Below are 461,373 nucleotides of genomic sequence, written 5' to 3'. Positions count from 1 at the left end.
TTGACGCCATGCTCCAGAGCGGCGCGGATAGTGGCGATCGATTCGGATTCATCGGTCCCGCCCCACATCCAACCGCCTATGGCCCAGGCGCCGAGCGCGACGCGTGAAACCTTGAGCGAGCTTCCTGGAATCTCCGCATGCTCGACTTTTCTTATTGTTTGAATAACCATCTCCACTCCCGTTGGATCGGTTGCGCGCCCGCTCTCAGGTTGTCGTTGTGACCCGCATGCCGTTGGTCACGTTCGCCGGCGGACTGAGAATGATTTGATCGCCGGGCTTTAGCCCAGACCTCACCTCGACGGTGGCGCCATTGTCCAATTCAAGATCGATCTTGCGGAGTTCGACCTTGCCATCCGAGACAACAGCCGTCTTCAGCCCGTCCGAATTGAAGATCACCGCCTGCGAAGGAATGACGATGACCGGGTTCATCCGGCGCACCTGCAAATGGATGACGCTGTAGAGACCCGCCGACAGCACGCTGTCCTTATTATCGACGTCGACCTCCATCAGCAGCGTGCGAGTGCCAGCCGACAGCGCTTTCGCGTTGCGCGCGACCTTGCCGTGGAACACCTGGCCCGGCAATTCCGACACTGTGGCCGTTGCATCATCTCCGTCCGAAATTCCAAAGGTAAAGGTTTGCGGCACAAAGACCTGCACGCGCAGAACGTCGGTGCGAGCGATCGAGAATAAAGGCGTTCCGTTGTTCGCGTCGGCGGCGACGAGACTGCCGACATCGATGAGGCGGCTTGTAATCACGCCATCGAACGGGGCCTTGATCTGCTCGAATTGAGTCAGCTCTTCTAAACGATTCACGGCGGCCTGCTGCGCCAGCACATTTGCGCGCGCTACCGCGAGCGCCGCCACGCGAGAGGCCGACGTCAGCCTGTCGTTGTCGCCTTGCTGCTCGCTCGACCATCCTTGAGCGACGAGCCGCGATGTCCGTTGGTCGGTGACGCGGCCGAGGTCCGCATTGGCTTGCGCTTGCTGGACAGCCGCATCGAACTGCACAAGCTGCGCCTTTGCCTGGGCGAGCTGTTGATCGAGATCAGGGGCGGCAATCACCGCGAGCACATCCCCTTTGTGCATCTTGCTGCCGATATCGACATTTCTGACGCTGATATAGCCAGTAGCGCGGGCAAAAATCGTCGCGCTATCGAACGCCGCCATATTGCCCGTCAGCTCAATCGTGCGGGGCTTCGTATCTTCCTGCGCAATCATGGTGCGCACCTTCGGAATCACGTTCTCGCGCGCCTGCAGGACGGCGTCTGCATCGGCGTTGCGGCTCGATTTGCTCCAGATGCCGAAGCCGACCAGTCCCGCTACGGTCGCGACAGCGACAAAACCAAGCATCCGGGCTATGCGCCCCTTCCGTCCGTCTTCCGGTTGCTGCCCTTTCGGATTCTCCGGAGCGTCTGGCTTAAATGCTATGTCTGGTGGCATGCTGTTCATGACGAAGCTCCTTGATGAGCCGGGCCCGCATGGGCCTCCGAGTCCAGCCGTTCAAAACGGCCGATCACGGAATAGAGGAACGGAACAAACAACAAAGTGGTCATGGTGCCGACGGCGACGCCGCCGATGACCGCGCGCGCCAGCACCGCATTCTGCTCTTCCCCGGGGCCGCCGATCGCCATTGGAATCATGCCGACGATCATTGCGGCGGCTGTCATCAGAACCGGGCGAAGTCGCGTGGTGCCAGCCGACAACGCGGCCTCGAACGCGCTCATCCCAGCCTCGCGCTGCTCACGTGCGAAGGTGACCAACAAAATCGAGTTTGCCGAAGCAACGCCGATCGCCATGATCGACCCCATCAGGGAAGGCACGCTCAGCGTGGTGCCGGTGACGAACAGCAGCAAGATAATCCCTGCGCCGGCGCCAGGCAAAGCCAGGATCACCGCAAGCGGATCGAGGAAGCTCTGATAATTGACGACCATCAGCATGTAAACGAAGACGGCGGCGAACAACAGCCCCATCGTCAAATTGCCGAACGCTGAATTCATGCTCTCGATCTGGCCGCGAACGACAATGTGATTGCCGGGTTTGAGCTGAGGCTCGACCTCGGCGACAATCTTGTTGATCGCCGTCGATATGCTGCCGAGATCGTGGTCCTGCGTGCTGCCATAAACGTCATAGACCGCTTGAATGTTGGACTGGTTGAAGACCGATTGCACGCCGATGCGCTGCGCCGTGGCGATATTGCCAAGCACGGTGGGTATTGGAGTGCCGCTGGGATCGAGACCGCTGGCAAGCGGAGTATTGTCGAGCTGGTTCTTATTGGAGGTGCGATATTCGGGCGTCTGCACCGCCATGAAGTACGGGATGCCATTTTTCGGATCGGTCCAGAAATTAGGCGAGACCTGTTCCGAGGAACTGAGGCTGATGTTGATGTTATTGCCCACGTCCTGCGTCTTCAGCTGGAGCTGCTGCGCGCGGGTGCGGTCGACGGTGTAGTACAGCTCGGGCGCGTTCAGCTCTTGCTGGATATGGGCGTCGACGAGGCCGGGAACCTTAAACATTTTCTCCTGCAACGCCGCGGCGATCTTCTTGTTGTTTTCGCGGTCTTTCCCCTGAACCTGCACGTCGATCTGCGTCGGCACGCCAAAGTTCAGCACTTGGGTGACGAGATCGGCGGGTTGGAAATAGAAGAGAACGTCGGGAAACGCTGCCGGCAGTTCGGCGCGCAGCTTTTTGATGATCTGCGCGGTGGGCTCGTGACCTTCGCCGAGCTCGATTTGGATGATGCCGTCGTTGACGCCGATGGCGCTGCCATCGGTGAAGGCAAGATTATAGAGCCGCTGCGGCAAACCAATATTGTCGAGGATCAGTTTCAGATCCTTAGGCGCGACGTCCGCGCGGATATTGTCCTCGACCGCCTGGAAGATCTGCTCGGTGCGTTCGACGCGCGTGCGCGCGGGGGCCCGCACGTGCAACTGGATCAGGCCAGCGTCGACGGCCGGAAAGAAGTCGGAACCGATGTTGAGCGAGAGCGCGCCTGCCCCGATCACGACAAGCACGGCGATCGTCGGCGTCAATATGGTCCGCCGCAGAATGCCGGCGAGCAGCCAACCATAAAAGTCGCGGAAACGATCGAACCGCACGTTGAATCCGTCATGAAAGCGGCCAAACCAGCCCTTGGCGGCGCCGTGGTTCTCATGCTCCGTGCGGATCAAAAGCCCGATCATGATCGGGGTTAGCGTGCGCGCGATGCAGTAGGAGGCGAGCATGGCGAACACCACCGCCATGGCCAGCGGGGTGAAGAGATAACGCGCAGCCCCCTGCAAAAAGAACACCGAGACGAACACGCAGCAAATGGCCAGCGTGGAGATCAGCGTCGGAATCGCGATGCCGGAAGCGCCGTCCAGCACGGCTTTGTCGAAGGGCTCGCCTTCCTCAAGCAGGCGATGGGTGTTCTCGATCGTGACGGTGCTGTCGTCAACGAGGATGCCGACCGCCAGCGCCAGGCCGCCGAGAGTCATCGTGTTGATTGTCTGGCCAAGCGCCGCCAGCACGGCAATCGACGTCAGAATTGACAGCGGAATCGCCACCATGACGACGATTGTGGAGCGCCATGAGCCAAGGAAGATGAGGATCATCAGGGCGGTCAGGGCGGCGGCGATCGCCCCTTCCTGCAGCACGCTGTTGATCGCGTTCTGCACGAACACGGACTGGTCGAACAAGAGGTCTATGTTCATGCCGGGAGGCGCCGCCTTTTGGATCTCGGGCAGAGCCGCCTTCACGCGATTGACCACGTCGAGAGTGGAGGCGTTGCCGTTCTTGATGATGGTCAAAAGGACGGAGCGCTTGCCTTCGGCTCGCACGATGTTCTGCTGCACCGCCCAGCCGTCGCGAACATGCGCGACGTCGGAGAGATAGACGGTGGCGCCGCCAACCTGCTTGACAGGCACGCGGTTGAGGTCGGCGATCGAAGGGGCCAACGTGTTGACTTTAACGATGAACTGCTGATCGCCCATCTTCACGTCGCCCGCGGGCAAGGTCAGGCTTGAAGCGTTGACGGCGGTGACGATATCGTTCGGGGTTATGCCCCTCGCCCGGAGCGCGTCGGGGTCGAGATCGACCATGATCTGTCGATATTTGCCGCCATAGGGCGTCGGCAGCGTGATGCCGGGGATCGGAGCCAAGGCTTGGCGCATCTGATAGATGCCGTAATCATAGAGCTGCTGCTCGTTCAGCTGGTCAGAACTCAAACTAAGCTGAAGCACGGCGACCGATGAGGCATTATACTGGACGATCGTCGGCGGCTGAATGCCGGCCGGCATCAGCGCGCGGATCGAATCGGAGCCGGAGACGATCTGGGCGATCGCGAGATCGATGCTGACGCCAGGCTGAAAGTAAATCTTCTCGACCGCGATGCCGGACAGCGTTTGGCTCTCGATGGTGCGGACGTCGCTGACGGCGGAGCTGATCGAATATTCGCTGTAGGTGGTGACGCGCTGCTCCATTTCCTCCGGCGTCAGCCCGGTATACTGCCAAATGACCGTAACCACTGGGATGTTGATGCTGGGGAAAATGTCCTTGGGCGTCGTCAGGATCGCGCTGCCGCCAAGAAACAGCATCATGAATGCCAGCACATAAAAGGTGTGGCGGTAGCGAAGCGCGAATGCGACTATGCCCATAATAAACTCCGGAGGTCTACCTTGACGTATTGTATCGTACAGTACATATCAAGTACGTATCATATGTGTAACCAGGTTGTGAATGAAAGTGGCCCCCTCAAATGTCGACTTTGCCGGGACGCAGCCGAGCAAACGTCTCGCGGCGCGGAGGGAGGCCTTTATGGAGGCCGCGCGCGAGGTTTTCCAGGAAAAGGGCTTCGCCGAAGCCACTTTGGATGATGTGATCTCGCGGTCCGGCGGATCGCGGCAGACGCTCTATGGGCTGTTCGGCGGTAAGCAAGGCCTGTTCGAGGCCCTTATCATCGAGACGTGCGAGACGATCTTTGAGGGCTTGGCCCCGGAAAAATTAGCGCCGCGTCCCCCCCGCGAGGTGCTGGAGGAGGTCGGCATCCGCTATCTGGACATCGTGACCTCCGCCTCGACTCTCAGCCTCAATCGCCTCATCATCGCCGAAGCGCCGCGCATCCCGGAAATCGCCGAACAATACTGGAAACTGGGTCCGGGCCGCAGCCGGGAATTCCTTGCGGAATTTTTCGACCGCCAGATCGAACGGGGTCAGCTTCAGCTGCCAGATAGCCACAAAGCGGCCGATCATTTTCTCGAAATGTTGTCTGGGACAATAAGGTTTCAATGCCTCATCGGCGTGCGGCGGCCGCCGGCCGCCGCCGAGATCAAGCGGATGGTGGAGGCGGCGGTCGAGCAATTCCTGCAAGGCTGCATGCCGAAGAAAGCCGAACCGACGCCGCGCTTGACTGCTCCCGTCTGACGGCGTGTGCGCCAAGAGACGCGCCGTCAAAATCCCTGCAGAACGATCTTGCCCTTGGCCTTTCCACTCTCGATCAGAGCATGCGCCTTCTTCAGATTGGCGGCGTTGATCGGTCCAAGATTGTCGGCAAGCGTGGTGCGGATCACCCCTGCGTCAATGAGGTCGGCGACCTCGTTCAGCAGCCTATGTTGCGCGATCATATCTTCGGTTTCAAACATAGATCGCGTGAACATCGATTCCCAGTGGGCGGACACCGCCTTTCGCTTCAGAGGATTGATGTCGAGAGTCTTGGGGTCGTCGATCACGCCGAATCGGCCTTGCGGTTTAATGACTTCGACGATTGCGGGAAAATGCTGCTCGGTGGCGGTCAGGCTGGCGATATAATCGATCTCTGCGACGCCAAGCTTCTTCAACTCCTCTGGGAGCGGCTTGGCATGGTCGATGACGTGATGGGCGCCGAGATCGAGGCACCAATTGCGGGTTTGCGGACGCGATGCCGTGGCGATGACGGTGAGGCCGGTGAGGCGGCGGGCAAGCTGAATGAGAATCGAGCCGACGCCGCCAGCTCCGCCGACGATGAGCAGACTGCCGCCGGCGGAGCGCTCGCCTCGGCCAACGCCGAGACGGTCGAATAGCAATTCCCAAGCGGTGATCGTAGTCAGGGGCAAAGCTGCCGCTTCGGCGATGGAAAGGGTTTTGGGCTTGTGTCCGACGATCCGTTCATCGACGAGGTGGAACTCGGCGTTTGTTCCCGGGCGGGTGATCGATCCGGCATAAAACACCTCGTCGCCCGGCTTGAATAAAGTCACGTCCTTGCCCGCGGCTTCGACCACGCCGACCGCGTCCCAGCCCAAAATCTTCACGTCTCCCGCGTCCGGCGCGGATCGCATTCGCACCTTCGTATCGACGGGATTGACCGAAACGGCCTTGACGGCGACGAGCAGATCGCGCGGCCCCGGGACCGGGATGGGCAGGTCGAGATCAAGCAGCGAATCTGCGGCGGCGATGGGTAGGGATTTTCGATAGCCAACGGCTTTCACTTTGTCTCCGGGAGATGAGATCGCGTCAAACTGAACCGACCATTCTATGTGGTTGTTTTGACGCGTAGTCTGGGCTGAGAACTCTGCAAGTCTCGCCGAGCCGAGCATAGCTCCTTCATTGCGCATATGGCAAAACGCGCATATGGCAAAACGGCGAGGTTTTGATGCGCCGCCGTTTGCGCCATGTTCCGTTCGGGCGGGGCGTTTCGAGCGAGCGGGTGAAGACGCCTTGTGAAAACGGCTGGCGGCGAGCTAAATGGGGCATCCGGTTCAGCCGCGCTCAACCTTCAATTCGAACGATGTCGAAGGCGCTCCTCGGCGGAGAGTCCTGGCCGAAGATTAGGATGCGAGCGGCGACGCCCGGGGTTTGACGAGAGAAAAATAAGTGCCATTCTGGCCGCAATTTATCGCCGAGCATTCGCAAGCCGCGGCGGACGCAGCGGCGCTTCTCCTCGCGGGCCTTTCAGTCCTCGCTCTATCGCCGCGACTCGGCGCTGTGTGGAGGGCGATTGGGCAGACGGGCTTATTCGTCGCTCTGACCACATCGCTGCTTGCTCACGGCGTCGAGCCCTACCAGCCGCAACCTGCGTCGAGCGCAAGCGCCGCGCATCAGTTGGGCATCTACTTCCTCGTAATTCTGTGGTGGTGCGCGCTCGGCTGGAGCCTCGTCGCCTTCGTCCGCGCCTTCGTGATCTTCGAGCGAAAGCCGAACGAAAGCCAATTGTTCCAACAGCTTTTAGCCGCGCTCATCTATCTCGGGGTCGCTCTGGCGATCGCCAGCAACGTCCTTCATTTCGCGGTCGGCGCGCTTCTGGCCACATCGGGCGCGGTTGCGATCATCCTTGGTCTGGCGTTGCAGAGCACGCTCGCCGATGTTTTTTCGGGGATCGCCATCAGTCTCGGGCGATCCTACAGTATCGGAGACTGGATTGTCGTCGATAGCGGCTTCGAAGGCCGCATCATTGCCGCATCATTGAAGCCAATTGGCAAGCCGTTCACCTCCTGACGGCCAGCAATGATCTTGCCGTCATTCCCAACAGCGTCCTCGCCAAAGCAAAGCTCGTCAACAGAAGCAGTCCGAACGAGACGCATGGCGCGACAACTTTAATTCGTCTGCAGCCGTCTGTGCTTCCATCGCGAGCCGTGGAGGTGGCCCTGGAGCGTCTGGCCAGTTGCAACTTGATCTTGCGCGCGCCGCCGCCGACGGTGTCGATCAAGACGCTGAGCGCCTCTGAGATTGAACTGGAGATAAGTTATAGGATTCGTGACCGATCGATCGTCGGCGCCGCCCAGAACGAAGTGCTGGATCGCCTTTTCCGTTGCATCATGGCAGCCGGAATGAGATTCGCTCCGACGCCGGGCAGCATCGAAATCTCGACGTCTGCGCCCGATAGCGAAGATGGTCTCGCCGCGCCTCTCGCGCTCGTCCATTGGCTGCCGCTCTTCTCCTCGCTTAGCGAACAGCAAAAGACGGTCCTCGCCGGAAAGATGACCCGGAAGGCCTACGCGGCTGGTGATATGGTGCTTCAGCAGGGGGCCGTGTCGCAAGCGCTGACAATCCTGCGATCAGGGGTGGTCGCCATCTACATTTCGAAGGATGGGCGCGAGTATGAATTGGCGCGATTGGCCCCGGGCGACTATTGCGGCGAGGCGGGTTTTCTTTTGGGCGAGCCGCAAAGCGGCTCGGTGCGCGCCTTGACGCGTTCGATTGTCTACGACATAAAAACGGAAGATCTTGCGCCCCTTCTTAGAGAGCGCCCGACCCTCTCGGAAGAGCTCGGCCGCGTCCTGTCCCGCCGCCGCGCTCTTGCTGAGGCCGATGAGGCTGGCGTGGCGAACCATGAAGATCGCTCGGCGAAGCGTTTGTCCGACCGCATCAGGCAGCTGTTCAAACTTGATTGAATGGCGGAACCGCGCGGCGCGATTGTATATCGGTAACGGTAATCGCAGTGATCATGGCGACAGGTCTTCCGTTGCGAATGTAATTCAGGCAAATACCGAAGTCGCGCAACCCCAGCTAGGGGCCAAGTCAGCAAATATTAAAGTAATATAAAGAGAATATAAGGAATTAAAGCATGACGGATTATTCGCGCCGGAATCTCTTGGCCGTTGGCGCGGCCGGCGGTTTGATCGCAGCTGCGGCTGGCTCTGCGAGAGCGGACGGCTTCGTCGCCCAGCCGGGCGATGGCGGTTTCGCATTAAATTCGACTTCGCTGCCGGCCGGCGAAAAGATCGTCCATCACAGCGCTGGCGATGTCGAGGCTTTGCCCGACTTTCATTTCTCCTTGGACGCCGGCAAGCCGAAGGTGACCTCAGGCGGCTGGGCCAAGGAAGCCACCGTCGAGAATTTCCCGATCTCCAAAGGCATCGCCGGGGTGCACATGTACCTTGAGCCCGGAGCCTCGCGCGAGCTGCACTGGCACGCGATCGCGGCCGAATGGGCCTTTGTTCTCGACGGCCGATGCCAGGTGATGGTCCTCGATCCGTTCGGCCAAAGAGAGGTCGCGAACTTCGGGCCGGGCGATGTCTGGTTCTTCCCCAAAGGTCACGGCCACTCGATCCAGACGATCGGCGACAAACCCTGCCATTTCATCCTTTCGTTCGACAATGGCGCATTCTCGGAGCACGGCACGTTCTCGATCACCGACTGGATCAGCCTGACGCCAAAGGACTTGCTCGCCGAGAACTTCGGCATTCCGGCCAGTTTCTTCGACACGCTGCCCAAGGGCGAGACCTATATCAACGCAGGGCCGATCATTCCGGAGTCGCGCGCCAGGGAAGTGCTCCTGCCGCCCGGCCTGACGCATAAATACTCGCTCATGGATCTTGCTCCCAAAATCGACACCAAGGGCGGCCAACTGCGTCTTGCGACCCAGAAGGAGTTCCCGATGTCGAAGTCGATGTCCGGCGGCGTGATGACGCTGAAGCCCGGCTCGATACGCGAGATGCACTGGCACCCCAATGCGAATGAATGGCACTACTATCTGAACGGTCAGGCCGAGGTGGCCCTGTTCGGTTCGGGAGGACGCGGCAAGGTCAAGAGCTTCGTCCCTGGCGACGTCGCCTATATCCCGGCGGGATATGGACATGCGATTCGCAATGTCGGCAACCAGGATGTCGAGATCGTGATCACGTTCGATTCGGGCGAATACCAGGAAATCACCCTTTCGGACTGGATGGCGGCGAGCCCGAACTATCTCCTCGCGAACAATTTTGGCGTCAGCGACGACTCGTTCGACAAATTCCCCAAGACCTCCGAGCATATTCATAAAGCCGGCTGATCTTTGCGCGGGTTCCGCCAGCGCGGGACCTGCGACTAAGCCTTAGGGGCCGCTCGGAATTGACATGCCGCCCGCCGCCGAGCTGAAGCGACGGCGGCGCTCAAGACCGCGAAATAGCGACCGGCGGCGAATGCGCGCCGGTCGCTCATTGTTCAATCAGGCAAATTCGTTCAGCTTGTCGAAATGCTCGGCGAGCAAATAATAAAAGGTCAGCCGAGACTTCGTCCGATCTTCTTTCATTGCTTCGCAGACGGCATTAATGGCTCCGTCGAGATCTCCGGCGTGAACCCCTAGGCAGTAGTGACGAATTACCTGAGCATGATAGCAATAGCGGCGAGCAATACGAAGCCTCGGTAGTTTGCGAGGAGCTTGTCGTATCGGGTTGCGACGCGCCGGAACTGCTTCAGTTTATTGAAGAAACGCTCGACGAGATTGCGCTCCTTGTAGAGCGCCTTGTCGTAGGGGAGCGGCGCGCGGCGATTGGATTTTGATGGGATCACCGGCTCAGCCTCACGCATAAGAACAGCCTTGCGCAAGTGATTGGCGTCATAACCTTTATCGGCGATGATCGCATCGGCCGCAAAGCCTTCGATCAGGGCGTGCGCTTTTGTGATGTCGTTGCGCTGCCCAGGTCCGAGAAGGAGCCGAACGGGGTTGCCGAGCGCGTCTGTCGCGGCGTGGATTTTGGTGCTCAAACCACCGCGAGAGCGGCCCAGGCCATGGGCATCCGCCCCCCTTTGGCGATCCTTGCGCCGGCCGCGTGCTGATGGGCGCGCACGATTGTTGAGTCGATCATCAGCCATTCGAGATCGGCCTCGGCGGTGAATGCCTCAAGAAATCCGTCCAAGGCGCCGCGCTCGATCCAGCGATAGTAGCGGCGTTTCACCGCCTGATGGTCGCCGAAGCGTTCGGGCAGATCGCGCCAGCGGCCGCCCGAGCGGGCCATCCATAACAGCGCGTCGACGAAGCGTCGATTGTCGCAGCGCGGCCCGCGCTGGCCGGCTCTTCCGCCTGGCACAAGATCACAAAGCCGCTCCCATTGATCGTCTCGCAGCGCATCGACATCCCGAATCATCAAGGCTGATCTCCAAAAATCAGCCTTGAATCATGGAAAGATCCTCGCGAGAATCCCCCAAACGCCGAATTCGTCACCACGGCCTAGTTTCTTTTTGAGAAAGTTTTCGCGCACCGTCTCCCGTTCGGCCGGATCGCTGCACGCTACATATTTCGAGTCAGGTTGGCTCAGCACGAGCCGATAGGTCTTCTCCATGGCGGCCAGCGCGGCCTCGTTGACGGGCTTTTTGGCGTATTTTTTGACGTCGGCAAGATGATCAGTCATCGCGGAGCTCCATTGTGCTCTTTGGGCCGCTTAGATGAAAATCTCGTGACTTCGTGATTCGCTTTTTATTGGCGGCCGTAAGTAAAAACTTCACAAAATAGCAACGAGGTCAATGGGCGATCATGGGCGGCATTGGGGGCGTCGCCTGGACCCAAGTTTTTGCGGTGCGGCGGCGCAGTTGTTCTTGCCGCTCATTGTTCTACGCTCGCAAAAGGCGCTCCGGATGTTTAGCCACAACGCGATGATTTAAGACATATGCTCAAAACCGAATGAATTGCGGCGCGGCTCCTTAACGGCGCCGCCAAAGACGGCCCCTGCGTCTGATGCGCAAGCGCCGCGAAGCTTTCTTCGGGCATGGTTTCGAAAACTCTGCTGCTTTTCGGCATGATGCGGTAAGACATAGGAAAGCGCGGCCATCCTGTCGGGAGCGTCATGAAACGCATCTTTGATTTTGTCTGGCCCGCGATCGGCGTGATCGCGGTTGGCATCTCCGTTTGGCTTCTGTACCGGGAGTTTCGCGGCCAATCCGTCGGGCCGGAAGTCTGGCGTCAGCTCCAGGCGATTCCTCCGTCGCGCTATCTTTTGGCGATCGGCTCGACTTTCGTCGCCTATGGCGCGCTGGCCTGGTACGACAGAATTGCGCTGCGTCACCTCAGAATCACGCATATTTCCTGGGTTTTCATTTCGCTTTGCTCCTTCACCACTTACGCCATCGCGCATAATATTGGCGCGACCGTCGTATCGGGCGGAATGGTGCGCTATCGCGCCTATCATTCCAAAGGGCTGACTGCGGCGCAGGTTGCAATTCTCGTCGCCATTTGCTCGCTCACCTTTGGCCTTGGCACCATGCTGATGGGCGGCCTTATTCTCGTGTTCGAACCAAATCAGCTATCGCGATTTGGCGGCATATTGCCGGACTATTTCACCGACCCGACGACAGCCTTCGCAATCGGGATCGTCTTGCTGATCTTGGTGGCGGTCTATGTGATCGGCTCCATTTTCAAATTTCCGCCGCTGATCATTCGGGGGTTTCGGCTCGAGTATCCGGGGCCCGGCATCGCCATCAGGCAACTTCTCGCCGCGCCGCTGGAGCTTTTGGGCGCTGCGGGCATCATCTATTTTGCTTTGCCGGCGGTGGGCAATCCCGGCTATTTCGTCGTGCTCGGCGTTTTTCTCGCAACGTTTTCGGCCGCGCTGGTGTCGAATGCTCCCGGCGGTATCGGCGTTTTCGAGCTTTTGTTCATCAAGGCCATGCCTGCGACCCCGCAAGTTGAAGTGCTGACCGCCCTCCTCGTGTTCCGGCTCTTCTATCTTATTCTTCCGCTTTGCATTTCCTTGATTGTCGTCATCTTGTTCGAGCGCGGCAAGCTCAAGGAAGCACTGCATCATGAAGCGAAATCCGCCGCCTCAGATCACCGGGAAGTCAGCCCGCGCGTCGATCAGCGACAGGTTGACTATCCCTGAGAGGCTGCGCCGAGCGGCGGTCTCGACGCCCTTCAACAGGAGTCGAGGCCCCGGCAGCCTGCCTTTCGATGCGCTTATTTCTTGAGTTTGGTCCAGACGCGATCCATCAGTTTGATCGCCTCTTCGGGACACACCGGCGTAAAGGTCATTTTGGTGCCGGCTGGGACCTTGAGCTCAGGCGCGTCTTTCAGAGCCGAATCATAATAAGCGTCGCTGCCGGAGACGGCGCTGGCATAATGGGTAAAGTTCGACGATAGCCCGCTGTTTTCCGGCTTCATCATGAATTCGATGAATAGCTTGGCGTTCTCTGGGTCTTTCGCGCTGGTCGGCACTCCGATGTTGTCCATCCAGGCGACGACTCCCTCCTTCGGGAAGATGAACTTGATGTCGGGGTTATTGGCGCGCGCGCGCGCAGAGTCGCCGCTCCAGACCTCGTGGATCCAGGTCTCGCCGGAGCCTTGCCGGTCGATGATGCCGTCGGAATTGTAAACCTTGACGCTTGGGGCCTGCCGCTCAAGCAGCTCCGACACTTTCTTCATGTTGGCAGTATCGGTCTGGCAGGGGGGCAAGCCGAGATACATCTCGGCAAGCGAGATGACCTCGCTTGGCGAGCCAAACATGCCGACCTTGCCCTTGGCTTCCGCGGGCGGCTCGAAAAGGAGCTTCAGCGAGTCGGCCGGCTCCTTGATGAATTTTGTATTTACCGAGAACGCCGTCACGCCCCAGTCGTAGGGGATCGTATATTGGTTGTCCTTATCCCAGGCTGGGCTCCGCCAGCGCGCTTCCATGTTGTCGTAACCCGGCAATTTGGGCGCGTCGATCTTCTGGATCAGGCCTTCCTTGGTGAAGATCGGCACGAAATCGGACGACATGATCACGATGTCGTATCCAGCCGAGCCCGATTTCAATTTGGCGAGGAGGGTCTCGTTGGAATCGTAGGTGTCGAGCGTCACCTTGATTCCGGTCTCCTTCTCGAACTTCGCGATCAAATCGGGCGAGGTGTAATCGGTCCAATTGTAGATATAGAGCTCGCCTGCGGCATGGGCGGCGCTCGCCGCCGCCAGACCGGCCACGATCGCGGTCGCCGCGAGGGACTTCAAAATCATATGTTTCATCGGCAGGATCCTCATGTTGCAGGAGCTTCAGGCTTTCAGGGTCCGACTCCGGGCTAGAAAGAATGAAAGGACGACGGTCGCGATGGACACGACCAATAGGATGGTCGCGGCGGCGTTGGCTTCGGGCGTCACGCCAAGACGCAGCATCCCGTACAGATAGACCGGCAGGGTCGTGGCGCCCGCGGGAGCCACCATCAGCGTGATCAGGAAGTCGTCGAGCGACACCACGAAGGCGAGCGTCGCTCCGGCGACGATGCCCGGCATCAGAAGCGGCAAGGTCACGCGACGGAAGACCTGCCATTTGTCGGCATAAAGGTCGCGCGCCGCATCCTCGATGTCGCGAGGCATATCCCTGAGTCGAGCCCGGATCGGCAGCAGCGCGAATGGGATGCAGAACACGATATGGGCCAGGATGACGTTCCCGAGCCCGGCGCGGAGGCCGATCGCGCTGAAGAAAATCAGGGTCGCTATGGCGGTGACGATTTCCGGCGCGATCAATGGCATGGCGACCAGGGCTTCGCCGGACGCGCGTCCCGGAAAGAACTTCGCTCGCTCGAACGCCAGCGCCGCCGGGATTGCAACCAGAGTCGAAACGGGCGTCGCGACGGCGGCCACGATCAGGCTGTTGATGGCGGACCGGCGCAAGTCTTCATTTGCAATGGCCTTGACGAACCATTGCGTGCTGAACCCGGTCCAGATCAGGGCCGCCCGGTTGGCGTTGAACGCGAAAATGATGAGAACTGCGAGCGGGGCGTAAAGAAACGCCAGCGCGAGAAGGCTTATGACGCGGTACTCGGGCATTCTGCGCCAGTTGAAGCCCCCCTTGGCGCTCATGCCTCGATTCGAGCGCGCCGCCAAGCGCTCCACATCAGCGATCCCAAAACGAAAGCCATGAGAATCATCGACAGCGCGGCCCCGAAGGACCAGTCGCGCGAGGTCGTGAATTGTTGTTGGATCAAGGTGCCGATCATCAGCTTTTTGCCGCCGCCGAGAATGTCCGGCTGCAAAAAGGCCCCGAGCGCCGGCACGAAGACCAGCAGCGCTCCGGCCGCGACGCCGGGCTTCGCGAGGGGCCAGACCAGCTTGCGCATGATCGCCCACCTGTCGGCATAAAGATCGTAGGCCGCCTCGATCATGCGCGGATCGACCTTTTCCAAAGAGCCGTAGATCGGCAGCGCCATGAACGGCAGGCTCGAATAGATGAGCCCGAGCAAGATTGCGCCGTCGGAATACAGGAAGGTGATTGGCGCATTGATCACGCCAATGGCTTCGAGCCCCTCGTTGACGAGCCCTTGGTCGCGTAGCAGCAATACCCAGCAATAAGTGCGGATGAGCAGGTTGGTCCAGAACGGGATGGTGACGAGCAGCACCAAAATCTGGCGCATGCGCGGCGGGCGCGTCGCCATATACCAGGCGAGCGGCAGCCCGATGAGGAAGCAGCCTAGCGTCGTCAGAACCGCCTGGATTAGCGAGCGGGCGAAGATCTGAAGGTAGGTGACGTCGAAAATGAGGGAATCGTCGAGGTCGCGGTCATAGAAGAACCGGACGTAGGAGCCGACCGTGAACGGAGGCCGCACCCCGCCATAAGGGCTCGGCGTCATGAAGGAATATACGAGCGCGATCGTCATGGGCAAAAGCATGAAGATCACAATGGTCAAGAGCGCTGGTCCGGCCAGCAGCGCCGCGCGATCGCGTTTACCCGATGCGAAGACCAAGAATCAGGCCTCCAGCGGAACGAGCGCGGCAGGCGGGAATTGGCAGCTGACCGCATCGCCAGGCGCAAGCGAGGCCGGCAAATCCGCCCGCTCCGCTTTGATGGTCAAACCCTCATTGAGGGCGATCGAATAGGATGTCCTGGCCCCGAGATAGGTAATCTCGACAATGCGTCCGGGAAGCCCTGATTCCTGAGTCCCGGGTCCCGCCAAAAGCACAACTCGCTCAGGCCGGATCGCCGCGAAGGCGGCCGGAAGACCGACGAGCGAGCCGGGAAGCACATTAGCTTCCCCGATGAAGTCCGCTACGAACCGGCAGCTTGGATGCTCGTATATGTCGGGCGGACGGCCGAGCTGGAGGATGCGGCCTCCCGACATCACGGCGATCCTGTCTGACATTGACAGGGCTTCCTCCTGATCATGGGTGACGAGCAGGAAGGTGATGCCGGTTTCGCGCTGGATGCGCTTCAGCTCGGCCTGCATGCCGCGCCGCAGCTTCAGGTCAAGAGCTGACAGCGGCTCGTCGAGCAGCAGCAGTCGCGGCTGCGGCGCAAGCGCTCGGGCGAGCGCGACGCGCTGCTGCTGGCCGCCCGAGAGCTGGTCGGGGCGGCGCTTCGCCATGGCTTCGAGCCGCACGAGGCGCAGCATCGCGGCGACTCGCTCCGTCACTTTCGGGCCGCGCAGACCCTGGCGCTCGAGTCCGAAGGCGACGTTTTGCTCGACCGTCATGTGGGGAAACAGCGCATAGGACTGGAATACGGTGTTGACTGGCCGTTTGTTGGGCGGATCGCTCGCCACATGCTTGTTGTCGAGCAGAATGACCCCGGAACTTGGGTGTTCAAACCCTGCGAGCAATCGCAACAACGTGGTCTTGCCGCAGCCGGACGGTCCAAGGAGCGTGAAAAATTCGTTCGCCATGATGGTGAGCGAGACATCGTCGAGAGCGGTGACGGCCCCAGATCCCGTCCCGAAAGTCTTCGTGACGTTCTGAGCCTGCACCAGCTTTGCGGCCTCATTATCGTGGATCATCACGGACGGCGGATCGGCTGGCGCCCCCTGCGCCAAGCGGCGCTCGACCACGGAATCGTCAAGACCAATGCGATAGTGCGGGTGGGACAGACGCCCAGACGTCAATGACTGCATGCCGCCTTCCCTCATCCCCAGGCAACCCTTTCCCAAGCAGGGACCATGCCACGGCGCCGCATTGAAGAAAATTCAGGCTACGCGCGACATTTTGCAGCGTTTCTATCATAGGAAACGAGCAATCGATATCAAGAGAAGCGTTGTTGCCGCCTAATGCGGCGGCATCGGAATGAATATCGGCGGGAGGCCGGGGAAATTCGAGCGGCTTTTGATCCATGCGTCGTCCGCGCCCTGCGGTTTCAGGTAGACGTAAAAACGATTGTTGCGCTCGACGATGTCGTCCTTGGGCTCGCTGCTTTGGCTGATCAGCATGTCGCTCTGAATCAGCACGTGCATGTAACCCGGAATCAACTGTGACCAGTCCTGCACGTCGGCCTGGAACGTCAGCGAGTATTCGCGCCCGCCGTCGAGCTTGACCACGCCCCAGGCGCTCCCGGCGGGAGCCTGCGACGGCGTTTCTCGCCAGGTCAGGCCCGATTGGACGAAGACGCGGGGCGGATTGAGCATCACATAGAGCGGCGCCGCGGGATTTGCATTCTGCATGTAGATCGTCGCCCGGTAGGACTTGCCGTCCGGCTCGTATGCGACTCGCGTCAATTCCACGTAAAGATTGGAGAACGCCGCGTTGCGAAGCGCGAGATCCGCCTTGCCGCGCTCGGCGAGGGCGCGTCGCTGGCTCCAGCCGACGCCAAAGTCGGCGAGGAACCACACCCCGATCACAAGCAGGAAGATCTGCAAGAGCCGCGAATCGAGGAAGTCGAGCCCGCGTCCGATGCCTTTGGAGACCGCCGATGAAGCGAGCGCGCGCCGGGATGGAGCGGCGTCGCGGATTTGGGCGCGCAAGGAGTCCACAGAGGCTGACGACGCCGCGAACGCGGGCTGAGGCGCCGCCGCGGCGGAGGCCGGCGCCCGATCAGAGCCATCGAGCGCGACGAGGGTCTCCCAGAGGCTGACGATAAGTTCGTCCTTTTGCGCATCCGTAAGCTGGCCGAGATCCGGGAGTTTAGGCGGCCGCGTCACGATGCGGCTTTCCTCGCGCGGCTCATGGCGATCACGCCGTCGGCGATCTGCACGACCTGTTCGGCCTCAGCGGCTAACGCGAGATTGTGGGTCACGAGGATCAAGGTCGTTTTCCGCTCGCGGTTGACCCCCAACAAAAGCTCCATGATTTCGCGCTCGGTCTGCTCGTCGAGATCCGACGTTGGTTCGTCGGCCAGCAGCAGGATCGGGTCATTGATCAACGCCCGCGCGATCGCCGTCCGCCGCTGCTCGCCCGCCGACATTTCGGAGGGGTAGGCGTCGAGATGGGAGCCAAGTCCGACCTCAGTGAGGAGCTTGATGGCGCGTGCATATGGGTCATCTTTCTTCCCGCAGCGATCGAGGAGAAGCGGCAAGGCGACATTGTCGATCGCCCGGAGCGTCGGCAGCAGGCTTGCGAACTGGAAGATGTAGCCGATCCGGCGATTGCGAAAATGCGCCAGCGCGTCGTCGCCAAGCGACCAGATATCGGCCCCTTCGATTAAAATCTTGCCCGTTGTCGGCCGGCTCAGGCCGCCGATCATTGCAAGGAGGGAGGATTTACCCGAGCCCGAACGGCCAATGATCGCCGCATATCGGCCGGCCCCCACTTCGAGATCGACTTCTCGCACGGCGTCCACGAAGCCTCGGTCCGTGCGATAGGTTTTGGTGAGGGCGAGACAGTTCAGCACGGCTCAGCCCTCGCCGCGGATAAGATCATAGGTCTCATGGCGGCTGGCGCGCCAGGCCGGGGCCAGCGCGCCGACGGCTCCAATGAGCGCGGCGGCTGCAACGCAGGCGAGGGCGACCAGCGCGGCGCTCGCGCGGTCAAGCCAAAGAAACGGAATTCCAAGTTGCGTCAGGTGATAAACGAGCGATCGCTCGAACAGCCGCAGCAAAAGCATGCCGAGCAATACGCCGATCGCGCCGCCCGCGCCGGTCGCCGCCACCGCCTCGATCACCATCATTCCGACGATTTGCGACCGTCTGGCGCCGATGGCCTTCAGCAAGCCGAGTTCGCTCCGGCGCTCGGAGATGATGGCAGAGAACAATATGCTCACCATTACGGCCGTGCTTGCGAACATCAACGCGACAAGACCAAGCGTGCCGGCGAGCAGGGCGGTGAGCCCTTGGCGGATGCCGGTGAGTAAGGATCCGCCGGTAACCACCTTGATGCCTGAGAGCTTGGACAGCAGAGCAAAACGCGCCTGCAGTTCGCTGGCCCCCGGCGCCAGTTCGACGAGAAACCCCGTCACCTTGCCGGGCTCGAGCATCGGCGGGACGCCGCCAGTGCGTTCGCGGATCGCCGGCGCAAGAGCCAGCAGGCTCGATGACTGCATAAAATAGCCACGCTCGTGCGTACCGGCCCCCGTGCCGCCGAGCCGGGCGAAGACGTGGAAGGGCTTGCCGAAGATGGTGATTTCGGAGCCAAGAGGCAGGTTGTGGGCGGCGCCGAGGATGACGTCGTCCGGTTCCATCGCGCGACCGAGCCGCTCCGAGATCCAGGGCTGGATGGTGAAGTCGCGCAGCGGATCAAATCCGATGAGGTCCGCCATCTCTTCGTGGCCGCCCAAACCCGACTGCACGGTGCGAAAAACCCGCTGGGGCGCGGCCTTGCCGATGCCGGCGACGTTGGCGCGCTCCAGGAGGTCGGCATCGACAGTCCGGTCGGTTGGCTCCACCGTCAGAAGAGCGACGGCGATGTTTGTCAGCGCATCCTGCGAGACGAGCATCAGATCGGCGCCGAGCCGGCTGAATCCGATCTCCATGCTGGTCTCGATGCTGCTCATCGTGACCGAACCCGCGAAGACAATGGCGCAACTGACGGCGACCGCAGCCACGAGCAGGCTCGTGCGCGTCTTGCGGCGGCCGAGATTCTGCAGGGCGACGCTGAGCAGCAGCCAGCGGGGAGCAACGCGGGGCGTTACAACGTGCACGAGCGGGTGTGCTTCATGTGCGCCAATTCGGTCGGGACAATCACGCAGTCATGGTGTCCTCCCGAACTCGGAAGAATGCCGATCAGACTGTCAGTTTCAGTCTCGATCACCGCGATTCCGCTCGACAGCCGCTGGAAGCCGCTGAAGGGGACGATGACATATTTGCCGTCATAGGTGATGGCCGGAGTCTGCAGATCCGGGCCGATGCCCTGGATCTCCTTTTTGATGGTCCACGTATCAGTGTCGACCACCATGATGCCGCTGGCCGCGGGCGATGGATGCAGCACCGACAGATACAGCTTTTTGGAGTCGAGCGAAAACACCATATGGAACGGATTGGGGTACTTGCCTCTCCATAGGGGGTCCTCGACGTGAGCGATCTTCTTCCAATTGCGCGGATCGGCGTCGACGGTGGAGAACACCGAGCAGTTGTTTTCCCGCAGGTTGTTCATCATGCAGAGAAAGCGGCCGTCCGGCGAAAAGCCGATCTCGTGCCCCGGCGAATGGATCTTGTCGAAGGTCACCTCCCAGTGATCGTCGGCGACTTTCACGACTGCGTACTGATCTTGCGAATTGGCGTTGAACTGGAGAAAGGCGACCGGGTCAAAATTGTTCTCGGCGTCGAGGATGGCTATTCCGCCGCAGAGGCGAACGACGGTCGCGGCCCATCGTCCGGTCGGATGCCAGATCGTTCCATCGGCGCCGGTGAGGCTCATGGGATCATCGCCAGGTAAGGTGCCTTCCTCGACGAACAGCTCTCCCATGGGCACCATCTCCCAATCGATCTTCTGCCCCTTGGTGCCGAGGTAGTCATATTTGCCGCTGGCGCCGTTCGGATAGATCTTCGAGATCTTCAGAACGCCGCCGTCCTGCCAGGCGCGCGCCAACTCGCTTGAATTCGACTTCCAATCGAACTTCAGCGCCGCTTTGACCCGCGAGGTGGTCCGATCGAAGCAGGCGGCGATGTCTTTTTGCCCGTCGGTCACGAAATAGGACTGAGCGTCTTTCGGATTAATCGTGACGTGCACGCCAAGGCCAAGGCCAGTCGCCTCAGACACGTTTTCCATCAACTGCATCTGCGCCCCGTCATAACGGACGCGGTAGATGTTGAAGCCGGGCGCGGGCTCAGTGATATTGGTCGGGATGCCGTAGATCAGCGAATTTTTGCCGCCCTGCGTGCTATTGATGAATTCGAAGCTGTTGTAGGGGTCGGCGCTGGGGAACGCGCAGAGATGATGCGCGATCGGATTGAAGTCGCCGTAGTTCCAATACCAGATCGAGGCCAGCACCCTATTGGTATTGAGGTCGAGCGCATAGACTCCGCCGCCGAGTTTGGTTGGCAGCACGGCCACCCATTTGCCGAGGCTTCGTCCGCCAAAATCCGCTCTCGAATCGATCAATTCGCGAGCGATCGGCTGCTGCTGCGCGTGGCTGGGAATCGCGGCGCTCGCGGCTTGCCCTTGGCTCGCGCCGCCGACGCCAAGCGCGCCGAGAGCGCCGCTTTGCGCCGCATGATAGCCGAGCGCCGCCGCTTCCCCGACGATTGCTGTCGCAGCCCCCGCCTTGAAGATATTGCGACGCGTGATCTTTGTCTTCTTCTTCTCGATCGCCGGGGCTGTCTCCACTCGTGCAGCAAGGGCCCGCGCCTGCTTCTCACGCAGATAGTCCTGGAACGCTTCATGATCCGACTTGGCGACTTCGGAGCGGCGGGCGATGAAGGCCTCGACCTGCGTTTGGCCTACGTTAGCGGACAGGCTCTCCCTTTCAGGGGGCAGAGGAAGATTGATATCGACTTTTTCCGCGTCGCTGACCTTCGCAGGCTTGTTGAACTCGTTCATGACCCCTCCTGTCCGACCGCCCCCCGGCGGAGCTTTGCCGCGCAAAAACCGGCGTTTCGCATCCGGCTCGCCCGGTCGCGACCAACCTCGTTTGCGCTTCTTATGTGTCTTTGCTTATGTGTCTTTGCCTGTATTCCCGCTAGCTGCTCGCTTTGACGGATCCCGCGTCCTGCGGGTCGCCGCCCTCGGCTTTCGCGCGGCTTCCGCGAGCAGCACATCCTTCGCCCAGTTGATCTTTGTGGCGAGATAGTTCGAGCCGCCGCGATCGGGGTGGACAAGTTGCATCAGCCTGCGGTGGGCGGCGCGAACCGCCGTCGCCGTGGCTCCCGCATCGAGCCCCAGGATCTCCAGCGCCTCCTCGACAACCGTTGGCCCCTCGCTCCGAAGCGACCTGCTCTCCTCCGCGAGCGGGCGCCGCCCGCCGTCGATTCGCGCGCTGACTTCGGGGTGTCCGGCGTGGATCAGATAATCTTCGAGCACGATGGCGGCCCGGCGCACGAGCTCCGGGTCTGGCGGCGGTTGGCCGACATCTCCGCGCATTTCGTCGAGCGGGGAGCTTTCGCTCCACATCGGTCGAAACGTCCGGCGCGGAATGAAAACCCGCCAGTTGATCACCGCTGGCGCAGCCAGCATGGCGGCGCCGAACGCCATGGCGATCGTCCACTGCTGATACAGCAGCAGGATGATCAGGATCGGACCAGAGGCCGCAGCCGCAACGAAAAGCGACCAGCGGGCTGCGCGGGCGAGCGTGCGCGGGTCGGAATGAACCAGCCAGTCAACCAGCTTGAAAGCGCTGACGGCAAGGGAGATGCCGAGCGCAGCCGAACTAAGGATCATCCCGAGATTCATAGGCGGGGATATCCCCTCTCCAACGCGAGACGCCGCGAACAAGGCCCGACCAACGGCTGTGAGAAAACCGACCCGAGGTGCGCTGTAACGATGATTCCGAGCGCAATAGGTCCGGCTAATGAAAAGCAATAATTGAAAAACCCGAATCGAGCCAAGCAAGGGTAAGGGCGCTCATTGAAAAGAGCAATGCTTTGCTGCATATGTCGCTAATAGATTTCAGCAAGCGGCGATTTGCAACTTGCTATAATTGCAACCTCCGAGAGATTTGGTCGAGCGGCGCCATCATGGGATTACGTGCGTTCGGTATCTTCAAGGCGCCGCGCTTTGCGGCTGCGCTCGCCGTCGCGGGGATAGGCGTCATTGTCGGCATTGCGGGGGATTTTGGCGGCTCAAGCGGATTCGGCGTGGTGCGAAGCAGCTTCGATCAGGCGGCGGGCGTTCCCGCGCCGGGAGATCTTGCGGGGCGGCTCGAAGAAGTCCGTCGCTTGGCGCGAATTGATCCGAACCAGGACTCCGCATGGCGCGATTTCGCCAGCTCCATGCTGCGGCTCGAGCGCCTGACCCAGGATTATGAAAGACGTTTGGCGGCAGGCGAACGCCTCGACGAAGCAGCCGAGCGGGCGAGACATGCGCTGCTCTTTGGCTCGGCGATGAACCAGATGGATCAAAGCCTCTCGCCGGAGCAGTCGGCCGCTGTCCATCGTTTGACCGACGAGTTGGCGTCGAAGGTGATCTGCAAGAGTCTTTCCGGCGCCTGACAACCGGCGTCGCGGCGGCTCCTTCTTCGCCCATGCGAGCTTCTCAAGCAGGGGACGAGAGGAGGTAGCGCGGATCTTATTCCGCGGGCGTCGGCGGGTTTGCGGCGTTTTTCTTGCCGCCGCCGCCTTTCACCCTCTCGCGCAGCGCCTGGAACATCACGTAAAGAGCGGGAATTGCAAATATGCCGATGAAGGATGCGGCGATCATGCCGCCAAACACCGGCGTCGAGACGTTCCGGCGCGCCAGCATGGCGGCTCCTGTGCCAAACACCAGCGGCGTAAGGCCGAGAATGAAGGCGAAGGATGTCATCATCACCGGCCGGAACCGCAGCCTTGCGCCTTCCGTTGCAGCCTCCAGCAGAGGCGCGCCATGTTCGCGACGCTCTTTGGCGAATTCGACGATGAGGATGCCATTCTTGGCTGCAAGGCCGATCAGCACGATCATGCCGATCTGGGCATAGAGATCGAGCGTCAGATGGGCGACGACGATTGCCGCGAAGGCGCCAAGGATGCCGATGGTGACTGAAAGAAGCACGGGCACGGGGATCGTCCAGCTCTCATAGAGAGCGACGAGGAAGAGAAAGGCGAACAGCACCGCAAAAGCAAGGATGATCGCCGTTTTTCCCTCGGCGCGCTTCTCTTGGTAGGAAATATCGGTCCATTCGCCGCGATAACCGCTCGGGAGCGATTTCGCCGCGACGCTCTCCATGGCGTTTAGCGCCTGGCCCGAAGAAACGCCCGGCGCTGGCGAGCCCTGCACCGTCACCGCGAGGCGATTATTGTAGCGGATCAGCGCTTGCGGACCGACGACGACTTTGGTTTCGACGAGGCTGCGCAGCGCGATCATCTTACCGTCTTTGCTGCGGACGTTGATGCGATTGATGTCGTCGATCGACTTGCGGTCGCTGGATTCGGCCTGCGCCTGAACCTGCCAGGTTCTGCCGAACAAATTGACGTCGTTTATATAGATGCCCCCGAGCGAGGTTTGCAGCGCCTGGAAGACGTCGCTGATGTCGACGCCCAAAATCTGCGCCTTGTCGCGGTCGATATCGAGATAGATCGAAGGGTTGCTGGCCGAGAAAGTGCTAAAGACGCGCGAGAGCTTCGGGTCTTGATTGGCGGCGATCAACAGACCGCGCAGGACCTGCGATAGCGCCTTCGGATCGCTGCTCCCCAGGGCGCGCAGCACATAACTGAAGCCGCCGCCGGTGCCGAGTCCGATGATTGGCGGCGGCGCGAGAGGAATTGCGCGCGCGCCTCGCACGGACGCAAGTTTTTGGCCCAATCGCGCAATGAGGGCGGGCGCTCCATCGGCCGCGTCCTTTCGCTCGTCGAAGGGTTTCAGCGAAACGATGATGAATGCGGCGTTGGGCTGCGAATAATTGTCGATGAAGTTCAGTCCGACGATCGACGAATAGTCGGCGATTGCGGGCTCCTGTTTGAGAATAGTCTCGACCTCTTCGATGGCGTCGCTGGTGCGGCCGATCGAGGCGGCGTCGGGCAGTTGAACCACAACGAAGAACGCGCCCTGGTCCTCTTCCGGCAAGAAACCTGTCGGCGTGATTTTGTTGAGGGCGAGGATGCCGAAAACCGACGCCGCAACCATAACAAGGCCAATGACGGAGATCCGCACGAGACGCGCCACGACGGCGCCATAGGCGTCCCGCACATGATCGATGCCGCGCATGACCATGCCGATGGGGCCACGCCGCGGTCCGTGGTGCGGCTTCAAAAGGATCGCGCATAGCGCCGGCGACAGAGTCAGCGCGTTGATGGCAGAAAGAAACATCGAGACCGCGACGGTGACGGCGAACTGTCGGAACAATTCGCCGGTGATGCCCGGAATGAACGCGACGGGAACGAAGACCGAAAGCAGCACCAAGGTGATCGCGATGATTGGCGCGGTGATCTCGCCCATCGCGATCTTGGTCGCCTCAGCCGGCGAAAGCTCAGGATGGCTCTCCATCTTGGCCTCGACCGCCTCGACCACGACGATGGCGTCGTCGACGACGATGCCGATCGCCAGCACTATGGCTAGCAGCGAGACGGTGTTGGCGGAATAGCCGATCGCGTTCAGGACCACGAAAGTGCCGATCAGACTTACCGGCACCGCAATCGTCGGGATCAAGGTCGCCCGCAGATTGCCGAGGAAGAGGAAGACCACGAGCACGACGAGGACGAAGGCCTCGATGAGCGTATGCTCGACCACTTTGATGGTGGCGGAAACAAAGGTGGTCGGGTCGTAGGTAACCTTCCACTCGAGGTCGTCGGGAAAGCTTTTCTGCGCCTCGGCCAGCTTGGCTTTGACCGCGGTGAGCGTCTGCAGCGCGTTGGCGCCGGGCGACTGATAGACGCCAATCAGCGTCGCCGGGGCGCCGTTTAGGCGCGTCGCGCGGTCAAGGTTCGACGCGCCGAGCTCAAGCCGAGCGACGTCGGAGAGGCGTAGCACAGAGCCGTCAGGATTGGTGCGGACGATGATTTTCTCGAAGTCCGCGACCGACGCCAGCCGCCCCTTGGTCTGGATGTTGAGCTGCAGCTGCTGGTCATCGGATATCGGCCGCGCGCCAATGCGCCCGACCGCTGCCTGCACATTCTGGCTCCTGACCGCCTTGATGATGTCGGCCGAGGTGAGGCCAAGCCCGGTCAGGCGATCGGTCTGCACCCAGACCCTGATGGCGTAGTCCTGCGCGGCGAACAGCTTGGCGTCGCCGACGCCCGCGGTGCTCCTGATGTCGTCGAGGAGGTTTATCGTCGTATAATTGGAGATGAACAGCTCATCATGGGTGCGCTTCGGCGAATAGAGGGCGATGACGCCGAGCAGGGCGGAGGATTGCTTCTTGACGTTGACGCCCTGGCGCTGGACGTCCTCGGGCAGCTTGGAAAGCGCGGTCTGCACCCGGTTGTTGACGTTGACGGTATTGATGTCGGGATTTGTGCCAAGTTCGAAGGAGACGAGCAGCGAATAGCTGCCGTCGTCGCCGCTGACGCTCTTCATGTAGATCGCTTTGTCGACGCCGACGACCTGGCTTTCGAGCGGCTGCGCAACTGTCGATTCGACCACGCTGGCGGAGGCGCCGGGGTAAGATGTCGTGACCGAGACCTGCGGTGGGACGATGTCCGGATATTGCGCGATGGGGATCGCCAGCAATGAAACCAATCCGGCGACGACAGTCACCAGCGCGATGACGATTGCGAGTCTCGGCCGATCGACGAATACCGAGGAGATCATGGATCAGCTCCGGCCGGGGGACTTTGGAACCGGCGACGCAATCACCGGCGCGCCGGGACGCAAGGCCTCCATGCCTTCGACGATGACCTGCTCGCCGCCGTTGAGCCCCGACTCGACGATGACGTCGGCGCCTCTCTCGCCGCCGAGCTTCAGGCGACGGACAATGGCCTTGCCATCCTCGACGACGAAGACATAGACGCCTTGCTGATCGGCGATGAGGGCCGCTTGCGGGACCACCACCTTTTCTTCCGGCTCATCGCCCTGAATGGCGACCTTGACCAGCTGGCCGTCGATCAGGAGTCCCTGGGGGTTGGGCACGCTCGCCCGCACCAGAACGGCATCGGTCGCCTTGTCCACCGAGACGTCGATAAAGTTGATTCGGCCGGGAAACTCATAGGCTGAGCCGTCAGAAAAGCGGAGATGGACCGTTAACGCCGCGCTCGCGGATTGGCGCTCGTCGCCTTTCAACTGAAGGAACTCGCGCTGGCTGACAGGCACCGTGACATACATGGGATCCTGGCTGACGATCGTCGTCAGAACGCCGCTATCTGGCCCGACCACATTGCCTTTAGTGACGCTCGTGCGGCCGATCATGCCCGCAATCGGCGCCGTGATCTCGGTATAGCCAAGGTTGATCTTCGCGGTCTGGAGATTTGCTTCAGCGACGAGGACGTCGCCCTTCGCCGTTTGCTCTTCGGCGAGCCTCTGGTCGCGCACGGCGACCGATCCGGATTGGCTTTTCAACAGCGTTTCAGCGCGATCGAGCTGAGTCTTGGCGTTCGCCGCCTGCCCCTGCGCCTTGACGAGCGCGCCCTGGGCCTGCTGCACCGCGGCCTCGAAGGGCTCCGACTCGATGCGATAAAGCTGCGCCCCTTCCTTGACGATATCGCCTTCCTTGAACAGGACCTCCTGCAAGAAGCCTGTGACGCGGGCGCGCACGCTAACGCGCTCCACAGCCTCGATGCGGCCGACAAACTCCTTGGCGGGATTGATGGGCTCTTTGGCTGCCGTCACGACCCCGACGCGCGTCGGGGCCAGATCCGCCGCCAGGGTTTCGGCAAGCGTTGCGGCTAGGATAAGAATGATGAAGGCGGGAGCCGCGACAAAACCCAGCCTCGGGGCGGGGGCGAACATCGAAAGACGCATCGCTATGCTCCGGAATCTGTGGCGCCGCGCGGGCGGGGATCGATCGCAGGCGGCCTTCATGCCGGGGCGCCTGTCTGAACCGAGGCAGTCAGGAGATCTGCGGAAAAGCAGTACGTTTCTTGACTTTAGAGGCAGCGTGGTCGGATGGCTGGGGAATGTCAATCAGCGAATGAAAAGCGGCTAAATCCGCCTGCGATCCATGGGATGACGCTATGTGGCGACGGCCGCTTTGGCGTCAACGTAAAGGGCGTAAAGCGACTGCCCGGCCGCCATGAACAGGCGATTATGCGCGGCCCCGCCGAAGCAGAGATTGGCGCAGCGCTCGGGCAAAGCGATGCGCCCGATGCGCGATCCATCGGGATCGAACACCATCACGCCGTTGAGCTCCGGCCCCGTGCCCCAGCCGGCCCAGAGATTGCCGTCCGCATCGCACCGGAAGCCGTCCGGCGCGCCGCGCTCGCCTCCGTCGGCGAAGATTCGGCCTGAGTTGAGGCACCGTCCGTTCTCAACGTCATAGACCCGGATGCGTTTCGGCTTCGATCCGGATTCCACGATATAGAGGCGGCTTTCATCCGGCGAGAAACAGAGGCCGTTGGGATTGGAGATGTCGTTGGCGACAACCTCCGCCTGTCCAGTCTGCGGATCGAGGCGATAAACATTCGTCGGCAGTTCAGACGGGGCCTTCGCCCCCTCATAGTCGCTGAGGATGCCGAAGGGCGGATCGGTGAACCAGATGCTGTCGTCGCTCTTGACCACCACATCGTTGGGAGAATTCAGGCGCTTGCCGTCGAACCGGTCGATGAGGACGGTCTTCGCGCCGTCATACTCAGTGCGCGTTACCCGACGCGCTCCATGCTCGCAGGTGATGAGGCGCCCCTGACGGTCGCGCGTGTTGCCATTGGCGAAGTTCGACGGCTTCCGGAATACCGAGACGGAGCCGGTTTCTTCCTCCCATCGCATGATGCGATTGTTGGGGATGTCGCTCCACAGGAGGAAGCGGCCATCGCCGAACCACACCGGCCCCTCGCCGAAACGCATGCCCGTGGCGAGCCGCTCGACCGCTGCATTTGTTATGCGATATTTCAGAAAGCGCGGATCAAGAACTTCGACCGCCGGGTCGGGATAAGTTTCGCTCTGCCGCCACATTGGGACCCTCTACAATCGCTCGGGGCTATTTGCGCCTCGCCTTAAGCTCCATCGAGGCCAAGGCCGAGCCGCGGCTTATGAGGGCGCGGCGGAAGCCGCCGCTTAGCCCTGATTTCGACTAAAGGCCTCGAAGGCTTTTGCATAATCCGGATGCCAGCGCGACAACGGCGGCCGATTCTCAACGATGTCGCCCGCAGCCCAGAGGATGCGCCGTTCGTCAAGCGGGCGAGGCGCGTCGTTGTCAGGACATAGAATGTAGAAATCTCCGGCGTTTAGCCGCTCCATCATGAAGTCGACGGTCTGTTCAGGGGTCCAGGCCCCTGCCGGCTTCTCGCTGCGGCCTCGCGCGGTCAAATCGGTAAATACGAAGCCGGGAATGAGCAGATGGGCGGTAAGCCGGCCCTCCGTTGTGTTGCGAAGTTCGTGTTGCAGCGCCTCCGTGAAGGCTTTCACGCCGGCCTTGGAGACATTGTAGGCCGGATCTCCTGGGGGAGTCGTGATTCCCTGCTTCGAGCCTGTGTTGATGATGAGGCCCGGTCGGCCTCTCTCGATCATGCCGGGCGCAAAAATCTGCGAGCCGTGAATCACGCCCCACAGGTTCACGTCGAGTACCCGCCGCCAGTTTTCAGCTGGCCCGAAAATGCCGCTGCCGGGTTGGACGCCGGCGTTGTTCATCAGGACATCCGCGCCGCCGAAACGATCGCGAACGGCGGCGTCGAGCCGGCGTAAATCTTCCACTTGACTGACGTCTGTCTCAAAACTCATCACATCATTTGCGCCGCCTGCGGCCAGGGCGGCGATCGCTTCGGCCGCCCGAGCAAGTCGGCCCTCGCCGAGATCCGCGATGCAGACGCGGAGTCCCAGCTGCGCAAATCGCTTCGCAGCGGCAAGACCGATGCCCGCTGCGCCGCCTGTGACGACTGCGACGGAGCCTGGGGTGAGAGCGGCGTTAGTCATCTTCAATCCTTTTTGTCGCCGCCGGCGAAAGCGGATTGGCGCGCTCGCCGGCTACGATTGGGCGCCTCGAACAATCCATTGCGCGCAATTACGCTTGGATACGCTGCGGCCTCTTGCCGCGTGTTTTAGAGACAGATCGCTTCGTTTGGCAAGGGAGCTTGCCGCTTCCAATATCTCCTCGAAGCAAGCCTGGCCTTCCCCATGCAAGCGAGGGGAGGCGCCATCCAAAAATTCAGACGCAGCCGCGCGGCGCGAGCCGTCTAACGCTGGCCCCCACTGTTGCTTTTGTCCTGCGCCTTCACGCCCTTTGGGGCATAGCGCAGAGATTAATTCGACATGCCGCCATCGACGACATGCAGCGCGCCGGTCGTGAACGCCGATTCGTCGGAGGCGAGGTAGACCGCCAGCGCCGCTATCTCATCGACGCGGCCGACGCGCCCCATGGGCTGGCGCGCGATGAAGGCGGCGCGCACATCCGCGACCTCGCGGCCTTCGCGCCGGGCCTGCTCCGTAATGCGTTCGCCCAGCGAAGGCGATTCGACAGTGCCGGGACAGATGGCGTTGCAGCGGATGCCCTGGCCAACGAAATCCGCCGCCACCGACTTGGTGAGTCCGATCACGGCCGCTTTGGTCGCGCTGTAGACGAAGCGGTTCGGCACGCCTTTCACGCTGGAGACGACCGACGACATGTTGATGATGGAGCCGCCGCCGTTATCGCGCATGCCGGGCAGCAAAACGCGTATCAGCCGGAACATCGAGCTGACATTGATCTCCCAGGCGAACTGCCAGTCCTTTTCGCTGCAGTCCAAAACGCTGCCGGCATGGACATAGCCGGCGCAGTTGAAAAGCACATTAAACGGATGCGGACCTGTCTCTTTGGGCAGGGCTTCGATCGCCGCCGCATCGGTGACGTCGAGCGACCGGATGCGCAGCCGATCGATAGCCCCCAGCGCGCGGGCCTCCTCCTGCAGCGAGGCCAATGCCTTGGCGTTGACGTCGGTCGCAAGGACATTCGCGCCTTCGCGCAGATAGGCCAAAACAGCGGCTCTGCCGATGCCCTGCCCGGCGGCCGTGACGAGGGCGTTCTTATCTTTCAGTCGCATTGCGTGAACTCCAGAAAATTGGCGGGAGCGCTTCGGACGACGCGCCTTGCTTTTAGGAGAGCGCGTATTTTCTCAATTGAGGATGTTGTTGGCTTAGGACGCGTCGATATTCGCCTTGGCGAGGACCGCGACTCCGGCATCGATGATTTTCGGTGGCGACGCCTATTGATCCATCTAGAAGCAGCCTTGCGCCGAATAGCCTGCAGCGCGGCGTCTTTTACGAAAGACTGCAAGCCTAGGTTGCAATCGAAACCTATGGCGGCCACTCTCTCCGCCTCGCCAAGGTCCGCGATGGCGCGCGCCACGCCGACGGCTGTCGCGCAGGGTTTTCTCCCGACGTTTCACGCCGCGCTTCCGCGTCCTCGCTGTGCGGCATGGCTGCAAAGGGGAGGGGTTTAGGTTGCATGGAGACAGAATCTGCGTTCCGCACTGCTGCTCCCTCCCCAGGGAATCCAGGAATGTCCCGGCGGCTTAATGTTAAGCCCTCGCTTTATTATTGCCTCATAGTTAAGCTTCTATTGGAAAATTGGTCAAGCCGAACGTCGATAATCATCCGCCTTTGCGGAGCGGACTTGCCTGAATGAGCGTCGGAGACCGAAATGCCGCTCAACTATGCGCCCGCCGCGCCGGCGCCCCACGAACCTCGCCTTTTGGTGACGCCGCGGATGCAGGGAGCAGTCGAAAGGCGGCGCAACTTCGAGCTTTCCACCGTACGGAATAAACAGTAGGAAAACACGCCTTTGGGAATCAAGGTATCAAACAGGAGTGAGCAATGATTTCACGGCGCAAAGTGTTGGCGGCGACTGCCGTAGGGGGTGTCGCCACGGCGGCGTCCATGGCCGGAGCAATAGGGGCGCCGGAAAAATCGCCGATCGCCTTCGGCAATCCGAATGATCCGCCGCAAGGCGCAATCAACGCCACAAATCCACGAAGCGTCGTAGATCCTGGTTCGCAAGACACCACCATCAGCGGCCAGTTTCCATCGGCGTTTTCCCCGCCGCCAACCGACGTCGGCAGCATGCCGCTGCCTTGGGCGACATTCAACAACGCGCCAAGGCGCATTCAAAACGGCGGCTGGGCGCGCGAAGTGACGCAATCCGAATTTGCGGTTGCGGACACCATCTCCGGCGTCAACATGCGGCTGACTGCCGGCGGCATCCGCGAGATGCACTGGCACCAATTCGCCGAGTGGGCCTACATGACCTATGGCAATTGCCGCATCACCGTTCTCGACGAGTTCGGCCGGCCTTATATCGCTGACGTGAAAGAGGGCGACCTTTGGTATTTCCCCGCCGGCCTGCCGCACTCGCTGCAAGGGATTGGCTCGGACGGTTGCGAATTTCTTATCTGCTTCGATGACGGGCACGCCTCTGAATTCTCGACTCTCTTGATGAATGAATGGTTCACCCACACGCCTCCAGAGATTCTGGCTGAAAACTTCGGAGTTCCCGCCGACACCTTTGCGAACATTCCTCTGCGCGATCTCTACATTTTCCAGGGCAATTTGCCCGGCGATCTCGAAGCCGACCGGGCCGCGGTGAGCGGACGCGGCACTCCGCCGCACCCGTTCACATTCTCGCTCGGATCGATGGCTCCGTCGCGAGAGACGAAGGGCGGTTCGGTGCGTATCGCCGACAGCACAAACTTCACCGTCGCCACGACGGTCGCTGCGGCTCTGGTGACGGTGCATCCCGGCGGCATCCGGGAAATGCATTGGCATCCCTTCGCCGATGAATGGCAATATTGGATCAAAGGCAAAGGTCGCATGACGATCTTCAACACCGGGCCGAACGCCGTCACGATGGATTTCAACGCGGGCGACGTCGGCTATGTGAAGAAGAACCTCGGGCACTACATCAAGAACACCGGCGACACCGATCTGCAGTTCCTCGAAGTGTTCAAAGCGCCCAAATTCGCAGATGTTTCGCTGTCCGATTGGGTCACCCATACGCCGCCGGCGCTGGTCGCCCAACACTTGAACGTGAGCGAAGCGACAATCGCGAAGTTCCCGAAGAACAAGCCCGAAGTTATGCCTGAATGACCGGAGCCAACGTTAGGGCAAATCAGGACCGCTAATCGGCGCCGGTCGTCTGGATGGTGTTGCTCGCCTCTATCGCCAAAGGACCGGCGTTCGACGCATTGCGATCCGTGACTGCTCTCCCTGCAAATCGGCGCGGCTCCTGCTTGCCGCGTCGAGACTGCGCCGCGCCACGATTGGCCCCGCTGACAGCCAATTAACGGCGCGGATCGCTTTGGCGGCGCCCGACCGCAAAGCCCGCAGCGCCGACCGATGATGATTGACGGTTCAGAGAGCCGCAACGGCGTGGTCCGCCCGCCTCCGGGACTGCTACAAATGTCGCCATTTTGCCGCCGGGTGAAATGAGGCGGCAGCTTGGAGCGCTTAATCCTCTCGTCATGTCCAGTCTCTTTGCCTTCCTCGAAGGCTCGAGCCGCATGGGGAGAAGATGCCGATGTCTCAAAATTTTTTGCTGGCCTGCTTCGGCGCCGCAGGCAACCTTGGCCCGCTGCTGACCGCCGCGCGGCAGTTGAGCCGCGCCGGTCACGGAGTTCGGTTCATCGCCGATCTGGAGCTGCGCGATGAGGTGGAGGCGGCCGGGTTCGGGTTCGCCGCGTGGCGGCGCGCGCCTAGCTATTCGGACATCATGAGTAAATTTGCAAAGCTCGATCCATCGGATGAAGTGAGAGGCCTTTGCGATAATATCCTGTTTGGACCGGCGCCAGCCTATGCCGCGGATACGCGGGACGAGCTCGAGCGCGAGCCGACAGATGCTCTTCTCGCTCACAATATTTTGTTAGGCTCCGCGATGGCTGCGGAAGCGGCGAAGATGCCATGCGCTATGTTTTCGCCTCATGTCAGCTTGCGGCCGCTGCCGGGGACGCCGCCGATCGGAAGCGGTTTATCGTCGCCGCGCACGCCCGAAGCTCGCGCAGAAGTTGATGCCGCAAGAATGCAATTTGCAGCGACCCTAAACGAGTGGCTGCCCGCGTTGAACGCGACGCGCATGGGCCTTGGGCTCGACGCCCTTGGTCATGTGCTGGACCTCTACGACCGGCCTGAACGCGTCCTCCTGGCCATTGGTTCGGCGTTCGACTTTCCGGCGGATTACCTCCCTGAGAATGTGCGGTATGTCGGGCCGTTGCTCGATCCGCCCGGCTGGTCGAAGCCATGGATCGCGCCCTGGCCGCAAGGATCGGACCGGCCGCGCGCTTTGGTGTCGTTCAGCACGACGTTTCAGAACCAAGCCGATGCGCTGCAGCGGGTCGTCAACGCTCTGGGCGCGATCGAAATAGATGCCGTCGCGACAACTGGCCCCGCGCTGGAGGGAGCGACTCTGCATGCGCCGAACAACGTGACATTGCTGCACAGCGCCCCGCATGATCTGGTGATGAAAGAAGCATCTCTCGTCGTGACTCACGGCGGCCACGGCACGGTGAGCCGCGCGTTGATCCACGGCCTGCCGCTGCTGGTGATGCCGATGGGACGCGATCAGAACGACAATGCAATGCGGGTGGAGGCCCAGGGCGCGGGGCTTGTCTTGCCGCCGAACGCCCCCGAAACGGAGATTGCGGCCACATTGAAGCGTCTTATCGAAGAGCCTCATTTTCGCGTTGCCGCGCGCCGATTAGGAAAGGCCATGACCGCTGAGATCGACTCAGCCATCCTCGTCAGTGAAATGGAGGCGATTGTCGCGGCTCGGCGCGCTCCGAAGCGTCGCCTCGCGGCCGCCGGATAGGTAAAGTTGCGATAGCGCGGCGATAACGCCCCTCGCGCCGATCGTCAGACATTCGACGCGGTAGGCGCATCGCCGCTGCGCCTCGCAGCCGCGCTCTCGCGAACTTTCCAGGAGGCCATGCTCGGGAATACGCCGTCCCGGAAAATCAACGCGTGCATCAGCGCCGCGCCGAGATGAGCGACGAAAGTCGCGAATAGCAGAAACGCTAGAACGGTATGAGCCGTTCGCAGCTCTGCATAGAGAGCGGCGTCACGAGGCAGGATCGGCGGCAATTGCAGCGATCCATAAAGCACGATGGGATAGCGCGCCGCCGATAGCATTCCCCAACCGACAAGCGGCAACGCGAACATCAACGCGTAGAGCGCGATATGCGATGCATGCGCCGCGAAGCGCAGCAATGGAGGCATCCCTTCGGGTAAAGGAGGGGCGGGATTGAAAAGGCGGTTGATCAGACGGATCGCCACCAGGATGAGGATCAGGACGCCCAGCGGCTTGTGGATCGAGATCAGCCAGTGATAGTCCGACAACGAAGCGACCATGCCTATGCCAATGAACAACATGGCGATGATCATGACCGCCATCGTCCAGTGCAGAATGCGTGAGAAGATGGGGAACTGCGGATATTGCGCCATGGTCATGCGCCCTTGCCAGCGACGGGGGTCTGCACCGCGCTAGGCTCTTTTTTCTCGCCCGCGCGCCGTGTGAAAGAATTGGAATAGGCGCCTGATCGCGCGCTGAGCAGGGGATCGTCGGATGGCTCTATGCCCGCAGGCAGCACCAGGGGATCGAAATTGACGTCGCGGCAATTGCCCGGCGCTTCGCTCTCGACGTGATCGATGGTGAGCGTCCCGACATCGACATGCTCGCGGTCCTCGGGCCACGGGAGCGTGGCGTTGTTGGTCGGATCCCCGGCTTGGCCGATCGCGACGACAAGACGCCACTGCAGCGGTCCGCGCTCGATGCGCGCAATGACGGCGTCGAAGAGGTAATTCTTGTCCGGCGTCGCGGTTTGGTCAGGGGTCTCGGGCTCAAACGGCTCAACCGCGATCGCCGACCAGCGAACCGGCGTCGAGACGCCAGCGGCGTTGATGAAACGAAACGTGTTGAGCGCATTATAGTCGGCGTTGGCGAAGCCGGATGAAAAAGGTTTGGCCTTGATGAGCCGCGAAGCAGCGACCGCCTCCGGGTGCGCGGCGAAAAATGCCGTCATCTTAGCGGGGTCGGGCTTGCCCGTTGCGGGGTCCGGTTTTGAGGCGAGTATTTGATCATGGAAACCATCTACGTTTTTAACCGTAAAAACCGGTATGTTGACCATGGCGGTGCGCCACTCCTCTCCATTGAAGGGGCGAAAGCTCAGCGCCAAACTGCGCACCAGCGTTGGGCTGTCAGGTACATAGGGCTTGCCGCCAGAGAAGGCGAAACGGCCGATGACGGGTACGCGGCCTGGCGGAAAGACGGCGGCCGTGGAGAAGCGCGCGCCCTGGCCATTGCTCTCGAAATAACCCGCGATGCAAACGCCCTTGGCGTGATTGCGGCGGAAGCCGGGATGGACGCCGTTGACCTCCTGGAAGGCATCGACCATTCCTGCCGGCGTTAATAGATTAGGCGAGAGCCAGCCGGCGACATAGGCAAAGCATACGACGACGCCCAAAATGATTGCGCCGATCAGACCCAATTTGCCGATCGCGCCCTTGTCCTTCAGCGACCGCAGGCGATATCGCGTCGAGGGGTCTGGGGCGTTTGACAAAGTTTGGTCCTTGGTCTGGCCGTGAGGCCGTGAGCTATGATGCGGCCGGCGCGCTTAGCCCCGTCCCGTAAGACGGCGCTGCCTATCGCGTCGCACGCTAACGCCCCGTCGACTAATCAGTCAATTGCGCTCGTTGGGATTAGCTAATTAAACGAGGACGAGCTGCCATGATGGCTCCATGCGATCAGTCCAAGGCGAGAATTGCCCCGCGCAGGACATATCCCATCGTGACGCCATTCCAGCTGATTTCTGGCGCGCAGACGAGCCGAATGCCGGGGACGCGCAAAAGGTGATCAAGAAAAACGGATGTCTCTTGCAGCGCGACCGAAGCCCCCGGGCATCGATGAGGACCATCGCCGAAACTCATATGAGCGGCGGGGCCGCGCCGGCGACGATCAGGATCTAGTTGGTGGGGACAAGCGCCAGCCGCAGTTTGATCGGAGTTGACTCCCCGCACGTCGATGGCGACGAGCGTGTCCGATGGAATTTCCTCCGTCCGGCCGCGATCATTGAGCGTCAGAGCGACATTTGTGCGTCGAAAGAGCGTGCCGACCGCCGGTTCGAGACGCAGGATCTCCTCCAAAATATCGCTCCGACCCTGATCATCGGTCGAAAGGAATCGTCTCCGTAAATCTTCGCGCTCGAGGAGGTGCCAAGCGGCGATGACAATGAACTCGCGCGTTGTAGACATGCCTGCCGTGCCATAGGTCACGCATTCGGTCAGGATGTCGAAGTTTGACCATCCTTGTTCGATGAGATGCGATATCAGGTCCTCGCGCCGCGACCGTCTGCGGCTGCGTATGGCGGGCCGCACGTCCAACAAATAGACGAGGAGCAGGTGCAATTGCGCCCGCGCGACATATGCAGCCCCGCGAAATGATCCGACCTTCGCGGGGCTCTCCATTGTGAAAAAGCGGTTCAGGCGCTTGCCGAGTCCGGCGCATAAGCTGTCGGTGAGGCCTACGATCTCGGCGGCCACCGCAACGGAAAGATCGAGACTCATATCATCGAGCGCCGCGCGCCGTCGCTGCCGGAGTTGATCGACGAGCCGGACGCTCATCTCCGTCATCACGCGCCGGTAACGCTCAACGACGACCGCTGGCGCAAAGAAGCGCGCGACCGCCGAGCGTTGCCGACGGTGCTCATCGCCATCCTTAAACAGCACCGAGACATTCTTCTGGGGAAGGCGGGCGACGAGTTCGGCGTTGAAGCCCGCCTGCCTGACGCAGCCGCTGCGAAGGAGCTGACTGGCGAGCTCGAAACTGCAGATCCTGACGCTTCCATCAGCTTGCCGTTCGAGCGCCGGTCCGTGATCTGCTCCCGCTAGATTGGCAGTCTTACGCTCATCGCTCGCGCTCCGGTCGACATGGCTCCGGTCGGCATGGGAGGACGATGCTACATCCTCACGCAATTCATCTTTGTACATCCTTGGCAAAATCTCTCATTACGCCGGCTGCATCGCGAAACAGCTACCCGGAAACCGGCTTCGTCTAGCGATGAATCCGCAGTGTCGCAATGCGAACGAAGGTCTGAAATGCGTCCATTCGACGCCGGCGGGGTCCGGGACTAGCCGATGCGCTTATGGACGCTGCCAGAATGTTACAATTGCAATTCGAACGGTGGCCCGCCTTGAGCGAACCCGCGATGGTAGACGCGCGCGGCTCAGGCGGTTCAGGCTGTTGTCGACAATGCGCTAAATCTGCGTTAGGCCGCGATAGCGGAGAGCGGGATGATCGAAGCCGGACTTTGGAAGCGCGACCTGCCTTGGGGTCGAATCAATTGGCCCGACGCGCAGCGTTTGGCTCGCGCGATCCGGCCCGCCGGTCCGGCGGTTCTTTTTGGGCTGCGCCTTTGGGCTTCTGTCTGCCTCGCGCTCTTCGTCGCATTCGCGCTTGAGCTCGACAACGCATATTGGGCTGGCACGTCGGCGGCGATCGTCTGCCAGCCAAGTCTTGGGGCTTCGTTGCGCAAGGCCTCATTCCGCATGGTGGGCACGATTGTCGGCGCCGTGGCGATTGTGGTTCTGACGGCGCTTTTTCCGCAAAGCCGCCTCGGTTTTTTTCTCAGCCTGGCATTTTGGTGCGCGGCCTGCGGTTTCATCGCGACAATCTTGCGCAACTTCGCGTCCTACGCGGCGGCGCTGGCCGGCTTTACGGCCGTGATCATAGCCGAGGACCAACTTGGCGCGGTCGGCGGTTTGAACGGGCAGGCCTTTCAGCTCGCCGTGACCCGCGCAACCGAGATCAGCATCGGCATAGTTTCTGCAGGCGTCGTGCTCGCCGGCACTGACTTTGGGAACGCCCGGCGCCGCTTGGCCGCCCAGCTTGCCGGCGTCGCCGCCGAGTTGACCCGAGGGCTGGCCGGAAGCTTCTTGCTCGCTGGACCCGAGCAGGCGCAGGCGCGACCAATTCGACGCAATTTGACCCAGCGCATCAGCGGGCTCGATGCGGCTATCGACGAAGCGATCGGAGAGGCTTCAGACCTGCGTTACCGCACGCGGGTATTGCAGGCTGCTGTGGACGGGTCGCTCGATGCGGTCGCGCGTTGGCGCACGATCGCCGGCCATCTGGAGCGGCTGCCAATCGACCAGGATCGGCGCGAGGGCGAGCTGATTTTGGGATATGTCCCGAAGGAATTATCTGCGGCGCCGGCGCCGGGCGACGCGGCTCTCTGGGCGGCCGATCCCTCGCATCTTCGTCGAGTTTGCCGGGCCGCAGCGCGAGCGCTGATTACGCTGCCCGCCGATGCTCCATCGTTGCGGCTCCTGGCTGATCAGACCGCAGCTGGGCTGCTCGGCATTTCGCATTTGTTCAACGGGCTTGCGCTGTTGACTGATCCGGCCAGCGCTCAGGCTGTCACACGTCTGGCCCGCGTGCGGACGCCTGATTTGCTTCCTCCCCTCATCAATGGGATTCGGGTGATCGCCACAATGGCGGCGGCCGCGCTTTTTTGGATAGCAACCGCATGGCCGAGCGGCGCCCTGGCGTTGGCCTTCGCCGCGATTGTCGTCATATTGTTCCCAACAAGGGGCGATCAAGCCAGCCCGGTAGCCATGAGTTTCATGCTTGGCACAGGCGTGACGGCAATTCTTGCCGGGATCGTGCTGTTTGCGATATTGCCAAATGTGGTGACTTTCCCTGGCTTCAGCATCGCGATAGGTCTTGTGCTTGTGCCTGCCGCCGCCCTTCAGTTGTGGCGGGGGCCAATGTTCACGGCCGTGACGGCGAACTTCATTCCTATCCTCGCGCCCGCCAATCCAATGAGCTACGATATCCAGCAATTCAGCAACGCGGCGGTCGCCATCGTCGCCGGAACGGGAGCCGGAGTTTTGGCGCTGCATCTGCTGCCGCAATTATCTCCCGCGACGCGCGTTCGCCGGCTCTTGGCGCTCACTCTAGGGGATCTGCGGCGCCTCGCGACGGGCCCGCTTCCGTCGACGGAGGACTGGGCCGGCAAGGTCTACAGCCGTCTATCTGCGTTGCCGACGCAAGCCGACCCGCTGCAAGTCGCGCGGCTCGCGACTGCTCTTTCGGCGGGGGAAGAGATTATCTGGCTTCGCCGCATCATTCCCCAATTTGCCGCGAGCTCCAGTCTCGATCCAGCTCTTGACGCCTTAGCGCGAGGCGATAGCGAGGCTGCGATCAAAAGCCTTGCGGATCTCGATCGCGCGCTCGCTGCGGCGCCGGGGCTGGCGGCGACGCGCGCGCTTCGGGCGCGCGGGCGCATTTGCGCCTTGTCGGAAGCGCTTGCTCAACATGCGCCCTACTTCGATGGAGCGCTCCAATGAAATTCACCGAGATCGATTTATTCGGCGTCTGCGTCGCGCCGATCTCGATTATGATAGCGGCGGCTTGGCTCATTTTTGTTCCGCTGCAGCACATAGCGGACCATTTCGGCCTGTTGCCACATGTGTGGCATCCTGCTTTGTTCATGTTCGCGGTCTACATGATTGTGCTTTCGTCTATCGTCCTGTTGGTCGCCCGTTGAAACTACGATGGCCGATGTAAATTTGAGATCTGATCCGATGACGACAGACGGCGACGGCCGCGGCGGGGCCTCGCCCAAAGCAAGCGTTCGCGATGGCGCCCCGGCCCACAACGCGACGAAGGCGCATCGGCGCGTCGTTCCTGTTCTAATAACGTTCTGCGTCGTCGCGCTCGCCAGCGCGCTGGGCTATGCAATGTGGCAGGCCTATATGACGACGCCTTGGACGCGCGATGGCAGAGTGCGGGTCTATGTCGTGACGATCGCGCCTGAAGTGGCCGGACGCATTGTCGAACTTCCAGTGTCCGACAATCAGTTCGTGCATAAGAATGACCTCTTGATGGTGATCGACCCGACCGACTACACCATAGCGGTTCAGTTGGAGCAGGCGGCGTTGGATCAGGCCAATGCAGAGTGGCAAAACAAACGCACGGAGGCGGCGCGCCGCGAGAAGTTAACGACGCTGTCCACCTCGGTCGAAGAGCAGCAGATCTACGCCAGCAACGCGTTGAGCGCCCAGGCCGTCTATCAGCAGGCGTTGGCCAACTTGGACCGCGCCAAGGTCAACCTCGAGCGGACGCGGATCCGCTCTCCGGTCAACGGCTACGTAACCAATCTTCTCGCGCAGCTCGGCAATTACGCCAAAGTCGGAGAGACGACGATTTCGGTTATCGACGCCGATTCATTCTGGGTCGATGGCTATTTCGAGGAGACAAATCTCCGGTCGATCCGCGATGGCGACCCGGCCAAAATCAAGCTGTTGGGCTCCAATGAGGTCATGCTTGGCCATGTCGACGGCATCGCTCGCGGCATCAGCAATGCAAATGTCGATCCGGATTCGGCTGGTCTTGCTTCGGTCAACCCGATTTTCACTTGGGTGCGTTTGGCGCAACGCGTGCCGGTGCATATCCGGATTGATAAACCGCCGAGCGATGTGCCGCTGGTCGCCGGCATGACCGGCACCGTGCAGATCGACCCGCAATCCTCTCCGCGCGCCACAGCGTCGTCGAAGCCGCCAAATTCAGCTGCGCCTCTTAACTGAATGTTCCCTTTAGCTCAGGCCGAACGGGAGATTTGGCCGCTCGCGCTCGCGCAAATGGCCGATCCGAACCGTAAAACTCGGGCGGAAAATATCTTTTGATATTACAACCAAAGATAATAGTTTTTACGCAAAAAATTTATTGCAACCTGAAGTAAACGCCGTATCCTCTGAAACGGGGTGGAGCAACCGAAGCTCGGTGCGGGCCATGGCCAAAATTACCGTCTATCGATATAAAAAATGGAGCCCAATCAAGAGCTGCTACCTTTACAGCACGCGGATGGGCACGCTCGAAGCCATTCGGGACATAATCGATGGCTATCCAATTAAAGGTTCGGCGGCCGAGATCGATGACTCGAACCTCAGTCGCGTGCTGCCTGGCCTGACTGGCAAGGAGTTTCGCTTGCAGAAGCGTTAGCTGGGCCAGTCAGACGGCGAAAAATGCATCCCGCCGATCCTGCGTGGAGATTGGCGTGGCGGAGCGATCGCCCGCCAGCAAATGGCGGCAAACGACGCTGGAATTCACAGCAAAAAAATCCGGATCTAGCGCATCTGCATTGAGGGGAATTGCGTTAACGCCAATGTAATCACCACAAGGAGGGTGAGCAGATGCGCACGGCCGTTGAGCGTCAGCGGGTGGTCAGGCGCGCGCGAGAACTTGCGAGTTCAGGGCGGCACAGGAGCTGGGTATCTATAGAAGGGGAGATGCGTTCAGCCGACCAGATTCCTCGGCGGAACAGTCCCCTTGATGACTGCTTTTTGCGTGGCGAGCTCGATTTTCTATGCGCGGCGGCTCGACGGGGAAGACCGGTCGATTAAGGCCCAGACCCATTCCTCGCCGTTCGCCCGGCGTTTTGAGGGGGCGCGCGCCGACATTTTGTGGGACGCCGTTAGCGTCACTCCGGCGAAGTCGCAACTACCACCGTCAGTTCGTCTTGGCTGACGCCCTCGCAGCTGTAGCGATGCGTCTCCGCGGAACAGCATCCCGGGGAGGGCTGCCACCGATGACGCAGTCTTAGTCAGATCGGCACAGACATCTCCAACGCCCTCGAAGACGCGTCGGTCGGCGAATGCGACGGCGGCGCATCAAGTGAGCGTTATCGCTGTAACGCTATTCTCCAACGCTGAAATCGCGCCGTAACCCGATCTCTGCACCTTCCCCTGGTCAAAAACCACAGGACAGGAGAAGGCCATGGCCAAAATCAACCTATTGGTCCTCATGGGCATTATAGTGAGCGCGTCAGCTCATGCGGAAACAACTACGACTGCGCCTGCGGTCCCTCCTTCCTATCAAAGCGCTGAAGAATCAATGAAGCTAGAGTATTTGGCCGCGGCGGACGCGACTACGCCGCGCCGTGGGGACTCCAAGGCCCCAACGCTCACGCATCGCACGATCCGCGATCGAGACGAGCATCTTGAAAACAGAATTTGCAGCAACTGTTAATTCTGCCAGTGGCATCGGCCACGAGCTCGGTCTTAGAATTCCCCGGCCGCGCTGAGCACGGCGTTCGCCGCCGTGAAAGAGGAGACTGCGTAGCCCTATCGCTGCACCGCACGCTATGGGCGCGCATTCGGATTTGGGTCGCCATGACCTCGAAAGGACGGCAGCTGGCGCTAATTTTCAGCAGCGATCAGGCGAGGCCGCTTCGACGAAACTGAGAGGGAGTCTGGCCGACGATGCGGCGGAAGGCCCTGGTGAAATTAGCGTGGGAAGAAAAGTTCAGGCTATCGGCAATGTCGGCTAGCGAGCGGTCGGCGCCGAGAATGAGCGATTTAGCGCGTTCCAGGCGTCGGACGCTGACATACTGGTGGGGCGATTGACCAGTGGATGCCTTGAATGCGCGGGCGAAGTAGAAGCGGCTGAGGCACGCTATCGACGCCATCCGCTCTATGGTGAGGTCGCCCTCCAGGTTGGCTTCGATGAAATCCAACACTCTGCGCAGGCGCTGGCTGTCGAGTCCTTTAGGGACGCTGAGCGCGGGTGAGCGATCGCCTGCTGACCATGTGTAGCTATGCAGCAGGCGCGCCGCGAGCGTGCTGGTCAGCGCTTCGACGAAGAGTTTTCCGGACGAGGTTTCGGCTTCCATTTCCGCGACGATCGCGCGGCCGATCTGCTCGATGAGCGGATCGCGGAATCCGCCGAAGGATTTGAGATCTGCTTCGAGTGATTCATCGGCTGCGTCGCCAAGAGCTTGGGACGAAAAAAGCTCGGGGTTGAGGTAGAGGTGAATGACCTGTGAGCCTCCCGAGAATGCGTGAGATGCATGGAGGAAATCGACTGACGCCTTGTCGCCAAACAGCCAAATTACACCGGGAGCACCGCTGGTTTTGTGCAGGTCGCCATTAATGCGGTGCGTGACCTTGCCACCGCCTCGGAGTAGCAGGGCGACTTCCGTCGTCTTTTGAACGAACGACGGAAGGTAAAAATCGCTGTGCGCTCTTAATTCGGTGTACAGGCCGGACCACTCCCGCCTGGACGACGACGATAGCACGTGACTGGTGACGTCTCCGTATTTCGCGCCACCGTCGTTTATCTCCATTGAACGCCCTTTCGATCCTTAAACGGAATTCGCTCAGGATTTCGCTGAAAGTATGGCTGCGGATTTCGCGCGCAACTTGCCGCCATCTTTTGGGAAGCTCTACAGCCGCCCGAGAGGTGGGCAAGAAACGACCTTTGAAAGGCAAACCGCGATAACGCTGCGAGTGCAAATTTCCGACAACGGTAGGTTGCAAAATCGAAGGAAATCGAAGGGACAGGCCATGCCATATTTCGGTGCAGCTGCAATCTTAGAGGTCGCGTCGACCCTCTTTTTCATCTTGAGCATCGCTGCGGGGCTATTCGACCTTGGAGGATGGTCGGAAGGGCCACCCGACGATCCGGCGCCGTGGTTAGATTACTTTTGGATCGGTAGCGGCGTTCTGTCCCTGCTCCTGGCTTTCTACGTCGAAAACGTGGAACAGAATCGGAGAAAAGCCGCCGACGGCGAACTTGAAAGCCTGTTGAATCGCGAACTGCTCCCGTCGCTAGATTCATAGCCCATCACAACAGAGGCAGTTCGGATGCAACCTATCATGGGCTCATTGGCTCCGGCCTCTCGGATCACGGATGACCTCGAACGGACGCGTACCTGGCGCTAATGCTCAGCAGACAGAAGGTGCGGCGCGGGAACGAGCACGCGGGCCACGTTGAGAATCGAGCTCTTTGAACGAGAACCCCCGCCGGCCCGGAGAGAGCGGCGGGGGCAGCCGTACAAAAGCTACCGGTCTCGATCGTTGGGCCTCGAATAACCTGAAAGGAGAAGCTCAAGGGGGTGGCGAAACGGCCCGGCTCTCGGCGGGGCTTTGGAGACCTCGCCTTTTTTGACCAGTGCGAAACTTGACCCTGGTCAAACCAACGGGGAAGAAACGCCCAAGAGCTTCAGATAAGAAGGCTCCGCCATTTCGGCCGAGCCTTCCTGCTTCCCCTGAAGAAAAGACAACGATCTAGATCTCAGTACTTGGCGACAATCGGCGCGGGCGGCGCAAACGTGTCGAACTTGTAGCTGAAGCCAACCTGCACCTGGTTCTCGACGATGTGGCGATTGGAGAAACCGCCGCCGCCGATACCGGGTTCGTTGAATGAATTGGACGCGAAGATCGAGGAGTGACCGAAATCGGTATAGCGATATTCGGCCCGGATCGACCAATTGTTGGTGATGGCATATTCCAGACCGCCGCCGACTGTCCAGCCGACGCGGGTGGACGACGCGCTGTCGAAGCCAAATGGAGACGAAATGCTGCTGTCGACTCCACCAAAGGCGACGCCGCCGGTGGCGTACAACAAAACGCGATCCCAGGCATAGCCGACGCGGCCGCGGACGGAACCTTGAACGCCGAGGTTGGCGCTATAGGTGACTGGTACGAATCCCCCGCGGGTAATGCTCTTGTTCAGGCTCGAGCCATCGACGCTGCCTTCGAGACCAATGACGAACTGGCTCAGCTGAAGGTTATAGCCGACATGCGCGCCGCCGATGACCCCATCATTGTTTGAACTGAAGCTATCGAAACCGAAGGGGCTGCTGGAGCTGATGTTTTGATTTCCCCAGGCGTATCCGACCTGACCGCCGATATAGATGCCGGTCCAGGTGAAGATCGGCGCCGGCGGCAGATAGACTGGCGGCGGCGCACGCGACGGAAGATCGGCTGCAAGAGCGGAGCTCGCTAGCGCCACGGCGCCGACTGAAGCTAGTAAAATACGTCTGAACATAATTTCTCCTTAGTAGATCCCGACTCACCACTGAACCAATTCAAGTTAAGAAACAATGGTCGTCACTTCAACTTCACGTAAGTGAGAATCTCGGTCATTGTGGCCAAATGGATACACAGTGTAAAAATGCCGCAGCACCTGCACAGATCGCAGCAGCAAGAGTTGCATTGGCAGCATCGATAACTGGCTGGCTTAAATTCTATTGTATTTTTATTGAAACAAACGCTCTACGCCGAACGTAGCTTTCGGAGGAAGGATGCTACCCAGAAATGTCACCACCAAGGGAAATATGTTACGTTTGTAATCTTTGTCCCCGCTGCGAATTGCTTTTACTCAAGCATATTATGTTATATCATAACGGTCATATCTGCTGACTGAAGCTGATGCTTTGTTTTTCGCCAACCGCCGGAAGCGTTCAATGATTTGATCGAGCCGATGAGCCGCGACGGCGCTTCCCAGCCGAAGCGTGTCCTGTCTGTTTGGGACTAGACAGGCGCCGGTAGACTCAGGAACTGGGCCGCACTGGAGGGAAGCGTGCGTAGCATCCGGCAAGCCTTAACGAAATTTAATGATTTCTGTTGCCCCGGATATTGCCCCGTGTGGAAAAATGCCGTCCACGCGAAGCCCACATAAGTATTTGAAATTGTTGGCGCGCCCGACAGGATGAAACTGGGCACTCCTATGTCATTGTTTGTGCGATGTAATTTCTCCGGTTCGAATGCGGAGCCGAATCCCGCTATGCTCCCGGACCTGAAAGATGCTCCGATTTCCAGGCTCCTCGAATTGCACGGCATGTGCTCGCGGAACTTCGTCGGCGCGAGGTGGTACGCAGCGCGAACAACCCGACGGGGAGAACTACGGAGAACTGCTGTTTTCAAAGGCGTTCGGTTGGACCCTCAACGGAAACTCCTCCGCTGCCGCCGATGCTGTTGTGTCGACGGGCTGCGCTGTCAGATCAAATGCCGATGTCGGTTTAATACTGAAGTCAAACATGCCGGCGAGGCGACCGTGAGCCTCGATCGGATAAGGTCCGTCGCGGCCATTCATCGCCGCTTGCGATCGCTTCTGATACGGACAACCGAAAGATGATGGATTGGATTCCTTCGTGGCGATGGATACCCGTTGCCGTGCTCATGCTCGTGATCTCTTTTTTGCGTATAGGGATCAATGCGGATAAGCCGATTAACTACGAGCAGGGCTTCGCGACGAATCTCGCCCTGTCGGTCACGCGATGGTACGCTCTGTTGCTCGCCATCACCTTTCTGTTCCCTACTGACTACGATAACTACTTCGTCCAGTTCTCCTGGTTGTGCCGAAATCTCTCCGAGATCGGCGCCCCCGAAGCAATTGCCGGGATCACGGCGATCGCGGCCCTGAGCATTGCATCTTCCTGGCTTTACGTCTGGTCCAAACCCCTCCTGGTCGCGATTTCTCTGACCATCAGACAGCTGGAGCAATTCGTACTCTTCACGGCGCTTTCCGCCCTCTTGGCGAACTTTCTTTTCGTAAGCGCAAAGTGCACCTTCGTGCTGTGGCACGATAGGCCTTCCTGGCTGCCCAATTGGCTGTTCTGGGCCCAAGTCACGGTTGCGGCGGCGACCACACCCTGGGCGGTCCGGAACATTTTTCTATCCGTAATGATCTCGCTAGAGCCGGGCAGGCAGTTCTTGCGCAGTTTGTGGACCTTGGTTTCCGTTTCGTGGGTCTACATCTGGCCCGAACGGCGAGCGTTTGCTTCAAGCCATCCGATATCCGCGAGCTACCCCGCAGACGACACAAGCTCGCCGACATCCAGCGCCGCCACGAAGCTACTATTCCTTTCCGACCTTCACGTCGCTTCCCACGGTAGGCCCGTCATGCTCAGCAAAGTGGAGTCTCAGATCACCCTGATGCGAATGTTAGATTTCGTTCAGAAGAGCAAGCCCACCGCGGTAGTCTTGGTGGGCGACGTCACCGACACCGGCGATCCGGCAGCCTGGGAGCGCGTTGGATCCGTTACGAAGCGCTTGTGCGTTCCCGTGTTCGCGATCCCCGGAAATCATGACGTCCACTTCGCCAATTATAACGCGCCCAGTCGTGGGCCTTCGTACTCAGAGAAAGAAGTCATGTCGAACCTCGGGCGCATCGCGATGCCCGAAAACGTTGGAAACGGCTTTCCGAGCGTGGTGCGGATCGACCAGATACTACTGGTCTTGCTCAACAGCAACGGCCGCGAGAGTTCCGGACCTGCCACCAACGCGTTGGGATATGTGGGACCCGACCAATTGCGCAAAGCAGAAAATCTGCTTAAGGCGGCTCGGAAGCCAGGCGATGTTGCCGTTGTTGTGCTTCATCATCATTTACTTCTACCATCGGGAGGACCGGCAATCTGGTATCTCCGTTGTCTGGATGCCGGCGATGTACTCGCCTTCGCAAGGCGCAACAACGTAGCGGCCACGGTCAACGGCCATCTCCACATGCCCTTTGTCGCAAGATACTTAAATGATGTCGACGGAGATCCAAAGGGCGGACCTCTCGTTATCTCGTGCGGCTCGCTGCATCATCCAGCCGAGGGGCCGCTCGCGAAGGATATCCAATTGCCCTCCGCCTACCTGATGGAGATCGACCAGGCCGGGGCGATATCGATTTCACTCGTCACCTCAACTTTGAAAGAGCTTGGACAAATCGTTCGGCACTAAGACCTGCTCGGCGTACCGAAAGGGGCGGTTTGATTCCTGCGCGACCGTATGCGCGCCCTTCTCGGCGGACTCCTCGAACGGCAGGCCCCGCGCAACAACGATCATGCCCACCGCATGACGGCGCTGCAAAACAAGGTTGCGGACGCGGATACCCGATTGTCACGCCTCTATCAGGCAATCGAAAACAGCGTCGCCGGCTTCGCCGATCCGACGCTGAAGGAACGCGTCGCGGCGCTGAAAGCTGAGTGCGACCACGCCAAGGCCGCGCTGGACCGCGCCTTCTCTCAACTTCGCCCGGAGACGCGGATCGCGGAAGACAGGATCGCCGCCTTCGCGGGCGTCATGCGAACCAACGTCACCAGCGGACCCATACCGTTCCGCCGCTCCTACCTGCGCGCTATTGATCGACCAGGTCGAGGTCGAAGACGCGGAAATCCGCATCCGCGGGCGACGCGACGTTTTGGAGCGTCTTGTGATGGGCGGCGGGGCGGCTCCGGCCGGAGTGCCCAGTTTTGTTCTGGTGTGGTGGAAATTTGGCGCGCCCGAGAGAATGAAACTGGGCACCGCTATGTCATTGTTTCGCCTATAGATTCCTGAGTGTGGCGAAAGACAGGTCCGATTCGCGGCCAAGACGGTCATTCAAACTTTCGCGGGGCGCCTCGAAAGCGGACGGCATGGCGTTGCGCACGTCAAAGGGATAAACGCAGGCCGACATCACCGTTCATCGAGTCGCCCTTCGATGCTTCTCCGTTGGTCATCACTCGGTACGGTTCTACTGCTCGCCGGTTCGGCTGTCGCTCAAGCCGCCGACGCGCCGAAAGCGCTCATCGTCTATTCGGCGGCCAGCATGAAAGGCGCACTCGGCGCGGTCTTGAAGCGCTTTTCGGCCGAGACCGGCCGTGAGGTGGCGCTCAGTTCGGGTCCCGCGGGCGTGATGCTCGAAAAGCGTGGTGTTCTCACAGAAAATTTAGGCTGATGGGAATGACGAAGGATTATCTGTCGACGCGGCAATGCCCGGTTCAGGGGGCGGAAGCCGAACTGAAGGCGAAGCTGGCAGCATTAGCGCTTGCCTTTGAAGAGGCATGGCTCGAAGCCGAGGGCACGCATCCGTTGCAGGTTCTGTGGCGGCGTCAGGACGGTCTCGCATGCATTGAACTTCTCAATTTTGGAGACGCCGTCGAGCGGCTTCACAAGGAATCTCCTTCTTGGCTGGCAGGCCAAGTGCATGCCATCAAAACGGGAGATGCGGGCCAGTCGACGGGCGCGGTCTTCGAAATTTTGGCGCTCAACCTCTTCTCTCGACAATTTTGTCGGGTCACCCCCGCGCCCGAAGGAATGCCTGGTTTTGACGGAACGCTTGTCCTGAGAGACGAGTCTCGTGTCTTCGTGTCGATCAAGAATCATGGACAGTCTCGCCCCGAACAAGATTTCTTGAAGGAGAGTGCCGCTTTCGATGCAGAATTCAAGGCTCAGCTCGCGGCCCAAGGCTTCAATGACGCCGAAATTAACGTGCTGGCGCACGCGCCAATGAATGCAGCGGCTTTTGGCACTTTGAAAACAGATATCGGTAACTGCCTGAAGGACTTAAAGGCGGGTAAAATGGGCGGCGAGCTTGATAGGCCCTTCACTATCCAGATCAAGGGCATGGCGCCTCAGTACCCGTCCCTAAGCGCCTTTGGCGTGAGCTCATGCTGCCGAGTCATGGCCCCTATTGCGCCCAACGAGCAGGCCAATTTCAACGACGCTATACGCAAAGGCTGCGAAAACCTGTACAAGCACACGAAGAACGAGACCGGCGACTTTTGCCGGATGATCATTCTTCGCTTGTCAAATACGGCATCGATCGCGAAGTGCCACGTGTGGGCAGACTGGTACTTTAGGGAGTATCCCGAGGAACCGGTCGACATTATCTTGTTGTATCAGTGCGCCGTGACGACAAACGCGGGTACCGATACGAGCGTACTCACCCACTATGTGTCGGTCGTGACGGGCTCCCGTTTCCAGTCGTGGCAGAAGAAGGAAGACGGCAGTACTCGAAGGCTGCCCACTATGTCGGTCCTCGTCGGCGTGATCAGCGGCGATCAGCCAAAGCTGCTGCTGACATCTAACGGATCGACGGGCGTGGATATAAGTAATTATTATATGTATCAACGCGCCGACGTGTATCTTCGAGCTGAACCTGACACAGTTGCGAAGCTTTCCAATCCGGCCGCCGGCATTTTGATTCACGCGATTTTTGAAAAGGACGGTGTGCAGATGATGCCTCCCCTTTCGCCGAAGTTTGGGAGGGACAAAATACTAGGGTCCAGACTCACAACCAGTAGCTGACGGTAGCGGCGATGCAGACTGTCGCGAGGAAGTTTATGGCGTTTCGATCGTAGCGGGTAGCCACGCGCCTGAAGTCTTTCAGGCGGCAGAACATGCGTTCGATGGCGTTGCGGTTTCGATAGAGGAAGGGCGAGAAGCAGTTCTTCCACCTGCGATTGGCCTTGGGCGGGATATTCGGCATAGCTCCGCGCTCCTCGACCTGCCGACGGATCGCATTTGCGTCGTAGCCCTTGTCGCCATGGAGGATTTCGCAAGGAGGAAGTCGCGCGATAAGCTCCGCGCCCGCCGAGCAATCGGCGATTTGGCCGCCGGTGAGCATGAAAGACAGCGGGCGGCAGTCCGCATCGGTCAATGCGTGGATTTTGGTTGTGCGCCCGCCGCGCGAACGGCCGATGGCCTGATTCTTCTCCCCCCTTTGCCGCCACTGGCCGAGCGATGCGCCTTGACCGCCGAGGAGTCGATGAGGACCTGCGCCGGCGGCCCGCCTGCTTGCGCAAGCGCGTGGAACAGATCGATCCAAACGCCCTTAGCAGCCCAGCGAACGTAGCGATTGTAGAGAGTCTTCTTTGGCCCGTACTCCAGCGGCGCGTCAATCCAGCGTCCGCCAGATTTCAGCACATGAATGATCCCGCTGATCACCCGGCGATCATCGACGCCCGCCTTGCCGCGCGTGTCCGTGGGAAGATGCGGCGCGATCTTCGCGAACTGCGCGTCCGTCAGCCAGAATTGATCCCGATTCATAGTCGCTTCCTTTCGGAAGCTGTGAATCACAACCCGCCTCTCACGCCAACCATTTTATGGGTCTGGGCCCTAATGCTACTCCCATGACCTCACTTCGGTATAGCGACATAGGAGCAGTCATACTCGTATGTTTCGTGCCCTAAAAAGTCCTTGTCACTAGATTCAGCTAGGCGATGCGACGAGAGATGCTTGTGCTAGTCATGCTCGGGCTTAGTTCTTGATGGCGAAAGAACATCGTCATTGGGAGGTGCTCCACATCTCATCCCATAATTGACTAGCGCTGTGTAGCCCTCTTCTGTTTCAAGTTCGACTCTGCATCCTTCGGTATGAGAACCCAATCCGCCGCTTCGTAGCGAACGCCATTAAGCATGACAGAGCCTTTTAAAAAAAGACGGAATACAGGTTCGTCGTGTGAATGTGGTACGACCTTAACCCCGGGAGAGACCGTAGTAATAGACACCAATCGGAACATACTCAAATCTACAGGAATTAAAGTTTAATCTATTCTATTGGGGATTATTGTCAAAGGGTGTATTTTCGCCCAGTTGTTAATGGTCTTGCTAGATACTATTTCAGTTACTTTGCTCGGATCGTACATCCGAGACCAATCTATATCGCCCCAACGTTCTTCCACACTTGGCATCTCCGCCTCCAACGTTCTGATTTTGCAGGCAATCTGCCCCATGAGTAATTCAGGGGGAATGCTTGTTCAGGGACGACTCAAGACCGGCAGGGGGGCCGCGCGGGTTGGGTGCAGACATGAATAAAGCTCGACCGCGCGGCGGCGTCAAACTAGGGTCCAGACTCACAACCAGTAGCAAACGGTAGCGGCGATGCAGAGTAAGCGCTTAGCCGAGGCCGTTCAGGCGGCGTATTTCCAGGGCATGAGGGCATCGATTTCGGCATTGGGCCAGCCGTTTGCGACGCGCTCGAGTGTCTGGGTGAGCCAGGCCTGAGGATCGATGTCGTTCATTTTTGCAGTTTGCAGCAATGTGGCTATGGATGCCCAAGTACGGCCTCCACCATCGCTGCCGGCGAAGAGTGAGTTTTTTCGTGTGATTGTTTGCGGCCGGATTGCACGCTCTACGATGTTGGAGTCGATCTCGATGCGGCCATCATTCAGGAAGCGTTCGAGCGTCGCCCGGCGTGAGATGGCGTAACGTATCGCCTCGGCGAGCTTAGACTTGCCGGAGATACGTGGGAGCGCATCTTGCCAAAGCCTGAACAGATCAGCGACGATCGCCACCGCAGTTTCTTGCCGGGCCGCAGCGCGCACTTCTGGCTCTTTGCCCCGGACGTTTTCCTCGACCTCCCATAGATGGGTCATGCGTTCAATCGTAGCCGTGGCAAGCTCGGAGCTGCCATTGACGTGCAGTTCGTAAAATCGTCTCCGGACATGGCTCCAACATCCCGCGAGCGTGACGGCGTCATTGCCGCGGTCTGGCCTCGCGAGGCGATTGTAGGCCGTATATCCGTCGACCTGCAGAATGCCCCTATAACCACCGAGATGACGGGCGACACAATCGCCAGACCGGCTATCTTCGAAGCGATAGGCAACCATCGGCGGGCCGCTGCCGCCAAAGGGGCGATCGTCTCTCGCATAGGCCCAGAGATAGGCTGTCTTTGTGCTGCCGGAACCGGGCGCCAAGGTCGGCAAGGTCGTTTCGTCGGCGAAGATTCTTTCCGCCTGTTTGATCCGGGTGAGGACGTGTTCAGAGAGGATCTCAAGTTCAAACCCGAGCCGGCCCATCCATTGGGCCATCAGGGCGCGATTGAGTTCCACCTTGTCGCGCGTGTAGATGGCCTCTTGCCGGTAAAGCGGCAGGCCATCGGCATATTTGGAAACGGCAATAAGCGCCAGGAGAGCTTCCGTCGGAACGCCGCCCTCGATGATATGGGCCGGCGCTGGAGCCTGGATGACACCATCCTCATTCTTGAATGCGTATTTAGGCCGGCGCGTGACGATGACGCGGAACTTGGCCGGCGTGACATCGAGCCGCTCGGAGACATCTTCGCCGATCAGGATCTTCTGTTTGCCTTCATTCTCGGGAAGAGTGTCCGGTTCGATGACGATTTCGAGCCGCTCGAGATGGGCGGCAAAACCTTTGCGGGGACGTGCGGCTCGTTTGGCCTTATCGGGACTGGGCCGCTTGTCGAGTTCGGCCTGGATGGCTCCGATCCCCGTTTCAATCTCGTCGAAGACGAAGGCACTCTGTTCGTCATCAAGAGCTTTCGAGCCAAGCTTCTCGGAGCGGCGCCCGAACCTTGCCCGTTCCAATGCCTTGAGGATGGAGGTCAGTCGCGCGATGCGTTCGTCGGCGCTCGCATTCAAGGCTTTGAGATCGGCAACTTCGGCTTCAAGAGCTTCCGCGCGAGCCGCTTTTTCAGTCATGGCCAACACCATGGCCTTGAGCGCATCAACGTCGTCGGGGAGCTTGGAGCCAGGCACTACCATGGGGCTCATAAGAGCACATTTTGCCCGCGATTGCCGCCCTATTGAAACGCCCGATTCACTCTGTCGCAGGCGTTTTATCCAGCAAACTCCGGCCGTTTCACTGCCACCGCGTGAACGCGTTTCCAGTCCATCCCATCGACCAGCGCCATTAACTGAGCCTGGTTGAGTTGAATCCGGCTATGCCCGATCTTCGGCCAGCAAAACTGCGCTTTCTCAAGACGTTTCGCATAAAGACAAACGCCGGATCCATCCCAAAATACAATTTTGATTCTGTCGGCCCTTTTTGCACGGAAGACGTAAAGCGCGCCATCGAATGGATCGCTGCCGCTGTCACGGACCAGGGACAGCAAACCGTCTACGCCCTTGCGAAAATCGATCGGGTGACTTGCCAGAAACACTTTGACGCCCGATGGGATCATGCCGAACGAACCGCGCGGATCACGCGCCGCAAATGTGTTTCGTCGGCCGTCGCATCCGCGCGGATGACAACGCCGCCGACAACAATTTCGATAACGCAAGGCGTGGGCTGCGTGACTTCAAGAGATGCATCCGCCGGTGGCGCTGGCAGGCTGGCCGATCCCTTACGTAAGGCCATGCGCCGCCAATCAAAAAGCTGCGCGGGACTGATGCCGATGCCTCGGGCGATCGCCGAGACATTCGCTCCAGGCACCAGAGATGCAGCTACGGCCTGTTCTTTGATCTCGTCCGACCATCGCCGCCGCAGCTGCGACGGTGCTCCCTCAAGACGATCAGGAAGCACCTCGATCATATGGAAGCTTCTATCCCTAGACCTATGCGCAGACATAGAAGTTCAAACCAGCATTTATTGCAGCTCCCGCATAAATACCTGCTCGTCAGACGCTCCGCCATATGGGTCCAGCTTGGCGCTTACGATGCAGACTGTGGCGAGGAAGTTTAATGCGTTTCGGTCGTAGCGCGTAGCCACGCGCCTGAAGTCTTTCAGGCGGCAGAACATGCGTTCGATGGCGTTGCGGTTTCGATAGAGGAAGGGCGAGAAGCAGTTCTTCCACCTGCGATTGGCCTTGGGCGGGATATTCGGCATAGCTCCGCGCTCCTCGACCTGCCGACGGATCGCATTTGCGTCGTAGCCCTTGTCGCCATGGAGGATTTCGCAAGGAGGAAGTCGCGCGATAAGCTCCGCGCCCGCCGAGCAATCGGCGATTTGGCCGCCGGTGAGCATGAAAGACAGCGGGCGGCAGTCCGCATCGGTCAATGCGTGGATTTTGGTTGTGCGCCCGCCGCGCGAACGGCCGATGGCCTGATTCTTCTCCCCCCTTTGCCGCCACTGGCCGAGCGATGCGCCTTGACCGCCGAGGAGTCGATGAGGACCTGCGCCGGCGGCCCGCCTGCTTGCGCAAGCGCGTGGAACAGATCGATCCAAACGCCCTTAGCAGTGGCCTGCCCCCATGGGGTGATCCAGTTTGAATGTTAGTGCATTGTCGGCCCTGGCGCTATTGCTGGCGTGGCGGGCGAAGCTGGTCCGGATTGCGAAGCCGGCCATTGCAGGGTCTCCGGGGCTGGCGGCTTGTAGCCCAGCGATGAGTGCGGGCGCACGGTGTTGTAGTGGCGTCGCCATCGCTCAATGACGACCTTCGCCTCCTTGAGAGTGTAGAAGATTTCACCATTCAAAAGCTCGTCGCGCAGCTTCGAGTTGAAGCTCTCGCAATAGCCGTTCTCCCAGGGACTGCCCGGCATGATGTAGGCGGTCTTCGCGCCGACGGCGGCAATCCAGTCACGCAACGCCTTGGCGATGAACTCCGGGCCGTTGTCGGAACGAATGTGGATCGGAACCCCTCGCAAGATGAAGAGGTCCGAGAGAACGTCGATGACGTCCGCTGCCTTCAGCTGCCGGTTAATCCTGATCGCGATGCATTCGCGGGTAAATTCGTCGATGATATTCAGCATGCGATATTTCCTGCCATCATGAGTGCGGTCCTCGACGAAGTCATAGGACCAGACGTGGTTGGGGCATTGCGGGCGCAGCCGGACGCACGAGCCGTCATTGAGCCAGAGACGCCCGCGCTTGGGTTGTCTGGCCGGAACTTTCAGCCCCTCGCGTCGCCAGATCCGCTCGACCCGTTTGACGTTGACCTTCCAGCCTCGCTCCCACAACATCGCCGTGATGCGGCGGTAGCCATAGCGGCCGTACTGGATGGCGAGCGCCGTGATGTCGGCGATCAATGCCGCTTCGTCATCGGGCTTGGTCGGAACCTTGCGCTGCGTGGAGCGATGCTGACCGAGAACCCGGCAAGCGAACCGCTCGGAAACGCCATGTTCGGCGATCACATGCTCCACGCAGGCGCGACGACGCGCGGAGCTCAGAAGTTTCCCGAGGCAGCCTCTTTCAGGATCAGCTTCTCAAGCGTCAAATCGGACACCGCTCGACGGAGCCGCGTATTCTCCGCCTCCAGCTCCTTCAGCCGCTTCACCTGATCGCCCTTCAGGCCGCCGTATTCCGACCGCCATCGATAGTATGTAACTTCCGTCACCCCTATCGAGCGGATCGCCTCCGCGACCGGTCGCCCTTGCGCGCTAAGCACTTCGACTTGCCGTAGCTTCGCGACGATCTCTTCCGCCTTGTGTCTTTTCCTCGGCATTGCGCAGTCCTCCATCAGGCTCATAAGCCCATACTTCACGGAGGATCACTTTTCAGGGGGCAGACCACTCGGCGACGGCCTCCACGACGGCGGAGAAGTCTTTTTAAAAGCGACCACCGCAGCCGCGTCCTGGGCGTGATGGCGCGGCCGGGCTGAGAGCTTGCGATAACCCAGGGCGCGCAGTTCCCGGCTCAGGATCTGCTTCGTCACCGAGATGCGATAGTCCTCGAAGATCCGCTGCGCCAGGTCAATCAGCCGCCAGCGCACGATGCCATGGATGGCCGGGTTTGGGCCTGCCTCTACCATCTGAACGAGCGCGCGCCGGTGCTCGTCCTTCAGCCTGGAAGGCTGGCCAGGCGCCTTGCCGTCCTTCAAGCCGTCGGGACCCTTGGTGTTGAAGCGAAGGACCCAATCGCGAATGGTCTGCAGGCCGACACCGCCGATGCGGGCTGCATGCCGCGCAAGCCGCCGTCGTAAATCTCGGCAAGCGCCAGCATTCGACGGGCAAACGCGGCATCCTTGGTCTGCTTCGCCAGCATGCGAAGCTGCAACCCATCAAAATCCGCTCGAAGGACAACCGGGGCGGCCATGGCGACTCTCCATTGTTCGCCATGGTGAATCACGCCGCTGCCGGTTGAAAACCCCTCGTGAGTCAGTTTCTCGATGACGAGGTATAAGCTGCCTTTTTTTGAGCTTCCTCGAAAATCTGTCAGAGGAACACCGGGGCAACACCGATCGGAAATTTGATTTTTCTGTGCCAACTCCCTCCTCGGCGCATCAAACCTGCAAGCCTTCCTTGATGCGGGCTACATCGCGCGCAAGCGCCTGAAGGACAGGATGAAACTGGGCACTCTTATGTGATTGTTTGCGCTATATAATTTCTGAGATGTCTGAGTGTCCTCGAGACTGGACCGGCAAACAATTTGGAGCGCCAAAGGACTGAAATTTGACCTGATGAAATTGTGCCACCCACCCACATAATTCGCGGTCGTTCGTCATCCATCCTATCGTGCAGCGGGTTACGGCCTCGTTGCCAGGCGCATACGCACTCGGGGTTCAGAGAAAACCGAACCGTCCCTCGGAAGGGTTGCCGGTGAAAACTGTCATCGATATCTGCCGCTCGACGGAGGCGGGCGGGTGTTGATTCTCGATGATGATGACCTGACTATTCTGTTTATGATGTGCTACGAGATAGTCATAGAAGCGCTCCTTCAAATCAGTTCCGCGAAGTGCGATATCCTCATCCCCTTCCGGCTTAAAATAAGCAAGCAATGGTGAGTCGAGAACTACAAAGCCGGGATGCGGGAGGGTGTGTTCCTGACAGAACTCCAAGAGACCGATTGAGACAGCTGCGTGCGTAATTGCGCGGAGCCCCTTTCCGCGACTGCCCCGTGGCTTGCCATCAATAACAAAATCACTCGCGGACTTGTCGTAATGCACGTGACATTCGCCAGGAAAGTTCCAAGCGCGAAGAATGGTTTCTATCTTGAGCGAAAGTGCATGAGCGACCGCTTCTGGAAGCCCTACTGTAACCTGCAGCTTGTCTTGAGCGGTATCTTCTGCGTCCACTAGCGTTTGCTTTCTCCCCTCCAACTTTCGAACGCGATCGAAAAGGTCGAGACCTCTCTGAACTCGCGAGCGCGTCTCAATTAATGAAGAGAATGCGGCTCTAGCCTCTCCTACCCGCGGGGAAAGAGTCTCTCGAACGGCAGCATCGAGCCGGGTGAATTCCGCTTCCTTCTCTTGAGAACCTATCGCTAGTTGACGCGCCTCAGCTTCCAGTTCCACGACAGTACCGGTAAGCTCTCGCTGAAGGCGCTGAATTTTTGCGATCTCAACGGTTGCGGCCCGGACAACAACTTCGACATCGCCCTCGCAGCTTTCATCGATGTGCTGTTCGTTGGGAGCCGCGCCGCAAAGTGGGCACGTCGCCTGTTCAAGATAAGAAAACATCGAACCGCTTTCCTGAATAGCGGAAAGCCGGCGTACATCGATGAGATAATGCTCTCCTAGAAGCACGAAACGGGCGAGCAACTCACCGATCTCGGCGATACGGCCGTCGATCGCTTCATGCTCGCCAAGTAATGCTCTCCGCGCGATCAGTCTCTCGTTCAATTCTGATTGCGCGACCTCAAGGCCTTCTCTCTCCGATTCGATCGTCTCAAGGAGTTTAGACAGCTGATCAATGAGCGCACTCTCTTCGGTGCCCACGTCCGCTATACCGGTTGTGAGATCCGCGATTAGTTCATCAATCAGGGCGATCTGTTGAGAGCTGTCGGGTACTGGCGACGTACCTGCTGTCACAACTGCTGAGTCGTCGATGCCGGTCAGTAGCAACTTTGTCGTTGCAAGCTCAGGGGTCTTCAATGTGAATTGGCCGCCCCAGAAGGGTGATCCGCGCTGCTGGATTTCGCCCTCTTGGACAATAACGAGGCGAGCTAAATTGCGGAAACTGAGGCTCTGCGTGGTGCCTTTCGATCCGCTCTTGAGAATACGTCGACCAAGTAAACCGATCTTGTCGAGTAGGAAACCTGAAACATTGTCTGTCCTTTCGTGCGCATGACTCTGTTTCAGCACTATGGCTGGCGCAGTCGCGTCTTCATTAAGACTCGACAACCTGAACTCGCCCCCAGCAGTTGCCCGCTGAAGCCGCCACGTCTCCCCGCCCATCGTGGCGAGGTCTAAGGCGATCTCGGCATATGGAATCCGTTCTGGGATTTCCCTAAGCGTGGATCCTCCCAACATGTAGTCGATGGTCTCAGCGAGAAACGATTTTCCAGTATCTGAAGCCCCGCAGATTACATTCAACCCCGCAGAGAACTGAACCTCAGAGGTTTTCTTGGGGCCAATGAATGCGATCCTGCGTAGCTGCAGGTACGTGTCCGTCATCGGCGAAATCCCACTGTCTGAATGGGCTGGAACTGACTAGACCATACCTCGAATAACCGGTGGGTGATCTGTCGTATTTCGTCTGTCGGAACGTCGCGGAACCTATTCACGGCCCACTCAGCTCGAACCTTCAGCACACTGATGTAATCGGAGGTCAACAACGCCATAAATGGCGCAGCTGACTCTCCCGCGATGTAGGTAATGCCTTCTGCGGTAGTTAACCTTCCGACAAGGGAGCGGCTCATCATCAGACGCAAGCCGGACTCTATAAGTCCACGCCGAACCAACAGCTCACCGGCGCGGAGGGGCAGCGGTGCGTGGAGGCTTTCTGGGCCGCCAGCATCACCTGAGTGCACGACAAGGTAGTCCATTTCGACCAGGCGTTGAATGTCGAACGCGGTCGGAAAAGCGGCCACAAGAGTGGCGAGCGAACGTACGCCAGTTTCCAAAGGGCTGTTAAAAGGGTTGGAAGCCACTCGCTCACTCACGCTCGGGCACCCAAATTAGTCTGTCGTCATTGGCCAGCTGGTGGCAGATTCCCTGCCTATCCTGTGTCTTTGTCGCCGGAGCAAGGGGATTTGATGTGCCGGCGACGTTCGCTGCATGAGCAACGGTGGCCTTCATGCGTTCGAAGCCGTTTGCGTGATTGCCCTCGCAAAGGTCGATCACGCCGTGGAAGATTTCATTCTGAAGATCGGCGAAGGTACCTTCGGGGACGGTGTCGCGAGCGAAATTCTTCAGCGACTCCGCGTGATAGAAACGTTCACGTTGCCGAAGGAAGTCCTTCGTCAGCGCGCCGTGCGATCGCAGGTCGTCAGCAGAGCTTAGAGTTGCGCCGAGATGGTGGCCGTACGCGTCAAGGAGCTGCCTGAGGTAACGGCTTTCGTCAGGATGGGGATCAACAGGTGGAAGAGCCGTCGCCGGCCTTGGTCCTAAGCCACCTCCAAAGCGCACAGCATGGTAGCCTGTACGACCATGCGCCTCTATCAGTTCCAAAAGCGACTTGGATGAAAAGATCGAGAAGTCGAACCTCTCGAAGTGGGAGAGCAAAGCTCCTTCCAACAGCACCTGACAGGTGTCGGTGATGTCAGCGCGACAATTTTTTTCCCAATTCTCCCTTGCCGCTTCCTTCAGTTTCGTGGCGTGACTTAGCAGCTTCTCCAGGGTCGTCCCGATCCCCTGCGCGCAAACGAAAAAATAGCTCCGAGGAGGGACGTACTCCCCCTTGTGCGAATAGTAGATGACCTTGCCGAGCTCCACCCAGACGTCGCTCGGCCTGAGTGGATGGCCGTAGTGTTTGCACTGATAATTGTCCCAAACGCCATGAAAGCCTTTTTTGTCTGCAAAGCCGGCGATATCGACACCAAGGTCACCAGGTCCGCTGAAGCGGCGAACCTTGACATAAGCACTCCCCAACGATGTGGCCCATTCTTCAATGAACACCTCCCATTCCGCCGGCGAAAACGTTCGCACACGGACTGATTTGGGGAGTGGGAGCCCCGACTGCACGTGCTCGGCACTTGACACAACGACCGGTGAAGGTGGCTTGATTTCCTTGAGATCGGCATCGGGATCATTCAGTGCCCCAAGCATAATCCAGCTGTTTCTCGATAACGAAACCGGACATGGGGACCGATCGACGACGCTCACAGAAAATGACCATGACCTAAGCCACGTTCTTGTTGAAAAGTGACGCGAGAACCGCCCGGAAGCTATCAAGCCCAGCCTCGAGATTCTCAATGATCTCCGCAGCAAGATCGTCCGGCTCCGGCAAATTGTCGAGGTCGGTGAGACTCTTGTCCTTCAGCCAAAAGACATCAAGACTGGTCTTATCGCGCGTAGTCAGTGCGTCGTAGTTGAACTTCCGCCACCGTCCGTCCGGGTTCGTTTCCGGATCCAACGTCGCCTTGCGTTCATGACGGTTGGCGGGGTTGTAGCAGGTTACAAAGTCCACCAGTTCTTCGAACCGCATCGTCTTCTTCTTTAGTGTGTGATGCACGTTGGTGCGGTAGTCGTAGTACCAAACTTCCTTCGTCCACGGGCTAGGCTCAGGACTCATTGATTGAGATAGAAGAGGACGGCGGCTGCGATGCAGATGGCGGAGAAGAAGGTGTGGGCGCATCGATCATAGCGGGTTGCGATGCGCCGCCAGTCCTTGAGCTTGGCGAACATGTTCTCGATTTTGTGACGCTGGCGGTAGAGCGTCTTGTCATAGGCAATGGGAAGCTTGCGGCTTCTGGTTGGCGGGATGCAGGGCTCGACGCCCCTGGCCTTCAGCGCGGCGCGGAACCAGTTGCTGTCGTAGCCCCTGTCGGCGATCAACATTGAAGCGGGCGGTAAAGCCTTGAGCATCAGCCGCGCGCCCTTGTGGTCGCTCATCTGGCCCTCCGAGAGCAACATGACGAGGGGCTTGCCGGCGCCGTCGCAAACGACGTGGAGCTTCGAGTTCAGTCCGCCTTTCGTGCGCCCGATACGGCGGGGAAGAGCCCCTTTTTGAGCAGGCTCGCCGCTGTGCGATGCGCCTTCAGATGCGTGGCGTCGATCATGATGCGCTCGGGCTTTGGACCTTCGCCAGCGAGCGCGGCGAATATGCGGTCGAAGACGCCGAGCCGGCTCCAGCGGATGAAGCGATTGTAAAGCGTCTTGTGCGGCCCGTAATCCTTGGGCGCATCTTTCCATTGCAGGCCGTTGCGGATCACATAGACGATTCCGCTGACCACCCGACGGTCGTCAACCCGCGGAACGCCATGCGACAGAGGAAAATGCGGCGCAAGCCGCGCCATCTGCCGCTCGCCCAACAAAAACAAATCACTCATCCCAGCCTCCCCATGCGGAGACCAGGAATCACATCTCAGGCAAATTTAATAGGTCCTGAGCCTAATCGTCACCGGCCCCGCACGCGCAATGTCGATCAGTATGCCGAAGGCATTCCTGGCGTCCTTGGCCGACATGGTCTTCATCGCCTGGTCCACCATAGATTTCTGTCCATAATGGCTATTTCGCCAATCTCCGCAACAAGGAAGCAATGTAATTTGCTTTCCTTAATTTATACGCGATCACGTATAAATCACCTTTAAGCGCTTATGCGTATATTTTGTTTTTAAACGCATTTACGTATATTGATTTTTTATACGGGCTCGCGTATAGTTGTATGCGGAGGTTTACCATGACCGAACAGATTGCCCGCACGGAAAAACAGCTTGGCGCAATCCTGCGCCGTGCCCGTAAGAAGGCCGGACGAACGCAAGGCGCAGTGGGCGAGCAAATCCACCTGCGACAAGGCACGCTCTCACGGTTGGAAGCCGGAGAGCCTGCCGTGCAGTTGCACACCCTGATGGAAGCCCTCTCTGCCCTCAACCTCGAACTGGTCGTCAGGCCGCGCAGTCAGGGGAGTGCCGCCGACATCGAGGACCTGTTCTGATGGGACGGACGCGGGCGCACGTCCCACTGAATGTTTTCCTGAATGGCCGTCTTGTTGGCGTGCTGCGGCGAGAGGCTACCGGCGCGATAGACTTCCGGTACGAAGCTGACTGGCTCGCGTGGGACTCGACCTTCCCGATTTCCCTGTCGCTTCCGCTGCGCGAGGATCGATATATCGGCACGCCCGTCATCAATGTCTTCGATAACCTGCTGCCCGACAGCGATCCGATCAGAAAGCGTGTCGCGGAACGCGTCGGCGCAGAGGGCACGGATGCCTACAGCCTGCTGACCGCACTCGGACATGACTGTGTCGGCGCGCTCCAGTTTCTACCGAACGGCGTCGATCCCGGTGTCGTCGGCAGCGCCGACGGCAAAGCGATCTCCGAAGACGACATCGCCGACATCATCAAAAACCTCTCGTCGGCCCCGCTTGGAATGGGCGAGGACGAAGACTTCCGGATTTCGCTCGCAGGCGCACAGGAAAAAACCGCACTGCTGCGCAAGGACGGCCAGTGGTTCAAACCCACGGGTACCACCGCCACTACGCATATCCTGAAACCGCAAATCGGCACGCTGCCGAACGGCATCGACCTGTCGAACAGCGTCGAAAACGAATATCTCTGCCTGAAGCTGCTCGCCGCTCTCGGCGTGCCGACTGCCACCGCCGAGATTGCGGATTTCGGCGACCGTCGCACGTTGGTCGTCGAACGCTTCGATCGACTCTGGACAAAGGACGGTCGCCTGCTGCGCCGGCCACAGGAAGATACATGCCAGGCGCTGTCGATTCCATCGACCAAGAAATACCAGTCCGATGGCGGGCCGGGGGTGCGCGATATTGTGGAGCTTCTAAAGGGCAGCGACCGGCCCGTCGCGGATATCGCTGCGTTCCTGCGAGCCAATATCGTGTTCTGGTTGATCGGCGCGACGGACGGCCACGCTAAGAATTTCAGCGTCTTTCTGGGGCCGGGCGGACGGTTTTCAATGACGCCGCTCTACGATGTCCTGACGGCGCAACCGAGCCTCGACGCCAACCATATCCGACGTAACAAATTCAAGCTCGCGATGTCGGTTGGCAAAAGCCACCACTATGCGGTCGCCGAGATCATGCCGCGCCATTTTATGCAAACCGCAGGGAGTTCGGGCGTCGCAAATTCGCTCGTTCAGGCGATCTTCGACGATCTCGCCGCTCACGCTGTCAAGACGATCGACGCCGTCATCGAAACCTTGCCTACTTGGTTTCCGGAGGCAGTCGCAGATTCCGTAAAACGTGGGGTGTCTCAGAGACTGCGGCTGCTCGACGCCGGCACTACGACTGAAGACACCGCTCTTCAATAGCGCTTCACCGCTCATCCGACCGACCGAACCTTGGTCTGTCAGCCCAACCCGAGCGCTTCGTCGCAAACGCGGAAGGCGCTCGGCTTCGGCATCTACCTCGTCTTCTGGTTCGGGGATGTTCGTCCCCCTCCGATCTCATTCCCGCCGGATGGTCTGCTGCGCCCCACGTCGGCGGCAGAGATGGAAGCGACGGTGCGCGCGCGTCTTCCGACCGACCGTGCGGCGAGAACCGCCGTCATCGTGATGGACGTGACGAAACCAGACTAGGGGCACGCATGCCGAAATAAAGATGTCACTCGCCGCCAAAGGGTGACGGCCCGCTATCCTTCGAATCAACCGCGTCGCGATCGTCGGCTTCATCGGCGATTGATGGGATGTCCTTCCTCGTCGAAGTGGTGTGACATTTGCTCGGCCTGCTGCAAAAAATCTCCCTCGGGAAACCACCGCTTAACAGTACTTGCCGCGACTCCCAGAATTCGACCCAGCTGCCGGAAGCTGGGGGTTTCTCCGCGCGCCATGATTTGACCGCCGACAACAGCGGCGCGCTGACGCATCTCGTTGGCTTCCGTGGCTTGCTCATACTGCGGATTTGAGCCACCCAATCGTTCCCGAAGCAGAACGATTAAATCCCGGGGAATATAGAGGTCATCGCTCCAGCTCATCGCATCCAGCATACACTTGATTAGCCAATCTATCAGCCTGTCCGGAATGGCTAAGCCTCGTCGCCCGATGTGGGTTTCTCCGTTTTTTAAAAGTGTCTTAGCCTCAATCATTTTTTCAAGAAGCTGAAGCGACAATTCGCTTACCGCCTCTGGATCCGCATCCATGACACCTGCGACGAGCATAGAGTTGAGCCCGTATCTTTCTATCTCGGGCTGCATATACGCCAGCTGCTCAATTCCGCCGATGACTGCCACCTCAATTTCAATGGCCGGGCTTTTGCGCCGAAGCTTTACATAAAGCTCAATCGTCGGGTCCTTTTTATAGGATTTTGAAAATGAACCAATTTGGTTCTCATCATCGTTTCCGTAATCGCTCATCCCGACCCCTTCACTAAAAACGAAAGCGGGTTGTTGCGCGATTTTGTTAGTGCGCAACAGCCCCCAGCACCTCCAGTGTTCTCGAATTAGCTGGAATCTTCGCAAATTGGAGAGTTGCCGATGACCATTTCCCCTCGTTACCTTCGCCGCGCGAATGCTGCATCTTACGTCCAAGAACGATGGGGCTTGCCATGTTCGAATGCGTGGCTCGGAAAGCTGGCCGTGGTTGGCGGTGGGCCGATTTTTCGTAAAGCCGGCAGGACACCAATTTATGATCCGATCGACCTCGACGCCTGGGCCGAAGCGCGCATCGGCGCGCCTCAGAAATCGACCTCTGTTTTGGCGTGACGGTGCGGCATGGACAAGTGCAATCGCAGTTTCACTAACTCGTGGATCATATTTCGACGGGAAAATCGGCAACTTTGCAATCTTCGCAAAAACACGATGTGCGCTTGGCTGACGCGAGTCCGTCCAGCCCTCGATTTAGGCCGTCCTATTCGGTGCAAAGGCGAGGCTAGCACGATTTCTGACGCGACGCCGCGCAACAGCAACGAGCTGACGCACCACAGCCAGATTTACTGCGCGCGGTGTCTTGCCGCCGAGGCCGACCGCCGGCAACGGAGGTTGATTATCACATCGCCCGGCGGTGACCGTCAGCCACTGGTGAGAGGTGACGACGTCTTGTTCACCGTCCGAGAGAAGGGCCGAAACATTCGACCGTTTTGTATCCAAGCCATCCCTCCCACCAAAGATTTGGTCTTCGGCCACTCATGCGAGGCGTGACGCCCGCCGCCTCGCTTAGTCTTCGGACTACAAAACATACACTCGGATGGAACATGACCATCGGAAGCATTGATACACTGGGAGATGCACTTTGGCGCAGCAGATTGAAACCCTTCTCACCCCCGTCCAGGCCGCGGAGATCCTCCAGGTGAAGCCGAACACGCTGGCCAAATGGCGCGTCACCGGCGAAGGCCCCGCATTCGTCCACATTGGTCGGGCGGTCCGTTATCATCCGCGAGAACTCGCGCGCTACATTGAGCACCAGACGCGGCGGTCGACGTCGGAGGCGTCGACCGGCGGCGGACGCGGCTATCATAATAATGATCCATTATAATCAACGTTGATGCATCACAGTATACTTATGTATTGCTTAATTAGGACGCTTACACACAGTATCGGGCGATGATAATACATTGACGTTGTCCTAATATTCATGCAGATATATCCCAATCCACCTCAATCAACTTCAAGCCAACGAGGCCACGACTTATGTCCGCCCAATCATCCCTTGCCGAGCCCAATCTCGCCGACGCAATCCGCCTGACCCAGGCGTCGGATCTCGAGAAATCGAAAATCAGTCACTGGTCCTGCTCGATGCGGGCTGTCGCGACGGCGCTCGGCTTGCCGCCCGAAAGTCTGCCCGCCCGCTGGCAGGCGCTGGCGCACCGCGTCAAGCAGCTGCATCACGCCCGCGTCGGCATGTCCGAAAAGACCCTGAAAAACCACATCTCGAATCTGAAAGCCGCCTTGCGCTACCTGTCCGGGGACAAAACCATTCCCGCGCGGGGAACGCCGCTCGCGCTGGAATGGGCCAACCTGCGGCAGCTCGTCGGACACGAGATGGATCGCTATTATCTCACCGGCCTCATGCGCTTTGCTTCAGGGAGCGGCGTCTCGCCGATCGGCGTCGACGAGGCCTTTCTCGAAAGATACATGCGCTACAGATGTGAGGTTCTGGCCCAGGATGGTTCGCCTCGGATCCAGCGAAGCATTGTTCGCGCCTGGAACGTCTGCGTCGACGATCATCCGACATGGCCAAGGCGCAAATTGACTTCGGCGCCGCTTGCAGGCGAACCGGGGGTGCCCTGGAGCGCCTTTCCGGAGTCGCTGCGCGCTGAGATCGGCCAATACCTTCACTCCCTACAAACGATCCGCCGGAAGCCGGACAGATCGCGTCGCCGCCTGTCCAAAACCTCTACGGTCGACACCCGCCTTGCGGAAATCCAGGCATTTGCGCGCCGAGCCATATCGTTAGGGAGTCCGATCGAGTCGTTGACGTCGCTCCGGGCTCTGCTCGATCCGGACCTCGTCGAAAAAGTGATCGACAATTATTGGGTCGGCGAGCATCCAAAGACCTACGTCATCGATCTCGGATGGCGTTTGCTCTCTATCGCGCGCGATTCCGGCGCGTTGAACGAGGCCGATCTCGCCCGGTTGGACGATCTTCGGGCGGAGTTGGAGGACCACCGCCAGGCTGGCCTGACGCCAAAAAATAAGCGCGTCGTTCACGCCATTCAAAGCGGGACCGTCTGGCGCGAGGTGGTCGACCTGCCGGAGCGCCTGTCGAGCGAGGCGAAGACGACGCTCGCTCACGCGCCGCATCGGGCCTCTCTTTCGGCTCAGGTCGCGATCGGCATCGCGATATTGACCTTTGCGCCGGTTCGCATCAGCAATCTCGTCGGCATCCGCATCGGCGGTCATTTGAGCAAGCCCGACGGCCCCAATGGGAATTACCTGCTGTCGATCCCCTCGGACGAAGTCAAAAACAAGGTCCCTTTGGAGTTTCCGTTCGACGGCGTGGTGACGAAACTGATCGACGTCTACATTCACGAGTTTCGACCGCACCTCGTCGACGCAATGGACAACGATCAGCTGTTTCCGGGCGTCCGCGACACCATGCGCGCCGTCAACAGCTTTGGCGTCCGCATCGCCCGGACGATGGAGGAAAACATCGGCATCCGCATCACCTGCCACCAATTTCGGCACGCCGCAGCGGCGATGATCTTGCGCAATGACCCCGGCAACTACGAATTTGTGCGCCGTGTGCTCGGGCACAAAAACATCAAGACGACGCAGCAATTTTACATCGGCCTGGAAACGCTGGCGGCCAATCGTCACTATGGCGAGATCCTCCGCGGCGACCTTGAGCGCCAGTCTCGCGCTGCGATGCATCAGTGATGCTGAAATCCCTTCCGATCGGCGAATGGCCGAAATCCGACCAAGAGGCGTGGGACACAGCCTGCCGCCCCGCCGTCAGGTTACGACGAGGCGGATCTGCATCGCGGTTGGCTCCTATCACGCGTGACGATATCCAGCGGCGCTATGGATATTTTCTGACATTCCTCAAGGAATGCCATCAGTTCGACGCCGCAGCGTCTTGCGAAGCGCACCTGACGCCAGTGCACATTGGCCTGTTCGTCGATCGCATGCGCGACGAATGGTCAGCGACGACGCTGTTTATGACCATCAGGACGCCAGCAGAGCTATCATTCCACAAGCTCAAACAGATCGCGCGTCATTTGGCGCCGACGGCGAACTTCCAATGGCTGTCCGACATCGCCGGCGATCTCAAAGCCGAAGATGGTCCCGTCAAGCGACCGCCTGTCGTTGACGCTTCGGAACTCTTGACCGCGGGGCTGACGCTCGTTGAAGAATATAGCCCGTGCGACCAGCCGATGGATTTGACGACGGCGCGCAATATTCGCAATGGCCTAATGATAGCTCTGCTGGCGTCCTGTCCGATTCGGGTCAAGAATCTCGGCGGACTGACGCTCGGCCGATCATTTCATTTTTCTGATTCCGGCTGGTGGATCGACCTGCCAGGCAGCGAAACCAAGAGCGGCCGGCCCGATATGCGCATGCTGCCGGGGTTTCTCACCGTGGCTCTCGAACGATATCTGTTGGAAGCGCGGCCTTTTCTCTTGGCCTGCCGCAACGCGCAAGAGCCCACCCCCCGGATTTCGAAGCCCGACTGCAACTTTTCTGCCAACTCAACTCCCGGGGCCGCGTCTCAGAATAAGGCGGCCGCCTCGTCTGACGGGAATGGCAGGTCCGTTCATGACGACCGTCTTGATCTCGTCAATCTCTCCGGACCGCTCTGGATTTCACGATATGGCGGCCCAATGACCTATTCCGGCATCCATCATGCTCTGACGTCGACAACAGATGCGACGATCGGCGTCGCCGTCACGCCACATGGCTTTCGATACGCCGCCGCCACGACGGCTGCCTGGAAAGCGGGAAACATGCCGCATCTCGCCCCCGCACTGCTTCAACACCGGGATCGCCGGATGACCGAGGCGGCCTACATACGCGCTACATCGTTTGAAGCCGCACAAGCGTTGGGGAAGATATTGCGGCAGGGATAGCGGCGGCCCGAACCTTTTGAATGGCGGGATGTAAGGGCGCTTTTTGCTGGTGTGCCGTTTGGCTAAACCACCCCAAATTCTGGCCCAAACTATCAGTCATTCCCCAGTTCTATTTTTTTAAACCATTCATAGCTCCTGTGCCTCTATCTTTCGCGTAGGCTGCTCTGCTTGTAGCGCACGAGTGGTGACAATAAATACTCTATCACGCGCCGCGACCCCGTCTTGATTTCAACGGTGATCGCCATACCCGGCGTGAGATTGACGAGTTTGTCCTCGACCTGCATTTGCGTTCGATCAACCGAGACCCGGGCGCTGTACACCAACTCCTGACCTTGAGGCTCGCTACTTTCGCTAAGTTCTCCCGAGCTTGCGGACGATGAAGAGTCCAATTTGTCTTTGGGCTTATCGCGGACAATCGAGTCCCCTGAAACAGTCAGCACGTTGCCGTGCAGAAGGCCGTAGCGAGTGAAATTAAATGTGTCGATTTTCAATTCCGTCGCTTGTCCCGGATGGACAAAGCCGATGTCGCGATTAGAAACCATAGCCTCCACTTCGAGCCGGCTATCGGCGGGGACAATCATCATGAGTTGCTGCGCAGGCGTCACAACCCCACCGATGGTGTGAACCGCAAGTTGTTGCACAACGCCATCAACCGGCGATCGCAGCACTTGCTGTTCGATCTTCTTTTCGGCCTTACTCAAATCCTCGGTCAGCTCGTCTACTTTTTGCTCGGCATCTGCCAGATCGCTCAAGATCTTATGCGCGTATTCTGCCACTGTTTGCTCTCGCTGGTGTTCCATGGCCAGTCGCGCGCTAGCGGTTTCAACTGTGCGACGCTGCTGAACAATCAACTCATGTTGTTGCTCGACAAGGCGCTCGCGCGCTTCAAGATCAGCAATCCTATTGCCGTACTGGAGTTCCATCGCTTGCCGGCGCAATTCCGCCTCCTGCTGGATCAATGGCAATGACGCCTCGAGTTTAGCGATTGTCTCTGTGATCTCGTTTCCCTCAGCGATTTTCTGGGCAATTTGACCATCGAGGGAGGCAAGCTTGGCATTCTGTTCGGCAGCCTGCGCGATCATAGCCGCGCGTGTGTGGGCCACCTCGCGTTCCGGGGCATCTATGGCTATCAAAAGAGTCGTTTGGGCGGAGCCCATCTCAATTCCTGTCTGCAGGGCGGAAAGCCGGGCGACGTCAAGCGTCGCGCCAAGCAGGTCATGGGCAATCCGTTTTCGATCAGCGGACGTTATCGTCCGGTCAAGCTCCACCAACACCTGTCCTGCAGTCACATGCTCTCCATCCTGCACATAGATCGCGGACACGACGCCGGGTTCCAGCGGCTGGATCGCTTTGGTGCGAGCAGTGGGAACGATCTTCCCTGACGCAGTGGCGATAATATCGATTCGCCCAAAGGTCGCCCAGGCTACCGCGACGGTGAAGAATAAGATGACTGTTGCTGCAATTGCGCGGCCTGTCGGAGACGCAGGTGTTTCCAAAATCTCAAGCGCGGCCGGGAGAAACTCGACAGCGGCTCCGCGCGGCAATGAGCGGCGAAAAGGTACGACCTTCGGATTCGGTATTGGCGCAGCATCAGATGACTTCATGGATACCCGCCTGCAAACGATGCAAGGTCGCGTATCGACCCCCCACCCGAATGAGTTCATCGTGGTCGCCATCTTCGACTACCCGACCGCGCTCGATGGTGACAATTCGGTCGGCCCGACGAACAGTTGAAAGTCGATGTGCGATGACAAGCACCGTGCGGCCGGCGGCGATTTTTCGCATATTATCTTGAATGATGCGCTCGCTCTCATAGTCGAGCGCGCTCGTCGCCTCATCAAAAATAAGGATCCTCGGATCGCTTATTAGGGCTCGCGCGATTGCGATGCGTTGCCGTTGCCCTCCTGAAAGACTCGCTCCTCGTTCGCCAACGATCGTGTCATAGCCCTGCGGCAACTCCAGAATAAAATCATGCGCCCCAGCTAATTGAGAAACAGCGATCACACGCTCCATCGACATAGCGGGATCAGCGAATGCTATGTTGTCGCGGATAGTTCGGTTGAAAAGAACATTTTCTTGGAGCACCACGCCGACCTGACGACGCAGCCACGTGACGTCGACGACGCCGAGATCGACGCCGTCGACGAGCACTCTCCCGCTCTCGGGGACGTAGAGACGCTGGACCAGTTTGGTCAGCGTCGACTTGCCTGAGCCAGATGGCCCAACGATACCCACCATCTGACCGGCTGGAATGCGCAGATTTACATCGTGCAGCACTTCCGCGCCATCAAGCCTATAGCGGAATGTCACATGTTCAAAGACAACCTCGCCGCGAATGGCAGGGAGCGCAGCTCGCGAGACGCTATAAGCAGGTTCCGGTGTTGTATTAAGAATGTCGCCCAATCTTGCAATGGAAATGCGAGCTTGGTGGAAGTCTTGCCATAGCTGAGCAAGACGCAATACCGGTTGCGCGACGCGGCCGGCTAGCATGTTGAAGGCAATGAGTTCGCCAACCGTGAGACCGCCGTCGATTACGAGGTGAGCGCCAAAATAGAGCGTCAGCGCGGTGACAATTTTACTGACGAGCTGCACTCCCTGACTCCCCCAATTACCGAGAGAAAGTACTCGAAAGCTTGCATGTACGTAGGCTGCGAGCTGCTCTTCCCAACGTTTCTGCATCTGCGGTTCGATCGCCATTGCTTTTAGCGTCTCAATGGCGCTAACGCTTTCAACCAGAAAGGACTGGTTCTCAGCCCCGCGTTCGAATTTCTCCTCAAGGCGGCGACGGAATACCGGCGTGACGGCGACAGACACCCCGATATAAAATGGGAAAGAGCCAAGGACAATAAAGGTGAGCTGAGGCGAATAGCAGAACATCACGCCCAGGAATACGAAAGTGAAGAAGACATCAATGACGAGAGTAAGCGCCGAGCTGGTTAGAAAATTCCGAATATTCTCGAGCTCGCGCACCCGTGCAACTGAGTCGCCCGCTCGTCGCGCCTCAAAATAGCCAATTGGGAGCGACACCAAATGGCGAAATAGGCGCGCTCCGAGTTCTACGTCTATGCGATTGGTTGTGTGGGCGAAAACATAGGTACGAAGTGCAGTGAGGACAGTCTCGAACACAGAGACGGTCAGAAGGCCGACCACCAGCACATCAAGGGTCGTAAAGCCGCGATGTACCAAAACCTTATCGGTAACGACCTGGAAGAATAGAGGGGTCGCCAGAGCGAATAGTTGGAGGAAAAAAGACGCGAAAATCACTTCAGCAAAGAGGTGACGATACTTTGCCATCGCCTGCAGGAACCATGTGAGGTCGAAGCGTCGGGCTAGCTCGCCGAGTGCGGCGCGACGCGCCATGAGGACAATACGACCATGCCAATTCGCCTCGAACTCCCGGCGACTGATGATCTCCGGACGGTTCACAAAGGGCCTCTGTATCAGTGCACCTTCGTCTGTGATTTTGGCGACGATCAGAAATGTGCCGTCGCTGCGCTCAGCGATCACAGGAAGCGGCTGGCGCGCTAATCTTTTCCAATCCGTCGTTATTGCTCTTGCTTTGAGCTTGAACTCTTTAGCGCAGCGCAGGATCTCCGTTACGCCTATGGGCGCTCCTCCAAATCGATGCCTGATTTGGGCGGCATCGGCAGGGACGCCGTGAAAATGCAGCAGTAAGGTCAAGCACTCCAGCCCGGCATCGATGTTGGCGGCGCCAATTGACTCCCGCATTTGCATGCCCTCCGATGTGACATACCCGTCATTCGCCTCGTGCGTCGCGTTCCGCTGTTGCGCATTCGCGGCAGTTGAACGCCGCGAATGCTTTTGCCATGCGCTGCTTTATATCAGCGCGACAGTCGTCAATGTGCATGCGGGTGAGCAGCGATAGTCGCCTCGGGAGGCTTCGGGATGTAGACCGGATTGGACGATGCCGCCGCGCCTTGCGGGCTGCCGAAAGAGGCCATGGCCTGGATCAGCTGATTGAGGTTTGGAGACGGCGCAGGTACGACGCTCCCTGCCAGCGAAGAGGACATCGAAGACGCTGGCTTCGCCCCGCCAAGAGAATTTGCCGCAGGAGAACCTGAGCCAATGAACGAGGATGATGGATCGTATAGCGCCTTTATCCCTGCGATGTCGGTCTGGTCGAGCGTCTGATTGCTTGCCCCAGACGTCGGCGACATCACTGAGTTCGGGTCGGCGTCATCGCCAAGACCGAGCGCATGGCCGATTTCATGCAGCGCCGTCTGATAAACCGTTGCGCCTGTTCCGGCATATGTGGCCTGGGCGCCTGTCCCGCTCAGCGCCGTCTCTGCCGGATCTTCCAGCCGGATGATCGCGCCGGGCTGGATCACGCCGCCTTGCGCCTTATAACTCGTATAGCCAAGCACGCCGGTCGATTGCGTGTCGAAGTCGCCCAACCCGATGCGGATATCGCTCTGTGATGAGTCCGTTACTTCCTCGAATTTGAGACCCGACGCCGCCGTTCACGTCTGGAGGGCCTGCTCCACGACAGCCTGGTAGCTGGCGCTCAGCGATCCGCTGAACGGCGAGGCCGCCGTCCCAGGGCCTGTAGCGAAACTCCAGGTAATGACGTTGCTGCTCCATTTGGCTCCTGCGAAAACCGCAGAAGTGGCCGCGCCCGACGTTGCTGAGGCTTCCGCCTGCATCGCTCCAAAAGCATGAAGCTGCGCAAGCTCCGCCGCCTTCGACGCCCCTGTTTGCGCATGGAGATTGTCGAATTGCGCCACCTGCCCAATATTGGCGCCCTTCAACATCGGCGAGTTAGTTGCGCTCTTCGCAATATCATAACCCCCATAATAACCGCCGCCACCGCCATAGCCGCCGTCGCCGCCGCCGTCTCCATCGCCGCCGTCGCCGTTATATCCGTAAGGGTCGTATGTGGTGTCAGAGGAATTGCCTTCGACGTAATCGTTGTCGCCGCTGACGTAAACGTCGTCATTGCCTTGTTCGACGATGGTGTCATTGTTGCCATAAATCGTTTCGGTCATGCCTGCCGCGACGGTTACTGTGTCATCGCCGCTTGTGGTCAAAGTTTGGCTCCCGGCATTCAGATCGATCCCGTCGCCGGTGCCATTGATAGTCGCACTGGTCCCACTACCGACAAGATCGATCTGGTTCCCATTCGAACCCACAAATCCCGTCCCGGAGAAATTCAGAGTGGAGTCGCCATCGTTGGGAAGATACGCCGTATTGTTCGCGCCCGCTATGCTCCCGGAAAAATCGGCTTCGAGGTCCGCTGTGATGTTGGAACCGCTGATGGTCGCCGAGACGCCGTCTTGGACCGCGAATGTCCCGCCGGTCATGTTCACGACTTCCCCTTGACCGCTAACAATGCCGACGTAGTCGCTAGCGCCATTCGTCGTAATGCTATTGTCGTCTCCAGCGACGCTGATTGACGTTCCGACGCCAGCGGAAATTGTGTCGCTAGCGCCGCTTATGGTCGCTGATTCATTGGCGCCCATCACGATCTGGCCGCTCGAATCGCTGATTGCCTCGCCCGTGCCCGAAACGACGTCGACATAGCTTCCGCTGCCCATCGTCGCCGTATTGCTGTCACCGGTGATGTTGATGGCAACTTGGCCACCGGAAGAAATCGCATCGCCGGCGCCATTAATATTCGCGGTTGTATTCGCGTCCATCACAATCTGGCCGCTCGAATCGCTGATTGCCTCGCCCGCGCCCGAAATAACGCCGACATAGTCGCCGTTGGCCATGGTCGCGGTGTCGTTGCTGCCCTCAAGATTCGTGCTCGCGCCGGCTGCACCCGACAATACATTGTCATCGCCAATAACACCGACATAGCTGGCGCCCGCTGAAATCGTGTTGCCGCTGCCAACGACGTTCGCCGATTCATTCGCGAGCATTACAACTTGGCCACTCGACTCGTTGATCGTCTCGTTCGTGCCAGAAACAACACCGACATAATCGCCATTGGCCATCGTCACCGTATCATTGTTCCCGGCGATGTTAATGCTCGTTCCGACGCCGGCAGAGATTGTATCGCTCACCCCAGTTATGTTCGCTGATTCATTGGCGTCCATCACAATCTGGCCGCTCGAGTCGCTGATTGCCTCGCCCGTGCCCGAAACGACCCCGACATAGCTTCCCGCACCGACCGTCGCCGTATTGCTGTCACCGGTGATGTTGATCGCAACTTGGCCGCCGGAAGAAATCCCATCGTCGGCGCCATTAATATTCGCGGTTGTATTCGCGTCCATCACAATCTGGCCGCTCGAATCGCTGATTGCCTCACCCGTGCCCGAAACGACCCCGACATAGCTTCCCGCACCGACCGTCGCCGTATTGCTGTCACCGGTGATGTTAATCGCAACTTGGCCGTCGGAAGAAATCCCATCGTCGGCGCCATTGATATTTGCGGTTGTATTCGCGTCCATCACAATCTGGCCGCTCGAATCGCTGATTGCCTCACCCGTGCCCGAAACGACCCCGACATAGCTTCCCGCACCGACCGTCGCCGTATTGCTGTCACCGGTGATGTTGATCGCAACTTGGCCGCCGGAAGAAATCCCATCGTCGGCGCCATTGATATTTGCGGTTGTATTCGCGTCCATCACAATCTGGCCGCTCGAATCGCTGATTGCCTCACCCGTGCCCGAAATAACGCCGACATAGTCGCCGTTGGCCATGGTCGCGGTGTCGTTGCTGCCCTCAAGATTCGTGCTCGCGCCGGCTGCACCCGATAGCACATTGTCGTCGCCGATAACGCCGATATAGGCGCTGGCGGCAGCTGTGATCGTGTTGCTGTCTCCAACTACGTTCGCCGTAGCGCCTGCCAATGTGTCCGACGATTCACCCGAGGCGACAACGTAGACATTCGTTCCCACGATGCCGAAGTAACCGCCGCTGCCTGTGATCGTCGTCGAGGTGTTGTCGTACAGATTAACCTCGTCCCCGGCGACATCGTTATTTACGACGTTCCCTGTGCCGCCAGTGATCCCAAAGTAGTCCTGGCCCCCGGTTTGCATGTCGAGGGTGTTGTTATTGCCGTCTACGTTGGCTGAAGTGTTGGCGGCTTCAGTGACGCTGTTGCCGTTGCCGGTCAGGTTGAACGAAGCCCCGGCTATCGTGGCGGCTTCCTCGCCGGATGCAGCCACCGTGACGTTCGTTCCGACGATGCCGAAATAACCGCCGCTGCCATCAATTGTCGTCGATGTGTTGCTGCCGAGATTGACGCCGTCTCCCGCGACGTCATTGATCACGACGTTGCCAGTGCCGCCGGTGATGGAGATGGCATTGCCTGTGGTCAAAGCCACGCTGTTGCTGTCGCCGCCTAAACTTCCTGAAGCGTTCGGGGCGAAAGTCACAGCCGTATCGTTGAGGTCGACGACCGCTCCTTGCCCGGTTGCCGTCGCAGCAGCAGTAACTGCAGTGGCAGTGGAATTGATATTCAAAGTAATGTCTGTCGTCGCGGTTGGCGCGCCGTTTTCGTACACGTCCACGACAGGCAGCTCGATTGTCGTACTACCATCGGCATTCGTTGTAACAAGGTTGGGTCCGGCGCCATTCGGCAAATCAGCCCCTATGTTGGAATTTTGCCGCGCGATTTCATCTTCACCCGCATTGGCGGGAGTTGCGCTCGTTAAAATGTTGATAATTGCTCCACCTACCGCAGTTCCAAGAAATGCCAGCGCGGCGCTTCCGGCTGCTCCGAGCGCATCTTCGGCGACCGTGGCGGCTCCAGACAAAACGGTATAGCCGGCCGACTGCAACGCGGCACTTGTGAGTGCGTCACCCGTCGCCTGCCCAAGAGCCGTTAGTCCTTCTTGCGAGAAGGCGACAACCGCTGCTTCACTGGTGCCTTGAACAAAAAGGCCGCCGCTTGCGAGAGCCGCGGTAAATGACGTTTGGAGGGCCGGTAATACATCTGCCAAGCCACCGGTAGTATATAGAGCCTCAATGCTTGCAAGTGATTGACCAGCAATCGACGTTATGCCGGAGTTCTCAAGAAGAGCTGGAATCTCGACCTGCGCGAAAATCCCCATATTAGATGCGGCTGACCCGAACTGTAACATCGCCGGTGAGAGAACTGACAAATGCTGCCGACGCTTGACCCCACAATGAGGCTGTCACGTTGGTAACAATCGGCTCAACCCCCGGAACACTGCCGAAAAGAACTATTTGGGCTTGGGTTATGGCCGCGGAAGCTGTCAAGCCCTCTGTATTCTGAATAATCGTAGTTAATACGTCATTGTATGCAGATGCTCCATTTGGATCTAATAATGCAAGGAATTGAGCTCTATCTGTATTGTTTATAATGCTTGCGCCGGTAGCAGAAGCAAATGATTGAGCTACAACATTTGACCCTTGCAAACCAACCATTCCGCTATAAAGAACACCGTTCGGGCTGGTTGCCGCCGCGGACAGCGAATTGGCGATATCAGTCACTTCCTGCAATGTCGTCGCGCTAGATAATTGCGCTAGCGCGGCTTGTACGGCGGATGAATAACTCACAGCAATCTCCCAATACTCTAAGCCTAACTTTGTCTCTAGTTTTGGATATCTTGGGAAATAATCAACCCAAGATCCATCCGTCTTCGAATATGACGCCGAGGAATTTGCTGGCACGTCTGTTAAAAGGATACATTCTCTTATTTTCCGGACTTGAGTAATATTCAATAATTCGTTTTTCCACCGACTCAGCTTGCTTCGGCGTAAATATTTGTCGGCCTGCTCCCATTTTATTTCCAACAGTGTCTCTATTACGGAAACCAAAATATTGTATTACGAGCCAAAAATCATTGCGATTGTCATCGAAACGTAAATCGGTAGTAAACCAATATACGCTATTATTACTATCTATACGAGCGATCTCTCGCCGCGAATCATTCCATGTTTGAACATTTCCATCCTGCTTAATTGCAGCGTTAGCGAAAATATCACCCTCCGAACCATCGTACATCTAATTATTCCGTTTTATGAGTTAGCCATGGTCATCATTGCATGCACATCTACCATACAGTTATATTACGAATACCGTGACTTCAGTCCGCGTCCTGAGTTATTACCTTCTATTTATTGAGGAACGAACGAAGGCTTAAACGTGCTGGTGTCTGCTGAGTCTTTCTTTCTTGTAATCGCATTGCGTTGCCGCCTAGCGGGCAATTCCAATTCATAGACATCATAGCGAAATGTAATTCAGCCGTGATTAGCCTGAGCTTGCAGTCGTCCGGGAGCAGTACACACTCGCCGGCTCTAAGCGACAGACTATAGATGTATTTTAAAGGGAAACTTCGGCTTCGCCGCCGTCTTTGTGGGACTTGTTTCCCAGCGGGAGCGCCGCGCTTCATAGAAGCCGATGGCGGGCCGAATGATTTGCAGGCTAGGCCGCCGCTTCGGGGCGCTGAACGAAACGTGCTTACATACGCCGACGTTGCAAGCTTTGTGAGGCAAGAGGTCCTCCCAAATAACGTTCGCCAATAACACCCTCTCGCAGAAATTAATCCGACGAGATTGTTATATAATCATATTATATTATAATATGTTAATTGCGAGCAAGAGAATGATAGACCATGGCGGTCACGAATGTGTGACGTTCCTTTACCCTCTGCCCTTGCATCTTGATGAAATCGCCACCGCTGTCGCTCCCGGAACGCACTTCTGGTCCTCGATTGGCCTTCCCCCTGAAAAGTGATCCTCCCTGAAGTATGGCTTTTGCAGCCGTGAAGCGCTTGGCTTTGGTGGTCCATTTCCAGAGCTAGGCTCAGGACTCATTGATTGAGATAGAAGGCGACGGCGGCTGCGATGCAGATTGCGGAGAAGAAAGTGTGGGCGCATCGGTCGTAACGGGTGGCGATGCGGCGCCAGTCCTTCAGCTTGGCGAACATGTTCTCGATTTTGTGACGCTGGCGGTAGAGCGTCTTGTCAAAGGCAATGGGAAGCTTGCGGCTTTTAGTCGAAAGGGATACAGGGCTCGACGCCCTTGTCGGTCAACGCCTTGCGGAACCAGTTGCTGTCGTAGCCTCTGTCGGCGATCAGCGCTGAGGCAGGCGGCAGCGTATCGGCCAGAAGCCGTGCGCCCCTGTGGTCGCTCATCTGGCCTTCGCTAAGCAGCAGGATGATCGGTTTTCCGGCTTCGTCGCAGACGGCGTGGAGCTTGGAGTTCAAGCCGCCTTTCGTGCGCCCGATACGACGGGGAACATCCCCTTTTTAAGAAGGCTTGCCGCCGTGCGGTGGGCCTTCAGATGGGTGGCGTCGATCATGATCCGCTCAGGCTTTGGCCCTTCGCCGGCCAGCGCGGCGAAGATCCGGTCGAACACGCCCAATCGGCTCCAGCGCATGAAGCGGTTGTAGAGCGTCTTGTGTGGACCATACCCTTTTGGAGCGTCTTTCCATTGCAGGCCGTAGCGGATTACATAGACGATCCCGCTCACAACTCGTCGATCATCGACCCGCGGCACGCCATGCGAAAGTGGAAAATGCGGTGAAATTCGCGCCATCTGGCGCGCGCTCAACAGAAACAAATCACCCATCAAAGCCTCCTCACAGGAGACTGTGAATCATAGATCAAAAGAAATTAATAGGTCCTGAGCCTAGTTTTCGACGGCTGCTACGTCCTTTGCTTCCACCAAAGTACTTGCCTGTAAACGATATTCCTGCGGCGTTTGATTTCCGAGGCCCATGTGAGGATGGCTCTCATTATAGTCCCGTCTCCAAGCCTCGATCTGGACCTTCGCTTCATCGATGCTCTCGAACCAATGCAGGTTCAGGCATTCGTCCCTGAACGAGCCGTTGAACGTTTCGATAAAGGGGTTACCCGTCGGCTTGCCTGGCCTTGAGAAGTCAATCCGCGTGCCGTGATGATAAGCCCACAGATCGACCTGATGACCGGTAAATTCAGCGCCATTGTCGGCAAAAAGATACTTGGGGGCTGCGTGCTGACGCACGAGACGGTTCAAACATTCGACCACGTGTTCGCCGCGCAGACGCCGCCCGACTTCGATCGCCAGACTCTCTCGACTGAACACGTCAACAACTGTCAGGGTTCGGAACCTCTGCCCATTGCCGAGCTGGTCCTGCACGAAGTCGAGGCTCCAAGCTTCATGCGGCCGTTTCGGACAACAGCGTGCTTCTCGATGTACGGCCATCTTGCGACGTCGCGGCCGCTTGCTGCGCAGGACGAGGCCTTCCTCGCGGTAGATCCGGTAGATGAGGTTGCGCCCGATCGACCAGCCTTCGCGCTTCAGCATGATGTGCACGCGCCTGTAACCATAGCGGATGTGGGTCCGAACAATCTCGTGCATCCTTTGCCGAATTGCGGTGTGAGGGTTCGAGATCATCGGCTTCCTCTGAGTCGACCGATGCTGGCGCGTCAAAGCGCAGGCCTTACGCTCGCTGTAGCCGTGACACGCCGTCAAATTGCGCAACAAGACGCCAAAGCGGTGCGTGAAAAGCCAAGCTCCGCGACGATCGCTGCGCTGCCATCGAGACCACTGAGAGGTGGGCGATCGACTTCGTTCACGACCAGATGGCGACCAGTCGTAAAATCCGCATGGCGTGAAGAGATTGATGAGGCGGCCGATGGCGCGCCAAAGTCCGCTGACGGTTCGCTCGGCGGCTTTTCGCAGATGCGCTTTGAGTTACGAAAAGGCTTTTTAGTTTGGGTTGAAGTCAGGACTATAAGGCGGCGGATAAAGCAGGCTCGCGCCCGCCGCCTCGATCATCGTGCGGACGGCGGAACCCTTGTGGCTCGACAGATTGTCCATCACGACGATGTCGCCTGGCTTGAGTTCGGGGACGAGAACCTTCGCGACATAGGCCTCAAAGGCGTTCCGGTTAATGGGACCGTCGAGGACGAAAGGCGCCGCGATGCCGCTGATGCGAAGCCCGGCGACGAAGGTCGTCGTCTTCCAGTGGCCGTGCGGGACGCTCGCCCGCAGTCGCTCCCCGCGCGCGCAACGCCCATGCGTGCGGACCATCTTCGTCGAGGTCCAGGTTCTTCGTCGAGGTCCAGGTTTCGTGGATGAAGACGAGGCGCTCGGGGTCGAGATCGAGTTGGCTCTCGAACCAGTCCTGCCGCCGCTTCAGGACATCGGGCCGATCCTGCTCACTCGCGTGCGCGGTCTTTTTTTGCGCGTGATCTTGTGGCGCTTGCAGAAGCGCCACAGCGCGGAGACCCTCAACTGAGCGCCAGACTTCGCCAGCCGCGCCTTCAGCTCCGGTGGGGTGATGTCGGGCGCCTCGACAAGAACAGCCTGGATCAGATCGCCATGCCGCTCGGTGCGCCGCGATAGCCGATCGCCGCCTTGCGGCTTGGGACGGCCGTCGCCGCCCAAACCGCGCCGCAGCCTGACGGCAGGAAAACCCTTCATCAATGGCGGCCAGAACACGCGAGCGAAAGTCAAAAGGAAGAGACTTGGGCATGAAAGCCGGCCTCCTTCGCCAGCCCTCATCCTGAATCAGATCAATGCCGATTCGGGAATCCCAAAACTGATTCTATCAGCCCGAACTCCGCTCTAGCTTAGCGTGGACAACATGAACGTGGAACGGAAATTCAGAAGCATGTTTTCATCTTCAGAATAAATCGGTGCAAATCGATTTGCAGAATTTCTCGTTAATGAACTTCAACAGCCTCGACGGTCAGGCCCGCATCCGATCGGAAGCCGAATGACGTAGCCTCTGCCGCTGATGCCTCCGGCTTTTGGGCGGGCACCAGCCCCGACGTCGCTTCAAACGTCACCGTCACCTCTCGAGCGTCGGCAAGCCCCAGAGACTGCAGATGGCGCGCGATGTTATATTCGAAGGTGCGCGAGACTGGGCCTTCGTGTCCCATGCCCTCCATGTGGTCGAAGACGCCGAACCAATTGATGGTGCCGACGTATTCACGAGCATTCGGCTTGTCTGGACTCGACACGAACACACTGAGAAGCGCCCCGGGATCAGATCGCGCGCTGACGCCTTGCAAAACCAGAGTCGGCTGTTGCGGCGTTGCGGTCGTCGCGACATGGGCCTCCCGCGCGGGAAGACTGATCTTCACTGACGTGGTCGTTGCATTGAGTCGGAGGGGTTTCGCAGAGGCGGTCAAGGTTGGGATAGCCTGATCGGATGCGGCGGCTTGAGCGGCGATAACCTGCGGAGCCGACGCTGTCCGCGTGCAGTTGCTGTCATTGTCGTACACGTAGCCGAGTGCCTTGGTGTCGAGGAAGTCTTTGACTTGCCGCGTGACCTCCGCGCCCGTCTCGTCCACGAAGCTGAACGACTGGTTTTGCCAGTCGCCAGGCGCTTCGGTCGGATGCGCATGCTGCCAGCACGACCACATGCGGTCAATATTCGCGTGGTGCTCATAGAAAATCGGGTCATTGGCAGCCATTCCGACAAGACCCATGAGAGCGATTGGGCACGTCTGTCCCACCGAACAATGCACGTTGCCGTGAACGCCGCCCTCGATGTCGCCTTCATATTGCAATAAGGCAGTATCGGTCGTCAGCGGGCCGTCAATGTCAGTAATTTGCGGATTTAACGTCGCCAGCCCTTCGTTCAAAGCCTCGGAGCGCCGCCAGTCGTAGAGCGGCGAATTAATATCCTGAAAAGCATCCGGCAATGCCGTCTGGTTGGGATCCGTATAATCCCAATACGGCAACGTGAGCTTTGAATCGTTGGCGGCCCATTGCAGCACTCGCTCAAAGTAGTACAGGTACATTCTATGCCAGCCGAAGAAGTTCAACTGCTGATTTGGCGGCGAATGCTGACAGGTCGCCCATACAGCGCTTGCAATCGCGTCCGGCGGTGTCTGATCGGTTAGGCCGGGTTTGTCAGTCGTACCTATCAAGAACGGAAGAAATTGCGTCATCTGGAGTTGCGTAAGGCGCTTCTTCTGAGCATCGAGAGTTCCGAACTTACTCTTCGGTCCCAGATAGCCATGGATGTTAGCCCAGTATTTCCAGCTACGGCGGAAGTCGACAGAGTCTGGCGGGCTGGCGTCGAGTGACTTCATCTTTGCGACTGCCTTCTGAAGGCTGGCGAGCCGCTCGGCGCCATCCGGGCCGTTGATGAAATCCTGCCATTTCATCCGAATGTTTGGCGGAGCTGTCGACTCAGCTTGGAGACGATTAGCGGCAGAACCCAACGCAATGAGACATACAGTTGATTGAAGTGCGAACGAAAGTATTCGTTTCATGACATCGCTCCCTTGGTATCAACCACCGTGCCCGCATCGCTGCGCTCGATAATGCTCGCTCGACATCGGCCTTTTGATGCAGCTGCGCCAGGGACGGCAGCCACAAACTTCGCCCCGACCGGGCCTTCCAGCAGGCGGTCTCGATTCCTGCGAGAGCACGGTCGCGACTCAGGCCGGGTCGTCGATCGCAAGACCAACCAACCAGCGAAAACAGGTCTAGGCTCAGGACCTATTAATTTCTTTTGATCTATGATTCACAGTCTCCTGTGAGGAGGCTTTGATGGGTGATTTGTTTCTGTTGAGCGCGCGCCAGATGGCGCGAATTTCACCGCATTTTCCACTTTCGCATGGCGTGCCGCGGGTCGATGATCGACGAGTTGTGAGCGGGATCGTCTATGTAATCCGCTACGGCCTGCAATGGAAAGACGCTCCAAAAGGGTATGGTCCACACAAGACGCTCTACAACCGCTTCATGCGCTGGAGCCGATTGGGCGTGTTCGACCGGATCTTCGCCGCGCTGGCCGGCGAAGGGCCAAAGCCTGAGCGGATCATGATCGACGCCACCCATCTGAAGGCCCACCGCACGGCGGCAAGCCTTCTTAAAAAGGGGATGTTCCCCGTCGTATCGGGCGCACGAAAGGCGGCTTGAACTCCAAGCTCCACGCCGTCTGCGACGAAGCCGGAAAACCGATCATCCTGCTGCTTAGCGAAGGCCAGATGAGCGACCACAGGGGCGCACGGCTTCTGGCCGATACGCTGCCGCCTGCCTCAGCGCTGATCGCCGACAGAGGCTACGACAGCAACTGGTTCCGCAAGGCGTTGACCGACAAGGGCGTCGAGCCCTGTATCCCTTTCGACTAAAAGCCGCAAGCTTCCCATTGCCTTTGACAAGACGCTCTACCGCCAGCGTCACAAAATCGAGAACATGTTCGCCAAGCTGAAGGACTGGCGCCGCATCGCCACCCGTTACGACCGATGCGCCCACACTTTCTTCTCCGCAATCTGCATCGCAGCCGCCGTCGCCTTCTATCTCAATCAATGAGTCCTGAGCCTAGGTCGATCCGCTGCACCGGCTGCCGCTCCGAGCGCACCGAACAAAAGCTTGCAGCATTGCGCATACAGGCCTTCCAGCGAGATCGATGGATCAATGGGCGACCATTACTCGAATGCTGAAAGACTATCCGAGCGTCCTCCATTCCGCGCAGTAATCGCTCATCTCCCGGGTTCCTCTATGCTCGCGGCAAATCGCGGCAGGGATCAGACCGCTGCCTGCTGTGGGTAAACGATCGGAATTTGCGGATCGCGGCGCCATTCGTATTCGGCGGCTGCGGCGACGCGCTCGGGGTCCGCCTTCGCGTCAAGGAGCGGCCACGTGCCGACACCGCCGGGGATCATCAGCACGTCCGGCGGATTGTCGAGCGCCTGTTCCATGTCCAAATCGGGCAGGACCGAGGGACCGTTGACGCTCGTCACCTTCCCGACGCGACGCCCGATGGTCACATGGATATGGAATGGATGGCTGACCACATTTGATTTCAAAGTCCACTCGTCGGCGCCGCCGAGCATCAGGGTCCGATCGATTCGAGTAGGATCATAGGGATGCCCATTGATTTCGAAAAACGTGCCATTGAACTGATTGCCATCAACGTTGAACACCAGGGACTGCTTGCCGGTGAGCTCCTTGTCCTCGATATCGGGATGAGGCACGAAGCTGGTTAGCTTAAGACCGTTCTTGAGTTCATTTAGAACTTTCTCGCGCACCGGGGCCGGCATGTTGGCCGCGGCCGCTGCCTCGAGTTACGTGGCGATATAATCGGAGGGGTTACCTGGGACGGTCTCCCCTGGGCCGACCTGGACGAAGCCGAGGATCTTCCAGATTTGGCCGTCAGCATAGATGACGTCGAGATCGTAGGCGACCTCACGCGCATTGCTCACCGACGGCGCCTCAACGCCGGGCGTCAGCCCCAAATTGGAGAGCATATTTTGGGATCGCTCGGTGGTCGCCAAGGTTGGCGGTTGCGGGATCTCTGGCCCCGCGTCGGGTGCGTGGCCCGCTTCCGCAGCGGCCGCGGATTGCAGGAAGGAAACCTTTGCGACGGGAAGGGGCAACGCGACGAACGAGCCCTTAAGGCTGAGAACAGCGCGAATCCGGTCGGCTTTGCTAGGGATGGATCCGACAGAACTCGCACAAGTCGGACCAAGGGAACCGTCAACGGCTTGCGTGATAGGCAGGCTCGTTGCGGCGCCGGCACAGACCACATACGCAAAGGTTCTGATCGAAAGAACCATGATGGATACCTAATATTTTAAGTACATTTGTGCGGATATGGCGACTGTAACCGCACTACGCTCCCCAATGCGGAACTCTCACCTAGTTGAACAGTTTGACCGGTTGCCCGTCTACGTATGCATGGGTCGGTAGGTACTCAATAAGTTGTGGGAAGGTGTAACGACGGTCCTTCAGAGCTGTATCAACAGGAGACCACCCAGTACTGTTAGCCGGAGCGGATTGGTATAAAACAGATGTTGTGTCACACTTCAGCGAACCAGAGAGAAATTCACCGACAATATGACTTCCTAGATTACCTAGATGCTGAGAGTTCTCGTCAGCTTCGGCTTCGGCGAGAATCCAAAGCCATAACGGGTTCTTCCATGAAACCCATCTCGGGGAAAACCTGCACCGGCCAATCACAGGGCCAAGCCGATTGGCGAATGCACTCAATCATAAGGCACGGATTAAATCTGGTTGCAAGCGGCTTATCGACGTCCTGCCTAAGCCGCCGTCGCCGTTCAGCGAAGCCCGGACGATACCTCATCGGACATCAATTCGATGGCTACCGCCCGGCTGCTAGTCGTCCGGTCAGTGCTGCAACGAGCGGACCCCGTCAACTTGGTCCAAGGCGTGTTCAGTGCCCAGCTTTGTTCCTAACTGGTAGAAAAATGCCCCGCCGGGAGGATGAAACTGGGCACCGCTATGTCCTTGTTGCACCTATAGATTCCTGAAACCGCCCCGAATTTCGAGGTCCGCTGAGCGCCAAAGTCGGTCGCCTCGGAGAGCCCGGGGCGTCCCAAAGCAGACGTCGATGTGGCCTGCCGCCGGTTTCATGGACACCGAGAAAAGGTGCTTCATGAATCTGGAGGTGGGATATGGCGAGGCGCGTATTTAGTCGGGAGTTCAAGGTCGAGGCGGTTCGTCTTGTGCGCGAACGGGGTGTGAGCGTCGCACAAGCATGCCGTGACCTGGATGTGCATGAAAACGTTCTGCGGCGATGGGTTCGGGAATTGGGCTCCGACCCGAAGCAGGCCTTCCCTGGCCACGGACAGCAGAAGCCCGAGCAACTCGAAATCGAGCGCTTGCGGCGCGAAGTAACGAAGCTGAAGGCGGAGCGCGACATCCTAAAAAAGGCCGCAGCCTACTTCGCGAGGGAGTTGACATGAAGTTCGGCTTTATCGCGAAGCACCGTTCGATCTGGCCGGTGGCATGGCTTTCCGAAGCGCTGGGTCTCGAGATCTGGCTTCCATGCCTGGCTGCATCGCGGGCCAAGCGCCCGAACGATCGTTGACGAGGAACTGATGGCGAAGGTCAGTGCGAGCTTCATAGGCAGCGCTCGCACCTATGGCGCCCGAAGAGTCTGGCGGGATGTGCTTGCCGATGGCGTTTCCTGCGGCCTGCACAAGATTGAGCGGCTGATGCGGTCCAACGCCCTGCGGGCGCGGCCGCGTCGCCGTGGCCTGCCAAAGGACGAAGGCGAACGCTCGACTTCGGCCGTGGCGCCGAACGCGCTCGACAGGCAGTTCACGGCCGGTCAACCAAACCGCAAATAGATCGCTGACTTCACATATATCTGGACGGCCGAGGGCTGGCTGTACGTCGCTGCCGTCACAAGGGCACACTTCGGGCACGAGCACCTTGGCGATATAGGCCTCGAATGCATTGCGTTATCGACGGCGGCACTCCCTGCGAGGCGCGAGCTCAGCCGAGCACCGGGACCCCGTTTCATTGTCCTTGCAATGCGCTGGCGGCTTGCCCTACGCTGCTTCCGAGAATGGCCAATGATGTGAGGATGTATATCCATCGTCACTAACCTTCACCGAGACATTAAATCGAGTTCCGGTCGCGCTTTGTGAAATTTCCTTTGGGCAGCGCTTAATGTGGATAGTCGCGTCCAACCCCTGGCCGTCCACTGCTCGAACCAACTTCTTCTTCCCCTCTTGGACGACCTCAACCAGAATGTTCGAATAAGGCATGTGGCCGACTTTGCGTCGCTATGATCCGGTATGAATGTCAAAGCGCAAGGAATTCGTGCGAAGTCTAGCCGCTGCATATTTCGCATCAAACTCAGCTTTGAGAAAAGCGGAAGATTGGTAGATGCCAGCGCCGCATTTTTATGCGTGATGATGCCAAACACTATCTTGTATTCAGAATTAACAAACGGCGCGACGAAATTAGTCGGATCGGCGCCATTAAGCTTTTCCGTTATGATCGCGACCAGCTTTTCACGGGACGAGGTCTCATGTGTGATGAGCTCCACCGAATTCACGCCCTGATTAAATAAATGGCTCAAGTGCGATGAGCGTGTCGATATTTTGATGTGATAAAATACACCCCTGTGACCAGAGCTGGCGGTCGCATCAGCACGGGCGGTGTAGATGTCACAGGGCTCGATCGCAGTCGCTCCCGAGGGGCTAATGTCGGTTTGGTCAAGGCAAAGCAGCCCTGCGTGAGCCGCCGCCATCGCTTTGTTATACTTTTCTTCACTGTAGACGCGCTTCCCCTTGCTCATAACGTCGTGGTTATAAGGGGCAAGGTCGGTCGGTTCGCACTTTGCGTCTAAATAGGTCCGAAGTCGGGTCGCGAACGCCTTCTCGACCTTGTACCAGGCACCTTCGCACAGATGATAAATAGCATCGTCACCGGCAGGCTCGGTGTCGAAAATCAAGCTGCGGTAAAGACCATATGATTTGTCAGGAACACCTTCCGTATCAGTCAGAACTAAGCGGTACTCGCGTTTTAACTGCTCAATCGTAAAGGCGGCCACGCCTGCATCGCCCACATATTCAAAGAATTGTTCTATAGAGATGTCTGGATAAATCTGGCTCGTACCTTCTCCGCCACCGAACATGCAGCACGTGTTGTCTTTGTAGTCGACGATATCAGGTATGGTAAGTGTCGTTGCTCCGTCGTTGCCTTTAATCGAAGCAAGCAGCAGGGCGTCTAGAGGCGCAATGTCAGCGGGATTTCGGACCGGCGTAATGTTCTCGATATTCGGAAACGACGCCTTGTACCCGTCACTCTCATAGAGTTCGAGAAATCGTTCACAGCGATCTGTCAGCTCATTGGGTTCAATCTTGAGGCTGATTTTCAGGCTGGCCGACCCTGTCGCGCTCTTGAAGAGCTCTTCGAATTCCGGCTTCACCTTGCCAGTGAGGCTTTTGATAATTTCGCTGTTTGCGTCGAAATCGAGATAGGTCAGTTCAGTAGATATAGGAACTTGCGTCCGCTTCCGGCGTGCAGGTCCAGGTTCAACCATATCGGCGCTTCGTAGCTCCTTTGGATCAAGCATATTAAGAGTGACACGCAGGCCGAAGTCATATTCGTAGGCAACGTCTTTCAGATTGTGATGGACCTGTCCAAAGCAGATAACAAAACATCGTTGGCCTACCGGCAAGAACATCAAAGCCCCTTTGAACTCTTGCCAGATATCATCTTCGATGCCGAAATATGATCGCCACCAAGGGCGCTTGCGATCAGCGTCAAGGATGTAGAACGTCCCACCTTCCGGCAGGTGGTCGCCCTCTGTCGCCTCCAAACCGTGGTCGTCGACGAGAGAATTGTCGGCGTTGTAACCCTCTCGAAGTAGATATATAGAAAACGGCCTTGATTTGTCAGCCATGACTCCCCCTCGTTAAATAAATACTCTCAATATTTCTTCCTATTGACGGATCCGCTCCGCGCAATGGTCTTATCAATGCTCACGCCACAACCTTAGTCGCAAACACGCAAGGCTCTGCGTTGGTTGGGGCGATGAAAATTGGCCACCAAAATCGGTGGGCAGTCCATCCTCGCTCCTTCCCGCCTTCTTGCTGTAGTAAAACAAGCAATGGCTTCGAGCGAGGCGTGTCCAAGATTTTAGTTCGCAAAGCTGTACCAAGAATCGAACGACCTGATTTGTCGCCAGAACCTTCACGCGTCAACTCTCTGCCTGTCACGACGTGAAGCAAGATGTTACCATCGCCGCCGACGTATGCGTCGGTATAGTAATCGATAAGGCTCCGCATGGCGTTCCATTCGAATTCGGCGTCGTCAAACTCCATGCTGTCCTGAATGACATCAATAATTTCGACAGCAGTTTTCGGTTCGACCGAAACAAATTCCCCAGTGTCGCGCCATTCCGATTTAATCAGCTTCTCCAGCTTTGCCTGGATTGCGCCCATATGCGAGCCGCCGCGGGTTTCAAAGCCGGAGGGCAACAACATCCCATCGGCGGTCACCGACACCAGATCGCTTAGTAGCACCTTGTTCGGCGCGCAGGCTCTAACGCGCCGCTGCGCGTCCGTCTGGATGAAGACAACGCCGCGGTCGTTGGCGCCGGTTATGAACGCATTGCGGAGAGCGTTCTCGACACCGTTAATTGTGTATAGGCGGTCGTAGACAGCGCGCGAAGTGTAGAAGCGTGTAACGGCCATATCACGCAGTTCTCGATTCCCGTACATCCGCGAATGCTGTAGGACGGTGTCGGCCTGCATGAGCTTCGGGTTTCGCCCATAATAGAACGAGATCAAGTTCGGGATCGTGATGCCGCGGTCGAGAATGTTTCCGCCGACGTATATATTGTAAGGTGTCCGGAGTTTTAGCTCCGCCTTCCGATCGAGCAGAGCCAGGACGTCTTCGTCGGAATTGACCTTTGCTACAAGGACATCGTCGTTGCACAGCGCGTCAATAAAGACCTCAAACGATTCCTCGCGCGGCAGCATTTTTCCGCCATCCGCAGCAACGGACGATTCAAGATCGTCGAACGCTTGATCAAACATCGGGCGCAGCGTGTCGTGATCTTCTTCCGCGGCTTTTCTTATCGCGGAAAAGATCCAATCAATCACCAGATCTTGCCATGAGTGGGCAGATTTTTGCGTGTCATTGTGGATGACCATCGCATATTTCTTCTCGCGCTCTCCCGCTTCGCTCTGCTGCCAGCGACGAATGCCGGCAGCGACAACAAACGTAGTTATGGCGCGCCGCATACCTGCGGTGTTTGGGCTCTCCAAAACCCGATCGGCACTGATCCTGCGCTGATCGGGTCTGCGCAATGCGTCCTGCTCCTGCTCGGACACGTATACGATCAATTTCGAAAGGGGGTCCGTCGCGTCATGATCGCCGAAATAGTGATTTCCACCGATGTATCCTGAGTGGATAGGCAATAGTTCGGTGAAAGCCGGCCGCTTTGGTTTGAACACGTAATTTTGGCCATCGGCAGCGTCGTCATAATCCTCAGGTTGAAGATACAGCGAATAAGGAGTTGCAGTAACTTGCAGAAAGGCAACGCCAACATTGTCGGCTAAGTCACGGAGCTCGTCGAGTTGGCCTGCTATCGTTCCCTGATTGATTGTTTGCTCGCGCTTTTTCCTGAGGAAGCGAACGCTTGCGAGATCGGCCTCGTCATCGATGAGCAATACTTTGCGATTATGCAGGCTTTCCTCTGTCTTCATGAACTCGATGAGCTTCTCCAAATTTCGCTTCTGCTTCTTAGCAACGACGATAATCTTTCTAGAAAGTTCGCTTCGGGTCAGCCTTCCAGGCAATTTCATAATATCGAGGACCATGAACTCGTCCTCGTCGATGAACTCGGTAAAGTCATCGCTCAAGCGCGAGACGGTTTGGGCCGAAAGGGTTTTGGTGCCTTTCGTTACGACCAGCGCAATGTCAAAACCGCGATCGAACGCCGCCGCAATCACCCCAACAAAACCACGTGTTTTTCCAGACTGAATTTGCCCGAGCAGCATGCCCGGCTTGCTGGAGTTGGTCGCGGTCTCAAGCTGATCAACCACTTTATTGATACATTGGGCCAGCTCGTCGTTGTCGTTCCGGAAGTTCTTCAAACGCGAGTAGTAGGAGGATTTCGAATCTAGCGACGCGAGCTTGCGATTGTTTTTCCTAAGCCATGCCCGAATCTGGGAGCGGCGAAACAGCGGACCGGAGGCTAGCTCGGTCATCGGCTTAGGAAAATCTGCCGCCCTGACGCGCCAATTGGCGACCGCTTGGCTGGAAACGCCTGCTAGAGCGGCTATCTCGTTGATCCCTAGAATTTCGTGTTCCATCTTGCTGTCCAACATCTGTGTATTGTGTACACAGATATTGGACAAATCACGTGAATAAGGTCAACATAAATCGCCATTAATTTTGGCCATACGTGTTTATATGGGCCCTCAGCGTCGCATCCCGCACCCGCATGGACGTGATAAACTGCGAGCGATAGAGGAACAGATTGAGAACAACGGCGATTCATGGCATGCTTCGCGTAAGGTTCGCGGTGACCAAGGCGTAAACTGACGTCGGCGTGGTTTGAAGGCCGTGTACATCCTTGAACGGCGCACGGCAGCTGTCACCGAATCACCAAGTCCTCAAATTCGGCGCGGTGGCTATCGGGTGGCTATCCGGCGAAATGACTGAAAAACAATGCACGGACATACATCAATCGATTACAATATATTTTTCAACGATTTATTGGCGCACCCGAAGGGATTCGAACCCCTGGCCTCTGCCTTCGGAGGGCAGCGCTCTATCCAGCTGAGCTACGGGTGCCGACACAATCCCATCTCGCCATGAAGGTGGATCATGGACGCGGCGAGCGTTATGTTTTTCACTCTTAACCGATTTCGATGGCTCGCGCCAACCGGTATGATCCAAATAATATTTGGCTGAGACTCGACGCCGGCCGCCTCGTGAAACGAGCGCAATAATCTCATCCGAAAAGATAGATCTCGTCGGATCGGATTAAGCGTCAAAACAGTGAATAGAAATAATCGACGGCGATGCCAGGTATTTCACGGTCGATTTACGCATTTAAGATAATAGCGCGAAAGCATGGCGCGGCGCTTGAGTTCACGCAATTATGTTTTGATGCAAAGGCGGCAGCGCTGGATCGCCGCGCAACTTCGCAATCTCATCCTTCAGCTGCAGTTTTCGGCGCTTCAACTCGGCCAGTTTCAACTCATCGATAGCGGGATGAGCCAAAGCTTGCTCAATTTCTTTGCCCAGCGCATCGTGACGCTGCTCCAGTGCGACGAGGTGATTTTCGAGGGACATCTACAACTCCCTGTTTGCATAATGAGTTTGGCACAGTATGTCGCGTTCACGAAGAGTTTAAGGATTGTTTTGTGCAAAATTACGTAAAAGCAAACACTTGGACCATTTCTTGAAAGGCGCTTGGACCATTTCTTGAAGATGGACTGAAGACGTGCGCGCAGACCTTGGCGTTTGCCTTGCGCGAATGCGGTCGCCGACCTATTTTCGCGCGCGGGTTGAAGCATCGCGTTGGCTTTGACGGTTGGGGATTGAAGCCATGGCTGACAAAGGGGGAAATGAGGACCGCGCCATATTGCTGGCTGAACTCGAACATCTGCGCCAGGAACACCGCGATCTCGATGCTGCGATCGAGGCGTTGCTTCACCGCGGCGTTGTCGATCAGTTGCAAATCCAGCGGCTCAAGAAGCGCAAACTGATTTTGCGCGATCGCCTGACTTTCCTCGAAGATCAGCTGACCCCCGACATCATTGCTTGATCGCAACCCGCAAGCATAATCCCTTCAAATTGAACGGAGGATCGTGCCGTCTATTCTTCGTTCTGGCGCGTGATCTTATCCGAAAGGTCTGCAACTTCTCTGGATCATGCTCTAAAGCCGTTTGAGCCGCGCCAGCGTAAACAGCCCAAACGGCGCGAGCCTGCGACGCTCGAGGAGAACAACGTCGGGACGCGAGTCGATCCAATCGCCAAGGATCGACCATTGGAACCCTGGCCGCCAGCCGAGTTCGGCGCTGCGTTTGCCGAGCCACGCCTCGATCCAGGCGAGGGGTCCGGCGGCGGCTCCTATGTGATTGACGAGGATGATCTCGCCGCCCGGCTTCACGACCCGCGCGAGTTCGTCGAGACTCGCTTGGGGCTCCGGCACGACGGTGAGGACATAAGGCGCAACCACGGCGTCGAAATGGGCGTCGGGGAAGGCAAGACGCGTCGCGTCCATGACTATGAGGCCCTCGACATTATGCAACGCTTTGGCTCCGACGCGCCGCTGTGCGCGCCGCAGCATGGGCTCGGAAAGATCGACGCCGACAAGCTTGGTGCGGTGGTCGAACATCGGCAGCTCGAGACCCGTGCCGACGCCAACGTCGAGCACGCGGCCGCCAGGACGCTCGGCCGCCGCCGCCGCTGCTTTGCGGCCCGGCTTCAGAACCAGCGCGAAAACAAGATCGTAGATAGGCGCCCAGCGTGCGTAGGACGTCTTGACATGCTTGTTGTCGAGAACCGCGAAATCGTCGCCGCCGGCAGGCGCGTAGGGAAGGTCCAGAGCTCGAGCCCGAGCCCGGCCGGGAAAGTTTTCCTCTTTCACGGGCTCCGCCCTCCAACTGCCGCTGAAGCCTTCTCTCCGCGCGGACTAAGCTTCACTTTTACCCTGTTGTGGGAATCCATGCACCTGCCGAGCCGTTCCCGCTAGAGCAAAATCAACGAAATTGGGGAGTTTCGGTGAAAATGCTTACTGGAGCGGGCCGGCTGACTGCAAGGCGGCGCCATTTGAAATCCTGACTACGGAGCGGGCAGGTTCGGTCGAACTGATGAAACCGCCGCCAAGAACCCTCGCCTGCGGCTGATCGGAGGCATAGAAGACGCACGCTTGGCCAGGAGAGACCGCGTCCTCGTCATGCGCGAACTCAACAAAAGCGCCGTCCTCGCCGACATGGAGACGCCCCGGAACCGGCGGCCGGGTGGAGCGGACCTGCACGAAAATCTCGCGGCCCTCGCCGTGAAGGTCCTCGATCGCGCCGGGACCGATCCAGTTCAAGGACCGCAGATGAGCCGCCCGGGTCGCCAAGGCCTGGCGCGGTCCCACCACTACGCGCGCCTGCGCGGCGTCGAGCTTGACCACGAAAAGAGCCTCGCCCGCGCCCGCCTCGACTGAGCCAAGGCCAAGGCCGCGTCTCTGGCCGATGGTGTAATGGATGACGCCTGCGTGCCGTCCGAGCACACGTCCGTCGACATGCACGATGTCGCCTGGCGCAGCCGCGCCGGGCGACAGGCGTTCGATAAGATCGCTGTATTTCCTATTGGGGACAAAGCATATGTCCTGGCTGTCGGCCTTGTCGGCGACCACAAGGCCGAACCGTCGCGCCATTGCGCGAACCTCCGTCTTGGTCAGATCGCCGAGCGGAAAGCGCAAAAGCTCGAGTTGCGGCTTGGTCGTCGCAAACAGGAAATAGGTTTGGTCGCGGGTGGCGTCAAAGGCGCGGTAGAGCGCGCGATGACCGGTCTCATCGCATTTCGTAGAGCCATAATGGCCGGTGGCGAGGACATCCGCCCCGAGGTCCATCGCGGTCTCGAACAGATCGGCGAATTTGATTTCGCTGTTGCAGGATACGCAAGGGATCGGCGTCTCGCCCGCTACATAACTTTGCGCGAAAGGATTGATGACCTTCTCGCGAAAACGTTCTTCGTAGTCCAGCACATAATGGGGGATCCCAAGACGGGAGGCCACAAGACGCGCGTCATGGATGTCCTGCCCGGCGCAGCATGCGCCTTTGCGGTGGATCGCCTCGCCATGATCGTAAAGCTGCATGGTGACGGCTATGACGTCATAGCCTTGCTCTTTCAGCAGCGCCGCCACCACCGAGGAATCGACGCCGCCAGAGAGCGCGACGACGACGCGAGTTTCGGCCGGCGGCTTGTTCAAACCAAGACTATTGAGACAAGACTTGTTTAAGTCCGGATTCGCCGCTTGCGCGGAATTTTGGTTCATGGTCGGTCGCTCGTTCGATCTCATGGCCGCCATCAACCGTCCCCTCTGGTCGAATGGCGCGGCGTTTATTTGCTTCCAAAGTCAAGCATCCGGGCTAACGCGCCTGGTCCGCCGCCCACGCCCAAGCTTCGGCGCGAACAGTTTTCGCATCGGGCCCGGCTATCGATCGGTCCATCCTCATATATCGTCTTGACGCCTTCATGCAATCTTTGCGGCCGCAATATCTCATCGGCGGGACGATTGCTGCAAGCGCGGCGCTAACCCTCTTCCTTAACGCCTCGTCACGGACCGTCTCATCCTGATACGGCAAGAGCATGATTTTCAAGGTTTTCAGCAATAGAATCGGTTCAGGCATGAAGATTTGTTAACAAAGGCGCGGTTCGGGCTTAGGTAAATCTTAAAACACGCCGTCTATGTTTGTCGGCATCAAGATCAGTCTGCGTGAGTTTTAATTATGGCCGAAATGAATCGTCATCGTGCGAAATACGTCATTGGCCCGGACGGGAGCCCTCTGACGGTCGCCGATTTGCCGCCGCCTACAACGAAACGCTGGGTCATCCGGCGCAAGGCGGAGGTCGTCGCCGCCGTCCGCGGCGGACTCCTTTCGCTGGAGGAAGCATGCAGCCGTTATACTTTGACGGTTGATGAATTCTTGTCCTGGCAAATGTCGATCGATCAGCATGGTCTTGCCGGACTGCGCACGACCCGAATTCAACAATACCGGCTTTGATTTTTGTTTGTTTTTATGGGCCTCACGGCAAGATCGCAGCTTGAGGCGCAATCAATAATGCTCCGGCGCTTTTTCCGCTGCTTCTTCGTCCAGTTTATGGCGCATGATGAACGGAAGCTGCGCCAGAGTGAACAGAAGAATAAGAATAAACAGCCCCGGAAATTTGAAAGCGACCCAAACATCATTTGATTGCGTGCGCCAGACGATTTCGTTCAACGCCGCCAGCACAAAGAAAAAACCGGCCCAGCGAAGGGTCAGCAGGCGCCAGCCGCGTTCGGTCAGCGCCATGGCGTTGTCGAAAAGAATCGGGAGCACGGGTCTATTGACGGCGAGACCGCCAATCAGCGCCAAGCCGAAGCAAATATAGAGAACGGTCGGCTTCATCTTGATGAAGGTCGCATCATGCAGGTAAAGCGTGAGCGCGCCAAACCCAACCGCCAAAATCGCGGTGATCAGCGGCACAACCGGAATGCGGCGGGTCAACGCAAACGAGACGATCAACGCGACGACGACCGCCGCCATCAAAACCACAGTCGCCGTGAAGAGGCCGGCATTGTCGCCCGTCAGGATCGATTCGGGCAGAAACGGTGCGACCAGAGGTTCGAACAGTTTTGGCCGCGCATTGGCGAAGAAAAACAGCGCCAGCGGACCGATTTCGACGGCGAGCTTGAGCCAGGGGGGCGGAGCGTTGCTTTTCTTCGCCGCGGCGTCGGGGACAGTGTTCAAGGTTCCGCTCATCCTCAAAAGGCCTCTCTATGGCTTGATCTTAGCATTTATCTCTCGGTTTCCATCCCGGCGATCGCTCTGGCGAAATCCCTTGCGCCAAAAGCTTCGAGATCATCCGCGCCTTCGCCGACGCCGATATAATGGATCGGCAGCCGAAACTTATCCGCGATGGCGACGAGAATGCCTCCGCGCGCGGTTCCGTCGAGCTTGGTCATGACAAGCCCGGTGACGCCCGCGACGCGGCCAAATATCTCCACCTGACTCATGGCGTTCTGGCCGACGGTCGCATCAAGAACGAGGAGCACGGCGTGCGGGGCCTCGGGATCGACTTTCCTCATGACGCGGATGATTTTTTCGAGTTCGGCCATCAGTTCGGCGCGGTTCTGCAGGCGTCCGGCAGTATCCATGAGGAGAACGTCGGTGTTTTGCGCCTGCGCCGCTCGGATCGCGTCGAAGGCCAGCGCCGAAGCATCGGAGCCTTGCTCGCGCGCGAGAACTTCACAGCCGAGCCGGGCCCCCCAGATGCGCAATTGCTCGATCGCGGCGGCGCGAAACGTATCGCCGGCGGCGAGCATGACGCGCCGCCCTTCGCTCGAGAACTGCGCCGCGAGCTTCCCGATGGTTGTGGTCTTGCCCGAGCCGTTCACGCCGACCACTAGAATGATATAGGGCTTTTTGGCGGGATCGATCTCCAGCGGCCGAGCGTAGGGAGAGAGAGCGCGCTCCACCTCGGCGGCGAGGATCTCCTTCACCTCTTCGACTTCTATCGTCTTGTCATAGCGGCCTTTGCCCACAATTTCGGCGATGCGGGCGGCGGTCGCGACGCCGAGATCGGCGCGGATCAACACGTCTTCCAGATCATCGAGCATGGCGCCATCGAGCCGGCGCTTGGTGAAGATGGCGACAAGGCCCGATCCAATCGAATTGGAAGATCGCGCCAGGCCGTTGCGCAATTTCGCCCACCAACTGCCTTTTTGCGGCGGTTCGGCCACAGCCCCCTCAGCGCCGGCCGCCTCTGCCGCTGCTGGCTCTAAAACCTCCGGCTGCGGCGGCGCTTCCTTGCGGCCGAAGACGCGACCGAAGAAGCCGGGCTTAGGCTTGGCCAAGGCATCCCCGGCGTCATCGTCTTTGGCCATAGAATCTCGCTCGCAAAATCAAGTCCCGCAATTGTTCGGGACCGGGACGGTCGTTCTTTCCTAGCACCTATATAGGTTGCGAGCCGGGTCGTGAGCAATTTTGCGCGGGCGCTCATGCTCAGCCTAAGGCTGCGATCGCGCCCGGCGTCACTTTCAGCATTTGCGCTCGCGACTCAAGACCGGCGAAGGTCGCGGGATCAGCGCCCGTCAGCCAGATCTGCCCGTCGAGAAGACTGAGCAGATCGTAAAGCGCTCCGCGCCGCTTTGGGTCGAAATGGGCGGCAATCTCATCGAGCAGAACCAGCGGCGCTATTCCGCTCATTGCTTTGACAAGCCGCGCTTGCGCCAGAACCAGGCCAACGAGGAGCGCCTTCTGTTCCCCGGTCGACGCCTGCGCCGCCTCCGCCTGTTTTGGGCCGTGCCGCACGCGAAGATCGCTCCCTTGGGGGCCGATCAGCGTGCGCCCGGCGGCGGCGTCTCTTGTTCGGTTATCGCGCAGGATGCCGCGATAAATATCTTCGGCCTCGAGCGCGGGCCGCGCCGCGATCAGATTCTCGAGATCGCCTTGTAAATTCAGTTCGGCCCAGGGAAACAGGGAGTCGCTTTTTCCGCGCGTGTCCATAATGAGAGCCGAGAGTTTCGAGACGGTCTCGAAGCGGGCCGCGGCGACGGCGACGGCCAGTTCGGCGACTTCTCGCTCGATGGCGTCGAGCCAGATCGGGTCGCTCTGGCGGGAGCCGTCTTCAAGCAGGCGGTTGCGGCTGCGCAGCGCCCGCTCCAGCGCATTGACCCTGCCGCCGTGATCGGCGTCGATTGACAGCACCAGCCGGTCGAGGAACCGCCGTCGCTCGCCCGCAGGCCCGGTGAAAAGTCCATCCATCGCGGGGGTCAGCCAGACCACGCGAACATGCCCGCAAAACGCGCGAATGGAGGCGGCGGGTTCGCGGTCGATCCTATATTTGCGCAAGGCGGGCGCGGCGTTTTGGGGCTCAACGCCGGTTCCGAGCTGGACGCGGCCGGATGGCGTCTCCAGCTCGACGGAAACCGCGAAACCGCCGCCGCCCGCTTGCCGGGCGCAATCGCCAAGGTCGGCGCGACGCAGGCCACGCCCGGGCGTTAGCAGCGACAACGCTTCGAGCACATTGGTTTTGCCGGCTCCATTGTCGCCAGTGAGGACGATAATGGCGGCTGAAATGGAGAGGTCGAGCGCCGCATAAGAGCGGAAATCGGCCAGCGTGAGACGCCGCGCCAAGGTGCTGGCGGCGTGCTGGTCTGCGATGGGATAAATCGACTCCATGGAATGCTGCATAGACATTTGGGGCGAACTTTGAAAATTCTAAGGGTAGCCGCTGCCGGAAAATGGCGAACCGGTGGCCGCAGCGCCATTGCAATTGATATTCAATGCCCCAAAAATTTCTGACGCGCTGAAATTAAGCGAGGACGTTGCCATGAGCGAAGATAGCAATGAGTTTAATAGGCGGGCGCAGAAGACCTGGTTCGGAGCGCCGGTCAATTGGGACTGGAAAAACTGGCGCAAACAGATGTGGGATGATGAGGACGACCGGCTGATCGCGCCAAAGCGCGTGGGCATCGGCTGGGCGATCAATTTTCATGCGGCGCTGAAGCGGAGCGGCATTTTAAAATAGACGCGCCAAGGTTAAGCGAGTCACATCCCGACACGCCTATGGTATCTATAGATCATGCCAAGAACCGTTAAATTCCGCGCCCGTGCGCATGAGGATATGTCTGATCTCGCCGATCTCTGGGTCGCCAGTTGGCGCGAGGCGATGCCTGACATCGATTTTTCAGAGCGACGGAGCTGGCTCTGCGAACATTTGCGCGTGCTGGAGGCGGCTGGAGCCGCAACCATCTGCGCCTTTGACGGCGAGGGGCGCCTCACCGGCTTTATAACGGTCGATCCGGAGAGGGGCTATATCGATCAGCTCGCCGTTGCGCCACGGGCGAAAGGAGCCGGCGCCGCGGCGCTTCTCCTTGGCGAGGCGCGGCGGCTGTCGCCTGTTGGGCTGGTTCTCGACGTCAATCAGGATAATTTGCGCGCCCTCCGCTTTTATGAGCGCGAAGGCTTTGAAAAACTCGAGGCCGGGGTCAATCCACAATCGGGCCTGAAGACCTGGCGCCTGCGTTTTTCGAAAAATACTTGAGAAAATTGTTCTTTTGAGCCATGAGATCGGCGTTCCGCGCTAGGGGCGGCCTATTGGCCTTGCCGCGCTGGGCTCAAGAGGACTCGTCGTCTATGCTTCAACAATTCGTTACAGTACAGGCCTCGGGAGGAAAGCCGCTGAAGCGGATTTTGATGACGACCTCCGACAAGGGCGTTCACGTCGCCGATCCAGGTCTCCTCGCCGCGATCAAATCCGGAATTTTCGCGCCCATCGCGGTGCGGCCGGAGCATGTATTTAATTTTGACGAGCCGATCTTTGACGATCTCGTCTCGCAATGGCGTTCGACAAAAAGGACCAGCGCCACGACCTGGGCCAAGTTGGGCCAGTTTCAGCCGATGGACGACGATCAGATCGACTGACTTACGAATCTCGACATTCAAGCGAACCGATCATTTGCCGATTGCTCGCTTAAGGTCGGAATCTTCGCGCTACTCGGCCGCCTGATCGGCCTTAAGCGCGGCGGCGCCGGTTTCAAATTGCAGCTTGGCGAGGCGGGCGTAGAGGCCGTCTTTTGCGACAAGGCTGGCGTGCGAGCCTTCCTCGATGACGCGACCCTTATCCAAGACCAGAATGCGGTTTGCGTTGAGGACGGTGGCGAGCCGATGCGCGATGACCAAAGTCGTGCGTTCCGACATGACTTTTTCGAGCGCGGTCTGAACCAGAACCTCGTTTTCGGAGTCGAGCGCCGAGGTCGCCTCATCGAGGAGCAGAACGGGCGCATCCTGCAAAATCGCGCGGGCAATGGCGATCCGCTGGCGTTGGCCGCCGGATAGAGTAACGCCGCGTTCGCCAGCGCGGGTCGCATAGCCTTGCGGCAAGGCGCGGATGAAATCATCGGCCGCCGCGCGCTCCGCCGCATGACGCACCTCGGCGTCGCTGGCGTCCGGCTTGCCGTAGCGGATGTTATCGGCGATCGAAATGCCAAAAATCACCGGGTCCTGAGGCACATTTTTGATGCGGCGCCGCAGTTCGGCCGGATCAGCGGTCTTGATGTCGATCCCATCGAGCAAAATCCGGCCCGAGCTCGGGTCATAAAAGCGCTGAAGCAGCTGGAACATAGTTGATTTTCCAGCGCCCGAGGGTCCGACGATCGCGACGGTCTCTCCCGGAGCGATCTCGAAGGACAAATTATGCAGGGCGGCGGCGTCTGGCCGCGTCGGATAGGCGAAATTGACGCTGTCGAAGCAGATTTTGCCGCGGGTCGGCGAGGGCAACGCCACCGCCGGGACCGGCGCTTTGATGCTTGGCTGCACGCTAAGAATTTCGGCGATGCGCCCGGCTGCCCCGGCTGCGGACGATATTTCGCTCCAAACCTGGCTCAATTCGCTCAGCGAGCTTGCGGCCAAAACGGCGTAAAGCAGGAATTGCGACAGCTGGCCGCCGGTGATGCGGCCGGAGAGCACATCATGCGCGCCGAACCACAACACGCCGACAATGCTGGCGAAGACTAGGAAAATCACGATGACGGTGAGACGCGCGCGGGCCAGCGCGGCTCTGCGGGCCGCGTCATAGGCCGACTCGGCCGCGTCGGCGAAGCGCTGGCCGGTCGCGGGCTCCGCGCCATAGGCTTGCATCACCCGCACGGCGGAGAGATTTTCGGCGGCGTAGGCGCTGGCTTCCGCTAGAGTATCTTGCGCCGCGCGCGAGCGTTTGCGCACGAGCCTCCCGGAGGCGACCAGCGGCAGCACGATGATCGGAATGGCGATAAGCACCGTCGCCGAGAGTTTTGGGCTCGTGTAGATCATCAGCCCGATCGCGCCGACGAACAGAAAGAAGTTGCGCAATGCGAGCGCCGCCGTAGCGCCGAAAGCGGATTTCATTTGCGTCGTGTCGGCGGTGAGCCTTGACAGCAATTCGCCGACGCGGGCTGTGTCGAAGAAAGCGGCGTCGAGACGGCAGAGGTGTTTGAAAACGTCCGAGCGGAGATCTGCGACGAATCGCTCGCCCAAGGTCGTCACGAAGTAGAACCGCGCGCCGGACGCGACGGCAAGAATGGCGGCGACGCCGACGAGGCCGAAGAAATAAGTGTTGATGAGGCCGGCGCTCTCCTGCGTGAAGCCGAAATCGATCATTCGCCGGATCGCCAGCGGCACGGCCAAAGTCGCCGCAGCCGCCGCTATCACTGCAAGCAGGGCTCCGACGATGCGCGACCGATAGCGCAGCACATAAGGAAGAAGCGGCAACAAGGCGCGAGGCGATGCCTTTTTTTGCGGCTTATCTGCGAGGTCGACAGCGGCGGATTCTGTCATGATGCGACGATTCCAAGATCTCGGTTTGCAGGCGGCGGCGCGCTTCGGATCGCGTTCATCATGCTCCAATGGCCAATTTCGCGTGCTGGGCGACATGCATTTCGATTGCCGCCAGCAAGATGCACAGCGCTATGCCTTCCGAGGCCGCGCGAACGTCTTCGAGGGAGGGGAAGGTTGGCGCGAGCCGCAGGTTGCTATCTTGCGGATCTTGGCTATGGGGCCAAGTGGCGCCAGCCGGCGTCAGGGCGAGCCCGGCATTTTTGGCGAGTTCGACGACGCGCTTGGCTGTGCCCGGCGTCGCCTCGACGCTAACGAAATAGCCGCCTTCGGGCGAGCTCCAGCGCGCGACGCCGGCATCAGCCAGATGGCGCTCCAGCGCTTCGACGACGGCGGCAAATTTCGGGGCCAGCAAGGCGCGATGGCCGTTCATATGGTGGTGAAGGCCGGCTTCGTCGCGCAAAAAGCGGACATGGCGCAGCTGATTCAGTTTGTCGGGGCCGATCGAGCGTTTCCCGGCTCTGGCGAGATACCAACGCACATTGGCGGCGGATGAGGCGAACAAGGCCAATCCCGCCCCGGCGAGGGTGATTTTCGAGGTCGAGGCGAACAGGAGGACGCGGTCCGGGTTGCCGGCGCGGTCGCATTCGTCGAAAATATTCGCGATGGCGTTGCGGCGCTCGGTCAGATGATGGACGCTATAGGCATCGTCCCAGAATAGCCGAAAATCCGGCGCGCGCGTCCGCATCGCGGCGAGCCTGCGGACAGTCTCGTCAGAATATATCTCGCCGGTCGGATTGGAATATTTCGGCACGCACCACACACCCTTTACGGAAGGATCAGCGACGAGCGCCTCGACGGCGTCCATGTCCGGTCCGCGCCCTGTCATTGCGACGGGCAGCATCTTGATGTTGAATTCCTCGAGGATGGCGAAATGCCGGTCATAGCCGGGCGAAGGGCAGATGAAGGCGACCTGCTCCTCTTTCGACCAGGGGCGCTTCGAGCCTGGAACGCCTTTCAAAAGGGCATAAACGACGCAGTCATGCATCAAGGCGAGGCTGGAATTGTCGCCGACGACGATCTGCTCGGGCGGCGCGCCGAGAATTGGCGAAAACAGCGCGCGCGCCTCGGCAAGGCCTTGCAAATTGCCGTAGTTGCGGCCGTCTTCGCCCGCAGCGCTGAAATAATCGCCATTCCCGGGCAGGGCGAGCATGCCGTTTGCAAGATCGAGCTGATCGGCCGCAGGCTTGCCGCGCGTCATATCCAGCTTGAAGCCCCGCCCGCGAAATGCATCATACTTGGCTTGGACCTCGCGCCGCCGCGATTCGAGTTCGGCTCCGGAAAGCTCGGCGATCAGACTCATAAAAACTCTCTTGTTGAATTTCTGCCTATTTGGATTTGAGCGCGTTCATACCTCTCAGCGGGCGTCCGCGCCAGAGCGCGATCGCCGCAGCATCACAACTGAGTGCTTAAGCCCCTGTTGCTGAGATGACGGCATAGGTGATATTGCCCCGAACTGGAGGCATGACGCGATTTGCGATTGCGACGGAGGGCGAGACGGCGTGGCGGGTGACAAGGTGCTAGTCACAGGAGCCTCGGGCTTCGTCGGATCCGCCGTGACGCATGCCTTGGTGCGATCCGGCTATAGCGTGCGGACGCTGCTGCGGCCGACGGCGCGCCGAATCAATCTGGCTGATCTCGACGTTGAAGTGGTCGAAGGCGATATGTGCGAGCCCGAATCCGTCGCCGTCGCCATGGCGGGGGTGCGTTTTCTGTTCCATGTCGCCGCCGATTATCGGCTCTGGGCGCGCTATCCCCAAGAGATTCTACGAAATAATCGCGAGGGAACGCGCATTCTCATGCAGGCGGCGCTGTCGAAAGGCGTGGAGCGCATTGTTTATACGAGCAGCGTTGCGACCATCGCCTGCCCCTCCGGCGTCGTCCCCGCCGATGAGACGATGCGTCTTCCCGAGTCGCGCGCGATCGGCGCTTATAAGCACAGTAAGATTGTCGCCGAGCAGATTGTGGTCGATATGATTGCGCGCGATCGTTTGCCCGCCGTGATCGTGCATCCTTCGACGCCAATCGGGCCGCGCGACGTCAAGCCGACGCCGACGGGGCGCATCATCGTCGAAGCGGCGCTCGGCCGCATTCCCGGCTATGTCGACACGGGCCTCAATCTTGTGCATGTCGACGATGTGGCTGGCGGGCACCTCGCGGCGCTGCGCAAAGGCAAGCTTGGCGAGCATTATATTTTGGGCGGACAGGATGTGTCGCTCGCCGGCATGTTGGGGGATATAGCGGAACTTTGCGGCCGCAAGCCGCCGAGGATTCGCTTTCCGCGCCAGCTGCTTTATCCTTTCGCGCTCGCGGCGGAGGCTGCAGCCCATTTAACGCAGCGAGAGCCGTTTGTGACGGTGGACGGATTGCGGATGTCGAAACACCGGATGTTCTTTAGCTCGGCCAAAGCCGAACGTGAGCTTGGCTATGTGGCGCGACCCTATCGCGAGGCCCTTCAGGACGCTTTGGCGTGGTTCTCCAAGAACGGGCACCTGCAATGAGCGAGCTCGAGGTCGAACAGTCGAAGACCCATACGCAGGAAAATTTCCCCGTCGCATCCATGCTGATTGCGCCGCAATATCGGGCTGCGATTCTGGCCTATTATCGTTTCGTGCGCGGCGCTGACGATGTGGTCGATAATGGCGCGCTCACCTCCAGCCAAAAACTCGCCGGCCTCGATGCGTTCGAGGCGGCGCTGCTTGGACGCAGCGATGAGATCGCGGCGGCAAGGCCGCTTCGCGCCATTCTCGCCGAAAAAAACCTGTCCCCGCGCCATGCGCTCGATGTTTTGCGCGCATTCCGCAAGGATGCGGTCAAGAATCGCTATGCGAGCTGGGATGAGCTGATGGAGTATTGCGCCTATTCCGCAGCCCCGGTCGGGCGTTTCGTCCTCGACGTTCACGGCGAAAGCGAGGCGACTTGGCCGGCTTCCGATGCGCTTTGCTCCGCGCTCCAGGTCATCAATCATCTGCAGGATTGCGCCGCGGATTACCGCAACCTCGATCGCGTCTATATTCCGCAGGACGCCCTCGACGCCCAAGGCATCGGCGTCGAAGCGCTGACCGCGAAAAAAGCATCGCCCGAGTTGCGGGCTTGCATCAACGGCCTCGTGGCGAAAACCGACGCCCTGATCGATGTCGGGGTTGGTTTGCCGGGGGGCGTTCGCGATTTCCGGCTCCGCCTCGAGACGGCGGTGATTGCAAGGCTGGCGCGCCGTCTCAACCAGCTTCTCGGCCAGCGCGATCCGCTGAGCGAAAAGGTTCATCTCGGCAAGCCCGCATTCATCGGCTGGACGTGCGTCGGCGTCTTATCCGGCCTTGCGACTGTCGCGCGCCGAAAAGCTCCGGCGGCTATCAAGCAGGCGGGCGGCGCATGACGAGCGGCGCTGTGCAAGCTGGCTGCGCCGCCGCCGCCGCGCATTCGCGGGGCAGCTCTTTTTACGCCGCGATGCGCATTCTTCCGCGCCCGCGCCGCGAGGGGATGTTTGAAATTTATTCGTTTTGCCGCGCCGTCGACGATATCGCGGACGACGGCGGCCCCCTTGCGCCCCGCAAGGCGGCGCTGGCGCAATGGCGCCGGGACATCGACGCTCTCTACGCCGGGTCGCCGCCGCCGCATCTGCCCGCGGGCCTCGTCGCCGCGGTCGCCGCATTCGACCTGCAACGCGAGGATTTTCTCGCCGTCATCGACGGCATGGAGATGGATGTCGACGCCGACATAAGGGCGCCCGATCTCGCGACGCTCGATCTCTATTGCGACCGCGTGGCGAGTGCGGTCGGGCGCCTTTCCGTGCGGGTATTTGGCGTTCCGAGAAAGGAGGGCGAGGCGCTCGCGCACCATCTCGGCCGCGCCTTCCAGCTCACCAATATCTTGCGCGATCTCGACGAGGATGCCGCGATCGGGCGGCTTTATCTGCCGCGCGAAGCCCTCATTGGCGCGGGAATCCACGAGACCTCGCCGCAAGCGGCATTGGCGCATCCGGCTCTGGCAGAGGCCTGCGCTCCGGTCATCGCGCGTGCGGAAAACCATTTTCGCGAGGCGCGGGCGATCATGGCGCGGTGTTCGCGTCAAAGCGTGCGCGCGCCGATCATCATGACCGAGGCGTATCAGCCAATACTCGCCCGCTTGCGCGAACGCGGCTTTGCGCCGCCGCGCGTACGGATTCGCACGCCAAAACATCGCATCCTGCTGGCGGTGTTGCGCTACGGTCTGATGTAATGACCAAGCCCGTCGTGCATGTCATCGGGGCCGGGCTTGCCGGTCTCGCCGCCGCGGCGCGCTTGGCCGACGGCTCGCGCACGATCGTGGTCTATGAGGCCGCGCGTCAGGCCGGGGGACGCTGTCGCTCCTATTTCGACGCGACGCTCGGCATGGTCATTGACAATGGCAATCATTTGCTGTTGTCGGGAAATCGCGAGGCGCTGGAATTTTTGCGCATGACCGGAGGCGCACGCGCTCTTGCCAGCGCCGCGGAGGCCGATTTCGCGTTCGTCGATCTCGCCGCCAAGAAAAACTGGCGCGTGCGTCCGAACGCCGGCCCGCTGCCCTGGTGGATCTTCGCAAGGGACCGCCGCGTCCCCGACACGGGCTGGTGGGATTATCTCGCGCTGTTTGGACTTCTTTTGCCGGGGCCGGATAAGCGGATCGATACGGCGATGGCGTGCAAGGGCGCGCTTTACGAGCGGCTTTGGCGCCCGTTTCTGCTCGCTGCTCTGAACACCGAACCGGGCGAGGGCTCCTCTCATCTTGCCGCCGCCGTCGTCCACGAAACTCTGGCGCGGGGCGGAGACGCTTGCCGTCCGATCATTGCGCACGGCCTCTCGGCGGCCTTCATTGAACCCGCCATCGCCTATCTTTCAATGCGCGGCGCGGATGTGCGGCTCGACCACCGGTTGCGGAAAATCGAATTCGTCGGGGAGCGCGCCGCAGCGCTCGATTTCGGCGACGCGAGCGCGCAACTCGGCCCCGCCGATCAGGTCATTCTCGCGGTTCCGCCACAAATCGCGCAGGACCTCGTCCCGGACCTCGAGGCGCCGCAAAACTTTCGCGCGATCGTCAACGCCCATTTCAAGATCGCGCCGCCAAGGGACTTACCTCCCATTCTTGGCGTCGTGAACGGCACAATCGAATGGGTGTTCGCGTTTCAGGATCGCCTCTCGGTGACGATCAGCGGGGCCGATCGTCTCCTCGATATCGCGCGGGAAGAGCTTGCCATGCGAATCTGGGCGGAAGTTGCAGAAGCGACACATATTGATAAGCCGCTTCCCCCGTGGCAAATCATCAAGGAGAAGCGGGCTACTTTCGCTGCGACGCCGGAAGAAAACAGGCGTCGTCCGAAGGCTCGAACAAACATGGCTAATCTGACGCTGGCCGGCGATTGGACGGCGACGGGACTCCCCGCGACGATTGAGGGCGCTATACGGTCGGGCAATCGCGCGGCGGAAGTCGTCGCGCAATTGCTGTGACGTGTGTTTTGAATGGGAAAAGGCGGTGGAGGTGACGGACACATTTGATTCGGATGCCGCGGTAAAGCAATCCGCGCCCGAAATCCGGCTCAGCGAAATCGAGGCTGCGATCGGGCAATCGACGCAGGCGCTTCTCGCAGTCCAACGGCCAGATGGTCACTTCGTTTTCGAACTCGAAGCGGATGTCTCGATTCCGGCGGAATATATTCTGTTCCGGCATTTCCTGGGCGATCCGGCCGACGCGGAGCTGGAAGCCAAGATCGGCAATTATCTCCGGCGTCATCAGGCCGACCACGACGGCTGGCCGCTGTTCACCGATGGCGCTTTCAATATCAGCAGCAGCGTCAAGGCCTATTTCGCGCTGAAGGTAATAGGCGATTCGCCCGATGCGGCCCATATGAAGCGGGCGCGGACCGCGATTCTCGCGCATGGCGGCGCGGCTTCGACCAACGTCTTCACGCGTTCGCTGCTGGCGCTCTATGGCGAGGTCCCTTGGCGCGGCGTGCCCGTCATGCCCGTGGAGATCATGCATCTGCCGCGGTGGTTTCCGTTCCATTTGAACAAAGTGTCCTATTGGAGCCGCACCGTGATGGCGCCTCTAGCGGTCGTGAACGCTTTGAAGCCGAAGGCGCGCAACCCGCGCAATGTCACGATCAAAGAACTTTTCACGCAGCCCGCGGATACGGTCCGCAAGTGGCCCGGCGCGGCCCATCAGACGTTCCCCTGGACAACGATTTTTGGCGCCATCGATCACGTCCTGCATTGGACGGAGCCTTATTTTCCCAAGCGCTTGCATCACAGCGCAATCGAGAAGGCGGTCGCTTTCGTGACCGAACGATTGAACGGCGAAGACGGACTCGGCGCGATCTATCCGGCGATGGCCTATGCGGCGATAATGTTCGACGCGCTGGGCGTTCCAAAATCAGACCCGAGAATGGTAGAGATGCGGGCCGCGATCGACAAGCTTCTCGTTATCGGGGAGGAAGAAGCCTATTGTCAGCCATGCGTCTCGCCGGTTTGGGATACGGCGCTGGCCAGCCATGCGCTGATGGAGAGCGCGGGCCCCCACGCCGGTGCGCTCAGCGCGAACGTGCGAGCGGCCGTAGACTGGCTGACGCCGCTGCAGGTGACGGATTTTGCCGGCGATTGGGCGGTGGAGCGGCCGAATGTCCGTCCCGGCGGATGGGCTTTTCAATATGCCAACCCGCATTATCCCGATCTCGACGATACCGCCGTGGTCGCTCTGGCGATGGACCGCGTGGCGAATGGCTGGCCGCCGCAGGCTTCCGAGGCCAAAGGCGCATCCTACGCCGAGGCGATCTCCCGGGCCCGTGAGTGGATCCTCGGCATGCAAAGCGCCAATGGCGGCTTTGGTGCCTTCGACGCCGACAATGACAGGGAATATTTGAACGCCATTCCTTTTGCGGATCATGGCGCGCTTCTCGATCCGCCGACAGCCGATGTGACGGCGCGCTGCGTCTCCATGCTGGGCCAGCTCGGCGAGAGGGACAAGACGAGCCCCGCAGTTGCGCGCGCGCTCGATTATTTGGTCCGCGTGCAGGAGAAGGACGGCAGCTGGTTTGGCCGCTGGGGCATGAATTACATTTATGGGACTTGGTCGGTCCTCTGCGCCCTCAATGCGGTCGAATTCGACAGGCGCAGCGAATCCGTGCAAAAGGCTGTAACGTGGTTGAAACGCATCCAGAATCCGGACGGCGGCTGGGGCGAGGGCGGCGAGAGCTACGCGTTGGATTATAAGGGGTATCGCCCGGCGACGAGCACATCGTCGCAAACGGCATGGGCCTCGCTGGGGCTCATGGCGGCAGGGGAAGTCGATTCACCCGAGGCGGCGGCGGGGTTGCGCTATCTGGCGGACACACAAGGGGGTGATGGACTGTGGAAAGAAGAGCGTTTCACCGCGACCGGCTTTCCGCGGGTCTTTTATCTGCGCTACCACGGCTACTCAAGGTTCTTCCCGCTCTGGGCGCTGGCTCGCTACCGCAATCTGAAAAAAGGCAATCATCTTTCCGCGCCGGTCGGAATGTAGCCGGTTTTCCCCCGGGCGGTCCTCTCGTCATCGCCGTCACCGGGTTGCAAGCGGAGGCTAAGCTCGCCGCGGGGCCGCAAGTCCTTGTTTTGGCGGGGGGGGGAGACGGCGCTCGGCTGAAGCGCGACCTTGAAGCCGCCGCCTCGGGCGCCTGCGCGATCATCAGCTTTGGCGTCGCTGGCGGCCTCGCGCCTGGCCTTGCTCCCGGAGCGACGCTCGTCGCGCGCGTGATCGTCGACGAAGAGGGCGAGCGACTCCACAGCGATCGAAGCTGGTCGCGCACGCTTGCCTCAGCCTTGGGCGCTCCCCTCGTCGACCTCGTCGGGGTCGATGCGCCGGTGGTCGACCCGGCGGCCAAGCGCGCCTTGCATGCCCGCACTGGCGCGCATGCGGTGGATATGGAATCGCATATAGCGGCCCGCGTCGCCGCTGCGCTGAGCCTTCCCTTCGCAGCGGTGCGTGTGGTGGCGGACCCCGCGGAGCGGCAATTGCCGCATGCGGCGCTGGTGGCCATGGGTCCCGATGGAGCCATAGCGTTCGGAGCATTGACGCGCTCGCTTTTACGCAATCCGCGCCAGATCCCCGATCTTGTCAGGACCGCCCGCGATGCGCGGGCGGCCTTCGCGGCCTTATTCCGCGGCCGACAGTTGCTTGCCGGAATCCTTGGATTTACGGATTTCGGAGAGTTTGTGCTCGACCGTCCGGCTGAAGACGAAATCGGCGGGCCTCTGCCGGTCTAGCGGAATATCCGGCGACATTGGCCCCTGGGTGCGAATGCCCCCGATCGCGACTTTGAGCGCCTGCAGCGGATGAGCGAAGGCTTCTTCGACGGCGGTCGCCTCGAAGCCGCAATGAACCATGCAGTCGGCGCATTTTTCGTAATTGCCAGTGCCGTAGCGGTCCCAGTCGGTCTCCTCCATCAACTCCTTGAAGGTTCCGACATAGCCCTCGCCAAGAAGGTAGCAGGGCCGTTGCCAGCCAAACACCGTCCGCGTCGGGTTGCCCCAAGGCGTGCAATGATAGGTCCGGTTGCCGGCGAGGAAATCGAGAAACAGGGTAGATTGGAAGAAAGGCCACGCCTTTCCGCCTTTTCCGCGCGAGAAAATATCTCGGAACAGGGTCTTGGTCTTCTCGCGATTGAGGAAGTGCTGTTGATCCGGCGCGCGTTCATAGGCGTAGCCCGGCGAAACGGTGATCCCCTCGATGCCGAGCGCCGCCATCGAATCAAAAAAGGCCGCGACTCGCTCCGGTTCAGCGTTATTGAACAGGGTGCAATTGATGGTGACGCGAAAGCCCTTTTCTTTCGCCAGCTTCAGCGCTTGCAACGCGCGATCGTAGACGCCTGTCTGACAAACCGACTTGTCGTGCATCTCCTCGTCGCCGTCGAGGTGAACCGACCAGTTGAAATAGCGGTTCGGCTTATAGCGATGAAGATTCTTTTCCAGCAGCAAGGCATTGGTGCAGACGGTCACGAATTTCCGCCGGGCGATGGCCCCGGCGACAATTTCCGGAAGACCCTTGTGCAGCAAAGGCTCGCCGCCGGCGATGACGACGACCGGCGCGCCGCATTCATCGATGGCGCCGAGGCAATCCGCGACCGGCAGGCGCTGGTTGAGGATTTCGTCTGGATAATCGATCTTGCCGCAGCCGGCGCAGGCCAGATTACAACGAAACAATGGCTCGAGCATGAGTACGAGCGGAAAGCGCTTGCGGCCGCTCAAACGTTGCCGAACGACGTAGCCGCCGATCTGCGCCATTTGGAGAAAAGGTATTCCCAATGCCTGCTCCTCGAAGTTCTTACCAGCCAATCAACTTCGCCCGGTAATTATCCCCGCTTGATGCGGGAGGGTATAATATCTAGGTTCTTGCGCCTTATCTCATCAGAGAGAGATTGCAAGTTTCTGCGAGCGCGTCTTCGCTCGCAGACGTCTATGAACAAGCCGCAAGAGAGCCCTACGACACCAGCTCCGCGGGCAGCTTGAACTCAATATTCTCCTCGATCCCAGGCAATGTCGAGACCTCGACCGGGCCAAGGCCGCGCAAGGCGTCGATCACATCCTCGACCAGAACTTCCGGGGCCGAGGCGCCGGCGGTAAGGCCAACGACTTGCACATTGCGCAGAAACTCCAAGTCGAGTTCGGTTCTGTCGGCAATGAGGAAGGTTGGGGTTTTGGCTTCGGTCCCGATTTCGCGCAATCGATTCGAGTTTGAGCTGTTTTTCGCGCCGACCACGAGAATGACATCGACGAGCGCGCTTAGTTCGCGCACGGCGCTTTGTCGATTTTGCGTCGCGTAACAAATATCCGTGGTTTCCGGGCCGACAATATTCGTAAATCGCCGCTTTAGAGCGTTGATGACGGATTTTGTATCGTCAACGCTGAGCGTCGTCTGTGAGACATAGGCAAGCGGCGCATTGGCGTCGAGAGCGAGCTTTTCGACGTCAGCTTCCGACTGAACCAGATAAACCGGTCCAGGGATGCGCCCCATCGTGCCCTCGACTTCCGGATGGCCCGCGTGACCAATCAGAACGACGGAGCGGCCCTGCCGCACATAACGCTCGCCTTGGTTGTGGACCTTGGCGACAAGGGGGCATGTCGCGTCGAGGATTGGCAATCCGAGTTCCGCGGCTTCCTCCTCGACGGCGCGAGCAACGCCGTGCGCCGAGAAAATTGTGCGAGCGCCGCGAGGCACCTCAGCCAGGCTCTCCACGAAAAGCGCGCCCTTTGCCTTAAGGCTCTCGACGACATACCCGTTATGGACAATCTCATGCCGAACGTAGATTGGCGCGCCATATTTGGCGAGCGCCTGCTCCACGATTTCGATGGCGCGAACGACGCCTGCGCAAAAACCGCGAGGCTGAGCCAAGATTACTTTCATGAAATTTGCCTAGCGTCGAACCGAATGTAGCCTTACAAGCAGGCGACGCCTACTTTTAAACTCCCTGTCCAGCTTGTAACTATGACAAACTCATTGTCAAACAACTCTCGCGTCAAAACTTCGAACCTTGTTGATGAAGAGGGGGTTCCCCTCGCCCTCCCCGCCGTTGGCGTTTCGTCTTGTTGGGCCGCTTGCTGGTTATCCAGGAACAGCCCTGATCTGATTGGCGACAGCACCACATGATCACACGTCCACACAACACAGACCAAGCGCCTTTATCCGATGGGACGGCGGCAGACCCCATAGCAAGGGCGGTCGCCGCCATCGTGGATCTATGCAGGCGCTTCAAGTGGGGTGTGCTGGCGCTGGCGATAGTGGTCACGATCGTCTCCGGCCATTACGCGGCGACGCATTTTGACATCAATACAAACACCAATGACTTCATTTCCGCCAAGCTGCCGTGGCGGCAGAATCTGATCGCCATGGACAAAGCGTTTCCGCAGCGGGCCGATCAGATCGTCGTCGTCATCGATGGCCCAACGCCCGAGCTTGCGGAAGCTGCGACCCAGAGCCTGACCGATCGGCTGAAGACTCGCCCTGATCTTTTCCAATCGGTTCTGCGGCCGGATGGCGGACCTTATTTCAACAAGAACGGGCTGCTGTTCCTGCCAACTTCAGAGGTCCAGCGCACCGTGCAAGGGTTGTTTCAGGCGCAGCCGTTCCTTTCCGTGCTGGCGTCCGATCCGAGCTTGCGGGGGTTGATGGACGCGTTTTCCTTCATCACCAAGGGCGTCAGAACGAAAGCTGGAACGCTCGACGATTTCGATCGTCCCGTCGCGGCCCTCGGCGGCGCCTTTGATTCGCTACTGGCAGGCCGGCCGACATTCTTTTCCTGGCGCGGCTTGTTGACGGGCGAGCCGCCGGACCCCCGCGAATTGCGCCGCTTCATCCAGGTGAAGCCTGTGCTTGACTACGCCGCGCTGAAACCCGGCGAAGCGCCCAGCAACTTCATCCGGGAGAGCTGGAAAAATCTTGGCTTTGCGTCCGAGCCGGGGCTGCGGCTGCGGCTGACCGGCCCGGTGCCGCTCGCCGACGAGGAATTCGCCACCGTCGAGGATGGCGCCGGCGTCAATGGCGCGGTGACCGCCTTGATCGTTCTTTTCATTATTTGGCGCGCGTTGAAATCGCCCAGCATCGTTCTCGCGGTCGCCCTCAGCGTCGTCGTTGGGCTGACCGCAACCGCTGCGGTGGGGCTGTTGATGGTTGGCGCGCTCAATCTGATTTCGGTCGCCTTCGCGGTTCTGTTCGTCGGCATCGGCGTTGATTTCGGGATTCAGTTCAGCGTGCGTTATCGCGCCGAGCGCCACAAAGAACCGAATTTCGATGCGGCCCTCTCGAGCGCGGCGATAAAGGTTGGGCGTCCGCTGGCTCTTGCCGCGGCGGCGACGGCGGCCGGCTTCTACTCGTTTCTTCCGACAGATTATCGCGGCGTTTCCGAACTTGGCCTCATCGCCGGCACGGGCATGTTCATCGCATTTTTTGCGTCGATCACGGTTCTGCCGGCTCTTCTCGCCATACTGAAGCCCCCCGCCGAGGCTGAGCCTGTCGGCTACAAGTTCCTGGCCCCCGCCGATGAATTCATGGCGAGGCACAGATATGCGATCATCATCGGCACTTTGGCGGTGGCTTTGGCCGGAACGCCTTTGCTGACCCATCTCCATTTCGATTTTAATCCGATCAATTTACGCAGCGACAAGGTGGAATCGGTCGCGACTTTTCTCGATCTGGAGCGAGATCCTTCGACCGACACCAATACGATCGATGTTCTAGCGCCTTCGCTTGACGCCGCACAGAAGCTCGCAGCGCGGTTCGAGGCCTTGCCGGAAGTCGCCCGCACGGTGACCATTGAGAGTTTCGTGCCGCAGGATCAGGAAGAGAAACTTCCGATCATCAAGCAGGCCGCGGCGGTTTTCGATCCCATATTGGATCCGAGCCGCATACTGCCGCCGCCGACGGATGATGAGGACATCGAGGCGATGAATCGCGCCGCCGAGTCTTTCGCCGCTACAGCCGATGATCTCAAGGGAACCGGCGCCGACGACGCTCGCCGCCTCGCCGCATTGATGCGCAAAATGGCCGCTGCGCCGCCTCAGCAACGCGAGGCGGCCCGCGCGGCCTTGCTGCCGGGCCTCAAGACGATGCTCGAGCTTTTGCGCACGTCGCTCTCCGCGCAGAAGACGACGCTCGCCTCCATTCCACATGATTTGGCGCGCGATTGGGTCACGGACGACGGCCGCGCTCGCATAGCGGTCTCTCCCAAGGGCAATGCCAACGATAACGCCGTTCTCACGCGCTTCAGCAAAGCGGTTCAGGCGATCGCCCCGACGGCGACCGGCGAACCAATCGCCATTCAGGAATCCGGCGATACCGTCGTTCGCGCCTTCATTGAGGCGGGTATTTGGGCGCTTCTGTCGATCAGCATTCTCCTTTGGATCGTTTTGCGCCGATTCACCGATGTGCTTTTGACGCTTGTGCCGCTGCTGCTAGCCGGCGTCGTCACTCTCGAGATCACCGTTCTGATTGGCCTGCCGCTCAATTTTGCGAATATTATAGCGCTGCCTTTGCTGCTTGGCCTTGGCGTCGCCTTCAAAATCTACTTTGTGATGGCCTGGCGCGCGGGCACGACCAATCTCCTGCAATCGAGCCTCACGCGCGCGGTGTTTTTCAGCGCCCTGACGACAGCGACCGCTTTCGGTAGCCTTTGGCTGTCAAAACATCCGGGAACCTCCAGCATGGGCAAGCTGCTGGCTTTGTCGCTGGTCTGCACGCTGGCGGCGGCGATCTTGTTTCAGCCGGCGCTGATGGGGCCGCCCCGGAAGGTCAATCCGACCGGCGAAGGGGCTTAGCCGCCAATAAGCGGCTTAGCGGCCGGACCCGCAAAAGGACCCCGTGCGCCTCCGCGTGTATGGCCTCCGTCTCGCCAGTAAAGCGAGGCTGGCGTTACTGGATCACCCTAAATCTTGGCGCGTTCGGGCCTTCATTTGTCCCGCCGGTAGCTGCGCCCAAACTATTGGCGTCTCTGAGGCCGCCGCTTCCCGCGCCAATCGCCGAGTCGGAGATGCCGCCTACGTTTATCCCCGCGTTGGCTGTGTCTTTGACGCCGCCAGTGGACGCGCTAAACCCTTGTCCGAAACCGATAACGCCGCCCGTCTCGGAGCCAAGGCTGGTTCTATTGGCGATGCCGCCTGTCGGCGCGCCGATCCCGGTGCCGAGGACGCCGCCGGTCGCGTTACCCATTCCCAAGCCCAAGCCGCCGGTCCCGGCTCCGATGTGACCGGCGCCGCTGATCACTTCAGGGGAACGCGCGCGATTGGCGGGGGTCGCTGACGTAGTACCCGCGCCTCCGGCTCCAGCGCCGAAGCCAGTGCCCGCAATGCCGCCGCCTCTCGTGATAACCGGAGCGGCTTGTTGCGGTTGATTAGGGGCGGGAGGAGCAGTTTGCGCGCTGGCGAGAGCTGCGCTTCCAACAAAAATGGCGGCGGCGAGAGGCACGGTCAATCGGCTGCGCATTCTGGTTCTCCTCCGGGGCCAAAGCGATTCGTCAACTGTCCTGTTTATTTTGCTCTTCCATCCGCGCTTTTAGCACGAGCAGCTTCGCAAAAGGTGAATTGGGATCGGGCGGCCTCTCATTGGATCTTTTCTCGGCCGGGGTGAAGGAGGCGCCGCGTCCATGCCTACGCTCAGCCTCGCCGCCTCGATTGGGGGCGGACCCGTCGCGTCGATCGCGTTGCCCCTCAAAACCCGGGCGAGCTTGACCGCGCCCTGGCCGGCGTCCGTCCTTCTGGCGTCCGTTTTGGTGACCAGACGGATGGGTTTCGCCAACTTCGGACTGCGCGTCCTTGCCCTCGACGCGAGCCGGATTTTCGGCTCCGCGCCTATAGCCGCTCCGCTCTGGCCGCCGCCTTTCTGCTCCGGCGCCCGCAGGCGTCTCGGCCGGCGTCGTCTCTGGCGCAACGGCGCCGGAATCCGTGGCGGCTGAGACTGGCGTCCGCTCACGCCTTTTGGCTGCGCGCGGCTCTGGGCGGCGCGCATGATGGTGTTGCCGATGCGGTCGCCATACTTCGATGAGGATCGGCTCCGTGGGCGGCGCCGCCTCGACAGGCTCCGAGGGCTCGGCGCCAGCGGTTTGCTCGACCGGAGCGTCGCCGGTCGGCGCGCCAAGGTCTTGCAAAATGGCGGGCGAAAGATCCGGCGCGGAGTCAAGCGGGTGACCAGGAGCCGATTCGTTTGACTCGCCGGCGGTCTCAACTGGCTCCGGCGCGGAAGCCGCCGTCTCGATGAAGGTCGCGGCTTGCGGCGCTTCTTGGGCTTCCGCTCCAACGGTAACATTAGTCTCGGCGCGATCTTCGCTTGACGCGGATTCAGCCGACGCAGTTTCGCTGGCCTCCGCTGCGGCTTCGGATGCTTCCGCCGTCTGCATCAGGTGTTCTGTCGCCATCGGCTCCGGCGAGGCGGCGGCAACGGAAGACTCGTTGCTTTCCTGCCCAATCGGCGGCTCCGACGGGCGCGGCGTGAGAGGCTCGGTTGCGGCCTTCGGGAGCAATGGGACGGTGATCGGCGGTCCTTGACGCCGGTCGAGAACATAGCCGAGCGAACGGAGAATCGAGGCGAAACTTTCCCCGGAGCAGCCGGCGAGCGAAGTCATTGCGACTGTTACGACGAAACCATCGCCATCAGCGGTCCCGGCGGGCGGGTCGCCCGGGGTCGTCCCTGGGCGATAGGCGACAGCCGGCCGAATGAGATCGGCGAGACGCTCGAGAATATCGACGCGAACGGCGCGGTCGCCGCAGACGCGGAAACCAGCGGCGCGATAAAATCCTTTCTGGACGTCCTTATCGGCGACGAAAGATGTGCGGCCGGAGGCGGCGAGATGGGGAACATCGTCGAGTCCCTTGACCTCTTCAACGCCGCCGTTCTTCAGGGCCCAAAGCTGCGCCGCCAGAGCGCGTGGCGCAGGCTTCACCAGATTTGGCAGATAAAGGTGGTAGGCGCCGAAGCGAATGCCGAATTTTCGCAGCGCGGCGCGGGCCTCCTGCGGCAGGGATTTGACGTCCTCAGCGACGCGGGTGCGGTCGAGAACGCCCAGCGATTCGGCGACCTGGAAAGCGATGCCGCGCGCCAGCCCCTCGAGCCCTTCGCTCTGTTCGAGATCGGCGATCGGTCCAAGCAGCTTCTTGACGTGCTGGGCGAGCCAGAGATCGAGCCGCCGCTGCACCATCTCCAGCGCCGGTCCGGTCAACTGCTCGTCGGCGAGAACGAAGACTTTCGGCTCGAGCACATGCGTCCCGGCGACGATCTTGCCGACTGGCTCTCCGAGCCAGCGGATGATTCCGTCATTGGCGAGCACGAAAGCTTCGTCGACGGCTTCATGCACGCGCGCTGCGCGGCCATCGATTTCGCTCGCCAATGCTTTCTGCGCCGCGGCGTTAAGCGCTTTGGCGGCTTCTCCGACCGCATGCGGATCCGCTGTGAAGCGAAATCCATTGAGTAAGCCGACGTGCTGGCCTTCGACCATCACGTCGCCGCTTGTGGTGACTTCCGCTTCCAACATGGCATTCTCTCTCAAGCGGCGCATTAGCACGCTCGTCCTCCGGTCGACGAACCTTTGGGCGAGGCGTTCATGCAACGCGTCCGATAATGTGTCCTCTACCTGACGCGCGACGCCCTGCCAATGCTCTGGATCGCGCAACCAGTCGGATCGATTGGCGATAAACGTCCAGGTTCGCACCTGGGCGATCCGCGCGGATAGCGCGTCGAGGTCGCCGTCGACCCGATCGAGGGCCCCAATATGGCGGGCGAACCAATCGTCCGGAATATGCCCCGCCCGCACGACAAGCCCGTAAACCGACAAGACGAGTTCGGCATGCGCGCCTGGAGACAGCTTACGATAATCTGGAATTTGGCAACAGTCCCAAAGCCGCGCAATGTCGGCCCGCGTCTTCGCCTCGCGCATGACTTTTTCATCGCGGGCGGCAATCTCGAGCACCATTTGGTCTTCGGCCAGAGGGGCTCGCGTGAGGCCCGGCTCTTTTGGCAGCACATCGAGCGACCCGACCAGATCCCTAATCGATGAAAAATCTAGCTCACCGTTGCGCCATTGCAACATGCGCACATTGTCAAACTGGTGGTCTTCAAGCGCCTCGACCAGTTCGGGGTCGAAGGGCAGGCAGCGTCCCGTCGTGCCGAAAGTGCCATCGCGCAAATGGCGTCCGGCGCGTCCGGCGATTTGGCCGAATTCGGCCGGCGTCAGGCGGCGGTACTGCCAGCCGTCATATTTGCGGTCGGCGGCGAAAGCGATGTGATCGACGTCGAGATTGAGGCCCATCCCGATTGCATCGGTCGCGACGATGTAATCAACATCGCCGCTCTGGAACATCTCAACCTGCGCGTTCCGGGTGCGTGGCGAGAGCGCGCCAAGAACGACCGCCGCGCCGCCGCGCTGGCGTCTGATCCATTCGGCGATCGCATAAACGTCTTCGGCGGAGAAAGCGACGATGGCGCTGCGGCGCGGCAGCCGGGTCATTTTCTTGTCGCCGGCAAAACTCAGCTTGGAGAGGCGCGGGCGCGAGAAGATGCGAACGCCGGGCAGCAGGTCTTGCACCGCGCGCTGCATGGTGGCCGCGCCAATTAGCAGGGTTTCATCCCGGCCGCGTTGATTGAGCAGCCGGTCGGTGAAGACATGGCCGCGGTCGAGATCGGCGGCGAGCTGGATTTCATCCACGGCGACGAAAGCAAGATCGAGGTCGCGCGGCATCGCTTCCACAGTCGAGACCCAGTAGCGCGCCGCTTTCGGCTTGATTTTTTCCTCGCCGGTGATGAGAGCGACAGAGGCCGCGCCGACCTTTTCGACGACGCGATTATAGACCTCGCGCGCAAGCAGCCGCAGCGGCAGGCCGATCATCCCGCTCGAATGGGCGAGCATCCGCTCTATGGCGTGATGGGTCTTGCCCGTGTTGGTCGGGCCAAGAATGGCGCTAACGCCCTTGGCACGATCCAAAGGATGGAGGCTGGCGGCGGGGAACGTAAGGTTCATTGGTTAATTGTCGCGAGAGAAACGGCGCAGGATCGAGCAGTTGGCGATGGCCGAATTTCAACAGCGGGCGCTGCGCTTCCGGCTCGGTTGGCATGGCTTCAACCTGTTGTTTAGCGTCGGATTCCTCGATTCTGTTTTTCTTGAGCAGAACGGGTTTGCAGCGGCGGCGGCTCTCTAGCACGCCGCGCCCTTGTACCATAATGGAGCCGAACTGGGCAGCGATCTTTACGTCCCGAACGGGAGAGGAACGAATCGCGCCCGAATCGGAGCCCGGCCGCGAGTCCGGCTTTGTTCCTGCAACATATTGGCGCGCGCCGCCGCCTCTGCGCTAGATGTTGCGATTTGGAAGATCGCGGAAGAATTTTCGCGGACCGGAATTCTCTGCTTCGCGAAGACTCCGCCGCTCATCGCTGTCAAGCGCTTCTTCGGCGACGCGGCGGAGAAAATGCGAGGGCGCGGATCGGCCTTGGAAAATGATTTCGCCGCCAATCCGCGAAAATTTAGCTCATTGGCCCCCGGCGCGGCGCTTGCGCTAAGCGGCGGCCTGACGATCCGAACGTGGCTCGGTTCAATCTAGTTTTGAGATCGTCTCCATTGTCACATTAGGGCCCAGACCCATAAAATGGTTGGCGTGAGAGGCGGGTTGTGATTCACAGCTTCCGAAAGGAAGCGACTATGAATCGGGATCAATTCTGGCTGACGGACGCGCAGTTCGCGAAGATCGCGCCGCATCTTCCCACGGACACGCGCGGCAAGGCGCGCGTCGATGATCGCCGGGTGATCAGCGGGATCATTCATGTGCTGAAATCTGGCGGACGCTGGATTGACGCGCCGCTGGAGTACGGGCCAAAGAAGACTCTCTACAATCGCTACGTTCGCTGGGCTGCTAAGGGCGTTTGGATCGATCTGTTCCACGCGCTTGCGCAAGCAGGCGGGCCGCCGGCGCAGGTCCTCATCGACTCCTCGGCGGTCAAGGCGCATCGCTCGGCCAGTGGCGGCAAAGGGGGGAGAAGAATCAGGCCATCGGCCGTTCGCGCGGCGGGCGCACAACCAAAATCCACGCATTGACCGATGCGGACTGCCGCCCGCTGTCTTTCATGCTCACCGGCGGCCAAATCGCCGATTGCTCGGCGGGCGCGGAGCTTATCGCGCGACTTCCTCCTTGCGAAATCCTCCATGGCGACAAGGGCTACGACGCAAATGCGATCCGTCGGCAGGTCGAGGAGCGCGGAGCTATGCCGAATATCCCGCCCAAGGCCAATCGCAGGTGGAAGAACTGCTTCTCGCCCTTCCTCTATCGAAACCGCAACGCCATCGAACGCATGTTCTGCCGCCTGAAAGACTTCAGGCGCGTGGCTACCCGCTACGACCGAAACGCCATAAACTTCCTCGCGACAGTCTGCATCGCCGCTACCGTCAGCTACTGGTTGTGAGTCTGGACCCTAGCAAGACCGGCGTGACGGAAGCCGAGCGCATCTGCGGCCGAGGTTGAAACGTCGACGATGCGGCCGTTGATGTAGGGTCCGCGATCATTGACCACCAAAACAATCGAATGTTGATTGGTCAGATTGGTGACGCGGACGTGAGTTCCGAAAGGCAAAAACCGGTGAGCGCAAGTCATATATCCCCGCGCGCCATAGTAGGAGGCTTTGCCGCTCCAGCTTTGCGCCTGCGCAGCGGCTGAAGAAGCAAGAGTCGCGAGGGCTATTATGATAAGTTTATGCAATACTAATACTCCGTACATTAACATGCATTCGCTCATAGTGAGGAATAGCGTGTCACTGCATGGCTTATGTGATGAAAAAGTGGCGATGTATTAACATAAAACGGACAGAAACAGATTATATTGGTTGTTGGTATTTATGACGTGCTAGACTGTGCCGCTTATGTAATATCAATATTGTCTATTGAGCTATCTGGGGCAGCGCGCCGACGGTTTCTGTTGAGGCGAAGGTTTCGGCCAAGCGACGGATGGCGCAAAAAGACTATCTGCGGGGAGCCTAGGGCTTGGCTCGCTGCGGCTCAGGCCTTGAGCAGTATAGTTAGGCCAACGACGATCATCCCCATGCTTGGTCACGGTCCGCGGCGATGCGCCTTGATTGACTGTCGCCGCTACGACCCGAAGATGGCCCAGCCTCGCTTCAGCATGGAGGCGGATCTCGCGAGTCGGGCGCGCGCTCGAACGGAATCGCTCAAGACCCATTTATTTTCGGATTGGGCTTTAAGCGCGTGATGGTGGCTGCCGCATATCCGGCGACTTTAGGCCGTAGCAAAATATCGGTCGTTTTGTCGCAGGAAGGGTTTCTTTTTGCAAAAAAATGCATTATCACCATGCAGATGTCGCCGATCAGTTGCGAATAAGCAATTGTGGCGAAACCGCTTTCTCGCCAAAACTATCATCGGCGAGCGACATGGCGGCCCAAGTCGGCGCAGGCCGACATAAATAGGCCGCCCGTGTTTCCACAAGCGGCCCAAGTCTAGGGAGGAAACGCCCAAGGAGGGCATCGGCGACAATAGCTTGTCGCGCGGTGTTGATATGAACGCGCAATGCGTTAACGACAAGGTCCAAGATGTTGGGTTTTGGGTCGGCGTAAGACCGATCGATTTGGATCGATTTGGCTAACCGACTGGCGGATAATGATTAATCGCCAACTTACTAAAGGTCGTTTTGTCGCAGATGCGGTTCAATTCACAAAAAAATGCATTAAAACTTAAGAATCTGTGTCGCTGTAGCGTCTGTGCAAAGAATTGCTGACGCGCCGGATAAGCGGACCCTAGGCCAGTCAAAAAATAAAGAGGCCGCCTGTGTTGCCACAAGCGGCCCAAGTCTAGGGAGGAAACGCCCAAGGAGGGCATCGGCGGCAAGATCATTGCCGCACCGCAATAACATGCACGTGCAGCGCACAAAAAGCAAGGCCTGCTGACCTATTTTTTTAGCGCCTTTGAGATAAATCATAAACATATGATTTTACTGACGTTCTAGATGCTTGAGCGCCGCCGTTGGCCTGCGCCGGGATCTATAAGTTGACGTTCCTCCAAACAAATTGGCGGCAAATCCGTCTGGCCAGGCGAAATCCTGACTCGCGGACTGCGGATTGGCGCGTAAATGAGCGATCGCCAGCGTTGGTTCGACATAATTCGGAAACACGTTTTTCGGATATGGTCGAGCATTGAGAACGGGCGCAATCGATTCGGCGCGGGTCGATGATAGCGCAATATCACGCTTCGGAAGGGCTCGCTGATGACGGCCGTCGATTTCGCCGCTTTTGTCGAAAAACTCGCGGATATTGCGTGCGAGACGATCCTGCCATTTTTTCGCACCGCCCTCGGGGCCGAAGACAAGAATATTGGCGGTCTGTTCGATCCTGTGACTGAGGCGGATCACGCCGCCGAAGCGGCGATGCGTCGGCTTATTCAGGAGACCTTCCCGCATCATGGCGTCATCGGCGAGGAGTTCGGCGCGACCAGGAGCGATGCGGAATATGTTTGGGTGATCGATCCGATTGACGGCACCAAGAGCTTCATTGCGGGAATGCCAATATGGGGCAGCCTGATCGGCCTTCTCCATAATGGACGCCCGACATACGGGATGATGGTTCAGCCTTTCACCAGGGAGCGTTTCATTGGCGATGGCAGAGGCGCGATCTGGCGCGGACCAAAGCCAATCAATGGGCCAACCCAAGGGCCAATTAATGCGCCAAGCAATGGCCTGATCGAGCGCAAGCTCACGACGAGGCTCTGCGAGGATCTCGCCAAGGCGACTTTGTTCACCACGTCGCCGCTGTTTTATTCAGAAGATAAGCTTGCCTCCTTCCGCCGCGTCGAGGCCAAGGCGCGTCTGTCGCGATATGGCGGCGATTGCTACGCTTTCGCCATGCTGGCTTCCGGCCATGTCGATTGCGTGATCGAGGCCGGGCTCAAAATCTATGACATCGCCCCGCTGATTCCTATTATCGAGGGCGCGGGCGGCGTGGTGACCAATTGGCATGGCGACAGCGCGGCGGAAGGCGGAGACATATTAGCCTCCGGCGGCGCGCAGATGCATGAACATGTGCTGAGGTTGCTGCAAGGCTGACCCAACCCGACGTTGCGTGACCGCGCCCAACGGCCAATCAATGACTGTTGAGCGCGTCGGGGGGGCGTCTATTCCATAGCCCTTAAAATCGACTCGACCATTTTCTTGGCGTCGCCGAAAAGCATCGTCGTATTGGGGCGGAAAAACAGCTCGTTCTCGACGCCGGCATAGCCAGACCCCATGCCGCGCTTGACGAAAAGCACGTTCTTCGCGAGCTCGACATCAAGGATCGGCATGCCATAGATCGGCGATTTCGGATCCGTTTTGGCGGCCGGATTTGTGACGTCGTTGGCCCCGATGACGAAAGCGACGTCGGTGTGGCTGAACTCGGGATTGATCTCTTTGAGTTCGAACACCTCATCATAGGGCACGTTCGCCTCGGCGAGCAAAACGTTCATGTGTCCGGGCATCCGGCCGGCGACGGGATGGATCGCATATTTGACGTCCGCGCCGTTTTTCTTGAGCGCATCCGCCATTTCGCGCAAAGCATGCTGCGCCTGCGCAACCGCCATGCCATAGCCTGGCACAATGATCACGGATTTCGCCGCCTTCAGGATCTTGGCGGCTTCTTCCGGCGAGCCTTGTTTGACCGGTCGCGTCTCAACCGCGCCGGCCCCGGCTGCGGGGGCGGCGGTCTCGCCGCCAAATCCGCCGAGAATGACCGAAATAAACGACCGGTTCATCCCCTTGCACATGACATAGGACAGAATGGCGCCAGATGAGCCGACCAGCGCCCCGGTGATGATCAAGGCGAGATTGCCGAGCGTGAAGCCGATGCCGGCGGCGGCCCAGCCGGAGTAGGAGTTGAGCATGGAAATGACGACGGGCATGTCGGCGCCGCCGATAGGCACGATCAACAGAACGCCGAGCGCGAAAGAAACGACGGCGATAGACCAGAAAATAACGTGATCCGCCGACATCGAAAAAGCGATGATGAACAGGACGAGAATGATGGCGAGGACGATGTTAATCAGATGGCGCTGCGGCAAAAGGATTGGTCTGCCCGACATCCGGCCATCGAGTTTCAGGAAGGCGATGATCGAGCCCGTGAAGGTCAGCGCGCCGATCGCGGCGCCGATCGACATCTCGATGAGACTGGAAACGTGAATCTCATGTCCGGCGCCAAGTCCGAAGGCCTGCGGAGCGTTGAGGGCGCTTGCAGCGACGAGAACGGCCGCAAGCCCGACGAGCGCGTGAAACAGAGCGACGAGCTGAGGCATCGCCGTCATCTGAATCGTGCGCGCCCGCCAGATGCCGATCGCCGCGCCAATGGCGATGCCGATCGCGATGAGCGCATAAGACAAGGGGCTCGTCGGAGGCCGATAGAACAAGGTCGTGCCGATCGCGATCGCCATGCCGAGCATGCCGGCGTGGTTGCCGCGCCGCGAGGTGACCGGCGAAGACAGGCCGCGCAACGCGAAGATGAATAGGAGACCCGAGGCGAGATAGAGCAGAGCCGCGATATTGGCGTTCATCGGTCAGCCCTTTTTCTTGTACATGGCAAGCATGCGTTCGGTGACGAGAAAACCGCCGAATATATTGACCGAAGCAAGGATCAACGCGATGAACCCGAAAATGCGGGCGGCGGTCTCGCCGGCATCCGCATCCGAGACGCCGGCTGAAAGCAATGCGCCAACCACGATAACCGAAGAGATTGCGTTGGTGACCGACATCAATGGCGTGTGCAAAGACGGGGTGACCGACCAAACGACATAGTAACCGACGACGATCGCGAGGGCGAAAATCGCCAGCCGGAAGATGGAGGGATCGATCGCGCCCCCGCTGAGGGCGTGAGCCCCTCCTGCGAGCTGATCGGCATAGGTTTCCGCGCTTTCAGCGGCTTGCCGCGCCGCCGCGACCGCCGAATGCAGCTTGTCGAGCGTTAATTGATCGATTTCGGTTGCCATCGCGTCCACCTCCTATTTGGATTTTTTGACTTCAACACGTCACGCTTTCCGACGGTCAAGAACTTGCAGACGGTCAAGAGTTTCAAACGGTCAAGAGTTTGACTGAGTCGGGCCTTTAGCCGGCTTAGGCCTTTGCCTTGTTTTGGGTCGATCTTGGGGCTCGTCGGTCGGTTCGGCTTGCGTCGGGGCGGTCGCTTGCGCCGGAGACTCGGCTTGGACCGATGACTCCGCTTGGACTGGGGGCTCGGCTTGGACCGAGGGGTCCGCCTGGAAGCCCGGATGGACCAGCGCGCCATCCTTGGTGAGCAAGGTCGCCTTGACGATCTCATCGTCCCAATTGATCGCGAGAGAATGAGACGCCGCATCGATCAGGGGCTCGATGAAAGCCAAAAGGTTTCGGGCATAAAGCGCCGATGCGGTGGCGGCCACGCGTCCGGGAACGTTCAAATAGCCGATGACCTTGACGCCATTTTCGCTGACGACGGTCTCGCCAGGCTTGGACAATTCGCAATTGCCGCCGCGCTCGACCGCCAAATCGACGATGATGGATCCGGGCCGCATCGTTTGGACCATGGCGGCGGTGATTAAAATGGGCGCGGGACGGCCGGGGATCAAAGCTGTTGTAACGACGATATCCTGCTTGGCGATGTGCGAGGCGGTCAGCGCGGCCTGCTTCGCCAGATATTCGGGAGACATCGGTTTGGCGTAGCCAGCCGCCGTTTCCGCCGCGGCGAATTCCTCATCCTCGACCGCGATGAATTTCGCGCCGAGCGACAGAACCTGCTCTTTCGTCGCCGGCCTGACGTCGGTCGCGGTCACGACGCCGCCGATGCGCCGCGCGGTGGCGATCGCCTGCAATCCCGCGACGCCGACGCCCATGATGAAGATGCGCGCCGGCTGAATCGCGCCGGCCGCCGTCATCATCATGGGGATGGCGCGATCATATTCGGCGGCGGCGTCGATGATGGCGCGATAGCCGGCGAGATTGGCCTGGCTCGACAGCACGTCCATCGTTTGCGCTCGCGTGATTCGCGGAATCAGCTCCATCGCGAAGGCGCTGGCTCCCGCGGCGGCGAGCGATTGCAATGCGCCGATATGGCCGTAGGGGTCCATGATCGCGACGACGGCCGCGCCAGGCTTGACGCCTGCGATGTCAGAAGCGTCCGGGCGCCGGACGCGCAAAACAATGTCGGCGTCCTTCACCGTCGAATGCGGGTTGGCGGCGATCAAAGCTCCGGCGTCCGCGTAATCCTGGTCTGAAATGCCGGATTTGCGTCCGGCTCCGGTCTCCACTGCGACTTCCGCGCCAAGGCCGATGAGCGACTTCACGGTCTCGGGCGTGGCTGCGACGCGACTTTCGTTGGCGTCGGTCTCGGCTTGGACGGCGATGCGCATTTAGAAACTCCGATCGATCATCGAGCTTTGGATCCAGAGCATGGTCCGAAAAGCCGCAGGCTTCCCAAGATCATTCGTTGAAACAAAGAGATGGAGCGCGTGGAGGTTCAAAAGGAAGCAATCGCGCTCCAGAAGCAAGGCCAGGCGTCGCGCCTCTCTGGACGGGGGACCGATTGGCGGCGATCAGCCGGCGATCACGGCCAAAAGGATGAGAATGCAGATCACGCCGATCACGGAGAACTTCAGCAGACGAAGAAAAAGCTTATAGGTCCGCTCGTGCTCGTCGTAATCCATAGCGGGGTGATCCACAGACTGCGCGTAATCGTTCGCCATTGCGTGAGGCTCCTGCCAAGTGTATGCGACGCAACCTTTCGCAATGAATCTATCGCCGCGCAAGGGGGCAGCGAGAACAAAAGGCGAGATTATACGCGCCCGCTTGATCCAAAAAACCGCCCGCTCGAGCCGGGCGAGAGGTCAGACCGGCGGGACAAGCCCGACGGCGGCGAGGGCTGTCGCCTGCCGTTGGCGCAAGGCGTCGGCTGAGAAAATGCCTATCGTTTCATTGAACAAGCGATAGAAATTCAGCCGCGCATCAAGATGCAGAAAAGCGCCGCCTAGGCCGATTGCGGCGCGATCCATGAAGACGAATTCGCGCGGCACCCGGACCGGGGCGCTCTGCTTTAGCGCCTGATGCACCATGAACGCCTGCTTGCGGCCATATTGTCCAGGCGCGACCCCGTCGGCGACGGTGCGCACGCGATCGTCAAGCAGCGGCGCGTAGATGAATCGAGCCCAGATGTTCAGAATTTCGGCAAGATCCTTTGTGAGGCCGTGAAAGCCCCAGGTTTCATAAGCATGGAATGTGCGCGCGAAATCATCGTGCAGCAGGCCTTCGTAAAGATCGATGACGCCGCCGACGAATTTCGACGTAAAAATCCGGATACATCCGTAATCGAGAAGGTTGATGCCGCTCGCCTCGAGCGGGTCGCCGCCATCGCTGAAAACGCTGTAATTGCCAAGGTGCGGGTCGCCGTGGATGACGCCCAATTGGCTGAAGGGAATCCACCAAGCCTTGAACATAGCGGTGGCTATGCGGTTGCGAGAGTGCTCATCGGCCTTGGTGAAGCTGAGCAGTTTGGTGCCTTCGAGCCAATCCATCGTCAACAGGCGCGCGGTTGAGAGACCGGGCTCAACGCGCGGAACCCGCACATCCGCGACATGAGCGAGAGCGGTGCGGTAAAGCGCCGCATGCTTGGCTTCGCGGAGATAATCCAGCTCTTCGCGCACGCGTTCGGCAATTTCCTTCGTGATCTCTCGCGTATCGATTACCGGATTGAGCCGGCGATGCAGCGCGAACACCACGTCGAGTTGGTTCAAATCGGCTTCGACGGCCGATTTCATGTCCGGATATTGCAGCTTGCAAGCGAGAAGCGCGCCGTCTTTGGCGACTGCGCGATGCACTTGGCCGAGCGACGCCGCCGCCGCCGGATGGTAATCAAAACTTTTGAACAGCGACAGCCAATCCGGCCCAAGCTCCGCTTGCATGCGGCGTTTGACGAAAGCTGCGCCCATTGGCGGCGCGTTGCTCTGCAACTTCTGCAATTCCTCGGCATATTCGGGCGGCAGAGCATCGGGGATGGTCGCCAGCATCTGCGCGACTTTCATCATCGGCCCTTTTAGGCCGCCGAGCGCCTGCGTCAGGGCCGCCGCGCGGTCCGCGTCGCCGTTGCGGGCGCCCATCAGCCGGGCGCCTGCAATACGGGCAGCAACTCCGCCGACATTGGCGCCGACGCGGGCATAGCGCGCCGCGCGGGCGGAAAAGCGATTGGCTTCGTTGTCTTTCATGCGCTCACGGTCCAGCCTCAATGCATCAGCTAATACGCCAAATGACGCCGCGCTGCACCATGCCGAATTGGCGTTGCGCCGGTATTGCCTGAGGCGGCGCCGTCCCTTTGCGGGCGGAAGGGTTAGAACGCTTCCGCGGCGATGACATGGAAAAAGCTGCCGCTCACCAGTCCCCGACGGCCGCCCGCTGGTTGCTCCACATTCCCGTGGGCGTCGCGAACGAAGGCGAAAGGCGGATCGGCTTCGCTCGAACCTTCGATCGTTGCGTAATGAAACTCGTGGCCGCGCAGGCGCGCATCGGCCGGTCCCAAAGAATGATCGGCGGCGAGCCGCGCATCGCGATAGCCAAGATGCAGCGTCCGTTTGGCGAAACTGAAGGAGGGGCTGAGCAATCCCGCCATGCGATGCGCCTGGCCGGTCTGGTCGATCAAGCTTTGGCCCAAAACCATGTAGCCGCCACATTCGCCATGCACCGGCCGCGTTGTCGCAAACCTTCGCAGGCCGTCGAAAAACCTATGCGCGTCGGCGAGCCGGCCAGCATGAAGTTCAGGGTAGCCGCCCGGCAGCCAGCAGAACTCGCTTTGCTCCGGCGGCGGCTCATCGTCAAGCGGCGAAAAGAACGCGATCTCCGCGCCGGCTTTTCGCCAGCTGGCCAGAATATGCGGATAGACAAACGAAAAAGCGACGTCCCGCGCGATCGCGATGCGTTGCGCGGGGGGGGGCAAAGCGACTGCGGGCGCATCATGCGCAATGGTCGCGGCGCGGGCGTAAGGCAATATGGCGCTCATGTCGGCATGTTCGGTGACGAAGCCGGCGATCTTGTCCAGTAGGCTGTCGAGATCGGCGGTTTCCTCAGCCTGAACGAGACCAAGATGGCGCTCCGGCAGATCGATTTTTGTCGCGCGGGGCAACGCGCCGAACACCGGGACGCCGAGCGCCTCGATGGCTTGCGTCGCGAGTTTCCGATGCCGCTCGCTGGCGACGCGGTTCAAGATCACGCCCGCGATACTTATGCGCGGATCGTAAAGCGCGCAGCCTTTAACGATGGCGGCGGCCGATTGCGCTTGGCCGCTGACGTCGACGCAGAGGAGGACTGGCCAGCCGAGCGCCGCCGCGACATCGGCTGAGGCCCCGGTTCGCCCGGGCTCCCCCGCGACGCCGTCGAAGAGCCCCATCGAGCCCTCGCAGAGCACGAGGTCGCAGGCTTCTCCGCTTAAAGTCTCGCTTGCGGCGCCGGCGAGCGCGCGGAGGAGCGGAGGCGACATCGCCCAACTGTCGAGATTGAGGCTCTGCTGTCCGGTGGCCGCAGCATGGAAAGCGGGATCGATGTAATCTGGTCCGCATTTGGCGCCGCCGACGCGCAGGCCTTTGTTTTTGAACGCGCGCATGAGACCAAGGGTCAGCAGCGTTTTGCCGCTGCCCGATCGCGGAGCGGCAATGACGAGGCCGCGCGCCAGATTAGGCGAAGACGGCGAAGAAAAACGTGCGCGCTTCACTGAGGCTCTCCGCGAAACCGGCGCTTGTAATCGGCGTCATAGAGGGCGCTATCGCGGAAGTCGCGCGTCTTCAGAACCCGTCCGACGAAGATCAAAGCGGTTCGCTCCATCGGGGCGGCGGCGAGTTGCTCCGCGATCGACGCCAGCGTCCCGCGCAGGATTCTTTGCTCGGGCCAGGAAGCGCGAAAGACGATCGCCACAGGGCAATCGGGGCCATAATGCGGGGTCAGTTCGGCGACGACTTGGTCGATGGCGTGAATCGAGAGATGAATCGCCAGCGTTGTCCGCGTTGCCGCGAAAGCCGCAAGCGTCTCGCGCTCGGGCATGGATGAAGCTCTGCCCTGCGTACGCGTCAAGACAAGCGATTGCGCGACTTCCGGCAAGGTCAGTTCGCAGCCCAACGCCGCCGCCGCGGCGGCGAAAGCCGGAACGCCGGGCGTGATCGTATAAGGGATGGCGAGTTCATCCAGGCGGCGGATCTGCTCGCCCAAGGCGCTCCAGATGGAGATATCCCCCGAATGCAGCCGCGCGACATCTTCTCCGGCTTGATGCGCGCGCAAGAATTCCGCGACGATTTCATCAAGATTCATCGCCGCCGTATCGATGATGCGCGCCCCGGCCGGGCAATGCGCCAGCAGCGCGCGCGGCACCAGCGAACCCGCGAAGAGGCAAACGGGCGAGGTCGCTATCAGATCGCGGCCGCGCACGGTTATGAGATCGGGCGCGCCCGGCCCCGCGCCAATAAAGTGGACGGTCATCTCTCGTTTGTCCCGGCGATGGCGCAGCTTGCTCCCGCGTCGCTAATGCGAGGGACAAGCAGGATGGAGCCGGGGCCGGCCCCGGCGAGCGCGGCGGTCTCGGCGATCGAAGGCAGGCCAAACATCGCCATCACTTTTGCCGAATAGGTGACGGCGCGCGGAGCGGCCTCGCGCAGGGCGGCCCTATCCAGAAAAACCAGCGGCAGCGCAAGGCGTCGAGCGGCCTCGATCAGTCCGGCTTCGCCTTGCTTGTCCTGATGCGTGAAGAGGGCCACCGCGTCTGAGCGCTGCGCGCTCGATAGCGCGCGCCGCACCACAGCGATGATCGCTTCGCTGGCGCAGCCTTGCTTGCATCCGACGCCGATTGCGATTCTCATTTTATGACGACCCATTGCGTGATCGGCATCGCGGGTCGCCAACCGTGGAAATCTCCAAGCGGATCGGCGTGGGCGATCTCGATTTTCGTAAGTTCGCCGCCATGCGCTTTGAAATGGGCGATGAGGCTCGCCTCGGTTTCAAGCGTCACGGCGTTGACGACAAGGCGTCCGCCCGGCGAAAGCGCAGCGAGAGCCGCATCGACAAGAGCATTGTCGCCGGCCCCGCCGCCAATGAAAATCGCCTGCGGCTTTGGCAGATTGGCGAAGGCTTCCGGCGCCGCGCCAGTCACGATCGTGATTTGCGGCGCCCCGAGATTTTTGGCGTTGCGCAAAATTCGCTCGGCGCGGTCAGGACGCGCTTCAATCGCAATGGCGCGATTGGCAGGATCGAGCAGAAGCCATTCGATCGCAATCGAACCGGAGCCCGCGCCGACGTCCCACAGCAAACCTCCGCGCCGCGGCGCAAGCGCCGACAACGTCATCGCGCGAATGTTGCGTTTGGTGAGCTGGCCGTCGTTCTCAAACCAGATGTCGTCGAGACCGCTGCTGATCGGAATCATGCGCTCACGCGGCTCGGCGCTGACCCCGATGGCGACAAGATTAAGAGGATTAATGTCAGTTATGCTGAAAGCGTCGGCCGCTGAGCTGCGCAGACGCTCTCGCGGACCGCCCATCGCTTCCATGACTGTTATGCTGGATTTACCGAGCCCTCGCTCGCAGAGCAGCTTCGCCAAGCGAGGCGGCGTCGCTTCGTCCCAGGACAGACAGAGGATTTTCGCTCCGGGCTGGAGCGCTGGAATGATTTGCTCGAAATCGCGCCCGTGCAGCGAAATCAAAGCGCAGTCCTGGAGGCTCCAATGCAAACGCGCGGCGGCGAGGCTGAAACTGGAGGGCGACGGAATGCAGCGCATTTCATCTCGCGGCACATGGGCGCTGAGCAAAGCGCCGATGCCGTAGAAGAAGGGATCTCCCGAAGCAAGGACGCACACCGGCTCGCCTCGGCGCGCAAGGATTTGCGGCGCGGCGGCCTCAATGGGCGAGGGCCAGGTCATGGTTTCGCCCCTGAGCGGACCCGCGAGCTCAAGGTGCCGCGCGCCGCCAATGACGAAACAGGCTTGCGCCAGATGCATTCGCGCGGCAGGGATGAGACCGTCAAGGCCATCTTCGCCAATGCCGATCAACGATAGCCATTGTTTCTCGGTCATGGGCGAGGCGCAAATTTAAAGGGGACGCGATGCGGGTTCTCGTGCTCGGCGGAACATCGCAGGCAAGCGAGCTGGCGGTCTTGCTCGCCGGGCGTCGCGATATTCAGGCCATGCTGTCGTTTGCGGGCCGCACGGTGGCGCCGGTCGCGCCGCCGATCTCGTTCCGCATCGGAGGCTTTGGCGGGCCCGATGGACTTGCCGCCTATCTCAAGGCGGAGCGCATCGATATTCTCGTCGACGCCACGCATCCCTTCGCTGATCGAATCTCGCGCAACGCATCGATCGCCGCAGGCAAGACCAATATTCCGCTCATTACATTGTCGCGCCCTGCGTGGACGCGCGAGGCGGGCGATGATTGGATCGAGGCATCCGATATGGAGAGCGCTGTCGCGGCGTTGGGGTGCGAGCCAAAGCGTGTGTTTCTCACCGTAGGGCGTCTGCAATTGCAGGCTTTCGAGGCTGCGCCGCAACACTTCTATCTCATTCGCAGCATCGATCCCAGCGCGGCGCCGCTGAACCTGCCGCATCATCGCATGATCGCCGCGAGAGGACCTTTCGCCGTTGAAGCTGAGGAGCATCTTTTGCGCGCGGAAAAAATCGACGTCATCGTCGCCAAGAACAGCGGCGCAGCGGCGGTGTTCGGCAAAATTCTCGCCGCGCGTCGGCTTGGCGTGCCTGTAATCATGATCGAGCGACCCCCGATTGGGGCGCAGGCCGTGCATGATCCGACGGATGTCATTACCTTCATCCTGCGTCATGGAGCGATCTCCGCGCTGCGCGGCGTATAGATGAAGGGCTGCGCGGCGCCGCGCGTGATAATTCTCGTCGCGCTCGATCCAATGATGACGAGCGTGCTCATATCGGCGAGCGCGGGGTCCGCCGCCTCGAGCGTCGTGATGGTGATTTGTTCATCTGGCCGCCCGATAGCGCGGGCGAAGACCACCGGCGTCGCGCTAGCCTTATGTTGGCGCAGCAAAGAAAAGCCTGCATGGATCTGATCAGGCCGTGTTTTTGAGGCTGGATTGTAGAGAGCGATGACGAAATCTCCCTGCGCCGCCGCCAGAAGTCTGCGCTCGACAAGCGCCCAAGGTTTGAGATTGTCAGATAAGGAAATCGCGCAGAAATCATGGCCCAGGGGCGCGCCGATCCGCGCCGCCGCCGCTTGCATCGCGGATATGCCCGGGCACACGGCAACATCGATTTCGCGCCACGCGGGTTCGCCAAGATCAATCGCCTCGAACACCGCTGCGGCCATCGCGAAGACGCCCGGATCGCCGCCTGAGACGACAGCGACGCGGCGGCCTTGCTGCGCGAGGCGCAATGCGTGTTCGGCGCGCTTCAGCTCGACCCTGTTGTCGCTGCCGTGCCGAGTCTGGGCGGCCTGAATCGGAAGTCTATCGAGATAAGGCGCATAACCGACGAGATCGGTGGCGTCAGTGAGGAGGCTCAAAACTTCGGGCGTGATCCAGCCTTCAAAGCCTGGACCCAGTCCGACGATCCGCAGGCTGCCCGCGCTCATGGCCGCCTGCCTTGGCCAGGAATGAGGATCATCGAAAAATAAGGCGCGACGTCGTCGGTCTTGTCATCGAGGGTCAATATTTTCTCGGCTTGTTGCGTGCCATGCTCAACGTAGATCGCGGATTTTTCGCGCCCCGCTTGCATGATCGCGGCGCGGACTTTGCCGAGGTTGGCGCCGAGCTTGATGATGATTGCGGCGTCGCTCGACTCGAGATGGCGCACGAGCGTTGGTTGATCCAGTGTTCCGGGTAGAACGCTGAAGACGTCATCGCCCCAGCTGATCGGCGTTTTTGCCGCGCTCCAGCACCCCGACATGCCCGTGACGCCAGGAACGACCTCGATGTCGAAACGATCTTTCAGCCGCACATAAAGATGCATGAATGAACCGTAGAACAAAGGATCGCCTTCGCAAATGAGGGCGACGTCCCTCCCCGCGATGAGATGTTCGGCTATCGCTTGCGTTGCATCGCTATAGAAGGCGCGCAGCTCCTCGATATAGACCGGACTGGAGAAATGCGCTTCCGTCGTCAGAGGATAGAGCAGCGGCAGTTCGATGCAATGTCGCGGAAGCCAGCGATCGACGATCGCGCGTGCCCTTCCGCGCCTGCCTTTCTTTGCGAAAAAAGCGACGACCGGGGCGGATCCGAGAATCTTCGTCGCCTTGATGGTCAATAGATCGGGATCGCCCGGCCCGAGCCCGACGCCATAGAGACGGCCCTCGCGTTGCGGCTGGGCGCTCATTCGGTTTCGCTCGCAAGCGCATTGAGCGTCGCCGCGGCCATCGCGCTGCCGCCCTTGCGTCCGCGCACGGCGATAAAAGGCGCGGGCGATGAGAGGATCAGTGCCTCCTTCGATTCGGCGGCGCCGACAAAGCCGACCGGCATTCCGATAATGCAGGCGGGGCGCGCTGCGCCATGATCAAGCATGTCGAGCAAATGGAACAAGGCGGTGGGGGCGTTGCCGATGGCGACGATCGCGCCATCAAGCCGGTCGCGCCAGAGTTCGAGCGCCGCCGCGCTGCGCGTATTGCCGATCCGCGCCGCGAGCTTTGCGGTCGCGGGGTCACCCAGCGTGCACACTACGTCATTATTTTTCGGAAGCCGCGCTTTCGTCACGCCCTGCGCGACCATTTTGGAATCGCACAAGATCGGCGCGCCGGATTGCAGTGCGCGCCGCGCTTGCAAGACAACCTCGGGAGAGAAAGCAAGATCGGCGGCGACCTCAACCATGCCGCAGGCGTGGATGATGCGCACCGCGACGCTCTCTTCAGCCTTGGTGAATCGTTTGAGATCAGCCTCAGCGCGTATCGTCGCAAAAGAGCGGCGGTAGATTTCCGCTCCATCGCGAATGTAATCAAAGCGGCTCGATTGTTCTTGCTTGGCGTTCATGAGATGTCGCGTTTTGCGTTGTCTTCGGCCCGCCCTGCAGCCGCGCCCAACATGTCGCGGGCGGCCGCCAGAGTGAGGCCTTGGGTGAGGCTGGGATCGTGGGTCGTCGCGTTGAAGGCAAGATCGTAGAGGCCCGCGTTGGCGACGAGCGTGTATGGCGTCGCGCTTGGCTTGGCGCAGCCTTTGCAGCACCCCGACACATGCAGTGCGACGCCGCTTCTCTGCAGACGCCGGGCGATTGAGGCCAGAGCCAATGCGTCCGAGTGGGAGTCCGTCGTTCCGCGCGCGCAGGCCGGCGCGCCGCCGCAGGCGGCGACTGCAAGCCTCGGGTCTTCGCTATCAATGATGAAGCCCGCCGCTGCGAAATGCTGGCGCAAAGCCTCGCAGCGCCGCGCATCGATGTGCGGCGCGATGAGCGCGCGCCAGGGCGTCAGCCTGATTTCGCCGAGGCCAAAAATCTCCGCAGCGTCCGCCGCCGCATCGAGCATCGTTGCGGTGAGGCGGCCAAATGCTGCGCCTGCGCCAAAGCCGGAGATCCCTGCGCCAATATCCAACAGCCCGACGGCGGAGAGCTCGTCCTGGACCTTGCGCCTCCCCGCCGGGGCCAAAGAGAGGCCTGTCGCATTGGCGATCGCCAGCGGGCCGCAACGAGAGACAAGCTCGCGCATTCTGCGCGGCGGTTCGGACATTGACGCGCTGAGGTCTCGAAACGTGCGGGCCAAGCGCAAGGCGATATCCACGATCATGCCGGAGTCGCATGCGCCAAGATCAATTGCGTCGCTTGCGTCGCCGCCGATTGAGACGATGAAATCGTCACAGTTTGGTCGAAGGAGAAATCTTACATCGGCGGGAATTAAAGCCAGGGAAAAAGGACCGCCATCATCGATCAGAAAGCAGAATTTGCCGGGAAGATCATGCAAATCCCTGGCGCGAACGAGCGCGGCTTCAAGCGCGTTGCCGATTGGCGCGACATCGATCGCCGCGCCAAAACCCGCGAGCGGGCTGGTCAAAACATTGCGCACGGCTTCCGCTGCGGGTTCGTCGTCGATCAGGCCGAGATCTGCGAGCGTCCCGATGAGAGAGGGCAAGGTTTTGTCCGTTAATCCGCGCAATTGCAGATTGCCGCGCGAGGAAAGGTCGAACAATCCATTGCCATATTCCCGCCCGGCTTCGGCGAGGCGGCGCATCGTTGAGGCGGCGACAGTCCCGCCGCTGATGCGCAAGCGCACGAGCAGTCCATCTTGCGCCTGCATGGGCGAAAGCGCGCCGGGGCAGCGCCCCCTCCGCAATTGTTCGCGCGTCAACATGTGAGACTTTCCCGCATCGATGCGAGGCAATCAAGGCTTGAGTTGCGCCTGCTGTGCCAAAAGCCCCGGCGTTGCGCATCTTCAAAACGCGCGACGATGGAGAGGGCCGCTTTTGGGTTAGCCTTGATAAGAAATTCGCGCACGTCGGGAGCGCCGCAGGTCGCCTCAAAAATGAGTTCGAAATGCCGGCTGGCGACTGCGTCGGTCAACACCGCCAAAGCGAAGAGATGATCGATGGTCTCGGCGATTTCCGCGCCGCCGCGATGGCCATGCCGCATCTGCCCCGCGATCCAGCGCGGGTTGCTCGCTCTGCCGCGCACAATGCGAGCGACTTCCTCCGGCAGCGTGCGGACTTTTATCGCGCCGGGCCGAGCGGTTTCGACATGATAGACCGGAGCATTATTGCCGAGCATTTGCGCGGCGGCGGCAAAGCCTCCTTCATGATCGACGATGGCGTCGGAGTCGAGCAGGTCCTGCTCGTCCTGATCCTGAACATGAATCATGGCGTCGGCGCTTGCAACCCGATCGACGAAAGCAGGCGTTGCGACGCCCTCCCCTTGCGCTCCGCCATAGGCGTGCGAAGTCGCATCAAGGTAGAGCCGGCCGAGTTTTTCGCGCGATGGCGCGGACTCCGCATCGATAGCGCGCGACAGGCCAAGGCCATAGGTCGAGGGCGCGGCGCCGAAGATGCGCAACGGGGCTTCGCCCGTTCCTCGCCGCGCAGCCGCCAAGGGATTGAACTCCTCGTCCTCGTCGCACTGGCTGACTGCGCTCACCGCCTGATCGAACAAAGCGATCTGCGTCGGGAAGACATCGCGGAACAGTCCCGAAATGCGCAACGTCACGTCCACGCGGGGCCGCTCGAGCCGGGCTGGAGAAATGATCTCAAATCCCGTGACGCGCGATGAGGCGTGATCCCAGATCGGCTTGACGCCCAGCAGCGCAAACGCTTGAGCCAGATCATCCCCGCCCGTACGCATGGTCGCGCTCGCCCAAAGGTCCATGACGATCCGCTTCGGCCATTCGCCATGATCCTGCGCAAAGCGGTCTAGGACTTCGCGAGCGGCGCGTTGGCCGATCTCCCATGCGGTGCGGGTCGGAACCGCGCGCGGATCGACCCCATAGAGATTGCGTCCCGTGGGAAGCACGTCAACGCGTCCGCGCGACGGCGCTCCGCCGGGCCCTGGCGCGACGAAGCGGCCATCAAGGGCCGCGAGCAGGCCCCTGCTTTCCATGTCGCCGCAGCCGTCGATAAGCGCCGCGATGCGCTCCGACGCCTCCGCGTCAACGCGCTCCTCGCCGCCGGCAGGCAGCAGACTGACCATCGCAGCATCGCGCAAAGCGCCGCCCGACGACTGGCCAAAGACATGCAGGCCATCGCCGATCCGCATGTCTTTCAGATCGCAAAGCCACGCGTCGAGGCGCTGCAAGGCGACGATTGGGTCGGCTTCATCGCTCAGCCCGCAGTCTTGCGCCAGTCCGGTATCTTTGGCCCGATCCAAAATCGCTTGCGCCAGCAACCGCGCGCGTCGGGGATCGAGCGTTTCCGCGCTCGCATATTCATCGAGGAGGGCTTCGATTTCTTGCGCCGCGCCGTGACTCCCGGCCTGCATCAAAGGCGGCGTCAGATGGCCGATGGTCAGCGCGCAGATGCGACGCTTGGCCTGCGCCGCCTCGCCCGGATTGTTGACGATGAATGGATAGATGACGGGCGTTGAGCCAAGCACAACTTCCGGCGCGCAATGCTCCGTGAGCGCCGCTGCCTTGCCCGGTAGCCATTCGAGCGTGCCATGCGTACCGCAATGAATCATGGCGTCGATCTTCGCGCGATGGCGCAGCCACAGATAGAATGCGACATAGGAATGGCGCGGCGCCAGAGCGGAGTTATGATACTGCGCCTTACGATCCGCGTTCGATCCGCGATCCGGCTGCAGCGCGACGAGAAAGTTTTCGGCGCGTAAAACCGAGAATGAGAAGACGCCCGAATGCGCGGCGGCGTCCATCTCAGGCTCGCCCCACTGCGCATAAAGCGTTTCGACAAAGGACCGCGGCATTGTTTGCAGCGCTTCTTTGTAATCGGCAAGACTCAATTGCTCACTCCCGCCGTTCGTCTCGAGCGCGCGCATGAGATGAACAGCGTCCGGCAAAGCCCCCATGGCGTAACCAGCGCCGCCTAACAGCGCGGCGATCGAGGCGACGCTTTTGGCTGTGTCGAGGCCAACGGCGTAGCCTCCGCGCCCCGCTTTGCCGGGATAGTCTGAAAGGATGCAAGCAATCCTGCGTTGCGAAGGTGAAGTTTTGCGCAAGCGCACCCAGGTGCTCGCGAGATCGGCGACAAAGTTGATGCGGGAAGGGAGAGCCGCATGAATGAGCGGCGTGAATTCGAGATCGGAATGACGACCGGCGTCCATCTTGACGGCGATGGCGCGGGTGATCAAACGGCCGTCCATTTCCGGCAGCACGACGTTCATCGCGAGATCGGCGGCGCCGAGGCCGCGTGGATCTGCCTCCCATTGCGCTTGCGCGGCGCTGGAAAAAATCACTTGGAGGACCGGCGCGTCGGCGCAATCCAGCACGCTTTGCTCGTCATCGAGGCGGCTCGAAAAAGCGGTCGCATTCAAGACCACGTCGGGCTTCTCGCGCTTGATTTCGCCGCGAATAAAGCTGATCGCTTGTTGGTCTTTGAGGCTCGTCACGAAGATCGAACGCGCGCCAATGCCGCGCGAGGCAAGCGCGTCCACTAGGGCTAGAATCGGGGCCGTATCGTCGGCGAGCAGATAGGATCGGTAGAAAACGATCAGCGCCTGGCCCTTGGCTTCGGGCGGCGCGCGGCGCCCGACTTCGAAGCTTCCCGCAGCAGCAATCGCTTGCGGCGACCGCCACGGGATAGAGGCTGTCGGCTGATGCAGCCGCTCCTCGATCCAATCGAGAATCGCTTTAATGTTTGCGCCGCCGCCCGTCTGGAGCCGCGTAAAAATCTCGTGGAGGTCGGCGCTCGGCAAGTTCGAAGCGGCGTCAAGACGCGCATCCTGCATCGCATTGCCGGAGACGATGGCGAGGATGACGCCATGCTCCCTTGCGGCGCGAGAAAATTCATCGACGCCATAGCGCCAATAATCGACGCCGCCGAGCAGGCGAACCAGGACGAAACGGGATTTGGCGACGACCTTCTCGATGTAGAGATCGACGGAATAAGGATGTTTGAGCTGGCCGATATTGGCCAGCCGAAGGCTCATTGCGCTATTGGCGCGCAGTTTCGCCGCCCCCGCGACGGCGCCAAGATCGCTGTCTGAAAACGAGAGGAATACGAGGTCGGCCGATGTCTGCGCGAGATCGACGGCGGCATCAGCTTCGTCAAGCGATCGGCTTTCCGTGCGGAGCAGATGCATTCAGGACTCCAAAAGGCTTCCGATCGCCGGCGCATCGAGACCCTTTTCGCCAATGATCACGAGACGCCCCCGGCGCGGCTCCTCCGCCCGCCACGGCCGGTCAAAGCTCTGTTGCAGCCTAGCGCCGACGCCTTGCACGAGAAGCCGCATCGGCTTGCCGCGCACCTCGACAAAGCCTTTGATTCGCAGCACGTCATGCGCTTCGGCGATGCCGGCCAATTTGCGGAGAAACGCGGCGCTGTCGTCGATGGCGCCGACCTCGACGATGATGCTTTCGAAATCATCGTGATCATGCTCCGGTTCGTCGTCATGATGCGAGCGGCGGTTGGATACATCGTCTTCCGCTGCGGCGCCAAGACCGAGCAGGATCGAGGCGTCGATTCGCCCTTCATGCGAGGCGATGACCTTTACCGCGCGCGGAACCAGCGCTTTGATGTCCGCCGAAATGCGCGCCTGATCCTTTGCCGCTACAAGGTCCGACTTGTTCAGAACGATGAGGTCGGCGCAAAGCAATTGGTCCTCGAACACTTCTTCGAGCGGATTATCATGCTCGATCGAAGGGTCAGCTTTGCGCTGAGCCTCCAGCTTGGAGGGGTCGTCAGCGAAACGGCCGTCCGAGACGGCTGCGCCATCGACGACGGCGATCACGCCATCGACGGTCAGTTTGGCGCGAACGCTCGGCCAGTCGAAGGCTTTCACCAGCGGTTTTGGCAAGGCGAGGCCAGAGGTCTCGATGATGATATGCTCGGGCGGCGGCTCAAGCGCCAGAAGCCGTTCGATCGCCGGCAGAAAATCATCGGCGACGGTGCAGCAGATGCAACCGTTGGCGAGTTCGATGATATTGTCTTCCGGACAGGCGAGATCGCCGCAGCCTTTCAATATGTCGCCGTCAACGCCAATGTCGCCAAATTCGTTGATGATCAGCGCCAGCCGCCGCCCCTTGGCGCTCGCCAAAATATGGCGGATCAAGGTCGTCTTCCCGGCCCCGAGAAAGCCGGTGATGATGGTCGCTGGAATTTTGGCGAGAGAATTCATAAGGCCCCCGATTCCGCTTTGCGGTTTCATCGCGCGGGCGCCTAACTGGAGCGCCGCGATGACGCGGCGTTCTTCGCCGAGCGGAAAACCGCTCAGCATCGATATAAGCCGGAGCGCCCCGCCGGCCTGTGCTCGATCGAACGGCAGGTTTCCTGGCTCGCGGATCGGCGTCGCATGCCCCCTTCCCAGGACCCTCGATCGGCTCCCAGTGGCGTTTTGGCGTGCGACTACCCGCTTACAGTTGCGGGGGCAGCTGCGGCGTAAAGCATCCGAGGACGCCGGACCACATTCCCATTTACCCCTCGAAAAGAGGGACCGTTACGGGCGCGACACTAGACCGACTGAGCGCTATGTCAATCGGGCCAGGCTCTAGCGGCGATTTTCGGTCTTTTATTGCTTGGGCTAGCCGCCGAAGCACGAATCGAGGCTTTTTTCATACGCCTCCGGCCTTGGCGCATATTTCTCCGGCCTGTCGCGACCGAGCGCGTCATCGGAACGCGCGCGCAAATAGATGTAGATAGCGTCGATATAGCACATGACGTTCTTGTTGGTGCCGAAGGCAGGCATCACGAGATCCTGCGAAGCGCTGACATTTTGCATCCCGCCTATGATGATTCCCATCACATCGGACGTGCTCATTGACTTCAGCGCGTCGACCAGAGATGGCGCGTAGCTTGAGCCCAGCGCGTCGGGCCCATGGCATTGCAGACAATTCGCGCCATATTGCTGATAGCCGATATAGGTGTACCAATCGACGGTGCCGTCTTTGTCGATTTTGTAGGTTTGGTTGCCCTGTTTGTCGAAATATTCCCCGTTCGTCGAGGTAACGGGCGTCGGATCGCCGGCCCCGTCCGCACGAGCCGCAATTCCGCCGAAGAGGGCGCCAGCGGCGATCAGGCCGAAAAACAAAGCCTTTGTCTTCATTGATGTGCTCCCAAGTCCCGAATTCGGGTTAGAGGTTGTAGCCGCGTCCGCCGCAAAATCATAATCATAGCCGCCATGAATCGGAGTTATGCGTCGAAGCCGATCCGGCTTCCTTTTGTTCCCTGCTATTCAAGCGAGGCCGCCGCGATGCAGGGTACGCAATTGAGATTTCCCGCCTTCCATGACTTTTTCCGGAGTTAGGCTCAATGACTGAATTGCTGGACGAGGCGGAAGCGCTCCGACATCGCGAAAAAATGATCAAGCGCAAAGCCGTTCAGGACGCCGAGGTCGCCGGCAAAACGATTGCCGAGAAAGGCCTGTTGATTGTCCACACCGGGCCCGGCAAAGGCAAATCGACGGCGGCTTTCGGGCTCTTGATGCGCGGCCTTGGCCATGGCTGGCGCTGCGGCGTGGTGCAATTCATTAAAGGCGCCTGGCAGACCGGCGAGCGCAACGCCTTAAGCCGTTTTCCTGAACTCGTGGCCTGGCGTACCATGGGCGAGGGCTTTACCTGGGAGACGCAGGATCGCGCTCGCGACGTCGCAGCCGCCGAGGCGGCATGGGACAAGGCGCTCGAGCTGATGGCCGATCCCGCCATCAGATTGGTGGTGCTCGATGAATTGAACATCGCCTTGCGCTACGATTACCTGCCGCTCGCCGAGGTCGTGGAAGCGCTGCGCGGACGCAGGCCGGATCTGCATGTTGTCGTCACTGGCCGCAACGCCAAGCCGGAATTGGTGGACGCCGCCGATCTCGTGACTGAGATGACGCTCGTCAAACATCATTTCAAGGCCGGGGTGAAGGCGCAGCAAGGCATCGAATTCTGATGCGGCGGGCGAAAGCCTTGATGCTTCAGGGGACGGGGTCCGATGTCGGCAAATCGCTGATAGTCGCCGGGCTGTGCCGCGCCTACCGCAATCGCGGTCTCGCGGTTTTGCCGTTCAAGCCGCAAAATATGTCGAATAACGCCGCAGTGACGCAGGACGGCGGCGAGATCGGCCGCGCGCAGGCGGTTCAGGCGAGGGCCTGCGGCGTCCTGCCCAGCATCGATATGAATCCGGTCCTGTTGAAGCCGCAGAGCGGAACCGGGGCCCAGATTGTGTTGCGCGGCAAAGTCATCGGCAACGCGGAGGCGCGCGCCTATCAGGATTGGAAACCGAAGCTGCTCGGCGCCGTGATCGAGAGTTTCGAGCGGCTTGCCGAAAACTCCGATCTTGTTCTTGTCGAAGGAGCCGGCAGCGCGTCGGAGATCAATCTGCGCAGGAACGACATCGCCAATATGGGCTTTGCCCGCGCCGCCGGCGTTCCGGTGATCCTTCTTGGCGACATCGATCGCGGCGGCGTCATCGCCCAGATCGTCGGAACGAAAACCGTCCTCGACCCGGCCGACGCGGAGATGATCAGGGGCTTTATCGTCAACAAATTTCGCGGCGATCCGGCGCTGTTCGCCGATGGCATGGTCCTGATCGAGAAGATGACGGGCTGGGCGGGGCTGGGTCTTATCCCGTTTTCTCCCGACGCCGCGCGTCTGCCGGCCGAGGATTCCTTTGGTCTTTCCGCCAAGAAAAGCTCAGGCCAAAAGCCGTCGGAAGATGGCAAGATCACCATCGCGATACCTGTGCTGCCAGGGATCGCCAATTTCGATGATCTCGACCCGTGGGCGCTGGAGAGCGAAGTTCGGCTCGTCATGGTCGAGCGCGGCGAAACCTTGCCGGTCGACGCCGCGCTGGTCCTTTTGCCCGGCTCGAAAACGACGATCGCCGATCTCGCGGCGTTCCGGCGCGAGGGTTGGGGCATTGACCTTGCGGCTCATCTGCGGCGCGGGGGCCATGTTTTTGGGCTCTGCGGCGGATATCAGATGCTGGGCAGGACGCTCCGCGACCCTCAAGGCTTGGAGGGAGCGCCCGGCGAGGCGCCGGGGCTTGGCTTGCTCGATATCGATACCGTCTTTGGCGGCGACAAAGTGCTGACGCCTGTGAAAGGGGTTGGCCTCGCGGATCAAGCGCCCTTCCAAGGCTACGAAATGCATATTGGACGGACCTTTGGACCCGGTTGCGAAAAGCCGCTGCTTGCCTTCGATGACGGACGCAAGGATGGCGCGATCTCGGCCGACGGGAAGGTCAGCGGCTGCTATGTGCATGGGCTTTTTAGCGATCCGGCGCAGCGCAGCGCTTTGTTGGACCGGCTCGGCGCCGCAGCCTCCGGGGCCTCCTATGACCAAACGCTCGAAGACGCGTTCGACGCCGTTGCGGCGCATCTTGAGGCGCACATGGACCTCGACCGGCTTCTGACCCTAGCGAGTTAACAGCGCGAGCAGCGCCAGCGCGCACCAGTGAATGAGGCAAGCGCGGCGATAAAGCACGAGGGCGCGAAAAATATCGGCGCTCGTTGCGCGGGCCTCGCCAGAACCGATCCAAGCGTCGTCGATCTCTGTTTCTGCATAAAATCGCGGGCCGCCGAGCTTCAGGTTGAGAGCGCCGGCGAAGGCCGCCTCTGGCCAGCCCGCATTGGGCGATGGATGTCCCCGCGCGTCGCGCCGCACCACCCGCCACGCCACGGTCGCGGATCCGCCCGGAACCAACAGGGCTGCAATCGTTATCCACACAGCGGAGAGCCGCGCGGGAAGAAAATTGGCGAGATCGTCGATCTTCGCGGCGGCGAAACCGAAGGCCTCGAAGCGTTCGGTGCGGTGGCCGATCATGCTGTCGGCCGTATTGATCGTTTTGTACAAAACCCCGCCGGGGAGCCCGCCGAACGCGAGCCAGAACGCGGGCGCGACAATTCCGTCGGAAAAATTTTCAGCGAGGCTTTCAATCGCCGCGCGGGCGACGCCGGCTTCATCGAGCGTTCGCACATCGCGCCCGACGATGGCGGCGACCTTCGCGCGACCGCCCGCGAGCCCTTTGTGATACAGGGCATCCGCAACTGCCTGGACATGCGAATCGAGGCTTCGTTGCGCAATGAGGCTCGAAGCGATAAGCGCAAGGAGGACAAGAGAGATCGGACTCGGAAGGCCGATATGCGTAACCAATCCGCTGGCAAGAAGGGCGCCGCCCCAGGCGATGGCTAGAACGAGGCCAAGCGCGAGGACGCCCATCAAGCGCCTTTGCGCGAAAGATTGATCAGCCCGGTTGAACCGGACGTCGGCAAGGCCGATCAATGCCCCGATCCAGCTGACCGGATGGCCGATCGCTTTATCGAGGCGTTTCGGATAACCAAGTCCGGCCTCGATCGCCACAGCGAGCGCCGCAAGCTCCAGGGTTTCGTTGAAATTCATGACGCCACCATCATGCACGAAAGCATCAAACTAAAGAGATAAAACGGATGCTTGATTCACTTCAATGCAATCCTGCTCGAGCGGGAGAAGAGCATGGCGGCGATCTGTCCGCCGCGCGGCGCGCCTTTCCAAACGCGCCGGAGCCCTGGCTTGATCTCTCGACCGGCGTCAATCCTTACGCCTACCCTTTTGCCGAGCCTCCTGGGGAGAGTTGGACGCGCCTGCCCGACCCCGCCGCGCTCGCCGGTTTGGAGAGGGTCGCGGCGCGGGCGTATCGAGTTCCAGCCGGCGCCGAAGCGGTCGCGGCGCCCGGAACACAGGCGATCATCAACTGGCTGCCCTTTCTCTTTCCGGCGCGCCGGGTCGGCATTTTGGGCTTCACCTATTCTGAACACGCGAGGGCGTGGCGCAACAGCGGGGCGGCCGTATCTATTGTCGACCATATTGATGATCTCAAAAGCGCGGACGTCGCCGTCATCGTCAATCCTAACAACCCGGATGGCCGGCTGCTCGCGGTCGGAGACCTTCTGGCGCTGGCGAGCGATCTCAGTCAACGCGGCGGCGTTTTGATCGTCGACGAAGCTTTTGTGGATTTCCTTGGTCCCGAGGCCAGCCTTGTCCCGGATATGCCGGAAAGCGGCGTCGTCATTTTGCGATCGTTTGGCAAGGCTTATGGCTTGCCTGGGCTGAGGCTCGGCTTTGCAATTGCCCCCAAAAACCTTGCTGCGAAACTTCGGACCGCCCTCGGCTGCTGGCCGGTGTCGGGTCCGGCCATCGCGATCGGAGCGCAGGCGCTGGCGGACGCGTTCTGGCTCCGATCGACGCGCGCAAAGGTTGAGGCTGCTGCTGCGGCGTTAAGGGAGATTCTCGCCGCTGCGGGTTTTTCGTCTCGCGAGGGTTTACTGTTCAAGTTGGCGAAGGCTGCAGACGCGCCGCGCCGCTTCGAAGCATTGGCGAAGTCAGGAATCTGGGTGCGTCGTTTCGAAATGCAGCCGGACTGGCTTAGGTTCGGTTTGCCCGGCTCCGAAGCCGATCGCGCTCGTCTTAGGCTGGCGCTTGGCATCGCATCAAAGAAGCGTGATTGAACGTTTCCAGTTTAAACCGTTTTAAGCCCGTTATATTAAAACGTTTATAAAATTGCGTGCATTAATTGCAGGCGTGGTTGCTTTGTTCTATGAATAATCTCCAATGCGGAAACATGATCGTCGCTTGTCGTTACTGGCGGGGAAGCGTGGGACGCCGAAACCTCCCAAGGGAAAAATGAAGCGACTCGGTTTTGTTTTGGCTTTTGCCGCAGGCGCCGCCCTCATGGGGCTCACAGCGGCGGCGAAAGAATATCCGGTCGGCAAGGCGCAGGAAAGCAACGGCCTCGAAATCGGAGCCGTCTACTTGCAGCCGATCGAGATGGATCCGCCCGACGTGATGCGTCCGGCGAAGGATTCCGACATACATCTTGAGGCCGACATCAAGGCCGCAAAAGACAATGCGAATGGATTTGCGCAAGGCGATTGGATTCCATATCTCGTCGTCGATTATGAATTGACCAAGCTCGACGACAACCAGTCTCAAAAGGGCAGTTTTATGCCGATGGTTGCGAATGATGGCCCTCATTATGGGGACAACGTGAAAATGATGGGCCCCGGCAAATACAGGTTGGCGCTGACCATCGCGCCGCCCAGCGACAATCCGCATGCGCATTTTGGCCGCCACGTCGACAAGGAGACTGGCGTTGGTCCTTGGTTTAAGCCCTTCACCATCGAATATGAGTTCATCTACGCGGGGCCTGGGAAAAAGGGCGCTTACTGAACCACGGCGCGCGAAAGGCACTGCCTTGTCCAAGAACGCGACGATTTTGCTAACTTCTTTTCTGCTTCTCAGCGTCGCCGGCTCTCTGCGCGCGGAGGAGGAGCCCGTCTTCACGCTCGAGTTTCACGACGGTAAGATCGCGCCCCTGCGGGTGGAGGTCCCAGCCAACACGCGGTTCAAACTCGAATTGCGTAATTCGGGCGTGACGCCGGCGGAGTTCGAGAGCAATGAACTGCGCAAGGAGAAGGTTCTCGCGCCGGACTCAACGTCGATCCTCGTCTTCAGGACGTTGGATCCGGGCGAATATGAGTTTTTTGACGATTTTCACCCGGACGCGCCCAAAGCAGTGCTCGTCGCCAAATGAGGCGCACAGCCAGCCGCGCCGCGCTCCGCTAGGTGCGAAAAAAGCGAAGTTTGCGAACGAAAACTGGCCGCAGCGGCATCCGGGGCGCATAATGAAGGCTGGGGAATAGGATTTTCATGGCGGTTCTACAGGCTGCGGCCGAGACAAACGCGGGAGTGGGAGGGCGGCCTGGCGAGCCGCGCCGAGCGCCTTTCGCGCTGGCCTTGAGCCGCCTTGGGAATTGGTTGCGGCGGAACCAAAAACTGATCCAGCGCCTCCAATGGATCGTCGTCGTCGCCTATATCGTTCTGGTCGCTGTGCCGGCTTTCATGCCTTTGCCGGGACGGCTCGCGCATATCTGGACCAATCTTACGCTATTCGCGCAATTCGCGTTTTGGGGCATCTGGTGGCCCCTTGTTCTCGTCAGCATGGTTCTCGTCGGACGCGCCTGGTGCGGCATTTTCTGTCCGGAGGGAGCTCTGACGGAGATGACCAGCAAGTACAGTCGCGGACTCGCGATTCCGCGTTGGCTGACCTGGAAAGGTTGGCCGTTCGTCGCTTTCGTCTGCACGACGATTTATGGCCAAATGGTCAGCGTCTACCAATATCCAAAGCCGACGCTGTTGATTCTTGGCGGCTCGACGGCAGGGGCAATCGCAGTCGGCTATCTTTACGGCCGCAACAAGCGGGTCTGGTGCCGCTATCTTTGTCCGGTAAACGGCGTCTTCGGCCTTCTGGCGAAGCTCGCCCCGATGCATTTCAACGTCGATGAAGAGGCCTGGACGCGTTCCCGCCGCACCGGCCACGAGCACTTCGCCGCGGTCAATTGCGCGCCGCTGGTGCCGTTCAAGACGATGAATGGCAATCATGATTGCCATATGTGCGGCCGCTGCAGCGGCTTTCGCGACGCCATTGAACTGGCGCCCCGCGCGCCGAACCATGAGATTGTCCATGTCGCAGGGTCGGCGCCAAAGCCGATCGAGACGCTGCTGATCGTTTTCGGGTTGATGGGCGTTGCAGCGGGCGCTTTCCATTGGAGCGCCAGCCCCTGGTATATCGACATCAAGCAGGCAGTGGCGACATGGCTCATCGATCAGAACGCCATGTGGCCTTTGCAGCTGCATGCGCCGTGGTGGATCTTCACCAACTACGCCGAGGTCAACGACCAGCTGACCCTTCTCGACGGCGCCGTCATGGTTTTCTATATCCTGGGGACAGCCCTAGCGATTGGCGCGCTCGTCTCGGTTTGCCTTCGGGCGGCGACGCGCAGCCTCGGCTCATGGTCGTCGGCGCGCTTTCATCATCTTGCCCAGAGCCTCATTCCGATCGCCGCCTGCGGTGTTTTTCTTGGGTTGAGCGCGACCACCGTTTCGCTGTTGCGGGCTGAAGGCGTTTCATTCGGCTTCCTCAGCTTGCTTCGCGCCGCCATGCTGGCCGGGGCGGCGATCTGGTCGGTCGCTCTTTCCTGGAGCATCGCCGGCCGCTGGACAAAGAACAGCCTTGCGCGATCCGCCGCAACCTCATGCGTCGCGCTCGCAGTTTCGATTGGCGTCTTCAGTTGGGTTTTGCTGTTCTGGATCTGGTGAGATTTCAGGAGCGGGGGGAACCGCGCAGCGCCGTCGACGACAGCGCCGAGCGTGGTCCGTGCAGAAAAACGAAAGCCGGCGGCTCGGCGTCGGCAAGGCAGGCCGCCCGCGCCTCGTCAAGCCGATAGCGCCCCAATACATGCGCCGCACGCGCAAACGGCGCTTTCAGCGTCGAGCCCGGACGATCGATGATCGCGATCGGCACAAGATCGATGATGTCGCGCCAACGCTTCCAGCGGTGAAAGCCAGGAAGGTTGTCGGCGCCCATCACCCAGACGAAGCGGACGCCCGGACAACGCTGCTTCAGATAGGCGATCGTCTCGAACGTGTAGGTCGCGCCGATCGTGGTTTCCAACCCCGTGACTTTTATCGACGGATGGTTCGCAATCTTCTGCGCAGCGGCGATGCGCGCCGAAAGCGGCGCCAGCTCGCGCTTGTCCTTAAGGGGATTGCCGGGGCTGACGAGCCACCAGACGCAATCGAGCCGCAGCCGCCGCAGGGCGAGCAGGCTGGCTTCCCTGTGGCCCATGTGCGGCGGGTTAAAACTCCCGCCAAACAGGCCAACCCGCAAACCGGCTTTATGCGGGGGCAGGGCGACAAAACCGCTCGGATGCGGCGGCCCTGCATTCACGGACGAATCTGCCCGCTGCCATGCACCCGGTATTTAAACGAAGTGAGCTGTTCAAGCCCCACGGGTCCCCGCGCATGCATGCGGCCGGTCGCGATGCCGATTTCGGCACCGAAGCCGAATTCGCCGCCATCGGCAAATTGGGTTGAGGCATTGTGCATGACGATGGCGGAATCGACTTCCCGCAGGAAGCGGTCGGCGGCCCCTTGATCTTCGGTCAGGATGCAATCGGTGTGATGCGAGCCGAAGCTCTCGATATGTTCGATCGCTTGTTCGAGTCCATCGACGACCCGTACGGCGATGATCGCGTCGAGATATTCAGTGCGCCAATCCTCCTCGGTCGCGGGGGCGACGCGCGAGTCAGTTTTGCGCGTCGCCTCGTCGCCTCTCACCGCGCAGCCGTTATCGAGCAAAAGCTTAACGAGTGGAGCAAGATAGGTCGGAGCGCAGGCGCGGTCGACGAGAAGGGTTTCCACCGCGCCGCAAACGCCGGTGCGGCGTAGTTTCGCGTTGAGAACGATCGTTTTGGCTTTGGCGAGATCGGCGTCGCGATGGACGAAGATGCTAACGACTCCCTCAAGATGCGCGAAGACCGGAACGCGCGCCTCGCTCTGCACGCGGGCGACGAGGCTTTTGCCTCCGCGCGGCACGATCACATCGATGTTTCCGCCAAGGCCCTTGAGCATTTCGCCGACGGCGGCGCGATCCGTGACGGGCACGAGGGTTATGGCGGCCGTGGGGAGACCGGCCTCGGCAAGCCCGGCTACCAGACTTTGATGGATTGCTCGCGTCGACCGGCTGCTTTCAGAGCCGCCGCGCAGAATCACGGCGTTGCCGGACTTGAGGCAGAGCGCTCCGGCATCCGCCGTCACCGCCGGGCGACTTTCATAAATCATGCCGACGACGCCGAGCGGGGTTGCGACGCGTTCGATGACAAGTCCGTTCGGGCGCTCGAAACGGGCGAGCTGACGCCCGATGGGATCAGGCAGGGCGGCGATCTCCTCGAGACCCTTGGCCATTGCTTCTATGCGCTTAGCGTCGAGGAGAAGCCGATCAAGGAAGGCGCTTGCGACGCCATTGTTTTGCGCCGCCGCGACATCTTGCGCGTTGGCCGAGAGAATGGCTCCCGCATTCTCTCGGACGGCTTTGGCGGCGGACAAAAGCGCGAAATTTTTGGCGTCCGTGGAAGCCAATGAAAGCGCGTGCGCGGCTGTCCGAGCCGAGCGGCCGAGATCCGCCATCAGCAGCGCGACATCCTCTTGGCCGGAGCTGCTATCGGCGCGTTTCAGATTGTCCATCGCTCTTTGCTTTCGCTGTGACGGCGTCGCTTCGCCGCTTTCAGTCTAGTCTCCAGCGACGACCATGTCATCGCGGTGGATGATCGCCGCCCGTCCCGGTTCGCCGAGCACTGCTTCTATATCTTGCGAATTGCGCCCGGCAATCAAGATCGCTTCGCTGGCGTCATAGGCGACGAGGCCTCGCCCGATTTCGCCGCCCAGCGGATTGCGCATCAAAACGCAATCGCCGCGGGCGAAATTGCCCTCCACCCGAGTGACCCCGGCCGGAAGGAGGCTCTTGCCGGCGATGATCGCCCGTTCGGCTCCCGCGTCTATATGCAACGCCCCGCGCGGTTCGAGCGATCCGGCAATCCATTTTTTGCGAGCGGTCACGGGGCTGGAGCCGGTGAGGAACCAAGTGCAGGGCGCCCCAGCGTCGATCCGCGCCACGGGATGGGCGACCCGTCCGTCAGTGATCAGCATATGGGCGCCGCCTGTCGTCGCGATTTTGGCGGCCTCAATCTTCGTGCGCATGCCGCCGCGCGAGAGTTGCGAGGCCGCGCCGCCGGCCATGGCCTCGATCTCCGCCGTCACGCGCGAGACCACCGGAATCAGCGCCGCGTTCGGGTTCTCGTTCGGGGGCGCTGTGTAGAGGCCGGGAACATCGGACAGTAGAATCAAAAGATCGGCGCTGGCCATAGTCGCAACGCGCGCGGCGAGGCGATCATTGTCGCCGTAACGGATTTCGGACGTCGCCACCGTATCGTTTTCGTTGATGACGGGGACGGCGCGCAGGTCAAGGAGGCGCCCGATCGTCGCCCGCGCATTGAGATAGCGGCGGCGCTCCTCGGTATCGCCGAAAGTGACGAGAATTTGCCCCGCGGTGATGGCGCGGTCAGCCAGAACCTCGGCCCAGATTCGAGCCAGAGCGATCTGCCCGACGGCGGCGGCAGCCTGGCTGTCTTCGAGCTTCAGATCGCCGTCGGGCAGGTCGAGCACCGTGCGTCCGAGCGCGATCGAGCCGGAGGAGACCACAAGAAGATCGGCGCCTGGGCCATGCAGCGCCGCTATATCCTGCGCCAAAGACTCCAGCCATTCGCGTTTGACGCGGCCCTGCGCCCGATCGATGAGCAGGGATGATCCGACTTTGATGACGATCCGCCGGAAATCCTTGAGGCGCGGCAGCGTGCTTGCCGGCGTCGCTGTGGAATGCTGATCAAGGCTCAAGGGCGCCACTCGACGGCGACATCGTCTGGCATCTCTTTTTTCGGTTGGCCGGCGTCGATCAATGCAAGAATTTCACGCAACGCCTCGCGCAGATTGGTGTTGGTCGCGGCCGAAATCTTTAGCGGCGTGCATTTGGCCGCGCGTTTCAGGCGCGCCATCTGCTGTTTGAGGGTGTCGGCATCGACGCTGTCGACTTTGGACAGCGCGACGATTTCGGGCTTGTCAGCCAGACCTCCGCCATAGGCATCGAGCTCGTGGCGGACGATTTTATAGGCTTTGCCGGCATGTTCCGTATTAGCGTCGACGAGGTGGAGCAACACGCGGCAACGCTCGACATGTCCCAAAAACCTGTCGCCGAGGCCAACGCCGTCATGCGCGCCTTCAATCAGGCCCGGAAGATCGGCGAGAACGAATTCGCGATCATCGCAGGCGACGACGCCAAGGTTCGGATGCAAGGTCGTAAAGGGGTAATCGGCAATTTTTGGCCGCGCCGCGCTGACGGTAGAGAGGAAGGTCGATTTGCCGGCATTGGGCAGACCGATGAGCCCCGCGTCGGCGATGAGCTTCAGCCGCAGCCAAATGATGCGCTCCTCCCCCTCCTGACCCGGATTGACGCGTCGGGGCGCGCGATTTGTCGATGTCTTGAAATGAGCGTTGCCGAAGCCGCCATTGCCGCCCCGCGCGAGCACAAAACGCTGACCGATCTCGGTCAGATCGGCCAGCAGGACCTCGCCCTCTTCGTCGAAAACCTGGGTGCCGGCCGGAACCTTCAAAACCGCGTCATCGCCTCTGCCGCCAGCGCGGTTCTGGCCCATGCCGTGCGTTCCGGTCTTCGCCTTGAAGTGTTGCTGATAGCGATAATCGATCAACGTGTTGAGGCCGCCGACGCATTCGATGACGACATCGCCGCCGCGTCCGCCATCGCCGCCGTTCGGACCGCCGAATTCGATGAACTTTTCGCGGCGAAACGAAAGACAGCCGGCTCCGCCATCGCCGGACCGCGTATAGACCTTAGCCTCATCCAGAAATTTCATCGCAAGTTTTCGCCCAACGAGAAGCAATTATTCCAAATCGCCGGCGCCGGTCCGGCGACGCAAGCGCCGGCGGCGAACGACATCGCATGATCGTTCCTGATCATGCTTTTTAATCTCTTTGCCTTACCGCAAGATCCCATGCCGAAAGTCCGCCCCTCATGCTTCGACGCACGGCGACGCGGCGAGGGCGGCCCCGTCGCTTACGTCAGGGGTTTGATGCGGCATAGGCGGCAAATTCGGGCTCGAACGGCTCATCGCCCATTGTTTCCGGCCGAGCTGGAACCGGTCGCAAGGATGCAGACCGCCGCGCGCGGGAAGCAGATCAAGCCCGGAATCGATATAGATGAAGCCGCACTTCTCGAGCACGCGGCGAGAGGCGGGGTTGATCGTCCGCGCATTGGCGACAATGCGGTCGGCTTTGGTCAGCGCAAGAACCGCCTCGACCGTCGCCCGGGCGGCCTCTGTGGCGAAGCCCTTGCCCCACGCCGCCGGGGCCAGCACAAAGCCGAACTCGATTTCACCGTCATCCGACATGGTCGCGCTGACGAGTCCAATGATTGGCCGCGAGCCGCCTTTTTGGCTGATCACCAGGATTAGCGCTTTGCCATTGGCGTTATCGGCGCGCGCTTTGAGGACAAACTGCTCCGCTTCGCCAGCCGGATAGGGATGGGGAATCGTCGCAGTCATCCGCGCGATTTCGGGTCGCTGGGCGAAGCTCGCGATTGACGCAGCGTCGCTAGCTCGAGGCCAGCGCAGCCACAGCCGCTTGGTCTCGAGACGGAAAATATCGTCAGAAGTTAAATCCGGGAACATGTGGGCTCCGGTATGCGAATCTCATGCTGAGACTTTGCACCAAAAAAGAGCGATGGCATGGCACCCCACCCCTTTTTAAGCCGCTTATGCGGCTTTCCGGACTTTATTCCCTAAAACTGCAGGGGGTCTTCAATTGAAGAAAACCAAGTCCACCAGGTCTGTGGGATCAGGTGGAGGTTTTCTGTTATCCCCACCTCTATTCTGCGGCTTCTACTTGTGGATGTGGAACTACCGACACGTAAGCGCGTCCGCTGGCTTTGGTCACAAACTTGATTTTGCCTTCGACCAGGGCAAACAGCGTATGATCCGTTCCCATCCCGACATTGTCGCCGGGATGCCAGGTTGTGCCGCGCTGGCGCACAATAATATTGCCCCCGATCACGGACTCGCCGCCGAATTTCTTCACGCCGAGACGTCGGCCCGCGGAGTCGCGGCCGTTGCGGGACGAACCGCCTGCCTTTTTATGCGCCATCGATCTGGCTCCAAATTTTCCAACGATGGATGCGCGTCGCCGCACACCAAACCATTATAACTAACAATCCGCAGGGCTCAAAGAGCGCGGAAGCTCATTCCGCCGGGACGTTTGCAGTCTCGGCTGAAACAGGGGCCGCCGAGGAACGCTGGGCGCCGCCGGTCGAAAGGCCGGTGATCCGCACCAGAGTCAAGTCTTGGCGATGGCCGCGCTTGCGCTTCGAATTCTTGCGCCGCCGCTTCTTGAAGGCGAGGACCTTGGGGCCGCGCTTCTGTGCGACGATCTCGCCAGCGACGCTGGCTCCTTCGATAAAAGGCGCGCCGATCGTCGGTTCGCCCTCTCCGCTGAGCATCAGAACATTGTCGAACGTCACCACATCGCCGGGCGCGCCAGCGAGGCTCATAACTGTTATCGTGTCTTCGGCGGCGACGCTATATTGCTTGCCGCCGGTTTTGATCACTGCGAACATTGTTTTCCCTTATGTTCGATCCGGCTCTTCCGGAGCGGAGGCTCCGGCGGCCGGCTTCTTAGCAGTTGTCGCAAAGCCGTATTTCGTATGCCGGCAAAATCATTCTGCGCGACCGGAATTTTGGTCCGAAGGCACATGAATTTGAACGGCGCAAACGAAAAAACGCGGCCAAAGCGCCGCGCAGGGTTAGTCTGTTACAAAAACGCGCGCTTGTTGTCAACCGCTTCCGAGGCCGCCCAGGAGTTTCGGGGCGAAATGGCTCCCAAAAAACATGCGCCGCATTTGGGCCATCTTCAGCAGGCTTTGTCTCTACAATCAAGGAGTGCATTGAAATCAAAGCGGGAGCATGATCGGGTCTGGCGCGATTGTGCAGAGAGCTTTGACCTCTAAGCGGATTAAGTCGCGTCCGCCATTCCCGCCGCGGCTACGCCCTTCACGCGAGGCCTGTTTTACGAAATAGAATTCCGAGAAAATCGCCTCGAGGTTCCGAATATCGATCCGGGCTCACGTCCCGCGCTTATAAAACTGTCCGGCTCGCATGTGGGCCTTTGAATATTCGAAGAGCAGGCATTGGCTAGGTTCGCACAATCGTAATGACAATGGATTCGCACTTGCGAAGTCATCCGCTTGCGGTGGGCCTTTGGTCCGCCCGCTTTCATGGCGGCATGGATCTTGGCCACGAGCCCGCTATAGAAGCCGATGGCGAGCGCCATTCGTCGTTCGACCGGCGGCGCATATCGCTGCGTTGGTTTTCCGGCACGATTTTGACCGGCCTCTCCGGCGGCGCGCTGATCGGCGCGGCGATTTATGCGGCGCTCGGCAATCAAGCCTATTTCGCCGAGGCGCCCTCGCTCGCGCCGCGCAAGGAAATCAACATCGATTTCGGCGTCAATCAGCATAAAGGCGATCGGCTGGTGCAGTCGGTCGACATCGTCGCAGCGAAACAAACCTTCCGCGCGCCTACGGCGATCAAGGTCGGCGACAAGGAAGTGATGCGGATTCACACCTTTACGCGAGTCGAAACGGGCCTCGTTCTGGCGAGCGCGGGCTTTACCGACGACGTCCCGCCTTTCAATCCTCTGAAGATTCTGGCCGATGCGCGCAGCCCGATCGATGCGACGCCGGAGCCGGTTCAAGACGACGCCGAAGTTTCATGGTCGATCCGCGACATCGCAGCCGAGAATCTGTCGGCGATCGGCCTGACCGATGATGAGGTTCGGGCGCAGGTGGCCGAACAGGTCAAAGATACGACGACCGCGGGGTCGACGCCGATTGCGCTGCCGCCGCAACTTCTTTTGATGCGCACAAGCCACACTAATTTCCCCGGCGCGCTCGCTTACGCCAATCCCGCCGGGCAGATCAAGGCGACGCCCTTCTCCGCAATTGAAGTGCGCATGGTTCCTGAGAATGTGAGCAACGTCGCGCGTTCGCCGCAGAGCCCGCAGCCAACGCAAATGGAGGAGCGGCTTGTCGTGGTGCGGCACGGCGAAACGCTCGAGGATGTTCTCCGCGCGGCGGGGTTGACGAAAGACAAAATCGCCGCCGTGATCGGAGCTTTCGCGCTCAAACGCAACGAAGTGGCCGCAACCGAGGGCCGCCGCGTCAAACTTCTTTTCACCGATCTAGATGGGTCCGGGCAAGCCAGCACGCTCGCTCGGCTTTCCATCTACTCCGATGAGACCCTGGAAAGCAGCGTCGCCATTGATGACCAGGGCGACTATGTGCGGGTGACGGCGCCGCAGCACCCCGCCAAACAGCCGACGCCGGACAGCGATGAAGAAGATGATCCAGACGGGATGCGGCTCTATGATTCGCTTTACGAGACCGCGCTGAAACAAGAAATTCCTCGCCCGATCATTGATGATCTCGTCCGCATCTTCGCCAATGACGTTGATTTCCAGCGGCCAGTCGCCGGCGGCGACTCTTTTGAGGCTTTTTACGATGAGAGCGAAGAAGGCGACGGACATAATCAGCTGCTCTATGCAACCATAACCGCGCGCAATGAAACCTACCATTACTATCGGTTTCAGACGCCCGATGACGGTCTTCTCGACTTTTACGATCAAGACGGCCGTTCGACGCGCAAATTTCTGGTGCGCACGCCAATTATAAACGCCCGATTCACCTCGGGCTTTGGCCTCCGTTTCCACCCAATTCTTGGTTATTCGCGCCCGCATACGGGCGTTGATTGGGCGGCCCCCATCGGCACGCCCATCTTTGCGGCGGGCAACGGCACGATCACCCAGGCGGGTTGGGATTCAGGCTACGGCCGCCGCATCGAGATCCAGCACGCGAACGGCTACGTTACGACATATAATCATATGTCGGGGTTCGCCCGGGGAGCCGTCGAAGGAACCCGCGTTCGCCAGGGGCAGGTCATTGGCTATCTGGGTCAGACCGGCCTCGCGACCGGCCCGCATCTTCACTATGAAGTCATGGTCAACGGCCATTTCGTCGATCCGATGCGCGTCAAGCTGGCGCGGACCCGCGAGTTCGATGGCGCCATGCTCGCCAATTTCAAGCGCGAACGCGATCGCATCGATGCGCTGCTGGCCAAGGCGCCGACCACGGATCAGCAGGATAAAGTCGCCGAACAGCCGACCAGATAGCGCGCTAGGCTTTTTCCGCAACGCTATTTTAGTCGTCTTTACCCTTTTTATAGGTCAAGGCCTTTCGAGCCGCGCGATCTGTCTCTTGAGCGCGCGACTCTTCGCAGACTGACGTCAACGCAACTCTGCGTCAACGCAAGTCCGAAAGGATCGTCGAATGGTCGGAACCGATCATCTTCATCCGAACCAGGCTGTCGCCCTCAAACCAAAGATCGCGGTCGAAGTCGCCTGGCGACTTTTCAGAAAGTTTGAAGTGACGGGTTTTATGGTTCACGCCTTGAATGGTCAAAGTCTCGTCGCCCAAATCTTTGACGGCGATCGTTATGAGTTTTCCGTCGGCAGGGTCGAACAGCTCGGTCCTGGTGACGAGCTCCTTGCTCCAAAGGCTGGCGGGCGCGATAGCCTTCGACACCTCGCTCTTCTTCCCGTCTACGATCAGCGTGAGCTTGTCCGGGGTCGGTGAAGGAGCAATCTCGACCGCGTGTTTTGTTCCGTTGTCGTCTGTTTGCGATTTGAAAGCGGTCAATTGACCGTTCTTCCAGGTTTCGCTGCAATTATGCTCGTACCGGTAAGCCTCGATGAACATCACCTTGACGGAAATATTCGTCTTGGTCTTGACGGTCGTCGCATCGGCCTGATGATCGATATCGAGCGCATCGGAGCCAATCTTGTCGCCCTGGCGTAGGATATCGAAGGCCTGATGAGCCTTGGGGGGCAAGGCAGGAGCCGTTGCGTGGGTGGAATCTGGGCGCGCTGCGTCGACGCGGGTCGCGGAATCGCTATGCGCCGGAGGATCGGCAAAAGCAGGAGATATCGCGAAAGGCGAGACAGCGGCCAGGACGGTAAGCACAGCGCCAAAAGATCTCATGTCACCACCGTTATTTGCGTTAGGTCCCGAGTTTGCACAGCAAAAGCGCCCATTTTTGGTCAATCCTGCTTCGTGAGTTCTTTATTTCGCCATAATGGCAGACTTTTTATCTATTTATCTAATGAATTAGGCTTTAGCTAGACTATAAAATCGTGGAGCGGCGGTTTTAGGGCGGCGCTGGCGCGGCGATCAATTCGCTTGCCAGTTTCCGCCGCGCCGCGGCGGGTGAGAGCCCCTCCTGACGTAACGCGCGCAACGACTTTGCGCGCGTGCTTTTGGATAATTTGTGCCCTGAAGCGTCGCGCAGAAGCCTATGATGATAATAGGCGGGCGCCGGGAGATCGAGCAGCGCTTGCAGCAAGCGATGCAGATGCGTCGCCATGAACAAGTCCTCGCCGCGCACGATGTCGCTCACGCCCTGTAGCGCATCGTCGACGACAACAGCGATATGATAGCTGGTGTGAATGTCCTTGCGCGACAGCACGGCGTCCCCCCAGAGGGCCGGATCGGCGGCGATGTCGCGGCCTTGGCCGCCTGCGCCAAGATCGCGCCAGTCGAGGTTGACGCCTACGCGGGCAAGGGCGGCGTCCATGTCGATCCGCTGAGCCGCCTGCAGACCGCTCGCCAATCGCCGCGCACGCTCCACTTTCGAGAGATGCTTGCAAAGTCCCGGATAGAGCGGCGAGCCGTCCGGATCGCGCGGCCAATCAGGCTTTCCCGCGACGGCGCTCATAATTTCGCCGCGAGAACAGAAGCAGGGATAGGTCAGCCCTTGGTCTTGGAGCCTTTTGAGAGCGCCGGCATAATCGGAAAAATGTTCCGATTGGCGCCGAACCGGCATTTCCCACTTCAGCCCCAGCCAGCTCAGGTCTTCGTAAATCGCCTGTTCAAATTCGGGACGGCAGCGATCGATGTCGATATCCTCGATGCGCAGCAGAAATCGGCCGCCGCAGGCCTCCGCCATGTCGCTGTTCAGCAGGGCTGAATAGGCGTGACCGAGATGAAGATAGCCATTGGACGACGGGGCGAAACGGAAAACGTGGTTTGAAAAAGACCGCGTCATGATTTGGGCCCAAGCCGAAGACAATGCGCGCGGCCGGGGGAGTCGCGACCGTTCGCCAAGATCCGCGCGACAGGACTGGAAGCCGAAATAGGTCCAAATCCACAGTCGCGAATCAAAATATACCGGGTTGCGCAGCCCGAGGCGAATGGAGTTTCGTCATTCTCAATGCGTCGTGAACGAATTTGATGATCGCCCGGAACTCCGCCAGTTGCAGGCGCTGCGCCCTATCGCGCGCCCTTCCGGTCAGTACCGCACCTTGACATATTCGCCGGGCGCATCGCCGAGCGGCGGCAGTTCGCCATCGCCGGGCAGACGCGGCGTCACCCGTTCGGGCGACTGCTGCGTTACCCACTGGATCCAATCGGGCCACCAGCTGCCTTTATGTTCGACGGCGGTTTTCAACCAATCCGCGAATGAGCCAGTTGGAGGCTCGCCCAGCCAATATTGATATTTGGGCTTGCCGACGGGATTGATGACGCCCGCGATGTGACCGGAGCCGGCAAGGACATAGCGGACGTCGCCGCCGAGGAGTTTTGCTCCGATGAAGACCGAATTTGCCGGCGCGATATGATCCTCGCGCGTCGCCAAATGGTAGACCGGCATCGTAATTTTCTTTAGATCAAGCGTTTTACCATCGAATTTGGCGTCGCCGCGCGCCAGACGGTTCTCCAGATAGCAGCCGCGCAGATAGGCGATGTGATTGGCGGCGGTCATCCGCGTCGAGTCCGAGTTCCACGCGAGAAGATCGAAGGCGAGCGGCGGTTTGCCTTTCATGTAATTATTGACAACATAGGACCAGATAAGATCGTCCGGCCGCAGCATGTTGAAAGCCGTCGACATGGTTGAGGCTTCAAGATAGCCGTTCGCAGCCATTCTCTGCTCGAGATCGCCGAGATGCTCCTCGTCGACGAAGATCCTGAGATCGCCGGCCTGGCTGAAATCGGTTTGGGTCGTAAAGAAAGACGCGCTTTCGATCCGGTCGTCCCCGATCTCTTTCATATAGGCGAGAGTCATGGCGAGCAGAGTTCCGCCGATACAGTAGCCGATCGCCGTGACCTTTTTTTCGTCGGTCGCCTTTTCAATGGCGTCGAGCGCGGCGAAAATGCCTTCGCGCATATAATCTTCAAAGCCCTTGTCGCGATGGCGCGAATCAGGGTTGACCCAGGAGACGATGAACACCGTCAGGCCTTGCGAGACCGCATAGCGCACGAAGCTTTTGTCGGGGTTGAGATCAAGGATATAGAATTTGTTGATCCACGGCGGCACGATCAGCAAAGGCCGCTTGTAGACGCTATCCGTCGTCGGCGCATATTGAATCAGTTCGATGAGATCGTTGCGGAAGATGACTTTGCCGGGCGTCGCCGCGAGATTCACGCCAACTTCGAACTTCGACGAATCGTAGCGGGTGATTTTGAGCCGTCCATTACCGGCCTCGATATCCTGCGCGAGCATCGAGGCGCCGCGGACGAGATTCTCGCCATTCGAGGTCCAGGTTTCCTTCAGCACCTCGGGATTGGTGGCGAAGAAATTCGACGGAGAAAAAGCGCTCGCCATTTGCCGAATATAGAATTTGGCTTTTTCCCGGACGCGAGGATCAAGCGGGCCTGAGCGATCGGCAAGATCATTCGCCCAATGCCAGCCTATCGCGTGCGCCTGACGCAGGAAATCGAAGAAAGGACTTTCGCGCCATTCAGGGGCGGAAAATCTTTTATCGGAAGGATCATAGGGGACGACTGGAGTCTCCAACTCGCCGGAAAGCCGCCGCAAGGTGTTGGCGAAAAGGCCGAGGAAATTCGCCGTAAGGGCGGATTGAGCCTCGACGGTCTTGGCCGGGTCGCTGAGCCAATATTCGGCGACGCGACCAATCGAGCGCAACGCGTCAGAGAGTTCGTTCGAGAGGTCGCTCTTCGATTCGCCATTCTCCGGCGGTTTCAGGGAGGCTGCGACCGCCTTGCTCCCTTGCTCGACGAAGCGAGCGATATTATAGGCCATGCGCTCAAAATCCGGCTTCGGAGCGCTTGGGTCCGCGATCTTCGCCAAAGTTGGAGCGAAGGCCGCCATCGCCGGATGCAGCATGGACGTCGCGGCGGCCGCGGTTTCTTGAGGCGCGCTCTCGACCGCAGCCGCGCGAAGCTTTTTCTCCGCCAACGCTTTAGCTTCGGCCCGCTTTTTCACATTACTGGCTGAGATTCGGGTCTTGCGCTTGCGCCCTCCGGCCTCACCGAGGCTGCTGGTTTTTTTAGGCCTCATGGCGTTCCCATCGTTAGCGTTTTCGGATTAGCGCTGCGGGGAAACGCCGAGTCGAGCGTTTTTCCGTCGCTTTGGCATCCTGCGCATTAGCTCATATATAAGAGCGTAATGCGACGTTTTGAGCCGCAAACGCGCGTTGCTCTGCTTGCCAAGCCGATCATAATGCATTTGCGCGAAGAGGAAACTGGCCGCCGCAATAAAAATGCCTGAAATCAAAGGGGTAGAATTTCAAAGCGCCGTACGTGGAGAGCCCATCGCGTTTCTGACATAATAGCCGCGCAGCAAGTTAACTGAATTAAGCACTCTGGGGACCATCGCCGCTTGATGAAACGAAAACGGCTTCAATATTCGGGATCGAGCGCGGCATGGGCGGCTTTGCTGGCCGTTTTGGCCTGTGCGGGGCTGTGTCTCTATCCGCAGAGTCTGCAGGCTGAGACTGTCAGCCCGCAGGAGCCGCAGCAACAAGCGCCAAAAACCCCAGCGCCCGCAGCCAAAGCTGCGCCCAAAAAAACAGCCGGCACTCCGCTAGACACCATAAAGAACACCCGGATTTGGGCGGACGTGCCGGAGGCCAGGGATTTCGTTCGTCAATCGCGCACGCCAACCGACAAGCTCGATTATCAGCCAACCACCGGAACTGATCCGCAACGGCCAAAGCTCAGAACCAAGGCCGAACTCGAGGCGCTCCAGACCGAACTTGAAGACGCACTCGCGCATAATGGGGCGCGGACCGGGCAGCGCACGGCTCCGAAATCGCCGCAGGCAGCAGCGACGGATGCGGCTAAGAAAGCCAAACCCGATAAAGGCGCCGCCAACTGATTGCGCACGGTTGGGCGCAGCTTGGACATTGACAGGGTGTTGGCTCGAGAGTACCGCTTCGTCGGTCTGTACCATTCGGTACAAGATCAACGCGAAGATGGGAGACCAAGCCATGTCGAACGAACAACGGCCGCCGCTACCGCCCTTTACCCATGAGACCGCCGTTCAGAAAGTGCGCGGGGCAGAGGACGGCTGGAACAGCCGCGACCCTGCCCGAGTCTCGCTCGTGTACACAGTGGACAGCTATTGGCGCAACCGCGCCGAATTTATCGTCGGTAGGCCGGCGATCGTTGAATTTTTGACGCGCAAATGGACCAGAGAGCTCGACTACCGATTGATCAAAGAACTTTGGGCGTTTACCGGAAATAGAATCGCCGTCCGCTTCGCCTATGAATGCCATGACGACTCTGGCAACTGGTTCCGTTCCTACGGTAATGAGAATTGGGAATTTGGCGAGGACGGGCTGATGCAGAAACGCTTCGCCTGCATCAATGACCTGCCGATCAAGGAATCCGAGCGCAAATTCTTCTGGCCTCTCGGCGCCCGCCCCGCTGACCATCCGGGCCTTTCCGACCTCGGTCTCTGACAGCGATGGCGAGGGTCGCCACTGAGCGCGCCGATATAGTCGCCTCACTGGCGGAGATCTTTCGCGAGAATGGTTTTGAGGGCGCGAGCCTCGCGCTGATCAGTCAAAAGACCGGTCTTGGAAAGGGCAGTCTCTATTACCTGTTTCCCGGCGGGAAAGAGGATATGGCGGCCGCCGTGCTCCAGGATATCGGCGGCTGGTTTGAGGAGAATATCTATCGGCCGTTGCGCGAGGCTGACGATCCTCGCGCCGCCATCAAGGCCATGAGCCGGTCTGTCGCCGATTATTTCCACTCCGGCCGGAGAGTGTGTCTCGTCGGCGTCTTCGCGTTGGATAATGTGCGCGACCGTTTCGCCGTACGAATCCGCAACTATTTTGCGGCCTGGAACGAAGCGCTCGCCGGCGCGCTGGAAAGAGACGGCGAAGATCCCGCAAGAGCGCTTAGGCTTGCCGAAGAAGCCGTCGCCAACATACAGGGCGTTATAGTGCTCTCGCGCGCGCTCTGCGATACCGACGTATTCGAGCGGGGAATGGCTCGCATCGAGGAACGGCTTCTTTCGCGCTGAGGCTAGGCCGTTGTGACGAATTCGGCGTTTGGGGGATTCTCGCGAGGATCTTTCCATGATTCAAGGCTGATTTTTGGAGATCAGCCTTGATGATTCGGGATGTCGATGCGCTGCGAGACGATCAATGGGAGCGGCTTTGTGATCTTGTGCCAGGCGGAAGAGCCGGCCAGCGCGGGCCGCGCTGCGACAATCGACGCTTCGTCGACGCGCTGTTATGGATGGCCCGCTCGGGCGGCCGCTGGCGCGATCTGCCCGAACGCTTCGGCGACCATCAGGCGGTGAAACGCCGCTACTATCGCTGGATCGAGCGCGGCGCCTTGGACGGATTTCTTGAGGCATTCACCGCCGAGGCCGATCTCGAATGGCTGATGATCGACTCAACAATCGTGCGCGCCCATCAGCACGCGGCCGGCGCAAGGATCGCCAAAGGGGGGCGGATGCCCAAGGCCTGGGCCGCTCTCGCGGTGGTTTGAGCACCAAAATCCACGCCGCGACAGACGCGCTCGGCAACCCCGTTCGGCTCCTTCTCGGACCTGGGCAGCGCAACGACATCACAAAAGCGCACGCCCTGATCGAAGGCTTTGCGGCCGATGCGATCATCGCCGATAAAGGTTATGACGCCAATCACTTGCGCAAGGCTGTTCTTATGCGTGAGGCTGAGCCGGTGATCCCATCAAAATCCAATCGCCGCGCGCCGCTCCCCTACGACAAGGCGCTCTACAAGGAGCGCAATCTCGTCGAGCGTTTCTTCAATAAACTGAAGCAGTTCCGGCGCGTCGCAACCCGATACGACAAGCTCCTCGCAAACTACCGAGGCTTCGTATTGCTCGCCGCTATTGCTATCATGCTCAGGTAATTCGTCACTACTGCCTAGATCGACGCGCTCAACTGCGCGAATGCGGCTTCGTTCGCGCTGGGGGAGGCATCCCGCCGCAAGGCCACCAAAGGCGCCGCCACAAAATTGCCGAGCGTCGCAAGGGTTGCGTCTAAATCAACCGAAGATCCTGGCGTCTCGCTGATCGCGATCGCCTGCGCCCTGAGGCCATGCAGCCGCAGCGTTTCGAGCGCCGACAATGTGTGGCTGATCGCGCCGAGATAGCTGCCGCCGACGAAAATCAGCGGCAAGTCGAGCGCGACCATCAGATCGAGTTGGGTGGCGACGCGATTGATCGGAACCATGACGCCTCCGACGCCCTCGATCAGCAGCACGTCTTCGGCCGCAAGAATCGCTTTTTTGCAAAAGCTTTCAACCTCCGCCATGTCGATTGCCCGCGCCTCGGCGTCCGCCGCCATGTCTGGAGACAGCGGCGCCTTGAAGCGCCAGGGCGAGATTTGCGCCAGTTCTCGCTCGGTTGCCGCCCGCGCGAGAGCGCAGAGCAGGATGGCGGGGTCGCTGCCGGCGGGCTGCGCCGGATCAAAGCCGCTGACGATGGGTTTCAGGGCTTCGACGATGCGGCCTTGGCCTCGCAGATGGCGGATAAGCCCCGCGGTCACGAAGGTTTTGCCGACATCCGTTCCTGAGCCCGTGACAAAAAATGCAGTCATGTCAGACCTCCAGAACCGAGCGCAAAACCTCCGCGAGTAGGGCGATGTCTTCGTCCTTGTGCATGGCTGTGAAGGCAAAGCGCAGCCGCGCGGTGCCGGTTGGAACCGTCGGAGGGCGGATCGCAGTCACGAGAAAGCCCGCGTCCGCCAATTGGCGAGAGGCGGCCAAGGTCGCCTCCGGCTCGCCGATGATTAGCGGGACGATGGGGCTTTGCGCCTCCGGCAGCCCGAGATGGGCGGTAAAGACGCGGGCCTTGGCCAGCGGTTTCTGAACGAGCTCCGGCTGTGTCTCGATAATTTTCAGCGCGGCGATAGCGGCGGCGGCCGAGGCGGGAGGGAGCCCAGTTGAATAGATAAAGGTCCGCGCGCGGGTCTTGATGAGGTCGATCACCGGTTGCGAGGCGCACAAATAGCCGCCATAGCCGCCGATCGCCTTCGACAAGGTTCCCATTTGCAATGGAACCGGCGGGTCGCCCGCCGCCGCCACCGAGCCGCGTCCCCCGCCGACGACCCCTAGCCCATGCGCGTCATCGCTCATCAGCCAGACATCATGGGAGGCGCAAAGCGCGGCAAGCTCCGCCAGAGGCGCGCGATCGCCGTCCATGGAGAAAATCCCGTCGGTGACCAGCAGCGCACGGACGAATCCGGCGCGGTTGGCGCTGAGCAATTCCCCGGCATGCGCAACGTCATTATGCCGGAAGATTACGGTTTTGCCCGGCGATAACTGAGCCCCCGCAAAGAGGCAGGCGTGCGCCAGTTCGTCGATCAGTATGAGGTCATTTGGCCCCGCGAGGGTCGGAATGATGCCGGCATTGGCGAGATAGCCCGAACCGAAAACGCAGGCTGCTTCCGTCCCTTTGATGCGGGCGAGGCGGCTTTCCAGTTCCTGGAACAAAGGATGATTGCCGGTGACGAGGCGCGACGCCCCGGCCCCAACGCCATAAAGCGCGATGGCGGCCGAGGCGGCGGCTTTGACCGCCGGATGATGCGTGAGATTGAGATAATCATTGCAGGAGAAGGACAACAGCCTGCGGTTTCCGCGGGTGATCCAGAGACCGTCCTCGCGCGCGCTTTCAATGAGGGTGCGGCGGAGGCGCTTTGAATCGAGTTCGGCCAGTTTTGCCGAGGCGAAGTCGTCAAGGGACTGCATGTTCGGTCGTTTAGCCTCGTTGACGCGGGAGTAGCGCTGGATTAGGCGAAGCCTTGGGCAAAAGCACCAAGGCCGGAGGCGAACTTATGAGCTGTCAACCGCCGGATTGGTTTACCGAGGGACTCCCGCATATCTGGCTGCCTTATACGCAGATGCGGACCGCGACCCCGCCTTTGCCTGTCGTCCGCACGAATGGTTCGCGGATAACGCTCGCCGACGGCCGCGAGCTTATTGATGGAATCGCCAGCTGGTGGACCGCCTGCCACGGCTATAATCATCCTCATATCGCCGAAGCCGTCACCCGCCAGCTGCATGCGATGCCGCATATCATGTTCGGCGGCCTCGTGCACGAGCCGGCGCTGACTTTAGCGCGCCGTCTCGTCAATCTGCTGCCAAAGCCCCTTGATCGCGTGTTTTTCTCCGACAGCGGCTCCGTCGCTGTCGAGGTGGCGATGAAAATGGCCGTGCAGTTCTGGCTGAACAAGGGCGCCAGCCAGCGCACGCGCTTTCTGGCGTTCAGGGGCGGCTACCACGGCGATACATTCGCGACCATGGCGGTTTGCGATCCGGAAGAAGGAATGCACGCCCTTTTCTCCAAAGCGCTGACCCAGCAGATCACCGCCGACCTGCCCGTCGACGCTGCGAGCGAGGTGGCGTTTGAGGCGTTGCTCGATACCCATGCTTCTGAATTGGCCGCCATTTTAGTCGAGCCAATAGCTCAAGGCGCGGGCGGCATGATTTTTCATTCCCCTGAGGTTTTGCAAAAACTCAGACGCGCGGCCGACCGGCGCGGCATTCTGTTGATTTTCGATGAGGTCTTCACCGGCTTTGGCCGCACCGGAACGCTGTTTGCTTGCGAAGCGGCGGGCGTTGTGCCGGACATCATCACTTTGTCGAAGGCGCTTACCGGCGGAACCATGGGTCTTGCCGCGACCATCGCGACCAGCGCGGTGTTCGAGGCGTTCCTCTCGACCGAGCCGACGCACGCCCTGATGCATGGCCCGACTTTTATGGCAAATCCGCTCGCTTGCGCCGCCGCCAACGCCTCGCTCGACCTATTCGAGAGCGAGCCCCGCCTTGGGCAGGTCGCGAAGATCGCCGAGATTCTTGCCCGCGATCTCGAACCATGCCGCAATTTATCGCGCGTCCGAGATGTGAGGGTCAAAGGCGCGATCGGCGTCGTCGAACTCGACCGCATAGACGACATGAATGATTTGAAGCGCCGTTTCATCGAGGCGGGCGTCTGGGTGCGCCCGTTTCGCAATATCGTGTATTTGACTCCAGCCTTCACCATCGACGAGGCCGATTTACAGCGGCTCACCGGCTCGATCGTTTCAGTTTTGCAGGAGTGGACGCGCGAGGCGAGGTAGAATCAGTCGCCGGCGCAGACAGTCCGCGTCTCGGTGCGGGTCACAGCGTAACCCTCGTCGAGGGAAACCTGATGCGTCACGCAACCCTTGCTCGGTGCGGCGTCTGATTGCGCGTCGGCTACGGAAGCCTCGGGCGTTCCCGTGTAAGCGGCAAACATCAGAGCAAGAATGATCACAAAGCCAAAAACCGAAGCAACTCTGATCATGTATTCATATCCAAATTCGAACGCCGCGCCCGCCTATAACAGCTTGGCGGTGGAAACGGTTCCGCTTGCGCAGGAACAATTATAGCCAAGCTAAATCGTAAGCTTGGCGTTAGGTAAACGATGCTCTCTCGCCGAGCAAGTGCAGCGCCGCCACACGTCACAGTTTCCAAGGCGTGCGATTGCGGCGAAACCGGCGCAATGCCCCCAGGCTCAAGGGATCGGAGATTTTGCGAGGAGAGACGCGCCCCCTTGGAGCGCCAAAATCACAGAGGGATATTGTCGTGTTTCTTCCAGGGGTTCTCCAGCTCCTTGTGCCGGAGCATCGCGAGGGCGCATGCGACTCGCTTGCGCGTCGCATGCGGCATAATGACCTCGTCGATGTAGCCGCGCTCCGCAGCGACGAAGGGCGAGAGAAAGCGCTCTTCATATTCACGCGTGCGCTCGGCGATTTTCGCCGGATCATTCATGTCCTGCCGGAAAATGATCTCAACCGCGCCCTTCGCGCCCATGACCGCGATTTGCGCCGTCGGCCAGGCGAAATTGATGTCGCCGCGCAAATGTTTCGAGGCCATCACGTCATAAGCGCCGCCGAACGCCTTTCGCGTGATGATCGTGACCTTCGGCACCGTCGCCTCGGCATAGGCAAAAAGCAGTTTCGCGCCATGCTTGATGAGGCCGCCATATTCCTGCGCCACTCCGGGCAGGAAGCCCGGCACGTCGACGAAACTGACGATCGGAATATTGAAACAATCGCAAAACCGCACGAAACGGGCCGCTTTGCGCGAGGCGTCGGAATCGAGCACGCCGGCGAGAACCATCGGCTGATTGGCGACGAAGCCGACCGTGCGTCCTTCAATGCGTCCGAAAGCCGTCACGATGTTGCGCGCATGAGCTTCCTGTATTTCAAAAAAATCGCCTTCGTCGACGGTTTTCGCGATGAGTTCCTTGATGTCGTAGGAAAGGTTCGGATGGTCCGGGGCCAAGGTGTCGAGCGAGGGATCGAGCCGGTTCGCATCATCGAAGCTCGGCCACTCGGGAACGTCATCGGTGTTGGATGAAGGCAAAAAATCGATGAGGCGGCGCATTTGCAACAACGCCTCGACGTCGTTGGCGTAGGCGCGATCGGCGACCGCCGTTTTGACCGCATGCACCGAGGCGCCGCCCAGCTCTTCCGCGCTGACGCTCTCATTTGTGACGGTCTTGACGACTTCGGGGCCGGTTACGAACATGTAGCTCGTGCCCTGCACCATGAATATGAAATCGGTCATCGCCGGAGAATAGACGTCGCCGCCGGCGCAAGGCCCCATGATCAGCGAGATCTGCGGGATGACGCCGGAAGCCAGAACATTGCGCTGGAAGACTTCGCCATAGCCGGCGAGCGCTGCGACGCCCTCCTGGATGCGGGCGCCGCCGGAGTCGAAGAGGCCAATGATCGGGGCGCGGTTGCGCAGCGCCATGTCCTGCACCTTGGTGATTTTGCGCGCATGAGTTTCGGACAGCGAGCCGCCGAAGACGGTGAAATCCTTGGCGTAGACGTAGACCGTGCGGCCATTGACGGTGCCCCAGCCCGTGACGACGCCATCGCCGGGAATATGCTGCTGATCCATGCCGAAATCGGTCGCGCGGTGCTGCACGAACATGTCGAATTCTTCGAACGAGCCATGATCGAGCAGAAGCTCGATTCGTTCGCGCGCGGTGAGTTTTCCGCGTTTGTGCTGCGCCAGGGTGCGCAGCCTTCCGCCGCCGGCTTTTGCTTCGGCGCGGCGCTCATCGAGCTGTTGAAGAATATGTTTCATTGAACCTGTCCCGGCCTGGCGGTCAATTCAAGTTGAAGCGATCATGATCTATCTGCTTCGTCTCGAGCATGATCTTATCTGAAAGATCTGCAACTTCTGCGCTTGGGCGATCGGCCGTTCTCAAGAGAAATCCTGCCCTGGGGCACGCCAAGGAGACTCTAATCGAATGATCGCCAAAGCGCAGAACTTCGTCAACGGCGCGCCGCGCCTCTTGTTGCGGGCCGAAGGGCTCGCCGTCGCCGTCGCCTCCATCGCAGCTTTCGGCCGGATCGATGGCTCCTGGCTCCTCTTTGCGACGTTAATCCTCGCGCCCGACCTTTCGATGCTCGTCTATCTCGCAGGACCGCGCCTTGGCGCCGCCGCCTACAACGCCGTTCATATTTATCTTGGCCCGCTCGCCCTCCTTGGCGGCGCCGCGGCCTTGGCGTCCCCGACTGGAATTGCAATCGCGCTGATCTGGAGCGCGCATATCGGCATCGATCGCGCGCTCGGCTATGTGAAATACGGCGACGCCTTCACCTCCACTCACCTTGGCCGCATCGGCGCCCGCAGCGAGGATCAAGCGCGGGCATAAGTGACGTGGCTCAGCCCCTGGAGTCTTTCGGCCGATCCGCGGTGCATCGACTTGCTTTGCTAAAAGCCGTCATCGCTTCTATTCAGACGCCGCAAGACGCTGCGCTCAGGCCTGTTCCGGCTTGGGGCGGACCGACCGAAACAGCCGCGCCGCTGCCTCCATCTCCGTCCAGCGCCGCGCGCGGCGGCGAAGCGCTTCTTCATCGGCCCCCCAGATTTTCATCTGGAAATCTTCGTCGACATGCGCAGCCGCCCAAGCCTCCTCCGGCGTCATTTCTCCATGCGCGATGGCCAGCGCGAGCAAGGCCGAGCCGGTAAGCGTGGTCATGACATGCAGTGCGGCCAGCGCAAACGGCGCCCCTGGCCCATCCTCTGCGACTTGCCTTACCGCCGCGAGCAGGGCGCGACGGGCCGCCTCGGGCTGTTCGACGAAGATCACCCCCTCGGCGCAGAAAAGGCGCGCGCCGAGCTTTTCGCGGGCGAAATCGAGAATGCGGTCCCAGCTTGCCGCCTGCGCCTGCGCCAGACCTTCGGGCGCTTTGGCGCGATAGCAGATCAGATCGGATTCGCCATATTTGGCGATTTCCTCGACCGTTGCGTCCATTTGCTTCGCGACACCGTCGATCGCCGAATTGACGATCCGGGTGAGAGGCATTGAAGCTGGCTCGATCACCTCCGTCTGCCGCGCCCATTCCGCCGCGAGATCCTCCGCCGCAGCCAAGGTTGGCGCAGCCAAGGCGTTTTTGGCGGGAGTTTTCGCAGGGCGTCCATCAAGCAAGAGAGCGAAGGCTCCGTCGCGAGGCTCCGCGCTCGCCTCTTTATAAAAACGCTTGGGCAGAGATTTTTGCAGGTCGCGCCGGGCCATAGCCAAGGGGTCGATCGGCTGAACGCCTTGCCCGGAAAGCTCGCCTGAAGTTGGAGCGAGATCGTCGCGGATGGTTTTGTCCGGCATTGGATGGCCCTTTCCGTCTCGACAGGACAGCCTTACATCTCGATGAGATGCAATAGTTCGGCGAAGTCCGCAACAATCCGCTCCGCGCCGGCCTCCCGCAGTTCGGTTCCGGAATGATAGCCCCACGCGACGCCGATCGGATGCACGCCCGCCGCCCGACCCATCTCCATGTCATAGCTGGTGTCGCCGATCATGTAGGTTGAGTTCGGAGCTGCGCCGGTCTCCGTCAAGGCTGATAGGATCATGTTCGGGGCGGGCTTCGATGGATGGTCGTCGGCAGTCTGCACCGTCGCGAACCAATCGCGCCAACCGGTTCGCTCGAGAAGATGGACGACGCCCCGGCGCGCCTTTCCTGTGGCGATGCCGAGCATCACATCATCATTGGCGGCGAGCGCCGCGATGGCCTCGCGCGCGCCCGGATAGAGCGGCTCCTCGAAGGCGGGGTCGGCGCGCATCGCGCCCCAGGCATCGCGATAGGCTTTCGCTAGACTTTCAATCGGGCCGTGCGCTCCCGCCAGAATAGTAAAGGCCTCGTGGAGCGAGAGTCCGACAATCGAGAGCGCAGCCTCTCGGCTCGGCGGCGCGATCTGATGCGCCGAGAATGCTCGCTTTTGCGCCTCAAGGATGAATTCCTGACTGTCGACCAGCGTCCCGTCCAAATCAAAAATCACTAGTTTCATATTTAGATCAATCGGTTGGAAGAAGAAGAGTCTTCGGCTAAGTTTGGACGGTATATGCGTATGGCACATAGGGCGGACAGCTCCACGGGGCTCCATGGCCTTATCGGAGCCCGTCATTCCAGATGATCGCAGTGCGCCGCGCGGCCTAATCGCTTATCTCAATTGCTGATAAGAAGAATGCTGATCCAATCGCTTGTCAGCCCTCGTCCGAAGCGCCTCCGCGGGCGTTTCACCTCGGATGGAGGATCGGTCATAATGCAGAGCAGCTTCAGAATGGACTAGCCGAGGCCTGCTTTTGCTGCGACGCTCCAAGGCGTCGGAACTGGAGATCGAAAGTGAAACTGTTTTTTATCGCGACGGCATTTGTCCTTGCGGCATCTCCTCTTGCAAGGGCGGATGATTTGGCTTGCATCAGCACGACATTCAATTTGCTGTCGCCTAACGATAAGGTCTGCGTCACCTCTTTTGAAGACCCGAAAGTTTCGGGCGTGACCTGCTATATCTCGCAAGCTCGAACGGGTGGATGGGGTCAGCCTTTCGGCCTCAATGAAGACCCGTCAAATTTCGCCATTTCCTGTCGTCAAACCGGCCCCATTACAGTCGATATCTCAAAACTGACCGACAATGAAGAGGCGTTCAGCGAGAAGACAAGCATCTTTTTCAAGGCGACGCGCATTTATAGGGTCATCGACAAGAAGCACAATACATTGGTTTATTTGGCGAGCAGTTCGAAGATCATCAACGGTTCGCCCGCCAACGCCATCAGCACGGTGCCGATCATCCCGTGGACGGGGCAACAACCGTGAATCGAAAAAGTTATCTTCGCGTCATCGTTTCTCTGGGGCAATAATAGAGCGACCCATTGAGAGCCCGGCGTTGCGGCTGATGCTGGGTTCTAAAGATCATGACCCCTCGGCCGATTGAAGTCTTTTCGATAACCGCTCACACGATGGCATCGGCCGCGCGCAACTCTTAGCTTAGGCTCAGAGCTGATTTTTTCTTTAATCCAACCATCGCTCGCACATCCAGAGGTCCGTTTTCCTGCGTTCGCCTTCAGGGACGCGATTATTGCGGAGCACGAGGATCTCGTCGCGCGCATGACTTACGCTGACCGGTCGCCGCCGCGATCATCGCGGAGCACGAGCACCATTTTGTCGTGCATCGCCAACAGCGGCTTCAATTTTGGAGGCATGATGGCATGGCGCTGTTTCTGGCGGGAGCGTCCTGCCGCGCCGCGACGCAGCAATCAGCCCACGCGCAACCAGCCGCTTAGCTGGAGCGCCATAGTAAAACAGGCTCCATCGCCGCTGTTCGTCAGCCGATGACGATATCAATTAGCGGGCGGTCGTTATATATCAGACTGGGCGTATGTTATGGTGAGTAACAAGGTCTATCAATTCACTTTGCCTAAAGGCTTGGCTTATAGTAAAAATTGCAATAGCTACCGTAATGAAAGCAATTAACGAATAAATCGCGGAGTATCTCTGCATCGTTATGCCCTTTCATTGTGTAGTTAGCTTAGCGGTTAATTTTTTATTGAAGCAAATGCATCAAAACGAGTCAACACAAAAAATTGACCAAATCTCGCCCTTATTTTCCCGCATTTGCGCCAAGCATCTAAACTGCAACGCCTCAGCTATGCTTTGAGAGCCGGCGGACGACGCATCATTCGGCTAATTGCGGTCGACCGTACGTCATCGCATGGCCAATCTGACGAAAAGCTCATCAAGCCTCGACCCGACAAGCTCACATTGAACCCAAACAGAAAATGCGGCGCGATCGCAATGATCGTCGCAACGAAGGAAGCCCGCCATCGGTCCCTCCTTTCATCTCAAAGCCGATCGAACAAGCAAAAGCCGCAACGCGAGTCGCCCGGCTACAATGGGTTAAGCTCATACCGATCATGATGCGACTGCGTTACTGCGCGATTGCGCGACAGCGGGAAACCGTTGCGATTGTAATGCGCCGATGAATCTCCTTGATCACGCGATGAGGTCAGCTCGCCACGCATTCCGCGCGTGAACGAAAACCCGAGCTTCCGCTCAGTGTGATCGGTTACACGAGCTGATTGTCGATCGATGCGATCTCTGTCGCCGGGCAGACGCGATGCTGGCTCATCCACCACGGATGTTGGTCGCGGCGTGTCTGACGAAAGGAGTGAGATATGAACGACGAAATCAACCAGCTGACAAGCATCCTCGTCATCGACGGCGATGTGGCCATGACGCGCACTGTCATCGACTATCTTAAAAAAAATGACATGCGAGTCGTCTCGGCTAGAGGACGTCAGGATATGGTTCGCCATTTCACGGGCAACGAACCCAGCCTGGTGATTCTTGATCTGCGGGTCGGCCAGGAGAACGGGCCAGAATTGCTGCGTGAGATCCGGTCTCGCTCCAACGTCCCTGTGATCATCATCGCTGACCATCGATCCGATGAAGTTGATTGCGTAGTTGGATTAGAGCTCGGCGCCGACGATTATCTCACCATGCCGTTCGGCCTCCGTGAACTCCTTGCGCGAGTCCGGGCTGTGCTGCGGCGGGTGGAAATCGGAAGCCCGCAGCCTCAGCGAAGTCGCGAGAGAGGCCGGTGCCGTTTCAGCGGCTGGCAGCTGGACCGGCGCGCGCGCCGACTGACCGACCCGGATGAAATTCCGGTCTCTTTGACCAAGGGCGAGTATGCCTTGCTGACCGCCTTCCTCGACGCGCCGCAACGGCCGCTCTCCCGCGAGCACCTTCTTCAGGCGACCCGCGTGCATGAGGATGTCTTCGATCGAAGCATCGACGTCCAGGTTCTTCGGCTTCGGCGCAAACTGGAGGTCGATCCAAGCGCGCCGCAGGTCATTCAGACCGAGCGCGGCGTCGGCTACATGTTTGCTCCGATGGTAGAGCGGCTCTGACGAGGAGGCCTCAGGCCGCAGGCCGCTCCTCGAATGCATCGACGCGGTCGGGGTAGAAAGCGAGATGGTCTTTGATCTCGATGACGGCAGGGGATGGGAGTTCATACGTCCATACGGCGTTCGCGGACCGATCGCCTCCGAGGGGGATGCTGTAGTAGGCGCAATCGCCCTTGTAGGGGCAATAGGTGGCCTGATCCGTCCGCTGCAAAAGCGACATGTCGACGTCTTTGCGCGGGATATAATGGACCGCTGGATATGACGCTTCGCGGAGCGTCAGGGCGTCTTTGGTGTCTGCGATGACGCGCCCCGCGACGGATACAAGAATTCGCGCCGGGTTGCGCTGAATGACGATTGGATGATCGGGCCCGGGGACCTTGATCGGCTTGGCTGTCATGGCTTCGCACTCCTTCCTCGACATGCGGCGGCCCGCCGCGGCGCCCAGCTTCTGACCGGGCTCACATTTTTGCAATGGATCTTTTCATGCGGCGCTTTCGATAACGCGCGCGCAGCGCCGCAGGATTCACGAGGTCGCTGCGCCGCCATCGGCGAAAATGGTTTGACCTGTAGGGAAGGCCGTTTTTTCACATGAGAAAAGCGCAATGGTCTCGCAGCTGCGGGTGACTGCATTGACGCGCGGCAGGCTCAACAGGCTTAAGCCAAACGTGATAAAAAAGTCACGTCAGGACCTAATCAGTCGCCAGTTGCCGCAGCATCATGACAACAGGGTGACTTCGAACAAATTTTCGCAGAGGAAGTAAGGTCACTGCGATGGGGAAATGCCTGTCGATCCGAAGATACGCTCCGTCTTAATCAAAAGGCGCTCACGGATCGGCGAGACCAGCAAAAAAAGCTGGACGATTCAGGAGGGAGAGAATGAGAGCTAAGTTTCTTATCGGAACGGCGACGGCAGTTTTTGCTCTTGCGCTGGCGCCGCATGCAGGCTTTGCCGCTGCGACGATGGATGACGTCATGAAGCGTCTCGATGCGATGGAAAAGCGCGACGCGGAGATCGAGAAGAATAACGCGCGCCTTGCAAAAGAGAATGCCGAGCTTCGCGAAAGAATGAAACATATCGGCCGCAAAGAGGTCGTCATTAGAGAAGTTGCTCCTGTCGCGGGTCAGCGCAACGCCGCCGCGCAGCCAATGCCGCAAGCAGGCGGATTGCCATATGGCGGAGCCGCAGCGCCATCGCTGCCTGGCGTTGGAATTGCGCCGCTTGCCGGAGGAGCCCCGCTCACAGGCGCTACTGCGATACAGTCAGAAATTCGAGGGCTGCCCGTTGCTGGCGCTCCCAGTCTCTATATTAACGGCGTCAGCATCACGCCCGGCGGCTTCATCGAGCTCACGGGCTTGTACCGCAGCCATTTCATCGGCGCCGACATCGGCACGCCGTTTCAAAACATTCCTTTCGGAAACGTCCGTTCGGGCTACGCCAACGAGTTCCGGTTCACCGCGCGTCAGAGCCGTCCCTCGCTTCTCGTGAAAGGCGACGTCAATCCTACAACGCATATATCCGGCTTCCTCGATCTTGACTTCGAAGGCGCTGCTCAAACCGCCAATTTAAACGAGAGCAATTCCTTTACCCCACGCATTCGAAACCTTTACGCCGCGATTGATCAAGATGATTTCGGCGCTCATCTCCTCGCCGGTCAGACTTGGTCCCTCGCCACGATGAACAGCCAAGGCATCATGCCCCGCCAAGAGAATATTCCTCTGCAGATCGACGCGCAGTACGTCCCCGGTTTTGTCTGGACGCGCAATCCGCAGATCCGCGTCGTCAAGGATTTCGACCAGACGTTGTGGTTCGCTTTATCGGCTGAAAACCCAGCGACGACCTTCGGCGGCTTCACCACGGCTGGCACAACGCCGGCGACGCTTCCGGACTCGTTGGTCAACACCGTCGTTCCGGTTGGCGGGTCTCTGTTCAATTCTGGAAATGCGATCTCTCTCAATCATGTGCCGGACATCATCGGCAAGGTCGCCTGGGACCCGTCGTTCGAGGATCGCCATATCCACATGGAGGCCTTCGGCCTGATGCGCGATTTCTATAGTCAAGTTAATGGCCAGAATCAGGATGTCTTCGGCGGCGGCGTCGGCGGCTCCATACTGGTGCCGATCATTCCGAAAACTCTTGAGTTTCAGTTCTCGGGCCTGACTGGCCGCGGCATCGGACGCTATGGCGCGGGACAACTCTCCGACGTCACTTTCAACTGGAATGGCACCATCGCGCCGCTCAAAGAAACCATGCTCCTCACCGGCCTAGTCTATCACGCTTCGCCAGAGCTCGACATCTACGGATATGCCGGGCAAGAAGACGAACAGGCAAGCTTCTCCGATACGACGACGGGGAGGACCGTCAACGCCTTCGGCTATGGCAATCCGCTTTTCTCGAATGCGGGATGCACGACCCCAGGCTCCACGGTTTGCAACGGAAACGTCCATTTGATCCGGCAGCTCACCGCCGGCTTCTGGGATAAGATCTACCAGGGACCATTCGGATCGTTCCGGACCGGTCTGCAATATTCCTTCACCGAGAAATATGGCTTCAATGGCATCGGCGGAGCGCCGAAGGCCACGGAAAACATCGTCATGGGCAGCCTCCGCTTCTATCCGTTCTAGGCGGGACTGCTCATGCTCGCCTCGCTCGCCAAACGCAGGCGGACGAAGAAGTAGGCGGGAGCCTACTCCGAATCTGCAGTTCGCAGTCCGCGTCAGAATGTGACGCGGACGCCTCCGAAGAAAGTGCGCGGATTGCCCGCGAATATCGAGCCCGTGTGGGCCGCGAGGGTGGCGGCATTGCCAACCTGTCCATTTGCGCCGAGCGTATCGGTGATGTTGGAGGCCGATCCCACATAGGTTGTGTTGGACACATTCTGCACTTCGAAATAGATGTGCATGCCATGCGCCAGACCAAGGTTCGCAGGCGGGTCGTAATGCAGCCCGAGATTGACGATGGCGTACCCTGGCGCCTGGAGCTCGTTGGCGTTGTCGAGGTTGAAGGAGCTGCGGTAGACCAGCTCGGCGAAACCGCCAACGCCCTGCAGGGGGCCATGATCCTGGTCATAAAGCACGCGCGCATCGAGGAAGTGCGGCACGACCCCAGGGATGGTCTTGCCATCCCGGTTGAAGCTGGCGGACGCAGTTGGACTCGACAGCGTATCGGTGAAATTGGTGTAAATCTGATTGTCGTAGAGATAAGACAATTGGATGCGCGCGCCCGGCAGGGTCTCCATAAGAGGATGCCAGCTTGCCGCAAGCTCAACGCCGCGATGCTCCGACGCGGGAGCGTTGAACGTGAAGTTCTGCAGTCCGGCGCCGGCGCTCTCCGTCACTTGCTCGTTGCGGTAGAATTCATAGAAACCCGTCGCCTGAAGATGCAGCGCCGGCGTGTGCTCCCATGCGGCGCCAAGATCGATGCCGATATTGGTCTGCGTCTTCAACTGCGTGTTGTTGCCGAATGTGCCTTGAGAGGTGACGAACAGACTTTGCGGTTGCGGCGTGCCGTAACCAGTGCCAAGCCGGGTGTGCAGCGTCCAGTCCGAGGTCGGCGTGTAGATCAGCGCAGCCTCGGGCGCCAGATTGAAGAAGGTGCGATTGGCCGGAATGATGCCGCTCACCACGTCGCCCGGTTGCGTCGGGTCGAAATTGGTTTCCGTCGCGCCGATGTTCGAATACTCGCCGCCGAGCCCGGTCACGAACCGCCAATTCTGCGCGAACTGCAAATCCTCTTGGAAGCGCAGACTCGCATTCGCTTGATGGCCGTAGATGGTTTGGGACAGCGGACCCAGCGAGTTTCCTCCTTCCGGGTTCAGATTGTGGAAATGATCGCCAAAATCGAGGAAAGCGAAGCCGCCGCCTATGTAGGTGGTGAGGGGCATGTTTAAGATCGAGCCCTTGTGCGTTACGTCCGAGCGGATATCGAATGAATCGAACTTCCCTTCTTCCGCGATGGCCGTGTTCGGCTGATCGATATCGAGTTGGTCGTAGCTGAATTGCGAGGTCCACAGCGTGCTGCCGTCGATGTCGTGCTCCCAACGCACGCCGCCCAAAGTCCGTCTGTCGTCGCGCTGCAGGCCTGCCTGCTCGGGGCTGATATTGACTGTGGCCCCGGCGGCGCCGTTGCGGAACACGGAGACGCTGCCGCAGCCCGCGCTCTGCAGCGCCGCGCAGCCGCTTTGATAGGGGTTGATGTTGAACTGATTGAGCGACAGACGCACCGACTGGTCGGTGAAGGTATTGTTGTTGATGAATTTGAATATCAGGCGGTCGGTTGGCGTGACGTCGACGCGAATGCGAGCGTTCTGCGTCGGCGTGTCGTAATCGGTGTGCGCTGTGGCGGTGGAGCCGCGCACATTGCTGCCGAAGAACATGAAATCGTAGTTCTGTCCCGCAAAACCTATCGTCGCGTAATTGTTGATCGTGCCAAAGCTGCCGAAATCGCTGCCGAGCTCGACGCCGTTTATGTCGGCCCCATTCCGCGTGTGCAGGAACAGGGCTCCGCCGATCGCGAAATTGCCATATAGCGTGGAGGCCGGACCCTGGAACGCGTCAATGCTGCGATAGGCGTGCGGGTCGATCAGGTCGGTGCGGCCGCGGCCATCGGGCTGGATCAACGGAAATCCGTCCTCCAGCATCTGAATGTTGCGGATTCCGAAGGCCTGGTGATCGTTGGAGCCGCGAACCGATATCGAAATATCGCGCGGTCCGTTGCCGCCCTGGAAGGTGACGCCGGGCGTCTGGTCCAGCATGTCGCGCACGGTGAGCGCGGGCTTGTCGCGATAGCTGTCGCTCGATTGCGTATAGGTAGTCTCTCCTGCCGGCTGATCGAGGGCTGGCGTTGGAGTTGTCGGCGCGGGGGGCGCGGCAGGCGCCGCCGGGGCGTCGACTTCAAGGGTCGGCAGGACGATGGAGCCATCGGGCGAAACACCTTGCGCGGCGGCAGGCGATTGCCAAAAGGCCGCGCCGAGTAGAAGCCCGAGAATCGACGCACTCGGCAGGCCGAGGCCGCCCCGACTCGGATCCCGCGATGCGCCATTGCTGGTGCGGTTTGATTGTAACCGACGCACGCCCACCGGGCGAGATCGCAGCGGAGAGAGAAGTTGCATAGATCGGGGCATGAATAGGGCCTCAAAATGCGACAAAGCGGCCGGATTGCGGCCGATCGGACAAGACAGCAGTAATTGGAGTTTCCGTCCCATGAGCGACTGGCAGGACTTAAGTCCAGTTCCAATTCATCATGGGCTCGACTTACATCGCCGGCGACGATCGTGCAAACGTGTATGATTTATATTTATTCTAAACTTTGAATATTTCATATTTAGAATGATTCAATTAAATCAGCTAGAGCGCCACAAATCCAATCGCTGAACGCTTTTGCTCCCAAACTTCAAGGCGCGGCGAGCAAAAATGACGACTTCGCCATTGCGCGATTACGTCGCAGGTAAATTTCTTTACAATTGTAACATTCAGGGCGGCTTGCTCCAGACGCACTGTAAAGCCGTAGCCGCTCAATGAGTCGTCATCCGTTCTCTGCGGCTCTTTCCGAACTCGCCAACATTGCTATAGCAAGGCTGCATCATTTGACGCAGACACATCGGATCTGCCGGGAGATTAGGGTCCAGACTCACAACCAGTAGCAAACGGTAGCGGCGATGCAGACTGTGGCGAGGAAGTTTATGGCGTTTCGGTCGTAGCGGGTAGCCACGCGCCTGAAGTCTTTCAGGCGGCAGAACATGCGTTCGATGGCGTTGCGGTTTCGATAGAGGAAGGGCGAGAAGCAGTTCTTCCACCTGCGATTGGCCTTGGGCGGGATATTCGGCATAGCTCCGCGCTCCTCGACCTGCCGACGGATCGCATTTGCGTCGTAGCCCTTGTCGCCATGGAGGATTTCGCAAGGAGGAAGTCGCGCGATAAGCTCCGCGCCCGCCGAGCAATCGGCGATTTGGCCGCCGGTGAGCATGAAAGACAGCGGGCGGCAGTCCGCATCGGTCAATGCGTGGATTTTGGTTGTGCGCCCGCCGCGCGAACGGCCGATGGCCTGATTCTTCTCCCCCCTTTGCCGCCACTGGCCGAGCGATGCGCCTTGACCGCCGAGGAGTCGATGAGGACCTGCGCCGGCGGCCCGCCTGCTTGCGCAAGCGCGTGGAACAGATCGATCCAAACGCCCTTAGCAGCCCAGCGAACGTAGCGATTGTAGAGAGTCTTCTTTGGCCCGTACTCCAGCGGCGCGTCAATCCAGCGTCCGCCAGATTTCAGCACATGAATGATCCCGCTGACCACCCGGCGATCATCGACGCCCGCCTTGCCGCGCGTGTCCGTGGGAAGATGCGGCGCGATCTTCGCGAACTGCGCGTCCGTCAGCCAGAATTGATCCCGATTCATAGTCGCTTCCTTTCGGAAGCTGTGAATCACAATCCGCCTGTCACGCCAACCATTTTATGGGTCTGGGCCCTAGTATGACTTTAAAAGGTAAGCGGATCGTGATCCTTGGGGGCACGTCCGGCCTCGGTTTCGCGACGGCGGAAGCAGCGGCGCGCGAAGGCGCCAGCGTGGTTATCGCATTGGGCAAGAAGGAACGCGTCTCACGCGCTCTGAGCGCGCTGCCGAAAGGCTCGGACGGCCACGTGGTGGATGTCACGAATGAAGATCAGGTGAGCGGCTTCTTTGATCGCGTCGGCGATTTTGACCACCTCGTGTATACCGCCGGCGATCCATTGCTGCTCGGCGAATTCTCAACAACAAGCATCGCCGATGCGCGCCGCGCGTTCGACGTGCGTTTCTGGGGGGCGCTGACGGCTGCGATTATGGCGCGCCCCATATCCGGACGGGAGGTTCGATCGTACTGACGACCGGCATCGCCGGGCAACGGCCGCCCAAAGGCTGGGTGGTCCCTTCGAGCATCCTTGGCGCGATGGAGGCATTGACTCGCGCGCTAGCGATGGAGCTGGCTCCCATCCGCGTCAACATCATTTCGCCCGGCGTGGTGAAAACCGAAATGTGGGATCAGTTGCCGGAGGACGCCCGGGAGGCCTTGTACCGCGACGTGGGCGCCAAATTGCTTGTTGGCCGCGTCGGAGAGGCCTCGGAGATCGCGGAGACCTATCTTTACCTGATGCGGCAGAACTTCAGCACCGGCCAGGTTATCGTCGTCGATGGAGGCGGGCTGCTGGTCTGACCCAAGGGCTGAGACGCGAACCCGACCGGCGCCAAGGCCGGTCGGGACGTAAACATAGCGGTTTTCGCTTGGCCCGAGCCTCTAATTGTTGGACTGCATGGGTCCGCCGTCCGGTCCAGGCGAGCCGAAAGTGAGGATATCGCCAATCGACTTTCTCTGCGCTTTCGACCATTCGGCGAGCTGCTCGCAGATCGCGGGCTTCGACGCGCTCGCCTCGTCAGACTTGTTGGCGCAACGAAGAGAAACGAAGTTCTGAAGGCTCATCGAAAGCTGTAGCGAAAAGTCCGATGAATAGAGCTGTTCATCGCTAAACACTGCTCCCGAAGCGATGTTGCCGTAATACATCATCCGCAGGCTTTGTTCGCTTCCAGGCTGCCTGCCGGCATCGAGCTTCAGGAGCGCGCCATTGGCGGAAAACTCCGGCAGGATCGGCACGGATGGAAAACCGGCGGTCTGATGGCACCCCATGCAGGACGCTTTCGCGTTGTCGACGGGCCCGGCAAGACGCCCTCCATAGCCAAGATGATCGAAATTGAGCGGCGGCGTCGCAAGGTCTTTGACCGCCTGTTCGTTGATCCATTGTTCAGTCAGCTTTTCCCGGTCGCAAGGCCCATCGGGACCGGAGCAGGTTTCCGCAAAAGCGACCTTAGGATTATTTCCCCATTGAATGCCAAGCGGAGTCATCCGCTCCCAAGGCGTATCTCCCTTCGCGTTTCCATCATAACCGAAGGTCCCGAGAAGCCATCCTGTGATGCTGCGGTCGTCGCGCACCGAGACATCGATTTGAATCAGGCGAACCGTCCCTATGGCGCGTTCGAAGCGAGAGATCGGGCCCTTGTTCCGCCAGCTCGGATCGTCATTCACAAAGACATCCGCCTTCCACTCAAGCGCATTTTTCGCGATCGGCAACTCCTTTTCGGTCACTGTCGAAAAGAGGAGTTTGATGACGAATGAGCCGTTCGGGAAGTTGTTGAGGCCCGTCGGGTCGGGGTTCAGCGCTCCCGGCTTCGGATTGTCGGGATTGCAATACACCTGTCCTATGCCGAAGGCCGCGCGATCGTTGAGATAGCCGCCTGACCAAGTGTCGACGAAGTCGTGCTGAAGAGTGCTGAGCGTCTTGCCGGAAGAATCGAACTCATGAGTGAGGCCGTGGACGAATTCGCGGCCATCCGTTCCTGGCCAGTCTGAAGCAACCTCCGTGTTCCAGTCCATCCATGGCGTCCCGTACCATTTCCGCACTTTGTTGTCCTCGACGTAGAAGTCGACCGCGACATTGCCCTCCAACCCATAATCGAGAAGGGCCTGAAGATACGCCCTTGGATCGGCGGGGCCGCCATTCTTGAAATCGATTTTGAGCCATGGATAATCTTCCATTGGCGGCAACTCATTTGGATAGTCCTGGCTGAGTTTGAACACGCGTCCGGCATAGCCTGGCCCCGGATCGCCGCCTTGCCCTTGCCGATAATAATCCTTGAACGCGCCGCGGACGCAGCTCTTATTCGCCAGCTGGTTGCGAACCACGTCGTCGTTTGCGCGCGCGGCTCCAGATCCAAGAAGGAGGCTGGCCCCCAGGCAGGAAAGCGCCAGAGCGGCGAGAGACATGCGGATTCGGCTTGGCATAGTGAAACCTCCCCGGCCATTCAGTCGAGCGCTGAACGGGCTAACCGGCGAGTCGCAACGTACGACGCCTTGCCGAAAGAGTCGAAGGGTTCAAGCGGAAATATGCGCGAAGGCGAGCGGCTCACGCAGCCGCTCTGGATGCGGGAGATAAAGCGCTGGCGCTGACCGATTCTGGCGCCCTCGCATAGGCGACCGGGCGTCAGCCCAGTCTGCGGCGCAGGAGATGGCTTCGCGCAAACGCTGCTTCTCCTAATTGAAGCTGACCTCGACAACAGTCGAGACCAACTTCGTCAGCATAAAAGCGCAGGCTTGCGCGAAAGTCTCCAACAGCTTTTTACATGGTGAATTGCAAGCCTACGAAATGTCGCGAAAGCAATCACTCGGCCGCTTGTCCCCAAACCGGAAAAGGATCGTCCAGCCACGCATGGGATTTGGCGAGGCCCGTGGTTACGCTGCCATGAAGGCAGTCATCAAGAGCGGATTGAATCGCCGCTTGGTCCATCTCAGCTCCGCCAATGAAGACGAGCTCCTGACGCCGATCGCCCCATGTTGGCGTCCAGTTCTGGCGCATGCGCGCGACGGAATCCTCGTCGGTCGGCCAACGCTCCTTCGGCGCCGCCGCCCACCAGCGACCGAGGCCTTCGGTCCTGACGATTCTTCCAGCGATCGAAAGCTCTGCGAGCCATGCCGGCCGCGTGGCGATCCAGAAATGCCCTTTGGCGCGGAATACGCCCTTAAATCCGGCATTCAGCAAGGCGTGCAGCTTTGCCGGGTGGAACGGCCGGCGCGCGCGGTAGACGAACGAGCGGACCCCATATTCCTCCGTCTCCGGCGTGTGATTGGCGAAGTCGTAAAGCTCCTTGTGCCAGAGCGGATGCGACTGCGCTCGCTCTTCACTGTAAAGGCCCGTATTCAGTATGGCGTCGAGAGGCGCCTTGCCAAACGCGGTTTCGACGATCTTCGCATCGGCGTTGAGACCGCGCACGACCCGTCGCACCTCTTCGAGCTGATCTGGAGCGACCTCTGCCGCCTTATTGATGACCACGATATCTGCGAACTCAATTTGCTCCACGAGAAGGTCAGCGAGCGTGCGACCATCATTATCTCCGGCCGTCTCGCCCCGATCGCGCAGGAGATCGTGGGAGCTGTAGTCTTTTAGGAGGTTGATGGCGTCGACGACGGTGACCAGGGCGTCTAGCCGCGCGATGTCGCTCAATGATTGGCCTTCTTCATCGCGAAAGTCGAAGGTGGCCGCCACCGGCAGCGGTTCCGAAACGCCCGTGCTCTCGATCAGAAGGTAGTCGAACCGGCCCTCATCCGCGAGGCGGCGGACCTCAAGGAGAAGATCGTCCCGCAAGGTGCAGCAAATGCAGCCATTGCTCATCTCCACCAGTTTTTCGTCGGTGCGGGAGAGGTCGGCGCCGCCTTCGCGAAGGAGGTCCGCGTCGATATTGACCTCCGACATATCGTTCACGATGACCGCGACTTTCCGGCCTTCGCGATTGTTGAGGACGTGATTGAGAAGCGTCGTCTTGCCCGCTCCAAGGAAGCCTGAAATCACTGTGACCGGAAGGCGGGGGTTCTGCGAACTGGATGTCATCAATGACTCGCTATGAACGTTATATCATAACGTAACTTTTACATGATCGACCGTAGCTTGCAATCGTTCTATCCGGGCTGTTTCGAGCGTGAGCGAAGGCTGGCGATCGCCGCTCTTGACCCCTGGTCTCGTGGGCATCTTTGAGCGGCCGCCTCTGCGTTTTGAGGATTACGTTTGGCCGACCTTGCCCAAAGCCGAGGGTTTAGAAGCGATCAAACATGGCGCGGATCTGCGCGAGATCGGCGCCATCCGACAGCAGCAGCAGCACCGCGATCCGCGCCTTGCGGGGATCGAGCATTTGCGCCGGGATAAGACCGCGCGCGATCAAATCGATCTCGCCGCCGGGAAAGCCATAGGAGGCGCGAAGCGTTTCGCCGGCGCCTGTGCGAGTTGCGAAAACAACCGGCATCCGCGCCGCAAGTTTCTCGAGGACTGGAACCGCTTCGGCTGCGACATGCCCGGCCCCAGGAAGGCTCAACACCAGGCCATCAACGCCGCCCGCCGCCAAAGCGGCGATTGTCTGCGGCTCCAGGCCTGGGCCCGCCTCGATGATCGGGACGACCGCCGCGCGTCCGCCGTAACGCAACTGCGGCGGACGCGCGGCGAGCGCCAACGCAAAACGGACGCGATCTTCCGCGACATAGCCGATCGGCCCGAACGGGAGAGACGAGAACGCATGAATGCGGAAGCTATGCGTCTTTCTAACCAGCGCGCCCGCATGGATTTCATCATCGATCACGACAAGCGGGCCCTTGCCGCGCGCCGATTCCGAGGCGGCGACCCGCGCGGCGGCCAAAACATTGGCCGGACCATCAGCGCCCGGTTGATCCGGCCGGCGCATGGCGGCCGTCAAGACGATCGGAGCGTCGGTTTGGGTCAGCACGGATAGCGCGAAGGCGGTTTCCTCGAGCGTATCCGTTCCATGCGTGATGACCACTCCATCAAAGGATAGCGCGGCCTCAACTGCGGCCTTGGCGATCAAGGCGATGTCGGCGAGCGTGAAGCCAGCGCTCGGCTTCGCTAACACGTCGCGCGCTTCGATGTCGGCGAGGTCTTTGAGCTGCGGGACGGCGCCGACAAGATCCCCAGCGCCAAAGCGAAGCACAGCGCCATCCGAGGATGACGCGGCCATCGCTATGGTGCCGCCTGTCGACAAAAAGATCAGGCGAGGGCGCCGCGAAGATGTCATCGAAGCGCCGCCTGTCAATCAGTTTGCGGGGGCGTCTGCAGCCGCCGCGGCGGCGGCTTTTTCGGCGGCGGCGGCGGTTGCAGTGGCGCGCTCCTGCGCCTTCTTCTTCGGCAGAGCCCTCTTCGGATTGTTGCGCGCCTCGCGCGTCAGAACGCCGAGACCGTCAAGCAACCGCGCGACGCGATCGGTCGGCTGTGCGCCCTTGGCGATCCAGGCCTTCGCCTTGTCCTGATCGAGCACAAGCCGTTCAGCGGAATCCTTGGCCTTCAACGGGTCAAAAACGCCGAGACGCTCGATGAAGCGGCCATCGCGCGGCATGCGCGAATCGGCGACCACAACGCGATAAAACGGGCGCTTCTTCGCGCCGCCGCGCGCCAGACGAATTTTCAAGGGCATGATGCGAGTTCTCCAATTTGGCCGAAGCATTCGGCGTTAAGTTGAGGTTTCAGAGTTGGTTGGCGGTAGGTAAATTCACTTCTTCTTTCCAAACGGGTTGAGCCCGCTCAAAAGTCCGCCGCCGAGTCCCGGAAGCTTTCCGGGCGCCCCGCCGCCAAGGCCCGGCAATTTCGGCGCGGCGCTGACCAAGCCGGGCGGCGGCGGCGGAAGGACCGCCGGCTTAGGGGCCGGGCCGGAAGCGCTCGGTCCGCCCGGCATTGGCCCGAATTGCTTCTGCAAAGCGGCGATTTGTTCGGGCGTTGGTTGCGGCATGGCGCCCATGCCGCCGCCCGGAAGCCCAAACATCGAGGCCATCTTGCCCATGGCGCCGCCGCGTTTGTTGGCCCCGCCCATGGATTTCATCATGTCGGCCATCTGACGGTGCTGTTTGAGCAGCTTGTTGACGTCTTCGACCTTGACGCCGGAGCCCGCCGCAACGCGCTTTTTTCGCGAGGCCTTGAGCAGATCAGGGTTGCGCCGCTCCTGGCGGGTCATCGACGAAATGATCGCGCGCTGACGTTTGATGATGCGATCGTCCAAATTGGCGGAGGCGAGCTGATCTTTCATCTTGGCGATGCCGGGCAGCATGCCCATGATGCCGCCGAGGCCGCCGATCTTCTCGACCTGCGCCAGTTGTTCGGAGAGATCCTCGAGATCGAACTTGCCCTTGCGCATGCGCTCCGCGATGCGCTGCGCCTTCTCGGCGTCAATCGATTCAGCCGCTTTCTCGACGAGCGAGACGATGTCGCCCATGCCCAGAATGCGGTTGGCGATGCGCGAGGGATGGAAATCCTCCAGCGCATCCATCTTCTCGCCGGCCCCGAGCAGCTTGATCGGTTTGCCGGTTACGGCGCGCATGGAAAGCGCCGCGCCGCCGCGTCCATCGCCATCGACGCGGGTCAGCACGATGCCGGTGATGCCGACGCGATCATCGAAGCTTTTGGCGAGATTGACGGCGTCCTGCCCGGTGAGCGCATCGGCGACGAGCAGGATCTCGTGCGGCCGCGTCGCCGCCTTGATCTCCGCCATCTCCTGCATCAAGACTTCATCGATATGGGTGCGCCCGGCCGTGTCCAGCATGACGACGTCATAGCCCTGCAAGCGCGCCGCCTGTTCGGCTCTCGCCGCAATCTGCACGGGGGTCTGACCGGCGATGATCGGCAATGTATCGACGCCGATCTGGCGGCCGAGCACGGCGAGTTGCTCCTGCGCGGCGGGCCGCTTGACGTCGAGCGAGGCCATCAAAACCTTGCGCTTCATGCGCTCGGTTAAGCGCTTGGCGATCTTCGCCGTGGTTGTCGTCTTGCCCGCGCCCTGCAGGCCGACCATCATGATCGCGACCGGCGGAGCCGCATCGAGATTGATCGGATCGGCGTCGTGTCCGAGAGTCTCGATCAAGACGTCATTGACGATCTTGATGACCATCTGGCCGGGGGTCACCGATTTGATGACATTGGCGCCGACTGCGCGCGAACGCACCGTGTCGACGAAAGAGCGCACGACGTCGAGCGCGACGTCCGCCTCAAGCAAAGCGCGGCGAACCTCTCGCAGCGCGACGTTGACGTCCTCCTCGGAGAGGGCGCCGCGGCGGGTCAGCGTATCAAATATGCCAGAGAGCTTTTCCGAAAGCCCTTCAAACATGCGCTCTATCCTATCCCAACCTATCCCAAAAACTTTTCGCCCCGAGGGTTCGGCGCGCAAGGGCGGCCGTTCGCGGCCAGCTCAAGAGGCGAGCCTCTCAAGATCAAACCTTATCCCCGCCAACGACGAGGGCTCGGCTTTAATTTCCGCACAACCCGCCCCGAAAAGCCGATATCTTATCGGGGCTAGGTTCGCGTCAACGCAAAACGCGCCCGGGGGCGCAACGCGCTGCCGGACGTTCACCGCTTGCTTCGCAAAGCAAGGCGGCTCATTCACCAGAACCTCTCTTTGAAGGAAGGTCTAGAGGCTCCTCCTTGTAGGAAGGGAGAACCAGCGCGCTTTTTCGCGCTTTAGGGCGGCAAAGTCAAGGAATTCGAAAGAACGACCGGCGAGTGGGTTTGCCCGTCCGCGCGAACATGCTAAATCGGGACGCGCCGAAGCGGGCGCTCTAGCGTCTCCGACGTCGATGCGTCCCGGTAGCTCAGCAGGATAGAGCAACGGTTTCCTAAACCGTAGGTCAGGGGTTCAAATCCCTTCCGGGACGCCAATTAAAACAATGACTTACAAATAACCATTGTTAGGCTTTAGCAAAAACCTTATCGGAAAAACCTTATCGGCAGCTTTAGCGTAGCCTTTGGCTCTTGGAGCGCTCCCCGCGCATGCTTGCGGCGCGTGGTAAGCGCTCACGCCGACGCTATAGAAAGGTAGTGGCTCCTTTTTGTGATAAATTTTAATCCATATATTCTTGAAGAGGATTTTGCATGGCGCGCCGCCCCAGCTCAGGCTCTGTACCTTCTCCTGCTGAACTATCTCGGGATCAAATGTGCGACGCCGTCGAACGCATCAAACCTAGAATTGCAGACTTGGAGGCATTTGATCCAAGTTCACTCACCCGGCATGACGATCCTCGCGTGATTGCGCTTGAGAAAGCCATCGAAGAAACTTTGCAACGGGCTTTCGGGGCGGATACAATCGAATTTGACCGGTATGCGCGCGCCGCGAGCTTGCGCCCACGAATTGGTGTTACTGTCCTGTCTCTTAGCGCTGGCAAGGGACGGCCGCCATCGGGCGAACTGCAGCGCGAATTTTCAGAGGCCAAAGAGAAGTCAATTGCGCTGCTTGGCCAAGCTGTAAAAGGGCTTCAGGAGGAGATCGTTCGGAAGGGCTCTTCATCCCTGCCGCCCGTTCTTGCAACTCCCCAAAAAGAAACGGCTGGGCGCCAGGTATTTATTGTCCATGGCCACAACGGCGAGGCTCGCGAAGCAGTCTCAAGCTTTTTGCGGAAGATAGACTTCACGCCCGTAATTCTTCACGAACAGTCTAACCGGGGCCGTACGGTTATTGAGAAATTCGAGGCTCATGCGGATGTCGCCTTTGCTGTCGTCCTCTTAACACCCGATGACATCGGCGGTCCGAAGGATGGCGCGCTGCTTCCGCGCGCGCGTCAAAACGTTATTCTTGAGCTTGGCTACTTCATCGGAAAACTCGGGCGAAAGAACGTATGCGCCATTAAGCACGGCGACGTTGAGCTGCCTTCCGACATTTTCGGCGTCGTGTGGACGCCGTTCGACGCGTATGGTGCCTGGACAATGGCCTTGGCTAAGGAGCTGAAGGCTGCGGGCCATGCTATCGATTGGGACAAGGTAGTGGGTCCCTGAGCCGACCCCTGACCATATCCAAACACTAGACCTTCGAAGCAGAAAAGAAGAACGAGTATCGAACTGACCGGGTGATCCAGACGCCGGGCTGCGGGCAAGGGAGACGCGCAAAGCGCCTCCCCGCAATTGTCTTAGGTCGCAGAAGGCGGCGCAACTAACAGCAGGGGAAGGACTGGCGGCAATCTGTCGTGTCTTTCAACAGTACGGTTGCCTTTCATCGAGTAATCAAAAGGCAATACGATTCCGAAAGTCTCTTCGGCCACCCAACCTATGTTCGCTAGGATTTGCCCGGTTGTGAAGCAGTTCGTAATGCCTCGGTTGTAGAGGGCGCGAGCCGCTACAACTGATTCCTTGAATTGCTCTAACTCTGGCTTTCCTTCGATCTGACCTAGGGTCCAGACTCACAACCAGTAGCAAACGGTAGCGGCGATGCAGACTGTGGCGAGGAAGTTTATGGCGTTTCGGTCGTAGCGGGTAGCCACGCGCCTGAAGTCTTTCAGGCGGCAGAACATGCGTTCGATGGCGTTGCGGTTTCGATAGAGGAAGGGCGAGAAGCAGTTCTTCCACCTGCGATTGGCCTTGGGCGGGATATTCGGCATAGCTCCGCGCTCCTCGACCTGCCGACGGATCGCATTTGCGTCGTAGCCCTTGTCGCCATGGAGGATTTCGCAAGGAGGAAGTCGCGCGATAAGCTCCGCGCCCGCCGAGCAATCGGCGATTTGGCCGCCGGTGAGCATGAAAGACAGCGGGCGGCAGTCCGCATCGGTCAATGCGTGGATTTTGGTTGTGCGCCCGCCGCGCGAACGGCCGATGGCCTGATTCTTCTCCCCCCTTTGCCGCCACTGGCCGAGCGATGCGCCTTGACCGCCGAGGAGTCGATGAGGACCTGCGCCGGCGGCCCGCCTGCTTGCGCAAGCGCGTGGAACAGATCGATCCAAACGCCCTTAGCAGCCCAGCGAACGTAGCGATTGTAGAGAGTCTTCTTTGGCCCGTACTCCAGCGGCGCGTCAATCCAGCGTCCGCCAGATTTCAGCACATGAATGATCCCGCTGATCACCCGGCGATCATCGACGCCCGCCTTGCCGCGCGTGTCCGTGGGAAGATGCGGCGCGATCTTCGCGAACTGCGCGTCCGTCAGCCAGAATTGATCCCGATTCATAGTCGCTTCCTTTCGGAAGCTGTGAATCACAATCCGCCTGTCACGCCAACCATTTTATGGGTCTGGGCCCTAAGATCGCGGCGAAGTCATCATCCAGTGGATCCCAATCGATTATTTCATCTTGCGTCGTCATGTTGGCTATTCCCTAAAAATGTGCGCGCAAAAGCCCCCGGCATTGCGCCGCTAATTTCGACAGGGGGGTTGGGGAGAGGCCCGTGCTGTGTAGAAGCACGTAATTGACACTTCTAAGCCTTAGCATGTCCAACGTGATAATCGCAGAGGCCAAAACCTGTCCCTTGAGGACGACCTTGGGCGCGATTCGGGGCGGGGATCAAGCCCTTTCTTGCGAAAGTGTTACAAGTCGAACGCCCTTCGCTTAAAGGCACCGGTCCAAAGAAAATCGGTAGCTTGATCATGGCGGGAATCTGGGGCGCAGCGTGTTAGAGCGACCTTTCCACCCGAAGGCCCTGAGCCCGGCCTCGAAGCCGCCTAGACCCCATTAGAATTGCGCCGAAAGCCGAGGCGCTGTCGGGCGGTGCGGACCATGACGGCTTGCCGCGACGCCGTGATTAGAGCTTGCGGGATGATTTAAATTGGATCACCGGTTGATCAAGCTGCGCATGACGTGACACGATCGATTCACAAGCTAGCTGACTTGTTGACCGGGCAGCGCGACTACTTCTCGCAAACTCCGGCGGCTGATCAGGACACCGATACAGCGAGAGATGCCCAGAAGGCCGCCCGGGAGAATGGCGAGTTTCCCAGGACACTCAATAGCTCTAGCAGCGTTGCGCACGCGAACGTCCGCCCTCCGCTGTGCTATCCGGCAGGAAAACGTCAACGTGGAGACAGCCAATAGGGGTCGTGTGTGAGCAACATCCGAATGGTGCACCGGAGATAATTGCGACGCCACTGCATGGACGCATTGATATGCATTGTGATTATCGGACACTTCTGGCAGTAAAGACAGGGGCCGCAGGGGAAAGCCGTGTCGGAGGAAGTCGTCACTGAATTTGTCGCAGCCTACACGCGGGAGTACGATTACTACCAAGCAGCGGCTCGGCTCTGCAGCCAACGCTGCGAAGCGCTGCTTGGCCCGCGCGGTGTAAGGGCCATCGTGACGTATCGCGCGAAGCGCCCTATCAAGTTGCTCACTAAGCTGCGCGAGCGCGATCAGAAGCAAAGCTATGCATCATCGCAGCAGATCAGAGATGATATTGCTGATCTCGCGGGTGTGCGCATTGCCCTTTACTTTCCTGGCGACCGAGAGAGCGTGGGGTCGATTCTCAAGGAGAATTTTTTAATCGACCTTGAAAGGAACTTCCCGAAAAGTGCGGAGCTTAAACGCCAAGGGAAGCGTTTTGACGGATATCGTGCCGATCATTATCGGGTCTACATTCACGACGGCAGCCTCGACCACGCGCAAAAGCAATATGCCACTGCAAAAATAGAGATTCAGGTCGGCAGTGTCTTGATGCACGCATGGGCGGAGGTTGAACATGACCTAATGTACAAACCGGAGAGCGGAGACCTTTCCGAAGACGAGGAGGCCATTCTGGACGAGGTCAACGGCTTGGTCCTCACTGGTGAAGTTGCGCTGGAAAGATTGCAACGAGCCCTTCAGCGCAGGTTAGCTGAGAACGACGCTCCGTTCGACAGCCATTATGACCTGGCTGCCTATTTGCACCGATGGCTGCAAGGCGCGAAGCCCAGGTCAGACCTGCAATTGGGCCGCGTGGACCTGATGTGGGAACTGTTGCGCGAAGCCAAACTCAACAGCGCTACCAAGCTAAAGGAACAAGTCGGAGAACCGGACTCTCTATCAACAGACGAGCCAATTTCGGATCAGATAGCTGACATTATCCTCGGAAAAAGGCCCGAATTGTATAGCTTCTACAGCAACCTGCAGGCGAGACTCACTTTCACGAGTATCTATGATCAGACCCAACCCATGGCGGCACACCGAAGCCAAGCCATCGGACGTTTTCTTTCGGCATGGATCATTCTCGAGCGCACGCATGCGCTGAATGACAAAAGCCCGTCGTACAGGAGCCGCGACATCGTTGGCTGGGCGCAAAGGATCGAACTCTCCCAGAAGGCCCTCGAGACGATCAGGAATGTTCGCCAAGTCAGAAACCAACTCGTCCATGGAATTGAGATCCCAGACCGGGGATTTCTCGACGAGGCCACGCTCCAACTTCGCAGAGTGCTTTCGGAACTTGAAAATCATCGAGATGAAAGTGTCCGACAAGCCTATCGCGAAGCACAACTGCCGTAGCACAAGAAGGACTTGGGCCTGTGAAAATCACTTCCATGAACAAACGTCTGTTGATCGACGTTGCGCGCTTCAAAGCGGCCCTTCCGGTCTTGACCACCAGCGGCGGCAAGCGCAGCGATAGCTACTTCACTAAAAACGCTGTCGCCGTGAAGAAATCGACGACTTCTACGGCCAGTGTGCGCATCAGCGTCAGTATTCTGGACTGAAGCGAGTACATGTCCGAGGCGAGCTGCGCCTCAGTCTTTGTCGAATCAAACATCAAAGCTTCGCCGTGAGCGCAATCATGCCTCAAAGACGTAAGTTTGCCTATGTCGCTTCTGGCGAATGCAAATTTTGCCCCTTCCAGGCCGATGCTCTCTATAGCCCAGAAGAAGTTCGCAACATTCATGTTGCCGCACTCCAAAATTATGGTCAGCGAGGGCGCGGGCACGTCGTCTATCAAGCAGCCCCCTAGACTTCCTCGTTCAGCAAGGTCGGCATTCGACAGCTTACTCATTGATTGACGCAAGCCAGACGCAAATAGATTGGTCCTTATTGATGCGAGACATTTGGACCAAGGATGCCCTGCGTCGAAGATGTCCTGCATCGACTGTGCGACAATCCGCTTAGTGTAGGCTTCAAAATGAGCGTAGGTCATCGCAACGAAGCAGCGATAGGAGAAGCGAAATAGCGGCGCATCCCCCAGAGAACGCTGTAACTGGATCTTGGCTAAAGCCAACTCCGCTTCACGCCAACGCAACTCGTCTTCAATGGTGGAGAGAAGCTGAGATGACAGCATCTCAAGCGCTCTTGATAGCTTCTTCTAGGCCGTTGTGACGAATTCGGCGTTTGGGGGATTCTCGCGAGGATCTTTCCATGATTCAAGGCTGATTTTTGGAGATCAGCCTTGATGATTCGGGATGTCGATGCGCTGCGAGACGATCAATGGGAGCGGCTTTGTGATCTTGTGCCAGGCGGAAGAGCCGGCCAGCGCGGGCCGCGCTGCGACAATCGACGCTTCGTCGACGCGCTGTTATGGATGGCCCGCTCGGGCGGCCGCTGGCGCGATCTGCCCGAACGCTTCGGCGACCATCAGGCGGTGAAACGCCGCTACTATCGCTGGATCGAGCGCGGCGCCTTGGACGGATTTCTTGAGGCATTCACCGCCGAGGCCGATCTCGAATGGCTGATGATCGACTCAACAATCGTGCGCGCCCATCAGCACGCGGCCGGCGCAAGGATCGCCAAAGGGGGGCGGATGCCCAAGGCCTGGGCCGCTCTCGCGGTGGTTTGAGCACCAAAATCCACGCCGCGACAGACGCGCTCGGCAACCCCGTTCGGCTCCTTCTCGGACCTGGGCAGCGCAACGACATCACAAAAGCGCACGCCCTGATCGAAGGCTTTGCGGCCGATGCGATCATCGCCGATAAAGGTTATGACGCCAATCACTTGCGCAAGGCTGTTCTTATGCGTGAGGCTGAGCCGGTGATCCCATCAAAATCCAATCGCCGCGCGCCGCTCCCCTACGACAAGGCGCTCTACAAGGAGCGCAATCTCGTCGAGCGTTTCTTCAATAAACTGAAGCAGTTCCGGCGCGTCGCAACCCGATACGACAAGCTCCTCGCAAACTACCGAGGCTTCGTATTGCTCGCCGCTATTGCTATCATGCTCAGGTAATTCGTCACTACTGCCTAGGGTCCAGACTCGCAACCAGTAGCAAACGGTAGCGGCGATGCAGACTGTGGCGAGGAAGTTTATGGCGTTTCGGTCGTAGCGGGTAGCCACGCGCCTGAAGTCTTTCAGGCGGCAGAACATGCGTTCGATGGCGTTGCGGTTTCGATAGAGGAAGGGCGAGAAGCAGTTCTTCCACCTGCGATTGGCCTTGGGCGGGATATTAGCTCCGCGCTCCTCGACCTGCCGACGGATCGCATTTGCGTCGTAGCCCTTGTCGCCATGGAGGATTTCGCAAGGAGGAAGTCGCGCGATAAGCTCCGCGCCCGCCGCGCGAACGGCCGATGGCCTGATTCTTCTCCCCCCTTTGCCGCCACTGGCCGAGCGATGCGCCTTGACCGCCGAGGAGTCGATGAGGACCTGCGCCGGCGGCCCGCCTGCTTGCGCAAGCGCGTGGAACAGATCGATCCAAACGCCCTTAGCAGCCCAGCGAACGTAGCGATTGTAGAGAGTCTTCTTTGGCCCGTACTCCAGCGGCGCGTCAATCCAGCGTCCGCCAGATTTCAGCACATGAATGATCCCGCTGACCACCCGGCGATCATCGACGCCCGCCTTGCCGCGCGTGTCCGTGGGAAGATGCGGCGCGATCTTCGCGAACTGCGCGTCCGTCAGCCAGAATTGATCCCGATTCATAGTCGCTTCCTTTCGGAAGCTGTGAATCACAATCCGCCTGTCACGCCAACCATTTTATGGGTCTGGGCCCTAGTACCTGGATGCGACCAAACAGCTTTGACCGCTTATTCGCACCAGTACCCACGTTCTGCTTGAAACCGGTGGACTGTCTCGCCTCTATAATGACAGCATTGATTCGTTGCGAATCTCCTGCTTCGATGTGGTCTAACGTGTGCGCAAAGGAGCAGACCATCGCTTCGTAGTATGCAGGCGCTAAACCTCCTATGGCCTTGTCATTCTTGAACTTGCAGAAAGCGCCTTCCCCCGAGACCCTTTCGATCGCTGTGAAGACGCGATTGAAGATCTCTTCCTGCTTGTCGTAATCAAATTTTTTGGCCCCTAGAAGGACTCCATCCATGTAGCCATTGAGCCAGTCTGCAACGTTGCCGTGATAGAACTCGGCTCCATCATTTGCAGCGAAGAACCGAAGGACTAGCTCTTCACGACCTCGCTTCTCTTGGTCAGAATCTGCGAGTGTTTCCGTCAAGCGCTGGAACTCCGGCTTTTCCGAAAGCCGGATCAGAAATTCGTAGAACGCGATGCCGGCCGGGCCAAAAATACGGGCGGAGCAGTTCCGGAGTTCCTGTTCGCTCAGTTCAGACCCACCGGTATTCAACCGCTTGAACATCTCGTACCGCAGAAAATCACGACTTTGACGTTTGATGATGAGCGCGCGAACCGCTGACCGTTTCAGTTGCAGGCGCAGAGTGAGCGGAAGCTGATCGAAAGTCAGGCCGTTAAGTTCGGGCACAATATCGCAGCCCACGAGTTGCAACGGCTCTTTATCTATGACGCTAGCATCGATGAATTGAGCCATTGAGCTTACACGCTGGAGCCCGTCGATAAGCTCGTAACGGCCGTCCTCGTTCTCGATGAAGAAAATCGGCGGGATTGGTAGTCGGAGGAGAACCGATTCGACCAGTCGCGACCGTTGTTCGTCAGACCACCTGAAAAGCCGCTGATACTCGGGGTCGATCCGGATCTCATTATCGCGCTTGAGATTGACGATTTCCCCGAAGCTTAGATCGATGGCGTCGGTTCGCACTTCACCGATCTTCGCGTCAATAGCATTTAACAGGCGTGTTTGCGCCTCGCCGTGCTCAGTCGCAGATTTGGCAGCAGGGGCGGGATCGCTGGGGTTAGCGTTATCTTCGGACATCGTTCGACGATACTCGTACCCGGCTGCACGTCAATACCGCCGTGAACTGCCGAGAAGCCAACGGCCAGATTTGTGATTGCAGCCACTTACGTTCCGCTTTTTCGTCAGGCGGCTCGGCCTCAAATTTTAAAGGCACTTTGTGATCGCCGAGAACATCGCTGGCGTCAGAATACAAGCCATCTATCGGCAACTGAGGACCTTATGAGTTGTCCTGCTTCCTTGCGACCGCCGAAGGAAGGTCCTTTGGCTCGATATGACGCTCAGACTCAAGTGCGCGAGCCTTCGCTTGGGCTGCTGCTATTTCGCGACGACGAAATCTTTCAGCCGGAACTTTTAGCCGGTTGGCACGTTCGGCATGGCTTCGCCAGAGGATGACTGCTGAGATGTCTGGTATTGGAAGACAACTTGGTTGCCGGCAATCTTCATGACCGCGCCAAATTCGCGGGCGGTTCGATGCTCCCACTGTATGAAATTTCCGTTGTGCATGCTCCAGTAGTCACGTATCACGCCGCCAAGGTCGTGGTCTGCCCCCTGAAAAGTGATCCTCCGTGAAGTATGGGCTTATGAGCCTGATGGAGGACTGCGCAATGCCGAGGAAAAGACACAAGGCGGAAGAGATCGTCGCGAAGCTACGGCAAGTCGAAGTGCTTAGCGCGCAAGGGCGACCGGTCGCGGAGGCGATCCGCTCGATAGGGGTGACGGAAGTTACATACTATCGATGGCGGTCGGAATACGGCGGCCTGAAGGGCGATCAGGTGAAGCGGCTGAAGGAGCTGGAGGCGGAGAATACGCGGCTCCGTCGAGCGGTGTCCGATTTGACGCTTGAGAAGCTGATCCTGAAAGAGGCTGCCTCGGGAAACTTCTGAGCTCCGCGCGTCGTCGCGCCTGCGTGGAGCATGTGATCGCCGAACATGGCGTTTCCGAGCGGTTCGCTTGCCGGGTTCTCGGTCAGCATCGCTCCACGCAGCGCAAGGTTCCGACCAAGCCCGATGACGAAGCGGCATTGATCGCCGACATCACGGCGCTCGCCATCCAGTACGGCCGCTATGGCTACCGCCGCATCACGGCGATGTTGTGGGAGCGAGGCTGGAAGGTCAACGTCAAACGGGTCGAGCGGATCTGGCGACGCGAGGGGCTGAAAGTTCCGGCCAGACAACCCAAGCGCGGGCGTCTCTGGCTCAATGACGGCTCGTGCGTCCGGCTGCGCCCGCAATGCCCCAACCACGTCTGGTCCTATGACTTCGTCGAGGACCGCACTCATGATGGCAGGAAATATCGCATGCTGAATATCATCGACGAATTTACCCGCGAATGCATCGCGATCAGGATTAACCGGCAGCTGAAGGCAGCGGACGTCATCGACGTTCTCTCGGACCTCTTCATCTTGCGAGGGGTTCCGATCCACATTCGTTCCGACAACGGCCCGGAGTTCATCGCCAAGGCGTTGCGTGACTGGATTGCCGCCGTCGGCGCGAAGACCGCCTACATCATGCCGGGCAGTCCCTGGGAGAACGGCTATTGCGAGAGCTTCAACTCGAAGCTGCGCGACGAGCTTTTGAATGGTGAAATCTTCTACACTCTCAAGGAGGCGAAGGTCGTCATTGAGCGATGGCGACGCCACTACAACACCGTGCGCCCGCACTCATCGCTGGGCTACAAGCCGCCAGCCCCGGAGACCCTGCAATGGCCGGCTTCGCAATCCGGACCAGCTTCGCCCGCCACGCCAGCAATAGCGCCAGGGCCGACAATGCACTAACATTCAAACTGGATCACCCCATGGGGGCAGGCCAAGGCGTCGTCGAGTCCTTGAGCTACGGAAGCAGTGCGCCGGCGGTTGGAACACGGGCCCTCGTGACGAGCGCCCGCACCATTCAGCTGAAGCTCAAAAGTCCGGAGCCGGTTGAAGTGAAGGACTCGCTAATGACCCTGAACGTCGGCGGCAAGGAATTGCTCGTTGGCGGCTACGGCGAGAACGGCGATACCAAGACGGTCGTGTTCTCTATGGATCCGCAGGACTTCGCGGATCTTCCGGATCAAGCGTCGATCACGCTGATCAACGGCAGCACGCAGCAGAGCTATGGCGTGCTGAGCAAGGGTCAGCTGAAGTAGGAGCCTTTGAGGCTGCGCGTCCAGGGTGGTCCTGGACGCGCTCTTTCGGCCGGTCGTCTAGCGCTTGTTCCGGCCGGCGCCATGGCGTCAGAGCTTCCTCAGCTCGACTTCCTCGATCCGGCGCTGCCGGCCCTTCGGTCAGCATGAGACTGGCGTGGGCGCGACTCAGCAGCAGGTTCTCGCCTAGTTTGCGCAAGCGGGTGGCGTGCTCCCGAGCTAGCGTTCCTTCCGGGAGTTTGTTTCAAACTCGACGAAGACGCCAACCATATTTTTGGTTCCGTCTCACACGGTCGTCTCACATAGGCGCCAGCGGGTCTTTGCTCCGAAGCGATTGATCTGTCCGCAGCTTGGCGCGGAGCATCCATGCCAGCTTAGATTGATCATCAGAGCGGGTCTCGCTTTGCGAGGCGCTATGTTGAACATCAGGGCCGAACGGCGCTCGGCGGCGTGGAAAAGCACAAGCTAAAATGGAAACCCTTCGGGGCATCACCTGCCCCGACAAGCTTCGCCGTCCGCCTTAGAGCGGAATCGTTCACATCGAAAATGGACTAGAACGCGTTTGGAGCCGCGCCGAATGCGCTGCCGGCGACATAGAATGGGAATTGTGCGACCTGTCCCACGACGTGTATCGGAGCGCCTATCAGGACCAGCGGATTGCTTGCCGGATTTCCATAAGCCGGAAACACTGCCCCCGCCGCTCGGAAAGGTAAGCTGACTATGGTCGCGGCAATCGCGATTGGAGCGGTGAAGATCGCGGCCGGCCCGTGGAAAGGATCTGAAGCGGCGACGACCGGCTCGCGATACAATCGCTTCGTAACTGTAAGAGGACGCTCGGCGGCTAGATGATGGTGGCGGTGCGTCCTATGCCAGTGGGCCTCGTTATAACGATCCTTGGCGGCAGCCGGTAGAATGAAAGCCGTTGCGAAAGCCGCCGCGCCTACAGCGATGTGCGCCAGCTTCAATGTTGTCGTCTTCATTTCGACATCTCCTTGTCTTTCGTCCAGGAAAGAACCCCTAAACGCCAAATAAGACTTTTACCAGGTCGCGCTTGAGGCGCTGAGCTAATTTCAGGCCGCCAAGGCCTCGGTCAAGGATGTCGGGGTGTGGAAAGAGCGTCGGCCAAGGCAAAATAAAACAATCGAGGTTACTGAGCCGCGCTTTATTGCCGCAGAGGGCGCGCCGACGACCGAGAGTTCGCCGTCAGCGGCGGCATGGCCAGCCAGGGACAGCCGCATATACGAGGCCCGTTTGAAAATCGATGCGCCTTCGCGGAAGCGCGTCATTGGAAATGATCGTCAATTGGACGAGGTCTCATATTTAAGGACGGCGACGCTCAGTTAGATTCTCTCGCGCCGAGATTGGGATCGAGGGTCAACTTCGGATTCGGGCTTTGATTGAAGTTGAACATATTGTTTACCGATCCGGCGATCGTGTCGTACGACCCCGCATCAATCTGGACGCCTCCGAGCCAGTTGTTTTCGATAAAGCGAAGGATCGATGCTTGGTCCGTCGATGTATGATCGACGAAATTCGGTTTCGCGAAGGGGGAAATGACCAGCAGAGGCTGACGCGCGCCGTCGCCGCAGCGGCCGTTGACGGGCTTCCCGTTGACGCCGGGCAGCGCATTGACCGGTGGCGCGCCGGGAGCGACGGAAGTTCCCAAGGGACCACACATCTGCGCTCCAAGGAACGCGTCCTGAGCGCTGGCTGACGGATTGACGAGGTGATTTTCGTGGTCGTACCAGCCATCCGAGTCGTCGTAGGCGATGATCACCGCCGCGCTGCTCCACTCGGGGCTTTGCTCCAGCATATTGATGATGCTCACGACGAAGTTCTGCTCGTCGAGCGGATCCGAATTGCGGGGTGCTCGGCGGCCAATCTGTGGGCCACCGTTATGGCTGTCGCTCTTTCTGACAACGCTCGCCATATCAGCTTTTCGAGCGCGGTCACGTTCCGTCGCATGTTTGGTTTTGGTACGCTTACCTACGGTGCACCGGTAGCTTCGCGGTTATGCCGGCTTCGGCGCGGCAGTGGAGGCGTGCCACGAAGAACCTGGCCTTTTCAAGGTTTCGTCAACAGCGCCAGCGCCTGGCTATGGAGCTCTGGCGTCGCGGCAGCGATAACCCGACCGTCAGAAAGGAGGTCGAGCGGCTGACCTGCCCAGTCCGACATCACGCCTCCTGCCCCCTCAACGACAGCGACTAACGCCATGTAGTCGTACGGCTTCAAACCTCCTTCGACGACGAGATCACAGTGCCCCGAGGCTAGGAGGCCATAAGTATAGCAATCGCCGCCGAAACGCCGCAGCGCGACGCCCTTACTCAGCCGCTCGTAGGCCATGAGCCCCCCGCTGGAGAAGCTGTCCGGCGAGGTGGTGTAAAGACGCGCCTCGGAGAGCGTCGCGCAGCCGCTGACCAGAGCCGGCAACCCATTCAACCACGCACCGTCCGGCGTCCCCACCCAGCGCTCGTTCATCGCCGGCAGGTCGATGACGCCAACAACGGATTTATCGTCTTCGACCAATGCGATCAGCGTGCCGAATAGCGGCATGCCGGTTATAAAGCTCTTCGTGCCATCGATCGGGTCGACAACCCAGGTATGCGGCCGAACTTTGGCGCCGAATTCCTCGCCATATATGCCATGCTCGGGATAGCGGGCTAGGATGCGAGCGCGCAGCTCCTGCTCGATATCGCGGTCGGCGATCGTCACGGGCGAGCCATCCGCTTTTATCGACTTCTCGAATGTTCCACGAAAATGAGCCATCGCTATCGGACGCGCGGCGTCCGCTAGCTCCTGGGCGAAGGCGACGGCCTCACGCCAATCGAGCGGATCGAAGGCCATTGGAGACGGTTCTGTCATCGTTAAACCTGTCGCAAATAGTCGACCCAGCGTGGGTCGCGCATGACCGAGCGGGCGCGCATGTGTTTCCACGCGCCGTACTTGAAAAAGTCGAAGTCCAGCGTCGAAATTTTGCTTTGGACCATGGCCCAGGTCGACCACTTGATGTCGGCGAGCGCCTTGTGAACGACGAGCCGCGCCTTCATCGCCGGATCGAACCTACCGAAATAGGCCTCGATGATTTCCGCTTCAATGTCTTCGGAAAAAAACATCTCGCCGCACCAGACGCCGAGATCGTAGCAGCGGTCATTGTTCGAGCTGTATTCGTAATCGATCAGCATGATGGATTTGTCGACGCCCAGCATGAAGTTGCCGGGCATCGGATCGTTGAAGCAAGGAACCATGTCAATGCCCGACGCCTCGAGGGCGGCGCGCGCCAGGCGATATTGCTTGAAGAGCCACGCCGCATCAGGCGGCGAAGCGCCCCCAAGGCTTTGCGCCTGGTCGACGTGCTCATCAATCATATCAAATACCGTCTTGGTCAGCGGCAGCAGACCGGAATCATTGAAGACGCGGTAGGTTGCGACGGCGGAGGCGCGAATATCAGGATCGCCGAAATCGGCATTGGAACAAGGCCGTCGACCCGTGATGAAATCGGTAATCTCGATCCCGCGATGGGCGAGATACTCGTAGATACGGGGACCGATGCCGATTGCCTGCGCGCGTCGACTGGCGTCAAACGCCGCGCCCCTGTCGATGAACATTTCCGTGCCGCGACCAGGCATCTTGAGAAAGAAAGCTCCTTGCTCTCCGGCCACAACAATTCGCCAATTAGTGTTGCTGATGCCGCCAAGGACCGGGCTATAGCCGAGAATCCGTCCACGCCATGGCGTGATTTCGGCGAGAGCGGCCTCTAGCTCTCGCTCGTCATCGGACTCTGCGGTCCCGAACGCTCTCCCGGCCTCCAGGCTTGCGGCATCGCGATTCGTCATCATATGGTCCTCAGCATACGTTCGAAATCATAGTCGCGAACCGCCATTCGACACCGCAGCAGGCGCCACTTCGCGTATTTTAAGAATTCGATTCCGCGGCGTTCCGAGGTCACGTTCATCAAGCTCGCCCAAAGACCCCAGTAGAGGTCGTCGGCGATTCCATAGAGCCGACATCGATTGAGAGTGACCTCCCGAACGGATCCCTCGTAGCGCTCGATCACCGGGCGCATCTGCTCCGCAAAAGCAAAAGCCTCGTTAAGGAGACTTCCGAGCTCGTAGAGCGGATCGGTGTTGCAGGAGTTATCGAAGTCGACGAGGCGTATAGCATTGCCGGGTCCGATCATGATGTTGGAGGCAAGGCCGTCGGCGTGGCAGGGTACGCTATCCGTCCCTGCAGCTCGGAAAGCGGCCTCGATGTCGGCAACCGCGTCGCACAGCCACCAGATATCCGAGTCGAGTTCGGCCCCGCTGCCGGCCAGCTTCGCCTTCACGGCGGTTATGCCGTCGAAGATCGACCAGTCACGCTTGAATCGAGCGCCGATGTGAATGCGCTTCTTGGCGGTCAAGATCGCGGCAATGATGTCGGGGTTCTGAAGATCGCTCATCATCGCTGTTCGCCAAGATTCGTCCAGCCTTTCAAAGACGATCGCGTGCAAGTCGGGCAGATAGTAGCGCGGCGCGGGAGCAACGCCGGCGGCTGTGGCGCTCGACGCGGCCTCGAAGACGCAGGCCATGTCGATCCAAGGCCGCGCCTCGGGGTGCGTGATCTTCAGGAAGAACGGCGCGCCATCGACGTCGACGGCGAATCCATCCGAGTCCACAGAGCGGTGCATGGTCGATATAACCGGCACAGTCGCGGTTCGGTAGGCGATCGTCGCGTTAGCCCATGCCGGAATCGCTGCGATGACCTTCTCGGCGGCGCGCTCGGTCGCCGACGTCGCCTCTCCGAGCGCGGTCACTGGACGCCATCCATCAGCGCGGCTCCTTCTCCAGGATGTCGCCCTCCGCGCAAAAGCGCCAGAGCATCCCGGTGAGGATACTGACCCCAAGTTCGCGATCCGCTTCGCTTGTGAACTCGGCCGGATGATGCATCACGCCGCCGACGCTCGGCACCGCGATGACGATCGAGGGACAAACAGCAGCCATGCTGACGGCATCGTGGCCGCCGATAGTGTCGAGCAAAAGCGTCTTCTCACCGAGGTTCCCCGCGATCTCCTGCGCAAGACCCACCAGGCGAGGATCCATCGGCCCGGCGCGTCGGCGATCGACGCTGCGAATCTCGAAACTGACGCCGGCCTTGGCCGACGAGCGTTCGATCGCGGCGTTCAGGTCAGCCTCTGCGCTGGCCAGGATTTCCGGAGAGCCTGAGCGCAGCTCAATAAAGCACACGGCTTCGCCCGCCACGACGTTTGGAGAGTTAGGGTAAACCTCGAGCCGGCCGACAGACGTATGGAGCTCGACGCCAGCGTTGTCTGCGATCGCCTTCAAATCGGCGATGAGGTAGGCCGCGCCGAGGAGGGCGTCGCGGCGGTCCGCCATCGGCGTCGGGCCGGTGTGCGACTGCCTGCCGATGAAAGCGAGCCGATATTTTGTGGCGCCCCAAAACCGCTGAAAGGCCCCAAAGCGCACCCCCGCCTTCTCGAGCTTGTCGGCGCCTTCGATGTGCAGCTCGATATAGGCGTCCGGAATCGGCGGCGCCGCTTGGTCGCGGTAACCAATGAGATCGAGGGCCTTGCCGACGCTGACTCCATTTCCGTCCCTCTGGGCAAGCGCGAAGTTGAGATCGATCTCGCCGGCATAGACCCCACTCCCGAGAAGGCTTGGTTGGAACCGCGCCCCTTCTTCGTTGGTCCAATTGACGATGACGATATTCGCCTTGGGCGTCGCGCCCGTCTTTTTGATATGCCGCTTCAGCGCCCGCACCGATGCGCAGGCCGCTACGACGCCGTAGGCTCCGTCGAACCGTCCCCCATTGGGCTGGCTGTCGAGATGTGATCCGGTCATCACCGAGGGCGCATCCTGCCCGGCCCAGTCAAGGATCCCGAACATATTTCCGATGCCGTCGATCTCAAGCTTCATGCCTTCATGGGCTATGAAAGCCGCGAACCAGTCCCGTGCAGCCCGGTCCTCGGAAGAGAGCGTCAGGCGCGTCATGGCGCCGTCAGCGCCGCCGCCAAAGGTCGAGACTTCTTCCATCATGGCATGCAATTCGCCCGCATCGACGACAGGCGTCTCGGCGATCGTTGGTGTTTTAAGCATATAAAATTTCTACTCCAGCTTCTTTAAGCCTAGCGGCGAAATCCGCAGGCAATTTTGCATCGGTCACTAGGCGCTGTACCTGACGAAGGTCGAGCGTACGGATAGAGGCGGTCCGGCCGAACTTTGCGCTGTCCGCCAACATCACGACATCCTTCGTGTGTTTTGCGAGCGCCCGCCGAAGCGAAGCCTCCTCCTGGCCGAAGTCCATGAAACCGTGGGTGTAATCGACGGTGGCGACGCTGATGAAGACCGCATCGAAAACGTGATTGTCGATCGCCTCGATTGTCAACGGACCCAGGAGCGCTCGGTAGTCAGCGCGCAGGCGCCCCCCGATCAACGTCACGTCGCCATCTGAATCGGTTGCAAAAAGTTGTGCGATATCAAGAGAATTCGTGAAGATGTGGACGCGACGGCGCTGGAGAAGGTGGCGCGCAAAGGCAAGCGTCGTCGTACCTGCGTCGATAAAGATGGTCGTATCGTCTTTGACGAGTTTCGCTGCCTGCACTGCTATCCTCGCCTTCTCACGCGCATTGACGCGCATGCGAAGGACGACGGGCTGGTCGCCGCCAGCAGACAATTGGACGGCGCCCCCATATGCGCAGCGGAGGCGGCCATCGAGCTCCAGCTGTTTGAGGTCGCGGCGGATGGTCTCGCGGCTAACCTTGAGCTGACCGGCAAGGTCCTTTACGAAGACGCGACCATTTTTTGCGAGTTCCGTGAGGATCACATTGAGCCTCAGATCGGGAAGGGGCATAGCCAGGATTCTCATCGGGCGGGGCGGGCGCTTCGCCAACGCTCTCGCATGCAGCGTAACCGGGCTGGAATCAAGGCAAATTTGGGGGGCGGCGGCGCCGGGCATCATGGGTGCGCCTCCTCCAGCGCCGGCGCCCATTTCGTCTCAACCAGGAAGCAGGCCGCAAGATCGTGGTCGCCGCGCGCCAGAAGATTAGGGCTCTCAGCCCGGCAACGATCGTAGGCATTGGGGCAACGACCGGCGAAGCCGCAGCCGATGGGCAGATCAATTGGGTTCGGCGGTTCGCCATCGAGCAGGCAATCTTCGGCTCGGTAGCGCCGCTCCTCCAAGGTCGGTATGGCGCTGAGAAGCGCGCGGCTATAGGGGTGACCGGGATCGAAAAACAGACGCTCGTTGCGGCTGACCTCGACAACCTCGCCCAAGTACATCACGGCTACGCGGTCGCAAGTCCGCCGCACCAGGGCCATATCGTGCGAGATAAAAATGTAGGTCAGCCGGTGCTTGGCCTGTAGCCTCTCGAACAGGTCGAGCAGCTTCAATTGCTCCGACTGGTCTAGGGCCGACAGCGTCTCATCCATGATCAGAATATGCGGTTCGAGAATCATCGCGCGCGCGACGTTGATCCGCTGACGCTGGCCTGCGCTGAGGCCAAGCGGCAGCTGATCGTACAGGTTTGGCGAGAGCCCGACTTCCCGCATCATGGCGAGAACGCGCTCACGGCGGACCTTGCCGTCCCGCTCGCCATGAACCCGCAACGGCGCCTCGATCATCGCTCCGATCGCCGTGCGCGGCGGGAGCGACCCGAATGGGTCCTGAAGCACCAATTGCACCTTGCGCCGAAAGGCCAGAAGCTCGCGACCAGATAACGTCGCCATATCGACGCCGCCGCACAGGATCTGGCCGCTGTCAGGGCGCTCCAGGCGGCTGAGCAGCCGCATGAGACTGGATTTACCGCAACCGGACTCGCCGACGATGCCAAAGTTTTCGCCGGCATAGACATCGAAGTTTACGTTGCGCACTGCGCGAACTTCACTCTTGCCGGCAAAACTGCCGCGCCGCCGCAGATGATAGCTGCGCGAAGCGCCGCGGACGCTGAGCACAGGCTCTCCAATTGCCTGCGGGCGCGTCGGCGTCGACGTGCCGCTCCAGATCTTCGGCGTTCGAGCGAGCAGATCGACGGTATAGGGGTGCGAGGGATGAGCGATCAGCGCATCTCTCGATTTCTGCTCAACCACCCTCCCCTCGTCGAGAACGAGGATCATGTTGGCGGCATCGCAGACGATCGGAAGCGATGATGAGACGAAAACAATCGCCGTTTCAAACCGCTCGGTCAGTTCGCGCAGCAGCCGCAGCACCTGAGCGGCCACGGTGACATCGAGCGGCTGCGTGACATTATCCGCGACGAGAAAGGCTGGGTTCGAGACAAGAGCGTCAACGATAAGCGCGCGCTGCATCATTCCTCCGCTGAACTGCGAAGGAAAGTCGTGAAAGCGCGTCCGCGCCGATGGAATCCGCACGGCGTCAAGAAGCTCGATGACCCGTCGCTTCGCCTCATCGCGGCCGACCTCGGGCGCGACCGCATGGAGCTTCTCCACGATCTGAGGCCCTACCGCCAGCGTTGGATCGAGCGCGCCCATGGGATTGGCGCCAACATATGCGATCTCCCGCCGCAGCCCGCGCATCGCGCGGCCTGGCAGATGCAATATGTCCTGGCCCTTGAAGGACACTGATCCGCCTGTCGCAACGAGCGGCGGCTCGAGCCAATTGACGATCGCTCGGGACAACACCGTCTTACCGGACCCGGTCGCCCCGATGATGCCGAGTATCTCGCGCGGCGCGAGGTCGAAGCTGACGTCGGCGATGATCGAGCATTCTGCGCCCGCTATGCCGGCGGAAAGGTTGCGGACGCGCAGGATCGGCTCCAAGGAGCTCATGCCAGTCCCCCAAAGATCCGATGACGCGCGCGTTCAAGCGAGGCGCCCATAAGATTGATGCTTGTCAAGTTCAGGCACAGAAAAATGCCGGGCACCGTGGCGATCCACCAAGCATCCAAGAGATACTTGCGGCCATCGGCTATAATGTTGCCGAACGTCGGCGTCGGCGGCTGCACGCCAAGGCCGATGAAGCCGAGGATCGATTCGAAGATCATCATCCGGGCGATGTCGAGGACAGACACGAAAATGATCGGCGGCAGCACCAGCGGCGCGATAAGGCCGACCATGATGCGCCAATCCGACGCGCCCATGATCTGTGCGGCGCGGACATATTCGCGGCCCCGCTCGTTCATCACAACGCTCCGCATCACCCGTGCATAAACTGGCCAACTTGAGAGGCCAAGGACGAGGATAATCGCGGGGATGGTCGGTCGCGAAACGCCCAGAACCGCGATCGCGAGAATGATCATCGGGATCGACAGCTGCGCGTCAGTCAGACGCATGATCAGGGTATCGATGATGCCGCCATAATAACCGGCGAACAGGCCGAGGGCGCATCCGATGAAGAGCATCAAAATAACAGTCGCGACGCCGATCAAGAACGAATAGCGCAGCCCGATAAGGCAGCGCACCAGCATATCGCGGCCGATCTGATCCGTGCCAAGCGGGTGCGCGACGCTCCAATGCGGCCCCAGGAACATCGGGCCGAGCAAACGCGCCTTCACGTCCATGTGCGTCGGATCGATGCCGCTGAGTTCGGGATAGATCGCCGTGGCGATAGCGAGCATCAGGAAGACCGCAAGCCCAATGCGGAACTCCGTGGATGCGATGGCGAGCCGCCAGATCCGCCGCGCTACGGAGCCTCCGGCGCGCTTGACCGGCTCGGCGAGGCCTATGGCGTCGACGGCGCTCATCAGTATTCGAGTCTCGGGTCGATCATCGTTGCGGCGAGATCGACGGCGATGTTGATGAAGACGAAGATAGCGCTTGTGACGATGGCGATGCCTTGGATCAATGGAAAATCGCGCTGCAACACTGCATTGATCGTCAGCAGCCCGAGACCTGGGTAGTCGAAGATGTATTCCACGATGAGCACGCCGCCGAGCAGCCCACTGAATTGGACGCCGAGCAAGTTCAGGAGCGGCACCGAGGCGTTGCGCAATGCATGGTTCGCAATAATGCGCCGGCGGCTGAGGCCCCGCACGGCGCCGACGGCGATGAATGGCTCCTGCATGATTGAGGTAAGCGACCCGGTTAGGGTGCGGATGAGCACCGGCGACAGTTCAACCGCGAGGACAAGCGCTGGCAGCAGAGTATAGGCAAAACCGCCGTATCCGATGGCCGGCAGCCAGCCTAGCTTAACCGACAACAGCAGCGTCAGAACGATGCCCAGCCAAAAATTGGGCAGGGATATGAAAATCGACGACAGGTAGAACGCGAGCCGGTCCGGCCAGCGGCCAGGGGCCAAGCCGCCCGGAATGCCGATGAGCGCTGAAATGCAAAGCGCCATCGCGACCGCGACCGCCGCCAATTGCAGCGTCATCGGCAGGGTTTCGCCGATGAGATCGAGGACCTTCGCCCGCTCGCCGCGCGTTGAATCGTCGAAGCTCGAACCGCCGGTGGAGGCCCCGTTGGCCGGCCGCACGAAGGACTCGCCGAGATCGCCCCGCGCGACATGGCCCATGTAGCGCATGAACTGGACCGGAATCGGGTCGCGAAGTCCCATCTTTGTGGCGATTTCGTTGATCAAAGCTTCCGGCGCCATCCCGCCCGCCATAAGGCGGACCGGGTCGCCAGGGACCACTCGCAGCAACGTGAAGATCAGCGCCGACACCAGAAAGACGATGACGAGGCCTTGGGTGATTCGTCGCGCAAGAAAGCTTAGGATCTCCAAAACGCGCCTCCAGGAGCAGTCCCGCCGGTCGGAAGCATCAGGCGTAGACGGCCTTGGACGCATCTATCGATCCATCGGGATAGATGAACAGGCCGTCGAGATCCTTCTGCATCGCGTGGATCATGACCGAGGTGAAGAGCGATAGAGCCGGGACTTTCTGCGCCAAAAGCGGCATCGTTTCGGTCTGCAAAACATTCTTCCGAATTTCGAGCGTCGGCGCATTCCGCTCCTTGTCCAACACGGCGTCGATCTCCGGGTCGCTGATCCCGCAGATGCGCTTCGAGGTTGAATAGAAATGCGTGCGGAGCACGAGATCCGGCTCTGGCGACCCCGTCGACCAGCCGCAATCGATCATGTGACCAGGGCCTCCGCCAGGCCGATCATAGAGACGTTCGTTCCAAGCCGCCGGCTCGAGCACGGTCAAGGTGACCGGGAATCCCTGCTCCTGCAACATGCCGGTGATGACTTCGCCATATTCCTTTGTTTTCGGATAGAAACCGACCGAGGTTATGTATTCCAGCGGCGGCAGCCCCTTGCCCTTGGGGAAGCCGGCTTTCGCCAGAAGCGCCTGGCACGCAGCTGGATCAAATTTCGGATAGTTCGGGAGATCGACATAGCCGAACTTCACTGGCGAGAAGAAGTTTGAAGAGGCGTAACCCGCCGAACCGAGGAGCTCAAGCACCGCCGAGCGATCGATCGCGTTGCATGCCGCCATTCTGATGAGCGGATCGTTGAACGGCGGCTTTGAGCAACGAAACCACAGATACTTGTTTTCGACGGAGACGATGGCGCTCGTCTTGATCTTCGAATTCTTGGTCAGAGTCTCGACCTGTTCGGGCTCCAACCGCTCGACGATCGAAGCCTCGCCGTTCAGCAGTGAGAGCATGCGGGTCGTTGCGTCGCCGACGAAGTTGAAATGAATCTCGGAGATCTTCGGGGCGCCTTGGAAATAGGCGGCGTTTGCCTTGAGAATCGTCGAGTTGCCCTTTTGGCCATCGAAGCGGAAAGGACCGGTTCCGTTTAGCCTTTGCGTCAAGGGGCCGGACGGGCCGGCCGCGACATCGGTCGCTGACATGATCGGCAGGAACGAAGCGAGGAAGATGAAGAGATCTGCGGGATAGCCGCCTTTAGTTGTATCGATTATGACGGAATAATCATCTGGAGTGGTAATGGTCAGCCCAGACGTCGGGCCAGGATACCATTGCGCCGGACGATCGGGCAGCGCGCCATATTCGATCGTCGCCTTGACGTCTTCGGCCTTGAACGGCTTGCCATCATGGAATTTGACGTCATTGCGCAGCTTGATCTCCAAGCGATGCTCGTCCAACAGCTTGAGGCTGGTCGCCAGTTCGTAATTCGTCTTGTCGGGCGCATCGAGCCGCATCGGCGTACGGGTCAGGAATCCCATGACGAAGCCCTCGACATTCTTCTGCGAGAGCGTCGTATGCGCGGTCGGGTCCCAGTTGCCGGTGATGTTCTCAGCGGACAGGAAAACAACGGGCTTGCTCGTCTGCGCGATCGCTAAAGAGCAGAGGAAGGTCGGATCCAGCACCATCGCGCTCGCTCCGAACGCGCCCGCGCGAGTCATCAGTGCTCGTCGATTGATAAGTGTCATTTCGCCAGCCTCTTAATCGTCCGAACCAGCATGTGGCTTTATGCGGGATCTAGCGGATCAGTAGCACATACCACAGCAACCCTCATGCCAAGCCCTCTGCGGATGTGCCCAGCCAATGAAAGAGGGAAGCTTTAGCAAAAAATGCGGGCGCCGTAGGCGCTTATGATGCATTCTGCTGCTTGTTTGTTCATCCCAAAAGGGGCAAGGAAGGGCCGGCCCGGCGCGTTACGAGCCGAGGCATCCCCTGAGGCATATTAAGTCAAAAACCACAAAACCACAGACGGCTTTCGTCAAGCGCAAACCAATTCGCGATTTGGGTTGGCTGTCCGCCCGTTCGCAAAACGATGTCGCCGGCAACACCCAGGTCAAGAAAATCTGACGACGACAGGGTTCGGTAGCGCCGGGAAACCCGGGCGGTCCGATCAGCTTATTCTACCAATTCGTTCTGGGCGGCGACAACAACTTCACATTTGTTTGGCATATTAGGGTCCAGACTCACAACCAGTAGCAAACGGTAGCGGCGATGCAGACTGTGGCGAGGAAGTTTATGGCGTTTCGGTCGTAGCGGGTAGCCACGCGCCTGAAGTCTTTCAGGCGGCAGAACATGCGTTCGATGGCGTTGCGGTTTCGATAGAGGAAGGGCGAGAAGCAGTTCTTCCACCTGCGATTGGCCTTGGGCGGGATATTCGGCATAGCTCCGCGCTCCTCGACCTGCCGACGGATCGCATTTGCGTCGTAGCCCTTGTCGCCATGGAGGATTTCGCAAGGAGGAAGTCGCGCGATAAGCTCCGCGCCCGCCGAGCAATCGGCGATTTGGCCGCCGGTGAGCATGAAAGACAGCGGGCGGCAGTCCGCATCGGTCAATGCGTGGATTTTGGTTGTGCGCCCGCCGCGCGAACGGCCGATGGCCTGATTCTTCTCCCCCCTTTGCCGCCACTGGCCGAGCGATGCGCCTTGACCGCCGAGGAGTCGATGAGGACCTGCGCCGGCGGCCCGCCTGCTTGCGCAAGCGCGTGGAACAGATCGATCCAAACGCCCTTAGCAGCCCAGCGAACGTAGCGATTGTAGAGAGTCTTCTTTGGCCCGTACTCCAGCGGCGCGTCAATCCAGCGTCCGCCAGATTTCAGCACATGAATGATCCCGCTGACCACCCGGCGATCATCGACGCCCGCCTTGCCGCGCGTGTCCGTGGGAAGATGCGGCGCGATCTTCGCGAACTGCGCGTCCGTCAGCCAGAATTGATCCCGATTCATAGTCGCTTCCTTTCGGAAGCTGTGAATCACAATCCGCCTGTCACGCCAACCATTTTATGGGTCTGGGCCCTAAGGATATGAACCGAAATCCATGCGGCGACGCCGATCGTCGCCACTAGCCTTCCTGCGCAACGCCGCGGTCGCTTTCCGTTACAGGATTCACATTGCGCTCACTGATGACGGCGTGGTCTGCGAACGATGTCCCCGCTGCCGAACGCGCATCAGAAGGCGTTTGAAAAAATTCTGCCAAAGTTGCGCCAAGCCTTCGGGCGCGGCTGGCATTTCCTTGCGTTTCGCGATAGACCAAGAACAACATTTCGTCATCAACGATGATTGCTTTGAAAGGTGCGGCCATGTCCAGTGAGAGTCCCGTGCAGCCGATTCGCGGAAATAAAGGAGCCACCGATCCTGGTCCGCGGAACGTCGAGCTCGATCGTCAGAATCCGGATGTTCTGATATCACCCGAGACAGATAATGGGTCACTGCCGAACCTGAAGTTTTCGTTCGGCATGGCGCACAATCGCCTTGAGGAAGGCGGATGGGCGCGCGAGGTTACAGTGCGTGAATTGCCTGCGGCGAAATCCATGGCGGGCGTGAACATGCGGCTGGATTCTGGCGTGGTGCGTGAACTCCATTGGCACAAGGAAGCCGAATGGGCCTACATCTTACAGGGCAACGTGCGCTTTACGGTTGTCGATGCGGACCGCAACGTGTTCATTGACGATCTGAAGCCCGGCGATGTCTGGCTGGTCCCTGCCGGCATTCCACACTCCATCCAGGGCCTTGAAGGCGGCTGCGAGTTTCTGCTGGTCTTTGACGACGGCAATTTCTCGGAAAACGAGACGCTGCTCATCACGGAGTTTATGGCGCATATGCCGCCGAGCGTCGTCGCCAAGAATTTCGGGGTGGCGGAGAAGCACTTCGCGAACATTCCGAAGTCGGAGAAGTATATCTTTCGCATGCCCGTGCCTGGCGCGCTTGATGTCGTGCGCAAGCAGCTTCCTGACAGCCCGCCGCCGCTCCCCTTCACCTGGCATGCATCGGAACACCCAGCGGCGAAATATGACGGCGGCTCGACCAAGGTCATCGACGCGACCAATTTCCCTGAAACCTCGATGTCCGCGTTGATTATCGAACTCGAACCCGGCGCAATGCGGGAGCTTCACTGGCACCCCGATGCCGATGAGTGGCAATATTATCTCGAGGGCGAAGCGCGGATGACGGTCTTCAACGCCACCTCCAAAGCGCGCACGTTCAACTTCCGCGAAGGCGACGTCGGATATGTGCCAAGGACGATGGGACATTATATCGAGAACATCGGCGCGACGACGATGCGTTGCCTCAACGTCTTCAACAAGCCAAAATATACGGACGTATCCCTCAACAACTGGATGGCGCTGACGCCGCCGGATCTTGTTCGCGGGCACCTCAATGTCGATGACGCCGTGATGAACGCGCTTCGGCGGGACCGACGCCCGGTTGTTCGGTAGACTTCGCCGAGCCCGAGTTCGAGAACCAAAACCTTCTCGACCTAGGTCTTGCAAACGTCGCGGTTGACCGGCCCGTCAAGCTCCCACGGCGCGATCAGTTCTGCTAACGCGCTAGCGGGCTGCGGGCGAGGCCGCCCGCAGCCCGCTAGGCGTTAGGTGAGTGGCTGGCGGACCGCTCATCTGTGCGGGATGGCGCGCAGGCCGCACCAATTGGCGATGAACGTCGCGATGACGACCGTCGTCCGCTTGAGAGTTGCAAGGTCAAGATATTCGTCGAAACCATGGGATCCCGCGCCGCCCGGCCCATAGGAAAGGCTGGGGATGTCGTAGTAGCGGCCATAGAAGCGGCCGTCGGTTACTGCCGGGAGGATCGATTCCTGCGGCTCGGACCTGGCGACCGCGCGATGGGCTGCGCGGATCGTTTCTTCGAAGGCCGACCCAGGCTCGAGCACATAGTCGTCGGCCTGGAATCCATTCCAGACGATTTTGGGTGGATTATCAGCCAGGAAAGCGTCGGCTTTGGCCGCTTTCGCTATGACGCCGGCGAGCTCGTCGCGAAACTCCGCAAGGGACATACCCGGCAGCACTGCGATGCGGCAATCGACCTCGCACCAGGCTGGCGTCGAGCTCGCCCAATCGCCGCCCCGGATCTTGCCGGGATTGAACTTTATCGGGTTCTTGACGCGCTTGAACCAAGGGTGAGTCTTGACCCGTTCGTTCAGTTCGAGCGCATAGGCCTGTATGGCCTGAATCAGGCCGAAGGCTGAAAGAATTGCGTTGGTGCCTGTCTCGGTCTGGGATACGTGCACCGGCTGGCCCGAGATCTGGAGGCGGAACCACATGACCCCCAGGGTGCCGCGGAGGACGGCGCCGCCGGTCGGCTCGGGTATAAGACAGGCGTCGGCGCGGTAGCCGCGAGCAAGGGTCGAAAGGGCGCCGTTGCCTGTGCTTTCTTCTTCGGTGACGGTTTGCACATAGACGTCGGCGGCGGGCGCGTAACCGGCTGTGCGGAGCGCGTCGAGCGCGAAAATCATGGCGCTCACGCCGCCCTTCATGTCATGGGCGCCGCGCCCGTACATGCGGCCTTCCTTGACGACCGCCCCGAAGGGAGGTTCGGTCCACATCTCGGCGGGTCCGACTGGCACCACGTCGACATGCCCTTGCAGGATCAGGCTGCGGCCGCCCACATCGGGGCTGCGCAGCGCAGCCACCACCTGCACCGCATTCGAGTAATCCGTGTCCATCACCGGCGAATAGCCGGGCAGGTGGTTCATCGCGACATCGGCCAGCGCATAACGGTCGACCGCCCAGCCACGCGCCGCAAACTCCCGCGCCAGCCAATCCTGACACGGACCTTCGCGCCCGCGCAGACTGGGAAAGCCAACTAGGATCTTGAGCCATTCCAACTGAGAGGTCCAGTTGGTCTCCACGGCGGCGGCTAAATCGATCGATTGGAGCTGAACGTTCAAGGCGAATCCTTTGCAGCGGAGCATATTCCGGGCAAAGCGGAGCAAGGCCTCGCCGGTACATGATCGAGATCATCAAGCGACAGAGCGAGCAGGTCGGCTTGGAGACGGCGACCCGTCGAACGGGAATGCCGTAACGTCCGACCGCTCCAACGCCCATCGAGAGAGCAAAATGAGACGCCGTTTCCTGTCTCTCCGCTGCATAATCCGCACCAGCCGCGGCCGGAGGTGCGCCCCGATGGGGCATCGCGGCAATCGGTCGCGCGGGACACGCTCTACGCTTCGGCATGGCGTGAACTAACTTCGTCGAGAAATCGATAGAGGCGCGGATCGTCGGCCTGGGCCACGTTGAAGCGGAGCCAGGGCGTTGGCTGCTGGTCGGGCCGGAACAAGTAGCCTGGCGCCAGCATGATCCCTTTGGCGGCCGCCTGCTTCGCCACCTCCACGACATCGGTGCGGAGACCAAACCCCGCCCAGACAAACATGCCGCCCGTCGGCCGATGGAAGATCGTGAGTCCGGCTGAGGCAAGCCCCTTGCAGACAGTTTCCTGCGCCAACGTCAGCCGTTCGCAGAGGCGCGCGAGATGCAGTCTGTGGTGACCCTCGACAAGGATGGCGTGCGCGACTTGCTCGGTGAGCTCGGAGCTGGTTAGGCCGCCCGCCATCTTGTGGTAGAGGACGCGCTCCACCACCTCGTCGTTGCCGGCGAGGAACCCGACGCGCAGGGTCGGCGAAATGCTCTTCGAGAAGCTGCCGATATAGATGACGCGGCGGAGCTGATCGAGGCTCGCCACGCTCTGCGCGGTCTCGGCGACCAAATCCGCGGAGAAATCGTCCTCCACCACGTGAAAATCGCATTCCTCGGCGAGCCGCAGGATGCGATACACGACCGCCGGCGAGCAGCTTGTGCCGGTCGGATTATGTAGATTGGTATTGGTGAAAAATACCTTCGGGCGGTGCTGCCGGGCAAGAAGCTCCAGCATGTAGAGGTCCGGTCCCTGCGGCGTGCGCTCCACGCCGACCATCTTAACGCCCATCGCCCATAAGGCCGGGAACAGATTGCAATAGCCTGGGTCGTCGACGAGCGCGGTGTCGCCTGGCTGCAGCAGGGCGCGCGCCGCTAGGTCCAAAGCCTGGCTCGCTCCCTGGGTCAGCACGATCCGTTTGGCGTCACAGTCGATGTGGCGATGGGCGAGCAGTAGCTGAATCTGTCGCCGCAATGGCGCATAGCCAAGAGGATTGCCATAGCGAGTGAATGCGACGTTCGGCTTCTTGGCCACCGTCGTCAGCGCCTGCTTGATGCCGTCGGCGAATACGAGACTCTCCGGCAACCAGCCGCATCCTGGCCGCAAGACCGCCTTTTCGTCCTCATAGACGCGCTGCAGAAGCCAGAGGGAGTCCACCGAGGCGGCGCGGGCCGGCAGTTTGCGCGGCTCGCTCTGTCGGCCCGTCGGCCTGGGGCGGCCGCTGACGAAATAACCGTTCGCGCGGCGCGCCTCCAAATAACCCTGCGCCACCAGCCGATTATAGGCGTTGGATACGGTCAGCGTGCTGACGCCGCACTGCTCCGCCAGACGCCTTACCGAAGGCAGGCGTGCGCCGCCCCGCAGGTCGCCATTGTCGATCTTTTCGGCCATCGCCTCAAAAATCTGGGTAACCAACGGAACGGCTCCGCCCGTATCGACAGCTATCATATGGTCCATCGGACCGCCCTTCGCGAGTCAGCTGTATATTTACAGTTGGGGCTCTAATTTTGCTTCGGCTCGCGGCCGGACGCAAGAACCGCCTCTTGCACTTTCGATGAGCAGTTTTGCGGAAATAATGACCAGTGCGCATTTGACCGACAACTGTATTAATCCAGGCGCCAATACAGCCGCGGCGGCAAGATCGCCGACTGTATATATACGATGATGGTTAGGAGTCCTATCATCGCGTTCGTCGGACAGCCGAGGGTCGCCTCGCGCTTCCACCCAAATTCCGCCCAGGGGACCGCGCGAATAAACTGGCGGGCGCCTGCTCTAGCCACCGGAGGACCCATGGATCAGTCTCTCATCGACCGCGCCGCCGCGCTTCAACTCAACGTCGATCCCCTGTGGCTGCCGTTTACGCACAATCGCCGCTTCAAGAAGAACCCAAACCCCCGCTTTATGGCGTCGGCGAAGGGAGCTTACTACCAGAACGTCGACGGCCGCTCCTTGTTCGACAGTCTGTCGGGTCTGTGGTGTTGCCCGATCGGCCACGGCCACCCCAAAATTGTGGAGGCGCTGAAGCAACAGGCCGAAACGCTTGATTATGCCCCGCCTTTTCAAATCAGCAATCCAGTCACGGTGCGTTTGGCCGAGCGCGTAGCTGGCATGGCTCCTGCCGGTCTCGATCGGGTCTTCTTCACGAATTCGGGATCGGAAGCAGTCGACACAGCGCTCAAGATTGCGCTCGGCTATCACCGCCTGCGCGGCGAGGGGCACCGTTTCCGCATGATCGGCCGCGAGCGCGCCTATCATGGCGTCGGTTTCGGCGGCCTCTCAGTCGGCGGCATGGTAGGCAACCGCAAAATGTTTGCGCCGGCGCTGCTGCCGGGCGTCGATCACCTTCGCCACACCTACAATGCCGCGGAGATGGCTTTCTCGCGCGGGCAGCCGAACTGGGGCGCTGATCTCGCCGACGACCTGGAGCGACTCGTCGCATTGCACGACGCTTCGACCATCGCGGCGGTGATCGTCGAGCCGGTGCAGGGCTCGACCGGACTCGTCGTGCCGCCGCAGGGCTATCTGGAGCGGCTGCGGGAGATCTGCACCAAGCACGGCATCCTGCTGATCTTCGATGAGGTCATCACCGGCTTTGGACGTCTCGGCGAGACCTTCGCCGCCGATCGCTTCGGCGTGGTCCCGGACATGATCACTTTCGCCAAAGCGATTACCAATGGGATCGTTCCTATGGGCGGCGTGATCGCGCGCCAGGAGATCTATGACGCGTTCATGATAGGGCCGCCGGACGCGATCGAGTTCTTCCATGGTTACACCTATTCCGGCCATCCTTTGGCCGCCGCGGTCGCTCACGCGGCGCTCGACATTTTCGAAGAAGAGGATTTGTTCGCTCGGGCGCGAGCGCTCGAGCCGGTGCTGGAGGACGCCGTGCACTCTCTCGCGGGCGAGCCCGGCGTTCTTGACGTCCGCAATATTGGGCTCGCCGCTGCGGTCGATCTTGCGGCGATGTCTGGCGAGCCCGGCCTGCGCGGGCTGAGCATCTTCGAGCAAGGCCTGACCGAGGGCGTTCTGCTCCGCGTTAGCGGCGATACCATTGTCATGGCGCCGCCCTTCATCTCCACGCCGACGGAGATCGAGACCATGGTCGAGACTCTGCGCAAACTCATCCGCGCCAACCATTAAAAGGGCGGGGCCTCCTTGCGTCAAAGGATCCCGCTCTCATGAATCCCGCCCAACTCCCTTTCGACGTCGAGGCCATGCTCGCGGGACTGCGGCCCTGGATCGAGTGCGAAAGCCCGACCTGGAGCGCGTCCGCCGTCGACCGGATGATCGATCTTGCGACCGCAGATCTCGCCGAGATGGGCGCCGCGATCGAGCGCATCCCGGGCCAAGGCGGTTTTGGCGGCTGTGTGCGGGCTCGCTTTCCGCACCCTCTCGCTGGGCAGCCCGGCATAATGGTCGCCGGACATTTGGACACGGTCCACCCGATCGGAACCTTGGCGAAATTGCCTTGGCGGCGAGAGGGCGAAAAGTGCTACGGCCCCGGCATTCTCGATATGAAGGCTGGCAACTACATCTCGCTCGAGGCGATTCGCCAGCTTGCGCGGGCAGGCGTCTCGACGCCATTGCCCATTACCGTTCTCTTCACTCCCGACGAAGAAGTTGGCACGCCGAGCGCGCGAGCGCTGATAGAGGCCGAGGCGGCGCAGCAAAAATACGTGCTGGTGCCGGAGCCCTCGCTCGCCGATAACGGCGTCGTCACTGGCCGCTACGCCATTGCCCGTTTCAATTTGGAGAGCGCGGGCAAGCAAAGTCATGCCGGCGCACGGCTTGCCGACGGCCGGTCCGCCATCCGCGAGATGGCGCGGCAGATCCTCGCCATCGAAGCCATGACCACAGAAGACTGCACCTTCAGCGTCGGCGTGGTGCATGGCGGCGAATGGGTGAACTGCGTCTCCTCGCTTTGCACCGGCGAGGTCCTCAGCATGGCCAAGCGTCAGGAGGATCTCGATCGCGGCGTCGAGCGCATGCTGGCGCTTTCCGGCTCCCACGACGGCGTGACCTTTTCGGTGGCGCGCGGCGTCACGCGGCCGGTCTGGACGCTGGAACAACCAGGCACGATGGCGCTCTATGAGAAGGCGCGCTCCATCGCCAAGGGCCTCGGCTTCGATCTTCCGCACGCGAGCCAAGGCGGCGGATCGGATGGGAATTTTACTGGAGCCATGGGCATTCCGACGCTCGACGGGCTCGGCGTGGTCGGCGGCGGCGCCCATACTCTTAAGGAACACATAGAAGTGCGAAGCCTTGTCCACAGGGGACGCTTGATGGCCGGGCTGCTCGCGGCGCTGGATTGAGCGTTGCGGAGAAAAGTTGGTACGGGAGTTGCTCAGAACCGCGACGTCGAGCGCATCGCCTCTTCGACGCCACGCGATTCGATGCTGTTTGGAAATTCAGTAGATAACCGGAGCATGCCTTGCCTCATTGTCGCGTTTGCCAACCTCCGGCCTACAAGAAACCTATCCTGAGCATTGTTGTTTTTATCGCCTTGGCGATCGTTTCTATTTCCGGTTTGAATGCAAAGACGCTGACGGTCGTGATGCATTCGGATTTACGCGTGATCGATCCGCTCCTTACGACAGCATATATCACGCGCGACCACGGCTACATGGTCTATGACACGCTGCTCGCGATGGATGCGAATTTCGAGGTCCAGCCGCAAATGGCGAGTTGGAAAATCTCGGACGACAAGCTCACCTACACGCTCAGTTTGCGCGATGGCCTCAAATGGCACGATGGCAATCTGGTGACTGCGGCGGATTGCGTCGCCTCCATCAAACGTTGGGAAACTCGCGACGGCATGGGCCAGAAACTCGCTGACTTCACCGCGAGTCTCGAGGCGACTGACGACAAGACGATCACGTTGAAGCTGAAGGAGCCTTACGCGCTAGTGCTCGCCTCGCTCGCCAAGCCTTCCTCGCTCGTTCCATTCATGATGCCAAAGCGCATCGCCGACACGCCCGCCGACAAGGCCATCGCCGAGCAGATAGGCTCGGGGCCTTTCAAGTTCGTGCAATCCGAGTTCCAGCCTGGCGTGAAAGCAGTCTACGTCAAGAACACGGATTACGTCCCTCGCTCCGAACCGCCGAGTTGGACTGCGGGAGGCAAGGTAGTCAAAGTCGACCGGGTCGAGTGGCTGGCGATGGCCGATCCGCAGACGGCGGTCAGTGCGCTGCAATCGGGCGAAATTGACTTCTTGGAGGCGCCTCCAATCGACATGCTGCCGTTGCTCGAGGCCGACAAAGAGATCGTAATCCGCAATCTCAACGAGCTCGGCTTCCAGACGATCGGGCGCGTCAACTTTCTCCATCCGCCGTTCGACAATCCGAAGATTCGCCGCGCCGCGCTGCTTGCGATGAATCAGAAGGATGTTCTTGACGCTTTAATAGGCAATCCAAAATATTACAAAATTTGCGGCGCCATCTTCGGGTGCGGAACGCCCCTCGCGACAGACGTCGGCTCGGAATCGCTTGTCAAGGGCACCGGCATGGCGGAGGCAAAGAAGTTGCTCGCGGAGGCCGGCTACAACGGCGCTCCCGTGACGCTGTTGGCCGCTACCGACCTTAACAAAGCGGAGCCGATCGTCGCGGCGCAGCTCTTGCGCCAGGCGGGCTTCAATATCGACCTGCAGGCGACCGATTGGCAGACTCTCGTGACCCGCCGCGCCAACCAGAATCCTCCGAGCGCCGGCGGCTGGGACATGTTCTTCACCTACTGGGTCGGCGCTGACATTCTGAATCCGGTCGCGGACGTCATGCTGAGCGGTCGCGGCAAGAGCGGCGGCTGGTTCGGCTGGCCCGACGATCCGCAGATGGAAAAGCTGCGCGACGCCTACGCCCGCTCGACATCGCTCGAGGAGCAGAAGAAGCTCGCCGCCGAGATTCAGGCGCGCGTCATGGAGCAAGGCACCTTCATCCTGGTTGGGCAGTTCGAATCGCCGAGCGCTTGGCGCGACAGCCTCAAGGGCGTCCTCGAAGGGGCGTCGGTCCCGGTTTTCTGGAACGTTGAGAAGACCGACTAGATCAAGGTTAGCGGAGCGCGAGGAGAACAGATGTTCGGGTATCTTGTGCGCCGCATCCTCGCTGCGATCCCCGTCATGGGCGTCGTCGCGCTCTTCGTGTTCTTCCTGCTGCGCCTGACTCCGGGCGATCCGGCCGCCATCATCGCGGGCAATTCCGCTACTCCCGAGCAACTCGAGCGGATCCGCAGCGCGCTTGGCCTCAACGAGCCGCTTCATACGCAATTTTTCACCTGGATCTGGCGACTGCTGCACGGCGACTTCGGGGTCTCGCTGATTTCGCAGATCCCGGTCATGCAGCTGATCGGGCAACGCATCGAGCCCTCGCTGACGATCGCGCTGTCAACCATCGTGCTTGCCGTCCTGGTTGCTGTTCCGCTCGGCGTCGTCGCAGCCTGGAAGCATAATAGCTGGATCGATCGCGCCGTCATGGCGCTCTCGGTGTTCGGCTTCTCGGTTCCCGTCTTCGTGATCGGCTATGTGCTGGTGCAGATTTTCGCCATCGATCTTAAGTGGCTTCCGGTGCAAGGCTTCCGCAGCCTTTCGCGAGGGTTTTGGCCTTTCTTCGAACATGCCCTCCTGCCGACCTTGACGCTCTCCTTCATCTATGTCGCGCTCATCGCGCGCATGACGCGCGCCGCTATGCTCGAGGTTCTCGGCGAGGATTATGTTCGCACCGCCCGCGCCAAGGGCATAGGCGAGGCGTCCGTGCTGTTGCGTCACGGTCTACGCAACGCCGCCGTGCCGGTGATCACTGTGATAGGCGCCGGCTTCGCTCTCCTGATCTCAGGCGTCGTCGTGACTGAGAGCGTGTTCAACTTGCCCGGCATAGGCCGTCTCACCGTCGATGCGGTCCTCGCGCGGGACTATCCAGTCATCCAGGCGATGATCCTCCTGACCAGCGGCCTCTACGTGATGATAAACCTCGCCATCGACGTCGGCTACGCCTTCCTCGATCCGAGGATCCGCTACTGATGCGCGCGCAAGCTTTTTCCAAGGCGCCCGCGTCCACGCGCCCGCGCCTGTTGTCGGCGCTCAACATCGTCGTTTCGGCGCCGGTCGTCGCGCTCGCCGCGCTCTTCTTCGCGCTGGTCGCAGCATCCGCTATTTTCGCGCCCTGGCTTGCGCCGCATGACCCGCTGCAGCTTATGCCGTCGCTGCGGCTTAGCCCACCCAGCGCCGATTTTCCTCTCGGGGCCGACGCCTTTGGACGCGATCTCCTGTCGCGCATTCTCTACGGCGGTCGCATCTCATTGCTTTTGGGCGTCAGCTCGGCGGTCGTCAGCATCAGCATCGGACTCGCCATCGGACTCGTCTCCGGCTTTTTCAAATGGGTCGACGCTGTTTTGATGAGGATCATGGACGGGTTGATGGCGATCCCCAGCATTTTGCTCGCGATCGCCGTGGTCTCCATCTCCGGCGCGAGCGTCAAAACGGTTCTGGTGGCGATCACCATTCCGGAGGTGCCGCGAGTTGCGCGCCTGGTGCGCTCGATCGTGCTGACGGCGCGCGTCGAGCCTTATGTGGAGGCCGCGATTTCGGTCGGGACCAGCTTGCACAAAATCCTATGGCGTCACCTGATGCCGAACGCGATCGCGCCGCTGATAGTGCAGGGCGCCTTCATCTGCGCCTCGGCGATCCTCACCGAGGCGATCCTGTCCTTCGTCGGCGCCGGCATCTCGCCGGAAACGCCGAGTTGGGGCAACATCATGGCCGAAGGCCGCTCGTTCTTCCAGCTTAAGCCCTCGCTGATCTTCTGGCCCGGTCTAGTGCTATCGGCGACCATCCTCTCCATCAACGTGCTCGGCGACGCCGCGCGCGACGCGCTCGATCCGCGGATGAAGCAGCGCGAGAGCGGGACATGAGGTCGGCCATAAATAGTTCTGACGGCCCTCTAATTCTCGACATCTCCGATCTCAGCGTCAGCCTTGGCAGTCGACGCGATAGCCTACGCATCATCGAGGATCTCTCGCTCCAGGTGCGTCAAGGCGAAACGCTTTGCCTCGTCGGCGAGAGCGGCTCGGGCAAGTCCGTCGCCTCGCTGACAATCATGGGGCTTTTGCCCAAGCGGACTCTGGTCCCCGCCGCCGGCCGCATCAGGCTCGCCGGCGAAGACCTGCTTGGCGCTACGCAACGGCGCTTGCGTCAGCTGCGCGCCACGACCATGGCGATGATCTTCCAGGAGCCCATGTCCGCGCTCAATCCCGTCCTCACCGTCGGGCGGCAGATCGATGAGGTGCTGCGCGCGCATAGCCAACTCGACGCGAGGGCAAGGCGTCGGCGCATCCTCGATATGATGGAGCAGGTGTATCTGCCGGATGTTGAGCGGATATTCGCCTCCTATCCGCACCGGCTCTCCGGCGGACAGAGGCAGCGCATCATGATCGCCATGGCGCTGATCCTGAAGCCGAAGCTTCTCATCGCTGACGAGCCGACGACCGCGCTCGACGTCACAACTCAGAAGCAGATCCTCGCGCTCATCCGCGAGCTCCAGGAAAAACAAGGGGCCGCGGTCCTCTTCATCACCCATGACATGGGCGTGGTCGCCGAGATCGCTGATCGGGTGGCGGTGATGCGGCGCGGCAAGCTGGTGGAGACGGGGGCGCTCTCGCAAATCCTAGCCGAGCCAGAACGCGACTACACCCGCAAGCTGCTGGCGGCGGTGCCGAGCCTCGCGCCCCGCGCAGCCCGGCCGGCAGCTCGCACGCCGATCGTGCTCGAGACCATCGATCTTGAGAAAGTGTATCGCGAGCGCTCCATGCTGAGGGCCGGGCGCGAAGTCGTCGCCGCTGAAAAGATAACGCTGACCTTGCGCAAGGGCCGCACCCTCGGCGTTGTCGGCGAGAGCGGCTCCGGCAAATCGACAGTCGCACGCTGCATCATGCGGCTTATCGATCCGACCTCGGGCAGCATCCGCGTCGTTGGCAGCGAGATTTCGTTCCTATCGCGGCGTATGCTGCAGCCCCACCGGAAGCGCATCCAGATGATCTTCCAGGACCCCTATCGCTCGCTCAATCCGCGCGTTACCGTCGGCGAGACGATCGCCGAGGGGCCCGTGAATTTTGGCGCGCCTCGGGCCGAGGCGCTAGCCCGCGCCCGCGAGCTTCTCGAATTGGTCGATCTGTCGGGCGATGCGGCGACGCGCTACCCGCATCAATTCTCGGGCGGCCAGCGCCAGCGCATCGCCATCGCTCGGGCGCTCGCGATGGATCCCGACATCCTCGTCGCCGACGAAGCCGTGTCGGCCCTCGACGTCTCAGTCCAGGCCCAGGTGCTGAAGCTTCTGGACGATATCCAGAGCCGGCTCGGCGTCGCGCTCCTTTTCGTCACCCATGACCTCCGCGTGGCCGCGCAAATCTGCGACGATGTGATCGTGATGCAGCGCGGGCGCATCATCGAGCAGGGACCGGCCGGCGAGGTTTTAACCAATCCACAGCAAACCTATACGCGCCAGCTCATCGAGGCGGCGCCGGGACGGAACTGGGATTTCGCTAATTTCCGGCCGGCCGTTACGGTGCCTTAGCGGTTTTTGCTGAATTCCCCCTCCGCCGCCCAATCGCGCTGACGCGACCGCTCGCACGACATTCGCGGGCCTCCGTCAGCTGTTTCGATAGTTCTTGTAGATCCGCTCCACGTATCTAGGCCGTTGTGACGAATTCGGCGTTTGGGGGATTCTCGCGAGGATCTTTCCATGATTCAAGGCTGATTTTTGGAGATCAGCCTTGATGATTCGGGATGTCGATGCGCTGCGAGACGATCAATGGGAGCGGCTTTGTGATCTTGTGCCAGGCGGAAGAGCCGGCCAGCGCGGGCCGCGCTGCGACAATCGACGCTTCGTCGACGCGCTGTTATGGATGGCCCGCTCGGGCGGCCGCTGGCGCGATCTGCCCGAACGCTTCGGCGACCATCAGGCGGTGAAACGCCGCTACTATCGCTGGATCGAGCGCGGCGCCTTGGACGGATTTCTTGAGGCATTCACCGCCGAGGCCGATCTCGAATGGCTGATGATCGACTCAACAATCGTGCGCGCCCATCAGCACGCGGCCGGCGCAAGGATCGCCAAAGGGGGGCGGATGCCCAAGGCCTGGGCCGCTCTCGCGGTGGTTTGAGCACCAAAATCCACGCCGCGACAGACGCACTCGGCAACCCCGTTCGGCTCCTTCTCGGTAAGCGCCAAGCTGGACCCATATGGCGGAGCGTCTGACGAGCAGGTATTTATGCGGGAGCTGCAATAAATGCCGGTTTGAACTTCTATGTCTGCGCATAGGTCTAGGCTCAGGACTCATTGATTGAGATAGAAGAGGACGGCGGCTGCGATGCAGATGGCGGAGAAGAAGGTGTGGGCGCATCGATCATAGCGGGTTGCGATGCGCCGCCAGTCCTTGAGCTTGGCGAACATGTTCTCGATTTTGTGACGCTGGCGGTAGAGCGTCTTGTCATAGGCAATGGGAAGCTTGCGGCTTCTGGTTGGCGGGATGCAGGGCTCGACGCCCCTGGCCTTCAGCGCGGCGCGGAACCAGTTGCTGTCGTAGCCCCTGTCGGCGATCAACATTGAAGCGGGCGGTAAAGCCTTGAGCATCAGCCGCGCGCCCTTGTGGTCGCTCATCTGGCCCTCCGAGAGCAACATGACGAGGGGCTTGCCGGCGCCGTCGCAAACGACGTGGAGCTTCGAGTTCAGTCCGCCTTTCGTGCGCCCGATACGGCGGGGAAGAGCCCCTTTTTGAGCAGGCTCGCCGCTGTGCGATGCGCCTTCAGATGCGTGGCGTCGATCATGATGCGCTCGGGCTTTGGACCTTCGCCAGCGAGCGCGGCGAATATGCGGTCGAAGACGCCGAGCCGGCTCCAGCGGATGAAGCGATTGTAAAGCGTCTTGTGCGGCCCGTAATCCTTGGGCGCATCTTTCCATTGCAGGCCGTTGCGGATCACATAGACGATTCCGCTGACCACCCGACGGTCGTCAACCCGCGGAACGCCATGCGACAGAGGAAAATGCGGCGCAAGCCGCGCCATCTGCCGCTCGCCCAACAAAAACAAATCACTCATCCCAGCCTCCCCATGCGGAGACCAGGAATCACATCTCAGGCAAATTTAATAGGTCCTGAGCCTAGGGATAGAAGCTTCCATATGATCGAGGTGCTTCCTGATCGTCTTGAGGGAGCACCGTCGCAGCTGCGGCGGCGATGGTCGGACGAGATCAAAGAACAGGCCGTAGCTGCATCTCTGGTGCCTGGAGCGAATGTCTCGGCGATCGCCCGAGGCATCGGCATCAGTCCCGCGCAGCTTTTTGATTGGCGGCGCATGGCCTTACGTAAGGGATCGGCCAGCCTGCCAGCGCCACCGGCGGATGCATCTCTTGAAGTCACGCAGCCCACGCCTTGCGTTATCGAAATTGTTGTCGGCGGCGTTGTCATCCGCGCGGATGCGACGGCCGACGAAACACATTTGCGGCGCGTGATCCGCGCGGTTCGTTCGGCATGATCCCATCGGGCGTCAAAGTGTTTCTGGCAAGTCACCCGATCGATTTTCGCAAGGGCGTAGACGGTTTGCTGTCCCTGGTCCGTGACAGCGGCAGCGATCCATTCGATGGCGCGCTTTACGTCTTCCGTGCAAAAAGGGCCGACAGAATCAAAATTGTATTTTGGGATGGATCCGGCGTTTGTCTTTATGCGAAACGTCTTGAGAAAGCGCAGTTTTGCTGGCCGAAGATCGGGCATAGCCGGATTCAACTCAACCAGGCTCAGTTAATGGCGCTGGTCGATGGGATGGACTGGAAACGCGTTCACGCGGTGGCAGTGAAACGGCCGGAGTTTGCTGGATAAAACGCCTGCGACAGAGTGAATCGGGCGTTTCAATAGGGCGGCAATCGCGGGCAAAATGTGCTCTTATGAGCCCCATGGTAGTGCCTGGCTCCAAGCTCCCCGACGACGTTGATGCGCTCAAGGCCATGGTGTTGGCCATGACTGAAAAAGCGGCTCGCGCGGAAGCTCTTGAAGCCGAAGTTGCCGATCTCAAAGCCTTGAATGCGAGCGCCGACGAACGCATCGCGCGACTGACCTCCATCCTCAAGGCATTGGAACGGGCAAGGTTCGGGCGCCGCTCCGAGAAGCTTGGCTCGAAAGCTCTTGATGACGAACAGAGTGCCTTCGTCTTCGACGAGATTGAAACGGGGATCGGAGCCATCCAGGCCGAACTCGACAAGCGGCCCAGTCCCGATAAGGCCAAACGAGCCGCACGTCCCCGCAAAGGTTTTGCCGCCCATCTCGAGCGGCTCGAAATCGTCATCGAACCGGACACTCTTCCCGAGAATGAAGGCAAACAGAAGATCCTGATCGGCGAAGATGTCTCCGAGCGGCTCGATGTCACGCCGGCCAAGTTCCGCGTCATCGTCACGCGCCGGCCTAAATACGCATTCAAGAATGAGGATGGTGTCATCCAGGCTCCAGCGCCGGCCCATATCATCGAGGGCGGCGTTCCGACGGAAGCTCTCCTGGCGCTTATTGCCGTTTCCAAATATGCCGATGGCCTGCCGCTTTACCGGCAAGAGGCCATCTACACGCGCGACAAGGTGGAACTCAATCGCGCCCTGATGGCCCAATGGATGGGCCGGCTCGGGTTTGAACTTGAGATCCTCTCTGAACACGTCCTCACCCGGATCAAACAGGCGGAAAGAATCTTCGCCGACGAAACGACCTTGCCGACCTTGGCGCCCGGTTCCGGCAGCACAAAGACAGCCTATCTCTGGGCCTATGCGAGAGACGATCGCCCCTTTGGCGGCAGCGGCCCGCCGATGGTTGCCTATCGCTTCGAAGATAGCCGGTCTGGCGATTGTGTCGCCCGTCATCTCGGTGGTTATAGGGGCATTCTGCAGGTCGACGGATATACGGCCTACAATCGCCTCGCGAGGCCAGACCGCGGCAATGACGCCGTCACGCTCGCGGGATGTTGGAGCCATGTCCGGAGACGATTTTACGAACTGCACGTCAATGGCAGCTCCGAGCTTGCCACGGCTACGATTGAACGCATGACCCATCTATGGGAGGTCGAGGAAAACGTCCGGGGCAAAGAGCCAGAAGTGCGCGCTGCGGCCCGGCAAGAAACTGCGGTGGCGATCGTCGCTGATCTGTTCAGGCTTTGGCAAGATGCGCTCCCACGTATCTCCGGCAAGTCTAAGCTCGCCGAGGCGATACGTTACGCCATCTCACGCCGGGCGACGCTCGAACGCTTCCTGAATGATGGCCGCATCGAGATCGACTCCAACATCGTAGAGCGTGCAATCCGGCCGCAAACAATCACACGAAAAAACTCACTCTTCGCCGGCAGCGATGGTGGAGGCCGTACTTGGGCATCCATAGCCACATTGCTGCAAACTGCAAAAATGAACGACATCGATCCTCAGGCCTGGCTCACCCAGACACTCGAGCGCGTCGCAAACGGCTGGCCCAATGCCGAAATCGATGCCCTCATGCCCTGGAAATACGCCGCCTGAACGGCCTCGGCTAAGCGCTTACCCCTTCTCGGACCTGGGCAGCGCAACGACATCACAAAAGCGCACGCCCTGATCGAAGGCTTTGCGGCCGATGCGATCATCGCCGATAAAGGTTATGACGCCAATCACTTGCGCAAGGCTGTTCTTATGCGTGAGGCTGAGCCGGTGATCCCATCAAAATCCAATCGCCGCGCGCCGCTCCCCTACGACAAGGCGCTCTACAAGGAGCGCAATCTCGTCGAGCGTTTCTTCAATAAACTGAAGCAGTTCCGGCGCGTCGCAACCCGATACGACAAGCTCCTCGCAAACTACCGAGGCTTCGTATTGCTCGCCGCTATTGCTATCATGCTCAGGTAATTCGTCACTACTGCCTAGGGTCCAGACTCGCAACCAGTAGCAAACGGTAGCGGCGATGCAGACTGTGGCGAGGAAGTTTATGGCGTTTCGGTCGTAGCGGGTAGCCACGCGCCTGAAGTCTTTCAGGCGGCAGAACATGCGTTCGATGGCGTTGCGGTTTCGATAGAGGAAGGGCGAGAAGCAGTTCTTCCACCTGCGATTGGCCTTGGGCGGGATATTAGCTCCGCGCTCCTCGACCTGCCGACGGATCGCATTTGCGTCGTAGCCCTTGTCGCCATGGAGGATTTCGCAAGGAGGAAGTCGCGCGATAAGCTCCGCGCCCGCCGCGCGAACGGCCGATGGCCTGATTCTTCTCCCCCCTTTGCCGCCACTGGCCGAGCGATGCGCCTTGACCGCCGAGGAGTCGATGAGGACCTGCGCCGGCGGCCCGCCTGCTTGCGCAAGCGCGTGGAACAGATCGATCCAAACGCCCTTAGCAGCCCAGCGAACGTAGCGATTGTAGAGAGTCTTCTTTGGCCCGTACTCCAGCGGCGCGTCAATCCAGCGTCCGCCAGATTTCAGCACATGAATGATCCCGCTGACCACCCGGCGATCATCGACGCCCGCCTTGCCGCGCGTGTCCGTGGGAAGATGCGGCGCGATCTTCGCGAACTGCGCGTCCGTCAGCCAGAATTGATCCCGATTCATAGTCGCTTCCTTTCGGAAGCTGTGAATCACAATCCGCCTGTCACGCCAACCATTTTATGGGTCTGGGCCCTAGTACCTGGATGCGACCAAACAGCTTTGACCGCTTATTCGCACCAGTACCCACGTTCTGCTTGAAACCGGTGGACTGTCTCGCCTCTATAATGACAGCATTGATTCGTTGCGAATCTCCTGCTTCGATGTGGTCTAACGTGTGCGCAAAGGAGCAGACCATCGCTTCGTAGTATGCAGGCGCTAAACCTCCTATGGCCTTGTCATTCTTGAACTTGCAGAAAGCGCCTTCCCCCGAGACCCTTTCGATCGCTGTGAAGACGCGATTGAAGATCTCTTCCTGCTTGTCGTAATCAAATTTTTTGGCCCCTAGAAGGACTCCATCCATGTAGCCATTGAGCCAGTCTGCAACGTTGCCGTGATAGAACTCGGCTCCATCATTTGCAGCGAAGAACCGAAGGACTAGCTCTTCACGACCTCGCTTCTCTTGGTCAGAATCTGCGAGTGTTTCCGTCAAGCGCTGGAACTCCGGCTTTTCCGAAAGCCGGATCAGAAATTCGTAGAACGCGATGCCGGCCGGGCCAAAAATACGGGCGGAGCAGTTCCGGAGTTCCTGTTCGCTCAGTTCAGACCCACCGGTATTCAACCGCTTGAACATCTCGTACCGCAGAAAATCACGACTTTGACGTTTGATGATGAGCGCGCGAACCGCTGACCGTTTCAGTTGCAGGCGCAGAGTGAGCGGAAGCTGATCGAAAGTCAGGCCGTTAAGTTCGGGCACAATATCGCAGCCCACGAGTTGCAACGGCTCTTTATCTATGACGCTAGCATCGATGAATTGAGCCATTGAGCTTACACGCTGGAGCCCGTCGATAAGCTCGTAACGGCCGTCCTCGTTCTCGATGAAGAAAATCGGCGGGATTGGTAGTCGGAGGAGAACCGATTCGACCAGTCGCGACCGTTGTTCGTCAGACCACCTGAAAAGCCGCTGATACTCGGGGTCGATCCGGATCTCATTATCGCGCTTGAGATTGACGATTTCCCCGAAGCTTAGATCGATGGCGTCGGTTCGCACTTCACCGATCTTCGCGTCAATAGCATTTAACAGGCGTGTTTGCGCCTCGCCGTGCTCAGTCGCAGATTTGGCAGCAGGGGCGGGATCGCTGGGGTTAGCGTTATCTTCGGACATCGTTCGACGATACTCGTACCCGGCTGCACGTCAATACCGCCGTGAACTGCCGAGAAGCCAACGGCCAGATTTGTGATTGCAGCCACTTACGTTCCGCTTTTTCGTCAGGCGGCTCGGCCTCAAATTTTAAAGGCACTTTGTGATCGCCGAGAACATCGCTGGCGTCAGAATACAAGCCATCTATCGGCAACTGAGGACCTTATGAGTTGTCCTGCTTCCTTGCGACCGCCGAAGGAAGGTCCTTTGGCTCGATATGACGCTCAGACTCAAGTGCGCGAGCCTTCGCTTGGGCTGCTGCTATTTCGCGACGACGAAATCTTTCAGCCGGAACTTTTAGCCGGTTGGCACGTTCGGCATGGCTTCGCCAGAGGATGACTGCTGAGATGTCTGGTATTGGAAGACAACTTGGTTGCCGGCAATCTTCATGACCGCGCCAAATTCGCGGGCGGTTCGATGCTCCCACTGTATGAAATTTCCGTTGTGCATGCTCCAGTAGTCACGTATCACGCCGCCAAGGTCGTGGTCTGCCCCCTGAAAAGTGATCCTCCGTGAAGTATGGGCTTATGAGCCTGATGGAGGACTGCGCAATGCCGAGGAAAAGACACAAGGCGGAAGAGATCGTCGCGAAGCTACGGCAAGTCGAAGTGCTTAGCGCGCAAGGGCGACCGGTCGCGGAGGCGATCCGCTCGATAGGGGTGACGGAAGTTACATACTATCGATGGCGGTCGGAATACGGCGGCCTGAAGGGCGATCAGGTGAAGCGGCTGAAGGAGCTGGAGGCGGAGAATACGCGGCTCCGTCGAGCGGTGTCCGATTTGACGCTTGAGAAGCTGATCCTGAAAGAGGCTGCCTCGGGAAACTTCTGAGCTCCGCGCGTCGTCGCGCCTGCGTGGAGCATGTGATCGCCGAACATGGCGTTTCCGAGCGGTTCGCTTGCCGGGTTCTCGGTCAGCATCGCTCCACGCAGCGCAAGGTTCCGACCAAGCCCGATGACGAAGCGGCATTGATCGCCGACATCACGGCGCTCGCCATCCAGTACGGCCGCTATGGCTACCGCCGCATCACGGCGATGTTGTGGGAGCGAGGCTGGAAGGTCAACGTCAAACGGGTCGAGCGGATCTGGCGACGCGAGGGGCTGAAAGTTCCGGCCAGACAACCCAAGCGCGGGCGTCTCTGGCTCAATGACGGCTCGTGCGTCCGGCTGCGCCCGCAATGCCCCAACCACGTCTGGTCCTATGACTTCGTCGAGGACCGCACTCATGATGGCAGGAAATATCGCATGCTGAATATCATCGACGAATTTACCCGCGAATGCATCGCGATCAGGATTAACCGGCAGCTGAAGGCAGCGGACGTCATCGACGTTCTCTCGGACCTCTTCATCTTGCGAGGGGTTCCGATCCACATTCGTTCCGACAACGGCCCGGAGTTCATCGCCAAGGCGTTGCGTGACTGGATTGCCGCCGTCGGCGCGAAGACCGCCTACATCATGCCGGGCAGTCCCTGGGAGAACGGCTATTGCGAGAGCTTCAACTCGAAGCTGCGCGACGAGCTTTTGAATGGTGAAATCTTCTACACTCTCAAGGAGGCGAAGGTCGTCATTGAGCGATGGCGACGCCACTACAACACCGTGCGCCCGCACTCATCGCTGGGCTACAAGCCGCCAGCCCCGGAGACCCTGCAATGGCCGGCTTCGCAATCCGGACCAGCTTCGCCCGCCACGCCAGCAATAGCGCCAGGGCCGACAATGCACTAACATTCAAACTGGATCACCCCATGGGGGCAGGCCACCGCCAGCCTCAAGCTTCCTTTGCAGCTCAATAAGACGAACGCACAAAAAGCGCTGAACCGACTCAGAGCATTGTTTAATGAGACGGACGTGAGCTTTCGCTGGATTAGAACATTCGGCGCGAGAGCGCGTAGAACGCTGAAGACCAAACATTGGCCGGCAGGTGAGGTCAACGCTGTAGTCAGGCGTGATTGGATGGTCCCCCCGGAGCCAAACAAGTTCGCGATCGCTGCTGCCGCCAGCCGGATGATCGCAACAAAGCCGGCGCTAAGTATCGAGATCTGCGTGGAGACCGCCGAGAGCGCGCTATTGACCAGCGACATGTATGATTCCTCTTGGCCGCGATTCGGCGCTCAACAAGATCGAGGGGCGATCGGGGCGCTTCAATTAGGTTGGGTCGACAGTCCCCATTGCGATCTGGCGCAATGCCGTCAGACTGGGAAGGAAGAAATATTCGCCTCCGCGTCTCAACGAATTGCGGCAGGTTGGCGCAGATGAATGGGGGGACGGTCCCCGCGGGATCTGACGGAATCACGAACTTTGCGCCCGAGCGGCGCATTCCCACAATGGGGTCGGTATCGTTGCCGACGTTGAAGCTATCGCCATATTGAATCCATTGCTGCTGGATGAATTCGAATTGATTGAAGAGACTCGCGCAGATCGCCATGAAGATGAAGCCGTGTTCACTCGCGTCATCCGCGACGCCGGAGGCGCCATAAGGCAGACCGCGCCGCAAAATGCGCCGGCGATTGCTTAAAGCGGAAGTCGCGGACTTCCCGGCAGGATAGGAGCCGAGCAGAGGATCGAGTGAGTCTCGAGGATTGGAGCGACGTATATGCGCCGAGACTGGGCATTTGGCGCCCTCGATATCCTCGCTGTATCGAAAGTCAATGAGAAGGTGTTCGTACTCCGCGAGCCGAGCCATCTCGGATGCGGTGCGATTGGCCCCCTTGAGTTGGATCGCAGGGATGTCCGCCCATTTCATTTCAAGGTTCTGACTTTCTTGAAAGGTGGCAGCAACCACGAGAGGAATGCCATTCGACCACCGCCCCATCATTTTGGCGCGGATAGTTTCTTCCGCCTCGGATTCCGTCGCTGTCGCGACCCGCTGATCAAACACAGCGGCCTGCTGCCTCACGTAACCTCCGAAGCTAGCTATGTTCTGGTGCAGTTTGCGGTAGACCATGAATGTGCCGTTCCGCTTGAACTCCATCGGCATCGCCGTTGGCGGCAATTCCTGCGCCTCATTCGGATATCCAAGGATAAATTCGCCGGGGGCCAGTGGAGCCCAGCCCTTGTTGTCAGGCAAAAGCTTACCGTTGCCCGTGACTTCCGCTGCTTCGACGCCAGTCTTGTATTGCCCGACAAAGACCGGATCGCCGATGCCATTGACGAAGCCGAAATGCTCCTTCGCGGTCGGCGCCATCCGGCCGGGCGCTAGTTCCTGCATCAAGGCGGCGGAGTCCTGGTAAGCGGCTTCGGTTCCCCGATGCCCTTTTAAAAGCGTGACGCCCCCGGATTCCACCGCGGCCGTTCGCAGCCACTCCGTCCGCTCATCCAGCGTCCGCTCATCCAGCGCGTCAACTGGCGCGCCATCCGGCGCGACCTGAGAGCTAAGCGAGACGCAGAAATGCACCTCACAGCTTCGAGCTTCGCGCGCGGCCACCCAGATCGGATCCCATTTCGCCGGAGAATTCTCTTCAACATCGCCCAGAATGCTGCTTCGCTTGGCCATGCCGTCGATGAATTCGGGCGGCAATTGGCTAAGGGTGCGGGTGGGAAGCTCCAAAGCAAGAAGGCCCAGGAACGAGATGCCAATGTTTACGGCCACCAGCGGACGCTGCGGCGCGCCGGGATTTCCAGCAGCGGCCGCGGCCCAACGTTCCGCTGTGGTGACCGCACGCCTTATGCGTTCGATGAATCGCCGCCCGGCGGCCGCGTTGCCGATATTGAAGAAGAGGTGCCTCGCCACAGGGAAACCAATGCGGCCGTAAGGGCGGATAATATTGCCCTGAATGTCGGCAAGGTCGAGTTCCCGCGTCACAGCCAAGCCCCTCATGATTTTACGCCGATCACGCCCGGCTTCTGCGTCGGCGCGGCCAATTCGTTGGGTTTGTGGCTCGCTGCAGATAGAGCGCTTTCAGGATAGTTGGCAGATTTGATGCAGGCGCGGACGCGGGGGATTTCGGGAACGGACTCCGGGCGGTTCGCGCGATTTTCCAATATAGCAGGACCACGACCAGAACAGGCCCTAAAATGGCGCCAATCCAGAGCTGCGGCATATTCGTTACCAACGCGGCGGCGATAGAAAGCGCGAACAGACCGAGGGCCGCAGTCACGTACGGAATCAGATTGAGATCAGGCAAATTCAATGGGACGGACCAGTAGTCGTTGAACGGCATCGTCGTCTCGATTTGGCATTTCTTGATGTAATCGAAAAACCCGTCCGCCGCTGCAATCTCACCGAATCCCACACAATGCCGGAAGATGTCATTCAACTCTTCGGACATCGTGGCCCAGAGCTCGGTCAAATAGGTCTTCAATTCGTCGTCCCCGCCGCCGTTGGCGTCGAAGTCTGCGGTGAAGATTAAAAAAGGAGTCGATAAATGGTCGACGCGCCGGGGTTTGAGGGGATTCGTCGCAAGATTCAGCAGCGAATCGCCGGAAACGCGGCCGTTGAAGACGACGTCGTCGAGCAAGGCGAAGCGCGCGAAATGCGTTCGCGAGTTTCTTGCGAACGGATTGTCGGTTCCTTTTCCAGCAGATACGATCGTGCGCTCGCCAGTGGGCATGAACGCCAGCGCTCGCCTGACCAGCTGGTGGTGCGAGTGACTTTGACCGTCGACCATCATCGAGCCGATGCGGATCGGAGCTAGCGCCGTCAGGAAATAGTGGCCCGCATCATAATTCGGCACATGGCGACCTCGATGAAGAGTTCTTTCGAGACATCAAAAATTCGGCCCGATTACGCTCTGCGTTTTCCGCATCCAAGCTTGCGACCGGCGCGATGCCTTGCGAGCCTAAGCAGTTTTGAACTTTCAGAAGCGATGCGCGATAGGCCGACGCAAAGGCTTCTGCATTGCTGCCCGGATGAAGAGCCGCCAGTTCGCGAATAGCGGCGAAAACGCTCAATGCCGCCTTGATGTCTCGCTGAGCCGCGCCAGGCGTCGCATTATAGTAATAGTCCGTATCGATCTGGTTGTGAGTGATGTAATTCTTGAACGCCGTGATCGGAACCGAATGCGGATATTTGATGCTGGCATACCAAAAGAGATCAAGGCCGCTTGGGATAGCGTCAGAAAATGCGTCGATATATTGATCCCAAGTGCGTTGAAATTGCTGCAGAACAGCATGTAGTCGTACTTGAGAGTTTGTTTGCCCTGGCCGAGATCCGGCCATTGGTCGCGCCGAATGAGGACCCAGCGGGCAAAGTGGATGAGATGCAGTCCCATCAATCCATTGAGCCTGCTTGGTAGGGCGCGCGCAAGCATGAAGATCAAGCGCTGAATAAAAGCCCCCCACCTCTTCATGGGCGTGACGACGTTCATCGCATATGCTTTACCGGCAATATTTGACATGCAAGGCCCAGATTAATCCGTGACATAAAAATCAGCGTCGATAACGGAGAGAGCATGAGTAGGTTTTGCTACCTTCTGGTTTCACCGCAAAGCACTTTACGCTACAGCCGTAATGGCGCTTCGAAGATGATCGGGTCGGCGTATCAATGCGAGATCCAAAATGACGCCCGGAATGTGGTTCGAGTCAAAGATGTCCCGGAGCGAAGTAGTTTGCGCGTTCTTGCAGGACGTTAAAGGCGGCGGCCGGCCTCCAAACGCTCTATGCATTTGATCCGCGCGGCAAGGAGACCTCCTGACCAGATCATCAGATGACAGTCCCATCGCTGATCGAGAATTCATGCGGCAAGATTTCGGATTTACCAATCTAGCGGAGCCCAGAGCGAACTGTCCTGCCCGCGCTTTAGGTGGGATGACCCTCCGCGCCGACGGCTCCACTCGGCGGTAAAATGGCGCGCGATTCTCGCAACAACCCAAAGCGCCGAATATGTGATGACTGCCCATCCAATCAAGGCCGCAGCTGTGTCCATGTTCCGCTCTTCATCCCGACAAAGCAGCAAGCTATTCTACATGAGCTACGGCGTGGTTTCGAAATCAGCGGTTTGCGTTACGGGAGAAACACTCGCACGTTATTTGGCGCGCGCGGCAGCACGGCGCACGCCGTTCAGACGTTCAGAGCGCTGCCGCTTTATCGCCTTCCAAAGGGTGATTTCCTGCAGGCGGCTCGCCGCGCCCATGCATTGGATCGAAGATGCTCTTAAAAGACTGCACCAGAGCTGTTTTCACGTCGCGGCCAAGGTCGGTCAACGTCAAATCATAACAGGACAGAGGATGCCCGTTGGGAGTTTCTAATCCTTCGGATGCGCTGTGCTCGAGATAGGCTACGACATCCGCCAACGTCGTCAGGCTGTCGGCGACTTTAGTTAGGCCTTTTTCCTGTAATCCATAGTCCAGCGCGACATCGGCGCGCATCTTGGCCGACGGCCTTTCGAATTCGCAGAGGCCGCTCATTTGGCCAACCTCCATCAGCCGCACAAATTCACTGGGCTTGAGCTTTGAGATGACCTTCGCAACCTCGGCGGACAGGCGATGCGGTCGGTCGGCATATTCAGACAAAGCCACCGATACGGCCTGCTCGTCGAGGGTTAGTTCCACGCCGAAGACCTTCAACGTCGTCACTGATCCAGCGCGCCGAAGAAGCTGCTGTGATGCATCGGAGATTGCGTTGAAATCTATAATGAAGAGAGCGAGCAGCACGCAACTCGCCACGACTGTTATCGACGCCCTCGCAAAATATAGCGCCGCGTCAAATGCCCCTCTGTGGTCAGAATTAATTTCCGCCATGGTTACCTCCAGCGATGATGGCGAAAGCTAACTCCCGATAATCTTTGTGATGGTGTGTTCCTACACTATGCGTACATGACGTTGCCTGTCGCCCGCTCCACTCCAGGACGACCGGCGCGGCGCCACAGGGGCTGTTCGCTTGTTTCGAAAGCAGCCTACCGGCGCGGCCGCTACTTTGACGATTTTGTATCGCTCGGCGGACCGTCTCCGTCGTGGCGGCGCAGCCGTGCAGAATTTATCCCATGACGCATCCTTTGAATCTTGCGACAAGAATGCGCCATCGATGCCGGGGATCAAACGCCCGTGCGGCTGCACTTCTTTGTGATCTAGAGATTTTGTTAACTCAAACAGTTAAACAGATATAAAGGAAGTGCTAACAGCGCACCGCAAGATCAGCGCGACATGATTGCTAGATCAAGCGTGATGCCGAGACTTCCGAATGCAGAGTCCTTTGTTGAGTCGATCACAGCGCGGTGAACGCGTTTCAGGTTGAGGATATCCAATGGAAATGCATCAGGTTCGATATTTTTTGGCGGCGGCGCGGACGCTCAATTTCACTCTTGCTGCGGAGGAGTGCCATGTCGCGCAACCGTCTCTCAGTCGAGCTATTAGGCTGCTTGAAGCCGAGCTGGGCGGCAGCCTCTTCGGTCGCGAGCGCGATCTAACGCATCTGACAGAGTTCGGACAGAAGATGCTGGCCCTTCTGCGGCAATGCTACGAAAGCGCGGTCGCCGCAAAGCATCTCGCCGCGTCCCTCAACAGCGGTTCCATGGCGTCGCTAACGCTTGCGCTGTCGCACACTGTCAGCATGGCTCTGCTGGTTTCGCCCTTGTCCGAATTGATGCGCGTCTTTCCCGGCGTCGAATTGCGCTTCATGCGTGGAACAGTGACGGAGCTCAGCAAATATTTAAAGAGGGGCGAGGCGGTGTTCGCGATCGCCGGGCCGCTCGGCGAAACATGGGACAGGCTGGACGCTTGGCCGCTCTTCGCCGAAGGATTCGACGTTGTCGTGAATGCGGGGCATAGGATGGCGATGTCGAAGCGCGCCGACCTCGCCGACTTTTCGAGCGAGCGCGTGCTCATGCGGCCATATTGTGAAGTCGCGAAGGCATTTTCCGACTGCGCCCGCGAGCAAGAAATCCAATGGGTGGGCGAGCATGCGGTCGTCTCCGACGCCGATCTCCTTGAGCTCATTGAAGCCGATCTTGGAATTGGGATTTTGCCGAGGAGCACGCCGTGCCCGGAAGGGTTGCGCAGGATTGAGGCGAACGGCCTCTACATCACGCGCACAATCCACCTCTATGCAGTGGCGGGGCGCGAGAAAGGGGCTCCTGCAATCGCGTTGATGAATTTGCTGCGCGCCAAAGATTGGGCTGAGCACATCGCCTGATGCTTTGCGCATGAGTTTGCAAACGGACTTGCGGCTCAAATGGCTGACAATTGCAACGCCGTCAGGATGTCGGAGATCGCCATGCGCGTACGGAAGTCCGGATCAACAAAACGGGCGAGAATGCGGCCTTCGCGCCCAACCACGAAGGTGGCCGGCAAGGGCAAAAGCCAAGCGTCGTTTCCTTGAAATATGTCGAGGGACCAGCCACGCTCCGCCATGAGTTGCCGCACCACATCTCCAACCGACATGACGAGCCCGAGCGACATTGCGTAACCATTATCGATGTCAGAGAGCACAGTGAGTCTGTTCAGCAACTCCGCAGCGATAGACGCTGTTGACGATTGTCGCTCCGGCATAATCGAAACGACCTGGGCACCGAATTTTGCGAATTGGGGTCCGGCTTCGGCCAGGGCGCGGAGCTCGATTTTGCAAAACGGGCACCAATGGCCGCGGTTGAAGCTGAGAATTACTGGACCGTGCGCCAGAAGCGCGGAGAGGCTCGTCATTCGCCCGGTGGAATCGGGAAAGAGGAAGGGGGGCATGATATCGCCGGCCTCAGGCGTAACGGCTCCTGCTTCGCCCGCCCGAAGCCGAGCGACCAAGCGATCATATTCACTCGCGAAAGGCGATCCCGATTCGCGCATCGCTGCGGCATAGCGGGAAAGCCGCTCGGCGAGTGGAATATCCGTCGCACAGATCTCGGCAAGCGCCTCCGTCAGAGTTGTTGTCGACTTCATCTTGAATCTCGCGTCGATTGGCTGAGACGCCGATCATGCGCAGGATCCCCAAACGCTTCCGCCTTGGCCAATAGCGGCGCGCTATCAAAAGGAGAGCCACACGGCATTTCGTATCATGTATTGGAAGGCCTAACATAGCGCCCGGTTCTCGTCGAACGGCGCTGCGCTGGTCGGCCTGCAATCCGTCAGCGAGGGACGTAGCTATGGCGCGTTCCGTTCGTCGCTGCGATCACCTTGAGCATCGAAACCAAATTGCATCGCTGTCGCGCAAGCGCTCAGCAAGGATGCGACAATCCCCGCGGATAGCAGGGGCTATGGAACTAGCGGAGCTAACGAATGGTCAGACACGAAGTCGAGACATACGATTTCGGCGAATTAGCGGCTTCTTCTGCCGGTCGAACATGGTCAGGGATTTCGGCAGAGCTTCGGCTGCCTACATATCTATCCTGGCCGGAAACATACATGAAAGAACAAATCAGCGAACCAAGACGCATCCTCGTTGTCGACCACGACCTAGCGACGGAGCAAATGGTTAGCGCCTATCTTAAAGCAAACGGCCTGCGCCCTGTTTTGGCTTCCGGACGAACGGACGTGGCGCGTTACCTAGCGGCGGACGAATGCAGTCTGGTGCTGCTCGATCTGAGTTTCGGCCAGCGGGGCGGCCTCGATTTATTACGGGACATCCGCTCTCACTCCGACGTTCCTGTGATCATCGCGACCGGCCATCGATGCGATGACATCGACCGGGCCGTGGGATTGGAGCTTGGGGCCGACGACTATCTCACAAAGCCATTCGGCCTTCGCGAACTTTTAGCGCGCATCCGGGCCGTGCTGCGGCGAGGAGGCATCGGAAGCGCGGCGCCACGGAATGATCGGGAGCGGGGCCGCTTCCGATTCTGCGGCTGGCAGCTCGATCGGCGCGCCCGTCGCCTGACCGATCCTGATGAGGTTCCGGTCTCTTTGACGAAGGCTGAGTATTCCCTGTTGGCTGCGTTTCTCGACGCCCCTCAGCGGCCGCTTTCACGCGAGCATCTCATGAGGGCGACGCGCATGCATGAAGACGTCTTCGATCGAAGCGTCGACGTCCAGGTTCTGCGACTGCGGCGCAAATTAGAGGTCGATCCAAGGGCGCCCCAGGTTATCCTAACTGAACGCGGCTTCGGTTATATGTTTGCTCGAGAGGTCGAACGGTTGTCATCGCTGGATGAATCGGTCGCGGAAAGCCCGAAACCACGACGGCAAAGCCGATCGACTTTGACTAGCGCCCAAGAAATTTAGTCAACTTAGTTCATGTGCGGTCTCACCGCGCGCTCGGCGTGGGCAATGAAGCGTTGCCAGCGGCAGGCCCTAGAGTTCGGCTCTCGAGGCCTCGTGGCGACTAGAAAAGGTTAGAGGATGAAACGGCTGCAAATCTCTTCATCATTGCTGGTGGCGCTGCTGTTCGCGTCGCCGGCGTCCGCCGACTCGGCGCTCGATGCGATCCGCATGCGCGGGGTGCTGCGGGTGGGTACGACTGGCGACTACAAGCCTTTCAGCTTTCGCAACTCGGACGGGAGCTACGTCGGCGCGGATATCGTGATGGCTCAGCATCTCGCACATGAGTTAAATGTTAAACTTGAATTCGTGCCGACCACTTGGAGTGCTCTTCTGCCTGATTTCGCCGCGCGGAAATACGATGTGGCCATGGGGGGAGTATCCGTACTGCCCGAGCGGGCGGCGCAAGGGGATTTCTCTAACATCGTCGCAATTGACGGGAAGCGTCCTATTGCCCGCTGCGCTGACAAAGAGCGCTTTACGAGCGTCGAGGCGATCGATCAATCTGACGTGCGCGTCGTGTTCAATCCAGGCGCCTCGAACGAGAGTTTCGCCCGGACCCACTTTAGCCATGCGCATCTGATAGTGCAGACAGATAATACTGCGATATTCGACGAGATCGTCGAAGGCCGCGCCGACGTCATGGTCACGGACGGCATCGAGGTAGACCATCAAGTCTATATTCATCCGCAACTTTGTCCGGCCGATGTGACCGCGCCGTTTACGAAGGTGGAGAAGGCCTATCTGCTGCCTAAAGACGCGGCGCTGGTGAAATTCGTCAATGACTGGCTCGCCACGGAGATGTCCTCTGGAGACTGGCCCCGGATCTTGGACGCGGCGCTGCATCAGAAATAAGGGTTTCTGCAAATTCTTGGCTCGATCTCAGTCCTCCGCGAGGCGATCTTGGCCGTTCCGCCTCATTATCGTTCACGGGCATCATCGACAGCCAAAGAATTCGGCGGCATCGTTGGGCTGAACGCCTAGCAGCCTCGCGGTCGGCGGTCGGCAGATTACAAGCGTAACCGAACTACCGCGAGCCGACGTCTAATTGTAACAGTGATCGGCCTTCCTGCAATTGCTCGCTGGGCGAAGCATCCTCGGAACAGAGGTCGCGGTCCTGGCTACGCTTGTTCGACATCAGAGTGACAGCACCGCATGAAAGTTCTCATCGCCTCAACACCCGCTACAGGCCATCTCAATCCGCTGCTCGCGGTTGCGCGTTTCCTGATGGCTGAAGGCCACGAAGTCATCGGCTTGTCCGGCAGCATTATGCGCGATCGCATTGAAGGCGTTGGCATGCCATTCCGACCATTTCCGGCGGGGGCAGACCACGATCTGCGAGACGTTGATGCGGCTTTTCCCGAACGCAAGACGATCCCAGCGGGACCGCTGCAAGTGCGCTTCGACATTGAGCATGTATTCGTCGATCCAATGCCAGCGCAATATGAAGGTCTGCGGCAAGTCCTTCGGGAGTTTCCAGCCGACGTCATCATCGCTGACAATCTACTTTTCGGCACTTTCCCAATGCTGCTCGGACCGCGGTCAGAGCGTCCGCCCATCATCTTTTTGGGCAGTTCCGTTTTGGTTTGGCATCGCGACGACGGAGCGCCAGCCCTCACCGGTTTCGCTCCGGCGCAAAATGACGCCGAGCGCGAAAAATACGCCGCAATCTCAAAAGAAGTCGACGCGATCGCTTTTGAGCCCGCGACTCGTCACCTCAATCGACGTTTGTCGAGCGTTGGCTCCCCGTCGCTGTCAATGGCTCTTTTTGACGCCGTCGTAGATCTCCCGGATGCTTATCTGCAGCTGACGGTTCAGAGCTTCGAATTTCCCCGACGCGACCTGCCGCCTTCCGTGCATTTTGTGGGCGCCCCCTCGATCGTACCAAACCAAGCTCCGCTGCCGAGCTGGGCGCACGAGTTGGACGGCTCGCGCAAGGTTGTTCTCGTCACCCAAGGAACGGTGGCCAACTTCAATTTCGGCCAGTTGGTCGCCCCGACGCTTGCGGCGCTGGCCAACGAGCCTGATGTGCTCGTGGTGGTCACGGCGGGAGGCCGACCGGTCGACGCCATAGCTGGCCCAATCCCCGCTAACGCGCGGGTGGCCAGCTATTTGCCGTTCGAATGGGCGCTCGCCAAGGCCGATGTATTTGTCACCAATGGCGGCTACGGCAGCGTCAACCAGGCTCTGAGCTTTGGCGTTCCGCTCGTCACCGCAGGGATCAGCGAAGATAAGGCCGCCGTGAATGCCCGCGTTTCATGGTCTGGAGTCGGCATTGATCTCGCGACCAATGAGCCGACGTCAGAGGCTTTGCGCACGGCAGTGCGAACCGTGTTGGACAAGCCAAATTATCGGTCGCGCGCATCGGCCATGGCCAAGGAGTTCGGCGAGATCGACACGCGATCCGAAATCTTGCGGATTATCAATCAAGTCTGCCGCAATCCAGCCGAGCCGGATTTCGCCGTTCTCGCAAAGTGACCCGAGACGGGCCGGGCGTGGCATGGACCATTCACTGCGCGGGGGCGACGCAAGGTCGCTCCCGGGCTTTGGGAAATAAAGCCGGCATTGCAGGATCTTGGCAGGATCTTGGCTCGCGCGCGCTTCGGGCGCGCGCGGCCGTCTGCGAGGCTGCAGCGCTGCTTCGACGCGAGATGATTGGCAACTCAGGCATCTCTTCGCCCGCTCTCTTCGCCGCGCCAGATAAAAACGAAGGCGCTTAAAGACGCAGCCAAAGCTACGGCCGCCCCGGCGACAGCGGCGCCATGGAATGCTGACGCTAGGCCATCGCCGCCTGCGGCGAGAACAACGCCTAAAAGCGCTGTCACCAGCAGGCCTCCCATACGCGCTACTGCGCTGTTCAAGCCTGATGCGGCGCCCATGTGACGCGCCTCCACAGATGTGAGTACGGCGGTCGTCAGCGGAGCGACGGCGGCGGCCATGCCGAATGCCACGAGAAGGACCGCCGGCAAGATTGTCGTCCAGTAGTTTGACGTTCCTTCCACGCGGAGCAACAGAAGGAAACCAGCCGCCACGACAAGCGGCCCGATCGTCAGGGGAATTCCGGCGCCGATTTGACCGGCCAGTTTCCCCATCGACGGTGAAGTAACCGCCAAGACCAAGGGAAGCGGAAGGAGCGCAGCGCCAGCCGCAGTTCCCGAATACCGGCCGTCCTCTATCAGCACGTAAGGAACGAGCAGAAGCAAACCGCCCAGCCCGCCGTAAAGCAATAGCGTCACAACGGTCAGTCCGATGAACCGCGGCGAAGCGAACATGCTGAGCGGCATCATGGCTGTGTCCCCTCGCCGCTTCTCAACAGCTATAAACCCCGATAAAAGCGCGGCGCCTGCGCCTAGCGCGGCGACCGCAGACGTCGACCAGCCGTTAGGGCCCGATCCAACAGTCAATCCCCACGTCATCAAGCCGAGCCCTGCAGTAGCCAAGAGCGCTCCTGAGAGGTCAAGCGCCGCCGGCTTGGCGACTGCAGCGCGATCTTCCACGAAAGCCAGCGTGAGGCCTATGGCCGCGGGGGCAAGCGGTAGGTTGATGAGGAAGATGGCGCGCCAGCCGACGGTATCGATCAGCCAACCTCCGAGGACAGGGCCAGCCGCGCCGGCGACCGCCGCCATCGCCGCCCAGATCCCAATCGCTTTTCCCAATTTTGCGCCCGAAAATGAGCCTCCAAGGATCGCCAGACTGTTCGGCATAAGGAGGGCGGCGCCGGCGCCTTGAAGCCCCCGCGCGACTAGAAGCCATGTCAAAGTCCCGGCGATTACGCAGCCACATGAGGCTAGCGCAAATATGGCGATGCCGACCATGAGCATGAGGCGTCGTCCAAAACGGTCGCCGACCGCGCCTCCCAGCAGAAGCAACGCGCTCAATGGAAGGAGGTAGGCGTTAACAATCCACTGCAGATCAGATGCGCTGCCTTGGAAACTTCGGCCTATCGTAGGAAGGCCCACATTGACGACCGATCCGTCAATGTGGGCGAGGCTCGACGCCAATATCGTGGTAGCCAACACCCAATTGGGATGCTGAACCGCTGGCTCCGCAAGCGAAGGACCGGAGGAACTCGCCAAGGCCGCATCGCATGAGGTGTGCACGGCGGAGTTCACTTCGCGCGGCTCCTGAGGCGGCGCGCCGGCGTCCCGACGATGCGAAAGGCAACTATGAGCCGCCGAAAACGCGAGACAACGCTATATCATAGGGCCAAGGTAGCCCCCGGCGATCAATGATAGTCGGACCGAATTTTTGCGCCGGCTCCCCAAACGGGTCGCCTGATAATAGTTGGAATTGGCGGCTGCATTGGCGCCTAACCGCGTCGGCAGCCGATAGCAACAGGAGCCTCTAGGGGCGGCGTCGAGCGCTTGTCCCACAATCATTGTATTCATCCGGCATGCTGTTTGATAAATCAAGCGTCTATTTTGGATTGCATTGGCGGCGGGGCGCACGTGACTCTTACCATTCAAATCTTGGTCTCGCTGCTTGGCGTCGTCGCAGCGGTCGCGGTCGTTGCAGCCCGTCTCAAAATTCCTCAGGCCATTCTATTGGTGATCGTTGGAGTCGCTCTGGCCCTCATCCCAGGCTTGCCAGCGGTTGAATTGGCTCCCGAGGTGGTCCTCCTTTTGGTTTTGCCTCCTATCATTTATTCCTCCGCGGTCGCGATGAGCTGGCGCGACTTCCGATTCAATCTCCGCCCGATTTCTATGCTGGCTTTGGGATGCGTCGTATTCACTACCGTCACCGTCGCAGCCGCCACCCACTTGCTGCTGGGTCTGTCGTGGCCGGTGGGGTTCCTGTTAGGCGCCATCCTTTCGCCTCCAGATGCAATCGCGCCGCTCTCCATTGCTCGCAGACTGCAGCTGCCGAGGCGCCTTCTCGTGATCCTTGAAGGCGAAGGCCTCGCAAATGACGCCGCCGCCCTCATCCTTTATCGTTTCGCGTTAGCCGCCGTCAGCGTCGGCGCGTTCTCATTCAGCCAAGCTGTGGGCGCGTTTGCTTTAATCGTTGTGGGCGAAATTCTTTGGGGCATTGGCGTTGGTTGGGTGATGTTGCGATTGCGGCGCTGGGTCCAAGATCCGCGCATCGAAATCACGCTCTCGATTCTGACGCCTTTTTTGTCCTATTGGCCGCCAGAATATGTCGGCGGATCGGGCGTCCTCGCCACTGTAACCGCCGGACTCTATATCAGCTGGAACGGTTTTCGGTTGATCAGCGCCGCGACGCGGTGGCCTGCCCCCATGGGGTGATCCAGTTTGAATGTTAGTGCATTGTCGGCCCTGGCGCTATTGCTGGCGTGGCGGGCGAAGCTGGTCCGGATTGCGAAGCCGGCCATTGCAGGGTCTCCGGGGCTGGCGGCTTGTAGCCCAGCGATGAGTGCGGGCGCACGGTGTTGTAGTGGCGTCGCCATCGCTCAATGACGACCTTCGCCTCCTTGAGAGTGTAGAAGATTTCACCATTCAAAAGCTCGTCGCGCAGCTTCGAGTTGAAGCTCTCGCAATAGCCGTTCTCCCAGGGACTGCCCGGCATGATGTAGGCGGTCTTCGCGCCGACGGCGGCAATCCAGTCACGCAACGCCTTGGCGATGAACTCCGGGCCGTTGTCGGAACGAATGTGGATCGGAACCCCTCGCAAGATGAAGAGGTCCGAGAGAACGTCGATGACGTCCGCTGCCTTCAGCTTCCGGTTAATCCTGATCGCGATGCATTCGCGGGTAAATTCGTCGATGATATTCAGCATGCGATATTTCCTGCCATCATGAGTGCGGTCCTCGACGAAGTCATAGGACCAGACGTGGTTGGGGCATTGCGGGCGCAGCCGGACGCACGAGCCGTCATTGAGCCAGAGACGCCCGCGCTTGGGTTGTCTGGCCGGAACTTTCAGCCCCTCGCGTCGCCAGATCCGCTCGACCCGTTTGACGTTGACCTTCCAGCCTCGCTCCCACAACATCGCCGTGATGCGGCGGTAGCCATAGCGGCCGTACTGGATGGCGAGCGCCGTGATGTCGGCGATCAATGCCGCTTCGTCATCGGGCTTGGTCGGAACCTTGCGCTGCGTGGAGCGATGCTGACCGAGAACCCGGCAAGCGAACCGCTCGGAAACGCCATGTTCGGCGATCACATGCTCCACGCAGGCGCGACGACGCGCGGAGCTCAGAAGTTTCCCGAGGCAGCCTCTTTCAGGATCAGCTTCTCAAGCGTCAAATCGGACACCGCTCGACGGAGCCGCGTATTCTCCGCCTCCAGCTCCTTCAGCCGCTTCACCTGATCGCCCTTCAGGCCGCCGTATTCCGACCGCCATCGATAGTATGTAACTTCCGTCACCCCTATCGAGCGGATCGCCTCCGCGACCGGTCGCCCTTGCGCGCTAAGCACTTCGACTTGCCGTAGCTTCGCGACGATCTCTTCCGCCTTGTGTCTTTTCCTCGGCATTGCGCAGTCCTCCATCAGGCTCATAAGCCCATACTTCACGGAGGATCACTTTTCAGGGGGCAGACCAGCGGCTTCAAGGCGTCTTTTTTTGGGATCTATTTATTTACCTTGTAGAAGGCGTTGTCTTTCTTGTCACCGGACTCCAGATACGAACGCTCATCGCGCGAATCGGCGGTCATGCGCTCTCCGAGTTGGCCTTTTCCGCTGTCGTCGTCAGCGTCGTGGTAATCGCTTCGCGCTTCATCTGGCTGTATCCGGCAACCTATCTTCCGCGCTGGCTTTTCTCGTCGATCAAGCTGAGGGATCCGCCGCCGCCTTGGCAGGTGCCGTTCGTCCTGGCGTTCACCGGAGTGCGCGGCATCGTTTCACTCGCGGCCGCGCTGGCAATTCCCTTCGCGACGGCAAGCGGGCAGCCCTTTCCTGCTCGCGACCTTATTCTTTTCCTGACCTTTTCCGTGATCCTATTAACGCTGGTAGGCCAAGGGCTGCTGTTGCCATCTGTCATCCGGGCGCTCGGCCTCGCTCACATAGGTCGTCGGGAGCGGCGCGACGCAACAGCGGATGAGGACGTAGCGCGGCGCCAAGCGATCGAGGCGGCGCTCCAGAGACTCGACGAGCTTGCGACAGAACGGCGTCTTGCGGAAAGCGTTGTAGAACCATTGCGCGCGCGTCATCGCGAAAGGCTCATGCATGTTGGGCGACGCGACAACGATGATGATCAAAAGTACATCGAGCTCCAAGATGAGATCGAGCTGCTGCTCATCGCCGCCGAGCGGCGCTGGACGAACGATCTTTTTTGCGAGGGCAAGCTGACGGACGAAGCGCGACGTCACATCGAAAGGGAGCTCGATCTTCGCGAGGCGCAGCTGATCAGGGATGATGAGGATTGAAGAAGCCGCGGTAGTTTCGGCGAAGCCGCCGAGGCGCGGGCCGAGGTCAGCGCCAGCCGAGGGCGGGCGCGACGTGGGTGAGAATGGCCTCGATGACATGCGCGTTGTAGGCGACGCCCAGCTGGTTCGGGACCGTCAGCAGCAGCGTGTCGGCCTCGGCGATCGCCTCGTCCTTTCTCAGCTGCTCAACGAGGGCGTCCGGCTCGGCGGCATAGCTACGGCCGAAGATTACTCGCGTCTTCTCGTCGATAAGGCCGACTTGGTCCTCTTCGTCGCGCCCGCGTCCGAAGTAGGCGCGATCGCGGTCGTCCACGAGCGCGAAGATGCTGCGGCTGACCGAGACGCGCGGTTGGCGCGCGTGGCCGGCCTCTTTCCAGGCGGCGCGGAAAGCCCGGATCTGGGCGGCCTGCTGGATGTGGAAGGCTTCTCCGGTCTCGTCGTCCTTCAGGGTCGAGCTTTGCAGGTTGACCCCGAGCTTCGCCGCCCAAACCGCGGTGGCGTTGGAGCCGGCCCCCCACCAGATCCGGTCGCGCAGGCCCTCCGCGTGAGGCTCGGGGCGCAGTAGGCCCGGCGGATTTGGGAACATTGGGCGTGGGTTTGGCTGCGCAAATCCCTTGCCGCGCAGCACATCGAGGAACGCCTCCGCGTGGCGCCGGCCCATCTCGGCGTCGCTCTCGCCCTCGGCCGGGCTGTAGCCGAAATAGCGCCATCCGTCGATCACCTGCTCAGGCGAGCCACGGCTGATCCCCAGTTGCAGGCGTCCGCTGGCGATGAGGTCCGCAGCGCTCGCATCCTCGGCCATGTAAAGCGGGTTCTCATAGCGCATGTCGATGACCGCCGTGCCGATCTCGATGCGGTTGGTCTTCGCGCCCACGGCCGCTAGAAGCGGGAACGGCGAAGCGAGCTGGCGGGCGAAGTGATGGACGCGAAAATAGGCGCCATCCGCGCCGAGCTCCTCAGCCGCAACGGCGAGATCGATGGATTGCAGGAGCGCATCAGCCGCCGAGCGCGTCTGCGATTGCGGCGAGGGCGTCCAATGCCCGAACGAGAGAAAGCCAATCTTTTTCATGGGATGCAGACTACCGATGTTCCCGATCTAAGTCATCAGGGTAAAGCGTAGCTGTGTTGGCCGCGAAGGCGCCGGCGCCCGGCGGCGGCGAACGCCCTTCTGGAAGGGGCGCCGACCAACGAGCGCGGCCATTGCCGCCTGCGCCGGCGCAACGCCAAGGTTATTTGGCCGCGATCAGATATTCGGCGTTCAATTCCGATATCAGGCGATATCGAGCCTCAATAGTCTGCCGTTAAGCATTGGTGCCGCCGTCAACGGTCAAGTTCGCGCCAGTTATGTAGGCCGCTTCCGGACCGGCGACGAAAGCCGCCAATGCGGCGACTTCTTCAACGTGACCATAACGCTTGAGCGCCGTGACGGCTATTTGAGGCGTTGCCCAATCGGCCGTGGCGGGGTTCAAATCCGTGTCGATTGGACCCGGTTGAATGTTGTTGACCGTGATGCCTCGGCTTCCGACCTCTCTTGACAGCCCCTGCGTGAACATCTTTATGGCTCCCTTCGTGGCCGCGTAAGGAACCAAGCCGGGCGTCATCATGCGCTCGCCGACGCATGAGCCGATCATGATAATGCGGCCGCCATCCTGCATGTGCTTCAAGGCTGCCTGCGTCGCAATCAACGCGCCGCGGAAGTTGACGTCGATAAGTCGATCCAGTTCCTCCAGCGTCGTCTCCTCGAATGGCTTCGCAACGGCCGTGCCTGCGTTGTTTACAAACACGTCAAGTCGACCGTAGGTCGCGACGGTCTTTTCGATCGCAGCGGCGATGGCCTTGGCGTCGGCGGCGTCCGCCTGAATCGCGATGGCCTTGCCGCCGGCGCGTTCAATCTCCTTCACTACTGAGGCGGCGGCGTCCGCGCCTTTCGTGTAAGTAATCGCCACGCTCGCGCCGTCGGCCGCCAAGCGCTTCGCGATCGCGGCGCCAATTCCTCGCGAGCCGCCGGTAACGAAGGCTGTTTTATTGGTCAAGTTTGCCATGATGGATTTCCTGTTAATCCCCGGGCCCTGGGTCCCCGCCCCCGCGCGGAACTTGCCAGGAAAAGTCTAAGCTCCGCTGGCCCTTATTGATAAGACTTTATAAGGTGAGAGCTATGCCTACGAGATATAGGGGCCGTCATGGAGCTCAGACATCTTCGTTATTTCATCGCCGTCGCTGAAGCGGGAAGTCTCAAGCTCGCGGCTGAGAAAAGGCTGCACACTTCGCAACCGTCGCTCAGCCGACAAATCCGCGATCTCGAATGTGAAGTCGGCGCGCAGCTTTTGCAGCGCAACGCTCGGGGAAGCGAACTCACGGCGGCCGGCCGGACATTTCTCGACCACGCGCGGCTGTCGCTAGCTCAGGCGGAAGCTGCGATCGAATCCGCTCGGCGCATAGCGCAACCCGCAAAACCAGTCTTCGCCGTAGGCTTTGTCACCGGACACGAAGTGGACTGCATGCCCCCCACGACGAATATTCTCCGGGACGATTTGCCAAACCTCGAAGTCAGGGTTTTCAGCGGGTTTTCAGTCGACCTAGCCGACGATCTCCACCGCGGGAAACTCGATATCGCCTTCGTGCGGCGCGAGCCAAACCCGGATCTCGAATACAGATTAATTGTCAGAGAACCGCTCGTAGCGATCCTGCCATGCGATCATCGGCTCGCGGCGCGCAAGTCTATCGATCCGCGAGAGCTGATCAGCGAGACCTTTATCGGGATTTCATCGGTGCCGCGGATATTGCGCAGCGTCATTGGCGAATATCTTGATCGATCGGGCGTCCGCATCACGCCACATCTCGAGGTCGATAATTTCGCCATGGCAATCTCCCTGGTGGAGTCGACGCGAGGCGTCGCGCTTTTGCCGGCGTCCATCTATAACTACCTGCCCCCTTCGATTGTCAGCCGCTCTCTCAAGGGGGAGCAGCCGATGATTGATTTGGTGCTCGGGTTCCATAAGGCGAACAAGTCGCCCGTTCTCGAGAAATTTCTATCAAGACTTGTCGACCTCTCCGTTCAAGTACAGAGTAAGGCAAGGCGGCCCGCTGAATTCGCATGACGCCTTGAAGGACAGGCTATTGAACTAAACATCTGGCCCTACTGCCGATACGCACTTAGCGGCGCCTCTTTCAGGGTTTTCGCCAATTGACGCAGATGATCCTGACGAGCATTCTGCTCACTGCTCCAGCCAGGCGCACGGGCCATGAGACTGAACAAGAGCAACCATTCGAAATGGCTGGGCGCTGCAGCAGGGCTGGCAGCCGCTTGTATATGGACAGGGTTGGTTGCGATCGCGCCCGACAGGGTCCTTGCGCAGTCGGTCCAAGCGCCGCCATTGCAAGCGCAATCCCATGTCGAAGGAACCCCTCCCGGCACGGTGATGACAAAGGAATATGTCGAACTGGTGGGGCGCCTCGCCTATCTTTGGGGATGGCCGCTAGTGAATAACCTCAATCGATCGCTTGCCGTGGCCGAGCTTCCCGAGCCTGGCCGTATGGCAATGTCGTTCCAGCATCGCCGGCCGGGCAGATTTCGATGCTGACCGATTATATTGATGCGGCCGAGCGCTTCGTCACCTGCCCGAACCAGGACACGGTCTATGGCGCCGGCTGTCAGCGGCTCGACAAGACTCCCGTTGTGGTGCAGGTGCCGGACTTCGGCGAGCGTTTTTACACTTACCAGATCGCCAATGCCCGCACCGACTCGTTCGGGAAGATCGGCAAGCAGTATGGGACCAAGCCCGGCTTCTACATGGTGGTCGGGCCGCAGTGGCGGGGCGAGGCGCCCGCGGGAATAACAAGCGTCATGCGCTCGGAGACGAACCTCGTCGCCATCTTCCCGCGCATCTTCATGGACGATACGCCCGAAGACAGGAAAGCCATCCGGCCTCTCATCGATCAGGTGATGGTCTATCCCGTCGCGGAATTCGATGGAACGATGAAGACGAAGGATTGGTCGGAGACGCCGGCCTTTCCCGCTCCCGCCGGGGACGCTGGCGAGACGAAGTGGGTGATGGCTGAGAAGTTCTTTGACGAGCTGCCTGTCGTGATGAAGGACGTTCCCCCATTGCCGGGGGAGGAAGCCCTGTACGACATGATCCGTTCGGTCCTCGCCGGCACGGCGGCTAATCCCGACATCAAGGCGACCCTGCAACAGACGGCAATCGCGGCCGAGCAAGAGCTGATCAAACCGCTTTTCGATTTCCACAACAATGGCCGTCCTGTCGGCAACGGGTGGACATCGCCGCCGAACGGCGCGCGCTGGGGCGTCGATTACCTGTCGCGGGCCGCGACCGCTCGCTCGAACATGTACGACAACGCGCCGGAGGAGACGCGATATATTTACACGGACTTCGATGCGGACGGGAAGCGTCTCAATGGGACGAACAGCTATGCCGTGAGGTTCGCCAAGGGCGCGATCCCACCCGTCAATGGGTTCTGGTCGATGACGCTCTACAATAAGGAGCACCTCTTCGAGCCAAACAAGCTGAACCGCTTTTCGCTTGGCACGAAGAGCAAGGGCATGAAGTACGACGCAGACGGCTCTCTTACGCTCTATTTCCAGAACGCGTCGCCGGGCGGGGACAAGGAGTCGAACTGGGTTCCAGCTCCCGCCGACGATTTCTCGCTTTATATCCGCGCCTATTGGCCAAAGCCCGAGATTTTGGACGGGACCTGGAAGCCGCCCGCCGTCGTCCGAGGCGACTAACGCTGAAGGTTTAGCGGTTGCCGCCGCGTGGCGCGCAATTGCTGATCGAAGTTAAGCGCTAGGCATCGTTCAGGACCGGCCGTTTGCTCCGACGGCGCGCGAGAAAGCTCTGCTTGACAAGGCCGCGTCATGCGGTCGGCGCCTCCTCCCGCGCTCGTCCGAAGAACGCCCAGCGATCGCGCTCCGTAACGTCGCTAGTCGAGCGGATGCGGAGAAGATTCTTGCGCGCCACGAGCCTCGTTCAGGCTGAACTTGTCACCCGGTCGGCAGCCGACGATAGGCGGCGCGTCGTCATCGATCTGACGCCCAAGGCGGAGGTTATTCTGCGGGATCTCTCGGCCGCTCATATTGAGGAGCTCAAACGCAGCAAGGCATTGCTGGCGCAGCTATTGGAACGTCTCGATGCTTCCTGAGCGGAGGTCGGCCCCCGGGCGCAGTCAAGCCGGCCCGTCGTAGTCCCTTCCGAGAAGCTTGTCTTCTTGGGCGACGCTCCGCCGGGCCGTAGGGTCTTGCCTCGAACCGCGCGGCTTCGCTTTGCAAAGAAAGCAAGCAGAGCTTAGTAAAGTGCTTGAACATACTCTTTTGGGCGGTCCAGCGCAGAACAATGCTGGATAATCTTCATCGCTCGGCGTGGCGCGGGGCCGGTCCGCGTTGTTTGGCGATGATTGAGGCCTCTATGGAAAATTTTAAATCCGCACGTTTGCGCGACCTGCCGTCCGTTGACGCGGTGCTGAACACTGCTGCGGCTTTGGCGTTGCTGGAGCGTTTCGGTCGCGCTGCCGCCGCCAACGCCATTCGCGCGACGCTTGATGACGCGCGCGCGTCATTGCGGACAGGAGCGCCCTCCGTCCCCAATGCGGAGGAGCTGGCGTTGAGCGCGCTGGTCAGGCTCAACCGGGAAGATCGTTCTTCTTTGCGTCCGCTGTTCAATCTTACCGGCACGGTGCTGCACACCAATCTTGGCCGCGCGGTGCTTGCCGAGGCGGCGATCGAGGCGGCGGTGGCCGCTATGCGCGACCCGGTGGCGCTGGAGTTCGATTTGTCGATTGGCAAGCGCGGCGATCGCGACGACCATATCCGGGACCTACTGTGCGCCCTGACCGGCGCGGAAGACGCCACCTTGGTGAACAATAATGCGGCGGCGGTGCTCCTCTGCCTCAACACGCTGGCGAGCGGCCGCGAGGCCGTCGTCTCACGCGGCGAGTTGATCGAGATCGGCGGCGCGTTCCGCATGCCGGACATCATGACGCGGGCGGGGGCGCGGCTGATCGAAGTCGGCACGACCAACCGCACCCATTCCAAAGATTACCGCTCGGCGCTCGGCCCGCAAACCGGGGTCATCCTCAAAGTTCACACCTCGAATTACCGCATCCAGGGTTTCACCGCCGAGGTCAGCGCCGCGGAGCTGGCCGCAATCGCCGCCGAAGCGAATGCGCCGCTGATGAACGATTTGGGGTCCGGCACGCTGGTGGATCTTTCGCGCTACGGCCTGCAGAAGGAGCCGACCGTGCGCGAGGCTGTCGCCGAGGGGGCCGGGGTGGTGACGTTTTCAGGCGACAAGCTGCTCGGGGGGCCGCAAGCGGGCTTCATCGTCGGCAAGCGCGATCTCATTGCAGCCATCAACCGCAACCCCATGAAGCGCGCCTTGCGCGTCGATAAAATCAGACTGGCCGCGATAGAAGCCACGCTGAAGCTCTACCGCGACCCCGATCGGCTCGCCGAGCGTTTGCCGACATTGCGTCTGCTGGCCCGGCCCTTGGCGGAGATCGAGACTCAGGCTCGCCGTCTGGCGCCAGCGGTGGCGCATGCGGTCGGCGCCGCGTTCACCGTCGCGCCGTGCGAATGCCGCAGCCAGATCGGGTCCGGCGCGCTGCCGCTCGATACGATCGCCAGCGCTGGCCTCGTCATCCGTTCGAACGCGGGCGGCCGGGCGCTGGAATTGCTGGCGGCCGCCATGCGCGGCTTGTCGCGGCCGGTGATCGGGCGGATCGAGGATGGCGGCCTGATGCTTGATATGCGATGCTTGACCGATGAGGTGGCCTTTACGTCCGTTCTATCGGAGTTGGGCGGCCATGCGCTGGCTTGAGCGGCTGACGGATCGGCGTGCGCCCCGCCGCGATTTATTGGCGGAGGCGAGGGCTGCGTCCGACGCCGGCGACTACGCCGCGGCGCTCGCCATATGGGAGCCTCTCGCCCATGCTGGCGTCGCGCGCGCTCAGAACAATATCGGCGCCTGCTTCTCCGAGGGACTGGGCGTCGCGCGCGATCCTGATCTCGCCCTGCGGTGGCTGTCGCTCGCCGCCGAGGGCGGGGATCCCGTTGGGCAGCGCAATCTCGCGAGCGCCTATTTCAAGGGTGCAGGCGTCGCAATCGATGGCGCGCGCGCCGCCGAACTCTTCCGGGCCGCAGCGGCGCAGGGCGACGGACTGGCGCAGGATATGCTGAGCTGGATGCTGCTCGAAGGCGATTTGATTCCCGCCGATATTGGAGAAGCGCATCGCTGGGCGCTCGCAGCCGCCGACAATGGCGTCGCCGCCGCCATGACCCGGTTGGGGATGCTCTATCACAATGCGATCGGGGTAGAACGCGATCCGGTCATCGCCGTCCAATGGTGGCGGCGCGGGGCCGAGCTGGGCGACGCTGATGCGCAGGCGATGCTTGGCGCCGCGCATCATCTCGGCAGGGGCGCCGCGCTGGACGATGTCGCGGCCCTGAGCTGGCTGCTGCGGGCGCAGGCCGGCGGCAGCACCTTGGCCGCGCCGTTCGTCGGACCGGTCCGCGCCGCGCTGTCGCCGGAAGATCTCGTCGAAGCCGAGAGCCAGGCGCGCCAGAATCGGGCCGCGCCATGATCATTGGGACGGCTGGCCATATCGATCATGGCAAAACCGCCCTGGTCAAAGCGCTGACGGGAGTCGATGGCGATCGGCTGACCGAGGAAAAGGCGCGGGGCATGACCATCGATCTCGGCTTCGCCTATTTGCCGATCGAAGGCGGGCCCGTCCTAGGCTTCATCGACGTTCCGGGCCACGAGCGGTTCGTGCATACGATGCTGGCCGGCGCAAGCGGCATCGATTTCGTCATGCTCGCAGTCGCCGCCGATGACGGGATCAAGCCGCAGACGCTCGAGCATCTGGCGATCATCGATCTGCTCGGCATCAGGCGCGGCCTAGTGGTCCTGACGAAGGCCGATGTCGCGACGCCTGAACGCTTGGCCGAGGTGGCTGGCGAGATCGTGGCCGCTACCGCCGGAACGATCCTCGAGGGCGCCGACATCCTGCCGGTCTCGGCGCTGACGGGTCAGGGCATCGATGCGCTGCGCGCTCGCCTCGCCGAAGCCGCCGGCGATATGGCCGATAGATCGGCCGAGACTCGCTTCCGTCTTGCGATCGATCGGGCCTTCACACTATCCGGCATCGGGGTCGTGGTCACCGGCACGGTTCTATCCGGGTCCGTGCGCGTGGGCGACCGGGTGCTGATCAGCCCCCCCGGCCTGCCGGCGCGGGTTCGTTCGCTGCACGCCCAGAATAGCCCGGCGGAGATTGGGAGGACTGGCGACCGTTGCGCGCTCAATTTGGTGGGCCCAGGCGTTTCCAAGGACGCAGTCCGGCGCGGCGACGTGGCGCTCGACCCGGAATTGCATGCGCCGACCGACCGCATTGATGCTCAGCTGCGCTTATTGCCGGGCCAGATGAAGCCGATTGGTCAATGGTTTCCGGTACGGCTGCATCACGCCGCCGATGAAGTCGGGGCGCGGATCGTCTTGCTGGGCGACGACCCGATCCAGCCGGGCGCCTCGGCCGAAGTCCAACTGGTGCTCGACCGGCCAATAGCCGCCGCGCTGCCGGATCGCTATGTCATCCGGGATGCGTCGGCTCAACGGACAATCGGGGGCGGCCGGTTCATCGATCTGCGTCCCCCGGCGCGGCGACGTCGCACGCCGGAGCGGCAGGCGCAGCGCGCAGCGCTGACCATCGCCGACCCGGTAAATGCATTCGCCGCCCTGTTGGAGGCCTCGCCCTTTGCGTCAGATCTTGCGGTCTTCGCGCGCGACCACGCCCTGCCCGCCGCCGAGACGGAGCGGTTGGCCAAAGAGTTGGAATTGGTTTTGCTGGAGTCAGGCGCGTCCAGAATCGCTGTCTCGCCTGAGCGGTGGCGGATGTTGGCGTCCGGCCTTGTGGAGCAACTGGCCGCCTATCACGCCGAGAACCCGGATCTTCAGGGCATTGGCCGGGAAAAGCTGCGGCTGCTTCTGCAACCACGGCTGCCGGGCCCGGCGTTCATCGTCGCGCTGCAGAAGGCGGCCTTGAATGGCTTAATCGTTCCGGACGGCTCTTTCGTCCGTCTGGCCGCCCATGAAGTGCGTCTCGGGCCCAAGGACGAAGCGGCCTGGAGCATGATCGCGCCGCTGCTTGGCGGCGAGGCGCGATTCCGTCCGCCGCGAGTGCGCGACATCGCGGAGGCGACGGCGCGCCCGGAACGCGATGTTCGGCGCCTGCTCAAGCTGGCGGGGCGGATGGGCTGGACCGATGAAGTGGCGCATGACCATTTCTTCCTTCGGCCGACGGTCCATGAAATGGTGACCATCGCCGCAGACGTGGCGGCGCGCGGGGAGGGCGGAGCCTTCACGGCCGCGCAGTTTCGCGACCGCCTCGCCAATGGCCGCAAAGTCGCCATCCAGATCCTGGATTTTTTCGACCGGCACGGCGTGACCTTGCACCAGGGGGACCTGCGCCGAATCAATAGACACCGGCTGGACTTGTTCGGAACCTTCGTGCATTCGTCCGGCGATGCTGATGGAGGAGAATCGTCCCTGGTGGGGCGTTCGGACTTCAAATCCGAGTGGGGCAGCGAGCCTGTCTCTGGTGGGTTCGACTCCCACTCTCTTCCGCCAACATCTTCTCATAGAGATTCGCGATGACCGCGCCGAGCGCCACTGATTTCGACGACTGGCTCGTCCAAACATTCCGGCGGGTCGGCGCCTTCACCATGCTGATCGTGCTGGTGGAGATTGGCGAGACGTCGGTCGCTCTGCTTCGCTCGTCTTATCTGCATGTGATCGGCGACGAGACAAGATGGCCCGACATGGTGCGGCTGTTCGCCAGCTCCGGCGCGGCCTGGAGCGGCGCGGCGTTTTTCCAGGCGGATCGCGCAGGGCTGATCAGTGACGCCGTAGCCAAGGGGCGCCTCGCGTCTCTCGTGCGGCATCTCGAAAAGGATCGCTCGATCCTCAACGACGGCGAATTCTTTAGCGCTAATGGGCTGCGCTTGAAGATCGAGGAGATCCACGCGCACTGAGCCCCATTAGACAATCTGGATGACCGGATCTCCAGACGTGACGGACCCGATGATCGCCGCGCGGGGATAGCCGGCGGCCTCAATGGCGGCGCGGATCGACGCTGCGCGATCTGCGGCGCAGGCGATCAGGAGGCCGCCCGAGGTTTGCGGATCGGTGAGCAGGATTCGCCGCCACGCCGGCAGCTCGGGAGGCAGAACGACTGCATCGCCATAACTGGCCCAATTGCGCCCGGATGCGCCGGTGACATATCCGGCCTGGGCAAACGCTTCCGCGTGCTTCAGAAACGGAATGCGCTCGTAGCTTATATCCAGGCCGACGCCCGCGCCGCGCGCCATTTCGAGGCCGTGGCCGAGCAGGCCGAAGCCTGTCACATCCGTCATGCCGTGCACGTTCTCATCCTCGGCAAGCGTCGCGCCGATCCGGTTCAGCAGGGTCGTTGAAGCCATCATCTCGGCATAGGCCTCATCCGGCAACGCCCGCTTCTTGAACGCCGCAGAATAGACGCCGACGCCAACGCCTTTTGTCAGGATCAGCGCATCGCCGGGGCGGGCGCCGGAATTCCGCCGGATATTGCCGGGGCTGCACAGGCCAATCACCGCGAGGCCGTAAATCGGCTCGGGAGAGTCGATCGAATGGCCGCCCGCGACGGGTATGCCGGCCTCCGCGCAGATTGAAGCGCCGCCTTGCAGTATCTCGCGCACCATTTCTACCGAGAGCTTGTCCAGCGGCATCCCCAATATCGCCAGCGCCATAATGGGGTTGCCGCCCATGGCGTAGATGTCCGATAAGGCGTTGGCGGCGGCGATCCGGCCGAAATCGCGCGGATCATCCACCATTGGCATGAAGAAATCGGTCGTTGCGATCACGCAATGCTGGTCATCGATTTGCCAGACGGCCGCATCGTCGCTGGTTTCAGCGCCAACCAAAAGCTGCGCAAAAGGAGCTGTCTGCGGCTGATCCGCGAGGAGTTTCTGCAGGACTGAGGGCGCCAGCTTGCACCCGCAGCCGCCTCCATGGGCCAAGTCGGTCAGGCGGATGGGGGATGTGTGCATGAGCAAAGCTCTCCTAAAAGGGAGTTGTCGGACGGCGCTAGCCCCGGTCGGGGTCGTTCTAGCCTATCCGGCAGATACGGCGTCAACGAGATTCGCATTCGGCGTCACGGCCTGACGTGATCCGGAATCAATAGTGGCCGACTGGAATAGACTGAGTGCTCCCGTCGACAACGCCGGCCTCAGCGGCTACGCTGCACTTACGGACGAGGCTCCAACTCGGTTTCACAACCCGTAGGACTCCCTGCAGTCGTTTATCGTGGCCGCATTCGCAGACATCGACTGGAGCATCAATGAATACAGCTCGACAAGTCAATCCGGCGCTGGGATGGATGACTTTCCTATTGATCGCCGTCGTCGGTCTTTTCTACGTGAAATGGTTCCCTTACTACAATCGGGCCTTTGTCGCGGCGGCGAATCATTCAATCGGCCAGTCAATTCTCATGGGCAAAGCGGCAAGCCCGCCGGCTCCTTCCTGGGATGCCGCGATTGGCTATGCGCTGGCCTATGGCAAAGCGATTTGGCAGGCCATGGTTCTCGGCTTGCTGCTCGGTTCGGCCCTACAAGCATTGCTGCCGGTCAATTGGATCGCGAAGGCGCTGGGCGGAACGGGATTTGGCAGCGTAGCAGCGGGCGGCCTGCTGGCGATCCCCGGGATGATGTGCACCTGCTGCGCCGCGCCTGTCGTGGTCGGCCTGCGCGAACGTCAGGCGTCTCCTGGCGGAGCGATCGCGTTCTGGCTCGGCAATACGCTGCTGAACCCGGCGACGCTGGTATTCATGGGCTTTGTCCTCGGCTGGAACTGGGTCGGTTTACGGCTCATGCTCGGCCTTCTGATGGTGTTTGGGCTTGGCTATCTGGTGAACCGGATGGTCACGCCGCAGGAAGCCGAGGCGGCGCAGGCGCAGCTTGCGGAACTGGTTGAGAAAGCGCCGACATCTGGAGCGTTCGCGCGTTGGATGCAGATCCTCTGGCGCATGACGATCCGGCTCGTGCCCGAATATATTGTGCTGATCCTGTTGCTCGGCGTCGCCCGGGCCTGGTTGTTCCCCGAGGTCGGCCCGGAGATCGACAACCATCTCGTGTGGATTGTCGCGTTCGCGTTCGCCGGAGCGCTCTTCGTGATCCCCACCGCAGGCGAGGTGCCGATCGTCCAAGCGATGCTTTTGCTGGGCATGGGCGTTGGACCGGCAGGCGCCTTGCTGATGACGCTGCCGCCGATCAGCCTGCCCTCGCTGGCGATGCTCGCGCGTTCGTTCAGGCCGCGGGTGCTTGCATTCGTCGCGGCGTCGGTCGTTGCGTTCGGCATCGTCGGCAGTTTGATCGCGGTTGCGTTGAGGTTCTGAAACCCGCGCTCGCCTAATCCATCGTCATCCGATGAGCAGTAGGGGGTTCGGCGCGTGGCGCGACCAGCCTGCCTCGGCAACCATAAAGTCGAGGCCGAGCGTTGCGAGGTCATCCGCGAAGGGATCAACCTTCATGTCCCGCGCCTGGTAGAGCATTTTCGCATAGGTATGACATTCGTTGCAGACCTCGGCCTTGACCGCGCCGGAATCGCCCTCGATCCCTTCCAAGGACAGCGAACGCGACTCGCCGCAGGTAATGCAGACGGCCCGCACGTGATTCCACGCCGTAGAGCAAAGCGAACAATAGAGATAGCGCGTTCCCGGCGTCGGGCCCGACGCCGTCACGACGCCGGAGACGGGCGTCGTGCCGCAACAGGGGCATAGTCCGCGCTGGGGGAGGAGCCGTAAGGAAGCTGCGGGCAAATCTGCGGCCAGACGGGTGAAATACACCTGCAACGCGGCCGCCACATAGAGCGCGGCGCCCGCGTCGGCAGAGTCCACCTCGCCATGCAGAAATTCATCGGCCAGAACCTCCAGCGCGTCGGCCTTGCGGTCGCGGAGATTCGTCATGACCGCCAGGGCTTGCTCGGGCGCCGCGTTGCCATCGAAATTATCAAGCAGCATGGCGAGACCTTCGCGCCAGAAAGGATCTCGCCGATGGCCGTCCGCGGCGAGCGGGGGCATGCGCGCCTCCACCGCCTGATCCACGGCAGCCTGCGCCGGGCCGACGAACGGCCCGAGGCTGGCGGCGACGACGTGTTGGGCTCTTGCGAGCTGCGCCATGAAACGCAGCCACTCCGCCATCGGATGCCCGTCGGACAAGGCTTCCAGCCTCGCCGCGCTATGGGCGAACCTTTTAGCAGGGTCAGGCAGGATCAGCGCTTCGGGCGCCTTCACGCCGCCGAGCGGGTCGCCGACCCAGGCGCCCTTCGACGCTACCTCACCTTGCCTCATTAATCGGCCTCACAAGTTTTCGTCATCTGCGCGACGTCGGCCCGCGCGAACCAGTCGCCGCTAAGCGACGCAGCCATTTGCGATGGTGACGCCAAGCCCAGCCGGGCGTGACATAACCTTGCGTCATCGCGCGCATCGAGCCGCGGACCCAGATCGCCGCATAGACATGGGTGATCCAAATGATGATCGCCGCTATGGCCGCCAGGGAATGGATCAGCACCGCGATCCGCTGCGTCTCGATCGAGGTGTATTCGGAGAAATAAACTTCCCAGATAACGAGCCCGGTGAAGAACAGAACCGGGATCAGTAGAGTCATCGACCAGAAGACCATTTTCTGGCCGGCGTTGAAGCGAGCGACTTCCGGAACGCCTTCTTCCTCATTCATCAGGACGCGGCCGATGGCGCGGCTCCATGCGAGATCGTCCCAGCTCCACAAATTATCGCGCCAGAACTGTACGATCAGGCCGGCATAGCTGATCAGCAGTACGATCCCGATCCACGGATGGGCCGCACGCGTCCACTGGCCGCCGCCAAACAACCCCGATAGAAAGTACAGCATCGGATGGAACATCGACAGTCCCGACAATGTCAGCAGGACAAAGCAGGCTGCGGTAATCCAATGGTTGATCCGGGTTATGGTGGTGTTGCGGGTCAGCGTTCCCTTCGGCTGGGTCATAGCGGGGCGCCGGTCATGGAGCGCGCTTCTTTCACGGGCCGTCCGCTCTTGGCGTCGAGCAGATGTTTTGCTTCCGCCTCATCTTCCGGCTGCACTTCGTTCGGCCCGGCGATGACCCAATGCAAGAAGCCGGCGACGGCCGCGAAAGCGACGCCAGCCAGAGCAACCGGCTTAAGCAGGCCCTTCCAGACCGAGACAAAGGCGCTGATCTGCGGATTGTCCGGCAAGTTGGCGTAAAGCGATGGCCGGTCGGCATGGTGCAGAACATACATCACATGCGTGCCGCTTACGCCCGGCGGATCATACAGCCCGGCGTTCGCGAAACCGCGCGATTTCAGGTCCACGATCCGCTCGCCGGCCCAATTTGTCATATCGGTTTTGGCGCCGAACATGATCGCCCCGGTCGGGCATGCCTTGACGCAGGCCGGCTCGAGCCCGACGCCGACACGGTCGGAACACAGAGTGCACTTGTACGATTTATGATCCACCGGGTTAATCCGGGGGATGTTGAACGGGCATCCTTTGACGCAATAGCCGCAGCCGATGCAGTTCTCGCTGATGAAATCCACAATGCCATTGGCATATTGCACGATCGCGCCGGGGGCCGGGCATGCTTTCAGGCAGCCGGGATCCTCGCAGTGCATGCAGCCATCCTTGCGGATCAGCCACTCCAGATTGCCTTCATCGTTCTCCCACTCGGTGAACCGCATCAAGGTCCATGTGCTCGGATTCAAATCCATTGGATTATCGTAGGAACCCTCGAAATACCCGATTTCGGCCCGAAGATTGTTCCACTCCATGCACGCGGCCTGGCAGGCCTTGCAGCCTATGCAGCGCGTGACGTCGATCAGCTTGGCGACTTCCTGCTCATGATCGCGAATGGACGGCGGCGTCAGCGTCGACGCCGACCGGCGGATGTAATCCTGTGATTGAAGATCTGCCATCGACTGCTCCTCAGGCCACAGGCGCGCTGGTTTTCTCGATATTGACAAGAAACGCCTTGAACTCCGGCGTTTGCGTATTGGCGTCGCCGACGGACGGCGTCAGCGTATTGGCGCCATAACCCTTCCGGGCCTGACCGGTGAAGCCCCAATGGAGCGGCACGCCGATCACATGCGTTGGTTTGCCGTCCACCTGCAGCGGTCGTATGCGCTTGGTCACATAGGCTTTGCAGACGACCACTCCGCGCTTTGAAGCCAAGCGGACCCAACCGCCTTGCTCGATGCCTTTTTCCTTTGCCAGGACTTCGCCGATCTCGATGAACTCCTCCGGCTGCAGGATCGCATTGATCAGCGCGTGCTTGGTCCAAAAGTGGAAATGCTCGGTCAGGCGGTAGGTGGTCGCCACGTAGGGGAAGTCTGCTGCGGTCCCGAACGCCGCCCTGTCGTTGGCGAACACCCGCGCCGCCGGATTATTGGCGACTTTAGGATGCAGGATATTGGGTGATGGTGACTCGAACGGCTCATAATGCTCCGGGAACGGGCCTTCCGCCATCTGGTCGCGGGCGAACAGGCGCCCGACGCCTTCGGCGTTCATGATGAATGGACCAACCGCATCCGATGGTTTCGTCGTCGGCCCATAGTCAGGCACGTCGATGCCGACCCACCGGCTACCGTTCCACTCGATGATCGGCTTCTCCGGGTTCCAGGCCTTTCCGGCGACATCCGCGCTCGCGCGATTATAAAGAATCCGCCGATTGGCAGGCCACGCCCATGCCCAGTTAGGCGCGATGCCTTGCTCGCGCGGGTCCGTGGCGTCGCGGCGGGCCATCTGGTTGCCCTTCTCGGTATAGGAGCCCGAAAAGATCCAGCAGCCGGACGCGGTCGCGCCGTCATCGCGCAATTGTGCGAAGCCGTCCAGCAACTGGCCGGCATGTGTGGTCACCGCGCCGGTCGCGTCCTTGAGATCTACCAGCGCCCGGCCGTTCATGTCCTTCGCCAGCTCTTCTGGATTAGGGTTTGTCGGGTCGGTGTAGTTCCAGCTTAGGTTCAGTATCGGATCGGGGAAAGCGCCGCCTTCCTTACGGTACATCTCGCGCATCCGGTGGAAGATCCCGCTCATGATCCAGATGTCGGATTGCGCTTCGCCCGGCGCTTCGGCTGCTTTCCAGTGCCATTGCAGCCACCTTGCCGAATTGACTAGCGAGCCGTTTTCCTCGGCGAAGCATGTCGTCGGCAGTTGGAAGACTTCCGTCTGGATAGTGGCTGAATCGGAGGGGTTCTGCGGGCCGAAATTCTCCCAGAACCGCGACGTCTCGGTGTCCAGCGGATCCATGGTGACGAGGAATTTCAGCTTGCTCAGGCCCCTGCGGATTTTGCCCCTGTCTGGGAACGCTTGCAGCGGATTGAACCCCTGGCAGATGTAGCCGTTCATCTCGCCATTCACCATCATCTCGAACGCCTTGATGATGTCGTACAGCGGGATGTCGAGCTTCGGCAGCCAGTCATAGGCCCAGTCATTGTCGGCGCGCGCGGCGTCGCCATAGATCGCCTTTTGGAAGCTGACCATGAACTTGCGATAGTTCTGCCAATAGCTCGTCTGCCCCGGACGCAGCGGCTTGAATTGCCGCGGCTTCATATAATCTTCGAAGGTCGTTTCGCGGTCGACCGGCAGCGTGAGATAGCCGGGGATCTGGTTCGACAGCAGGCCGACATCAGTCAGCCCCTGGATGTTGGAATGGCCGCGCAGGGCATTCATCCCGCCGCCAGCCACGCCGATATTGCCCAGTAGGAGCTGGACCATCGCCATGGTGCGGATGTTCTGGGCGCCGATCGAATGCTGCGTCCAGCCAAGCGCGAACAGGCTCGTCAACGCTTTGTCAGGCGCTGCGGTGGAGGCGAAGAAATCGCAGACCTTCAGGAATTTGTCCTGCGGCGTGCCGCAGATGCGCGACACTATCTCCGGCGTATAGCGATCGACATGCTTCCGCAGCAGATTCATCACGCAGCGCGGATGCGACCAAGTGTCGTCAATCTTGGCGAAGCCTTGCTCGTCGAGTTCATAGTCCCAGGTCGATTTATCGTAGCTGCGGGTATCCTCTTTGTAGCCCGTGAATAGCCCATCCTCGAAGCCGAAGCCTTCCTTCACGATCAGGCTGGCGTTGGTATAGGCCCGCACATACTCGTGTTGAATCGCATCTTTCTCGAGCAGGTAACGGATTACGCCGCTGAGGAACGCAATGTCGGTGCCGGGACGAATCGGGGCGTAATAGTCCGCAACCGACGCCGTGCGGGTAAAGCGCGGGTCGATCACCACCAGCTTGGCGTTATTCTCGATCTTTGCTTCGATCACCCATTTGAAGCCGCACGGATGCGCTTCAGCAGCGTTGCCGCCCATGACCACCACTACATTGGCATTCTTGATATCCTGCCAAGTGTTGGTCATTGCGCCGCGACCGAATGTTGGAGCCAAACTGGCTACCGTCGGTCCGTGTCAAACGCGGGCTTGATTGTCGAAAACCACCATTCCGAGGGAGCGGGCGACCTTCCAGGTGAGATAGGCGGTCTCGCTCGATGACGCTGACGCCGCTAGCATGCCGGTACTGATCCAGCGGTTGACCGTGGCCCCGGCGGCGTTCTTGGCGATGAAGTTCGCGTCGCGATCCTGCTTCATCAGCGTGGCGATGCGGTCCAGCGCGAAATCCCAGGAGACCTGCTTGAACTCGCTGCTGCCGGGGGCCCTATACTTCGGATATTTCAGCCGCGTCGGCGCATGCACGATATCAAGGAGCGCTGATCCTTTCGGACAGAGCGTGCCGCGGTTCACCGGATGGTCAGGGTCACCCTCAATATGGATGATGTTGGACCTCGCGTTCTTCGCGCGATCGCCCATGCTGTATACAAGGATGCCGCAGGCCACGGAGCAATAGGTGCAGGTGTTGCGGGTCTCGGTCGCCGCCGTCAGCTTGAACGGCCGGACCGAAGCCGCGAGAGCAGCGCCGGCCAAGCCAAAGCCAAGCGCGCCAAGGCTCGACGCCGCCAGACCGGCACCGGTGAGCTTGATAAAGCCGCGACGACTCAAATTCATTGCCATGCGCTCCCGTGAACTTCCCTACAAGCGAACAAGCGCCCTGCGACGCGTTCGATTACATTGGATTGAGTATAAACGACGTGGCTAGCGTCACAAGCAGGAAACTGGCTAGACCGCCCCTCGGAATCCAGCGGCCAAGCTGAAGTTAAGATGGTCGAGGGGGGAATTTTGGGAGATGGCGCCGGTCTAAATGCGATCTAATGCCACATTGGGCTTGCGCTATGCGACGCAAGACTGCGTCCAACTGCCGAAAATCTCTGGTAAAGAGGCCATAGCTATCGCGCGGTTTTGCCTATACCTTTTCTATCTCCAGCCTAACGCTGACGAGCAAATTAATGTCCGTTGAAGGAATGCACGGCGCGGTGAGCGTCGTCGAAATTTCACCCTGGAGAACGCTGGAAGCGCGCCGCATCGACGCTTCTGGAGCGTTTTCCGCGGCTGCGTGCGACACCGCTGAGGAGACGCCGATTGCGTTTTCATATGGCGGAATAGCTCATGCAGTCATGATGGCTACGCCAGCGGACTTGCATGATTTTGCGGTCGGTTTCTCGGTTAGCGAGGGCATCGCCTCGGGGGTTGCGGATATTGGGTGCATCGAAATCCGAGCCAGCGGCGACGGATTCGAATTGAATATTACGCTCGCTCCAGACGCCTTCCGCGCTTTCTTGAGCCGCCGCAGAGTCCGCAGCCTGCGGGGCTACACAAGCTGCGGACTCTGCGGCGTCGAGGACATGGCGGACGTAGAGCGGCAAAACGCTGAAGCTGACCGAGTGACTCTCGGAGATGGCGGTTCCGGCAAGATCGAACTTGAGGCGGTCCGAGCGGCGCTCAGCGCGCTTCGCGATTTCCAGCCGCTTAGCCGGCAAACCCACGCGGCCCATGCGGCCGCCTGGGCAACCTCACAAGGCAGCATCGCTCTCGTCCGCGAAGATGTCGGGCGTCATAGCGCTCTCGACAAATTGATCGGCGCGTGCCTGCGCGCGAATATCGATATGGCCGCTGGATTCTGCGTTGTAACCAGCCGCTGTTCGTTCGAGATGGTGCAGAAGGCGGTAGCCGCGCGGATGCCGGTCCTTGTTGCAGTCTCGGCGCCGACAGCGCTCGCAGTGCGCCGCGCCGAGGCCGCCGGTCTCACATTGATCGCGCGAGCCAATGCAAATGGACAGATTATCTACGCAGGGCCGGACCGCATTCGGCTCTGAATTATGCGAGCATGCTCAACAAAATCGAAAGCCGCGCGGTCAATTGATCGCCAGCCAATCGGCGACAGATCGATAATGCGCTGCAGCGACCGCTTTCGCCGATTGCGCCCAATTCTCCGTGCGGAATCGCCACAGCATGGTCCGTGACGCGACCGGGCCGAAAAACAGGCAAGGCATGAAGAACCCGAACGGTCCAAAGACTCGCTTTATCTCAAAATGCGCAACAAAGATCTCGGCCTGAATCTGGTTGGAGGCCTCAGTAATGCTGGTGAAATAGAAGTCGCCCGTGATGTTGCCGCCGTTGCCGCGCTGGACCATCTCTTTCAAGCGCGCCCGCGGGTCTGCTTCCTGCGTAGGGCCGTCCGGTGCGCAGCGCCCGACCTGTTCCATAGCGTCGGAAAGCTTCGATGTTTTGCAGTCATATTGGAGCTTATAATCGTTGGTGCGCTGAAACATAGGGCACTCATCGAGCCGCTGGGCATAGGCGTTGAGCTCCGGCGCGTCGAGCCGCGCTCGCCAAGGGTCAAAGTGCGCATCTTGACGTGCGAGATCGAGGAGCGTGGTGGCGCCGCTGAGCGGCGTTTCCTCGAAGGCAGGCAGTCCAGCGGCGGCTCCGCGGGACGCGAATAGCTGCATGACCTTTGCGTCCTGTTGCAACAAAGATTCGCGGCGGTCGGAGACCAGAAACGCCGGTTGCGGCAATGGAGACCCGCCGCCCCCCGCCGCAGCGGCCATGACGCGCGAATGCGCGAACTGAGTCGGCGCGCCATGCGCAGTCAGCGCAAGCCATTCCTCTAGCTGCATGTGTATTTCTCCCGCGAAAAGACACGCCCTCGGGTTCTATGCGGCATTGTCTGGCCCGGTCGTATTGTCATTGATCCATTCGGCGACGGACACATAGTGGGCGTCCCAAATGCGATCCGAATAGCGCGGCCAATTTTCTCCAAGGAACGTCGCCGTGACCGCCGACACTTCGCAGTCCGCCTCGACTTCTCGGGAGTCTTGCTCCGCCGCTCGATATTCTGGATGCGGACAGTCTGGATGATGATCGTGTCCGGCTGGTCGCTATCAGCGCGAAGCACGGTCCGCACCAGGATTGGAAAATCCGCGCGCGCCTCGGCGTCGCTCTTTAGTTCTTGGACAAAGTCGACGAGCGCGGACTGCGCCTTCTTCAAACCATCGGAGTCGTCCAGATTGGTGAAATTACCGATGATTTTGCTGACGAGATCGTCGTCTGACGCCTCGTAATGAAGCTGCTGATGATAAGCGGCGTCGATGCGGAACAATGGACATTGTTGCACGCGCGCGATGTAGTTCAAAAGGGCCGCGGCATTATCCGGATTGTTTCCGTCGACGGGCTCAAAACCGGCCGCCAGCCGAGCCATGGTGAGCAGGCTGGCGCACGCGTCCAGCGGCCGATTTTGAAATTCGGCTTTGCCTTCCACGCTTCCCGCCTGCGCCGCCAGGGCGGCGCTTGCGATCTCCTCCTTGTCGGCTCGACTGCCATGAACAGAAGCGATGGAGATCAGGACTGCGTGCGGTCTCGGCGCGACGAGCAAGAGGGGACGCGCATCGCGGTGGAAAGCCCGCAGCGTGGCCGCATGCCGCGGATCGTTCATCGTCGCCCAACTCGCAAGGGCGGCATCCAGCGTGTCGGCGAGCTTGCTTGCTTGCAGGGTCATCGCGCGTTCCTTTCAGATCGACGGCAAGCCTCGCTGCGGCGGCTGCTGCCGCCGCGCAGGCTGTTAGGATCGGCAGTCGCCAAAGGCCGCCGTAGCGGCGGCCTTGGCTCCAGCGGCTTTGCTCAGAGGCAGGTCTTCAGCGCCGTGGCGTTGCTGCTCGGCGTGGTATTGCCGTTCAGCCAGTCATCGACCGCAGTCCATTGCTTGTCCCACACGGCATCGGAGAAATGCGGCCAGTCGGCTGTGCGAAACGAGAGCTTGGCGCGCGAGACCTCGAAGTCTTCCTGCATGCTCTCGTGATGCTTACTCTTGTCGTCGACCAGATGAACATGGCTGGAATAGATATAGATGTCGTAAATGTTGTTTGAGGAATTGATGACGGACTGCACGAACAGGTCGGTCGATTCGTCGGTGTTCGAGTTGCTCGCCGCCGCCTTCACTAGGTTCGTAACGCTCGTCCTGATCTTGTCCTTGTCGCCCGCCTCCACACCCTCGAAGGTGTCGGCGACGGCGCTGATAAGCTCGTCCCAGTTGTCTGAGCTGCGGCTGATCTTCTGGTGATCGCTCATATCCACGTTGAACAGCGGACATGCGAGAACGCGTTCGACGTAATCGGCAAAGGCGGCGACGTTCGCGGGCGTCATTCCCATAGCCGGATTAAAGTTGGCTTTCACGCGCGCGAGATTCATCAAGCTGGTGCAGCCGTCCATCGGACGGTTGCGGAAATCGGCCTTAGCTTCCTCCGGGCTCGACGTCGCCAGAGTTTTCAACTTTTTGCTGGCGGCCACATCGGCCGACGCTCCCGAGCCGGTCACGACTGCCGCCGCGGCGGCCCGCTCATCAGGGGTGGCTAACAAGGCTTTCGGACGGGGCATCCGTCTGCCGGGGCCAGTTTTCGGATCGTGCATCGCGATCCAGGAATTCACTTGTTGCGCGAAATTAGAGGCCGGGATCGCTTTTTTTAGGTTCGTCTGCATCTTGCTTCTCCTTGTCGTTAAACAGAAGCAGTCAACCGCGACGGCATGGCGCAGCAACCGCTAGACCGGAGGCCAGGCGCACTCTGAAAAGACAATAATGAAAAGAGGATAGAAACAATATTTGCCAAATCACTGCGGCGGCAACCGCAGTCTAGGCAATTAGAACGAGTCCACCACCCTCTGGCTCGACGCTGATTAAGCCATATTTATCAAATTCTGTACATATAAATTGCAAATTTCTTCAGTTAATAGTCGTTATTGCTCATTAAACAGCCATGTTTACGCTATTCGGCGTCGCCGAACGGGCGGGGGAGGGCTCGAATTACGTCTCAACCGGATGAGCATTTCGATTTGAAGTAGGCGCCGCTACCGGCGCGCGGCGCTTTGGCGACTTCGACCCGCGCCGCTCCATAATGGGTTCAAGCGGGGGTTCATCCCTTTACGATATCGCCGCGTGGACTATCGGTCGGATCGATATGGCGTCAATCGCCCCGGCTTTACTCTGTTCACGGTGATCTCGCGAGGTCCCAGAGCGCGCGATCGCCAGCGATGGCGTGAGCCAGTATTGCGACTCGTCGCTGATGACGAAACGCGGGAAAAAAATATTATCTCCGCAGTCGGCTACCTCTGCTGGGAATGCCACTGTCTAGAGACGTACCGAATGGCTGCTCCAATAAAATAGCGAATAACTCGGTACCAGATATAATACAGGAAGACTATTATCCCTAGGGCCCAGACCCATAAAATGGTTGGCGTGACAGGCGGATTGTGATTCACAGCTTCCGAAAGGAAGCGACTATGAATCGGGATCAATTCTGGCTGACGGACGCGCAGTTCGCGAAGATCGCGCCGCATCTTCCCACGGACACGCGCGGCAAGGCGGGCGTCGATGATCGCCGGGTGGTCAGCGGGATCATTCATGTGCTGAAATCTGGCGGACGCTGGATTGACGCGCCGCTGGAGTACGGGCCAAAGAAGACTCTCTACAATCGCTACGTTCGCTGGGCTGCTAAGGGCGTTTGGATCGATCTGTTCCACGCGCTTGCGCAAGCAGGCGGGCCGCCGGCGCAGGTCCTCATCGACTCCTCGGCGGTCAAGGCGCATCGCTCGGCCAGTGGCGGCAAAGGGGGGAGAAGAATCAGGCCATCGGCCGTTCGCGCGGCGGGCGCACAACCAAAATCCACGCATTGACCGATGCGGACTGCCGCCCGCTGTCTTTCATGCTCACCGGCGGCCAAATCGCCGATTGCTCGGCGGGCGCGGAGCTTATCGCGCGACTTCCTCCTTGCGAAATCCTCCATGGCGACAAGGGCTACGACGCAAATGCGATCCGTCGGCAGGTCGAGGAGCGCGGAGCTATGCCGAATATCCCGCCCAAGGCCAATCGCAGGTGGAAGAACTGCTTCTCGCCCTTCCTCTATCGAAACCGCAACGCCATCGAACGCATGTTCTGCCGCCTGAAAGACTTCAGGCGCGTGGCTACGCGCTACGACCGAAACGCATTAAACTTCCTCGCCACAGTCTGCATCGCCGCTACCGTTTGCTACTGGTTGTGAGTCTGGACCCTAAAGCTAAGCCAAGACTTATCAAGGCCTCTGTGCGAGATGCTGATGTCGACTCCGGAAGTGTAGGTCGAGGAGAACCATTCTTGTATGCCAAGTTTGGGCAGAACCAGGGTATCAATCCACCCTTAACCGGGGCGCCATTTAGACAATTCTTCTGTTCGGGTTTCTGTCCCGGCGGCAGATAGATAGGATCCAAATAAAACTCATCTGCGGACAATGGAGATATAAAACTCATAACTAGAACCAAAAATTGCAAAACAATTTTCATTTAATTGGTCCTTTGATTCCTTCTTGCGTAAGATTTCACGTATCCGAGCAACAACTTACTTTTCATAATTCAATTCATCATTGCGAGTTCAGGACATTTACGGGGCGCGACGACAGGCGTCAGCCCCAGCGACAATGACGTCGTTTACGCCAGTTATGCCATTTCTGGCATAACTGGCGGCTGGCGCTGATATGTCGGCAGCGTGATTTAATGCAGCTTCACCTGCGGCTCCGACCGGCGCGATAGACCGCGGGCCAGCATGCTGAACAGCACCTTGCGCCCCCCGCTCAGGGCGTATTCATGCATCTTGTAAAGGGAGCGGTACATCAGCCGCGCGAACAATCCTTCGACGCGGAAGCTGCCGCCGACGACAAAACCCATCAGGTTGCCGATGGTGCTGTATTTCCCCAGCGAGATCAGCGAGCCGAAATCCCGGTATTTAAAAGGAGCGAGCGGCTTGCCCTGCATATGATTTTGGATCTGCTTCAACAGATGGCTGGCCTCCTGATGCGCCGCCTGGGCGCGCGGGGGCACCGGGGTGGTAAAGCCCTCGCGCGGGCATTCCGCGCAATCGCCCATCGCGAAGATGTCCGGATCCCGAGTGGTCTGCAACGTCGGCGTCACGACCAGCTGGTTGATCTTGTTGGTCTCCAGCCCACCGAGCCCGCGCAGCACGTCCGGCGCCTTCACCCCGGCTGCCCAGACCACGAGTTCGGAGGGGATGAATTCGCCGCTGGCCAGACGGATGCCGTCGGCTTGGATTTCGGACACCCGCGCCCCGGTCCGCACTTCGACGCCCATCTTCTCGAGCAGCTCCAAGGTGGAGGCGGAGATGCTCTCGGGCAGGGCGGGGAGGATGCGGGGGCCGGCTTCGACGAGGACGATGCGGATATCAGTCGCCGGATCGATGCGGTCCATGCCGAAGGCGACGACTTCCCGCGTAGTGCGGTATAGCTCGGCGGCCAGCTCCGTGCCTGTGGCGCCTGCGCCGACAATGGCGACATGGAGCTGGCCGAGACGGATCGGCTCCTGCTGGGTATGGGCGCGCAGGCAGGCATTGACCAGGCGGCGGTTGAAGCGCTTGGCCTGCTCCGTGGTTTCAAGGGGGATGGCGTATTCCGCCGCGCCGGGCGTCCCGAAATCATTGGTGATGCTGCCGACGGCGATGACGAGCGTGTCGTAACGGATGCTGCGGGGCGGCGTAATAAGGCGGTTCTCCTCGTCATACGTAGCCGCCATCATCACCAGCTTGCGGGCGCGATCGAGGCCGATCATCTCGCCGAAGCGGAAGCGGAAATTATGCCAGTAAGCCTGGGCGAGGTAATCCAGCTCATGCTCGCTGGGGTCCATGCTGCCGGCTGCGACGGAATGGAGGAGAGGCTTCCAGAGATGCGTCCGCGAGCGATCGAGCAAGGTAACGCGTCCGGCGCCGGTGCGATGCAGGCGGTCGCTGAGTTGGGTCGCAAGTTCGAGGCCAGCGGCGCCGCCGCCAACGATCACCACATGGTGGTCGGCGTGGTCGCTGGGGCCGGCGGAGGCGATAGGACTATCGATGACGGGATCATTCATTGCGCAACCTAGTGGTGAAATCAGACGGAGGAGTCTGAGCCGGGACGAGTGCTCTGTGGCGGTTCGGAGCGAGGGTTTTTCCGATTCTATCCGCTGGCGCGAGCAGCTTTGTCACGTTCATTCCTTTTACTTGTCAACAGCCTGTTACTTGTCAACAGCCGGACGCTCGAAATTCGAATGTCTAATTTCAATGCGCCATCGCCATCCGCGCGGCGCGAGGCTCGCTCCTCGATTCAAGTAGCCAGGGAAACAGCGCAGTAGAAGATTATTGATATCCTACGTCATCTTAAGTTCGGCCGTCGTGGAGAGCCGACGAGCGCAGAAACTCGCCTTTTCCGACGCAGCTAGCTTATTGGCCGCGCGATGCTAATCTGTCATACGGGTTTCAATCTCAGTTGAGCTGCGATCAATATATTCCGTAAGTTGAAAAAGCGATTGTTTTATCATTGCCAAAACCCACTGAAAGCAGCACTCTATGCCACGATAAGCTGGCGTCAGCCGGACGTTAGCCGGAAAATATTGGGCAAGGGAGGGCGCCGTCATGCAGCAGCAATTCGATGTCTTTGTCGCAGAGGCTCCAAGAAGCCTCTCGGTCCATTGGGGCTGGTTCGTAGCGCTTGGGTTGGGCCTCGCCATTCTTGGGGCCCTGGCGATTTGGCGGGCCAGAACCGCGACCATCGTCTATGTTGTGTTTCTCGGCGCGCTGCTTCTCGCTGGAGCGCTGGCTGTTCTCATCGTCGCATTTTCGTTCGCCGGCTATTGGACCTCCTTCTTCGCTCATGTTTTATGGGCGGTTCTGCTTGCGATCATCGGGTTCATCCTCGTTAGTCGGCCGGCGATCAGTGCTGAGGCGATCACATTGGTGATTGCGTTCTATTTGATCGTCACCGGCGTTTTGGGCATCGGTTTTGCCCTTTTCTCCCATATCCGCGGCGAATGGATCTCGGTTTTTGACGGCGTGGTGAGCTTGGCGCTTGGCGCGCTTCTCCTCAGCGGTTGGCCCGTCACAGGCTTGTGGGCGATCGGGCTCTTCATAGGGATCGATCTCATATTGAGAGGCATAACGATCGTCGCCTTAGGTCTCGGCCTTCGCAGTCTCGCCTGATAAAATCTTCGTTCCGGTCTCGAGAGACCAAAGGGAGCCTTGCGGGCTGTCAGCCGGATGAGGCCGCGCGGTTGTATAGGCAACCGTCGCCGCGCGCGAGGTCCCGGAAAGGCTTAAGCTGTTAGGTCTCCAACGCTAAAAGCTCAACTAAACGTTGTGTAACAAGAGCGCCACAGAGGCTGGAATACCGCATTTCAACAGCCGTTTATGGTCTTAATTGGTTGTGAACCAGCAAAATCAAGGTCAGATTGCCCGCACTTCAAAAAGTTGATAGCGGAGGACCTCATGATACGTCGCATTTTATTAGCGTCGGCAGGCGCCATTACGCTTGCCAGCACGGCCTTCGCGGCCGACCTTCCCTCACGCGCGCCGCCGCCGGTTTACCTGCCGCCGGCGCCTATTTTTACTTGGACCGGCATATATATATCGGCGGTCAAATTGGCTACGCCTGGGGAAATCAGAACTCCAATCTTGGGGACAATCTTGGCGAGTTCGTTCAGCTCAGCAATAGCGCCAACGGCGTCATCGGCGGCGCTCACGTCGGCTATAATCTACAGCTGAGCCAATTCGTCATCGGCTTCGAAGGCAGCGTCGACGGCACCAGCCTCAGCAAATCCATCAACAACAATTCATTGCTCGGCGGCCTGTTTCCCGGCAACGTCAACGTCAATGTCAGCTCCAACGTTCAGGGTTCGATCCGTGGTCGCGTCGGCTACGCATGGGATCGCATCTTGCTGTACGCCACTGGCGGCGTCGCTTTCGCTGGAACCAACAGCAGCGTTCGGAGCAATTTTGGACCGCTCGTCAGTGATGCCGGCGAGCCGCTGTTCCCGGGCTTCAACGGCTCCGACAGCGCGTCTTCCACGCGGGTCGGCTGGACCGTCGGCGGCGGCATCGAATACGCCGTCACCAACAACTGGTCGATCCGGGCGGAATATCGCTATTCCGATTTCGGTCACACCACGCTCTTCGCGCCCAATTCCTTCGCCATCCCCGGTATTGATCCGATCGGCGCATTCCTCAACCGCCACCTCGTAGAAAATCAGGTGCAGGTCGGGTTCAGCTACAAGTTCGACACCTTCGCCCCGCCCGCGCCGATTGTCGCCAAATATTGAGATCTATCTCGTCGTCCTTCCTTCAGGACAAACAGTAAGGCTCGGCTGAATTAGCCGGGCCTTTTCTATTGGCGGCTAATCAATGGAGGCTTCGTTCAGCGCGTCCCGAAGTTCTCATTGAATGGTCGCCGATATAGTCTTTAGCGAAGGCTTCGACGAAACTCGCCAGGAGTCTGCCCGACGATGCGGCGGAAGGCTCGAGTGAAATTGGCGTGGGAAGAAAAGTTCAGGCTGTAAGCTATGTCGGCTAAGGAGCGGTCGGCGCCCCATATCAGCGATTTCGCGCGTTCCAGGCGCCGGTTGCTGACATATTGATGAGGCGCCTGACCGGTGGACGCCTTGAACGCGCGGGCGAAATGAAATCGGCTGAGACAGGCCGTCGACGCCATCCGCTCTATGGTGAGGTCGCCCTCCAGGTTGGCTTCGATGAAATCCAACACTCTGCGAAGGCGCTGACTGTCGAGTCCTTTCGGGACGCTGAGCGCAGGTGAGCGATCGCCCGACGAGCATGTGTAGTTATGCAGCAAGCGCGCGGCGAGCGTATTGGTTAGCGTTTCGACAAAAAGGTTTCCGGACGAGGTTTCGGTTTCCATCTCCGCGGCTATCGCGAGGCCGATCTGCTCCATGAGAGGATCGCGGAATCCGCCGATCCATTTAAGATCTGCTTCGAGCGATTCATCGGCCGCGTCACCAAGAGCTCGGGACGAAAAATGGCCTGGGTTTAGGTAGAGGTGTATAACCTTCGATCCCGCCGAGGATGCGTGGGACGTTTTCAAAAAATCCGTAGGCACGCCGTTAGGGCAGAGCCAGATCGTGCCGTCGGCAGCGTTGGCTTCCTGGACTGCGCCGCCGGCGCTGCGGGTGATCACGCCGCTGGTTTGGGTCAGCAGAACGACTTCCGTCGTTTGCTGGACGAAAGATGTGAGGTGGAAATCACCATTTGCTCTTAATTCGGCGTAGACGCCAGACCAGTCACGCCCGCGCGACGAAGACAGTAATTCGCTTGTAACGTTTTTGTATTTCGCACCGCCTTTGTTCAACTCCATTGAACGCCCCCTACCTCGAACGGAATTCGCCAGATTTCACCGAAAGCAACCGTGGTTTCGCGCGCAACCCGCCGAAATCGTTTGAAGATCTATGGCTACCCTGAGAACCAAGCAAGAAACGACAATTTGATAGCAAGCCGCGATAACGCATCAAGCGCAAATTTCCGGCAACGATGGGTTGTAGAAATCATCGGAGCTCAGGGGAGCCCGGTGCCGTTTTTCAATGCCGCTGCGATCTTAAAGGTTGTGGCGCTGCTTCTTTTCATCCCGCGCGTCACTGCCGGGCTATTCGATCTTGAACTGTGCTTGCATGCGCGCCCGACGATCCAGAGCCGTGGCTGGATTACTTTTGGATTGGAAGGGCCTTTCTTCTCTGAAGCGCTTCGAACGGAGCCTATCCCGGCGCGCCCCGCGGGGTAACTGTCAGAAACGAGCGACGCAACCATGCAAAATTTGACCCAGATGATTGCGAGCGCACGAGTGAACTTTCCAAAGGAGTCAGTCGACGGTCGCCGGAAGGCGGCGCCAATTCGTCGAACTGGTCGGCATGGGTAAAGATACCGCCTTGGGCCGAAGCATCGCGGCAACCGTGACGCAGGAACCGCGCATCCTCCTCGTCGAAGACGACCTGCTTATGCGGCACATGGTTGCGGACTATCTCGAAGAACATCAGATGCGCGTCGCCTCTGCGTCTGGGCGGCGGGACATGACCCGTTACTTCGCGGGCGGCGAACCCAATCTGGTGATCCTCGATCTGCGGCTCGGCCAGGAGAATGGGCTCGAGCTGCTGCACGAAATCCGGTCGCGTTCCGAGGTCCCCGTGATCATCGTTACCGGCTATCGATCCGACGAAGTTGACCGGGTGGTTGGATTGGAGCTTGGCGCTGATGACTATCTCACCAAGCCGTTCGGCCTTCGGGAGCTGCTGGCTCGCATCCGGGCTGTGTTGCGGAGGGGGGGAGCCGGAACCGCGGCGCCTCAGCAGGCTCAGGAGCGTGGCCGCTGCCAGTTTTGCGGCTGGCGACTCGATTTGCGCACGCGACAGCTGGTCGACCCGAACGAAGTTTTGGTCTCGCTTACGAAGGCTGAATATAGCTTGCTCGTCGCGTTCGTCGAGGCGCCTCAGCGGCCGCTTTCCCGCGAACATCTCCTTGAGGCGACTCGCGTGCATAATGATGTCTTCAATAGAAACATCGACGTGCAGGTCTTGCGGCTGCGGCGCAAGCTGGAGGTCGATCCTGGCGTCCCCCAGTTTATCCAGACCCAGCGGGGCGTCGGCTACATGTTTTCCGCGGTCGTCGAGTGGTTGTGACGCGATAATTTTGGAAACGACGCGGGCCCATTCGAGCGCGGCGCTCTTAAGCAATCGCAGGCCTTGCAAAGCAATCTGATATCAGCGGCGCTGAAGGCCTTTCATCGTCACCGCGATTAAAGGATTCTTGCCTGCAGCGCACCAACCAACGCTTTCATGGACGACGCGCGATCCGCGGATGAACTAGATATTGCTCCCGTGTTGCAGTTTCATTTCGTCGAGCAGGATCTGCGCCGGCTAAGCATAAACAACTTTTCCGGCTGTAGCGGACCAGCAAGCCAATGGCCTTAGCATCATGGTTCGAATGCCGAGCGCAACCAACTGGCGCTCGCAGCATTGTGCGAGGGTTCGGCGGCGCGAACGGCGAGTTGGCCGCTGCGATGCAATATTCAATCCAAGGGTTGAATTGCGACAATCCCGACATCAAGGACCTGTTGATGGACATCGGAACCGAGGAGCTGAGCCATCTTGAGGTCATTGGCACGCTCGCCAGGATGCACCTGATGCCAACGAAAAAGGATCGCGCCGCAGCCGAAGCCGACCCTCTCATCGCAATTTGCGGCGGCGGCGGCGTCGACCTGCGCAATTCAGTCGGCAACGCTTGGACCGCCGACTACTTGAAAATAACCGGCGAATTAGATGTGGACCTGCGCAGCAACATCGCCGCGGAGGCGCGCGCCAAGATTGTCTATGAACGTCTGATCGATTTCTGCGACGATCCAGGCTCCAAAGACGCGCTGCAATTCCTGATGACGCGCGAGATCACTCATATGAAGGCCTTCATGACGGCGCTCGACAGCATGGGCAAGCCGCCGCTGAAGGTCGGATTGATCGAGCCAACGCCAATCCTGGTCGATCAATTCTTCAACACGTCCACAGGAAAGGGTGATGAAGGCGATGATGCGGTTGGTCCCTGGAATGACGGCGGATCGTGGGAGCGCGTTGATGCGCCAGCCTTCCAAGGGTTTGCTTCGCCGAAAGCCGGAACGAGGACATCCGAGCCCTTAGAAATTGACGAAGCCGCCGACGCTCCCAAGCGGTCGCTTGAGCGGAAAGGAACTTCCAAAGAACCGCGAGCGAAATCGCATTAGCCGATAATCGTCTCCTCGGCGGCCTAGGTCGGATGGTGAGCGGGGATTGTTTATCCGCCATAGTCTCCCGCGAAGGACGCGCCAAAAAGTATGGGCCGCACAGGATGCTTTACAATCGCTTCATCCGCTGGAGCCGATTGGGCGCGTTCGACCGGATCTTCGCCGCGCGGGCTGGCGAACGCCCCGAGCGAATCATGATCTACGCCCATCTGAAGGCTCACCGCACGGCGGCGAGCCTTCTTAAAAATGGGATCTCCCCTTGGCATCGGGCGCACAAAGGCGGTCTGAACTCCAAGCTCGATGCCGCTCGCGACGGCGTAGCGCGGAAGATGATTACGCGATTGTGAAACGTGTCTTTTCTATTTTTCAGCTATTCAGAGGCGAGCTGCTGTTTCAAGATCGCTGTGCGGCATCTCAGGGAGCTATTTTCAAGCGCATAATTATGACGAAGCCCAAAATAATCTTTCATATAGGCCTAGAGCGAACAGGAACGACGTCATTTCAGCGCTATTGTACAAATAATAAGAACGTTTTACTAAAATACTCCCTGCTATATCCGACAAAGAACGCTGCATTTTCAGTAGACTGTCACGGCCCGCTCGTTTCGTCCTATTTGCAAAACGATTCGAGTAGAGATTTTTCGCTGCGTTCAGTTTCCCTGAAACGTTCGAAAATACTCCGCTCTCTACTGGACGAGATCAATAAATCACAGGCAAATACCGTTTTGCTCAGCTCCGAGCATTTTTCGTCGCGCTTCGGCGAGGAACAAATCCAGCAACTTGCTGCTGATTTCGCTGGCTGCGAATGTCGTATATTCGTCACGGTGCGAGATCACCTCGCTCGTTTGTGTTCTTCCTATTCTACAAGCGTTATGAGTGGGAGCGAGCTTAATATCGAAGGATATGCCGCCAACGTGACTGCGGCGGGAAATAAATATATCCGGGTTAAAGACACCGTAACGCCATGGGCGGCAATATTCGGTAAAAAGAATATTAGCGTGTTCTGCTATCGTCCTGGCGAAAATGTCGTATCTACTCTGTGCGAAAGCCTTGTTGCAGGGGGGCAATCATTGCCCGCGCCTTCTTCCTATGCCGATAACCGATCCCTTGGGCCAAGCCTGACAGAAGCGCTTCGTCTTACCAATATCGCTCTATCAAGCCGTGCGAAATCGGGAGCGTCTCAGACATACATGAAGTGGTTGCTGCAACGCTATTTCCAAGTTTGTCTCAAGCGATGGCTCGCCCGCGCCTCGGGCGATCAGCTCCTTGATTCGTGGCGTCTCCCTGAAGATACCCTCCGCCGACTGAATGAGATCGCCGAAATTGATTGCCGTTGGTTGGAAGATGAATATGGCGTTCGCCTGTCGGATCAGCAGGCTGAAGATGTCCGATGTCTGTCTGGCCGTTCATCTAATCCGGAGGCGGCGGGTGAAATATTGGCCAAAGCGCTAGTCGAGCAGGCCATGGGGCGGCGCTGGGATGTCATCGACGCTGCGGTGCCAATTCTCCTCCCTCTCATACGCGTCTACGACCGGTGGCGGATCTTGGTCGCAGCGATCAGCCGCCCAACTCCAGAGCTCGGCCAGGAAACTCCCGCTCCGTCCGCGTCTTCGGGCCTTGGGGGCGTTCAGGAGGCGGATCATAATCCGCAATGAGGTCGGTTTGGCCCGCGGGGAGCTCGGCGTCATCCGCGCTCAGGTCCAGCCGCAGGACCAACCTTGCATTACCGCCTCCCCTTTGCTGGGCGCCAAAACTGCGGTTGCTCAAAGGCAGGCGCTGCACGAACGCGCCTTCTGGAATTGACCGGCAGACTAAACTATTGATTTTAATGGTGCTGCGAGACAGGATTGAACTGTCGACCTCTCCATTACCAATGGCCGTCGCCTGCTGTATTTAAAGGGTTTTCTCGAACGGTGCATTGAATTCATTCGCCTTTTCGATCCCTTTTGGGCCTCTTTTGTTCTGTGGTCCTGTGCAATTGAACAGTAGAGCACTCCATACCGGGTACGGCCTCTCGCATAAGGTCGATCTCAAGAGCATCTGCGGCTTCGCGCAAATGATCTGGCGAAAAACGGGCGTAAACCCTTTCCGTCAGCCGGCTGTCAGCGTGGGCTAGGAATTGCGCGATCTCCGCCATCGAGACGCGATCCTCGGCCATGAAAGTTGCGGCGCTGTGCCTGAACACATGCGCCGTCACCCATGGAAGTCCACACCGTTCACCGGCCGAAGCGAGTCCCTTCTTGACGCTGGCGACCGGCTGTCCTGCCCATTCGATCACGTAGGGGCTGGTGGCGCCAGCGCGCGCCGCGCTCAGGGCCGCTCGAGCGGTTTTGTTCATCGGGGGATTTCCACGGCGCTTATTGGTCTTCGGCCGGTCAGGATCCTCAAAATAGATCAGGGATTGGTCAAAATCCACGCGGTCCCATTTCAGTCCGAGGATTGCCCCCATGCGCGCGCCGGTCGTCAGCGCAAGAATGACGAATAGGCGGACGTGCGGCATTTCGCACGCGCCGATGAATTTAACGGCCTGAGATTTGGTCAATCGGCTGTCGCGCGGCGCCGATGCCTCCGGCAATATGATAGCGGGAGCGACTCCGATGATCTTTTTTTTCTGTGCCCACAGGAGGGCCGATCGCAAATGCGCGAGTTCAGTTCTGATCGTGCTAGGCCTTCGGCCCGCTTTGGCGCGCTGCGCCGCATAATCGAGGCTGTCCTGTTCCGTCAGGATTTCAGCGGCTTTCGTCCCAAAAAATGGACCGACAGCCTTCCATTCGAATCCCATGGTGGCAGCAGTTGGCTTGGCGCCGAGAGCTTCCCTATACGAATCCCAGACAAACTGTACAGTTATTTCCGGCGGCCGATTAGCGATCTCGAAGTCGCTGACAAATCGTTTTAGCTCCGCCTCGGCACTCCCACGATCTGCGGTACGAAGGCTTTTACGCCTGACTTCTCCGTTTTCTGTCCAGACGGCGTAATATTTCCCTCTGAAAATGACGGCTCTGAACTTTGGCTGCATTCATATGCCTCGACGTCTTTAAGCTTGACGCGGAGCAATTTGGCCCCAAGCCTGAACGAAGGCAATCGCCCGTCCAAAATCATGCTGCGTACGAGTCGTTCGCTACATTGCCAGCGCTGGGCTATATCAGCCGGGCGCAAAGCTGGATTTTCGTTCAAAAGAGAGGAGGCTCGGCTCATGGTTCAGGCTTGGCCTTTCTCGTTGGCATCCTTACTCGCCTGAAGGGCAGCGCGGGCGCGTTCGCATTCGAGCAAGGGATAATCCGAGTTTTTTTCTGAGCGTTTCGCATACCACTCGGCATGATCCCCGCTCGCAGGCCATAGGGCAGGCATGGCGATCATCATCACCTTTTGCTCCGCTGGACGAGCGGAGTTGAATCTCTCTGACGTACTATTGATCCAATCCGAAACGGCTACTGCATCTTCGTAGGACATGACCGGCACGAGATCGTCTGGTCCGCGCACGTGGGCGCACCATTGGATTGCCGGCGGCGCGCTGGTCGCGGACTGAAGGGCGGCGCGTGCATCTCGAGCCTTCATGGCAAGTTCGAACATCGGGCCGTAATGGTCCGCATATTCGCCACCAAAAATCGCTTCGGCCTCGCTGAGCGCATCCTCGTATGTCTCCAGCGCCTCCCGCATCAACGCCAGCTCGGCGTCTTTGGCGGCGATGGTTTCGCGGAGCTTGTCGCGCTCCCTAATTACCTCGCCCAAAACATCGAGGGGCGACAGCATCTTACCACTAGGCTCAGGACCTATTAAATTTGCCTGAGATGTGATTCCTGGTCTCCGCATGGGGAGGCTGGGATGAGTGATTTGTTTTTGTTGGGCGAGCGGCAGATGGCGCGGCTTGCGCCGCATTTTCCTCTGTCGCATGGCGTTCCGCGGGTTGACGACCGTCGGGTGGTCAGCGGAATCGTCTATGTGATCCGCAACGGCCTGCAATGGAAAGATGCGCCCAAGGATTACGGGCCGCACAAGACGCTTTACAATCGCTTCATCCGCTGGAGCCGGCTCGGCGTCTTCGACCGCATATTCGCCGCGCTCGCTGGCGAAGGTCCAAAGCCCGAGCGCATCATGATCGACGCCACGCATCTGAAGGCGCATCGCACAGCGGCGAGCCTGCTCAAAAAGGGGCTCTTCCCCGCCGTATCGGGCGCACGAAAGGCGGACTGAACTCGAAGCTCCACGTCGTTTGCGACGGCGCCGGCAAGCCCCTCGTCATGTTGCTCTCGGAGGGCCAGATGAGCGACCACAAGGGCGCGCGGCTGATGCTCAAGGCTTTACCGCCCGCTTCAATGTTGATCGCCGACAGGGGCTACGACAGCAACTGGTTCCGCGCCGCGCTGAAGGCCAGGGGCGTCGAGCCCTGCATCCCGCCAACCAGAAGCCGCAAGCTTCCCATTGCCTATGACAAGACGCTCTACCGCCAGCGTCACAAAATCGAGAACATGTTCGCCAAGCTCAAGGACTGGCGGCGCATCGCAACCCGCTATGATCGATGCGCCCACACCTTCTTCTCCGCCATCTGCATCGCAGCCGCCGTCCTCTTCTATCTCAATCAATGAGTCCTGAGCCTAGGTGATGGAAAGCAATGGCTTGATGAGCAAATTTGTCGTCGGGACTACGGGCTAACGCGTCTTTGAGCATTTTCAAAGCATCGTCGGGCCTCCTTCGCGCGTCGTACATTCTCGCGATGCGAATCGCGGTTCCTGATCCCCGCGGGCCAGCCGCCCATGCACGCTCTAGGGCCCTGAGGGCTTTGTCTTCCTGTTCCATTTCCTGCCTGAACCGGGCTTCAATCTGAATGATATCCGGGTCGTCGGGATGAAGCTGCTGCGCGCGCAAGAGCGCGCTCTCTGTATCCTTGACCTTCTCAGCGAAATAAAGCGTCTCGTGCGGCTTAGCATCGTCGGTCAGAGCGGAATTCAATTCCTCCAGTTCGTCGACGAGGATTTTGCAACGACTTGAAACAGCGAAACGTTCGTTGATAGGCATATCGTCTAGTCTCGCACGAGCCCTCCTGCGCAAAGAGCCTTTAAGGAGCGCAGAAGATTCGTCGTTAGCGCGCTTACGGTCGATTTCTGCCTGGGTGTGAACGATCGATTTACTACGCGGATCAAGTTCATGCGCGATCGCCACCTGCCGCTCGGCCTCTAAAAGGGATCCATCGCCATGGGCCGACTCGAAAATCGCCCATTGTTGGTAAATGAACGCTTGTTTCGGCGCAGCCTTTACTGCTGCCTCGTAAATTGTACGTGCATCGACGGACCCGCCGAACGCATCCGCCAACGTGCGCCCCCTAGTCATCTCTTCTATGGCGCGTCTATCGGATGAGTAACCAACGTCCAGTCCCTCGATTAATCTCTTCATCTGTCGAGCCTTCGTCGCGTCGTCGGGGCACACTTGACGAAACACGATTTCTGCCACTCGGGAATGTCGCGTTCTGTAGCAAAAATCACCGGAATAATTGTCCCGCTCAATCCGAACGATGTCCTGCAGAGGGGCAAAGAAGTTGGCTTTATAATCGTCAAAATTAATGCCGGAGATGCGCGATATTGTTCCGGCGCGGACTTTCACCGAAAACTGGTGCATCGTAGCAATGTCAAGATAGAGCTGGCGCGCTTGTTCGGGATAGACTCGCTGGTGCTCGTTAAGGACAATTTCCTCGAATGGCTTCCCCTGAGTGAGCTCGTGCAGTGCGACCAAAAGCTGCCGATCAGCACGTTCCTTTTCCATGAATGAATTTATTTGTTCGGCTCGCGTCTTTGCTTTGAGAAGCCCAAGGCAATCATGCCTTTCGAGGAGATCAAGAAGCCCTTCAACCTCGTCGCGAGAGAGGTTACCGACTCGAACGAATTGCGGTGTGAAGTCCATCTCAAGGGCGGAACAATATGTGTTCCAATCGGAATCGCGTTCAGCACCAATGACTACAAGAGGAATGGATCGAGCCTTCGCCGCTTTCAGCAGCCGATGTAACTTATCGATCTGCAGAGCTACCTGATCGACGAACAAATAAAGGGGGCGTTGGCATAGTTCGTGCAACTCGAAAAACACATTGGGATTCAACGCGCCGCTTTCTTCCAACCATAGGACTAGCGCGTTTGAAGCTGTTGCAGCCTCGAAGGCCGTGCGCTTGAGTGCGATTGTCTTTCCTGCTCCCGCTGCCCCCCGCAGCATGATAAGAACTGGTCCTCCCGGGTTATCGTTCTCGAGCAAGCTTTTATAGAGAAGGTCATTTTCAATCTTTCTGCGTACATCCAGCCGGCGCACAATTCCGCCCCACCCAGTATCGTATCCTTCATAGAATTTCATCGCTGACTGATCAGCGAATGGAATTCCGGAATGAACAAGCGTGAGGTCGGTTTCCAGAGCGGCCCGAACCTTCTCGGTCTCCAGGTATTGCACCGAGTAGAACCTACGGATTGGGAAGTCCGTCACCGCGTCTGAGGGAGCCAGGGACCTGAAAAGCGGGGGCACCGCAACATCCAGCGCGGTCATGAACTCGTGAAAGCGACATTTCAGTACCCCGACATTCTTGGTCGCCCAAAAGTCGATATCGTAGTCTTCTGCGTCGGGCGTGACGATGTACCAGCGAGGACGTTTGTCGCTGGAAAGAGCATATATGAGCTCCCGTACGTGTTGATCATCGAGTCTATAACCGACGAATATCATCGTCGACTCGCGCGCAAGGTCTTTGAGACGCCCGAATAAACGAGTCCGATTAGCAAGATACGTCGAGTAATGCTCGCTAGAAAGCACCAGCGGAATATCGCTGTCGTGCAAGTGGTCGAGGCAGCCGTGCAGCTTTAAATATGGAAGAGGATTGGTTACTGCCTGCAATTTCTCTTCGATCGGTTCGTCGTCCTTCACGAAGCGTACAAGGTGCTGACGTCGCTGTTGTGATTGTGCGTAGGCTCTTTCAAGGAGCAGATCATAATTCGTTGTTGCGAGCATGCGCCAATTGAATTCGCTAACCAGCCGATGCGCGTCGCTTGGTTCAAAGCTGTCTAACGCCTGACGGACGACCTCGAATACGTGAGACTGACCTCCGCTGCTCTGGATAGCCATCTCCGCTACAGCCATCACGCTGCGATTTTTGATCTCCCGGTTGAAAAAGCGTGTCGCTAGAATGTCGCGAAGCTGGTCGGCGTCGGGCGGCCTCCGACCTATGGTGTCGCGAGCTTCCTTTGAGGCCCCGGCTCCAAAAAAGGGAATCGCCCGTCGGCTCTTTACCGCCTCAATAAGCGGTGCCGGAATCTCGATTTTTGTTACGGCCGGTTTTTTAGCCATCGTTTCTCATCTCGGGGCTCCAGCGCCCGCCAATCTGCGAGTTTAACCGACGCTCGTGGCCCTGTTTGAACGATCTAGCGATAGCTCGGACCTTCAACAATAACAATTAGCGCGACGGGATGTACCTAGAAAACATGCCATTCGCAGGCAGCGACCCGGTCGCAAGCCCACCTTTCGCCGCTGCTCCTCCACGCCCAAACTGCCTTGAACTTGACATTTCGATCACACTGTGCTAAAAATGGCGCGTTTAGCGTCTCACAAACGATCAATCGCCGTCCGCGTCGGCGCTCCGCTCCAGAGGTCAACGCCAATGCCGATCGACGCCCAAACCCCCAACGGCTCTATTGCGCGGCGATATTATGCGCCTGGAATGTCGCCCCTCGTACAGCTGGCGGCCTCTGATCCGAGCGGCGTCACGCCATCGGCATTTGCGCCCTCTTCGGCGACGCCGTCAGCGCTTGGTGCACCAGCCCCGCAGCCTTCCGCGCCTCAAGGCTCTCCTTCCCAGCCTGCGGCCCCGGCTACCGTCGACCCTTACGCATCATTTTCCTCGATCGTTGGGAAGCCAGCTGCCGACGACCCGTATGCGTCATTCTCTTCGATCGTTCCGCAGCAGGCCCCGCCCGTCGTCGACGAAACCGTGCCCAATCCCGACGACGCGTCGGACGGCCCGACTCGCGATCTCGGCGCCGATTTGAGCAGCGTTGCGACCGGCGCAGCGAACGTGCTGCGCGAAGCCAATCAAGGCGCATCGCTCGGTCTTTCGCCGCGCATCGCCGCTGGCTTTAGCGCGCTAACCGGCGTTGGCGGCAACTTTGGCGATTATTCTGGCAACCTTGAGGCCGAGCGCGCGAAAAGCGCGGCTTTCGAGAAAGAGCATCCGCTTGTTGCTTCGGCCGCAAATGCCGCTGGAGCGACTGCAACCGGTATCGCGCTCCCGCTCGGCCCGATCGAGGCCGCCGCGCAAGGCGCCGGCGCTCTCGGCAAAGCGGCGATTGGCGCGGGTGTCGGCGGAACGCTTGGCGGCGTTCAGGGCGCCGTGAGCTCGCCGGATTACACGAACTTGCCGCAAGTGCTGTCCGACGCCAGCCGTGGCGCTGGCATGGGCGAGATTTTCGGCGGCGCGTTGCCGTTGGCGGCGAGCGCGGGTAGCAAGGTCATCACGCCGTTTAGGACGCCCGACGCGCTCGCCCCAGCGATCGCCACGCTCGACGCCGAGAATATCCCGATGACCGCGGGGCAGCGCACCGGCAACAAGAATTTGCAACGGGTAGAAAGTGCTGCGGCGCAGATTCCCGGCGCGGGCGGTTCGGCTGCGATTAATGATAGGACAGGGCTGGCATTCACGCGCGCCGTGCTGCAGCGCGCGGGCATCAACGCGCCGCTGGCGACCGACGACGTTCTGGACAATGGCTTTGTCAATCTTGGTGACGTGTTCAACGATCTTTTGGCGCGAAACACCGTGGCCGCCGATCCGCAGCTCGCGACAGATCTGCAGACGACGCTCGGCAATTACGAGCGTACGACGGCGCCGAGCCAACGCACGGCCGACGTCGGGAGCATCGTTGACGACTTGCTGAACCGCACCGGAAGCGGCGCGCTCCCCGGCGACGTCTACCAAGCCACGCGATCGCGTGCCGGCAATATGGCGGATAGCGTTCGCATGTCCGACCCGCAACTTTCGACCGCTTATCGCGGCATTCGCGATGCGCTTGACGATGCTGCTACGCGCTCGATCTCGCCCGACGACGCGCAGGCGTGGCAGGATGCGCGACGCCAATGGGGCAATCTCAAAGATATCGCGACGGCGAAGGCCGGAGGCGGCGAGCGAGGTGCGCAGGGCTATATCTCGCCGGCGCAGATCAAGGGCGCGGTTTCGAAGGGAAACAATCGTATTGACTACGCTCGCGGGCGCGGCGACTTCGCGGAGCTCGCGAAGGCGGGGCAGGCGGCTTTGACGCCGTTGCCCGATTCAGGCACGGCGGGCCGCGCGTTTGCAATGCATCTTCTCTCCGGCGGCTTAGGCGCCGGCGGCCTAGCGGCGGGCGGCCCCGTCGGCGTTGCGGCTGGCTTGGCCGCACCCGCGGCAATCGGACGTCTGATCCTGTCCCGTCCGATTCAGGCATATCTCGGCAACCAATGGCTGCAGCACGGGTTCAACCCTCCGACGGCCGGGAGCGCCATTGCGGCGCTGCTCGGTGCGAAGCGAGAGGCGCTAGCGCAGCCGGCCCAGCAGTTCCGCGCATCGGCGCCGGGCAGCTCGGTGGGGGTTTTATTGGCGGGGAGATAATTGTTGATCGATCAAATGGAACGAGAGCGATCCAGCCCGCCATCAACGCGGCTTTTCGACCCGAGCGCCATCGGGCCGCTCAAGGTGTTGACGGCGCTTGGCGAAGGGCAATGCAAATGGCCCGTCGATGAAGGCGATCGGGGAAGGCATCTGTTTTGCGCGGAGGCCGTGACGCGGCAGAGCACTAGGCAGTAGTGACGAATTACCTGAGCATGATAGCAATAGCGGCGAGCAATACGAAGCCTCGGTAGTTTGCGAGGAGCTTGTCGTATCGGGTTGCGACGCGCCGGAACTGCTTCAGTTTATTGAAGAAACGCTCGACGAGATTGCGCTCCTTGTAGAGCGCCTTGTCGTAGGGGAGCGGCGCGCGGCGATTGGATTTTGATGGGATCACCGGCTCAGCCTCACGCATAAGAACAGCCTTGCGCAAGTGATTGGCGTCATAACCTTTATCGGCGATGATCGCATCGGCCGCAAAGCCTTCGATCAGGGCGTGCGCTTTTGTGATGTCGTTGCGCTGCCCAGGTCCGAGAAGGAGCCGAACGGGGTTGCCGAGCGCGTCTGTCGCGGCGTGGATTTTGGTGCTCAAACCACCGCGAGAGCGGCCCAGGCCTTGGGCATCCGCCCCCCTTTGGCGATCCTTGCGCCGGCCGCGTGCTGATGGGCGCGCACGATTGTTGAGTCGATCATCAGCCATTCGAGATCGGCCTCGGCGGTGAATGCCTCAAGAAATCCGTCCAAGGCGCCGCGCTCGATCCAGCGATAGTAGCGGCGTTTCACCGCCTGATGGTCGCCGAAGCGTTCGGGCAGATCGCGCCAGCGGCCGCCCGAGCGGGCCATCCATAACAGCGCGTCGACGAAGCGTCGATTGTCGCAGCGCGGCCCGCGCTGGCCGGCTCTTCCGCCTGGCACAAGATCACAAAGCCGCTCCCATTGATCGTCTCGCAGCGCATCGACATCCCGAATCATCAAGGCTGATCTCCAAAAATCAGCCTTGAATCATGGAAAGATCCTCGCGAGAATCCCCCAAACGCCGAATTCGTCACCACGGCCTAGATCAACCTGACAGGAATTTTGCTCGTCGCCGGGCGTCACTGCCTCGAGGCAGCTAAGTCTATGGGCTGCGCTGAGATCCCATGCTTGGTCGATAGCTACGGCGAAGATGAAGGGTGCCTCGTCGAGATCGCGGAGAACCTGCACCGCTCCGAGCTGACGGCATTGGAGCGCGCCGAACACGTTTCAGAGTGGATCTCGATCACAAATAAACCGCCCCAAGCTGGGGCAGTTTCCCCACGGGGGCGGGGTAATGAGGGTGGTGTTCGTGCAGCCATTCGGCAGCTTGACGTGTCGAAGGGTGAGGCTGATCGAACTGACAAGATTGCCGCCCTTTCCGGCGATGCCAAGGAAGCAGCCCGCGAGGCCGGTCCACAAGGGCGCGCGGCTGATGCTCAAGGCTTTACCGCCCGCTTCAATGTTGATCGCCGACAGGGGCTACGACAGCAACTGGTTCCGCGCCGCGCTGAAGGCCAGGGGCGTCGAGCCCTGCATCCCGCCAACCAGAAGCCGCAAAGCGCCGCTCCACTATGACAGGACGCTTTATCGAACGCGCCACAGAATCGAGAACCTCTTCGCCAAGCTCAAGGACTGGCGCCGCATCGCAACCCGCTATGATCGATGCGCCCATACTTTCTTCTCCGCCATCTGCATCGCAGCCATCGTCCTCTTCTATCTCAATCAATGAGTCCTGAGCCTAGCACAGCCGTGCTATGAAACATCTTTGGTCGAAGACCATCTGCGCCGAAGCTTTTCTAGCGAAGACCAAAATTACGAGGATAGATATAACCTCGCGCAATTCCTGTTTTTGGAAGGGAAGATTGAGGGCGCGGTCCAGCTCTTTGAGCAGATAAATCGCCGCGCTCCCGAGGGCTTTCGACGGATGACCCCCTCGAAAGACAATATTTTCACGTCAAAGCTGCCGCGATTTGGTGGCGTAGTGGACTCTCTGCGTGAGCGTTTTTTTGTTTATCAAGAGTCCACGCTACTCTCGGGACATTTTCGGGCACCGTTCGTCGTCTAATCCGGATGTATTCGACGAGCTTTCGATCGGGGAGGAAGTTAATTTTCGTATCCGATTTAACCGAGAGGGACCCATGGCGATCGACGTGAAGCTGGGCCGCCTTTCCCTTGAGTAAGTCTCGGGTTGACGTCATTACGGCTCGCCGAGCCGAGATATTGCCCACAGGCCTACCGTTGCCGCCTCTCAGTGCGCACCGAGTAGAGCGTCCGTCTCGGGCACGTTGCCGAAACGCTTGATCACGATAGCGTCTTCGAACTCCCCTGTTGCCGGATCGCCTGTGCGGGAGAATGCGACGGCGCCGGCTACTCTGCCAGCCATTCGTTGAGCCTCCCGGACAACTGCGCCGGCAGTCTGCCGCTCTTGCGCCTCTCCAGCCAAGAGCTCGCCGTCGTCAGTTAGGACGAACGGCAGGGCTACGTAATAGGTCACGCTCGCCATAGCTCTTCGAGCCTAAATTTCCTCGACATGCTAACCCCCGCCCGCCTACGTTCCGCCTTTGTTCTAAAACAGAAGGTGAGACTTGTCTAGGACGGGAACAGCCCCGTCTGCGCGCGGAGATCGGGACTCGCGTCGTCATCCGACGGCACGAATGATCGACGCAATAGTGTCCGGGAAGATGGCGGGCATTAGCGGCAGATTGCCCACATGAAGGAATTATGAGCGAACCTCGGGGCGATCTTTATGCACGATTGCGACCGGAGCACGAAAAGTCTGCGGCCATCGCAAGGGCGCCGGGTCTCCGTATCCGGAAGGTCAAATCTCAGTGTGGATGGCTTTTCGATTGGACTTGGCGGGGAGATTTTTCTGAGTAAGGTGAGGTGGCTTACAAGCATTTCTCAGATGCTTGTAAGCCTGCTCTCCTGCCTTCCGGGTCTTTGCAGTAGGTGGGGCTGGACGCTTTGGACCGCTGCCAGCCCCGCCACCGACTCGGCATGAGCAAAATCGTTGATCTTTTTCAATCCCACAACGAAGAAATTGACCCTTTCCCCGTTAATTCAGGCTTGTGCAGAACTTTGATTTGGGCCATCCGAATCGGCTGTCCTCGGCAACGCGAATCGCCGCCAGGTGCAAAATCGGCGGATTTGCGCCCGACCTTCCGACCCGGGAGCGGCGTCGGTTTTTCAGACTTGCGGACGCCGCGGCTGGGCGGGCGTTGGGCCATGGTCGCCTAACCATAACCAACTTTTACGGCTATAGCGGACCAGCAGACCCAAGCTTTGAAACGCAACCATCCCCGCTCGATTCGGCGAGGCGTGTTGCAAGCGACAGCAATCCAAAAAACGCCGTCGCAGAGGCGCGTGTTTCCTAACCCGAAACCTCAGGCCATGCCTGCGACCGCGTTGATCGCCTTCATGACTTCGGTTTTCGCGCCGTGATGCACCATATGACCCATGCCCGAAATCACATCAATCGAGCTTCCAGAAATCTCGCCATGCAATCGGATCGACTGCGATTTAGGGTCAATCAGCTGGTCGTTTGCCCCAACGACTATGCCCACCGGGATGGACAGCTCCCCGTATCGAGCCCGCATCTTGACGGCGGTGGGCACCATGAGAGCAGCGTCGGCGGCGCTCGACCGCAATTGCGAGGGACGGAGCGCCATTTCTTTGACGGCCGCCGAGAACGGTCGCGAGCAGGCCGCCGGGGAGAAGATCTTCCGCATTAAAGCAGGCCACCCAAGGCGCCCCAATAAGGGGGCCAACGTATGACACAAGACATCGCCGAGGATGGGCGACGCCTGCGCGATCTGGAGGCCTGAGTCGAAGCGTTCTGTCGGATAATAATATCCAGATACGAGAACCAACCCTTTAACCGAAGACGGGTGTTGCAGCGCGAGCGCCATCGCGACCGAGGCGCCTAAGGAGTGCCCCAGCAAAATGCAGCGTTCAACGCCCAGTAGCATCAATGCCTTGTTTATAAGATCGGCCTGGGCGGAAGGCGTCCAGATTGTGCCCCTAGGCCGAGAACTATATCCGAAGCCAGGACGATCGAAGACAATGACGCGGAAGCTTTTGACGGCAAGGTCGATGAGCCCGCTCGTTTCGAAATCCTGAATCAGTGTGCCGTTTCCATGAATAAGCACGAGAGGCTCCCCGACCCCCCATTCGACGTAATGCAGACGCACGCCGTCAACATCGAGAAATCTGCCTACCGCCGGATGGTTCTGAGCGGCGTTGCTCGCCTGCCGACGGGCGATAAGCGCAAGCGCACCGAGGGCGGCGCCTCCAACAGCGGCCGCTACAGCGTACTTTCGTGCACTTGAACCCGGGCGAGTCGCCCGGGTCGTGGGGAGCTTCATATCGGGAATCCTAACCACCGGCATCCGGCGCGCGAAAAGATTGCTGCAGCGCGAACAAGCCATTGGGCCGAAAGTTCCTAACGATTCCGATTAGGACCGCTACGCTTTCCCGAAAAAATTCCCGCGGCTTAGCGAAATTTCATTTCAGATGTCCACAATACCGTTGAAGCTGGTCGCTCCCCAGCATCGAAAAGAACGATGCATTCCCTCGGGATTTTGGCAAACCGAAAATTGGTAGCGCGGGGTTAGGCCAATCGGAGGGTGACCGGTCGGGGGAGGCCGGGGGGTGGGGTACCGGCCTTCCCCGCCCAATGGCCAAGGTCACGCCACATGCGGCAGGGCCCCCGCTGCCCGCGCCTTGCCAAGGCGTTAAACACTATGTGTTATCAATGGCTTGCGCCGTACTGTCAAGGGCCGATGTCGCGCTAACCGGGATCTCGCGCCTATAAGCACTGCCGCAAAGGTGGGGGGAAGGCGTAAACCGAGGTTTGGGAGATCGTGACCCGCGATCGCGGCAAGTTCGTCGAAGCCAGAGCGCCAGATTACTGATGCCAATGTGTTGCCAAGTAATTGGTCATCTTAGCGGCCTATCGGCCAAGCCATTGATTTAACTGGAGCGGGCGAAGGGATTCGAACCCTCGACCCCAACCTTGGCAAGGTTGTGCTCTACCACTGAGCTACACCCGCATCCTTACCGAAGGCTGAGACGCCGACGGCTTTGCGCTATATGGCGCAAACAATCGACGAATGCAACAGCCGGTTTTGGCTTGCCCCCGGTTGTTTGCGGCGCCAAAAACCAAGTTCCGGCGCGTGTCGAAGCGAGGGACGCGCGTCTGCGCTCGGCAAATTTGCAAGCCCGGACTTTTTCGAGCGGCTCCGTCTTGACGCCGCATTTTCGCCATAATTTGCGTCTCGATCATCAAAACTCGAGTTGACGCACAGAGCTCGATCAGTTAAGGAACTTTCTTCCAGCCTGAGACGAAAGTTTCCGGGGGGCATTAATGTGGCCCCAACGGAGTTATTTTTGTTGGGCCCCGCATGAGCCGGCCTCCACCGGACGCGGGAAAACAAACCGCCGCCATGCTTTCATTGGCGGCCGACATGGAGAATTGGTTTTGGCACGTATCGCAGGCGTTAATATTCCGACCGGTAAGCGCGTCGTCATCGCGCTACAATATATTCACGGCATCGGCCCCAAAAATTCTGAGGAAATTTGCGCGAAGGTCAATATTCCGGCCGAGCGGCGCGTCTCCGAATTGACCGATGCAGAAATCCTGCAAATCCGCGAGACGATCGACCGCGATTACATGGTTGAGGGCGATTTGCGCCGCGAAGTGGCGATCAACATCAAGCGCCTGATGGATCTTGGCTGCTACCGCGGCCTGCGTCATCGGCGTCAGCTGCCCGTTCGCGGCCAGCGCACCCACACCAATGCGCGCACTCGCAAAGGCAAGGCGAAGGCCATCGCCGGCAAAAAGAAGTAAACAAGGCTTAAACTCCGCTTTCGCAAGCGGTCAATCCCGAGCGCCTGGCACTACGGGCGCGCCTGAAGGAAGTAAATATGGCAAAAGAAGCTACTCGCGTTCGCCGTCGCGAACGCAAGAACATCGTGTCTGGCGTTGCGCACGTTAACTCGACCTTCAATAATACGATGATCACCATCACCGACGCTCAGGGCAACACAATTTCGTGGTCTTCGGCGGGGATCATGGGTTTCAAGGGCTCCCGCAAGTCGACGCCTTACGCGGCGCAGATGGCGGCCGAGGATTGCGCCCGCAAGGCCTCCGAGCACGGCATGCGCACGCTGGAGGTCGAGGTGTCGGGGCCGGGCTCTGGTCGCGAATCGGCATTGCGCGCTTTGCAGGCGGCGGGCTTCACCGTGACCTCTATCCGCGACGTCACTCCGATCCCACATAATGGTTGCCGTCCGCGCAAAAGGCGGCGCGTCTAAACTCGTAAGCGCGCGGTCGTTCGCCCGCTGTTCATTTCGGCATCAGGGCCGGGCGCCAGATGGGCGCCTTTGCATCGAGGAAAGGTGCATTCGTGATTCAAAAGAACTGGCAAGAGCTCACCAAACCGAACAAGCTCGAAGTCGTTTCGGGCGACGATCCCAAGCGTTTCGCGACGATCGTGGCGGGGCCGCTCGAACTCGGCTTCGGCCTCACGCTCGGCAATTCGCTGCGCCGGATTTTATTGTCGTCGCTGCAGGGCGCGGCGATCACCTCGGTTCATATCGACGGCGTGCTGCATGAGTTCTCGTCGATCCCCGGCGTCCGCGAGGACGTCACCGATATCGTGCTCAATATCAAGGACATCGCCGTCAAGATGCCGGGCGATGGCCCAAAGCGCATGGTCTTGAAAAAGCAGGGGCCGGGCAAGGTCACCGCCGGCGACATCCAGACGGTCGGCGATATTTCGGTGCTCAATCCCGGGCTCGTCATCTGCACCCTCGATGAAGGCGCGGAAATCCGCATGGAATTCACGGTCAACACCGGCAAAGGCTATGTCGCGGCGGACCACAACCGGGCCGAGGACGCGCCGATCGGATTGATCCCGATCGATAGCCTTTATTCGCCCGTGAAAAAAGTGAGCTATCGCGTCGAAAATACCCGCGAAGGCCAGAACCTCGATCTCGACAAGCTCACTTTGCAGGTTGAGACCAACGGCGCTTTGACGCCGGAGGATGCGGTGGCTTTCGCCGCGCGCATCCTGCAGGACCAGCTCAACGTCTTCGTCAATTTCGAAGAGCCGCGTCGCGTCGAGCTGACGCCGTCGATCCCGGAGCTGGCGTTCAACCCGGCTCTGCTCAAGAAAGTCGACGAACTCGAATTGTCGGTGCGTTCGGCCAACTGCCTGAAGAACGACAATATCGTCTACATCGGCGACCTCATCCAGAAGAGCGAAGGCGAAATGCTCCGCACGCCGAATTTCGGGCGGAAGTCGTTGAACGAAATCAAAGAGGTTCTCGCCCAGATGGGTCTGCATCTTGGCATGGAGGTCACTGGCTGGCCGCCGGATAATATTGACGAACTGGCCAAGCGTTTCGAAGAGCATTACTAGGAATCATAATCCAATTGGTCCGGTCTTCCTCTGAATTGAGGAAGGGACAAGGAGCGGCCGTACCTTGGCACGGCGGCCGCAAAAATAACGGAGAGAGCCATGTATCACGGACGCGCAAAACGCCGATTTAACCGCACGCAGGAACATCGAAAGGCGATGTTCGCCAATATGTGCCAAGCGTTGATCAAGCATGAGCAGATCGTCACGACCCTGCCGAAAGCCAAGGATCTGCGCCCTGTCGTCGAGAAGCTAGTCACGCTCGGCAAGCGCGGCGATCTGCACGCCCGCCGTCAGGCGATCGCCCAGATCAAGGATGTCGCGCTGGTCGGCAAGCTATTCGCCGTTCTCGGGCCCCGCTACAAGGATAGGCATGGCGGCTACACCCGCGTCCTAAAGGCTGGCTTCCGCTATGGCGATAATGCGGCTATGGCCGTAATCGAGTTCGTTGATCGTGACGTCACAGCCAAGGGCAAAGACTCGGGGCCGGTATTTGGCGGTCAAGAGGAAGAAGCGGCCGCTTAATCGAGTCAGCCTAGGCCGAACCCTCGACATTTTGCGAAGGCTGCGCGAGGCCACATATATAAGCGCGTTGGATCGGGCGTCTTGAGGGCTTCTTGCGGAGTCCGCTCAGTCGCCCGGCCCGTTTCTGGCCAACTTTGATCGAGCGGTGGATCGATCCATGACAACGATACGTTTTTGTCTGTCGCGCGGTTTCCGGCGCCCCGCGGCATTGATGTTGACGTCGCTCTTGCTCGCCGGCGTCGCTGCGGCGGAGCCTCAGCGTCAGGCGCCGACCACCAACAGCGAGATCGTTTTATCTTTTGCTCCGGTGGTCAAAAAGGCGCAGCCGGCCGTCGTCAATGTCTACGCCTCGCGCATCGACAAGCGCCCCAAGAATCCGCTATTCGACGATCCAATTTTCGAGCGCTTCTTCGGCGGCGGGGCCCGCCCTGGCGGTTCAACCTCACGCTCATTGGGGTCGGGGGTCATCGTCGACCCAACAGGTCTCGTCGTCACCAATTACCATGTCATCGACGGCATGACGGACGTCAAAGTTGCGCTCTCCGACAAGCGCGAATTCGAGGCTGATATCGTGCTGCGCGATCAGCGCACCGATCTTGCGGTTTTGCGCCTCAAGGGCGGCGGCGATTTTCCGGTCATGGAGCTTGGCGATTCGGACGCGCTCGAGGTCGGCGACATCGTGCTCGCGATCGGCAATCCGTTCGGCGTCGGTCAGACGGTGACGCAGGGCATTGTCTCTGCGCTGGCGCGCACGCAGGCCGGGATTTCCGACTATGGATTTTTTGTTCAGACGGACGCCGCGATCAATCCCGGCAACTCGGGCGGCGCGTTGATCGATATGCATGCCCGGCTCGCCGGCATTAACTCGGCGATCTTTTCGCAAACGGGCAGCTCCATTGGGATTGGCTTTGCGATTCCCGTCAACATGGTCAAGATCGTCGTCGCCGCCGCAAAAAATGGCGGTCGGCAGGTGCGCCGGCCCTGGCTCGGCGCCAGTCTTCAGGTGGTCTCGAAGGAAATTGCCGACTCCTTGGGTCTCGACAGGCCTTCCGGCGCATTAGTGACGGAAGTTGCCGCCGCCAGCCCGGCCGAAAAGGCGGGCGTCAAACGAGGCGATCTTATTACCGCTATCGATGGGCAGACTGTCGACGATCCCGAGAGTTTGGGCTACCGCATGGCCACCAAGCCGCTTGGCGGGGGGGCCTCTCTCGCCATTGTTCGCGATGGCACGCCAATAAACATCACGCTCATGCTGGCCCCGGCGTTGGAAATTCCCGCCCGCGATCCAGTCAAGCTCGAGGGCAGTTCGCCATTTGCGGGCGCCACCGTGATCAATTTATCGCCGGCTGTGATGGAAGAACTATCGCTGCATGGCGTCAGCCAGGGCGTCATCATCAGCGAGATCGAAGATGGCAGCACAGCCGCCGATGTCAATTTCCAGAAGGGCGACGTTATTCTCTCGGTCAATGACGTGAAAGTGCAGACGACGCGCGACCTCGAACGGGCCGTGCGAGACAGGCACAACTATTGGAAATTGACCATTGGACGCGGCGGCGAGATCGTCACGACGGTGTTGGGGGGATGAGTCCTCCCTGCCGCGGGCGCCTCGCCGGAGGGCTGGACACGCACGGCTGAACGGCCCACGCTCGGGATCTGACATGACTGATCTTTTTGCCGCCGCCGGTCTCGAAAAGGAAGCGCCCCACCCGCTTGCCGATCGCCTGCGCCCCAAAACCCTCGCGGAGGTCGTCGGTCAGGATCATCTTGTCGGCCCGGAGGGCGCGCTGACGCGGCGGATTGCATCCGGTTCGCTCGGCAGCCTGATTTTTTGGGGGCCGCCAGGCACGGGCAAGACCACCGTCGCGCGCCTCCTCGCGCATGAGACGAAATTCGCGTTCGTCCAGATTTCGGCGATATTTACCGGCGTCGCAGACCTCAAGAAAATTTTCGAAGAGGCGAGGGGCCGCCGGGCGATGGGGCAGGGCACTTTGCTGTTCGTCGATGAGGTGCATCGGTTCAACCGGGCGCAGCAAGATAGTTTCCTTCCCGTCATGGAGGATGGCGCGGTCACGCTGATCGGCGCCACCACCGAGAACCCAAGTTTCGAACTGAATGCGGCGCTGTTATCGCGTGCGAGCGTCCTGGTTTTTCGCGCCCTCGACGCCCAGGCGATCGAGAAAATGCTGGCCCGCGCCGAGAATCTCGAAGGCAAGCCTTTGCCGCTCGATGTCGAGGCCCGCGCGGCGCTGGTGCGCATGGCTGATGGCGATGGCCGCGCCGCTTTGACACTGGCCGAAGAGGTCTGGCGCGCCGCCGCCCCCGATGAGATCTTTGACGCCGCTATGCTGGCCGAGATCGTGCAGAGGCGCGCGCCGATCTATGACAAGGCGCAGGAGGGTCATTACAATCTGATCAGCGCGCTGCATAAGACGGTGCGCGGTTCCGATCCCGATGCCGCGCTCTATTATCTCGCCCGCATGCTGGACGCTGGCGAAGATCCTTTGTTTATTGCGCGAAGGGTGGTGCGGATGGCGGTTGAGGATATCGGCCTTGCCGATCCGCAGGCCCTCGTCATCGCCAATGCGGCCAAGGACGCCTATGATTTTCTGGGTTCGCCCGAAGGCGAGCTCGCCATCGCCCAGGCGGTGATCTATGTCGCGACCGCGCCCAAGTCGAATGCCGCCTATGTCGCATTCAAAAGCGCGATGGGGCTAGCCAAGGACCGCGGCTCCTTGATGCCGCCCAAAGTCGTTTTGAATGCGCCGACCAAGCTCATGAAGAGCGAGGGATATGGCGCCGACTACGCCTATGATCACGACCAACCCGACGCTTTTTCTGGCCAGGACTACTGGCCAGAAGCGCTGGGGCGGCAAAAACTCTATTCGCCGACCAATCGAGGTTTTGAGCGGGACCTTCGCGAGCGGCTCGCCTATTGGGCGAAGCTCAGGAAAGCGCGATCGGATGCTGACGTCTGAAGCGCTATTCCGCCGCGCTTTGCTGCGATAGCGGCTCTTGCAGGCGAAGAGCGAGGGTTTTCGCCGAATAATGCGAGGCGCTGCTTTTTCCCGAGCAGGCGTCGCGCGCGAACATGATGAGATGATGAGCGACAAGACCAACGCTCATGATCGGCTCGATCTGACCGCGCAGCAGGCGCGGTAAAACGAAACTCCAAAACGCTCGCTTGTATTTGCCGCGGACGCCGACTTTCCAGAACAGCTTGGCGAGGATCACCCCGGCCATGCGAATGTTGCGCGGCGAGAGTCGTTGCCGGCTTTTTGGCCGTCTCAGCCGATTTGGCCGGGTCTCCGACATCTGATGCTCATAGCGGGCGAATAGGGTTTCGGGACGGTAAGCCTTTTCCATGCAGGTGCGCCAGTTGGCGAGAACATCCTCATAAGGCAGCTTGAAATCGACGTTCGACTCGCGGTCGGGATTCTCATCGTGGAGGCGGCCTTCTTTCTGCAGACGATCCCATAGGGGCGTGCGCGGCAACGCCTGCAACAGATTGATCGTCGCCATCGGTATCTTGGATTGCTCGAGAAAATCGAGAATCCGCGTTGCCGAATCCGGCGTGTCGGTATCGAGGCCTAGGATGATGCCGGTGACGACTTCCATCCCGTGTTGATTGATGGCGCGCACCGCCTCGAGAATTGGCACCGCCATATTGTGCGCCTTGTGCATCGCTTTCAAAGCGGCGGGTTCCGGCGTTTCGATGCCGCAAAAAATCGTGTCGAACGCGGCCTCGCGCATCAGCTTGAGGATTTCGGGCGATCGGGCGATGTTCAGCGTCGCTTCGCAAGAGAGGCTGACGGCATAGCCGTTGCGTTTCTGCCATTTGACGAGATGGGGCAGCAGATCGAGCAGCGCCCGCCGATTGCCGACCAGATTATCGTCGACGAAATAGATCGAGCCTTTGACGCCGCAGGCAAGAAGGGTGTCGAGTTCGGCGATGACTTGAGCATGAGTCTTGAGGCGGGGAACGCGGCCGTACAGACCGGGAATGTCGCAAAACTCGCAAGTGTATGGACATCCGCTCGAAAACTGGATGCTGCCAAGAAAATAGCGGTCGATCTCGGCGAGTTTATAGGCGGGCGGGGGAAAAGCCGAGAGTTCGCGGCGCTGTTTCGTCGTCAGTATGAGCTGCCTCAACGGCCGCGCCATGTCCCGCGCCAGAATGGCTATCAATGCGTCGGTGGCGTCGCCGAGTTCGCCGACATGCAAATAGTCGAAGTTAGGATAAAGCTCCGGGCAGGCGGAAACGGAAGGACCGCCAAGCGCAACGACCTTGCCGAGGGCATGGGCTCTGGCGCGGATATCCTCCATCTGCCGGCGCTGAATGTGCATTCCGCTGATGAAGACGGCATCAGCCCAGGTGAAATCCTGCTCGCTCGCCGCCTTCATATTCTCGTCAATGAAGCGCACTTCCCAGGTTTTGGGCAGGACGGCGGCGATGACGAGAAGGCCTTGCGGCGGCATGAAGGCGCGCACGCCGTCAGTGAGCGGATAGGCGTATTCGAATGTGCCGAACGAGGGGACATAACGCGGAAAGACGCAGAGAATACGCCGTTTGGCGCCCCCGCTCTCGCCAGGAGTTTCACAGCGGAAAGAATCTTCGCGATGGATTTGATTCGCGTCGGCGAAAGACAGGATTTCGCTCGAATTCAAAAGCGGGCCCTCTCGTTTTGATCGCCGATTTCGGCACTGTTCTCAAGCAAGAGCGCTCTGTCGCACAAGCGTCAGAAGCGGTCGACTCAAGCTCTTTCAGAGCCGTGGCCGAAGTTAGACCAAAAGCCTCTATCCACAGTTGCTGTAGGAGACGCGCGCATTGATTCCGCGCAGGGTATCGGCTTCGGGAAGGAAGTAAAGCCGCCCGGCGAAGGCTTTCGGCCGGCGCCGCTTTTTGGTCCGGCGAACCATGGCGATCTGCGCGCGCGCCGGGGCGGCGGGCGGACTTCAACTTCGCCGGGACGCCGAGCATTCACGTGAAATTGTCCGCACGAATCGATCATCGCTCCGCGTATGGGCATGGTAAGCTTAACCGCGACGAGTCGAAAAATAAAGTGGAGTAGGCGCGAACCATGAGCCGCGGGCTTCTCATGCTCGTTCTTCAGATGGCGGTGAGCATCGGCGTCGCCGCGCTCGGAGTTTGGGCGCTCTTGAGACCAAAACACCTCCAGGCTTTCATCAATCAAAACTTTGCGATTTTGCCTGCCGTGCGGCCGAGTTCGCCCATTACGACAACCTTGATCCGAATGGCGGGGATTTGCCTGATTTTGTACGGTTATATGCTTGCGTCAAACTTCAAAGAAGAGATCGTTTGGCTGGGGAAGGCGTTAGGCGTGGTTGCGAAGTGAGCCAAACTACTCTGCGCTCCCGGCTAGCCGCAAAATCTCAAACGCATCGACCGGCCGGCGAAACCCTTTGAGCGTCAGCGACTCGAGCGCGCGCGCCTCGAACAGCTCCTCGACCGCATGGAAAACCCGCGCGTCGACGATCGTCTGGCCGCTTTTGGCCTCATCGCAGAGCCGCGAGGCGAGATTGGTGACGCTGCCTACGGCTGAGTAATCGAAGCGGCGCGCAAATCCGATCCGGCCTAACGTCGCGTAGCCGAGCGCGATGCCGATGCCAAAGCCGAGATCATACCCGCGTTTGCGCCAGCCGACCGCGAGCGTCTTGATGCTGTCTTGCATGTCGAGCGCCATGCGCACCGCCCGCTCCGCGTGGTCGGGGCACGGCAACGGATCATTGAACAGCGTCAACAATCCATCGCCGGCGAAGCGCTCGAGCGTGCCCTCATAGCGATCGATCAGCGCCCCCAGAGCCGCATGATACTCGTTCAGGACATGCATCACTTCTTCCGGCTCGGCGATCTCGGTGAAAGCGGTGAATCCGCGCAGATCGCAAAACAGCACCGTGACTTCGCGCCGATGGCTTTCAAGGAGGCTTTGCCCCTCGTCGCTCGCCGCCACGAGATCGGCGACTTGCGGCGATAGAAATCGCTTGAGGCGGCTTATCCGCTCGATTTCTCCGACCTGCTCGCTGACCCGCGCCTCGAGCGTCGCGTTCCACGAGGCGAGCTCCTTCGTCTGCTCGGCGAGTTTTGCGGCCTGATCCTGGACGAGATCGTGCAGCGCTTTTATGCGAAGCATGGAGCGCACGCGTGCAACAAGGGCGCTCTGGTCGAAAGGCTTGGTCAAATAATCCTCGGCCCCGGCGTCGAGACCGGCGACGACGTCGGCGCGATCCGCCTTGGCGGTGAGCAGGATCACCGGGATGAAGCCCAGAGTTTCATCGCGCTTCAATTCCTTCAGCACGGAGATGCCATTGAGCCTTGGCATCATGATGTCGAGCAGGATCAGATCGGGTTTTTCCGCGCGCGCTTTGGCCAATCCTTCCTCGCCGTCCGCGGCGGTTATGATCTCGTAGCCAAGCGCCGCCAAGCGCATGAAGACGATCTCAAGATTTTCCTCGACATCGTCGATGGCCAGAATGCGAGGCGGCTTACGCAATGGCTCCACCTCGCGTCGGAGGCGATCCAAAAATCCTCATGCGGCGACCCTTTGCCGATCGACGCGGATCGGAAGCCGAATTGTGAACGTCGATCCAACGCCGAGCATCGAGGCGACTTCTATCGAGCCGCCATGCATTTCGATGAAACGCTTGCTGATCGAAAGCCCGAGCCCCGTCCCGCCTTTTTGTCGCGTGCTGGTGTTGTCGCCCTGCTGGAAGGCCTCGAAGATGCGGGCCTGGTCTTCGGGCGCAATGCCGGGTCCCGTGTCTTCGATGGCGAGTTCGAACATTTCCGCGGTTGCGCGCGCCCTTATCATCACGCCGCCCTTATCGGTGAATCTGATCGCATTGCTGATGATGTTCAACAGCACCTGCACCAAACGGCGTTCATCGCCTCGCCCGAGCGGCAGCGGCTCCTCGATATCCTGCGTAATTGCAAGGCCCTTCGCATGGGCGAGAGAATAGGTCGTCCCAACGACCTGTTCGACTACGTTGCGCATTGAATATTCATCGAGGACCAGCGACAATTCGCCGGCCTCAAGCTTGGAGAGATCAAGCACGTCATCGATCAAACCGAGCAAATGCGCGCCATTGCTTTGAACGCGCTCCAGAACCTGTTTGGCGCGTTCGGGCAGCTCGCCGTAAAGACCATCCCGCAATAATTCGGCATAACCCAAAACCGCATTCAGCGGCGTGCGCAATTCATGGCTCATATTGGCGAAGAATTGCGACTTGTGCTCGCTGGCCGTGGCGAGTTGCCGCGCGTTCTCCTCGGCTCTGCGAAACAGCCGCGCATTATGCATGGCAAGCACCGACTGATGCGCAAAGGTCTGCATCAGACTGACCTTGTTCTCCGCAAAGCGCCCGGACTTGCGACTTTCAACGAGCAGCGCCCCGAGCGCGCCATCGGGTCCGATGAGAGGGACAACCAGAGCGGACTGGAAACCGGCCGCGAGAGTCGCCGCCTTCAACGGAAAGCCCTCCGCCTCGCTGATTTGCGGGATCTGCAATGTCCGGCCATGTTCCGCTACTTCGCCAAGCAGCCCGTCAAGACGGGTCAGTTTCACTTCGCGCAGGGCCTCGACGAAAGAAGGCTCGAGCCCATGCGCCTCGGCGAGATGGAACGCATTGCGCTCGCGATCGAAACTATAGATCGCGCCGCCGTCGGCTTCCGTGAGTTCGACCGCGCGAGTCAAAATCGTGGATAGAACCTCGTTCAATTCGAGCGATCCGGCCAAGGCGCGGCCGATTTCCTCAAGCGCTTTCAGTTCGCGCACCGATTGGGCGAGGTCGCGCGTGCGATCCTCGACCTTTTGCTCAAGCCTTGCGTAAAATTCACGCAGTTGCGCGGCCATGCGATTGAACTCATGTGCAAGAACCTCGATCTCGTCGCCGGTGTGAACTTCAATATCGTGAGTGAAGTCGCCGGTCGCGATGCGTAAGGCTCCCGCCTGCACGGCGCGTATGGGCACGCTCATCCGGCGCGCCAGCAGCATGCCTGCGCAGACACAAAGAATAAGCGCGATCAAGAACAGCCAAAGCAGCCGGACAAGCAGCGTAAAGACGGATCCAAAAGCCATCGAGACAGGCTCCTCGACGAACAATAGCCAGTTCATGCGCGGTATTGTCGCCGATGAGCTCAGAACGGTGCGGCCCTCGATGTCATCGCCAATATCGAGGGCGGGCTCCGACTTCTCGAGCGCCTGCACCTGAGGCAGCCGAGACAAGTTGAGATTGCGGTGGACGAGCCTTGAATCCGTATGCGCGACAAGGGCGCCATCGATGGTCGTGATATAGGCCGAGATGCCGGGTTCGGCGCGAACTCCGTTGAGAATGTCGGACAGATATTTGAGTTCTATCTCGGCGACCACGAAGCCGCCGCCTTTGCCGGCATCGGCCATCGCCATCTGCATGCGCGGCCCGTTCGGACCAAACTCTACCGGCCCGAACCAGGCGTCATCTCCATGGGCTGCGCGATAAGCCGCGGCCAGAGTCCAATCATCGCCCGTACGCGTCACTGAGCCATCCCGAGTGAGGGCCAGCGCTTCCTTGCCGGCGCCATCGACTTGCACGATTTCGGCGATTGCCGGCGTCTTTTCGAGAATGCGCTGATAGTCCTCCTTGCGCTGGTCGGGGGTTAGGGCGCTCGCCCGAGTGGCCCAGCTCATCTGGCGCTCGAGGTGATTGATGAATTGCTCGATCCGCTCCGCCGCATCATCGGCTTTTTCGCTCTCTGAGTGGAGCAGCGCGTTTTTGGTGTCGCGGTAGGTGATCCACATGTCGATCACGCTGCTGATCGTCAGAACAAACAGCACCAGCCCAACGAAATAGGCGACGTATTTGCCGAAAAAGCCCTGCAGTCGAAACAGGTTTCGAAAGGAGGGGATGCGAGAGGGCGCTAGAGTCTGCTTCACCTTTTGACTTTCCAGCGTTTGGCGCGAGGTCGCGCATCGAGGCTGCGGCTTTTTTTGCAATCGACTGAGAAGCCTAGCGCGTTTGCCAGCCGGCGCCAAAGCCATTGGCGCGAGGCGGCGGTCGTCGGGGCCTGACTTCGGCCACGACCGGCCAAGATATCCGCAAGACACAGCCGCACATGATTCGTTTGGCTGATCAGTTGGAGCGGGGCAGAGGCTGAAAAGGACGATAGCGAGAGGCTTCATGGCGCTCTTTATGCTTGTTCGTTGTGAGATTGCACACACGATGGTTGCAATGGGGCTATATTCGGTTGCGTTTTCTGGCGTGTTGCCCCTCGCTGCGGATCTTGTCGCAGAGGCAACATCGGCGACTTCCTGCGCGGTCGGAGAGGTTGCGATGGCGTCTGCTAAACCCCGAGACCTGATGGACAGCATAGAACTCATTTGCGGGGCGGCTCGCGCGACGATCGCCCTTCGCGGCGCCGAGCTGCTTCAGTGGAGCATCGGCGGAGCGCCTCTTTTGTGGGAAAGCGATCCTGCCGTTTGGGCCGAGACAGCGCCAATCCTGTTTCCCATTGTCGGCTGGACAAATGGCGGCGAGGTTCGCGTCGCGGGCGAGGCCTATCCCCTCGGCCTGCACGGTTTTGCGCGCGGCATGGATTTTTGCGCCCAAAGCCTCGCGTCCGATCGAGCCCGGCTCACCCTCGCCAGCAACGAAGCCACGCTGGCGCGCTATCCGTTCTCGTTCTGGCTTTGCCTGACTTACGCTTTGTCGGAACGCGGTCTCGCCACCACCTTGACCGTCGAGAATCGCGGCGCGGGGCCGATGCCCTACGCCTGCGGGCTGCATCCGGGCTTCCGCTGGCCTTTCGCCGGCGGCGCGCGCGGCGACTACGCAATCATATTCGCGGCGGAAGAAGATCCGCTGGTCCCGGAAATCTCGAAGCAGGGGCTTTTTTTGGAGAGCCGCCGCAAAACGCCGCTCGTTGGCCGCAAGCTCAGCCTCGACCCTGAACTCTTTGCGCATGAGGCGCTGTGTTTTCTGAACGCCCGCAGCCGCAGCCTTCGCTTCGAGCGCAAGGATGGCGCGGCGCTGCTGATCGAGACCTCGAATTTCTCCCATTTTGCGCTTTGGTCGAGACCGGACGCGCCATTCCTCGCGGTCGAGAGCTGGACCGGATACGGCGATCCGCAGGATTTTTGCGGCGATCTCTTCGCCAAGCCATCGATGCGCGTTCTGGAGCCGGGCGCCGTCGCGCATCACGTTGCGTTATATACGCATTCAGCGGCCTAGAGCTGCCGGGTCGAAATTCGCAACTGCGGGCGGCGGCGGCGCTGATTTGGCGTTGCCTGCGAGAGCGAGCATATAGTCAGAAGCACCAGTCGTGCCCGTCGGCGAACCAGTTTCGCGCCCCGACGCGCTCTAGAGGAGATGTTTCATGCCCAGCGGCTTGGAAGGAAAGATGCGCCTTGGAACGATGCCGCCGTCAGGTTTGGCGCGCATCGCCGCAGCGGTCCTCGCCGTCCTCGCCTGGTTCGGCGTGATTGTGCAGTTGTCCCTCAACATTCACCACGCCGTTTCGGAAAATCTGTCGGTCGCAGCGTCGCTGGTCCGTTTTTTCAGCTTCTTCACGATCGAAACGAATATGCTTGTGGCGCTGGTTTTAACGCTTTCAGCCCTGCGGCCGCAATCCGACCAAATGCTATTGCGGCCAAGCGCCAGGGCGGGGCTCGTCGTTTACATAATCATTGTCGGCGTGGTCTACGCGGTTTTGCTGCGCAATTTATGGAACCCGCAAGGCTTGCAATTGCTTGCAGATGGCGTTTTGCATGGCGCGATGCCGATCCTCTACCCAGTCTATTGGGCGGCCTGTACGCCGAAAAGGCGCCTTCGATGGAGCGACCCGGCCCTCTGGCTCGTCTTTCCGATTCTGTACTTGATATATATTCTGCTGCGGGGGGCGGCTTTTGGAATTTACCCCTATCCATTCATCGACGTGACTAAGCTTGGCTATGCTCATGTCGGCCTCAACGCGCTTTTCCTGCTTGTGGCGTTTTTCGGACTGGGGCTGATTGTCACGGCGATTGATCATGCGTTGGGCGGCTATCAAGGCCGTCGGCGAAGCCAGCTTGGCAGCGCCGCCAAATTCTGACAAAAGATTTACCGCCCGCCCCAAGCGTTCACCTGGAGAATATCGGATGTCCCTGGCCCCTACGACGACGCCAACCGTGGAAAGCGGCGTCTTGCGCCCCTCAAGCGGCAGGGCCCTTCTGATCGACGGCAAACGCGGCTCGGAAGAGGTTCTGGCGGGGATTACGGAAAAGGTCCGCGGCCTCTCCTCCCAAGGTCTGAAGCCAGGTCTTGCCGTAATTCTTGTCGGCGCCGATCCTGCGAGCCAGGTTTATGTCGGGGCGAAAGGAAAGGCTGCGAAGGCCTGCGGTTTTCATTCCGTTCAGTACGATCTCGCGGCGACGACGAGCGAAGCCGAACTCATCGCGCTGATCCAGAAGCTCAATGCCGATCCGGCGATCCATGGCATCCTGCTGCAATTGCCGTTGCCGGGTGGGGCCGACGCCACCCGCATCATCGAATCTATTTCCCCGGACAAAGACGTCGACGGCCTGCACCCGATTAATTCCGGTCTGCTTGCAATTGGGGATTTTGAACGCGCGCTGGTGCCCTGTACGCCGGCGGGCTGCATGGTTCTGCTCGAAAAGGCCGCTGCTGCGCTCAACTTCAACCTCTCCGGCGCCGAGGCCGTTGTCGTCGGCCGCTCCAATCTCGTCGGCAAGCCGATCGCGCAATTGCTGCTCGGGCGCAACGCGACAGTGACCATCGCTCATTCCCGCACGCGCGATCTTGCAGCTACGGTCGGGCGCGCGGATGTGCTGATCGCCGCTGTCGGGCGTCCCGAAATGATTCGCGGTGATTGGATCAAACCCGGCGCCATCGTCATCGACGTCGGCATCAACCGGATCCCGGCGCCGTCAAAAGACGCGTCCGCCGTGGCGAAGACGCGGCTTGTCGGCGACGTAGCCTTCGCGGAAATGCTCGACCGCGCCGCGGCCATCACGCCGGTTCCTGGCGGCGTCGGGCCCATGACGATCGCCATGTTGATGAGCAATACTTTGCGCGCCGCGACCCGCATCGCTGGGTTGAGCTCGGGCCGATAACGCGAGGCGCGGCCAAGGGGCCGGCTGCGCGGATATCCACAGCCGAAGGATGGATCGTTAACCACTCGGAAACCTTAACGGCGTCTCATGGCGTCGTTAAGAATTCTGGAGTCGGCGATGGACTGGCTGGACTGGAATGAGCCGAGCCCGGAGCGTTCCCCCACAATCGACCGTTTTCGCGACGTTCTCGTCACGTGCAAATGGGGGCTGATCGGAGCGCCGATCGCGGCTCTGTTTTCTCTCGGCCTCTTTCTGCTGCTGACGACGCCGCAATATCGCGGCGAGGCGCAGATTCTCGTCGATGGCCCGACCAATCCGGCAAATGTAGAAAATAACGCCGAATTCGCGGCCAGAGGCGCGGAACGGCTGGTGGCCTCGCGGGATCTTGCCCGCCGCGCCATCAAGGAGCTAGGGATTGAAGCCCGGCCCGAATTCGATCCGGTCGCGCATGGCGGCGTCGGGCTCATCTCTCGCGCGCTTATTCTGACTGGTCTTATGCGCGATCCGGTGCGGATGAGCGCGGATGAGCGCATCCTCAAATCCTATGAGGATCGCCTGACCGTCAACGCCTCGCCGGCGACGGGGCTGATCAGGATCGCGTTCCGGTCCGACGATCGCGACCTTGCGGCAAACGCCGCCAATCGAATTGCCGATCTGTATCTCGAAATGCGCTCCGACGCCGAATCCGGGATCGTCGTCGCCCGCGCGACGCCGCCGCGGCGCCCCGCCCCTCCAAACCGGACTTTGCTGCTCGCGCTGTGCGGCGGCGTCGCCGCCATAACCATGCTCGGAGCGCTTGTCTTTAGAGCGATGCGGCGCCCCGTCGTCCGCTTGCGCGCGCCAATTGAGGAGCCCGAGGCGCCGCCTCGCGCCCTGGGACAGGCTGACGTTTTTGTTCGCCTCAAGGAGACCGCGCGTCTTGGTCCGCAGGTCCGCAGGTCCGCGAATTTGAACCGCGCGGAAGCGGAGAACGCGCAAGCTTTGGCGGAGGTCGCGCGGCGCGTCCTATCGGCAAGGCGCCCCGGCGGCGGCGTCCGCATCGTCGGCGCAAGATTGGCTGACGCCCTCGCGGCGCCGAATGTGATGTTGGCGCTGGGGCGTCTTCTTGCGCGCGAAGGGCGCTCAATTGTCGTTTCGCTTGACGCAGCCAATGCTGAGGCTCTCCCGGAGTGTGGGGCGCCGGGGTTGAGCGATCTTGTTTCGGGGACCGCCTCATTCGACGAGGTCATCCGCCGCGATCCTGAATCGCGGCTTCATTTTGCGCCCCTGGGCGACGCCGGGCCGATCGACATTGGCGAACTCGGGCGCATCCTCGACGCGTTGGCGCGCACCTATGATTTTATTTGGCTGCTCGCGCCTCCGCTCGACGCCGACGATATGGCGAAAATACTCGCCGGCGCGGCCGATTTCGTGGTGCTGGCCGCGCCGCCGAACCCTCCTGAGGGCGCCATCCGCAAAGCCGAGGCCGAGCTGCTCGAATGCGGCGCTGGGGAGATTTTGGTCATAGGCGCGCCGATCCGGGTTCACGCAAGGCTTGGTCAGGACGCGGCTTAACAAGGGGTATGCGGCTCAAGCGTCGGGCTTCTGCATCCACCTGATCAAAGGCATCAGCGGCAAAATCCAGGCAAGGCCCAGCGCCGCATAGCTCAGCCCTTGAATCAATCCGGACGCTTCTTGCAGGGGACGCGCCTGCGCGAGAGCCATGGCGACCAGCGCGTAGACGATCACAAATCCGGTCATGACGATCGCGCCGATGAATTTGCGAGTTCGAATCCGCATGATTCCCTCTAGATCCATTTCAAGGCGCGTCTGCGACAGGCTGCGCGTAGACTTCGCCCTGCAAGGGCTCTAAGTCGGTCGGCAAGATTTAATTGATTTGCCGAAAAAGCGCTAACCGCTTGCGAGATATCGCGGCTGGCGCGAGGGGATCCACATGACCTGGGTTTACGATCCGTCGCCGCTGCGCCAGGCGACTTTCGCCAAGGAGAGCGATAAAGGGCACCGCGCCGTTGCGATCTGGCTATGGAGCCTCGCCGCGCTGGTGTTTTTGATGGTCGTCGTCGGCGGCGCGACGCGGCTCACCGAGTCCGGCTTGTCGATCACGCAATGGAAACCCCTAACCGGCGTCATTCCGCCGCTCAGCGCCGCGGATTGGCAGGCGGAATTCGAGAACTACAAGCAGATTCCCCAATATGCCGAAGTTTTCCCGAATATGGATCTTGCCGGCTTCAAGTTCATTTTCTTTTGGGAATGGAGCCATCGGCTTCTTGGCCGCCTGATCGGCCTTGCAACCGCGTTGCCGCTGATCTTTTTCTGGATCAAGGGCATGCTCCCCACCGGGCTGAAGCCCAAACTTCTCGGCATATTGGCGCTCGGCGCGCTGCAGGGGTTCGTTGGCTGGTGGATGGTCAAATCCGGCCTTTCGGGACGCGTCGAAGTCGCGCAAGAGCGGCTCACCATTCATCTTTTGCTTGCATCGGTGACGTTCGCCGCGCTGGTCTGGCTCGCGGCTTCGCTGCGTCAACGCGAAGTCAAGGTTGCGCTTCCGGCGCGGCTGCTGCCGCTGGCCTGCGCTTTCATTATTCTCGTGCTGGTCCAGATCGGCCTTGGCGCGCTTGTCGCGGGCCTGCGCGCAGGGCGGGCCTATAACACTTGGCCGCTGATCGATGGGCAGTTCATCCCGCCGCTCGATCAGCTGAGTTTGTTCCAGCCGCTCTGGCGCAATTTCGTCGACAATATTTTGACCGTTCAATTCCAGCACCGCATGGTCGCCTATGCGCTGCTGATTTTCGCGCTGGGGCAGGCGCTCTATATTTCCATCAAAGTTGGACCAAGCGCCGCCGCCCGCCGCGCCACGGCGGTGACGGGGCTCGTCGCCGCCCAGGCTTTCATCGGCGTCGCGACGCTTGTTCTCGTCGTGCCGCTTTGGGCCGGCCTGCTGCATCAGGCCTTCGCGATGATCGTCCTCGCCATGGCCGTCGTCCACGCGCAGGCGCTCTCCAAGGGGAGGTAGAGCGCGATCGCGAAAAGGCGCGGCGTTTTGGGATGAAGCGGCGCGAAAAAGATCCAGCGTCAGTCTTGAGCTAGCCGCAACCGGTCATATTCGATCTTCGGGCAGCGGTTCATGATGACTTCGACGCCACGAGCCTTGGCGCGGGCGGCGGCGGCCTCGTTGCGCACGCCAAGCTGCATCCAGATCACCAAGGGAAGCGGCTCCAGCTCCAGCGCTTCGTCGACGACCGCCCCGGCGGCCTCCGAATTTCGGAAAATATCCACCATGTCGATGGGTTCGGGCAAATCCTTCAGGCGGCCGACAAAGGGCGCGCCGAGAATTGCGCGTCCGGCGAGGCCGGGATTGACGCCGATGACGCGATAGCCGCGCGAGAGGAGAAATGCTGATACTTGATGCGACGGTCTGTCCGCTTTCTCGGACGCTCCGACGATGGCGATGGTTTTGACCTTGCGCAAAACGTCGCGCAACAGCGCATCGGGATAATCGATTTCATTAGCCTTAGCCATGTTGGGAATCCTTCCCGCGCCGCCAAGAGTGGGGCGCCTTTCGGCGAATTTCGTCAAGGCGGTGATCGCGGCGGCCGACGAATTGACAGGTATCGTAATACCGCATTGCGCAAGTCATTGTTTCAGGTAGATTTATTTTTGACCCGCTCACACAGAATGTCTTGACGCGGGCTGGGCATCATCCTACAAGGCCTTCACGCACACGGTGGTTGGCGCGGATGCTGCGCGGCCCTTATGCATGGAACCAAACTCATGTTCGGCAAGACGTTTTCCGCGAAGCCCGCGGACATCGATAAAAAGTGGGTGCTGATCGACGCCACCGGCCTCGTCGTCGGCAGACTTGCGACGGTGATCGCCATGCGATTGCGCGGAAAGCACAAGCCTAAATATACGCCGCACATGGACACCGGCGATAATATCATCGTCATCAATGCCGAAAAGGTAGTGTTCACGGGCCGCAAGCGCGAGAACAAAGTTTATCATCACCATACCGGTTATCCGGGCGGCATCAAGGAGCGGACGGCCAAGTTCATTCTTGATGGACGGTTCCCTGAGCGCATCGTCGAAAAAGCCGTAGAGCGCATGCTTCCCGAAGGACCGCTCGGTCGGCGGCAGTTCGCTAACCTGCGGGTTTACACGGGCAGCGAGCATCCGCACGCGGCGCAGCAGCCGGTTACGCTCGATGTCGCCAGCCTCAACTCCAAGAATGCGAGGAATGTCTGACTATGGCCGAGACTTTGTCTTCGCTTCAGGATCTGAAGACCGCAACCGCCGCGGCCGCTGCCGATGCAGTCCAGCAGGAAGCGCCGCGTTATGTTCAAAAGCTTGATCCCCAGGGACGCGCTTACGCTACCGGCAAGCGCAAGAATGCAGTCGCCCGCGTCTGGATCAAGCCCGGCTCGGGCAAGGTCGTCGTGAACGGACGTTCGCTCGAAATCTATTTTGCCCGTCCCGTCCTGCGCATGATTTTGCAGCAGCCCCTCGGCGCGGCCAAGCGCGTCGATCAATATGATATGATGGTGACCGTTGCGGGCGGCGGCCTCTCGGGGCAGGCTGGCGCGGTTCGGCACGGCCTCTCCAAGGCGCTTGTCGCTTTTGAGCCGGAGCTGCGCGGCGTCCTTAAGAAGGAAGGGTTCTTGACCCGCGATTCGCGCATCGTCGAGCGCAAAAAATACGGCAAGAGAAAAGCCCGCCGGAGCTTCCAGTTCTCGAAACGTTAACCATCTTTTACAGAGGTTACGATCAAGGCGGCCGGTGGCCGCCTTTTTCTTGCCGGTTCGATCGCGCCTTCACAAAAACGCAGCGCGGTCGGTGGAAGTTGAACTAATCTTTTCGCCCAGAGGCTGCGGCCATGCACGGAAAAATCTTCATCGACGGCGGATCCGGAACGACTGGCCTTGGGATAAGGGCGCGTCTCACCGAGCAAAAGGGCATAGAGCTCGTCGATCTGCCGCCGGATCAGCGCAAGAATCCGGATGCCAAGAAAGCGCTGCTTTCGAGCGTCGATCTTGTCATTATGTGTCTGCCCGATGACGCAGCGCGCGAAACCCTCGCAATCATCGCGACCTTGGGAGACAAGGCGCCGCGCGTTCTCGATGCCTCGACCGCACACAGGGTCGCGGAAGGCTGGATTTATGGCTTTCCCGAACTCGCGCCGGGTCAGGCTGAAGCTATACGCGCTGCAAAGCTGGTGTCGAATCCGGGCTGCTATGCTACCGGCGCGATCGCGCTGCTCCGTCCTCTTGTCGATGCGGGCATCATACCGGCGGATTTTCCGATCACCATCAATGCCGTCTCCGGCTACACAGGCGGCGGCAAGACGATGATCGCCGATTACGAGCGCGGCGCGGCCCCCGCCTACGAAGGCTATGGGCTTGGCCTCGAGCATAAGCATGTGCCGGAAATCCAGCGCTACAGCGGGCTCAAACGCCGTCCGATATTTACGCCCTCGGTCGGCAATTTCGCCCAGGGAATGCTGGTCTACATCCCGCTCTTTCTCGATGAGTTGCCGGGAAAGCCCAAGGCCGCCGATCTTGAAGCTGCTCTCGCAGCCCATTACGCTGGCGCGCGCGCCGTCAAGGTTTTGCCGCCCGAGGCGTCCGGCAGGATTGAGCCGGAGTCGCTCAACGGAAGCAATGATCTTGAGTTGCGGGTCTTCTCTAATGAGGCGCAGCGGCAGGCGGTTCTCGTCGCCAAGCTCGACAATCTCGGCAAAGGCGCCTCGGGCGCCGCCCTGCAAAATCTGGAGCTGATGCTCGGAAAATAGACCTAAGGCCTTGGACGCACCAGATCAGCGCTCGCAGCCGCGACCAGCTCCCCAGGGGAATGCCCCGTTGAAGCGGAACTTCGCCGAGGCCCCTGCGTTTAACGCACTTTTCCGGGTTGGCTTGTCGACGAGTACGGCGTGCGCCGGGGTCAAGACATGCATGTCTGGCTGATCGTCAGAGGACTCTTGCTCGTGCTGGTCGCCAATGGCGCTCCATTGCTCGGCCGCAGAATTTTCGGCGGTTGGTGTGAGTGGCGGGTAGACTTCGGCCTCCGCTTCCCCGATGGAACGCCCCTGCTAGGAAAATCCAAGACGATTCGCGGCGTTGTTCTTAGCGTTGTTGCAACCTCGCTGGCTGCGGTCGCGCTGGCGTTGCCCTGGACGGTGGGAGCGCTCGCGGCGCTCGCCGCCATGGCTGGCGATATGCTGTCGAGCTTTGTCAAACGGCGCCTCAAGCTCCCCTCTCAAAGCATGGCGCCAGGACTTGATCAGGCGCCGGAAAGCCTTTTTCCTTTACTGGCCTGCAAGGATGCGCTTGGCCTTTCCGCGCATGACGCGGTGATCGGCGCCGCTTTATTCTGGGTTGGCGAGATCGTGCTCTCTCGCGCCCTGTTCAGCCTCAAGATCCGCGAGCGGCCATACTGAAGCCGAGCAGCCGCCGAACTTCCGAGGGCTCAACTCCGCTGCAGTCGATGCAAGGTGATTTCGGGAGGACAATTCAGCCGAACGGCGACGACGCAGGATCCCGCTCCGACGGAGGTATAGCCGGTCATATTATTGTATTTCCAGGGCCCTGCGCCGAATGCCCGGGGCAAGGCGGAATCCAATGTGATCGGAATGCCGCCGGGCAGACAGATCTGGCCGCCATGCGTGTGCCCGGCGAGAATTGCGTCGAAGCCAGCGCTTGAGGCTTGCCGGTACATTTCGGGCGTATGGGACAATAGGATTGAGAATTCGCCGGAAGGCACGCCTGATGCGGATTTCTCGATATTGGCGACCCTGGAATGAGCATCGTCGATCCCGGCGAGGTAGATCGCCTGATCGCCGCGATCGATGCGGACGGACTCATTCAGCAACATACTGACGCCGATGTCCTCGAGGCCAGGCACCATTTTGATCGTGTCATGGTTGCCAAGGACGCCATAAATGGGGCGCTGCAGCTTGGCGCAGAGCTGGGCGACGCCCTTCAGCGCCGGCTCGAACGGCCCGCTTGTGCCGCCCCGGTAATCGCCGGTCATCACGCAAATATCATGGTCGAGCCCAGCGACGAGCTCTGCGACCTGCTCCATCGCGGGTCCGCTCATTTCGATGTGGAGGTCGCTGAGGTGGAGAATCGTGAAGCCGTCGAAGGCGCGGGGCAGACGCGGCGAGGCGATGACGTTGCGGCGCAGCTCTACGCGGGCGGCGTTCCGCTGTCCCCGCCCGTATAGGCCGCTGAGCTGCAGGGCAGCGCGCAAGAGCGTAGGGAGAGACCATTTCTCAAGGAAATCCAACCCCTGCCCAAACGGGCGGGGCTGGTGATTGTCCTCAATGGCGAGACGCTGGCGCGCGGCGGCTCTCCCGAGACGCTGCTCAAGTCGGTCGGTCACATCGCGAGGCGGAGCGTCGTGCAAGGGTTTCACAATGATTTCCTATGCGCCCTCAGACTGGCGCGCTGTGCGCTTTCGCGCATGCCGGCTCCAAATGACGGTCAATTCGCGACGACGATGTCAAGGGGGCGGTTGCGGCCAAAAGCTCGAACGAGGGTTGCGGTTTGGCTGACGAAGACGCATTTTGGCAGTGCAAAAACATCAGCGGCAAGACGCTGTCAAAGGAGAGCCGAACATGGCGGGATTATACGGCCTGGGTGCGGGGCAAGCCAAGCCGAGCGCAACTGGGGCGCAAGCATCGTCTTCCGTTAAGGACACGACCACCGCGAGCTTCGGCGTGGACGTCATCGCGGAATCGGCGCGTCAGCCGGTTCTCGTCGATTTCTGGGCCCCTTGGTGCGAGCCCTGCAAGCAGCTGACGCCGATTCTCGAAAAAATTGTGCAATTGGCCGGCGACAAGATCAAGCTGGTCAAAATGAACATTGACGAATACCCGGAAATCGCCGGCCGCCTGGGGGTCCGCTCCATCCCGGCCGTGATCGCCTTCCAGCGTTCGCAGCCGGTCGATGGTTTTATGGGCGCGTTGCCGGAATCCGAGGTGCGCGGCTTTGTAGAGCGGCTGGTTGGACCGCTCGGAGGCGAGTCGGACCTTCCAGCTGAGGCCGAGGCTTTGCTCGCGGCGGGCGATGCTGCGGGCGCCGCGGAAATATATGCCGCGATCATCGCCGAAAACCCGAGCGATCTCGCAGCTGTCGCGAGCCTCGCCAAAATCTTCATCGCGACTGGCGAACTCGAAAGGGCGAAAGCAATTCTGGCGTCCGTCCCGGCGAGCGGCGATCGCGACGCGGGGGTGATCGGCGCGAGAGCCGCCCTCGATCTTGCCGAACAGGCGGCCTCGATCGGCGATTTTTCCGATTTGAAGCGAAAGATCGAAGCCGATCCGAACGATCATCAAGCCCGGTTCGATTACGCAATCGCGCTCAGCGCGCAAAATCAGCGGGATGAGGCCGCCGCCGCCCTGCTCGACATTATCCGGCGCGACCGCAGCTGGCGCGAGGACGGAGCCCGCAAGCAATTGCTTCAATTTTTCGAGGCATGGGGTCCGATGGATCCGGCGACGATTTCGGCGCGCAAGAGGCTCTCGACGCTGTTGTTTTCATGAATGCCGGCCCGTCGCAGCGGGCCACGCGGCGAAATGTGCTGAATGCGATGACCGGCGTTCCCATTGCGGCGGTCTCCGCGCTGGGCGCCGGGTCTGCGGTCGGACAGACGGCGAAGCCGAAAACCTTTGTGTTGGCGCATGGCTCCTGGCATGGCGGATGGTGCTGGCGGCCGGTGGCGATCGCCTGCGCGGCCTTGGCCATTCGGTCTTCGCCCCAAGCTATAGCGGCATGGGCGATCGCGCCCATCTTTTGAGCCGAGACATCGCCATCGACACATTTGTCGAGGATCTCGTTGGAGTCATCCAATCGGAAGAGCTGAGGGAGGTGGTTCTTGTCGGCCATAGTTTTGGCGGCATCCCGATCTCCGGCGTCGCCGACCGCATCCCTCAGTCGATCGCTCATCTCGTTTACCTCGACGCAAATGTGATAGAAAGCGGCCGCAGCGCCTTCTCGCTCTATCCCGCTGATGTTGTCGAAGCGCGCATTAAAGCCGCCGAAAGCGCCAACAGCGGCCTCGCCGTTCCTCCGCCGCAAATCCTGCCCGCCGTCGGGGGCCTCAAGGAGGGGACAGCCGACTATGATTGGGTGCTGCGGCGGTTGACCCCGCATCCGCTCGGGGCCTATACGAACCCCTTGAAGCTTCAGAACCCTGTCGGCAATGGGTTGCCGCGCACCTTGTGCGTTGCACCCAACCGTCCAATCCGGTAATCGAGAGTTCAAGTCGGCTGGTGCGTTCGTGGCCGGGGTGGAGCTATATTGAGCTTGCCGCGCCCCACGACGTAATGATCACGCATCCAGACGATGTGGTGAGCCTGCTTTTGCAGGCGTGATCCGCGACCGCCGTGGTTTTTTACTTGCAAGAGATATATGTTGGATGGAGGGGAGCAAATTTCGGGAGACCGAGGATCTAAATATGAGCATGAACAATGGCTACCGCTCCCCGGACGAGCTGCCCGCATCATTTCCCATATTTCCCTTGTCCAAGGCCCTTCTGCTGCCGCGTGGCCAATTGCCGCTGAATATTTTTGAACCGCGTTATCTCGCCATGGTCGATGACGCCATAAGAGGCGCGCGCATCATCGGGATGATCCAGCCCGACCCCGAGGCGGCGGCCCCTGGGCTGTTCCCCGTCGGCTGCGCCGGACGCATCACCCAGCTGGCGGAAACCGGCGATGGTCGTTATCTCGTCACTCTAACCGGCATAGCGCGATTCAAGATGGTCGAGGAAATTGCGACATCGACGCCCTATCGGGAGTGCCGCGCCGATTTCACCCCATTCCTCATCGATTTCAGCCCGCGCGCGGGAGAGGATCTCGTTGACCGCGAAGGCGTATTGCGAACTTTGCGCGATTTCGCTGAAACCAACGATCTTCAGCTTGACTGGGACAGCATTAACGAGGCCCCGAATGAGGCTTTGGTCAATGCTCTCTCGATGATGAGTCCATTCGGAGCCAAGGAAAAACAGGCGCTGCTCGAAGCGCAGGATCTCAAAGGCCGGGCCGACGTATTGGTGGCGATTACCGAGATCGAACTCGCGCGCGGCAAAAACGCGCCGCAAACTCTGCAATAAGGCGTCAGATTTCGCCACGCCATAAGGATTGTGTTGATGTCGGACAAACACCAAAAGGCCAGCGGCAAGCCTGCCCCTGAATCCTCGCGGATCGACCCGCGGCTGCTTGAAATCCTGGTCTGTCCCCGCACCAAGACAACCCTCGAATATGACGCGCAAAACCAGGAACTGATCTCCCGCGCGGCCAAGCTCGCCTATCCGATACGGGACGGCATTCCAATCATGTTGCCAGAAGAAGCGCGGCCGCTCGGCGATTGATTGCAATAAATGTTGCAAAACAACAGGCGTCAGCTTACGCTTTACTAGGTAAAGAATAGCGCGAGCCTTGTGAAAACGGGTGAATTATCCGTCGTCGACGCCCCGAGCGCCGCCGCATCCATCCAATCATCTGAATCGGAAGCGAGCGATGCAAGATCAAGCGGCCTCGCACTATCGGAGGCCGCCTAGTTTTGCGAGCCGATAAAGGCGCGCCCGGAGCGGCGAAGGCAAAGCGAGCAAAAAAGTGAGGTTGGGCAGCGTCCAGCCGCTTTGGCGCTTCAGCGCCAGCCGGCTAGAACCTTCGGGGGCAACCATGATCGAGCGATGGGCGATCGCCATATTGGCGGTGATTCTAGCATTTGCGCCGGCGGCGGAGGCGTGCACAGGCATTCGTTTGATAGCCGCCGATGGCGGCGTCGTTCCTGGCCGCACCTTGGAATTCGGCTTCGATCTTCAATCTGACGTCGTGATCATTCCCAAGCAAACGACGATCACGGGCTCGACGCCGGACGGCGGCAAGGGCATTGCCTATACCACCAAATACGGCATGCTTGGGGCCAATGCGGTGGGGCTCCCGGACATCATCGACGGCATCAACGATCAGGGACTCTACGTCGGCCTATTCTACTTTCCCGGTTACGCGTCCTACCAGCAACAGACCAAGGAAAATACGCCGCGCGGCATGGCGCCGCACGAATATGGCAACTGGCTTCTCGGCAATTTCGCGAGCGTCGACGAAGTCAAAGCAAACTTCGCCAATGTGGTTTTGCTTCCCGTCGTCCTCGAGGCGATCAAACAGGCGCCGCCGGTCCATTTCGTCGTCCATGATCGCAGCGGCAAATCCGTTGTGATCGAGCCGGTCGAGGGAGGGCTCAAGATCTACGACAATCCGCTGGGCGTCGTGACCAACTCGCCGACATTCGATTGGCACATGACGAATTTGCGCAATTACGTGAACCTCAGCGCGACCAACGTCCCGCCGATTCAGCTGTCCGGCCTCAAGATAGTTCAGTTTGGCCAAGGCAGCGGATTGCATGGTTTGCCTGGCGATTACACACCCCCGGCGCGATTGGTCCGGGCGGTGGCGTTCTCACAGTCTGCGCTCCAACCTGCGACCGCGCCCGAGGCCGTTCTCCAAGCTTTTCATATTCTGAACGCGTTCGACATTCCGCTTGGCTCGGTGCGCGATCAGGACCAGAGCGCAGCGCAAGGCGAATATACGCTCTGGACGAGCGTCGCCGACCTCAAGAATCTGAAATGGTATTTTAGGACGTTTAACGACCAGTCGATCCGCAGCGTCGATCTCGCCGCCGCGATGGAGGGCGCAGACGGTAAAATTAAAACCATCAAAATGGATTCGAAGCAGCCCGTAGAGGATGTCTCGAAAGCGCTGCGGTAGGCTTGATCGCGATCTGAGGCGGGCGCGCTACAAATTGCTCCCTGGGTTTGTCGAGACGAGGCTATCCTCTGGCTTGACGGCGGCGGTCGCAACCGTCACCACCGACTGCCGAACGCAAACTCATGTCGCCATGCCCCAACCAACCTCTCCCGCCGTAGTCGAACTTCTCAATATCCTTGATCTCGAAAAGATTGAGGCGAATATTTTTCGCGGCCGCAGTCCGCAAGTCGGCTGGCAGCGGGTTTTCGGCGGCCTCGTGATCGCCCAGGCGCTCGTCGCCTCGGCCCGCACCGTTCCCGGCCGCGCGCCGCATTCGCTGCATGGTTATTTCCTTTTGCCGGGCGATCCCTCAGCGCCGATCATTTATGAAGTCGATCGCCTGCGCGATGGCCAAAGCTTCGCCACTCGGCGCTGCAACGCCATACAGCATGGCCGCGCAATTTTTTCGCTGTCCGCGTCGTTTCAGATCGAGGAGCCGGGCCTCGAACATTCTGTCGCCATGCCGGACGTCCCCTCGCCGGAAACCCTGCCGAGCGAGGCCGAAATGGTCGAGCGCTTCGGCGCCGTTATGGCGGAGCCGATTCGTCGCTGGTTCGCCAGCGACCGACCAATCGAAACGCGCGCCGTCGATCCATCGCGCTATATCCGGCATGAGGCGGGAGCGCCAAAGCAAGACGTCTGGCTGCGCGCGGCCGGGGCGCTTCCCGACGATCCGGCCATCCATCGCGCCGTGCTCGCCTATCTCTCCGATATGACCCTTCTCGACACGGCGCTGCTCGCCCATGGCCATCGCGTGTTCGACGCCGACCTGCAAATCGCCAGCCTCGACCACGCTTTGTGGTTCCACCGGTCGTTTCGCGCCGACGAATGGCTGCTCTACGCCCAAGACAGCCCAAACTCCGGCGGCGCGCGGGGCCTGGCGCGCGGCCTGATATTCTCCCGCGATGGGCGGCTTGTCGCTTCCGTGGTGCAGGAAGGGTTGATGCGCCCGAAGACGAGAACTTTCTAAAAATCCTCGTTTGACTGCATTTCAGATTAATTTCGCGCCGTTTCGAACATCTTCGATGCGTCGAACGAGCCGCCTAGCGCAAAACTTCGGCAAAAAAGATTTTTTTGCTCGGGTTCATGCGATTTTCGCCGTTTCATCCGCGGACGGACAGCGAGCGACGTTGTGGAGCGCTCGTCGTGGACATTTGCGGATATGCAAACGTGGCCTTAACATCAGAAATGGCCCGCTTTAGGCAAAAAAGCGGCAGCCTGGCGCCGAACGGCCCAGCGCTTGCAAGTAACAGCGCAAGCATGGCCACTCTCAGGCGTTTTGCTGTTGGCGGCGGGTCGGCTCACGAACGGATATCGACGGCCCTCAGGTAGACACAACCAGGACAACCAACATGAAAATCGTTACAGCGATTATAAAGCCGTTCAAGTTGGACGATGTTCGCGACGCGCTGATGAATCTCGGCGTGCACGGGATGACGGTGACCGAAGTTAAAGGTTATGGACGCCAAAAAGGTCACACGGAAATTTATCGCGGCGCGGAATATGCGGTCAGCTTTTTGCCGAAGCTGAAAGTCGAAGTCGCCGTCGCGCCCGAACTGGTCAACTCGACGATCGACGCCATCAGCGCCGCCGCGCGCACCGGTGAGATCGGAGACGGCAAAATCTTCGTAAGCGGACTCGATCAGGCCGTGCGAATCCGCACCGGCGAACGGGATCTCGACGCTCTTTGACCCTTCTTTATTCAAGATCCGTAAGGAGAGTTTGACAATGACGATTTCGTTTCCTCCACCGATCAGATCGCGGGCGATCGGCCTAGGTCTTCTCGCGGCATGCGCCACCGCCGGCCTTGCCTTCGCAGACCCCGCCGCAGCGCCGGCCCCTGTGCCCAATAAGGGCGACACCGCATGGATGCTAGTCTCCACCGCGCTCGTTCTGATGATGTCGGTTCCTGGCCTTGCGCTTTTCTATGGCGGCTTGGTGCGAACCAAGAACATGGCGTCTGTGCTCTCCCAGGTCTTTATGATCGTCGCGCTGGTTTCGATCATCTGGGTCGTTTACGGCTATTCGCTCGCCTTTACCGAGGGCTCGCATGACGCATTTCCGCTGCTCGGCACGAATTGGAACGCGTTCATCGGCGGATTTGACAGGGCCTTCCTGAAAGGGGTTGATCCGTCCACAAACGTCGCGACCTTCTCCAATGGAGTCGTCATTCCTGAATATGTCTATATGGCGTTTCAGATGACCTTCGCCTGCATCACGCCGGCTCTCATCATCGGCTCCTTCGCCGAACGCATGAAGTTCTCGGCGCTGATCGTCTTCATCGCTCTCTGGGTGACCTTCATCTACTTCCCGATCGCGCACGCCGTCTGGTACTGGGCCGGCCCGGACGCGCTGGGCGATGCCGCCAAGGCTCTGGCGGCTGCGACTGACGATGCGTCCAAGGCTTCGGCGCAAGCCGCTCTCGCGGCGGTGCAGGCCAACGCCGGATACTTCAACCAGATGGGCGCGCTCGATTTCGCCGGCGGCACCGTGGTGCATATCAATGCGGGCATCGCGGGCTTCGTCGGCTGTCTCGTGCTTGGCAAGCGAATTGGCTATCCGCGCGAAGTTGGGCCGCCCCATTCGATCACGATGTCGATGATCGGCGCCTCTCTCCTCTGGGTCGGCTGGTTTGGCTTCAACGCCGGCTCCAACCTCGAGTCGAACGGCACAACGGCTCTGGCTTTCGTCAACACGTTCGTCGCCACCTCTGCCGCGACGCTCTCCTGGATGTTCGTTGAATGGGCGATAAAGGGCAAACCCTCGCTGCTCGGCATGATCTCGGGCGCGGTCGCCGGCCTTGTCGCGGTGACGCCAGCCTCAGGGTTTGCGGGACCGATGGGATCGATCGTCCTTGGCCTCGTCGTCGGCGCAGTCTGCTTCTTCTTCGTCGATTATGTGAAGAGGTGGGGCGGCTACGACGATTCTCTCGACGTCTTCGGCGTGCATTGCATCGGCGGAATCATCGGGGCGATCGCCACCGGCATATTGGTGGCGCCGGCTCTCGGCGGCGTCGGCCTCACCGACTACACGATCAAACCCGGCGAGGCTTCGCCCGGCAATTATGATATGGCCGCGCAATTGCTGATCCAGGGAAAAACGGTGCTTTTCACCCTGCTGTGGTCCGGCATCGGATCGTTGATCCTCTACAAGATCGTCGATCTCGTCATCGGCCTAAAGGTCAGGAAAGACGCCGAGCTCGAAGGCCTCGACATTACCTCGCACGGCGAACGCGCCTACAACCCGTAGGCGTAAATTCGGGATCGTTGGCGATGACTTCCGCCGGGCCGAAAGGCTCGGCGGAATTGTTATGAGAAGACCATCGGCCGCGCCGATGAACGCAACTGGCGCGCCTTGTCCTCTTTCCCTTGCGCGCGGGCGGAAACAACCCTGACGTCTTTGTCTTGGCGCGTTGAATAGGCTAGAAAACGTCAGTTCGTTGTTTCTTGAGGGTATCTTATGGCTCGTGGTGAAGTTGTGGCGGCTCTGGCCGCGCTCGAAGCGCATAAGCAGGATATCGGCGCCCAAAAGATCGCCGATCTGTTCGCCGCCGACCCGCAGCGGTTTGAGCGCTTTCATGTCCAGCTCGACGACATTCTTTTCGATTTTTCAAAACATCGGATGAGCGACGTCACGCTGCGCTTGCTGCTGAACCTCGCCCGCGCCGCAGACGTCGAGTCGCGGCGCTCCGCCCTTTTCGCCGGCGCTCCGGTCAACGTTACCGAACATCGTCCGGCCCTGCATATGGCGTTGCGCAATCTGTCGGGCGCGCCGATGTTCGCCGGGGGACGCGACGTCATGCCCGAGGTTATGGCCGAGCGGCGCAAGATGGAGGCCTTCGCCGAGGCGGTGCGCAATGGCGAGATCAGATCGGCGAGCGGCGCGCGTTTTACCGATATCGTCAATTTCGGCATAGGCGGTTCGGATCTTGGCCCCGCTATGACGGCGCGGGCTCTTGCCCCCTTCATCGCGGATCATTTGACCCTGCATTTCGTCGCCAATGTCGACGGGGCCGATTTTGGCGATGCGGTGAAGCATCTGCCGATCGAGACGACGCTGTTCATCATCTGCTCAAAGACCTTTACGACGCTCGAGACGATGACCAATGCTGCGAGCGCTCGCCGCTATGTCGCCGAAAAGCTCGGAGAGGGCGCCGTCGCCGATCATTTTTGCGCGGTGTCGACCCAACTCGACAAGATCGCCGCCTTCGGCATCAAGAGCGATCGCGTATTCGGCTTTTGGGATTGGGTTGGCGGCCGTTATTCCATTTGGTCGTCCATCGGGCTTTCGCTGGCGATCGGGATCGGCAAGGACAATTTCGAAGATTTTCTGCGCGGCGGGCAGGATATCGATAAGCATTTCCTCGAGGCCCCGCTCGAGCGCAATGTCCCCGTGCTGATGGCGCTCCTTGGCGTCTGGTATCGCAATATCTGGGGCTTTGCGAGCCATGCGGTCATTCCCTACGATCAGCGCATGGCGCGCTTTGCGGCCTATCTGCAGCAGCTCGAAATGGAATCCAACGGCAAATCCGTGGACCTTTCCGGCGCGAAAGTCGAGCTTGCGACGGCGCCGGTTATCTGGGGCGAGCCGGGAACCAACGGCCAGCACGCCTTCTTCCAGCTTTTGCATCAGGGCACGGAAATCGTTCCGGTTGATTTTCTCATCGCCGCCTCGCCTGTTGCGGCTGACCCAAAACATCATGAATTGCTATTCGCCAATTGTCTGGCGCAGAGCCAGACGCTGATGCAGGGCCGCTCCATCGAGGATGTCACAAAGCGACTGCAATCAGAGAAATCGAGCCCCGAGGCGATCACAGCGCTGGCGCCGCATAAGGTGTTTGAGGGCAACCGTCCATCGAGCACGTTTCTCTACAAATGGATGTCGCCCCGCACGCTTGGCCAATTGATCGCGCTCTACGAGCACAAGGTTTTTGTGCAGGGCGTAATCTGGAACATCAATTCCTTCGATCAATGGGGCGTCGAACTCGGCAAGGAGCTGGCGGTGAAGCTCGCACCGATCGCCGCCGACGCGAGCCTTTCGACCGAGGGATTGGATTCATCGACCGCGGGACTCATTCACGCGGCGCGGGCGCGCAGGGCCGGATAAGCGGATTAGCCGACAAACGTCGCGCGAATGACGCGGGCGTCGAACTCATCCGCTTCGATCGGTAGGCTCTACCCCCGCCGAACGGCGAACAAAAGCGCGGAGACTATGAAGCGCGATCGAGCGAAAGCCGTAGGGTCGAAAGCCCGCGCGCCCCAAAAAAATCACATCTTCTTCAGGCTGAGGCTCGAGCCTTCCTTGGGATCTTTCAGCCAGACGCCATCTGGTTGCAGGTCGAGATGCGTCGAGTGGCCTTTGCGCGCGGTGAGGACGAGGCGGCCGCTGACGATCTGCCAAGCGGTCGGATCAAAAATCACGATGCCCTGATCGCGGCAGGCGGGCGATAGGAAAGCCTTGTTGCCGGCTTTCGTCTTGGCCTGATCGTCGAGGGTCAACATGCAGCCGGTGTCGCGCGCTTCCTCGCGTAAAACCGAATAGCGGCCCGCGACATCGCCCGGCCGGACGATCGGATGCGCAGCATTGGCCGCAAGCTTGGCCGGTGCCGCCGCGCTCGCGCTCGGAACGGTCGCGGCCACGGTTCTTTGCGGCGCGACGCCTCCGGCGGCCAGGGTAAGCCGATAGATCTCTCCCTCCGGGCCGCTCGCAACCAGCGTCTCCTCCGTCTCGATCGTGAAATCGAGCACGGACTTGCCGTAAGCATCTGCGAGATCAAGGTGATTATCGCCGGGCAAAACCCAGGCGCCAATGGTATTGAGAATTGGGAGCGCGTGGCGGCACCCAAGCGGCATGGCGACGAACTGGCCGCCGTGCACCGGCTCCGCGCGCAATGTCAGGCGGCATTCCTTATTGCCGCCGGCGAGCGACAAATCCCATGCTCCGAGAACTGCGTCGGGCCGGTCGAGGGCGATGGTCGTCGCCTGCGCGCTGGCGCACCACAAAAGCCCCGCCGCGACAGTCAGAGGCGACCACGCCCGAACGGCGCGGGCGGTTCGTTGCGCCCCAAAAATCTTTCGCATGGTCGCTGAACGTCCCAGAATCGGCTTCTCTTGGCCATAATGGCGCGACCTTATAAGGAAAGCTGTCTTTCGCCAATTCGGTCGCGCGCGATGATTCTGAAATATCGCGGGACGTCGAGCCTGGCGGCGAGCGTCGGGCGCCCGCCATCATCTTGAAATCGTCGAAGTTTCGCTCATTTTCCGCAGTTTAAGGTTACTGGCCAAGCGATTATGAACAACTGTTTGTGCAGCATCACATTGGCGCTTGCGTCCGGCCGCGTGATAATGCGAACTTTCATCCATCCGATTCAATGTCGTCTGAACAAACGAGGCCATGCAGCGATCCGATTTTCAGACCCGACGATTGGGCGGATCGCTGCAGACGAGGCGTAGGCAGGGGCTTGACTGATTCGCGAAAAATTGCCGGAATTCCCGGCAAGATCTTGAGCCCCATGCTGAAGCGTGCGCGCTCTTAGGAGATTACCCTTGTTTCGCCTTTTGCGGCTCGCTTTCGGTCTTGGTCTGGTTTTTCAATTTGGAGTGACTTCGGCCAGCGCCGAGGTCGTGCGCGCGCGCTACTCGGTAAGTCTCTTAGGCATGCATATCGGCGATGCGGCCGCCGTCGGCTCATTCGATCCGACCGGGTATCGGATTGATTTCAACGCCAAATTGACGGGCGTCGCGGCGATGGTCGCCGACGTGAAAATGGCGCTGACTTCAGCAGGCTCCCTCCGTAAAGGAGCGATCTTGCCGGCGACCTATGCGACGACCTCCGGCAATTCCCGCGAAACGCGGACCGTCCGCATGTCCCTCAATGGCGGCAATGTGAAAGCCGTCGATATTTCTCCGCCCTGGACTGACAAGGAAGGCCGGATTCCCGTCACTGAAGCAAATAAGCGCAACATTCTCGATCCGACGAGCGCGCTGCTGATGGCCGTGGCGGAGGGGCAATCGCTCGTGGGCCCGGCGGCGTGCAACCGCACGATCCCGATCTATGACGGCTTCGTCCGTTTCGATATTGCGCTGTCTTATACCGGCACCAGGGATGTGGCTATCCAAGGTTATTCGGGGCCGGTCGCGGTCTGCGCCGCGCGCTATATCCCGATCTCCGGGCACAGACGCGATTCGCGATCGACGCGCTTCATGGCCGAGAACAGGCAGATTGAGGTTTGGCTGGCCCCGGTCGAGCGCGCGCATGTCGTCGTACCCGTCCGTGTGGAGCTGATGACGGTGGCTGGCGACGCTTTGATCGAGGCCGTGGAGTTTTCAGTCGAGCCGAGCGACTTCACCGCGACTACGCATTGACGGTACGCTCTACGATTTTTGCTCGAAAATAGACTGTTTGACGCGGGCTGGCGGCGGATCCGGCGTCGCTCGTCGCCCGCTGAGCGCTCTGTATCTCCGCAATGGGGAGCAGATCAAAGCCTCTGTCTCGAAGAATGATTCCCATTGGCTCGCGATTGTTCCCTCGCTTTGAGGCGGAGCCGGTTCGAGGCAGGGCCTTGCCAATACTGAACGCGGCGACAGACGAGATCAGCGAATCCTCTGTGTGAGAACTGAGGTTTGCGCGTCAACTCCAAATAGCCTCTCAACAGCTCCCCGTTAACCTTAATGATTCTTAAATCTCTGCTGCGTTGCGTTGACGCGGTGGTCGAATTTGCCTGCCGCCCCTGGGAATTACATTGACCCCCAATATATCCCATGTTATCCCAAATCGTCCCGTTCAAGTGTTAATCAAGTCAGTTCCCAAAGGCGCGCAGCGACGCGTTAGGGGCTGGGCGTACAAGGCAGCAAAGCTTGGGGTTGTGGAGTGGACGGATATGTCTCGCACTACACCAATAAGCTCGACGCCAAAGGTCGGGTTTCGATTCCGGCGTCGTTTCGGGCGGTGCTGGCGCGTGATGGTTTCGATGGTCTTTATATCCATCCCTCGATCGATCAGGAGGCGCTCGATTGCGGTGGTCATGCCCTGTTGCGGGAAATCGACGGACTTCTTTGCGGGCTCTCCCCCTATTCGGAGGAGCGCGATCTGTTTTCGACCGCGCTCATTGGCACCAGCGAGATTCTGAAAGTCGATTCCGAGGGGCGCGTGATCCTCACGGAAAGTCTCAAAGCCTATGCGACGATTTCGAACGAGGTGACCTTCGTCGGCCATGGGCACAAGTTTCAAATCTGGGAGCCGAGTCGTTTCCGCGTGCATCTGGACGAGGCCAGAAACCGGGTGCGCGACCTACGAAAACAGCTCAGTTCCAGACACGTGGCGCCGGAGATGCCGCCGCCACGATCACATGGAGCACGGGAATGACTTCGGGTCGCGGCGATGAGGATCTTCTCGCCGCTGGCGGACCGGCCCGGCACGTTCCCGTGCTTCGTGATGAAGTCATCCAAATCATCGATCCGCAGGAGGGCGGTCTCTATCTTGACGCCACTTTCGGGGCCGGCGGCTATTCGCGCGCGCTTCTCGCGTCCCAGGGCGCGCGGGTGTTGGCGCTCGATCGCGATCCTGTAGCGATCGCCGAGGGAGCCTTGCTGGCGCGGCAGGCCGAGGGGCGGCTTTCTCTCGTTCAGGCGCGCTTTTCTGGACTCGTCGAGGCGGCGCGCCGACTGGAGCTTACCGATTTCGATGCTGTTGTGCTCGATATCGGCGTGTCCTCCATGCAGGTCGACGATGCGGATCGCGGCTTTTCTTTTCGCAACGATGGCCCTCTCGACATGCGCATGGAGCGCGCGGGGCAGAGCGCGGCGGATATCGTCAATACGGCGGAGGAGGCGACGCTCGCCGACATCCTCTATTATTTCGGCGAGGAGCGCGCATCGCGGCGGATCGCGCGCGCGATCGTCATGGATCGCGCCCAAGCGCCTTTCGTCTCCACCGCAGCATTGGCCGGAATGATCTCTCGCGTCGCGCCGGGCAAACCCGGCGAGATGCATCCGGCGACGCGCAGTTTTCAGGCGCTGAGGATCGCCGTCAACGATGAGCTCGGCGAACTCGTCCGGGCGCTCGCCGGCGCGGAATCGATCCTGAGGCCCGGTGGAAAGCTCGTCGTCGTGACTTTCCATTCGCTCGAAGATCGCATCGTCAAGCAGTTTTTCGCGAGCCGTTCGGGACGCGGGGCGGCGCCGTCGCGGCTGCTGCCGGGCGAAGCGCCGCCGCCGCCGCCGACCTTCCTTTTGCCTGGCAAACAGCCGGTGACGCCCTCAGATTCCGAGGTCGCCGCCAATCCGCGCGCGCGCTCCGCAAAGCTGCGCCACGGGGTGCGCACATCGGCCCCGCCGCGGCCTGTCGGCGACAATCTTCTAGCGCTCGCAAGACTGCCGCAGCGCAATCCGAAGGGGCGTTGAGATGGTGCGCTTTCTGAACCTCCTCGCGGTCGCGGCGCTGATCGGTTCGGCGATTTATGCCTATTCGATCAAATACGAGACGATTTTCCACGCCGAAAGAATCGTGAAGCTGAAACACGAGATCAAGGAAGAGCAGGATCAGATCGCCATGTTGCGCGCCGAATGGGCGCATCTGACGCGGCCGGAGCGCATTGAGGCCCTCGCCGACAAATTCCTCACTCTGCAGCCAGTTTCCTTGCGCCAGATCGCCAACGCCGACGCTCTGCCGTCGAAGACCGCGAGGACCGACGCGATCGGCGACAAGCTCGAAGCGCTTGGATTGGCGGAGCCGACCAATACGCCGAATGAGGGCTCCGTCGCGGGGCCAACCACCCCGTCCACCCTGACAAGATGAAGTTGGCGCCAATATGGTTGAGGGCTTTGATTCTCATGACAGAGATGGGGAGAGCGTAGCGCCGGGCGGAATAACCCCGAGTCGCGGTCGAATAAAGAGCATTCTCGTTGATGTATTTTCGACGAAGCTCCACAAAAGCTCTGGGCGCATTAAACTGATCGCCTGCGTCTTTATCGCCCTTTATGCAATCATCGGCGGCAAGTTGATCTATTTCGGTCTGCATCAGGAGCAGCAGACAGGGAGCGCCAAACGCGGCGGGACCGATGTCGTCGCCGCGGCGCGGCCCGATATTCTCGACCGCAACGGCGAAGTTCTGGCGACCGACGTCAAAGTCATGTCGGTTTTTGCCGAACCGCGCCGCATCATCGACAAGGATGAGGCGGTCGAGCTTCTCACCGCCGTGCTTCCGGATGTCGACGCGACCGAGCTGCGCACGCGCCTTGGTTCGCGCAAGGGGTTCGTCTGGGTCAAACGCGCGATCACGCCAAAACAGCAGCAGGAAGTCTATCGCCTAGGCCTTCCGGGCGTTGGGTTTTTGCCTGAAAACAAGCGAGTCTATCCCAATGGCCCTGTGGCCGCCCATGTTCTGGGTTTCGCCAATCTCGACGGCGTCGGCATCTCGGGGCTCGAAAAATACATCGACGGCCAGGGCCTGGCAGATCTGCATGGTGCGGGCTTCAGTCTGACGCCGGAAGATCTGAAGCCGATCGTTAGCTCGCTCGATCTCAAGGCGACTTTCGCCGTGCGCGACGAACTGGCCAAGGGCATCGCCAAGTTCAAGGCGAAGGCGGGCGGCGCCGTCATCCTCGACATCAATACCGGCGAAGTCATCGCGATGGCGTCGCTGCCGGATTACGATCCGAACGATCCGGCTGACGCGCTGGATCCCAACCACATCAACCGCATCTCCGTCGGCGTTTATGAAATGGGCTCGACCTTCAAGGCGATTTCCGTCGCAATGGCGCTCGATCAGGGGAAGGTCAATCTCAATTCGCGGATCGACGCGCGGGATTCGCTCCGTTACGGCCGCTTTACGATCCACGATTTCCACGCTCAGCACCGGCTTTTGACAGTGCCGGAGGTTTTCACTTTCTCATCGAATATCGGCGCCGCGCGCATGGCGCTGATGGTTGGCGTCGAAGGACACAAGGCTTTCCTGCGCAAAATGGGGCAGTTGACCCGTCTGCACACGGAATTGCCCGAGACGGCCGACCCGCTGGTTCCCAAAAACTGGGGCGAGCTCAATACAATGACGATCGCCTTCGGACAGGGCCTTAATGTTGCTCCCTTGCAGGCGATGATGGCTGTTGGCGCGCTTTCCAATGGTGGACTGCTGGTCAACCCGACCTTCTTGAAGAGGAACGAGGAGGAGGCTAAGAAAGACGCGCCGCGCGTCATCAAACCCGAGACCTCGGAGTCGCTTCGTTATCTGATGCGTCTCAACGCGGAAATCGGTTCGGCGAAAATGGCCGACATCAAGGGCTATTTCATTGGCGGCAAGACTGGCACCGCCGACAAAATCGTCCACGGACATTACGCCAAGGATAAGGTGTTCACGACTTTTATGGCGATTCTGCCGGCCGACAAGCCGAAATATTTGATTTTGACGCTGATGGACGAGCCGCAAGGTCTGCCGGAGACCGGCGGATATCGCACGGCGGCGTGGAATTCCGGCAGCGTCACCGGCAAGATCATCGAGAGGGTCGGGCCTTTGCTTGGCATTCCGCCGCGATTTGAGCTGCCGACGCAGCCGTTCCCGCTGCTCGCCAAGCTTGGCTATAGCCAGGCCAACGTGCCGGCGACCGGCGGAAAGGAGCATTGATGCGCCTTTCCGAGCTGCTTCCAGACATTGAAATCCCACAGGATTTTGCTGGCCGGGAAGTTGCGGGCGTCAGCTGCGACAGCCGCGCCGCGACAGTTGGAACCGTGTTTTTCGCTTTGCCTGGGACAAAAACGGATGGGCTCGCCTTCGCGCCGCAAGCGGTGCGGCAGGGAGCCTTCGCGATCGTCGGCGAGCGCGCGCCCGAAATGCCGATTGGAGCCGGCGTCTTTATCAAGGTCGATGACGCGCGCGCCGCTCTGGCGAAGGCGAGCGCGCAATTCTTTCCGCGCCAGCCCGAAACTGTCGTCGCCATCACCGGGACCAGCGGCAAAACCTCGGTCGCGGCCTTCGTGCGCCAGATCTGGGCTGCGCAAGGTTTAGCCGCCGCCTCTTTAGGCACGCTTGGGGTCGTTGCGCCGTCGGGGTCGGTTTACGGTTCGCTGACGACGCCCGATTCCGTGACCTTACACAAAACGCTGGATCAACTCGCCGGGGCCGGCGTCACGCATCTAGCGCTGGAGGCTTCCTCCCACGGAATTGTTCAGCACAGGCTCGATGGCGTGCGGCTCAAGGCTGCGGCCTTCACCAATCTGTCGCGCGACCATCTCGACTATCATGCGACGCTCGAAGACTATTTTGCCGCCAAGCTTCAGCTGTTCGAGCGCTTGTTGGAGCCGGGCCAGAGCGCCGTGGTCGACGCCGACAGCGGTGTGGCCGAGAAGGTCATAGCCGCCTGCGAGGCGCGGGGGCTCCGTGTTTTCAGCACCGGGCGCAAAGGCCAAACGCTAAAACTTCTCGCCGCGCAGCCGGACAATGTTTCGACGCGGCTGGAGATCGCTTACGCAGGGGAGGCCGTTAAGCTGACGCTCCCGCTTGCCGGCGCCTTTCAAGCCTCGAACGCCCTCGTTGCGGCGGGGCTTTGCCTGGCGACGGGAAGCCCTTCCGACACGGTCTTCGCCGCGCTGGAGCGGATCGAGGGCGCGCCGGGGCGCCTCGAACGCGTCGGACAGCGCCAGGGCGCGCCGATCTATGTCGATTATGCCCATAAGCCCGATGCGCTCGACAAGGTTCTCCGCACGCTGAGGCCTTATTTGCGCGGGAAGCTCGTTGTCGTTTTCGGCTGCGGCGGCGACCGCGACCCGGGAAAGCGTCCGATCATGGGCGATGTGGCGGCGCGGCTCGCCGATTTGGTCATCGTTACCGACGACAACCCACGCTCGGAAAATCCGGCCGCGATCCGCAAAGCCATCCTGGCCGGGGCCGCCGGGGCGGCAAATGTCCGCGAAATCGGCGACAGGGCGAGCGCGATCGCCGAAGCGGTCGCTTTGCTTGGCCCCGATGATGGGCTTCTCATCGCCGGCAAAGGTCATGAAACCGGCCAGATCGTCGGCGACATCACGCTGCCGTTTTCGGATTCCGACTGCGTCCGCGCGGCGCTGAAGGATTATGCGGCATGAGCGAGATCAGCATCCGCGACGCCCCGGAGCCGCAGGCAAGAGACGGCGCGACTGGGGGGCCCGGCGATATTTTGTGGACCAGTCTTGGGCTTGTCGCGCCTCTTGCGGCGCGGGTGAGCGGGGGCGTTCCACAAGGCGGCGCGAACGGAATTTCGATCGACACACGAACGCTTCAAAGCGGCGATCTCTTTTTCGCCATCAACGGCGCCAACAGCGATGGCCATGATTACGTCGCCGCGGCTTTCGCCAAAGGAGCCCTTGCGGCGGTAGTCGATGAAGCCCATGCTGATGCGCTGGCGCAGCTGGGTCCGCTGTATGTCGTCCGCGATGTTCTTCCAGCTCTGGAGCGGCTCGGCGTCGCCGCGCGGGCGCGCACAAAAGCGCGCATCGTCGCTGTCACAGGGTCTGTTGGCAAGACATCGACGAAAGAGGCTTTGCGGCTGGTGCTGACGCAGGGCGGGGGCGCACACGCCTCGGTCGCCTCCTACAACAATCATTGGGGCGTGCCGCTGACCCTTGCGCGCATGCCAAAGCCATCGCAATTCGGCATTTTCGAAATCGGCATGAACCACCACGGCGAAATCGCGCCCCTCGCCGCGATGGTGCGCCCGCATGTGGCGATCATCACGGCGGTCGCTCCAGTCCATATCGAGAATTTCGACAGCGTCGAGGCGATCGCCGACGCCAAGGCCGAGATCTTTTCCGGCCTGACGCCCGGCGGCGTCGCGATTCTGCCGCGCGACAATGCGCATTATGAGCGCCTTCTCGGTCACGCGAAGGACTCCGCCGCCGGCCATGTCGCGAGCTTCGGCGAACATGAAAACGCGGACGCAAAATTGATCAGCGTGAAACTGGCGGCGGACCACTCGATCGTCGAGGCGATCGTCTGCGGCCGGCGCCTGATCTATCGTCTCGGCGCGCCGGGGCGCCATCTCGCCATGAATTCACTCAGCGTTCTGCTCGCCGCCAAAGCTTTTGGCGTAGATCTCGACGTCGCCGCAGGCGCGTCGGCTTTTTTCGCCGCCCAGCCGGGACGCGGCCAGAGGCTGACTCTCAACGCAAAGGATGGGCCTTACACATTGATCGATGAAAGCTACAACGCCAATCCCGCGTCGATGCGCGCGGCTTTTGAGCTGGCTGGCGCTTTGCCTCTTGAGGAGCCAGGGCGCCGCATCGCGGTTCTTGGCGACATGCTCGAACTCGGCCGCGACGCCGGCGCGATGCACGCGGAACTCGCCGAGGATATCAGAGCCAATCATATCGATCTCGTCTATGCGGCGGGACCATTGGTGAAGCATTTGTTTGATGCGTTGCCGAAGCCCTTGCGGGGCAAATGGCGCGAAGCCGCCAGCGCACTCGAGCCTGCGGTCGCCGCCGCGATTCGGGCCGGCGACATCGTCATCGTCAAGGGATCGAACGGCAGCAAAATGAGCGCGATCGTCGGCGCGTTGAAACAGCGCGGCGCGGATTTGGACGCGGCGCAAACCCGGCGGGATTCATGAAATGTTGACCTGGCTCGCTGAGTTTTCGACCCTTTTTGGACCGCTCAACCTATTTCGCTACATTACGTTCCGCACTAGCGGAGCCACCGCGACGGCGTTGTTTTTCGTGTTCTTCCTTGGGCCTCGGATCATCGCGGCCTTGCGCCTCAAACAAGGCAAAGGGCAACCGATCCGCGACGACGGTCCGCAGTCGCATCTCCTGACCAAAAAGGGGACGCCGACGATGGGCGGATTGATGATCCTTTCGGGGCTCATCGTCTCCACCTTGCTCTGGGCCAATCTGCACAATCATTATGTCTGGATTGTTCTCTTCGTCATGACCGGCTTCGGGCTGATCGGCTTTTACGATGATTATCTGAAGGTCACGAAGCAATCGCATAATGGCTTTTCGGGACGGCGGCGGCTTCTGTGCGAGGTCGCGATTGCGGTGATCGCTTGTTTTGCGATGATGAAGCTAGGCACGCCCCATACGACTGCGCTTGCTTTGCCGGCCGTAAATGGGTTCGTCGCCGACCTTGGCCTGTTCTTTCTCATTTTCGGGCCGTTTGTCATCGTCGCCGCCGGCAATGCGGTCAACCTCACCGACGGATTGGATGGTCTCGCCATCGTGCCGGTGATGATCGCGACGGGCGCCTTTGGCATCATCGCCTATCTTGCCGGCAATGCGATTTTCTCGACCTATCTCGGCATTAATTTCGTCCCCGGCGCCGGAGAACTCGCTGTCATCACTGGGGCCGTGATTGGCGCAGGTCTTGGCTTTCTCTGGTTCAACGCCCCGCCGGCGCAGATCTTTATGGGCGACACCGGATCGCTCGCTCTTGGCGGACTGCTCGGCACCATCGCCGTCGCGGTCAAGCACGAGATCGTTTTGGGGATCGTCGGCGGCCTTTTTGTCGTCGAGACTCTTTCGGTCATCGTGCAAGTCATCTCGTTCAAGCTGACCGGCAAACGCGTCTTCAAGATGGCTCCGATCCACCACCATTTCGAGCAGCTCGGCTGGTCCGAGTCGCAGGTCGTGGTGCGATTCTGGATCATTGCCTTCGTGCTGGCGCTGATCGGCCTCTCGACCCTGAAGCTGAGGTAAAAAATGACCCCGGTCACGGTCTTCAAGGACAAATCCGTCGCCGTCTTCGGTCTCGGCGGTTCGGGATTTGTCACGGCGCAAGCGCTCGTCGCGGGCGGGGCGCGAGTGAAGGTTTGGGACGACAATGAGCACGCGCGGGAAAAGGCGCGCGCTGTGGGACTGAGAATAGAAAATTTGGCGTCGGCGGATTGGCGGGAGTTTGCGGCGCTGGCGCTCGCTCCCGGCGTGCCGCTGACGCATCCGGCGCCGCATTGGACCGTGCTGAAGGCGAAGGAGGCCGGGGTTGAAGTCATCGGCGACATCGAACTTTTTTGTCGCGAGCGCAAAAAAATTGCGCCAGGGGCGCCCTTCGTCGCGATCACTGGCACCAATGGAAAATCGACGACGACGGCGCTTGTCGCGCATTTGTTTCGCAGCATGGGTCATTCCGTCGAGATCGGCGGCAATATCGGCACGCCCATTCTGGCCTTGCAGCCGCCGAGCCGCGACCGCGTCCATGTGATTGAGTGTTCGTCCTATCAGGTCGATCTTTCGCCCTCGCTTGACGCCTCCGTCGGCATTCTTCTCAACGTCACTCCGGACCATCTTGATCGCCATGGGACAATGGAAAACTACGCCGCCATCAAGGCGCGGCTGGTTCGCAACGCCGACCACGCCGTGATCGGCGTCGATGATGATTTTACGCGCAAGATCGCGGAGGAATTGACCGCGGCAGGGCGGCAGGTCATGCAGATTTCGGCGGCTGGCCGCAAGATTGAGAACGGCGTCGTCTTCGAGGGCTCATCCCTCTTTCGCCGCGCCGGCGGGCGATCCAGCCTGATCGCGGATTTGTCCGGCATCGCTTCGCTGCGCGGCGCGCATAATGGGCAGAATGCCGCCGCGGCCGTCGCGGCGCTGAGTTGCCTCGGTCTCGATGTCGATTGCGTCGCGAAGGGCCTTTCCACCTTCCCCGGCCTTGCGCATCGTCTCGAGGAGGTCGGACGCAAAGGTAAAGTTCTGCTCGTCAATGATTCCAAAGCGACCAACGCCGACGCCGCCGAAAAGGCGCTATTGTCGTTTGACAGAATCTTCTGGATCCTTGGCGGCCGGGCGAAACAGGGCGGCATCGAGCCGCTGCGGCCCTTGTTCCCGAAGATCGTCAAAGCGTATCTGATCGGCGAGGCGAGCGCGGAATTTGCGGCGACGATCGGCGATTCTTTCCCATTTGAATTTCGCGAAACGCTGGAAAACGCCGTTCCAAAAGCGGCGCGGGACGCAGAAGAAAGCGCGATCGACGATCCTGTGGTTCTGTTGTCGCCGGCCTGCGCCTCGTTCGATCAGTTTTCGGATTTTGAAAAGCGCGGCGATCGTTTTCGCGATCTCGCCAAAGCCTTGATTGCGGGGAAGACTTAAGCGGCGGCGAGAGGTTGGGGGACGCAAGATATGGTATCGCGCGCGGAACGTTCGGCTTTGGCGAACTGGTGGTGGACGATCGATCGCTGGATGCTGGCTGCCGTCGCGGCGCTGATCGTCCTCGGTCTGGTTCTGACCATGGCTGGCAGTCCGCCAGTTGCGGAGCGGCTTGGCCTGCCGACGTTTCATTTCGTGCATCGGCAAGCTCTTGCGTTGATCCCGACCATAATCGTGCTGCTTCTCACCTCTTTCCTTTCGCCGCGGCAAGTGCGGCGCGTGGCGCTTGTCGTGTTCGTCGTATCGTTGGCTTTGATCATCGCCGCGCTGCTCTTTGGGCATGAAGTGAAGGGGTCGCGACGCTGGATCTTTGGCGTTCAGCCTTCTGAGTTCCTAAAACCTGCTTTCGTTATTCTTGCGGCCTGGGCCTTCGCCGAGGGCGGCCGGCGGCGCGACGTGCCGGGTAATTTGTTTGCGCTGCTGTTATTGCCGCTGACGATCATCCCCCTGATCCTGCAACCTGACTTTGGTCAGACGCTGCTGATCACGCTGGTCTGGTCGGCGCTTTTCTTCATGGCCGGACTGCATTGGTTCTGGGTGGTCGGCATCGGCGGAGCGGGGTTCGGCGGCGTTTTGATCGCCTATAAACTCGTTCCCCACGTTCGAGAGCGCGTGATCAAATTTATTGATCCTGCAGCGGGCGGCGGCATCGTCGACACATTCCAGGTGGATACGGCGCTGGACAGTTTTCTGTCCGGCGGATGGTTCGGCAAAGGGCCGGGCGAAGGCACGGTCAAGCGCATCCTTCCCGACGCCCACACCGATTTTATCTTCGCGGTCACGGGCGAAGAATTCGGCATCGCCGCCTGCCTTGTCATTGCTTCAATCTTCGCCTTCATCGTCTTGCGCGGCCTGTTCGTCGCCTCGCGCAGCGAAGATCCGTTCTGCCGCTTCGCCGCCGCTGGGCTCGTCATGATGTTCGGCATTCAGAGCGCGATCAACATGGCGGTCAATCTTCATCTCATGCCCGCCAAGGGCATGACCTTGCCTTTCATTTCCTACGGCGGCTCATCGCTGGTCTCCCTGGCGCTGGCGATCGGCTTTCTGATTGCGGTTATGCGAAAGCGGCCAGGATCTCGCATTCTCGCCAGCGCCCAGGAGAACTACGCTTGAGCGAGAAGCGCCCGATTCTCCTAGCGGCCGGCGGCACCGGGGGGCACTTGTTCCCGGCCGAAGCCTTGAGCAACGCATTTTTGGCGCGGGGCTTTGCGGTCGAACTTTTTACCGATGAGCGCGCCCAGAAATATGGCGCGGCGTTTCCGGCTCGGGCAATTCACATTGTCAGCTCCGCATCGCCGAGAGGCGGCGGGATTGTCTCGCGCGCCGCTGCTGGTTTGGCTTTGCTGCGCGGAACGCTCGCGGCGCGAAGCCTGATCAAACGCATTCGGCCTCTGGCGCTGGTCGGCTTTGGCGGTTATCCGAGCGTGCCTCCCGTTCTGGCGGCAACGCATCTTCATGTGCCGACAGTCCTGCATGAAGGCAACGCGGTGATCGGCAAAGCCAATTTGTTCCTCGCCTCGCGCGTCGACGCCATCGCCAAAGGGTTCGAGACGCTCGGCGGCGTCAGTGAAAAAATCGCGGCCAAGGCGCATCTGACCGGCGACCCGGTGCGCCCGATGGTGACCGAGGCCTCCAAAATCGCGTTTCCCGCTTTTGCCGATGGGAAGTTGCGGCTGCTCGTCACCGGAGGCTCCCAAGGCGCGCGGATCATGTCGGATGTGGTCCCGGCCGCCATCGAACTCATGCCGGATATCGCGCGCAAACATCTTATTGTGGTCCAGCAGGCGCGCGGCGAAGACGAGACGCGAGTGCGCGAGGCATATCAGCGCCTTGGCGTTGATGCCGAGGTCAAGCCTTTCTTTCCCGACTTGCCGCATCGCATCGCCGCCGCGCATCTCGTCATCGGCCGAGCCGGGGCCTCGACGGTTTCGGAACTCGGCGTGATCGGCCGGTCCGCCATTCTGGTTCCGCTACCCCATGCGCTGGATCAGGATCAGGCCGCCAATGCGCAGCAGTTCGCCGCCAGCGGCGCGGCCATCGTCATCGCGCAAAGCGCATTTTCGCCGCAATGGCTGGCGAATGCCTTGATCGAGGCGCAAAGCGATCATGCAAATCTTGACCGCCGCGCGACGGCGGCGAAAAACGCCGGCATTTCCGACGCCGCCGATCGGCTCGCCGATCTCGTGCTTCGCATCGTTGCCGAAACTGAACAGAAAAAGAAGCAATGAAACTTCCGCAGGAACTAGGACCCATTCATTTCATCGGCATCGGCGGCATTGGCATGTCCGGCATCGCCGAGGTTTTGCTCAATCTCGGCTATGCCGTTCAGGGTTCGGACGCCGCCGAGAACGCCAATGTTCTCCGTTTGCGCAAGAAGGGCGCTGAGGTCCATATCGGCCATCGCCCGTCAAATCTTGGCGCAGCTGAAGTGGTCGTCGTCTCGACCGCCATCAAGCGCGACAATCCCGAGCTGGAGCTAGCGCGCGAGAAGCGGCTGCCTGTGGTGCGCCGCGCGGAAATGCTCGCCGAACTCATGCGCCTCAAGCAATGCGTCGCCATAGCCGGCACTCATGGCAAGACGACCACCACCTCGCTCGTTGCGACATTGCTGGAGGCCGGCCGTTTCGATCCAACGGTCATCAATGGCGGCATCATTAACGCCTATGGCACGAATTCGCGGCTCGGCGCCGGCGACTGGATGGTGGTCGAGGCCGATGAAAGCGACGGCACATTCCTCAAATTGCCCGCCGACGTCGCGATCGTCACCAATATCGATCCCGAACATCTCGATCATTTTGGAACATTCGACGCAATCAAGGCGGCCTTCCGCGCCTTCATCGAGAATATTCCATTCTATGGTTTCGCCGTGATGTGCCTCGATCATCCGACAGTGCAGGAGCTTGTCGGCCAGATCGAAGACCGCCGCGTCATCACCTATGGCGAAAATCCGCAGGCTGACGTCAGGCTCGTCGATATCGATCTTTCGGGAGGCATCTCGCGTTTCAGCGCGATCATCCGCGATCGCAAGACGGGCGGCCAGACGGTGATCGAAAAGATTCTGATGCCGATGCCCGGCCATCACAATGCCCTGAATGCGACCGCAGCGCTCGCCGTAGCGCATCAGCTTGGCATGAGCGCCGACGCGATCCGCGGCGCGCTCGCCGATTTCGGCGGCGTCAAGCGGCGGTTCACCCGCACCGGCGAATGGAACGGCGCGATAATATTTGACGACTACGGCCACCATCCGGTCGAGATCGCCGCCGTTTTGCGGGCGGCGCGGGCCTCCACCAAGGGCCGCGTCATCGCCGTCGTGCAACCGCATCGCTACACTCGCCTGCAGTCGCTGTTCAACGAATTCGCGGGCTGCTTCAACGACGCCGACGTGGTGATCGTCGCCGACGTTTACGCCGCCGGCGAAGCGCCGATCGAGGGAGTTGATCGCGACGCGCTTGTCGCAGCGATCAAGGCGCGCGGGCATCGGCAAGCGTTGGCCTTGCCAAGTCCGGCCGATCTTGCAAGCCTCGTCCGTCCTCTGGCCATGCCGGGCGATTATGTCGTCCTTCTCGGCGCCGGCAATATTACGCAATGGGCCTATGCGCTCCCCGGTGAACTCGCCGCGGGAGATAAGGCATGAGTCCAGATCTTCTGTTCTCTTGCCGCTGATGCGGGAAGGCTGCGCCCCGTGTCCTTTCCCGACATCGCTCCGGCTCTGCGCGAAAAAATGCCCGATCTGCGAGGGACGCTGACGGCTCATGCTCCGTTGGCGGGGTTCACTTGGTTCCGGACGGGCGGCTCTGCGCAGATTCTCTTCGAGCCCGCAGACGAAAACGATCTCGCCTATTTTTTGCGGCGTCTCGATCCCGCTCAAAAAATTCTGACCCTGGGGCTCGGTTCAAACCTGCTCATCCGCGACGGCGGCGTCGCCGGGATCGTGATCCGGCTTGGCCGCGCTTTCGAGACGATGGCCATTGAAGGCTCCTCGATTGCGGCCGGCGCCGGCGCGCGGGATGTGAAGCTGGCCTTGGCCGCCGCCAAAGCGGGGATCGCCGGCTTATCGTTTCTGCGCGGCATACCGGGCAGCGTCGGCGGCGCGCTGCGCATGAACGCCGGGGCCTATGGCGCCGAGGTGAAGGATTGCCTCGTCTCTTGCCGCGGCGTCGACCGGACCGGCCGGATTCTCGAATTCTCCAACGCTGACATGGGATTTTCCTATCGCCATTGCGGCGTCAAGGACGACGTCATCTTTACCCATGCCGTTTTTGCGGGCGTCGCCGGCGATCCCGATGCGATTCTGGCGGAGATGGCGGAAATATCCCAGCAGCGCGCAAAGACGCAGCCGGTCAACACGCGCACCGGCGGCTCGACATTCAAAAACCCGCCCGGCCAGAAAGCGTGGGAATTGATTGATGTGGCGGGCTGCCGCGGACTCGCCGTCGGCGACGCGCAGGTTTCGGAATTGCATTGCAATTTTCTGATCAATCGCGGCGGCGCCCGGGCCGCCGATCTCGAAGCTCTCGGCGAATTGGTTCGCGATCGGGTGCTGGAGAAAAGCGGCGTCGCGCTCGAATGGGAGATTTTGCGGGTTGGGGCGGCCGAGTGAGCTTGCTTTCGGTCGGGTAATCCGAAACCCTCATAAACCGGCCGCCCAAATACGGGAAACTGCTAGAACGAATTGGACCTTTAATATGACAAAGCACGTCGCCGTGTTGATGGGCGGATTTTCGGCCGAGCGCGAGGTTTCGCTGCGCTCGGGGGAGGCTTGCACCCTCGCTCTTGAGGCCGAAGGCTTTCGCGTCACGCGCCTCGACGTCGATCGGCGGATTGGCGAAACTTTGGCCGCCTTGCGGCCGGACGTCGCGTTCAATGCTCTGCACGGGCGATTTGGCGAGGATGGAATCATCCAGGGCATCCTAGAAATGTTGCAAATTCCTTACACCCATTCCGGCGTGCTGGCCTCCGCCCTCGCCATGCGGAAGGATCGCGCAAAGGATGTGTTGCAGGCGGCGGGGGTTCCGGTCGCGACCGGCCGCACGGTCGATCGGCTCGAGGCGGCTAAGCGCCATGTCTTGCCGCCGCCCTATGTGGTGAAGCCGATCAGCGAGGGCTCCTCCTTCGGCGTGATCATTGTCCGCGCTGATCAAGCCCATCCGCCGCAGGAGCTGACGCGGGCGGATTGGCCCTTTGGCGAGATGGTTCTGGTCGAGCGATTTGTCGCCGGGCGCGAACTCACCTGCGCCGTCATCGGCGACAAAGCCTATGACGTGATCGAGATCCGCGCAGCCGATGGCGGGTGGTACGATTATGACGCAAAATACGCCAAGGGAGGGTCCATCCACATCCTTCCGGCAAATCTTAAAGAGTTTGTTTACCAAAATGTACAAGAGTTAGCACTTATGGCGCACAGAGCGCTCGGCTGTCGTGGGGTAAGCCGGACCGACTTCCGTTTCGACGATTCTCCCGGGGGTACCGGGGAACTCGTCGTGCTGGAGGTCAATAGCCAACCCGGAATGACCGAGACGTCGCTCGTGCCTGAAATCGCCGCCTTTGCCGGCCTGACGTTTGGTGAGCTAGTTCGATGGATGGTCCAAGACGCCTCCTGCGATCGTTGAGAGAGACGGAGATTGGATTTGCGCCGCGGACATTGGCTTATGCGGGTGCGGGCGGCGCGTTGATTGTTCGGGAGCCGGAGGCCTCGCGCCTCGCAGCAAGGCCGCGCGCGCGGCGGCGCAAGCTCGGCCTGCGTCATCGCTTTCTCACGCCCTTGAGCGGCCCAGGAGCCACCTATTTTTTCGTCGCTGCGCTATTTGTTTCGACAGCCGCATATGGCGTCGTGAAGGGCGGTCACTATGACGCTTTCATCGCCGCAGAAGGCGATCCTTCGGATATTCTCGCCAAAGCCTTCGGTTTCGACATCAAAGCGGTGACGATCACGGGTCAGAGCGAACTCGACGAAGCCGACGTGCTCGCCGCGGCCGGCATCAGTCCGCGCAATTCGCTGCCGTTCCTCGATGTCGCAAAAGTTCGCGAGCGGCTGCAAAAGCTTCCGCTCGTCAAAGACGCGAGCATCACGAAACTCTACCCGGATCGGCTTATGATTGAGGTCGAGGAGCGTCAGCCCGCCGCTTTGTGGCAGGACGACGGCCAGGTGAACATCGTCGCCGCCGACGGCATGCGCCTCGATGCGATGCGCGACCAGCGCTCCATGCATCTGCCGTTCGTCGTTGGCCCCGGCGCCAATGCGAGGCTTGGCGAATATCTTGCGCTTCTTGATGCGACAGGCGATTTGCGTGACCGGATCCGAGCTGGCGTTCTCGTCGCCGGGCGGCGCTGGGATCTGAAAACAACCGACGGGATCGACATTCTCCTGCCCGAGATCGATCCTGAAGCCGCCGTTGCGAGCCTCGTCAAGCTCCAACGCGAGTCGCACGTTCTCGACAAAGACATTCTGTCGATCGATTTGCGTCAGCCGGGCCGCATGGTGGCGCGGCTGACCGAAGAGGCCGCCGCCGCGCGCGCGGAAATGATCGCCCACAAGCCGAAGTCGAAAGGCGGTCAGACATGAATTCGATGCTGCCGCCGCGTTTGCGACCCTTGTCGGAACGCAAGAGCGCCATTCTATCGGTGCTCGACATTGGAACCTCGAAGATCGTCTGTCTGATCGCGCGGCTCAATCCGACCGGGCCGTCCGAATCTTTGCGCGGGCGCACGCATCGCTGCCGCATTCTCGGCATCGGGCATCAGCGCTCGCGTGGGATCAAAGGCGGGACCGTGATCGATATGGACGCGGTTGAAGACGCGATCCGGCTCGCCGTTGATGCGGCTGAGAGGATGGCGGGCGTTGAGGTCGAAAGCGTCATCATCAACGCGACAGGGGGTCGGCTCGGCTCGCAGCTATTTGACGCCAAAGTCGCGATTGCCGGCCGGGCGGTGACGCAGGCCGATGTGCACCGCGTGCTTGAGGCCTGCACGGCGCGCGGCGGCCGCGATGGCCGTGCGGTTCTACATTCCTTGCCGATCGGCTTTTCGCTCGGGCAAACCCGCCACATCGAGGATCCAAAGGGCATGATCGGCGAGGAGCTCGGCGCCGATATGCATGTCTTGAGCTGCGATGCGGCAGCCGCGCGGAACCTGATGCTGGCTGTGGAGCGTTGCCATTTGACGGTCGACGCCATGGTTGCGACGCCTTACGCGGCGGGCCTGTCGACGCTCGCCGATGACGAAGCCGAACTTGGCGCCGCCTTGATCGACATGGGCGCAGGCACGACTTCCGTCAGCGTCTTCTCGGGCGGCAATCTGACATATGTCGATGCTTTCGCCGTTGGCGGCAATCATGTCACGACGGATATCGCACGCGGTCTGAGCATAAGGCTCGCCGATGCCGAACGGCTGAAGACTCTTTACGGCGCCTGTCTGCCGACGGCCTCGGACGAACGCGAAACGATCGCAGTCGTCCAGGTCGGCGAGGACGGCGAGCATCCGGCGCATCTGCCCAAGGCCAATCTGATCGCGATCATCAGACCGCGCGCAGAGGAAATCCTTGAACTGGTGCGCGATCGGTTGAAGCGCGCGGGCTTTCCGGCTCATGCAGGACGCCGGATCGTCCTCACCGGAGGCGCGAGCCAGCTCACCGGGTTGCCCGAGGCGGCCAAGCGAATCATCTCAGGGCAGGTTCGCACCGGCAGGCCGCTCGGCGTTCAGGGGCTTCCCGAATCGGCGAAGAGCCCTGCCTTCTCTGCGGCGGTTGGGCTCCTCGTCTACCCGCAGGTAAGCGGCAATGAACATTTCCGGCCCTCGCGCAGAACACAGGCGCAGGACCTGGAGGCGGACGGATACATCGGCCGGGTTGGCCGATGGCTAAAGAGCAGTTTTTAAGAATTATCCGACGAGGAAAAGGAGGTGGCGGCCTCTTCGACTTCGTCAAAATAAGCAATGAAGCAAACCTGGGCGACCCTTACCGGCGCTCCAACGTCGAGAGGCCAGACGATGACGATCAATCTCAAAGCCCCGGAGCTCCGGGAACTGAAGCCGCGTATCATGGTGTGCGGCGTCGGTGGAGCGGGCGGCAACGCCGTCAACAACATGATAGTATCGGGACTGATCGGGGTCGACTTCATCGTCGCGAATACCGACGCCCAAGCTCTCACCTCATCGAAAGCTGAGCGCATCATCCAGATGGGCCTTCAGGTGACTGAGGGCCTTGGCGCGGGATCCTATCCCGAAGTCGGGCGCGCGGCGGCTGAAGAGGCGATCGAGGAAATCCGCGACCATCTCACCGGCGCGCATATGGTGTTCGTCACCGCCGGCATGGGCGGCGGCACCGGCACCGGCGCAGCGCCCGTCATCGCGCGGGCCGCGCGGGAGATGGGAATTTTGACGGTTGGCGTCGTCACCAAGCCGTTCCAGTTTGAAGGCTCGCGGCGGATGCGCGTCGCCGAATCGGGCATCGGCGAACTGCAAAAAGCGGTCGACACGCTGATCATCATCCCGAACCAGAATCTGTTCCGCATCGCGACCGAGAAAACCACCTTCGCCGATGCGTTCGCCATGGCTGATCAGGTGCTCTATTCGGGCGTCGCCTGCATCACCGATCTGATGGTCAAGGAAGGCCTGATCAATCTCGACTTCGCCGACGTCCGCGCCATCATGCGCGAGATGGGCAAAGCCATGATGGGCACCGGCGAGGCTTCGGGCGACAGGCGCGCGATTCTCGCCGCCGAGGCCGCCATCGCCAATCCGCTGCTGGATGAGGTCTCGATGAAAGGCGCGCGGGGCCTGCTCATCTCGATCACCGGCGGCAACGATCTTACCCTCTATGAAGTCGACGAGGCGGCGGGCCGCATTCGCCAGGAGGTTGACGAGGACGCCAATATCATTCTCGGCGCGACCTTCGATTCGAGCCTTGACGGGATCGTCAGGGTATCGGTCGTCGCGACGGGCATCGATCATCCGATTGGAGCGCAGGAGCCGACGGCCGCCGAAACCCGCATCACCGAGGTCGCCAATCGCTTGCGGGCGCAAACCGCTGCGCGTCCGATTGAGACGATCTCGCAGCAAACCTATCCCAGCGCCGCGCCGGAGCCCTACGCCGCCCCCGCCCGACAAGTCTATGAGGAGCGCGCTCCTCAGACTCCGGCTCCGCAGCAATTCGCGCCCGCGGCCCCGACCTCGCAACAAGGCGTCTACATTCAAGAGGCATCGCCGCAGCCGCAGCGCTATCTCGAGCCTGTGCAGCAGCATGCCCGCGCGAACGACCATTTTGAGCCGGGTCCATTCGTCCCGGGCGCGCCCGAGTCGCCGGTCGTGCGGCAGCAGAGAATGCCTCAGATCGACGATCTGCCCCTGCCGGCCCAGAATCAGATCCGCGCTCAGCGCGGCGAAGTCCCGGCGCAGCCGCATCCGGAAGCAAAGCGCCGCTCGTTGCTTGAGCGTCTCGCCTCTTTCGGCACGAGCCGGCAGGATGAGGGCGTCCCTTCGCACCATGAGCGCCCGGCCGCCCCGCAGATGAAGCATCCGCCGGCGCCGGCGCTGCAGCGCCCGCAGCAGCCAAATCCGGTTCACGCCGAATATGGCAAACGTCCGCAGCAGCAGCAGCTGGCGCGCGCGCCGCAACAGCCGCTCGATCAGCACGGTAGGGCTGCGTATCAATCCCGCTCCAACGAAGAGGATCAACTCGAGATTCCGGCGTTCCTGCGCCGTCAATCAAGCTGAAGCCTCATCGAGAGCGGCGGAATTCCCTGGACCGGTTCGACCCCACGCCGGGTCGGTCCAGCTGGTGCTTGGCCGCTAGAAGCCGATGGGGCGCTAAAAATGAACGAAGGAATGAGGCTGAACGCCTCATCGCCACATTAATGCCGTTCTGTCCACCCAAACCGATGCTGGCGCATTGGCGATGATTGCTTTAGCAATGCGGTCAAATGACCTTTCCAAGGCGATGATCGAGCAAACCGCATGACCCATGGCTCACACGACTTGCGACAACCCGCCGCGCGCATCGCGGCCGGACTGCCGTTGAAGATGACTGTTGCGATCGCTTTAGCGATGACCGCTGGGGCCTGTGATTCTTTGAATTCATTGACTTCGATGAATCCCATGAATCTTTTCGGCGGGGAAAAATATAAGACCGAGGTGGCGCCGGATGTCCCGGCGGACGATCTCTACAATCAGGGCCTTCTTCGTCTAAGGAATAAGGATTATGACGGCGCGGCGAAGAAGTTCGCCGAAGTCGAAAAGCAATTTCCCTATTCGCAATGGCAAAGAAAAGGTCTGATGATGACCACCTTTAGCCAGTATCAAAACGCCAGTTACGATGACGCGATAGGTTCGGCGAAGCGATATATCGGCCTTTACCCGAATTCGCCGGATATCGCCTACGCTTATTATCTCGAGGCGATGTCCTATTATAATCAAATCCCGGACGTGAGCCGCGATCAGGACCGGTCCGCGAAGGCGGCGGCGCTATTCCAGGAAATCCTCGATAAGTTTCCGAAATCGGAATATGCGGAGGATTCTCAATACAAGCTTCAGGTCGCCCGCGACCAGCTCGCCGGCAAGGAAATGATGGTCGGGCGCTATTATCTCAATCAGCGCAATTATGCCGCGGCGATTAACCGCTTCCGCGAAGTGCTCGCCAAATACCAGACCACGCGCCATTCCGAGGAAGCTTTGATGCGTCTGACGGAGGCTTATCTTGCGCTTGGCATTCCGCAAGAGGCGCAGACGGCGGCGGCCATCCTCGGGCACAATTATCCCGATTCGGTCTGGTACAAGGACGCCTATGCGCGCCTGCAGAGCGACGGGCTTGAGCCGCACGAAGACCAAGGCTCGTGGATATCGAAGGCTTTTCACAAAATGGGTCTTGGCTAGCTTATTTTTGGCTAGCTTATAAGGTCTCGCTTGCTGCTGCAGGGAGACTTCGACGCGGTGCTGGTTCAGCTTTCCATCCGTAATATCGTCTTGATCGATGCGCTTGATCTCGCGCTCGGCGGCGGCCTCACGGTGCTTACCGGCGAGACGGGCGCCGGCAAATCGATTCTGCTCGACGCTTTTTCCCTGACCTTGGGCGGCCGTGGCGACGGCGCTTTGGTCCGCCAGGGCGAGGCGCAGGGACAGGTGACGGCGGTTTTCGAACTTGCCGCAGACCATCCGGCGATTGCCGCGGCGACCGCTCAGGATATCGAAACCGACGGCGGCTTGATCCTGCGGCGCGTTCAATTGGCCGATGGCCGCACCCGCGCCTTCGTCAACGATCAGCGCGTCACCTCCCAGGCGCTGCGCGCCATAGGCCGCGAAATCGTCGAAATTCATGGCCAGCACGACGACCGCGCCCTGATCGATTCCGATACGCATCGCGAGTTGATCGACGCCTTTGGCGGCTTGGGGGCCGAGGTCTCAAAGACGCGCAACGCCCATGCGCGGTTGCGCGAACTGAGGGCGGAGAGCGCCGCGGAAGAGGCGCGGATCGAAAAGGCGCGCGCCGATGCCGATTATCTGCGTCATGCCTCCGCCGAACTTGAAAAGCTCGCTCCCGAACCTGGCGAGGAGGAGGCGCTGGCGGAGAGTCGCGCCTTGATGATGCAGTCTGAGAAGGTCGCGAGCGAATTGCGCGATGTTTTCGAAAGCGTCGCCGGCGATCATTCGCCTTTGTCGACCTTGGGGGCGGCGTTGCGCCGGCTGGAGCGCCGTCAGGTCCAAGCCCCTTTGTTGATTGCGCCAGCGGCGCAGGCGCTCGATGCGGCCCTGACCGCGCTCGATCTTGCTGGGCAGACGCTCGAACAGGCGCTGCGCGACGCCGATTTCGATCCGCGTGAATTGGAGCGGGTAGAGGAAAGACTGTTCGCGTTGCGCGCCGCCAGCCGCAAATACGCGGTTCCGGTCGACGCCCTGCCGGCGCTCGCCAAAACATTCGAGAGCAGCCTCGCCGATCTCGATGCGGGAGAGGCCAAACTCCTGCAATTGACTGGCGCGGTCGAGACGGCGAAAGCCGATTACGATAGGGCGGCGAAACATCTGTCGTCGGCGCGCAAGTCGGCGGCCATGTCTCTCGATAAGGCTGTGACCGCCGAACTTGCGCCGCTCAAACTCGAAGGCGCCCGCTTTTCGACCGAGTTCAGAATCGAGGCGGAAGGCCCCGAAGGCTTTGATCAGGTCGAATTCTGGGTGCAAACCAATCCCGGAACGCGGCCTGGCCCTTTGATGAAGATCGCATCGGGGGGCGAACTCGCGCGTTTCATGCTGGCGTTGAAAGTGGCTCTCGCCGATCAAGGCTCCGCGCCGACGCTCGTCTTCGACGAGATCGACTCGGGAGTGGGCGGCGCCGTGGCGGACGCGATCGGCCAAAGGTTGGCGCGGCTCGCCTCGCGCGTGCAAGTCCTCGCCGTCACCCATGCGCCGCAAGTCGCAGCGCAGGCCGAAGCCCATTTCCGTATCGCCAAGGACGCCACCGAAAAGGGCAGCCGGGTCGCGACGCGAGTGATCGCTCTCGCCAAGGACGCTCGGCGCGAGGAGATCGCCCGCATGCTGGCCGGCGCGACAATCACCGATGAAGCGCGCGCCGCCGCGACCCGCCTGATCCAAGGCGCGCGATGAAGCCCCGGCGGCAAAAAGCGAGCGATGCATGATAAGGGATATCGCCACCCGCGTGCATGATCATTCGTTTCGCGTCGATCCAATCGTGCGCAGCCTGCTCGACACCGACTTCTACAAGCTTCTCATGGCGCAGATGATCTGGAAGCTGAAGCCGCAGGTTCATGCGACCTTCCGGTTGCAGAACCGATCCGCCGCCATCAAGCTTTCGGATTCGATCGACGAGAAGGAACTCATCGCTCAGCTCGATTATGCGCGCGGCCTGCGCTTCCAGAAGAATGAGCTGATCTGGCTCGCGGGAAACAGCTTTTACGGCAAGACCAAGATTTTCGAGCCCGGGTTTTTGGCCTATCTCGCCGATTTTCGCTTGCCGCCTTATAAACTGTCCCGGCAAGACGGCGAGTTCGAACTGCGCTTTGAGGGGCTTTGGCGCGAAACCACGATGTGGGAAGTCCCGGCGCTGGCGATTCTGAATGAATTGCGGGCGCGCTCCGCCATGTACAAAATGGGCCGTTTCGAGCTCGATATTTTATACGCGCGCGCCAAAGCCAAGCTTTGGAGCAAAGTGGAGCGGCTGCGGAAGCTGGCCGATGAGGGGCCGCTGCGGCTGTCCGACTTCGGCACGCGCCGCCGGCATGGATTTTTGTGGCAGCGCTGGTGCGTCGAAGCCCTCAAAGAAGGAATTGGCGAAAGCCTGATCGGAACCTCAAACGTCAAGCACGCCATGGATCTTGGCCTCGAGGCGATCGGCACCAATGCGCATGAATTGCCGATGGTCTACGCCGCCCTCGCCAATGACGATAACGCCCTGCGCGAGGCGCCGTTCAAGGTGCTGGAGGATTGGGCGCGCCTCTATGACGGCAATCTCTTGGTGCTATTGCCTGATACGTTTGGAACGGCGCAGTTTCTCGCAGCCGCGCCGGACTGGGCGGGGGATTGGACTGGCGCGCGCCCGGATTCCAAGCCGCCCATCGAGGCGGCCGAGGAATTGATCAGCTGGTGGAAAAAGCGCGGTCGCGATCCAGAGACAAAACTGATCGTCCTTTCGGATGGAATGACGATCGATTCGATCGAGGATTCGGTGCGTCATCTGCGCGGCCGCGCCCAGGTTTCGATCGGCTGGGGCACCGATCTCACCAATGATTTTGCCGGCTGCGCGCCAAACGGGGCCGATATCGATCTGGCGCCGCCCTCGCTCGTCTGCAAAGTTGTCGAGGCCGAAGGACGCCCGGCGGTGAAACTGTCGGATAACCCGGCCAAGTTTTTGGGTCCGAAAGACGAAATCGCCCGCTACGAGCGGGTGTTTGGCTATCATCAAGGGCTGTGGCGAGAGGCATGAGGCTCACCCCGCGAGGCCCAGAAAAACGAGAATGGCTCGGTTAAGCCGAACCGTGTCGGCGTCGTGGGGATGGCCAACAGCCTGCGCCTTCTCGCCTTCCGCGCCCCATGCTAATTCTCGACGCCATGAGACAGCAAAAACCGATCGAGACGCTCAATTTGACGCAGGCGCGCCGCGAACATGCGCGGCTTGGCGCCGAGATCGCGGCGCATGATCGGCGCTACTACGCAGAAGATGCGCCAACCATTTCCGACGCCGATTACGATCTGTTGCGTCAGCGCTATGGAGCGCTCGAGACGGCTTTTCCGGAGCTTGCGACGCCCGACTCCCTGACCATGAGAGTCGGCGCCGCGCCATCGGAGAAATTCGCCAAGGTGCGGCACAAAATCCCGATGCTGTCGCTTGGAAACATCTTCAGCGATCAAGACGTTGCCGAATTTGTCGCGCGCGTGCGGCGGTTTCTCGGACGTGCGCCGGATGCGCCGCTGCCGGTCACCGCCGAGCCCAAGATCGACGGGCTCTCTTGCTCTTTGCGCTTCGAGGACGGCGCGCTGGTCCAGGCGGCAACGCGCGGCGATGGTTTTGAAGGCGAGGACGTGACGGCCAATGTGCGCACCATGGCGGAAATCCCGGCGAAATTATCCGGCGCGCCGCCAAAAATTCTGGAGGTGCGCGGCGAAGTCTACATGACCCATGCCGATTTTGCGGCGCTGAACGCGCGCCAGGCTGCGGCGGGGAAGGTCATTTTCGCCAATCCGCGCAATGCGGCTGCCGGCTCGCTGCGCCAGCTTGATCCGGCGATCACCGCCGGTCGGGCGCTGCATTTCTTCGCCTACGCTTGGGGCGAGGTCGAGCCGCAGTTGCCCGCCGATACGCAGATGGGCATGGTCGCCGCGTTTAAGAAATTTGGCCTGCCGGTCAACCCATTGATGACCCTATGCCATTCAGCCGACGAGTTGCTGGCTCAGTATCGGCGCATCGAAGCGATGCGCGCATCGCTCGGCTACGACATAGACGGCGTCGTCTATAAGATCGACGCGCTCGCCTTGCAGGAGCGGCTCGGTTTCGTGTCGCGCTCGCCGCGCTGGGCGACGGCGCATAAATTTCCGGCGGAGCAGGCGACGACCGTGCTGCGCGATATCGAAATTCAGGTCGGGCGCACCGGGGCGATGACGCCCGTCGCGCGGCTGGATCCGGTAACGGTCGGCGGCGTCGTCGTTTCCAACGCGACCCTGCACAATGAAGATGAGATCGCCCGCAAGGACATCCGCATCGGCGACACGGTGCGGATTCAGCGGGCCGGCGACGTCATTCCGCAGGTTCTGGGCCCCGTCCTCGAAAAGCGCCCCACGGACGCCGTGCCTTACGTGTTTCCGCAGTTTTGCCCGGTCTGTGGTTCGGCGGCGATCCGCGAGATCGACGAGAAAACCGGCGTCGCCGACGTGGTGCGCCGCTGCACCGGCGGTCTCATTTGCGCCGCCCAGGTCATCGAGCGGCTGAAGCATTTCGCCTCGCGCAATGCGATGGACATCGAAGGCCTGGGCGACAAGCAGATCGAGCAGTTTTATCACGATGGCCTGATCAAAACGCCGGCCGATATTTTTACGCTCGAAGCGCGCGACAAAGCTTCGCTGACAAAGCTGAAAAATCGCGACGGTTACGGGGAAACATCGACCCGGAATCTTTTCGCGGCGATTGAGGCGCGGCGCAAACCCGCGCTCAACCGGTTCATTTTTGCGCTCGGCATCCGGCATGTGGGCGAGACCAATGCGCGCCGCCTCGCGCGCCATTTCGGTTCGTTCGAGGCGTTGCGCGCCGTGGGCCGCGCCGCATCCGCCGGCTCCGAAGCGCGCGAGGAAATCAACAATATCGAAGGGTTCGGCGAAGTAGTCGCCGAGGCGATCGGGGATTTTTTCGCCGAGCCGCACAATGAAGAGGTTCTCGACGCCCTGCTCGGACATGTGACGCCGCAGCCGATGGAGGCGATCGCCTCGCAAAGCCCGGTCGCCGGCAAGACCATCGTGTTCACCGGCGCGCTCGAACATATAACCCGCGACGAGGCCAAGGCGCAGGCGGAGCGGCTTGGCGCGAAAGTCGCAGCTTCCGTGTCAAAGAAGACCGATCTTGTGGTCGCGGGCGAGGGGGCCGGATCAAAGCTCGCGAAGGCGGCGGAACTCGGCGTCGAGACGATCAGCGAGGCGGATTGGCTGAAGCTGATGGGGCAGGGCTAGTTCGCATAGCTTTTTCGATCTCGGGGAAAATGGTTTCCTCGAGAGCTGCTTCGTCGATGGGTCCGACGAAGCGATAGGCGATCGCGCCATCGCCCTTAACGATGAAGGTTTCGGGGACGCCATAAACGCCGAAGTCGATCGCGACGCGGCCTTTTTCGTCGGCGCCAATCGCGGCATAAGGGTCGCCTCCCGCGCCCAGAAACTCCCGGACGTTGTTGGGCGCATCCTTATAAGCGAGGCCGACCAGCCGCACGCCGAGGCTGGCGAGGGCGGGATCCTTCGAAAGCCGCATCAAGGTCTCATGCTCCTCGCGGCAGGGCACGCACCATGACGCGAAGACATTGACGATCGTCACTTTACCTTGGCGCAGATCCGCATCGGAAAGGCCAGCCGCGCCGGGGAGGCCTTCGACGCCGGGCAGCGCGAACGTCGGGACCGGCTTGGCGATGAGCGCCGAAGGCAGGCGCGACGCGTCGCCGGCGAAAAGCCGAATGAGAAAAAGCCCAGCGATCGCGACGAAGACCAGCAAAGGCAGGAAAATCAGCAGTGAGCGCTTCGGGGCCAATGCGGGCTCGGCGCGAGGCGGCGGCTCCGTCGTCGTCATTTCAATCCAAGCTTTCGCGCTGCGCCCCGGTGCGGCGGGCCTCTTGCCGCGCTGCCCGGTCGGCGAAATGGGAGAGCGCCGTTTTTAAGGTGAAGTAATCGCGCAGGATGGTAAAGACCATTCCCGCGACAATCAAAAAGCCGAGCGCATAGGCGGCGACGACGAAGCTAAAATGCGGGTCTTCGGTCACCGCGCCGCCCCCCATGAGGGAACGCGCGCAATCCCGCTTTCCTCCGCATCCGCCGCAAGAATCGACAGGCGGCGCAAGCGGCGGCGCAGAATCTCGTTGCGGATCGACATGAGATGCAAAGTCAGGAACAAAAAGGTAAAGGCGACCGCCATGACAAGGAGCGGCCAGAGCATGGAGCTTGCGATCGCCGGACCGCCGAGGCGAAACACCGACGCCGGCTGATGCAGCGTATTCCACCAATCGACGGAGAATTTGATGATCGGAATATTAATCGCGCCGACCAGCGTGAAAATCGCCGCAGCGCGCGCCGCCTTGCCCGGATCTTCAATCGTGCGCCACAGCGCGACAAGGGCGAGATAGATCAGAAAAAGAACAAGGACGGAGGTCAGCCGGGCGTCCCAGACCCACCAGGCTCCCCACATCGGCTTGCCCCACAGCGAGCCGGTGACGAGGCACAGAAAGGTGAAGCTGGCTCCGAGCGGAGCCCCGGCCTTCTGGGCGGCGTCGGCGAGCGGATGACGCCAGATCAGCGTACCGAGAGCCGCCGCCGTCATGACCATATAGATGAACATCGAAAGCCAAGCGGCGGGCACGTGGAGGTACATGATCCGCACCGTCTCGCCCTGCTGGTAGTCGGGCGGGGCGACGAACCAGGCAAGATAGAGCCCGAGGCAGAGAAGAACCGCCGTCAGAGCGCCGAATAAAGGAACCAGAACCCGGGTCAGCTGCAGGAAATGGGTTGGATTGGCGTAGTTGCGCATGAATTCCATCTGTGGCGATTTCGATTGGCTCGAAACGGTTCAGCCTGTCCGCAGCTTATAACTCAAGCGGCGCGCGGACGCCGCATTCATCCACCCATTTAAAAATGCTCTAGGCCGGGGCACGGCTAAATGCAATTCCGTCTGCGCGTTATAGGCGCATTTGGATCATCACGCGTGAGTGACTGGCGAGAGCGCTGCCCGAAGGTCTATGTCATCAAAGCTGATTTAATTGAGGGTCAATTATGCTGAAAATTGCGTCGTTAAAGGGTGCCGATGCGGCGCTGAAGATTGCGGCCTTTTCGCTTGGCCTCTGCGCCATGGTTTCCACTGGCGTCGCTCAGCAGCCGGCCTCGGTTCGCTTGCGCGGCGTGATTGATGCGATAGATGGATCGACTGTGCAGCTGAAGCTGCGCGACGGCGCAGTCCGGGTTGTCCATATCGCCGACGCAGCGAAAATTACTGCTACGGTCAAGGCTAGCCTTGCGGATATAAAGACCGACTCCTTTGTCGGCATCACCAGCGTGCCCGACGGGCATGGCGGTCAACGCGCGGTCGAGATCCATATATTCCCGGATGCGATGCGCGGGACCGGAGAAGGGCAGCGGCCTTGGGATCTGCTTCCAAACAGCTCGATGACCAACGCCACGGTCGCGAACGCGGTGGCCGGAGTCGATGGTCAGACCATCAAGGTGAAATACAAGGGCGGCGAGGCCGAAGTAACGACGACTCCCGAGACGCAAATCGTCGCCATGGAGAAAGGCGATAAAAGCGAATTGAAGCCAGGCGTCGCAGTTGTCGCCATGGGCCCGAAGCGCGAAAACGGCGAGATCGACGCAATGATCATCAATTTCGGTCGCGATGGAGTAAAGCCGCCGATGTAATGGCCGCCGCGGGAGAGCTGGGCCGGCTCTCCCATTTTTAGCCTTGCGCGGATTTTCTAAAGCGGCTGGACGACGCGGTAATAGAGGCCGTTGTAGCCATAATAGGGCTGGAACCACGTGCCGTTGCAAACGTAGTAACTCGTCCCGCCCACGTTTTGGTAGGGGCATCCGACAGGGACGCTGGCGACCATCGAGCCAATGGCGTAAGCGCCCACCGCCGCAGCGCCAATAACTCCCGCAGCGACAGCCGCGCCGCAGCCCCAGCAACCGCCGCCATAGTAATGGTTGACGACGGCCGGACCGTGGAACCCGCCGCCATAGCCGCCGCCGGCGTGCCAGCCATCGGCGTGCCAAGTGCCGCCGCCCCAGTTGGCATTAACCCCGCCACCATGCCAGCCGCCGCCGCCGTGAAATCCGCCTGCGCCGCCGAAATCGCCGCCGTGAAATCCACCGCCGCCGCCAAATCCGCCGCCGCGGAACGCGTCAACCGGCCGCGGCGTCCCGACAGCCAACGCTAAGGTGAGTATGGCGACGCCGGCGAGTAAACTGCGATTCATGGCTGAAACCTCAATATCGAGCTCGATGCGGATCTTGCGATAAATTTAGGGCTTTGCCGGCGGCTCGCCATCATCGGGGCGGCCGAAGGGAATTTCTTTGGTCGTTGGCTTTCGTTGCGGCGCGAAGGACGCCTGGCTGACGTCGCCGTCGATCTTCCAATCGGAGAATTGCACCATGTGACGCGGCTTCTCGGCGCTGTCGGCGGCGGTCGCCCAGATCAGGCGCGGTAGCTTGTCTTCGGCTCCGATCCAGATCTGAAGATGAACGTGTTCGTCTGAAATTGAGAGGACATCCGTGGTCGTGCCGCCGACGAGGGTCGACTTGCCGATCACGAAGGCCCCGGTCAGCCCGGAGGTCAAGGCCGTATAAGGGTCGGCGACGAGAACATCGACGAAGGGAAAATAAATTCCCGCCTTTTTATAGATCTTGTCGAGCATCTCTTCGAGGTTGCCTGGAACCTCAGTGACGGCGAGCAGATCCTGCTGCGGCGTCAAGACCGCGACATGCGTTCCGTCAAAATAGAACTCGGAGGGAGGGCCATCGCCGGGAACGATCACGCGAAGCTTATTTGGCCGCACGAGAAGCACGTCCGAGCGCGTATGGTAGAATAAGGGCTGACCATTTCGAGCGGGAACGTCGAAAGCGCCGAGCGCGACGAAGGAGAGGCTCTTGGCGTTGGCGAGCCTGTCGCTCGCGGCTTTGAGAATGTCGAGCGCGGCCTGATCGATGGCGGGATGGGCGACTTTATCGCCGGCGGCGGGGGCCTCTGCAGTCTCGGCCAAAGCGCTGCCCCCAATGCCGGAAAACACCAACGCCGCCGCGAACGCAGCTATCCCAAATCGTTTCATGATCACCTCTTGGAGCAGATGCCCAGGCTTCCTCATATTAATGCGTGAAATTTGTGAAGCTTTCACAAAAAAATATGGCGTCGCCGGGGGAGTTGTTGCGGCTTTCCTATTCGATGGCCGCTGCGCCGCCTCGCGCTCCAGTCCTGCGCTAGAAGGCCCTTCGCCTCGGAGGCCGCCGCTTATTCGCTCATTTGACGCAAGGCCGCCGCCGCCGCGATCGGCGCGCCGACGAGCGCCAGGAGGCTGAGCGCGCAGAGAATCAAAAAAGGCGGCGCAAAGGGGCTCGCGCCATCGGTCGCCGCTGCGGCGACTCCAAAGATCAGCACCGGCACGCAAAGCGGCAGGATCAGCACCGCGAGCAAAAGTCCGCCTCGCCGCAGAGTGACGGTGAGCGCCGCGCCGATCGCGCCGATCAAGGTCAGCGCTGGAGTGCCAACGAGGAGCGAGGCCGTCACGCTCAGCAGCTGATGCGTCGGCAGAGCGAGCATCAGGCCAAAAAACGGCGCCGCCGCGACGAGGGGCAGGCCGGTCAGAACCCAATGCGCAAAACATTTGACGAGAACGATCATCTCCAGCGAAGCCCGGCTGGTCAGAATGAGATCGAGCGAACCATCCTCATGATCGGCCTGAAACAGCCGGTCCAGTCCGAGGAGAGTGGCGAGCAGAGCGGAAATCCACAAAATCGCCGGCGCGATCCGCCCCAGCAAAACCAGATCGGGGCCGACCGCAAAGGGAGTCAGAGTGACAAGAATCAGAAAGAAAACGACGCCGAGGCTGGCGCCGCCGCCGATGCGCTGGCCAATCCGCAATTCGCGCGTAAACAGGGCGCGAAGCGGGGATTGCGTCAGCTGCTCGGCGCTCACGCAAGCGCTCCGAGCTGCAATTCGCGGCCGGGAAGCCCGAGCTTTGCGTGGGTCGCCGCGACGATCATGCCGCCTGCAGTCAAATGCGCCGCCATGATTTGTTCCATCAAAGCCTGAGACGCGGCGTCGAGCGAGGTGGTCGGCTCGTCAAGCAGCCAGATTGGCCGCCTGGCGACGAGGAGCTTGGCCAGAGCCGCCCGCCGCCTCTGACCAGCCGAAAGATAGGCGGCAGGCAGATGCGCGACATGGCCAAGGCCAAATTCAGCGAGCGCCGCGCCGGGCTCCATTCCCCCGCGGGCGGAGTCAAGCAGGGCGGTGAAAAAGTGGAGATTTTCAGTGACGGTGAGCGCGCCTTTGAGAGCGTCCGCATGGCCGATGTAATGCGTCTTCTCGCCAATGCTTTCGTCTGATGCGGGGGTCAACGAGAATTCGCCCCCGGCCAGCGGGAGCAATCCGGCCAGTGCGCGCAGCAACGTCGATTTTCCGGCGCCATTGCGCCCGGTGACGACAAGGCTCTCACCCGCGTCGAGCGCGAAGGAAAGATTGGAAAAGACGATCCGGCCGCCGCGTTCGACCGATAGGCGTGAGGCGGAAAGTCGCATGATCTCGAAACTGCCGCTGCGCAAAAAGCTTGAGGCCTTGCTCTATCATCCGTGTAGCTCTCGGCGTAGAAATTATTTATAAACCAATATCTTTTTCATTCCGACTTCTCGGGAACAATGCCGATGGCCTCGCTCGACAGTTTCAAATGCCGCAAGAAGCTCACTGTTGGTCGCAAGACCTATCATTATTTCTCGCTTAAGGCTGCCGAGAAGAATGGGCTCGCGGGCATTTCACAACTGCCGTTTTCGATGAAGGTGTTGCTCGAGAATCTGCTGCGCTTTGAGGACGGCCGTTCCGTCACCAAGGGAGACATCGAAGCGGTCGCCGCCTGGGTGACGAACAAGGGAAAAACCGAACGCGAGATCGCGTTTCGTCCGACGCGGGTTCTGATGCAGGATTTTACCGGAGTGCCGGCGGTGGTGGATCTTGCCGCCATGCGGGACGCGATGACCAAGCTCGGAGGCAATCCGCAGAAGATCAATCCGCTGGTGCCGGTCGATCTTGTCATCGATCACTCCGTCATCGTCGATTCTTTCGGCACCAACAAGGCGTTCAAGTCCAATGTCGATCTCGAATATGGCCGCAATGGCGAGCGCTATCGGTTCCTGAAATGGGGCCAGGATTCATTCGATAACTTCCGGGTCGTGCCGCCGGGAACCGGGATCTGCCACCAAGTCAACCTCGAATATCTCGCCCAGACGGTCTGGACGCGGAAAGAAAAATTTAAGCCCGCGCGCGGGAAGGCGGAGACAATTGAGATCGCCTATCCTGACTCGCTCGTTGGCACCGATTCGCACACGACGATGGTCAACGCGCTCTCGGTGCTCGGCTGGGGAGTCGGCGGCATTGAGGCCGAGGCTTGCATGCTCGGCCAGCCGCTGTCGATGCTTCTGCCCGAGGTCATCGGATTCAGGGTTGCCGGCCAGCTCGCGCCCGGCGTCACCGCCACAGATCTTGTTCTGACCGTAACACAGATGCTGCGGCAAAAAGGCGTCGTCGGCAAATTCGTCGAGTTTTTTGGGCCAGGCCTCAATCATCTTTCGCTGGCCGATCGCGCGACCATCGCCAATATGGCGCCGGAATATGGCGCGACCTGCGGCTTCTTCCCCGTCGACTCGGAGACCCTCTCCTATCTGGCGACTTCGGCGCGCACTCCGACACGCGTGGCTTTGGTCGAAGCTTACGCCAGAGCGCAGGGGCTCTATCGGACGAGAACAGCCGCGGAGCCGGTCTTCACCGACACGCTCCATCTCGATCTAGCCTCCGTCACCCCGTCGATGGCCGGCCCAAAGCGCCCCGAAGGACGCGTCGCGCTCGGCTCGGTTGGGGCCGGCTTCAAGACCGCTCTTGGGACGGAGTATCGCAAGACCGCCGATGCGCAGACGCGCTATAAGGTCGAAGGCGCGGATTTCGATCTTGGCCATGGCGACGTCGTCATCGCCGCGATCACCTCTTGCACCAATACGTCGAATCCGAACGTGCTGATTGGCGCCGGTCTGCTCGCCCGCAATGCGATCGCCAAGGGCATAGGGTCAAAGCCTTGGGTCAAGACCTCGCTTGCGCCTGGAAGTCAGGTCGTCGCCGAATATCTCTCCGCGTCCGGCCTGCAGAAGTCGCTCGACAAGCTCGGCTTCAATCTGGTTGGCTTTGGCTGCACCACCTGCATTGGCAATTCGGGTCCCCTTGCGCCCGAAATCTCCAAGACCATCAACGAGAACGGCATTGTCGCGGCGGCGGTCCTTTCGGGCAACCGCAATTTCGAGGGCAGAATCAGCCCTGACGTCCAGGCGAATTATCTTGCCTCGCCGCCGCTCGTGGTCGCCCACGCGCTCGCCGGAACGGTCGCCAAGGATCTCCAGGTCGAGCCGCTTGGCCACGACAAAAAGGGCAATCCCGTCTTCCTCGCGGACATCTGGCCCTCGGACGAGGAGATCGCCAGCTTCATCAAAAAATTCGTGACCCGAAAGGTCTTCAAGGAGCGTTACGCCGACGTTTTCGAAGGCGACGTCAATTGGCGCAAGGTGAAGGCGCCCGTGGGCGACACCTATAAATGGGACATCGGCTCCACTTATGTGCAGAACCCGCCCTATTTCGTTGGATTGAAAATTAAGCCGGAGCCGGTCAAGGAAATCGAGAATGCGCGGATCCTCGCGCTTTTCGGCGATAAGATCACCACGGATCACATTTCCCCGGCAGGATCGATCAAGGCGGCCTCGCCCGCTGGCGATTATCTGCTCGAGCGGCAGGTTTCGGCGGAAAACTTCAACCAATACGGCACGCGGCGCGGCAATCACGAGATCATGATGCGCGGCACCTTCGCCAATATCCGGATCAAAAATTTTATCCGTCAAAGAGAAGACGGAACGGTGCCGGAGGGCGGATACAGCAAGCATTGGCCGGGCGGCGAAGAAATGTCTATCTTCGACGCAGCCATGAAATATCAGGCCGAGGGCGTGCCGCTTGTTGTTTTCGCCGGAGCCGAATATGGCAATGGGTCTTCGCGCGACTGGGCGGCCAAGGGCACGAGGCTGCTTGGCGTGCGCGCCGTGATCGCCGAATCCTTTGAGCGGATTCATCGCTCGAATCTCGTCGGCATGGGCGTCTTGCCGCTTACTTTCGAGGCTGGGGCGACATGGAAGACTCTGCAGCTCAAGGGCGATGAGGAAGTCACCATCCACGGCCTTGGCGCAACGTTGAAGCCGCGCCAGATGATGGAGGCGGAGATAAAATACGCCAATGGCGAGGTGAAAAAGGTCCCGCTTCTCTCTCGCATCGCCACCGTCGACGAACTTAATTATTTCAACAATGGAGGCATTCTCCCCTATGTCTTGCGTCAACTTGCTGCCGTGTAGCGCCTTTGAAGCGCGAGGAGCTTAAAATATGGCAACTTACAAGCTTCTAGTGCTCCCCGGCGATGGCATCGGCCCCGAAGTGATGGCCGAAGTGGAGAAAATCGTTTCTTTTTTGACGCGCCAAGGGCTGGTCAAGTTCGAGATCGAAAAAGGCCTTGTCGGCGGTTCCGCCTATGACGCGCATGGCGTTGCGATCAGCGAGGCCGATATGGCGCGCGCCGGAGAAGCCGACGCTGTTCTGCTCGCCGCCGTCGGAGGCCCGAAATGGGACGCCGTTCCCTATGATCTGCGTCCGGAAGCGGGTCTTTTGCGGCTCCGCAAGGACTTGCAGCTTTTCGCCAATCTGCGGCCGGCGATCTGCTATCCGGCTCTCGCCGACGCGTCTTCGCTGAAGCGCGAACTCGTCGACGGGCTCGATCTCATGATCGTTCGCGAATTGACCGGCGGCGTTTATTTCGGCGAGCCGAAACAGATCATCGATCTCGGCAATGGGCAGAAGCGCGGCATCGACACGCAGATCTACGATACCTATGAGATCGAACGCATCGGCCGAGTGGCTTTTGAGTTGGCGCGCAAGCGTCGCAACAAGGTCACCTCATCGGAAAAGCGCAATGTGATGAAATCGGGCGTGCTCTGGCACGAGGTTATTTCGGCTTTGCACGTGCGCGAGTTCCCCGACGTCATCCTCGAACATCAGCTTGCCGATGCGCTCGGCATGCAGCTGGTCCGCCGGCCAAAGCAGTTCGACGTCATTGTCACCGATAATCTCTTCGGCGACATGCTGTCGGATGTCGCGGCGATGCTGACAGGTTCTCTTGGGATGTTGCCTTCCGCCTCTCTCGGAGAAAGAAATGCGAGGAGCGGCGCGCGCAAAGCTCTTTACGAACCTGTGCATGGCTCTGCGCCTGACATAGCGGGCAAGGGGATCGCCAATCCGATAGCGATGATCAGCTCGCTCGGGATGGCCTTGCGCTATTCGTTCAATCTCGGCGATCTCGCCGATCGGATCGACCGGTCAATCTCTAACGTTCTCGCCAAGGGACTTCGCACGGCCGATATCGCCAATGGCGCGCCGCAAATCGTATCGACCTCGGAGATGGGCGACGCGATCCTCGCCGAACTCCAGATCGCAGTTCGTTAAGTCACGGACCCCGAGGGGCGAGGACAGAGCAAACAAAAAACTGATAGATTTAACCTTAAACCGATCAGTCCCTAATCCATCGGGCCTGCGCCACCTGCGTTGCCGCCCGGAAAGCGGAGGAGCCAATCGGCATCCACGCCGCCCTGCCGGGAAAAACCCACGTCAGTCGAGACGCGGCGTCTCGAACTCGAAGATCGGCTGCGAGCGCGCCGGAATTTCGAGGGGCCGCGGCAGCAGTTCATTGCCGTACTGCGACCGCTGATTAACTTGATCCGGGGTCTGATTGAAAATTGTGCTGGCGGTCACGTAGTTCGACATGCTGCCAACCGGGACGACCGGTCCGGGATCGAGAAAGCTGCGCCGGTTCACGGTCAACGGCGGGCGCTCGCTGGAGTCGGCGACATCGACAACCGGGCGCGCATGGCGGTGCAGCTTGTTTTGAGCCGAAGCCGGCGCTGTAAGCGCGGCGACAGCCGCAGCGGCGAGAATGATCAATTTCGTCTTGCGGTGCATATCGAAAACCATTTTCATAATCCCTTGCTGCTGAGCTTATAACGCAGAGGCAGCGGTTTAGTTCATCCTTGCTTGAAGAAAATGCCCCTCAGGGCGCTTTTATTTGCTCCCCTCCCGAAGCGTCATCGGAAGGCGTCGCCAACCAGCTGGAGCGAGCGCCTCTCGTCCGCACCATCGCAAGCCGTGTCGTCGTTCAGTTCCCGCGCGGCGAAAAAGGCGACAAGATCCTTGTCGTCAACCTTTGGAGCGAGTTCGAGAGTATCGAGCAGGCAAGCGAGCTTGGCTTTCGACGCGAATGATGCAGCAGTCTCGTTTTTCCCGCCGCAGGCAAAGCCCGTGAGGCGCAGGCTCGCCGCATAGGCTAGTCGGAAACCAAGACATGGCGCATCCGCCGACCCCGTTTGGGTCAAAACGAGGTCAGCCGCCTCAAAGACGCCAAGCCGGGTCGAGAGCGCTGTCGGCTGCGCCGCGAAAGTGATGGCTCGTCCCGTTTCCGCGGCGCGGCGGGCGAGATCGACGAAAAACGCGGCCGGCGCCGCTGCTTCTTTGCCGACATGGTAGATCACGAGGCGCAGAACAGGGCCAGCGCCGTTCAAGTCGCCGGAGACCAAAGTATCCTGCCGTCCGCCGCCAGTTCGATGCTCGCGGGCCGTGTAGATTTTTGCCCTCTTGACGAGTTCGGGCGACGTGACTGTGAACAATTCTGCGGGATTTGCGATTTCTATCCAGGCGGGCAAAGGCGCTGGAGGCGTGGCCTGCGAGCTGATATCGGACGAAGCCCCGTCCCCGGCGTGATGAAGCGCCAAGGCGCAAGCGACGCCAAACGCGGCCATCGTCGCCACGACCACGCGGCGAAACAGACGCCGGGATTTTTTCGCCCGCGACAAAGGGAGCTCGCCGGGGACAAAATACGCCGGGTCGTCCGCATCGGCGGTCGTGTCCCGACCCTGAAAAGCAAAGCGCCGCATAAATGATCCCCGCGCCGTCGCATGACGCGCTTTCCGACGCGCCAATCTGCGGCCTGAAGGTTGTGCGAAACGTTACTGGCGCGGCCCTGCTTGCAATTAGCCTCAACGGAGCCTTTACGGCGCCGCCGCGCATTAACCGTTTCTTGGGCGCCTCGACCAGAGGCGGACCTGAGGCGGACGATGGCCGCGTTGCGGCCTTCACCCACATCGCCTATGTAGGGAGTTTCGGACGCCGGGGGCTTTTCCAAGGAGCCTTGCGCGGAGGCGTGAAGCGCCCAGCCAAGACCGCTTCGAGCGAGCGAGCTTTGCTCCGGATTCGTTTTGAATGGAGAAAAAAATGGGTTTCAAGGTCGCTGTCGTCGGCGCGACGGGCAATGTCGGGCGCGAAATGCTCGATATTCTCGCGGAGCGCCGGTTTCCGGTCGACGAGGTCGTGGCGCTCGCCTCGTCTCGGTCGATCGGGACCGAAGTGTCCTTTGGCGACAAGATCGTGAAATGCAAAACCCTTGAAAACTACGATTTCACCGGAGTTGATATCTGCCTGATGTCGGCGGGAGGCGAGGTCTCGAAGGAGTGGTCGCCAAGGATCGGGCGGCAGGGCTGCGTCGTCATCGATAATTCGTCGGCCTGGCGCTATGACAGCGACGTGCCTCTGATCGTGCCCGAGGTCAATCCCGACGCGATCGTCGATTTTTCCAAGAAAAACATCATCGCCAATCCAAATTGCTCCACGGCGCAGCTTGTGGTGGCGCTGAAGCCCTTGCACGACAAGGCCAAGATTCTGCGCGTCGTCGTCGCCACCTATCAATCGGTGTCGGGGGCCGGCAAGGAAGCTATGGACGAGCTTTTTGCCCAGACACGGGCGATTTTCGTGTCGGATCCGGTCGAATCGAAGAAATTTCCGAAGCGCATGGCCTTCAACGTCATTCCCCACATCGACGTCTTCATGGAGGATGGCTCGACCAAAGAGGAATGGAAGATGATGGTCGAGGTCAAGAAGATCCTTGATCCCAAGATCAAGCTTAGCGCCACCTGCGTCCGGGTGCCGGTTTTCATCGGCCATTCGGAAGCGGTCAATATCGAGTTCGAGAATCCGATCAGCGCAGAGGAGGCGCGTGAAATCCTCCGCGAAGCCCCGGGCTGCCTCGTGATCGATAAGCGCGAGTCGGGCGGCTACATCACTCCGCATGAGGCGGCGGGCGAGGATGCCACCTATGTTTCGCGCATCCGCGAGGATCCGACGATCGAGAACGGCCTCTCGCTATGGGTCGTCGCCGATAACTTGCGCAAAGGCGCGGCGCTGAACGCGGTTCAGATCGCGGAGATGCTGATCAACCGCAAGCTGATCGCGCCGAAGCAAAAAGCGGCGTGATAGGGGAGCGGGGCGCTTCTAGCGAGCTTCCCCGAATTCTTTGAGCACCTTGGCCAGCGGCTCGCTGCTCACGCTGGTCGGCCCGGTGAACGGGCAGTTAATCGATAAGATCACCAGCAGCGCCGTGAAGATAACGGCGGTCAGCAGCCCAGTCATGACAAGCTGGGCGGCCGCGTAAAGCGTGCCAAAGAAGAAAGTAAAGCTGACCGTCGCCACGGCTCCAAATAGCAAGACCGCCCAAACGACGCCAGGGACTATGCCCTCCGCGAACGTGATGCGCGTGCGGCGCTCTTGCGTCAGGAGATCGAGCTGCCGCAAAATTTCAGATAAAATTGCGACCCCTCGATAGTCGTCCGATTGGTTCGCCAACGCCGTCTTATAGAGGTTATTGACCGCCTGCGTGACCTTCGGGCTGGCCGCGCCCCGAGCCATCGCCGGCCAGTCATCCTCGATCGCCGCATCAATGTAGGCGCTGAGCTGCGTGCGCAATATCAGCCTGTCGCTGTTCGGGAGTCCGTCCGAGAGCCTGAAAAGCGTCGCCGCCACGCCGGCTTCGTGCGTGACGGCGACCTCGGCCGTGTGGAATTTTTCCCAGACGACGATGACCGCGAAGCCGAGGAGAACGGCGTAGACCACGCCAAGAACGGCGAATTTGAAGCCGGCGACTTCATTATTCGCCCGCAATCCTTCAAAGCCGAACTGCCTGCGAACGGCGGCGGAGCAGGCTACCGCGACGGCGGTCGGCAAGCCGACGACGAGAATCGCCGCCAGCCATACTGGAAGCTCGGAGAGCTGCCGCGCTAAGTCCATTGCCGCCACCCCTTCAATCGCAACGCATTGGCCGCGGCGCTCGAAATCGATCAGCTGCCTTTATCTTGGGCGCGCGTCGGCTGGCCGTCAACTTCCGCGAGCACCGAGGAGTCGCGGCTCCTCATTCGGGCATGGCGTCGGGTGGCCAGGGCGGAGCCTCGAAGGGGGCGAGAGCGGCGAGAATGTCGCCCGCGGCGGCGAGATGGGCCGGATTGTCGATGGAGAAGGTCTCCTCCGTTGCGGCCATCAGCAGAGCTCCGCGCGGGCGCTCGACGATGGCCGAGGCAGGCGGCGCAATTGGCGAACGCTGCCCGGGAAAGATGGCGCGCGCGATCGGCCGCCGCGTCAGAAACTCGGCTTCAAAACGCTCGATCGCGCCGACAAAACCCCCGTCCAAACGATTCAGATCGAGGGCCAAGCTGCGAGCGCGCGGCGGTTTTAAAACAAACCATGAACAAAAACGCGAGGCAAAGTTGTGCGATCAGAGCTCTGAAGCCGCCGCTATGCAGTCTTCTGATAGTCCTTGATGTCGGAAAAAGTGACTTCCGGCCATTTGTCCTGCTCGTATTTCAGATCCCAGGCTGACGCCGCGAGGAAAACTGGGGCCCCGTCGAGATCGGCCGCCATGGACGAGGGATGCGCCTGCGTAAATTTCTCGAGTTCGGCCGGAGTTTTGGCCGTCACCCAGCGGCAGGTTTCAAAGCGGCTGGTTTCAAAACTGACGCTAAGACCATATTCGGCCTCCAGCCGGTCGGCGAGCACGTCAAGCTGCAGCGCGCCAACCACCCCGACGATCGCGCCTGATCCGTCATTGGGCAAAAACATCTGGACGACGCCTTCCTCGGCCATTTGGCTCAGCGCCTCGCGCAGCTTTCTCGCCCTCATCGCGTCGCTGATCTTCACCCGCCGCAAAATTTCGGGGGCAAAGCTCGGCACGCCGCGGAACACGAGGTCCTCGCCCTCCGTCAGCGTATCGCCGATGCGCAATGTGCCGTGGTTGGGAATGCCGACGACGTCGCCCGCAAAGGCTTCCTCGGCCAATTGGCGATCCTGAGCGAAGAAGAATTGCGGCGCGTTCAGCGCGATATTTTTCCCCGTCCGCACCAGCTTGGCCTTCATGCCGCGCCGCAATTTGCCCGAGCAGACCCGCATGAAGGCGATGCGGTCGCGGTGGTTTGGGTCCATATTCGCCTGAATCTTGAACACGAAGCCGGTCATTTTGTCTTCGCGCGCATCGACATGGCGCGAGGCCGCCTCCAAACCGTGCGGCGGCGGAGCGAATTTCGCCAGCGCGTCGATCAGATCGCGCACGCCGAAATTGCGCAGCGCGCTGCCGAAAAACACCGGGGTCAGATGGCCTTCGAGAAAGGAGCTGCGATCGAAGGTTTTGAGGCCGCCGCGCGCCAGTTCGATTTGTTCCCGGGTGGTTTCGAAATCGGCTTCGCTCATCAGCCCTTTGATGAGCGGATCGTTTGGACCGCTGACCGGGCTTGGCGCGGCGTCGCGGTCGAGCCGGCGCACGACATTGCGTTCAAGATCATAGGTGCCGATGAAGCTGCGCCCGCTGCCGAGAGGCCAGGTGATTGGAGCGACATCGAGGGCGAGGGTTTTTTCGATCTCGTCGAGCAGATCGAACGGGTCGCGCGTCTCGCGATCGAGCTTGTTGATGAACGTCACGATCGGAATGTCGCGCAGCCGGCAAACCTCAAAGAGCTTGCGCGTGCGCGCCTCGATGCCCTTGGCCGCGTCGATCACCATGATGGCGGAATCGACGGCGGTGAGGGTGCGGTAGGTGTCCTCGGAAAAGTCCTCGTGGCCCGGCGTGTCGAGCAGATTATAGACGCAATCGCCATATTCGAACGTCATCACCGAGGTGACGACCGAGATGCCGCGCTCGCGCTCGATTCCCATCCAGTCGGAGCGGGTCTGACGGCGGTTGGCTTTGGCGCGCACTTCGCCGGCGAGCTGAATCGCGCCGCCGAACAGCAGCAGCTTTTCGGTCAGCGTAGTTTTGCCCGCGTCGGGGTGGGAGATAATGGCGAAGGTTCGCCGCCGGGAGACCGGATCGAGAGCGCTCATGTGGCCGCTTCGTCGCAAGGGTCGGCGGCAATGTCAATCGCCGCCGGGGCGGGGACGTGATTTGGATGGGTGCGGCTGAGGTTCGGCTGCTGGATATTTCTGCTTCGGGTGGCGGACGAAGAGCGCGGGATCGAGCGCGCTTACCTCGGTGCGTGCGTGAACAGGTCAAGCGCCGGCCTCAAAGCGGTTTACAGGTCACTCGTAGCGCTCCGCCTCCTTGGGCCCTGATTCGAGCGCAGAGGTGCGGCCGACCGGCAGTTTCCCAAGCACGTGCGGCTCGCACTCCTCCCTTAGCCACGAGATCGTGACGGGCTGCGAGGCTATCAGTCGTTTGGCCAGGGGAACCGCCTGCTCGCCAAGCAGAATCCCAAGCAAGCCTACGAGGCCGATGATCGGAGGCGCGGGGGAGCGGACGTTGATGAGGGCTTAGATGACCCCGACCAACGTCCCGGCGGCTAGCGCTGCGGCATAGTCTTTCAAGGATATCTCCCCGGAGTTCGCTGACGCGCTACGCGCCGGCCACCTTACGGTCCAGGAAGTCGTGGATGAGTGGGAAGACCTCGTCGGCCTTGTCCTCAAGCACGAAATGGCCGGTGTCGAGAAGGTGGAACTCGAGATCGCGCAGGTCTCGCTTATAGGGATGGGCGCCGGGTTCGGGGAAAATGAAATCGTTCTTGCCCCAGATGATGAGCGCTGGCGGTTGCTTCTCGCGGAGCCAAGCCTGCACTTTGGGATAGAGGGGCAGGTTGTTTCGATAGTCGTACATGACGTCCATCTGGATATCGGCGTTGCCGGGCCGGTCCAGCAGGGGCTGGTCGTGAGTCCAGTTGTCAGGCGAAATGCGCGTCCTATCGGAGATGCCGTCCGTATATTGGAAAATGGTGGTTTCCGGCGCGACCAAGTTCAGAAGCTTGTCGCGGCTCTCTTTCTTGCCGTCAGCCCAATAAATCTTGATAGGATCCCAGAATTCCTTCAGCCCCTCATCGTAGGCGTTGCCGTTCTGGATGATCAGCCCGGTGATGGCGTCAGGATGCTGCAGCGCCAGTTGCCAGCCGACGGGCGCGCCATAGTCCATCACATACATGGCGTAGCGCTGTACCCCCAACTGGCGAAGCAGCCCATCCACCAACTCACCGAACTTCTTGAAAGTGTAGGAAAACGACTTGAAGTCGGGCGCGTCGCTTTGGCCATAGCCGGGATAGTCCGGCGCGATGACGCGATAGCGATCCGCTAGGTACGGGATCAGATTGCGGAACATGTGCGAGGACGTCGGGAAGCCATGCAACAGCAAGACGGCTGGTCCGTCCTTCGGACCGGCCTCGCGGTAGAAAATCTTCACGCCGTCTACCGTGGCGGTTTGGTGGTGCGTAACGGGATATGCAGATTTTTCGCTCATGGCCATCTCCTAAGGATCGTCTTTCGGTTGATGGGCTCGGCTCCCCGAGCCGCTGGATACCGGGTCTGGCGCCTCACCCCATGGAGCTTTGCCCGAGAAGACCCGCTTCGCGGCGCAAATTGCCTTCCATCCTACAACGACGCCCCGAAATGCGATCGGACGCTTCAACTGCGGTCAGTGGTATATCATCGCAATCATCGTGGTAATCCCTCGATTCTGAGAAGTTAGTTTGCTGGTTTTGGGAAGACAGATCGTGGACAGATTCAATGCGATGGCGGTTTTGCTGAAGGTTGTGGAGGCTGGCAGTCTTTCGGCAGCCGCCAAGCAGCTGGATGTGCCTCTGGCCACAGTGAGTAGAAGAATAGCGGAACTTGAGGCGCATCTGAAAACGCGCATGCTGAACCGGTCGAGCCGTCGTCTCAACCTGACGGAAGCGGGACGGCTGTATGTCGAAGCGTGCAAACGCATCCTCGAACAGGTCGAGGAAGCGGAACGTGGCGCCATGGGCGTTCACAAAGACCCTAAGGGCCGCTTGACCGTGACGGCTCCGATCGTGTTCGGCCGCGTCCATATGATCCCCATCATTTCGGATTTCCTGGCCGAATATCCCGATATCGATCTCAAGCTGGTTCTCGCCGATCGGCTGGTGGATCTCCTGGAATCCGATGTCGATGTCGCGTTGCGGATCGGTGAACTGGGCGACAGCAGTTTGATCGCCGCAAGGGTCGGGACCGCGCGTCGCGTGACCTGCGCCAGTCCGTCTTATCTTGCGGTCCATGGCCGGCCGCGGAAGCCGGAAGACTTGCGGAACCACGTCTGCGTCACTTTCGATAATCTTGCATCGCCTGAGGCATGGCGTTTTTCATCCCCAAAAGGCGATGGTCTCGTGCCGATCCGATCGAGATTGACTGTGACGACAGCGGAGGCGGCGGTGGCGGGGGCCGTCGCCGGCCTCGGGCTTACGCGGCTACTGTCTTATCAGATCATAGAGGAAAACCGCGCGGGGCGACTCGAAATCATACTTGAAGGCTATGAACTGCCGCCTTGGCCGATCAGCCTTGTCTATGCCGGGCAACGGCTGCTGCCCAGAAAATTGCGGGCGTTTCTGGATTTCGCAGCGCCGAGACTTAGAGAAAGATTGCACGACGAAACGGCCACATTTGAATCCGAAGCATCAGGGAATCAGGCCCTCAAGAGCGAGGTGGATAATGAAATGTGACTGCAAGCCTTCCAACACCCTGCGCCTTCGCACCTGAAGCGCTATGGCCGCTCTTCGGTCTGCGCGCTCCGAAGCAACCGGTCTCCTTTCCGGCCACAATTTAACTTTATGCCATCAGCCGCGACGGTCAGCTAAGGGTCGAGAGCAGCTTTCAAACTCACCTATCGCCAACAGCTGGCCCCGCGTGAAAATGAAGCTTGAACAGGCTATAGTCTTGGCCATCGCCCTCTGCGGACTAAAATAGCCATGCTGAACTTCACGCGCCGCGAAACCCTGACCGCCATTCTAGCGTCGGGGGCCGCCGCCTTCGCGCGGGAGGCGGAAGCCGCAGGCTCGGTCATCCGGCTCGGTTTCCTTCTCGTCAACGACGTCTATCGGATGTCGGAAAATGCCGACCGGCGCGGCGGCCTGCCGCGTTTTGCCGCCGTGGTCGCGGCGGAGCGGGCGCGGGCGCAGGCCGAAAACCGCCGCCTCATCTGCGTCCACGCGGGCGATACTTTATCGCCGAGCGTGATGTCGACCCTCGATCAGGGCGCTCATATGATCGAGCTGTTCAATGACGCCGGCATCGAATATTTCACGCCCGGCAATCACGAGTTCGACTTCGGCCGAGATGTATATTTGCAGCGGATGGGCGAGGCCCGCTTTTCGATCCTGGCCGCCAATCTGAGAGACAGCGCCGGGCAGAAACTGCCGCATCACGAAGATCAGGTTTTGATCGATGTGAATGGCCTCAAGCTGGCGTTGATCGGGTCGGCCTATGACGCCTCGCCCAGCGCCTCGCGCCCGGGCGATCTCGTCTTTGCGCCGACCTTCCAGACCGTGAACGATGCGGCAAAAATCGCCAAGGGCGCGGGAGCGGATTTTATCGTCGCCATCGTGCATGCCGACAAGGCGACGGGCGGCGCCTTGATGGACGCCCATAGCGTCGATTTTATTCTATCCGGCCATAATCACGACCTGCACATTGATTTCGATGGCCGCACGGGGCTGATGGAATCGCAGCAGGACGCCAATTACGTCAGCATTGTCGATATCGACATCGCGGTTCCTAGGCCGTGGTGACGAATTCGGCGTTTGGGGGATTCTCGCGAGGATCTTTCCATGATTCAAGGCTGATTTTTGGAGATCAGCCTTGATGATTCGGGATGTCGATGCGCTGCGAGACGATCAATGGGAGCGGCTTTGTGATCTTGTGCCAGGCGGAAGAGCCGGCCAGCGCGTGCCGCGCTGCGACAATCGACGCTTCGTCGACGCGCTGTTATGGATGGCCCGCTCGGGCGGCCGCTGGCGCGATCTGCCCGAACGCTTCGGCGACCATCAGGCGGTGAAACGCCGCTACTATCGCTGGATCGAGCGCGGCGCCTTGGACGGATTTCTTGAGGCATTCACCGCCGAGGCCGATCTCGAATGGCTGATGATCGACTCAACAATCGTGCGCGCCCATCAGCACGCGGCCGGCGCAAGGATCGCCAAAGGGGGGCGGATGCCCAAGGCCTGGGCCGCTCTCGCGGTGGTTTGAGCACCAAAATCCACGCCGCGACAGACGCGCTCGGCAACCCCGTTCGGCTCCTTCTCGGACCTGGGCAGCGCAACGACATCACAAAAGCGCACGCCCTGATCGAAGGCTTTGCGGCCGATGCGATCATCGCCGATAAAGGTTATGACGCCAATCACTTGCGCAAGGCTGTTCTTATGCGTGAGGCTGAGCCGGTGATCCCATCAAAATCCAATCGCCGCGCGCCGCTCCCCTACGACAAGGCGCTCTACAAGGAGCGCAATCTCGTCGAGCGTTTCTTCAATAAACTGAAGCAGTTCCGGCGCGTCGCAACCCGATACGACAAGCTCCTCGCAAACTACCGAGGCTTCGTATTGCTCGCCGCTATTGCTATCATGCTCAGGTAATTCGTCACTACTGCCTAAGACATCCGGGCCGATCTCCTGGTGGCCGAATTTCCGCGTCGTCGACACGGCGACGGTCGCCCCGGATCCCGCCATTCTGCAAAAAGTCGCCGCGTATGAAGCGAGCTTGCGAAAAACCTTCGACGTTGAGATCGCAACGCTCGAGACGCCGCTCGACAGCCGCACGGAAATAGTGCGCACGCGGGAAGCCGCCATCGGCGATCTTTTCGCCGACGCGCTGATCAAGGCGACGGGAGCCAACGCCGTCATCATCAACGGCGGCGGAATTAGAGGCGACAAGATTTATGCCGCCGGCTCAACGCTGACTCGGCGCGATATTCTCGACGAGCTTCCGTTCGGCAACAAGACAGTCGTCGCCAAGATCTCGGGCAAGAATATTTTGGCCGCGCTGGAGAATGGCTTTTCGCAGCTTGGCCGCCATAGCGGGCGTTTTCCGCAAGTGGCGGGAATCAAAGCAACGGTCGATCCGGCGGCAAAGCCCGGCGCTCGCGTAAGATCCGTCGCAATCAATGGCGAGGAACTGGATCTCGAGCGCATCTATTCGCTCGCGACCAATGATTTTCTCGCTCTCGGCGGCGACGGCTATGGGATGTTGGCGGGCGATTCGACGATGACGGTCGATTCCGGCAACCGGCTCGTTGCGCAAGACGTGATCGCTTATCTGGAGTCGATCCGACAGGTTGGCTCCAAGGTTGATGGGCGCATCGTGTTTTTGTAGGGCGACGTCAATTCCGCCAAAGATCATAAAAATGATGCGCTGGGCCATGTCCGTGGCCGACGTTCAGCTCATCGGCGGCTTTGAGCGCGCCTGTCAGATAGGATTTCGCCGCGCCAACTGCGTAGGCTAGCGGCAGGCCATGGCCAAGATAGGCGGCGATCGCCGACGATAGGGTACAGCCGGTGCCGTGCGTATTCTTAGTCGCGACGCGGGGCGCCGAAAAAAGCTGGCGGGCAGGACCGTCGAACAAAACATCGTCGGAGGAGGCGCCCTCGGCGTGGCCGCCCTTGATGAGCACGGCTTTTGCGCCGAGGCTTTGCAGTTGCCGGGCGGCCGCGCGGACCGACTCATCCTCAACGATTGCACGCCCGATGGTTGCGTGACCCGAGAGGGCGGCGGCTTCGGCAAGGTTCGGCGTCACGAGCGTTGCGAGTGGAAAGAGATGGCGGATCATCGCCGGCCCGACATCGGAGGCGGCTAGGGCGTCGCCGCTGGTTGCGACAAGCACCGGATCGAGCACGATGAATTGCGGCTTGTGAACGGCCAGCCTGTCGGCCACGACCTCGACAATCGCGGCCGATGCGAGCATCCCGATTTTCACGGCCGCGACGTCGATATCAGCAAAGATTGCGTCGATCTGTTCGGCGATGAAATTCGGCGGCGGCGCATGCACGGCAAAGACGCCATGCGTATTCTGCGCGGTCAAAGCGGTGATGACCGCCATGCCGTAGCAGCGCAGCGCGGCGAAGGTTTTGAGATCCGCCTGGATGCCGGCCCCTCCGCTCGGATCCGATCCGGCGATTGCGAGAAGATTGGGGGCCATGCTTCCTCCGCTCCGATTGCCTAGACCTAGCGGGCAGGCGCATGGCGCGCCTTGCGCGAACGCCGGAAGGGCATGGCGATCAGCCGCATCAATCCAAAACCGGCCAGAAAACCAAGGGCGCCAAGCGCAAACCCTTCGCCCGTTACGGGAACGGCGGGTTCATAGCTCGCATAAGCCCGGCGCGCGATCAAGGGATCGAAGTCGCCGATGAGCGTCAAAAGCCGCCCAACTTGGCCAGATTCCGCCATTGCGGTTTCGGTGCGCGACAGGACATTGAGACGCCGCACGACATCTTGCATCTGCAAGCCGCGCCCGCGTACGAACTGGTCGTTGTTTTCGGCAAGCCGCGCGACGCCTTGCTGCTCGGTGAGACCTTCGCGGGCGCTGTCTTCATCGAATCTCGCGACGATGGTCCGCAGTTCGTCGATCGCGCCGCCGAGTCTTTGGCGATATTGCTGCGCATATTCGGGGATCTGCGACGCCGCCACCGCGAAAACCAAGCCGAAGAAGAGCGCAAGCCTTCGAACGAGCATTGCGCTTGTCCTCTAACGGGAGCCTCGCAAAACGCTGTTGCCAACGAGCAAGGCCAGATCGAGGTTCCAGACGGCTTTTTTGGCGAGAATTCGGCGAACGCCGGTTTTAGGTCGGATCTTCGCGGTGCAGGTCGTGCACCCTTACGCCCCGCTCCAGAGACGACCGCCGCAGCCATTCGGGATGGCGCAGCGTGCGCAAGGTGTCCTCATAGCCCGAAGCCCAATATTCAATGCTCCCGCATGGAGGCCTCGGAAAATTCATAAGCGCGATATTGGCGATCGAAGGCCTGTTGGATTCTTCGATCATCTCCTTTTCGCCGGGCAGCAGCGCCTCCGGCGGAACGCGCTTCAGCGCCTTCATCAAGGGCGGTGCGGCGACAGTTACAAATGCAATATCACATCACGTTAACAAGAGCCGCCGCAACGCGGCTGAATGTCATGCCGGCATCGCAAGAAGGCCGGCATCGCCGTTGGCCGTCCCAAATAAAAGATGATTGCCGACGCCATCCCAACCAAGCGCGGTAATGGCTGCATCTGCGCCATCGCGATGATCCCGCACCAGAATTCCAGCTCCGTCGGTTGCCCGGCAAAGCAGCACCATACCGTCCTCGTAGCCTTGCGCCACCACGAGGGTCTTGGGATGGAACGCGACGCAGCTGACTTTTACGGGTCTTGCGCCGCATTCGCGCGGGTTCTTTTTCATCGGGCCGTCCTTTGAATTGAACGGCCAGATAATGCTGGCGTCGGCCCCCGATGTCGCCAGCCATTGACCGTCGAAGGACCAGGATAAGGAGCGCGGCTTGGCCGGATAGCCGCTAAGGCGCAAGTCCTTCTTGTCGGTCATGCGCCAGGCGTGGAGAGCGTTCTCCTGCATCGAGGTCACCAAAAAGCGCCCGTCAGGCGAGGCGGTGATATCGAGATGAGAGCCTTTCCACTCGAATGTCTCGGGCGCAGCCGCGGCGTTTGGAAACCAGGCCGTCGCGCCATTATAATGCGACATGGCGATCCTGTAGCCTTTCGGCAGGAAAGCTACGCCGCGAACCGTCGAAGGGGCGTCGAAGGTTTTGATTTCGCCTTTGGGATCGCGGGCGAAGATCTGCTTGCCGCAGGACCACGCAATGGAGCCGTCGTCTCGCGCGGCGAGGGCGTCGATCCACTTGCCTTTCTCGCGCGCGAGCTCCTGCATGGAGCCGTCTTCGGAGATGATCGCGACGCGCCCATCATCGCCGCCGGTGACGAGCTTTTGTCCAGACTTGGCCGCGACGAGGATGGCGGCGCCAGGATGCGCCGCGATGTGTTTTTCTGCGCCCGCGGCTGCAAGAAACACGCTGCCGTCGCCGAGCGCCAGCGCCGGGATCTCCCCGAGGAAAAACGCCGCGGTGACTGGCGCGCCTGCATCAAAGGCTGTGACATTCGCGGTTAGCGAGGCCGGGGATTGAGCCATCATTTCACTCGGAATTGCGCCTTGTTCGGCGAAGGCGGGATCGCATCAATTTCAATCGATTCGACGCGATGCATCTTGTCTCAACGCATGATCGGATCCGAAAATTCGGCAACTTCTCGGGATTATCCTTCGCGGGCAGTATCAGGCTGCGCAGGCCAAAAAGCCTTGCCGGATTTCGTCCTGTTTCAGATAGTGGCCGATGAAGACGATGCGGCTGACGCGCTTCTCGCCCGGCTTCCAATCGCGTTGCAGATCGCCGTCGAGGATCATGTGGACGCCCTGGAAAACGAAGCGCTTCGGCTCGTTCTTGAAGGCGAGAATGCCTTTGGAGCGCAGGATTGAGGCGCCCTCCGTCTGGATATAATCGTTCAGCCAGGGCATGAACTTTTCCGGGTCGACATCGCCGTCGATCGACAAAGCGACAGATTGCATCTCCTCGTCGTGGTAGTGTTTCAAGCCGTGCGATTTGTGGTCGTGATGTTCATGCGCATGATGCTCGTCATGATGATCATGAGCGTGATCATGCTCTTCTTCGACCTCCAGAAATTGCGGCTCGATTTCCAGAATGCGATCGAGATCGAAAGCGTTGCGGCCGAGCACCGCATCTATTGGCACATTGCATTTTACGGCCTTGTGCAATTTTGCATAAGGGTTGATCGCGCGTATGCGCGCTTCAACGTCTTGCAATTCGTCGGCGCTGACGAGATCGATTTTGTTCAAGATGATGACGTCGGCGAAAGCGATCTGGTTCTTGGCTTCCGGCGCGTCCTTCAGCCGCTCGGCCAGCCATTTGGCGTCGGCGACAGTCACGACGGCGTCGAGCCGCGCGGCGTTCTGCACGTCCGCGTCGACAAAGAAGGTCTGCGCCACTGGAGCTGGATCGGCAAGACCCGTGGTCTCGACGATGATCGCGTCGAACTTGCCTTTGCGTTTCATCAAGCCTTCGATGATGCGGATGAGATCGCCGCGAACCGTGCAGCAGATGCAACCATTGTTCATCTCGAACACTTCTTCGTCGGCTCCGACGATGAGGTCGTTGTCGATGCCGATTTCGCCAAATTCATTGACGATGACGGCGAATTTCTGGCCATGGTCTTCGGATAGAATGCGGTTCAAAAGCGTCGTCTTGCCGGCGCCGAGATAGCCGGTCAGCACGGTGACGGGAATTTTTTCGGCCATGCGATACTCCGAGAGCTTGGGCGTCAGGAACGGCGAAACCGGCCTCGCGCCGAAACGCGAGACGCCGCAACGCCCTCACCCATCCGTTTTCAGCCTAGACTTGTCCCTTTTTGGAAGAAGACGTCAAGGCTGGTTCGCAAGCGGAGTCAGAGGCCATCTACGCTATTTCGCCAGTGCGGCGCTGAGCTCCTTGATGTTGTTGCGCATCATGTCGATGTAGGTCGAGCCCGGACCGTCAAGAGGCGAAAGCGCGTCGGAAAACAACGTCCCCCCGATTTTCGCGCCGCTTTCTTCCGCGATCCTTTGCGCTACTCGCGGATCAGAAATGTTTTCCAGAAACACGGCTGGTATTTTCTGGGCCTTGATCTGACGGATGATTTTGGCGACGTCGCGGGCGCTCGCCTCGGTCTCGGTCGAGACGCCTTCAGGCGCGACGAATTTGAAGCCATAGGCGGCTCCGAAATAGCCAAAGGCGTCATGTGTCGTGATAATTTCGCGACCGTCCGGCGGAATTTTGGCGATCGCGGCGACGACTTCGGCCTCGAGCGCAGTAAGTTTTTCAATATAGGCGTCCGCATTGGCGCGATAGGCCGCAGCGCCGTCAGGATCGACCTGGATCAGGCCATCGCGGATATTGGCGACGTAGATTTTGGCGTAGACGATGGCCTGCCAAGCGTGGGGGTCCTGGCCGATTTTCCCATCTTCCTCCATTTTCCGGGGCTTGATCCCTTTCGTCGCGACGATGACCGGGGCCTTGGTTCCCGAAGCTTTGACGAGGCGATCGATCCAGCCTTCGAGTCCGAGGCCATTGACCAGAATCAACCGCGCTTCATTGAGGTTTTTCGCGTCCGCGGGCGACGGCTGATAGACGTGGGTGTCGCCATTTGGCCCAACCAGCGATATGACGTTGACCCGATCGCTGCCGACATTGCGGGCGAAGTCAGCCAATATGGAGAAGGTTGCGACGACCGGCAGTGGCGTGGCGGGAGACTGCGCCAGCGCGGGCGACAGCGTGGCCAGCATGCAGGCTGCCATTGAGGTTATAACATAACGTATGCAGCGCATAATGCTTCCTTTGGATCGTAAGCTCTCAGGCTTCGAGATGGCGGCGAGGCCGCAGCCGGCGAAGCAGGCCGCCGGCGGGGCCAAACACCAGCGCCAGAAGATAAAACAAGCCCGCCGTCAGGATGATCAGCGGGCCAGAAGGCAGCCCGGCATAAAATGAGATGATAAGTCCGGCGTAGCTCGCGAGCATTCCCTGCCCCGCCGCAAGCGCGATCATTGCAGTCATGTCCCGCGCGATGAGCCGCGCGGACGCGGCCGGGAGCATCATCATGCCGACGGCGAGCAAGGTGCCGAGCGCATGAAATCCGCCGACGAGATTGAGCACGACGAGAGTCAGAAAAATGATCTGCGTCGGTCCGCCCGCCCGCCCGACGGAGGCGAGAAAGCCGGGGTCGACCGTCTCCATCACCAAAGGCCGGTAGAGCAGCGCAAGACCAATCAGGGTCAGGGTCGAGATCGAGGCCAGCAGGAGGAGCGTTGCGTCGTCAAGGGCGAGCACGCTGCCAAAAAGCACATGCAGAATATCGATGTTCGAGCCGCGCAGAGAAATAACGGTGACGCCCAGCGCCAATGAGATGAGATAAAACGCGGCCATCGAGGCGTCTTCGCGCAGAATCGTGGTGCGCGCGACGACGCCGGACCCGATGGCGACGAAGAGACCCGCGATGAGGCCCCCGATCGTCATCGGACCCAGCGCGAGGCCGGCGACAAGATAGCCGAGCGCCGCGCCCGGCAGGATGGCGTGGGCCATGGCGTCGCCGCTCAGCGCCATGCGGCGTAAAATGAGAAACACGCCAAGCGGCGAGCTGGCCAGCGCCAGCGCCATGGAGCCGACAAGCGCCCGGCGCATAAACTCGAACTCAATGAAAGGCTCGACTAACACTTTATACAGCATGAGAGATATTCGAGCCTGGTTGTCTTAAACGACGCATATTGTTTGGCGCATGATCTCGTCCAAAAACTCTGCGACTTTTTGGGATCATGCTGTTCGTTTCAGCGCATGATCTTATCCAAAAAGTCGGCAACTTTTTGGGATCATGCTGTTCGTTTCAGCGCATGATCTTATCCAAAAAGTCGGCAACTTTTTGGGATCATGCTTTAAGCCGCTTGCGGACAATTCTGCGCCTGACGGTCGAAAGCCTCGATCATCGAGCGCGCCTTCAACAGATTTTGCGGAGTGAGGACGTCGCGCGTGTTTCCCCATGCAATTTTTTCGCGCGCCAACAAAAGAGTTTGCGGGAAATGTTCGCGCACCAGATCCATATCGTGCAGAACGGCGAGCACTGTGCGCTTTTCGCTGCGCCAGCGCGCGACGAGAAGCAGGAGATCCGCGGTGGTCTTGGAATCGATTGCGGTGAATGGCTCGTCGAGCAGGATGACGGCGGCATCCTGAAGCAGCAACCGCGCGAACAGCATGCGCTGCAATTGGCCGCCCGACAGGGTTCCGATCGCGCGGTCCTCGAAACCCTCGAGGCCAACAGCGGCGATCGCATTGCCAATTTTGGCTAACTCGCGCTTGGCGATGGCGCCGAAGAGGCCGCAACGAGACCATAGCCCCATGGCGACCACATCAAAGACGCTGATCGGAAAGCTCTTGTCGATATCGGACGCCTGCGGCAGATAGGCGATTTCGCGCGCCTTGACTCGCGGCAAAGCGACCGAACCGCTGAGCGGCGCCAGCGATCCGGTGATGGCCTTGAGCAATGTTGACTTGCCCGCGCCATTGGGGCCGCAGATCGCGAGCAACGCGCCGCTCTCGACGTCGCCATCGAGGTGATGCACCGCCGGATGACGGTCATAACCAAGCGTGAGGTTGCTGAAACGGATGGCTGCCGTCATCGAAGATCCCTTTGGCGAGCCATGCTAGTGCAGGGCCCAATAGACGGAAGCCCATAAGGCCGCGACAAGAATAAGGACGCCGCCAAAGCGCGTTGAAGCCGAGAGGCGCAGCAGCGAAAACATGGGAGCGGCGGAGGCCCGTGCGGAACGGATAGGGAGCATTATGCTCATGCGAGGCTCCATCAGAAAGTAACTTTATAACATATGCTCAACGTTGGACAAGGCGCGAATGTGTCCGGATCGCCTGTTTTTAGGCGGCGCGGCGAAGCCGCTTGAGCGTGGCGGCAAATTGCAACGCCCGAGACCCGATCAAAGAGATGCCGGGAAATATTTTCAATTTTTCGTGGATTGGAATGGCCGGCCTAGTTTGCTAGCTTAGACTATGACTAAAGCTTCGCGCCAAATGCTGTTTATCGTTCTCGGCTTGGCCATCGGCCTCGCTGCGCTAGCAAATTTTTTTGCCTATAGCGGCCGCTCCGAGCGCGCAGGGCAAGGCACAGCCGCGATCGGCGGTCCTTTTACGATGACGGCGCAGGATGGCCGCATCGTGAGCGACAAGGACCTCGCGGGGCATCCCTATCTGGTGTTTTTCGGCTATACGCATTGCCCGGATTTCTGTCCGACCACGCTGACCGAGATTTCCGCCGCCTTCAAGGCGATGGGCGACGACAAAAAAATCGCTGCCTTGTTCGTCACGGTCGATCCAGAGCGCGATACGCCAGATATGATGAAAACATATCTTGAGAGCTTCGATCCGCGCATTATAGGGCTTTCCGCCGATGCCGAGAAAACGCGGGCCATGGCCAAGGCGTTCAAGGTTTATTTCAAGAAGCGGGCGACCGAAAACGACGATTATACGATGGATCACACCGGCGTCGTCTATCTCATGGACAAGAACGGCCGTTTCGTGAACGCATTCAATTCGGCTCAACCTGCCAAACAGGCCGCCAGCGAGCTCGAGAAATACTTGTGACCTTGGCCCTGCGGCGCGATGCTTGAGGCTCAATAAAATCCCAGCGGGAAATATTTGAGATAGAGGTCGGTGTAAACGCCCCGCGCGGCGAGGTTGGCGAGAGCATAGTCGAGCGCCTGGCGCAAAAGCGGGTTGTCCTTTTTGACCGCAATGCCGACGCCTTCTCCGAAAAAGCGGCTGTCGAGAAAGGGGCCACCGAGAAAACCGCAGCAACCGTGGGCGTCTTGACCCTGCAGCCAGAAACTTAAGGTAACGCCGTCGCCAAATAGCGCGTCGATTTCGCCTTTTGCGAGCGCCTCCGCCAGCGCTTTTTGCGAGTCGTAGGACTTGCGGACCGTGCCGGTGAAAAACGCCTCGAGAAAGGCTTCATGCGCGCTACGGGCGAGAACGCCGACGGTTCTGCCGCGCAGGGTTTCGGGGACGGCATCGCTGAGTTTCGTCGTTTTCAGCGCGACGAAACGGGCTGGGGTTTTGGCGTAGGGCGACGTGAAATCGAGCTTGGCTCTCGTTTGCTCGTCGATGCGGAGCGAGGCGATGATCGCATCGCCTTGATTATCCTCGAGGCTGTCGATCAATGTGTCCCAGCGCCGCGCCTGGATCGTGCAGGTGATTTTCAACTCCTCGCAAATGGCGCGGGAGAGATCAATGTCGAAACCAGCGAGGGTTCCATCCGGCTGTGCGAAATGGAACGGCGGATAATCATCCTCGGTCAAGAAGCGCAGGCTGCGCAGATTCGCGAGGTCCGGTTTCGCTGGGCGATTGTGCGGGTCCCAAAAGCTCGGCGTGAAAACCTGCGGTTGGGCCAACGCCGAGCTTACGCAAGCCAAGCTTAAGCAAGCAACAAAAGCGGCCAAGAGAGCAAACGCCGCGTCACCCAACCTCAAGACTCGATTCATCATGCTACTGTTTCTGTAAAATCCGCGCCAACGGCCGGACGAGGGCGACGCATAAAGCTTTCGCTCAAGCCTTGCGGCATGTTCGCACGAAATCAGAAGTTGCTCCAGAGCTGGCCGCGCGTGCTATCCTGCTGCTCTCAAGGCTCAAAATTCATTGCCGTTCGCCTTGAAAAATTGCCGTTCGCCATGAAAAGAGGACAAAAGCGCTTTTATGAATAAAGCACCGCCGCCAGAATCATCCGGCGAGTATGGCAGACCGATCATGCAGGGGCTCGCCGCGCTGCCGGTCTTTTTGACCCTCAAAGGCAGGCGCGCCGTGCTCGCTGGCGGCTCGAATGCGGCGCTGTGGAAGGCCGAGTTGCTGCAGGCCGCCGGAGCCGATCTAGACATTTTCAGCGCTGCGCCTTGCACGGGGCTTTTGGCTCTGGCGCAACGTCGCCCAAACATAAATCTTGTTCTGCGACAATTCGAGCCGGAGGATCTCGCCGGCGCGGCGCTGGCGATCGCCGATGCGGAGAGCGCGGCGGAGGCGGAACATTTTCAGCGCCTCGCGCGGGCCGCCAAGGTTCCGCTCAATATTATCGACAAGCCGGATTTTTCCGATTTCCAATTCGGCGCGATTGTCGATCGCTCTCCCCTCGTCATCGCGATCTCGACCGATGGCGCCTCGCCCATTTTGGCGCAAGCGCTTCGAGGAAGGATTGAGGCGATGCTGCCGGGCGCGATCAAGCTTTGGGTAAGCGCGGCCAAGGCTTGGCGGGAGCCTCTGAGGGCGCTCGGTCTGCCGGCAAAAACGCGTCGGCGGTTTTGGGAATTGTTCAACGCTAAAGCCTTCGCATCGCGCGCCGCGGGCCCTAGTGACGGCGCATTCGCAAAACTGCTTGCCGAAGTCGAATCCAGCGCGCCGATGGCGACGCAAGGATCGGTCGCGCTTGTCGGCGCCGGCCCCGGCGACCCGGAATTGCTGACGCTCAAGGCATTGCGGCTTCTCCAATCCGCCGACGCCGTTCTCTATGATGATCTCGTCGCTCCCGCCATCATCGAGATGGCGCGGCGGGAAGCGGAAAAAATCCCGGTCGGCAAACGCGGCTACCAGCCATCCTGCAAACAGGACCGCATCATTTCCCTGATGATCTCGCTCGCCTCCGAGGGCAAGCGCGTGGTGCGCCTGAAGGGCGGCGACCCAATGATCTTTGGCCGCGCCACCGAGGAGATCGCGGCGCTCCGCGCAGCCGGCATAGCAATCGAGGTCGCGCCCGGCGTCACCGCCGCGCTCGGGGCCGCCGCCGCCTTGCAAATGTCGCTGACCGAGCGCGACAAGGCGCGCCGGCTGCAATTCATAACCGCCCATGCCCATGACGGAAAGCTGCCAGAAGATATCGACTGGCGCGCGCTCAGCGATCCCCGCGCCTCAACCGTTGTCTATATGGGCGTTAGAACCCTTGGCGCGCTTGTCGAGCGGCTGCTGGCGCACGGAATGGATCCAAACACGCCGGCGCTCGTTGTCGAGCGCGCCACCTGCGCCGACGAGCGCCGCATTGCGGGTTCGATTGAAAGCCTGCCGGCTCAACTCGCCTCCGGCGAAGCGATGGGACCCTGCCTCATATTGATAGGGGCGGTTTTCGCTGTGTCTGCGGCTGAGCTGCCGGTGCGACAGACCATGGAGACCGCCGCGGATTAGCGAAGTCTGTCCGGTGAAGCTTCCTTCATGCGGCCTTGTTTCGATGATTGGCTGCATCTGAGCAAGGTAGAGGAGATTGTTGGCGGCCCCTGCAATGGACGTGCTTCGGGAGGACAGAATGCGCCGTCTCACGCTTTTGGCAGCCTGCGTTGGTTGCTCCGCGATCGCCGTCGCCGCCGGGGCGGGCATCTATCTGTACCAACGGCCGAACGTTCTTCGCGTCGCCGTAACGAGCGATAGCGACGATCAGGCGACTTTCGCAGCGCTAGCGCAGGAATTTACTGCAGCGCATGAACAGATTGCGCTAAAACTCGTCGCAGTCGATACGCTCGCCGAAAGCGCTCGCGCCTTTGATGATGACCGAGTCGACCTCGCGGTCGTGCGCAGCGATGTGTCCATGCCGGTGGACGGCCAGACTGTCCTGATCATGCATCGGGACGCCGTTGTGCTGATTGCGCCGGCGCAGTCGGAGCTTCGTTCCGTCAATGATCTGCGCGGCCGCAAAGTCGGAATCCTGAAAAGCGAACAGGCTGGCCGGGGGGCGAATCAATCTTTGCTCGATTCGGCGTTGGCCCAATATGACGTCGCGCCGGCCTCGGTCCGGCGAGTGCCGCTGACAATCGAAGAACTGCCTGAAGCGCTTGAACGCAGCGATGTTGATGTTGTTCTTGCAGTCGATGCGCCGGGATCGCCAGGCTTGGCCGAGGCGGTCGCGGCGATCGCGCGGATAGGGAATGGGCCTCCCGTTTTCATCCCGATCAAGGAAGCCAAAGCGATTGCCTCGCACTCGCCAAATTTCGAGTCGATTGAGATTTTGCGCGGCGCCTTTGGAGGCGCCCAGCCGAAGCCCTCGGAGAGTTTCGAAACGCTTGGGGCCAGCACGCGCCTTATCGCCCACCATAGCCTGAGCAATGACGTTATCGGCGACCTGACCGAATTGATGCTGAATGCAAAGCCGAGCCTTGCGGCGCATGTGCCAATCGCCAACAGCATCGAAGCGCCGTCAACCGAAAAAGGCGCGGGCCTTCCCGTTCATCCCGGCGCGCTTGCCTATCTTGGAGACGAAGAGCAGAGCTTTTTCGATAAATATAGCGATTTCATTTACATAGGCGCCATGCTCGCCAGTCTGTTCGGCACCGGGATTGCGGCGTTGGCGACTCGCTTCAATCGGCGGCAAAACCTCGATCTTGACCGGGTGCTGCAGCGCCTGCTGGACATTATCAAAGCCGCAAGATGCGCCGCATTCGCCGACGAGCTGGATGATCTCGAGAGGCAAGCCGATGAGATATTGGCTCAATCGCTGGCCCATGATTGGAATCACGCTCTGAGCGGGAGCCGCCTCGCCGCCACGAGCCTTGCATTGAATCAGGCGCGGCAGGCGATCGCCGAGCGCCGGCAAAGCTTCGGCGCGGCGGTTCGTCCGAGTTTCTCGCCCCGAATCGTCGGCGAGTAGCCTGCATATTAGCTGAGGCGGCGCCGATAATGCCCAAATTACGTGGACTATTCGCCCCCGGTTTTGTCGGCGGATAGTTGCGTCGGGGCGGGCGATCGATCCGCTTTGGCGATGCTGCTCATCCATCGCCTCAGCGCGACAATGCTCCAGACCGCCTCAACGACGCCAAAAGGCCAAGCTCCCTGCAAAAAACCGTAGATCGAACCGAGCATGCAGGCGGCTGCAAAGCCAAGAATATACCAGGTGCTGCGCTGCTCAAGCGCGTAAGTCACCAGCATGGCGGTGACGGCCACCAGCCCAAATAAAGTTAACCCATCCATATTTCTACCTTAGACGCCGCCGACGCCTCGCGCGCAATTTATATTTGTTTCCAAATTGGATTGTTTCGTATATGCAGTGCTGCACTGCGAAGACGCTATCCAAAATCGCTAGAGCATTCGGCCCTTGGTTCAACCGGGCTGTTGGCTCGCGCGGCGCTCGGTCGATGTGCAGAAGAGCCAAGCCGGCGCGACTCGACTCCAATCGGAGGCGACCTGGCCGGCTCTTTCTTATATTTCCGAGCACAAGAGAACGTTTGGATCGTCGTTGCTCCGTTTCGCCATCTCGCTTCAGGGCGAGATTTTGGCACATTGGTAAGATACGGCAACAAGATGAAGCTGCGCAATATTGCAATTATCGCCCACGTCGACCACGGCAAGACAACTCTTGTCGATCGCTTGCTCCAACAGTCCGGGGCGTTCCGCGACAATCAGCGGATTGTCGAAAGAGTCATGGATTCCAACGATCTTGAAAAAGAGCGCGGGATCACGATCATGGCGAAGGCGACGTCGATTGCCTGGAAAGACACGCGAATCAATATTGTCGACACGCCCGGCCACGCCGATTTCGGCGGCGAGGTGGAGCGCATCCTCTCGATGGTCGATGGCGCCATCGTTCTCGTCGACTCGTCCGAAGGGCCAATGCCGCAGACCAAATTCGTCGTCGGCAAGGCATTGAAGATCGGGCTGCGTCCGATAGTCGCCATCAACAAAGTCGATAGGCCGGACGCGCGGATCACCGAAGTGGTGAACGAGGTGTTCGATCTATTCGCCGCGCTCGACGCCACCGATGAGCAACTCGATTTTCCCATTCTATACGGCTCGGCGAAACAGGGCTGGATGGCGGATAGCCCGGATGGCCCGAAAGACGGCATGGGGCCCTTATTCGATCTGGTGCTGAAACATGTGCCGGCCCCGCGGATCGAAGAGGGCGGCTTTCGCATGCTCGGCACTCTGCTCGAGGCGAACCCGTATCTTGGCCGTCTCGTCACGGGGCGCGTATTTGCCGGCAGCGTCAAGCCGAATCAGTCGGTCAAGGTTCTGGATCGTCAGGGCAATGTCCTCGAGCAGGGACGGGTATCCAAGATTCTCGCCTTCCGCGGCATTGAACGCACCCCGATCGACGAGGCCGAAGCTGGCGACATCGTCGCCATCGCCGGCTTTGAAAAATTCAACGTCGCCGACACGCTGTGCGCCCCTGAAGTCGTCGAGCCTTTGCAGGCGCAGCCGATCGATCCGCCGACGCTATCGATGACTTTCCTCGTCAATGACTCGCCGCTCGCTGGAACCGAAGGCGACAAAGTGACGAGCCGCGTCATCCGCGACAGGCTTTACAGAGAAGGCCAGGGCAATGTCGCGCTCCGGATCGAAGACTCGCCAAACGCCGATTCCTTCGTCGTTTCGGGACGCGGCGAACTGCAATTGGCGATCCTGATCGAGACAATGCGTCGCGAGGGCTTCGAACTCGGCGTGTCGCGGCCCAAAGTGGTTTTCAAGAAAGCCGACGACGGCAAGACGCTTCTCGAGCCGATCGAGGAAGTCGTCATCGACGTCGATGAGGAGCATTCCGGCGTCGTCGTGCAGAAAATGGCCGAACGCAAAGCCGACATGGTGGAAATGCGCCCCTCCGGCGGCAACCGTCTCCGGCTCGTGTTTCACGCGCCGACGCGCGGATTGATTGGTTATCAAGGCGAGCTTCTGACCGACACGCGCGGCACTGCGATCATGAACCGCCTGTTCCATGAATATGCGCCATGGAAAGGCGAGATTGCCGGCCGGCGCAACGGCGTCTTGATCTCGAATGACAACGGCGAATCCGTCGCCTACGCGATGTGGAAGCTGGAAGATCGCGGCCCGATGATGATCGAGCCCGGCTGGAAGGTCTATCGCGGCATGATCGTCGGCGAGCATTCGCGCGAGAACGACCTTGAGATCAACGTGCTCAAGGGCAAGCAACTGACCAATATCCGCGCCGCCGGCAAGGACGAGGCGGTGCGCCTCACTCCGCCGATACGGATGACGCTCGAAAGAGCCCTCGCCTATATCGAGGACGATGAACTCGTCGAGGTCACGCCGAAGTCGATTCGCCTGCGGAAAATTTACCTCGATCCGAACGAGCGCAAACGCGCGTTCCGGTCAAAAGAGAGCGCCTGATTCCAGCGATTGTCTGAAGCGCTGGCTTTTCAGACAAGATCGTTCCCTGGAAAGGAAAAGTTGCGGCGCGATCGTTTCCTCCTGAAGCGATCGCGCCGCATTCATTTCAGCTCGCCTCGACGGTTTTTGCGGCTTCATCCAGAGTTCGGGCGATGACCGCGACCTGATCAGCGTCGAGCGGGCCGTGCGCGAGGCGCAGACGAAGCGCCGTTCTGAGGTTCTCCATCGCGCGAAGAATCTGCGGCGCCGGTCCGCCGCCGTGGCGCTCGTTGATTTCAGCCATGCGCGCGAAAATGGCTTCAACAGTCGCTTGATTCTGGTCGAGCGAAGCCTTGCCTTCCGGAGTGAGAGCGTAGAGCTTGCGCGGCCCGTCGGTCTCCTGAACGACGATATAGCCGAGTTCCTCCAGAAGGGTCAGCGTCGGATAGACGATGCCGGGACTGGGCGCATAGGCGCCCCCCAACCGGTCCTCGATCGCCTTGATCATCTCGTAGCCATGCGAAGGCTTCTCGCTGATCAGCTTCAAGAGGACGAAACGCAAATCTCCCTGCTCGAACATTCGTCCCCGGCCGCCGGGGCGGCCGAATCGGCGGTGACCGCCGAGGCTTGACGGCTCTTCGCCATGCGCAAAGCGCTGACTGCGGCTGTGGAATCTCATTTTTACCTCCAGCTTGAGTTGTCTGTATCCAGATATATCTTAACGTAAGATATATCTGGAATAGTCGAGATGCAAGCCTTTCGGTGAGAATCTTGACGCCGCCTTTCCAAAGGGCCGAACCTCAAGAAAGCGATCTTTTTGTGAAAGAAACGTCGACCGTGACTTTCCTGCAATATCGCGACGTGGTTTTCTGCTCTAGGGTTAATCAGAAACGAAATTCTTGCGGATGAGTCGTCCCATGTCCCAATTTAATCGACGTTTTTTCATTACGAGCGCCGCCGCTGCAGCAGGCCTCGGCCTTGCCGGCTGCGTTGGCTCACAGAATCAAATGGCTGCGGCGGTCCCCGCCTCCGGTTCGCCAGGGTCGCCGAACGCGCAGGCCGTAGCTGACGCCGGTCTCGAATCAGGCTCTGTTGATTATAGGGCGATGTATGCGGCGATTCCGGATGGTCAGTTTACCGTTCCCGCGACGAGCCTCTCCGACATCAATCCTGCGTTTTTGCGCAAAAGAGTCGCCTATGTGACCAATGAGGCGCCAGGCACGATCATCGTCGATCCCGCCAACCATTATCTTTACCACGTCGAAAGCGGCGGTAAGGCCATGCGTTATGGCGTCGGCGTCGGCCGCGAGGGTTTTGCTTGGTCGGGCGAGGCCAGGATCAAAAACAAACAGGAATGGCCGGATTGGTATCCGCCGCAGGAGATGCTTGATCGCCGGCCCGACCTCAAGAAGGTGATGGTCGAGCTTCAAAGCGGCATTGGCATGCATGGCGGCCCGGATAATCCGCTCGGAGCCCGAGCCATGTATCTGTGGCAAGGCAATCAGGATACGCTGTTCCGCATCCATGGCACGAACGAGCCGAAGACCATCGGCACAAGTGGATCGTCAGGCTGCATTCGCATGGTCAACCAGGACGCTGTCGACCTTTACAAGGCGACGGAACCCGGGACTAAGGTTGTCGTGCTTGGCAATATCGGAATGCCGCCCACGGCCAAGGTTGCGCGGTCTTGATGCGATAAGTCCGATTGAAACAACCGGCGCGCCCATCCGTGGACGCGTGCGCCGGTTGAACAAAATTTTATTTTTGACAAACCTCGCAAAAGAACGTCGACCGTCCAGCTTGCGTGATGCGTTGGATGGTGCCGCCGCATGAAGGCCGCGGACAGGGAATGCCTTCCCGGCCATAGACGCGGAAATTGTGCTGGAAATAGCCGAGCGATCCATCGGGCTGGCGATGATTGCGCAAGGATGACCCGCCAGCCGCCAGTGCCTCTTCCAGAACTTCCCGAATCATTTCAGCGAGCAGATGCGCGCGCGGGCTCGGGCTTCCATTCTTAAGCGCAAGGCTGCCTGCGGCGCGCCGGGGCGATAGGCCGGCGCGATGGAGCGCCTCGCAGACATATATATTGCCAAGCCCTGCGATCAGGCTTTGGTCAAGCAGGGCCGCCTTCAAGGTCGTCGTCTTGCCGGCGAACAGACGAGCGAGAGCTGCGCCATCAAGTTCATTGCCGAGCGGCTCCATCCCTATGTTCTTGAACAGCGGGTGGGCGGCGAGTTCAGCCCGCGCGATCAGATGCATGAAGCCGAATCGGCGCGGATCATTGTAGATAACGCGGTCACCGGTCGAGAGCGAGAAGACGACATGATCATGCGTTTCGTTCTTCGCTGCGCCGGCGCAAGGCGAAAGGCTTTGCGCGCCTTGCCCAGTCTCCACGCGAAATGAGCCGGACATGCCAAGATGTATCGCCAGCACCTGAGCATCGTCGAGATCGGCCAGCAGATATTTGGCTCTGCGTCCGAGCGCCTCAATGCGCCGGCCGGCCAAGCGCGTGGAAAACCCATCGGGGAAAGGGAAACGCAGATCCGGCCGTCTTTGGTCAACGCTAGCGAAACGCGCGCCAACCATCACTGGTTCGAGTCCGCGGCGAACCGTTTCGACTTCGGGCAGTTCCGGCACCTTTTTGGCGTCCTTGCTGTTGTGCCGGCTGGGTCGGATCCGCCGCAAGCTTGGCGGCGTTCCTTTGCGGCGATGCCGGCCGCTGATGCCATTACTGGTCTTGCTGCGCAAGGGGCGCGCCAGCAGCTCGCCGTCCCTTTACTCTCATCGCGTGATCGTCATCCGAAAACTCTGCGCTTTTTCGGGATCATGCTCTAAACCCAGAGCCGAAGCGGCGCTGGTTGTTCGGCCGCGGTGTTGTTGGCTTTTGGGGCCATGGGATTAAGGTAATGGCGGCCTCTCTGATTTGCTATGCTGGCGCGATCTGGTGGTCGCTCGCGGTCGCCCTTCTGTTCTTCACCTTCGGCTGCGGCCTGCTGCAGCCTTTCCTGCAAAGGCGACGCGCCACGGCGCTCGGACGGCCGCCCGTCTCGGCGCTCATCCCGATCAAAAGTCTTGATCCCGGTTTCGAGCGGGCTCAGGCGTCGATTTTCACGCAAAATTATGCGGACTACGAGATCCTGATCAGCTCCGCTGAGGCTGACTCCCCCGCGTTGGCGGCGGCGCGCAAAGTGGCGGAGGCCCACCCTTCGCGCCCTTGCCGTTTTGTGCATTCGGATAGCAGCGCTGCGGTCAGTCCCAAGCTGAACAATCTCGCGGCGCCGCTAATTCAGGCGCGGCACGATTTCGTCATGACGAAAGATTCGAACATGACGCTCGATAGCGACACGATGGCCGCCTTTATGCAGAATTTCGTCGCGGGCGTCGGGCTTGTCGTTGCAACTCCGGTGGCGGTGAGGCCGAAGACTTTCGGCGCCCGGGTCGAAGCTCTTCTCATCAATGGGCATGCGCGCCTTTTGCTGACCGCCTCGGTCCTTGGCCTTGGTTTTGGCGTCGGCAAGGTGATGGTTTTTCGGCGCAGCGATCTCGCCAAGACGGGCGGGATCGAGGTGATAAGCGATGCGCTTGCGGAGGACACGGCGATTTCGATGGCTCTCGCGGGGATAGGGCTGAAAACCGTTTTCGCGCATCGCACCGTGGCTCAGGAGATCGTCGCCAAAACTTTAAGCGATGTCTTTCAGCGCCAATTCCGTTGGAGCGTGATCCGGCGGGCGAACGAGCGCTTTTCATATCCGCTCGAGCCGCTCTCCAGTGCGCTCCCTGCTGCGCTCGCGGCGGCGCTGGCGGCGCCTCTTGTCGGGAGTCCGGCGTGGGTCGCGTTTTGCCTCACGCTATTTGGCTGGTTTGCCGCCGAGATGGTTTTTGCAGCGCTCAAAGGCTGGGAGATTTCGGTCTGGTCGCCGCTTGCTTTCCTTGGCCGCGAAATTGTGAGCCTTGCGGCTTGGCTGCGCGGCTGGACGACGCATGACGTCGTCTGGGCAAGCCGCCGCTTCGACGCGCGAGAGGGCGCGCAGAACGCGGACGTCCCCGCGATCGGTCGAGACGACGCGCGCCCGCGATGACGCCGGCTGGTTGGCAGGCGCGCTTTAGGGCAGCCGGATCAGGTCGAGCAGATTGCGTTGAATCACGTCATTGCCGGCGCAAATCGAGCCTTGGCTCAGCATGTCGTTGCCGCCGTCCGCGTCAGTGACGAAGCCGCCAGCTTCTTTGATCATGATGATCCCGGCGGCGATATCCCACGGCTGCAAATCGCGCTCCCAGAAGCCGTCGAAATTGCCCGAGGCGACAAAGCAAAGGTCGAGCGCCGCCGCGCCAAGGCGGCGAATATTGCCGGCCTTGGCCATCACGGCGGCAAGCTCCGCCTTGAAGCGCGGATGCTCCTTGGCCTTCCCGATGTGCGGGACGCCGCAGCCGATCAGGGCGTCGGCCATGTCGCGCCGCGCGGCGACGCGCAGACGCCGATTGTTCAAATATGCGCCCTGGCCTTTTTCGGCGATGAACATGTCGTCGTTGGCCGGATTGTAAACGAGCCCGGCGACGATCTGCCCTTCGCGGGCGAGAGCGACCGAAATCGCGAAAATCGGCAATCCATGCAGGAAATTGGTGGTTCCATCGAGCGGGTCGATGAACCATGTATGGCTCTTGTCCGCCCCCTCGATCTCGCCGCTCTCCTCAAGCACGAAGCCGTAGCCGGGCCGCGCCTTGGCCAACTCCTCATAGAGGATTTTTTCCGCCTTGCGATCGGCCGCCGAGACGAAATCGCCGGGGCCTTTCACCGAAACCTGCAGGTTTTCGACTTCGCCGAAGTCGCGCTTCAGGCCGCGCCCGGCCTTGATGGCGGCGGCGGTCATGACGTTCATGAGAGCGGATCTGATCATGAGCGCTGGTCCGCTCGGCGCATATTTATGCTGATGGTTCGCGACTTATGCATTTGATTGAAAGCTCCACCCTTGCCGGGCTTCACGGAATTGGTTTTCGCGGCGAACCAAAGGGCGCCGTCATGCTCGATGAGCGCGCTGGGCGCGATCCGTTGGCCATTGATGTGGGGCATCTGACAATGGTGCTCCGACGCGCGAGACGCGGCTGTCTGGGCGTGCGCTTCAATGCCCGTCGCGAGCGGATGCGTCAACTGCAGTGCCGCGGCAATTCAGCTCTGAGAGCAGCTTTGCGACACTAACGGGGCGCTGTAAGTACCCGAAATAAAATGTGAAAAAGCAACAAACGCCCCTTGCGGCGAAGCGTAGGCGTCACCACGTCACGTTCGCCTTAGGAATTGGCCTAATGGCACGGTCGTTTGGACTGTCAAGTGATAGCATGACTGCCGCGAAGATGATGACGAATGTTATCACACCTCGGGCGGCAAGCCGGCATGAGACAGTGAGCATCGCTCGCACTCCTACGATTAGATTATATCGCCTTGCGTTTTAAAACCCGCGCCGGGGAAGCGCCTGAAATCACGACAGGAGAGAGCCGGTGGATTGAGGCGTGCGTCGGGGGGGGGGTCGGCATAGACTGAGGCTCTGGGTTGGAGCTAGCCCTCCTGCACACTGCGATAATTGGAGTCGTGGGTGGCACAGATATGGTTCAAGTCAAGAGGTTATCGGCATTTCGATGCTCCTGTAGGTATCGGCTATGTAAATCGTATTTGTGATCCATCTTTTGTTGCAAAACATTCCTGGCTGCCACTTATCCACTATATAAAGTGTGTGAAGAGGTACAAGCAAAAAGACAAGAAAACTATCTATAAAGAGCGCCATATCATGTATGCCTCGCATCGAGATGCGTGTATTCTTTCGAAATATGCATACGAACTCACTCTTATTCTCGACAAGTATTATGAAAAAGAAGGGCTCTCCGAGAATGTTATTGCTTATCGCCAGCTAGGTCGATCAAATTACGACTTCTCAGCCGATGCGTATAGATTTGCGGAGGCTAACTGTCCGTGCGTCGTACTTTGCTACGATATTACCGGTTTTTTCGATGATCTTGATCACGCTATCCTTAAGAATCACCTTAAAAGGCTCCTGTGTGTCACGGAATTATCGACAGACTGGTACAAGGTATTCAAGCACGTCACCAAATTCAGCAAGGTTGATCGCGCAGTTCTTCAGGCTCATCCGAAATTCTCAGCGCGGATGGCCGGACAATCGCGCCAGCCTATTGCAAAGATTTCTGAAGTTCGCGAAGCAAGTATCCCGATTGAATCTAATCCAAACAAATTCGGTATTCCGCAAGGAACTCCAATAAGTAGCGCTCTCTCCAATCTCTATATGATAGGGATTGACGGTGTCATGGCTGCTATATGCGCCAATATTGGCGGCCTCTATCAACGTTATTCAGACGATATTTTGGTAATTTGCCCTCTCGACAAAGAAACCGAAATTACTAAGAAAATTGAGGAAGAGGTCGTCCGCCAAATTGGAGCTGAAGGAAGAAAAAACCGTACGCAAGATTTTCGGTCCAAGTAGCGACGAGATTTTCCAATACCTGGGTTTCAACGTGTCATGGAGAGGAGCAACAATCCGGCCTGCATCTCTGGCACGTCAGTGGCGCAAAGCTAAGCGCAGCATCGCGACCACCCGAAAGCATGGTGAGCGAGCAATTGCGGAAGGCCGGGCGACGTTCATTTATACGAAGCGACTTCGAAAGCGATTTCAACCCGTTGGCGTCCGAAATTTCTCCAAATACGCTAGGCGCTCAGCAGAATCATTTAAATCTCGACAGATCGTCCGACAAGTTCTCCGGCTTGAGCGCATGGTGGACAATGCCATCCGCGACCTTCAGAAATAGGCAATTGCTGTGGACGGCAGATGCTGGATTCACTCCCCAAAAAGTATCTGAAGCATTCGTCGAAATGCGGTTTCGTCTTTTGCTATAGTAAACCTTTGAGCTGGTACCAACGCCCCTAAACCCGCATAGGCATCAACACATAAAGCGCGCTCGCGCCGTCGTGGTCCTGCACCAGGGTCGGCGAGCCCGGATCGGCTAGCTTGAATAGAGCCGTGTCGCTGTCGAGCTGTTCGGTGATGTCGAGCAGATAGCGGGCGTTAAATCCGATATCCATCGGCGTCGAATCATAATCGACGTCGAGCTCCTCTTGCGCCGAACCCGAATCGGGATTGGTCACCGACAACGTCAGCTTGCCGTCCGCCACGGCGAGTTTTACGGCGCGCCCGCGCTCGGAGGAAATCGTCGACACGCGATCGACGGCGGCGGCGAAGGGCGCGCGATCGACGATCAATCTTTTATCATTGCCGGCCGGAATGACCCGCGCGTAATCGGGAAACGTCCCGTCGATGAGTTTTGAGGTCAGCACCACCTCGCCAAAAGTAAAACGCACTTTTGTCGTCGAGAGTTCTATGCGGACTTCCTGCGTCAGATCCTCGACGAGTTTTTGCACTTCGGTCACGGCCTTGCGCGGCACGATCACGCCGGGCATCCCGATTGCGCCGCGAGGGCTTGGCATCTCAACCCGCGCGAGCCGATGTCCGTCAGTTGCAACCGCGCGGAGCACGGGGGCGCCGTCAACCTCGGTCGCGTGCAGAAAAATGCCGTTCAGATAGTAGCGCGTCTCCTCATTGGAGATCGCAAATTGCGTCTTGTCGATCAGCCGCTTGAGATCGCCCGCCGCCAATGTGAAATCATGGCTGAACTCGCCCGTCGCGAGATCGGGGAAATCGCTCTCCGGCAAAGTCTGAAGGTTGAACCTCGAGCGGCCGGAACGCAGCTGCAGTTGACCGCTTTCGCCGCTGGTCTCAAGGGAAACCTGCGCCCCGTCGGGAAGCTTGCGGATAATGTCATAGAGCGTATGCGCGGGCAGCGTCGTTCCCCCGCCCGAGCCGACGTCGGCCACAAGACGCTCGGTTACTTCGAGATCAAGATCGGTCGCCTTGAGGATCAGCGCCTGGCCGCTGGCCTGCAGCAAAATATTCGACAGGATCGGAATTGTATTGCGACGCTCCACGACGCGATGCACGTGGCCGAGCGACTTCAACAGTGCCGCTCGTTCGAGAGTGACTTTCATGGGGCGTCCAATCGGGTTCGTTCGCTCCTCGCGCGCCGGCTCATCCGCCGCGCGCCAGGGCCGGAGACTTTGGCGCGGCTGCAGCGAAATCGCAAGACGCCGGACGCATTTGGCGCCACGGAATGAACAGAAAGCTGAAGATAGTTGCGCTGCGCGCCGCCGGCGCTTCGACATTGGGGCCTTTACCGGCCTTTAAGCCGGCTGCGCTAGCGTCGAACGCACCGCGTCGGCGAGGATTAATCCAGTCGATGGGGCGATGGCGCGACAGGCATGGCGAAGCGCACGACGGCCGAACGCCGCGAACCGCATTTTGAGTCCGCTCGGGAAAGGGCCAACGTGAAAGCAAGCCCGCAGCGCAAAGCCGCCAGCCTGCGCCGACCGGGCAAACGCCGCCGCTCCCTGCTGGTGACGTCGCTGTCGTGGTTTTTCACGATTCTTGTCTGGGCGACGGTCGCGGGGGCGGGGCTTATCGCTTTCTATGCGACGAAATTACCGCCGATCGATCAACTCGCCGTGCCGAAACGGCCGCCGAATATCGCCATTCTGGCCGACAACGGGGCGTTGCTCGCCAATCGCGGCGATACGGGGGGCGCGGCCGTCCGCATCGCCGATCTGCCGCCCTATCTGCCCAAAGCGTTCGTCGCGATCGAAGATCGCCGATTCTATTCGCATTGGGGCATTGATCCGCTCGGCATTTTGCGGGCCGTAACGCGCAACGCGGCAGGCGGCGCCGTGCAAGGCGGCTCGACTTTGACGCAACAGCTCGCCAAAAATCTCTTTCTGACGCAGGAGCGGACGGTTTCACGCAAGATCCAGGAAGCCATTTTGGCGCTCTGGCTCGAGCACACCTATTCAAAAAATCAGATTTTGGAGCTCTATCTCAATCGCGTTTATTTCGGCTCCGGCGCCTATGGCGTTGAAGCGGCGGCGCAAAAATACTTCGGCCATGGCGCGCGCAGCGTCACCTTGCCCGAGGCCGCAGTCCTCGCTGGCTTGATGAAAGCGCCAACGAAACTCGCGCCGAACCGCAATCCGACCGGCGCTGCGGAGCGCGCGGCGCAGGTCATCGACGCAACGGAGCAGGAGGGTTTCATCACCGACGCGATGGCCAAGCTGGCTCTCGCCCATCCAGCGCAAGCCGTGCATGATCAAGGGGCGGGCTCGGCCAACTACGCCGCAGATTACGTGATGGACGTGCTCGACGATACGATCGGCGCCATCGACCAGGATATTGTTGTTTCGACAACCATCAGCGCGGCGCTGCAGGCGGACGCGGAAAAATCCCTGACCGAAGAGCTCGATCAGAAGGGGGCCAAATATGGCGTCGCCCAGGGCGCGCTGGTGTCGATTGATCCCGATGGCGCGATCAAGGCGCTGGTTGGCGGACGCAATTACGCCGATAGCCAATTCGATCGCGCGGTGTCCGCCAAGCGCCAGCCGGGCTCGGCTTTTAAGCCTTTCGTCTATCTTGCCGCGATCGAAAAGGGGCTGACGCCCGCGACGGTGCGCGATGACGCCCCAATCAATGTGAGGGGCTGGCAACCGGAAAACTATTCGCACGATTATTTTGGGCCGGTGACCTTGACCAAGGCGCTCTCGCTGTCGCTCAACACCGTAGCGGTGCGGCTCGGCGTCGAAGTCGGACCCAAAACCGTGATCAAGGTCGCGCATCGGCTGGGCATCGTCTCGGAGCTGACGCCGAACGCTTCCATCGCGCTTGGCACCTCGGAGGTTTCTCCCCTTGAACTCGTGACCGCCTATGCGCCCTTCGCCAATGGCGGCATCGGCGTTCCGCCGCAGATCATTGCGAGGGTCAAGACCGCGACCGGCAAACTGCTGTATCAGCGCAAGGGCGGCAGCAATGGACGGGTCATCGATCCGACTTATCTCGCGATGATGAACACGATGATGCAGGAGACCTTGCTGACCGGCACCGCGCGCAAGGGCGAACTGCCCGGCTGGCAGGCGGCCGGCAAGACCGGCACCAGTCAGGATTGGCGCGACGCCTGGTTTGTCGGCTATACGAGCCATCTCGTGACCGGCGTATGGCTCGGCAACGACGATAGTTCGCCGACGAAAAAGGCCTCCGGCGGCACGCTCCCCGTTGAAATCTGGTCGCGATTCATGCGCGGCGCGCATCAAGGCATCCCGCCGCAACCGCTCCCCGGCGGCCTGTGGCAGGCGGCGCCCGCCATCGCCTCCGGTTGGCCGAGCTGGCCCGGGCAAGCGCAAGGACAAGCGCAGGCGCCAATGGCGGAGGCCACTGTGACATCCCACCCCGTGGCGCAGTCCGATCCGGCATTTGCGTCACAGGGGAGTCAGGCGCCCTATCCCGCGCAAGCGAACAATCGCGGCGGCGGGCTGACGCCCCCAGGCCTCATTCCCAGCGCGGGAGATCAGGCGCAACGGCCGCCGCAGCCGCAACGCGAGCGCAATTTCTTTGACTCGCTCTTTGGCGGATAGGTTTGCCGGAACTCTGTAAGGCGTTGACGCCGCGCACAGAGACGCGGCGCCTGCCTTAAGTCTGCGGGCTTTCGATAAATGCGATGCGGACCATGTTCGTCGCGCCCGGTGTGCCGAAAGGGACGCCCGCGACGATGATGATGCGTTCGCCGACTTTAGCGAAGCCTTCGCGCGCTGCGAATTTGCCCGCGCGCACCGCCATGTCGTCGATGTCGTGCGCGTCCTTGGTCACGACGGCGTGGACGCCCCAGGCGAGAGCGAGGCGCCCCGCCGTTTCAGGGTTTGGCGTCAAAGCGAGAATGGGGGCCGTCGGCCGCTCGCGGGAGATGCGAAGAGCGGTCGAACCGGAAGACGTCCAGGCGACTATCGCCTTCAGATCAAGCGTTTCGGCGACATTGCGCGCGGCGACGGCGACGGCGTCGGCTCCGGTGGCTTCGGGCGTCGCCCGCTGCGCATTGATGATGCCGCGATAATAAGCGTCGCTCTCGACCTCCTCGGCGATCTTGTTCATCGTCGCAACGGCCTCGACTGGATATTGCCCGGCGGCGCTTTCCGCCGACAGCATCACGGCGTCGGCGCCTTCAAAGACTGCGGTGGCGACATCCGACACTTCGGCGCGCGTCGGGACCGGCGCGCTTATCATCGATTCAAGCATTTGCGTCGCGACGACGACCGGCTTGCCGAGACGGCGCGCGGTGCGGCTGATGCGCTTTTGCAATCCAGGCACTTTTTCGAGCGGCATTTCAACGCCAAGATCGCCGCGCGCGACCATCAAGCCGTCCGAGATCTCGACGATCTCGTCCAGCTTCGTGATCGCCTGCGGTTTCTCGATCTTCGACATCACCCAGGCGCGGCCGCGAGTCAGCTTTTTGACTTCAACGACATCTTCCGGCCGTTGCACGAAAGAGACTGCGACCCAATCGACGCCGGCCTCAAGGCCAGCCTCAAGATCGGCGCGATCCTTCTCCGTCATCGGCGAGACGGGAATTTCGGTATCCGGCAGGCTGACGCCTTTGCGATTGGAAATTTCGCCGGCGACATCGACAATGGCGACGGCATGAGTCTCGTCGGCGACAGTGACATGAAGGCGCACTTTGCCGTCATCGATGAGCAGCGTATGGCCGGGCCGCAAAGCCCGCAAAATTTCGGGGTGGGGGAGACACACCCGGTTCTGGTCGCCCAGCGCCGGATTGGAGTCGAACGTGAACGCAGCGCCCTTGGCCAGTTTGATCGCGCGATCCTTGAATGCGCCGATGCGCAGCTTTGGCCCCTGCAAATCGAGCAGAATGCCGATGGGGCGGCCAAATTCGCTTTGTACCTCCCGGATCATCCGCACCTGATCGCGCATCGCATCATGCGAGGCATGGCTCATATTGATGCGAAACACGTCGGCGCCCGCATTGAACAATGCTGAGAGCGTCGCCTTGTTCGCCGAAGCCGGTCCTATCGTCGCAATGATCTTGCACCGTCGCAGCCGCCGCATTGAAGCCTCGTCAAAACTGGTTTCAGGGATTTGGTCGGACTTGCGGCGGATCGGTCAACTGAACCGTCCAGTTCTTCGCGTCTTTGCCCGTATCTACTTCGAAAAATCCGGTCCGGTCGAACCCGCGAACATAGCAATCCTCACGTCCGAGGATACGGAATTCACGGTCGCGCGTACACATGAAAGCCTTGCCCTTCCATTCGCCGCCGCGCTCGTCCATCGCATAAACATAATAAAATTCCGCCGCCAGAGGCCCGCGCACAAGAGTTTCGCAAATGCTGGGTTTCAAATTCCACCAGCCCTCGCTAACCCACGTCTCGCCGTCCGTATAGGCCAGAGAAACGCTGACGCGCCCCGTTGTTGTGTTGCAAAGACGAAAATCAGCCCAAGCAGGCGTCACCGGGGCCAAAGCCGCAGTCAACATAACGACAAGCGCCACGATGGCCGAGATAGTCGCTTGTTTCATCGCCGTCAAGGTTATGGTTATGGTCACTATCGAAGGGCGCAAGCTTCGGCCTCCGCTGGAGCGCGGATCCGCCGGACCAAAGTTAAGAATGCAACTCCAATCCGGATGCCGGGCGATTTGTCTAACCCGAGCTTGTCGGATTGGCGAGTCCCGCGGCGATGCGCAGGCAGTTTTGGCGCAAGCCTCATAATTGGACGCGATAGGTTTATATCTGGAATTTCTTCATTCGGCCGCCAGCGTTTCAGCGCCTATGAGCTGTGGGGGGCCGCAATCGATTTGTCCACCGCATTTCGTCGCATTCAGGTCATGATCGTGGAAAACGGGCCGGTTTTTCGGATAAGATTGCGTTAAATCAGGAAGATATGGAGCGATTTTGAGTCGCATCCGTCATGCGTCAAGGAGCCGCGACCATGGATGACGCAATCGGGTTTTCATCGCCGCCCAAGGCGGCGTTCGATCCCGTCGAATCGATTGCCGGGCGCCTCGATGCGGGTCTCCTATTGCTGTGCGATCACGCAAGCAATGCGCTGCCGGAGTTTTACCGCACGCTCGGCCTGCCGCAGAGCGAGCTTGACCGCCATATCGGCTACGACATTGGCGCAGGGCATGTCACGCGGCGGCTCGCCGAGCTGTTCAACGCGCCCGCCCTCCTGACCCGTTTTTCGCGTCTCCTCATTGATCCAAATCGCGGCGCGGATGATCCGACCCTGGTGATGCAGCTTTCGGACGGCGCCATTATTCCGGGCAATGCCGGGATCAATCCAGCGGAGATCGCCGACCGCCTTGAACTTTATTGGCGTCCCTATCGCGCCGCCATCTCCGAAAAAATCGAGTCCATGCTGAACTGCGGCCCGACGCCGGCGATCCTTTCCATCCATTCATTCACGCCGACGTGGAAGACGCGGGCGCGGCCTTGGGAAATTGGCATCCTCTGGGACAGCGATCCGCGTTTCGCGGCCCCTTTGATCGCGGCGCTGCGCGAGGCCGGACTGGTTGTCGGCGACAATGAGCCCTATGACGGCGCGCTTGCCGGCGACACGCTGGATGAAGAAGTGACCCGGCGGGGGCTCGCTGGCCTGCTCCTCGAGATTCGTCAGGATCTGATCAGCTCGAAAGAGCAGGCCTTCGCCTGGGGGGAGAGGCTTGAGCCAATTGTTCGCAGCGTTTTAAAGCGTCCTGAATTGCGCCAACCGGCGTTTTACAAGAGCCGGACAGGACGGCGCGGTTGAGCGGCCTTCGTCTGGATTTCGCGGCGGGATAGCGGGGATTATCGCTCGCGCGCCTTGACGCGCGCGCATCAAACCCGCATTGCGGACCCTCCGCATGATGTCGACTAGCATCGACGCCAAATGCTGGAAAGTTTCGTAAATCGCCGCCCTTCCGGGCGGCGGCGGACCGCATCGAATAAAGGAATTCGTGAATGACGGCAGATATCGCCGAAACCGGGGTCGCCGGGGCTGAACTGGCGCAATTCGTTGAAAGGGTGGAGCGGCTCGAAGAAGAGAAAAAAGGCATCTCGGACGATATTCGCGACGTCTACGCCGAAATGAAAGGCCGCGGCTTCGATGTCAAAGTGGTGCGTCAAATCGTCAAGATCAGGAAGCAGGATCATTCCGAGCGGATGGAGATGGAGGCCATTCTCGAGCTTTATATGGCTGCTTTGAATATGAAATAACCCCGGCGGAAAGCGCCCTCCCGGGCGCATCGCAGCCAAAACCCCCGTTCACAAGATTTTGTTCGCATCTGCGAAAAGGGTCCCGATGCGCTATGTTACGCCTGCAGCGCAAGCTAAACGCTTGAGCGTAGGTTTGGAAAGCAGGGATCTCATGACATCGGACGCCAGCATTCTTTTTTCATCATTTCGGCTCGGGGATCTCGATTTGAAGAATCGGGTCGTGATGGCGCCATTGACGCGCAATCGCGCGACGAAAGGCACGGACTCGCCGAATAAGCTCAACGCGGAATATTACCACCAGCGCGCGTCGGCCGGTCTCATCATTTCCGAAGCGTCGCAAATCACCCCGGAAGGCCAAGGCTACATATTAACCCCCGGCATCTACAGCGAGGCCCAGGTCGAAGGCTGGAAGAAAGTAACAGAGGCGGTTCATTCCGAGGGCGGTTTGATTTTCATTCAACTTTGGCACGTCGGGCGCGTTTCGCATGTCTCGTTCCAGCCCGGCGGAAGCCAGCCGGTCGCCCCCTCCGCCATAACCGCGAAAACTCAGACTTTCATCGAAAGCGGCTTCGTGGACGCATCGGCTCCCCGCGCACTGCGCTTGGACGAGATCCCGCGCGTCGTCAACGACTATAAAGTAGCGGCGGAAAACGCCAAGCGCGCGGGATTCGATGGAATCGAAATCCACGCCGCCAACGGATATTTGATCGAGCAGTTCCTGAAAGACGGAGCAAATCAGCGCACCGACGCCTATGGCGGATCCGTCGAAAATCGCATGCGGTTCGCGCTTGAAGTCACGGACGCGATTCTCACCGTCTGGGATAAGTCGCGGGTCGGCATCCGCCTCTCGCCCGTCAGCCCGTTCAATGACGCAATCGACAGCGCTCCGGAAAAAATCTACCTTCCGCTCGTTCAGGCGCTGAGCAAGCGCGGGCTTGCCTATATTCACGTCATCGAAGGAGCCACGGGCGGTCCTCGCGACAATATTCCTTTTGATTTCAACGCGTTGCGCAAGGCTTTCGCGGGCGCCTATATAGCCAACAATGGTTATACGCGCGAACTTGCCGTTGAGGCCTTGCGCTCAAACCAGGCCGATCTTATCGCGTTCGGCAAGCCCTACATCTCCAACCCCGACTTGGTCGAGCGTCTGCGCGACAATGCGCCGTTCAACGCGCTGCGCCAGGAAACAATCTATGGCGGCGGCGAGGAAGGCTATACGGACTATCCGGCGCTTGATGAGGTAGCCTGACCAGAAATTATGTTTCGGGTTCCCCCGGAGCCTATAGCGAGCCGCAACGATTTGTTGCGGCTCAGCTCGACGAACGCAAAATGCTTCATACATTAATTACCGCCGCCGAATTCCGCTTGGTTTTGAACGGTCGGCGGGCAGGGAGCTAAAAGATGAGCCCAGATATGGGAAAGCCTTTTGACCTAGGTTCGAACGGACAAAATGGCGGCGCGAGCCGACATAGAGGCCGCCGCGCGGGAGCCTGGAAACCCGTGGATATCGTCGTGATGGTTTTAGGCTTTGCGGTTTACTGGCCGCTTGGCCTCGCCGTCATTTTATGGAAGTTTTGGCAAAAGAAATCCGGCTATGAGGGCGATGTTCTCGCCTTCGGACGAGAAAAATGGGAGAGCTGCGCCAATTGGAGTTGGGCGTCCTGCGGCTCTAGCAGCCGAAATTTCGCCGCGCGGAGTTGGGGGGCAGCCGGATTCGGCTCCAGCGGCAACCGCGCCTTCGACGATTGGCGCGCCGCGGAACTCTCGCGTCTTGAAGAGGAACGCCAGAAGCTGATTAGCGCCGAGCGCGAATTCGCTGAATTCATGGAAAATCTGCGCCGCGCCAGGGATCGCGAGGAATTCGATCGCTTTATGAACGACCGCCGCAACCGGCAAGGTTCTGGCGGTTCGACATCGGTCTAAAATCCACGGCCGCTAGGCCGTGGTGACGAATTCGGCGTTTGGGGGATTCTCGCGAGGATCTTTCCATGATTCAAGGCTGATTTTTGGAGATCAGCCTTGATGATTCGGGATGTCGATGCGCTGCGAGACGATCAATGGGAGCGGCTTTGTGATCTTGTGCCAGGCGGAAGAGCCGGCCAGCGCGTGCCGCGCTGCGACAATCGACGCTTCGTCGACGCGCTGTTATGGATGGCCCGCTCGGGCGGCCGCTGGCGCGATCTGCCCGAACGCTTCGGCGACCATCAGGCGGTGAAACGCCGCTACTATCGCTGGATCGAGCGCGGCGCCTTGGACGGATTTCTTGAGGCATTCACCGCCGAGGCCGATCTCGAATGGCTGATGATCGACTCAACAATCGTGCGCGCCCATCAGCACGCGGCCGGCGCAAGGATCGCCAAAGGGGGGCGGATGCCCAAGGCCTGGGCCGCTCTCGCGGTGGTTTGAGCACCAAAATCCACGCCGCGACAGACGCGCTCGGCAACCCCGTTCGGCTCCTTCTCGGACCTGGGCAGCGCAACGACATCACAAAAGCGCACGCCCTGATCGAAGGCTTTGCGGCCGATGCGATCATCGCCGATAAAGGTTATGACGCCAATCACTTGCGCAAGGCTGTTCTTATGCGTGAGGCTGAGCCGGTGATCCCATCAAAATCCAATCGCCGCGCGCCGCTCCCCTACGACAAGGCGCTCTACAAGGAGCGCAATCTCGTCGAGCGTTTCTTCAATAAACTGAAGCAGTTCCGGCGCGTCGCAACCCGATACGACAAGCTCCTCGCAAACTACCGAGGCTTCGTATTGCTCGCCGCTATTGCTATCATGCTCAGGTAATTCGTCACTACTGCCTAGAGCATGATCTCGGAAGGCTGAAGCGCGGTCGGTTCGAACTGAATCGACCGCGCTTATTTGTTTCACCGATCTATTCAGACGGCCCGCTTCTGAGTTTTTTGGTTTCGCCGCGCCGGACCTTGGTTTCCACTCTGCGCTTGCGGGAGGCAAGGCTTGGGCGGGTTTTGATGCGCGGCTTTGGCTTTTCCGCCGCCGTCGCGATCAATGTCATAAGCCGCGCCACGGCGTCTTTCCGGTTCATCTCCTGTGAGCGGAAATTCTGCGCAAAAATGACGATCACGCCATCCTTGGTCAAACGCGCGCCGGCGAGCCGCGCCAGCCTTCGCTTCACGGGAGGCTCGAGCGAGGGTGAGTTCTCTATATCGAACCGCAATTGCGCCGCGGTCTCGACCTTATTGACATTCTGGCCGCCGGGACCGCTGGCGCGCACGAATGACAGGCTGAGTTCAGCCTCATCGATCGAGACCTCCGGCGTCACCTCAATCCTCGCCATCCTCGGCCTCGTCATGTCTCGATCCGCCGATTCTAGCGCATCTTCTATCGGAAAAAATGCGCAACCTTCATGAGATCGCGTCGCGAATTCGCGAGTCGCAGCCCCGCCGCGCGCGCATTTACAAATCCTTAACCGCAATGCTTCAGCGCCGCTTAAAGATTTACGGGCATGTCAATGCGAATGGCGCGTCGCATTCTGCCATTTGCCGTGATCGCGGCCCTCATCGCAATGTTGGCTGGTTGCTCTAACTACGAGCAGCCGCGCCGGCCGCCTTGGCGCACCCAAGCCGAGAACGCCTGTATGGCGCAAAGACCTTTCCAGCTTTCAGCCTATATTCAACCGGCGCGCGAGATCAACGGGCCCGGCATTTGTGGCCTGACGCAGCCATTGCGGGTCGCGGCGCTGCAGGACGGCGCGGTCAGTTTCAATGCCCCGTTCATCCTCGATTGTCCGATGATCGCCGCGCTCAACGAATGGTTGCGCGATGTCGTTCAGCCGACCGCGCAGGCGCGCTTCGGTCAGCCGGTGGTCGAAGTCATCAGCATGGGCTCTTACAGTTGCCGCGGCATGAACAATCAGCCGGGCGCGCAGATTTCCGAACATGCTTTCGGCAACGCCATTGACGTTGGCGGTTTCCGGCTGGCGGATGGGCGCGAAATCTCCATCGTGCGCGATTGGACCCGCGGCGATGACCAGACCCGCGCCTTTTTGCAGAGCGTCCATATGGGGGCCTGCAGCCATTTCACCACCGTGCTCGGCCCCGGCGCCAATGTATTTCACTACAATCACATTCACGTCGATCTCGCCATGCACGGCAATTCGTCGAGGGGTCTGCGGCGGATCTGCAAGCCGATGCTGCGGCCAAATCCGACGCCCGATCTCCCGCGCGACGGCTTGCCGGATGCGCCGGATATTGAGGATGACATCGATATGGCGCAAGCCAAGGTGTTAAGGGATGACGCGCTCGCTTTGCACGCCGGCCCTGGCCCCGGGCCTATGGCGAGCATACCGGACAAATATTTTAACGATGCGATGAGGCCGCCGGCATCGATACCGGCGGCGCGATCGGCAAGCGTCGGCGCTTATCCTCAAATGCCGCCTGCCGCTCGGCCAACGCCGCCGCCCAGCGCCTATGCGCCGGAAGGAGCCCCTTCCGATTGGGATCTGACTTCGTCCATTCCGCAGCGCCGTTGATCGTCGCTGGGAAGCGACCAAGCCTCGCCCTGCGGGATCGCGTCTCTGGCCACGCGACTCTCGGTAATTATTATGAAATGAAAAGACTGTTATCTTATCCGCCGGGTTTCCGCATAATTCTTGCCGCACTATAAAAAGAGAATAACATTCCTCTGAATGGGGGGGAGCCATGAAAAGCCGCCCGTTGTCGTCTCGCCTCGCCATTGATCCTTATCTCGTCCTGCTTATGGGCACTGTTGCTTTGGCGGCGGTCCTACCTGCTCGCGGCGTCGGCGCAGAGGCGATGAGTTACGCCGTGTTCGTCGCGGTGGGGCTGCTCTTCTTTCTTTATGGCGCCAAGCTGTCGTTTCGCGCCGTCGTCGAAGGCCTGATGCATTGGCGGCTGCAATCGCTGGTCTTCAGCAGCACCTTCATCCTGTTCCCGATGATTGGGCTGTTGGTGACCGTGCTCCTGCGGCGCTGGTTGCCTCCCGATCTCGCGCTCGGTTTGATGTTCGTCTGCGTTCTGCCATCGACGGTCCAATCGTCGATCGCCTTCACATCCATTGCGCGCGGCAACGTGCCGGCCGCGCTTTGCTGCGCGTCGGTTTCCAATCTGTTCGGCATGGTCGTCACTCCGGCTCTGGTTGCGCTGCTGCTCAGTTCGCATGGCGCGGGCTTTAGCTTTAAAGCGCTGGAGGACATTGGGTTGCAACTGCTGCTGCCATTCGGCATGGGGCAAATCCTGCGTCCCTGGATCGGCAAATGGCTAGCCGGCCACAAGCGGATCACCTCGGTGGTCGATCGCGGCTCGATCCTCCTCGTCGTCTACGCCGCCTTCAGCGCAGGCGTCGTCGCGGGCATCTGGTCGCAAGTCGGCTGGGAGAGCCTTGCCCTCGTTCTTGTTCTGGACGTGGCGATGCTTGCCGCCGTTTTGGCCATCACGACCTTCGCCAGCCGCCGACTCGGCTTTTCGAAAGAGGACGAAATCGCGATCGTTTTCTGCGGCTCCAAGAAGAGCATGGCCACCGGCATCCCAATGGCCAACATCCTGTTTCCCGGGCAGGCAATCGGCCTCATTGTCTTGCCGTTGATGCTATTCCATCAGGCGCAGCTCTTCGCTTGCGCGACATTGGCGCAACGCTATGCGAGACGCGGGGAAAAAGAACAGGACCGGACGGCGTTGCCCAATGCGTTGGAAGCCGCCAAGTGATCATTCGGCGGCGCGAAGAATCGCAGGACCAGCGCTGTCGCCGATGGTCGATCTGAATCACGCCAAAGTTCGGGAGTTGGTGCTCCCCTCCCGTCACTCTGCTTTCCAGCTGGCGAGCTTCGCTCGCAGCTCCGCATTTTCGGTCTGCAACGCGCTTAGGCGATCGCGCAGCGGCTGCACCGCCTCCGCCACCTCCTTCTCCGTGAACCGTGGGGTGATGTGCTGCGGGCAGTTCCAGTCGAACGTCACAAGATGCAACCGCAGGATTCGTTCTGCTTTGGCCTTGTAGCCGGGCTTTGCGACGAGCTCGGCGAGCGCAGGGTCGGCGTCGAGCGGCATGGCTTCGACATGGGCATAGATCTTGAGACGGGTTCTGCCAGCGTAATCCATCAGAAACAGCGCGGCGCGGTCATCGGCGCCAAGGTTGCCGACGCTAATATATTGGCGGTTGCCGCGATAGTCGGCGAAGGCCAAAGTCTTCTCGTCCACGACCTTCAAAAAGCCGATCGGGCCGCCGCGATGCTGGACATAGGGCCAGCCCGTTTCCGAGACGGTCGCCATGTAGAAACTGTCGCGTCCGGCGATGAAGGCGGCCTCATTCGGCGTGAATTTGTCGAACTCGCGATGGCCCGGAAAATTTTGCCAAACCCTGTCGCTGCCCATCGCAGCCTGTGCGGCGCGGACGCTTGGAGTCGCGGCGATGTCTAGAAATCCGTAGGACATGATTGAGCTCCTTCAGCAAGGGGGCGGGCCGGCGATCGGCGCGGGGATTCGCCAGCCCACTCCGCGCGTCAGGCCGCTTCGGCGGCGCGAATGACCGGGAAATCGATGTCGGTCTCCGCGACCACGTTGAGCAAGTTGGTGAAGGTATTCTCCGCGATGACGGCAATAATCTCCACAATCTGGCTGTCGCTGAGGCCGGCGTCGCGAACGGCCTTGATATCGGCGTCGCCGACATGGCCGCGCTCACGCGCCGCCTTGGCTGCGAAACGCACTACCGCGTCCGCTTTCGCGTCACCCGATTCGCCCTTGCGGTTGAGAGCGATTTCTTCCGGGCTGATCTTCGCCAGGTTCAGGCCGAGGTAGCTGTGCGCCGACAGGCAGTAGTCGCAACCGTTCACTTGGGCCACGGCCAGCGCAATCCGCTCCCGCATCTTGACGTCGAGCGTCTTCGTGAGCGCCGCGTTGTTGGCGGCGAGGCCCTGAAGCGCGGCGGGGCTACTAGCGATGAGACGGAACATGTTCGGCACGACGCCGAGTTGCTTATGCACGGCATCGAGGATCGGCTTCGAGGCTTCAGGAACATCGTCGCGGGCGGGAATGGTAAGGCGGGACATGGCTTTCTCCTTCTGAACGGGAACCGGGGGATCGGTCCTCACAAAAGAAGAAGAAATCTGTTCCATCTGAAAGGATAATCAGCTATTATCGAGAATAAACATCTCATAGGATGGAATAATCGTGGATCGGCTCGAAGCGATGACGATTGTGCTGCGGGTGGTGGAAAAGGGGAGCTTCTCCGCCGCCAGCCGGGAGCTAGGCATCCCGCTCGCGACCGTCAGCCGGAAGGTGAACGAGCTTGAGACCCATCTCGGGATCAAGCTTTTGGTCAGAACGACCCGAAAGGTCGGGCTCACCGATGCAGGCGCGGCATATGTAACCTCGGCTAGACGCATTCTTGAGGATATCGACGAAACCGAGCGAATCGCCGCCGGCGAGTTCCATGCGCCCCGCGGCGAACTGGTCTTGACGGCCCCGGTCCTGTTTGGCCGTTTGTATATCCTCCCCGTCGTCGCCGACTTCCTTGCCGCCTATCCTGAGATCAACATCCGGCTGCTGCTATTGGATCGGAATCTTCACCTGCTCGACGATCATGTCGATATGGCGGCGCGGATCGGCCAGCTGCCGGACAGCGGCATGGTTGCGACGCGCATCGGCTCGATGCGCACGGTAGTGTGCGCCAGTCCAAAGCTGCTCGCGGCGCATGGCGTTCCCAAATCTCCAGAGGATTTGGCCTCGCTGCCGACCGTAAATTTCGAATTCCTATCGCCGGCCTCGGCCTGGTCGTTCCGGTTGAAGGACGCGAAAGGAGTAACCGACGTGTTGATCCGGCCGCGACTCTCGGTGTCCACTACCGAGGCGGCTGTTTGGGCTGCGATCCAGGGCGTAGGCGCGACCAGGGTGCTGCACTATCAATGCGCTGACGCCCTGCGCGACGGATCGCTCCAGATTATTCTGGCGGACTTCGAAGCGGAGCCGCTACCGATTCACCTGATTCATGCTGCGCGTGGGGCGCTTCCCACGAAGACGAGGGTTTTCCTCGATTTTGCGGCGCCCCGCATCAAGGCGAAGCTGAAGTCGCTCTGACTTCGAACGCACGGCGTCTGCACACTCAGAAGAAACCTTTATCCGGCAGCGGCGCGCCGGAGATCACATGAGCGCCGATCGCCATCGCCTTGTATGAATCCGGATTATGCGAGGCGAGCGTGCGGGCATTGCGCCAGTGACGGTCGAGATTGAGCGTGCGCTTGGTCGCCGAAGCGCCGCCGACATCGAAAATGAGGCTGCCGCTGCGGATAGCCAGCTCGTCCACCACGACCTTGGCCTGGGCGGCCGCCAGCGAGGCGGCGTGCGCCAGTTCGCTGTCGTCGCGTCCGGCGTCGCGCGTCCGGCTGATGACGTCGAAGGCGTCGGCGGCAGCGAGCACGGCCGCCTCCGCCGCAAAGGCATAGGCCGCGATCTGCCCGACCGCTTGCCGCAGGATTGGGTCATCGGCGGGCCGCTCGGCCGGAGCGTGGTAGAAGTTGCGGCCCCGACTGTTGACCAGCGTCGCCGCGTCGTCGCGGATGGCGCGAACGATGCCGGCGACGATAGCGGTCAGGAAGAGCTGCGGCTGGGTATTGGCATAGGCGAGCGCATAGCCGATGCCCTCGCGGTCGAAGACCGCCTCCTCCTGCTCGACCCGGACGTTGCGGAAATGGGTGGTGCCTGAGGCGGTGAGGCGCTGTCCCGCGCCATCCCAGTCGTCGATGATCTCGACTCCCTGTCGCGTGGTCGGCACGATGACGGCTGCGACGGCTCCCGACGGATCCGCCGCCCGCACCAGAACGAGATCAGAATATAATGTTCCGGTCGTATAGTACTTGACCCCGTTCAGCCGGTAGCCGCCTGGCTCCGGCGTCAGGGTGGTGTCCGGCGGCGTCGCGCCGGCGCGCGGAGTGCCGAGCTCGGTGTTGCCAAGCCCGACGATTGCCCCGTCCAGCACGGCCCTCTGCCAGCGCCGCTCTTGCTCCGTGCGCGGCCGGCGGGCGTATTGTTCCGCCACCGTGAAGTGATTGCGCAGGATGTGCGCCACATTGGCGTCCGCCGCCCCAAGGCGGATGACGAGGCCGAACAGCTCGCGGAAACTCGCGTCCCTTCCGCCATCCTCGCGGCGCAGGCGCAGGGCGCCGAACCGGGCCTGCCGGAGCCATTCGATCTGCTCGAACAAGAGAATGCGCTCCCGCTCCCGCTCGGCGGCTCCTTCCGCGATGCGGGCGAATAGTGCCTCGTAGTCGACCTCCCGAATGGGAGCCGAGTGGTCGATCTCATCGACGGAAGCCGGCCGGTTCATCGCCTGTCCTCAATCTGGGCTAGGTGATCGGCGATCTTCACCGGTTCGGGCAGAACCTTGCGCGCAACCAGCCACTCGGACGCCTTCTGCAATTCGGCCAAAAAAGCTTCGTCGTTCGCCGAATAGAGCTTGTACTGCTTCTTGAGGCCGATGAAATGGTCGCGCACCTGATCGCTGTAGCCGGCCTTGGCCTGGGCGAGACGTTCGGCTTCTTCCGTGTGGGTGGAGGCCCAATCGGCCTCGATCTTCAGCGCCGCGTTGAAGGCGCGGACGAGGTCGGGGTTGTTTTGCGCGAACTCGCGGCGCGTGAGGTAGGAGGTGAAGTCGATTTGGAAATCGAGGTCGCGCTCCTCAAGGAACACGTCGTGCGCCTTGTATTCGAAGCGGGCGATATCGACGCCGGGGCTCCACATCGACCAAGCGTCGACTTTGCCAGACGCGAGGGCCGGGGCCGCATCCGGCGGGTTGAGATAGACGAAATTGACCTTGGAGCGATCAATTCCGTGCTTCTCCAGTGCGGCGACCAGCAGGAACTCGCCTAGCCCGGACCGGTTCACGGCCACCGACTTGCCGACCAGATCCTCGACCTTGTCGATGCCCGAACCGTCCTTGGCGACGATCGCCGTGGTGCGGGGGCTGTAGATGAGGAATTGAGTGAAGACCAGCGGCGAGCCGGCGATTATGGCGGCGAGCGCCGGAGTCGTGCTGCCGCCGAAGCTGAAGTCGGCCGTGCCGCCGGTCACCGCCTGCAGGGTCGGCGCATGGTTGGGGAACGGGCCGACCCATTCCACCTTAATGCCGTCCTTGGCGAGGGCTTTTTCCAGCTCGCCGCGCTCCTTTACGATGAAGGTGAGGCCGGTATAGCCCCAGGTGAGGCGCAATGTGTTGGTGGTGCGCCCGGTAGCGGAGGCGGCGGGAAGGGTCGAGACGCTTACAAGACCGCCGACGCCGGCGAGCGAGCCTGCCCCGAGCAGGGACGACGCCAGGAAGCTGCGGCGGGAGAAACTGGGGAAATATGAGTCCGACGAATGGGTCATGGTGGCCTCCGGGGAGATCCGAAGTTGATGAGGAGGGTTCAGTGCGCGGCGTAGGCGACCCCGAGTTCCGCTAGGAGCCGGATGCGTAAGGCCGCCGAGTTGTCGAGGCCTTCGAGCCGGTGCTCGGCGGCGATGGCGCCTGCGCGCATCACGAGCACGCGGTCGGCGAGCGCGGTGGCTTCGTCGACGTCGTGGGTGACGAGAAGAACGCCCGGCTGGTGGCGGGCCACCAGTTCCTTGACGAGCCGGTGCATGCGGATGCGCGTCAAGGCGTCGAGCGCTGCGAAAGGTTCGTCGAGCAGCAGCAGTTCCGGCTCTTGCACGAGGGCGCGGGCCAGCGCCACGCGCTGGGCCTGCCCGCCAGAGAGGTTGCGCGGCCAATCGTCCAGGCGGTTGCCGAGCCCCACCTCGGCGAGCGCATCGCCGGCGCGCTCGCGGGCGCCCCTTTCCGGCAGGCCAAGCGCGACGTTGCGCCAAAGCGAATCCCACGGCAGCAGCCGATGTTCCTGGAAGACGACCGCGGGCCGGCCCGGCGCCTCGATGCGGCCGCGGTCGATCGGGTCAAGCCCGGCCAGCGCCCGCAGCAACGTTGTCTTGCCGCAACCGCTCTCGCCGAGCAGCGCGACGAACTCGCCGCGCGCGATGGTGAGGTTCAGCCCGTCGATAACCACGCGGGAGCCGTAGGCGCGGCGAAGATCGACGACGACAACGGCCGCGCGCGGAGCGGCGGCGGTCTCGGCGAGGGCGAGGCTCATCGGCCGGCTCCGTAGTTCGGGTGCCAGGCGAGGAGCGAGCGCTCCAGCGCCCGGGCGATCGAATCCGCGACGATGCCGATCAGCGCATACAGCGCGATGGCCAGCACGATGACGTCGGTGCGCAGGAATTCGCGGGCGTCCATGGCGAGAAAGCCGAGGCCGGACTGGGCGCCGATGGTCTCGGCCACGACGAGGGCGAGCCATGCGGTCGCCAACGCATAGCGCACGCCGGTGAGGATCGACGGCAGAGCGCCGGGCAGGATGATGCGGCGAATGAGCTGAAGCGCGCCGAGGCCGCGCACGCGGCCGAGTTCGATCAGCTTTGGGTCGACCTGTCGGATGCCGAGCACGGTGTTGATGTAGATCGGGAAAGCGACGCCGAGCGCTACCAGGAATATCTTCTGGCCCTCGCCGACGCCAAACCAGACGATGACCAGCGGCAGCAGGGCGAGGAAGGGAATGGCGCGGAGCATCTGCACGCTGCGGTCGATGGCGGCCTCGGCGAAGCGGGAGAAGCCGACCAATGTGCCCAGGACGAAGCCTATGCCGCCGCCGATCAAGAAGCCAATGGCCGCGCGCGCCAGGCTGGTCCCGAGATCGCGCGGCAGCGACCCGTTCAGCGTCAGCCGCCACGCGGTATTCATCACCTTGCTTGGCGCCGGCAGCACTTGTGGCGAAAGCCAGCCGCAACGGGCTAGCGTTTCCCAGACGACGACGAGCGCAACCGGCGCAAGCCAGGAGATGACCGCGAGGCTGTGCGGTCCGAGCTCCGAACGCGTCGTTGCGCGAACAGGGCGGGCGGCGGAGAGGGAAGGAGCTTCGGCCTGCGCCCGCGGGCCCGCGCTCACCGCGGGCGCGGACAGACTTGATGCGGGCTCGATAGTGCTCACGGGCGTAGGGCTCCGGGGTTTCGGGAAAGGGGAATCAGCCGGCGGCGGGGAGTTCGCGCGCCACCGCGGGCGCCGTGCGGCCGACGCGCGGAAAGATTTCCACGGCGAAGCGACGCATCTCCGCGCGCAGCGGCTGGAATTGCAGCATGAACAACTCGATGCCCGCGGCATGGAAGGCGAGGATCCGCTCCGCCACCTGGTCGTAGCTGCCGACGAGACCGGCGGCGGTGCCGCCGTTGCTGCCGATCCGCACCGACTTCGTCATAGTCTGGAACATCACAACCTTGGCGTCGGAATGGCTGCGCTGGACCGCGCGCGCATCGGCATCTTTTTCCGCGAGCTTTAGCAGGTGCTCGTAATTGGCCCTCGCCTCATCCTCGGTCTCGCGAGCGATGACGAAGGCGGAGAGGCCGAAGCGCAGCGGCGCCGCGCGGCGCGGACGGCGGCGCAGATCGCCAATGAGGCCCGCAACATCGTCAAGCGGCTGGCCGTTGATGAACCAGACGTCGCCATGTTCGGCGACAAGGGCGCGGGCTGGCTCGGATTCTCCGCCGACATAAATAGCGGGTCGACCGCGATAATGGTCTTTTGGGGTGAGCTTATAGTCCGTGACGGTAAAGCTCGGGCCGCGATGATCGACGCGCTCGCCGGAGGTGAGCCGCGAGACGATGGAAATCCATTCCTGTCCATAGGCGTAACGGTCGTCGTGCTCGCCGAAGGGAATTCCCGCCTTCTCGAATTCGATGCGGTTCCAGGCGTTGACGAGATTGATGCCGAAGCGGCCGCGGCTGATGTTCTCGATCTGCAGTGCCATTTTCGCCAGAAAGACGGGGTGGCAAATATAGGGCTTGATCGCCGCGATCAGCTCGATGCGGCTGGTCAGCGCCGCGAGAGCCGCCGTCGCCGTCCAGGTTTCGAGCTGATCTTGATCCGGCAAGTGCGGATTGACGGTGTGCTGGGCGATCAAGGTGGAGTCAAAGCCCAGCGCTTCGGCTTCCAGCACAACGGCGCGGTTATGTTCCCACGAAGCGTCGAAGGGTTCGGCAGGGTCCTGCAGCGCGGCGCGAGGCCCGTGCACCGGGGCCCAGATCCCGAAACGAAGAGCGGAGGCTGTCATGACATTCCCTTGGCTCAGGACTTCACCACGCTCTCCAAACGGCGGCGCGTGATCTCCGACGAAGTATGTTATCTATTTGTTCTATAGATTATAGTATCTACCTAGGCGACGCAAATGGTTGATCGGATGCGCCGGCAATTGCGCCTGCCAAGGAACGGACGAAAGCGGGGCGGCTCGCCTGCATTGACAGGCGGCTTTTGCGACGCGATCTAATCTGACTCCTTGCAGCGATAATTGGCCGCTGCTTGGCCGCTCGATCTGATTGAACGGACGTTGGCCGCGGGACCGACGCAAACCGATGGCTTTATGATCCACTTCGTAGCGGAGCAAGTTGATTTGCTGGCGCTATAGTGAAGACTCTAACAGGAGAACGTCAACTATCTCGGCAACATCGCCGCCGCCGCTCAAATGATGAAGTTGAATTTCAGCGCCGCGCTCCACGCTCCTCTGCGCATCGACGTGTGCGAAAACACGCATGGCGGACGACTTTCGAATACGATAAGCCCTCAACGCAGTTTGGTCAGTTTCACAATGCCGATATCGACAACGTCGCTCAGAGTCCCGACGACCGCTTGTTACATCTGATTAGGAAGGCGAGCGCTTAAGCCGCTCACAATACGCCTTCGCCTGCGAGCCAATGCGGCATCTGCAGCAAAGCGTATGTTTCATTTAACATCGGCCACGCAATTGAGGATCTTGAAGAAGAAAACGCCTGGAGAGAAGCTTTCGCAAATTGCGATGTGCTGCGCCTAGAGCGGGAGAGAGGTGAAAGCGCTCATTGGTTCCGCTCTAGGATCGCCATTTTTTCGATGCCAGTTCTGGCAACCTAAAGAACGATCAACTAACGCAAGCTGGGCCAATACTAGACAAGCGGCGACCCCGTTTGACATTACGATCGTCATCTGATTTCTCCGAAATGAAATATTAGCGAAACAGAGATGCGGTTATTGCTCACTCAGAACGACCCCGTTTTCTACGAATCAGAGTGGCAGAATCGCATGAAAGTTCTCATCGCCTCGACGCCCGCGACAGGGCATATCAATCCAATGTTTTCGATCGGGAAAATGCTTGTTGCGGCAGGTCACGAGGTCGTCGGCTTATCGGCCACCGCCATGCGCGATCGCATCGAAGCAGTCGGCGCCGCGTTTCGCGCTTTTCCGGCAGAGGCGGATCTTGATCTGCGAAACATCCTTGCTGTGTTTCCAGAACTCGCGAACATACCCCCAGGGATTGAAATGTCCCGATTCTATTGTGAGAATGCGCTAGTCGGTCCAATGGCGGCGCAGTACGAGGGCCTACAGCAGGTCTTGCGCGACTTCCCCGCGGATGTGATCATTGCGGACAATTTTCTTTGCGGCATCATGCCGATGTTGCTCGGGCAAGCGCGTTCGGAGCGTCCGCCGATTGTTCTATGCGGCACGATGTTCCTGCACTCCCGCCGCGACGATGGCGCGCCAAACTTCGCTGGTTTGCCGCCTGCCAGCAGCGAAGTCGAGCGCGAGGAATATGCCGCCATCTCCAAAGAGCATGACAGCGTCCTCTATGGTCCCGTGCTCGACAGCTTGAACGCTCGCCTAGCCGGCTTAGGCGTTCGTCCCCTTTCTATGAACCTGTTCCACGCCCTAGTCGTTCTCCCAGATGCTTATCTGCAATTGACTGCGCCAAGTTTCGAATTTCCGCGACAGGATTTGCCGGACTCGGTGCATTTTGTCGGCTCTCTTCCAATCATTCCAAATCAGGCCCCGCTCCCGACCTGGGCGCACGAGTTGGACGGCTCGCGCAAAGTCGTGCTGGTAACCCAGGGGACTGTGAACAATTTCGATTTCGGCCAGTTGGTCGCCCCGGCGCTTGCGGCGCTCGCCAATGAGCCTGATGTGCTCGTCGTCGTCACCGCGGGCGGGCGTCCCGTCGACGCCATACCCGGCCCAATTCCCGCCAACGCGCGGGTAGCCAGCTATCTGCCCTTCGAATGGGCGCTCGCAAAGGCCGACGTATTCGTCACCAATGGCGGCTATGGCAGCGTCAATCAATCTCTGAGCTTCGGAATTCCCCTTGTCACGGCGGGGCTGACTGAAGACAAAGCCGACGTGAACGCCCGCGTCGGCTGGTCTGGCGTCGGCATTAATCTTGCGACCAATGAGCCGACGCCGGAGGCGCTGCGCGAGGCGGTCCGGGCCGTATTGGACAAGCCAAATTATCGGTCGCGCGCATCGGCCATGGCCAAGGAGTTCGGCGAGATCGACACGCGGTCCGAAATACTCCGCATTCTCGATGAGGTTTCCGGTGTTTCAGCGAAGGAGCGCGGCCGTCGGGTCGCGGGCAGATGATTTGATCGGCCGCTGCCCCCGTCGCTTTCTCAATCAAAAGCGGCGGAGGCTCGCGTCCGCGTCTCATAAACAACGCAGGATTTAAGATGGGTCATGGCTTAAAGGATAGAGTTGCGCTCGTCACGGGCGGCTCGCGAGGCATCGGCGCGGCAGTCGCGGGATCATGGTCAACAATGTACAGCCCGGCCCAGTCGACACCAATATGAATCCGGCCAACGGGCCTCTCGGCAATCTCATGCGGGAATGGACCGCCTTGAAGCGATACGGGCAGGGCAGCGACGTCGCCGGCCTAGTATCCTATCTGGCAAGCCGGAGGCGGCGTTTGTGACAGGCGCCAGCATCGCTATCGACGGCGGAGCCGCCGCCTAAGGGTTACCGCTGGCCCACGTTTCTCTTTGCTAAAGGTAGCTTGCTTGGCCGTTCCAGCGCCTCGCACCGGTCATGTCTACAGACGCGCGCTGATCTTAATGTGCGATCTGTGTCTTCTCCAAGACTGGAGGCCACATATCGTTATGCCTGCGAATGTGCTGAATGCGACGGAATATATGATGATGCACACCATTCAATCGGGCGGACCTGCGTCGCCGCATGGCCTAATCCCTGGGCTGTGGCCTCGAGCTAGGCGCCGCCATGCATATCCGCGTGTCGGAAATGTCGGCCTTTCACGACTTGCCCGAGGCTGCGCCTTGGATGAGGCCAGAGACGCGCTAAGAGCATGACGCCCCAAGATCAAGCCGAGCCAAATCAATGCGCCGCGTCGATGCGCGTTCTCGTCGTCGACGATGACCCCGCCATACGGCAGTTGATCGTCAATTATCTCGAGCAGCATAACCTGCGCGTCATCTCGGCCTCGGGACGGCAGGACATGATTCGTCATTTCGCCATGGGCGAACCCGACCTTGTGGTGCTGGATCTCCGGCTCGGGCGAGAGGATGGGCTCGAGCTGCTGCGCGAGATCCGCGCGCGCTCCGACGTTCCTGTGATCATCGCCACCGGCCATCGCCGCGATGAAATCGACCGGGTTGTCGGGCTCGAGCTCGGCGCCGATGATTACCTCACCAAGCCGTTCAGCCTGCGGGAATTGCTGGCGCGGATCCGGGCCGTGCTTCGGCGATGGGAAACCGGGCGCGCGATCCTTCATCGGGATCCTGAGTGGAGCCGCTGCACGTTCGGCGGTTGGCAGCTTGATCGCCGCATCCGGCGTCTCACCAGCCCGAATGGGGAGGCCGTCGGGCTGACCAAAGGCGAATATGCGCTGCTGATCGCCTTTCTGGACGCGCCGCAGCGACCGCTGACGCGCGAACACCTCCTTCAGGCCACGCGCATGCACGAGGACATATTCGACCGCAGCATCGACGTGCAAATCCTGCGGCTCCGCCGCAAACTGGAGATTGACCCAAGCGCGCCGCGCATCATCCAGACCGAGCGCAACGTCGGCTATGTGTTCGCCATCGCGGTCGAGCGGTTCTGACTAGTCCATCGTCGATTTCGCAGGCAAGCTGCTCCTGGCCATTCCAGCGGCCATTGAAGATCGGCGCGGATCAAGGAGCATTGAAGCGCTCAATGGTTCGACGCAATGAGCTGGCGTCTCCGCGATGATCAGGACGGGTGCAAGAATTTCGCCTTCCGAACGAAGTTCAGATGCGCCCTAAATGCCGATGCTCTTCCAACTTTTCGCCGCGGCGATCTCCGCCGCATTCAGATGATGAGTCAGCGCAGCAAACTGAGCGCAGCATCCGACTCGCGGCGCATCCCTCTAGGCTCAGGACCTATTAAATTTGCCTGAGATGTGATTCCTGGTCTCCGCATGGGGAGGCTGGGATGAGTGATTTGTTTTTGTTGGGCGAGCGGCAGATGGCGCGGCTTGCGCCGCATTTTCCTCTGTCGCATGGCGTTCCGCGGGTTGACGACCGTCGGGTGGTCAGCGGAATCGTCTATGTGATCCGCAACGGCCTGCAATGGAAAGATGCGCCCAAGGATTACGGGCCGCACAAGACGCTTTACAATCGCTTCATCCGCTGGAGCCGGCTCGGCGTCTTCGACCGCATATTCGCCGCGCTCGCTGGCGAAGGTCCAAAGCCCGAGCGCATCATGATCGACGCCACGCATCTGAAGGCGCATCGCACAGCGGCGAGCCTGCTCAAAAAGGGGCTCTTCCCCGCCGTATCGGGCGCACGAAAGGCGGACTGAACTCGAAGCTCCACGTCGTTTGCGACGGCGCCGGCAAGCCCCTCGTCATGTTGCTCTCGGAGGGCCAGATGAGCGACCACAAGGGCGCGCGGCTGATGCTCAAGGCTTTACCGCCCGCTTCAATGTTGATCGCCGACAGGGGCTACGACAGCAACTGGTTCCGCGCCGCGCTGAAGGCCAGGGGCGTCGAGCCCTGCATCCCGCCAACCAGAAGCCGCAAGCTTCCCATTGCCTATGACAAGACGCTCTACCGCCAGCGTCACAAAATCGAGAACATGTTCGCCAAGCTCAAGGACTGGCGGCGCATCGCAACCCGCTATGATCGATGCGCCCACACCTTCTTCTCCGCCATCTGCATCGCAGCCGCCGTCCTCTTCTATCTCAATCAATGAGTCCTGAGCCTAGCCTTGGTGAGCTATCGATGAAGCCCAGACAATCGTCCTCTTGGTCTTGGATGCTTGCTAATCGATTGTCGGCCCCTAAGAGCGTCGTTCGGGACAAGACGGGGGAGGCCTTGGATGTTTCATCTGCCAGCATCCTAAATGCAGCCGCCATCTCTGCGCGGCTGGATCGGCTGCCGCAGACGTTCGCGGTCTGGAAGTTGGTAATCCTGTTGAGCCTTGGCTTCTTCTTTGAGCTCTACGATCTTCTTTACACAGGCAGCATCGCGCCCGGCCTAGTTAAGGGCGGCATCCTGACGGCGACGACGCCTGGTCTATTCGGCTCCACCGGCGTGGCGGCTTTCGTCGCGGCGCTGTTTGCCGGTCTATTTGTCGGCACTCTCGCCTGCGGATTTCTGGCCGATAAATATGGACGGCGTCCGATCTTCACCTACTCGCTACTCTGGTACACGGCTGCAAATGTCATCATGGCTTTCCAGAGCACAGCTTTCGACCTCAACTTCTGGCGCTTTATTTCTGGCATCGGCATCGGCGTTGAGTTGATCGTCATTGGGGCCTACCTCTCCGAGCTGGTTCCAAAGCATATTCGCGGCAGGGCCTTCGCTTGCTGCCAAGCCATTGGCTTTTTGTCAGTGCCGATCGCCGCTTTTCTTTCCTATTTTTTGGCGCCGCAAGCGCCGTTCGGTATGGACGGTTGGCGCTGGGTAGTCTTGATCGGAACGCATGGAGCAATCTTCATTTGGTGGATCCGCCGCGGCTTGCCGGAGAGCCCGCGCTGGCTTGCACAGCAGGGCAGACTGGCGGAGGCCGATAGCATCATGACGGCGTTGGAGACTCGGGTCGCGGCTGAATATGGCCGCCCTTTGCCAGCGCCCGCAGCCCCGGAGCGGTTTGTTGCTCGCCACCAGATGCGCGAGATGTGGTCCGGGCCCTACCTCAAGCGAACGATAATGATGATCATCTTCAATGTCTTCCAAACGGTCAGCTTCTACGGCTTCGCCAACTGGGCGCCGACGCTTTTGATCAAGCAAGGCATCACGATCACGAACAGTCTGTTCTACGCCGCGATCATCGCGCTCGCCGCGCCGGTCGGGCCGCTGCTCGGCCTAGCCATCGCGGACCGGTTCGAACGCAAATATGTGCTCGTCACTGCCTCGTTAGCCATTATTGTCTGCGGCCTGGCGTTCAGCGAGGCGAGCAACGCCACGTCCATCATATTGCTCGGCGCCTGCTTAACGCTCGCGAACAACATCATGTCCTACACCTTTCACGCCTATCAACAGGAGCTCTTTCCCACCGGAATTCGAGCGCGGGCGGTCGGCTTTGTCTATTCGTGGAGTCGGTTTTCCGCGATTTTTACAGGCTTCGCCATTGCCTTCGTGTTGGAGCGCTCCGGCGTCATGGGCGTGTTCGTCTTCATCGCGGCGGCAATGCTGGCAGCGGCGCTCGCCATTGGATTGATGGGACCGCGCACCCGCAATCTCGCATTAGAGAAGATCTCAAAATAGGACGAGAAAATCGACCCCGACGATTTGCGGAGCGCTAAACGGAACGCGGAAATAGGGTCTGCGCTGAGATTTCAGGATCTCCTTGCAATGCGGCTTGCCGCCCGATGCGCCGACGAGTTTCGACTCACGGTCCCCCGGGCAATCCGATTGGCGCTCCATATTGCTTAAGCGCCGGTTCGCGCTCAACGCCGCGTCCATTGTGGCATCGCCCGGCTCGCCGTCATGGGGTTGATACTCGATCAGCTCACGACTTGGTCAGGTCACGGGCGCCAATTTCTTGGCGCGGCGATGCGACAGGGAGGTGAACCTCCACATTCCATTTGCGGAGATCGGGGAGCGTTGGAGCCCGTTCATGCGTCAGAAGTGGAGTTGCTCCCAGGATGCCTATGCCATGGAGCAACGCGTCTTCGATTCGCTCAGCCGTTTTCGGACCGAAGGGGAGCGCATTCGCTGCGCGGAGATCGATCTAAAATCTGCCTGGGCGACATGCCTGGCGGCTGACGGCGATGCGATTTGAAAAATGAGCGGATGTCCGGATCGCCCGACCATGTCAGTAGCCCAGCGCCCTTCGGAAACAACGTTGGTCAGGTTTCTGTGGATATCGGCGTTTTCATGGGTGCTATGAGAAGCCCAACTCAAGACCGAAGATGCTCAAGAAATGCGAAGATACTCAAGGTTTTGGGCGTGAGCATCTTCAGGTGACAGTGAGCATCTTCGGACGGCGACGATCGGCAAGCCGCGCGTCGAGAAGAGCTCACAAGATGGGAGATGCCCATGCTTAGGTGTTTTGGTTTCGGAACGATCATCATGATCGGCGCAGCTTCGGCCATGATCTTATCAATCGACCATTGGCGGGCCGACGCTTTGACTCCGAGCGGTGCTCATCGCCAAGCTGCGCCAGACAATGGAACGTGGAACCCGGTTAAGCAAGTACGCGGTTTTTCGCTCGGCCATTTACGCTTTAAGCGAAGGCGAAGACAGAAGACGCAACAGCAAATCCCAATACGCCGTCGATCCAGCCGTCACATCGTTTCGGACAATTTACCTGCCGAATTCGGAGAGATCGATCGCTGATTTGGCGGAGGAAGCGGAATCAGTCGCGACCATGGTGAATACGCGAGGTGTTGGGATGTGCCCACCGTCGCCGTCGGCTTTCGGACCGTTTTTGACCGCCCGCCGAACGATGTAAAAGCGAGTCGGTCACGAGACGAGCGCGGGCACGATTGGGCCGGATTCGTTCGGCCATCGCAGAGAATCACGGCACGGTGATCGACGCTTACATCGAGTATTTAATTTCTCTGGATAAGCTGAAGTCGCACGTCGAAACGCATATGTCGACATTCATGAGTAAAGTATCAGTCCCCGAGGAAGACGGTGCAGCGCTTCATGCGGCTAGGAATTTTGCGCTCGTTTACGCAGGCGGCATGCTTGCCTTTCAAGCCGGGTTTCTTCCCTGGAGGAAAGCGAATATACTCGACGCTGTCGCGACATGCTTTAATGACGGTTACTCACTTCTCCTGAGTCGGCAGGGCGGAGAAGATCTCGCCAAGCAAAATGTGAAGAAAAACGTTGAAATAATCAAAAACGTGAGGGTCAAATCACCGTCAACGAAGGAGTTCTCTATCGTCGAACGTGGGGGCCAGAAACAGATCTTCATGCGGGCAACCGTTTTTGCCAAGTGGTTCGCTAACTGGAGAGTCCTTCTTAACGCTTTGAAAGCGGTGGACAGCGCCGGCGCGCTCATCAAGCCAAACACCGTTAATGCGTTGAGGAGGGGGACTGGCTACGAGTGGGCGGTCTCGACGCCGCGCTGGCCCGATCATACCAAGCAAAAAACGATAGTGATCCGTTACGATATCTGATCTGTGCGGCCAGGGGGAGCACGCATCGGCGCCTTCCCTTGTCGGTAGTGCGTTTGTTTCGATAGTGCGTTTTTCGTGATTCGCGAACTCAACGATCAGCTGGGCTGCCAGCATCGCGACGGGCGCGGCCTCATTCATCGCTTGGCTATCGGCCACCAGCCTCGGCCGCCGTGCTGTTCCCCCAGCGCCCGGCTGCGCCAACCCGACCAGCTGCGCCTGGCGCTTAATCGCGGGCCTCGCGACCAACAATCAACTAACATTCAACCCGAACCATCCCGTAGGGGCAGGTCAACAGCTTCAGCGATCGATTTTCCCTACGCCGTCGGAACCTCCACTTGGTGCAGCTTCGCCACGATCTCCTCGGGCTTATGCCGTTTCTTGCCCATCCCGAAATCCTCCTCAAGGCCTCAAAAGCCATACTTCAGGGAAGACCGCTTGTCAGGGGCAAGATCATTCGGGGCGGTTGACAAAGCGGCTAAAGTAAGGCGTAAATAGCAGGCATTCGCAAAGGCTGCGAAATTGCGCTTGCAATCAGGGCGAATACAGCTTCTTTGTTGTTTCCGTGGATTATCCAAGAAATGGGTCCCGATAATTTTGCAGGCTCGACCGAGCTATGCCGCTAAATTTGACATAAAATAATTCAAGACGGGAAACGTGCAAGATGATTAGTCGTCTCCCTGGGGTTATCGCGATTTCTGCTGTTTCTCTACTTGGCATGCTTCACGGCGCACAAGCTGATGGAAGCGACAATGCGTATCAAGCGTTTCTTGCTGTTCTTGCCACGATGACAGCATCCTCTAACACTGTTATTCAAAATGAGAGGAACGCGGGTCGGCTCCTTACGATTAGACAAGCACTGACGAGCAAGCTTGTGAAGGATGTTGGTCCGCCATCGGCGGCCGCCCCCGCCGCTACGACAGACCCAGTGAATGGTTATTTGACCTCGGCGAGCAAAATCAATGGCAAATACCTGCTTTGTAATTTCCGATGGGAAAAGACAACGCTAGGCTCAGGACTCATTGATTGAGATAGAAGAGGACGGCGGCTGCGATGCAGATGGCGGAGAAGAAGGTGTGGGCGCATCGATCATAGCGGGTTGCGATGCGCCGCCAGTCCTTGAGCTTGGCGAACATGTTCTCGATTTTGTGACGCTGGCGGTAGAGCGTCTTGTCATAGGCAATGGGAAGCTTGCGGCTTCTGGTTGGCGGGATGCAGGGCTCGACGCCCCTGGCCTTCAGCGCGGCGCGGAACCAGTTGCTGTCGTAGCCCCTGTCGGCGATCAACATTGAAGCGGGCGGTAAAGCCTTGAGCATCAGCCGCGCGCCCTTGTGGTCGCTCATCTGGCCCTCCGAGAGCAACATGACGAGGGGCTTGCCGGCGCCGTCGCAAACGACGTGGAGCTTCGAGTTCAGTCCGCCTTTCGTGCGCCCGATACGGCGGGGAAGAGCCCCTTTTTGAGCAGGCTCGCCGCTGTGCGATGCGCCTTCAGATGCGTGGCGTCGATCATGATGCGCTCGGGCTTTGGACCTTCGCCAGCGAGCGCGGCGAATATGCGGTCGAAGACGCCGAGCCGGCTCCAGCGGATGAAGCGATTGTAAAGCGTCTTGTGCGGCCCGTAATCCTTGGGCGCATCTTTCCATTGCAGGCCGTTGCGGATCACATAGACGATTCCGCTGACCACCCGACGGTCGTCAACCCGCGGAACGCCATGCGACAGAGGAAAATGCGGCGCAAGCCGCGCCATCTGCCGCTCGCCCAACAAAAACAAATCACTCATCCCAGCCTCCCCATGCGGAGACCAGGAATCACATCTCAGGCAAATTTAATAGGTCCTGAGCCTAGTGTCCAGCCTCTCGGACACGGACGCAAAGGCGGCGGTTGTTGTTGACCATCTTGCCACCTTAACTGCTCAAAATTACCTGACTTCGGTCCTTTCTGAGTTGAAATCGCTGACACCCCCGAAATCTACTGACATTCCGCAGGCATTCAAGCAACTATTCGATGTATACCAGGTTAAAGTCGGCGACAGCTTGTCGTCCAAAGACGACAGCAAGACTCGAGATAACGTAAGAAAAGTCTGCGAAGCAGACCTATCGGAATCCGACAGGGCGTACTACGGCGAAGCTATAAACTTCCAGCACGCGGGGGTCGCAGAGGCAGCCCCGGCGGCAGCTGGACTGGGGTTGCCGTCATTGTCGTTTCTGGGACCGTATGGAACTGCGTTCGACGCCATTGTCGGCATTATCGGACCAGTGTTCATTGATTTTTCCAACATCGCGGCTCAGGCCAAGCAAAAGCAGGCGGTAAAGGAATTTCTCGATCAAAATAAGGAGGCGCTGCGAGCTAAGGGGGAAGCGTTAGGACGCATGACGTCTGACTATCTTTTTTCGCAGCGTCTTTCCCTGGCCGGCCAGTTCGCCGAGCAAATTGCCAGCGTCAAAGCAATGCATGTTGACCTCGCAAAGATCGATGCATGTCAAGTTGATACGGCGATTTTGGCCAAAAGGTCCGATAGCGGCGCGCCGAATGACGCCTTCATCATCTGCTACAGTACAGTATGGTCTCAGTACAGTAAGTTGGTTGAAGACGCCCTCAAGACGGCGAGCGCTTACGATCAGTTAGCTGACGCCGGCGATACGAACACGGCGCTCGCCAACTATATGAAGATATTCAATCATTACGACGAGGTAGTTCAGTGGAGCAGCAGCGCTGAGGATATTTGGGCGTCGGTCACCCAATTGATTACTTTCGCGGGGGCCATTGCGAACGCGACATCTGGCAGCAATCTCACAGCGATAAAAAAGGCGATCGACGCGCTGAAGTAGGATGATGTGACTGGAACTCACCAGTTTATTCGCCGATTTTCCGTCAGCTGTGGACGGTCGTTTGTCGTTGTGGCCGTCGCGTTCGTTTCGCTGTCTTTATCCGTTGCCGCCTGCCGCGCCGCCGACCCGAGGGTCGGCGCGTCGGATCTTCGAATTGCGCTCGATCCCGGAGCGTTAGAGGGTCAAGCGTTTATGGTGCTCGATGTTTCGGGAGCAGGCGACGCGACGCTCGCGGAACCCAAGGATCTCGGCATACCGAACCCGCCGCCTCTTAGCGTGACGTTTTCCGCGACCGAACTTCCTTCGGACGGCGACACGCGGCACTGGCTCCTGGCCGCCACGGCCAAAGGTCTGACAGATGTGGTGACGCAGAAGCGCTTTGTTTCATTCATGTTGGGGCATCAACCCGTGACCCTGCCTTATACCCTGACGAACCGGCCGACGCAGGAGTTCGCGTGGTCCGTCAAGGCACCGACAGCGGAAATAAGCCTTCGGCCCGGTCAAGCAATTGAAATCGGCGTCTCGGTGGGCCCTGTCCCGGCGACAGACGTTGGGCTGAGCCAGGCGATTTTCATCGAACAGACGACAAAGACCCTTGTCGGCGGAGGCTGGGAGCTTTGCGACTCTTTACCCGACTGCAAAGACCACGCGTTCCCGATCCCCGCGAACTCGCAGAAGCGGCTTTGGCTGCGACCGAAGGGCGGAGCGGAGGTGATCGGCAAGTACTCAGGAACGGTCGTCATCGGTGCCGCACAGAAGCGGGATGGGGAAACGGCGACTATGTCCGTCTCGGGAACCTCCGCGTGGTGCCAGTGGCTCGGTGCCGGGGCGATTCTGCTTGGCGTCCTTTTCGCGTGGACCGTCAACGGCTACCTTCAGACCCGGCTCAACCGCGCTCAGCTGCTACGTCCGGCAGCCGCATTGATGGAGCAGGTCGACGAGACGCAGAATCGATTAAGATCCTGCCCTGCGATGCTGGCCCAGCAGACATCGCAAACAACCGCCGCGCTAAACACTCTGGCGACAAACCTTTCGGACATCGCGTTGCAGACGGCCAATTTGCTGCCAGGAAGGATTCCCAATCCCTTCCTTGCCTGGACGCCCGATCCGGAGGCCTACAAAGCCTATCTTGCGCGGCAGACCCAGAAGCTGGCTTGGCTCGACCTCCTAGTCACGCAGGGCTTTGAGAAGCTATAGGTGAAAATTCCGCCCGCGCCGGCCGATCCGCTTCTTGCCGCCGCACGACAAAGCTCGGACGCCCTCGACGCGTTCTCTACTCGAGACGCGCCGCCCCAGCCCGACCCGCTGGCCGACATCATGCACATAGTCGGCGGTTTTCCGCCGCCCGCCCTCAGCGCGCAAATGGCGGCGCCGGGGGCTCCCCAGGCGGGTCACGCCGCGCCCGCTCTTGCGTACCAGCGGCTGACAGTCGAGATCGCGAATACGAGCCTTCTGGCCTGGGCCTTATTCGCCGTGCCGGCCACCGCCCTCGGCGCTTACGTTGTCGTTCTGGCGAATACGGGGTTCGGGCTGGCCGCCGATTTTCTGCTCTGCTTTTTTTGGGGTGTCGGCCTGCCGATCGGCGCGCAGCAGCTCACGCAGTCGACAACAATCTCGACGGCTGCGTCTGCCTTGGGCGTCACGGTTCCCACCACGAGGAAGTAGACCCGATGGTTGTCGGATCGGAAGGAGGAAACGGAGCGGGTTCGTTCGAGAACACCAAAGACGCCGCAGGCAAGCTTCTGGGCCAGCTCGTTTCGAAGTTCGGCCAAAGGGAGGACGTTGAAGATTGAGCGGCGATAAACGGCGCCAGCGCGCTGTTTGGGGGCTGCGCGCTCTTAAACGTCGCGAAGGTCAGTGCCTCTGGCCCCGGGGCGAGGCGGCGTCTCTCTCCCTCCCTCGGCTTTTTCTTGCGGATGTTTCAGGCATGATTTCGCAGTCGCCAACCTCGGCATTTAAACAGATAAGTGAGGCGTCGCTATGTCACTCGCTCCCAGAAAAAAGCCCGCCCGTCGTGATGTCGTCATCGTCACAACGCCGCCCGCAGCGGACGCCGCCGTTCAAGCCGCCGCTCCGTCGCCTCCATCCGTTGCTGCTTACGACGTGATTAGCGCCGTGCAGGCGTTGGGATTCGCTGTCAAACCGCTTTTTCCTGACGCATCGGTTCACGCGCCGATGATCGCCGCCGCAACCGCTCCGGCGGCGCAGAACCCCGAGTTGGCCGCCATTGAGCGTGAACAGCGTCGATACTACGTGGCTCACGTCGAGACAGACGCTCAGGCGCAGCAGATTGTCGAACAGCTCACGTCAGCGCCCGGCGTAAGCAACGTATATGTGAAGCCGGCGGTCGGATGCCCGCTGGCGCCGCCATGCGCCAAGCCGACTGCGCCCGCAGTCGTTCCAGACTACTCGGTGCAGCAGGGCTACCTCGACGCGGCCCCCGCAGGCATCGGCGCGCGAAATTTCGCCTGGACTCTCCCTGACGGCAAGGGAGACAATGTTCGATTTATCGACATCGAAGGGGGATGGACCGTGGACCACGTCGAACTGCGCGGCACCGGCTGCCTGATCGGCGGACAGCCGTTTACCGATGCAGACTGGACAAATCACGGGACGGCGGCGCTAGGCGTCCTTCGTGCCGCAGATAATAGCTTCGGCGTAATGGGAATCGCGCCAGAAGCTTCGTTCAACGCCATCTCGCATCAGGGCCTCGGATCGGCCGGCGCGATCGATCTCGCGTCCTGTTCGCTTCAGGCCGGCGACATCACGCTGCTCGAAATGCATCGGCCAGGGCCGCGTTTCGGCCTCCAGTCACGCGATGACCAGCAGGGTTACATCGCGGTCGAATGGTGGCCCGATGACTTTCTGGCCGTCCGACGCGCGGTGCTTCGCGGCGTGATCGTCGTCGAAGCTGCGGGGAACGGCGCGCAGGATCTCGACGATTTTCTCCACGACACGCCCGACCCTTCCTTCCCGGAGACATGGGCGAATTCGTTCAAGGGCGCCGCCCCCGTCAAGGTGCGGAATCTTCTCCGCGCGAGCGGCAGCCCGCAAACAACTAGCCTTGCCGGCGGGATTGGGCAGCGCATTGGCAACCGGCCGGACCTCGCCGCCCCGATCCCCGCCATCACCCCTTCCGTATAAACGCATATGGTCAGGAGGAAGATATGTTCGCTCGCATCAGTCCTGCAATCGTTCGGCGGGAGATACTGGCCTTGTTGGAGGCGCTCGCCGAGTGCGAGACCTCGGCGAAGGAATTGTCGTGGCCGGTTTCCTCGGCGCGCGCGCCGCAGGCCGCCGGTTTCGCCTTCGCGGCGGCTCCCGCTGGTGGGCTTGCCCTAACAGACGCACAGAGTCGCATCTGCATTCGCGTCATTAACGTATACGAGACCGGAACCGTGGGAGGCAACTATGGCGCGATCAGCATCTTCCGTGACGGACCGGATGACATCCGACAAGTGACTTACGGCCGCGCGCAAACGACCGAGTATGGGAACCTCCTTCAGCTGATCAGCGACTACGTCGCCGCGAATGGTCGCTTTTCAGCTCAGCTAGGCTCAGGACTCATTGATTGAGATAGAAGAGGACGGCGGCTGCGATGCAGATGGCGGAGAAGAAGGTGTGGGCGCATCGATCATAGCGGGTTGCGATGCGCCGCCAGTCCTTGAGCTTGGCGAACATGTTCTCGATTTTGTGACGCTGGCGGTAGAGCGTCTTGTCATAGGCAATGGGAAGCTTGCGGCTTCTGGTTGGCGGGATGCAGGGCTCGACGCCCCTGGCCTTCAGCGCGGCGCGGAACCAGTTGCTGTCGTAGCCCCTGTCGGCGATCAACATTGAAGCGGGCGGTAAAGCCTTGAGCATCAGCCGCGCGCCCTTGTGGTCGCTCATCTGGCCCTCCGAGAGCAACATGACGAGGGGCTTGCCGGCGCCGTCGCAAACGACGTGGAGCTTCGAGTTCAGTCCGCCTTTCGTGCGCCCGATACGGCGGGGAAGAGCCCCTTTTTGAGCAGGCTCGCCGCTGTGCGATGCGCCTTCAGATGCGTGGCGTCGATCATGATGCGCTCGGGCTTTGGACCTTCGCCAGCGAGCGCGGCGAATATGCGGTCGAAGACGCCGAGCCGGCTCCAGCGGATGAAGCGATTGTAAAGCGTCTTGTGCGGCCCGTAATCCTTGGGCGCATCTTTCCATTGCAGGCCGTTGCGGATCACATAGACGATTCCGCTGACCACCCGACGGTCGTCAACCCGCGGAACGCCATGCGACAGAGGAAAATGCGGCGCAAGCCGCGCCATCTGCCGCTCGCCCAACAAAAACAAATCACTCATCCCAGCCTCCCCATGCGGAGACCAGGAATCACATCTCAGGCAAATTTAATAGGTCCTGAGCCTAGCGTACTACGTGGGGACAATTGGCAGAAAGGTCGGAAATCCTCCGCGCAGTCCGCTCGTCGATGACCAGGCCTTCTTGACCCTGCTCCGAAACGCTGGCGACGATCCGGTGATGAGACAAACGCAGGATGCATTTTTCGACCGAGTGTACTTTCAGCCTGCGCTTAAATGGGCGGGCGCGAACGGATTCGTCAAGGCTTTATCCGCGCTCGTTATATACGATTCTTTCAATCATAGCGGGGGGATCCTGTCTACGATCCGGGACGAAATTCTGGAAAGAACGCCCGCCGCCGGCGGTGACGAGAGGAGATGGATCGCTCAGTATGTCGCAGCCCGCCAGAACTGGCTGGCGACAAATCCTAGGGAGTCTCTCCACGCGACGGTCTACCGGACGAAGGACCTGATGCGCGAGATCAATCGCAATAACTGGGATCTGTCCTTCGTGCCGATCATGGCGAACGGGACGCCGGTCGACGGTGCGCCCGATAGCGCGCGCCATGCCGCGCCCGCAGTGGCCACGTCCGCAGGCCCGTCGGTCGATGACGACCCTGCCGCGCCTGCTGCCCCGTCCGAGGTCAGCGACACGGCGGGCTTCGAATGGGGGCGCGTGCTCGCCAATCTCGGGGCTCCTGCGGAGAGCGATCCGACGCTTGCCTCCGCTGCGCCGCAGGCGGCGAGCACGAGCGCATCGTTCAATCTGGTGCGAGTCCACGCATTCCTGCAGGCGTGCGAGACCTCGATCCCGCGCGTGGGCTACGGGCTCGGCAAGAAGGTGCCTCGCCTGGACGCCGTTCCCGGACGGGACTTCACGCAAGTCGACTGCAGCGGGTTCGTGCGCGAGGCTGTTCGTCTGGCCACTGCGCCGACGCTAGGCAGTAGTGACGAATTACCTGAGCATGATAGCAATAGCGGCGAGCAATACGAAGCCTCGGTAGTTTGCGAGGAGCTTGTCGTATCGGGTTGCGACGCGCCGGAACTGCTTCAGTTTATTGAAGAAACGCTCGACGAGATTGCGCTCCTTGTAGAGCGCCTTGTCGTAGGGGAGCGGCGCGCGGCGATTGGATTTTGATGGGATCACCGGCTCAGCCTCACGCATAAGAACAGCCTTGCGCAAGTGATTGGCGTCATAACCTTTATCGGCGATGATCGCATCGGCCGCAAAGCCTTCGATCAGGGCGTGCGCTTTTGTGATGTCGTTGCGCTGCCCAGGTCCGAGAAGGAGCCGAACGGGGTTGCCGAGTGCGTCTGTCGCGGCGTGGATTTTGGTGCTCAAACCACCGCGAGAGCGGCCCAGGCCTTGGGCATCCGCCCCCCTTTGGCGATCCTTGCGCCGGCCGCGTGCTGATGGGCGCGCACGATTGTTGAGTCGATCATCAGCCATTCGAGATCGGCCTCGGCGGTGAATGCCTCAAGAAATCCGTCCAAGGCGCCGCGCTCGATCCAGCGATAGTAGCGGCGTTTCACCGCCTGATGGTCGCCGAAGCGTTCGGGCAGATCGCGCCAGCGGCCGCCCGAGCGGGCCATCCATAACAGCGCGTCGACGAAGCGTCGATTGTCGCAGCGCGGCCCGCGCTGGCCGGCTCTTCCGCCTGGCACAAGATCACAAAGCCGCTCCCATTGATCGTCTCGCAGCGCATCGACATCCCGAATCATCAAGGCTGATCTCCAAAAATCAGCCTTGAATCATGGAAAGATCCTCGCGAGAATCCCCCAAACGCCGAATTCGTCACCACGGCCTAGTTTTCCCTGACGGTTCCGTCGTGCAACACGATTGGGTCAGTGGACACGGGTTCGAAGGGTCGACGGTCGCCGACGCAAAAAACGACGACGGGATCATACGGATCGCCTTCCTTCGGCCGCAGGATTCGCCGCAGGGCATCGGACACGTCGTCCTCATCAGCGGCGGAAAGACGCTCGAGTCGCACGGCGGCGTCGGCCCGGATTCTAGGGTATGGGACGGCGCAAGCTGGCAAGCGAAGATGTCGGTTTACGTTTTCGCCCAAGCCGGCCAAGTCGCCCTCCCCGCGCGGGCCGCTGGCATCGCGGCGGCGCTTGCGGCCGCGCCGAGCTTCACGGTCCAACACGGCCATCGATACGCGGCCACCATCGTTCTGAGCGGCCTGGAGCGATTCGCGAGCAACGATCAGGTCGCGGATCGGTTCAAGCAGGTGGGCTTCGTCGACGTCGTCATAACCGGGAGCGGCTCCCCCCGGCATGCGGAAGGAACGTGGGATGGCGTCGACAGGACGGCGTCGATCGACTCCCACATCCGCGACGTCGTCGAGCTTGCCACCGCGCCCGCAGTCGTTCCTCAGTCTGTGGCAGGCCCGCAAACAGCGCCCCAGCCCGTGCCTGTCGCCTTGCCGGTTATACAGGGGATCAAAACTCAAAGACATTTGTGCAGCAGCGGACCGCAAAAAGTACGCCTTCTTAGTCCGGCCGTGACGGCTAATCCAACTCGAGCCTCTGAGATCCTTGAAACCCAATCCAAATGGGTGAACGGTACGGTTCTGCATTACTGTTTTTTCACGGATGGACAATACGCCATCGCTGCCGATCAGGCGAACGCGGCTCGTCAGGCTTTCGCCAAATGGAAGTCGGTCGGAATCGGCCTGAACTTTAGGGAAGTTACGCAACTCAGTGAAGCCGAGATAAGGATAGGTTACACGGAAGGAATTTCACAGTCGGCAGTCGGACGGGATGTGTTGAACGTACCGTTGAGTGAACCGACCACGTATTATGGTTGGGATCTAAACACCCGTTATGGAAGCGGCACCGCGTTACACGAGCTTGGCCACGTCCTTGGGATGGAACACGAACATCAAAGTCCTTTTGCTGGCATAACATGGAATGATGAGGCGGTATATACATCACTAGGGGGGCCGCCGAACAACTGGGATCGCCAAAAGACGTACATAAATATACTAAAGAAATTAGACGCGGGCTCCGTTCAGGGGTCGCGGTGGGATCCGGATTCGATCATGGAATATGAATTTGCGCCCGGATTGATCGTGGAACCGAAGCAATACGCCAACGGACTGACACCGCCGGGAACCTTGTCGGCCGCCGATGGGGAATGGGTGCTCAAGTGGTATCCGCCGATGGAAGCTGTGATGCCCCCGCCTTTAGAGCCATTGCGTTCTATAGTCGTAAAGCTCGCCGCCGGCGAACAGGCGGATTTTGCAATCAAGCCGCCCGAGTCGCGGCAATACACATTTGAAACGAAGGGAGCGACAGACGCCCTGCTCGTATTGTTCGAAGAGGTCAACGGCGTACCGCGCTACATTTCGGGCGACGACGATAGCGGAGAACCGCGTTCGGCAACTATTACGTCCAAGCTCTTCGCTGAGCGTAGTTACATACTGCGACTGCGTGTCGTCTACCCGGGACCGGCGGAGGAAACAGCGGTAATATATTGGTAATTGCGGGCGTGATATCGCTGGAGCGGTCTGAGAGCCGGTTCTTACGTTAGTTGCCTCTGCGACAGGCAACTCGACGCCGGCCCCGCTGGTTTTCGTTCGCACACGTCCTGGATCGAGCACCGGCGCTGTAGTCTCGTCGGCGAACGGCTTTCCAGAGCGCTTCGGCCAGAACAAGAGTCGCTCATGGAAGGTCTTGGTCCAAAATGGAGGGGAGACGGAGTACTGTGCCCTTGGCCCTTCGGGTTGAATCGGCCGGGATATGTGCCTTGGTCAAACATGGCAGACTTCTCGGATCTGGAACTGATCGCGGCGCTGCGTGTGTTTCAGCGATCAAAGGGTGATGTGACCTGGACTGAGCTGGGGACCGATCCACTCGCCATGACGCGCGGGAACGCATCCGCTATCCTCAATATGTCGCCGGTCCATTCGCGGGCGGGACAGCTCGCTCTTATCCGACGCCGGATAACGATACAGGACTCACTATTGGAGAGGCTGGCTGCATATCCTCGCATCGTTCGAATCCTGAAAGCTCGCGTCGTCACTGACATCGTCAGCTTGCGATTGTCTCGTAACGCGTGCGGTGGCACCGGGAGCACCACAGGAGATGGAGGGGCTGGATAGGCTTATCGCGGCGAATGGTCAGTCGCCAGCATCCATAACCGATTTCGTCGTTGCGTCACACTTCAATTCAGAGCTTCAAACGGTCTGCGATATCTGCGACGAAATTGGAGCGCATCTTGACATCGACGTTGCCCGCACTCTTGAGGCGCTTACCACTGACCTGGACGGTTATGACCTTCAGAAAGGGCTGGCCTTTTATACGTTGGCGTCGGGTGCATTTACGAAGGTCTGCTTCTCCGTGCTCGCATACATCGTTGATCAATTCAGAATCCAGGCCAGCAACCTCGTACAAAAAAAAGCCGGGAAGCACCAAGCCGGAGTCCATAACCGGAAGCTTTCCGCTCAGGGTCTGCTTGGTGATTGCGAAATGGAACTTGCATTAGGGCCCAGACCCATAAAATGGTTGGCGTGAGAGGCGGGTTGTGATTCACAGCTTCCGAAAGGAAGCGACTATGAATCGGGATCAATTCTGGCTGACGGACGCGCAGTTCGCGAAGATCGCGCCGCATCTTCCCACGGACACGCGCGGCAAGGCGGGCGTCGATGATCGCCGGGTGATCAGCGGGATCATTCATGTGCTGAAATCTGGCGGACGCTGGATTGACGCGCCGCTGGAGTACGGGCCAAAGAAGACTCTCTACAATCGCTACGTTCGCTGGGCTGCTAAGGGCGTTTGGATCGATCTGTTCCACGCGCTTGCGCAAGCAGGCGGGCCGCCGGCGCAGGTCCTCATCGACTCCTCGGCGGTCAAGGCGCATCGCTCGGCCAGTGGCGGCAAAGGGGGGAGAAGAATCAGGCCATCGGCCGTTCGCGCGGCGGGCGCACAACCAAAATCCACGCATTGACCGATGCGGACTGCCGCCCGCTGTCTTTCATGCTCACCGGCGGCCAAATCGCCGATTGCTCGGCGGGCGCGGAGCTTATCGCGCGACTTCCTCCTTGCGAAATCCTCCATGGCGACAAGGGCTACGACGCAAATGCGATCCGTCGGCAGGTCGAGGAGCGCGGAGCTATGCCGAATATCCCGCCCAAGGCCAATCGCAGGTGGAAGAACTGCTTCTCGCCCTTCCTCTATCGAAACCGCAACGCCATCGAACGCATGTTCTGCCGCCTGAAAGACTTCAGGCGCGTGGCTACCCGCTACGATCGAAACGCCATAAACTTCCTCGCGACAGTCTGCATCGCCGCTACCGTCAGCTACTGGTTGTGAGTCTGGACCCTAAGGGAGCTGAAAAGCGCGACGCTCATGAAGGCGACGATGGCGAGAACGCAAGCAAAGCCAACGCTCAGCTTCCGCGCGATACTCAGGTTTGCAAGGGTCATAAGGTCCTCGAAATGGTTGACGACGGAAATCTTGCGAGGAAAGACCCGTTCTTTTAGAGGGCGGCTCCAGCGCGCCGGACATCAAGCGCTCGGCTTTAAATCCGGCGTTTCATCGATAAGGATTTTGACTCAACACTATAGTTTCGAGCTTTCCCGCTACAGACGTCATTGATGAGCTAAAATATTGAATAAATCCTCAACGCCATGCATATTTATCTAGATATTTATGCCTTTTGGCGGAATAACGGGTTATTTTTTCGTAAAATGTTGGATATATATCTAATTATTTGGCATTATTACTTTACTTACATCGATTTAAGCTGTCGGCAGAGCAAGTTTTTCTAAGCTGAATCGATCGCGTGTTTCGCCGCCTTATTGCGCGTGAGCGTCGGGTTTTTGGGATCGTTAGCGGCCCCGGCCCGCACGGGCGCCCGTAGCGGCGCAGGATCTGCGGAAGCGAGCCTCACGCAAGGATCCTGTCTTAACGTCAGGCATTGACGCTATCCGCAATCCACAGCAACTCTTCCCCGGCGGGAAGAACTGCAAGTCTTGGCTTGCAATGGTATGTTTGGAAGATATAGTGATTCGCCACAGGACATTTGAACAATTCGAATCTTGATACTATTCGATACCTCGCTCCCTTGCAGCTTTGCGCGGAGATTTATCCCTGCGCCTGGAAGCTTGAGGCCATGCGTAGAAAATCGCCCTGTTTTTCCGCTCAAATAGTGTGCGCCTCCCAATATTCATGGACCCTGTATGAAACATCCGACAAAGCCTTTCGCGGTCGAGATTAAGCGCTCGCGCCGTTCTCCGATGCCTTCGCCTCCGTCTCATTCAGATTTTCTCGGAAGAGGCAGGGCCGAGCCTGACGAGGGCCTATCGCCCGCCCTTTTCTCCAAGGACGTTGCTTTTTCCAAACCTGAATTCGTCGCCAAACCATCGCCGGATAGCGAATTCGCCATTCCCGCTTTTTTGCGGAGCGATAAGCCCGGGCGCCGAGCGGCAGCCGAATCGCTGTCGAAAGAAGCCGAGCAGGTGTTCGCGCCCAAACCGGCCCAGTCGGCCCAGCCTCCCGGCGATAACCCCGCTTCGAAGGATCGCGCGCCGCGGATTTTGCCCAGTCTGATTTCCCCGGAGAGTCTGAGTTTGGATGCAGATTCGATTCGCGTGGAAGACGCCGAGCGCCAAGCGCTAACCAACGCCCCGCGACAGACCCGCAAGCGAAACAATACGGCGACGAGCGTCGCGCAGACTCAGTCAAGAACAGGCCGGGTCAAAAACGGGGCGACGACGAAGCCCGTGGCAGCCGCCGTTGCGGCGCAAGACGATCAGATCAACCGCAAACCCAAGGCCGCAGCACGCCCGGATGCCGCGCCAAAAAATCCGGCGTCGGCCGTTATCGCTTCTGATGCGGCGCCCTTTGAACCTGTTGCCGCCCTGCCCGACGTCAGTTCTCGCGGGTTGCTGGTCCGCAGAGGAATGCGCCGCGGCGGTCGTGGGAAGATCGCCTCTCTTCCGCCCGGTCAACATTGGAAGCGGCGTCTCAATCCACGCGCCTGGTAGAGTGCGCGCCGGAATTGACGCATTCATCCTGAAATGCATTTGAAGACGCAGACGCTTCTGCATGAAGGGTTCAGATTGGCGTGAAGAGCTCGAAAGCCGCCAGCCAGCAAAACGTGGATTTTTCATATGAACCGCGCGTTGAAGCATAGCGACGGGTGACGCCAGCGCGAGCGCGTCATCAAAGCGATATAAAGCTTTCAATCTGCGGCCGTCGCTGATACACCATCGGCGCGGGGTGGAGCAGCCCGGTAGCTCGTCAGGCTCATAACCTGAAGGTCACAGGTTCAAATCCTGTCCCCGCAACCAAACCAGCTATATGAATACGCAGTACTTTCATGAAACCGCCCTTAGGGGCGGCTTTCGTATTTTCGGCTCGAGTCGCCACCATCTCGCCACCGCCGAAAAAATCGGAAGTCGAGACAAAGGTGGACGCTTCTATCAACAGCCTCTGTTGTCCTAATTGGACGGGATTGATCGGGTTCGACGTGGGCTTTGTCTGAAGAAAGGCGCCTGGGCGAGTTTTGTGCCGTCAGCGGCGGCATTGAAGGCGCTAGGCCAGGGCGATGCGCCGCAGGAACAGCAATCTTTTGATGTTGTAGACGAGGTTCGCCATTCCGATCTTCACTCTGAGCGCCGCCTTGGCCGCATCAGCATCCTTCGCCCGATAAATCGCCTTCAGCGCGCCGGCGAGGGCTTTGCGGTCCTTCCAGCAGGCGAAATCCGTCGAAGCGGATCAGATGGACGATGCACGTTTGGACGGTCGTCTGCGGAAAGACGGCGTTGATCGCCTCAGGAAAGCCCTTCGATCCGTCGACGATTGCGACCAGAACGTCATTGACGCCGCGGTTCTTCGGTTCGTTCATCACCCGCAGCCAGAATTTGGCGCCTTCGGTATTTTCGATCCAAAGGCCCAGGATATCCTTCGTCCCATCCGCCTGAACGCCGAGCGCAATGTACACCGCCTTGTTCCGGACAAGCCCTTCGTCTCGGATTTTGACCCGCAAGGCGTCGAAAAAAAAACGAGCGGATAGCTCGCCTTCCACGGCCGATTTTGCCATTCGCCGACCGTCTCCAGAACCGCGTCCGTCGCCGAAGGGTCGCATCGAAACGCTCGAACAAACACCCAATGGCGCCGGCTTTCGTCGGTTTCTCCCGGACCAGCTAAATCGTCCGCGCGTCGGGGATGCGATCTGATAATCCAACTCCGAGAAAACGCATGAACGACAGGCATCATTGATCAGGAACTCGGCGCGTTCGTCCGAGAGATTGTTCGTCACCTGAATGACGAGGATCTTGAACATCATGACCGGATCGAATGGCGGACGCCCACCTTGCGCACCATCGGAATAAGAAAGCGCCGCGACCAGGTCAGGGCGGAACATCTCGAAATCCACCGCCGCACGGAACGCCTCGAGCTGGTCCCCAAGATCGCTCAGCCGCCGCAAACGATCATCGACATCGAAAAATCCCGGCTGCTTTCTCATCGAATCATCCCCGACCCAACGGAGACGATGGAATCAGAAGGGCTCGGAATTCGCCAGGTTTTTAGAACCGTCGAGGTGGAGAGCCACTGCTGGCCGAGTAGAGAAGCGGCAGTTGAAAGACTCGATAAAGGCATTCTGCATCGGCTTGTTGCGCTCGACCATTAGCCGATCAAGCTTTCACCCTCGGCTGTGGCGAGATGGACGCCTCCTCGGGCGAACGGTCGCATCGCGCGCCATAGGCGGCGCGCGCATCGCTTTCCTGCCCGCTATTTGGACCGGCCTCCGACGACGAGGGACATATCGCTCGCGCCGCTTTCGATCGAGGCCGTTCCGTTAGTTGGCCCTGCTAGGCAGTAGTGACGAATTACCTGAGCATGATAGCAATAGCGGCGAGCAATACGAAGCCTCGGTAGTTTGCGAGGAGCTTGTCGTATCGGGTTGCGACGCGCCGGAACTGCTTCAGTTTATTGAAGAAACGCTCGACGAGATTGCGCTCCTTGTAGAGCGCCTTGTCGTAGGGGAGCGGCGCGCGGCGATTGGATTTTGATGGGATCACCGGCTCAGCCTCACGCATAAGAACAGCCTTGCGCAAGTGATTGGCGTCATAACCTTTATCGGCGATGATCGCATCGGCCGCAAAGCCTTCGATCAGGGCGTGCGCTTTTGTGATGTCGTTGCGTTGCCCAGGTCCGAGAAGGAGCCGAACGGGGTTGCCGAGCGCGTCTGTCGCGGCGTGGATTTTGGTGCTCAAACCACCGCGAGAGCGGCCCAGGCCTTGGGCATCCGCCCCCCTTTGGCGATCCTTGCGCCGGCCGCGTGCTGATGGGCGCGCACGATTGTTGAGTCGATCATCAGCCATTCGAGATCGGCCTCGGCGGTGAATGCCTCAAGAAATCCGTCCAAGGCGCCGCGCTCGATCCAGCGATAGTAGCGGCGTTTCACCGCCTGATGGTCGCCGAAGCGTTCGGGCAGATCGCGCCAGCGGCCGCCCGAGCGGGCCATCCATAACAGCGCGTCGACGAAGCGTCGATTGTCGCAGCGCGGCCCGCGCTGGCCGGCTCTTCCGCCTGGCACAAGATCACAAAGCCGCTCCCATTGATCGTCTCGCAGCGCATCGACATCCCGAATCATCAAGGCTGATCTCCAAAAATCAGCCTTGAATCATGGAAAGATCCTCGCGAGAATCCCCCAAACGCCGAATTCGTCACCACGGCCTAGCGAGCGCTCATAGCTCAATTTGATTGGAACGGATAATAGCGAAGGCTGGTGAAAACTGAATTTTCCTCGGCCTTGGCTCCGCCGCCGAAGCCCTGGAAGGAAAATTTCTGGACATAGGCATATTGCAGACCGGCCCGGAATTGACCAAAGGGACCTGAATAGATGGTGTCCCAGAAACCGGCTGTGATGCTCCGAATCAGATGGGTGTTGCCGACGCAAGCGGTGCTGAGCACATTCGAGCATCCCGCGTTGGTGTACAGAGGATTGCCATCGCCGAAAGCGCTGACGGCGCCGGACGCGCTGATGCTGTTGGAGAAGCTCGCCTGCTGAATTTCTTCGCCCGCGTAGGTATAAATGTCCAAACCGGGCTGAGGACGCCAGATCAACCCGGCGAGCAAGGTCGTTTCCTGAATAGGCGAAAGCGAGCCGTTCGCATTGACGCTGACGTCGGGAAGCGATCCGGTGGCGTAGCGGCCGATGCCGCGCCCGTTCATGCCGGTGAATTGGAACTCGAGGTTTTGCGGAATGATGGGCACAAGTATGGTGCCGCCGTAGCTGCCGGCCGCGACATCCTGATTGCTGCCGTTGACCTGGTTATAAAAATCGCGGAACAGGCCGTAGGCCTCCACATGGATGTGACGATCGCCGAAAGTCGGATCCCAGGCGACCTTGCCGATGATATCCGGCATATGATTGAGCGATATCGAATTTCCCGAATTGAACAAGGACGAGCCGGGGGGCACGAAGGTGTTGACGAGGGTGCCGGGGAGAGCGGCTGTCGATCCGACCGTCGGCACGCCGCCGACAAATGGGCCGGCTTGCGCGCCGGGTCCGACGAAGGTGTTTGTTTGCGGGTTTTCCGCCGACACAGCGAACCACAAGGTTTTGTCGAAGTCCTTGACGACGCGGATCTGCGGCTGACGCGCCCAATTGAAGCCAGGCACGAACTGCGTGTCGATCGTCAGAGGCGTGTTCTCCGTGCGCGGCATGATGCCTCTCGTATTCGCCGTCAGCAACGACCAGTTCTGACCGGCGAGGACGTGAAAGCCGAAATCATCCTGATCCATCGTCAAATAGATGTTGCGAATGCGCGGCGTAAATGAATTGCTCTCGTTGCTATTGGCGGTTTGCGCCGCTCCGAGGAAATCAAGATCCATCCAGCCGGAGAGATGCGTCGTCGGATTGACATCGCCCTGCACGAGAAGCGAGACGCGGCTCGCGCGCGCGCTCATGCGGTACTCATTGGCGTTGCCGGTGCGCACATTGTTGTAAGGAATGTTTGCGAACGGCGTCGTGATGTCCGCGCCAATGTTGCGGCTGCGGAAAACGCTTTCCGCTGCGAGGAAGCCGCCGGGCGTAATGGTGACGCCATTGATGTAGATGCTCGGGGCGCCCGGCATCGGGCGGCCTTGGATTGACGCCCCCTCCGCCGAATAGCCGCCGGGCGGCAGCGGAGTTCCGCCGAGCGGGGCAATTCCCACTCCCTGGAGACCCCCGTATGGAGAGCCCGGCGTCGGACGCCCTTGTATCGATGCTTGCTCCGCCGGAAATCCTTGCGGCCGCACCGCTACATTGTGGATCTGAACCTGGGTTTCCTTCTGCTTGCGAGCCTGGTCGTTGACCTTCTCTTCAAGCTTCTTCAGCTGAGCCTTGATCAAGCGAATTTCTTCGGCGGCGTCATCTGCGCGCGCAGCGCCCTGGAAGGCCACAAGCGCACCCAAGGTCAAGGCCGCCACGGCCCGATTGCGGTCTCGTCGTTTCATAATTTGCCCTCCAGCCGCCGAAAGTCCCAAACGCGACTTTGCGCTCGTTCAGAAGATGTCGATTGGCCCTGCCCAATAATGCGTCTAACGCGCCAATTGTCTACTTAGTCTATAAAGATATATAAGCAATTGAACATACTAAACTTTCGCCGATTTGAGCTTCGGCGCGGCATTTAACAGAGCTGTAAAGAAAGCGATTTCGGAATTATGTAACTTATTTGTCACGCCCGATTCAGCCGCATGACACCGGTAAGTAAGGCAGATTATTTTATCGCGCCTTCGCCGACGCCCGTTCAACGAAGAGGCTGATCAGCGATCGCAGCCCGACGTCCTTGACAGCGGCTTCGGCCTCTGAGGGCTGGAACCAGCGCAGCGTCCGCTGCTGGCTCTCTGGCCAGCACTTCATTTGTCGCTTGACGTTCAAGGCATAGACCTCGACCTCACACAGGATATCTGGCTCGCTCTCAAGGGTTTTCTGAAAGCGAAAGGAGCCGATGGGTTTTTCCCGTACCACGCCACGCACGCCAGCCTCTTCCATCGCCTCCCGCGCAGCCGACTCCGCTGGTCCGAGGCCTTTAATTGGGCGACCCTTTGGAATGATCCAGCGCTGACTCTGCCGAGTCGTGATAAGGAGAATTTCGATGTCGCCCGTCGAAGTAACCCTGTAAAGCAAAACGCCATATTGAAACGCTTGCGGGGAAAGGTGCACGGAAGCCTGTTTTTGCGTGCTCTTTGGTTCTTTGAGTTGAACCTTGCTCAGGCGGGGCGCCTCGATCTAGGGTCCAGACTCACAACCAGTAGCAAACGGTAGCGGCGATGCAGACTGTGGCGAGGAAGTTTAATGCGTTTCGGTCGTAGCGCGTAGCCACGCGCCTGAAGTCTTTCAGGCGGCAGAACATGCGTTCGATGGCGTTGCGGTTTCGATAGAGGAAGGGCGAGAAGCAGTTCTTCCACCTGCGATTGGCCTTGGGCGGGATATTCGGCATAGCTCCGCGCTCCTCGACCTGCCGACGGATCGCATTTGCGTCGTAGCCCTTGTCGCCATGGAGGATTTCGCAAGGAGGAAGTCGCGCGATAAGCTCCGCGCCCGCCGAGCAATCGGCGATTTGGCCGCCGGTGAGCATGAAAGACAGCGGGCGGCAGTCCGCATCGGTCAATGCGTGGATTTTGGTTGTGCGCCCGCCGCGCGAACGGCCGATGGCCTGATTCTTCTCCCCCCTTTGCCGCCACTGGCCGAGCGATGCGCCTTGACCGCCGAGGAGTCGATGAGGACCTGCGCCGGCGGCCCGCCTGCTTGCGCAAGCGCGTGGAACAGATCGATCCAAACGCCCTTAGCAGCCCAGCGAACGTAGCGATTGTAGAGAGTCTTCTTTGGCCCGTACTCCAGCGGCGCGTCAATCCAGCGTCCGCCAGATTTCAGCACATGAATGATCCCGCTGACCACCCGGCGATCATCGACGCCCGCCTTGCCGCGCGTGTCCGTGGGAAGATGCGGCGCGATCTTCGCGAACTGCGCGTCCGTCAGCCAGAATTGATCCCGATTCATAGTCGCTTCCTTTCGGAAGCTGTGAATCACAATCCGCCTGTCACGCCAACCATTTTATGGGTCTGGGCCCTAGGGGAGCCTCGTCGATCGCCAGAGTTCATTTGGGTGGATTGGGCATCATATGGAAGTAAATTAGGATTATGTCAAGCATTTACTGGGTTTATGTAAGGCTATATACGATCCTAATCTTAGTTCTTCTTGTGTCATCTTGTAGTATTTGGATGTATAAGGATGGAAATTCATCCCCGCTCAATTGCAAAGGGCGCGAGAGCCCGAACTGGTCCCCTCGCGCCCTCGGATGGCGCATAATTTTCGATCAATATTCGCTGGTCGATCCGCACATCCGCGCCTTGATGAACTCGCGCAGGCTCGAATCCGGATATCGAACCGAGCGTCCGATTTTCACGAACCTCGGACCCGTTCCAGACAGTCTCGCCTTCGCCAGCCATGATGATGAAAGGTTGAGGGCTTTCGCCGCGTCTTTCGGGTGCAAAAGGGAATCGGCGCTGCTCGCCTTTATTAACGGTTCCATGAGGCCTTTCTTTCGTCTGTCTGCCATGGACGAAGGATCTCACAAGGCTTGCCGCAAAATTTCGGTTTGTTGCCGCAAAACAAAAATCGGCGAGGGACCTAACCCCGCAAGTTTGATTGCTTACGAGTTGCTGGCCCTGACTGAAAGACTGACGGGCTCGCGCCGAATATCGGGGCGCCAAGCGCACAATCGCCAAACGTCATGCGAAGGCTGCCATGAACCCTTGCTTCTCGCTTTTCTCGACCGGGCGGCCGACCCGCGTCATCGGGCGCATGCCGACGCGAATCGGCCGCCCCGACCGGCGCGCCGCCCATTCGGTGAGACCCACCCGCCCGAGCGGCGGATCGATGTAGAGCGCGTAGCCGGTGATCCGGCCGCTCACGCGACGCGCTTCGCCATCGAGAAGGTTTGCGGCCACGATCTCGAAATCGTTATAGGCGGTGTGGGTGAACGCCCCGCGACCGTTGCAGTCGCCCAGCGCCCAGATGCCCGGCGCCGTTGTGCGCAACGCATCGACCATCAAGTATTCATCGCGAATTGGATCGCCGGCGAAGAAGCTTTCGACAATCTCGCGGTACCGGCGGCATAGCGCGTCTGTGCGGAGAGACTTGCGCCGGACGTGTGTGGCGTCATGCCGTTGTGCGGCATGGTGCGCCAAGGATGACTTGCGGACGCAGGCTGCGGATACCAGACATCACCCGCATAGCCGGCGAGTTGACTGCTCTTCAGCGCATCCACCAAGGCGTTTATTTTCACGGATAGATCAGCCGAAGCTCCCGCTCCAACGGCCACAGACGCAGTCAGGCGACGGTTAGCCTGTACCCGTGCGGGGACTACTCGAATCGTGAGTCTGCGTCTATTCTTCCTAACATTGCCTAACAACAGATAACATTCAGCTTCCGAGATCTTGAATATCGGTAACCAAGGAGCCTAGTCGACTCGAGTGCAGCAGGGCTCGTTGTTTGGCCGACAGGAGGACAGAACATCATGAAGATACTAGTTATTGGGGGAACCGGAACCGTCGGTTCCCTCGTCGTCCAGGGGCTTGTTGCAAAAGGTTTCAGCCCCCTGGTTTTGAGTCGGAGTCCAGCCAAGGCGGCAAAACTTCCCGAAGGCGCGATTTTGGTAGCAGGAGATTTGCTTGACCCGTATGCGGCCCGCGACGCCTTCAAGGATGTCGATCGCGTATTCATGGTAAACGCGGCGAGTACGTCAGAAGCGTTTGAAGGCGTCACGGCCGTACTGCTCGCCAAAGATGCCGGAGTAAAGCGCTTCGTCTATTCGAGCACGCACCGCGCGGATTTAACCCCATTCCTGCCAATCGGCGGCGCCACGAAACTTTCAGTGGAGAACGCGATAGTCGTGTCCGACATTCCCTACACAGTGCTTCGGCCGAATAATTTTTTTCAAAACGACCTTTGGTATGAGGCTTCAATTCTCGGGGACGGGATCTACCCTCAGCCGATCGGCTTTAAGGGCATGTCGCGCGTCGATGCTCGCGACATTGCGAAAGCCGCTGTGTCCGTCCTACTCGGGGATGGGCATGAAGGAAAAACCTACAACATCACCGGCCCAGCGGTGCAGACGGGGCTCAGTTGCGCCGCCGTGTGGGCGGCCGCGCTGAATCGACCCGTTAAATATGCGGGAAACGATATGGAGCTATACGCGCGTATGCATAACTTCCTGGGACCAGCCCTGGTCTTTACGTACAGCCGCCTCCTCGAATTTTATCAGGAAAATGGCCTCTTAGCGGCAGAAGCGGACATCTTCGACACAACCAAGTTGCTTGGCCGCGGGCCGCGCTCGCTCGAAGCCTTTGCCGAAGAGACCGCCAGGAAGTGGCTCGCAGCAAAATGACGGCAATCCAGCTCAGAATAACGGTGGTCGGCGGCGGCCTGTCGAACTCCGAGCGACGGCTTGACTTCGCGACTCCGCTGCCCACTATGATCGTTGAGGGCTTGGCAAATCGTGTGTAGGTTTGCCGGAGGTTGCGCCAATAGGAGTGCGAGCGTGCCAGACCGAAGTATTTGATTCCCGGTCCGGACTTCTTAGCAAATAGTCCGGTCGGCTGATGGATGAATGGCGTTGTTACCTACGTCGCGCTGGAGGGGCATTCGACCACCGCCTCTGGCTCAGAACGAACACGAAGAGAAGCAGGAATGATTACAAAGCAAAAAGGTTTGCGATTAGCTGACGCGGCCTTAAGAACTCTACTCGCCTTGTTGTTTCTCGTGGCAGCGGGAATGAAGTTTGCCTCAGTCCAATACGAAGTATCGGGGTTCACCTTCTTCGGGTACGCGATGTGGTTTATGTATCTTATAGGGTCCCTGGAGCTTACCGGATCGATACTCCTGCTCATCCCCGGATGTGCGGCCTTTGGCGCACTTTTGCTGTCAGCGGTAATGGTCGGCGCCGCGTGGACTCTTGTTCGTGTTGGGGCTCCTTTAAGTGCTGTGGCGCAACCGGTCGTGCTGCTACTGGTTCTGGCTGGAATCGCTTTCGCGCGGCGAAATGAGCTGCTTATCTTTAGGAACGGGAAGGCGGCGCCTGAACGCCTCCCACGCAGCGGAAATGACCAAATCACTTTTTGATGCTCGTTCGGGGTGTATCCTCCGAGAAGCAATAAGTCGCGTTTATCTTCTAGGGCCCAGACCCATAAAATGGTTGGCGTGACAGGCGGATTGTGATTCACAGCTTCCGAAAGGAAGCGACTATGAATCGGGATCAATTCTGGCTGACGGACGCGCAGTTCGCGAAGATCGCGCCGCATCTTCCCACGGACACGCGCGGCAAGGCGGGCGTCGATGATCGCCGGGTGGTCAGCGGGATCATTCATGTGCTGAAATCTGGCGGACGCTGGATTGACGCGCCGCTGGAGTACGGGCCAAAGAAGACTCTCTACAATCGCTACGTTCGCTGGGCTGCTAAGGGCGTTTGGATCGATCTGTTCCACGCGCTTGCGCAAGCAGGCGGGCCGCCGGCGCAGGTCCTCATCGACTCCTCGGCGGTCAAGGCGCATCGCTCGGCCAGTGGCGGCAAAGGGGGGAGAAGAATCAGGCCATCGGCCGTTCGCGCGGCGGGCGCACAACCAAAATCCACGCATTGACCGATGCGGACTGCCGCCCGCTGTCTTTCATGCTCACCGGCGGCCAAATCGCCGATTGCTCGGCGGGCGCGGAGCTTATCGCGCGACTTCCTCCTTGCGAAATCCTCCATGGCGACAAGGGCTACGACGCAAATGCGATCCGTCGGCAGGTCGAGGAGCGCGGAGCTATGCCGAATATCCCGCCCAAGGCCAATCGCAGGTGGAAGAACTGCTTCTCGCCCTTCCTCTATCGAAACCGCAACGCCATCGAACGCATGTTCTGCCGCCTGAAAGACTTCAGGCGCGTGGCTACGCGCTACGACCGAAACGCATTAAACTTCCTCGCCACAGTCTGCATCGCCGCTACCGTTTGCTACTGGTTGTGAGTCTGGACCCTAGTTAATGTCGATGAGAGATGATAGAATGACTATCGGTCATGAAGATTACGTCCTGTGAGAGACATGCGCATGCAAATCCGAATGGCGGCGATTTGGACGAACTCGAGATAGCTCGTTGTGGTTTAGGCGGTAGTGACGAATTACCTGAGCATGATAGCGATAGCGGCGAGCAATACGAAGCCTCGGTAGTTTGCGAGGAGCTTGTCGTATCGGGTTGCGACGCGCCGGAACTGCTTCAGTTTATTGAAGAAACGCTCGACGAGATTGCGCTCCTTGTAGAGCGCCTTGTCGTAGGGGAGCGGCGCGCGGCGATTGGATTTTGATGGGATCACCGGCTCAGCCTCACGCATAAGAACAGCCTTGCGCAAGTGATTGGCGTCATAACCTTTATCGGCGATGATCGCATCGGCCGCAAAGCTTTCGATCAGGGCGTGCGCTTTTGTGATGTCGTGGCGCTGTCCAGGTCCGAGAAGGAGTTGCGCGCGCATGATAATTGGGTTGGTCCAGCAGCACAGCCCGGATCGCCTCGCGTGGCGCTTGTGGCGTCGGTGACAAATGCATCGGCTTTGAAGAGCACCCACTTAAACGGCAAATAGCTCGCCAGGTGCGCATTGCCGCGCATTGCTCGGCAGGTCGGCCTTGGAGTAGCCGAGCAGCTTGATGAAAGTGACACCGTCGCGGCCCATAGCCGCGACGTTGTCGGAAGTTTGGCCGGTCGAGCGGCCGACCGCCGGCGTTGTCGAAAGCGATCACCCGGCGATCGGCGGCGAGGGCGTTCACGGCGGCGGGGTCCCGCGCATCGATATTGCCCGAGAAGCGCGGCGACAGAACCAACGGCGTTCCAGTCGATGGCTTAGGCTGGCGATAGGTGAAGCGGATCCCGCCGCCTTCGACGTAACGGATGGGCGCGGTTTCCCGCGTGGCGCCGTAACGGTTCGCGGGCGAAGGTTCGGTCAAGGACTGTCAGGAATCTTGTGTGCGGGGCGAGTTGAGCCATCACGCTTGAACGAACCTTTCGTCGAACATGATGGCGAATTGGGTTTTTGCCTCGAACCACTCGCGCGGCGGCATTTTCCACTCTCGGGCGGTGTCGCGCGAGACGAGAAATAGGAGTTTCGTCGCGGCATCATCGGTCGGAAAATAGCTCCTTGTTCGCACCGCGCGGCGTAGTTTTGCGTTGAGCGACTCGATGGCGTTGGTCGTGTAAATGATGTGCCGGACGGCTTCCGGGAAGGCGAAGAACGGGATCACACGCTCCCAATTGCGCCGCCAACTTTGTGCGATCGCCGGATATTTTTGCCCCCAATGGCTGGCGTCGAAGGCATCGAGCGCCGCATTGGCCGCATCGGCGTCCTTGGCCCGGTAAATTATCTTCAACGCGCCGGCCAGGGCTTTGCGGTCCTTCCAGGAGGCGAAATCCATCGAATGGCGAATGAGATGGACGATGCAGGTTTGAACGATCGTTTGCGGAAAAACGGCGTTGATCGCCTCCGGAAAGCCTTTCAATCCGTCGACGACGGCGATCAACACATCATTGACGCCCCGGTTCTTCAGCTCGTTCATCGCCCGCAACCAGAATTTGGCGCCTTCGGTGTTTTCGATCCAAAGGCCCAGAATATCTTTCGTCCCGTCCGCCTGGACGCCGAGCGCAATGTAGACGGCCTTGTTACGCACCAGGCCTTCGTCGCGGATTTTGACCCTTAAGGCGTCGAAGAACACCAGCGGATAGCTCGCTTCCAGCGGCCGATTCTGCCATTCGCCGACCGTCTCCAGGACCGCGTCCGTCACCGTCGAAATCAAATCAGGGGAGACGTCGAGCCCATAGATCTCAAGCAGATGCCCTTGAATCTCGCGAACCGTCAGGCCGCGCGCATACATCGATATGATCTTCTCGTCGAAACCCGGAAACCGGCGCTGGTATCGGGCGATCAGCTTCGGATCGAACGTTCCTTCGCGGTCGCGCGGGATGCGGATATCGAGCTTCGAGGTCTCCGTCAGCACGCTCTTCTTCGAATAGCCGTTCCGATGGTTTTTCCTGCCCTCGGCCGCCTCGACATCGAGATGATCGTCGATCTCCGCGTTCAACACACATTCGGCCAGAGCCTTCTTCAGCTCATCGAACAAGCCGTCCTTATGGAAAACTTCCTTCGGATCGCGGCCTGGCAGAAGTTGATCCAGGGTGTCTTTCTTGATCGCCATAATCGCCCTCCATCGGCGTCATTATGGCCCCGCACCAGGATTCCTGACAGTCCTGTTCGGTCATGTCATCCTCCAGGCGCTCTTAAGAAAACACCGCGGACGATGACATGACGGCGATCGGATCGAGATTACAAGGCATAAGGCGGTGCAAAGCCCTGTTACCAAGGCCGCTCGGATGAGCGAGCAGCCGGCAGGCGTGTAGAGCGCCCACGGAGCCGACGGACTCTCGCAGAGTCCGCCAACCGCCTCGCAAAAGGCATAAGAGTTTTGCATTATAGACGCAGACTCACCATGCGAGTAGTCCCCGCACGGGCACAGGCTAACCGAGGCCGCCCATCGGAGATGCACCATGGCTCTTTGTTGTCTTCGCCCAGCGGATCGCGGCCGAGCGCGTACCGCCGGTCCGCAAGCTGATGCTCGTCGGCGCTGCCGCCGAGCGTTTCGTCGTCGACGGCGGCTGACGAGATACTGGCTTCAGATGACCTCAATTGATATCGCTTTAACACGGCGGCCGCCACTCTGCGCCGTCGCGAGGGGAGTTTCTTGTCATGACGCAGACCATCCTGGCGGCGTTGCTTCCCGTCATTTTCGTAGTCGCTCTCGGACTATTGGCGGCTCATCTCGGCATCATCGACAAGAAGTCGGCGCCTGTCTTCGCCGACTTCGTGGTACGCTTCGCTCTACCGCTCGCGCTTCTCGGAGGTGTCCTAAAGATCTCTCCCGTCACAATCGAGAACGGCCCCTATCTTATTTCGATGGTCGTCGGCTTAATGGCGCCTTACGCCGTCGCGTTCGGCATCGGCAAGGCGATCTTCCGCCGCAGTTTGAGCGAAAGCGCTCTGCAGGCGCTGGTCTGCGCCTTCCCCAGCATGGCGTATTCAGGGCTGCCGGTGCTGGAGGCCGTGGTAGGTCCTCCGGGACTGCTGGCGGTCGTGGTGGGTAATTTGGTCACCAGCGTAATCATGATCCCGCTGACTCTGGTCCTCGTTCAAATCGGGCTCGGCGCAGGGAAGGCGGAACAGAACGTAGGGCCTCTCATCGCCAGGAGCCTAATTGATGCGGTGAAGCAACCCGTCGTCTGGCTGCCGATTTCAGGCGCCGTCCTGGCGCTCGGCGGAGTCCATCTTCCACAGGTGCTGGAGCTTTCGTTCGACCTCATCGGCAAGGCCGCCGCTGGCGTCGCCCTGTTCACCTTGGGACTTATCCTCTACGGCCAGCGGCTGCGTCTGGATCGCGACATCGCGTTCAACGCTCTGCTGAAGAATATCGGGCAGCCGGCAGCCATGTTCGGATTAACGTTGCTGCTTGGAATCCATGGCGCGCCGGCCCGCGAGCTGTTTCTAACCGGCGCGATCCCAACCGCGACGGCGGCATCCATGCTCGCGCTGCGCTACCGGTCTTACGCGGACGAGGCCGCCGCCTCCACACTCGTGAGCACAGTCGGATCGGTTGTGACCATAACTGTCGCAATCATCCTCGCGGAGCATCTCCTGTGAGGCACACGGGACGCTTTTCCATTTGCAAGATGATCCTATGAATCAGGAGAATGACCATGACTGACTTTCGCACCGAAACCGATAGCCTCGGTGAGGTTCGCGTGCCTGCCGACAAGCTCTGGGGCGCGCAGACCCAGCGGTCGCTGGAGCATTTCAGCATCGGCAAGGATCTGATGCCTCGGGAAATGATCGGCGCATACGCGATCTTGAAGAAGGCGGCGGCTAACGCCAACCATGCCGGCAAGAGGCTCGACGATCGCGCCCATAGTCTGATCGTCGAGGTTTGCGACGAGATTCTAGCCGGCCAGCATCAGGACATGTTCCCGCTGCACGTGTGGATGACCGGCAGCGGCACGCAGTTCAACATGAATGTGAACGAGGTGATATCCAATCGCTGCAGCCAGCTCGCCGGCGCGCCGCTTGGCGGCAAGACTCCGGTTCATCCAAACGATCACGTCAACATGTCGCAATCGTCGAACGACACGTTTCCCTCCGCGATGTATATGGCCGCCGCGATCAATGTCACGCAGCGCCTGATCCCCGCGGTGAAGGCCCTGCGCGACGCCATTGCGGCGAAGGCCGCGGATTGGGCCGATATCGTCAAGATCGGCCGTACTCATATGCAGGATGCAACGCCGATCACGCTCGGACAGGAATGGTCTGGCTATGCGGCCATGCTCGCGGACGATCTGGAGCGCATCGACGACGCGCTGAAAGGCGTCTACCGCCTGGCGCTAGGCGGTACGGCCGTCGGCACCGGCATCAACGCGGCGCCGGGATTTGCCGAAGCGGCCGCCGCCGAAATCGCCAGACTGACGAGCCTGCCTTTCGTCACCGCGCCGAATAAGTTCGCCGTGCAGGGCGCCCATGATGCTTTGGTGCAGCTCTCAGGCACGCTCCGCACCTTGGCGGCATCGCTCTATAAGATCGGCAACGATATCCGGCTGATGTCCTGCGGCCCTCGCGCAGGCTTCGCCGAACTGCTGATTCCGGAGAATGAGCCAGGCTCCTCGATCATGCCGGGCAAAGTCAATCCGACGCAAGCCGAAGCGCTGACGATGATCGCGGCGCAGGTGATGGCGAATGACGTGGCGGTCGGGTTCGGCGGGGCCGGCGGCTATCTGGAGATGAACGTCTATAAGCCGCTGATGATCTATAACATCGCTCATTCAATCACGATCATGACCGATGGATGCGTGAATTTCCGCAAATATCTGGTTGAGGGAACAAAGCCGAATCTCAAGAAGATCAAGGAGTATGTGGACCGCTCGTTGATGCTGGTGACGGCGCTGGCGCCAGTGATCGGCTACGACAAGGCCTCGAAAATCGCGCATTACGCGATGGACAATGACCTCACGCTAAAAGCTGCGGCTCTAAAACTCGGATTCGTCACTGAAGAGGAATTCGACCGCGTGGTCGACCCGGTGAAGATGGTCAAACCCTACGTCGCAACCAATGGGTAGAGGCAGACGATAGATGCGCGGGCGCCCGCTGACCGATACCAGCCGACGCGGCTCCCTGTATCCGATGGGGTTGCAACATTTTGCTGCAGCTCTGGGGCGCCATGCGCTGGCCGCGGCGCGCGTGCGGTCATCGTTTCTGGCAGTATTGGCGATGGTTGGCGCGGTCGCGTTCCCGGCTTTCGCCGCATGCGCGCAGGAACGGTCGCAGGAGACGCCGGCACCGGCACCGCAGTTCGTTAACGGCCCAGGGCCCAGCCAACCGACGGCCTCTTCGGGAATCGGCCCTCTGTTTCAGGCGCCTTTTGGCAGGGATCATCTGCTGGGAGATTGGGGCGGCTTGCGGACATCGCTATTAAGCTACGGCGTCAATGTCGAGTTTGATTACCTAACGGAATCGGCAGGCAATCCGTTGGGCGGCCGTCGACAGGGGATTGAATCGGCCGGACAGATCGGGCTGGAAATTGATCTCGACTTTGCGAAAATCACTGGTTGGCAGGGTTTTGCCAACCACATGATGATCGTGCAGCGCAACGGCCGAAATCTGAGCGCGGACGACATCGGCGATAACATCGCGACGGCGCAGGAGATCTTCGGCGGCGGCGGCAATGTTCTCGCTCACTTGGTGTACGCTTACGGCGAGCAGGAGCTGGCTGACGGCCGCATCGATATTGCAGCAGGGCGGCTGCCCATTTTAACATATTTCGCCGCCTCGCCGCTGAACTGCTATTTCATGAACGTCATAGCCTGCGGCAATGCGCAGCCATTGGCGGAGTATCCGGGAATAACGGAATGGCCAGCAGCAAACTGGGGCGGCCAGATCAGGGCGCTGCCAACCCTCAGCACCTATGTCATGGCGGGCTTGTTCGAGGTGAATCCGAATAATGGCGGCATATCGGGCTGGTCATGGGGAGAGCCGGGCGCGACCGGTGTCAGCGTACCGATCGAGGTGGGCTGGGAGCCGAGATTTAGCGACGACAACCTTGTGGGTCACTACAAAATCGGCTTTGACGAGGACACCTCGCCCTATCCCAATCTTTTGAATGACGCGGCCGGCCATCCCGCTTTGATTAGCGGCAATGCCGCGGCGCAAGCATCCGGACGGCGGCAGTACTACGTCCTGCTTGACCAAATGCTGGCGCGGACCGGTCCCAGCGATACCGACGGCCTCATTCTACTGGGCGGCTACATCCACGCCGATAGCGCGACATCCGCCCTGTCAGACCATGCCTACCTTGGCTTGCTAACTAGCGCAGGTCTTCTTGGTCGCCCGGAAGATTCCTTTGGCATAAAGTTCGATTATTTAAAAATGAGCGCCGCGCTGACGCAGGCGCAGGAACTCGAACAGGAGCTTGGTTTGCCGCTCAGCAACGGGGGGCTCGGGCCCGCCTTCGGCATACAGACGCACGAAGAGGTCTTGGAGGCCGCCTACACGGCCCGCGTTTATCCCGGGGTCACCATAATGCCCGACATTCAATACATTATGCAACCAGGCGCCACGACGACCTTTCGCAACGCGCTCGTGTTGGGGATTCGCACCAACGTGCGGTTCTAGGTGTTTGGTCCCGGGGAGCCGTGACGCTAAGCTGAGCCGTGAGGCGGAGGAAGCGTTATAGCGGATATTCTTCATGGCAGCGCCCGGACAACGCCGCGAGTTCGAGCCGAGTTCCAAGCGTCGAAAGAGAAGACGGGCGTCCTCGCCAGACGTTACGGGCTGAGTCGAACGACAGTGGCGAAATGGCGCTCGCGCTCCGGGACAGCCGATGCGCCGATGGGGCCGCGCGAACACCGGAGCACTGTCCTGACGCCGGTTGAGGAAGCCATGATTGTCGCGTTCCGGCAGCGGACACTGCTGCCGCTCGACGATGTCATGGGATGCCTGCGCGACAGCCACCCGAAGCTGACGCGATCAAGCCTGAAGCCTGATCGCTGTCTCGAACGCCATGGCGTCTCGCGGCTGCCCACGAGCGAGACGCCGACGAAACACGGCCGGTTCGTACAGACGGCGATCGGCTATGTCCACATCGACAGCTGCGAACTGCGCCATGCGGACGACAAACTGATCATGTTCACTGATCATGTCCCTGGCCATCGATCGCGTCTCCAAGTTCGTCTATGTCGAGTTCCACGACCGCGCCGGCAAGATGGAGGGCGCGGCTTTTCCGCGCAACGTCGCGGCGGCCTTCCCCTACAAAATCCACACGGCGTTGACCGCCAACGGAATGACCTTCGCCGACCTGCCCAAAAACCGCCACGGCCCCAGCCGCCGATTTCTCGGTCCGTATATTTTCGACCGAGTCTGCATCGAGCATGGCATCGAACACCGGCCGACCAAGCCTTATCATCCATGGACCAACGGCGAAGCCGAACGCAGGAACCGCACCAGACCCATAAAATGGTTGGCGTGACAGGCGGATTGTGATTCACAGCTTCCGAAAGGAAGCGACTATGAATCGGGATCAATTCTGGCTGACGGACGCGCAGTTCGCGAAGATCGCGCCGCATCTTCCCACGGACACGCGCGGCAAGGCGGGCGTCGATGATCGCCGGGTGATCAGCGGGATCATTCATGTGCTGAAATCTGGCGGACGCTGGATTGACGCGCCGCTGGAGTACGGGCCAAAGAAGACTCTCTACAATCGCTACGTTCGCTGGGCTGCTAAGGGCGTTTGGATCGATCTGTTCCACGCGCTTGCGCAAGCAGGCGGGCCGCCGGCGCAGGTCCTCATCGACTCCTCGGCGGTCAAGGCGCATCGCTCGGCCAGTGGCGGCAAAGGGGGGAGAAGAATCAGGCCATCGGCCGTTCGCGCGGCGGGCGCACAACCAAAATCCACGCATTGACCGATGCGGACTGCCGCCCGCTGTCTTTCATGCTCACCGGCGGCCAAATCGCCGATTGCTCGGCGGGCGCGGAGCTTATCGCGCGACTTCCTCCTTGCGAAATCCTCCATGGCGACAAGGGCTACGACGCAAATGCGATCCGTCGGCAGGTCGAGGAGCGCGGAGCTATGCCGAATATCCCGCCCAAGGCCAATCGCAGGTGGAAGAACTGCTTCTCGCCCTTCCTCTATCGAAACCGCAACGCCATCGAACGCATGTTCTGCCGCCTGAAAGACTTCAGGCGCGTGGCTACGCGCTACGACCGAAACGCATTAAACTTCCTCGCCACAGTCTGCATCGCCGCTACCGTTTGCTACTGGTTGTGAGTCTGGACCCTAGAACTCTTGAAGCGAGCCGGTATGTCGATGGTCGCGGTGAAAGCCAAGGAGACGATCGGGCCGACGCCCGGGATCGTCATCAATCGCCGGCACACGTCATCTTCGCGGACGATCGACAACAGCTTTCGGTGCAGTTTCGCGACCTGCTCGCGGAGCGTGCGACGAGCGTCAAGCAAAGACGCCATGATCTCCGCAAGGTCTGGCATGCCTTCGACAAGTTCGACAATCCGTTCCTCGAATTCGATCAAACCGACGACGCCAACCTTGAGCCCAAAGTTGCGCAGCAGGCCACGGATATCGTTCTCGACGGCGATGGCTTTCTCCTGCAGCAGCTTGCGGGCGGTCAATAAAGCGCGCCGCTTCTGGCTTGTAAGCGTCTTCACATGCACGGGCCGGAAAAGGTTGACGCGCATCATCTGCGCGATGCCGCGCGCATCATTGCGATCGCTCTTGTTCACTTGAGCCTTCAGGAAGGCCTTCGTATGCCGCGTCTCGATGCAGCCAAGACCAGCCCTATGCCGAGAGTTTTCCGATGTCCACCGGTGGCGCAGATCAGACTCCCCATATAGCCAAGTGGCGCTTGGATTGAACTCCGAGGGACCAGCTCCCGCTTCAACGCCCTGTTCACCCTTTACATTCGGTCCACGCGTCTCAGCGGCACAACCACATCTGCGGCGCCCTTGTCCGACTCTCCCATTGCGGTGATCAACATGCCGCCGATTTGCTCCGAGGCCCGGCGCAGTGGGTCTGCGTCAAGATGAGCGTAGCGGGCGACTGTCGTCGCTTGCGCGTGGCCAAGCAATTTACCGATAATCGGCAGCCCAAGCCCAGCGCCGGCGCCAAAGCTGGCGTATGTGTGCCGCAGGTCGTGGAGGCGCACGCCGATCAGGCCAGCGCGCTTTGCGACGAGAATCCAAGGACGATGGAGGTCAGCGCGTGGAGTTTCGCGATCGGCGCCGCTGCTTTGGCCGGCGATGACGTAGACGCCCATCCGCGGCAAGTCCGCCAGCACCTTCATAGCTGGTGCGTTGAGCACAATGGTTTTGCGGCCAGTCTTGCTGTCCGGCAGCAGTAACAAACCCCGCTCGATATCGACATAATCCCACTTAAGCTCGAGGATTTCGCGTAGACGGGCGCCGGTGAGGATAAGGAGCCGGAGAGCAGCCGCGGCGTGCGGACCAATGTTGGTCACGCGATTCTTCTTCGGAACGTGCTTGGCCGTTGGCTTCGTAGCGTCGATTTGCCATGGGATCCCTGTGGTTTCCGCCTCGCGGACGGCGTCGCCGAGACGCGCAAGCTCTTCTGATGTGAGGAAGCGCTCGCGGCGCTGCTCGCGGAAGGCCTCGATATGGGCCGCCGGATTGTGCCCGCGTTTCACCAACCCGCAAGCAGCCGCGTAGCGGTAGACAGAGCCAATGCATTCGATGACGCGGTTTGCCGTCATCGGCTTTGTCTCCCCGATGTGATGGTGCAATTTTACGATGTCGCTTTCGCTGACAACGTCGAGCTTAATGGCGCCGATAACAGGAGCGGCGTGCTTGCGGAGGTAAATGCGGTAGTTGACCACCGTCCTCGGCTTAAGCTTAGCAACAGCCTGTTCGGCAAGATAGCGTTCGGCGAAGTCGCGGAATATTGGCGTTTTCCGCGCGCGCGAGCGTGACGCCGCCGGGTCTGCGCCAAGCGCAGCCTCGGCCAATATCTCCTTTGCCGCGGCGCGGGCCTGGTCGGGCGTCAGCGTTCCGACGGCGCCGAGCACCATGCGTCGTTTTGCAACGCCACGACCTCCAGCGCCCGGCCGGTACTCGACAAACCAGCTTTTCGCACCGCTTTTTGCCGCCCGGAGCCCGAAACCCTTGAGGTCGGCGTCGTATAGAGTGAGGGGGCAGACGTCCGCGCTAATCGCATCGATCATGCGTTTGGTTAACTTTGCAACAGGCATTGTATGGGCCTCGTGTCGCCACCCAGTCGCCACCAGAAAAGAAACTGGAGGCGGCGTCGTCAACCCACGTATTAAGTAAACGTTTGATTTGCAAGAGATTGTGTACGACAAAGAACGTTAGGGAATGCTCAGGATAGCAAGACTTTCATTCTCATAACCTGAAGGTCACAGGTTCAAATCCTGTCCCCGCAACCACTTTTACCGAACGAACGAACTCTTCGTGAACAGCCCCGAGAGTCGGGGCTCCTCCACCAGCGTGCTGCGCCAGATGGACCATTCGGGGGAGATCGCCGACGAGTTCCACTTCGAGGTGGCCGTTTTCAGTCGGCCGCAAGATCACCTGATCGATCAACGAGCGGATGATTTCGATTGCCTCTGTGCGCGTGGCCTCCGCCTGCAAGAGGGTCTGCAACGCCGCGACCCTGCGCCGGTAGGCGGCGGCGAGATTGGGATGGAACCGCACCGGCTCGTGCACGACTCCGGCCAATTCTTCCGCGACATGGACCTTGCGCTCTTCAAAGGCTTCCAGCTTCGTCTGAACAGTCGGACCTCTTAAATCCCCGGAAGCGACGGCGTCGAGCAGGTTATCGATCCGGCGCTCGAGATCCTTCTGTTCCCGCGCGAGCGCTTCGCGCCGGGTATCGCGATCGCGCCGGCCTCGATTGATCTCTTCGTTGAAGGCCCGGACAAACTCCTCGACGAGATCGAGCGCCAGCAGCTGGCGCTGCAGAGCGTCGATAATCCAGCTGTCGATTTCGCTTCGACGAACGCTCGCGCGATTGACGCATGTTCCTTGCCTCCGGGCGGCGGAGCAGGCGATATAGTCTTTGCCGATTGGCGCGGCTGCCCCGCCGCAAACGCCGCAAACCGCTTTTCCAGTCAGGAGATGGCGAGGCCGCCGGCGGGTCCAGAACTCGGTCGCGCGCGCCTTGACGACCGGGCCGCTGGTCCTAATGGCGCCGAGCCGCGTCTGGACGCGGTTCCAGAGATCATCGTCCACGATGCGCAGGTCAGGGGCATCGTGACAAATCCACTCCTCAGACGGATTGAGCCGCGAAACCCGCCGTCCCGTCGCTGGATCCTTACTGTAGCGCAATCGATTCCATACGAGCCGACCGACGTAGAGTTCGTTGTGGAGGATGCCTGTGCCGCGGAGGGCATGGCCGCGGATCGTCGTATCGCCCCAGGGACGACCGCCGGGCCCCGGCGTTGACTCCCGATTGAGTTCGGCTGCGATCCGGCGCGGTCTTTTCCCCGCGGCGAAGTCTGCAAAAATGCGACGAATCACCACGGCCTCGGCTTCGATGATTTCGCGGCCGCCGCGCTCGCCGTCCATGCTGCGGACGACTGTGTAGCCATAGCAAAGCCCGCCGCCCGAACGCCCCTTTTCGATGCGTCCGCGCAGCCCGCGGCGCGTCTTGTCGGCAAGGTCCTTAAGGAAGAGCGCGTTCATCGTGCCTTTCAGCCCCACGTGCAGCTCGGTGATTTCGCCCTCCGCGAGCGTCACGATGCGAACGCCTGCAAAGCTCAT

At 60.1% G+C, this 461,373-nt stretch carries 387 protein-coding genes, 5 tRNA genes, 42 pseudogenes and 1 riboswitch (1 of these 435 only partly in view); of the genes and pseudogenes, 206 read left to right on the top strand and 228 right to left on the bottom strand.

Annotation, left to right across the window (positions count from 1 at the left end):
• The 3 genes in view from WDN46_02170 to WDN46_02160 are tightly spaced (at most 34 nt apart) and all read right to left on the bottom strand, a layout consistent with a single transcriptional unit that may run on beyond the window.
• On the bottom strand, window positions 1-170 hold the 5' portion of the coding sequence (locus tag WDN46_02170; protein ID MEJ0092261.1) for an aldo/keto reductase. Its footprint begins 841 nt before the window's first position; 170 of the gene's 1,011 nt are visible here — the first part of the coding sequence; it begins with the start codon at window positions 168-170; its stop codon lies off the left edge, out of view.
• A gap of 34 nt (window positions 171-204) precedes the next feature.
• On the bottom strand, window positions 205-1,449 hold the full coding sequence (locus WDN46_02165; GenBank protein MEJ0092260.1) for an efflux RND transporter periplasmic adaptor subunit: 1,245 nt from the start codon (window positions 1,447-1,449) through the stop codon (window positions 205-207).
• Window positions 1,446-4,631: an efflux RND transporter permease subunit gene (locus WDN46_02160; GenBank protein ID MEJ0092259.1), complete on the bottom strand. Its 3,186-nt coding sequence runs from the start codon at window positions 4,629-4,631 to the stop codon at window positions 1,446-1,448. Before WDN46_02160 ends, WDN46_02165 begins: the two co-directional genes overlap by 4 nt.
• Window positions 4,632-4,791: 160 nt before the next feature.
• On the opposite strand from WDN46_02160, the gene WDN46_02155 reads away from it, so the two are divergent.
• Complete coding sequence (locus WDN46_02155; GenBank protein MEJ0092258.1) at window positions 4,792-5,397, top strand: TetR/AcrR family transcriptional regulator; 606 nt, start codon at window positions 4,792-4,794, stop codon at window positions 5,395-5,397.
• A 26-nt stretch (window positions 5,398-5,423) separates the two neighbouring features.
• On the opposite strand, the gene WDN46_02150 is transcribed toward WDN46_02155, so the two are convergent.
• Window positions 5,424-6,437 carry a zinc-binding alcohol dehydrogenase family protein gene (locus tag WDN46_02150; protein MEJ0092257.1) on the bottom strand — a complete coding sequence of 338 codons (1,014 nt, stop codon included), beginning with the start codon at window positions 6,435-6,437 and terminating at the stop codon, window positions 5,424-5,426.
• A gap of 385 nt (window positions 6,438-6,822) precedes the next feature.
• Here WDN46_02150 and WDN46_02145 point away from each other — a divergent pair, with 385 nt between their 5' ends.
• The 3 genes from WDN46_02145 to WDN46_02135 all read left to right on the top strand — a co-directional run bounded on the left by WDN46_02145 (window position 6,823) and on the right by WDN46_02135 (window position 9,718).
• Entirely contained in the window at window positions 6,823-7,443 is a 621-nt protein-coding gene (locus WDN46_02145; GenBank protein ID MEJ0092256.1) for a mechanosensitive ion channel family protein, read from the top strand.
• A gap of 137 nt (window positions 7,444-7,580) precedes the next feature.
• Window positions 7,581-8,339, top strand: a complete 759-nt coding sequence (locus tag WDN46_02140) for a cyclic nucleotide-binding domain-containing protein (protein ID MEJ0092255.1) — start codon at window positions 7,581-7,583, stop codon at window positions 8,337-8,339.
• A gap of 173 nt (window positions 8,340-8,512) precedes the next feature.
• On the top strand, window positions 8,513-9,718 hold the full coding sequence (locus tag WDN46_02135) for a cupin domain-containing protein (protein ID MEJ0092254.1): 1,206 nt from the start codon (window positions 8,513-8,515) through the stop codon (window positions 9,716-9,718).
• A 156-nt stretch (window positions 9,719-9,874) separates the two neighbouring features.
• Here the strand turns inward: WDN46_02135 and WDN46_02130 are convergent.
• The 3 genes and pseudogenes from WDN46_02130 to WDN46_02120 form a co-directional block, all read right to left on the bottom strand.
• Window positions 9,875-10,012 (bottom strand): annotated as a pseudogene (locus WDN46_02130) (DUF2853 family protein).
• A 14-nt stretch (window positions 10,013-10,026) separates the two neighbouring features.
• Window positions 10,027-10,793 (bottom strand): annotated as a pseudogene (locus WDN46_02125) (IS5 family transposase).
• Window positions 10,794-10,823: 30 nt separating this feature from the next.
• On the bottom strand, window positions 10,824-11,057 hold the full coding sequence (locus WDN46_02120) for a DUF2853 family protein (GenBank protein ID MEJ0092253.1): 234 nt from the start codon (window positions 11,055-11,057) through the stop codon (window positions 10,824-10,826).
• A gap of 432 nt (window positions 11,058-11,489) precedes the next feature.
• On the opposite strand from WDN46_02120, the gene WDN46_02115 reads away from it, so the two are divergent.
• Window positions 11,490-12,521, top strand: coding sequence for a lysylphosphatidylglycerol synthase domain-containing protein (locus WDN46_02115; protein MEJ0092252.1), 1,032 nt, complete (start codon window positions 11,490-11,492; stop codon window positions 12,519-12,521).
• 74 nt (window positions 12,522-12,595) lie between these two features.
• Here the strand turns inward: WDN46_02115 and WDN46_02110 are convergent, their stop codons facing one another.
• The 9 genes from WDN46_02110 to WDN46_02070 form a co-directional block, all read right to left on the bottom strand.
• Window positions 12,596-13,636: an extracellular solute-binding protein gene (locus WDN46_02110; GenBank protein ID MEJ0092251.1), complete on the bottom strand. Its 1,041-nt coding sequence runs from the start codon at window positions 13,634-13,636 to the stop codon at window positions 12,596-12,598.
• A gap of 27 nt (window positions 13,637-13,663) precedes the next feature.
• The gene (locus tag WDN46_02105; protein MEJ0092250.1) at window positions 13,664-14,470 is read right to left on the bottom strand and encodes an ABC transporter permease; all 807 of its coding nucleotides are present in this window, start codon (window positions 14,468-14,470) and stop codon (window positions 13,664-13,666) included.
• Window positions 14,467-15,351 (bottom strand): ABC transporter permease, encoded by an 885-nt coding sequence (locus WDN46_02100; GenBank protein MEJ0092249.1) that lies wholly within the window; start codon window positions 15,349-15,351, stop codon window positions 14,467-14,469. The genes WDN46_02105 and WDN46_02100 overlap by 4 nt, the downstream gene beginning before the upstream one ends.
• A gap of 3 nt (window positions 15,352-15,354) precedes the next feature.
• Window positions 15,355-16,377, bottom strand: coding sequence for an ABC transporter ATP-binding protein (locus WDN46_02095; GenBank protein ID MEJ0092248.1), 1,023 nt, complete (start codon window positions 16,375-16,377; stop codon window positions 15,355-15,357).
• Between the two features lie 264 nt (window positions 16,378-16,641).
• The gene (locus WDN46_02090; GenBank protein MEJ0092247.1) at window positions 16,642-17,511 is read right to left on the bottom strand and encodes a hypothetical protein; all 870 of its coding nucleotides are present in this window, start codon (window positions 17,509-17,511) and stop codon (window positions 16,642-16,644) included.
• Window positions 17,508-18,200, bottom strand: coding sequence for an ABC transporter ATP-binding protein (locus WDN46_02085; GenBank protein ID MEJ0092246.1), 693 nt, complete (start codon window positions 18,198-18,200; stop codon window positions 17,508-17,510). The genes WDN46_02090 and WDN46_02085 overlap by 4 nt, the downstream gene beginning before the upstream one ends.
• Before the next feature lie 3 nt (window positions 18,201-18,203).
• Window positions 18,204-19,445, bottom strand: coding sequence for an ABC transporter permease (locus WDN46_02080; protein MEJ0092245.1), 1,242 nt, complete (start codon window positions 19,443-19,445; stop codon window positions 18,204-18,206).
• Window positions 19,433-21,283, bottom strand: a complete 1,851-nt coding sequence (locus WDN46_02075) for a hypothetical protein (protein ID MEJ0092244.1) — start codon at window positions 21,281-21,283, stop codon at window positions 19,433-19,435. The genes WDN46_02080 and WDN46_02075 overlap by 13 nt, the downstream gene beginning before the upstream one ends.
• Window positions 21,284-21,397: 114 nt before the next feature.
• On the bottom strand, window positions 21,398-22,132 hold the full coding sequence (locus tag WDN46_02070) for a hypothetical protein (GenBank protein ID MEJ0092243.1): 735 nt from the start codon (window positions 22,130-22,132) through the stop codon (window positions 21,398-21,400).
• A gap of 284 nt (window positions 22,133-22,416) precedes the next feature.
• Here WDN46_02070 and WDN46_02065 point away from each other — a divergent pair, with 284 nt between their 5' ends.
• On the top strand, window positions 22,417-22,890 hold the full coding sequence (locus tag WDN46_02065) for a hypothetical protein (protein ID MEJ0092242.1): 474 nt from the start codon (window positions 22,417-22,419) through the stop codon (window positions 22,888-22,890).
• 76 nt (window positions 22,891-22,966) lie between these two features.
• Here the strand turns inward: WDN46_02065 and WDN46_02060 are convergent, their stop codons facing one another.
• The 5 genes from WDN46_02060 to WDN46_02040 form a co-directional block, all read right to left on the bottom strand.
• Window positions 22,967-26,119 carry a multidrug efflux RND transporter permease subunit gene (locus WDN46_02060; GenBank protein ID MEJ0092241.1) on the bottom strand — a complete coding sequence of 1,051 codons (3,153 nt, stop codon included), beginning with the start codon at window positions 26,117-26,119 and terminating at the stop codon, window positions 22,967-22,969.
• Between the two features lie 3 nt (window positions 26,120-26,122).
• On the bottom strand, window positions 26,123-27,253 hold the full coding sequence (locus tag WDN46_02055) for an efflux RND transporter periplasmic adaptor subunit (GenBank protein MEJ0092240.1): 1,131 nt from the start codon (window positions 27,251-27,253) through the stop codon (window positions 26,123-26,125).
• Between the two features lie 222 nt (window positions 27,254-27,475).
• On the bottom strand, window positions 27,476-28,411 hold the full coding sequence (locus WDN46_02050) for an SMP-30/gluconolactonase/LRE family protein (GenBank protein MEJ0092239.1): 936 nt from the start codon (window positions 28,409-28,411) through the stop codon (window positions 27,476-27,478).
• Window positions 28,412-28,513: 102 nt separating this feature from the next.
• Complete coding sequence (locus WDN46_02045) at window positions 28,514-29,368, bottom strand: SDR family NAD(P)-dependent oxidoreductase (protein MEJ0092238.1); 855 nt, start codon at window positions 29,366-29,368, stop codon at window positions 28,514-28,516.
• A 326-nt stretch (window positions 29,369-29,694) separates the two neighbouring features.
• Window positions 29,695-30,471: an SDR family oxidoreductase gene (locus WDN46_02040; protein ID MEJ0092237.1), complete on the bottom strand. Its 777-nt coding sequence runs from the start codon at window positions 30,469-30,471 to the stop codon at window positions 29,695-29,697.
• Between the two features lie 772 nt (window positions 30,472-31,243).
• Here WDN46_02040 and WDN46_02035 point away from each other — a divergent pair.
• Window positions 31,244-32,512: a cupin domain-containing protein gene (locus tag WDN46_02035; protein ID MEJ0092236.1), complete on the top strand. Its 1,269-nt coding sequence runs from the start codon at window positions 31,244-31,246 to the stop codon at window positions 32,510-32,512.
• 424 nt (window positions 32,513-32,936) lie between these two features.
• On the top strand, window positions 32,937-34,226 hold the full coding sequence (locus tag WDN46_02030; GenBank protein ID MEJ0092235.1) for a nucleotide disphospho-sugar-binding domain-containing protein: 1,290 nt from the start codon (window positions 32,937-32,939) through the stop codon (window positions 34,224-34,226).
• A gap of 44 nt (window positions 34,227-34,270) precedes the next feature.
• On the opposite strand, the gene WDN46_02025 is transcribed toward WDN46_02030, so the two are convergent.
• The 3 genes from WDN46_02025 to WDN46_02015 form a co-directional block, all read right to left on the bottom strand.
• The gene (locus WDN46_02025; GenBank protein MEJ0092234.1) at window positions 34,271-34,858 is read right to left on the bottom strand and encodes a cytochrome b; all 588 of its coding nucleotides are present in this window, start codon (window positions 34,856-34,858) and stop codon (window positions 34,271-34,273) included.
• A 2-nt stretch (window positions 34,859-34,860) separates the two neighbouring features.
• A complete protein-coding gene (locus tag WDN46_02020) occupies window positions 34,861-35,973 on the bottom strand; it encodes a catalase family peroxidase (protein MEJ0092233.1) in 1,113 nt (370 codons plus the stop codon).
• Window positions 35,974-36,157: 184 nt separating this feature from the next.
• The gene (locus WDN46_02015) at window positions 36,158-37,399 is read right to left on the bottom strand and encodes a cytochrome P450 (protein ID MEJ0092232.1); all 1,242 of its coding nucleotides are present in this window, start codon (window positions 37,397-37,399) and stop codon (window positions 36,158-36,160) included.
• 303 nt (window positions 37,400-37,702) lie between these two features.
• Here WDN46_02015 and WDN46_02010 point away from each other — a divergent pair, with 303 nt between their 5' ends.
• From WDN46_02010 to WDN46_01990, 5 genes are all read left to right on the top strand, one after another.
• Window positions 37,703-39,760: an FUSC family protein gene (locus WDN46_02010; protein ID MEJ0092231.1), complete on the top strand. Its 2,058-nt coding sequence runs from the start codon at window positions 37,703-37,705 to the stop codon at window positions 39,758-39,760.
• Complete coding sequence (locus WDN46_02005; protein MEJ0092230.1) at window positions 39,757-39,960, top strand: DUF1656 domain-containing protein; 204 nt, start codon at window positions 39,757-39,759, stop codon at window positions 39,958-39,960. Before WDN46_02010 ends, WDN46_02005 begins: the two co-directional genes overlap by 4 nt.
• Before the next feature lie 37 nt (window positions 39,961-39,997).
• On the top strand, window positions 39,998-40,999 hold the full coding sequence (locus WDN46_02000; protein MEJ0092229.1) for an HlyD family secretion protein: 1,002 nt from the start codon (window positions 39,998-40,000) through the stop codon (window positions 40,997-40,999).
• A 205-nt stretch (window positions 41,000-41,204) separates the two neighbouring features.
• A complete protein-coding gene (locus WDN46_01995) occupies window positions 41,205-41,414 on the top strand; it encodes a hypothetical protein (protein ID MEJ0092228.1) in 210 nt (69 codons plus the stop codon).
• Window positions 41,415-41,744: 330 nt separating this feature from the next.
• Window positions 41,745-41,939: a hypothetical protein gene (locus WDN46_01990; GenBank protein ID MEJ0092227.1), complete on the top strand. Its 195-nt coding sequence runs from the start codon at window positions 41,745-41,747 to the stop codon at window positions 41,937-41,939.
• Window positions 41,940-42,627: 688 nt separating this feature from the next.
• On the opposite strand, the gene WDN46_01985 is transcribed toward WDN46_01990, so the two are convergent.
• Window positions 42,628-43,536, bottom strand: a complete 909-nt coding sequence (locus WDN46_01985) for an AraC family transcriptional regulator (GenBank protein ID MEJ0092226.1) — start codon at window positions 43,534-43,536, stop codon at window positions 42,628-42,630.
• Between the two features lie 52 nt (window positions 43,537-43,588).
• Between WDN46_01985 and WDN46_01980 the strand changes: the two genes are divergently transcribed.
• The gene (locus WDN46_01980) at window positions 43,589-44,032 is read left to right on the top strand and encodes a hypothetical protein (protein ID MEJ0092225.1); all 444 of its coding nucleotides are present in this window, start codon (window positions 43,589-43,591) and stop codon (window positions 44,030-44,032) included.
• Between the two features lie 454 nt (window positions 44,033-44,486).
• Here WDN46_01980 and WDN46_01975 read toward each other — a convergent pair whose 3' ends face one another.
• Window positions 44,487-45,242 (bottom strand): outer membrane protein, encoded by a 756-nt coding sequence (locus WDN46_01975; GenBank protein ID MEJ0092224.1) that lies wholly within the window; start codon window positions 45,240-45,242, stop codon window positions 44,487-44,489.
• Between the two features lie 1,085 nt (window positions 45,243-46,327).
• Between WDN46_01975 and WDN46_01970 the strand changes: the two genes are divergently transcribed.
• The 4 genes from WDN46_01970 (at window position 46,328) to WDN46_01955 (ending at window position 50,248) form a co-directional block, all read left to right on the top strand.
• Window positions 46,328-47,920, top strand: coding sequence for a metallophosphoesterase (locus WDN46_01970; protein ID MEJ0092223.1), 1,593 nt, complete (start codon window positions 46,328-46,330; stop codon window positions 47,918-47,920).
• Window positions 47,921-47,968: 48 nt separating this feature from the next.
• A complete protein-coding gene (locus WDN46_01965) occupies window positions 47,969-48,517 on the top strand; it encodes a hypothetical protein (GenBank protein ID MEJ0092222.1) in 549 nt (182 codons plus the stop codon).
• Between the two features lie 142 nt (window positions 48,518-48,659).
• Complete coding sequence (locus WDN46_01960; protein ID MEJ0092221.1) at window positions 48,660-48,896, top strand: hypothetical protein; 237 nt, start codon at window positions 48,660-48,662, stop codon at window positions 48,894-48,896.
• Window positions 48,897-48,901: 5 nt separating this feature from the next.
• Window positions 48,902-50,248 carry a hypothetical protein gene (locus WDN46_01955; protein ID MEJ0092220.1) on the top strand — a complete coding sequence of 449 codons (1,347 nt, stop codon included), beginning with the start codon at window positions 48,902-48,904 and terminating at the stop codon, window positions 50,246-50,248.
• Here the strand turns inward: WDN46_01955 and WDN46_01950 are convergent.
• The 13 genes and pseudogenes from WDN46_01950 to WDN46_01890 form a co-directional block, all read right to left on the bottom strand.
• Window positions 50,232-50,989, bottom strand: a protein-coding gene (locus WDN46_01950; protein MEJ0092219.1) for an IS5 family transposase whose coding sequence is annotated in 2 segments (ribosomal slippage) — window positions 50,232-50,650 and window positions 50,650-50,989 — 759 coding nt in all. Because the reading frame shifts where the segments join, the coding sequence is not laid out codon by codon here. The genes WDN46_01955 and WDN46_01950 overlap by 17 nt on opposite strands.
• 862 nt (window positions 50,990-51,851) lie before the next feature.
• Window positions 51,852-53,444, bottom strand: coding sequence for an IS66 family transposase (locus WDN46_01945; protein ID MEJ0092218.1), 1,593 nt, complete (start codon window positions 53,442-53,444; stop codon window positions 51,852-51,854).
• A gap of 74 nt (window positions 53,445-53,518) precedes the next feature.
• Window positions 53,519-53,863 (bottom strand): IS66 family insertion sequence element accessory protein TnpB, encoded by a 345-nt coding sequence (gene tnpB, locus WDN46_01940; GenBank protein ID MEJ0092217.1) that lies wholly within the window; start codon window positions 53,861-53,863, stop codon window positions 53,519-53,521.
• A complete protein-coding gene (locus WDN46_01935; protein ID MEJ0092216.1) occupies window positions 53,860-54,213 on the bottom strand; it encodes a transposase in 354 nt (117 codons plus the stop codon). The genes tnpB (WDN46_01940) and WDN46_01935 overlap by 4 nt, the downstream gene beginning before the upstream one ends.
• 54 nt (window positions 54,214-54,267) lie before the next feature.
• Window positions 54,268-54,857, bottom strand: a pseudogene (locus WDN46_01930) (IS5 family transposase).
• A gap of 36 nt (window positions 54,858-54,893) precedes the next feature.
• Window positions 54,894-56,062 (bottom strand): IS3 family transposase gene (locus WDN46_01925; GenBank protein MEJ0092215.1). Its coding sequence is split into 2 segments (ribosomal slippage): window positions 54,894-55,798 and window positions 55,798-56,062, totalling 1,170 coding nucleotides; the frame shifts between segments, so codons are not numbered across the junction.
• 99 nt (window positions 56,063-56,161) lie between these two features.
• Window positions 56,162-56,652, bottom strand: a pseudogene (locus WDN46_01920) (winged helix-turn-helix domain-containing protein).
• 466 nt (window positions 56,653-57,118) lie between these two features.
• Window positions 57,119-58,951 carry a hypothetical protein gene (locus WDN46_01915; protein MEJ0092214.1) on the bottom strand — a complete coding sequence of 611 codons (1,833 nt, stop codon included), beginning with the start codon at window positions 58,949-58,951 and terminating at the stop codon, window positions 57,119-57,121.
• The gene (locus WDN46_01910; protein MEJ0092213.1) at window positions 58,948-59,439 is read right to left on the bottom strand and encodes an ABC-three component system middle component 2; all 492 of its coding nucleotides are present in this window, start codon (window positions 59,437-59,439) and stop codon (window positions 58,948-58,950) included. Before WDN46_01910 ends, WDN46_01915 begins: the two co-directional genes overlap by 4 nt.
• Window positions 59,432-60,544: an ABC-three component system protein gene (locus WDN46_01905; protein MEJ0092212.1), complete on the bottom strand. Its 1,113-nt coding sequence runs from the start codon at window positions 60,542-60,544 to the stop codon at window positions 59,432-59,434. Before WDN46_01905 ends, WDN46_01910 begins: the two co-directional genes overlap by 8 nt.
• 73 nt (window positions 60,545-60,617) lie before the next feature.
• Window positions 60,618-61,010 (bottom strand): hypothetical protein, encoded by a 393-nt coding sequence (locus WDN46_01900; GenBank protein MEJ0092211.1) that lies wholly within the window; start codon window positions 61,008-61,010, stop codon window positions 60,618-60,620.
• Window positions 61,007-61,630, bottom strand: coding sequence for an IS5 family transposase (locus WDN46_01895; GenBank protein ID MEJ0092210.1), 624 nt, complete (start codon window positions 61,628-61,630; stop codon window positions 61,007-61,009). The genes WDN46_01900 and WDN46_01895 overlap by 4 nt, the downstream gene beginning before the upstream one ends.
• Window positions 61,597-61,734: pseudogene (locus WDN46_01890) on the bottom strand (transposase). The gene WDN46_01895 and the pseudogene WDN46_01890 overlap by 34 nt, the downstream one beginning before the upstream one ends.
• Window positions 61,735-62,117: 383 nt before the next feature.
• Between WDN46_01890 and WDN46_01885 the strand changes: the two are divergent.
• The 3 genes from WDN46_01885 to WDN46_01875 are packed head-to-tail and all read left to right on the top strand — an operon-like array spanning window position 62,118 to window position 63,973.
• Window positions 62,118-62,372, top strand: a complete 255-nt coding sequence (locus WDN46_01885) for a helix-turn-helix domain-containing protein (protein ID MEJ0092209.1) — start codon at window positions 62,118-62,120, stop codon at window positions 62,370-62,372.
• Window positions 62,372-63,706, top strand: a complete 1,335-nt coding sequence (locus WDN46_01880; protein ID MEJ0092208.1) for a type II toxin-antitoxin system HipA family toxin — start codon at window positions 62,372-62,374, stop codon at window positions 63,704-63,706. Before WDN46_01885 ends, WDN46_01880 begins: the two co-directional genes overlap by 1 nt.
• A gap of 30 nt (window positions 63,707-63,736) precedes the next feature.
• Entirely contained in the window at window positions 63,737-63,973 is a 237-nt protein-coding gene (locus WDN46_01875) for a hypothetical protein (GenBank protein ID MEJ0092207.1), read from the top strand.
• Window positions 63,974-64,062: 89 nt separating this feature from the next.
• Here WDN46_01875 and WDN46_01870 read toward each other — a convergent pair whose 3' ends face one another.
• Window positions 64,063-64,803 carry a hypothetical protein gene (locus WDN46_01870; GenBank protein MEJ0092206.1) on the bottom strand — a complete coding sequence of 247 codons (741 nt, stop codon included), beginning with the start codon at window positions 64,801-64,803 and terminating at the stop codon, window positions 64,063-64,065.
• 63 nt (window positions 64,804-64,866) lie between these two features.
• Between WDN46_01870 and WDN46_01865 the strand changes: the two genes are divergently transcribed.
• The 4 genes from WDN46_01865 (at window position 64,867) to WDN46_01850 (ending at window position 68,897) form a co-directional block, all read left to right on the top strand.
• Complete coding sequence (locus WDN46_01865; protein MEJ0092205.1) at window positions 64,867-65,094, top strand: hypothetical protein; 228 nt, start codon at window positions 64,867-64,869, stop codon at window positions 65,092-65,094.
• A gap of 526 nt (window positions 65,095-65,620) precedes the next feature.
• Entirely contained in the window at window positions 65,621-65,863 is a 243-nt protein-coding gene (locus WDN46_01860) for a helix-turn-helix domain-containing protein (protein ID MEJ0092204.1), read from the top strand.
• Window positions 65,864-66,018: 155 nt separating this feature from the next.
• Complete coding sequence (locus tag WDN46_01855; protein ID MEJ0092203.1) at window positions 66,019-67,707, top strand: site-specific integrase; 1,689 nt, start codon at window positions 66,019-66,021, stop codon at window positions 67,705-67,707.
• A 107-nt stretch (window positions 67,708-67,814) separates the two neighbouring features.
• Entirely contained in the window at window positions 67,815-68,897 is a 1,083-nt protein-coding gene (locus WDN46_01850) for a tyrosine-type recombinase/integrase (protein MEJ0092202.1), read from the top strand.
• Between the two features lie 143 nt (window positions 68,898-69,040).
• Here the strand turns inward: WDN46_01850 and WDN46_01845 are convergent, their stop codons facing one another.
• The 6 genes and pseudogenes from WDN46_01845 to WDN46_01820 all read right to left on the bottom strand — a co-directional run bounded on the left by WDN46_01845 (window position 69,041) and on the right by WDN46_01820 (window position 77,835).
• Window positions 69,041-70,501, bottom strand: a complete 1,461-nt coding sequence (locus WDN46_01845) for an HlyD family type I secretion periplasmic adaptor subunit (GenBank protein MEJ0092201.1) — start codon at window positions 70,499-70,501, stop codon at window positions 69,041-69,043.
• The gene (locus tag WDN46_01840; protein ID MEJ0092200.1) at window positions 70,488-72,626 is read right to left on the bottom strand and encodes a type I secretion system permease/ATPase; all 2,139 of its coding nucleotides are present in this window, start codon (window positions 72,624-72,626) and stop codon (window positions 70,488-70,490) included. The genes WDN46_01845 and WDN46_01840 overlap by 14 nt, the downstream gene beginning before the upstream one ends.
• A gap of 128 nt (window positions 72,627-72,754) precedes the next feature.
• Window positions 72,755-73,357, bottom strand: a pseudogene (locus WDN46_01835) (matrixin family metalloprotease).
• Between the two features lie 21 nt (window positions 73,358-73,378).
• Window positions 73,379-76,918, bottom strand: a complete 3,540-nt coding sequence (locus WDN46_01830) for a hypothetical protein (protein MEJ0092199.1) — start codon at window positions 76,916-76,918, stop codon at window positions 73,379-73,381.
• A 1-nt stretch (window position 76,919) separates the two neighbouring features.
• Window positions 76,920-77,387, bottom strand: a complete 468-nt coding sequence (locus tag WDN46_01825) for a hypothetical protein (GenBank protein ID MEJ0092198.1) — start codon at window positions 77,385-77,387, stop codon at window positions 76,920-76,922.
• A 61-nt stretch (window positions 77,388-77,448) separates the two neighbouring features.
• Complete coding sequence (locus WDN46_01820; protein MEJ0092197.1) at window positions 77,449-77,835, bottom strand: hypothetical protein; 387 nt, start codon at window positions 77,833-77,835, stop codon at window positions 77,449-77,451.
• A gap of 600 nt (window positions 77,836-78,435) precedes the next feature.
• Here WDN46_01820 and WDN46_01815 point away from each other — a divergent pair.
• The gene (locus WDN46_01815; GenBank protein ID MEJ0092196.1) at window positions 78,436-78,567 is read left to right on the top strand and encodes a hypothetical protein; all 132 of its coding nucleotides are present in this window, start codon (window positions 78,436-78,438) and stop codon (window positions 78,565-78,567) included.
• A gap of 76 nt (window positions 78,568-78,643) precedes the next feature.
• Here the strand turns inward: WDN46_01815 and WDN46_01810 are convergent.
• Both WDN46_01810 and WDN46_01805 read right to left on the bottom strand, forming a co-directional pair.
• Window positions 78,644-79,405, bottom strand: a pseudogene (locus WDN46_01810) (IS5 family transposase).
• Between the two features lie 60 nt (window positions 79,406-79,465).
• Complete coding sequence (locus tag WDN46_01805) at window positions 79,466-80,302, bottom strand: IS3 family transposase (GenBank protein ID MEJ0092195.1); 837 nt, start codon at window positions 80,300-80,302, stop codon at window positions 79,466-79,468.
• Between WDN46_01805 and WDN46_01800 the strand changes: the two are divergent.
• Window positions 80,286-80,427: pseudogene (locus WDN46_01800) on the top strand (IS3 family transposase). The gene WDN46_01805 and the pseudogene WDN46_01800 overlap by 17 nt on opposite strands.
• Window positions 80,428-80,440: 13 nt before the next feature.
• On the opposite strand, the pseudogene WDN46_01795 reads toward WDN46_01800, so the two are convergent.
• A pseudogene (locus WDN46_01795) lies at window positions 80,441-81,296 on the bottom strand (IS630 family transposase).
• 190 nt (window positions 81,297-81,486) lie between these two features.
• The gene (locus tag WDN46_01790) at window positions 81,487-82,941 is read right to left on the bottom strand and encodes a tyrosinase family protein (protein MEJ0092194.1); all 1,455 of its coding nucleotides are present in this window, start codon (window positions 82,939-82,941) and stop codon (window positions 81,487-81,489) included.
• Window positions 82,942-83,329: 388 nt separating this feature from the next.
• Between WDN46_01790 and WDN46_01785 the strand changes: the two are divergent.
• A pseudogene (locus WDN46_01785) lies at window positions 83,330-84,091 on the top strand (IS5 family transposase).
• A 455-nt stretch (window positions 84,092-84,546) separates the two neighbouring features.
• Here the strand turns inward: WDN46_01785 and WDN46_01780 are convergent.
• A pseudogene (locus WDN46_01780) lies at window positions 84,547-84,801 on the bottom strand (multicopper oxidase domain-containing protein).
• Window positions 84,802-84,846: 45 nt separating this feature from the next.
• The gene (locus WDN46_01775) at window positions 84,847-85,158 is read right to left on the bottom strand and encodes a hypothetical protein (GenBank protein MEJ0092193.1); all 312 of its coding nucleotides are present in this window, start codon (window positions 85,156-85,158) and stop codon (window positions 84,847-84,849) included.
• 1,038 nt (window positions 85,159-86,196) lie between these two features.
• On the opposite strand from WDN46_01775, the pseudogene WDN46_01770 reads away from it, so the two are divergent.
• Window positions 86,197-86,871 (top strand): annotated as a pseudogene (locus tag WDN46_01770) (IS3 family transposase).
• A gap of 266 nt (window positions 86,872-87,137) precedes the next feature.
• Here the strand turns inward: WDN46_01770 and WDN46_01765 are convergent.
• The 4 genes from WDN46_01765 to WDN46_01750 all read right to left on the bottom strand — a co-directional run bounded on the left by WDN46_01765 (window position 87,138) and on the right by WDN46_01750 (window position 92,350).
• Window positions 87,138-88,943, bottom strand: coding sequence for a TIGR04141 family sporadically distributed protein (locus WDN46_01765; GenBank protein ID MEJ0092192.1), 1,806 nt, complete (start codon window positions 88,941-88,943; stop codon window positions 87,138-87,140).
• A gap of 79 nt (window positions 88,944-89,022) precedes the next feature.
• On the bottom strand, window positions 89,023-91,377 hold the full coding sequence (locus WDN46_01760; protein ID MEJ0092191.1) for a Z1 domain-containing protein: 2,355 nt from the start codon (window positions 91,375-91,377) through the stop codon (window positions 89,023-89,025).
• Between the two features lie 392 nt (window positions 91,378-91,769).
• Window positions 91,770-91,846 (bottom strand) — tRNA-Arg (locus WDN46_01755).
• Between the two features lie 300 nt (window positions 91,847-92,146).
• Window positions 92,147-92,350, bottom strand: a complete 204-nt coding sequence (locus tag WDN46_01750; protein MEJ0092190.1) for a DUF465 domain-containing protein — start codon at window positions 92,348-92,350, stop codon at window positions 92,147-92,149.
• Window positions 92,351-92,606: 256 nt separating this feature from the next.
• Between WDN46_01750 and WDN46_01745 the strand changes: the two genes are divergently transcribed.
• Window positions 92,607-92,825: a DUF465 domain-containing protein gene (locus WDN46_01745; protein ID MEJ0092189.1), complete on the top strand. Its 219-nt coding sequence runs from the start codon at window positions 92,607-92,609 to the stop codon at window positions 92,823-92,825.
• A 111-nt stretch (window positions 92,826-92,936) separates the two neighbouring features.
• Here the strand turns inward: WDN46_01745 and WDN46_01740 are convergent, their stop codons facing one another.
• Window positions 92,937-93,518, bottom strand: a complete 582-nt coding sequence (locus WDN46_01740; GenBank protein MEJ0092188.1) for a class I SAM-dependent methyltransferase — start codon at window positions 93,516-93,518, stop codon at window positions 92,937-92,939.
• Window positions 93,519-93,794: 276 nt separating this feature from the next.
• Complete coding sequence (gene mnmA / locus WDN46_01735; protein MEJ0092187.1) at window positions 93,795-95,051, bottom strand: tRNA 2-thiouridine(34) synthase MnmA; 1,257 nt, start codon at window positions 95,049-95,051, stop codon at window positions 93,795-93,797.
• A gap of 454 nt (window positions 95,052-95,505) precedes the next feature.
• On the opposite strand from mnmA, the gene WDN46_01730 reads away from it, so the two are divergent.
• Entirely contained in the window at window positions 95,506-95,781 is a 276-nt protein-coding gene (locus WDN46_01730) for a DUF1153 domain-containing protein (protein ID MEJ0092186.1), read from the top strand.
• Window positions 95,782-95,832: 51 nt separating this feature from the next.
• Here the strand turns inward: WDN46_01730 and WDN46_01725 are convergent.
• From WDN46_01725 to recF, 3 genes and pseudogenes are all read right to left on the bottom strand, one after another.
• A pseudogene (locus WDN46_01725) lies at window positions 95,833-96,538 on the bottom strand (septation protein A).
• A gap of 16 nt (window positions 96,539-96,554) precedes the next feature.
• The gene (gene ftsY / locus WDN46_01720) at window positions 96,555-97,643 is read right to left on the bottom strand and encodes a signal recognition particle-docking protein FtsY (protein MEJ0092185.1); all 1,089 of its coding nucleotides are present in this window, start codon (window positions 97,641-97,643) and stop codon (window positions 96,555-96,557) included.
• A 118-nt stretch (window positions 97,644-97,761) separates the two neighbouring features.
• On the bottom strand, window positions 97,762-98,940 hold the full coding sequence (recF, locus tag WDN46_01715; GenBank protein ID MEJ0092184.1) for a DNA replication/repair protein RecF: 1,179 nt from the start codon (window positions 98,938-98,940) through the stop codon (window positions 97,762-97,764).
• Between the two features lie 73 nt (window positions 98,941-99,013).
• Between recF and WDN46_01710 the strand changes: the two genes are divergently transcribed.
• The 3 genes from WDN46_01710 (at window position 99,014) to WDN46_01700 (ending at window position 100,185) form a co-directional block, all read left to right on the top strand.
• A complete protein-coding gene (locus WDN46_01710; GenBank protein ID MEJ0092183.1) occupies window positions 99,014-99,289 on the top strand; it encodes a DUF5808 domain-containing protein in 276 nt (91 codons plus the stop codon).
• Window positions 99,290-99,343: 54 nt separating this feature from the next.
• Entirely contained in the window at window positions 99,344-99,805 is a 462-nt protein-coding gene (locus WDN46_01705) for a GNAT family N-acetyltransferase (GenBank protein ID MEJ0092182.1), read from the top strand.
• 92 nt (window positions 99,806-99,897) lie between these two features.
• On the top strand, window positions 99,898-100,185 hold the full coding sequence (locus WDN46_01700; protein ID MEJ0092181.1) for a hypothetical protein: 288 nt from the start codon (window positions 99,898-99,900) through the stop codon (window positions 100,183-100,185).
• A gap of 69 nt (window positions 100,186-100,254) precedes the next feature.
• On the opposite strand, the gene WDN46_01695 is transcribed toward WDN46_01700, so the two are convergent.
• Together WDN46_01695 and WDN46_01690 are read right to left on the bottom strand one after the other, a co-directional pair.
• Window positions 100,255-102,075, bottom strand: a complete 1,821-nt coding sequence (locus WDN46_01695; GenBank protein ID MEJ0092180.1) for an ABC transporter transmembrane domain-containing protein — start codon at window positions 102,073-102,075, stop codon at window positions 100,255-100,257.
• A 58-nt stretch (window positions 102,076-102,133) separates the two neighbouring features.
• A complete protein-coding gene (locus WDN46_01690; protein ID MEJ0092179.1) occupies window positions 102,134-103,435 on the bottom strand; it encodes an aminotransferase class I/II-fold pyridoxal phosphate-dependent enzyme in 1,302 nt (433 codons plus the stop codon).
• Window positions 103,436-103,634: 199 nt separating this feature from the next.
• Between WDN46_01690 and hpnA the strand changes: the two genes are divergently transcribed.
• The 6 genes from hpnA to WDN46_01660 are packed head-to-tail and all read left to right on the top strand — an operon-like array spanning window position 103,635 to window position 110,384.
• Window positions 103,635-104,633: a hopanoid-associated sugar epimerase gene (gene hpnA / locus WDN46_01685; GenBank protein MEJ0092178.1), complete on the top strand. Its 999-nt coding sequence runs from the start codon at window positions 103,635-103,637 to the stop codon at window positions 104,631-104,633.
• Window positions 104,630-105,508 (top strand): squalene synthase HpnC, encoded by an 879-nt coding sequence (hpnC, locus tag WDN46_01680; protein ID MEJ0092177.1) that lies wholly within the window; start codon window positions 104,630-104,632, stop codon window positions 105,506-105,508. The genes hpnA and hpnC overlap by 4 nt, the downstream gene beginning before the upstream one ends.
• Window positions 105,505-106,350, top strand: a complete 846-nt coding sequence (gene hpnD / locus WDN46_01675) for a presqualene diphosphate synthase HpnD (protein MEJ0092176.1) — start codon at window positions 105,505-105,507, stop codon at window positions 106,348-106,350. The genes hpnC and hpnD overlap by 4 nt, the downstream gene beginning before the upstream one ends.
• A complete protein-coding gene (gene hpnE, locus WDN46_01670; protein MEJ0092175.1) occupies window positions 106,350-107,597 on the top strand; it encodes a hydroxysqualene dehydroxylase HpnE in 1,248 nt (415 codons plus the stop codon). The genes hpnD and hpnE overlap by 1 nt, the downstream gene beginning before the upstream one ends.
• A 25-nt stretch (window positions 107,598-107,622) precedes the next feature.
• Window positions 107,623-109,644 carry a squalene--hopene cyclase gene (gene shc, locus WDN46_01665; protein MEJ0092174.1) on the top strand — a complete coding sequence of 674 codons (2,022 nt, stop codon included), beginning with the start codon at window positions 107,623-107,625 and terminating at the stop codon, window positions 109,642-109,644.
• 29 nt (window positions 109,645-109,673) lie between these two features.
• The gene (locus WDN46_01660) at window positions 109,674-110,384 is read left to right on the top strand and encodes a phosphorylase (GenBank protein ID MEJ0092173.1); all 711 of its coding nucleotides are present in this window, start codon (window positions 109,674-109,676) and stop codon (window positions 110,382-110,384) included.
• Here the strand turns inward: WDN46_01660 and hpnH are convergent.
• The gene (hpnH, locus tag WDN46_01655) at window positions 110,274-111,422 is read right to left on the bottom strand and encodes an adenosyl-hopene transferase HpnH (GenBank protein ID MEJ0092172.1); all 1,149 of its coding nucleotides are present in this window, start codon (window positions 111,420-111,422) and stop codon (window positions 110,274-110,276) included. The genes WDN46_01660 and hpnH overlap by 111 nt on opposite strands.
• A 175-nt stretch (window positions 111,423-111,597) precedes the next feature.
• Entirely contained in the window at window positions 111,598-112,521 is a 924-nt protein-coding gene (gene ispH / locus WDN46_01650; protein ID MEJ0092171.1) for a 4-hydroxy-3-methylbut-2-enyl diphosphate reductase, read from the bottom strand.
• A gap of 239 nt (window positions 112,522-112,760) precedes the next feature.
• Here ispH and WDN46_01645 point away from each other — a divergent pair, with 239 nt between their 5' ends.
• A complete protein-coding gene (locus WDN46_01645; protein ID MEJ0092170.1) occupies window positions 112,761-115,427 on the top strand; it encodes an MMPL family transporter in 2,667 nt (888 codons plus the stop codon).
• A 94-nt stretch (window positions 115,428-115,521) separates the two neighbouring features.
• On the opposite strand, the gene WDN46_01640 is transcribed toward WDN46_01645, so the two are convergent.
• Entirely contained in the window at window positions 115,522-116,091 is a 570-nt protein-coding gene (locus WDN46_01640) for a hypothetical protein (protein ID MEJ0092169.1), read from the bottom strand.
• Between the two features lie 31 nt (window positions 116,092-116,122).
• Window positions 116,123-119,614 carry a helicase-related protein gene (locus WDN46_01635; protein ID MEJ0092168.1) on the bottom strand — a complete coding sequence of 1,164 codons (3,492 nt, stop codon included), beginning with the start codon at window positions 119,612-119,614 and terminating at the stop codon, window positions 116,123-116,125.
• 40 nt (window positions 119,615-119,654) lie between these two features.
• Between WDN46_01635 and WDN46_01630 the strand changes: the two genes are divergently transcribed.
• A complete protein-coding gene (locus tag WDN46_01630) occupies window positions 119,655-119,792 on the top strand; it encodes a hypothetical protein (protein MEJ0092167.1) in 138 nt (45 codons plus the stop codon).
• 497 nt (window positions 119,793-120,289) lie between these two features.
• Window positions 120,290-121,047 (top strand): IS5 family transposase gene (locus WDN46_01625; protein MEJ0092166.1). Its coding sequence is split into 2 segments (ribosomal slippage): window positions 120,290-120,629 and window positions 120,629-121,047, totalling 759 coding nucleotides; the frame shifts between segments, so codons are not numbered across the junction.
• Here WDN46_01625 and WDN46_01620 read toward each other — a convergent pair.
• Window positions 121,035-121,340, bottom strand: coding sequence for a septal ring lytic transglycosylase RlpA family protein (locus WDN46_01620; protein MEJ0092165.1), 306 nt, complete (start codon window positions 121,338-121,340; stop codon window positions 121,035-121,037). The two genes, WDN46_01625 and WDN46_01620, sit on opposite strands and share 13 nt — an antisense overlap.
• A gap of 1,515 nt (window positions 121,341-122,855) precedes the next feature.
• On the opposite strand from WDN46_01620, the gene hisN (WDN46_01615) reads away from it, so the two are divergent.
• Entirely contained in the window at window positions 122,856-123,689 is an 834-nt protein-coding gene (gene hisN / locus WDN46_01615) for a histidinol-phosphatase (protein ID MEJ0092164.1), read from the top strand.
• 68 nt (window positions 123,690-123,757) lie between these two features.
• Here hisN (WDN46_01615) and WDN46_01610 read toward each other — a convergent pair whose 3' ends face one another.
• The 9 genes from WDN46_01610 to cbiE all read right to left on the bottom strand — a co-directional run bounded on the left by WDN46_01610 (window position 123,758) and on the right by cbiE (window position 132,672).
• Entirely contained in the window at window positions 123,758-125,164 is a 1,407-nt protein-coding gene (locus tag WDN46_01610) for an NAD(P)(+) transhydrogenase (Re/Si-specific) subunit beta (GenBank protein MEJ0092163.1), read from the bottom strand.
• A 3-nt stretch (window positions 125,165-125,167) separates the two neighbouring features.
• Window positions 125,168-125,596: an NAD(P) transhydrogenase subunit alpha gene (locus WDN46_01605; protein MEJ0092162.1), complete on the bottom strand. Its 429-nt coding sequence runs from the start codon at window positions 125,594-125,596 to the stop codon at window positions 125,168-125,170.
• 90 nt (window positions 125,597-125,686) lie between these two features.
• Window positions 125,687-126,991 (bottom strand): Re/Si-specific NAD(P)(+) transhydrogenase subunit alpha, encoded by a 1,305-nt coding sequence (locus tag WDN46_01600; protein ID MEJ0092161.1) that lies wholly within the window; start codon window positions 126,989-126,991, stop codon window positions 125,687-125,689.
• A 183-nt stretch (window positions 126,992-127,174) separates the two neighbouring features.
• The gene (locus WDN46_01595) at window positions 127,175-127,324 is read right to left on the bottom strand and encodes an aa3-type cytochrome c oxidase subunit IV (protein MEJ0092160.1); all 150 of its coding nucleotides are present in this window, start codon (window positions 127,322-127,324) and stop codon (window positions 127,175-127,177) included.
• A 141-nt stretch (window positions 127,325-127,465) separates the two neighbouring features.
• The gene (locus WDN46_01590) at window positions 127,466-128,836 is read right to left on the bottom strand and encodes an AarF/UbiB family protein (protein ID MEJ0092159.1); all 1,371 of its coding nucleotides are present in this window, start codon (window positions 128,834-128,836) and stop codon (window positions 127,466-127,468) included.
• A gap of 122 nt (window positions 128,837-128,958) precedes the next feature.
• Window positions 128,959-130,332, bottom strand: a complete 1,374-nt coding sequence (locus WDN46_01585; GenBank protein ID MEJ0092158.1) for a cobyrinate a,c-diamide synthase — start codon at window positions 130,330-130,332, stop codon at window positions 128,959-128,961.
• The gene (cobM, locus tag WDN46_01580) at window positions 130,329-131,090 is read right to left on the bottom strand and encodes a precorrin-4 C(11)-methyltransferase (GenBank protein MEJ0092157.1); all 762 of its coding nucleotides are present in this window, start codon (window positions 131,088-131,090) and stop codon (window positions 130,329-130,331) included. Before cobM ends, WDN46_01585 begins: the two co-directional genes overlap by 4 nt.
• Window positions 131,087-131,467, bottom strand: coding sequence for a cobalamin biosynthesis protein (locus tag WDN46_01575; protein ID MEJ0092156.1), 381 nt, complete (start codon window positions 131,465-131,467; stop codon window positions 131,087-131,089). Before WDN46_01575 ends, cobM begins: the two co-directional genes overlap by 4 nt.
• Window positions 131,464-132,672: a precorrin-6y C5,15-methyltransferase (decarboxylating) subunit CbiE gene (gene cbiE, locus WDN46_01570; protein MEJ0092155.1), complete on the bottom strand. Its 1,209-nt coding sequence runs from the start codon at window positions 132,670-132,672 to the stop codon at window positions 131,464-131,466. The genes WDN46_01575 and cbiE overlap by 4 nt, the downstream gene beginning before the upstream one ends.
• A gap of 29 nt (window positions 132,673-132,701) precedes the next feature.
• Between cbiE and WDN46_01565 the strand changes: the two genes are divergently transcribed.
• Window positions 132,702-133,460 (top strand): cobalt-precorrin-6A reductase, encoded by a 759-nt coding sequence (locus tag WDN46_01565; protein MEJ0092154.1) that lies wholly within the window; start codon window positions 132,702-132,704, stop codon window positions 133,458-133,460.
• Here the strand turns inward: WDN46_01565 and cobJ are convergent.
• The 7 genes from cobJ to WDN46_01530 form a co-directional block, all read right to left on the bottom strand.
• The gene (gene cobJ, locus WDN46_01560; GenBank protein ID MEJ0092153.1) at window positions 133,427-134,191 is read right to left on the bottom strand and encodes a precorrin-3B C(17)-methyltransferase; all 765 of its coding nucleotides are present in this window, start codon (window positions 134,189-134,191) and stop codon (window positions 133,427-133,429) included. The genes WDN46_01565 and cobJ overlap by 34 nt on opposite strands.
• Window positions 134,188-134,931 (bottom strand): precorrin-2 C(20)-methyltransferase, encoded by a 744-nt coding sequence (locus tag WDN46_01555; protein ID MEJ0092152.1) that lies wholly within the window; start codon window positions 134,929-134,931, stop codon window positions 134,188-134,190. Before WDN46_01555 ends, cobJ begins: the two co-directional genes overlap by 4 nt.
• The gene (locus tag WDN46_01550; protein ID MEJ0092151.1) at window positions 134,928-135,578 is read right to left on the bottom strand and encodes a precorrin-8X methylmutase; all 651 of its coding nucleotides are present in this window, start codon (window positions 135,576-135,578) and stop codon (window positions 134,928-134,930) included. Before WDN46_01550 ends, WDN46_01555 begins: the two co-directional genes overlap by 4 nt.
• Entirely contained in the window at window positions 135,575-136,885 is a 1,311-nt protein-coding gene (gene cobG, locus WDN46_01545) for a precorrin-3B synthase (GenBank protein ID MEJ0092150.1), read from the bottom strand. The genes WDN46_01550 and cobG overlap by 4 nt, the downstream gene beginning before the upstream one ends.
• Window positions 136,879-140,274, bottom strand: coding sequence for a cobaltochelatase subunit CobN (gene cobN / locus WDN46_01540; protein ID MEJ0092149.1), 3,396 nt, complete (start codon window positions 140,272-140,274; stop codon window positions 136,879-136,881). The genes cobG and cobN overlap by 7 nt, the downstream gene beginning before the upstream one ends.
• A complete protein-coding gene (gene cobW, locus WDN46_01535; GenBank protein MEJ0092148.1) occupies window positions 140,275-141,309 on the bottom strand; it encodes a cobalamin biosynthesis protein CobW in 1,035 nt (344 codons plus the stop codon).
• Between the two features lie 124 nt (window positions 141,310-141,433).
• Window positions 141,434-141,644: riboswitch (cobalamin riboswitch) on the bottom strand.
• Window positions 141,645-141,711: 67 nt separating this feature from the next.
• Entirely contained in the window at window positions 141,712-142,233 is a 522-nt protein-coding gene (locus WDN46_01530; protein ID MEJ0092147.1) for a c-type cytochrome, methanol metabolism-related, read from the bottom strand.
• 206 nt (window positions 142,234-142,439) lie between these two features.
• On the opposite strand from WDN46_01530, the gene cobO reads away from it, so the two are divergent.
• Entirely contained in the window at window positions 142,440-143,060 is a 621-nt protein-coding gene (gene cobO / locus WDN46_01525; GenBank protein MEJ0092146.1) for a cob(I)yrinic acid a,c-diamide adenosyltransferase, read from the top strand.
• A 20-nt stretch (window positions 143,061-143,080) separates the two neighbouring features.
• Entirely contained in the window at window positions 143,081-144,538 is a 1,458-nt protein-coding gene (locus WDN46_01520) for a cobyric acid synthase (protein ID MEJ0092145.1), read from the top strand.
• On the opposite strand, the gene cbiB is transcribed toward WDN46_01520, so the two are convergent.
• Complete coding sequence (gene cbiB, locus WDN46_01515; protein ID MEJ0092144.1) at window positions 144,527-145,510, bottom strand: adenosylcobinamide-phosphate synthase CbiB; 984 nt, start codon at window positions 145,508-145,510, stop codon at window positions 144,527-144,529. The genes WDN46_01520 and cbiB overlap by 12 nt on opposite strands.
• Before the next feature lie 47 nt (window positions 145,511-145,557).
• Here cbiB and cobD point away from each other — a divergent pair, with 47 nt between their 5' ends.
• The 4 genes from cobD (at window position 145,558) to WDN46_01495 (ending at window position 149,245) form a co-directional block, all read left to right on the top strand.
• Complete coding sequence (cobD, locus tag WDN46_01510; GenBank protein ID MEJ0092143.1) at window positions 145,558-146,595, top strand: threonine-phosphate decarboxylase CobD; 1,038 nt, start codon at window positions 145,558-145,560, stop codon at window positions 146,593-146,595.
• 175 nt (window positions 146,596-146,770) lie between these two features.
• Window positions 146,771-147,316: an iron transporter gene (locus WDN46_01505; protein ID MEJ0092142.1), complete on the top strand. Its 546-nt coding sequence runs from the start codon at window positions 146,771-146,773 to the stop codon at window positions 147,314-147,316.
• Between the two features lie 25 nt (window positions 147,317-147,341).
• Window positions 147,342-147,680 carry a cupredoxin domain-containing protein gene (locus tag WDN46_01500; protein ID MEJ0092141.1) on the top strand — a complete coding sequence of 113 codons (339 nt, stop codon included), beginning with the start codon at window positions 147,342-147,344 and terminating at the stop codon, window positions 147,678-147,680.
• A 116-nt stretch (window positions 147,681-147,796) separates the two neighbouring features.
• Window positions 147,797-149,245, top strand: a complete 1,449-nt coding sequence (locus tag WDN46_01495; GenBank protein MEJ0092140.1) for a 4Fe-4S binding protein — start codon at window positions 147,797-147,799, stop codon at window positions 149,243-149,245.
• Between the two features lie 4 nt (window positions 149,246-149,249).
• On the opposite strand, the gene WDN46_01490 is transcribed toward WDN46_01495, so the two are convergent.
• The 7 genes and pseudogenes from WDN46_01490 to rplU form a co-directional block, all read right to left on the bottom strand.
• On the bottom strand, window positions 149,250-149,876 hold the full coding sequence (locus WDN46_01490) for a nicotinate-nucleotide adenylyltransferase (protein ID MEJ0092139.1): 627 nt from the start codon (window positions 149,874-149,876) through the stop codon (window positions 149,250-149,252).
• Entirely contained in the window at window positions 149,873-151,171 is a 1,299-nt protein-coding gene (locus WDN46_01485; GenBank protein ID MEJ0092138.1) for a glutamate-5-semialdehyde dehydrogenase, read from the bottom strand. Before WDN46_01485 ends, WDN46_01490 begins: the two co-directional genes overlap by 4 nt.
• A gap of 45 nt (window positions 151,172-151,216) precedes the next feature.
• Window positions 151,217-152,377 carry a glutamate 5-kinase gene (gene proB / locus WDN46_01480; protein ID MEJ0092137.1) on the bottom strand — a complete coding sequence of 387 codons (1,161 nt, stop codon included), beginning with the start codon at window positions 152,375-152,377 and terminating at the stop codon, window positions 151,217-151,219.
• Window positions 152,374-153,411, bottom strand: a complete 1,038-nt coding sequence (gene obgE / locus WDN46_01475; GenBank protein MEJ0092136.1) for a GTPase ObgE — start codon at window positions 153,409-153,411, stop codon at window positions 152,374-152,376. Before obgE ends, proB begins: the two co-directional genes overlap by 4 nt.
• Window positions 153,412-153,567: 156 nt before the next feature.
• The gene (locus tag WDN46_01470) at window positions 153,568-154,224 is read right to left on the bottom strand and encodes a GNAT family N-acetyltransferase (GenBank protein ID MEJ0092135.1); all 657 of its coding nucleotides are present in this window, start codon (window positions 154,222-154,224) and stop codon (window positions 153,568-153,570) included.
• Between the two features lie 196 nt (window positions 154,225-154,420).
• A complete protein-coding gene (rpmA, locus tag WDN46_01465; GenBank protein MEJ0092134.1) occupies window positions 154,421-154,696 on the bottom strand; it encodes a 50S ribosomal protein L27 in 276 nt (91 codons plus the stop codon).
• A 163-nt stretch (window positions 154,697-154,859) separates the two neighbouring features.
• Window positions 154,860-155,165: pseudogene (gene rplU / locus WDN46_01460) on the bottom strand (50S ribosomal protein L21).
• Between the two features lie 593 nt (window positions 155,166-155,758).
• On the opposite strand from rplU, the gene WDN46_01455 reads away from it, so the two are divergent.
• Window positions 155,759-157,774: a M23 family metallopeptidase gene (locus WDN46_01455; GenBank protein ID MEJ0092133.1), complete on the top strand. Its 2,016-nt coding sequence runs from the start codon at window positions 155,759-155,761 to the stop codon at window positions 157,772-157,774.
• Between the two features lie 130 nt (window positions 157,775-157,904).
• Here the strand turns inward: WDN46_01455 and WDN46_01450 are convergent, their stop codons facing one another.
• The 3 genes from WDN46_01450 to phaC all read right to left on the bottom strand — a co-directional run bounded on the left by WDN46_01450 (window position 157,905) and on the right by phaC (window position 161,766).
• Window positions 157,905-158,642, bottom strand: coding sequence for a DUF6134 family protein (locus WDN46_01450; protein MEJ0092132.1), 738 nt, complete (start codon window positions 158,640-158,642; stop codon window positions 157,905-157,907).
• A gap of 166 nt (window positions 158,643-158,808) precedes the next feature.
• The gene (gene gluQRS / locus WDN46_01445; GenBank protein MEJ0092131.1) at window positions 158,809-159,705 is read right to left on the bottom strand and encodes a tRNA glutamyl-Q(34) synthetase GluQRS; all 897 of its coding nucleotides are present in this window, start codon (window positions 159,703-159,705) and stop codon (window positions 158,809-158,811) included.
• A 243-nt stretch (window positions 159,706-159,948) separates the two neighbouring features.
• Window positions 159,949-161,766: a class I poly(R)-hydroxyalkanoic acid synthase gene (gene phaC, locus WDN46_01440; protein ID MEJ0092130.1), complete on the bottom strand. Its 1,818-nt coding sequence runs from the start codon at window positions 161,764-161,766 to the stop codon at window positions 159,949-159,951.
• A 513-nt stretch (window positions 161,767-162,279) separates the two neighbouring features.
• Between phaC and WDN46_01435 the strand changes: the two genes are divergently transcribed.
• From WDN46_01435 to WDN46_01420, 4 genes and pseudogenes are all read left to right on the top strand, one after another.
• Complete coding sequence (locus WDN46_01435) at window positions 162,280-162,774, top strand: hypothetical protein (GenBank protein ID MEJ0092129.1); 495 nt, start codon at window positions 162,280-162,282, stop codon at window positions 162,772-162,774.
• Window positions 162,775-162,886: 112 nt separating this feature from the next.
• The gene (locus WDN46_01430; GenBank protein ID MEJ0092128.1) at window positions 162,887-163,360 is read left to right on the top strand and encodes a nuclear transport factor 2 family protein; all 474 of its coding nucleotides are present in this window, start codon (window positions 162,887-162,889) and stop codon (window positions 163,358-163,360) included.
• Between the two features lie 5 nt (window positions 163,361-163,365).
• A complete protein-coding gene (locus WDN46_01425) occupies window positions 163,366-163,926 on the top strand; it encodes a TetR/AcrR family transcriptional regulator (GenBank protein ID MEJ0092127.1) in 561 nt (186 codons plus the stop codon).
• A gap of 89 nt (window positions 163,927-164,015) precedes the next feature.
• Window positions 164,016-164,782: pseudogene (locus WDN46_01420) on the top strand (IS5 family transposase).
• A 14-nt stretch (window positions 164,783-164,796) separates the two neighbouring features.
• Here the strand turns inward: WDN46_01420 and bioD are convergent.
• On the bottom strand, window positions 164,797-165,471 hold the full coding sequence (bioD, locus tag WDN46_01415; GenBank protein MEJ0092126.1) for a dethiobiotin synthase: 675 nt from the start codon (window positions 165,469-165,471) through the stop codon (window positions 164,797-164,799).
• Between the two features lies 1 nt (window position 165,472).
• Window positions 165,473-166,621 (bottom strand): 8-amino-7-oxononanoate synthase, encoded by a 1,149-nt coding sequence (gene bioF, locus WDN46_01410; GenBank protein MEJ0092125.1) that lies wholly within the window; start codon window positions 166,619-166,621, stop codon window positions 165,473-165,475.
• Between the two features lie 86 nt (window positions 166,622-166,707).
• On the opposite strand from bioF, the gene WDN46_01405 reads away from it, so the two are divergent.
• Window positions 166,708-167,991 (top strand): adenosylmethionine--8-amino-7-oxononanoate transaminase, encoded by a 1,284-nt coding sequence (locus WDN46_01405; GenBank protein ID MEJ0092124.1) that lies wholly within the window; start codon window positions 166,708-166,710, stop codon window positions 167,989-167,991.
• Window positions 167,992-167,993: 2 nt separating this feature from the next.
• On the opposite strand, the gene WDN46_01400 is transcribed toward WDN46_01405, so the two are convergent.
• Together WDN46_01400 and WDN46_01395 are read right to left on the bottom strand one after the other, a co-directional pair.
• A complete protein-coding gene (locus WDN46_01400; GenBank protein MEJ0092123.1) occupies window positions 167,994-168,197 on the bottom strand; it encodes a hypothetical protein in 204 nt (67 codons plus the stop codon).
• 263 nt (window positions 168,198-168,460) lie between these two features.
• A complete protein-coding gene (locus tag WDN46_01395; protein ID MEJ0092122.1) occupies window positions 168,461-169,993 on the bottom strand; it encodes an acyl-CoA carboxylase subunit beta in 1,533 nt (510 codons plus the stop codon).
• 166 nt (window positions 169,994-170,159) lie between these two features.
• Here WDN46_01395 and WDN46_01390 point away from each other — a divergent pair, with 166 nt between their 5' ends.
• A complete protein-coding gene (locus WDN46_01390; protein ID MEJ0092121.1) occupies window positions 170,160-170,567 on the top strand; it encodes a DUF4260 domain-containing protein in 408 nt (135 codons plus the stop codon).
• A gap of 105 nt (window positions 170,568-170,672) precedes the next feature.
• On the opposite strand, the gene WDN46_01385 is transcribed toward WDN46_01390, so the two are convergent.
• Together WDN46_01385 and WDN46_01380 are read right to left on the bottom strand one after the other, a co-directional pair.
• Window positions 170,673-171,518 carry an ATP12 family protein gene (locus WDN46_01385; protein MEJ0092120.1) on the bottom strand — a complete coding sequence of 282 codons (846 nt, stop codon included), beginning with the start codon at window positions 171,516-171,518 and terminating at the stop codon, window positions 170,673-170,675.
• A 32-nt stretch (window positions 171,519-171,550) separates the two neighbouring features.
• The gene (locus WDN46_01380; protein ID MEJ0092119.1) at window positions 171,551-172,198 is read right to left on the bottom strand and encodes an HAD-IA family hydrolase; all 648 of its coding nucleotides are present in this window, start codon (window positions 172,196-172,198) and stop codon (window positions 171,551-171,553) included.
• 335 nt (window positions 172,199-172,533) lie between these two features.
• Here WDN46_01380 and WDN46_01375 point away from each other — a divergent pair, with 335 nt between their 5' ends.
• Window positions 172,534-173,004 (top strand): CreA family protein, encoded by a 471-nt coding sequence (locus WDN46_01375; GenBank protein ID MEJ0092118.1) that lies wholly within the window; start codon window positions 172,534-172,536, stop codon window positions 173,002-173,004.
• A gap of 1,358 nt (window positions 173,005-174,362) precedes the next feature.
• A complete protein-coding gene (locus WDN46_01370) occupies window positions 174,363-175,097 on the top strand; it encodes a winged helix-turn-helix domain-containing protein (protein ID MEJ0092117.1) in 735 nt (244 codons plus the stop codon).
• A 10-nt stretch (window positions 175,098-175,107) separates the two neighbouring features.
• Here the strand turns inward: WDN46_01370 and WDN46_01365 are convergent, their stop codons facing one another.
• Entirely contained in the window at window positions 175,108-175,491 is a 384-nt protein-coding gene (locus tag WDN46_01365; GenBank protein ID MEJ0092116.1) for a DUF427 domain-containing protein, read from the bottom strand.
• Between the two features lie 479 nt (window positions 175,492-175,970).
• On the opposite strand from WDN46_01365, the gene WDN46_01360 reads away from it, so the two are divergent.
• Window positions 175,971-177,716, top strand: coding sequence for a hypothetical protein (locus WDN46_01360; GenBank protein MEJ0092115.1), 1,746 nt, complete (start codon window positions 175,971-175,973; stop codon window positions 177,714-177,716).
• A gap of 92 nt (window positions 177,717-177,808) precedes the next feature.
• Here WDN46_01360 and WDN46_01355 read toward each other — a convergent pair whose 3' ends face one another.
• Both WDN46_01355 and WDN46_01350 read right to left on the bottom strand, forming a co-directional pair.
• Window positions 177,809-180,163: a TonB-dependent receptor gene (locus WDN46_01355; GenBank protein ID MEJ0092114.1), complete on the bottom strand. Its 2,355-nt coding sequence runs from the start codon at window positions 180,161-180,163 to the stop codon at window positions 177,809-177,811.
• Window positions 180,164-180,720: 557 nt separating this feature from the next.
• A protein-coding gene (locus WDN46_01350) for an IS5 family transposase (protein ID MEJ0092113.1) occupies window positions 180,721-181,478 on the bottom strand; the annotation gives its coding sequence in 2 pieces (ribosomal slippage) (window positions 180,721-181,139 and window positions 181,139-181,478; 759 coding nt in all).
• 56 nt (window positions 181,479-181,534) lie between these two features.
• Between WDN46_01350 and WDN46_01345 the strand changes: the two genes are divergently transcribed.
• Window positions 181,535-181,942, top strand: a complete 408-nt coding sequence (locus WDN46_01345) for an SDR family NAD(P)-dependent oxidoreductase (protein ID MEJ0092112.1) — start codon at window positions 181,535-181,537, stop codon at window positions 181,940-181,942.
• The gene (locus tag WDN46_01340) at window positions 181,825-182,271 is read left to right on the top strand and encodes an SDR family oxidoreductase (GenBank protein MEJ0092111.1); all 447 of its coding nucleotides are present in this window, start codon (window positions 181,825-181,827) and stop codon (window positions 182,269-182,271) included. The genes WDN46_01345 and WDN46_01340 overlap by 118 nt, the downstream gene beginning before the upstream one ends.
• Window positions 182,272-182,352: 81 nt before the next feature.
• Here WDN46_01340 and WDN46_01335 read toward each other — a convergent pair whose 3' ends face one another.
• From WDN46_01335 to ffh, 5 genes are all read right to left on the bottom strand, one after another.
• The gene (locus tag WDN46_01335; GenBank protein MEJ0092110.1) at window positions 182,353-183,891 is read right to left on the bottom strand and encodes a hypothetical protein; all 1,539 of its coding nucleotides are present in this window, start codon (window positions 183,889-183,891) and stop codon (window positions 182,353-182,355) included.
• A 376-nt stretch (window positions 183,892-184,267) separates the two neighbouring features.
• Window positions 184,268-185,491, bottom strand: coding sequence for a GTP-binding protein (locus WDN46_01330; GenBank protein ID MEJ0092109.1), 1,224 nt, complete (start codon window positions 185,489-185,491; stop codon window positions 184,268-184,270).
• 202 nt (window positions 185,492-185,693) lie between these two features.
• Complete coding sequence (locus WDN46_01325; GenBank protein ID MEJ0092108.1) at window positions 185,694-186,680, bottom strand: asparaginase; 987 nt, start codon at window positions 186,678-186,680, stop codon at window positions 185,694-185,696.
• 18 nt (window positions 186,681-186,698) lie between these two features.
• Window positions 186,699-187,076 (bottom strand): 30S ribosomal protein S16, encoded by a 378-nt coding sequence (rpsP, locus tag WDN46_01320; GenBank protein MEJ0092107.1) that lies wholly within the window; start codon window positions 187,074-187,076, stop codon window positions 186,699-186,701.
• A 75-nt stretch (window positions 187,077-187,151) separates the two neighbouring features.
• Window positions 187,152-188,756, bottom strand: coding sequence for a signal recognition particle protein (gene ffh, locus WDN46_01315; GenBank protein MEJ0092106.1), 1,605 nt, complete (start codon window positions 188,754-188,756; stop codon window positions 187,152-187,154).
• A gap of 470 nt (window positions 188,757-189,226) precedes the next feature.
• Between ffh and WDN46_01310 the strand changes: the two genes are divergently transcribed.
• Window positions 189,227-189,303 (top strand) — tRNA-Arg (locus tag WDN46_01310).
• Between the two features lie 274 nt (window positions 189,304-189,577).
• On the top strand, window positions 189,578-190,414 hold the full coding sequence (locus WDN46_01305; GenBank protein MEJ0092105.1) for a nucleotide-binding protein: 837 nt from the start codon (window positions 189,578-189,580) through the stop codon (window positions 190,412-190,414).
• Window positions 190,415-190,815: 401 nt separating this feature from the next.
• Here WDN46_01305 and WDN46_01300 read toward each other — a convergent pair.
• A protein-coding gene (locus tag WDN46_01300) for an IS5 family transposase (GenBank protein MEJ0092104.1) occupies window positions 190,816-191,573 on the bottom strand; the annotation gives its coding sequence in 2 pieces (ribosomal slippage) (window positions 190,816-191,234 and window positions 191,234-191,573; 759 coding nt in all).
• A 988-nt stretch (window positions 191,574-192,561) separates the two neighbouring features.
• On the opposite strand from WDN46_01300, the gene WDN46_01295 reads away from it, so the two are divergent.
• Window positions 192,562-193,851: a RelA/SpoT domain-containing protein gene (locus WDN46_01295; GenBank protein ID MEJ0092103.1), complete on the top strand. Its 1,290-nt coding sequence runs from the start codon at window positions 192,562-192,564 to the stop codon at window positions 193,849-193,851.
• 121 nt (window positions 193,852-193,972) lie between these two features.
• Here the strand turns inward: WDN46_01295 and WDN46_01290 are convergent, their stop codons facing one another.
• On the bottom strand, window positions 193,973-194,629 hold the full coding sequence (locus WDN46_01290; protein ID MEJ0092102.1) for an MAE_28990/MAE_18760 family HEPN-like nuclease: 657 nt from the start codon (window positions 194,627-194,629) through the stop codon (window positions 193,973-193,975).
• Window positions 194,630-194,740: 111 nt separating this feature from the next.
• On the opposite strand from WDN46_01290, the pseudogene WDN46_01285 reads away from it, so the two are divergent.
• Window positions 194,741-195,507 (top strand): annotated as a pseudogene (locus tag WDN46_01285) (IS5 family transposase).
• 30 nt (window positions 195,508-195,537) lie between these two features.
• Here the strand turns inward: WDN46_01285 and WDN46_01280 are convergent.
• Both WDN46_01280 and WDN46_01275 read right to left on the bottom strand, forming a co-directional pair.
• Window positions 195,538-196,194 (bottom strand): annotated as a pseudogene (locus tag WDN46_01280) (transposase).
• 40 nt (window positions 196,195-196,234) lie between these two features.
• Entirely contained in the window at window positions 196,235-197,392 is a 1,158-nt protein-coding gene (locus WDN46_01275) for a DUF262 domain-containing protein (GenBank protein ID MEJ0092101.1), read from the bottom strand.
• 587 nt (window positions 197,393-197,979) lie between these two features.
• Between WDN46_01275 and WDN46_01270 the strand changes: the two genes are divergently transcribed.
• Window positions 197,980-199,148, top strand: a protein-coding gene (locus tag WDN46_01270; GenBank protein MEJ0092100.1) for an IS3 family transposase whose coding sequence is annotated in 2 segments (ribosomal slippage) — window positions 197,980-198,244 and window positions 198,244-199,148 — 1,170 coding nt in all. Because the reading frame shifts where the segments join, the coding sequence is not laid out codon by codon here.
• A complete protein-coding gene (locus tag WDN46_01265) occupies window positions 199,076-199,501 on the top strand; it encodes a hypothetical protein (protein ID MEJ0092099.1) in 426 nt (141 codons plus the stop codon). The genes WDN46_01270 and WDN46_01265 overlap by 73 nt, the downstream gene beginning before the upstream one ends.
• 548 nt (window positions 199,502-200,049) lie before the next feature.
• Here WDN46_01265 and WDN46_01260 read toward each other — a convergent pair.
• The 13 genes from WDN46_01260 to WDN46_01200 form a co-directional block, all read right to left on the bottom strand.
• A complete protein-coding gene (locus WDN46_01260) occupies window positions 200,050-200,478 on the bottom strand; it encodes a hypothetical protein (GenBank protein ID MEJ0092098.1) in 429 nt (142 codons plus the stop codon).
• Window positions 200,479-200,834: 356 nt separating this feature from the next.
• Window positions 200,835-201,428 carry an alkaline phosphatase family protein gene (locus WDN46_01255; protein MEJ0092097.1) on the bottom strand — a complete coding sequence of 198 codons (594 nt, stop codon included), beginning with the start codon at window positions 201,426-201,428 and terminating at the stop codon, window positions 200,835-200,837.
• A gap of 134 nt (window positions 201,429-201,562) precedes the next feature.
• Window positions 201,563-202,360, bottom strand: a complete 798-nt coding sequence (gene hisN, locus WDN46_01250) for a histidinol-phosphatase (protein MEJ0092096.1) — start codon at window positions 202,358-202,360, stop codon at window positions 201,563-201,565.
• Window positions 202,361-202,362: 2 nt separating this feature from the next.
• A complete protein-coding gene (locus WDN46_01245) occupies window positions 202,363-203,334 on the bottom strand; it encodes a phosphotransferase (protein ID MEJ0092095.1) in 972 nt (323 codons plus the stop codon).
• Window positions 203,331-204,290: an aminoglycoside phosphotransferase family protein gene (locus WDN46_01240; protein MEJ0092094.1), complete on the bottom strand. Its 960-nt coding sequence runs from the start codon at window positions 204,288-204,290 to the stop codon at window positions 203,331-203,333. The genes WDN46_01245 and WDN46_01240 overlap by 4 nt, the downstream gene beginning before the upstream one ends.
• Window positions 204,291-204,303: 13 nt before the next feature.
• Window positions 204,304-205,590, bottom strand: coding sequence for a Zn-dependent hydrolase (locus WDN46_01235; protein ID MEJ0092093.1), 1,287 nt, complete (start codon window positions 205,588-205,590; stop codon window positions 204,304-204,306).
• Window positions 205,583-206,359, bottom strand: a complete 777-nt coding sequence (locus WDN46_01230; protein ID MEJ0092092.1) for a DeoR/GlpR family DNA-binding transcription regulator — start codon at window positions 206,357-206,359, stop codon at window positions 205,583-205,585. The genes WDN46_01235 and WDN46_01230 overlap by 8 nt, the downstream gene beginning before the upstream one ends.
• Before the next feature lie 89 nt (window positions 206,360-206,448).
• Window positions 206,449-208,278 carry an ABC transporter ATP-binding protein gene (locus tag WDN46_01225; protein ID MEJ0092091.1) on the bottom strand — a complete coding sequence of 610 codons (1,830 nt, stop codon included), beginning with the start codon at window positions 208,276-208,278 and terminating at the stop codon, window positions 206,449-206,451.
• Window positions 208,275-209,192 carry an ABC transporter permease gene (locus WDN46_01220; protein ID MEJ0092090.1) on the bottom strand — a complete coding sequence of 306 codons (918 nt, stop codon included), beginning with the start codon at window positions 209,190-209,192 and terminating at the stop codon, window positions 208,275-208,277. The genes WDN46_01225 and WDN46_01220 overlap by 4 nt, the downstream gene beginning before the upstream one ends.
• A complete protein-coding gene (locus tag WDN46_01215) occupies window positions 209,192-210,172 on the bottom strand; it encodes an ABC transporter permease (GenBank protein MEJ0092089.1) in 981 nt (326 codons plus the stop codon). The genes WDN46_01220 and WDN46_01215 overlap by 1 nt, the downstream gene beginning before the upstream one ends.
• Before the next feature lie 37 nt (window positions 210,173-210,209).
• Window positions 210,210-211,760: an ABC transporter substrate-binding protein gene (locus WDN46_01210; protein ID MEJ0092088.1), complete on the bottom strand. Its 1,551-nt coding sequence runs from the start codon at window positions 211,758-211,760 to the stop codon at window positions 210,210-210,212.
• Between the two features lie 522 nt (window positions 211,761-212,282).
• Window positions 212,283-213,040 (bottom strand): IS5 family transposase gene (locus tag WDN46_01205; GenBank protein ID MEJ0092087.1). Its coding sequence is split into 2 segments (ribosomal slippage): window positions 212,283-212,701 and window positions 212,701-213,040, totalling 759 coding nucleotides; the frame shifts between segments, so codons are not numbered across the junction.
• 115 nt (window positions 213,041-213,155) lie between these two features.
• Window positions 213,156-213,395 carry a hypothetical protein gene (locus tag WDN46_01200; GenBank protein ID MEJ0092086.1) on the bottom strand — a complete coding sequence of 80 codons (240 nt, stop codon included), beginning with the start codon at window positions 213,393-213,395 and terminating at the stop codon, window positions 213,156-213,158.
• On the opposite strand from WDN46_01200, the gene WDN46_01195 reads away from it, so the two are divergent.
• Window positions 213,370-214,530 carry an oxalate decarboxylase family bicupin gene (locus WDN46_01195; GenBank protein ID MEJ0092085.1) on the top strand — a complete coding sequence of 387 codons (1,161 nt, stop codon included), beginning with the start codon at window positions 213,370-213,372 and terminating at the stop codon, window positions 214,528-214,530. The two genes, WDN46_01200 and WDN46_01195, sit on opposite strands and share 26 nt — an antisense overlap.
• Window positions 214,531-214,706: 176 nt before the next feature.
• Here the strand turns inward: WDN46_01195 and WDN46_01190 are convergent, their stop codons facing one another.
• Both WDN46_01190 and WDN46_01185 read right to left on the bottom strand, forming a co-directional pair.
• Window positions 214,707-215,999: an ArgE/DapE family deacylase gene (locus tag WDN46_01190; protein MEJ0092084.1), complete on the bottom strand. Its 1,293-nt coding sequence runs from the start codon at window positions 215,997-215,999 to the stop codon at window positions 214,707-214,709.
• Between the two features lie 272 nt (window positions 216,000-216,271).
• On the bottom strand, window positions 216,272-217,699 hold the full coding sequence (locus WDN46_01185) for a PLP-dependent aminotransferase family protein (protein MEJ0092083.1): 1,428 nt from the start codon (window positions 217,697-217,699) through the stop codon (window positions 216,272-216,274).
• Between the two features lie 333 nt (window positions 217,700-218,032).
• On the opposite strand from WDN46_01185, the gene WDN46_01180 reads away from it, so the two are divergent.
• The 7 genes and pseudogenes from WDN46_01180 to WDN46_01150 all read left to right on the top strand — a co-directional run bounded on the left by WDN46_01180 (window position 218,033) and on the right by WDN46_01150 (window position 226,443).
• Window positions 218,033-219,382, top strand: coding sequence for an aspartate aminotransferase family protein (locus WDN46_01180; protein MEJ0092082.1), 1,350 nt, complete (start codon window positions 218,033-218,035; stop codon window positions 219,380-219,382).
• A 38-nt stretch (window positions 219,383-219,420) separates the two neighbouring features.
• Window positions 219,421-220,554: a M20/M25/M40 family metallo-hydrolase gene (locus tag WDN46_01175; GenBank protein ID MEJ0092081.1), complete on the top strand. Its 1,134-nt coding sequence runs from the start codon at window positions 219,421-219,423 to the stop codon at window positions 220,552-220,554.
• Window positions 220,555-220,796: 242 nt separating this feature from the next.
• Window positions 220,797-222,278, top strand: a complete 1,482-nt coding sequence (locus WDN46_01170) for an ABC transporter substrate-binding protein (protein MEJ0092080.1) — start codon at window positions 220,797-220,799, stop codon at window positions 222,276-222,278.
• A 30-nt stretch (window positions 222,279-222,308) separates the two neighbouring features.
• Window positions 222,309-223,250: an ABC transporter permease gene (locus WDN46_01165; GenBank protein MEJ0092079.1), complete on the top strand. Its 942-nt coding sequence runs from the start codon at window positions 222,309-222,311 to the stop codon at window positions 223,248-223,250.
• The gene (locus WDN46_01160; protein MEJ0092078.1) at window positions 223,250-224,140 is read left to right on the top strand and encodes an ABC transporter permease; all 891 of its coding nucleotides are present in this window, start codon (window positions 223,250-223,252) and stop codon (window positions 224,138-224,140) included. The genes WDN46_01165 and WDN46_01160 overlap by 1 nt, the downstream gene beginning before the upstream one ends.
• Window positions 224,137-225,798: an ABC transporter ATP-binding protein gene (locus WDN46_01155; protein MEJ0092077.1), complete on the top strand. Its 1,662-nt coding sequence runs from the start codon at window positions 224,137-224,139 to the stop codon at window positions 225,796-225,798. The genes WDN46_01160 and WDN46_01155 overlap by 4 nt, the downstream gene beginning before the upstream one ends.
• Before the next feature lie 202 nt (window positions 225,799-226,000).
• A pseudogene (locus tag WDN46_01150) lies at window positions 226,001-226,443 on the top strand (IS5 family transposase).
• A gap of 114 nt (window positions 226,444-226,557) precedes the next feature.
• Here WDN46_01150 and WDN46_01145 read toward each other — a convergent pair.
• Window positions 226,558-227,181 (bottom strand): IS5 family transposase, encoded by a 624-nt coding sequence (locus tag WDN46_01145; GenBank protein ID MEJ0092076.1) that lies wholly within the window; start codon window positions 227,179-227,181, stop codon window positions 226,558-226,560.
• Window positions 227,148-227,285 (bottom strand): annotated as a pseudogene (locus tag WDN46_01140) (transposase). The gene WDN46_01145 and the pseudogene WDN46_01140 overlap by 34 nt, the downstream one beginning before the upstream one ends.
• Window positions 227,286-227,399: 114 nt before the next feature.
• Between WDN46_01140 and WDN46_01135 the strand changes: the two are divergent.
• The 4 genes and pseudogenes from WDN46_01135 (at window position 227,400) to WDN46_01120 (ending at window position 230,118) form a co-directional block, all read left to right on the top strand.
• The gene (locus WDN46_01135) at window positions 227,400-227,753 is read left to right on the top strand and encodes a transposase (GenBank protein MEJ0092075.1); all 354 of its coding nucleotides are present in this window, start codon (window positions 227,400-227,402) and stop codon (window positions 227,751-227,753) included.
• Window positions 227,750-228,094, top strand: coding sequence for an IS66 family insertion sequence element accessory protein TnpB (gene tnpB / locus WDN46_01130; GenBank protein MEJ0092074.1), 345 nt, complete (start codon window positions 227,750-227,752; stop codon window positions 228,092-228,094). Before WDN46_01135 ends, tnpB (WDN46_01130) begins: the two co-directional genes overlap by 4 nt.
• 74 nt (window positions 228,095-228,168) lie before the next feature.
• Window positions 228,169-229,761 carry an IS66 family transposase gene (locus WDN46_01125; GenBank protein ID MEJ0092073.1) on the top strand — a complete coding sequence of 531 codons (1,593 nt, stop codon included), beginning with the start codon at window positions 228,169-228,171 and terminating at the stop codon, window positions 229,759-229,761.
• A gap of 18 nt (window positions 229,762-229,779) precedes the next feature.
• Window positions 229,780-230,118, top strand: a pseudogene (locus WDN46_01120) (IS5 family transposase).
• A gap of 30 nt (window positions 230,119-230,148) precedes the next feature.
• On the opposite strand, the pseudogene WDN46_01115 reads toward WDN46_01120, so the two are convergent.
• Window positions 230,149-230,805 (bottom strand): annotated as a pseudogene (locus tag WDN46_01115) (transposase).
• A gap of 40 nt (window positions 230,806-230,845) precedes the next feature.
• Complete coding sequence (locus WDN46_01110; GenBank protein MEJ0092072.1) at window positions 230,846-232,003, bottom strand: DUF262 domain-containing protein; 1,158 nt, start codon at window positions 232,001-232,003, stop codon at window positions 230,846-230,848.
• Between the two features lie 587 nt (window positions 232,004-232,590).
• On the opposite strand from WDN46_01110, the gene WDN46_01105 reads away from it, so the two are divergent.
• Window positions 232,591-233,759 (top strand): IS3 family transposase gene (locus WDN46_01105; GenBank protein ID MEJ0092071.1). Its coding sequence is split into 2 segments (ribosomal slippage): window positions 232,591-232,855 and window positions 232,855-233,759, totalling 1,170 coding nucleotides; the frame shifts between segments, so codons are not numbered across the junction.
• Window positions 233,760-233,973: 214 nt separating this feature from the next.
• On the opposite strand, the gene WDN46_01100 is transcribed toward WDN46_01105, so the two are convergent.
• The 5 genes from WDN46_01100 to WDN46_01080 form a co-directional block, all read right to left on the bottom strand.
• Window positions 233,974-235,836, bottom strand: coding sequence for a hypothetical protein (locus WDN46_01100; protein ID MEJ0092070.1), 1,863 nt, complete (start codon window positions 235,834-235,836; stop codon window positions 233,974-233,976).
• Between the two features lie 28 nt (window positions 235,837-235,864).
• Window positions 235,865-236,707, bottom strand: a complete 843-nt coding sequence (locus WDN46_01095; GenBank protein MEJ0092069.1) for a hypothetical protein — start codon at window positions 236,705-236,707, stop codon at window positions 235,865-235,867.
• Entirely contained in the window at window positions 236,694-236,924 is a 231-nt protein-coding gene (locus WDN46_01090; protein MEJ0092068.1) for a hypothetical protein, read from the bottom strand. The genes WDN46_01095 and WDN46_01090 overlap by 14 nt, the downstream gene beginning before the upstream one ends.
• A complete protein-coding gene (locus WDN46_01085) occupies window positions 236,921-237,370 on the bottom strand; it encodes a hypothetical protein (GenBank protein ID MEJ0092067.1) in 450 nt (149 codons plus the stop codon). The genes WDN46_01090 and WDN46_01085 overlap by 4 nt, the downstream gene beginning before the upstream one ends.
• A 669-nt stretch (window positions 237,371-238,039) precedes the next feature.
• Window positions 238,040-238,711: a hypothetical protein gene (locus WDN46_01080; GenBank protein MEJ0092066.1), complete on the bottom strand. Its 672-nt coding sequence runs from the start codon at window positions 238,709-238,711 to the stop codon at window positions 238,040-238,042.
• 502 nt (window positions 238,712-239,213) lie between these two features.
• Between WDN46_01080 and WDN46_01075 the strand changes: the two genes are divergently transcribed.
• Window positions 239,214-240,101 (top strand): LysR family transcriptional regulator, encoded by an 888-nt coding sequence (locus tag WDN46_01075; protein ID MEJ0092065.1) that lies wholly within the window; start codon window positions 239,214-239,216, stop codon window positions 240,099-240,101.
• 35 nt (window positions 240,102-240,136) lie between these two features.
• Here WDN46_01075 and WDN46_01070 read toward each other — a convergent pair whose 3' ends face one another.
• Window positions 240,137-240,838 carry a peroxiredoxin-like family protein gene (locus WDN46_01070; GenBank protein ID MEJ0092064.1) on the bottom strand — a complete coding sequence of 234 codons (702 nt, stop codon included), beginning with the start codon at window positions 240,836-240,838 and terminating at the stop codon, window positions 240,137-240,139.
• Window positions 240,839-241,300: 462 nt separating this feature from the next.
• Between WDN46_01070 and WDN46_01065 the strand changes: the two genes are divergently transcribed.
• The 3 genes from WDN46_01065 (at window position 241,301) to WDN46_01055 (ending at window position 244,630) form a co-directional block, all read left to right on the top strand.
• A complete protein-coding gene (locus WDN46_01065) occupies window positions 241,301-242,116 on the top strand; it encodes a winged helix-turn-helix domain-containing protein (protein MEJ0092063.1) in 816 nt (271 codons plus the stop codon).
• A gap of 117 nt (window positions 242,117-242,233) precedes the next feature.
• Entirely contained in the window at window positions 242,234-243,007 is a 774-nt protein-coding gene (locus WDN46_01060) for a transporter substrate-binding domain-containing protein (protein MEJ0092062.1), read from the top strand.
• Between the two features lie 300 nt (window positions 243,008-243,307).
• Window positions 243,308-244,630 carry a nucleotide disphospho-sugar-binding domain-containing protein gene (locus tag WDN46_01055; GenBank protein MEJ0092061.1) on the top strand — a complete coding sequence of 441 codons (1,323 nt, stop codon included), beginning with the start codon at window positions 243,308-243,310 and terminating at the stop codon, window positions 244,628-244,630.
• A 185-nt stretch (window positions 244,631-244,815) separates the two neighbouring features.
• On the opposite strand, the gene WDN46_01050 is transcribed toward WDN46_01055, so the two are convergent.
• Entirely contained in the window at window positions 244,816-246,264 is a 1,449-nt protein-coding gene (locus tag WDN46_01050; GenBank protein ID MEJ0092060.1) for an MFS transporter, read from the bottom strand.
• A gap of 336 nt (window positions 246,265-246,600) precedes the next feature.
• Here WDN46_01050 and WDN46_01045 point away from each other — a divergent pair.
• Window positions 246,601-247,377: pseudogene (locus WDN46_01045) on the top strand (cation:proton antiporter).
• A gap of 34 nt (window positions 247,378-247,411) precedes the next feature.
• On the opposite strand, the gene WDN46_01040 reads toward WDN46_01045, so the two are convergent.
• A protein-coding gene (locus WDN46_01040; GenBank protein MEJ0092059.1) for an IS3 family transposase occupies window positions 247,412-248,580 on the bottom strand; the annotation gives its coding sequence in 2 pieces (ribosomal slippage) (window positions 247,412-248,316 and window positions 248,316-248,580; 1,170 coding nt in all).
• Between the two features lie 221 nt (window positions 248,581-248,801).
• Between WDN46_01040 and WDN46_01035 the strand changes: the two genes are divergently transcribed.
• Window positions 248,802-249,470 carry a hypothetical protein gene (locus WDN46_01035; protein MEJ0092058.1) on the top strand — a complete coding sequence of 223 codons (669 nt, stop codon included), beginning with the start codon at window positions 248,802-248,804 and terminating at the stop codon, window positions 249,468-249,470.
• 46 nt (window positions 249,471-249,516) lie between these two features.
• On the opposite strand, the gene WDN46_01030 is transcribed toward WDN46_01035, so the two are convergent.
• Both WDN46_01030 and WDN46_01025 read right to left on the bottom strand, forming a co-directional pair.
• Window positions 249,517-250,539, bottom strand: coding sequence for an LLM class flavin-dependent oxidoreductase (locus tag WDN46_01030; protein ID MEJ0092057.1), 1,023 nt, complete (start codon window positions 250,537-250,539; stop codon window positions 249,517-249,519).
• A gap of 232 nt (window positions 250,540-250,771) precedes the next feature.
• Window positions 250,772-251,512, bottom strand: coding sequence for an SDR family oxidoreductase (locus WDN46_01025; protein ID MEJ0092056.1), 741 nt, complete (start codon window positions 251,510-251,512; stop codon window positions 250,772-250,774).
• Window positions 251,513-251,650: 138 nt separating this feature from the next.
• On the opposite strand from WDN46_01025, the gene WDN46_01020 reads away from it, so the two are divergent.
• The 9 genes and pseudogenes from WDN46_01020 to WDN46_00980 all read left to right on the top strand — a co-directional run bounded on the left by WDN46_01020 (window position 251,651) and on the right by WDN46_00980 (window position 259,512).
• Window positions 251,651-252,568, top strand: coding sequence for a LysR family transcriptional regulator (locus WDN46_01020; protein MEJ0092055.1), 918 nt, complete (start codon window positions 251,651-251,653; stop codon window positions 252,566-252,568).
• A 144-nt stretch (window positions 252,569-252,712) separates the two neighbouring features.
• Window positions 252,713-253,051 carry a hypothetical protein gene (locus WDN46_01015; protein ID MEJ0092054.1) on the top strand — a complete coding sequence of 113 codons (339 nt, stop codon included), beginning with the start codon at window positions 252,713-252,715 and terminating at the stop codon, window positions 253,049-253,051.
• Window positions 253,045-254,217 (top strand): DUF1214 domain-containing protein, encoded by a 1,173-nt coding sequence (locus WDN46_01010; GenBank protein MEJ0092053.1) that lies wholly within the window; start codon window positions 253,045-253,047, stop codon window positions 254,215-254,217. Before WDN46_01015 ends, WDN46_01010 begins: the two co-directional genes overlap by 7 nt.
• A 206-nt stretch (window positions 254,218-254,423) precedes the next feature.
• Entirely contained in the window at window positions 254,424-254,630 is a 207-nt protein-coding gene (locus WDN46_01005) for a hypothetical protein (protein ID MEJ0092052.1), read from the top strand.
• A gap of 263 nt (window positions 254,631-254,893) precedes the next feature.
• On the top strand, window positions 254,894-256,303 hold the full coding sequence (gene selA, locus WDN46_01000) for an L-seryl-tRNA(Sec) selenium transferase (protein MEJ0092051.1): 1,410 nt from the start codon (window positions 254,894-254,896) through the stop codon (window positions 256,301-256,303).
• The gene (locus WDN46_00995) at window positions 256,290-257,066 is read left to right on the top strand and encodes a tetratricopeptide repeat protein (GenBank protein ID MEJ0092050.1); all 777 of its coding nucleotides are present in this window, start codon (window positions 256,290-256,292) and stop codon (window positions 257,064-257,066) included. Before selA ends, WDN46_00995 begins: the two co-directional genes overlap by 14 nt.
• Window positions 257,063-258,895 (top strand): annotated as a pseudogene (gene selB, locus WDN46_00990) (selenocysteine-specific translation elongation factor). The gene WDN46_00995 and the pseudogene selB overlap by 4 nt, the downstream one beginning before the upstream one ends.
• Before the next feature lie 117 nt (window positions 258,896-259,012).
• A tRNA-Sec gene (locus WDN46_00985) sits at window positions 259,013-259,108 on the top strand.
• 23 nt (window positions 259,109-259,131) lie between these two features.
• On the top strand, window positions 259,132-259,512 hold the full coding sequence (locus tag WDN46_00980; GenBank protein ID MEJ0092049.1) for a hypothetical protein: 381 nt from the start codon (window positions 259,132-259,134) through the stop codon (window positions 259,510-259,512).
• 6 nt (window positions 259,513-259,518) lie between these two features.
• On the opposite strand, the gene selD is transcribed toward WDN46_00980, so the two are convergent.
• A complete protein-coding gene (gene selD / locus WDN46_00975) occupies window positions 259,519-260,565 on the bottom strand; it encodes a selenide, water dikinase SelD (GenBank protein ID MEJ0092048.1) in 1,047 nt (348 codons plus the stop codon).
• Between the two features lie 290 nt (window positions 260,566-260,855).
• Between selD and WDN46_00970 the strand changes: the two genes are divergently transcribed.
• Entirely contained in the window at window positions 260,856-261,908 is a 1,053-nt protein-coding gene (locus WDN46_00970) for a permease (protein MEJ0092047.1), read from the top strand.
• Between the two features lie 24 nt (window positions 261,909-261,932).
• On the opposite strand, the gene fdhE is transcribed toward WDN46_00970, so the two are convergent.
• From fdhE to fdnG, 4 genes are read right to left on the bottom strand one after another with little or no spacing between them, the layout of a single operon-like run.
• Complete coding sequence (gene fdhE / locus WDN46_00965) at window positions 261,933-262,862, bottom strand: formate dehydrogenase accessory protein FdhE (GenBank protein ID MEJ0092046.1); 930 nt, start codon at window positions 262,860-262,862, stop codon at window positions 261,933-261,935.
• 22 nt (window positions 262,863-262,884) lie between these two features.
• A complete protein-coding gene (locus WDN46_00960; protein ID MEJ0092045.1) occupies window positions 262,885-263,538 on the bottom strand; it encodes a formate dehydrogenase subunit gamma in 654 nt (217 codons plus the stop codon).
• Complete coding sequence (gene fdxH, locus WDN46_00955) at window positions 263,535-264,482, bottom strand: formate dehydrogenase subunit beta (protein ID MEJ0092044.1); 948 nt, start codon at window positions 264,480-264,482, stop codon at window positions 263,535-263,537. Before fdxH ends, WDN46_00960 begins: the two co-directional genes overlap by 4 nt.
• A 10-nt stretch (window positions 264,483-264,492) precedes the next feature.
• A complete protein-coding gene (gene fdnG, locus WDN46_00950; protein MEJ0092043.1) occupies window positions 264,493-267,564 on the bottom strand; it encodes a formate dehydrogenase-N subunit alpha in 3,072 nt (1,023 codons plus the stop codon).
• A 338-nt stretch (window positions 267,565-267,902) separates the two neighbouring features.
• On the opposite strand from fdnG, the gene fdhD reads away from it, so the two are divergent.
• Entirely contained in the window at window positions 267,903-268,769 is an 867-nt protein-coding gene (gene fdhD / locus WDN46_00945; GenBank protein MEJ0092042.1) for a formate dehydrogenase accessory sulfurtransferase FdhD, read from the top strand.
• A 39-nt stretch (window positions 268,770-268,808) separates the two neighbouring features.
• Here the strand turns inward: fdhD and WDN46_00940 are convergent, their stop codons facing one another.
• The 3 genes from WDN46_00940 to WDN46_00930 form a co-directional block, all read right to left on the bottom strand.
• Entirely contained in the window at window positions 268,809-269,573 is a 765-nt protein-coding gene (locus tag WDN46_00940; GenBank protein ID MEJ0092041.1) for a hypothetical protein, read from the bottom strand.
• The gene (locus tag WDN46_00935; protein ID MEJ0092040.1) at window positions 269,564-270,451 is read right to left on the bottom strand and encodes a hypothetical protein; all 888 of its coding nucleotides are present in this window, start codon (window positions 270,449-270,451) and stop codon (window positions 269,564-269,566) included. The genes WDN46_00940 and WDN46_00935 overlap by 10 nt, the downstream gene beginning before the upstream one ends.
• 122 nt (window positions 270,452-270,573) lie before the next feature.
• Window positions 270,574-271,428 carry a hypothetical protein gene (locus WDN46_00930; GenBank protein MEJ0092039.1) on the bottom strand — a complete coding sequence of 285 codons (855 nt, stop codon included), beginning with the start codon at window positions 271,426-271,428 and terminating at the stop codon, window positions 270,574-270,576.
• A 798-nt stretch (window positions 271,429-272,226) separates the two neighbouring features.
• On the opposite strand from WDN46_00930, the gene WDN46_00925 reads away from it, so the two are divergent.
• A protein-coding gene (locus WDN46_00925) for an IS5 family transposase (GenBank protein MEJ0092038.1) occupies window positions 272,227-272,984 on the top strand; the annotation gives its coding sequence in 2 pieces (ribosomal slippage) (window positions 272,227-272,566 and window positions 272,566-272,984; 759 coding nt in all).
• Between the two features lie 484 nt (window positions 272,985-273,468).
• On the opposite strand, the gene WDN46_00920 is transcribed toward WDN46_00925, so the two are convergent.
• Window positions 273,469-274,830 (bottom strand): NAD(P)/FAD-dependent oxidoreductase, encoded by a 1,362-nt coding sequence (locus WDN46_00920; GenBank protein MEJ0092037.1) that lies wholly within the window; start codon window positions 274,828-274,830, stop codon window positions 273,469-273,471.
• Window positions 274,831-275,371: 541 nt separating this feature from the next.
• Between WDN46_00920 and WDN46_00915 the strand changes: the two genes are divergently transcribed.
• The gene (locus WDN46_00915; protein ID MEJ0092036.1) at window positions 275,372-275,935 is read left to right on the top strand and encodes a DUF308 domain-containing protein; all 564 of its coding nucleotides are present in this window, start codon (window positions 275,372-275,374) and stop codon (window positions 275,933-275,935) included.
• Between the two features lie 407 nt (window positions 275,936-276,342).
• Window positions 276,343-277,050 (top strand): outer membrane protein, encoded by a 708-nt coding sequence (locus WDN46_00910; protein ID MEJ0092035.1) that lies wholly within the window; start codon window positions 276,343-276,345, stop codon window positions 277,048-277,050.
• Between the two features lie 140 nt (window positions 277,051-277,190).
• On the opposite strand, the gene WDN46_00905 is transcribed toward WDN46_00910, so the two are convergent.
• Entirely contained in the window at window positions 277,191-278,096 is a 906-nt protein-coding gene (locus WDN46_00905) for an AraC family transcriptional regulator (protein ID MEJ0092034.1), read from the bottom strand.
• 81 nt (window positions 278,097-278,177) lie between these two features.
• Here WDN46_00905 and WDN46_00900 point away from each other — a divergent pair, with 81 nt between their 5' ends.
• From WDN46_00900 to WDN46_00880, 5 genes and pseudogenes are all read left to right on the top strand, one after another.
• Entirely contained in the window at window positions 278,178-278,516 is a 339-nt protein-coding gene (locus tag WDN46_00900) for a hypothetical protein (protein MEJ0092033.1), read from the top strand.
• Window positions 278,517-278,643: 127 nt separating this feature from the next.
• Entirely contained in the window at window positions 278,644-279,408 is a 765-nt protein-coding gene (locus tag WDN46_00895; protein ID MEJ0092032.1) for a response regulator, read from the top strand.
• 335 nt (window positions 279,409-279,743) lie between these two features.
• A pseudogene (locus WDN46_00890) lies at window positions 279,744-280,370 on the top strand (manganese catalase family protein).
• Between the two features lie 218 nt (window positions 280,371-280,588).
• A pseudogene (locus tag WDN46_00885) lies at window positions 280,589-280,798 on the top strand (IS5/IS1182 family transposase).
• Window positions 280,799-280,842: 44 nt separating this feature from the next.
• Window positions 280,843-282,153 carry a hypothetical protein gene (locus tag WDN46_00880; protein ID MEJ0092031.1) on the top strand — a complete coding sequence of 437 codons (1,311 nt, stop codon included), beginning with the start codon at window positions 280,843-280,845 and terminating at the stop codon, window positions 282,151-282,153.
• A 269-nt stretch (window positions 282,154-282,422) separates the two neighbouring features.
• Here the strand turns inward: WDN46_00880 and WDN46_00875 are convergent, their stop codons facing one another.
• A complete protein-coding gene (locus tag WDN46_00875; protein MEJ0092030.1) occupies window positions 282,423-283,280 on the bottom strand; it encodes a site-specific integrase in 858 nt (285 codons plus the stop codon).
• Between the two features lie 416 nt (window positions 283,281-283,696).
• Window positions 283,697-284,155 (bottom strand): hypothetical protein, encoded by a 459-nt coding sequence (locus tag WDN46_00870; protein ID MEJ0092029.1) that lies wholly within the window; start codon window positions 284,153-284,155, stop codon window positions 283,697-283,699.
• 165 nt (window positions 284,156-284,320) lie between these two features.
• Here WDN46_00870 and WDN46_00865 point away from each other — a divergent pair.
• Both WDN46_00865 and WDN46_00860 read left to right on the top strand, forming a co-directional pair.
• Window positions 284,321-284,491, top strand: a pseudogene (locus WDN46_00865) (transposase).
• Window positions 284,458-285,081, top strand: a complete 624-nt coding sequence (locus tag WDN46_00860; GenBank protein MEJ0092028.1) for an IS5 family transposase — start codon at window positions 284,458-284,460, stop codon at window positions 285,079-285,081. The pseudogene WDN46_00865 and the gene WDN46_00860 overlap by 34 nt, the downstream one beginning before the upstream one ends.
• Here the strand turns inward: WDN46_00860 and WDN46_00855 are convergent.
• Window positions 285,071-287,806: an SIR2 family protein gene (locus WDN46_00855; protein MEJ0092027.1), complete on the bottom strand. Its 2,736-nt coding sequence runs from the start codon at window positions 287,804-287,806 to the stop codon at window positions 285,071-285,073. The two genes, WDN46_00860 and WDN46_00855, sit on opposite strands and share 11 nt — an antisense overlap.
• Window positions 287,807-288,116: 310 nt before the next feature.
• Between WDN46_00855 and WDN46_00850 the strand changes: the two genes are divergently transcribed.
• Window positions 288,117-290,096, top strand: a complete 1,980-nt coding sequence (locus tag WDN46_00850; protein MEJ0092026.1) for a hypothetical protein — start codon at window positions 288,117-288,119, stop codon at window positions 290,094-290,096.
• 202 nt (window positions 290,097-290,298) lie between these two features.
• On the opposite strand, the pseudogene WDN46_00845 reads toward WDN46_00850, so the two are convergent.
• Window positions 290,299-291,065 (bottom strand): annotated as a pseudogene (locus tag WDN46_00845) (IS5 family transposase).
• Between the two features lie 30 nt (window positions 291,066-291,095).
• Complete coding sequence (locus WDN46_00840) at window positions 291,096-291,332, bottom strand: hypothetical protein (GenBank protein MEJ0092025.1); 237 nt, start codon at window positions 291,330-291,332, stop codon at window positions 291,096-291,098.
• 196 nt (window positions 291,333-291,528) lie between these two features.
• Here WDN46_00840 and WDN46_00835 point away from each other — a divergent pair.
• Window positions 291,529-291,837, top strand: a pseudogene (locus WDN46_00835) (transposase).
• 519 nt (window positions 291,838-292,356) lie between these two features.
• On the opposite strand, the gene WDN46_00830 reads toward WDN46_00835, so the two are convergent.
• The 3 genes from WDN46_00830 to WDN46_00820 all read right to left on the bottom strand — a co-directional run bounded on the left by WDN46_00830 (window position 292,357) and on the right by WDN46_00820 (window position 295,159).
• Window positions 292,357-292,611, bottom strand: a complete 255-nt coding sequence (locus WDN46_00830) for a hypothetical protein (GenBank protein ID MEJ0092024.1) — start codon at window positions 292,609-292,611, stop codon at window positions 292,357-292,359.
• 880 nt (window positions 292,612-293,491) lie between these two features.
• Window positions 293,492-294,472, bottom strand: coding sequence for an alpha/beta hydrolase (locus WDN46_00825; protein MEJ0092023.1), 981 nt, complete (start codon window positions 294,470-294,472; stop codon window positions 293,492-293,494).
• Window positions 294,473-295,084: 612 nt separating this feature from the next.
• A tRNA-Gly gene (locus WDN46_00820) sits at window positions 295,085-295,159 on the bottom strand.
• A 428-nt stretch (window positions 295,160-295,587) separates the two neighbouring features.
• Between WDN46_00820 and rpsM the strand changes: the two genes are divergently transcribed.
• The 6 genes from rpsM (at window position 295,588) to WDN46_00790 (ending at window position 301,029) form a co-directional block, all read left to right on the top strand.
• Window positions 295,588-295,956, top strand: coding sequence for a 30S ribosomal protein S13 (gene rpsM / locus WDN46_00815; protein MEJ0092022.1), 369 nt, complete (start codon window positions 295,588-295,590; stop codon window positions 295,954-295,956).
• A gap of 77 nt (window positions 295,957-296,033) precedes the next feature.
• Window positions 296,034-296,423, top strand: coding sequence for a 30S ribosomal protein S11 (gene rpsK / locus WDN46_00810; GenBank protein ID MEJ0092021.1), 390 nt, complete (start codon window positions 296,034-296,036; stop codon window positions 296,421-296,423).
• A 59-nt stretch (window positions 296,424-296,482) separates the two neighbouring features.
• Entirely contained in the window at window positions 296,483-297,532 is a 1,050-nt protein-coding gene (locus WDN46_00805; GenBank protein MEJ0092020.1) for a DNA-directed RNA polymerase subunit alpha, read from the top strand.
• 99 nt (window positions 297,533-297,631) lie between these two features.
• Window positions 297,632-298,054 carry a 50S ribosomal protein L17 gene (gene rplQ, locus WDN46_00800; GenBank protein ID MEJ0092019.1) on the top strand — a complete coding sequence of 141 codons (423 nt, stop codon included), beginning with the start codon at window positions 297,632-297,634 and terminating at the stop codon, window positions 298,052-298,054.
• 157 nt (window positions 298,055-298,211) lie between these two features.
• A complete protein-coding gene (locus WDN46_00795) occupies window positions 298,212-299,639 on the top strand; it encodes a DegQ family serine endoprotease (GenBank protein ID MEJ0092018.1) in 1,428 nt (475 codons plus the stop codon).
• A 73-nt stretch (window positions 299,640-299,712) separates the two neighbouring features.
• Window positions 299,713-301,029: a replication-associated recombination protein A gene (locus WDN46_00790; protein MEJ0092017.1), complete on the top strand. Its 1,317-nt coding sequence runs from the start codon at window positions 299,713-299,715 to the stop codon at window positions 301,027-301,029.
• 4 nt (window positions 301,030-301,033) lie between these two features.
• Here the strand turns inward: WDN46_00790 and WDN46_00785 are convergent, their stop codons facing one another.
• A complete protein-coding gene (locus WDN46_00785; protein ID MEJ0092016.1) occupies window positions 301,034-302,614 on the bottom strand; it encodes a B12-binding domain-containing radical SAM protein in 1,581 nt (526 codons plus the stop codon).
• A 518-nt stretch (window positions 302,615-303,132) separates the two neighbouring features.
• On the opposite strand from WDN46_00785, the gene WDN46_00780 reads away from it, so the two are divergent.
• Complete coding sequence (locus WDN46_00780; protein MEJ0092015.1) at window positions 303,133-303,408, top strand: hypothetical protein; 276 nt, start codon at window positions 303,133-303,135, stop codon at window positions 303,406-303,408.
• A gap of 6 nt (window positions 303,409-303,414) precedes the next feature.
• Here the strand turns inward: WDN46_00780 and WDN46_00775 are convergent, their stop codons facing one another.
• Together WDN46_00775 and WDN46_00770 are read right to left on the bottom strand one after the other, a co-directional pair.
• Complete coding sequence (locus WDN46_00775) at window positions 303,415-304,563, bottom strand: response regulator (GenBank protein ID MEJ0092014.1); 1,149 nt, start codon at window positions 304,561-304,563, stop codon at window positions 303,415-303,417.
• A gap of 36 nt (window positions 304,564-304,599) precedes the next feature.
• Complete coding sequence (locus WDN46_00770) at window positions 304,600-306,978, bottom strand: ATP-binding protein (protein MEJ0092013.1); 2,379 nt, start codon at window positions 306,976-306,978, stop codon at window positions 304,600-304,602.
• A 244-nt stretch (window positions 306,979-307,222) separates the two neighbouring features.
• Here WDN46_00770 and WDN46_00765 point away from each other — a divergent pair, with 244 nt between their 5' ends.
• The 4 genes from WDN46_00765 (at window position 307,223) to WDN46_00750 (ending at window position 311,706) form a co-directional block, all read left to right on the top strand.
• On the top strand, window positions 307,223-308,272 hold the full coding sequence (locus tag WDN46_00765) for an aldose 1-epimerase family protein (GenBank protein MEJ0092012.1): 1,050 nt from the start codon (window positions 307,223-307,225) through the stop codon (window positions 308,270-308,272).
• A 145-nt stretch (window positions 308,273-308,417) separates the two neighbouring features.
• Window positions 308,418-309,131, top strand: a complete 714-nt coding sequence (locus tag WDN46_00760; GenBank protein ID MEJ0092011.1) for a Pr6Pr family membrane protein — start codon at window positions 308,418-308,420, stop codon at window positions 309,129-309,131.
• Between the two features lie 46 nt (window positions 309,132-309,177).
• A complete protein-coding gene (folD, locus tag WDN46_00755) occupies window positions 309,178-310,152 on the top strand; it encodes a bifunctional methylenetetrahydrofolate dehydrogenase/methenyltetrahydrofolate cyclohydrolase FolD (GenBank protein MEJ0092010.1) in 975 nt (324 codons plus the stop codon).
• Between the two features lie 87 nt (window positions 310,153-310,239).
• Window positions 310,240-311,706 carry a hypothetical protein gene (locus tag WDN46_00750; GenBank protein MEJ0092009.1) on the top strand — a complete coding sequence of 489 codons (1,467 nt, stop codon included), beginning with the start codon at window positions 310,240-310,242 and terminating at the stop codon, window positions 311,704-311,706.
• A 15-nt stretch (window positions 311,707-311,721) separates the two neighbouring features.
• Here the strand turns inward: WDN46_00750 and WDN46_00745 are convergent, their stop codons facing one another.
• On the bottom strand, window positions 311,722-311,931 hold the full coding sequence (locus tag WDN46_00745) for a DUF2842 domain-containing protein (protein MEJ0092008.1): 210 nt from the start codon (window positions 311,929-311,931) through the stop codon (window positions 311,722-311,724).
• Between the two features lie 154 nt (window positions 311,932-312,085).
• Between WDN46_00745 and WDN46_00740 the strand changes: the two genes are divergently transcribed.
• Window positions 312,086-313,165, top strand: coding sequence for a COX15/CtaA family protein (locus WDN46_00740; protein MEJ0092007.1), 1,080 nt, complete (start codon window positions 312,086-312,088; stop codon window positions 313,163-313,165).
• 59 nt (window positions 313,166-313,224) lie between these two features.
• Here the strand turns inward: WDN46_00740 and WDN46_00735 are convergent, their stop codons facing one another.
• On the bottom strand, window positions 313,225-313,671 hold the full coding sequence (locus tag WDN46_00735) for a CoA-binding protein (protein MEJ0092006.1): 447 nt from the start codon (window positions 313,669-313,671) through the stop codon (window positions 313,225-313,227).
• Window positions 313,672-313,923: 252 nt separating this feature from the next.
• Between WDN46_00735 and rplM the strand changes: the two genes are divergently transcribed.
• The 4 genes from rplM (at window position 313,924) to WDN46_00715 (ending at window position 316,582) form a co-directional block, all read left to right on the top strand.
• Window positions 313,924-314,394, top strand: coding sequence for a 50S ribosomal protein L13 (gene rplM / locus WDN46_00730; GenBank protein ID MEJ0092005.1), 471 nt, complete (start codon window positions 313,924-313,926; stop codon window positions 314,392-314,394).
• Window positions 314,395-314,396: 2 nt separating this feature from the next.
• Entirely contained in the window at window positions 314,397-314,891 is a 495-nt protein-coding gene (gene rpsI / locus WDN46_00725) for a 30S ribosomal protein S9 (GenBank protein MEJ0092004.1), read from the top strand.
• 131 nt (window positions 314,892-315,022) lie between these two features.
• Window positions 315,023-315,937, top strand: a complete 915-nt coding sequence (gene argC / locus WDN46_00720; protein MEJ0092003.1) for an N-acetyl-gamma-glutamyl-phosphate reductase — start codon at window positions 315,023-315,025, stop codon at window positions 315,935-315,937.
• Window positions 315,938-316,075: 138 nt separating this feature from the next.
• Window positions 316,076-316,582 (top strand): CDP-archaeol synthase, encoded by a 507-nt coding sequence (locus WDN46_00715; GenBank protein MEJ0092002.1) that lies wholly within the window; start codon window positions 316,076-316,078, stop codon window positions 316,580-316,582.
• A 29-nt stretch (window positions 316,583-316,611) separates the two neighbouring features.
• On the opposite strand, the gene WDN46_00710 is transcribed toward WDN46_00715, so the two are convergent.
• Window positions 316,612-317,559 carry a metallophosphoesterase gene (locus tag WDN46_00710; protein ID MEJ0092001.1) on the bottom strand — a complete coding sequence of 316 codons (948 nt, stop codon included), beginning with the start codon at window positions 317,557-317,559 and terminating at the stop codon, window positions 316,612-316,614.
• Window positions 317,560-317,761: 202 nt separating this feature from the next.
• Between WDN46_00710 and WDN46_00705 the strand changes: the two genes are divergently transcribed.
• The 9 genes from WDN46_00705 (at window position 317,762) to pgi (ending at window position 327,061) form a co-directional block, all read left to right on the top strand.
• Complete coding sequence (locus tag WDN46_00705; GenBank protein MEJ0092000.1) at window positions 317,762-318,688, top strand: co-chaperone YbbN; 927 nt, start codon at window positions 317,762-317,764, stop codon at window positions 318,686-318,688.
• Window positions 318,689-318,845: 157 nt separating this feature from the next.
• Window positions 318,846-319,397 (top strand): alpha/beta hydrolase, encoded by a 552-nt coding sequence (locus WDN46_00700; protein MEJ0091999.1) that lies wholly within the window; start codon window positions 318,846-318,848, stop codon window positions 319,395-319,397.
• Window positions 319,398-319,602: 205 nt separating this feature from the next.
• Window positions 319,603-320,259, top strand: a complete 657-nt coding sequence (locus WDN46_00695) for an LON peptidase substrate-binding domain-containing protein (protein MEJ0091998.1) — start codon at window positions 319,603-319,605, stop codon at window positions 320,257-320,259.
• Window positions 320,260-320,295: 36 nt separating this feature from the next.
• Window positions 320,296-320,517, top strand: a complete 222-nt coding sequence (locus tag WDN46_00690; protein MEJ0091997.1) for a Trm112 family protein — start codon at window positions 320,296-320,298, stop codon at window positions 320,515-320,517.
• A gap of 313 nt (window positions 320,518-320,830) precedes the next feature.
• Window positions 320,831-321,916 (top strand): choloylglycine hydrolase family protein, encoded by a 1,086-nt coding sequence (locus WDN46_00685; protein MEJ0091996.1) that lies wholly within the window; start codon window positions 320,831-320,833, stop codon window positions 321,914-321,916.
• A 130-nt stretch (window positions 321,917-322,046) separates the two neighbouring features.
• Window positions 322,047-322,925: an acyl-CoA thioesterase II gene (gene tesB, locus WDN46_00680; protein MEJ0091995.1), complete on the top strand. Its 879-nt coding sequence runs from the start codon at window positions 322,047-322,049 to the stop codon at window positions 322,923-322,925.
• 382 nt (window positions 322,926-323,307) lie between these two features.
• Entirely contained in the window at window positions 323,308-323,646 is a 339-nt protein-coding gene (locus WDN46_00675) for a P-II family nitrogen regulator (protein MEJ0091994.1), read from the top strand.
• A 37-nt stretch (window positions 323,647-323,683) separates the two neighbouring features.
• Complete coding sequence (locus WDN46_00670; GenBank protein MEJ0091993.1) at window positions 323,684-325,204, top strand: ammonium transporter; 1,521 nt, start codon at window positions 323,684-323,686, stop codon at window positions 325,202-325,204.
• Between the two features lie 210 nt (window positions 325,205-325,414).
• Window positions 325,415-327,061, top strand: a complete 1,647-nt coding sequence (pgi, locus tag WDN46_00665; protein MEJ0091992.1) for a glucose-6-phosphate isomerase — start codon at window positions 325,415-325,417, stop codon at window positions 327,059-327,061.
• Window positions 327,062-327,222: 161 nt separating this feature from the next.
• On the opposite strand, the gene WDN46_00660 is transcribed toward pgi, so the two are convergent.
• Window positions 327,223-328,035 (bottom strand): AprI/Inh family metalloprotease inhibitor, encoded by an 813-nt coding sequence (locus WDN46_00660; protein MEJ0091991.1) that lies wholly within the window; start codon window positions 328,033-328,035, stop codon window positions 327,223-327,225.
• A gap of 465 nt (window positions 328,036-328,500) precedes the next feature.
• Here WDN46_00660 and WDN46_00655 point away from each other — a divergent pair, with 465 nt between their 5' ends.
• The 21 genes from WDN46_00655 (at window position 328,501) to ligA (ending at window position 355,216) form a co-directional block, all read left to right on the top strand.
• Window positions 328,501-329,319, top strand: a complete 819-nt coding sequence (locus WDN46_00655) for a DUF3108 domain-containing protein (GenBank protein ID MEJ0091990.1) — start codon at window positions 328,501-328,503, stop codon at window positions 329,317-329,319.
• Window positions 329,320-329,824: 505 nt separating this feature from the next.
• Window positions 329,825-330,319, top strand: a complete 495-nt coding sequence (locus WDN46_00650) for a division/cell wall cluster transcriptional repressor MraZ (GenBank protein MEJ0091989.1) — start codon at window positions 329,825-329,827, stop codon at window positions 330,317-330,319.
• Complete coding sequence (gene rsmH, locus WDN46_00645; GenBank protein MEJ0091988.1) at window positions 330,316-331,356, top strand: 16S rRNA (cytosine(1402)-N(4))-methyltransferase RsmH; 1,041 nt, start codon at window positions 330,316-330,318, stop codon at window positions 331,354-331,356. The genes WDN46_00650 and rsmH overlap by 4 nt, the downstream gene beginning before the upstream one ends.
• Before the next feature lies 1 nt (window position 331,357).
• Window positions 331,358-331,750 carry a hypothetical protein gene (locus WDN46_00640; GenBank protein ID MEJ0091987.1) on the top strand — a complete coding sequence of 131 codons (393 nt, stop codon included), beginning with the start codon at window positions 331,358-331,360 and terminating at the stop codon, window positions 331,748-331,750.
• 13 nt (window positions 331,751-331,763) lie between these two features.
• On the top strand, window positions 331,764-333,572 hold the full coding sequence (locus tag WDN46_00635; protein MEJ0091986.1) for a penicillin-binding protein 2: 1,809 nt from the start codon (window positions 331,764-331,766) through the stop codon (window positions 333,570-333,572).
• The gene (locus tag WDN46_00630) at window positions 333,572-335,029 is read left to right on the top strand and encodes a UDP-N-acetylmuramoyl-L-alanyl-D-glutamate--2,6-diaminopimelate ligase (GenBank protein MEJ0091985.1); all 1,458 of its coding nucleotides are present in this window, start codon (window positions 333,572-333,574) and stop codon (window positions 335,027-335,029) included. The genes WDN46_00635 and WDN46_00630 overlap by 1 nt, the downstream gene beginning before the upstream one ends.
• Window positions 335,026-336,531, top strand: a complete 1,506-nt coding sequence (locus tag WDN46_00625; GenBank protein MEJ0091984.1) for a UDP-N-acetylmuramoylalanyl-D-glutamyl-2,6-diaminopimelate--D-alanyl-D-alanine ligase — start codon at window positions 335,026-335,028, stop codon at window positions 336,529-336,531. Before WDN46_00630 ends, WDN46_00625 begins: the two co-directional genes overlap by 4 nt.
• Before the next feature lies 1 nt (window position 336,532).
• On the top strand, window positions 336,533-337,615 hold the full coding sequence (gene mraY / locus WDN46_00620; GenBank protein ID MEJ0091983.1) for a phospho-N-acetylmuramoyl-pentapeptide-transferase: 1,083 nt from the start codon (window positions 336,533-336,535) through the stop codon (window positions 337,613-337,615).
• A gap of 3 nt (window positions 337,616-337,618) precedes the next feature.
• Entirely contained in the window at window positions 337,619-339,007 is a 1,389-nt protein-coding gene (murD, locus tag WDN46_00615; protein MEJ0091982.1) for a UDP-N-acetylmuramoyl-L-alanine--D-glutamate ligase, read from the top strand.
• A 30-nt stretch (window positions 339,008-339,037) separates the two neighbouring features.
• Window positions 339,038-340,177 (top strand): putative peptidoglycan glycosyltransferase FtsW, encoded by a 1,140-nt coding sequence (locus WDN46_00610; protein ID MEJ0091981.1) that lies wholly within the window; start codon window positions 339,038-339,040, stop codon window positions 340,175-340,177.
• On the top strand, window positions 340,174-341,292 hold the full coding sequence (locus WDN46_00605) for a UDP-N-acetylglucosamine--N-acetylmuramyl-(pentapeptide) pyrophosphoryl-undecaprenol N-acetylglucosamine transferase (protein ID MEJ0091980.1): 1,119 nt from the start codon (window positions 340,174-340,176) through the stop codon (window positions 341,290-341,292). The genes WDN46_00610 and WDN46_00605 overlap by 4 nt, the downstream gene beginning before the upstream one ends.
• Window positions 341,289-342,698 carry a UDP-N-acetylmuramate--L-alanine ligase gene (gene murC / locus WDN46_00600; protein MEJ0091979.1) on the top strand — a complete coding sequence of 470 codons (1,410 nt, stop codon included), beginning with the start codon at window positions 341,289-341,291 and terminating at the stop codon, window positions 342,696-342,698. Before WDN46_00605 ends, murC begins: the two co-directional genes overlap by 4 nt.
• Window positions 342,699-342,746: 48 nt before the next feature.
• On the top strand, window positions 342,747-343,664 hold the full coding sequence (gene murB / locus WDN46_00595; protein MEJ0091978.1) for a UDP-N-acetylmuramate dehydrogenase: 918 nt from the start codon (window positions 342,747-342,749) through the stop codon (window positions 343,662-343,664).
• Between the two features lie 85 nt (window positions 343,665-343,749).
• Entirely contained in the window at window positions 343,750-344,673 is a 924-nt protein-coding gene (locus WDN46_00590) for a D-alanine--D-alanine ligase (protein MEJ0091977.1), read from the top strand.
• 32 nt (window positions 344,674-344,705) lie between these two features.
• Window positions 344,706-345,626, top strand: a complete 921-nt coding sequence (locus tag WDN46_00585; protein MEJ0091976.1) for an FtsQ-type POTRA domain-containing protein — start codon at window positions 344,706-344,708, stop codon at window positions 345,624-345,626.
• Complete coding sequence (ftsA, locus tag WDN46_00580) at window positions 345,623-346,936, top strand: cell division protein FtsA (protein MEJ0091975.1); 1,314 nt, start codon at window positions 345,623-345,625, stop codon at window positions 346,934-346,936. Before WDN46_00585 ends, ftsA begins: the two co-directional genes overlap by 4 nt.
• A 111-nt stretch (window positions 346,937-347,047) precedes the next feature.
• On the top strand, window positions 347,048-348,772 hold the full coding sequence (gene ftsZ / locus WDN46_00575; protein MEJ0091974.1) for a cell division protein FtsZ: 1,725 nt from the start codon (window positions 347,048-347,050) through the stop codon (window positions 348,770-348,772).
• A gap of 306 nt (window positions 348,773-349,078) precedes the next feature.
• A complete protein-coding gene (locus WDN46_00570; GenBank protein ID MEJ0091973.1) occupies window positions 349,079-349,927 on the top strand; it encodes an outer membrane protein assembly factor BamD in 849 nt (282 codons plus the stop codon).
• Between the two features lie 57 nt (window positions 349,928-349,984).
• The gene (recN, locus tag WDN46_00565) at window positions 349,985-351,649 is read left to right on the top strand and encodes a DNA repair protein RecN (protein ID MEJ0091972.1); all 1,665 of its coding nucleotides are present in this window, start codon (window positions 349,985-349,987) and stop codon (window positions 351,647-351,649) included.
• Between the two features lie 28 nt (window positions 351,650-351,677).
• The gene (locus WDN46_00560; protein MEJ0091971.1) at window positions 351,678-352,985 is read left to right on the top strand and encodes a nicotinate phosphoribosyltransferase; all 1,308 of its coding nucleotides are present in this window, start codon (window positions 351,678-351,680) and stop codon (window positions 352,983-352,985) included.
• A gap of 125 nt (window positions 352,986-353,110) precedes the next feature.
• Window positions 353,111-355,216 carry an NAD-dependent DNA ligase LigA gene (gene ligA, locus WDN46_00555; GenBank protein MEJ0091970.1) on the top strand — a complete coding sequence of 702 codons (2,106 nt, stop codon included), beginning with the start codon at window positions 353,111-353,113 and terminating at the stop codon, window positions 355,214-355,216.
• On the opposite strand, the gene WDN46_00550 is transcribed toward ligA, so the two are convergent.
• Genes WDN46_00550 through WDN46_00540 form a run of 3 tightly spaced genes read right to left on the bottom strand, consistent with a single transcriptional unit; the run spans window position 355,176 to window position 356,780 of the window.
• Window positions 355,176-355,820 carry a DsbE family thiol:disulfide interchange protein gene (locus tag WDN46_00550; protein ID MEJ0091969.1) on the bottom strand — a complete coding sequence of 215 codons (645 nt, stop codon included), beginning with the start codon at window positions 355,818-355,820 and terminating at the stop codon, window positions 355,176-355,178. The genes ligA and WDN46_00550 overlap by 41 nt on opposite strands.
• Window position 355,821: 1 nt before the next feature.
• Window positions 355,822-356,010 carry a heme exporter protein CcmD gene (locus tag WDN46_00545; GenBank protein MEJ0091968.1) on the bottom strand — a complete coding sequence of 63 codons (189 nt, stop codon included), beginning with the start codon at window positions 356,008-356,010 and terminating at the stop codon, window positions 355,822-355,824.
• Window positions 356,007-356,780 carry a heme ABC transporter permease gene (locus WDN46_00540; GenBank protein MEJ0091967.1) on the bottom strand — a complete coding sequence of 258 codons (774 nt, stop codon included), beginning with the start codon at window positions 356,778-356,780 and terminating at the stop codon, window positions 356,007-356,009. The genes WDN46_00545 and WDN46_00540 overlap by 4 nt, the downstream gene beginning before the upstream one ends.
• Window positions 356,781-357,013: 233 nt before the next feature.
• Here WDN46_00540 and WDN46_00535 point away from each other — a divergent pair, with 233 nt between their 5' ends.
• On the top strand, window positions 357,014-357,652 hold the full coding sequence (locus tag WDN46_00535) for a hypothetical protein (GenBank protein MEJ0091966.1): 639 nt from the start codon (window positions 357,014-357,016) through the stop codon (window positions 357,650-357,652).
• Between the two features lie 56 nt (window positions 357,653-357,708).
• Here WDN46_00535 and WDN46_00530 read toward each other — a convergent pair whose 3' ends face one another.
• From WDN46_00530 to ccmA, 4 genes are all read right to left on the bottom strand, one after another.
• On the bottom strand, window positions 357,709-358,209 hold the full coding sequence (locus tag WDN46_00530; protein MEJ0091965.1) for a hypothetical protein: 501 nt from the start codon (window positions 358,207-358,209) through the stop codon (window positions 357,709-357,711).
• 45 nt (window positions 358,210-358,254) lie between these two features.
• Window positions 358,255-359,058, bottom strand: coding sequence for a DUF2092 domain-containing protein (locus WDN46_00525; protein ID MEJ0091964.1), 804 nt, complete (start codon window positions 359,056-359,058; stop codon window positions 358,255-358,257).
• A gap of 179 nt (window positions 359,059-359,237) precedes the next feature.
• Entirely contained in the window at window positions 359,238-359,921 is a 684-nt protein-coding gene (gene ccmB, locus WDN46_00520; protein MEJ0091963.1) for a heme exporter protein CcmB, read from the bottom strand.
• Window positions 359,918-360,523 (bottom strand): heme ABC exporter ATP-binding protein CcmA, encoded by a 606-nt coding sequence (gene ccmA / locus WDN46_00515; protein MEJ0091962.1) that lies wholly within the window; start codon window positions 360,521-360,523, stop codon window positions 359,918-359,920. The genes ccmB and ccmA overlap by 4 nt, the downstream gene beginning before the upstream one ends.
• A gap of 123 nt (window positions 360,524-360,646) precedes the next feature.
• On the opposite strand from ccmA, the gene acnA reads away from it, so the two are divergent.
• The gene (gene acnA, locus WDN46_00510; GenBank protein MEJ0091961.1) at window positions 360,647-363,376 is read left to right on the top strand and encodes an aconitate hydratase AcnA; all 2,730 of its coding nucleotides are present in this window, start codon (window positions 360,647-360,649) and stop codon (window positions 363,374-363,376) included.
• A gap of 28 nt (window positions 363,377-363,404) precedes the next feature.
• Entirely contained in the window at window positions 363,405-364,517 is a 1,113-nt protein-coding gene (gene leuB, locus WDN46_00505; protein MEJ0091960.1) for a 3-isopropylmalate dehydrogenase, read from the top strand.
• Window positions 364,518-364,679: 162 nt separating this feature from the next.
• On the opposite strand, the gene WDN46_00500 is transcribed toward leuB, so the two are convergent.
• Both WDN46_00500 and WDN46_00495 read right to left on the bottom strand, forming a co-directional pair.
• A complete protein-coding gene (locus tag WDN46_00500) occupies window positions 364,680-365,042 on the bottom strand; it encodes a hypothetical protein (protein ID MEJ0091959.1) in 363 nt (120 codons plus the stop codon).
• Between the two features lie 110 nt (window positions 365,043-365,152).
• Complete coding sequence (locus WDN46_00495; GenBank protein MEJ0091958.1) at window positions 365,153-365,998, bottom strand: hypothetical protein; 846 nt, start codon at window positions 365,996-365,998, stop codon at window positions 365,153-365,155.
• Between the two features lie 337 nt (window positions 365,999-366,335).
• On the opposite strand from WDN46_00495, the gene WDN46_00490 reads away from it, so the two are divergent.
• A complete protein-coding gene (locus WDN46_00490; protein ID MEJ0091957.1) occupies window positions 366,336-367,370 on the top strand; it encodes an aspartate-semialdehyde dehydrogenase in 1,035 nt (344 codons plus the stop codon).
• 18 nt (window positions 367,371-367,388) lie between these two features.
• Here WDN46_00490 and WDN46_00485 read toward each other — a convergent pair whose 3' ends face one another.
• The 5 genes from WDN46_00485 to WDN46_00465 all read right to left on the bottom strand — a co-directional run bounded on the left by WDN46_00485 (window position 367,389) and on the right by WDN46_00465 (window position 371,661).
• A complete protein-coding gene (locus tag WDN46_00485) occupies window positions 367,389-368,180 on the bottom strand; it encodes a hypothetical protein (GenBank protein ID MEJ0091956.1) in 792 nt (263 codons plus the stop codon).
• Between the two features lie 121 nt (window positions 368,181-368,301).
• Window positions 368,302-368,598 carry a hypothetical protein gene (locus WDN46_00480; GenBank protein ID MEJ0091955.1) on the bottom strand — a complete coding sequence of 99 codons (297 nt, stop codon included), beginning with the start codon at window positions 368,596-368,598 and terminating at the stop codon, window positions 368,302-368,304.
• 83 nt (window positions 368,599-368,681) lie between these two features.
• Entirely contained in the window at window positions 368,682-370,259 is a 1,578-nt protein-coding gene (locus WDN46_00475) for a peptide chain release factor 3 (GenBank protein ID MEJ0091954.1), read from the bottom strand.
• Window positions 370,260-370,454: 195 nt separating this feature from the next.
• Complete coding sequence (locus WDN46_00470) at window positions 370,455-370,679, bottom strand: DUF1427 family protein (protein MEJ0091953.1); 225 nt, start codon at window positions 370,677-370,679, stop codon at window positions 370,455-370,457.
• An 88-nt stretch (window positions 370,680-370,767) separates the two neighbouring features.
• Window positions 370,768-371,661, bottom strand: coding sequence for an alpha/beta hydrolase (locus tag WDN46_00465; protein MEJ0091952.1), 894 nt, complete (start codon window positions 371,659-371,661; stop codon window positions 370,768-370,770).
• A 247-nt stretch (window positions 371,662-371,908) separates the two neighbouring features.
• On the opposite strand from WDN46_00465, the gene WDN46_00460 reads away from it, so the two are divergent.
• The 4 genes and pseudogenes from WDN46_00460 (at window position 371,909) to WDN46_00445 (ending at window position 375,515) form a co-directional block, all read left to right on the top strand.
• A complete protein-coding gene (locus WDN46_00460; protein ID MEJ0091951.1) occupies window positions 371,909-372,874 on the top strand; it encodes a LysR family transcriptional regulator in 966 nt (321 codons plus the stop codon).
• 246 nt (window positions 372,875-373,120) lie between these two features.
• Window positions 373,121-373,939 carry a metallophosphoesterase gene (locus WDN46_00455; GenBank protein MEJ0091950.1) on the top strand — a complete coding sequence of 273 codons (819 nt, stop codon included), beginning with the start codon at window positions 373,121-373,123 and terminating at the stop codon, window positions 373,937-373,939.
• Between the two features lie 73 nt (window positions 373,940-374,012).
• Window positions 374,013-374,779: pseudogene (locus WDN46_00450) on the top strand (IS5 family transposase).
• Window positions 374,760-375,515 (top strand): 5'-nucleotidase, encoded by a 756-nt coding sequence (locus tag WDN46_00445; GenBank protein MEJ0091949.1) that lies wholly within the window; start codon window positions 374,760-374,762, stop codon window positions 375,513-375,515. Before WDN46_00450 ends, WDN46_00445 begins: the two are co-directional and overlap by 20 nt.
• Window positions 375,516-375,522: 7 nt before the next feature.
• Here the strand turns inward: WDN46_00445 and thiD are convergent, their stop codons facing one another.
• From thiD to WDN46_00400, 9 genes are all read right to left on the bottom strand, one after another.
• Window positions 375,523-376,338, bottom strand: coding sequence for a bifunctional hydroxymethylpyrimidine kinase/phosphomethylpyrimidine kinase (thiD, locus tag WDN46_00440; protein ID MEJ0091948.1), 816 nt, complete (start codon window positions 376,336-376,338; stop codon window positions 375,523-375,525).
• A gap of 26 nt (window positions 376,339-376,364) precedes the next feature.
• On the bottom strand, window positions 376,365-376,871 hold the full coding sequence (locus WDN46_00435) for a DUF2937 family protein (GenBank protein ID MEJ0091947.1): 507 nt from the start codon (window positions 376,869-376,871) through the stop codon (window positions 376,365-376,367).
• Window positions 376,872-376,977: 106 nt separating this feature from the next.
• Entirely contained in the window at window positions 376,978-377,232 is a 255-nt protein-coding gene (locus WDN46_00430; GenBank protein ID MEJ0091946.1) for a hypothetical protein, read from the bottom strand.
• A gap of 75 nt (window positions 377,233-377,307) precedes the next feature.
• Window positions 377,308-378,315: a WD40 repeat domain-containing protein gene (locus tag WDN46_00425; GenBank protein MEJ0091945.1), complete on the bottom strand. Its 1,008-nt coding sequence runs from the start codon at window positions 378,313-378,315 to the stop codon at window positions 377,308-377,310.
• Window positions 378,316-378,456: 141 nt separating this feature from the next.
• Complete coding sequence (locus WDN46_00420; GenBank protein ID MEJ0091944.1) at window positions 378,457-379,494, bottom strand: GTP-binding protein; 1,038 nt, start codon at window positions 379,492-379,494, stop codon at window positions 378,457-378,459.
• 162 nt (window positions 379,495-379,656) lie between these two features.
• The gene (locus WDN46_00415) at window positions 379,657-380,517 is read right to left on the bottom strand and encodes a metal ABC transporter substrate-binding protein (protein MEJ0091943.1); all 861 of its coding nucleotides are present in this window, start codon (window positions 380,515-380,517) and stop codon (window positions 379,657-379,659) included.
• A gap of 67 nt (window positions 380,518-380,584) precedes the next feature.
• Window positions 380,585-381,454, bottom strand: coding sequence for a metal ABC transporter permease (locus WDN46_00410; protein ID MEJ0091942.1), 870 nt, complete (start codon window positions 381,452-381,454; stop codon window positions 380,585-380,587).
• Window positions 381,455-381,657: 203 nt separating this feature from the next.
• Entirely contained in the window at window positions 381,658-382,398 is a 741-nt protein-coding gene (locus WDN46_00405; GenBank protein ID MEJ0091941.1) for an ABC transporter ATP-binding protein, read from the bottom strand.
• 24 nt (window positions 382,399-382,422) lie between these two features.
• Complete coding sequence (locus WDN46_00400) at window positions 382,423-382,569, bottom strand: hypothetical protein (protein ID MEJ0091940.1); 147 nt, start codon at window positions 382,567-382,569, stop codon at window positions 382,423-382,425.
• A 232-nt stretch (window positions 382,570-382,801) separates the two neighbouring features.
• On the opposite strand from WDN46_00400, the gene WDN46_00395 reads away from it, so the two are divergent.
• On the top strand, window positions 382,802-383,371 hold the full coding sequence (locus WDN46_00395) for an SCO family protein (GenBank protein ID MEJ0091939.1): 570 nt from the start codon (window positions 382,802-382,804) through the stop codon (window positions 383,369-383,371).
• A gap of 29 nt (window positions 383,372-383,400) precedes the next feature.
• Here WDN46_00395 and WDN46_00390 read toward each other — a convergent pair whose 3' ends face one another.
• Window positions 383,401-384,084: a transporter substrate-binding domain-containing protein gene (locus tag WDN46_00390; GenBank protein MEJ0091938.1), complete on the bottom strand. Its 684-nt coding sequence runs from the start codon at window positions 384,082-384,084 to the stop codon at window positions 383,401-383,403.
• Between the two features lie 394 nt (window positions 384,085-384,478).
• On the opposite strand from WDN46_00390, the gene cysG reads away from it, so the two are divergent.
• Together cysG and WDN46_00380 are read left to right on the top strand one after the other, a co-directional pair.
• Entirely contained in the window at window positions 384,479-385,948 is a 1,470-nt protein-coding gene (gene cysG / locus WDN46_00385; protein ID MEJ0091937.1) for a siroheme synthase CysG, read from the top strand.
• A gap of 94 nt (window positions 385,949-386,042) precedes the next feature.
• Window positions 386,043-387,401 carry a TAXI family TRAP transporter solute-binding subunit gene (locus WDN46_00380; protein MEJ0091936.1) on the top strand — a complete coding sequence of 453 codons (1,359 nt, stop codon included), beginning with the start codon at window positions 386,043-386,045 and terminating at the stop codon, window positions 387,399-387,401.
• Window positions 387,402-387,448: 47 nt separating this feature from the next.
• Here WDN46_00380 and WDN46_00375 read toward each other — a convergent pair whose 3' ends face one another.
• Complete coding sequence (locus WDN46_00375; GenBank protein MEJ0091935.1) at window positions 387,449-387,721, bottom strand: hypothetical protein; 273 nt, start codon at window positions 387,719-387,721, stop codon at window positions 387,449-387,451.
• 330 nt (window positions 387,722-388,051) lie between these two features.
• Between WDN46_00375 and typA the strand changes: the two genes are divergently transcribed.
• Entirely contained in the window at window positions 388,052-389,872 is a 1,821-nt protein-coding gene (gene typA / locus WDN46_00370; GenBank protein ID MEJ0091934.1) for a translational GTPase TypA, read from the top strand.
• Window positions 389,873-389,978: 106 nt separating this feature from the next.
• Here typA and WDN46_00365 read toward each other — a convergent pair whose 3' ends face one another.
• On the bottom strand, window positions 389,979-390,530 hold the full coding sequence (locus WDN46_00365) for a PadR family transcriptional regulator (GenBank protein MEJ0091933.1): 552 nt from the start codon (window positions 390,528-390,530) through the stop codon (window positions 389,979-389,981).
• A 238-nt stretch (window positions 390,531-390,768) separates the two neighbouring features.
• Here WDN46_00365 and WDN46_00360 point away from each other — a divergent pair, with 238 nt between their 5' ends.
• Entirely contained in the window at window positions 390,769-391,542 is a 774-nt protein-coding gene (locus WDN46_00360; protein ID MEJ0091932.1) for a L,D-transpeptidase, read from the top strand.
• A gap of 67 nt (window positions 391,543-391,609) precedes the next feature.
• On the opposite strand, the gene mutM is transcribed toward WDN46_00360, so the two are convergent.
• Window positions 391,610-392,488: a bifunctional DNA-formamidopyrimidine glycosylase/DNA-(apurinic or apyrimidinic site) lyase gene (mutM, locus tag WDN46_00355; GenBank protein MEJ0091931.1), complete on the bottom strand. Its 879-nt coding sequence runs from the start codon at window positions 392,486-392,488 to the stop codon at window positions 391,610-391,612.
• 269 nt (window positions 392,489-392,757) lie between these two features.
• Between mutM and WDN46_00350 the strand changes: the two genes are divergently transcribed.
• Entirely contained in the window at window positions 392,758-393,930 is a 1,173-nt protein-coding gene (locus tag WDN46_00350; GenBank protein MEJ0091930.1) for a glycosyltransferase, read from the top strand.
• Between the two features lie 24 nt (window positions 393,931-393,954).
• Here the strand turns inward: WDN46_00350 and WDN46_00345 are convergent, their stop codons facing one another.
• Both WDN46_00345 and WDN46_00340 read right to left on the bottom strand, forming a co-directional pair.
• Window positions 393,955-394,746: an inositol monophosphatase family protein gene (locus WDN46_00345; protein MEJ0091929.1), complete on the bottom strand. Its 792-nt coding sequence runs from the start codon at window positions 394,744-394,746 to the stop codon at window positions 393,955-393,957.
• Window positions 394,747-394,796: 50 nt separating this feature from the next.
• Window positions 394,797-394,919, bottom strand: a pseudogene (locus WDN46_00340) (elongation factor P).
• A gap of 517 nt (window positions 394,920-395,436) precedes the next feature.
• Here WDN46_00340 and WDN46_00335 point away from each other — a divergent pair.
• On the top strand, window positions 395,437-396,336 hold the full coding sequence (locus tag WDN46_00335; protein ID MEJ0091928.1) for a reverse transcriptase domain-containing protein: 900 nt from the start codon (window positions 395,437-395,439) through the stop codon (window positions 396,334-396,336).
• Window positions 396,337-396,773: 437 nt separating this feature from the next.
• Here WDN46_00335 and dnaN read toward each other — a convergent pair whose 3' ends face one another.
• Window positions 396,774-397,892 carry a DNA polymerase III subunit beta gene (gene dnaN, locus WDN46_00330; GenBank protein MEJ0091927.1) on the bottom strand — a complete coding sequence of 373 codons (1,119 nt, stop codon included), beginning with the start codon at window positions 397,890-397,892 and terminating at the stop codon, window positions 396,774-396,776.
• A gap of 270 nt (window positions 397,893-398,162) precedes the next feature.
• Between dnaN and WDN46_00325 the strand changes: the two genes are divergently transcribed.
• Window positions 398,163-400,355 carry a PBP1A family penicillin-binding protein gene (locus tag WDN46_00325; protein MEJ0091926.1) on the top strand — a complete coding sequence of 731 codons (2,193 nt, stop codon included), beginning with the start codon at window positions 398,163-398,165 and terminating at the stop codon, window positions 400,353-400,355.
• A gap of 55 nt (window positions 400,356-400,410) precedes the next feature.
• Here the strand turns inward: WDN46_00325 and pyk are convergent, their stop codons facing one another.
• Window positions 400,411-401,838: a pyruvate kinase gene (gene pyk / locus WDN46_00320; GenBank protein MEJ0091925.1), complete on the bottom strand. Its 1,428-nt coding sequence runs from the start codon at window positions 401,836-401,838 to the stop codon at window positions 400,411-400,413.
• A gap of 22 nt (window positions 401,839-401,860) precedes the next feature.
• Complete coding sequence (locus WDN46_00315) at window positions 401,861-402,262, bottom strand: DUF1036 domain-containing protein (GenBank protein ID MEJ0091924.1); 402 nt, start codon at window positions 402,260-402,262, stop codon at window positions 401,861-401,863.
• Window positions 402,263-402,714: 452 nt separating this feature from the next.
• On the opposite strand from WDN46_00315, the gene WDN46_00310 reads away from it, so the two are divergent.
• The 5 genes and pseudogenes from WDN46_00310 to WDN46_00290 all read left to right on the top strand — a co-directional run bounded on the left by WDN46_00310 (window position 402,715) and on the right by WDN46_00290 (window position 406,768).
• Window positions 402,715-403,533, top strand: coding sequence for an N-formylglutamate amidohydrolase (locus WDN46_00310; protein ID MEJ0091923.1), 819 nt, complete (start codon window positions 402,715-402,717; stop codon window positions 403,531-403,533).
• A 191-nt stretch (window positions 403,534-403,724) separates the two neighbouring features.
• Window positions 403,725-403,979 carry a DUF2312 domain-containing protein gene (locus WDN46_00305; GenBank protein MEJ0091922.1) on the top strand — a complete coding sequence of 85 codons (255 nt, stop codon included), beginning with the start codon at window positions 403,725-403,727 and terminating at the stop codon, window positions 403,977-403,979.
• 151 nt (window positions 403,980-404,130) lie between these two features.
• Window positions 404,131-405,228, top strand: coding sequence for an alkene reductase (locus tag WDN46_00300; protein ID MEJ0091921.1), 1,098 nt, complete (start codon window positions 404,131-404,133; stop codon window positions 405,226-405,228).
• A 152-nt stretch (window positions 405,229-405,380) separates the two neighbouring features.
• Window positions 405,381-405,902 (top strand): DUF2852 domain-containing protein, encoded by a 522-nt coding sequence (locus WDN46_00295; protein MEJ0091920.1) that lies wholly within the window; start codon window positions 405,381-405,383, stop codon window positions 405,900-405,902.
• Between the two features lie 99 nt (window positions 405,903-406,001).
• Window positions 406,002-406,768, top strand: a pseudogene (locus WDN46_00290) (IS5 family transposase).
• 88 nt (window positions 406,769-406,856) lie between these two features.
• On the opposite strand, the gene arfB reads toward WDN46_00290, so the two are convergent.
• Entirely contained in the window at window positions 406,857-407,294 is a 438-nt protein-coding gene (gene arfB / locus WDN46_00285; protein ID MEJ0091919.1) for an alternative ribosome rescue aminoacyl-tRNA hydrolase ArfB, read from the bottom strand.
• Between the two features lie 153 nt (window positions 407,295-407,447).
• Here arfB and WDN46_00280 point away from each other — a divergent pair, with 153 nt between their 5' ends.
• A complete protein-coding gene (locus tag WDN46_00280) occupies window positions 407,448-408,473 on the top strand; it encodes an extensin family protein (GenBank protein ID MEJ0091918.1) in 1,026 nt (341 codons plus the stop codon).
• 169 nt (window positions 408,474-408,642) lie between these two features.
• On the top strand, window positions 408,643-409,665 hold the full coding sequence (locus WDN46_00275) for a bile acid:sodium symporter family protein (GenBank protein MEJ0091917.1): 1,023 nt from the start codon (window positions 408,643-408,645) through the stop codon (window positions 409,663-409,665).
• Window positions 409,666-409,758: 93 nt separating this feature from the next.
• Here the strand turns inward: WDN46_00275 and WDN46_00270 are convergent, their stop codons facing one another.
• A complete protein-coding gene (locus tag WDN46_00270; protein MEJ0091916.1) occupies window positions 409,759-410,388 on the bottom strand; it encodes a pyridoxamine 5'-phosphate oxidase family protein in 630 nt (209 codons plus the stop codon).
• A 68-nt stretch (window positions 410,389-410,456) separates the two neighbouring features.
• A complete protein-coding gene (locus WDN46_00265) occupies window positions 410,457-411,002 on the bottom strand; it encodes a peroxidase-related enzyme (GenBank protein MEJ0091915.1) in 546 nt (181 codons plus the stop codon).
• A gap of 121 nt (window positions 411,003-411,123) precedes the next feature.
• On the opposite strand from WDN46_00265, the gene WDN46_00260 reads away from it, so the two are divergent.
• Window positions 411,124-412,029 (top strand): LysR family transcriptional regulator, encoded by a 906-nt coding sequence (locus WDN46_00260; GenBank protein ID MEJ0091914.1) that lies wholly within the window; start codon window positions 411,124-411,126, stop codon window positions 412,027-412,029.
• Between the two features lie 25 nt (window positions 412,030-412,054).
• Here WDN46_00260 and WDN46_00255 read toward each other — a convergent pair whose 3' ends face one another.
• The 5 genes from WDN46_00255 to WDN46_00235 all read right to left on the bottom strand — a co-directional run bounded on the left by WDN46_00255 (window position 412,055) and on the right by WDN46_00235 (window position 417,074).
• A complete protein-coding gene (locus WDN46_00255) occupies window positions 412,055-413,275 on the bottom strand; it encodes an acyl-CoA dehydrogenase family protein (protein MEJ0091913.1) in 1,221 nt (406 codons plus the stop codon).
• Window positions 413,272-414,312: an NrtA/SsuA/CpmA family ABC transporter substrate-binding protein gene (locus WDN46_00250; protein MEJ0091912.1), complete on the bottom strand. Its 1,041-nt coding sequence runs from the start codon at window positions 414,310-414,312 to the stop codon at window positions 413,272-413,274. The genes WDN46_00255 and WDN46_00250 overlap by 4 nt, the downstream gene beginning before the upstream one ends.
• A gap of 38 nt (window positions 414,313-414,350) precedes the next feature.
• Window positions 414,351-415,067, bottom strand: a complete 717-nt coding sequence (locus WDN46_00245; GenBank protein ID MEJ0091911.1) for an ABC transporter ATP-binding protein — start codon at window positions 415,065-415,067, stop codon at window positions 414,351-414,353.
• Window positions 415,064-415,810 carry an ABC transporter permease subunit gene (locus WDN46_00240; protein ID MEJ0091910.1) on the bottom strand — a complete coding sequence of 249 codons (747 nt, stop codon included), beginning with the start codon at window positions 415,808-415,810 and terminating at the stop codon, window positions 415,064-415,066. Before WDN46_00240 ends, WDN46_00245 begins: the two co-directional genes overlap by 4 nt.
• A gap of 181 nt (window positions 415,811-415,991) precedes the next feature.
• On the bottom strand, window positions 415,992-417,074 hold the full coding sequence (locus WDN46_00235; protein ID MEJ0091909.1) for an LLM class flavin-dependent oxidoreductase: 1,083 nt from the start codon (window positions 417,072-417,074) through the stop codon (window positions 415,992-415,994).
• 998 nt (window positions 417,075-418,072) lie between these two features.
• Here WDN46_00235 and WDN46_00230 point away from each other — a divergent pair.
• The 5 genes and pseudogenes from WDN46_00230 (at window position 418,073) to WDN46_00210 (ending at window position 423,500) form a co-directional block, all read left to right on the top strand.
• Window positions 418,073-419,401, top strand: coding sequence for a nucleotide disphospho-sugar-binding domain-containing protein (locus WDN46_00230; GenBank protein MEJ0091908.1), 1,329 nt, complete (start codon window positions 418,073-418,075; stop codon window positions 419,399-419,401).
• A 715-nt stretch (window positions 419,402-420,116) separates the two neighbouring features.
• Window positions 420,117-420,872, top strand: coding sequence for a response regulator (locus WDN46_00225; protein ID MEJ0091907.1), 756 nt, complete (start codon window positions 420,117-420,119; stop codon window positions 420,870-420,872).
• Window positions 420,873-421,222: 350 nt separating this feature from the next.
• Window positions 421,223-421,393, top strand: a pseudogene (locus WDN46_00220) (transposase).
• On the top strand, window positions 421,360-421,983 hold the full coding sequence (locus WDN46_00215) for an IS5 family transposase (GenBank protein MEJ0091906.1): 624 nt from the start codon (window positions 421,360-421,362) through the stop codon (window positions 421,981-421,983). Before WDN46_00220 ends, WDN46_00215 begins: the two are co-directional and overlap by 34 nt.
• 122 nt (window positions 421,984-422,105) lie before the next feature.
• Window positions 422,106-423,500, top strand: a complete 1,395-nt coding sequence (locus WDN46_00210) for an MFS transporter (protein MEJ0091905.1) — start codon at window positions 422,106-422,108, stop codon at window positions 423,498-423,500.
• Here WDN46_00210 and WDN46_00205 read toward each other — a convergent pair.
• Complete coding sequence (locus tag WDN46_00205; protein ID MEJ0091904.1) at window positions 423,492-423,659, bottom strand: hypothetical protein; 168 nt, start codon at window positions 423,657-423,659, stop codon at window positions 423,492-423,494. The genes WDN46_00210 and WDN46_00205 overlap by 9 nt on opposite strands.
• A gap of 142 nt (window positions 423,660-423,801) precedes the next feature.
• On the opposite strand from WDN46_00205, the gene WDN46_00200 reads away from it, so the two are divergent.
• The 3 genes from WDN46_00200 to WDN46_00190 all read left to right on the top strand — a co-directional run bounded on the left by WDN46_00200 (window position 423,802) and on the right by WDN46_00190 (window position 426,389).
• Window positions 423,802-424,017, top strand: a complete 216-nt coding sequence (locus tag WDN46_00200) for a hypothetical protein (GenBank protein ID MEJ0091903.1) — start codon at window positions 423,802-423,804, stop codon at window positions 424,015-424,017.
• A gap of 706 nt (window positions 424,018-424,723) precedes the next feature.
• A complete protein-coding gene (locus tag WDN46_00195) occupies window positions 424,724-425,362 on the top strand; it encodes a hypothetical protein (GenBank protein MEJ0091902.1) in 639 nt (212 codons plus the stop codon).
• A 661-nt stretch (window positions 425,363-426,023) separates the two neighbouring features.
• A complete protein-coding gene (locus WDN46_00190) occupies window positions 426,024-426,389 on the top strand; it encodes a hypothetical protein (GenBank protein ID MEJ0091901.1) in 366 nt (121 codons plus the stop codon).
• Here the strand turns inward: WDN46_00190 and WDN46_00185 are convergent.
• Both WDN46_00185 and WDN46_00180 read right to left on the bottom strand, forming a co-directional pair.
• Window positions 426,379-427,002, bottom strand: coding sequence for an IS5 family transposase (locus tag WDN46_00185; GenBank protein MEJ0091900.1), 624 nt, complete (start codon window positions 427,000-427,002; stop codon window positions 426,379-426,381). The genes WDN46_00190 and WDN46_00185 overlap by 11 nt on opposite strands.
• A pseudogene (locus WDN46_00180) lies at window positions 426,969-427,106 on the bottom strand (transposase). The gene WDN46_00185 and the pseudogene WDN46_00180 overlap by 34 nt, the downstream one beginning before the upstream one ends.
• A gap of 97 nt (window positions 427,107-427,203) precedes the next feature.
• On the opposite strand from WDN46_00180, the gene WDN46_00175 reads away from it, so the two are divergent.
• The 5 genes from WDN46_00175 to WDN46_00155 all read left to right on the top strand — a co-directional run bounded on the left by WDN46_00175 (window position 427,204) and on the right by WDN46_00155 (window position 431,762).
• Window positions 427,204-428,187, top strand: coding sequence for a hypothetical protein (locus WDN46_00175; protein ID MEJ0091899.1), 984 nt, complete (start codon window positions 427,204-427,206; stop codon window positions 428,185-428,187).
• 192 nt (window positions 428,188-428,379) lie between these two features.
• Window positions 428,380-429,384: a hypothetical protein gene (locus WDN46_00170; GenBank protein MEJ0091898.1), complete on the top strand. Its 1,005-nt coding sequence runs from the start codon at window positions 428,380-428,382 to the stop codon at window positions 429,382-429,384.
• A complete protein-coding gene (locus WDN46_00165; GenBank protein MEJ0091897.1) occupies window positions 429,385-429,852 on the top strand; it encodes a hypothetical protein in 468 nt (155 codons plus the stop codon).
• Window positions 429,853-430,167: 315 nt separating this feature from the next.
• Window positions 430,168-431,331, top strand: a complete 1,164-nt coding sequence (locus tag WDN46_00160; GenBank protein MEJ0091896.1) for a hypothetical protein — start codon at window positions 430,168-430,170, stop codon at window positions 431,329-431,331.
• A gap of 23 nt (window positions 431,332-431,354) precedes the next feature.
• Window positions 431,355-431,762 carry a hypothetical protein gene (locus WDN46_00155; GenBank protein MEJ0091895.1) on the top strand — a complete coding sequence of 136 codons (408 nt, stop codon included), beginning with the start codon at window positions 431,355-431,357 and terminating at the stop codon, window positions 431,760-431,762.
• Here WDN46_00155 and WDN46_00150 read toward each other — a convergent pair.
• The 5 genes and pseudogenes from WDN46_00150 to WDN46_00130 all read right to left on the bottom strand — a co-directional run bounded on the left by WDN46_00150 (window position 431,752) and on the right by WDN46_00130 (window position 434,548).
• Window positions 431,752-432,375 carry an IS5 family transposase gene (locus tag WDN46_00150; protein ID MEJ0091894.1) on the bottom strand — a complete coding sequence of 208 codons (624 nt, stop codon included), beginning with the start codon at window positions 432,373-432,375 and terminating at the stop codon, window positions 431,752-431,754. The two genes, WDN46_00155 and WDN46_00150, sit on opposite strands and share 11 nt — an antisense overlap.
• Window positions 432,342-432,479, bottom strand: a pseudogene (locus WDN46_00145) (transposase). The gene WDN46_00150 and the pseudogene WDN46_00145 overlap by 34 nt, the downstream one beginning before the upstream one ends.
• 480 nt (window positions 432,480-432,959) lie before the next feature.
• Complete coding sequence (locus WDN46_00140; GenBank protein MEJ0091893.1) at window positions 432,960-433,271, bottom strand: hypothetical protein; 312 nt, start codon at window positions 433,269-433,271, stop codon at window positions 432,960-432,962.
• A 190-nt stretch (window positions 433,272-433,461) separates the two neighbouring features.
• Window positions 433,462-434,228 (bottom strand): annotated as a pseudogene (locus tag WDN46_00135) (IS5 family transposase).
• A gap of 83 nt (window positions 434,229-434,311) precedes the next feature.
• Window positions 434,312-434,548, bottom strand: coding sequence for a hypothetical protein (locus tag WDN46_00130; protein MEJ0091892.1), 237 nt, complete (start codon window positions 434,546-434,548; stop codon window positions 434,312-434,314).
• 6 nt (window positions 434,549-434,554) lie between these two features.
• Between WDN46_00130 and WDN46_00125 the strand changes: the two genes are divergently transcribed.
• The 4 genes from WDN46_00125 to WDN46_00110 all read left to right on the top strand — a co-directional run bounded on the left by WDN46_00125 (window position 434,555) and on the right by WDN46_00110 (window position 439,810).
• Window positions 434,555-435,997 (top strand): hypothetical protein, encoded by a 1,443-nt coding sequence (locus WDN46_00125; protein MEJ0091891.1) that lies wholly within the window; start codon window positions 434,555-434,557, stop codon window positions 435,995-435,997.
• A 604-nt stretch (window positions 435,998-436,601) separates the two neighbouring features.
• The gene (locus WDN46_00120; protein ID MEJ0091890.1) at window positions 436,602-437,030 is read left to right on the top strand and encodes a hypothetical protein; all 429 of its coding nucleotides are present in this window, start codon (window positions 436,602-436,604) and stop codon (window positions 437,028-437,030) included.
• A gap of 40 nt (window positions 437,031-437,070) precedes the next feature.
• Window positions 437,071-437,828 (top strand): IS5 family transposase gene (locus WDN46_00115; GenBank protein MEJ0091889.1). Its coding sequence is split into 2 segments (ribosomal slippage): window positions 437,071-437,410 and window positions 437,410-437,828, totalling 759 coding nucleotides; the frame shifts between segments, so codons are not numbered across the junction.
• A gap of 1,905 nt (window positions 437,829-439,733) precedes the next feature.
• A tRNA-Met gene (locus WDN46_00110) sits at window positions 439,734-439,810 on the top strand.
• 331 nt (window positions 439,811-440,141) lie between these two features.
• On the opposite strand, the pseudogene WDN46_00105 reads toward WDN46_00110, so the two are convergent.
• The 8 genes and pseudogenes from WDN46_00105 to WDN46_00070 all read right to left on the bottom strand — a co-directional run bounded on the left by WDN46_00105 (window position 440,142) and on the right by WDN46_00070 (window position 446,794).
• A pseudogene (locus WDN46_00105) lies at window positions 440,142-440,597 on the bottom strand (transposase).
• A pseudogene (locus WDN46_00100) lies at window positions 440,591-440,988 on the bottom strand (transposase). The pseudogenes WDN46_00105 and WDN46_00100 overlap by 7 nt, the downstream one beginning before the upstream one ends.
• A 364-nt stretch (window positions 440,989-441,352) precedes the next feature.
• Window positions 441,353-442,119 (bottom strand): annotated as a pseudogene (locus WDN46_00095) (IS5 family transposase).
• A 101-nt stretch (window positions 442,120-442,220) separates the two neighbouring features.
• Entirely contained in the window at window positions 442,221-443,969 is a 1,749-nt protein-coding gene (locus WDN46_00090; GenBank protein MEJ0091888.1) for a hypothetical protein, read from the bottom strand.
• 268 nt (window positions 443,970-444,237) lie between these two features.
• Complete coding sequence (locus tag WDN46_00085) at window positions 444,238-444,678, bottom strand: NUDIX hydrolase (GenBank protein MEJ0091887.1); 441 nt, start codon at window positions 444,676-444,678, stop codon at window positions 444,238-444,240.
• Window positions 444,679-444,757: 79 nt separating this feature from the next.
• A protein-coding gene (locus WDN46_00080; protein ID MEJ0091886.1) for an IS5 family transposase occupies window positions 444,758-445,515 on the bottom strand; the annotation gives its coding sequence in 2 pieces (ribosomal slippage) (window positions 444,758-445,176 and window positions 445,176-445,515; 759 coding nt in all).
• Window positions 445,516-445,831: 316 nt separating this feature from the next.
• Entirely contained in the window at window positions 445,832-446,047 is a 216-nt protein-coding gene (locus tag WDN46_00075; protein MEJ0091885.1) for a helix-turn-helix domain-containing protein, read from the bottom strand.
• A gap of 199 nt (window positions 446,048-446,246) precedes the next feature.
• A pseudogene (locus WDN46_00070) lies at window positions 446,247-446,794 on the bottom strand (NAD(P)-dependent oxidoreductase).
• 240 nt (window positions 446,795-447,034) lie between these two features.
• Between WDN46_00070 and WDN46_00065 the strand changes: the two are divergent.
• From WDN46_00065 to WDN46_00055, 3 genes are all read left to right on the top strand, one after another.
• On the top strand, window positions 447,035-447,904 hold the full coding sequence (locus WDN46_00065; protein MEJ0091884.1) for an NmrA family NAD(P)-binding protein: 870 nt from the start codon (window positions 447,035-447,037) through the stop codon (window positions 447,902-447,904).
• 218 nt (window positions 447,905-448,122) lie between these two features.
• Window positions 448,123-448,638: a DoxX family protein gene (locus WDN46_00060; GenBank protein MEJ0091883.1), complete on the top strand. Its 516-nt coding sequence runs from the start codon at window positions 448,123-448,125 to the stop codon at window positions 448,636-448,638.
• Window positions 448,639-448,760: 122 nt separating this feature from the next.
• Window positions 448,761-449,518, top strand: a protein-coding gene (locus tag WDN46_00055) for an IS5 family transposase (protein MEJ0091882.1) whose coding sequence is annotated in 2 segments (ribosomal slippage) — window positions 448,761-449,100 and window positions 449,100-449,518 — 759 coding nt in all. Because the reading frame shifts where the segments join, the coding sequence is not laid out codon by codon here.
• Window positions 449,519-449,670: 152 nt separating this feature from the next.
• On the opposite strand, the pseudogene WDN46_00050 reads toward WDN46_00055, so the two are convergent.
• Window positions 449,671-450,009: pseudogene (locus tag WDN46_00050) on the bottom strand (IS5 family transposase).
• A gap of 517 nt (window positions 450,010-450,526) precedes the next feature.
• Window positions 450,527-451,729, bottom strand: a complete 1,203-nt coding sequence (locus tag WDN46_00045) for an IS256 family transposase (GenBank protein ID MEJ0091881.1) — start codon at window positions 451,727-451,729, stop codon at window positions 450,527-450,529.
• Window positions 451,730-452,277: 548 nt separating this feature from the next.
• Between WDN46_00045 and WDN46_00040 the strand changes: the two genes are divergently transcribed.
• From WDN46_00040 to WDN46_00020, 5 genes and pseudogenes are all read left to right on the top strand, one after another.
• Window positions 452,278-453,225 (top strand): AEC family transporter, encoded by a 948-nt coding sequence (locus WDN46_00040; GenBank protein MEJ0091880.1) that lies wholly within the window; start codon window positions 452,278-452,280, stop codon window positions 453,223-453,225.
• Window positions 453,226-453,281: 56 nt separating this feature from the next.
• Window positions 453,282-454,688 carry a class II fumarate hydratase gene (gene fumC / locus WDN46_00035; protein MEJ0091879.1) on the top strand — a complete coding sequence of 469 codons (1,407 nt, stop codon included), beginning with the start codon at window positions 453,282-453,284 and terminating at the stop codon, window positions 454,686-454,688.
• A 13-nt stretch (window positions 454,689-454,701) separates the two neighbouring features.
• Entirely contained in the window at window positions 454,702-456,240 is a 1,539-nt protein-coding gene (locus WDN46_00030) for a carbohydrate porin (protein ID MEJ0091878.1), read from the top strand.
• A gap of 57 nt (window positions 456,241-456,297) precedes the next feature.
• Window positions 456,298-457,069 (top strand): annotated as a pseudogene (locus tag WDN46_00025) (IS481 family transposase).
• 64 nt (window positions 457,070-457,133) lie between these two features.
• A protein-coding gene (locus WDN46_00020) for an IS5 family transposase (GenBank protein ID MEJ0091877.1) occupies window positions 457,134-457,891 on the top strand; the annotation gives its coding sequence in 2 pieces (ribosomal slippage) (window positions 457,134-457,473 and window positions 457,473-457,891; 759 coding nt in all).
• Window positions 457,892-457,911: 20 nt separating this feature from the next.
• Here the strand turns inward: WDN46_00020 and WDN46_00015 are convergent.
• The 3 genes and pseudogenes from WDN46_00015 to WDN46_00005 form a co-directional block, all read right to left on the bottom strand.
• Window positions 457,912-458,403: pseudogene (locus WDN46_00015) on the bottom strand (IS110 family transposase).
• Between the two features lie 131 nt (window positions 458,404-458,534).
• Window positions 458,535-459,815, bottom strand: a complete 1,281-nt coding sequence (locus WDN46_00010; protein ID MEJ0091876.1) for a tyrosine-type recombinase/integrase — start codon at window positions 459,813-459,815, stop codon at window positions 458,535-458,537.
• Between the two features lie 178 nt (window positions 459,816-459,993).
• The coding region (locus WDN46_00005) for a recombinase family protein (protein MEJ0091875.1) at window positions 459,994-461,373 on the bottom strand (1,380 nt) is incomplete at its 5' end.

The sequence above is a fragment of the Methylocella sp. genome (assembly GCA_037200525.1).
GTDB lineage: Bacteria > Pseudomonadota > Alphaproteobacteria > Rhizobiales > Beijerinckiaceae > Methylocapsa.
Note: the sequence above shows the minus strand (reverse complement) of the source record. Positions and strands in the feature narration are given on the sequence as shown.

What these genes read in the sequence shown, in the direction of transcription:
- WDN46_00185 (MEJ0091900.1), bottom strand. Translation starts at nt 427,002, where the DNA reads ATGGAAAGATGCGCCCAAGGATTACGGGCCGCACAAGACGCTTTACAA.
- WDN46_01080 (MEJ0092066.1), bottom strand. Translation starts at nt 238,711, where the DNA reads ATGGCGGAAATTAATTCTGACCACAGAGGGGCATTTGACGCGGCGCTA.
- WDN46_01260 (MEJ0092098.1), bottom strand. Translation starts at nt 200,478, where the DNA reads ATGAAGACGACAACATTGAAGCTGGCGCACATCGCTGTAGGCGCGGCG.
- typA (MEJ0091934.1), top strand. Translation starts at nt 388,052, where the DNA reads ATGAAGCTGCGCAATATTGCAATTATCGCCCACGTCGACCACGGCAAG.
- WDN46_01765 (MEJ0092192.1), bottom strand. Translation starts at nt 88,943, where the DNA reads ATGGCTGACAAATCAAGGCCGTTTTCTATATATCTACTTCGAGAGGGT.
- WDN46_01855 (MEJ0092203.1), top strand. Translation starts at nt 66,019, where the DNA reads ATGTCCGCCCAATCATCCCTTGCCGAGCCCAATCTCGCCGACGCAATC.
- WDN46_01330 (MEJ0092109.1), bottom strand. Translation starts at nt 185,491, where the DNA reads ATGACATCCAGTTCGCAGAACCCCCGCCTTCCGGTCACAGTGATTTCA.
- WDN46_01005 (MEJ0092052.1), top strand. Translation starts at nt 254,424, where the DNA reads ATGCGGAGAAGATTCTTGCGCGCCACGAGCCTCGTTCAGGCTGAACTT.
- WDN46_02070 (MEJ0092243.1), bottom strand. Translation starts at nt 22,132, where the DNA reads ATGAATCTCGGGATGATCCTTAGTTCGGCTGCGCTCGGCATCTCCCTT.
- WDN46_01635 (MEJ0092168.1), bottom strand. Translation starts at nt 119,614, where the DNA reads ATGAACCTTACGTTCCCCGCCGCCAGCCTCCATCCTTTGGATCGTGCC.
- WDN46_01345 (MEJ0092112.1), top strand. Translation starts at nt 181,535, where the DNA reads ATGGGTCTGGGCCCTAGTATGACTTTAAAAGGTAAGCGGATCGTGATC.
- WDN46_01225 (MEJ0092091.1), bottom strand. Translation starts at nt 208,278, where the DNA reads ATGAGCTCCTTGGAGCCGATCCTGCGCGTCCGCAACCTTTCCGCCGGC.
- WDN46_00265 (MEJ0091915.1), bottom strand. Translation starts at nt 411,002, where the DNA reads ATGTCCCGCCTTACCATTCCCGCCCGCGACGATGTTCCTGAAGCCTCG.
- WDN46_00485 (MEJ0091956.1), bottom strand. Translation starts at nt 368,180, where the DNA reads ATGGACTTAGCGCGGCAGCTCTCCGAGCTTCCAGTATGGCTGGCGGCG.
- WDN46_01505 (MEJ0092142.1), top strand. Translation starts at nt 146,771, where the DNA reads ATGAAGCGACTCGGTTTTGTTTTGGCTTTTGCCGCAGGCGCCGCCCTC.
- WDN46_00860 (MEJ0092028.1), top strand. Translation starts at nt 284,458, where the DNA reads ATGGAAAGATGCGCCCAAGGATTACGGGCCGCACAAGACGCTTTACAA.
- pyk (MEJ0091925.1), bottom strand. Translation starts at nt 401,838, where the DNA reads ATGCGGCGGCTGCGACGGTGCAAGATCATTGCGACGATAGGACCGGCT.
- WDN46_00430 (MEJ0091946.1), bottom strand. Translation starts at nt 377,232, where the DNA reads ATGAAGGCGCTGAAGCGCGTTCCGCCGGAGGCGCTGCTGCCCGGCGAA.
- WDN46_01010 (MEJ0092053.1), top strand. Translation starts at nt 253,045, where the DNA reads ATGCTGACCGATTATATTGATGCGGCCGAGCGCTTCGTCACCTGCCCG.
- WDN46_01760 (MEJ0092191.1), bottom strand. Translation starts at nt 91,377, where the DNA reads ATGTTGGACAGCAAGATGGAACACGAAATTCTAGGGATCAACGAGATA.
- WDN46_02050 (MEJ0092239.1), bottom strand. Translation starts at nt 28,411, where the DNA reads ATGTGGCGGCAGAGCGAAACTTATCCCGACCCGGCGGTCGAAGTTCTT.
- WDN46_02095 (MEJ0092248.1), bottom strand. Translation starts at nt 16,377, where the DNA reads ATGATCCACGATAATGAGGCCGCAAAGCTGGTGCAGGCTCAGAACGTC.
- WDN46_00735 (MEJ0092006.1), bottom strand. Translation starts at nt 313,671, where the DNA reads ATGGCTAAGGCTAATGAAATCGATTATCCCGATGCGCTGTTGCGCGAC.
- WDN46_00160 (MEJ0091896.1), top strand. Translation starts at nt 430,168, where the DNA reads ATGTCACTCGCTCCCAGAAAAAAGCCCGCCCGTCGTGATGTCGTCATC.
- ligA (MEJ0091970.1), top strand. Translation starts at nt 353,111, where the DNA reads ATGAGACAGCAAAAACCGATCGAGACGCTCAATTTGACGCAGGCGCGC.
- WDN46_00670 (MEJ0091993.1), top strand. Translation starts at nt 323,684, where the DNA reads ATGACGATTTCGTTTCCTCCACCGATCAGATCGCGGGCGATCGGCCTA.
- dnaN (MEJ0091927.1), bottom strand. Translation starts at nt 397,892, where the DNA reads ATGAAAGTCACTCTCGAACGAGCGGCACTGTTGAAGTCGCTCGGCCAC.
- WDN46_01020 (MEJ0092055.1), top strand. Translation starts at nt 251,651, where the DNA reads ATGGAGCTCAGACATCTTCGTTATTTCATCGCCGTCGCTGAAGCGGGA.
- fdxH (MEJ0092044.1), bottom strand. Translation starts at nt 264,482, where the DNA reads ATGGCAGATCTTCAATCACAGGATTACATCCGCCGGTCGGCGTCGACG.
- WDN46_01470 (MEJ0092135.1), bottom strand. Translation starts at nt 154,224, where the DNA reads ATGTTCCCGGATTTAACTTCTGACGATATTTTCCGTCTCGAGACCAAG.
- WDN46_02155 (MEJ0092258.1), top strand. Translation starts at nt 4,792, where the DNA reads ATGGAGGCCGCGCGCGAGGTTTTCCAGGAAAAGGGCTTCGCCGAAGCC.
- rpsI (MEJ0092004.1), top strand. Translation starts at nt 314,397, where the DNA reads ATGGCCGAGACTTTGTCTTCGCTTCAGGATCTGAAGACCGCAACCGCC.
- fdhD (MEJ0092042.1), top strand. Translation starts at nt 267,903, where the DNA reads ATGTCCGTTGAAGGAATGCACGGCGCGGTGAGCGTCGTCGAAATTTCA.
- WDN46_00805 (MEJ0092020.1), top strand. Translation starts at nt 296,483, where the DNA reads ATGGGCGCCTTTGCATCGAGGAAAGGTGCATTCGTGATTCAAAAGAAC.
- WDN46_00690 (MEJ0091997.1), top strand. Translation starts at nt 320,296, where the DNA reads ATGTCGGACAAACACCAAAAGGCCAGCGGCAAGCCTGCCCCTGAATCC.
- WDN46_00365 (MEJ0091933.1), bottom strand. Translation starts at nt 390,530, where the DNA reads ATGAGATTCCACAGCCGCAGTCAGCGCTTTGCGCATGGCGAAGAGCCG.
- WDN46_00940 (MEJ0092041.1), bottom strand. Translation starts at nt 269,573, where the DNA reads ATGCAGCTAGAGGAATGGCTTGCGCTGACTGCGCATGGCGCGCCGACT.
- WDN46_01400 (MEJ0092123.1), bottom strand. Translation starts at nt 168,197, where the DNA reads ATGATCAGAGTTGCTTCGGTTTTTGGCTTTGTGATCATTCTTGCTCTG.
- WDN46_00930 (MEJ0092039.1), bottom strand. Translation starts at nt 271,428, where the DNA reads ATGCAGACGAACCTAAAAAAAGCGATCCCGGCCTCTAATTTCGCGCAA.
- WDN46_01165 (MEJ0092079.1), top strand. Translation starts at nt 222,309, where the DNA reads ATGTTCGGGTATCTTGTGCGCCGCATCCTCGCTGCGATCCCCGTCATG.
- WDN46_00170 (MEJ0091898.1), top strand. Translation starts at nt 428,380, where the DNA reads ATGGTGCTCGATGTTTCGGGAGCAGGCGACGCGACGCTCGCGGAACCC.
- WDN46_00350 (MEJ0091930.1), top strand. Translation starts at nt 392,758, where the DNA reads ATGGCGGCCTCTCTGATTTGCTATGCTGGCGCGATCTGGTGGTCGCTC.
- WDN46_01885 (MEJ0092209.1), top strand. Translation starts at nt 62,118, where the DNA reads ATGACCGAACAGATTGCCCGCACGGAAAAACAGCTTGGCGCAATCCTG.
- WDN46_01395 (MEJ0092122.1), bottom strand. Translation starts at nt 169,993, where the DNA reads ATGAAACATATTCTTCAACAGCTCGATGAGCGCCGCGCCGAAGCAAAA.
- WDN46_01990 (MEJ0092227.1), top strand. Translation starts at nt 41,745, where the DNA reads ATGACTGCTTTTTGCGTGGCGAGCTCGATTTTCTATGCGCGGCGGCTC.
- pgi (MEJ0091992.1), top strand. Translation starts at nt 325,415, where the DNA reads ATGGCTCGTGGTGAAGTTGTGGCGGCTCTGGCCGCGCTCGAAGCGCAT.
- WDN46_00375 (MEJ0091935.1), bottom strand. Translation starts at nt 387,721, where the DNA reads ATGGATGGGTTAACTTTATTTGGGCTGGTGGCCGTCACCGCCATGCTG.
- WDN46_01960 (MEJ0092221.1), top strand. Translation starts at nt 48,660, where the DNA reads ATGCTTCTCCGTTGGTCATCACTCGGTACGGTTCTACTGCTCGCCGGT.
- tnpB (MEJ0092217.1), bottom strand. Translation starts at nt 53,863, where the DNA reads ATGATCCCATCGGGCGTCAAAGTGTTTCTGGCAAGTCACCCGATCGAT.
- ftsY (MEJ0092185.1), bottom strand. Translation starts at nt 97,643, where the DNA reads ATGGCCAAAGACGATGACGCCGGGGATGCCTTGGCCAAGCCTAAGCCC.
- WDN46_00685 (MEJ0091996.1), top strand. Translation starts at nt 320,831, where the DNA reads ATGATCGAGCGATGGGCGATCGCCATATTGGCGGTGATTCTAGCATTT.
- WDN46_01980 (MEJ0092225.1), top strand. Translation starts at nt 43,589, where the DNA reads ATGGCTGCGGATTTCGCGCGCAACTTGCCGCCATCTTTTGGGAAGCTC.
- WDN46_00740 (MEJ0092007.1), top strand. Translation starts at nt 312,086, where the DNA reads ATGACCTGGGTTTACGATCCGTCGCCGCTGCGCCAGGCGACTTTCGCC.
- WDN46_00295 (MEJ0091920.1), top strand. Translation starts at nt 405,381, where the DNA reads ATGAGCCCAGATATGGGAAAGCCTTTTGACCTAGGTTCGAACGGACAA.
- WDN46_00405 (MEJ0091941.1), bottom strand. Translation starts at nt 382,398, where the DNA reads ATGACGGCAGCCATCCGTTTCAGCAACCTCACGCTTGGTTATGACCGT.
- argC (MEJ0092003.1), top strand. Translation starts at nt 315,023, where the DNA reads ATGCACGGAAAAATCTTCATCGACGGCGGATCCGGAACGACTGGCCTT.
- WDN46_00040 (MEJ0091880.1), top strand. Translation starts at nt 452,278, where the DNA reads ATGACGCAGACCATCCTGGCGGCGTTGCTTCCCGTCATTTTCGTAGTC.
- WDN46_02005 (MEJ0092230.1), top strand. Translation starts at nt 39,757, where the DNA reads ATGAAATTCACCGAGATCGATTTATTCGGCGTCTGCGTCGCGCCGATC.
- WDN46_01015 (MEJ0092054.1), top strand. Translation starts at nt 252,713, where the DNA reads ATGAGACTGAACAAGAGCAACCATTCGAAATGGCTGGGCGCTGCAGCA.
- WDN46_00360 (MEJ0091932.1), top strand. Translation starts at nt 390,769, where the DNA reads ATGTCCCAATTTAATCGACGTTTTTTCATTACGAGCGCCGCCGCTGCA.
- WDN46_00980 (MEJ0092049.1), top strand. Translation starts at nt 259,132, where the DNA reads ATGACCGCGCCGAGCGCCACTGATTTCGACGACTGGCTCGTCCAAACA.
- WDN46_00435 (MEJ0091947.1), bottom strand. Translation starts at nt 376,871, where the DNA reads ATGCTCGTTCGAAGGCTTGCGCTCTTCTTCGGCTTGGTTTTCGCGGTG.
- WDN46_00500 (MEJ0091959.1), bottom strand. Translation starts at nt 365,042, where the DNA reads ATGGTTTTCGATATGCACCGCAAGACGAAATTGATCATTCTCGCCGCT.
- WDN46_01075 (MEJ0092065.1), top strand. Translation starts at nt 239,214, where the DNA reads ATGGAAATGCATCAGGTTCGATATTTTTTGGCGGCGGCGCGGACGCTC.
- WDN46_01060 (MEJ0092062.1), top strand. Translation starts at nt 242,234, where the DNA reads ATGAAACGGCTGCAAATCTCTTCATCATTGCTGGTGGCGCTGCTGTTC.
- WDN46_02110 (MEJ0092251.1), bottom strand. Translation starts at nt 13,636, where the DNA reads ATGAAACATATGATTTTGAAGTCCCTCGCGGCGACCGCGATCGTGGCC.
- WDN46_00455 (MEJ0091950.1), top strand. Translation starts at nt 373,121, where the DNA reads ATGCTGAACTTCACGCGCCGCGAAACCCTGACCGCCATTCTAGCGTCG.
- WDN46_00120 (MEJ0091890.1), top strand. Translation starts at nt 436,602, where the DNA reads ATGGAGGGGCTGGATAGGCTTATCGCGGCGAATGGTCAGTCGCCAGCA.
- WDN46_00695 (MEJ0091998.1), top strand. Translation starts at nt 319,603, where the DNA reads ATGAGCATGAACAATGGCTACCGCTCCCCGGACGAGCTGCCCGCATCA.
- WDN46_02060 (MEJ0092241.1), bottom strand. Translation starts at nt 26,119, where the DNA reads ATGATCTCCTCGGTATTCGTCGATCGGCCGAGACTCGCAATCGTCATC.
- WDN46_00345 (MEJ0091929.1), bottom strand. Translation starts at nt 394,746, where the DNA reads ATGATCAGATCCGCTCTCATGAACGTCATGACCGCCGCCGCCATCAAG.
- WDN46_00895 (MEJ0092032.1), top strand. Translation starts at nt 278,644, where the DNA reads ATGGGTAAAGATACCGCCTTGGGCCGAAGCATCGCGGCAACCGTGACG.
- WDN46_01975 (MEJ0092224.1), bottom strand. Translation starts at nt 45,242, where the DNA reads ATGTTCAGACGTATTTTACTAGCTTCAGTCGGCGCCGTGGCGCTAGCG.
- WDN46_01845 (MEJ0092201.1), bottom strand. Translation starts at nt 70,501, where the DNA reads ATGAAGTCATCTGATGCTGCGCCAATACCGAATCCGAAGGTCGTACCT.
- WDN46_00635 (MEJ0091986.1), top strand. Translation starts at nt 331,764, where the DNA reads ATGGTTGAGGGCTTTGATTCTCATGACAGAGATGGGGAGAGCGTAGCG.
- WDN46_01610 (MEJ0092163.1), bottom strand. Translation starts at nt 125,164, where the DNA reads ATGAACGCCAATATCGCGGCTCTGCTCTATCTCGCCTCGGGTCTCCTA.
- cobD (MEJ0092143.1), top strand. Translation starts at nt 145,558, where the DNA reads ATGCTTGATTCACTTCAATGCAATCCTGCTCGAGCGGGAGAAGAGCAT.
- WDN46_01085 (MEJ0092067.1), bottom strand. Translation starts at nt 237,370, where the DNA reads ATGTCAAATATTGCCGGTAAAGCATATGCGATGAACGTCGTCACGCCC.
- WDN46_00610 (MEJ0091981.1), top strand. Translation starts at nt 339,038, where the DNA reads ATGGTATCGCGCGCGGAACGTTCGGCTTTGGCGAACTGGTGGTGGACG.
- WDN46_00540 (MEJ0091967.1), bottom strand. Translation starts at nt 356,780, where the DNA reads ATGGAATTCATGCGCAACTACGCCAATCCAACCCATTTCCTGCAGCTG.
- WDN46_00825 (MEJ0092023.1), bottom strand. Translation starts at nt 294,472, where the DNA reads ATGAAGCTCCCCACGACCCGGGCGACTCGCCCGGGTTCAAGTGCACGA.
- WDN46_00590 (MEJ0091977.1), top strand. Translation starts at nt 343,750, where the DNA reads ATGACAAAGCACGTCGCCGTGTTGATGGGCGGATTTTCGGCCGAGCGC.
- WDN46_01575 (MEJ0092156.1), bottom strand. Translation starts at nt 131,467, where the DNA reads ATGAGAATCGCAATCGGCGTCGGATGCAAGCAAGGCTGCGCCAGCGAA.
- WDN46_01995 (MEJ0092228.1), top strand. Translation starts at nt 41,205, where the DNA reads ATGGCCAAAATTACCGTCTATCGATATAAAAAATGGAGCCCAATCAAG.
- WDN46_00400 (MEJ0091940.1), bottom strand. Translation starts at nt 382,569, where the DNA reads ATGAGCATAATGCTCCCTATCCGTTCCGCACGGGCCTCCGCCGCTCCC.
- rplM (MEJ0092005.1), top strand. Translation starts at nt 313,924, where the DNA reads ATGTTCGGCAAGACGTTTTCCGCGAAGCCCGCGGACATCGATAAAAAG.
- tnpB (MEJ0092074.1), top strand. Translation starts at nt 227,750, where the DNA reads ATGATCCCATCGGGCGTCAAAGTGTTTCTGGCAAGTCACCCGATCGAT.
- WDN46_01970 (MEJ0092223.1), top strand. Translation starts at nt 46,328, where the DNA reads ATGATGGATTGGATTCCTTCGTGGCGATGGATACCCGTTGCCGTGCTC.
- WDN46_01815 (MEJ0092196.1), top strand. Translation starts at nt 78,436, where the DNA reads ATGATAGACCATGGCGGTCACGAATGTGTGACGTTCCTTTACCCTCTG.
- WDN46_01235 (MEJ0092093.1), bottom strand. Translation starts at nt 205,590, where the DNA reads ATGCTTAAAACACCAACGATCGCCGAGACGCCTGTCGTCGATGCGGGC.
- cobJ (MEJ0092153.1), bottom strand. Translation starts at nt 134,191, where the DNA reads ATGAGCGCGGGCAGCCTGCGGATCGTCGGACTGGGTCCAGGCTTTGAA.
- WDN46_00795 (MEJ0092018.1), top strand. Translation starts at nt 298,212, where the DNA reads ATGACAACGATACGTTTTTGTCTGTCGCGCGGTTTCCGGCGCCCCGCG.
- WDN46_01690 (MEJ0092179.1), bottom strand. Translation starts at nt 103,435, where the DNA reads ATGAGTCTGATCGCCGAGCTTTCCGGAGCCGAACTCGAATCGCGGCGG.
- WDN46_00125 (MEJ0091891.1), top strand. Translation starts at nt 434,555, where the DNA reads ATGTCGGTTTACGTTTTCGCCCAAGCCGGCCAAGTCGCCCTCCCCGCG.
- recF (MEJ0092184.1), bottom strand. Translation starts at nt 98,940, where the DNA reads ATGGAGTCGATTTATCCCATCGCAGACCAGCACGCCGCCAGCACCTTG.
- WDN46_01750 (MEJ0092190.1), bottom strand. Translation starts at nt 92,350, where the DNA reads ATGTCCCTCGAAAATCACCTCGTCGCACTGGAGCAGCGTCACGATGCG.
- WDN46_00150 (MEJ0091894.1), bottom strand. Translation starts at nt 432,375, where the DNA reads ATGGAAAGATGCGCCCAAGGATTACGGGCCGCACAAGACGCTTTACAA.
- WDN46_01210 (MEJ0092088.1), bottom strand. Translation starts at nt 211,760, where the DNA reads ATGACTCGCGCGGGCGCGTTCGGAGCGAGCGCGATGGTGCTGGATCCG.
- WDN46_01985 (MEJ0092226.1), bottom strand. Translation starts at nt 43,536, where the DNA reads ATGGAGATAAACGACGGTGGCGCGAAATACGGAGACGTCACCAGTCAC.
- WDN46_02065 (MEJ0092242.1), top strand. Translation starts at nt 22,417, where the DNA reads ATGGGATTACGTGCGTTCGGTATCTTCAAGGCGCCGCGCTTTGCGGCT.
- WDN46_01030 (MEJ0092057.1), bottom strand. Translation starts at nt 250,539, where the DNA reads ATGAAAAAGATTGGCTTTCTCTCGTTCGGGCATTGGACGCCCTCGCCG.
- mnmA (MEJ0092187.1), bottom strand. Translation starts at nt 95,051, where the DNA reads ATGAACCAAAATTCCGCGCAAGCGGCGAATCCGGACTTAAACAAGTCT.
- rsmH (MEJ0091988.1), top strand. Translation starts at nt 330,316, where the DNA reads ATGACTTCGGGTCGCGGCGATGAGGATCTTCTCGCCGCTGGCGGACCG.
- folD (MEJ0092010.1), top strand. Translation starts at nt 309,178, where the DNA reads ATGTCCCTGGCCCCTACGACGACGCCAACCGTGGAAAGCGGCGTCTTG.
- WDN46_01745 (MEJ0092189.1), top strand. Translation starts at nt 92,607, where the DNA reads ATGGCTGACAAAGGGGGAAATGAGGACCGCGCCATATTGCTGGCTGAA.
- WDN46_01840 (MEJ0092200.1), bottom strand. Translation starts at nt 72,626, where the DNA reads ATGCGGGAGTCAATTGGCGCCGCCAACATCGATGCCGGGCTGGAGTGC.
- ffh (MEJ0092106.1), bottom strand. Translation starts at nt 188,756, where the DNA reads ATGTTTGAAGGGCTTTCGGAAAAGCTCTCTGGCATATTTGATACGCTG.
- thiD (MEJ0091948.1), bottom strand. Translation starts at nt 376,338, where the DNA reads ATGGCCCCCAATCTTCTCGCAATCGCCGGATCGGATCCGAGCGGAGGG.
- cobN (MEJ0092149.1), bottom strand. Translation starts at nt 140,274, where the DNA reads ATGCATCTGCTCCGCACGGAAAGCCGATCGCTTGACGAAGCTGATGCC.
- WDN46_01820 (MEJ0092197.1), bottom strand. Translation starts at nt 77,835, where the DNA reads ATGTACGATGGTTCGGAGGGTGATATTTTCGCTAACGCTGCAATTAAG.
- WDN46_01555 (MEJ0092152.1), bottom strand. Translation starts at nt 134,931, where the DNA reads ATGAGCGCCCAGCCGCAACGCGAGGGCCGTCTCTATGGCGTCGGGCTC.
- WDN46_00530 (MEJ0091965.1), bottom strand. Translation starts at nt 358,209, where the DNA reads ATGAATCGCAGTTTACTCGCCGGCGTCGCCATACTCACCTTAGCGTTG.
- WDN46_00640 (MEJ0091987.1), top strand. Translation starts at nt 331,358, where the DNA reads ATGGTGCGCTTTCTGAACCTCCTCGCGGTCGCGGCGCTGATCGGTTCG.
- WDN46_00315 (MEJ0091924.1), bottom strand. Translation starts at nt 402,262, where the DNA reads ATGTTGACTGCGGCTTTGGCCCCGGTGACGCCTGCTTGGGCTGATTTT.
- WDN46_02040 (MEJ0092237.1), bottom strand. Translation starts at nt 30,471, where the DNA reads ATGCGACTGAAAGATAAGAACGCCCTCGTCACGGCCGCCGGGCAGGGC.
- WDN46_00235 (MEJ0091909.1), bottom strand. Translation starts at nt 417,074, where the DNA reads ATGACAGCCTCCGCTCTTCGTTTCGGGATCTGGGCCCCGGTGCACGGG.
- WDN46_01230 (MEJ0092092.1), bottom strand. Translation starts at nt 206,359, where the DNA reads ATGAGAATCCTGGCTATGCCCCTTCCCGATCTGAGGCTCAATGTGATC.
- tesB (MEJ0091995.1), top strand. Translation starts at nt 322,047, where the DNA reads ATGCCCCAACCAACCTCTCCCGCCGTAGTCGAACTTCTCAATATCCTT.
- WDN46_01605 (MEJ0092162.1), bottom strand. Translation starts at nt 125,596, where the DNA reads ATGGCAACCGAAATCGATCAATTAACGCTCGACAAGCTGCATTCGGCG.
- fumC (MEJ0091879.1), top strand. Translation starts at nt 453,282, where the DNA reads ATGACTGACTTTCGCACCGAAACCGATAGCCTCGGTGAGGTTCGCGTG.
- WDN46_00855 (MEJ0092027.1), bottom strand. Translation starts at nt 287,806, where the DNA reads ATGGCTAAAAAACCGGCCGTAACAAAAATCGAGATTCCGGCACCGCTT.
- WDN46_02075 (MEJ0092244.1), bottom strand. Translation starts at nt 21,283, where the DNA reads ATGAACGAGTTCAACAAGCCTGCGAAGGTCAGCGACGCGGAAAAAGTC.
- WDN46_00065 (MEJ0091884.1), top strand. Translation starts at nt 447,035, where the DNA reads ATGAAGATACTAGTTATTGGGGGAACCGGAACCGTCGGTTCCCTCGTC.
- WDN46_00780 (MEJ0092015.1), top strand. Translation starts at nt 303,133, where the DNA reads ATGAGCCGCGGGCTTCTCATGCTCGTTCTTCAGATGGCGGTGAGCATC.
- acnA (MEJ0091961.1), top strand. Translation starts at nt 360,647, where the DNA reads ATGGCCTCGCTCGACAGTTTCAAATGCCGCAAGAAGCTCACTGTTGGT.
- WDN46_01135 (MEJ0092075.1), top strand. Translation starts at nt 227,400, where the DNA reads ATGATCGAGGTGCTTCCTGATCGTCTTGAGGGAGCACCGTCGCAGCTG.
- WDN46_02030 (MEJ0092235.1), top strand. Translation starts at nt 32,937, where the DNA reads ATGCCGATGTCTCAAAATTTTTTGCTGGCCTGCTTCGGCGCCGCAGGC.
- cbiE (MEJ0092155.1), bottom strand. Translation starts at nt 132,672, where the DNA reads ATGACCGAGAAACAATGGCTATCGTTGATCGGCATTGGCGAAGATGGC.
- WDN46_02035 (MEJ0092236.1), top strand. Translation starts at nt 31,244, where the DNA reads ATGATTTCACGGCGCAAAGTGTTGGCGGCGACTGCCGTAGGGGGTGTC.
- hpnD (MEJ0092176.1), top strand. Translation starts at nt 105,505, where the DNA reads ATGACGAGCGGCGCTGTGCAAGCTGGCTGCGCCGCCGCCGCCGCGCAT.
- WDN46_01880 (MEJ0092208.1), top strand. Translation starts at nt 62,372, where the DNA reads ATGGGACGGACGCGGGCGCACGTCCCACTGAATGTTTTCCTGAATGGC.
- WDN46_00560 (MEJ0091971.1), top strand. Translation starts at nt 351,678, where the DNA reads ATGATAAGGGATATCGCCACCCGCGTGCATGATCATTCGTTTCGCGTC.
- WDN46_01965 (MEJ0092222.1), top strand. Translation starts at nt 47,969, where the DNA reads ATGCGCGCCCTTCTCGGCGGACTCCTCGAACGGCAGGCCCCGCGCAAC.
- WDN46_01405 (MEJ0092124.1), top strand. Translation starts at nt 166,708, where the DNA reads ATGAGCTGTCAACCGCCGGATTGGTTTACCGAGGGACTCCCGCATATC.
- hisN (MEJ0092096.1), bottom strand. Translation starts at nt 202,360, where the DNA reads ATGACAGAACCGTCTCCAATGGCCTTCGATCCGCTCGATTGGCGTGAG.
- WDN46_00395 (MEJ0091939.1), top strand. Translation starts at nt 382,802, where the DNA reads ATGCTGTTTATCGTTCTCGGCTTGGCCATCGGCCTCGCTGCGCTAGCA.
- WDN46_00255 (MEJ0091913.1), bottom strand. Translation starts at nt 413,275, where the DNA reads ATGAACCGGCCGGCTTCCGTCGATGAGATCGACCACTCGGCTCCCATT.
- WDN46_00410 (MEJ0091942.1), bottom strand. Translation starts at nt 381,454, where the DNA reads ATGCTGTATAAAGTGTTAGTCGAGCCTTTCATTGAGTTCGAGTTTATG.
- murD (MEJ0091982.1), top strand. Translation starts at nt 337,619, where the DNA reads ATGACCCCGGTCACGGTCTTCAAGGACAAATCCGTCGCCGTCTTCGGT.
- WDN46_00465 (MEJ0091952.1), bottom strand. Translation starts at nt 371,661, where the DNA reads ATGGCCATGAGCGAAAAATCTGCATATCCCGTTACGCACCACCAAACC.
- WDN46_01200 (MEJ0092086.1), bottom strand. Translation starts at nt 213,395, where the DNA reads ATGGCCGCACCTTTCAAAGCAATCATCGTTGATGACGAAATGTTGTTC.
- WDN46_00275 (MEJ0091917.1), top strand. Translation starts at nt 408,643, where the DNA reads ATGAAAAGCCGCCCGTTGTCGTCTCGCCTCGCCATTGATCCTTATCTC.
- WDN46_01160 (MEJ0092078.1), top strand. Translation starts at nt 223,250, where the DNA reads ATGCGCGCGCAAGCTTTTTCCAAGGCGCCCGCGTCCACGCGCCCGCGC.
- leuB (MEJ0091960.1), top strand. Translation starts at nt 363,405, where the DNA reads ATGGCAACTTACAAGCTTCTAGTGCTCCCCGGCGATGGCATCGGCCCC.
- WDN46_02015 (MEJ0092232.1), bottom strand. Translation starts at nt 37,399, where the DNA reads ATGTACAAAGATGAATTGCGTGAGGATGTAGCATCGTCCTCCCATGCC.
- WDN46_01360 (MEJ0092115.1), top strand. Translation starts at nt 175,971, where the DNA reads ATGAGAGCTAAGTTTCTTATCGGAACGGCGACGGCAGTTTTTGCTCTT.
- WDN46_00745 (MEJ0092008.1), bottom strand. Translation starts at nt 311,931, where the DNA reads ATGCGGATTCGAACTCGCAAATTCATCGGCGCGATCGTCATGACCGGA.
- arfB (MEJ0091919.1), bottom strand. Translation starts at nt 407,294, where the DNA reads ATGACGAGGCCGAGGATGGCGAGGATTGAGGTGACGCCGGAGGTCTCG.
- WDN46_01110 (MEJ0092072.1), bottom strand. Translation starts at nt 232,003, where the DNA reads ATGTCCGAAGATAACGCTAACCCCAGCGATCCCGCCCCTGCTGCCAAA.
- WDN46_00830 (MEJ0092024.1), bottom strand. Translation starts at nt 292,611, where the DNA reads ATGGCGAGCGTGACCTATTACGTAGCCCTGCCGTTCGTCCTAACTGAC.
- WDN46_01125 (MEJ0092073.1), top strand. Translation starts at nt 228,169, where the DNA reads ATGGTAGTGCCTGGCTCCAAGCTCCCCGACGACGTTGATGCGCTCAAG.
- WDN46_00010 (MEJ0091876.1), bottom strand. Translation starts at nt 459,815, where the DNA reads ATGATCGATGCGATTAGCGCGGACGTCTGCCCCCTCACTCTATACGAC.
- WDN46_00205 (MEJ0091904.1), bottom strand. Translation starts at nt 423,659, where the DNA reads ATGGAGCGCCAATCGGATTGCCCGGGGGACCGTGAGTCGAAACTCGTC.
- WDN46_00245 (MEJ0091911.1), bottom strand. Translation starts at nt 415,067, where the DNA reads ATGAGCCTCGCCCTCGCCGAGACCGCCGCCGCTCCGCGCGCGGCCGTT.
- WDN46_01450 (MEJ0092132.1), bottom strand. Translation starts at nt 158,642, where the DNA reads ATGAGATCTTTTGGCGCTGTGCTTACCGTCCTGGCCGCTGTCTCGCCT.
- WDN46_00090 (MEJ0091888.1), bottom strand. Translation starts at nt 443,969, where the DNA reads ATGAAACGACGAGACCGCAATCGGGCCGTGGCGGCCTTGACCTTGGGT.
- ccmA (MEJ0091962.1), bottom strand. Translation starts at nt 360,523, where the DNA reads ATGCGACTTTCCGCCTCACGCCTATCGGTCGAACGCGGCGGCCGGATC.
- WDN46_00870 (MEJ0092029.1), bottom strand. Translation starts at nt 284,155, where the DNA reads ATGCGGGAGGCGCTGGAGACATACGAGGATGCGCTCAGCGAGGCCGAA.
- WDN46_01935 (MEJ0092216.1), bottom strand. Translation starts at nt 54,213, where the DNA reads ATGATCGAGGTGCTTCCTGATCGTCTTGAGGGAGCACCGTCGCAGCTG.
- WDN46_00535 (MEJ0091966.1), top strand. Translation starts at nt 357,014, where the DNA reads ATGCTGAAAATTGCGTCGTTAAAGGGTGCCGATGCGGCGCTGAAGATT.
- WDN46_01170 (MEJ0092080.1), top strand. Translation starts at nt 220,797, where the DNA reads ATGCATTCGGATTTACGCGTGATCGATCCGCTCCTTACGACAGCATAT.
- WDN46_01695 (MEJ0092180.1), bottom strand. Translation starts at nt 102,075, where the DNA reads ATGACAGAATCCGCCGCTGTCGACCTCGCAGATAAGCCGCAAAAAAAG.
- WDN46_01290 (MEJ0092102.1), bottom strand. Translation starts at nt 194,629, where the DNA reads ATGCTGTCATCTCAGCTTCTCTCCACCATTGAAGACGAGTTGCGTTGG.
- WDN46_01905 (MEJ0092212.1), bottom strand. Translation starts at nt 60,544, where the DNA reads ATGCTTGGGGCACTGAATGATCCCGATGCCGATCTCAAGGAAATCAAG.
- WDN46_01435 (MEJ0092129.1), top strand. Translation starts at nt 162,280, where the DNA reads ATGAAACGAAAACGGCTTCAATATTCGGGATCGAGCGCGGCATGGGCG.
- WDN46_00660 (MEJ0091991.1), bottom strand. Translation starts at nt 328,035, where the DNA reads ATGCGAAAGATTTTTGGGGCGCAACGAACCGCCCGCGCCGTTCGGGCG.
- WDN46_00225 (MEJ0091907.1), top strand. Translation starts at nt 420,117, where the DNA reads ATGACGCCCCAAGATCAAGCCGAGCCAAATCAATGCGCCGCGTCGATG.
- WDN46_01640 (MEJ0092169.1), bottom strand. Translation starts at nt 116,091, where the DNA reads ATGCGCAGCCGATTGACCGTGCCTCTCGCCGCCGCCATTTTTGTTGGA.
- WDN46_01425 (MEJ0092127.1), top strand. Translation starts at nt 163,366, where the DNA reads ATGGCGAGGGTCGCCACTGAGCGCGCCGATATAGTCGCCTCACTGGCG.
- WDN46_01025 (MEJ0092056.1), bottom strand. Translation starts at nt 251,512, where the DNA reads ATGGCAAACTTGACCAATAAAACAGCCTTCGTTACCGGCGGCTCGCGA.
- WDN46_01945 (MEJ0092218.1), bottom strand. Translation starts at nt 53,444, where the DNA reads ATGGTAGTGCCTGGCTCCAAGCTCCCCGACGACGTTGATGCGCTCAAG.
- WDN46_00750 (MEJ0092009.1), top strand. Translation starts at nt 310,240, where the DNA reads ATGGCGTCGTTAAGAATTCTGGAGTCGGCGATGGACTGGCTGGACTGG.
- WDN46_00030 (MEJ0091878.1), top strand. Translation starts at nt 454,702, where the DNA reads ATGCGCGGGCGCCCGCTGACCGATACCAGCCGACGCGGCTCCCTGTAT.
- WDN46_01830 (MEJ0092199.1), bottom strand. Translation starts at nt 76,918, where the DNA reads ATGGGGATTTTCGCGCAGGTCGAGATTCCAGCTCTTCTTGAGAACTCC.
- WDN46_00790 (MEJ0092017.1), top strand. Translation starts at nt 299,713, where the DNA reads ATGACTGATCTTTTTGCCGCCGCCGGTCTCGAAAAGGAAGCGCCCCAC.
- WDN46_01485 (MEJ0092138.1), bottom strand. Translation starts at nt 151,171, where the DNA reads ATGGACAATCTGAAACGCGCCGATAGCAGCTCCGGCCAAGAGGATGTC.
- WDN46_00625 (MEJ0091984.1), top strand. Translation starts at nt 335,026, where the DNA reads ATGAGCGAGATCAGCATCCGCGACGCCCCGGAGCCGCAGGCAAGAGAC.
- WDN46_01265 (MEJ0092099.1), top strand. Translation starts at nt 199,076, where the DNA reads ATGGCCGGCTTCGCAATCCGGACCAGCTTCGCCCGCCACGCCAGCAAT.
- WDN46_01520 (MEJ0092145.1), top strand. Translation starts at nt 143,081, where the DNA reads ATGCTTCAGGGGACGGGGTCCGATGTCGGCAAATCGCTGATAGTCGCC.
- WDN46_02160 (MEJ0092259.1), bottom strand. Translation starts at nt 4,631, where the DNA reads ATGGGCATAGTCGCATTCGCGCTTCGCTACCGCCACACCTTTTATGTG.
- WDN46_01070 (MEJ0092064.1), bottom strand. Translation starts at nt 240,838, where the DNA reads ATGAAGTCGACAACAACTCTGACGGAGGCGCTTGCCGAGATCTGTGCG.
- WDN46_01245 (MEJ0092095.1), bottom strand. Translation starts at nt 203,334, where the DNA reads ATGATGACGAATCGCGATGCCGCAAGCCTGGAGGCCGGGAGAGCGTTC.
- WDN46_00920 (MEJ0092037.1), bottom strand. Translation starts at nt 274,830, where the DNA reads ATGAATGATCCCGTCATCGATAGTCCTATCGCCTCCGCCGGCCCCAGC.
- WDN46_02025 (MEJ0092234.1), bottom strand. Translation starts at nt 34,858, where the DNA reads ATGGCGCAATATCCGCAGTTCCCCATCTTCTCACGCATTCTGCACTGG.
- WDN46_01790 (MEJ0092194.1), bottom strand. Translation starts at nt 82,941, where the DNA reads ATGAAATGGCAGGATTTCATCAACGGCCCGGATGGCGCCGAGCGGCTC.
- WDN46_01145 (MEJ0092076.1), bottom strand. Translation starts at nt 227,181, where the DNA reads ATGGAAAGATGCGCCCAAGGATTACGGGCCGCACAAGACGCTTTACAA.
- hisN (MEJ0092164.1), top strand. Translation starts at nt 122,856, where the DNA reads ATGACGGCCGTCGATTTCGCCGCTTTTGTCGAAAAACTCGCGGATATT.
- WDN46_01255 (MEJ0092097.1), bottom strand. Translation starts at nt 201,428, where the DNA reads ATGGCGAGCGTTGTCAGAAAGAGCGACAGCCATAACGGTGGCCCACAG.
- WDN46_01175 (MEJ0092081.1), top strand. Translation starts at nt 219,421, where the DNA reads ATGAATCCCGCCCAACTCCCTTTCGACGTCGAGGCCATGCTCGCGGGA.
- WDN46_00420 (MEJ0091944.1), bottom strand. Translation starts at nt 379,494, where the DNA reads ATGGCCGAAAAAATTCCCGTCACCGTGCTGACCGGCTATCTCGGCGCC.
- WDN46_00190 (MEJ0091901.1), top strand. Translation starts at nt 426,024, where the DNA reads ATGATTAGTCGTCTCCCTGGGGTTATCGCGATTTCTGCTGTTTCTCTA.
- WDN46_00075 (MEJ0091885.1), bottom strand. Translation starts at nt 446,047, where the DNA reads ATGGAACCGTTAATAAAGGCGAGCAGCGCCGATTCCCTTTTGCACCCG.
- WDN46_00970 (MEJ0092047.1), top strand. Translation starts at nt 260,856, where the DNA reads ATGAATACAGCTCGACAAGTCAATCCGGCGCTGGGATGGATGACTTTC.
- cbiB (MEJ0092144.1), bottom strand. Translation starts at nt 145,510, where the DNA reads ATGAATTTCAACGAAACCCTGGAGCTTGCGGCGCTCGCTGTGGCGATC.
- WDN46_01155 (MEJ0092077.1), top strand. Translation starts at nt 224,137, where the DNA reads ATGAGGTCGGCCATAAATAGTTCTGACGGCCCTCTAATTCTCGACATC.
- WDN46_01700 (MEJ0092181.1), top strand. Translation starts at nt 99,898, where the DNA reads ATGCTTCAACAATTCGTTACAGTACAGGCCTCGGGAGGAAAGCCGCTG.
- WDN46_01645 (MEJ0092170.1), top strand. Translation starts at nt 112,761, where the DNA reads ATGATCACACGTCCACACAACACAGACCAAGCGCCTTTATCCGATGGG.
- WDN46_01305 (MEJ0092105.1), top strand. Translation starts at nt 189,578, where the DNA reads ATGTGCGACGCCGTCGAACGCATCAAACCTAGAATTGCAGACTTGGAG.
- WDN46_00495 (MEJ0091958.1), bottom strand. Translation starts at nt 365,998, where the DNA reads ATGCGGCGCTTTGCTTTTCAGGGTCGGGACACGACCGCCGATGCGGAC.
- WDN46_00060 (MEJ0091883.1), top strand. Translation starts at nt 448,123, where the DNA reads ATGAATGGCGTTGTTACCTACGTCGCGCTGGAGGGGCATTCGACCACC.
- WDN46_00700 (MEJ0091999.1), top strand. Translation starts at nt 318,846, where the DNA reads ATGGTGCTGGCGGCCGGTGGCGATCGCCTGCGCGGCCTTGGCCATTCG.
- WDN46_00045 (MEJ0091881.1), bottom strand. Translation starts at nt 451,729, where the DNA reads ATGGCGATCAAGAAAGACACCCTGGATCAACTTCTGCCAGGCCGCGAT.
- rpmA (MEJ0092134.1), bottom strand. Translation starts at nt 154,696, where the DNA reads ATGGCGCATAAAAAGGCAGGCGGTTCGTCCCGCAACGGCCGCGACTCC.
- WDN46_00760 (MEJ0092011.1), top strand. Translation starts at nt 308,418, where the DNA reads ATGCCCAGCGGCTTGGAAGGAAAGATGCGCCTTGGAACGATGCCGCCG.
- WDN46_02115 (MEJ0092252.1), top strand. Translation starts at nt 11,490, where the DNA reads ATGAAACGCATCTTTGATTTTGTCTGGCCCGCGATCGGCGTGATCGCG.
- WDN46_01275 (MEJ0092101.1), bottom strand. Translation starts at nt 197,392, where the DNA reads ATGTCCGAAGATAACGCTAACCCCAGCGATCCCGCCCCTGCTGCCAAA.
- WDN46_01220 (MEJ0092090.1), bottom strand. Translation starts at nt 209,192, where the DNA reads ATGAGCGCCGTCGACGCCATAGGCCTCGCCGAGCCGGTCAAGCGCGCC.
- WDN46_01385 (MEJ0092120.1), bottom strand. Translation starts at nt 171,518, where the DNA reads ATGCCGGACAAAACCATCCGCGACGATCTCGCTCCAACTTCAGGCGAG.
- WDN46_00960 (MEJ0092045.1), bottom strand. Translation starts at nt 263,538, where the DNA reads ATGACCCAGCCGAAGGGAACGCTGACCCGCAACACCACCATAACCCGG.
- WDN46_00765 (MEJ0092012.1), top strand. Translation starts at nt 307,223, where the DNA reads ATGGCGCTCTTTATGCTTGTTCGTTGTGAGATTGCACACACGATGGTT.
- WDN46_00380 (MEJ0091936.1), top strand. Translation starts at nt 386,043, where the DNA reads ATGGACGTGCTTCGGGAGGACAGAATGCGCCGTCTCACGCTTTTGGCA.
- WDN46_00250 (MEJ0091912.1), bottom strand. Translation starts at nt 414,312, where the DNA reads ATGACCCATTCGTCGGACTCATATTTCCCCAGTTTCTCCCGCCGCAGC.
- cobO (MEJ0092146.1), top strand. Translation starts at nt 142,440, where the DNA reads ATGACTGAATTGCTGGACGAGGCGGAAGCGCTCCGACATCGCGAAAAA.
- WDN46_00475 (MEJ0091954.1), bottom strand. Translation starts at nt 370,259, where the DNA reads ATGAGCGCTCTCGATCCGGTCTCCCGGCGGCGAACCTTCGCCATTATC.
- WDN46_01530 (MEJ0092147.1), bottom strand. Translation starts at nt 142,233, where the DNA reads ATGAAGACAAAGGCTTTGTTTTTCGGCCTGATCGCCGCTGGCGCCCTC.
- selA (MEJ0092051.1), top strand. Translation starts at nt 254,894, where the DNA reads ATGGAAAATTTTAAATCCGCACGTTTGCGCGACCTGCCGTCCGTTGAC.
- rplQ (MEJ0092019.1), top strand. Translation starts at nt 297,632, where the DNA reads ATGTATCACGGACGCGCAAAACGCCGATTTAACCGCACGCAGGAACAT.
- WDN46_01550 (MEJ0092151.1), bottom strand. Translation starts at nt 135,578, where the DNA reads ATGAACGCCAAGCAAGAACAATCGAGCCGCTTTGATTACATTCGCGAT.
- WDN46_00305 (MEJ0091922.1), top strand. Translation starts at nt 403,725, where the DNA reads ATGACGGCAGATATCGCCGAAACCGGGGTCGCCGGGGCTGAACTGGCG.
- WDN46_00875 (MEJ0092030.1), bottom strand. Translation starts at nt 283,280, where the DNA reads ATGGGATTCGAATGGAAGGCTGTCGGTCCATTTTTTGGGACGAAAGCC.
- WDN46_00280 (MEJ0091918.1), top strand. Translation starts at nt 407,448, where the DNA reads ATGTCAATGCGAATGGCGCGTCGCATTCTGCCATTTGCCGTGATCGCG.
- bioD (MEJ0092126.1), bottom strand. Translation starts at nt 165,471, where the DNA reads ATGACTGCATTTTTTGTCACGGGCTCAGGAACGGATGTCGGCAAAACC.
- WDN46_02165 (MEJ0092260.1), bottom strand. Translation starts at nt 1,449, where the DNA reads ATGAACAGCATGCCACCAGACATAGCATTTAAGCCAGACGCTCCGGAG.
- WDN46_02120 (MEJ0092253.1), bottom strand. Translation starts at nt 11,057, where the DNA reads ATGACTGATCATCTTGCCGACGTCAAAAAATACGCCAAAAAGCCCGTC.
- fdhE (MEJ0092046.1), bottom strand. Translation starts at nt 262,862, where the DNA reads ATGAGGCAAGGTGAGGTAGCGTCGAAGGGCGCCTGGGTCGGCGACCCG.
- WDN46_01595 (MEJ0092160.1), bottom strand. Translation starts at nt 127,324, where the DNA reads ATGGCGAACGATTACGCGCAGTCTGTGGATCACCCCGCTATGGATTAC.
- WDN46_01705 (MEJ0092182.1), top strand. Translation starts at nt 99,344, where the DNA reads ATGCCAAGAACCGTTAAATTCCGCGCCCGTGCGCATGAGGATATGTCT.
- WDN46_01185 (MEJ0092083.1), bottom strand. Translation starts at nt 217,699, where the DNA reads ATGGACCATATGATAGCTGTCGATACGGGCGGAGCCGTTCCGTTGGTT.
- WDN46_01055 (MEJ0092061.1), top strand. Translation starts at nt 243,308, where the DNA reads ATGAAAGTTCTCATCGCCTCAACACCCGCTACAGGCCATCTCAATCCG.
- bioF (MEJ0092125.1), bottom strand. Translation starts at nt 166,621, where the DNA reads ATGCAGTCCCTTGACGACTTCGCCTCGGCAAAACTGGCCGAACTCGAT.
- WDN46_01180 (MEJ0092082.1), top strand. Translation starts at nt 218,033, where the DNA reads ATGGATCAGTCTCTCATCGACCGCGCCGCCGCGCTTCAACTCAACGTC.
- WDN46_02055 (MEJ0092240.1), bottom strand. Translation starts at nt 27,253, where the DNA reads ATGTTCGCCCCCGCCCCGAGGCTGGGTTTTGTCGCGGCTCCCGCCTTC.
- hpnE (MEJ0092175.1), top strand. Translation starts at nt 106,350, where the DNA reads ATGACCAAGCCCGTCGTGCATGTCATCGGGGCCGGGCTTGCCGGTCTC.
- WDN46_00905 (MEJ0092034.1), bottom strand. Translation starts at nt 278,096, where the DNA reads ATGGAGTTGAACAAAGGCGGTGCGAAATACAAAAACGTTACAAGCGAA.
- WDN46_00415 (MEJ0091943.1), bottom strand. Translation starts at nt 380,517, where the DNA reads ATGCTGGCCACGCTGTCGCCCGCGCTGGCGCAGTCTCCCGCCACGCCA.
- WDN46_00155 (MEJ0091895.1), top strand. Translation starts at nt 431,355, where the DNA reads ATGTTCGCTCGCATCAGTCCTGCAATCGTTCGGCGGGAGATACTGGCC.
- WDN46_01335 (MEJ0092110.1), bottom strand. Translation starts at nt 183,891, where the DNA reads ATGCCAAGCCGAATCCGCATGTCTCTCGCCGCTCTGGCGCTTTCCTGC.
- WDN46_00325 (MEJ0091926.1), top strand. Translation starts at nt 398,163, where the DNA reads ATGGCGAAGCGCACGACGGCCGAACGCCGCGAACCGCATTTTGAGTCC.
- WDN46_01565 (MEJ0092154.1), top strand. Translation starts at nt 132,702, where the DNA reads ATGCGGGTTCTCGTGCTCGGCGGAACATCGCAGGCAAGCGAGCTGGCG.
- WDN46_02105 (MEJ0092250.1), bottom strand. Translation starts at nt 14,470, where the DNA reads ATGAGCGCCAAGGGGGGCTTCAACTGGCGCAGAATGCCCGAGTACCGC.
- WDN46_01495 (MEJ0092140.1), top strand. Translation starts at nt 147,797, where the DNA reads ATGGCGGTTCTACAGGCTGCGGCCGAGACAAACGCGGGAGTGGGAGGG.
- phaC (MEJ0092130.1), bottom strand. Translation starts at nt 161,766, where the DNA reads ATGGCGGCCTTCGCTCCAACTTTGGCGAAGATCGCGGACCCAAGCGCT.
- WDN46_01455 (MEJ0092133.1), top strand. Translation starts at nt 155,759, where the DNA reads ATGACAATGGATTCGCACTTGCGAAGTCATCCGCTTGCGGTGGGCCTT.
- WDN46_01590 (MEJ0092159.1), bottom strand. Translation starts at nt 128,836, where the DNA reads ATGAAAGACAACGAAGCCAATCGCTTTTCCGCCCGCGCGGCGCGCTAT.
- ispH (MEJ0092171.1), bottom strand. Translation starts at nt 112,521, where the DNA reads ATGAAAGTAATCTTGGCTCAGCCTCGCGGTTTTTGCGCAGGCGTCGTT.
- gluQRS (MEJ0092131.1), bottom strand. Translation starts at nt 159,705, where the DNA reads ATGACGCGGTCTTTTTCAAACCACGTTTTCCGTTTCGCCCCGTCGTCC.
- WDN46_00310 (MEJ0091923.1), top strand. Translation starts at nt 402,715, where the DNA reads ATGGATGACGCAATCGGGTTTTCATCGCCGCCCAAGGCGGCGTTCGAT.
- cobW (MEJ0092148.1), bottom strand. Translation starts at nt 141,309, where the DNA reads ATGAATTCTCTCGCCAAAATTCCAGCGACCATCATCACCGGCTTTCTC.
- WDN46_00850 (MEJ0092026.1), top strand. Translation starts at nt 288,117, where the DNA reads ATGCCGATCGACGCCCAAACCCCCAACGGCTCTATTGCGCGGCGATAT.
- WDN46_02135 (MEJ0092254.1), top strand. Translation starts at nt 8,513, where the DNA reads ATGACGGATTATTCGCGCCGGAATCTCTTGGCCGTTGGCGCGGCCGGC.
- WDN46_01865 (MEJ0092205.1), top strand. Translation starts at nt 64,867, where the DNA reads ATGACCATTTCCCCTCGTTACCTTCGCCGCGCGAATGCTGCATCTTAC.
- WDN46_00935 (MEJ0092040.1), bottom strand. Translation starts at nt 270,451, where the DNA reads ATGACCCTGCAAGCAAGCAAGCTCGCCGACACGCTGGATGCCGCCCTT.
- WDN46_00490 (MEJ0091957.1), top strand. Translation starts at nt 366,336, where the DNA reads ATGGGTTTCAAGGTCGCTGTCGTCGGCGCGACGGGCAATGTCGGGCGC.
- cobM (MEJ0092157.1), bottom strand. Translation starts at nt 131,090, where the DNA reads ATGACCGTCCACTTTATTGGCGCGGGGCCGGGCGCGCCCGATCTCATA.
- WDN46_01915 (MEJ0092214.1), bottom strand. Translation starts at nt 58,951, where the DNA reads ATGACGGACACGTACCTGCAGCTACGCAGGATCGCATTCATTGGCCCC.
- WDN46_00525 (MEJ0091964.1), bottom strand. Translation starts at nt 359,058, where the DNA reads ATGAAACGATTTGGGATAGCTGCGTTCGCGGCGGCGTTGGTGTTTTCC.
- WDN46_01900 (MEJ0092211.1), bottom strand. Translation starts at nt 61,010, where the DNA reads ATGAGTCCTGAGCCTAGCCCGTGGACGAAGGAAGTTTGGTACTACGAC.
- selD (MEJ0092048.1), bottom strand. Translation starts at nt 260,565, where the DNA reads ATGCACACATCCCCCATCCGCCTGACCGACTTGGCCCATGGAGGCGGC.
- cobG (MEJ0092150.1), bottom strand. Translation starts at nt 136,885, where the DNA reads ATGTTGACGCGCGAACAATTGCGGAGGGGGCGCTGCCCCGGCGCGCTT.
- WDN46_00215 (MEJ0091906.1), top strand. Translation starts at nt 421,360, where the DNA reads ATGGAAAGATGCGCCCAAGGATTACGGGCCGCACAAGACGCTTTACAA.
- WDN46_00630 (MEJ0091985.1), top strand. Translation starts at nt 333,572, where the DNA reads ATGCGCCTTTCCGAGCTGCTTCCAGACATTGAAATCCCACAGGATTTT.
- cysG (MEJ0091937.1), top strand. Translation starts at nt 384,479, where the DNA reads ATGAATAAAGCACCGCCGCCAGAATCATCCGGCGAGTATGGCAGACCG.
- WDN46_01195 (MEJ0092085.1), top strand. Translation starts at nt 213,370, where the DNA reads ATGATTGCTTTGAAAGGTGCGGCCATGTCCAGTGAGAGTCCCGTGCAG.
- WDN46_00705 (MEJ0092000.1), top strand. Translation starts at nt 317,762, where the DNA reads ATGGCGGGATTATACGGCCTGGGTGCGGGGCAAGCCAAGCCGAGCGCA.
- WDN46_00230 (MEJ0091908.1), top strand. Translation starts at nt 418,073, where the DNA reads ATGAAAGTTCTCATCGCCTCGACGCCCGCGACAGGGCATATCAATCCA.
- hpnC (MEJ0092177.1), top strand. Translation starts at nt 104,630, where the DNA reads ATGAGCGAGCTCGAGGTCGAACAGTCGAAGACCCATACGCAGGAAAAT.
- WDN46_00675 (MEJ0091994.1), top strand. Translation starts at nt 323,308, where the DNA reads ATGAAAATCGTTACAGCGATTATAAAGCCGTTCAAGTTGGACGATGTT.
- WDN46_00570 (MEJ0091973.1), top strand. Translation starts at nt 349,079, where the DNA reads ATGACTGTTGCGATCGCTTTAGCGATGACCGCTGGGGCCTGTGATTCT.
- WDN46_01380 (MEJ0092119.1), bottom strand. Translation starts at nt 172,198, where the DNA reads ATGAAACTAGTGATTTTTGATTTGGACGGGACGCTGGTCGACAGTCAG.
- murC (MEJ0091979.1), top strand. Translation starts at nt 341,289, where the DNA reads ATGAAACTTCCGCAGGAACTAGGACCCATTCATTTCATCGGCATCGGC.
- WDN46_01390 (MEJ0092121.1), top strand. Translation starts at nt 170,160, where the DNA reads ATGATCGCCAAAGCGCAGAACTTCGTCAACGGCGCGCCGCGCCTCTTG.
- rpsK (MEJ0092021.1), top strand. Translation starts at nt 296,034, where the DNA reads ATGGCAAAAGAAGCTACTCGCGTTCGCCGTCGCGAACGCAAGAACATC.
- mraY (MEJ0091983.1), top strand. Translation starts at nt 336,533, where the DNA reads ATGTTGACCTGGCTCGCTGAGTTTTCGACCCTTTTTGGACCGCTCAAC.
- WDN46_01065 (MEJ0092063.1), top strand. Translation starts at nt 241,301, where the DNA reads ATGAAAGAACAAATCAGCGAACCAAGACGCATCCTCGTTGTCGACCAC.
- WDN46_01730 (MEJ0092186.1), top strand. Translation starts at nt 95,506, where the DNA reads ATGGCCGAAATGAATCGTCATCGTGCGAAATACGTCATTGGCCCGGAC.
- WDN46_01955 (MEJ0092220.1), top strand. Translation starts at nt 48,902, where the DNA reads ATGACGAAGGATTATCTGTCGACGCGGCAATGCCCGGTTCAGGGGGCG.
- WDN46_02000 (MEJ0092229.1), top strand. Translation starts at nt 39,998, where the DNA reads ATGACGACAGACGGCGACGGCCGCGGCGGGGCCTCGCCCAAAGCAAGC.
- WDN46_00550 (MEJ0091969.1), bottom strand. Translation starts at nt 355,820, where the DNA reads ATGACGACGACGGAGCCGCCGCCTCGCGCCGAGCCCGCATTGGCCCCG.
- WDN46_00425 (MEJ0091945.1), bottom strand. Translation starts at nt 378,315, where the DNA reads ATGGCTCAATCCCCGGCCTCGCTAACCGCGAATGTCACAGCCTTTGAT.
- WDN46_00995 (MEJ0092050.1), top strand. Translation starts at nt 256,290, where the DNA reads ATGCGCTGGCTTGAGCGGCTGACGGATCGGCGTGCGCCCCGCCGCGAT.
- obgE (MEJ0092136.1), bottom strand. Translation starts at nt 153,411, where the DNA reads ATGAAATTTCTGGATGAGGCTAAGGTCTATACGCGGTCCGGCGATGGC.
- WDN46_01430 (MEJ0092128.1), top strand. Translation starts at nt 162,887, where the DNA reads ATGTCGAACGAACAACGGCCGCCGCTACCGCCCTTTACCCATGAGACC.
- WDN46_00270 (MEJ0091916.1), bottom strand. Translation starts at nt 410,388, where the DNA reads ATGTCCTACGGATTTCTAGACATCGCCGCGACTCCAAGCGTCCGCGCC.
- WDN46_02045 (MEJ0092238.1), bottom strand. Translation starts at nt 29,368, where the DNA reads ATGACTAACGCCGCTCTCACCCCAGGCTCCGTCGCAGTCGTCACAGGC.
- WDN46_01600 (MEJ0092161.1), bottom strand. Translation starts at nt 126,991, where the DNA reads ATGCGCATCGCCGTCCAAGCCGAGACCGACGCCAACGAAAGTCGCGTC.
- WDN46_01365 (MEJ0092116.1), bottom strand. Translation starts at nt 175,491, where the DNA reads ATGACAGCCAAGCCGATCAAGGTCCCCGGGCCCGATCATCCAATCGTC.
- rpsP (MEJ0092107.1), bottom strand. Translation starts at nt 187,076, where the DNA reads ATGCCCTTGAAAATTCGTCTGGCGCGCGGCGGCGCGAAGAAGCGCCCG.
- WDN46_01325 (MEJ0092108.1), bottom strand. Translation starts at nt 186,680, where the DNA reads ATGACATCTTCGCGGCGCCCTCGCCTGATCTTTTTGTCGACAGGCGGC.
- WDN46_01895 (MEJ0092210.1), bottom strand. Translation starts at nt 61,630, where the DNA reads ATGGAAAGATGCGCCCAAGGATTACGGGCCGCACAAGACGCTTTACAA.
- ftsA (MEJ0091975.1), top strand. Translation starts at nt 345,623, where the DNA reads ATGAATTCGATGCTGCCGCCGCGTTTGCGACCCTTGTCGGAACGCAAG.
- ftsZ (MEJ0091974.1), top strand. Translation starts at nt 347,048, where the DNA reads ATGACGATCAATCTCAAAGCCCCGGAGCTCCGGGAACTGAAGCCGCGT.
- WDN46_00300 (MEJ0091921.1), top strand. Translation starts at nt 404,131, where the DNA reads ATGACATCGGACGCCAGCATTCTTTTTTCATCATTTCGGCTCGGGGAT.
- WDN46_00915 (MEJ0092036.1), top strand. Translation starts at nt 275,372, where the DNA reads ATGCAGCAGCAATTCGATGTCTTTGTCGCAGAGGCTCCAAGAAGCCTC.
- WDN46_01370 (MEJ0092117.1), top strand. Translation starts at nt 174,363, where the DNA reads ATGAACGACGAAATCAACCAGCTGACAAGCATCCTCGTCATCGACGGC.
- WDN46_02010 (MEJ0092231.1), top strand. Translation starts at nt 37,703, where the DNA reads ATGATCGAAGCCGGACTTTGGAAGCGCGACCTGCCTTGGGGTCGAATC.